This is a genomic window from Micromonospora sp. WMMD736, from assembly GCF_049179015.1.
In the GTDB taxonomy this organism is placed as follows: Bacteria; Actinomycetota; Actinomycetes; order Mycobacteriales; family Micromonosporaceae; genus Micromonospora.
The window spans coordinates 1,428,062-1,889,434 of sequence record NZ_JBMHMI010000001.1 but is presented as its reverse complement, the minus strand read 5'-3'; the positions used below and the strand labels follow the sequence as shown (position 1 = coordinate 1,889,434).

General features: G+C 71.3%; 350 protein-coding genes and 1 pseudogene. 212 read left to right on the top strand and 139 right to left on the bottom strand.

The features are described from left to right. Nucleotides 1-136: 136 nt before the first annotated feature. The 3 genes from ACN269_RS08055 to ACN269_RS08045 all read left to right on the top strand — a co-directional run bounded on the left by ACN269_RS08055 (nucleotide 137) and on the right by ACN269_RS08045 (nucleotide 2,252). Nucleotides 137-1,366, top strand: coding sequence for a cytochrome P450 (locus ACN269_RS08055; RefSeq protein ID WP_421471834.1), 1,230 nt, complete (start codon nucleotides 137-139; stop codon nucleotides 1,364-1,366). Continuing rightward, nucleotides 1,363-1,590 (top strand): ferredoxin, encoded by a 228-nt coding sequence (locus tag ACN269_RS08050; protein ID WP_421471833.1) that lies wholly within the window; start codon nucleotides 1,363-1,365, stop codon nucleotides 1,588-1,590. Before ACN269_RS08055 ends, ACN269_RS08050 begins: the two co-directional genes overlap by 4 nt. Before the next feature lie 332 nt (nucleotides 1,591-1,922). Then, complete coding sequence (locus tag ACN269_RS08045) at nucleotides 1,923-2,252, top strand: TraR/DksA family transcriptional regulator (protein WP_421471832.1); 330 nt, start codon at nucleotides 1,923-1,925, stop codon at nucleotides 2,250-2,252. 48 nt (nucleotides 2,253-2,300) lie between these two features. Here ACN269_RS08045 and ACN269_RS08040 read toward each other — a convergent pair whose 3' ends face one another. From ACN269_RS08040 to ACN269_RS08030, 3 genes are all read right to left on the bottom strand, one after another. After that, complete coding sequence (locus ACN269_RS08040) at nucleotides 2,301-2,552, bottom strand: potassium transporter TrkA (RefSeq protein ID WP_421471831.1); 252 nt, start codon at nucleotides 2,550-2,552, stop codon at nucleotides 2,301-2,303. Between the two features lie 159 nt (nucleotides 2,553-2,711). After that, nucleotides 2,712-2,921 carry a hypothetical protein gene (locus ACN269_RS08035; RefSeq protein WP_421471830.1) on the bottom strand — a complete coding sequence of 70 codons (210 nt, stop codon included), beginning with the start codon at nucleotides 2,919-2,921 and terminating at the stop codon, nucleotides 2,712-2,714. 185 nt (nucleotides 2,922-3,106) lie between these two features. Continuing rightward, a complete protein-coding gene (locus ACN269_RS08030; protein ID WP_421471829.1) occupies nucleotides 3,107-3,877 on the bottom strand; it encodes an oxygenase MpaB family protein in 771 nt (256 codons plus the stop codon). A gap of 220 nt (nucleotides 3,878-4,097) precedes the next feature. Between ACN269_RS08030 and ACN269_RS08025 the strand changes: the two genes are divergently transcribed. Beyond that, a complete protein-coding gene (locus tag ACN269_RS08025) occupies nucleotides 4,098-4,364 on the top strand; it encodes a hypothetical protein (protein WP_421471828.1) in 267 nt (88 codons plus the stop codon). A gap of 146 nt (nucleotides 4,365-4,510) precedes the next feature. Here ACN269_RS08025 and ACN269_RS08020 read toward each other — a convergent pair whose 3' ends face one another. After that, complete coding sequence (locus ACN269_RS08020; protein WP_421471827.1) at nucleotides 4,511-6,367, bottom strand: RICIN domain-containing protein; 1,857 nt, start codon at nucleotides 6,365-6,367, stop codon at nucleotides 4,511-4,513. Nucleotides 6,368-6,623: 256 nt separating this feature from the next. Here ACN269_RS08020 and ACN269_RS08015 point away from each other — a divergent pair, with 256 nt between their 5' ends. The 3 genes from ACN269_RS08015 (at nucleotide 6,624) to ACN269_RS08005 (ending at nucleotide 11,174) form a co-directional block, all read left to right on the top strand. After that, a complete protein-coding gene (locus tag ACN269_RS08015) occupies nucleotides 6,624-7,916 on the top strand; it encodes a LysM peptidoglycan-binding domain-containing protein (RefSeq protein WP_421471826.1) in 1,293 nt (430 codons plus the stop codon). Nucleotides 7,917-8,070: 154 nt separating this feature from the next. Then, on the top strand, nucleotides 8,071-9,939 hold the full coding sequence (locus ACN269_RS08010) for a S8 family serine peptidase (protein ID WP_421471825.1): 1,869 nt from the start codon (nucleotides 8,071-8,073) through the stop codon (nucleotides 9,937-9,939). Next, nucleotides 9,936-11,174: a S8 family serine peptidase gene (locus ACN269_RS08005; RefSeq protein WP_421471824.1), complete on the top strand. Its 1,239-nt coding sequence runs from the start codon at nucleotides 9,936-9,938 to the stop codon at nucleotides 11,172-11,174. Before ACN269_RS08010 ends, ACN269_RS08005 begins: the two co-directional genes overlap by 4 nt. A 71-nt stretch (nucleotides 11,175-11,245) precedes the next feature. On the opposite strand, the gene eccCa is transcribed toward ACN269_RS08005, so the two are convergent. Then, nucleotides 11,246-15,187 (bottom strand): type VII secretion protein EccCa, encoded by a 3,942-nt coding sequence (gene eccCa / locus ACN269_RS08000; RefSeq protein WP_421476223.1) that lies wholly within the window; start codon nucleotides 15,185-15,187, stop codon nucleotides 11,246-11,248. Between the two features lie 264 nt (nucleotides 15,188-15,451). Here eccCa and eccD point away from each other — a divergent pair, with 264 nt between their 5' ends. The 10 genes from eccD to ACN269_RS07950 all read left to right on the top strand — a co-directional run bounded on the left by eccD (nucleotide 15,452) and on the right by ACN269_RS07950 (nucleotide 48,605). Further along, nucleotides 15,452-16,813 carry a type VII secretion integral membrane protein EccD gene (gene eccD, locus ACN269_RS07995; protein WP_421471823.1) on the top strand — a complete coding sequence of 454 codons (1,362 nt, stop codon included), beginning with the start codon at nucleotides 15,452-15,454 and terminating at the stop codon, nucleotides 16,811-16,813. A 3-nt stretch (nucleotides 16,814-16,816) separates the two neighbouring features. After that, entirely contained in the window at nucleotides 16,817-18,217 is a 1,401-nt protein-coding gene (gene eccB, locus ACN269_RS07990) for a type VII secretion protein EccB (RefSeq protein ID WP_421471822.1), read from the top strand. A gap of 73 nt (nucleotides 18,218-18,290) precedes the next feature. Beyond that, nucleotides 18,291-18,617, top strand: coding sequence for a hypothetical protein (locus tag ACN269_RS07985; RefSeq protein ID WP_421471821.1), 327 nt, complete (start codon nucleotides 18,291-18,293; stop codon nucleotides 18,615-18,617). Between the two features lie 55 nt (nucleotides 18,618-18,672). Further along, nucleotides 18,673-18,957: a WXG100 family type VII secretion target gene (locus ACN269_RS07980; RefSeq protein ID WP_421471820.1), complete on the top strand. Its 285-nt coding sequence runs from the start codon at nucleotides 18,673-18,675 to the stop codon at nucleotides 18,955-18,957. A 120-nt stretch (nucleotides 18,958-19,077) separates the two neighbouring features. Further along, a complete protein-coding gene (locus tag ACN269_RS07975) occupies nucleotides 19,078-19,509 on the top strand; it encodes a hypothetical protein (RefSeq protein ID WP_421471819.1) in 432 nt (143 codons plus the stop codon). A gap of 54 nt (nucleotides 19,510-19,563) precedes the next feature. Then, on the top strand, nucleotides 19,564-21,690 hold the full coding sequence (locus ACN269_RS07970) for a hypothetical protein (protein WP_421471818.1): 2,127 nt from the start codon (nucleotides 19,564-19,566) through the stop codon (nucleotides 21,688-21,690). Nucleotides 21,691-21,706: 16 nt separating this feature from the next. Next, complete coding sequence (locus ACN269_RS07965; protein WP_421471817.1) at nucleotides 21,707-22,138, top strand: YbaB/EbfC family nucleoid-associated protein; 432 nt, start codon at nucleotides 21,707-21,709, stop codon at nucleotides 22,136-22,138. Continuing rightward, nucleotides 22,138-22,470 carry a hypothetical protein gene (locus tag ACN269_RS07960; protein ID WP_421471816.1) on the top strand — a complete coding sequence of 111 codons (333 nt, stop codon included), beginning with the start codon at nucleotides 22,138-22,140 and terminating at the stop codon, nucleotides 22,468-22,470. Before ACN269_RS07965 ends, ACN269_RS07960 begins: the two co-directional genes overlap by 1 nt. 79 nt (nucleotides 22,471-22,549) lie before the next feature. Next, nucleotides 22,550-48,043: a toxin glutamine deamidase domain-containing protein gene (locus ACN269_RS07955; protein ID WP_421471815.1), complete on the top strand. Its 25,494-nt coding sequence runs from the start codon at nucleotides 22,550-22,552 to the stop codon at nucleotides 48,041-48,043. Then, the gene (locus ACN269_RS07950; RefSeq protein ID WP_421471814.1) at nucleotides 48,024-48,605 is read left to right on the top strand and encodes a CAP domain-containing protein; all 582 of its coding nucleotides are present in this window, start codon (nucleotides 48,024-48,026) and stop codon (nucleotides 48,603-48,605) included. Before ACN269_RS07955 ends, ACN269_RS07950 begins: the two co-directional genes overlap by 20 nt. Before the next feature lie 7 nt (nucleotides 48,606-48,612). On the opposite strand, the gene ACN269_RS07945 is transcribed toward ACN269_RS07950, so the two are convergent. Continuing rightward, on the bottom strand, nucleotides 48,613-49,311 hold the full coding sequence (locus ACN269_RS07945) for a response regulator transcription factor (RefSeq protein ID WP_421471813.1): 699 nt from the start codon (nucleotides 49,309-49,311) through the stop codon (nucleotides 48,613-48,615). Beyond that, complete coding sequence (locus ACN269_RS07940; RefSeq protein WP_421471812.1) at nucleotides 49,308-50,117, bottom strand: sensor histidine kinase; 810 nt, start codon at nucleotides 50,115-50,117, stop codon at nucleotides 49,308-49,310. Before ACN269_RS07940 ends, ACN269_RS07945 begins: the two co-directional genes overlap by 4 nt. Nucleotides 50,118-50,339: 222 nt before the next feature. Between ACN269_RS07940 and ACN269_RS07935 the strand changes: the two genes are divergently transcribed. The 10 genes from ACN269_RS07935 to ACN269_RS07890 all read left to right on the top strand — a co-directional run bounded on the left by ACN269_RS07935 (nucleotide 50,340) and on the right by ACN269_RS07890 (nucleotide 64,176). Beyond that, the gene (locus tag ACN269_RS07935) at nucleotides 50,340-51,374 is read left to right on the top strand and encodes an ABC transporter substrate-binding protein (protein WP_421471811.1); all 1,035 of its coding nucleotides are present in this window, start codon (nucleotides 50,340-50,342) and stop codon (nucleotides 51,372-51,374) included. Beyond that, on the top strand, nucleotides 51,371-53,116 hold the full coding sequence (locus tag ACN269_RS07930; RefSeq protein ID WP_421471810.1) for an ABC transporter permease: 1,746 nt from the start codon (nucleotides 51,371-51,373) through the stop codon (nucleotides 53,114-53,116). The genes ACN269_RS07935 and ACN269_RS07930 overlap by 4 nt, the downstream gene beginning before the upstream one ends. Then, nucleotides 53,113-54,261, top strand: coding sequence for an ABC transporter ATP-binding protein (locus ACN269_RS07925; protein WP_421471809.1), 1,149 nt, complete (start codon nucleotides 53,113-53,115; stop codon nucleotides 54,259-54,261). The genes ACN269_RS07930 and ACN269_RS07925 overlap by 4 nt, the downstream gene beginning before the upstream one ends. Nucleotides 54,262-54,397: 136 nt before the next feature. Further along, complete coding sequence (locus ACN269_RS07920; protein ID WP_421471808.1) at nucleotides 54,398-55,555, top strand: hypothetical protein; 1,158 nt, start codon at nucleotides 54,398-54,400, stop codon at nucleotides 55,553-55,555. 276 nt (nucleotides 55,556-55,831) lie between these two features. Further along, nucleotides 55,832-58,324, top strand: a complete 2,493-nt coding sequence (locus tag ACN269_RS07915; protein ID WP_421471807.1) for a hypothetical protein — start codon at nucleotides 55,832-55,834, stop codon at nucleotides 58,322-58,324. Nucleotides 58,325-58,329: 5 nt separating this feature from the next. Then, entirely contained in the window at nucleotides 58,330-61,614 is a 3,285-nt protein-coding gene (locus ACN269_RS07910) for a right-handed parallel beta-helix repeat-containing protein (protein ID WP_421476222.1), read from the top strand. Nucleotides 61,615-61,789: 175 nt separating this feature from the next. Next, a complete protein-coding gene (locus ACN269_RS07905; protein ID WP_421471806.1) occupies nucleotides 61,790-62,365 on the top strand; it encodes a sigma-70 family RNA polymerase sigma factor in 576 nt (191 codons plus the stop codon). Nucleotides 62,366-62,492: 127 nt separating this feature from the next. Then, on the top strand, nucleotides 62,493-62,714 hold the full coding sequence (locus ACN269_RS07900; RefSeq protein ID WP_421471805.1) for a zf-HC2 domain-containing protein: 222 nt from the start codon (nucleotides 62,493-62,495) through the stop codon (nucleotides 62,712-62,714). Nucleotides 62,715-62,899: 185 nt separating this feature from the next. Further along, a complete protein-coding gene (locus ACN269_RS07895; protein ID WP_421471804.1) occupies nucleotides 62,900-63,283 on the top strand; it encodes a PadR family transcriptional regulator in 384 nt (127 codons plus the stop codon). Next, nucleotides 63,280-64,176, top strand: a complete 897-nt coding sequence (locus tag ACN269_RS07890; protein WP_421471803.1) for a hypothetical protein — start codon at nucleotides 63,280-63,282, stop codon at nucleotides 64,174-64,176. Before ACN269_RS07895 ends, ACN269_RS07890 begins: the two co-directional genes overlap by 4 nt. Before the next feature lie 167 nt (nucleotides 64,177-64,343). On the opposite strand, the gene ACN269_RS07885 is transcribed toward ACN269_RS07890, so the two are convergent. Beyond that, nucleotides 64,344-65,588 carry a PQQ-dependent sugar dehydrogenase gene (locus tag ACN269_RS07885; protein ID WP_421471802.1) on the bottom strand — a complete coding sequence of 415 codons (1,245 nt, stop codon included), beginning with the start codon at nucleotides 65,586-65,588 and terminating at the stop codon, nucleotides 64,344-64,346. A gap of 399 nt (nucleotides 65,589-65,987) precedes the next feature. Between ACN269_RS07885 and ACN269_RS07880 the strand changes: the two genes are divergently transcribed. Both ACN269_RS07880 and ACN269_RS07875 read left to right on the top strand, forming a co-directional pair. Continuing rightward, nucleotides 65,988-67,445, top strand: a complete 1,458-nt coding sequence (locus ACN269_RS07880) for an endo-1,4-beta-xylanase (protein ID WP_421471801.1) — start codon at nucleotides 65,988-65,990, stop codon at nucleotides 67,443-67,445. A gap of 128 nt (nucleotides 67,446-67,573) precedes the next feature. After that, nucleotides 67,574-68,347 (top strand): hypothetical protein, encoded by a 774-nt coding sequence (locus ACN269_RS07875; protein WP_421471800.1) that lies wholly within the window; start codon nucleotides 67,574-67,576, stop codon nucleotides 68,345-68,347. 79 nt (nucleotides 68,348-68,426) lie between these two features. Here the strand turns inward: ACN269_RS07875 and ACN269_RS07870 are convergent, their stop codons facing one another. The 4 genes from ACN269_RS07870 to ACN269_RS07855 form a co-directional block, all read right to left on the bottom strand. Beyond that, entirely contained in the window at nucleotides 68,427-68,768 is a 342-nt protein-coding gene (locus tag ACN269_RS07870) for a cupin domain-containing protein (RefSeq protein ID WP_421471799.1), read from the bottom strand. A 96-nt stretch (nucleotides 68,769-68,864) separates the two neighbouring features. Beyond that, the gene (locus ACN269_RS07865) at nucleotides 68,865-69,881 is read right to left on the bottom strand and encodes an ABC transporter permease subunit (RefSeq protein WP_421471798.1); all 1,017 of its coding nucleotides are present in this window, start codon (nucleotides 69,879-69,881) and stop codon (nucleotides 68,865-68,867) included. Next, the gene (locus ACN269_RS07860) at nucleotides 69,878-70,759 is read right to left on the bottom strand and encodes an ABC transporter ATP-binding protein (RefSeq protein WP_421471797.1); all 882 of its coding nucleotides are present in this window, start codon (nucleotides 70,757-70,759) and stop codon (nucleotides 69,878-69,880) included. Before ACN269_RS07860 ends, ACN269_RS07865 begins: the two co-directional genes overlap by 4 nt. After that, nucleotides 70,756-71,145 carry a GntR family transcriptional regulator gene (locus tag ACN269_RS07855; protein WP_421471796.1) on the bottom strand — a complete coding sequence of 130 codons (390 nt, stop codon included), beginning with the start codon at nucleotides 71,143-71,145 and terminating at the stop codon, nucleotides 70,756-70,758. Before ACN269_RS07855 ends, ACN269_RS07860 begins: the two co-directional genes overlap by 4 nt. 374 nt (nucleotides 71,146-71,519) lie before the next feature. On the opposite strand from ACN269_RS07855, the gene ACN269_RS07850 reads away from it, so the two are divergent. Further along, complete coding sequence (locus tag ACN269_RS07850; protein ID WP_421471795.1) at nucleotides 71,520-72,389, top strand: alpha/beta fold hydrolase; 870 nt, start codon at nucleotides 71,520-71,522, stop codon at nucleotides 72,387-72,389. Nucleotides 72,390-72,503: 114 nt separating this feature from the next. Here the strand turns inward: ACN269_RS07850 and ACN269_RS07845 are convergent, their stop codons facing one another. Together ACN269_RS07845 and ACN269_RS07840 are read right to left on the bottom strand one after the other, a co-directional pair. After that, nucleotides 72,504-73,355 (bottom strand): alpha/beta fold hydrolase, encoded by an 852-nt coding sequence (locus ACN269_RS07845; RefSeq protein WP_421471794.1) that lies wholly within the window; start codon nucleotides 73,353-73,355, stop codon nucleotides 72,504-72,506. A gap of 11 nt (nucleotides 73,356-73,366) precedes the next feature. Then, a complete protein-coding gene (locus ACN269_RS07840; RefSeq protein WP_421471793.1) occupies nucleotides 73,367-74,200 on the bottom strand; it encodes an alpha/beta fold hydrolase in 834 nt (277 codons plus the stop codon). Here ACN269_RS07840 and ACN269_RS07835 point away from each other — a divergent pair. Continuing rightward, entirely contained in the window at nucleotides 74,154-77,282 is a 3,129-nt protein-coding gene (locus ACN269_RS07835; RefSeq protein ID WP_421471792.1) for a BTAD domain-containing putative transcriptional regulator, read from the top strand. The two genes, ACN269_RS07840 and ACN269_RS07835, sit on opposite strands and share 47 nt — an antisense overlap. Before the next feature lie 55 nt (nucleotides 77,283-77,337). Next, entirely contained in the window at nucleotides 77,338-77,805 is a 468-nt protein-coding gene (locus ACN269_RS07830; RefSeq protein WP_421471791.1) for a response regulator transcription factor, read from the top strand. Here the strand turns inward: ACN269_RS07830 and ACN269_RS07825 are convergent. The 12 genes from ACN269_RS07825 to ACN269_RS07770 all read right to left on the bottom strand — a co-directional run bounded on the left by ACN269_RS07825 (nucleotide 77,765) and on the right by ACN269_RS07770 (nucleotide 95,002). Next, nucleotides 77,765-78,148: a hypothetical protein gene (locus ACN269_RS07825; protein WP_421471790.1), complete on the bottom strand. Its 384-nt coding sequence runs from the start codon at nucleotides 78,146-78,148 to the stop codon at nucleotides 77,765-77,767. The genes ACN269_RS07830 and ACN269_RS07825 overlap by 41 nt on opposite strands. Before the next feature lie 108 nt (nucleotides 78,149-78,256). Continuing rightward, nucleotides 78,257-79,609 (bottom strand): ricin-type beta-trefoil lectin domain protein, encoded by a 1,353-nt coding sequence (locus tag ACN269_RS07820; protein ID WP_421471789.1) that lies wholly within the window; start codon nucleotides 79,607-79,609, stop codon nucleotides 78,257-78,259. A gap of 411 nt (nucleotides 79,610-80,020) precedes the next feature. Beyond that, on the bottom strand, nucleotides 80,021-80,404 hold the full coding sequence (locus tag ACN269_RS07815) for a PPOX class F420-dependent oxidoreductase (RefSeq protein ID WP_421471788.1): 384 nt from the start codon (nucleotides 80,402-80,404) through the stop codon (nucleotides 80,021-80,023). Between the two features lie 23 nt (nucleotides 80,405-80,427). After that, entirely contained in the window at nucleotides 80,428-81,348 is a 921-nt protein-coding gene (locus ACN269_RS07810; RefSeq protein ID WP_421471787.1) for an NAD-dependent epimerase/dehydratase family protein, read from the bottom strand. Further along, nucleotides 81,345-81,938: a dihydrofolate reductase family protein gene (locus tag ACN269_RS07805; protein ID WP_421471786.1), complete on the bottom strand. Its 594-nt coding sequence runs from the start codon at nucleotides 81,936-81,938 to the stop codon at nucleotides 81,345-81,347. Before ACN269_RS07805 ends, ACN269_RS07810 begins: the two co-directional genes overlap by 4 nt. A gap of 29 nt (nucleotides 81,939-81,967) precedes the next feature. Further along, nucleotides 81,968-83,290 (bottom strand): FAD-binding oxidoreductase, encoded by a 1,323-nt coding sequence (locus tag ACN269_RS07800; RefSeq protein WP_421471785.1) that lies wholly within the window; start codon nucleotides 83,288-83,290, stop codon nucleotides 81,968-81,970. A 53-nt stretch (nucleotides 83,291-83,343) separates the two neighbouring features. Beyond that, nucleotides 83,344-84,192, bottom strand: coding sequence for a helix-turn-helix domain-containing protein (locus tag ACN269_RS07795; protein WP_421471784.1), 849 nt, complete (start codon nucleotides 84,190-84,192; stop codon nucleotides 83,344-83,346). Then, nucleotides 84,189-84,860: a VC0807 family protein gene (locus ACN269_RS07790; protein WP_421471783.1), complete on the bottom strand. Its 672-nt coding sequence runs from the start codon at nucleotides 84,858-84,860 to the stop codon at nucleotides 84,189-84,191. Before ACN269_RS07790 ends, ACN269_RS07795 begins: the two co-directional genes overlap by 4 nt. Continuing rightward, a complete protein-coding gene (locus tag ACN269_RS07785; RefSeq protein ID WP_421471782.1) occupies nucleotides 84,857-85,474 on the bottom strand; it encodes a TetR/AcrR family transcriptional regulator in 618 nt (205 codons plus the stop codon). The genes ACN269_RS07790 and ACN269_RS07785 overlap by 4 nt, the downstream gene beginning before the upstream one ends. 126 nt (nucleotides 85,475-85,600) lie before the next feature. Beyond that, entirely contained in the window at nucleotides 85,601-91,792 is a 6,192-nt protein-coding gene (locus tag ACN269_RS07780; RefSeq protein ID WP_421471781.1) for a S8 family serine peptidase, read from the bottom strand. A gap of 13 nt (nucleotides 91,793-91,805) precedes the next feature. After that, nucleotides 91,806-91,967: a hypothetical protein gene (locus ACN269_RS07775; protein WP_421471780.1), complete on the bottom strand. Its 162-nt coding sequence runs from the start codon at nucleotides 91,965-91,967 to the stop codon at nucleotides 91,806-91,808. Between the two features lie 80 nt (nucleotides 91,968-92,047). Then, complete coding sequence (locus ACN269_RS07770; protein ID WP_421471779.1) at nucleotides 92,048-95,002, bottom strand: helix-turn-helix transcriptional regulator; 2,955 nt, start codon at nucleotides 95,000-95,002, stop codon at nucleotides 92,048-92,050. A gap of 99 nt (nucleotides 95,003-95,101) precedes the next feature. On the opposite strand from ACN269_RS07770, the gene ACN269_RS07765 reads away from it, so the two are divergent. Both ACN269_RS07765 and ACN269_RS07760 read left to right on the top strand, forming a co-directional pair. Then, a complete protein-coding gene (locus ACN269_RS07765; RefSeq protein WP_421471778.1) occupies nucleotides 95,102-96,349 on the top strand; it encodes an FAD-dependent oxidoreductase in 1,248 nt (415 codons plus the stop codon). An 8-nt stretch (nucleotides 96,350-96,357) separates the two neighbouring features. Next, the gene (locus tag ACN269_RS07760) at nucleotides 96,358-96,897 is read left to right on the top strand and encodes a MarR family winged helix-turn-helix transcriptional regulator (RefSeq protein WP_421471777.1); all 540 of its coding nucleotides are present in this window, start codon (nucleotides 96,358-96,360) and stop codon (nucleotides 96,895-96,897) included. Here the strand turns inward: ACN269_RS07760 and ACN269_RS07755 are convergent. Then, nucleotides 96,846-97,634 carry an IclR family transcriptional regulator gene (locus ACN269_RS07755; RefSeq protein WP_421471776.1) on the bottom strand — a complete coding sequence of 263 codons (789 nt, stop codon included), beginning with the start codon at nucleotides 97,632-97,634 and terminating at the stop codon, nucleotides 96,846-96,848. The two genes, ACN269_RS07760 and ACN269_RS07755, sit on opposite strands and share 52 nt — an antisense overlap. 219 nt (nucleotides 97,635-97,853) lie before the next feature. On the opposite strand from ACN269_RS07755, the gene ACN269_RS07750 reads away from it, so the two are divergent. Next, nucleotides 97,854-99,092: a fumarylacetoacetate hydrolase family protein gene (locus tag ACN269_RS07750; protein WP_421471775.1), complete on the top strand. Its 1,239-nt coding sequence runs from the start codon at nucleotides 97,854-97,856 to the stop codon at nucleotides 99,090-99,092. Further along, nucleotides 99,089-100,606, top strand: a complete 1,518-nt coding sequence (locus ACN269_RS07745) for an aldehyde dehydrogenase family protein (RefSeq protein WP_421471774.1) — start codon at nucleotides 99,089-99,091, stop codon at nucleotides 100,604-100,606. Before ACN269_RS07750 ends, ACN269_RS07745 begins: the two co-directional genes overlap by 4 nt. 241 nt (nucleotides 100,607-100,847) lie before the next feature. Here the strand turns inward: ACN269_RS07745 and ACN269_RS07740 are convergent, their stop codons facing one another. Beyond that, a complete protein-coding gene (locus ACN269_RS07740) occupies nucleotides 100,848-102,371 on the bottom strand; it encodes an alpha-N-arabinofuranosidase (RefSeq protein WP_421471773.1) in 1,524 nt (507 codons plus the stop codon). A 485-nt stretch (nucleotides 102,372-102,856) separates the two neighbouring features. Here ACN269_RS07740 and ACN269_RS07735 point away from each other — a divergent pair, with 485 nt between their 5' ends. The 7 genes from ACN269_RS07735 (at nucleotide 102,857) to ACN269_RS07705 (ending at nucleotide 112,356) form a co-directional block, all read left to right on the top strand. Continuing rightward, on the top strand, nucleotides 102,857-103,870 hold the full coding sequence (locus ACN269_RS07735; RefSeq protein ID WP_421471772.1) for a LacI family DNA-binding transcriptional regulator: 1,014 nt from the start codon (nucleotides 102,857-102,859) through the stop codon (nucleotides 103,868-103,870). A gap of 91 nt (nucleotides 103,871-103,961) precedes the next feature. Continuing rightward, nucleotides 103,962-106,136 carry an alpha/beta hydrolase gene (locus ACN269_RS07730; protein WP_421471771.1) on the top strand — a complete coding sequence of 725 codons (2,175 nt, stop codon included), beginning with the start codon at nucleotides 103,962-103,964 and terminating at the stop codon, nucleotides 106,134-106,136. 105 nt (nucleotides 106,137-106,241) lie between these two features. Beyond that, a complete protein-coding gene (locus tag ACN269_RS07725; protein WP_421471770.1) occupies nucleotides 106,242-107,582 on the top strand; it encodes an ABC transporter substrate-binding protein in 1,341 nt (446 codons plus the stop codon). 78 nt (nucleotides 107,583-107,660) lie between these two features. Then, nucleotides 107,661-108,602 (top strand): carbohydrate ABC transporter permease, encoded by a 942-nt coding sequence (locus ACN269_RS07720; protein WP_421471769.1) that lies wholly within the window; start codon nucleotides 107,661-107,663, stop codon nucleotides 108,600-108,602. Beyond that, the gene (locus tag ACN269_RS07715) at nucleotides 108,603-109,487 is read left to right on the top strand and encodes a carbohydrate ABC transporter permease (protein WP_421471768.1); all 885 of its coding nucleotides are present in this window, start codon (nucleotides 108,603-108,605) and stop codon (nucleotides 109,485-109,487) included. Between the two features lie 40 nt (nucleotides 109,488-109,527). Continuing rightward, the gene (locus ACN269_RS07710; RefSeq protein WP_421471767.1) at nucleotides 109,528-111,255 is read left to right on the top strand and encodes an IlvD/Edd family dehydratase; all 1,728 of its coding nucleotides are present in this window, start codon (nucleotides 109,528-109,530) and stop codon (nucleotides 111,253-111,255) included. Nucleotides 111,256-111,357: 102 nt separating this feature from the next. Next, nucleotides 111,358-112,356, top strand: coding sequence for a LacI family DNA-binding transcriptional regulator (locus ACN269_RS07705; RefSeq protein ID WP_421471766.1), 999 nt, complete (start codon nucleotides 111,358-111,360; stop codon nucleotides 112,354-112,356). 24 nt (nucleotides 112,357-112,380) lie between these two features. Here the strand turns inward: ACN269_RS07705 and ACN269_RS07700 are convergent, their stop codons facing one another. The 5 genes from ACN269_RS07700 to ACN269_RS07680 all read right to left on the bottom strand — a co-directional run bounded on the left by ACN269_RS07700 (nucleotide 112,381) and on the right by ACN269_RS07680 (nucleotide 121,316). Further along, a complete protein-coding gene (locus ACN269_RS07700; protein WP_421471765.1) occupies nucleotides 112,381-113,787 on the bottom strand; it encodes a ricin-type beta-trefoil lectin domain protein in 1,407 nt (468 codons plus the stop codon). Between the two features lie 92 nt (nucleotides 113,788-113,879). Then, complete coding sequence (locus tag ACN269_RS07695) at nucleotides 113,880-115,280, bottom strand: endo-1,4-beta-xylanase (protein WP_421471764.1); 1,401 nt, start codon at nucleotides 115,278-115,280, stop codon at nucleotides 113,880-113,882. 548 nt (nucleotides 115,281-115,828) lie between these two features. Then, nucleotides 115,829-118,183 carry an AbfB domain-containing protein gene (locus ACN269_RS07690; RefSeq protein ID WP_421471763.1) on the bottom strand — a complete coding sequence of 785 codons (2,355 nt, stop codon included), beginning with the start codon at nucleotides 118,181-118,183 and terminating at the stop codon, nucleotides 115,829-115,831. Between the two features lie 266 nt (nucleotides 118,184-118,449). Continuing rightward, nucleotides 118,450-120,063, bottom strand: a complete 1,614-nt coding sequence (locus ACN269_RS07685; protein WP_421471762.1) for an FAD-dependent oxidoreductase — start codon at nucleotides 120,061-120,063, stop codon at nucleotides 118,450-118,452. 83 nt (nucleotides 120,064-120,146) lie between these two features. Further along, entirely contained in the window at nucleotides 120,147-121,316 is a 1,170-nt protein-coding gene (locus ACN269_RS07680; RefSeq protein ID WP_421471761.1) for an MFS transporter, read from the bottom strand. A gap of 200 nt (nucleotides 121,317-121,516) precedes the next feature. On the opposite strand from ACN269_RS07680, the gene ACN269_RS07675 reads away from it, so the two are divergent. After that, nucleotides 121,517-122,938 carry a class I adenylate-forming enzyme family protein gene (locus ACN269_RS07675; protein WP_421476221.1) on the top strand — a complete coding sequence of 474 codons (1,422 nt, stop codon included), beginning with the start codon at nucleotides 121,517-121,519 and terminating at the stop codon, nucleotides 122,936-122,938. Nucleotides 122,939-122,981: 43 nt separating this feature from the next. On the opposite strand, the gene ACN269_RS07670 is transcribed toward ACN269_RS07675, so the two are convergent. Continuing rightward, a complete protein-coding gene (locus ACN269_RS07670) occupies nucleotides 122,982-123,611 on the bottom strand; it encodes a 4'-phosphopantetheinyl transferase family protein (protein ID WP_421471760.1) in 630 nt (209 codons plus the stop codon). A 15-nt stretch (nucleotides 123,612-123,626) separates the two neighbouring features. Between ACN269_RS07670 and ACN269_RS07665 the strand changes: the two genes are divergently transcribed. The 7 genes from ACN269_RS07665 to ACN269_RS07635 are packed head-to-tail and all read left to right on the top strand — an operon-like array spanning nucleotide 123,627 to nucleotide 129,075. Further along, on the top strand, nucleotides 123,627-123,914 hold the full coding sequence (locus ACN269_RS07665; protein WP_421471759.1) for an acyl carrier protein: 288 nt from the start codon (nucleotides 123,627-123,629) through the stop codon (nucleotides 123,912-123,914). Nucleotides 123,915-123,916: 2 nt separating this feature from the next. After that, nucleotides 123,917-124,159 carry a hypothetical protein gene (locus tag ACN269_RS07660; RefSeq protein WP_421471758.1) on the top strand — a complete coding sequence of 81 codons (243 nt, stop codon included), beginning with the start codon at nucleotides 123,917-123,919 and terminating at the stop codon, nucleotides 124,157-124,159. Beyond that, nucleotides 124,156-125,271 carry a beta-ketoacyl-[acyl-carrier-protein] synthase family protein gene (locus ACN269_RS07655; RefSeq protein ID WP_421471757.1) on the top strand — a complete coding sequence of 372 codons (1,116 nt, stop codon included), beginning with the start codon at nucleotides 124,156-124,158 and terminating at the stop codon, nucleotides 125,269-125,271. The genes ACN269_RS07660 and ACN269_RS07655 overlap by 4 nt, the downstream gene beginning before the upstream one ends. After that, a complete protein-coding gene (locus tag ACN269_RS07650; RefSeq protein ID WP_421471756.1) occupies nucleotides 125,268-125,825 on the top strand; it encodes a beta-ketoacyl synthase chain length factor in 558 nt (185 codons plus the stop codon). The genes ACN269_RS07655 and ACN269_RS07650 overlap by 4 nt, the downstream gene beginning before the upstream one ends. Nucleotide 125,826: 1 nt before the next feature. Next, nucleotides 125,827-127,128, top strand: coding sequence for a beta-ketoacyl-[acyl-carrier-protein] synthase family protein (locus ACN269_RS07645; RefSeq protein ID WP_421471755.1), 1,302 nt, complete (start codon nucleotides 125,827-125,829; stop codon nucleotides 127,126-127,128). A 10-nt stretch (nucleotides 127,129-127,138) separates the two neighbouring features. Then, complete coding sequence (locus tag ACN269_RS07640; protein WP_421471754.1) at nucleotides 127,139-128,068, top strand: phytanoyl-CoA dioxygenase family protein; 930 nt, start codon at nucleotides 127,139-127,141, stop codon at nucleotides 128,066-128,068. 20 nt (nucleotides 128,069-128,088) lie between these two features. Next, on the top strand, nucleotides 128,089-129,075 hold the full coding sequence (locus tag ACN269_RS07635) for a phosphatase PAP2 family protein (protein WP_421471753.1): 987 nt from the start codon (nucleotides 128,089-128,091) through the stop codon (nucleotides 129,073-129,075). On the opposite strand, the gene ACN269_RS07630 is transcribed toward ACN269_RS07635, so the two are convergent. Next, nucleotides 129,008-129,799: a thioesterase II family protein gene (locus tag ACN269_RS07630; RefSeq protein WP_421476219.1), complete on the bottom strand. Its 792-nt coding sequence runs from the start codon at nucleotides 129,797-129,799 to the stop codon at nucleotides 129,008-129,010. The two genes, ACN269_RS07635 and ACN269_RS07630, sit on opposite strands and share 68 nt — an antisense overlap. A 107-nt stretch (nucleotides 129,800-129,906) precedes the next feature. On the opposite strand from ACN269_RS07630, the gene ACN269_RS07625 reads away from it, so the two are divergent. From ACN269_RS07625 to ACN269_RS07600, 6 genes are read left to right on the top strand one after another with little or no spacing between them, the layout of a single operon-like run. Continuing rightward, a complete protein-coding gene (locus tag ACN269_RS07625; protein WP_421471752.1) occupies nucleotides 129,907-137,901 on the top strand; it encodes a type I polyketide synthase in 7,995 nt (2,664 codons plus the stop codon). A gap of 1 nt (nucleotide 137,902) precedes the next feature. Continuing rightward, nucleotides 137,903-144,583 carry a thioester reductase domain-containing protein gene (locus ACN269_RS07620; RefSeq protein WP_421471751.1) on the top strand — a complete coding sequence of 2,227 codons (6,681 nt, stop codon included), beginning with the start codon at nucleotides 137,903-137,905 and terminating at the stop codon, nucleotides 144,581-144,583. Beyond that, entirely contained in the window at nucleotides 144,576-146,315 is a 1,740-nt protein-coding gene (locus tag ACN269_RS07615; RefSeq protein ID WP_421471750.1) for an NAD(P)/FAD-dependent oxidoreductase, read from the top strand. Before ACN269_RS07620 ends, ACN269_RS07615 begins: the two co-directional genes overlap by 8 nt. Before the next feature lie 23 nt (nucleotides 146,316-146,338). Beyond that, nucleotides 146,339-148,099, top strand: coding sequence for an NAD(P)/FAD-dependent oxidoreductase (locus ACN269_RS07610; RefSeq protein ID WP_421471749.1), 1,761 nt, complete (start codon nucleotides 146,339-146,341; stop codon nucleotides 148,097-148,099). 21 nt (nucleotides 148,100-148,120) lie between these two features. After that, nucleotides 148,121-149,788 carry an NAD(P)/FAD-dependent oxidoreductase gene (locus ACN269_RS07605; protein ID WP_421471748.1) on the top strand — a complete coding sequence of 556 codons (1,668 nt, stop codon included), beginning with the start codon at nucleotides 148,121-148,123 and terminating at the stop codon, nucleotides 149,786-149,788. An 8-nt stretch (nucleotides 149,789-149,796) separates the two neighbouring features. After that, the gene (locus tag ACN269_RS07600) at nucleotides 149,797-151,545 is read left to right on the top strand and encodes an NAD(P)/FAD-dependent oxidoreductase (RefSeq protein ID WP_421471747.1); all 1,749 of its coding nucleotides are present in this window, start codon (nucleotides 149,797-149,799) and stop codon (nucleotides 151,543-151,545) included. Here the strand turns inward: ACN269_RS07600 and ACN269_RS07595 are convergent. Further along, entirely contained in the window at nucleotides 151,523-152,113 is a 591-nt protein-coding gene (locus tag ACN269_RS07595; RefSeq protein ID WP_355047930.1) for a TetR family transcriptional regulator, read from the bottom strand. The genes ACN269_RS07600 and ACN269_RS07595 overlap by 23 nt on opposite strands. A gap of 151 nt (nucleotides 152,114-152,264) precedes the next feature. Between ACN269_RS07595 and ACN269_RS07590 the strand changes: the two genes are divergently transcribed. The 5 genes from ACN269_RS07590 to ACN269_RS07570 all read left to right on the top strand — a co-directional run bounded on the left by ACN269_RS07590 (nucleotide 152,265) and on the right by ACN269_RS07570 (nucleotide 157,912). Further along, complete coding sequence (locus ACN269_RS07590) at nucleotides 152,265-153,401, top strand: acyl-CoA dehydrogenase family protein (RefSeq protein ID WP_421471746.1); 1,137 nt, start codon at nucleotides 152,265-152,267, stop codon at nucleotides 153,399-153,401. A 31-nt stretch (nucleotides 153,402-153,432) separates the two neighbouring features. Then, nucleotides 153,433-154,992, top strand: coding sequence for an amino acid adenylation domain-containing protein (locus ACN269_RS07585; protein WP_421471745.1), 1,560 nt, complete (start codon nucleotides 153,433-153,435; stop codon nucleotides 154,990-154,992). Nucleotides 154,993-154,997: 5 nt separating this feature from the next. After that, entirely contained in the window at nucleotides 154,998-155,543 is a 546-nt protein-coding gene (locus tag ACN269_RS07580; RefSeq protein ID WP_421471744.1) for a flavin reductase family protein, read from the top strand. 9 nt (nucleotides 155,544-155,552) lie between these two features. Next, nucleotides 155,553-156,986: a DHA2 family efflux MFS transporter permease subunit gene (locus ACN269_RS07575; RefSeq protein WP_421471743.1), complete on the top strand. Its 1,434-nt coding sequence runs from the start codon at nucleotides 155,553-155,555 to the stop codon at nucleotides 156,984-156,986. A gap of 476 nt (nucleotides 156,987-157,462) precedes the next feature. Beyond that, on the top strand, nucleotides 157,463-157,912 hold the full coding sequence (locus ACN269_RS07570; protein WP_421471742.1) for a hypothetical protein: 450 nt from the start codon (nucleotides 157,463-157,465) through the stop codon (nucleotides 157,910-157,912). Between the two features lie 124 nt (nucleotides 157,913-158,036). On the opposite strand, the gene ACN269_RS07565 is transcribed toward ACN269_RS07570, so the two are convergent. Continuing rightward, complete coding sequence (locus ACN269_RS07565; RefSeq protein ID WP_421471741.1) at nucleotides 158,037-158,558, bottom strand: methyltransferase family protein; 522 nt, start codon at nucleotides 158,556-158,558, stop codon at nucleotides 158,037-158,039. 233 nt (nucleotides 158,559-158,791) lie between these two features. On the opposite strand from ACN269_RS07565, the gene ACN269_RS07560 reads away from it, so the two are divergent. The 7 genes from ACN269_RS07560 to ACN269_RS07530 all read left to right on the top strand — a co-directional run bounded on the left by ACN269_RS07560 (nucleotide 158,792) and on the right by ACN269_RS07530 (nucleotide 166,177). After that, nucleotides 158,792-159,346: a TetR family transcriptional regulator gene (locus tag ACN269_RS07560; RefSeq protein WP_421471740.1), complete on the top strand. Its 555-nt coding sequence runs from the start codon at nucleotides 158,792-158,794 to the stop codon at nucleotides 159,344-159,346. A 208-nt stretch (nucleotides 159,347-159,554) separates the two neighbouring features. Then, the gene (locus ACN269_RS07555; RefSeq protein ID WP_355047938.1) at nucleotides 159,555-159,833 is read left to right on the top strand and encodes a phosphopantetheine-binding protein; all 279 of its coding nucleotides are present in this window, start codon (nucleotides 159,555-159,557) and stop codon (nucleotides 159,831-159,833) included. A 21-nt stretch (nucleotides 159,834-159,854) separates the two neighbouring features. Continuing rightward, the gene (locus ACN269_RS07550; RefSeq protein WP_421471739.1) at nucleotides 159,855-161,210 is read left to right on the top strand and encodes an NAD(P)/FAD-dependent oxidoreductase; all 1,356 of its coding nucleotides are present in this window, start codon (nucleotides 159,855-159,857) and stop codon (nucleotides 161,208-161,210) included. Nucleotides 161,211-161,257: 47 nt separating this feature from the next. Continuing rightward, the gene (hppD, locus tag ACN269_RS07545) at nucleotides 161,258-162,337 is read left to right on the top strand and encodes a 4-hydroxyphenylpyruvate dioxygenase (RefSeq protein WP_421471738.1); all 1,080 of its coding nucleotides are present in this window, start codon (nucleotides 161,258-161,260) and stop codon (nucleotides 162,335-162,337) included. Between the two features lie 5 nt (nucleotides 162,338-162,342). Next, entirely contained in the window at nucleotides 162,343-163,509 is a 1,167-nt protein-coding gene (locus tag ACN269_RS07540; protein WP_421476218.1) for an alpha-hydroxy acid oxidase, read from the top strand. After that, the gene (locus ACN269_RS07535) at nucleotides 163,506-164,828 is read left to right on the top strand and encodes a PLP-dependent aminotransferase family protein (protein WP_421471737.1); all 1,323 of its coding nucleotides are present in this window, start codon (nucleotides 163,506-163,508) and stop codon (nucleotides 164,826-164,828) included. The genes ACN269_RS07540 and ACN269_RS07535 overlap by 4 nt, the downstream gene beginning before the upstream one ends. Then, nucleotides 164,825-166,177 (top strand): cation:proton antiporter, encoded by a 1,353-nt coding sequence (locus ACN269_RS07530; protein WP_421471736.1) that lies wholly within the window; start codon nucleotides 164,825-164,827, stop codon nucleotides 166,175-166,177. Before ACN269_RS07535 ends, ACN269_RS07530 begins: the two co-directional genes overlap by 4 nt. A gap of 19 nt (nucleotides 166,178-166,196) precedes the next feature. On the opposite strand, the gene ACN269_RS07525 is transcribed toward ACN269_RS07530, so the two are convergent. The 3 genes from ACN269_RS07525 to larB are packed head-to-tail and all read right to left on the bottom strand — an operon-like array spanning nucleotide 166,197 to nucleotide 169,433. Continuing rightward, nucleotides 166,197-167,495 carry a glycosyltransferase gene (locus ACN269_RS07525; RefSeq protein ID WP_421471735.1) on the bottom strand — a complete coding sequence of 433 codons (1,299 nt, stop codon included), beginning with the start codon at nucleotides 167,493-167,495 and terminating at the stop codon, nucleotides 166,197-166,199. Beyond that, on the bottom strand, nucleotides 167,492-168,784 hold the full coding sequence (gene larC / locus ACN269_RS07520; RefSeq protein ID WP_421471734.1) for a nickel pincer cofactor biosynthesis protein LarC: 1,293 nt from the start codon (nucleotides 168,782-168,784) through the stop codon (nucleotides 167,492-167,494). Before larC ends, ACN269_RS07525 begins: the two co-directional genes overlap by 4 nt. Continuing rightward, the gene (gene larB, locus ACN269_RS07515) at nucleotides 168,777-169,433 is read right to left on the bottom strand and encodes a nickel pincer cofactor biosynthesis protein LarB (protein WP_421471733.1); all 657 of its coding nucleotides are present in this window, start codon (nucleotides 169,431-169,433) and stop codon (nucleotides 168,777-168,779) included. The genes larC and larB overlap by 8 nt, the downstream gene beginning before the upstream one ends. A gap of 67 nt (nucleotides 169,434-169,500) precedes the next feature. Here larB and larE point away from each other — a divergent pair, with 67 nt between their 5' ends. The 5 genes from larE to ACN269_RS07490 all read left to right on the top strand — a co-directional run bounded on the left by larE (nucleotide 169,501) and on the right by ACN269_RS07490 (nucleotide 176,551). Then, a complete protein-coding gene (gene larE / locus ACN269_RS07510; RefSeq protein ID WP_421471732.1) occupies nucleotides 169,501-170,346 on the top strand; it encodes an ATP-dependent sacrificial sulfur transferase LarE in 846 nt (281 codons plus the stop codon). A 68-nt stretch (nucleotides 170,347-170,414) separates the two neighbouring features. Continuing rightward, entirely contained in the window at nucleotides 170,415-172,739 is a 2,325-nt protein-coding gene (locus ACN269_RS07505; protein WP_421471731.1) for an HAD-IB family hydrolase, read from the top strand. Next, the gene (locus ACN269_RS07500; RefSeq protein ID WP_421471730.1) at nucleotides 172,736-173,983 is read left to right on the top strand and encodes a zinc-dependent alcohol dehydrogenase; all 1,248 of its coding nucleotides are present in this window, start codon (nucleotides 172,736-172,738) and stop codon (nucleotides 173,981-173,983) included. The genes ACN269_RS07505 and ACN269_RS07500 overlap by 4 nt, the downstream gene beginning before the upstream one ends. A 50-nt stretch (nucleotides 173,984-174,033) precedes the next feature. Continuing rightward, a complete protein-coding gene (locus ACN269_RS07495) occupies nucleotides 174,034-175,611 on the top strand; it encodes a lactate racemase domain-containing protein (RefSeq protein ID WP_421471729.1) in 1,578 nt (525 codons plus the stop codon). Between the two features lie 13 nt (nucleotides 175,612-175,624). After that, nucleotides 175,625-176,551, top strand: coding sequence for a lysophospholipid acyltransferase family protein (locus ACN269_RS07490; protein WP_421471728.1), 927 nt, complete (start codon nucleotides 175,625-175,627; stop codon nucleotides 176,549-176,551). Nucleotides 176,552-176,638: 87 nt separating this feature from the next. Here the strand turns inward: ACN269_RS07490 and ACN269_RS07485 are convergent, their stop codons facing one another. Continuing rightward, the gene (locus ACN269_RS07485; protein ID WP_421471727.1) at nucleotides 176,639-177,127 is read right to left on the bottom strand and encodes a hypothetical protein; all 489 of its coding nucleotides are present in this window, start codon (nucleotides 177,125-177,127) and stop codon (nucleotides 176,639-176,641) included. A 114-nt stretch (nucleotides 177,128-177,241) separates the two neighbouring features. On the opposite strand from ACN269_RS07485, the gene ACN269_RS07480 reads away from it, so the two are divergent. The 7 genes from ACN269_RS07480 to ACN269_RS07450 are packed head-to-tail and all read left to right on the top strand — an operon-like array spanning nucleotide 177,242 to nucleotide 186,202. Then, nucleotides 177,242-178,858, top strand: a complete 1,617-nt coding sequence (locus ACN269_RS07480) for an aldehyde dehydrogenase family protein (RefSeq protein ID WP_421471726.1) — start codon at nucleotides 177,242-177,244, stop codon at nucleotides 178,856-178,858. After that, nucleotides 178,855-179,985: an acyl-CoA dehydrogenase gene (locus tag ACN269_RS07475; RefSeq protein ID WP_421471725.1), complete on the top strand. Its 1,131-nt coding sequence runs from the start codon at nucleotides 178,855-178,857 to the stop codon at nucleotides 179,983-179,985. The genes ACN269_RS07480 and ACN269_RS07475 overlap by 4 nt, the downstream gene beginning before the upstream one ends. A gap of 8 nt (nucleotides 179,986-179,993) precedes the next feature. Next, entirely contained in the window at nucleotides 179,994-181,277 is a 1,284-nt protein-coding gene (locus ACN269_RS07470) for an aspartate aminotransferase family protein (protein ID WP_421471724.1), read from the top strand. A gap of 1 nt (nucleotide 181,278) precedes the next feature. After that, a complete protein-coding gene (locus ACN269_RS07465; RefSeq protein ID WP_421471723.1) occupies nucleotides 181,279-181,767 on the top strand; it encodes an SRPBCC family protein in 489 nt (162 codons plus the stop codon). A 2-nt stretch (nucleotides 181,768-181,769) separates the two neighbouring features. Continuing rightward, complete coding sequence (locus ACN269_RS07460; RefSeq protein WP_421471722.1) at nucleotides 181,770-182,285, top strand: hypothetical protein; 516 nt, start codon at nucleotides 181,770-181,772, stop codon at nucleotides 182,283-182,285. Beyond that, the gene (locus tag ACN269_RS07455; RefSeq protein WP_421471721.1) at nucleotides 182,285-185,188 is read left to right on the top strand and encodes an FAD-dependent oxidoreductase; all 2,904 of its coding nucleotides are present in this window, start codon (nucleotides 182,285-182,287) and stop codon (nucleotides 185,186-185,188) included. The genes ACN269_RS07460 and ACN269_RS07455 overlap by 1 nt, the downstream gene beginning before the upstream one ends. 18 nt (nucleotides 185,189-185,206) lie before the next feature. Further along, nucleotides 185,207-186,202 (top strand): bifunctional lysylphosphatidylglycerol flippase/synthetase MprF, encoded by a 996-nt coding sequence (locus tag ACN269_RS07450; protein ID WP_421471720.1) that lies wholly within the window; start codon nucleotides 185,207-185,209, stop codon nucleotides 186,200-186,202. On the opposite strand, the gene ACN269_RS07445 is transcribed toward ACN269_RS07450, so the two are convergent. After that, entirely contained in the window at nucleotides 186,096-186,770 is a 675-nt protein-coding gene (locus tag ACN269_RS07445) for an STAS domain-containing protein (protein WP_421471719.1), read from the bottom strand. The genes ACN269_RS07450 and ACN269_RS07445 overlap by 107 nt on opposite strands. Nucleotides 186,771-186,821: 51 nt before the next feature. Next, nucleotides 186,822-187,232 carry an STAS domain-containing protein gene (locus tag ACN269_RS07440; RefSeq protein ID WP_421471718.1) on the bottom strand — a complete coding sequence of 137 codons (411 nt, stop codon included), beginning with the start codon at nucleotides 187,230-187,232 and terminating at the stop codon, nucleotides 186,822-186,824. A 150-nt stretch (nucleotides 187,233-187,382) separates the two neighbouring features. Here ACN269_RS07440 and ACN269_RS07435 point away from each other — a divergent pair, with 150 nt between their 5' ends. The 5 genes from ACN269_RS07435 to ACN269_RS07415 all read left to right on the top strand — a co-directional run bounded on the left by ACN269_RS07435 (nucleotide 187,383) and on the right by ACN269_RS07415 (nucleotide 190,664). Then, a complete protein-coding gene (locus ACN269_RS07435; protein WP_421471717.1) occupies nucleotides 187,383-188,066 on the top strand; it encodes a response regulator transcription factor in 684 nt (227 codons plus the stop codon). After that, nucleotides 188,063-189,418, top strand: coding sequence for a sensor histidine kinase (locus tag ACN269_RS07430; RefSeq protein WP_421471716.1), 1,356 nt, complete (start codon nucleotides 188,063-188,065; stop codon nucleotides 189,416-189,418). Before ACN269_RS07435 ends, ACN269_RS07430 begins: the two co-directional genes overlap by 4 nt. Continuing rightward, nucleotides 189,415-189,984, top strand: a complete 570-nt coding sequence (locus ACN269_RS07425; RefSeq protein ID WP_421471715.1) for a GerMN domain-containing protein — start codon at nucleotides 189,415-189,417, stop codon at nucleotides 189,982-189,984. Before ACN269_RS07430 ends, ACN269_RS07425 begins: the two co-directional genes overlap by 4 nt. A gap of 111 nt (nucleotides 189,985-190,095) precedes the next feature. Continuing rightward, the gene (locus ACN269_RS07420) at nucleotides 190,096-190,479 is read left to right on the top strand and encodes a hypothetical protein (protein WP_421476217.1); all 384 of its coding nucleotides are present in this window, start codon (nucleotides 190,096-190,098) and stop codon (nucleotides 190,477-190,479) included. Between the two features lie 38 nt (nucleotides 190,480-190,517). Beyond that, nucleotides 190,518-190,664 carry a hypothetical protein gene (locus ACN269_RS07415; RefSeq protein ID WP_421471714.1) on the top strand — a complete coding sequence of 49 codons (147 nt, stop codon included), beginning with the start codon at nucleotides 190,518-190,520 and terminating at the stop codon, nucleotides 190,662-190,664. 57 nt (nucleotides 190,665-190,721) lie between these two features. Here ACN269_RS07415 and ACN269_RS07410 read toward each other — a convergent pair whose 3' ends face one another. Both ACN269_RS07410 and ACN269_RS07405 read right to left on the bottom strand, forming a co-directional pair. Further along, entirely contained in the window at nucleotides 190,722-192,221 is a 1,500-nt protein-coding gene (locus ACN269_RS07410) for an FAD-dependent monooxygenase (RefSeq protein WP_421471713.1), read from the bottom strand. 123 nt (nucleotides 192,222-192,344) lie between these two features. After that, nucleotides 192,345-192,965 (bottom strand): TetR/AcrR family transcriptional regulator, encoded by a 621-nt coding sequence (locus ACN269_RS07405; RefSeq protein WP_421471712.1) that lies wholly within the window; start codon nucleotides 192,963-192,965, stop codon nucleotides 192,345-192,347. Nucleotides 192,966-193,042: 77 nt separating this feature from the next. On the opposite strand from ACN269_RS07405, the gene ACN269_RS07400 reads away from it, so the two are divergent. The 3 genes from ACN269_RS07400 to ACN269_RS07390 all read left to right on the top strand — a co-directional run bounded on the left by ACN269_RS07400 (nucleotide 193,043) and on the right by ACN269_RS07390 (nucleotide 194,446). Continuing rightward, nucleotides 193,043-193,228 (top strand): DUF1737 domain-containing protein, encoded by a 186-nt coding sequence (locus ACN269_RS07400; protein ID WP_421471711.1) that lies wholly within the window; start codon nucleotides 193,043-193,045, stop codon nucleotides 193,226-193,228. 133 nt (nucleotides 193,229-193,361) lie between these two features. After that, complete coding sequence (locus tag ACN269_RS07395; RefSeq protein ID WP_421471710.1) at nucleotides 193,362-194,237, top strand: endonuclease/exonuclease/phosphatase family protein; 876 nt, start codon at nucleotides 193,362-193,364, stop codon at nucleotides 194,235-194,237. 17 nt (nucleotides 194,238-194,254) lie between these two features. Then, the gene (locus ACN269_RS07390; protein ID WP_421471709.1) at nucleotides 194,255-194,446 is read left to right on the top strand and encodes a hypothetical protein; all 192 of its coding nucleotides are present in this window, start codon (nucleotides 194,255-194,257) and stop codon (nucleotides 194,444-194,446) included. 42 nt (nucleotides 194,447-194,488) lie between these two features. Here the strand turns inward: ACN269_RS07390 and ACN269_RS07385 are convergent, their stop codons facing one another. The 3 genes from ACN269_RS07385 to ACN269_RS07375 form a co-directional block, all read right to left on the bottom strand. Next, nucleotides 194,489-196,726 (bottom strand): ATP-binding protein, encoded by a 2,238-nt coding sequence (locus ACN269_RS07385; protein WP_421471708.1) that lies wholly within the window; start codon nucleotides 196,724-196,726, stop codon nucleotides 194,489-194,491. A 162-nt stretch (nucleotides 196,727-196,888) separates the two neighbouring features. Continuing rightward, complete coding sequence (locus tag ACN269_RS07380; RefSeq protein ID WP_421471707.1) at nucleotides 196,889-198,082, bottom strand: S8 family peptidase; 1,194 nt, start codon at nucleotides 198,080-198,082, stop codon at nucleotides 196,889-196,891. Beyond that, complete coding sequence (locus ACN269_RS07375) at nucleotides 198,079-198,861, bottom strand: hypothetical protein (RefSeq protein WP_421471706.1); 783 nt, start codon at nucleotides 198,859-198,861, stop codon at nucleotides 198,079-198,081. The genes ACN269_RS07380 and ACN269_RS07375 overlap by 4 nt, the downstream gene beginning before the upstream one ends. 274 nt (nucleotides 198,862-199,135) lie before the next feature. On the opposite strand from ACN269_RS07375, the gene ACN269_RS07370 reads away from it, so the two are divergent. Both ACN269_RS07370 and ACN269_RS07365 read left to right on the top strand, forming a co-directional pair. Further along, nucleotides 199,136-199,846, top strand: a complete 711-nt coding sequence (locus ACN269_RS07370) for a ThuA domain-containing protein (RefSeq protein ID WP_421471705.1) — start codon at nucleotides 199,136-199,138, stop codon at nucleotides 199,844-199,846. After that, the gene (locus ACN269_RS07365) at nucleotides 199,816-200,922 is read left to right on the top strand and encodes a Gfo/Idh/MocA family protein (RefSeq protein ID WP_421471704.1); all 1,107 of its coding nucleotides are present in this window, start codon (nucleotides 199,816-199,818) and stop codon (nucleotides 200,920-200,922) included. The genes ACN269_RS07370 and ACN269_RS07365 overlap by 31 nt, the downstream gene beginning before the upstream one ends. A 15-nt stretch (nucleotides 200,923-200,937) precedes the next feature. On the opposite strand, the gene ACN269_RS07360 is transcribed toward ACN269_RS07365, so the two are convergent. Further along, on the bottom strand, nucleotides 200,938-201,921 hold the full coding sequence (locus ACN269_RS07360; RefSeq protein WP_421471703.1) for an NAD(P)-dependent alcohol dehydrogenase: 984 nt from the start codon (nucleotides 201,919-201,921) through the stop codon (nucleotides 200,938-200,940). Nucleotides 201,922-202,023: 102 nt separating this feature from the next. Here ACN269_RS07360 and ACN269_RS07355 point away from each other — a divergent pair, with 102 nt between their 5' ends. The 6 genes from ACN269_RS07355 to ACN269_RS07330 all read left to right on the top strand — a co-directional run bounded on the left by ACN269_RS07355 (nucleotide 202,024) and on the right by ACN269_RS07330 (nucleotide 210,782). Next, nucleotides 202,024-202,740: a TetR/AcrR family transcriptional regulator gene (locus ACN269_RS07355; RefSeq protein ID WP_421471702.1), complete on the top strand. Its 717-nt coding sequence runs from the start codon at nucleotides 202,024-202,026 to the stop codon at nucleotides 202,738-202,740. Nucleotides 202,741-202,853: 113 nt separating this feature from the next. Then, the gene (locus ACN269_RS07350; RefSeq protein ID WP_421471701.1) at nucleotides 202,854-204,308 is read left to right on the top strand and encodes an alkaline phosphatase PhoX; all 1,455 of its coding nucleotides are present in this window, start codon (nucleotides 202,854-202,856) and stop codon (nucleotides 204,306-204,308) included. Nucleotides 204,309-204,522: 214 nt separating this feature from the next. Then, the gene (gene lanKC / locus ACN269_RS07345; protein ID WP_421471700.1) at nucleotides 204,523-207,099 is read left to right on the top strand and encodes a class III lanthionine synthetase LanKC; all 2,577 of its coding nucleotides are present in this window, start codon (nucleotides 204,523-204,525) and stop codon (nucleotides 207,097-207,099) included. 5 nt (nucleotides 207,100-207,104) lie between these two features. Next, a complete protein-coding gene (locus ACN269_RS07340) occupies nucleotides 207,105-207,224 on the top strand; it encodes a SapB/AmfS family lanthipeptide (protein ID WP_013734295.1) in 120 nt (39 codons plus the stop codon). A gap of 76 nt (nucleotides 207,225-207,300) precedes the next feature. Continuing rightward, a complete protein-coding gene (locus ACN269_RS07335; RefSeq protein ID WP_421471699.1) occupies nucleotides 207,301-209,028 on the top strand; it encodes an ABC transporter ATP-binding protein in 1,728 nt (575 codons plus the stop codon). Beyond that, the gene (locus tag ACN269_RS07330; protein ID WP_421471698.1) at nucleotides 209,025-210,782 is read left to right on the top strand and encodes an ATP-binding cassette domain-containing protein; all 1,758 of its coding nucleotides are present in this window, start codon (nucleotides 209,025-209,027) and stop codon (nucleotides 210,780-210,782) included. The genes ACN269_RS07335 and ACN269_RS07330 overlap by 4 nt, the downstream gene beginning before the upstream one ends. 10 nt (nucleotides 210,783-210,792) lie before the next feature. Here the strand turns inward: ACN269_RS07330 and ACN269_RS07325 are convergent, their stop codons facing one another. The 3 genes from ACN269_RS07325 to ACN269_RS07315 all read right to left on the bottom strand — a co-directional run bounded on the left by ACN269_RS07325 (nucleotide 210,793) and on the right by ACN269_RS07315 (nucleotide 213,449). After that, the gene (locus tag ACN269_RS07325) at nucleotides 210,793-211,377 is read right to left on the bottom strand and encodes a response regulator transcription factor (protein ID WP_421471697.1); all 585 of its coding nucleotides are present in this window, start codon (nucleotides 211,375-211,377) and stop codon (nucleotides 210,793-210,795) included. A gap of 109 nt (nucleotides 211,378-211,486) precedes the next feature. Then, on the bottom strand, nucleotides 211,487-212,092 hold the full coding sequence (locus ACN269_RS07320; RefSeq protein ID WP_421471696.1) for a response regulator transcription factor: 606 nt from the start codon (nucleotides 212,090-212,092) through the stop codon (nucleotides 211,487-211,489). A 202-nt stretch (nucleotides 212,093-212,294) separates the two neighbouring features. Further along, entirely contained in the window at nucleotides 212,295-213,449 is a 1,155-nt protein-coding gene (locus ACN269_RS07315) for a hypothetical protein (protein WP_421471695.1), read from the bottom strand. A gap of 305 nt (nucleotides 213,450-213,754) precedes the next feature. On the opposite strand from ACN269_RS07315, the gene ACN269_RS07310 reads away from it, so the two are divergent. Both ACN269_RS07310 and ACN269_RS07305 read left to right on the top strand, forming a co-directional pair. Further along, complete coding sequence (locus tag ACN269_RS07310; RefSeq protein WP_421471694.1) at nucleotides 213,755-215,152, top strand: acyl-CoA synthetase; 1,398 nt, start codon at nucleotides 213,755-213,757, stop codon at nucleotides 215,150-215,152. A 199-nt stretch (nucleotides 215,153-215,351) separates the two neighbouring features. After that, on the top strand, nucleotides 215,352-216,914 hold the full coding sequence (locus tag ACN269_RS07305) for a hypothetical protein (protein ID WP_421471693.1): 1,563 nt from the start codon (nucleotides 215,352-215,354) through the stop codon (nucleotides 216,912-216,914). Between the two features lie 74 nt (nucleotides 216,915-216,988). Here the strand turns inward: ACN269_RS07305 and ACN269_RS07300 are convergent, their stop codons facing one another. Both ACN269_RS07300 and ACN269_RS07295 read right to left on the bottom strand, forming a co-directional pair. Next, complete coding sequence (locus ACN269_RS07300) at nucleotides 216,989-218,074, bottom strand: hypothetical protein (RefSeq protein ID WP_421471692.1); 1,086 nt, start codon at nucleotides 218,072-218,074, stop codon at nucleotides 216,989-216,991. A 155-nt stretch (nucleotides 218,075-218,229) separates the two neighbouring features. Beyond that, the gene (locus ACN269_RS07295) at nucleotides 218,230-219,744 is read right to left on the bottom strand and encodes a DUF1996 domain-containing protein (protein WP_421471691.1); all 1,515 of its coding nucleotides are present in this window, start codon (nucleotides 219,742-219,744) and stop codon (nucleotides 218,230-218,232) included. Nucleotides 219,745-219,933: 189 nt separating this feature from the next. Between ACN269_RS07295 and ACN269_RS07290 the strand changes: the two genes are divergently transcribed. From ACN269_RS07290 to ACN269_RS07225, 14 genes are all read left to right on the top strand, one after another. Further along, a complete protein-coding gene (locus tag ACN269_RS07290) occupies nucleotides 219,934-220,575 on the top strand; it encodes a TMEM175 family protein (RefSeq protein WP_421471690.1) in 642 nt (213 codons plus the stop codon). A gap of 106 nt (nucleotides 220,576-220,681) precedes the next feature. Then, complete coding sequence (locus ACN269_RS07285; RefSeq protein ID WP_421471689.1) at nucleotides 220,682-221,095, top strand: DUF6069 family protein; 414 nt, start codon at nucleotides 220,682-220,684, stop codon at nucleotides 221,093-221,095. A gap of 40 nt (nucleotides 221,096-221,135) precedes the next feature. Then, nucleotides 221,136-221,489 carry a YciI family protein gene (locus ACN269_RS07280; protein ID WP_421471688.1) on the top strand — a complete coding sequence of 118 codons (354 nt, stop codon included), beginning with the start codon at nucleotides 221,136-221,138 and terminating at the stop codon, nucleotides 221,487-221,489. A 20-nt stretch (nucleotides 221,490-221,509) separates the two neighbouring features. Further along, nucleotides 221,510-222,733 carry an RNA polymerase sigma factor gene (locus ACN269_RS07275; RefSeq protein ID WP_421471687.1) on the top strand — a complete coding sequence of 408 codons (1,224 nt, stop codon included), beginning with the start codon at nucleotides 221,510-221,512 and terminating at the stop codon, nucleotides 222,731-222,733. Nucleotides 222,734-222,834: 101 nt separating this feature from the next. Next, nucleotides 222,835-223,755 carry an NBR1-Ig-like domain-containing protein gene (locus ACN269_RS07270; protein ID WP_421471686.1) on the top strand — a complete coding sequence of 307 codons (921 nt, stop codon included), beginning with the start codon at nucleotides 222,835-222,837 and terminating at the stop codon, nucleotides 223,753-223,755. A 184-nt stretch (nucleotides 223,756-223,939) separates the two neighbouring features. Continuing rightward, nucleotides 223,940-224,794, top strand: coding sequence for a peptidoglycan-binding domain-containing protein (locus ACN269_RS07265; protein WP_421471685.1), 855 nt, complete (start codon nucleotides 223,940-223,942; stop codon nucleotides 224,792-224,794). Between the two features lie 36 nt (nucleotides 224,795-224,830). After that, nucleotides 224,831-225,715 (top strand): peptidase inhibitor family I36 protein, encoded by an 885-nt coding sequence (locus ACN269_RS07260; RefSeq protein WP_421471684.1) that lies wholly within the window; start codon nucleotides 224,831-224,833, stop codon nucleotides 225,713-225,715. Between the two features lie 8 nt (nucleotides 225,716-225,723). After that, nucleotides 225,724-226,647, top strand: a complete 924-nt coding sequence (locus ACN269_RS07255) for a SpoIID/LytB domain-containing protein (RefSeq protein WP_421471683.1) — start codon at nucleotides 225,724-225,726, stop codon at nucleotides 226,645-226,647. 153 nt (nucleotides 226,648-226,800) lie between these two features. Next, on the top strand, nucleotides 226,801-227,457 hold the full coding sequence (locus tag ACN269_RS07250) for a GntR family transcriptional regulator (protein ID WP_421476215.1): 657 nt from the start codon (nucleotides 226,801-226,803) through the stop codon (nucleotides 227,455-227,457). Nucleotides 227,458-227,541: 84 nt separating this feature from the next. Then, nucleotides 227,542-229,347, top strand: coding sequence for an allophanate hydrolase (gene atzF, locus ACN269_RS07245; protein WP_421471682.1), 1,806 nt, complete (start codon nucleotides 227,542-227,544; stop codon nucleotides 229,345-229,347). A 38-nt stretch (nucleotides 229,348-229,385) separates the two neighbouring features. Beyond that, complete coding sequence (locus ACN269_RS07240; RefSeq protein WP_396803197.1) at nucleotides 229,386-230,075, top strand: cysteine hydrolase family protein; 690 nt, start codon at nucleotides 229,386-229,388, stop codon at nucleotides 230,073-230,075. A gap of 8 nt (nucleotides 230,076-230,083) precedes the next feature. Then, complete coding sequence (locus tag ACN269_RS07235; RefSeq protein WP_421471681.1) at nucleotides 230,084-230,776, top strand: cysteine hydrolase family protein; 693 nt, start codon at nucleotides 230,084-230,086, stop codon at nucleotides 230,774-230,776. A gap of 12 nt (nucleotides 230,777-230,788) precedes the next feature. Continuing rightward, nucleotides 230,789-232,408, top strand: coding sequence for a regulator (locus ACN269_RS07230; protein ID WP_421471680.1), 1,620 nt, complete (start codon nucleotides 230,789-230,791; stop codon nucleotides 232,406-232,408). 39 nt (nucleotides 232,409-232,447) lie between these two features. Further along, nucleotides 232,448-232,843, top strand: coding sequence for an AtzH-like domain-containing protein (locus ACN269_RS07225; protein WP_421471679.1), 396 nt, complete (start codon nucleotides 232,448-232,450; stop codon nucleotides 232,841-232,843). Between the two features lie 39 nt (nucleotides 232,844-232,882). On the opposite strand, the gene ACN269_RS07220 is transcribed toward ACN269_RS07225, so the two are convergent. Together ACN269_RS07220 and ACN269_RS07215 are read right to left on the bottom strand one after the other, a co-directional pair. Further along, the gene (locus ACN269_RS07220; RefSeq protein ID WP_421471678.1) at nucleotides 232,883-233,164 is read right to left on the bottom strand and encodes a hypothetical protein; all 282 of its coding nucleotides are present in this window, start codon (nucleotides 233,162-233,164) and stop codon (nucleotides 232,883-232,885) included. A 12-nt stretch (nucleotides 233,165-233,176) separates the two neighbouring features. Beyond that, complete coding sequence (locus ACN269_RS07215) at nucleotides 233,177-233,980, bottom strand: hypothetical protein (protein ID WP_421471677.1); 804 nt, start codon at nucleotides 233,978-233,980, stop codon at nucleotides 233,177-233,179. A 600-nt stretch (nucleotides 233,981-234,580) separates the two neighbouring features. Here ACN269_RS07215 and ACN269_RS07210 point away from each other — a divergent pair. The 3 genes from ACN269_RS07210 to ACN269_RS07200 all read left to right on the top strand — a co-directional run bounded on the left by ACN269_RS07210 (nucleotide 234,581) and on the right by ACN269_RS07200 (nucleotide 239,118). After that, entirely contained in the window at nucleotides 234,581-236,044 is a 1,464-nt protein-coding gene (locus tag ACN269_RS07210; RefSeq protein WP_421471676.1) for an endo-1,4-beta-xylanase, read from the top strand. Between the two features lie 170 nt (nucleotides 236,045-236,214). Beyond that, nucleotides 236,215-237,999, top strand: a complete 1,785-nt coding sequence (locus tag ACN269_RS07205; protein ID WP_421471675.1) for a hypothetical protein — start codon at nucleotides 236,215-236,217, stop codon at nucleotides 237,997-237,999. A 39-nt stretch (nucleotides 238,000-238,038) separates the two neighbouring features. Then, on the top strand, nucleotides 238,039-239,118 hold the full coding sequence (locus tag ACN269_RS07200) for a glycosyltransferase family 2 protein (protein ID WP_421476214.1): 1,080 nt from the start codon (nucleotides 238,039-238,041) through the stop codon (nucleotides 239,116-239,118). Between the two features lie 16 nt (nucleotides 239,119-239,134). Here ACN269_RS07200 and ACN269_RS07195 read toward each other — a convergent pair whose 3' ends face one another. Together ACN269_RS07195 and ACN269_RS07190 are read right to left on the bottom strand one after the other, a co-directional pair. Next, the gene (locus ACN269_RS07195) at nucleotides 239,135-240,070 is read right to left on the bottom strand and encodes a hypothetical protein (RefSeq protein WP_421471674.1); all 936 of its coding nucleotides are present in this window, start codon (nucleotides 240,068-240,070) and stop codon (nucleotides 239,135-239,137) included. A 103-nt stretch (nucleotides 240,071-240,173) separates the two neighbouring features. Then, the gene (locus tag ACN269_RS07190) at nucleotides 240,174-241,907 is read right to left on the bottom strand and encodes a cellulose binding domain-containing protein (protein WP_421471673.1); all 1,734 of its coding nucleotides are present in this window, start codon (nucleotides 241,905-241,907) and stop codon (nucleotides 240,174-240,176) included. 882 nt (nucleotides 241,908-242,789) lie between these two features. Between ACN269_RS07190 and ACN269_RS07185 the strand changes: the two genes are divergently transcribed. The 4 genes from ACN269_RS07185 to ACN269_RS07170 all read left to right on the top strand — a co-directional run bounded on the left by ACN269_RS07185 (nucleotide 242,790) and on the right by ACN269_RS07170 (nucleotide 246,810). Next, on the top strand, nucleotides 242,790-244,328 hold the full coding sequence (locus ACN269_RS07185) for a pectate lyase family protein (RefSeq protein WP_421471672.1): 1,539 nt from the start codon (nucleotides 242,790-242,792) through the stop codon (nucleotides 244,326-244,328). 164 nt (nucleotides 244,329-244,492) lie between these two features. Next, nucleotides 244,493-245,182 carry a TMEM175 family protein gene (locus tag ACN269_RS07180; RefSeq protein WP_421471671.1) on the top strand — a complete coding sequence of 230 codons (690 nt, stop codon included), beginning with the start codon at nucleotides 244,493-244,495 and terminating at the stop codon, nucleotides 245,180-245,182. A gap of 81 nt (nucleotides 245,183-245,263) precedes the next feature. Then, complete coding sequence (locus ACN269_RS07175) at nucleotides 245,264-246,022, top strand: GNAT family N-acetyltransferase (protein ID WP_421471670.1); 759 nt, start codon at nucleotides 245,264-245,266, stop codon at nucleotides 246,020-246,022. Between the two features lie 59 nt (nucleotides 246,023-246,081). Then, nucleotides 246,082-246,810, top strand: a complete 729-nt coding sequence (locus ACN269_RS07170) for a tetratricopeptide repeat protein (RefSeq protein ID WP_421471669.1) — start codon at nucleotides 246,082-246,084, stop codon at nucleotides 246,808-246,810. Between the two features lie 13 nt (nucleotides 246,811-246,823). Here the strand turns inward: ACN269_RS07170 and ACN269_RS07165 are convergent, their stop codons facing one another. The 3 genes from ACN269_RS07165 to ACN269_RS07155 are packed head-to-tail and all read right to left on the bottom strand — an operon-like array spanning nucleotide 246,824 to nucleotide 249,625. Then, on the bottom strand, nucleotides 246,824-247,522 hold the full coding sequence (locus ACN269_RS07165) for an NADPH-dependent F420 reductase (protein ID WP_421471668.1): 699 nt from the start codon (nucleotides 247,520-247,522) through the stop codon (nucleotides 246,824-246,826). A gap of 29 nt (nucleotides 247,523-247,551) precedes the next feature. Further along, on the bottom strand, nucleotides 247,552-248,583 hold the full coding sequence (locus ACN269_RS07160) for an LLM class flavin-dependent oxidoreductase (protein WP_421471667.1): 1,032 nt from the start codon (nucleotides 248,581-248,583) through the stop codon (nucleotides 247,552-247,554). Beyond that, nucleotides 248,576-249,625, bottom strand: coding sequence for an LLM class flavin-dependent oxidoreductase (locus tag ACN269_RS07155; protein WP_421471666.1), 1,050 nt, complete (start codon nucleotides 249,623-249,625; stop codon nucleotides 248,576-248,578). The genes ACN269_RS07160 and ACN269_RS07155 overlap by 8 nt, the downstream gene beginning before the upstream one ends. Nucleotides 249,626-249,734: 109 nt before the next feature. Here ACN269_RS07155 and ACN269_RS07150 point away from each other — a divergent pair, with 109 nt between their 5' ends. The 4 genes from ACN269_RS07150 to ACN269_RS07135 all read left to right on the top strand — a co-directional run bounded on the left by ACN269_RS07150 (nucleotide 249,735) and on the right by ACN269_RS07135 (nucleotide 255,555). Beyond that, on the top strand, nucleotides 249,735-250,220 hold the full coding sequence (locus ACN269_RS07150) for a MarR family winged helix-turn-helix transcriptional regulator (RefSeq protein ID WP_421471665.1): 486 nt from the start codon (nucleotides 249,735-249,737) through the stop codon (nucleotides 250,218-250,220). Between the two features lie 82 nt (nucleotides 250,221-250,302). After that, a complete protein-coding gene (locus ACN269_RS07145) occupies nucleotides 250,303-251,493 on the top strand; it encodes an MFS transporter (protein WP_421471664.1) in 1,191 nt (396 codons plus the stop codon). Nucleotides 251,494-251,573: 80 nt separating this feature from the next. Then, nucleotides 251,574-252,191 carry a VOC family protein gene (locus tag ACN269_RS07140; protein WP_421471663.1) on the top strand — a complete coding sequence of 206 codons (618 nt, stop codon included), beginning with the start codon at nucleotides 251,574-251,576 and terminating at the stop codon, nucleotides 252,189-252,191. A gap of 364 nt (nucleotides 252,192-252,555) precedes the next feature. Continuing rightward, the gene (locus ACN269_RS07135; RefSeq protein ID WP_421471662.1) at nucleotides 252,556-255,555 is read left to right on the top strand and encodes a glycoside hydrolase family 95 protein; all 3,000 of its coding nucleotides are present in this window, start codon (nucleotides 252,556-252,558) and stop codon (nucleotides 255,553-255,555) included. Nucleotides 255,556-255,590: 35 nt separating this feature from the next. Here the strand turns inward: ACN269_RS07135 and ACN269_RS07130 are convergent, their stop codons facing one another. After that, entirely contained in the window at nucleotides 255,591-256,253 is a 663-nt protein-coding gene (locus ACN269_RS07130; RefSeq protein WP_421471661.1) for a response regulator, read from the bottom strand. Nucleotides 256,254-256,269: 16 nt separating this feature from the next. Beyond that, the gene (locus ACN269_RS07125) at nucleotides 256,270-257,397 is read right to left on the bottom strand and encodes a sensor histidine kinase (RefSeq protein WP_421471660.1); all 1,128 of its coding nucleotides are present in this window, start codon (nucleotides 257,395-257,397) and stop codon (nucleotides 256,270-256,272) included. A 144-nt stretch (nucleotides 257,398-257,541) separates the two neighbouring features. Here ACN269_RS07125 and ACN269_RS07120 point away from each other — a divergent pair, with 144 nt between their 5' ends. From ACN269_RS07120 to ACN269_RS07110, 3 genes are read left to right on the top strand one after another with little or no spacing between them, the layout of a single operon-like run. After that, nucleotides 257,542-258,531 carry a carboxymuconolactone decarboxylase family protein gene (locus ACN269_RS07120; protein ID WP_421471659.1) on the top strand — a complete coding sequence of 330 codons (990 nt, stop codon included), beginning with the start codon at nucleotides 257,542-257,544 and terminating at the stop codon, nucleotides 258,529-258,531. Between the two features lie 10 nt (nucleotides 258,532-258,541). After that, a complete protein-coding gene (locus tag ACN269_RS07115) occupies nucleotides 258,542-258,994 on the top strand; it encodes a DUF6220 domain-containing protein (RefSeq protein ID WP_421471658.1) in 453 nt (150 codons plus the stop codon). Then, entirely contained in the window at nucleotides 258,991-259,872 is an 882-nt protein-coding gene (locus tag ACN269_RS07110) for a multicopper oxidase domain-containing protein (RefSeq protein WP_421471657.1), read from the top strand. The genes ACN269_RS07115 and ACN269_RS07110 overlap by 4 nt, the downstream gene beginning before the upstream one ends. Here the strand turns inward: ACN269_RS07110 and ACN269_RS07105 are convergent. Both ACN269_RS07105 and ACN269_RS07100 read right to left on the bottom strand, forming a co-directional pair. After that, nucleotides 259,853-260,899 (bottom strand): glycoside hydrolase family 11 protein, encoded by a 1,047-nt coding sequence (locus ACN269_RS07105; RefSeq protein ID WP_421471656.1) that lies wholly within the window; start codon nucleotides 260,897-260,899, stop codon nucleotides 259,853-259,855. The two genes, ACN269_RS07110 and ACN269_RS07105, sit on opposite strands and share 20 nt — an antisense overlap. Nucleotides 260,900-260,917: 18 nt before the next feature. Continuing rightward, nucleotides 260,918-261,097 carry a hypothetical protein gene (locus tag ACN269_RS07100; RefSeq protein ID WP_421471655.1) on the bottom strand — a complete coding sequence of 60 codons (180 nt, stop codon included), beginning with the start codon at nucleotides 261,095-261,097 and terminating at the stop codon, nucleotides 260,918-260,920. A gap of 254 nt (nucleotides 261,098-261,351) precedes the next feature. Here ACN269_RS07100 and ACN269_RS07095 point away from each other — a divergent pair, with 254 nt between their 5' ends. The 3 genes from ACN269_RS07095 (at nucleotide 261,352) to ACN269_RS07085 (ending at nucleotide 264,834) form a co-directional block, all read left to right on the top strand. Next, the gene (locus ACN269_RS07095) at nucleotides 261,352-261,804 is read left to right on the top strand and encodes a Fur family transcriptional regulator (RefSeq protein ID WP_421471654.1); all 453 of its coding nucleotides are present in this window, start codon (nucleotides 261,352-261,354) and stop codon (nucleotides 261,802-261,804) included. Continuing rightward, the gene (katG, locus tag ACN269_RS07090) at nucleotides 261,801-264,077 is read left to right on the top strand and encodes a catalase/peroxidase HPI (protein WP_421471653.1); all 2,277 of its coding nucleotides are present in this window, start codon (nucleotides 261,801-261,803) and stop codon (nucleotides 264,075-264,077) included. The genes ACN269_RS07095 and katG overlap by 4 nt, the downstream gene beginning before the upstream one ends. A 142-nt stretch (nucleotides 264,078-264,219) precedes the next feature. Beyond that, nucleotides 264,220-264,834, top strand: coding sequence for a dihydrofolate reductase family protein (locus ACN269_RS07085; RefSeq protein WP_421471652.1), 615 nt, complete (start codon nucleotides 264,220-264,222; stop codon nucleotides 264,832-264,834). 67 nt (nucleotides 264,835-264,901) lie between these two features. On the opposite strand, the gene ACN269_RS07080 is transcribed toward ACN269_RS07085, so the two are convergent. Beyond that, nucleotides 264,902-266,269, bottom strand: a complete 1,368-nt coding sequence (locus tag ACN269_RS07080) for a PHB depolymerase family esterase (protein WP_421471651.1) — start codon at nucleotides 266,267-266,269, stop codon at nucleotides 264,902-264,904. A gap of 276 nt (nucleotides 266,270-266,545) precedes the next feature. Here ACN269_RS07080 and ACN269_RS07075 point away from each other — a divergent pair, with 276 nt between their 5' ends. Both ACN269_RS07075 and ACN269_RS07070 read left to right on the top strand, forming a co-directional pair. Next, on the top strand, nucleotides 266,546-267,538 hold the full coding sequence (locus ACN269_RS07075) for a PaaX family transcriptional regulator C-terminal domain-containing protein (RefSeq protein WP_421471650.1): 993 nt from the start codon (nucleotides 266,546-266,548) through the stop codon (nucleotides 267,536-267,538). A gap of 74 nt (nucleotides 267,539-267,612) precedes the next feature. After that, a complete protein-coding gene (locus tag ACN269_RS07070) occupies nucleotides 267,613-268,431 on the top strand; it encodes an SAM-dependent methyltransferase (RefSeq protein ID WP_421471649.1) in 819 nt (272 codons plus the stop codon). Between the two features lie 32 nt (nucleotides 268,432-268,463). Here the strand turns inward: ACN269_RS07070 and ACN269_RS07065 are convergent, their stop codons facing one another. Both ACN269_RS07065 and ACN269_RS07060 read right to left on the bottom strand, forming a co-directional pair. Continuing rightward, nucleotides 268,464-268,835: an ArsR/SmtB family transcription factor gene (locus ACN269_RS07065; RefSeq protein ID WP_396803249.1), complete on the bottom strand. Its 372-nt coding sequence runs from the start codon at nucleotides 268,833-268,835 to the stop codon at nucleotides 268,464-268,466. Nucleotides 268,836-269,002: 167 nt separating this feature from the next. Beyond that, nucleotides 269,003-269,848 carry an SDR family oxidoreductase gene (locus ACN269_RS07060; RefSeq protein WP_421471648.1) on the bottom strand — a complete coding sequence of 282 codons (846 nt, stop codon included), beginning with the start codon at nucleotides 269,846-269,848 and terminating at the stop codon, nucleotides 269,003-269,005. Nucleotides 269,849-269,946: 98 nt separating this feature from the next. On the opposite strand from ACN269_RS07060, the gene ACN269_RS07055 reads away from it, so the two are divergent. Then, the gene (locus ACN269_RS07055) at nucleotides 269,947-270,414 is read left to right on the top strand and encodes a MarR family winged helix-turn-helix transcriptional regulator (protein ID WP_421471647.1); all 468 of its coding nucleotides are present in this window, start codon (nucleotides 269,947-269,949) and stop codon (nucleotides 270,412-270,414) included. 60 nt (nucleotides 270,415-270,474) lie between these two features. Here the strand turns inward: ACN269_RS07055 and ACN269_RS07050 are convergent, their stop codons facing one another. Together ACN269_RS07050 and ACN269_RS07045 are read right to left on the bottom strand one after the other, a co-directional pair. Then, nucleotides 270,475-271,941 (bottom strand): PepSY-associated TM helix domain-containing protein, encoded by a 1,467-nt coding sequence (locus ACN269_RS07050; protein ID WP_421471646.1) that lies wholly within the window; start codon nucleotides 271,939-271,941, stop codon nucleotides 270,475-270,477. Between the two features lie 79 nt (nucleotides 271,942-272,020). Next, on the bottom strand, nucleotides 272,021-273,943 hold the full coding sequence (locus ACN269_RS07045; RefSeq protein ID WP_421471645.1) for a copper resistance protein CopC: 1,923 nt from the start codon (nucleotides 273,941-273,943) through the stop codon (nucleotides 272,021-272,023). 211 nt (nucleotides 273,944-274,154) lie between these two features. Here ACN269_RS07045 and ACN269_RS07040 point away from each other — a divergent pair, with 211 nt between their 5' ends. Both ACN269_RS07040 and ACN269_RS07035 read left to right on the top strand, forming a co-directional pair. After that, nucleotides 274,155-276,590 (top strand): molybdopterin oxidoreductase family protein, encoded by a 2,436-nt coding sequence (locus ACN269_RS07040; protein ID WP_421471644.1) that lies wholly within the window; start codon nucleotides 274,155-274,157, stop codon nucleotides 276,588-276,590. Between the two features lie 3 nt (nucleotides 276,591-276,593). Then, nucleotides 276,594-277,052: a hypothetical protein gene (locus tag ACN269_RS07035; RefSeq protein ID WP_421471643.1), complete on the top strand. Its 459-nt coding sequence runs from the start codon at nucleotides 276,594-276,596 to the stop codon at nucleotides 277,050-277,052. Between the two features lie 68 nt (nucleotides 277,053-277,120). Here the strand turns inward: ACN269_RS07035 and ACN269_RS07030 are convergent, their stop codons facing one another. Beyond that, nucleotides 277,121-278,167: a polysaccharide deacetylase family protein gene (locus tag ACN269_RS07030; protein WP_421471642.1), complete on the bottom strand. Its 1,047-nt coding sequence runs from the start codon at nucleotides 278,165-278,167 to the stop codon at nucleotides 277,121-277,123. A gap of 953 nt (nucleotides 278,168-279,120) precedes the next feature. On the opposite strand from ACN269_RS07030, the gene ACN269_RS07025 reads away from it, so the two are divergent. The 3 genes from ACN269_RS07025 (at nucleotide 279,121) to ACN269_RS07015 (ending at nucleotide 283,233) form a co-directional block, all read left to right on the top strand. Next, nucleotides 279,121-281,187: a PQQ-dependent sugar dehydrogenase gene (locus ACN269_RS07025; RefSeq protein WP_421471641.1), complete on the top strand. Its 2,067-nt coding sequence runs from the start codon at nucleotides 279,121-279,123 to the stop codon at nucleotides 281,185-281,187. Nucleotides 281,188-281,360: 173 nt separating this feature from the next. Continuing rightward, entirely contained in the window at nucleotides 281,361-282,434 is a 1,074-nt protein-coding gene (locus tag ACN269_RS07020; protein ID WP_421471640.1) for a glycerophosphodiester phosphodiesterase family protein, read from the top strand. Nucleotides 282,435-282,519: 85 nt separating this feature from the next. Continuing rightward, complete coding sequence (locus tag ACN269_RS07015) at nucleotides 282,520-283,233, top strand: hypothetical protein (RefSeq protein ID WP_421471639.1); 714 nt, start codon at nucleotides 282,520-282,522, stop codon at nucleotides 283,231-283,233. On the opposite strand, the gene ACN269_RS07010 is transcribed toward ACN269_RS07015, so the two are convergent. After that, a complete protein-coding gene (locus ACN269_RS07010) occupies nucleotides 283,230-284,594 on the bottom strand; it encodes a serine/threonine-protein kinase (RefSeq protein WP_421471638.1) in 1,365 nt (454 codons plus the stop codon). The genes ACN269_RS07015 and ACN269_RS07010 overlap by 4 nt on opposite strands. Nucleotides 284,595-284,638: 44 nt before the next feature. On the opposite strand from ACN269_RS07010, the gene ACN269_RS07005 reads away from it, so the two are divergent. Next, nucleotides 284,639-285,184: an RNA polymerase sigma factor gene (locus ACN269_RS07005; protein ID WP_421471637.1), complete on the top strand. Its 546-nt coding sequence runs from the start codon at nucleotides 284,639-284,641 to the stop codon at nucleotides 285,182-285,184. Nucleotides 285,185-285,216: 32 nt separating this feature from the next. Here ACN269_RS07005 and ACN269_RS07000 read toward each other — a convergent pair whose 3' ends face one another. After that, on the bottom strand, nucleotides 285,217-287,517 hold the full coding sequence (locus ACN269_RS07000; protein WP_421471636.1) for a BTAD domain-containing putative transcriptional regulator: 2,301 nt from the start codon (nucleotides 287,515-287,517) through the stop codon (nucleotides 285,217-285,219). A gap of 299 nt (nucleotides 287,518-287,816) precedes the next feature. Here ACN269_RS07000 and ACN269_RS06995 point away from each other — a divergent pair, with 299 nt between their 5' ends. The 6 genes from ACN269_RS06995 (at nucleotide 287,817) to ACN269_RS06970 (ending at nucleotide 298,228) form a co-directional block, all read left to right on the top strand. After that, nucleotides 287,817-290,306, top strand: coding sequence for a non-ribosomal peptide synthetase (locus ACN269_RS06995; RefSeq protein WP_421471635.1), 2,490 nt, complete (start codon nucleotides 287,817-287,819; stop codon nucleotides 290,304-290,306). Further along, a complete protein-coding gene (locus ACN269_RS06990; protein WP_421471634.1) occupies nucleotides 290,303-293,590 on the top strand; it encodes an amino acid adenylation domain-containing protein in 3,288 nt (1,095 codons plus the stop codon). Before ACN269_RS06995 ends, ACN269_RS06990 begins: the two co-directional genes overlap by 4 nt. Further along, complete coding sequence (locus tag ACN269_RS06985) at nucleotides 293,587-296,643, top strand: type I polyketide synthase (RefSeq protein ID WP_421471633.1); 3,057 nt, start codon at nucleotides 293,587-293,589, stop codon at nucleotides 296,641-296,643. The genes ACN269_RS06990 and ACN269_RS06985 overlap by 4 nt, the downstream gene beginning before the upstream one ends. Further along, on the top strand, nucleotides 296,636-296,827 hold the full coding sequence (locus ACN269_RS06980; RefSeq protein WP_421471632.1) for an MbtH family protein: 192 nt from the start codon (nucleotides 296,636-296,638) through the stop codon (nucleotides 296,825-296,827). Before ACN269_RS06985 ends, ACN269_RS06980 begins: the two co-directional genes overlap by 8 nt. A gap of 423 nt (nucleotides 296,828-297,250) precedes the next feature. Further along, complete coding sequence (locus tag ACN269_RS06975; protein ID WP_421471631.1) at nucleotides 297,251-297,730, top strand: hypothetical protein; 480 nt, start codon at nucleotides 297,251-297,253, stop codon at nucleotides 297,728-297,730. Nucleotides 297,731-297,805: 75 nt separating this feature from the next. Then, nucleotides 297,806-298,228, top strand: coding sequence for a hypothetical protein (locus ACN269_RS06970; protein WP_421471630.1), 423 nt, complete (start codon nucleotides 297,806-297,808; stop codon nucleotides 298,226-298,228). Nucleotides 298,229-298,233: 5 nt separating this feature from the next. On the opposite strand, the gene ACN269_RS06965 is transcribed toward ACN269_RS06970, so the two are convergent. Next, on the bottom strand, nucleotides 298,234-298,836 hold the full coding sequence (locus tag ACN269_RS06965) for an HD domain-containing protein (protein WP_421471629.1): 603 nt from the start codon (nucleotides 298,834-298,836) through the stop codon (nucleotides 298,234-298,236). A gap of 93 nt (nucleotides 298,837-298,929) precedes the next feature. Between ACN269_RS06965 and ACN269_RS06960 the strand changes: the two genes are divergently transcribed. Further along, nucleotides 298,930-299,400 (top strand): hypothetical protein, encoded by a 471-nt coding sequence (locus ACN269_RS06960; protein ID WP_421471628.1) that lies wholly within the window; start codon nucleotides 298,930-298,932, stop codon nucleotides 299,398-299,400. Between the two features lie 8 nt (nucleotides 299,401-299,408). Here the strand turns inward: ACN269_RS06960 and ACN269_RS06955 are convergent, their stop codons facing one another. The 16 genes from ACN269_RS06955 to ACN269_RS06880 form a co-directional block, all read right to left on the bottom strand. After that, complete coding sequence (locus ACN269_RS06955) at nucleotides 299,409-300,611, bottom strand: 2-oxo acid dehydrogenase subunit E2 (RefSeq protein WP_421471627.1); 1,203 nt, start codon at nucleotides 300,609-300,611, stop codon at nucleotides 299,409-299,411. Then, nucleotides 300,604-301,617, bottom strand: a complete 1,014-nt coding sequence (locus tag ACN269_RS06950) for an alpha-ketoacid dehydrogenase subunit beta (RefSeq protein ID WP_421471626.1) — start codon at nucleotides 301,615-301,617, stop codon at nucleotides 300,604-300,606. Before ACN269_RS06950 ends, ACN269_RS06955 begins: the two co-directional genes overlap by 8 nt. After that, entirely contained in the window at nucleotides 301,610-302,548 is a 939-nt protein-coding gene (locus tag ACN269_RS06945; RefSeq protein WP_421471625.1) for a thiamine pyrophosphate-dependent dehydrogenase E1 component subunit alpha, read from the bottom strand. Before ACN269_RS06945 ends, ACN269_RS06950 begins: the two co-directional genes overlap by 8 nt. Then, the gene (locus ACN269_RS06940; RefSeq protein ID WP_421471624.1) at nucleotides 302,545-302,793 is read right to left on the bottom strand and encodes an acyl carrier protein; all 249 of its coding nucleotides are present in this window, start codon (nucleotides 302,791-302,793) and stop codon (nucleotides 302,545-302,547) included. The genes ACN269_RS06945 and ACN269_RS06940 overlap by 4 nt, the downstream gene beginning before the upstream one ends. Then, nucleotides 302,786-304,669: an HAD-IIIC family phosphatase gene (locus ACN269_RS06935; protein WP_421471623.1), complete on the bottom strand. Its 1,884-nt coding sequence runs from the start codon at nucleotides 304,667-304,669 to the stop codon at nucleotides 302,786-302,788. Before ACN269_RS06935 ends, ACN269_RS06940 begins: the two co-directional genes overlap by 8 nt. Nucleotides 304,670-304,706: 37 nt before the next feature. Next, complete coding sequence (locus ACN269_RS06930) at nucleotides 304,707-305,735, bottom strand: 3-oxoacyl-ACP synthase III family protein (protein WP_421471622.1); 1,029 nt, start codon at nucleotides 305,733-305,735, stop codon at nucleotides 304,707-304,709. Then, entirely contained in the window at nucleotides 305,732-307,348 is a 1,617-nt protein-coding gene (locus tag ACN269_RS06925) for a hypothetical protein (protein ID WP_421471621.1), read from the bottom strand. Before ACN269_RS06925 ends, ACN269_RS06930 begins: the two co-directional genes overlap by 4 nt. Then, nucleotides 307,345-307,575 carry an acyl carrier protein gene (locus ACN269_RS06920; RefSeq protein WP_355048096.1) on the bottom strand — a complete coding sequence of 77 codons (231 nt, stop codon included), beginning with the start codon at nucleotides 307,573-307,575 and terminating at the stop codon, nucleotides 307,345-307,347. Before ACN269_RS06920 ends, ACN269_RS06925 begins: the two co-directional genes overlap by 4 nt. Further along, a complete protein-coding gene (locus tag ACN269_RS06915; protein ID WP_421471620.1) occupies nucleotides 307,572-308,960 on the bottom strand; it encodes an MFS transporter in 1,389 nt (462 codons plus the stop codon). The genes ACN269_RS06920 and ACN269_RS06915 overlap by 4 nt, the downstream gene beginning before the upstream one ends. Nucleotides 308,961-308,971: 11 nt before the next feature. Continuing rightward, complete coding sequence (locus ACN269_RS06910) at nucleotides 308,972-315,565, bottom strand: condensation domain-containing protein (RefSeq protein WP_421471619.1); 6,594 nt, start codon at nucleotides 315,563-315,565, stop codon at nucleotides 308,972-308,974. Then, a complete protein-coding gene (locus tag ACN269_RS06905) occupies nucleotides 315,562-316,353 on the bottom strand; it encodes a thioesterase II family protein (protein ID WP_421471618.1) in 792 nt (263 codons plus the stop codon). The genes ACN269_RS06910 and ACN269_RS06905 overlap by 4 nt, the downstream gene beginning before the upstream one ends. A gap of 83 nt (nucleotides 316,354-316,436) precedes the next feature. Then, a complete protein-coding gene (locus ACN269_RS06900) occupies nucleotides 316,437-317,048 on the bottom strand; it encodes a class I SAM-dependent DNA methyltransferase (RefSeq protein WP_421471617.1) in 612 nt (203 codons plus the stop codon). Between the two features lie 7 nt (nucleotides 317,049-317,055). Next, entirely contained in the window at nucleotides 317,056-317,892 is an 837-nt protein-coding gene (locus ACN269_RS06895) for an ABC transporter ATP-binding protein (protein ID WP_421471616.1), read from the bottom strand. After that, nucleotides 317,885-318,700 carry an ABC transporter permease gene (locus ACN269_RS06890; RefSeq protein ID WP_421471615.1) on the bottom strand — a complete coding sequence of 272 codons (816 nt, stop codon included), beginning with the start codon at nucleotides 318,698-318,700 and terminating at the stop codon, nucleotides 317,885-317,887. Before ACN269_RS06890 ends, ACN269_RS06895 begins: the two co-directional genes overlap by 8 nt. Next, nucleotides 318,697-319,467: an ABC transporter permease gene (locus ACN269_RS06885; RefSeq protein WP_421471614.1), complete on the bottom strand. Its 771-nt coding sequence runs from the start codon at nucleotides 319,465-319,467 to the stop codon at nucleotides 318,697-318,699. Before ACN269_RS06885 ends, ACN269_RS06890 begins: the two co-directional genes overlap by 4 nt. Nucleotides 319,468-319,473: 6 nt before the next feature. Continuing rightward, nucleotides 319,474-320,502: an ABC transporter substrate-binding protein gene (locus tag ACN269_RS06880; RefSeq protein ID WP_421471613.1), complete on the bottom strand. Its 1,029-nt coding sequence runs from the start codon at nucleotides 320,500-320,502 to the stop codon at nucleotides 319,474-319,476. A 159-nt stretch (nucleotides 320,503-320,661) separates the two neighbouring features. On the opposite strand from ACN269_RS06880, the gene ACN269_RS06875 reads away from it, so the two are divergent. The 4 genes from ACN269_RS06875 (at nucleotide 320,662) to ACN269_RS06860 (ending at nucleotide 327,174) form a co-directional block, all read left to right on the top strand. After that, nucleotides 320,662-321,900: a flavin-dependent oxidoreductase gene (locus ACN269_RS06875; protein WP_421471612.1), complete on the top strand. Its 1,239-nt coding sequence runs from the start codon at nucleotides 320,662-320,664 to the stop codon at nucleotides 321,898-321,900. Further along, nucleotides 321,897-322,364: a MarR family winged helix-turn-helix transcriptional regulator gene (locus ACN269_RS06870; RefSeq protein ID WP_421471611.1), complete on the top strand. Its 468-nt coding sequence runs from the start codon at nucleotides 321,897-321,899 to the stop codon at nucleotides 322,362-322,364. Before ACN269_RS06875 ends, ACN269_RS06870 begins: the two co-directional genes overlap by 4 nt. Nucleotides 322,365-322,413: 49 nt before the next feature. Beyond that, nucleotides 322,414-322,878: a DUF3237 family protein gene (locus tag ACN269_RS06865; protein WP_421471610.1), complete on the top strand. Its 465-nt coding sequence runs from the start codon at nucleotides 322,414-322,416 to the stop codon at nucleotides 322,876-322,878. 366 nt (nucleotides 322,879-323,244) lie between these two features. Continuing rightward, nucleotides 323,245-327,174 carry a ThuA domain-containing protein gene (locus tag ACN269_RS06860; RefSeq protein WP_421471609.1) on the top strand — a complete coding sequence of 1,310 codons (3,930 nt, stop codon included), beginning with the start codon at nucleotides 323,245-323,247 and terminating at the stop codon, nucleotides 327,172-327,174. A gap of 49 nt (nucleotides 327,175-327,223) precedes the next feature. Here the strand turns inward: ACN269_RS06860 and ACN269_RS06855 are convergent, their stop codons facing one another. From ACN269_RS06855 to ACN269_RS06845, 3 genes are read right to left on the bottom strand one after another with little or no spacing between them, the layout of a single operon-like run. After that, nucleotides 327,224-327,640 (bottom strand): hypothetical protein, encoded by a 417-nt coding sequence (locus ACN269_RS06855; protein ID WP_421471608.1) that lies wholly within the window; start codon nucleotides 327,638-327,640, stop codon nucleotides 327,224-327,226. 50 nt (nucleotides 327,641-327,690) lie between these two features. Beyond that, nucleotides 327,691-328,104 (bottom strand): hypothetical protein, encoded by a 414-nt coding sequence (locus ACN269_RS06850; protein ID WP_421471607.1) that lies wholly within the window; start codon nucleotides 328,102-328,104, stop codon nucleotides 327,691-327,693. A 39-nt stretch (nucleotides 328,105-328,143) separates the two neighbouring features. Further along, entirely contained in the window at nucleotides 328,144-328,596 is a 453-nt protein-coding gene (locus tag ACN269_RS06845) for a septum formation initiator (protein ID WP_421471606.1), read from the bottom strand. A gap of 103 nt (nucleotides 328,597-328,699) precedes the next feature. Between ACN269_RS06845 and ACN269_RS06840 the strand changes: the two genes are divergently transcribed. From ACN269_RS06840 to ACN269_RS06830, 3 genes are read left to right on the top strand one after another with little or no spacing between them, the layout of a single operon-like run. Further along, nucleotides 328,700-329,395, top strand: coding sequence for a response regulator transcription factor (locus ACN269_RS06840; RefSeq protein ID WP_421471605.1), 696 nt, complete (start codon nucleotides 328,700-328,702; stop codon nucleotides 329,393-329,395). Then, complete coding sequence (locus ACN269_RS06835; protein ID WP_421471604.1) at nucleotides 329,392-330,678, top strand: ATP-binding protein; 1,287 nt, start codon at nucleotides 329,392-329,394, stop codon at nucleotides 330,676-330,678. Before ACN269_RS06840 ends, ACN269_RS06835 begins: the two co-directional genes overlap by 4 nt. Before the next feature lie 28 nt (nucleotides 330,679-330,706). Next, nucleotides 330,707-331,261, top strand: a complete 555-nt coding sequence (locus ACN269_RS06830; protein WP_421471603.1) for a DUF5872 domain-containing protein — start codon at nucleotides 330,707-330,709, stop codon at nucleotides 331,259-331,261. Here the strand turns inward: ACN269_RS06830 and ACN269_RS06825 are convergent. Then, entirely contained in the window at nucleotides 331,245-332,126 is an 882-nt protein-coding gene (locus tag ACN269_RS06825; protein WP_421471602.1) for a LysR substrate-binding domain-containing protein, read from the bottom strand. The genes ACN269_RS06830 and ACN269_RS06825 overlap by 17 nt on opposite strands. 70 nt (nucleotides 332,127-332,196) lie before the next feature. Here ACN269_RS06825 and ACN269_RS06820 point away from each other — a divergent pair, with 70 nt between their 5' ends. After that, entirely contained in the window at nucleotides 332,197-332,676 is a 480-nt protein-coding gene (locus ACN269_RS06820) for a GNAT family N-acetyltransferase (protein WP_421471601.1), read from the top strand. Nucleotides 332,677-332,772: 96 nt separating this feature from the next. Further along, nucleotides 332,773-333,285, top strand: coding sequence for a PepSY domain-containing protein (locus ACN269_RS06815; RefSeq protein ID WP_421471600.1), 513 nt, complete (start codon nucleotides 332,773-332,775; stop codon nucleotides 333,283-333,285). Between the two features lie 91 nt (nucleotides 333,286-333,376). Here ACN269_RS06815 and ACN269_RS06810 read toward each other — a convergent pair whose 3' ends face one another. Next, nucleotides 333,377-335,269, bottom strand: coding sequence for an ABC transporter ATP-binding protein (locus ACN269_RS06810; RefSeq protein WP_421471599.1), 1,893 nt, complete (start codon nucleotides 335,267-335,269; stop codon nucleotides 333,377-333,379). Nucleotides 335,270-335,337: 68 nt separating this feature from the next. On the opposite strand from ACN269_RS06810, the gene ACN269_RS06805 reads away from it, so the two are divergent. Then, nucleotides 335,338-335,847: a pyridoxamine 5'-phosphate oxidase family protein gene (locus ACN269_RS06805; RefSeq protein ID WP_421471598.1), complete on the top strand. Its 510-nt coding sequence runs from the start codon at nucleotides 335,338-335,340 to the stop codon at nucleotides 335,845-335,847. Between the two features lie 184 nt (nucleotides 335,848-336,031). Here ACN269_RS06805 and ACN269_RS06800 read toward each other — a convergent pair whose 3' ends face one another. From ACN269_RS06800 to ACN269_RS06790, 3 genes are all read right to left on the bottom strand, one after another. After that, nucleotides 336,032-337,285 carry a DUF222 domain-containing protein gene (locus ACN269_RS06800; protein WP_421471597.1) on the bottom strand — a complete coding sequence of 418 codons (1,254 nt, stop codon included), beginning with the start codon at nucleotides 337,283-337,285 and terminating at the stop codon, nucleotides 336,032-336,034. A gap of 162 nt (nucleotides 337,286-337,447) precedes the next feature. After that, on the bottom strand, nucleotides 337,448-338,665 hold the full coding sequence (locus tag ACN269_RS06795) for a chitosanase (RefSeq protein ID WP_421471596.1): 1,218 nt from the start codon (nucleotides 338,663-338,665) through the stop codon (nucleotides 337,448-337,450). Between the two features lie 138 nt (nucleotides 338,666-338,803). Next, nucleotides 338,804-339,703 (bottom strand): LysR family transcriptional regulator, encoded by a 900-nt coding sequence (locus tag ACN269_RS06790; RefSeq protein ID WP_421471595.1) that lies wholly within the window; start codon nucleotides 339,701-339,703, stop codon nucleotides 338,804-338,806. A gap of 70 nt (nucleotides 339,704-339,773) precedes the next feature. On the opposite strand from ACN269_RS06790, the gene ACN269_RS06785 reads away from it, so the two are divergent. Then, on the top strand, nucleotides 339,774-340,652 hold the full coding sequence (locus ACN269_RS06785) for a dihydrodipicolinate synthase family protein (protein WP_421471594.1): 879 nt from the start codon (nucleotides 339,774-339,776) through the stop codon (nucleotides 340,650-340,652). Between the two features lie 163 nt (nucleotides 340,653-340,815). Next, complete coding sequence (locus tag ACN269_RS06780) at nucleotides 340,816-341,430, top strand: hypothetical protein (RefSeq protein ID WP_421471593.1); 615 nt, start codon at nucleotides 340,816-340,818, stop codon at nucleotides 341,428-341,430. Between the two features lie 13 nt (nucleotides 341,431-341,443). On the opposite strand, the gene ACN269_RS06775 is transcribed toward ACN269_RS06780, so the two are convergent. Then, the gene (locus ACN269_RS06775; protein ID WP_421471592.1) at nucleotides 341,444-343,069 is read right to left on the bottom strand and encodes a glycoside hydrolase family 43 protein; all 1,626 of its coding nucleotides are present in this window, start codon (nucleotides 343,067-343,069) and stop codon (nucleotides 341,444-341,446) included. Between the two features lie 254 nt (nucleotides 343,070-343,323). Here ACN269_RS06775 and ACN269_RS06770 point away from each other — a divergent pair, with 254 nt between their 5' ends. The 4 genes from ACN269_RS06770 to ACN269_RS06755 all read left to right on the top strand — a co-directional run bounded on the left by ACN269_RS06770 (nucleotide 343,324) and on the right by ACN269_RS06755 (nucleotide 347,577). After that, nucleotides 343,324-344,619 (top strand): extracellular solute-binding protein, encoded by a 1,296-nt coding sequence (locus ACN269_RS06770; protein ID WP_421471591.1) that lies wholly within the window; start codon nucleotides 343,324-343,326, stop codon nucleotides 344,617-344,619. Nucleotides 344,620-344,671: 52 nt separating this feature from the next. After that, a complete protein-coding gene (locus ACN269_RS06765; protein WP_421471590.1) occupies nucleotides 344,672-345,670 on the top strand; it encodes a carbohydrate ABC transporter permease in 999 nt (332 codons plus the stop codon). Beyond that, the gene (locus tag ACN269_RS06760) at nucleotides 345,667-346,506 is read left to right on the top strand and encodes a carbohydrate ABC transporter permease (RefSeq protein WP_355240067.1); all 840 of its coding nucleotides are present in this window, start codon (nucleotides 345,667-345,669) and stop codon (nucleotides 346,504-346,506) included. The genes ACN269_RS06765 and ACN269_RS06760 overlap by 4 nt, the downstream gene beginning before the upstream one ends. Nucleotides 346,507-346,596: 90 nt before the next feature. Then, nucleotides 346,597-347,577, top strand: a complete 981-nt coding sequence (locus ACN269_RS06755) for a LacI family DNA-binding transcriptional regulator (RefSeq protein ID WP_396805385.1) — start codon at nucleotides 346,597-346,599, stop codon at nucleotides 347,575-347,577. A 57-nt stretch (nucleotides 347,578-347,634) separates the two neighbouring features. Here the strand turns inward: ACN269_RS06755 and ACN269_RS06750 are convergent, their stop codons facing one another. From ACN269_RS06750 to ACN269_RS06705, 10 genes are all read right to left on the bottom strand, one after another. Beyond that, complete coding sequence (locus ACN269_RS06750) at nucleotides 347,635-349,122, bottom strand: B12-binding domain-containing radical SAM protein (RefSeq protein ID WP_421471589.1); 1,488 nt, start codon at nucleotides 349,120-349,122, stop codon at nucleotides 347,635-347,637. Nucleotides 349,123-349,248: 126 nt separating this feature from the next. Beyond that, nucleotides 349,249-349,899: an HAD family hydrolase gene (locus ACN269_RS06745; RefSeq protein WP_421471588.1), complete on the bottom strand. Its 651-nt coding sequence runs from the start codon at nucleotides 349,897-349,899 to the stop codon at nucleotides 349,249-349,251. A gap of 37 nt (nucleotides 349,900-349,936) precedes the next feature. Beyond that, nucleotides 349,937-352,108: a hypothetical protein gene (locus ACN269_RS06740; protein WP_421471587.1), complete on the bottom strand. Its 2,172-nt coding sequence runs from the start codon at nucleotides 352,106-352,108 to the stop codon at nucleotides 349,937-349,939. Between the two features lie 129 nt (nucleotides 352,109-352,237). Next, a complete protein-coding gene (locus ACN269_RS06735; RefSeq protein ID WP_421471586.1) occupies nucleotides 352,238-352,936 on the bottom strand; it encodes a SanA/YdcF family protein in 699 nt (232 codons plus the stop codon). Nucleotides 352,937-352,968: 32 nt separating this feature from the next. Next, entirely contained in the window at nucleotides 352,969-353,550 is a 582-nt protein-coding gene (locus ACN269_RS06730) for a dihydrofolate reductase family protein (protein ID WP_421471585.1), read from the bottom strand. 66 nt (nucleotides 353,551-353,616) lie between these two features. Then, nucleotides 353,617-354,456: a helix-turn-helix domain-containing protein gene (locus tag ACN269_RS06725; protein WP_421471584.1), complete on the bottom strand. Its 840-nt coding sequence runs from the start codon at nucleotides 354,454-354,456 to the stop codon at nucleotides 353,617-353,619. Nucleotides 354,457-354,489: 33 nt separating this feature from the next. After that, nucleotides 354,490-355,095: a response regulator transcription factor gene (locus tag ACN269_RS06720; protein WP_421471583.1), complete on the bottom strand. Its 606-nt coding sequence runs from the start codon at nucleotides 355,093-355,095 to the stop codon at nucleotides 354,490-354,492. Beyond that, complete coding sequence (locus ACN269_RS06715; RefSeq protein ID WP_421471582.1) at nucleotides 355,092-356,258, bottom strand: histidine kinase; 1,167 nt, start codon at nucleotides 356,256-356,258, stop codon at nucleotides 355,092-355,094. The genes ACN269_RS06720 and ACN269_RS06715 overlap by 4 nt, the downstream gene beginning before the upstream one ends. Next, nucleotides 356,255-356,986, bottom strand: coding sequence for an ABC transporter permease (locus ACN269_RS06710; RefSeq protein ID WP_421471581.1), 732 nt, complete (start codon nucleotides 356,984-356,986; stop codon nucleotides 356,255-356,257). Before ACN269_RS06710 ends, ACN269_RS06715 begins: the two co-directional genes overlap by 4 nt. 1 nt (nucleotide 356,987) lies before the next feature. Further along, complete coding sequence (locus ACN269_RS06705; protein WP_421471580.1) at nucleotides 356,988-357,923, bottom strand: ABC transporter ATP-binding protein; 936 nt, start codon at nucleotides 357,921-357,923, stop codon at nucleotides 356,988-356,990. A gap of 191 nt (nucleotides 357,924-358,114) precedes the next feature. Here ACN269_RS06705 and ACN269_RS06700 point away from each other — a divergent pair, with 191 nt between their 5' ends. Continuing rightward, complete coding sequence (locus ACN269_RS06700; RefSeq protein WP_421471579.1) at nucleotides 358,115-358,915, top strand: SAM-dependent methyltransferase; 801 nt, start codon at nucleotides 358,115-358,117, stop codon at nucleotides 358,913-358,915. 3 nt (nucleotides 358,916-358,918) lie between these two features. On the opposite strand, the gene ACN269_RS06695 is transcribed toward ACN269_RS06700, so the two are convergent. Beyond that, nucleotides 358,919-359,899, bottom strand: a complete 981-nt coding sequence (locus ACN269_RS06695) for an endonuclease domain-containing protein (protein ID WP_421471578.1) — start codon at nucleotides 359,897-359,899, stop codon at nucleotides 358,919-358,921. A 483-nt stretch (nucleotides 359,900-360,382) separates the two neighbouring features. Between ACN269_RS06695 and ACN269_RS06690 the strand changes: the two genes are divergently transcribed. After that, complete coding sequence (locus ACN269_RS06690) at nucleotides 360,383-361,174, top strand: helix-turn-helix domain-containing protein (protein WP_421471577.1); 792 nt, start codon at nucleotides 360,383-360,385, stop codon at nucleotides 361,172-361,174. After that, complete coding sequence (locus ACN269_RS06685; protein WP_421471576.1) at nucleotides 361,165-361,356, top strand: DUF397 domain-containing protein; 192 nt, start codon at nucleotides 361,165-361,167, stop codon at nucleotides 361,354-361,356. The genes ACN269_RS06690 and ACN269_RS06685 overlap by 10 nt, the downstream gene beginning before the upstream one ends. 69 nt (nucleotides 361,357-361,425) lie before the next feature. On the opposite strand, the gene ACN269_RS06680 is transcribed toward ACN269_RS06685, so the two are convergent. After that, nucleotides 361,426-364,227: a M14 family zinc carboxypeptidase gene (locus tag ACN269_RS06680; RefSeq protein ID WP_421471575.1), complete on the bottom strand. Its 2,802-nt coding sequence runs from the start codon at nucleotides 364,225-364,227 to the stop codon at nucleotides 361,426-361,428. 168 nt (nucleotides 364,228-364,395) lie between these two features. On the opposite strand from ACN269_RS06680, the gene ACN269_RS06675 reads away from it, so the two are divergent. Beyond that, the gene (locus ACN269_RS06675) at nucleotides 364,396-364,758 is read left to right on the top strand and encodes an effector-associated constant component EACC1 (RefSeq protein ID WP_421471574.1); all 363 of its coding nucleotides are present in this window, start codon (nucleotides 364,396-364,398) and stop codon (nucleotides 364,756-364,758) included. 96 nt (nucleotides 364,759-364,854) lie between these two features. Here ACN269_RS06675 and ACN269_RS06670 read toward each other — a convergent pair whose 3' ends face one another. From ACN269_RS06670 to ACN269_RS06655, 4 genes are all read right to left on the bottom strand, one after another. Next, nucleotides 364,855-366,180, bottom strand: coding sequence for a glycoside hydrolase family 18 protein (locus ACN269_RS06670; protein WP_421471573.1), 1,326 nt, complete (start codon nucleotides 366,178-366,180; stop codon nucleotides 364,855-364,857). Between the two features lie 117 nt (nucleotides 366,181-366,297). Beyond that, on the bottom strand, nucleotides 366,298-366,717 hold the full coding sequence (locus ACN269_RS06665) for a PPOX class F420-dependent oxidoreductase (protein ID WP_421471572.1): 420 nt from the start codon (nucleotides 366,715-366,717) through the stop codon (nucleotides 366,298-366,300). Nucleotides 366,718-366,814: 97 nt separating this feature from the next. Further along, entirely contained in the window at nucleotides 366,815-366,988 is a 174-nt protein-coding gene (locus ACN269_RS06660) for a hypothetical protein (protein WP_421471571.1), read from the bottom strand. 4 nt (nucleotides 366,989-366,992) lie between these two features. Beyond that, entirely contained in the window at nucleotides 366,993-367,403 is a 411-nt protein-coding gene (locus tag ACN269_RS06655) for a VOC family protein (protein ID WP_421471570.1), read from the bottom strand. Nucleotides 367,404-367,523: 120 nt separating this feature from the next. Between ACN269_RS06655 and ACN269_RS06650 the strand changes: the two genes are divergently transcribed. From ACN269_RS06650 to ACN269_RS06635, 4 genes are all read left to right on the top strand, one after another. Further along, complete coding sequence (locus ACN269_RS06650; RefSeq protein WP_421471569.1) at nucleotides 367,524-368,432, top strand: NAD-dependent epimerase/dehydratase family protein; 909 nt, start codon at nucleotides 367,524-367,526, stop codon at nucleotides 368,430-368,432. Nucleotides 368,433-368,485: 53 nt separating this feature from the next. Continuing rightward, complete coding sequence (locus tag ACN269_RS06645; protein WP_421471568.1) at nucleotides 368,486-369,685, top strand: low temperature requirement protein A; 1,200 nt, start codon at nucleotides 368,486-368,488, stop codon at nucleotides 369,683-369,685. Between the two features lie 157 nt (nucleotides 369,686-369,842). Further along, nucleotides 369,843-370,748 (top strand): acetyltransferase, encoded by a 906-nt coding sequence (locus ACN269_RS06640; RefSeq protein WP_421471567.1) that lies wholly within the window; start codon nucleotides 369,843-369,845, stop codon nucleotides 370,746-370,748. 79 nt (nucleotides 370,749-370,827) lie between these two features. Further along, the gene (locus ACN269_RS06635; RefSeq protein WP_421471566.1) at nucleotides 370,828-371,862 is read left to right on the top strand and encodes an alpha/beta hydrolase; all 1,035 of its coding nucleotides are present in this window, start codon (nucleotides 370,828-370,830) and stop codon (nucleotides 371,860-371,862) included. On the opposite strand, the gene ACN269_RS06630 is transcribed toward ACN269_RS06635, so the two are convergent. Next, nucleotides 371,863-372,966, bottom strand: coding sequence for an aldo/keto reductase (locus ACN269_RS06630; RefSeq protein ID WP_421471565.1), 1,104 nt, complete (start codon nucleotides 372,964-372,966; stop codon nucleotides 371,863-371,865). Between the two features lie 139 nt (nucleotides 372,967-373,105). Between ACN269_RS06630 and ACN269_RS06625 the strand changes: the two genes are divergently transcribed. The 13 genes from ACN269_RS06625 (at nucleotide 373,106) to ACN269_RS06565 (ending at nucleotide 388,091) form a co-directional block, all read left to right on the top strand. Then, entirely contained in the window at nucleotides 373,106-373,735 is a 630-nt protein-coding gene (locus ACN269_RS06625; protein WP_421471564.1) for a TetR/AcrR family transcriptional regulator, read from the top strand. Continuing rightward, a complete protein-coding gene (locus tag ACN269_RS06620; RefSeq protein ID WP_421471563.1) occupies nucleotides 373,732-374,469 on the top strand; it encodes an alpha/beta fold hydrolase in 738 nt (245 codons plus the stop codon). The genes ACN269_RS06625 and ACN269_RS06620 overlap by 4 nt, the downstream gene beginning before the upstream one ends. 229 nt (nucleotides 374,470-374,698) lie before the next feature. Then, nucleotides 374,699-376,330 carry an ABC-F family ATP-binding cassette domain-containing protein gene (locus ACN269_RS06615; protein WP_421471562.1) on the top strand — a complete coding sequence of 544 codons (1,632 nt, stop codon included), beginning with the start codon at nucleotides 374,699-374,701 and terminating at the stop codon, nucleotides 376,328-376,330. Nucleotides 376,331-376,495: 165 nt separating this feature from the next. Next, nucleotides 376,496-377,587, top strand: coding sequence for a LacI family DNA-binding transcriptional regulator (locus ACN269_RS06610; protein WP_421471561.1), 1,092 nt, complete (start codon nucleotides 376,496-376,498; stop codon nucleotides 377,585-377,587). Then, on the top strand, nucleotides 377,584-378,519 hold the full coding sequence (locus ACN269_RS06605) for a carbohydrate ABC transporter permease (protein WP_421471560.1): 936 nt from the start codon (nucleotides 377,584-377,586) through the stop codon (nucleotides 378,517-378,519). The genes ACN269_RS06610 and ACN269_RS06605 overlap by 4 nt, the downstream gene beginning before the upstream one ends. A gap of 1 nt (nucleotide 378,520) precedes the next feature. Next, the gene (locus ACN269_RS06600; protein ID WP_421471559.1) at nucleotides 378,521-379,360 is read left to right on the top strand and encodes a carbohydrate ABC transporter permease; all 840 of its coding nucleotides are present in this window, start codon (nucleotides 378,521-378,523) and stop codon (nucleotides 379,358-379,360) included. Nucleotides 379,361-379,398: 38 nt separating this feature from the next. Beyond that, nucleotides 379,399-380,691 (top strand): ABC transporter substrate-binding protein, encoded by a 1,293-nt coding sequence (locus ACN269_RS06595; protein WP_421471558.1) that lies wholly within the window; start codon nucleotides 379,399-379,401, stop codon nucleotides 380,689-380,691. A 4-nt stretch (nucleotides 380,692-380,695) separates the two neighbouring features. Further along, nucleotides 380,696-381,844, top strand: a complete 1,149-nt coding sequence (locus tag ACN269_RS06590; RefSeq protein WP_421471557.1) for an ADP-ribosylglycohydrolase family protein — start codon at nucleotides 380,696-380,698, stop codon at nucleotides 381,842-381,844. Then, nucleotides 381,841-383,205, top strand: a complete 1,365-nt coding sequence (locus ACN269_RS06585; protein ID WP_421471556.1) for an ADP-ribosylglycohydrolase family protein — start codon at nucleotides 381,841-381,843, stop codon at nucleotides 383,203-383,205. Before ACN269_RS06590 ends, ACN269_RS06585 begins: the two co-directional genes overlap by 4 nt. Continuing rightward, entirely contained in the window at nucleotides 383,202-384,140 is a 939-nt protein-coding gene (locus ACN269_RS06580; protein WP_421471555.1) for a ribokinase, read from the top strand. Before ACN269_RS06585 ends, ACN269_RS06580 begins: the two co-directional genes overlap by 4 nt. Then, nucleotides 384,137-386,086 (top strand): SUMF1/EgtB/PvdO family nonheme iron enzyme, encoded by a 1,950-nt coding sequence (locus ACN269_RS06575; protein ID WP_421471554.1) that lies wholly within the window; start codon nucleotides 384,137-384,139, stop codon nucleotides 386,084-386,086. Before ACN269_RS06580 ends, ACN269_RS06575 begins: the two co-directional genes overlap by 4 nt. Beyond that, entirely contained in the window at nucleotides 386,083-387,270 is a 1,188-nt protein-coding gene (locus ACN269_RS06570; RefSeq protein ID WP_421471553.1) for a CaiB/BaiF CoA transferase family protein, read from the top strand. Before ACN269_RS06575 ends, ACN269_RS06570 begins: the two co-directional genes overlap by 4 nt. Next, nucleotides 387,270-388,091 (top strand): HpcH/HpaI aldolase/citrate lyase family protein, encoded by an 822-nt coding sequence (locus tag ACN269_RS06565; protein WP_421471552.1) that lies wholly within the window; start codon nucleotides 387,270-387,272, stop codon nucleotides 388,089-388,091. Before ACN269_RS06570 ends, ACN269_RS06565 begins: the two co-directional genes overlap by 1 nt. Before the next feature lie 7 nt (nucleotides 388,092-388,098). Here the strand turns inward: ACN269_RS06565 and ACN269_RS06560 are convergent, their stop codons facing one another. The 3 genes from ACN269_RS06560 to ACN269_RS06550 form a co-directional block, all read right to left on the bottom strand. Continuing rightward, a complete protein-coding gene (locus ACN269_RS06560) occupies nucleotides 388,099-388,695 on the bottom strand; it encodes a DUF305 domain-containing protein (protein WP_421471551.1) in 597 nt (198 codons plus the stop codon). Between the two features lie 68 nt (nucleotides 388,696-388,763). Next, on the bottom strand, nucleotides 388,764-389,651 hold the full coding sequence (locus ACN269_RS06555) for a DUF1996 domain-containing protein (protein WP_421471550.1): 888 nt from the start codon (nucleotides 389,649-389,651) through the stop codon (nucleotides 388,764-388,766). Between the two features lie 258 nt (nucleotides 389,652-389,909). Beyond that, complete coding sequence (locus ACN269_RS06550; protein WP_421471549.1) at nucleotides 389,910-390,677, bottom strand: SDR family oxidoreductase; 768 nt, start codon at nucleotides 390,675-390,677, stop codon at nucleotides 389,910-389,912. Nucleotides 390,678-390,821: 144 nt separating this feature from the next. On the opposite strand from ACN269_RS06550, the gene ACN269_RS06545 reads away from it, so the two are divergent. Further along, nucleotides 390,822-391,700 (top strand): helix-turn-helix domain-containing protein, encoded by an 879-nt coding sequence (locus ACN269_RS06545; protein ID WP_421471548.1) that lies wholly within the window; start codon nucleotides 390,822-390,824, stop codon nucleotides 391,698-391,700. A 9-nt stretch (nucleotides 391,701-391,709) separates the two neighbouring features. Here ACN269_RS06545 and ACN269_RS06540 read toward each other — a convergent pair whose 3' ends face one another. After that, the gene (locus ACN269_RS06540; protein WP_421471547.1) at nucleotides 391,710-393,593 is read right to left on the bottom strand and encodes a Xaa-Pro dipeptidyl-peptidase; all 1,884 of its coding nucleotides are present in this window, start codon (nucleotides 393,591-393,593) and stop codon (nucleotides 391,710-391,712) included. Nucleotides 393,594-393,708: 115 nt separating this feature from the next. Continuing rightward, on the bottom strand, nucleotides 393,709-394,245 hold the full coding sequence (locus tag ACN269_RS06535; protein ID WP_421471546.1) for a helix-turn-helix domain-containing protein: 537 nt from the start codon (nucleotides 394,243-394,245) through the stop codon (nucleotides 393,709-393,711). 280 nt (nucleotides 394,246-394,525) lie between these two features. On the opposite strand from ACN269_RS06535, the gene ACN269_RS06530 reads away from it, so the two are divergent. The 11 genes from ACN269_RS06530 to ACN269_RS06480 all read left to right on the top strand — a co-directional run bounded on the left by ACN269_RS06530 (nucleotide 394,526) and on the right by ACN269_RS06480 (nucleotide 408,133). Beyond that, the gene (locus ACN269_RS06530; protein WP_421471545.1) at nucleotides 394,526-396,130 is read left to right on the top strand and encodes an ABC transporter substrate-binding protein; all 1,605 of its coding nucleotides are present in this window, start codon (nucleotides 394,526-394,528) and stop codon (nucleotides 396,128-396,130) included. A 10-nt stretch (nucleotides 396,131-396,140) separates the two neighbouring features. Further along, nucleotides 396,141-397,226 (top strand): ABC transporter permease, encoded by a 1,086-nt coding sequence (locus tag ACN269_RS06525; RefSeq protein WP_421471544.1) that lies wholly within the window; start codon nucleotides 396,141-396,143, stop codon nucleotides 397,224-397,226. Further along, nucleotides 397,223-398,122 carry an ABC transporter permease gene (locus tag ACN269_RS06520; protein ID WP_421471543.1) on the top strand — a complete coding sequence of 300 codons (900 nt, stop codon included), beginning with the start codon at nucleotides 397,223-397,225 and terminating at the stop codon, nucleotides 398,120-398,122. The genes ACN269_RS06525 and ACN269_RS06520 overlap by 4 nt, the downstream gene beginning before the upstream one ends. Before the next feature lies 1 nt (nucleotide 398,123). Next, complete coding sequence (locus tag ACN269_RS06515) at nucleotides 398,124-399,101, top strand: ABC transporter ATP-binding protein (RefSeq protein ID WP_421471542.1); 978 nt, start codon at nucleotides 398,124-398,126, stop codon at nucleotides 399,099-399,101. After that, complete coding sequence (locus ACN269_RS06510; RefSeq protein ID WP_421471541.1) at nucleotides 399,098-400,075, top strand: ABC transporter ATP-binding protein; 978 nt, start codon at nucleotides 399,098-399,100, stop codon at nucleotides 400,073-400,075. The genes ACN269_RS06515 and ACN269_RS06510 overlap by 4 nt, the downstream gene beginning before the upstream one ends. Nucleotides 400,076-400,085: 10 nt before the next feature. Further along, on the top strand, nucleotides 400,086-401,324 hold the full coding sequence (locus ACN269_RS06505; RefSeq protein ID WP_421471540.1) for an amidohydrolase family protein: 1,239 nt from the start codon (nucleotides 400,086-400,088) through the stop codon (nucleotides 401,322-401,324). Then, nucleotides 401,321-402,964, top strand: a complete 1,644-nt coding sequence (locus ACN269_RS06500; protein WP_421471539.1) for a DUF885 domain-containing protein — start codon at nucleotides 401,321-401,323, stop codon at nucleotides 402,962-402,964. The genes ACN269_RS06505 and ACN269_RS06500 overlap by 4 nt, the downstream gene beginning before the upstream one ends. Before the next feature lie 34 nt (nucleotides 402,965-402,998). Continuing rightward, nucleotides 402,999-403,373, top strand: coding sequence for a nuclear transport factor 2 family protein (locus ACN269_RS06495; protein ID WP_421471538.1), 375 nt, complete (start codon nucleotides 402,999-403,001; stop codon nucleotides 403,371-403,373). Further along, nucleotides 403,370-403,696 carry a TIGR04076 family protein gene (locus tag ACN269_RS06490; RefSeq protein WP_421471537.1) on the top strand — a complete coding sequence of 109 codons (327 nt, stop codon included), beginning with the start codon at nucleotides 403,370-403,372 and terminating at the stop codon, nucleotides 403,694-403,696. Before ACN269_RS06495 ends, ACN269_RS06490 begins: the two co-directional genes overlap by 4 nt. Then, nucleotides 403,693-404,685, top strand: a complete 993-nt coding sequence (locus ACN269_RS06485) for an LLM class flavin-dependent oxidoreductase (protein ID WP_421471536.1) — start codon at nucleotides 403,693-403,695, stop codon at nucleotides 404,683-404,685. The genes ACN269_RS06490 and ACN269_RS06485 overlap by 4 nt, the downstream gene beginning before the upstream one ends. A gap of 103 nt (nucleotides 404,686-404,788) precedes the next feature. After that, nucleotides 404,789-408,133 carry a S8 family serine peptidase gene (locus tag ACN269_RS06480; protein WP_421471535.1) on the top strand — a complete coding sequence of 1,115 codons (3,345 nt, stop codon included), beginning with the start codon at nucleotides 404,789-404,791 and terminating at the stop codon, nucleotides 408,131-408,133. 49 nt (nucleotides 408,134-408,182) lie between these two features. On the opposite strand, the gene ACN269_RS06475 is transcribed toward ACN269_RS06480, so the two are convergent. Next, nucleotides 408,183-408,668: a DUF2231 domain-containing protein gene (locus ACN269_RS06475; RefSeq protein WP_421471534.1), complete on the bottom strand. Its 486-nt coding sequence runs from the start codon at nucleotides 408,666-408,668 to the stop codon at nucleotides 408,183-408,185. Between the two features lie 100 nt (nucleotides 408,669-408,768). Beyond that, nucleotides 408,769-409,782 (bottom strand): SEC-C metal-binding domain-containing protein, encoded by a 1,014-nt coding sequence (locus ACN269_RS06470; RefSeq protein ID WP_421471533.1) that lies wholly within the window; start codon nucleotides 409,780-409,782, stop codon nucleotides 408,769-408,771. A 117-nt stretch (nucleotides 409,783-409,899) separates the two neighbouring features. Between ACN269_RS06470 and ACN269_RS06465 the strand changes: the two genes are divergently transcribed. Further along, nucleotides 409,900-411,969: a phosphocholine-specific phospholipase C gene (locus ACN269_RS06465; RefSeq protein WP_421471532.1), complete on the top strand. Its 2,070-nt coding sequence runs from the start codon at nucleotides 409,900-409,902 to the stop codon at nucleotides 411,967-411,969. Between the two features lie 45 nt (nucleotides 411,970-412,014). On the opposite strand, the gene ACN269_RS06460 is transcribed toward ACN269_RS06465, so the two are convergent. After that, nucleotides 412,015-412,611: a helix-turn-helix domain-containing protein gene (locus tag ACN269_RS06460; RefSeq protein WP_421471531.1), complete on the bottom strand. Its 597-nt coding sequence runs from the start codon at nucleotides 412,609-412,611 to the stop codon at nucleotides 412,015-412,017. Nucleotides 412,612-412,711: 100 nt separating this feature from the next. Here ACN269_RS06460 and ACN269_RS06455 point away from each other — a divergent pair, with 100 nt between their 5' ends. Together ACN269_RS06455 and ACN269_RS06450 are read left to right on the top strand one after the other, a co-directional pair. Continuing rightward, the gene (locus tag ACN269_RS06455; protein WP_421471530.1) at nucleotides 412,712-413,335 is read left to right on the top strand and encodes a class I SAM-dependent methyltransferase; all 624 of its coding nucleotides are present in this window, start codon (nucleotides 412,712-412,714) and stop codon (nucleotides 413,333-413,335) included. Nucleotides 413,336-413,412: 77 nt separating this feature from the next. Next, nucleotides 413,413-414,963, top strand: coding sequence for an MFS transporter (locus tag ACN269_RS06450; protein WP_421471529.1), 1,551 nt, complete (start codon nucleotides 413,413-413,415; stop codon nucleotides 414,961-414,963). Here ACN269_RS06450 and ACN269_RS06445 read toward each other — a convergent pair. From ACN269_RS06445 to ACN269_RS06430, 4 genes are read right to left on the bottom strand one after another with little or no spacing between them, the layout of a single operon-like run. Next, the gene (locus ACN269_RS06445) at nucleotides 414,948-416,177 is read right to left on the bottom strand and encodes a hypothetical protein (protein ID WP_421471528.1); all 1,230 of its coding nucleotides are present in this window, start codon (nucleotides 416,175-416,177) and stop codon (nucleotides 414,948-414,950) included. The two genes, ACN269_RS06450 and ACN269_RS06445, sit on opposite strands and share 16 nt — an antisense overlap. Nucleotides 416,178-416,224: 47 nt before the next feature. Continuing rightward, on the bottom strand, nucleotides 416,225-417,061 hold the full coding sequence (locus tag ACN269_RS06440) for an aldo/keto reductase (RefSeq protein WP_421471527.1): 837 nt from the start codon (nucleotides 417,059-417,061) through the stop codon (nucleotides 416,225-416,227). 30 nt (nucleotides 417,062-417,091) lie between these two features. Beyond that, on the bottom strand, nucleotides 417,092-418,894 hold the full coding sequence (locus ACN269_RS06435) for a glycoside hydrolase family 15 protein (protein ID WP_421471526.1): 1,803 nt from the start codon (nucleotides 418,892-418,894) through the stop codon (nucleotides 417,092-417,094). Nucleotides 418,895-418,921: 27 nt separating this feature from the next. Beyond that, a complete protein-coding gene (locus tag ACN269_RS06430; protein ID WP_421471525.1) occupies nucleotides 418,922-419,398 on the bottom strand; it encodes a hypothetical protein in 477 nt (158 codons plus the stop codon). Nucleotides 419,399-419,735: 337 nt separating this feature from the next. On the opposite strand from ACN269_RS06430, the gene ACN269_RS06425 reads away from it, so the two are divergent. Beyond that, nucleotides 419,736-420,494 carry a hypothetical protein gene (locus tag ACN269_RS06425; protein ID WP_421471524.1) on the top strand — a complete coding sequence of 253 codons (759 nt, stop codon included), beginning with the start codon at nucleotides 419,736-419,738 and terminating at the stop codon, nucleotides 420,492-420,494. Nucleotides 420,495-420,537: 43 nt separating this feature from the next. On the opposite strand, the gene ACN269_RS06420 is transcribed toward ACN269_RS06425, so the two are convergent. The 5 genes from ACN269_RS06420 to ACN269_RS06400 all read right to left on the bottom strand — a co-directional run bounded on the left by ACN269_RS06420 (nucleotide 420,538) and on the right by ACN269_RS06400 (nucleotide 427,730). Beyond that, complete coding sequence (locus tag ACN269_RS06420; protein ID WP_421471523.1) at nucleotides 420,538-422,175, bottom strand: hypothetical protein; 1,638 nt, start codon at nucleotides 422,173-422,175, stop codon at nucleotides 420,538-420,540. Nucleotides 422,176-422,293: 118 nt separating this feature from the next. Then, the gene (locus tag ACN269_RS06415; protein WP_421471522.1) at nucleotides 422,294-422,686 is read right to left on the bottom strand and encodes a hypothetical protein; all 393 of its coding nucleotides are present in this window, start codon (nucleotides 422,684-422,686) and stop codon (nucleotides 422,294-422,296) included. After that, on the bottom strand, nucleotides 422,683-425,166 hold the full coding sequence (locus ACN269_RS06410) for an AAA family ATPase (protein WP_421471521.1): 2,484 nt from the start codon (nucleotides 425,164-425,166) through the stop codon (nucleotides 422,683-422,685). The genes ACN269_RS06415 and ACN269_RS06410 overlap by 4 nt, the downstream gene beginning before the upstream one ends. A 130-nt stretch (nucleotides 425,167-425,296) precedes the next feature. Continuing rightward, entirely contained in the window at nucleotides 425,297-427,072 is a 1,776-nt protein-coding gene (locus ACN269_RS06405; RefSeq protein WP_421471520.1) for a DUF6119 family protein, read from the bottom strand. Nucleotides 427,073-427,172: 100 nt separating this feature from the next. Continuing rightward, nucleotides 427,173-427,730, bottom strand: coding sequence for a DUF4352 domain-containing protein (locus ACN269_RS06400; protein WP_421471519.1), 558 nt, complete (start codon nucleotides 427,728-427,730; stop codon nucleotides 427,173-427,175). A 102-nt stretch (nucleotides 427,731-427,832) separates the two neighbouring features. Here ACN269_RS06400 and ACN269_RS06395 point away from each other — a divergent pair, with 102 nt between their 5' ends. Beyond that, the gene (locus ACN269_RS06395; RefSeq protein WP_421471518.1) at nucleotides 427,833-429,737 is read left to right on the top strand and encodes an N-6 DNA methylase; all 1,905 of its coding nucleotides are present in this window, start codon (nucleotides 427,833-427,835) and stop codon (nucleotides 429,735-429,737) included. A gap of 2 nt (nucleotides 429,738-429,739) precedes the next feature. Here ACN269_RS06395 and ACN269_RS06390 read toward each other — a convergent pair whose 3' ends face one another. Both ACN269_RS06390 and ACN269_RS06385 read right to left on the bottom strand, forming a co-directional pair. Further along, nucleotides 429,740-430,141: a hypothetical protein gene (locus ACN269_RS06390; protein WP_363935701.1), complete on the bottom strand. Its 402-nt coding sequence runs from the start codon at nucleotides 430,139-430,141 to the stop codon at nucleotides 429,740-429,742. Next, nucleotides 430,138-430,449: a hypothetical protein gene (locus ACN269_RS06385; protein WP_421471517.1), complete on the bottom strand. Its 312-nt coding sequence runs from the start codon at nucleotides 430,447-430,449 to the stop codon at nucleotides 430,138-430,140. The genes ACN269_RS06390 and ACN269_RS06385 overlap by 4 nt, the downstream gene beginning before the upstream one ends. Nucleotides 430,450-430,680: 231 nt before the next feature. On the opposite strand from ACN269_RS06385, the gene ACN269_RS06380 reads away from it, so the two are divergent. From ACN269_RS06380 to ACN269_RS06365, 4 genes are all read left to right on the top strand, one after another. Continuing rightward, nucleotides 430,681-436,920 (top strand): protein kinase domain-containing protein, encoded by a 6,240-nt coding sequence (locus ACN269_RS06380; protein ID WP_421471516.1) that lies wholly within the window; start codon nucleotides 430,681-430,683, stop codon nucleotides 436,918-436,920. A gap of 44 nt (nucleotides 436,921-436,964) precedes the next feature. Next, the gene (locus ACN269_RS06375; protein WP_421471515.1) at nucleotides 436,965-439,895 is read left to right on the top strand and encodes a DEAD/DEAH box helicase; all 2,931 of its coding nucleotides are present in this window, start codon (nucleotides 436,965-436,967) and stop codon (nucleotides 439,893-439,895) included. Continuing rightward, a complete protein-coding gene (locus tag ACN269_RS06370; protein ID WP_421471514.1) occupies nucleotides 439,895-444,022 on the top strand; it encodes an Eco57I restriction-modification methylase domain-containing protein in 4,128 nt (1,375 codons plus the stop codon). The genes ACN269_RS06375 and ACN269_RS06370 overlap by 1 nt, the downstream gene beginning before the upstream one ends. Before the next feature lie 65 nt (nucleotides 444,023-444,087). Further along, the gene (locus ACN269_RS06365; protein ID WP_421471513.1) at nucleotides 444,088-445,206 is read left to right on the top strand and encodes a hypothetical protein; all 1,119 of its coding nucleotides are present in this window, start codon (nucleotides 444,088-444,090) and stop codon (nucleotides 445,204-445,206) included. Nucleotides 445,207-445,236: 30 nt separating this feature from the next. Here ACN269_RS06365 and ACN269_RS06360 read toward each other — a convergent pair whose 3' ends face one another. Continuing rightward, the gene (locus ACN269_RS06360; RefSeq protein WP_421471512.1) at nucleotides 445,237-448,233 is read right to left on the bottom strand and encodes an N-6 DNA methylase; all 2,997 of its coding nucleotides are present in this window, start codon (nucleotides 448,231-448,233) and stop codon (nucleotides 445,237-445,239) included. 266 nt (nucleotides 448,234-448,499) lie between these two features. Between ACN269_RS06360 and ACN269_RS06355 the strand changes: the two genes are divergently transcribed. Further along, on the top strand, nucleotides 448,500-450,650 hold the full coding sequence (locus ACN269_RS06355) for a UvrD-helicase domain-containing protein (protein WP_421471511.1): 2,151 nt from the start codon (nucleotides 448,500-448,502) through the stop codon (nucleotides 450,648-450,650). A 323-nt stretch (nucleotides 450,651-450,973) separates the two neighbouring features. On the opposite strand, the gene ACN269_RS06350 is transcribed toward ACN269_RS06355, so the two are convergent. Continuing rightward, nucleotides 450,974-451,699 carry a DUF6308 family protein gene (locus ACN269_RS06350; RefSeq protein WP_421471510.1) on the bottom strand — a complete coding sequence of 242 codons (726 nt, stop codon included), beginning with the start codon at nucleotides 451,697-451,699 and terminating at the stop codon, nucleotides 450,974-450,976. Between the two features lie 5 nt (nucleotides 451,700-451,704). Beyond that, nucleotides 451,705-452,469 (bottom strand): DUF429 domain-containing protein, encoded by a 765-nt coding sequence (locus ACN269_RS06345; protein ID WP_421471509.1) that lies wholly within the window; start codon nucleotides 452,467-452,469, stop codon nucleotides 451,705-451,707. A gap of 173 nt (nucleotides 452,470-452,642) precedes the next feature. Between ACN269_RS06345 and ACN269_RS06340 the strand changes: the two genes are divergently transcribed. The 6 genes and pseudogenes from ACN269_RS06340 to ACN269_RS06315 all read left to right on the top strand — a co-directional run bounded on the left by ACN269_RS06340 (nucleotide 452,643) and on the right by ACN269_RS06315 (nucleotide 460,210). Then, complete coding sequence (locus ACN269_RS06340; protein ID WP_421471508.1) at nucleotides 452,643-453,914, top strand: hypothetical protein; 1,272 nt, start codon at nucleotides 452,643-452,645, stop codon at nucleotides 453,912-453,914. 20 nt (nucleotides 453,915-453,934) lie between these two features. Next, nucleotides 453,935-455,908 carry a hypothetical protein gene (locus ACN269_RS06335; RefSeq protein WP_421471507.1) on the top strand — a complete coding sequence of 658 codons (1,974 nt, stop codon included), beginning with the start codon at nucleotides 453,935-453,937 and terminating at the stop codon, nucleotides 455,906-455,908. Beyond that, complete coding sequence (locus ACN269_RS06330) at nucleotides 455,905-459,363, top strand: helicase-related protein (protein ID WP_421471506.1); 3,459 nt, start codon at nucleotides 455,905-455,907, stop codon at nucleotides 459,361-459,363. Before ACN269_RS06335 ends, ACN269_RS06330 begins: the two co-directional genes overlap by 4 nt. Further along, nucleotides 459,344-459,727, top strand: a complete 384-nt coding sequence (locus ACN269_RS06325) for a hypothetical protein (protein WP_421471505.1) — start codon at nucleotides 459,344-459,346, stop codon at nucleotides 459,725-459,727. Before ACN269_RS06330 ends, ACN269_RS06325 begins: the two co-directional genes overlap by 20 nt. 90 nt (nucleotides 459,728-459,817) lie before the next feature. Beyond that, entirely contained in the window at nucleotides 459,818-459,946 is a 129-nt protein-coding gene (locus ACN269_RS06320; protein ID WP_421471504.1) for a hypothetical protein, read from the top strand. A gap of 11 nt (nucleotides 459,947-459,957) precedes the next feature. After that, nucleotides 459,958-460,210: pseudogene (locus ACN269_RS06315) on the top strand (hypothetical protein). Nucleotides 460,211-460,254: 44 nt separating this feature from the next. On the opposite strand, the gene ACN269_RS06310 reads toward ACN269_RS06315, so the two are convergent. Continuing rightward, nucleotides 460,255-460,512 carry a hypothetical protein gene (locus tag ACN269_RS06310; RefSeq protein ID WP_421471503.1) on the bottom strand — a complete coding sequence of 86 codons (258 nt, stop codon included), beginning with the start codon at nucleotides 460,510-460,512 and terminating at the stop codon, nucleotides 460,255-460,257. A gap of 435 nt (nucleotides 460,513-460,947) precedes the next feature. Here ACN269_RS06310 and ACN269_RS06305 point away from each other — a divergent pair, with 435 nt between their 5' ends. Further along, nucleotides 460,948-461,361 (top strand): DUF2267 domain-containing protein, encoded by a 414-nt coding sequence (locus tag ACN269_RS06305; protein ID WP_421471502.1) that lies wholly within the window; start codon nucleotides 460,948-460,950, stop codon nucleotides 461,359-461,361. Nucleotides 461,362-461,373 lie beyond the last annotated feature (12 nt).

Below are 461,373 nucleotides of genomic sequence, written 5' to 3'. Positions count from 1 at the left end.
GATCATCGATGACGATCGCTACGATCCGATGTCGGGACATCACCGTGCGTTGACATGTGCTGTTCGTGGGCGATCACCGCCGCTACGAACGTGGTGCCGGCCTGAGGATCACGCCGTCTGGACGAAGGGAATCCGGATGACCGAGAGCGCGCAGACCACCGGGAGCCGAACCGTTCCGCCCGCGCGGTCGTATCCGTTCAGTGTGCCGGACCGCCTCGTCGTCGACCCGACCTACGGTGAGTTGCGCGAGCACGAGCCGATGACCCGGGTGCAGCTGCCCTACGGGGAGGAGGCGTGGCTCGCCACCCGGTACGAGGACGTCCGTACGGTCCTCGGCGACGTGCGGTTCGGCCGAGCCCCAGCCGTCGAACGTGACGAGCCCAGGCTCACCCCGCGCCAGCAGTACAGCGGCATGCTGACCATGGATCCGCCGGACCACACCCGGCTGCGCCGGCTGGTGGCGAAGGCGTTCACGGCACGTCGGGTGGAAGCGCTGCGCCCCCGCACCCAGGAGATCGCGGACACGCTCGTCGACGACATGCTCCGGGTCGGTCCGCCGGCCGACCTGGTGGAGCACGTCGCCACACCGCTGCCGATCCAGGTGATCTGTGAGCTGCTCGGGGTCCCGTACGCCGACCGCGACCGTTTCCACCTCTGGTCCGAGGCGATCGTCTCGACCACCTCACTGCCGCAGGAGACGATCCAGGAGTACCTGAACAATCTCTGGGGCTACATCGGTGGCCTGGTCGCCGAGCGTCGCCGCGAGCCGGGAATCGACGACCTGCTCGGCGCGTTGGTGCGGGCCCGCGACGAGAATCAGGATCGGCTCACCGAGACCGAGCTGGTCGAGCTGGCCGCGGGACTGCTCGCGGCCGGCCACGAGACGACGGTTACCCAGATCCCCAACTTCGTGTACGTGCTGCTGCACAATCCGGACCAGCTCGCCCGGTTGCGGGCCGATCCGACGCTGGTGCCGGCCGCAATCGAGGAACTGCTGCGGTACGTGCCGCTCGGCGTCGGTTCCTCCTTCGCCCGGTACGCCAAGGAGGACGTCGAGGTCGGCGGGGTGCTGGTCCGGGCCGGTGAGCCGGTTCTCGGCTCTCTGTCGTCGGCGAATCGGGACGGCACCGTCTTCGCAGACCCGGACCGGCTGGACTTCGATCGCGAGCAGAAACCACACCTGGGCTTCGGACACGGCGTACACCACTGCGTCGGCGCGCAGTTGGCCCGCATGGAGTTGCAGGTCGCCGTCGCCACCCTCGTCACCCGGCTGCCCGGACTGCGGCTCGCCGTACCGGAGGCGGAGCTGCCGTGGAAGCGCGGCATGCTGGTCCGGGGCCTGCTCAGCATGCCGGTGGCCTGGTGAGCACGGCCTGGCGGATCGGGGTGGACCCGGGCCGTTGCATCGGCACGAGCATCTGCGCCGGCACCGCGCCCGAGCACTTCCGCCTGGTCGACGGGCTCTCCGCGCCGTTGGCCGACGTCGTCTCCCCGGCCGAGGTCGTCCTCGACGCCGCCAACTCGTGCCCGGTAGAGGCGATCATCGTCCGCGACGTCGCCGACGACCGGCTGATCGCGCCGGAGGAGTGAATCGTTCCCACGCGGGGCGTGAGTTCGGCGTTGGCATCGTCGCGGTCGCCGCCTATGGTGGAGGCATGTCCCCGATCACGTTCCGCTCTCCTGCCGTCACCGGTGTGGCGGCGATCGGGGCTGCCCACGTGGCGACTGCGGCGTGCCGGCTGGTCGGGATGCGGGTGCCGGTAGTCCGCGTGCCGCGCACCGCGCCCCTGTCGTGGCTGATGAGCCCGGCGCGACCCGGCCGAGGCCCCCCGCGGAATCGTTGCATCACCGAACGACCGCCAGGGCGAAGCTATCCAGCTTCGGCCCTTTTTGTTTTTCCCTTCGAAAGTAGAGGTAGGACCATGAGCGTCGATCATCAAGCTGTCGACCAGCGTTGGCTGGCCGATCTGCGGGCCTCCCTGGCGGAAGACTTCGCCACGCAGACGGCTCGGTTGCGGGAGCTGACCGAGCTCAACGCGGACACCGGCGACCCGAGCGAGGCCCACCACCGGGCCGCGCTGCTGGTGGCCACCCGGCGCAACATCGAGCAGATCACCGGTGCGCTGAGCCGCATCAGCGCCGGCACCTACGGGGCCTGCGCGACGTGCCACCAGAACATTCCGGCCGAGCGGCTCGAGATCCTTCCGCACGCGCAGTTCTGCGTGGCCTGCCAGGCGAAGCAGAACGGCTGACCGGCGGTGTGGCTGCCGTGCCATGGTGGGCACGGCAGCCACCGACCGTCAGGCGGGAGACGGCTCCGTCACGGTGACGATGTCCAGGACGTCGAGGATGCCCAGGAGTCCGGCGAGGGTCACCGCCTCGGAGCGGGTCAGGGTCAGCGAGCAGGTGGCGTCGGGGTCGTCGGGGGACTCGTAGACGAGATCCCGCCGACCGCCCGGGTGGTGCGTGACCACGCCCACCCGCCGACCGTCGGCGGTGGTGAACATGCGGCGCACCCCGATACCGGGCAGCGGGGTCAGTTCGACAATCATGAGGGCTCCAGCGGGCAGGGTGGCGCCTCCGCTGGCGGCTCGGCGACGAGCGCACGCCGGTGAGCGTGGCCAGGCGAAGTGCGGTAGCGCAGTGACGGCACGGCCGGTCATGGCGGCGAATCGACGCGCCACGGGTCAGCGCGCGCCCGGGTGGGTGGATCAGGCGAGGCCCAGCGCGTGGCACGGGGGAGCGCGATCCGCCGACCAGGCGGGCACACAACCGGGGGTCGCTCGTCGTGCGGAACGGAACACGATGCACAACCCGATCGACCGGGTGGCCGAGAGTACCAGTACGAGCACGGCAAGCAGCAGCAACGTCGACTGCGGCGTCCGCTCGCCGACCCGCCCAGGGCCGCGTCTGCCGTACATGCCCACACCATAGCCGTCGCCCGGAGGGCCGACCACCTTCGCGTCGGGTGACCTCGCCGGTCCCGTCAGCAACGATGGCGGCCGCCGCTGCGCGCCGGGCCCGACGCTTCACGTCCGTGTCGACCGGCGGCCGCCAAGGGTGCGACGAGCGCGGGCGGCCCGGCGCTGTACCGGTCGCCGGTGGATCACCGTGCCTCGGAAATGGGCAGGAGGTCACGCAGGTCGCGGATATCGGAGTGTGGGTCGCGCGACACGTCGGTCAGCCGGAGCACGTCCAGGATGCTCGGCGGAAGCGCGCGTACGGCCGGAGCGGTGAGGTCCCGGATCGGTGTACCGGTGAGCAGTTGTACCCGAGCCTGCTCGTACAGCTCGATGAACCGGCGGTCGACGGTCAGGTGCCGCTCGATAATCGAGTTGTAGTGGAACCGGAGCTCGTCGAAGGTCTGCGGGACCCGGCCGCGCGGGGCGAGCACCCTCCCGATCCCCTCCGCCGCATCGCCGTAGTAGGCCTCCCGCTCGCGCTCGTTGAGCCGACGGTAGAACAGCTCCTGTACCCGCATCAGGCTGTACACGACGATGGTGTAGACGGCGGTCGAATGCAGCGGGTCGTGCTGCTGGAACGTCGTGGTGTCGCGCGGCTTCCCCCACCCGAACCTCCGCGACGGCTCCGCGGCCCGCGCCAGTCGCACCCACTGCTCGTCGGTGCCGAAGACGCCAACCATGGTCAATTCGAGCAGCTCCTCGACCGCGTTGGCGCGGCGGTCCTCGCGGACCGCTCTGGCGATCGAGGCGGCCACCGGCGCGTACGCGAAGAGCGTCATGGTCGATGCCCAGATCCCGACCAGGACCGGCATCCGTGCCGAGTTGAACTCCTTGATGACGGATGCTCCGGACCGGTCGGCGGCGGTGACCGGCTCACGGGGGTTCGACAACATGGACGGCGACTGGCTGCGCATCTGATCCTCCAAAGGGAAGCTGACGCCCCCTCGACGCGGTGCGGACAGGAATGGTTCACGTTGACCGCCTGTCGGAAGAATCACAGCCCAGGGGGCCTGCGGCGCGCGCAGCCGAACGATCGTCGTCAATCAACGTCGCTCGTCACGCGATGTAGGCCTGCTGTTCAGCCGCCGCGTGCCCGGCCGATACCGCCCGCGCGCCACGGGCGCGCGTGAACCGGTGCCGGTCACCGCGAATCGCGGTGAACCGGATCCTTTCGGGCTTCGTCGTCGTACCCGGACAAGAGGCGGAACGACGCGCCGGTGTGCAACCAGCTACCTCGCGAAGCACGACGTCGTCTACAACCGGTCGAACAGCAACCCGCTGCACGGCCGCACGCTCGGCAACGGGCGGACCGGCGCGATGGCATGGAGCGAGAAGGGCCACCTGGGAGAGGTTCAACCTGCTCAACGGCTGATCCAGTCGCCCACCCGGGTCACGTCGTGAACAGCCCACCGCAGTACTGCTGCGGTGGGCTGTTCAATGTCCGACGCGCCGGGCGCGACCGTGCACCTACTGTCCCGACGTCGGGGGCATTCCACGCACCCGCCAACCGAAAGTGCAAGATCGGCGCGGGCGGGGGCGGGGGCGCCCTATCGGCTCCACTTCTGGTTGTCGGTGCCCATGCACGTCCACAGCTGGATACGCGCGCCGTTGGCGGTGCTGTGGTCCTTCACGTCGATGCACTTGTCGGCGTTCTTGTTGACGATGTCGTGCGCCGTGTTCAACGCGATCTTCTGCGAGGCGCTGCCGTTGCAGGTGCTCAACAGGATCTTGGCACCACTCGCGGTCGAGCCCCCCGACACGGTCATGCACCGACCGAACGCGCGCAGCGTACCGTCGCTGTAGGCCGTCCACGCCTGGTTCGGGCCGCCGTTGCACTCCCAGATCTGCAGCTGCGGGTTGCTCGTGTACGCGCCGTCGGTCACGTCGAGGCACTTGCCGCTGTCGTGGCTGTAGATCTGCACCGCACCGGTCGTCGCCCTCGCGCTCTGCGTCGGCGGGCTGCTGGTCGGCGCCTTCGTCGGGGCCTTGGTCGGCTGCGTGCCACCACCGCTGGTGGTCCCGCCACCCGTGCTGGTGCCACCACCGGTGCTGGTGCCGCCACCGGTCGTCCCACCACCGGTCGTCCCACCACCGGTCGTCCCACCACCGGCAGTCGTGCCGCCGCCGTGGACCGTGCCACCCTGAGCCAGGATCTGCGCGGGTGAGAGGCTCGACGGAGCGTCGGTGCCCGGCCCGCCCGGCGTACGCGACGGGGCAGTGGTGGGTCGAGGGCCCGGCAGCCGCGCGTCGCGCTGGTACTCGGCGAGGTACGCCTCGTTCAACGCGATGAAGTCGCGTACCGCGGGCGAGTCCGGCACGCCGCCGGCGCGCTGCACCGCCTCGGGTCCCCACTGGAACGCGGCGAGCGCCTTGTGGAACGGGTCGCCCTCGCCCACCTGGTCCAACTCCTTGATCAGACGGCACATCACGGCGCTGAGCGCGCTGATGGCCTGCTGCGGGTACCACGGCGAGGTGGTCGCGGCGTTCGGTGCGTACTGCGCCCACACCTCGGGGTTGAACTGGGCGATGCCCTGCGTACCGTTCGCGCCGAACAGGTTCGCGTTGAACGCCGAGGAGGCCATCAGCTGGGCGGCGATGCGCGTCGCGGGCACCTGCGCACACGTCTTGCCGGCGTCCAGGATCGACTGCAGGTACGCGTCCGGCACCGCGATCGCCGGCGTACCGGCGGTCGGTGCGACACCTCCGACCGGCCCCGGCGACTGGTTGCCGTTGCGGCGGAACTGCGGTTGGCGGGCGTACCAGGCGGCGTAGCCGGACACGGTGCCGACGTACTCCTCGGCATCGTCCGGCATCCCGTCCGCGCCGCGAACCGCCGGCACCCCCAGGTGGTAGGCGGCCAGCGCCAGCTGCCACTGCTCGCCCTTCGCCGTGTGCTTCCGGACCTGGCCGGCGAGGTCACACATGTAGTGCGCGAGGGCAGTGATGTTCGCGGTCGGGTCCTCCCGCCGCGCCTCGGCACCGGGCTTCCAGTCGGTCCACACGGCGTCGCTCAGACCGGCGACGCCCTTGCCTCCCCGGTCGGAGTCGGCGGCCGGGTCGAAGCCGGACTCGGCCATCAACTGCCCGGCGAGGCGGGCCGGGGTGAGCGTCGGGCAGGCGAGCGCGGCTGTGGAGATCGCCTGGACCTGGCTCGCCGGGACGGACCGCCCGGTGAGCTCGTCGTCACCGAAGCCGAATCCGGCGACGGCCGCCACCCCGGACGCGGCGGAGACGGAGAGCAGCACGGTGGCGACGGCGATCCGCCGACCCGGCGCGTTGAGCCAGGCCAGCCGGCCTTGTGTCCGGCCCGTGGCCGCCGAGGGCGGGGCAGCGCCTGACCGGGCGCGCAGTGGCGCCCCGGCGAGCAGCCTGCGCAGCTTCGACTCGCTACCGTCGCCGGGCATCGATCGCATCCTGGTTGTTCCTCCCTGCGGGCGTGCAGTCTCCGGGAGCACGACGGCTCGCGGGGCCTGCTGGTTCAGCGACACGTCGAATTGCTTGCGGACCGATCCGGTCGTGGGTCGGGTGGTGACGCGGTTCGCCGGGCCGGGACCGATCGCGTACGGTCTTGGCCGTTCCGGCGGGTGGGCGTTCGGCGAGGGATGGTGCGCGGTGGGCAGGCAGGTCGGGAACCGGCGGGGTCGGCACGAAAGCGCACGGGTGCCCTCGACGCCTGCCAGCCTTGGCTGGCTGCGTGCCGGCCTGATGCTGCTGTTCGGCGGCGTCGCGTTGCTAGGGCCACTGCCCGGGGCGACGGTGGCGCTGGCCGCGCCGCCGCCGAGCCCGGCAGGGGCCGGGTCTGCCGAGGTCCCCGCCGCCACGGCCGGTGTCGTGCCGAGCCCGGGTAGCTCCCGGTACTACCAGGTCGGTCCGCCGCAGGGCGGTCAGCGCGACTACCTGTACCAGATCGCGGTCAGGACGCTCGGTGACGGCAACCGGTACAGGGAGATCTTCGAACTCAACCAGGGACGTCTCCAGGCGGACAACCGTCGCCTCACCGACCCGCTGGCGGCATTGCAGCCCGGTTGGGTGCTCGAACTGCCGGCCGACGCCCGCGGCCCGGGTGTGCAGGTCGGCCCACTTCCGCTGCCGTCGGCGACCGCGTCGGCCGCTGCGGCGAGCAGTTCCCGCGCCGACGACACGAACCTGACCTCGTACCTCGTCGGCATCGCCGGGTTGATGGTGGCGTTCCTGATCGCGGTGGTGCTGTGGCGGGTGCTCCGGGACCCCCGGTCCGCGACACCCAAGCCTGCGGCGTCGTCGGCCGACCGGCGTGCACCGAAGGTCACGACCGTGCTGCCTGAGCCGCCGGCCGTCACGACCGCTGCGCCGGTCGACACCGCGTCCGAGCAGCCTGACACCGCACCCGGCGCTCCCACCGCGCCAGCAGCGGAGATCTGGAAGTCCGGGCGGGCCGCCATCGTCCTCGAGCCGTTGGCCGGTAACCCGGCGGACCTGCTCGACGTGCGGCTGATGGGCGCCGCTCCGGGCCTCGCCGCCGAGGTGCCATGCGGGTGGCTCGGTGACGAACACCTCGCGGACGCGATGATGCCGGTGGTCCTCGGCCAGGTGGACGGCCGGCAGTTCGTCGTCGACTTCGCCGCCGCGCCTGACGTCTTCACCGTCACCGGCACCCCTTCAGCGGCGCGTCGGCAGGCCCGGGCGTTGGCTGAACGGCTACAGGTCACCCTGTTGGCGGTGACCGTCGTCGGCGACGTGCTCGGTGTCGACCTGCCGCGCGGGTGGCGGCGGGTGGACACCTTTCCGACCACACAGCGTGACATCGCGATGTTGCCCCAGCCGAGCATCATCATCAGCCCGGCGCTGAGCGGCACGGCGCTGACCAGCGCGCGGGAGCTTGCGGCCCGGACCAATCACCGGGTGATTCCGGTGCTGGTCGGCGAGATGGTGCGCACCCGCTGGTCGGTCCGGGTCACCGAGCCGAAGCCCTGACAAGGCCGCCCCCGACGCGTGATCGTCGGCGACGGCTCGTTCGAGGCGGAATTTGAACCAACGGCACCAGCGCCGCGTCGTCGGGGAGGGCGACTCTGCGGTGTGACCCACAGCGTCGTCTTGCGAAGACACCGCGAGGCGAAGGAGACCGTCTGTGACGGCGAAGGTACGGGCCTGGTCCAGCCTGTTCGGCTGCGTGACCCTGGTGGCTGCGTTGGGGCAGTCGACCGGAGCGGATGAGGGCGTGGCGGTGCCGGCGTCCGTCACGATGGCCGCCGCGGTGTCGCCGACACCTACCCCGTCCGCGACCGGCGGGACGGCGCCGCACACCGCGCTGACCAAGTACTACGTGGTCGTCGCCGGTCAGAACGGGCCGGAATCCCTGGCCGAGATCGCTGGTCGGCTGCTCGGCACCGCCAGCCGGACCGAGGAGATCTACCGGCTCAACGTCGGCCGTCCACAATCTGACGGTCAGTCGCTGACCATGTCGAAGCAGCTGCGGGTCGGCTGGTCGCTGATCCTGCCCTGGGACGCGGTCGGGGACGGCGTACGCGTTGGCCAGCTCCCCACGGCGGCACCGCCCGGCGGCACCGGCCCGGGAACGCCACCCCCGCCGCCGCCAGCGCCGCCGCGCGGCGGGACCGCGACCTCCGGACCGTGCGCGAACCCCCTGCCGCCACGAGCAGACGCCGGGTGGGCCCAGGAGCGGATGACCCCCGACCAGGCTTGGGAACGGACCCGCGGCGGCGGCGTGTTGGTCGCGGTGGTCGACTCGGGCGTGGACGCCGCCACCGTGGAACTGGACGGGCGCGTCGCGGTGGGGGCGGACATCCCGGCGGGTAGCGGTCGCGGTGACATCGACTGCCTCGGCTCGGGCACCGCGATGGCGAGCATCATCGGCGCCCGCGCGCCGAAGAGCGGGGGGCGCAGCGCTACCCGGGGCACTCCGGTGGTGGGCATCGCGCCGGAGGCGACGATCCTGCCGCTGCGGGTGGTGGGGGAGAGCCCTCAGTCGAAAGCGGCCGACGCCGCTACCGCGATTCAGGTCGCGGTCTCCGCCGGTGCCCGGGTGATCGCACTCGGCACCTTCGTGGACGTCGCCGACGCGGCAGTGCTGGAGGCGATCACGCAGGCGGCCCAGCACGACGTGGTGCTCATCGCCCCGGCGGCCACCGACGGCTCGACGCCGCCGAGTGGGCCCAGCGGCCTGGAGAGCCTGCTGCGCGTCGGCGGATTCGGTGCCGAGGGTCAGCCAGCGGCGAAATACCAGCCGGCCGGGGTGGATGTGGCCGCGCCGGGGATCGACGTGGGCGCGATCGGGGCCAACGGCGCGGGGATGCGTACGGGCAGCGGCTCGCAGTACGCGGTCGCCTTCGTGGCGGGCGCCGCGGCTCTGGTCCGCTCCGCCCACCCCGACCTGAGCGCGTCGCAGGTCGTCAAGCGGATCAAGGCGACCGCCGAGTACGCCGGACGTCCCGACCCCGACCCGGTCACCGGCTGGGGCATGGTCAACGCGAACGCCGCGGTCACCACGGCGCTCGCCACGGAGGTGAAGCCCGCACCAGGCGACTCCGGTGGTCTGCCCACGGGACGTCTCCTCAGCCTCGCGGTGCTGGTCACGGCAGGTCTCTCCGGGGCGGCGTTGCTGTTGCGACGTCCGTCCGCGCCGCTCACCGCTGCCGGCGACGGCGCGACGGCCACGGCTCGCCCCACCGGTTCGGGCAACACGCCAGCGGGGCCGGTGGGCCGGGCCCCCGATGGTTCGGACGGCGTTCGGGGCGTGTTCCGGGTGGAAGGGCTACCCGCCCCGGCAGGGCAGACCGTCGGCGACGACGGTGTCACCGACGTGAACCTGTCGGCCGCAAGTGACCCGCAGACCGGCGCAGCTGACCCGCAGACCGGCGCAGCTGACCCGCAGACCGGCGCAGCTGACCCGCAGACCGGCGCAGCTGACCCGCAGGCCGGCGCAGCTGACCCGGTCACCCCCGGGTCGACCGCGACCGGCCCGGCCGCACGCGGGTGATCCGGCCCTGCCGGGTGCTGCCGCGCGCACTCGTCGCCGCGGCACTACTCTCCGGTACCACCGCCCCGGCGCTGCCGGTCCCGGCGCAGGCCGCGGTCGCCGCGCCGGTCGGGGAACAGGCCGTCGTCGGCGCGAAGGCGGACGAGCCACCCGCGCTGCCCACGGTGACGAAGGGTTGTGTGGGTGAGTCGCCGACGGTGGCCGAGTCCCCACCATGGGCGGTGCGGCGGATGCAGCCCTCGGCGGTCTGGCCGCTGACCCAGGGCAACGGTGTCCTGGTGGCGGTGATCGACAGCGGGGTGAGCGCCGCGGCTACCGGGCTCAAGGGCGCGGTCCGCAGCGGCACCGACGTCACGCAGCCCGGCGCCGGTGACCGGGACTGCCTCGGTCGGGGTACCGCGCTGGCGGGAATCGTGGCGGCGCGACCGATCACCGGCAGCGGCTTCGTCGGGGTCGCCCCCGGCGCGACGATCCTGCCGGTGCGGGTGGCGACCGGCAAGGGCGAGGTGACCGACGATGCGCTGGCCGCCGGCATCCGGGCTGCGACGGCGGCGAAGGCGGACGTCATCCTGATCGGCTTCGGCACCGACACCCCGACTCCGGGTCTGCGCAGCGCGGTACGGCAGGCGATCAGCCGGGACATCGTCGTGGTCGCCGCCATCTCCGGGGAGAAGGCGAGCGGCACCGCAGGCCCCGCACCCTGGTATCCGGCCGCTGACCCGGACGTCCTCGCGGTGGGTGGGTTCGACCTCAAGGGCGTACCGACCGAAGTGGCCCCGCCGTCGGCGGGCGTCGATCTGCTCGCGCCGGGAGCCGGCGCGGTGAGCCTCGCGCCGAGGGGTCCAGGCCACTATTCGGTGAACGGGCCAGCGGTGGCGGCGGCATACGCGGCCGGCGCGGCGGCGCTGGTGCGCGCCTACTTTCCGAACCTGACCCAGGCGCAGGTCCGGCACCGGCTGGAGTTGGCGGCCGAGCACCCGCTCGGCACCTGGCCCGTGGCCCCGGTCGGGTACGGCACCCTCGACCTGTACAAGGCGATGACCGCTGTGGAGCTGAGTGAGGCGACCCTGCCCACCCAGGCACCGGTCCTCCCGGTGCTGCCGGCCGTACCCCCGATCGATGTGCGGCTGGTGATCGCCGCCGCGGTCGCTGGCGCGGTGATCGGGCTGGCCGGGCTCGTGCACCTGTCGATGGTGACCGTCCGTTGGGGTCGCCGCCGCCGCTGGCGCGCCTGACGCGGGTGTCCTGAGGTCAAGCGCGGTGCCCGCCGGATCCGGCGGGCACCGCGCCGACTGGGCTCAGGACGTCACGGCTGTTCCTGTGGCGGGATCCACGGTGTCTGGATCAGGCGGGCACCACGTCGGGTGCAGAGCAACGCACGCCCCGGCGGAAGATGCCGCGCCTTGGTGTTGCCGAGCAGCGGGCCCTCGTTCGGGGGGCAGGACAGCGCCAGGTCCGGACTGTTCGTCTCCTGCAACCGCCGGATCAGCGGATCCATCGACATGCGGATGACGTTCGACGCGCCGCGGGTGAGCACCAGGTGGAAACCGATGTCCGCCCCCTGGGACAGGTACGGCAGCAGCGGCAGCAGCGGACTCTCGTGCCCGGAGAGCAGGTCGTAGTCGTCGACCAACACGAACAGCCGCGGCCCGCTCCACCAGTCCCGGCGGCGCAACTGCTCCGGGGTGACGTCGCTACCCGGCATCCGGGGTGCCAGACCAGCCACCGCGTCGGCCACCGTCGCCTTGGTCGAGTCGGCGGAGACGGAGTAGCCCAACCGGTACTCCTCGGACACCGACTCGAAGAGCTGCCGCCGGTAGTCGACGATCAGGATCCGAGCCTCCGCCGGGGTGTACCGGCTCATCACCGCCCGGGCCAGGTGGCGTAGCAGGTTGGTCTTGCCGCTCTGGCTGTCGCCGAGGGAGGTCAGGTGCGGCAGCTCGGCGAAGTCGTGCCAGGCCGGCTGCATCGTGGTCTCGTCCAGACCCAGCGTCACCTTCAGGTCTCCGTGCGGCGCCGGCAACGATTCGGCCGGCAGGAGCGTAGGCAGGGTACGCACCGGCGGGGCCGAGTCGCCCGTCCAGAACTCGCTGACCATGCCGACCAGCGTGCGTACCCCGTCGGTGAGGCTGTCCGGGTCCGCCTTGCCGTCGATTCGCGGCAGCGCCGCGAGGAAGTGCAGCTTGTCCGCAGTGAGACCACGGCCGGGTAGCTGCGGCACGGTGGCCGCCATGCGCAGGTCGACGGTCGAGTCGACCGGGTCGCCGAGGCGCAGCTCCAACCGGGTGCCGACCTGGTCGCGCATCGCGTGGTGCACCTCGGACCAGCGGGACGCGGTCAGCAGCAGGTGGAATCCGTAGTTCAGACCCTGCGCGGTGAACTGCCGAACCGCCATCTCCAGCTGCTCGAACTCCTGCCGCAGGGTGAACCAGCCGTCCACGACGAGGAACACGTCACCCAACGGGTCGTCGGTGATCCGGCCCTCGGCACGCCACTGCCGATAGGTCTCCATGCTGTCCACGCCCAGCTCTGCGAAGCGCCGTTCCCGCTCGCTGACCAGGCCGGTGAGCTCGGCGATCGTGCGGTTCACCCGCTCGGTGTCGAGCCGACCGGCGACGCTGCCCACGTGCGGCAGCTCGGCCAACGCGCTGAGCGTGCCGCCACCGAAGTCGAGGCAGTAGAACTGGACCTCGCGGGGGCTGTGGGTGAGCGCGAGGGCACTGATCAGCGTACGCAGCAGGGTGCTCTTACCGCTGCGCGGTCCGCCCGCGATGCCGACGTGCCCACCGATGCCGGCCAGGTTGACCACCAGCAGGTCGCGTAGCTGCTCGAAGGGTTTGTCGATGAAGCCCACCGGTGCGATCAACCGGCCGTTGCCGGGCCAGTCCAGGGCGGTGAGACCGAGATCCGCATCGGGCGCCAACGTCGGCAACAGCTGGTCGAGCGTCGGTGAGTCGCTCAGCGGCGGCAACCAGACCTGGTGCGCCGGTGGCCCGTTGTCGACGAGCTGGGACACCACCATGGAGAGCACGCTGCGTTCCTGCGCCGTCTCCATGGCGGAGAGGCCGGCCAGGGCGTCGGCGCCCTCGTGCTCCTCGGTCGCCTCCGGGGTGGCGTCGACCTCGACTGCCGTCACCGGCTCCAACCGATACGGCACGACCTGTTGCTGTAGAACCTCCTGCCGCACCCGGGTGACGGCCTCCTTGTAGGCGCCGGAGACGTACCCGGCCTTGAAGCGGATCAGCGTCGACACGTCGGTGCGGAGGTAGCCGCTGCCCGGCACCGGGGGCAACTCGTACGCATCTGGCACACCGATCACCGAGCGGGACTCCATGGCGGAGAAGGTCCGCAGACCGATCCGGTACGACAGGTGTGACTCGAGTTGACCGATCCGACCGTCGTCGACGCGTTGGCTGGCCAGCAGGAGATGCACCGCGAGCGACCGGCCGAGCCGACCGATCATCACGAACAGATCCATGAAGTCGCGGTGCGTCGCGAGCAGCTCACTGAACTCGTCGACCACGACGAAGAGCGTGGGCAGCGGGTCGAGCGACGCCCCCTGGGCCCGCGCACGTTCGTAGTCGAGCACCGAGCTGAACCCGCCGGCTTGCCGCAGCAGCTCCTGCCGGCGGACCAGCTCACCGTGGATCGCGTCCTGCATCCGACCGACCAGCGCGGCCTCGTCGGCGAGGTTGGTGATGACCGCCGAGGTGTGCGGGAGTTGATCCAGGCCGAGGAAGGTGGCACCACCCTTGAAGTCGACCAGGACGAAGTTCAACGTCTCGGAGGAGTGGGTTGCCGCCAGTGCCAGCACCAGGGTGCGCAGCAGCTCGCTCTTGCCCGAACCGGTCGCACCGATCAGCATCCCGTGCGGGCCCATGCCGCCCAGCGCCGACTCCTTGATGTCCAGCTCGACCGAGTGGCCGGCGGCGTCGATGCCGATCGGCACCCGCAACCGGTCCGAGATCGACCGGGGCGCCCACAGCTTCGCCAGATCCAGACGCTTGACGTCCGGGATGTTCAGCATCGCGCCGAGGTCGAAGTCGGAGGCGAGGGTGTCCGCCGCGGTCTCGGTGACGACACCGATCCGGTACGGCGACAGCAGCCGGGCGATCGCCGTTGACCGGGCCACACTCAGCCGGTCCGGCCGGGCCAGCCGGGTGCGTACCTCGTTCCCGACCCGGTCCCGCCGGACCATCAGCAGGTCGTCACCCTCCACCGCGAGGCAGATCGAGCCCTTGCCAACGGACGGGGCCGGGTCGTCCAGGTCGACCAGGACCGCGTTGCGGTAACCGGCGGTCGCGAACCGGCTGTTGTTCGCGAGTCGGCCACCGTCGCGGATCACCACCACGAACGGCTCGTCGCGGCTCGGGGCGGCGCCCGACTCCCACCGGGGCCGCGCGGCGAACGACTCGCCGAGGAGTCGCTCCACCGCGTCGGCGCTGTCACCCACGACGCGGACCGGTCCGGCGGCGTCCTGCTCGGTGTGGTGCTGCAGGTGGGGCAACCACTTGGCCCACTCCCAGGCGGCCACGCCGTCGTCGGCTACGCAGAGGGCCAGCCGGACCTCCTCCGGAGCATGGAACGTGACCACCTGGCTCAGCAGCGCGCGGACGAACGCCCGTCGCTCCTGCTGCTCGCCGGCGATGCGTACCTGGCCGAATCCGCGCAGGAAGAGCGCGATGGGCTGGTCTGCCAGGGTGGTGTACGCGCGGATGAACCGGCGAAGCGACTTCGCCGACAACGGTTCCAGGTCCTCGATCGGTTTGGTCTGCATCGGAGTGATCCGCATCGCCAGCCGTTGCTCGCCGGTGCCGACCCGCAGTTCCAGGAAGTCCGGGTGGGTGGGGCGACGCTCCCACCGTCGGGTGGTCATCACCAGTGACCAGAGCGAGTGCGGATCGGGGTGCTGCCAGTCGCTGGCCTCGCGCTGACGGGCCACGTCCTTGCGGACCCGCTTGCGGTTCTGGGCCAGGTAGCGCAGGTACTCCCGACGGTCGCCGCCCAGCCGCCTCTTGCGCTCCATGCCGCCGGCCAGGACCTGGCCGAGCAGCATGCCGACCATGGCCACCACCATCAGGCCCAGCATCACGAAGGTGAGCGGCCCGCGGGACATGGTGATGTACATCAGCATCATCACGCCGGACATCAACGCCATCGGCAGCACCATCAGCGCGTGGCGCATGCCGTTGCTCTGCGTCTCGGGTAGCTCCGGCGGCTCTTGCAGAGTGATCTCGCCGGACGGCATCTCCGGTCCGACACGGCGCGCCGGACGTCGGAACAGCAGCGTACTCACAGGGACAGCCTTCCGTTCTGCGGGAGAACACCCGCCTCCTGGACCGGCGCCGAGGTGGCGGGGCCGAGTCCGACCACTACGACGGACGCCGCCTGCGATCGGGTCAACGCGGCACCGGGGCGAGGCGAATTTCGTTCGGTTCTTTTTTTGAACCCTCCGGGCGGCGATCACGTCGTGGATGGCATGACTGCTGCTGCCTCCGAAATGTGTCGCCTTGTGGTCCACGGGCCGCAACGGCGGCTGGAGGTCGCCGTACCCGCCGACGTGCCGGTCGCCGACCTGCTGCCCGTGCTGCTGACCCACCTGGGAGACGGGTTGGCCGACGCGGGGCTGGCCCACGGGGGATGGGTGCTGCAACGGCTCGGCGAACCACCCCTGGCCGAGGAGGACAGCGTCGCGTCCCTCGGGCTGCACGACGGCGATCACGTCCACCTACGACCACGCTCCGACCAGATTCCGCCGGTGCACTTCGACGACCTCGCCGACGGCCTGGCCACGGGGGTGCGGGACCGCTCCGGACTCTGGCGTCCGGAGATGATCCGCTGGTCCGCGCTGGGCGTGCTGGTGCTCGTCCTGCTGCTCGGGCTCGTCGTCGTGGCGCTACCCGGCCCACCGCCGACCCGGGCGGTCGCCGCCGGTCTGATGACGCTGATCTGCCTGGGCGGAGCGTTCAGCGCCACCCGGGCCGCGGGCGACCGTGGCTTCGGCCTGGTCGCGGCGCTGGGTGGCATCGCGTTCGCATTCCTGGCTGGCCTGATCGCACCGGACGCCGCCCAGGACGACGCGGCGCTCGGGTTCGGCACGGCGAACCTCTTCGCGGGCGCGGTCGCCGCGGGGGCGGTGGCGCTGCTCGTCGGGATCCTCATCGGCTGGGCCGGCCCGCTCGTCGTCGCGGTCTTCAGCGCGGCTCTCTACGCCACCGTCGGCGCGGGACTGGCCGCGTTCCTCGACCTGCCCGCCGCTAGCGCGCCTGGCGTCGTCGTGGCGCTCGCGACCGTGCTGACCGTGCCGGTTCCGTTGATCGCCTTTCGGCTCGCCCGGATCCGACTCGCCCCGCTGCCCACCGAGCCGGAGCATCTGCAGGAGGAGATCGACCCGGAACCGAGCGACGTGCTGCTCGTGCAGACGGCCCGGGCCGACCGCTTCATGACCGGTCTCTACCTGGGGAACGGGTTCGCCACCACGATCGCGATGCTCCTGCTGGTACTGGCGGACGGGTGGGCGTCGTGGACGCTCGCCGGACTGGTCGCGCTGGTCCGGCTGCTGGCGTTGCGTCCGATGACCAGCGCCTGGCACCGGCTGGCGCTGGCCGTACCCGGCGTGCTCGGGCTGGCACTGATGGCGCTGCTCACGCTCGCCGACGCGGCACCGCTGTGGCGGCTCGCGTTGGTCGCCGGTGCGCTGCCGATGGCCGGGCTTGGGCTGTTCGCGATCGCCAGCAAGCTGCCGAATCGCCGGATCATGCCGTACTGGGGACGTGCCGGCGACATCACGCAGTTGCTCTCGACCGTCGCCATGCTGCCCGTCCTGCTCGCCGTGCTGGGCGTGTACGGCGTGGCCCGAGCGCTGGCGGGCTGAGCCATGCAGGCTCGTCGTGATCAGGTCCAGGCACAGTCGTACGTGCTCGGACGGTTGTCCGGTGCGCTGGTCGCGGCCGAACCGGACGGACTGGAAAATCCGCACCGCCGGATGACCGTCGGAACGATCTGTGGCCTGCTGGTCTCGGCCCTGGTGATCGTCGGGTTCGCCGTCTACGGCTACTTCGTCCCCGGCGGGGCCACCAAGTGGCGTACCCCAGGTGTCCTGGTTCTGGAGAAGGAGACCGGCACCCGCTACGTCTACGCGGGCGGCGCGCTGCATCCGGTGCTCAACCACGCGTCGACCCGGTTGCTCTTCGGTGGGGAGCCGGGGGTCGTCGCGGTCTCCCGCAACTCCCTGAAGGGCGTGCCGCACGGTCAGCCGGTCGGCATCGTCGGCGCACCGGATGCCCTGCCGGCCTCGGGCAAGGTGGCCGACCAGGTGTGGACGGTCTGCGCGCTCGCCCTGCGGGACCAGGCCGGGGCCCTGTCCACCGGGACCACGCTGACCATCGACGGTGCGGCGGGTGTCGGCACTCCTGCGCTCGGCGCGCGGGAGGCGGCCGTCGCCACTGCCGGCGGGCAGACCTTCCTCATCTGGCAGGGCCGTCGGCTGCGGGTGACGCAGCCGTGGCTGGCCCGGCTGTTCGGCTACGACAAGAGCGCCGTCCCGGTCGAGCCGAGTTGGCTGGATCTGATACCGGTCGGGCCGGACCTGACCCCGGTGCCGGTGGCCCGGCGAGGCGCGCCGGGCCCGGTGATCGACGGTCGACAGGCCCGGATCGGCGAGCTGTTCGTGGCCCGGGGCGCCGGCACCCATGAGCGGCGGTACCTGCTGCTCAGCGACGGACTGGCCGAGCTGAACCAACTCGCGTACACCATCGTCGCGGCCGACGAGGCGACCACCAAGCTGTACGGGGGGCGGGCGGTGACGCCCGCGGAGTTGAGCCCGGCGGCGTTGGCCCGGCTGTCGGTCTCCGCCCGGGCGGTGCTTCCGGCCGGGGTGCCGGAGTCTCCGCCCCGGTTGCCGGCGCTGCCGACCGACGGCACCTGGTGTGTGCGGCACACGATGGCGGACGGTCGGGTCGAGGTGACGGCCGGACAGCCGGCTCCCGCCTCGGCCGCGGTGTCCGACAGCGCCGGTGTGACCCGTACGTCGCTGACCGCCGCCCGGATCACCGTCGGTTCCGGGCTGGGTGGGCTGGTGCTGGCCGGCCGGCAGGACCAGGCCGTCGGTTCCGGCTTCTACCTGGTCGCCGATGTCGGTGTGAAGTATCCGCTGGCCTCCGCCCAGGTGGCGGGGCAACTCGGGTACCCCGCGACGGGAGCCCGACCGGTGCCCCGCCGACTGCTGGAGCTGCTGCCGACCGGTCCGCTGCTCGAGTCGGCCGTGCCGGGACGGTGACGGCCGGTAGCCCTGACGTTTGGACGGCTCCGCCGGAGCCGTTTCTCTACCGAACAGGAAAGGAAGAACCACGGTGACGCAGCCTGGGATCAGCGTAGACGACGGTACTCGGGAGCGGCTGGGCAACTCGCTCGCCGAGATGGGCAGTGCTCTGATGACCGCGCGGACCGCGATCGAGAACGCCAAGTCCGATCTCGCCGGGGACTACACCGGTCAGTCCGCCAAGGCGTACAACAACGGGTTGACCACCCTGAATGACGCGACCACCTGGCTCGAGAACACGCGCAACGAGATCGAGCAGAAGGTGGGTGTCACCGGAAAGATCACCACCAGCGCCGAGGACACGAACATGAGCTCCGCCCAGTCGGTGGGTGCCGGCCTGGGTAGCTGGGCCTCCTGACATCTGCGCGAGCCCTGCCAGCGACCCCAACGCTCCGAACGGGAAAGGAACAGAGATGAGTTACACCGGTACTCCCGAACACATGGAGGCCACTGCGGCCCAGATCGCGAAGGTGCCGCAGAACCTCGAGCAGGCGTACGCCGCCCTGGAGAACGCGATGAAGATCTACCAGGCGGCGAACCACGGTGCCACGGTCGAGGCGTACACGGCGGCGCAGCTTCAGTGGGGCAGCAAGCACAGTGAGATCACTGCGGCTGGCGCCCACGCGAGCAAGGCGCTGCTGGACATCGCGGCGACCATGCGGCAGGCGGACCAACAGGGCGCGGGTCTCTACCAGTGAGGCGTGTCCGGAAGGGGTGGCTCGGGCACTGCTCGGTGCCGTCCCTTCCGGACCCCCGAGGTCGGAGGAGCACTTCTCCGACGTACGTCGTCGTCCTCTTCTTCCTGAAAGGAGTCCTTCGTGCCCACCATTCGTCATGACGAGCAGCGGCTTGAGAAGGCAAGAAACGACATCAACCTGCTGCGGAGCCAGATCAACTCCGTCCGTACGGGCTTCAACCCGGTCGACCCCGGCCACCCGCACGGTCTTCCGTTCAACAGCCTGACGGTCGCTGCCGGTGGCGACGCGTTTCCCACCGGCGTCAACTTCAAGGCGAAGTTGCGGGACATCGGCACCGCCGTCGACACGCTTCTCTCCACCCACGAGGGCACGTTCGGCAGGCTCAGTCGGGCGCTGACCGCCAACCTGCTGCTGGGCGAGGACGCGGAGTACAAGAACGTCAACACCGCGAACACGGTTGGTCTGCCGAACACCACCACGCACCCGAACACGAACACCACCACCACGAGCGCCAGCCCGAACACCAGCACGAACACCACCAAGCCGAGCTGACCGGGACCTCTCGGGACCCTGCTGAACCGATGTTTCCGCAGGCGTCGGCTTGCCGTGTGGCCCCACTCGGTAGCCGGAGAACCGGTCCAGCCTCGATGTTGTGTTGACTTAGGAGTATCGATGACGCAGCCGACGCCGGCGTCCGGCCTGGACGGTATCAAGTGGGAAGATGGGCTGCTACAGATCCTGGGAATGCCGGCGGTCGACCGCAACCAGTTCCTCAACGCTCCGTGGATCAGCCTGTCCGAAATCAAGATCTCTATCAACGACATTCCGGACATGGACAGTAAGCAGTCGCAGAAGAACAACGAGTTCTACTTCTTCCGGCGGGTCGGGGAGACGTCCGGTGGGAAGTACAAGACAGACTATTGGTACCTGACTGTCCGGGCTCGCGTCGACTGGTTCGTCGGGGGGCAGGGCGAGTCGCTGCACGAGCGCTTCTACAAGGAGTTCTGGAACCGGTCGCGGGACACCATCTTCACCCCCGTCACCCCGTTGCCGTTGGACCCGCAGTCGTTCCACACGGCGGCGGAGACCATGTACAACGCGGAGACGTGGCTGGAGCACGCGATCGGCGATCTGCAGCGCGAGGCGAACGACCTGGCCGGCGGCCAGTCGGGGATCTCTGGCGCCGCGGCGACCGCGTACCGCGAGTCGGTGGAGAAGGTGCGGCAGGAATTGCAGCTCCTGCGCGATGCTCTCCAGTCGAATCAGAACTGGACGGAGATGCTGCACAAGAATGGGCAGGCCGCGCAGAATTTCTGGAACCAGGCCCGAGAGGCCTGGTCGCACTGGGCGTCCTCTCCGCAGCACCAGCCGAATGTGATCATCTCTCAGGTGTTGGACCAGATCAAGGCCCAGGTGAGCGGTCCCGGTGACAACGCGATGTTCACCCTCAACGTCGGCGACGGCGTAGGTGGGCAGTACAACCTGGCCTTCGATTTCGAGTGGGCCCGCCTGAATGAGGACATGCACGCCTCCTTTCGGCGGAGTCTGAACGAGCTCGACCAGAACATGCGCACCATCTACGGCGCTCTCCGGAACAGCCTCGACGAGACTGTGGCGAACATGCTGACCCCGTCCCCGGCTCCGGGAGGTGGCGCGGGCGGTCCGGGTGGTGCGCCGAATCTCGGTGGTGCTGGTGGCCCCGGTACCGCGGACATCGGAGGCGCCACCAAGGGGCCGGACATCGGCGGCGCTGGTGAGGGTCCCGATATCGGCGGCGCTGGTGAGGTTCCGGACATCGGGGGTGCCGGTGAGGTTCCGGACATCGGGGGTGCCGGTGAGGGGCTGGAGACCACGGGTGCGCCGGAGGCCCCCAACCTCGGCGATCTGCCGCCCGCCAGCGGTTTCGAGTCCGAGATTCCGGGGCTCGGTGACGGCTTCCAGCCCGGAACCGGTGGCGGTGCGGGGCTGCCTGACCTGGGGGCGCCCGGTGGTTCCACAGGCGATGGTCTCGGACTGGGTGAACCACCTGGTCTGCCTCCCGCCTCCGGCCTCGGGGGCATCGGTGGATCCACCGGTGGTGTGGGTGCGTTGCCGCCCAGTGGGTTCGGTACCGGTGGTGGGCTGGGTTCCATCGGGTCGCCGACGGGTGGCGCCGGACGTCCGTCGCCGAACGACAGCAAGCCCGGCTCCGGTGTGATCGGCGGTCCCGCCGGTGACTTCGACGAGGGGCCGACCACGATCGACACCGACGATCTGCCGGGTGGGAAGCCGTTGCCGGGGATGTTCGGCGGCACGGCCGGTGAGATCGGTGGCGACTCCTTCGGCGGGATGCCAGGTGAGCGCGCCACCGCGGGTGTGGGTGCGATGCAGATCGGACCACTCGGCCCGGCGCCGCTGTCGACCCTGACGAGCGGCACGGGTAGCGCGGCGGTGCCGGCTGCCGGAAGTCCGTACGCCATGGGGTCGCCGTCGGGTCCGATGGGCCCGATGGGTCCGATGGGCGGCGGCGGAATGGGCGGGGGCGGCGAGGAGAAGGACCGCGAGCGGAAGACCTGGCTGGCGGAAGAGGAAGAGGTCTGGGGCACCGAACCAGATGTGCTGGTCGGTGTGATCGGCCGGGACGACACCTTCGACGGACCGGGCGTGGACTCCACCCGACCCAGCGTTCCGCAGACGCCCGGCACTCCGTACACACCGTCCCGCGGCACCAGCCGGCAGAGCCGTGGTTACTGAACTGAAGGGAGTTCTTGTGTCCAGTCCGTTGAACAACCGGTTCGAGCAGGCGTACGCCGAGTTCGAGGAGCAGAAGACCGCCATCGCCGAATTCGAGCGGCGGCTGGCCGAGAAGGCATCGACGCTGACCGCGAAGAACCGCGCGGTGAGCGTCACCGTCGACGGTCAGGGCGACGTCGTGGAAATCAACTTCCCGACCGTGGCCTACCGGAAGATGGCTCCCGCCGAGTTGGGTGCTCTGCTGGTGGAGACCATCGAGGCGGCACGCACGCAGGCACGCGCCGGTACGACGGAGTTGCTCGACTCCTTTCTGCCGGGGGGTATGCCGGCCTTCGACCTGTTGAACAGCTCGGTCGAATTCGACGAGATCATGTCCCAGGCACTGCGTGCCGCTGATCGCATGTTCTCGAACCTGCCGTCGAGCGGCACCCGGCGAGAGGAGTCCTGATGCCGAAGGTCGGTGCCGATCCAGATCTGATCAAGAGCACGGAGCTGCAGGGCGCCAGAACCACGGTCGAGCAGGCTGGTGCGAAATTGGAGAACGCCCTGCGGGCCAACTGGCCCCCCGGTGAGCAGCACTGCAGCATGGACCGCGAGGTCGTCAAGGAGATGGAGCGGCCGATCGAGTTGCTGCGCGTTCTGGTGAAGTCGTTCGGTGCGCTGTCGGATGTCGACTCCAAGAGCGTCGACAAGCTGCACACGGTTCTTCGGGACGCGGAGGACATGACGCAGAAGCTGGCCAGCAGCGTCGACCCCAAGAACGTCCCACATCGGACCTGAGCGGCTAACCACGGAACAGCGACGGGGCTGGGCCATCGACTGGCGCAGCCCCATCGCCGCAGGGTGAGAGGTTGAAGCAGTGCCTGCTTTTCAGAGTTCTGAGGACCTGGCGGAGTTCTTCAAGTGGTTCTACGGTGAGGAACTTCCCGGCCTGCAGCCGGAGCGCTTCTATACGCTGGCGCAGGAGTTGCACCAGGTCGCAGATTCTCTGGACGACGCGAGCCTCGAGTTCATCGACGCGGTGCGGACGATCCGTTCCGGAGTGATGGGGCAGGCGGAAGAGGCTTTCGTCGATTCGTCCGAAGATGTGGCGGAGTCGCTGGGACTGGCTCCGGAATATGTGCGCACGATGGCGCAGATGATGCATCAGTTCTCGGCGCTGTTCAACTACGTGATCATTACGGTCATGGCGATCACGGCCCTGCTCCTCTTCGAGTTGATCGTCGCACTCAAGCTGTTCTGGATCAATCCGGCCGTACTTCTGGAGTGGCTGGCGAAAGCTCCGGCAATTCGCCAGGGTCTCTTCAAGTTGTTCATGCAGCTCGCGGCGAAGGCGAGCCTGACCGCAGCCTTCAACATCCTCTACGAGTTGTTGGTCGACGTGTTCGCGCAGTTGATGAACCGGACCAAGAAGTACCAGCGGGGGTGGAACAACAAGAACACCGGAGACGCGGCGGCGTCGGGCGCGTTGGAGAGTCTGGTCGGCGGGTTGTTCGGGCTCGGCGGGTCGGGGCTGCGCCGGCTGGGTCGTGACACGAACGTCGGCGGGAAGAGCATCACCTCGCACCTCCCGGGTGGCAAGGGCGGTAAGGCGCTCGGAGCCGGAGCTGGTCTGGCCGGCAACGCGGGCGAGGAGGTCGCCACCGAGGTGATCGTCGGTGGCATCATGAACGGCCAGATCGACACCAACATCCTGGCGCCGACCGCGGTGTCGTCCATCCTGAACAACCTGACCTTCGGCGGCATCGGCGCCGGCAGGGACGCGCTCGCCGGTGGTGGGACAAGGGACGACGGTCCGCCGAAGACGTCGAGCACGCCGCCCCCGGCCACGACCCCACCCACGAACCCGGACCTCGATCCGGTGCCGGCGTACGAGCCGCCACCGCCGGGGTACGAGCTGCCACCTCCGGCGTATTCCGCGGCTGATCCCGGTGCCGGTACGGGCGTCGGGGCCGGAGCAGCCGGTGCGGGCACGGGCGGCACCGGGACGGGTGGCACTGGAACGGGCGGCCCTGGGTCGGTTGGTGCGGGCACGGGCGGCACCGGGACGGGCGGCACCGGGTCGGTTGGTGCGGGCACGGGCGGCACCGGGACCGGTGGTACCGGGACGGCTGGCGCAGGCGGTGCGGGCACGGGCGGCACTGGGACGACTGGTACCGGGACGGCTGGGGCGGGCACGGGTGGCCCGGGAACCGCGACCCGGGGTGAGACCTCGGATGGATCGACGGACACCCCCACGACCGGCGGCACCGTACCGCCCGGTGTCGACACGCCCCACACGCAGGCCGGCACCGAGGTTGGCCCGCTGGCGGGCGTGCCGCCGGTCGTGCAGGTCGGCACCCAGCCGGGCATGCCGCCGGCGGTGCAGGCCGGCTCGCAGCCGGGCATGCCGCCGGCGGTGCAGGCCGGCTCGCAGCCGGGCATGCCGCCGGCTACGCAGGTAGGCCCTCAGTCGGGTACGACCGTTGGTCCGCAGCCCGGTGGACCATCAGGTCCGCAGGTCGGGACCCAGGTCGGGACCCAGGTCGGGACCCAGGTCGGAACCCAGGTCGGTCCGCAGCCGAGTACGGCGGGTAGCGGGCAGCCGGGTTCGCAGACCGGGTCCGGGGTGGATTCGTCGGCTGCTGGGCGGCCGGTGTCGGGGCCGATGACGGTCTCGGGTGTTCCGGGCGCGTCGAGTGCGGCGGTGGCGGACGTGGTGCGGACGCCGGGAGCGACGCAGTCCCCCTCCGCCGGTGTGTCGGTGCCGGCGCGGATGAACGTGGGACGGCGGTCGGCGGGGTTGTTGGATGCCCCGACCGTACGGGCCGGCAGTTCTGGTAAGTCGTCGTACACGAGCGCGGGGCGGGTGCGGGGCGTCCTGGCCCGAGTGCGGGGTGAACGCGACAGCGCTACCGCTGAGCAAAGCTCGGACGAGTCCACGGCGGTCGCCCGCCAGTTGGGTGGTGACTGGCGCAGTGGTGCGCTGGGTGATCTGGAGCGGTTGCGTCCGGGCTCGGTGACCGCCGTCTGGACGCAGGACACGCAGAAGAGCAGGCGTGAGCCGGTGCGTTTCGTCCTCGTGGAGCGCCTCGAGGATGGCCGGTTCGTGCAGGTCGAGACGGTGCGGAAGAAGGCGGCCGTTCGTACGGAGTTCGACCTGTCGGGCTGGCGTGGGCCCGGTGACCCGCCGGCGGTCTTCGCCACGAAGTTCGTGGTCTTCACCGATACCAATGAGTTGGGTCAGCTTCCCATCCGCCCGACCGATGGCGCATCGCCGGTGGTGATGCCGGCCGGGACCAGAGCGACGCCCGAGCCGGTTGTCGCACCGGTGACGAACCTGCCGACGGCGGGCACACCGCGGCGTCAGGCTGTTCCCGGTGTGGTCGGCCAGGGTGCGGTGCGCCGGCAGGCGGGTGGGCCGGGTAGCGGCTCCGGTGCGTCGGTGGGCGGCGATGGGACCAGGACCCAGCCGGGTCGCGGTCCCCAACCAGCCGCCCAGCGCCGCTCCGGTTCACGGCAGGGCGATTCGCGGCGGGTCGACGTGCGGCGGGCCGACGCGCAGGCGCGTGGTGACTTCGGGCACGTGCCTTACGCGCGGGGCCCACACCCGATGGACATGCCTGCGACGGCCGGTGATGCGCCGGTCGGTCGCGCGTCGGGCGATGCGGTGTTCGCCAGCAAGATTCACCGGAATCCGTCGGACTCCGAGGTCAGGAAGGCGTACCCGTGGTTGCAGAAGGTGAATCCACGCAACGTCTGGTGGCGTCCGGATCGCAAGGTCGATGCGGTCTTCGAGACGAACTGCGTGGTTACCGCGATCGCGACGGACATGTCCTTGCAGACGGGTCGCGGGCACAAGGCTAGTGGCACCACGGCGTTGCCACTGGGGGACCTGCTCAACTATCAACGTCAGCAGCTCGGGCTCGCCGACGACGCCGATGCGGTCAGGTACCGCGTCTCGCACATCGGGTCGGTCCGGGAGGCGATGAAGAGCGCTGTCGTACCGGCCAAGCACGCCCGGTGGGGCCGATGGCCGGCTCCGCGGGGCCTCGTGGTGGTGCAGACGACCTCTCCGGCCGGGACCGCGCACGTGTTCAACGTGTCGCGACGAGCGGACGGCACGGTGTACTTCCTGGATGGGCAGACGGGCCGCGCGGCCCGTCTGCCCAAGGGTGATTACACGATCGACTTCCTGCCGTTGACCGCCAATGTTCCGCAGCCGCGTGGTTCGGCTCGTGTTCTGGATCTGCGGCAACGGACCCGGTTCGTGGGTGGTCTCCAGGCGGACACCCGGGGCCTCGTCCAGCCCTGGCTCGATGCGCGGGTCAACAACCCCTTCGAACCGATCAGGAACCCGTTCCTGCGGAACCAGGTCGACGCGGCGCGCGGCGCGATGGCGGCGGTCAACAACCTGGACCCCGCCGCGGACACCGGGCTCTGGTGGGCGCAGCTCGACAACGTTCGGGACCGATTGGCGTCGTTGCGCGATGCGATGCACGGGGGCGGCCCGACGTCGCACCCGGACGCGTCGTTGACCGACCTGATGGGGCGGGTCGATGACGGCCTTGCCCTGGCGGCCGCCGAGCGTGGGTCGTTCCGGCACGTCACGGCTGAAGAACCGAGCACCGTTCAGGTTGCCGGAGTGTCCGGGGCTGGCGGCCCCGTGACGGAGCCCGACCCGCCCGTGGTGAGCCTGGGCGACGCCACGAGCACCTCGCGGCGTCCTGCCACTGACCCCGCCGATCTGCCGGAGCCAGGTCCAAGCGTGGTCGAGCAGCACCCGCTGTCACCGACACCCGCCCGGCCCGGCCCGGTCGACCAAGCCCCAGCCACCCCGGCCACGGACTCCGTAACACCGCCAGCAGACCCCGCGGTACCGGCGACGGACGCTGCCGTGACCCCGGCAGCAGACCCTGCGGCGCCGACGGCGGACGCTGCCGTGATCGCCGGAGGCTGGAAGAGGAGCAAGCCCGGTCGGTTCGAGGCTGGTAGTACGGCGTCCCGGTGGCGGCACGCGCCGAGCGAGGCGGAGCGGGAGCAACTCCGGGTGCTCTCTGCCGAGCTGCGGGGCGTATCGAACGGGGCACAGCGTCCGCACAAGGAGCTCGTGGACGCGGCGGGCCGGTTGCGGGATGCGGGCGCCCTGCGGGATCTGCACGGTGGCGCGCATCGCGGCGAGGTGGTGCTGCGCGACCTGGCCCGGCACGACGTGCCCACCGGCGTGGCGGAGCAGCTGATGCTGCACGTGCGGTCCACGACCGGCACGTCGGAGGTGTTGGGCAGCGTGGACCGGGCGGTGCGCAGCTTCGTCGCGCAGCCGGGCCCCGCGCAGCCGGGCATTCTTCAGGTGGGTGAACTACAGGACGGCGTGCTGTCGGTGGGTGCGCCGCCGGAGGGCTCGCAAAAGGTCATCGCGGCCGACATCCAACGGATACCGGTGCGGGTGGTCGATCCGGGTGAGTGGGATCTGCCGACCCATACGAGCGTCGAGGTCGTGTCGGTCAACGGCGAGCCGGAGCTGCGGGTGCGCGGTGACGCCAGCGAGGCGTCGATTGCCATCGGGGTGGCCGGCGAGCTGACGCGGTGGGCGTATCGGCGGACGTTCCCGCAGACCAGCCCGGAGGACCTGCGGGCGCGGTCGTTGTTGGCGCAGCACGAGGCGGTGCGTCGGCTGTACTTCCAGGGCCGGCGGTTCGGGTTGCGGCGGGCGAAGCGGTGGGTGAAGACGTCCACCGGCTGGCTGACCGGCGCCGGCCGGGTCGTTCGTGGTGAGTGGAGCCGGATCGACACGCAGCTCCGGCAGCTACCGATCGGCACCCAGGACCAGCGCGACCAGCAGGGCCAGCAGCAGGACCAGCAGGGTCGACGGCGCCCTGCCGGGTTGAGTGAGGAGGTCCGGCAGCAGGTCGCCGCAGTGGTCGGCCGGCGGGAGGGGATCCGTGTCCAGGGTCCGTTGTCGGACAAGCCGCCACTGGTCGAGCATGTGGTGCGCCGCGGCTGGGCGACGGCCACCGTCCTGCAGACGGCGACCGCTGGTGTGTTGGCGGGTCGGGCGCCCGGCCTGATCGCGAACAGCGCGGTCAGCGCCACGGTGTTCAACGCTACTCAGGCGTACTCCGATGGTGCGGCGGCGAACATCGCCGCCGGTGGTGGGCCGCCGAAGGCCACCCTCGTCGCGCCGAAGGCCGGTCCGGCGGGTCGGTACAGCGCGCCGGGGTTCGGCCTGCCGACGCCGCAGTTGACGAAGCGGTTCCCGGCGGCGAGCACGAGTTCGACGGCGGCGTTGCTGATGACCGGTGGCTTGACCGGCAACTGGGAGATCGGGGCCGCCGCGCTGGGCATGCAGGCCGGGCAGAGCCTGGTGGCCGGTGCCGGTTCGGACTGGGTGTTCGATCGGCCGGAAGCGGAGGCGAAGGGCAGATTCGATCACTACCGTAAGCACACCCCGGACCATCGGCGCAACATGTGGGCCGAAATGGCGTACCACCACACCCGGGAGATGTACGAGCGGTGGGTCGAGGCCCGTCGGCGGGACGTGCCGGACGATCTGGACGGGACGTCCCGGCAGCAGCTGACCGACCTGGCCGCCGAGCTGGACGCGATGGACAAGTCCATCGAGGCGGAGGTCAACAACAAGATCGGCGATCTGCACACGCGGCGGTCGCTGGCGAAGCGGTTCTTGGAGACGTTCCGGCCCTCGTCGCCGGCATCGCAGAGCTACGACCTGATCGATCGTGGGGTGCCCGACGGCCGTCCGCAGGTGTGGCACAACGCCACCCGCGTCGGGGTGCAGCACGCCGGGGCCCAGATTCCGTCGGTGACGTTGGCGCATGTGCTGGGTAACGCGGTCGGGCTCGCCGACACCAGCATCATCGGCGCGGCGCTGCGGGGTATCGGCTACGGCGCGGGGTGGAGCCTGGCCAAGGACATCGAGTTCCGTGACGCCGTCGCGCTGGCCGCCTGGGACGCCCGCTACCAGTTGCGCGAGACCAGCAGACTGCTGCGCGCGATGGCCGAGGGCAGGACCGACGTCGAACTGCTCCCGATGCCTGACGCGACCCAACGCCCGGACTGGCAGCGTCTCTCCGAGACGGCCGCCCTGGTCCGCCACCAGAAGGAGATCAACCGGGGTATCGGCCGGCCGAAGGAAGCCTGGTGGTTCCACCAACTGAGCTACAAGCACATCCCGGCGATGGTCGGGCAGAGCGTCGGGTACGGCGTCGCCGCCGGGGTGGGCTTCCTCGCCACCGGCCCGGTCGTCCCCGCGCTGATCGCGACGGGTGTCGCCGCCCAGGCCGCCACCGCCGCCGGCGAGACCTTCGTGCGCGTCAACGAACCCCTCTACCGACAGGTCGTCCGTCAGAGAGCCGCCCAGGAGCAGGTCAACCGTCTCCCCTGGACCACTGACGAGTTCGTCGACAACATCACCCAGTACGGCACCCAGGCGGTAGCCGAGAACAAAAAGATCGTCCCCGTCACCATCCCGACGCCCGACCGCAGCAGGAACATCGTCTACCGCTTCGGCGACGCGTCACAGTCGTACGTGATCGGTCTGGGCCGGTCGGCCACGGTCGGCCTCCGCCGACTCAGCTCCCGCATCGCGGACATCGGGCACACCGGCGAGCCGCTGCGCATGCTCACCCGCCGCGCCGAGCCGGTCGACGGTCAACCCCGCGACGGCGGCGGTAGGCCCCCCGCCATCGTGCGGCCCACCGCCACCGATCGGGCCGCGGTGACCCGGCTCAACGAGATCCTCACCGACCTCGACGCCAGCACCAACCCCCGCAACACGGCCCGCGAGGACCTCGACCCCGATCGGCTCCGCGCCGAACTCGCCGTCCTGCTCGACGAACTGGGACTCCGCACCGAACAGCCGGGCTCAGCGGCCCGCTGGCAGGCCGTGGTGGACAACCTCCGTACCCACCACGCCCGGAACGCCGTCGGCGACACGCACCTCGACGAGCTGCGCGGTATCCGCCTGAACGACCAGGACACCGCCACCGCAGCACCACGCGACGCGATCATCAAGCAGCGGACCACGCAACGCGAACAGCTCTGGTCCGCGATCGGCCAGGTCGAACAACCCCCGACCAGAAACCGGATCTGGTACGACGTGCTCGCCGACGACCGGCTGCACGTCCGCGTGGAGGGCTCCCTCTCCGCGACGATCACCGTCACCGCCGACGCTTCGGTGCCGCACGCCAGCATCACCCACCGCCCCGACGACGGGGGTAGGAAGGACCGCACGCCGTACACGCTGAAGGTCAACCCGACCGTCCTGGCCGACCCGAACGAGCTGGCCCGGGTCCTCACCGAGGCCACCAGCAGCATCCGGCGCAACCCGCCCGGGTTGCGGCAGAGGCTCACCCACTACTGGTCGTTCACGACGCCCATCAACCCCCCGTCCGCCACCGCGCAGGCGACTCCCAGCGCACCGGCACGGCCACGACGCCTCACCAAGCGCAACCCGCAGCACATGACCACCTTCGGCCGACGCCAGGGCCGGACCACCGACGCGCAGACGCGCAGCGGACGAGGTGCCCTACCGCACGCGACCGAGGCGCACGAGATGACCAGCCCCGCCGACTGGGGTAGGGGGCAGGTCGGTCACGGTTGGCTGCACTCGGGATTCAGCAGGAAGATCAACGGCAATCCGAGTGATGCGGACGTCCGGTCGGCGTACCCGTGGTTGCCGAAGGTGAATCCGGAACGCGAGCGGGCAGACGTGTTCGCGACGAACTGCGTGATCACCGCCATCGCGACGGACCTGTCGCTGCGGGAGGGCGTGCCACATCAGGCCAGTGGCACCACCCCGTTGCCCGCCCAGGACCTGTTGAACTATCAGCGTCAGCAACTCGCGATCGGGAAGGACGCCGAGGGGCGGATCTACCGGGTCCGTGACATCTCGTCGGTGCGGAAGGCACTGAGCAGCGCTCCGGAGGGTGCGGCCCGTGGGTTGGTGGTGGTGCGGAAGTCCCCGAAGGAGACCGCCCACGTGTTCAACGTGGTGCGCGACGCCAACGGCTCGGTGTACTTCCTGGACGGGCAGTCGGGTCGGCCGGCCCGGCTGCCCAGCGGCAGCGAGTTGACCGTCGACTTCCTGCCCCTGACCGCGAACATCGCCAGGCCGGACGGGTCGAACATGCTCACCGGGGACTGGCTCACCTTCGACGTCGGCGTACGCGGGCAGCGCGGCGAATCGTCGCCGCCGCCGTCCAGGCCCGCCGCGAGCGCGGTCGGGCACCGGATGCGGAACGCGGATGACGCGCTGGAATTGATGGCGGAGCGGGTCCGGCCGTTGCAGGAGTATCTGCAGCGGGTGGGGGCGGAAGTCACCCGACCAGAAGCTGATCTTGTGCTCATGGCGTCCGGCGATCGGGTGTGGGCGGAGGTTCGGGTGCCGGGTCGGGTCGAGCCGGTCAGCTTCGGCCTGGATTCCTCGGGAAGTTTCCTCCTCGACCCGTCGTCGAGGGTGCTCGCGACGATCCGGGTCAGCCCGGCGCAGCTGATGGACGCGGTCCTGTTCAGCTTCGAGAACTCCGATCTGTGGATGAGCTCGCTGCTGGAGGGCAACCCGGAGTTCGTACGGAGGTTCGCGAAGGCATCGGTGGGTCATCGGATCACCGACGCCTCGATGGACGCCTCGGTGCCGGAGTTCGTCACGTCGATGACGCAGCACTCCAGCCGGACGTGGTCCGATGCGGCGAACCCGGTCACCAGTCTGGATGGTTCGGACACGACGAGGTTGGCGTTCGCCCGAGGCTCCCTGGCATCCAGTGGCGAGCGGGGGAGCGCGGCCCTGTCCTGGGCCCGTCACCAGGTGGCGCTCGACCATCAGCGTCCCGTGGTGGGGCAGGGGCAGCTCACCACCGACAGCCAGCGCGCCCAGTTCGGATTGCTCGACTCGTTCGCCGCGCTGGTGGCGGCGGAGTACGTCGCCAACGGTGAGAGCGCGGCGGTGCAGGTGTCCCAACGCCTGGGGCGGAACTACGGCACGCTCCGCAACTTCACCCTGCTTCCCCCGCCGAGCGGGGAACTCGCGTTCGACGGCTCCCAGTCCCAGGATTGGGTGGAGAAGTTCATCGATCTCGCTCGGCCGTTGCGAGAGCATGCCGAGCGCGAGATCGAAAGTCCGGCCGATGACATCGAGCTTGTCCTGTTGGCCGCACCGTCTCGGATGGTGGCCAACGACGTACCGATCAGTCCGGGGCACGCGGTGGTCGCGATCAGGCTTCCGGACGGAGCCCAGGTGGCCCTCGGGTTCTATCCGAACGAGGGCTTCTTCGGTGCGAAGGGCGCGATCCACGATGACGGGGGTTACGTGTCGGCCCGGCATGCCCGGGTTCTCGGCACCTACCGCATCAACGCGCAACAACTCCGGGATGCGTACCTGTTCGCGGCGGAGGGCTCCGACGCGAACTACCACCTGCTGAACAGCAACTGTGTGGTCTTCGCGACGAGGCTCGTCGGTGCGGCGCTCGGACATCCCGTCGTCGACGCGTCGGTCACCACGCCGGACGCGCTCATCGCCGAGCTCAGCCCCGACTCGGCATCGGACTGGGTGGACAGCAGCACCAGGGATCAGGTCCGGCTGCGGCAGTCGCACGGGGAACAACTCGTGTCCTCCCGGACCTACCTCGACCTGGTGGGGCACCGCACCGACGCGTACCGCGACGCGATCGCCTGGGCGAGGTTCCAGGTGGCGATCGACCACCAGCGTCCGCTGGTGACGCACAACCCCACCGACCGGCAGATCAGCCAGTTCGCGCTGATCGATCTGTTCACCACGCTCCTCGCCGCCGAGTTCCACGCCAACGGCGAGGACGCCGCCAGAGCGCTGTCGCAGGAACTCGGCTACGCCTACGGCACGCTGCGCCACCCGAACCCGTCCGATAGCGTCGTCAGCCACGTGCTCGGAGTGGACCGCCGGCAGACCCCGCCGGTCGGGCCGCACCCGATCCAGGGGGCCGACGATGCTTCCGAGGTCGTGTTCGATGCGGGCGACGCTTTCGAGTACGAGGTCGAGCACCACTCCTCCGGCCCGGCCGACGCATCCGGCTCCCGGTCGCCGTCGTCGAGGCCGCTCACCGCGGCGTCGGCGCGGGTGGGGGTCGGGGCGTCCGCACTGAGCCGGCTGGACGCCCTGGCCGCAGAGCGGTATCCGGCGGGAGTGTCGTCGCTGCCCGGCCCGGCGCCGGCGTTCCAAAACACCGAGCAGTGGAGTCGTACGCCGTCCTGGGCGGCGGTCGACGCGGCAGTACGGAACGCGGGGCCAGGTGGCACGGCGTTCGTGGTGTCGACGCGGCGGGACGGCAGCGAGCACGGCTTCGCCGTACACCACACCTCGGACGGCGCGATCGTCCGGGTGGACCTGCCCGAGGCCCGTCCCCAGCTGGACCGGTCGGAGCATCCGGAATCCCCGGCCGTGGCACGGGTGCTGGTGGTCGACGCGCACGGTGACCAGGTCACGGGGGCGCTGCCCTCGACCGGCGACTTCGTCGCGGGGACACCGACGGTTCGTGATGACGCGGCGGCGCGTCAGGCGTTCGACTGGCTGGATTCGGTGAACCCGCAGGACTCGCGTACGAACTGTGTCCTGACCGCACTGGTGTCGGACATGAGCTACCGAGAGTCGGCCCGGGTTCTGGCGCCGATCGACTCGGAGCAACCCGAGGCCGACCTGGTGAACTATCAGCGGCAGCGGCTCGGTCTGTCGGACGAGGTTCATCCGCCGGCCTTCCGAACGGACCCGGGGTCGATCCGGGCGGCGATGGAGCGGGCCGGGGACGGCGCGCGGGGGATCGTGTTGGTGCGCGCCTCGACGCCGGGCGGCGGTGCCACGACGGCACATGCCTTCAACGTGGTTCGGCATCAGGGTGCGGTCGTCTTCCTCGACGGACAGCGGGGTGGCCTGGCCCAGGTGCCGGAGGGCTACAACGAGTGGATCTTCCTTCCGCTGACCAGGGGCATCCCCGAGCCGGGCAACTCGGATCGGGTCGCATCGTCGGAGTTGGACGGTGCGGCGGGGGCCATCGGTCTGGAGGGTGAGGAGAACACCGCCGTCATCTTCCCTCCGGGTGCGGACCTGCCGCACACCGGTACCGTGTTGGCGAGGAGGAAATCAGGCCCGGGCGTCGAGTCCTTCTATGACATAGAAGCAACGGTGGACAAGCGTCAATTCTTCGTTGACGAAACGGATGGCCTGCTCTACGAAGATCCTTTCCTGGATGACGATTCGGGTCTCCGGATGCGTCGCGGTGCGTGGGAAGATTTCTGGATCATCGAGACCGTCACAAGTCCGACGATGGTTACCGCAGGTGACGCGGGAAGAGCGAGCTGGTCCGACGTCTATTCCGAGTATCGGGAAGCTCTGTCCCGGACATTCGGAGCGCCCCGGCTGAACCGGAAGGCACAGGGCATGCCGGGCTTGCCGATCGAGGATGTCTACCCTTCCGACGACGGTTGGGTCATCACCGAAATGGGCAAGGGCGTTCAGTTGTTCACGGCTCACCCGACTGACCGCGTCTACGTGCAGTGGACCGTCGGTGTTCCGCTCGACGACGGTCTCGGCTTCGTGCGGTGGCTTCTGGAGGACGACCGTACCTTCATGCCGATTCAACGGCAGCTTTTGGAAGCTGGCATGGAATTTGGTCGCAAGGTCACTGCTGGCTACCTCGGCGTGCCGCCGGGCGATGTGGAGAGACACCTGGGCGTTCCTGGTGTGTCAGCGCTCTGGTCGTTCATGGTGCACACCTACACGCATACCGCAGCCTTGACTGTGGATGCGAACTATCATTCTTACGGTCTCACCAAAAACCTGCTCGCGGTTGGCGCGCGGAACCCGCTTATGGTGATCAGGGCTGGACAGCGAGCTGAGATCCGCGCCTACCTGGAATCTCAAGCTGATTCGATCAAGGCTGCTTTCGTCGCCGATTTCACCGAGCATCGTACAGAACTTGACCACTCCCTCCGTGCGAATTACTCGGCGAGGCCCAGGGCGATCAGGGGTGATCGTGTTCTCGGCGCAGTGGTACCGCACGAGAGGTTCACCGTCGGTGATTATCTCGATAATGCGCTTCTTGGCGACCCCGGCGTAATCGTGACGCAATATCAGGCCGTCGGGTTGAACAACAATGAACGCGCCTTTCTTCGTCTCGACAACAACCAGCGGCGCCTGGAGAGTTCGGTAATCTACGAAGTTCGCAACTTCCGGCGTCCTGAGGTGACGCCGGCCGAGATCGACGTTCATCGGCGCGAGTTCGTCGATCATATTCGTGGGCTCCGGCATCAGCGCGAGATGGCCGATCGAGTGCCTTCGGGTGGTCCGAGGCAACAGGTTGCCCCGTCCCGTGGGTCGGGCGCGGTGCGGCCGTTGCCGCCGCAGCCAGGCGGGACTGGAACGTCTGTCCCGCCTGTCACGGGTGGCGTGACGACGGGTTCCGCGCTGAGCAGTGACAGCGAGCGCAGGCGACAGGCGCAGCAGCGCTCGGCTCTGGGGCGGCTGCCGTATCCGTTGCCGGTCATGGGTGTGGTCGCGGCCTCCGGGGGCAACGACGTCTCGTCGTACGTGACGGGCGGGAGTGGTGGGCCCTCGTCTGAGGCGAGGGCGCCGAGGCGTCTGCCGCCGCCGCCACGGCCGACGCCGCCGGTGCCGACACCGCGCAGTCTTCCCGTGCCACCGCCGCGGGCTCTTCCGGTGCCGTCGACGAACGTGCCGCTCAGAGACGCTGCATTCGTGGCCGAGGTACATGCGCACCTGCGTCGGCTCGGGTATCCGGCGACGGTGGATGCGCAGACGGTGGCGAATCACGCCCGGACGGTGGACGACCAACTTGTGGGGCGCAGGCTCCAGGCCGAGGTAGCGGAGAAGACCGCGATCCACATCCTGACGGGACGCATTTACCCGCTCCTCGGCGGCATCCCTCAGGCCAGCGGTAGCGGTAGCGGCAGCGGACAGTCGTCCTCGGGAACAACCTCGCCGGTGCCGGATTCCGACTCGGATCAGAGCGACGATGCCGTCGTGCGGGTGGAACTCCGCGTTGCCGAGGGCAGGCTGGTGGTCCCCGCCGAGGCCGAGGATGCCCTCGTCCGGCCGGTGCGTCGACTCGCCGAGCAGATGTGGCGCGACCGTGACGAGCAGGAAGCCGCGCCGACGCTGCACTACTACTACCATCCGTCGACCCAGGAGCCCGGACGAACGACCCACTCACAGGTTGTCGAGCGATGGATCGTGCAGGAGGTCCAGCGGCAGATCGAAGATCTGGCGCTGTCCTCCGGTGAGCTCGACCCCGGCGTGGACGCCCGTGATGTGGCTGCGGCGTTGTCGGAGGATGTGTTCGGCGTTTCCCATGCTGATCCGGACGTGCCGGTCGGGCCGGTATTCGTCGACTTCCGGGCGGTCTCTTCGCCGTCGGACACCGACGACGATGTCCCGATGTCCGACAGTTCGGACGATGTCGGAGTGGACTCCCCATCGGCCCCGAGCGCCGGAACCATTGTGCGATTCGAGACGGGAAACTCTGCCGGCGGCAGCAGACCTCTGCTGACCATGGCCTCGGCCGATGCCCTCGCGTCGCGCGTGCGGCCACTTGTCGAGTACGGATGGCGGCATCGCCTACGCGGTGGGCAACTGAACCTGGATATCACGTACCACCGGTCCCAGGTCGGCGAGCAGCCGGCCGGCGAGCCCGCACGCGGCGATGCCCTGGTCGACGAGTCCGGCCTGGCTCGCACGGTGCAGCAGTGGATTCAGACCCAGGCTGAGCGGCGGCTTCAGGAACTGGCGTCGTCCTCGGGCCTCGCCTACAGCGAAGAAGACGGTCGACAATTCGTCCAGGGCTCGCTGATTGTCCGCCTCCGTCCTGACCCGGCCATGCCGGCCGGGTCCGTGCTGGCCGAGTTCGACGACGTCGATGTGCTGACGACCCTGGCCGACGCGGCGGAGACCTCCGCCGACGATACCGACGAAGCCCTTGTGCGGTGGCCGGACTGGGATGCGGCCGCAAGGTCCACGGCTCCCGGTGACGCTCCAGTGGCGGGGTTGGTTGGCAGTTCAGCCGACGAGGCGCGGTCGGTGCCCGGAAAGGCTGCGTCGAGTCAGCCGCTGCGTCGTGTGGGTAGCCGCGTCTGGGTCGTGCCGCCGCCGTTCGAGACCGAGGGGCAGCGGGCGTTCGTGGCACCTGATGGGGTGCCCGACGACGTGGTCCTGGTCGGCGCCGCGGTGCGCGAGCAACCCGGCGGAGCGGTATTGCTGGGGTCGCACGCGAACGGTGGTTCGCTGACCGCGGAACGTCTCCTCGATCAGCTGGCGAACCGGGACGTCTTCCAGCTGAGCGCCGACGACGACGCAGACGCGGGCACGAGGGGTCTGCCTGTCCTCGTGCTGATGTTGCACGGCCCGGAGAACGCGGTAGAACGATTCGGAAGGAGACTGCAGGCCGAGATCGTCGACCGGCAGTTCTGGGGACAGCCGACGCCGGCAGGGCTGGTCATCGGATCGTACGTCGGGCAGCTGGTGGTCTGGCGGCCGTACCTCGACCACGGCCCTGGGGAGCCAACCGTTTCGCCGCGCCACTCGGTGATGATGGTGAGCGATGCCGCTGTCGACGTGCCGGCGTTGCTGCGCCGACGCCTGGAGGGCGAGGGGATCGGGTTCAGTGACCTGACCCTGGCAAGTCTGGTGCAGGCGCGGTTGGGATGGGATTCGGTCTGGGATCCGCCACCTCCGCCGTCGTACGGATCGGCCGGTTCTTCAGCGGTCCCGACCAGCGTCCTGGCCGAGGTGCGGGTGCCGCTGCCGGCGGGTCTGCCCAGCTCTGCCGTGCTCGGCGAGGTGCGGGGCTGGCTGCGGGACGGGCGAGTACTGCCGGTGGTGCCAGCGGACGGGCGCACGGTGTCGGTTCGGGTCGGGCCGGGTCTTGTCGCGCCGGTCTATCGGCTCCGCGCCACTGCCGACCGCCCCTCTCGGGACGTGTTCGTTCTGCACGGCACGAGGGAGAGGGCGCAGAGCGAAGGGCGCCTTCGGTCCGTACCGGTCTGGGTGAACCAGTTCGACGACGGTCTGGTCATCGTGCGGATGCCCACGTCGATGGCCGACTTCAACCTCGACTACCTCGCGCCGTCCGTCGAGGAGCGCCTCGTCGTCGAGCCGGGTGAGTTGAGCGCCGATGGTACGAGGATTCGGAACGCCGCGCCGCGCGATTCAGGGGACGCGACCTGGCTTACCGCCGACGAATACCGCCGGCGTCTGATGGCTGACCCGGCCGGGACACCCCCGATCGTGGTGTTGATCCAGCCGTTCCGGTCCGTCCACGGGGCGCGCCTGGCTCCCTTCGTCACTGACCTCTCCCGCCATGCGATGGTGCTGACGTCGCATCGGGAGTGGCAGGATTGGACGCGAGATCGCGACGGCGACACGGTCGAGCCAGGGTGGCGGTGGTGGTGGACGCTCCGGCGGCCCGGTGGCGGGCCGGTCCGCGGGGACGAGCCCGACAATCTTCCGACGATGGTGCACAGGGCGGCTCGCGAGGAGTCGCCTGATTTCGACTCGGCGTTGAATGCGTTCGTACTGGGGGAAGTGGAGCCGCCGGACGTCGCAGTGGCGCGCCGCGCGTTCTTCGAGGGTGAGCGCCCGACGGTCAGTGTGGTGACCGTCCGCCTGGAGGTCGACGCAGGGCAGGTGGAGCAGTGGCTTCGTACCTCGCCCCGGGCGGCCGTGGTCCCCAGCTTCGCCGCCCGCGACAGCCACTTCTCTCCGGAGAGACTGTCCAGTCAGTTCTCCGGTGTCAGCATCACGATCCCCGTGCGGTATGTAGCTGTCCCTCCCGGCAGGCCGGGCCTCTACGTGCTCGACACCGCGGCGTTGGCGCGTGATCTGATCTCGATCGCGCCTGCCGCTGGGGAGCGCTCGCGTTACATCGTCACCCTGCGCGGAGACGAGCCCCCGGCATACGAGGTGGGCGTGCCGGACGGTACCGACACCCCTGCACATGCCATCTCGGACATGGTCAGCGAGTCGCTACCACCTGTCGCGTTCGACGAGAGGTCGATGGCAGACGATCTCTGGCGGATAGGGCGATCTCTAACGAGCCTGGGCGCGCCGCCCGGAGCTCTGCAGGCTGGTGTCACCACCGCCTCGCTGGCGGACCTTCAGTCGCTGGCTGCCGGGGCGGTGACGATGGTGCTGGTGACGCCGCCAGATGGTGAGGGTCGTCTCTTCCTGGTGGTCCGGGAGGAGGACGGTCGGATCTACCTGATTGATGGGGATGTTCCCGCAGATTCCCCAGGTCGGTTCGTCGATATCACGGACGTGGTGGATGACGCGCAGCCGCCGCCGGCGATCCTGGCCGATGGACTGGCGCTGAATCTTGATGCGGAGCATCGGCTCCGGCAGTTCGACATCCCCGATCAGGCAGTGCGGACACGCGATCTCCAGAACGGGCTCGACCGTGACGAATTCGTGAACGATCTGCGGTCCGGGCTGGCGGTTCCCGCGGGCGTCGTCGCTTCCCAGGATCGGCGTAACCACCTGGCGCGGGTCGCGAGCGCGACCAGGTGGTGGTTGGGTACGAGGTCCGGAGATCGGCTGGACGGGTTGTTCACCGCGGTGCGCGGTGTCGAGGCGCGGCTCGGGCTGGGCGGCCCCGACGGGTCTTCGTTGCTTGACCTGCAGGACATCGCCGACGTGCTGGTCGGCGTCCACGAGGCGGCGGTCGCAACCGGTCGGACCCTGACGGGCCGGGGTCTGGACCGCATCGACATGGCTCTTCGGGCGCTTGACGATCTGTCCAACGACCTGCGGCACGTACCGCAGTCGCCGGACGTCGAGGAACACCTGCGGCAGGCACGGCATTTCGCGCAGGCCCTGTCGTCCCAACTCGAGTCCGTGCGCGGTCGCCGGGGCATGCCCGAGGCGTCGGATGTGCAGCAACGGGCCGATGTTCCGGAAGGAATCCCCGACGCCGACTTCGTACGCCAGGTCAATCGTCACCTGGCGAGCCTGCGGCATCCCCCGGTAGGCCCAGCTCGGATCGCGGCGGCACGTGCCGCGGTCAGATCGGCGAGGCCGGGGCCGACGCCCGAGCACCAGCTGGCGTACTGGGCGGCCCAGCACATCACGTTCGGTTACCTGCCCGGGTTGCCTGGTGGAAGCCGCCGCGCCGACGCCGAGGAACACCTCTCCGACCTCGGCAGCGACGCTGCCGGACTGGGGCCGGTGGCAGGTTCGGCGTCGGAATCGTCGATCCCTTCGGCGGCTCAGAGCGACGACAGCACCGCCGACCTCTCGCGGGACGCGTCCACGTCCGGAGAGCCCCTCCTTGTCGAGATGCCGAGCCCGCCCGTCGCGTCGGTGGACGGTCCGGCTGTCTACCTCACCACGCGGGTGGGGGAGTTCGGCGACCCGATCGAGGGCCTGCGGGTCCAGCTTCCCGCGACGAGGGCGTACCGGGCCGAGGCAGAGCTGACCGCGGGCGACGACAACATCGCGCTTGTCGTACACCCCCTGGCGTCGCTGCCCGAGGGAGCCGGGCCGGTGTCGCTGGACCCGCGCGCCAGCTACGAGATCCATTCCGCCAAGTGGGACGACGACGCCGGGTTGGTGCGGGTCGAACTGCTGGAGATCTCCCGCTCGGCACCGGATGAACGGGCCAACAGGCCGACCGAGATGCCCTGGATGCCGTTGCGGGCCGACGGGCCGTTGTCCGTGGCGCAGGTCCGAGTGCCGCAGGACGCGGACCTGGTGACGGCGGCGCAGGCCACCCGGCTGCGTTGGCAGGGGTGGAGATTCGTGCCGTCGGTCTTCCTGGTCGAGGATGACCTGAACTCGGTGTTGAACGCGGCCGGCGTGCAGGATGTCGGGGATCACCGGGAATTCATGCGAAGCCGCTTCGCCGACATTGGTCTGTCGCCGACCGACGTCGGATTGCCCGCGGACGCCGACCTGGCCGAGGTGTTGCGGGGGCCGGAGGCCGAGGCCCTGGTGCCGGTCCTGATCTCCATCGCTCATTCGATGGCGGTCGTGGTGGTTCGTCCGGACGGTTCCCTGATTCGCTTCGGAGAGTCGGCTGATCCCGATACGCCGACGGTGGTCCTGGTGCAGACCCCGCGTGGGCTCCGGCCGGTCCTACCGGACACGATGGTGGCGGCTCCTGAGCCGGCCATCCGGAAGCTCAGGGCAGACATGGCGGATCCGGAGCTGGTCGACGATGCGTTCGACCTGTCCCGAGACACCGTCGAGTCGGTGAACGGCCACCTCGCTGGCCTCCAGCGCAAACCGGTGAGTCGAGCCCGTATTGCGCGGGCGCGCAGGGTGGTTGCGCGAAATGCCGGCGCGCTCGATGACGACGTCCTGAGCAGGCGGGTCGCCGTTGACATCTACCGCGACAGTTCCACGCGGATCCCGCCTGAGTCGGATCTGGAACCGGGTGCGGTAGGGGAAGGGACGCTGAGGGCGATCAGGAACTGGGTGACCACGGCGACAAGTGATCTGGTACTGGATTCGCTGTGGCCCGGTGGCCCGGACGAGAACGGCTCACACCTGACGGTGGAACTTGCCGGCACCTACCTGAACCTGCCCGTCCGCACGATCCGCACGGCCAATGGCGAAGAGTTGGCGCTTCGAACCCGAGGCGAATGGCTGGAGGCTGTCCTTCACCGCGAACTCAACCTGCATCTGACCCGATGGGCACAGCGAAAAGGCTCAGCGTTGGCCCCGCGGGTGAGGGTGCGGGTGACCCACGAGAGTTCGGCGCAGGGCGAGCCGGCTGGCCTCATGTTGAGGCTCTCCGGCTGGGAACCTGTCTTCTTTGAAGTGCCCCCGTTTTCGACACCCAGGGCAAGGTCGGGGGGCGCGCTCCCGCCGAGGGCCGCGGCCACTGTGCAGACGGTGGCTGATGTGATGGCGGCAGCCGCGGTGAGAAATTACCAGGCGGCAAAGGGCGACGCGGTACGTGATTCGCTGGTCACGTTCACCGGGCTGGGCGCTTCCTCCGACGACCGCGACGACAGCGTTCGTACGAATGTGGATGCCATGGTGGCGGAGTTCTCGCGCATCCTTCCCCGCTCTGTCGATGCGCAGTTCCGTCGCCGGGGGAGAGGCGACTACTCCGAGGCCGAGTTCCAGGTCGTCGTGGCGTCCATCGGCGTCGAGACGGCAGTCCTGCCGTCGGAATCGGAGAAGTTCACCCGAATCAACGTCTGGTCATCGGTGCCGCGCACCCCGGATGAGCGGACGTCGAACCCGGTGACGACCGAAGTGCGTCCCTGGCAGGGCGACCCGCCGCAGGAGGTGTTGACGTCGGTCCGGAAGGTCGTCGGCGAGGTCGCGCAGCTTGCCGTCCGGGCGCACGCGCAAGCCGGCGCGACGGCCGGAGCAGAGCCGGACGCGCTCAGCAGACCCGAGGTCGTTGTCATCGGGCAGTACCAGCCCGGCGCGCAGCTCGCTGTCCTCAGCAGTGCCCGCAGGCTTCAGCAGCTCTTCCGGCAGGAACTTGCTGCTGCCGTACGCGAAACCCTCAGGGCGGAGTCGACGCCTGCCGTGACCGACCCGGCTTCGCCCGCCGACGTCGAGGCCGTGGTGCGGACCGTCCGCTTCGATGTCGAGGGACGGCGCGCGCCGGTCGGGTCCGTGGAACAACCGCCACTTCTGATCAAGGTCACGCCACCACCTCTGCAGCCACCGATCAGGGACGAGAGCGCACCGGTACAGGATTACCTGAGTACCTGGAACCGCAGCCGCGTGCGTGTTCTCGACGACGACGGATGGTGGCGGGCCGGCCGACCTGAACGTCCAGGTCATGCCCCACTGTCGCCGGCCCGGGGTGTGGATGACATCGCCGAGGCGTTGCCGCCTGAGTCGTTCCGTACGGTCCGGCCCGAGGTCGTGGAGGTGACCGATCCCATCGGCCAACGGAGGATGCTGGGCAGGGCGTCGGCTCAGACGGCCTATGACGTGGCCCGGGTGGAGGTGTCCGACCACGGCGCGAAAGGCGGTCCCGTACGCACGACGGAGGTTCGTGTCTTCCGGCTACGGCTGTTCCTGCACCCCGGGGAGGGTGTGACACAGCAGGACGTCGCGGACCTGAAGTGGCACGCGCAGCGGGCGGTACGGCAGATGAACGAGCTGTTGCGGTTGCCCGCAGGGCCATCCGATCCGTCGACACCCGACGTCGCGGGCGACCAGTTCCATCTCCAGGTGCAGTTCACCCGCAGGAGCTCCGACGCGCTGCAGGTCATCCACGTGCCGCTGAGGATGCAGGACGACGCCGTCGCAAACTCCGCAACCTGGCCGGTGAGCCTTCTAGAACGCCGAAGCTGGATGGACGCCGACGCCGGACAGGAGGCGCTCGATACGACCATCCAAAGCACCCTGTTGCACGAGATGCTGCATCTGGTGGGCCTCAGCGACGAATACGCCTCCTGGCGCAACCTGGGAGCAGGCGCGAACGAGGTCCGGCTCTTCGCCGTCGCCGTGCCGGGCCGACCAGCCTGGAGCGACCCAGATCGCCCAGCGCTCGAACGCATGCCACGTCGGACCGACGATCCCGGGCTGATGGGCTCCGAAGGTCCGTCTGACGATCCACGCAGCCCCATCGCGGTCCGCTACCTCACCCAGATGTGGCTGGCCCAGGAGAATGAGGGCATCGCGCCGTTGACCAGGGTCAGCCGGTCCGGCGGGGTCATTCGCGCGATCGAGCCGGCGACGCCGGACGGCACCACGTTCGTCCGCGAGGACGTCGTGAACGAGGTGCGGACGGAGTGGGCTGCGGCCGGGGACAGCGCTGCCGCCGACCGGGCGACGTACCTGAAGCACCTCGAGGCAGCGTTGGCCTGGTGGCCCGAGACCGGTTCCGGGAAGCACCTCGAGCGGCTGATCAGCACCGTGCGCGGTATCGAGAAGCTGCCCGGGCTGGGCAGCTCCGAGGACCAGCCTTCGCTGTTGGACGCGAAGGGAATCGCCACCGTCCTTGTCGGTATGCATGAGGCGGCGGGCACGGCCGGCTCGACCGTGGCGGGGCAGCGCGTCAACGCGGCCCGTCAGGCACTTGAGCGGCTGTCACAGAGGCTGAATGGCCTGCAGTCCACGTCCCTGGACGTCACGGCGCTCATCGAGCATGCACAACGGCTCACTCGGGACCTGTCGTCGCAGTTGCGGCCCGATCGCGCGGCGGCGAGCGCCCGAGAACCGTCCTCCCCGCACGTCACCGGCACGTCGACCGGGCACGCCCCGTCTCGTCCCACCGGCACCGTCGACACGACCGCGGAAACCCAGCATCCCCCGCAGCGCACCGCTGGTGAGCAGGCGCGGGACCAAGCGCTGCCTCGGCAGGTGGTGAACGGGGTGGTCGTCAACGCTGACCTGATTGCCGAGGTGCGGGCCCGGTTGCCCCACGACGGCCGCGACCGTGACCTGACCGTCCAGAGGGTCTCGGACATTGTCCGGACGGTGCTCGCAGATCGTCCGGGACTTCCCAGGCGGCCCCGTCGTTCGGTGGCGGCGTGGATCGTCGACCACGTCGAGCACGGGGAGGTGCCCGGACTGTTTGGTGGGGCACCCCATCGGCGCGCGGCCAGTGACGCCGCACCGCCCCCCACGGCACCCCAGGGCGCCAACCCACCCGTTGCCGGTCCGTCCGGCGTGTCCGGGCCGGTTCCCTCGATCCCGCCGCCCAACCCGCAGGGTGACACCCGGTTCGTGGCATGGAAAGCCAAGGGATTCACCCTCACCATCGACCAGGAGACCGGCGATGGAGCAGTCAGCCTTGACGATGAATCCGGAGCGACGGCACCACATCGTTCGATCCCGCTGTCGCCAGCAGAGGCGTCGGTGCTTAGGGAACTGATGATCGCCGCTGCCGAACCGGGCACGGACGGCGCAGAGAATCACGTCAGGCACGAAGACGTCGAGAAGATCGTTGGAGAGTGGCGTCGCAGGGACGACAGCACTCAGGATGCATTTACCACCATGTTCTCGCTGCGGAAGAAACTTGAACTGCTGCCCCACGGTCGTCCCTGGATCATGGCGACCCATCATCTCGGCTGGCGTCTGGCGGCCGCCTCGGAGGTGGTGGAGGATCACCGGACGGGTCTCCGGCTCACCTTCGGTAGAGACAACTACGTGGTCGCCAACGATCCCACCGGATCGGCGGCGCCGCGCCCGACTCGGTTCGCGCGCCAGGAGGCGGTAGTACTGGCGATGCTGATGGCGGCTTCCTCCGCGAAGCGCTTGGTGGCTGCCAGTGCGATCGATGCGGCGATCCTGACGGCGAGCCTGAATGCGGAGGTCACCCCAGCCAAGAGGCACCGTGTGCTGACCCAACTGAGGCGTACGCTCGAAAGAGCTGGTGATTTTCAGATTGAGCACCATGGCGGCAACTACGAGCTGCGACCCGGCGATACTCCCCGCGCGGGAAGGTACTTTGTGCCGGCCGAGTTCGCTGCCAATGGGGCTGCGGCGTCAACGGTGCCCGTAGCGCCGGGGTCGTTCGTCATGCCGGTGGCGTCGGCCGGTACCGCAGCGGACAGTGTGCACACCAACGATGCCGCAGGGCCGGTCGCCGCGCACAACCCGGTGGTGCCCGTCGAAGACGATGGCCGAACGCGCTTGGGGCGGGCTCGGGTAGCCATTTCCGGGTCGGGACTCAAGATCAATGGCACGACTGTTGAAGGTGTCTTTGTTCATGTTCCGGTCGACTCCGCTGGTGCCAGGAGGCAAGCGTTCTTGAATTGGGGCGAGTTGCAGACGTTCTCGCGTCTTACTCGTTTCATGGGCGCCCGCTTTACGCCTGCGACCTTGATGGGCATGATGGCTGGTACTCCCGGGTTGCCTACCGTCCCGACCGAGCATGACGTGGTGGGTTGGCTTCGGCTGTTGCGCACGAAGCTGGGATCGGAATGGGTCTTTACGGACGGCAAGGACTGGTGGGTCGAGCGGCCCTCCTTGCCGGCCCCGGCTGCGACGGGGTCCCCATCGGGGCCGGTCACCGCCCGTGGCGCCGATATCTCCTCCGGTGTGGCCGCGCCGAGTGACGATGCGCCGTCCGGTCGGGCAGATCCGTTACCGCACGGCGGCACCGGTGATGACGCACCTTCCATGACGGTGGACGAGATCGTCGCGTTCGTCGATCAACTGCCGAGAACCGACGGTGACGTGCCGATGTCAGGCGTGGATTCCATCGGACACCCGCAGGTGTCGTCTGACCTGCCCGGGGCCATCGCCCGATCCGAGGCGCAGCCGCAGTCGTTCACCACGGGCGGCCCCCTCGTCAACGACGGGGCACCGCAGGTGTCCGGTCCGCTTCCTGGATCGTCGTCGGGCACCGGCGTAGTCGACAGGTCAGGTTCGGTGGGAATTCGGACGGTCGCCGTGCCGCGTGACGGGTGGTGTGTCCTCAACTCCACCGTCATATCCGCGCCTGGACGGTTCGCGGAGTTGCTGCGCCGACCGGACCCCACCGAGCAGGGCCGGAGGGTGGCCGCCGACGATGAGCGCGCCGCCGTGTGGCTGTCGAACGTCGCCGAACACCACCACGAGCCCGGCGTCGCGGAGCGTGCCAGCACGGACCCCGAGTTGACTGGTGTGGTGAAGGCGGTCGCCGCTCGGCTCGCTCGTATGATCCGCGATCCGAGGGCGTTCAACCTCGATCCGGCCTTTACCGACGGCCCGATCAGACAAGCGCAGATGTGGGCCCCCGAGGACGCATTCACGCCCGTGGGCCTCGCCGACGCCGTCGATCGCTGGGACAACGAATGGGGCGGTCCGTACGGGGAGGCGTTCCTCCCGCTCGTCGCCAACGCGCTCGGTACGCCGATCCTCACCCACTACTCGGAGGCCGACGAAGCGGGGGAGGGTGAACTTACTGGTGACCGCGAGCACATGGCGCATCCGCCGCAGCCTCCGATCCACGTTCGGCGCACCGACGGGACCCACTGGGACGCGCGGGTCACCGGCGTGGCGCCACAGCAGAGCAGACCGTCGATCGCGGCCTTCGGAATCAGTCTGACCATTGATCCCCGTACCGGTGAAGGAACGGTCACTCACGACAAGTCCATCGGGCGGGCACCCACCGGTTCGGCTCCGGGGCGACGACGTGTCCTGCTCAGTAGCCTCCAGACGAAAGCGCTGGAGTTGCTGATCCGAGAAACCTCAGCTGGTCGCAGCATCCCCCACCCCGTACTGGCCGCTGCGCTCGAGGAACCGGCTGGACCTGCCGCCGCGAGAAGATCACGTGAGGGTCGTAAGAACGTCGTGCACAGCGTTCTTACCGGCTTGAAGGACAAGCTTGGCTCAATGGCGCACCCCAAGGTGGAAGTCTCATATCTGGGCGTTAAAGGCTATAAGCTGGTCGCCGCTCCGTTGCCGGGGGAGAAAACGGCGAGGAGGGCCGATGTGTGGCGTCTGATGAACACGATGGATGTTCAGGGCAGGAGCCTTCTCACCCCGGATGTGTTTTCCGTTGCACTGAGTCCGGAAGAGTTCCTGATGCTGCGGTTCCTCGTCGGCGTCAAGGGTGCGCCGCGAACGCCCCGGCAGATCATGAACGAAAGCATCGAGGTGCTCGGCGATGGCGGCACGGGCTTTGCCCGTGAGCGGACGGTGAACGATTGGCTGGTTGGTTTGCAGCGTCGGTTGGGATCCGAACGGATTCGCACGGACGGCGCACGGTGGTGGATCGAGAATCCCTCCGGGCGGGCTCCGGCATCCGCCGGGCCGTCGACGGCCCCGATCGTTGCCGGTGGGATGGATGTCCTCTCCCGGTTCGCCGTGCCTGGTGATGGACCCACCAGCCCTGTCCAGGGGGCGCCCGCCCGGGGTGGGGAGTCCAGCCGGGACGGTGTGGGCCCCGACGTCGGTGACGATGAGCGGTCGTCAAGCGACACCGACTCGTTGTTCGACGAGCCGGTCGCCGACGAGCCTGCTGGTGGGGCGGACCTCGTACCCCACGAAGGCGTCGAGCCTCCGAATGCCCCAAGCGTCGGTTCGTCTGATGTGCCGCCGCCGGTGGAGACCTTCCCTGACGTCACCGGCGATCTGGAGGCGGATCTCGAAGAGATTGCGGCGTTCCTCAATGAGCTGGAGCAGACCGTGCCGATGCCGGACGTGGATTTCACCGGGTATCCGCCGGAGTGGCCGGACCTGCCCGCGCCCACCGGGTGGCCCCAGGCGCAACCCGAGGCATTCACCACGAGCGACGCCTACCCCGACCAGTGGTATCCGGACCTGGAGTCGAACTACAGCTTCGGCGATCTACCGCAGATCCTGGCTCAGGATTTTTACGGACTCTTCCCGGTCTATCCCTATTCCGAGCCGGACAGCCTGACTGACGGCATCGCCGACGACAGGCAACCCGACGTTGATCGCGACCATCGATGACCATGGCCGGGTGTTGCCGATGCGGGCCGCCCGAAACGAGGTCCCGGTGACGTCGGACGGGGCGTGGTGGACGGCCGCGCGGCGGTTCCACCACCTGGACGAGGAGGATGACGACTATGTGGCCATCAGCTCCATCCGGGGGGCGCGCGCTCGGACCGGGGTCAAGGCTGGCCGCGACACCTACCGGACGCATCTCGAGGACACGGTGGTGCGGTTGACGAACCAGGCCAGAGTCAAGGCTCGCGTGCCACCGCTCGTGGTCAACGAACTGCTTCGTCAGGCGGCGCGGCGTCACAGCATCGACATGGCGCGGCGCGGCTTCTTCTCCCACAACGACCCGGAGGGCGTCACGCCCTTCGACCGGATGCGGTCACACGGCTACGCCCATCCCGCGGCCGAGAACATCGCCGGTGGTCAGCGGCGGCCGCACGAGGTGGTGCATGCCTGGCTGAACAGCCCCGGGCATCGCGCCAACCTACTGCACCCCGACATCACCGAAATCGGTGTCGGGGTGCACCTCGACTGGGGTCCGCTGTGGACGCAGAACTTCGGTTGTGCGTGAGGGGCCGCTACGGGTGCGGGATGTCCGGCACGAAGTAGCCGACGCCGCGCAGCGTGCAGAGGTAGTTGGCCCCGCCGGGCAGCGCGGCCAACCGGGAGCGCAGCCGGTAGACGGTCGACTTCACCACGTCGCGGCCGCCGAGCATGTCGGGCGTCCCCCAGACCGTTGCCAACAGGTCCTGCCAGGACTGCGGAACGCCGGGCCGGCCCGCCAGGTGGGTCAGGAGTTTGAACTCGGTGAAGGGCAGGTCGACCCGCTGCTGGTTGAGCGTCACGCTCTGGGTGGCGGGGTCGATGACGAGTTCGCCGACCCGGATCACGCCCGGGTGGTCGCGTCGTCTGCGGATCAGCGCCTGCGCGCGCAGCGCCACCTCGCGCGGGTGGAACGGTTTGACGACGTAGTCGTCGGCGCCGTGCTCCAGTCCGGCGATGACGTCCTGCTGCTGGCCGAGCGCGCTCAGCAGCAGGACGGGCGTCTCCGAGCGGGCTCGGATGAGCTGGCAGAGGGTCAGCCCGCTCATGGTCGGCATCATGACGTCGAGGATGGCGAGATCGACCCGGTGGGATCGCAGCAGTTGCAGGGCGGTGGCGCCGTCGGACGCGGTGAGCACGTCGAAGCCCTGGGTCTGCAGCGCGAACTCGACGATGATCACCATTTGCGGCTCGTCGTCGACCACCAGCACGGTGGGCCTCAGCGCGGTGCTCATGGTTGCCCCGGGAGGGTCAGCAGGAACGTCGTGCCGCGGGCGGACGCGGTGTGCACGAGAATCTCACCTCCGTGCAGCTCGATAATGATCTTGGTGATCACCAGCCCGAGGCCGGTGCCGTCGACGAGCGGCCGACCCGTGGCGAAGCGTTGGAAGAGTCGCTCCCGCTCGGCCCGCGTCATTCCCGCGCCGTCGTCGGTGACGTAGACGGCGACGCCGGAGTCCACCACCATGACCCGCACATGGATGCTGCCACCGGTCGTGGTGAAGCGACTGGCGTTGGAGAGCAGGTTCGTCATGGCCTGGGTCAGCAACATCGGGTCGGCCAGGATGCGCGGCATCACCTGCGGGGTGTCCAGGGTGATCCGCTGGCCGTGCTGCTCGCACAACGAGCGCATGCCAGCGATGACATCGCGGACGACCACCGCCACGTCGGTCTTCTCCAGGCGTGGCGTGAAGAGGCCCGCCTCGATCTTCGCCTGCAGGAGCAGGCTCTCGCACAGGCCGATCACCTGTGTCGACTGGTTGTCCACCAGGCGGAGGAACTTCTCCTGAGCGGGCGTCAGTGGGCCGGGACTCCCCTCACGGAGCAGGTCCACCGCGCCCTTGATCATGCTCAAGGGCGTGCGCAGTTCGTGGCTGAGCGCGTTGACCTGATCCGCGCGCCGCTGCACCGTCAGCTCCAGCGTGGCCAACTCGGCCCGCAGTCGGCCGCCGCGTCGGTGCAGCACCAACGCGCAGACGGATGCCCCGGCGAGTGCGCCGACCAGTGTGGTGACCGTTGCCCACCAGATGTCCGTCAGCACTGCTTGGGCCCCTGTTTCACGCCAGGCATTGTGACAGCCCGGGTCGGCGGCCTCCGAGACCTCGTTGGTGACAGCGCTGTCACCCGCGCTCACGAGAGCGTCACCGTCGGAGCGTTCACCCGCTCCTAATCTGTGCGAAACATCTTGCTTGTACCTGAGCGATCCACCCCCTTTGAGGAGGTCGAGCCCGTGGTGGCACTCCGTCCACGCCGTCTCGCGACGATGTCGGTCACACTCCTGCTCGCGCTGACGGCCCTGCCGGCCTGCGCCAAGCAGAACGCCGGCGGTGACAACAGCGCGACCGACGGCAACGTCGTGCACGTGGTCTGCGGCGCCACCGAGGACTGGTGCGCGGCGACCACCGAGAAGTTCAGCAAGTCCACCGGGGTCAAGGCCGACTTCGTCCGGCTCTCCAGCGGCGAGGCGCTGGCCCGGATCAAGGCCGGCAAGGGCAGCCCCGAGTTCGACGTCTGGTACGGCGGACCCGCCGACGGCTACTCCGCCGCCGGTGGGGAGGGCCTGCTCGAACCGTACGTCTCCGCCAACGCGGCGGTCATCCCGGCCGCGTACAAGGACCCGACGGGTCTGTGGACCGGCGTCTACGTGGGCGCGCTCGGCTTCTGCAGCAACAAGAAGATCCTGGCCGAGCGCGGGGTGGCGGTGCCGCAGTCGTGGGCGGACCTGCTGAACCCGAAGCTCGCCAAGGAGGTCGGGATGGCGCACCCGTCCACCTCCGGCACCGCGTACACGGCGCTCTGGACCCAGGTGCAGCTCGCCGGCGGCGACCAGGCCAAGGCGCTGGAGTACATGCGCAAGCTGCACCCGAACGTGCTGCAGTACACCAAGTCCGGTGCGGCGCCCGCGCAGATGGCCGCCCGCGGCGAGGTCGCGGTCGGCGTCATCTTCTCGCACGACTGCGTCGCGACCGTCGAGGCCGGCTTCCCGGACCTGCAGGTGAGCTTCCCGGCCGAAGGCACCGGGTACGAGACCGGCGGCGTCGCCCTGGTCAAGAGCGCGCGGAACCCGGTGAGCGGCAAGAAGTTCGTCGACTGGGCGTTGACCACGGAGGCCCAGGAGATCGGCCCGACGGTCAAGGCGTACCAGTTCCCCACCAACCCGGACGCCAAGGTCTCCGACAAGGTGGTCAAGCTGCCGACCATCAAGATGGTGACCTACGACGCGACGGTCGCCGGCGAGGCGAAGTCCGCGTTGAACAAGCGGTTCGACGCTGAAGTCGCGCAGGCGCCGAAGTCATGACGCTCCTGCTCCCCGAACGTGCCCCCACCGCTGCCCCGCCGGCCGGCGCTCGCCGCCGGCGGGGCAGCGACCCGGCGATCCGCCTGCTGATCGTCGTCTGCGTACTGCTGGTGGCGATCGGCGCGGCCATCCCCCTCATCGCGGTCCTGGCCACCGCCTTCGCGCCGGACGCGTTGCCGCGCTACGCGGAGTTCTTCACCTCGTCGGTGGACCTCGGCATCCTGCGCAACACACTGGTGCTCGGCGCACTCGTCGGGGCCTGCGGTACGGCGTTGGGCTTCCTCTTCGCATTCGTGCAGACCCGTCTGGACGTACCCGGCAAGAAGATCCTGCACGTCATCGCCCTGATGCCGATCGTCAGCCCGCCGTTCGCGGTGGCCACCGCCACCGTGGTGCTCTACGGACGCCGCGGCGTCATCAGCAACGGCCTGTTCGGGCTGGAGTACGACATCTACGGCCTGGACGGGTTGGTGTTCGTCCTGTCGATGTCACTGTTCCCGGTGGCGTACCTGGGTCTGCTCGGTATGTTGCGCGGCCTCGACCCGGCGGTGGAGGAGGCGGCCATGAACTTGGGCGCCAGCCGGTGGCGCATCCTGCGTACGGTGATCCTGCCGTTGCTGGCCCCCGGCCTGGTCGCCCCCTTTCTGCTGCTCTTCGTGGAGGCGATCGCCGACCTGGCGAATCCGTTGGTGCTCGGCGGCGACTACACGGTGCTGGCCAGCCGCGCCTACCTCGCCGTCACCGGCGAGTACGACCTGACCAGCGCGTCGGTCTACTGCGTCATCCTGCTGGTGCCGTCGCTGGCGATGTACTTCGGGCAGCGGTGGTGGCTCAACCGCAAGGTGCGCACCACGATCACCGGCCGGCCGTCCGGCAGCGTGCATCTCATCACCGGGTGGAGCCGTTGGCCGATCTACGGCCTCGCCCTGCTGGTCGCCGCGGTGATCGTGAGTCTCTACAGCACCGTGATCATCGGTTCGGTGACGAAGGTCTTCGGCGTGGACAACGCGCTCACGCTCGACTACCTGCGGGAAGTCGTCGCTGGCCCGGGCGTCGAGGCGGTTCTGGACACTCTGCTGTTCGCCGCCATCGCCACCCCGATCGCCGGCGTCGTCGGCCTGATGGTGGCCTGGCTGGTGGTCCGGCACCTGCGGCGCACCGCCTGGCTGCTGGACCTGGGCGGCACGCTGGGCGTCGCGGTGCCCGGCACGGTGCTGGGCATCGGCTTCGTGCTGGCCTACCGCCCGGACCGGTACGTCGGTGATTTCCTGGTCTTTCCCAGCCTCGTCGGGGGCAGCGCACTGGCCGCCGGCGCGGTCTCGATCGTGCTGGCGTACGTGATCCGGAGCCTGCCGGCGGGGCAGCGCACCGCAGTCGGCGCGTTGACCCAGCTGCACCCCAGCATCGAGGAGGCCTCCACCGACCTGGGCGCGGGCGCGCTGCAGACCTTCCGTCGGGTGACGTTGCCGCTGATCCGCCCCGCCCTGCTGACCGGGCTGAGCTACAGCTTCGCCCGGAGCATGACCTCCGTCTCGACGATCGTGCTGCTGGTCACCCCGGAGACGAAGATCATCACCTCGCAGGTGATGAGCGCCGCCAGCACCGGCCGGTACGGGGTGGCGTTCGCCTACTGCACCGTCCTCACCGCCATCGTGCTGGCGGGTTTCCTGGTCATCCGATTCATCGTCGGCGCGGGTGCCGAGCTGCACCGCACCGCCACCTCCGAAGGGCAGCAGAAATGACCGCCGCAGCGCACGTCGAAGCGCCAACCACCGAACCGGCCGCCGCGTTGCGTCCCGAGAGCGGCTCCGGGCACCTGCGACTGGACGGCCTCACCAAGCAGTTCCGCGGTCGCACCGGGACGGTCACCGCCGTCGACCGGGTCGACCTCGACGTGCTGCCGGGAGAGTTCATCACCCTGCTCGGCCCGTCCGGCTGCGGCAAGACCACGACGCTGCGGATGGTGGCCGGGTTCGAGCAGGCGACCGGTGGCGACATCCTGATCGACGGCAAGGCGATCGGGCACCTTTCGCCGCAGCGACGGCCGATGGCCATGGTGTTCCAGAGCTACGCGCTGTTTCCGCACATGACGGTGGCCGAGAACATCGCCTACGGCCTGCGGTTGCAGCGTGGGCAGCGCAGCAAGGACGAGATCGCCACCGCGATGCGGATGGCCGTGACCAGCATGAACCTCGTCGGAATGGAGGAGCGTAGCCCACACGAGCTCTCCGGCGGCCAGCAGCAACGCGTGGCACTGGCCCGCGCGCTCGTGGTGCAGCCGAAGGTGCTGCTCTTCGACGAACCGCTGTCGAACCTCGATGCCAAGCTGCGCACCGCGATGCGGGCGGAGATCCGCCGGATCCAGAAGATGTTCGGCATCACCAGCATCTACGTCACGCACGACCAGGACGAGGCGATGAGCATGTCGGACCGGATCGTGGTGATGAACAAGGGCAAGGTGGAGCAGGTGGCCCGCCCGGGGGAGATCTACGGCCGGCCCACCAGCGTCTTCGTCGCCGACTTCATCGGTCAGGCCAACTTCGTCGAGGCCGCACCCGAGCGGATCGAGGACGGCGTGGCCACCCTCACGGTGCTGGGCCGCAAGCTCACCGTCGCCGCCCACCCGAAGGTCGCCACCGGAGCGAACGGCACCTTCCTGATGATCCGCCCCGAGACGGTCCGGCTCACCCCCGCCGCCAGTGGTGGGAACGGCACCGTGCTGCGCTCGACGTTCCACGGCCCGAGCCTCGACTACGAGATCGAGACGGCGGCCGGCACCATCACCGCCACCGAGCAGGGCGGCGACCCGAGCGAGGCGTTGACCGAGGGAACGTCTGTCGAGGTCAGCTTCGACGCCGATCGCGCCTACCTGTTGCCACGGGACTGAGTGGGGCGACCGTCATCGAACGGCGTTCGCACCCGATTTGAACCGGACGGACGTTCCGTCCGTCGTGAGGAGGTCCGAGTCAGGTCACGGGGCTGACCGTCGAATCGAAAACCTTGGGTACGGAGAGGGCGACACCATGACACAGGCGGTTGAGGCATCCACCGATCAGGTTGCCGCCTTTCACGGGTTGTTGCTGCGGATGTCCGGTCGGCTCCCGGACGAGCTGACCGCCGCCGCGCGCCGGTGGCTCGCCGAGGGTGAGTTCGTGGAAATCGCCCAGGCGGTGCTCTTCTCCGCGCTCGCCGCCCGTCTCCCGATGACCGAGGGCGACGTGAGCCTGCTCTCCGCGACCCTCGTCGCGGCGGGGGAGGACGTCGAGCCGCTCGCCGACATCGAACGCGTCGACGACGACCCCCTGCCGCCGTACGGGGTGGCGCCGGTCAGCCCCGATGAACTGACCGAACACGGTGCCCAGGTGCCGTACAGCATCGACCTGACGGTGCCGTACGACGGGCCGGGCGCCGCGGACGACGTCGACCAGGCGGCGATCGAGTCGGCCGTGGCGCAGGTGGACGAGGGTGTGGCGGTGACCGCGCTGTGGCGTGCGTGGCGGTTCCCCGCCATCGATGCCCAGTGGCCACCGCCGCGCCGGATCTATTTGGTGCAGAGCGGGGACGAGGCGACGATTCCGGCGACCGCCGTCCACGTGCAGGATGCCCTGGAGGCCGTCGGCGAGACCGATCCGCAGGTCGAGGTCTTCGTCGATCCGGACGAACTGCCGGCCTACCAGCGCAACACGCTCGGCTTCTCGACCCTGCTCTGGACCGCGGCCGCACCGGTACGGCCGGTCGTCGCACGGCTCTACGACACGTTCGACGCCGAGTCTGGGCCCGGGTTCGCGCCCGACCACCCGCGGCTGGAGGGCGACGAACGCGACCAGGTCCTCGAATACCTGGCCGACGGCACTCCACTGCTGATCACGCCGACGCTCAGTCCGGACCTGGTCGACCCCGCTGTCGGCGAGGTGGTGCCGACCGGGTTCTTCACCGACGGCCACTGGATCTGGACGGACGCCTGCGCCTACTACCTGCGGACGTATGGGCTGGCCCCGGACCCCGGCCTGCTGGCGGCGATCCGGGCCAGCCACTACCTCGTGCCGGAGGTCGACGCCGTCGCTCTGCACCGGGCGCTCTCTGTCCTCTACGCGCCGGTCGTCGAGGACGGGTCGGTCCAGAACGACGCGGAGCCTCCCGCCGTGACTTCCGTCGAGGGGAGAACTGGCGACAACCTTTGATCCGGCCACGAGCGTTAGTTGTCGGGCCATCCGACGTTCTAGCTGAGGGAGATTGAGGAAAGTGGCGACCACGCGCGGCGGTGATGCGAACCGAGGAGATCGACACCGGCTCGTGGGTTCCAGCCTGGCTCGGATCAGGCCCACCCTGCCCCGGTGGAACAGCAACAACGTGACCGGCACGGTCGAGGGCCGAGGGCTCTGGCGCACCGGCACGGCGAAGGGCTGAGCAGGAGTGACCACCTGGCAGGCGCGGCCCTGACTGCTGTGCGAACCGCAATGTCACCCACGAGTGTCGACCCGCCGCCTCCCGCCCCTGACGTGGAGTACGTCGGGGAGACGCTGGTTCTGTGTACCGCGGTGGACCCGCGACCGTCGGTCCTCGGGCTGGCCGCCGCCCTGCCGGTGCAGCAGGGACGACGGGCCGTGCTGAGCTCGCCGTCGGTAACGGCTCGCCCGGATCTGTTCGACCGGTTGCTGGAAGCGTTGACCGAGCATCTCGGCGGGGTGGCCACCGGGGTCCGGCTGGTGCCGCTCGGGTCGTACGCCCCCGCCGTCGATCCCGGCGAGGAGGTGCGGCTGCTGGCCGAGTGGATCGGCCAGGAGGTGACGTTTCCGCAGGGAGCGTTGACGGTGTCGGCGGGCACGGTGCTGCAGCCCGTGGCATGGAAGACGGTGGATCCGGAGGGTGACGTCCGGTCCGAGCCGCTGTGGCCGCCAGGATCCGCACCACCTGCCGCATCGCCGTCACCGGCGGCCGCTTCGGTGCCTGTTGTCGCCCCGGTGGTGGCGGCACCGCCGCCGTCGTGGCCCCCGCTGGCCGCTCCGGTGCAGGCACCGCCGCCGTCGGCGGTTGCGCCGGTCGCGCCGGTTGCGCCGGTCGCGCCGGTGCCGCGGGCACCGCTACCAGGTGCGGTGCGGCAACCTGCCCAGCGCGGTGACGGCCCCCACCTGCTGTCGGTGGCCAGGAACTGGCCCCACGTGGTCCTGCACACCAACGGCGGCTTCGTCGACCTGCCGGCGCGGCTTCCGCCTCGTGTCCGGTGGCCGGCCCGCCGCGCGCCGCGCGCCGCGCGTGGATCGCGGGCGGGCGGTGCCCGGGTGCCCGCGACGATGCCCGGCGTACGCACCGCCGCTGGCTGGTCGTTCCTCGACCAGTCGACGCTGGGCGGTGGTCCAGCCCTGGCCGGATTCGTGGTGGAGATCCTGGTGCGGGCGACCGGCTTCCGGATCAACGATCGACCGGTGCCACCTCGGGCACTGGCGAAACTCATCGAAGGGTGCCGGGCGGGGGACAGCCGACCGCTGGTGCTCGTCACCTACGGCGTAACCGTGCGGGGGGCCGCCGCCGACCTGCTCTTCGGTGGGCTGGCCGACGCGCTCACGGTGCCGCTGTACGTCGCCGACGCGGCCGTCACCCGGACCGCCACCGGGCTGCTGTCGACCACCGGCACGTTCAGCCTCTGGAGCCGGCGGCAACCGGGTGCCGCACGCGGGCCGCGTCCGGTACGCGCGGTCGGGCAGGTACTGCCGCCCCGACCGTCAGCGGGGAAGAACCGCCGACGTGATCCCCGCCGGGCGGGAGCGAAGCGCGCGGCGTCGGTGCCGGCACCCACCCGGATCGCCCCGAAGCTCATCGCCCTGCTCACCGCCGACCGGTGGATGGCGTACGCCGGGTGGCCCGCCCTGCTGACGCCGCCAGCGGCAAGCGTCGTCCTGCTCGACCCGCACAGAACCTCCGACGCCGCAAGCCCGGCAGAGGTGTTGCCGACGGCGCTGGAGGGCCTCGGCCACCCCGAAGATCTGATCGCCTCGGGGCCGCACGGGCAGCCGGAGCTGTCGCTGGGCGTCGTCCCCGTTCCCGGTGCGCTCGCGGCGCCACCGCCAATCGACCCGCCGTACGGGGATGTCCCGGCCGGTCAGCCGGGCGTGGCCGAGCGCGCCGCACGGCACGAGGCGCCGTCCGGGCCCCCGCCGCGCTGGCTGGTCGACGTCGACGGCGAACAGACACCCCCGAACCCGGCGGCGGTGCGCCACGCGCTCGACGGTCGGTACGACGCCCATGCCCGGATAGTGGCCCGGACCCTGGCACAGTCGCCCGGACTACGGGCTGCGGCCGGTGCGTCCCGGGAACTCTCCGCCGGGCTGGTCGCGGTCCGCGCGTACTGCGCTGGCGAACGCGCGCTCGTGAACCAGGTCCTGCGCGGTGGTGGCGACGACGGGCACCTCGACCGGCTCCTGTTGGTGGCCCGCAGCGCCGACTACGGACTGCGTCGACTCCCGTCCGTGCTGGGGCCGGTCTTCGCCCACGGGCTGGTCGACCCGGTCCTGGCCGCCGCCTATCGGCCCGGTGACGTGCTGACCGAGCCGGCCTTCGTGGATGTCGCTCTGACCCCCGACCCCGACACGGCGGACGGGGTCATGTTCGTCGTCTGGTCGGTGAGCGCCCGCCGGTTGGACAGCCTGGACAGCGGCACCCGGGCTGCGGCGGCATTCCCACCGGGCAGCCGGTTCCAGGTGCTCGCGGTCGACGAGGCGGCCCCGGACCGCGCGCCCCGGGTGTTGTTGCGCGATCTCATGGCGTCGTACCGCGGTGGGCGGGACTCCGGCGAGCGGATCCTGGATCGCCTGCGTACCGCGCAGGGCGGCCAGCCGGCCGCTGCCGACCGCGTACCGCTGCCTTTCGCTCCCGGCCTGGACGACGCGGGCCGGCCCTTCCCCGCACCGGCGCCCGCCGGTGCCGTCGCGGCTGATGAGGATGTACGAGCGTGACTAACATGCTGTCGGTCTCCGAGACCGAAGCGGGATGCCTGCCGAGCATCGCCGCGGCAATGGCGCAGGCCGGCCCCGGCGCCATGATCGTCGTTCAGCCGGGCACGTACCACGAGCAGCTCCGACTCGCCGGAGACGTCACCCTGGTGGCCGAGGACGGGCCCGGCACCGTGATCATCGACGGCGGTGACGGCGTGGCCGTCTTCGTCGGCGGCGGGAGCGTGACGCTGCGGGGTCTCTCGCTGCGCGGCGGCTCGGCCAACCTCCCGGCGGTGCAGGTGGGGCGGGGCGTTCTCCACGCCGCCGAGTGCACGGTCACCGGGCAGGGGGTCGTCGCGATACACGTGCCCGGCGGCGCGCTGAGACTGCAGGACTGCCAGGTCAGCAACCCGAGCGGTGCCGGTCTCCTGTTCGAACGGACCGGCGGCGGCACGGTCAGTGCCACGTCGATCCGGCAGACCGGTGGTGCCGGAACGGTGATCGCCAGCGGTGCGGACCCGGTGCTGCGCGGCTGCACGTTCGCCGACATCCACGGTGCCGGCGTGCACTGCAGCCAGGGCGGGCGGGGCACGGTCGAGGACTGCGATCTCACCTCGGTCGACGGCGCGGCGATCGTGGTCGACGACGGTTCGCTGCGGGTGCTCCGCAGCAAGCTGCATGACCTGCCCGGGACCGGGGTGGTCGTCGCCAAGGGCGAGCCGGTCCTGGAGGGTTGCGAGATCCGCGCGGTCGGCGGGCACGGCGTGGTCCTCTCCGGCACCGCGGCCCCGATGCTGCGTGACTGCCAGGTGCACGGCGCCGCAGGGCACGGGCTGCTGGTGCTCGAGGAGGCCACCGGCACCTTCGCCAACGGTGAGATAACCGGTGCCCAGGCGGCTGCGATCGCGGTCAGCGGGTCGGCCGCGCCGCTGATCCAGGGCGGCCGGTTGACCGACAGCCCGGCTGGCGCGGTGCTGTTCCAGGCCGAGGCGTCGGGCACGGTGCGCGGGCTGACGGTGCGGGGTGGGCAGACCGGGATCGTGGTCGGTGGTTCCGCCACCCCGCTGATCGAGGAGTGCACGCTCGACAACGTGCAGGAGTACGGGGTACGCCTGCTCGAGCAGGCGCGGGCGAGGGTCGAGCGGGTCCGGATCGAGCGGTGCGGGGCCGGGGGCATCCTGGTCGACGCCGAGGCGCGGCTCGACGCCGACCAGGCGACGGTGCAGAACTGCGGGACCGGGTTGCTCGTCACCGGCACGGCGACGGTCACCGGGTCGGACGTGGGTAGCTCCCGCACCGCCGGCATTCTCGCGCAGAAGGAGGCGAACCTGACCCTGATCGGCACTCGGGTGCACGGCAGCGGTGGGCCGGGGGTGTGGTTCGTCGGTGGCGCCGCCGGGCGGTTGACCGGGTGTGAGCTGATCGAGAACGTGGGCGGGGGCCTGATCCGGGAGACGGGCGAGCCGGTTCAGGTGGAGTCGACCACGATGGTCGGCAACGGCGGTGACGGAACCCGTCCGAGCAGCCCGGCCAGCCCCCAGCCCGCCGGTCCCGGTCCCGGTCCCGGTGCTGGTGCCGGCAGCCCGTCCGCACCGACCCCCGACGACCCACTCCGACCGGCTACGGCGTCGGCCCCTGCCGACTCCGGCGGCACGTCGGACCGGACCACTGCGCTGCTGGCGGAGTTGGACGCGCTCGTCGGGCTCGCCGGGGTGAAGCACGAGGTGGCGACCCTGGTCGGGCTGCACCAGATCAGCCAACGCAGAGCCGCTGCCGGGCTGCCGGCCCCACCGATGTCCCGGCATCTGGTCTTCGCCGGCGCGCCGGGCACCGGAAAGACCACCGTGGCGCGGCTGTACGGGCGGATCCTCGCGGGCCTCGGCGTGCTGCGCTCCGGTCAACTGGTCGAGGTCTCCCGCGCCGAACTCGTGGCCGAGCACATCGGCGGCACCGCGGTCAAGACCACCGAGAAGTTCACCGAGGCGCTGGGTGGGGTGCTCTTCATCGACGAGGCGTACACCCTCGCCCCGGTCGAGGGTGGTGGCGGCCACGACTTCGGCCGGGAGGCGGTCGACACCCTGGTCAAGTTGATGGAGGACCACCGCGACGAGGTGGTGGTCATCGTCGCCGGCTACTCGGCGCAGATGCGCACCTTCCTGGCCGCCAACCCCGGTCTGGCCTCCCGTTTCTCGAGGAACGTCGAGTTCGAGAGCTACGCGACCAACGAGCTGGTGACGATCGTCGAGCGGCTCTGCAGCACGCACCACTACTCCCTGGAGTACGACACCAGGTTGGCGTTGGCGAGCCTCTTCGACGGGATGGAGCGGGACGCGAACTTCGGTAACGCCCGGGTGGCCCGCAAGGTCTTCGAGGAGATGATCGGGCGTCAGGCGTACCGGCTCTCGCAGGCCGGTGACACCTCCGGCGTCGAGTTGGCGCAGCTGCTGCCGCAGGACCTCGGCGCGACGGCGAAGCCCGGGGTACACGCCGGCGAGACGCGTGACGACGATCTCAACCGCCTGCTCGCCCGCCTCAACAACATGATCGGCCTGGCGGACGTGAAGCGCGAGGTGGCCGACATGATCGATCTGCTCGCCACCATCCGCACCCGGGTCAAGGCGGGGCTGCCGGCGCCGTCGGTCTCCCGGCACCTGGTCTTCTCCGGGCCGCCCGGCACGGGTAAGACCACTGTGGCCCGACTCTATGGTGAGCTGCTGACCGCGCTGGGCGTGCTCGCCGGCGGCCAACTGGTGGAGGTCGCCCGGGCGGACCTGGTGGGGGAGTACATCGGCCACACCGCGCAGCGCACCCGGGAGGCGTTCGACCGGGCCAGGGGCGGTGTCCTGTTCATCGACGAGGCGTACACGCTGGCACCGTCGGGCACTGGCCAGGACTTCGGCCGGGAGGCGATCGACACCCTGGTCAAGCTGATGGAGGACCACCGCGACGAGGTGGTGGTCATCGCTGCCGGGTACGAGCAGGAGATCGAGGAGTTCCTCGCCACCAACGCCGGCCTGGCGTCCCGCTTCTCGCGCCGGATCCACTTCGCCAACTACGACGCCAACGACCTGGTGGCGATCTTCCAGAACCTCGCCGCGGCGAGCGGCTACGAGTGTCCGGGCGAGACGTTGGTCGCCCTCCGTGAGCACTTCGAGCACGTACCGCGTACTCGTTCCTTCGGTAACGGCCGGTACGCCCGGCAGGTGCTCGACGAGGCGATCACCCGTCAGGCGGGCCGGATCCGCGCCCTGCGGAACCCGAACGTCGAGCAACTGCGAACTCTGCTGGTCGAGGACGTGACGCGGACATGAACATCCCGCGTCAGGCCACGAGTGTGGCCAGCACTTGTAAGAGTTTCGTTTTAGTTTGGACCGAAGTGCGCCACCTTGCCCTTATGCTGCACCGGGCCTTTGCCGCGAGACCGCCGATCGGTAGTCGGTGGAGGCCCGGCGCACGATCTGATAGCTACGGGTTGGGAGGCTGCTCTTGTTCGAGTTGGCCAGCAAGGTGGGCACGGCGTTCGCCGACGACGACGCGGATTGGGCGTCGGACGGCATGAGGCCGCAGGTGCGCATGCAATGGCTGTACGCCTGGAACGCCGAGCCGCTGCACCGATTTCTGCTGCGGTTGACCTGGGGCGACCGCCAGCTCGCGGAGGATCTGCTGCAAGAGACGATGTTGCAGGCCTGGCGGCACATCGACCGGTTGCCGAACAGCCCCGAGTCGACCCGCCGGTGGCTGTTCATCGTGGCCCGTCGCATCGCCATCGACGCCGCCCGCGCCCGTCAGGCACGACCTGCCGAGATCGGCGTGACCGACCTGGCCTGGTTCGCGGGCGCGATCGACGTGACCGAGGACGTGGTCACCGCACAGACCGTCCGTGCCGCGTTGCCGAAGTTGAGTGCCGCTCACCGTGCGGTGCTGATCGAGTTGTACTTCTTCGGTCGCTCCACCGACGAGGCGGCGGCCCGGCTGGGGATCCCGGAGGGAACGGTTAAATCGCGGGCACATTACGCCTTGCAGGCGTTGCGGGCAGCAATCGGGCGGACCGACGGAGAGTGATTCGGGCGGGACGCCCCGAGCGCCGTGTCCGGGCAGTCAGGGCGACGAGCGCGGCCTAGAGTAGGGGCATACCCTGGCCTGAGGCGTTCCTCAGCAGCCCAGGTCGTCAAGGAGATCCAGCGCGCTGATGATCAACAAGGGCGAGGGCTCCCGCAGTGCATGCCATGACTGCGGGCTGTACCTGCTGGGCGCGCTCGGCCCGGACGCGGTGGTGGCCTTCGAGGCGCACCTTGTCGACTGTGACGGCTGCCAGGACGAGTGTGAGTCGCTGGGCCCGATCGTCAGCGCCATGATCGGCCTCTCACCCGCCGACGTCGAAGGGCTGCACACGCACCCCGAAGCGCTCTGACTGCCGGGCGTGGCCGAGGCGCGGTGTCGGGTAACCCGCCGCAGCAGCGCCTCGTCCGGCGGTGGGCAGGTCGGCCGCGACCGGGTGCGGGTGCGATCGCGCCGGGAGGGCCCGGCGTGTTCCGTGCAGGATCTCCATCAATAATCATCCTGGCTCCATACTCATGTTGCTTGTATATTCATGGCATGGGATCGACTTCGCGTCCCGCGCTGCGGGAACCGTCGTACTTCGTCCTTGCTGCCCTGCTCGGTGGCCCGCTCCACGGCTATGCCGTGATCAAGCGGGTGGCCGAGCTGTCCGATGAGCGGGTGAAACTCGCCGCCGGCTCGCTCTACTCGGTCATCGACCGGCTGCTCGGCGAGGGCCTCGTCGTCGCCGACGGAGAGGAGATCGTCAACGGACGTGCCCGTCGCTACTACCGGCTCACCGACGAGGGCTACCGCGTACTCGCCGAGGAGGCCGACCGGCTCGCCCGGGCCGCCCGGGTGGTCATGGACCGCCTGCCGCGCCGGGGCAGGGCGCAGGCAAGCACCCGTCAACCTTCTACCGCGAGGATCAGGCCAGCATGAGTTCCGATGTGCTCGAAAGGCGCTACCGCCTGCTGCTGCGGGCCTACCCGGCCGCGTACCGTCGCGACCGTGCCGACGAGCTGATCGACACGTTGATCGGTGACGAGTCAACCACCCGCCGCTGGCCCGACATTCGACAGTCGGCCGCGCTGATCCGGGGTGGCCTGCGGGTGCACGGTGGCAGCAGCGCGCCCCGGCCCACCGCTGTGCTGCTCTGGCAGGGCATCCACCTGGGTGCCATGGCCGTGCTCGCGCTGGGTGCGCTCATTGGCCTGGACGACCTCGTCGATGCGTTCCAGTTCGGCGGATTCTCCGACCCCCTGACCGTCCTGCGCAACCAGGTCGTCAACGAGGTCATGGTGGGCGCGGTGTTGGTGGCGCTCGTCGCCGGCCGCACCCGCGCCGCCGCCGTCCTGGTGGTGGCCGCGGCGGTGGTGCCGACCATGATCGCCCCGTACCTGTTCCTCAACGGTCTGCCGCAGTGGTGGGCACCGGTTGTCGCCACGCCCCTGATCCTGGTGGGTCTATGGCGTCCGGCGGACGTCCCGTCGGCGCCTCGGGCCAATGCCGTCCTGGTCACGGCCGGTCTGCTCGTCCTGCATCTGATCTCCGCGGAGGGCTTCCGCGTCGTCGACATGAGCACGCGGCTCGTTGCCGCCAGCATGGTGATCGTCGGGGCGGCCGCCTTCCTGTGGGTGGCGACGGCCGACCAGCGACTGCTGATCGCCGTCGTCCCCACCCTCCTGCTGGGCACACTCCACCAACTGGGCAACAGCGTGTCGACCGGGGAGTTGCTGCGCCGGCCCGACGCCCTGCCGTCCCTGGTCGTCGCGGTTCTCCTGGCAGTCGGCGCGGTCGTCGCGACCCGGCTGCGGCAGCGCACCCGCGCCTGATCGACCCGGGGGCGGCCGGCCTCGGCCGAGCCGCCCCACGGTCGCCCGCGGCCACGGATACCGCCGATCGCTCGACTGAACAGGGCCGATCGACGAGGCGTGGACGGCCGCGTACGTGCGCGGCCGTCCACGGTGGTGTCACGGGTGCGAAGGGGCCACCCCGAGGCTCAGCGGTTCGTCACCCCGGCGGTCGGGGTGGGCTGAACCCGCTCGAACCGCACCTTGCTCAGCCAACCCGGGAGGTCGCTGAGCACGTACAGCTCGCCGTTCACGTCGGCGCCGAACGCCGTCGGCTGGGTGGGAAAGGTGCCGATCTCGGCAGACTCGTAGCCACCCGTGGACGTCTGACGTACGGCGAACGCGCGGGTCGAGCAGTAGTCGCTCGCGATGTAGGTGCCCCGCGCCTCCGGGGTGACGGACCCCCGGTAGACCAGGCCGCCGATGATGGAGCAGTTCTCCGTCAGGTAGTGCTCGTACTCGACGATCGGGTCGGTGAGCCGTACGCCGGGCCGGCACTGCGTCTGGTCGAAGACCGCCCGGCCCTCCTTGCAGGACCAGCCGAGGTTCGCGCCGCGCTGCGACGGGCGGATGTGGTTGATCTCCTCGATCAGGCCCTGGCCGACGTCGCCGATCCACAGCGAGTTGTCGACCGGGTCGATGGAGAACTTCCACGGGTTGCGCAGCCCGTAGACCCAGATCTCCGGCCGTGCGCCCGCCGTGCGGACGAAGGGGTTGTCCGGGGGTACGCAGTAGGGCTTGCCCCCACAGCTGCGGTTGACGTCGATCCGCACGATCTTGCCGAGCAGGGTGCCGAGGTTCTGGCCGCTCTTGAACGGGTCGTTCGCGTTTCCGCCGTCGCCGGTGGACCAGTAGAGGTAGCCGTCGCGGCCGAAGGCCACCTGTCCGCCGTTGTGGTTGCCGAACTCGGCGTGCTCCTGGGTGAGCAGCACCTGGAGCCGGTCGGGGGCGCCGAGCGGCACCCGTGCCAGGGTCAGCGTGCCGGCCGGCAGGCTCGTGTACGCCACGTAGAGGATCCCGGTGCGCGCGAAGTTCGGTGCGGGTGTGATGCCGAGCAGGCCGCGCTCGTTGTCGGACGTGTCGATCCGGGCGGTCAGGTCGAGTACCGGCTCGGCCGCCAGGCCGGTGGCGGGGTGGTACGCGCGGACGGTGCCGTTCTTCTCCGCGATCAACATCCGACCGTCCGGCAGGCCGGTGATCGCGATCGGACGCTGTAGACCGAACGCCACCCGCTCGGACACCACGGTCAGTTCGGTGAGTGGCGTCGCGCGGGCGTGGGACGTGCCGGTTGCCGCGGTGCTGGCCACCGACGAGGGTGGCGACAGAAGCACGGACAGGGTCAGGATGAGCAGGCCGGCCAGCATGGTGGCCGGGCGATGTCGCCGTCGCTGCATGTTCGGCTCCTCGATCAGGTGGGTGGAGGGTGGTGTGGGAGCGTTTCCACACTACATCGACCTTGGTCGATGCTAAAGCCACTGGCGGTCCGCCGCGCGCGTCACCGCGATCGGCCGCCGGCTGTCCAGATCGAACTGATTCGATATAGCATCGCGACAGGGCAGTGTCACTCCGCAGGGGCGTGCGGCGCGGAGTGTTCGCCATCCACCGGGCGGGCCGGGCAGCCGGCGGTGGCCACCGATTTCGGGCGCGGCGGGGTTGACGCCGGCTCGACGTCACCTGCGGCGTGCTCGTCAAGTGGTGAGCGCGGTGCTCCGGTCGTCGGCCGTGCGGTGATCCTCTCTTCCGTGCCTCGAGTCGGCAACGGACCAGACGAAACACCGAGGAGAAGTGCACCGATGAACGACGTACCCGCTCGACCCAAACGCCGGACCAGGGGGCCCGCCAGGCTGCTTCTGGGCGGGGCCTGCGCCCTGGCGATCACCGTGTCCTCGATGGCCGTGGCGACCTTCGCCCGCGCCGATCTCCCCGGACCGCCCGGGACCACCCTGAAGGCCGCCGCCGAGCGCAGCGGTCGGTACTTCGGCGCCGCCATGGGGTCGGACCGACTCAACGACTCCGGCTTCCTGACCATCGCGAGCCGTGAGTTCGACATGATGACGGCCGTCAACGAGATGAAGCCCGACGCGACCGAGCCCAACCCCGGCCAGTTCAACTTCCAGCGCGGTGACGCGATCTACAACTGGGCCGCCCAGCGCGGCATGCGGTTCCGTGGTCACACGCTGGCCTGGCACGCCCAGCAGCCGAGGTTCTGGGGGAGCCTGAGTGGCAGTGCCCTGCGGAACGCCATGATCAGCCACATCAACGGGGTGATGGCGCACTACAAGGGCAAGTTCGCGTACTGGGACGTGGTGAACGAGGCCTTCGCCGAGAACGGCAGTCGGCGGTCGTCGAACCTGCAGTCCACCGGGAACGACTGGATCGAGGTGGCGTTCCGGACCGCACGCGCCGCCGACCCGAGCGTGAAGCTCTGCTACAACGACTACAACATCGAGAACTGGACGTACGCCAAGACGCAGGGCGTCTACAACATGATCCGGGACTTCAAGGCCCGTGGCGTCCCGGTCGACTGCGTGGGCCTGCAGACCCACTTCACCGGCGGCAGTTCGCTGCCGGGGAACTTCCAGCAGACGCTGTCCAGCTTCGCGGCCCTCGATGTCGACGTGGCGTTGACCGAGGCGGACGTCACCAACGCCTCGACCAGCCAGTACCAGGGCCTGACCCAGGCCTGCATGAACGTGCCCCGCTGCGTCGGCATCACGACGTGGGGCATCCGGGACAGCGACTCCTGGCGCGGCAGCGAGAACCCGCTGCTCTTCGACCGCAACAGCAACCCCAAGGCGGCGTACACCGCCGTTCTCAACGCGCTCAACGCCGCCTCCACCACCGTGCCGGGCACACCGCCGACGACGCCCCCGCCGACGACCCCTCCGCCGACCACGCCTCCGCCGACCACGCCTCCGCCCACGACGCCTCCGCCGACCACGCCGCCGCCGGGTGCCTGTAGTGCGACGTACCGCTTGGTCAACAGCTGGAACGGCGGTTTCCAGGGGGAGGTCACCGTGGCCAACAACGGCTCCGCGACCCTCAGCGGCTGGACCGTGCGGCTGACGCTGGCCAGCGGGCAGAGCATCGCCAACGTCTGGAACGGCATCAACACCGGCACCAGCGGAACGGTCAGCGTCCGTAACGCCGACTACAACGGGTCTCTCGGCGCGAACGCCTCGACCACCTTCGGCTTCCTGGTCAACGGCAGCAGCAACACCGCGCCCACTGGTCTCTCCTGCGCCAGTTGATGACCGACGCCGCGTACCGATCCCGCCACGTCGGACGCTGACCGGGCCCGGAGCCACCGGCTCCGGGCCCGGGCGTCGTCGTGGTCGGACCGCCCACCCACTGCACCTCGTCGATAGGGAGAACGACCATGCGCAGACTTCTCGCGGTGTTCAGCGCCGCCCTGATTCTCGGCACCACAGTCGGCAGCGCTCCGGCCGGGGCGTCCGGTGCGTCCCGACCCGCGTGCCCCCGTGGCCTGCTCTTCTGTGAGGACTTCGAGCGACTGCCCACCGGCGGGCCCAGCACGCTGAACTGGGGCGTCGACACCCGCCACGGCACGCTCACCGTCGAGCGTGCTCGCCGGGGCAACCAGGTGCTGCACGTGCACACGGTCGACAACGGCCGTGCCTTCCTGCGCGTCGACGACTTCGCCGCGCCGGGCAACCGCTTCTACGGCCGGATGCGCCTGCGCGTCGACGCCTTCCCCACCGCCCCGGACTGGGCGCACTTCACGCTGGTCGAGGCGACCGGTAGCGGCAGCGCGGAGGTCGTCCGTCCGATCGGTGGGCAGTACGCGCCCACGGTCCCCGGGACGTTCTGGGGCATCGGCGCCGACGGCGGTCCGACCGGCGACTGGACCAACTGGCGGGAGTCCGCACCGGTCGTCGAGGACACCTGGCAGTGTTTCGAATGGAAGATCGACGCGGCGGACAACCGCGTCGCGGTGTGGATCGACGGCGTGGCGAACCCGGAGCTGACCGCCGCCACGAACGACCACGGCGGCAACGACGTTCCCTTCGTCCTGCCCACCGTCGACACAGTAAAGATCGGTTGGCAGCTCTACCAGGGCGGCACGACGCCGGGGGAGTTCGACCTCTGGATCGACGACATCGCCCTGTCGACCAAGCGGCTCGGCTGCTGAGCTGACGCACCGGCAGCGCGCCGGGGGCCTGCCGGGGTGCGGCTCTGCTGCCGCACCCCGGCAGAATTCCCGGTGGCAGTCAGGGTCGCCGGTCGGGAGCGCGTGAGCCGTACGCCGGGCCGAACACCACCAGCAGCGCGAGGTCCTCGGTCACCTCGTCGAAGTGGTGCTCCTCGCCGGCCGGCACGAAGATCACCGAACCCGGGCCGACCTCGGCTTCGCCGTCCGGGGTCACGATCCGGGCCCGCCCGGCGGTGACCACGTAGATCTCATCCTCGGTGTGCGGGCTCTGATCGTCGAGACCGCCCGCCGGGATGCAGTACGTTCCCACCGACAGGTCCGGCACCCTCAGGTGTTCGACCCAGTCGTTGACGGCTCCGCCGGCTGTGGTCCACCGGCCCGCTCCTTCGATGATCTGCATTGCCGAAACCTAAGGTACGTCTCGTACCTCGGTGGGGGCGTTTCCAGCGCTGTGCCGGTGGGGCGGTCGCTCCGCCCGTCCCCACCGGCCGTGCCGTCACACCGCTCGGCGGCGTATCCACCAGAGCGACAGCAGGGACAGCGCGACGGTCAACGCGATCAGGAGGCCGAACTCCCGCCACTGCAGGTTCCAGAACTTCGACCCGGGTACGTAGCTCACCTTCAGGCTGAGGTTCTGCTTCTCCAGCCACGCCGGGCACGTCTCGCGGTCGTGGGGCGCCTTCGGGCCGCACTGGGTGACGTCGGCCGGACCGCTGAACTCCGCCCCGGTCGAGGTGATCGTGGTACTCGACACGATCCAGTCGCCCCTGCGATCGGGCTCGACGTGGAGCGTCATCCGCCCCGTGCCGGGGCTCATCGAGATCCCGTACTCACCGTCCACCTCCAGAGGGCTGACCGTGGTGACCGGCTGAGCCAGCCAGGGGCGTACCACGAACGGCGCGGCGACCTGGAGGCCGACCACCAGCAGCAGGGTCACCGCCATCGCGCCGAGGGTTCGCCGCAGCAGCAGCCCGGCGGCGACACCGATCACGAAAGCCAGCGTCGCGTAGCCGATCGGCACGATTCCCCGGGCCGCGAACACCAGCGGATCCATCCGGTCGGCCGAGGCCCCGTCGATCGGCTGCGCCCACCGGGTCAGCGTCAGGCTGAGCAGGCCGGCGCCGAGAGCGGCGGCTGCACCGCCGACCGCGAGCTTGACCAGCAACCATCGACCCCGGCTGACGGACTGGCTGAACACCATGCGGTACGTACCGGACTCCAGCTCCCGGGCTACCAGCGGCGCGCCCCAGAAGATGCCCACCAGGGCGGGTAGCAGGTAGAGCACCCCGATGGCGGCGATGTGGAACTCGCTCGCCCATCCCGGTTGTAGCGCCCGGAGGAAGGCTTCGCCGGCGGCCAGGCAGCCGTCACCCTGGCAGCCGGTGTATCCGGTCTGCGTGGCCAGCTCTCGCACTTCCGCCCAGGTCAGCGCCAGGCTGCCCAGGAGCACCAGCAGCAGGGTGCCGGTGGCCAGGGCCGGCGTCCGGAACTGCCGCCAGGTCATCCAGATCATCGCTGTCCCTCCAGGATCCGATCCGGCCGGCTGCCGGTGGTTCCGCTCAGGTACGCCAGCACGATGTCCTCCAGGTCCAGCCGGTCGACCTGCCACGACGGATCGACGATCGGCGCGGTGCTGCGTACCACCAGGGTCGACTGCACCTCGGTGTGGCTCTGTTCGACCAAGGCGCGCCCCGCGCCCAGGTCGGTGGTCTCACGCCGTTGCCCGACCAGGCGGTGGTGAGTGGCGAGCAGGTCGTCCACGTCGCCCGCCACCTGAACCCGCGAGGCGACCAGCACGATCAGGTGGTCGCAGACCCGCTCCAGGTCGGCGACCAGATGCGAGGACATCACGATGCTCATGTCCTCGTCGGCGGCCAACTCCATCAACCCCCGCAGGAAAGTGCGCCGGGCGAGCGGATCGAGTGCCGCCACCGGCTCGTCGAGCAGCAGCAGACGCGGCCGCTTCGCCGCGGCGATGGTCAGGGCCAACTGGGCCCGCTGACCACCGGACAGCTTGCCCGCCTTCTGCGCCGGGTCCAGGCCGATCTGGGCGATCCGCCGCTCGGCGAGCCCAGCGTCCCAGGACGGGTTGAGGTGAGCGCCCATCCGTAGGTGGTCCGCGACGGACAGGTTGGTATAGACCGGGCTGTCCTGGGCGACGAACCCGACCTGCGCCGACCCGCTGACCGGCCGCGAGCCGAGCACCTCGATCCGACCCGAGGTCGGACGGAGCAACCCACAGGCCAGTTGCAGCAGAGTGGACTTGCCTGCGCCGTTGGGCCCGACCAGACCCACGACGTGACCGGACGGAATGTCCAGAGTGCAGTCTTTCAACGCGAAACGCCGGCCGTACCGCTTGCTCAGGCCTTCCGCGATCAGTGCGCTAGTCATGCTCGGGCCTCCGAAAAGACCCGAAAGCTGCTGAGGAAGAGCGCCTCGATGCTCTCGTCGTCCAGGCCCGCGTCCCGGGCCTCGTGCAGCCAGCGTGTGAGGTCCTGCCGCAGTGGCTCGTGCTTGTCCAGCGAGTCCGCGCCGAGCGTGCGGGTGACGAACGTGCCCAGCCCGGGTCGGGCCACGACCAGGCCCTCGTACTCCAACTCACGGTACGCCTTGGACACCGTGTTCGGGTTGATCGCGACCCGGGCCACCACCTCCTTCACGGTGGGCAGCTTGTCGCCCTCGTTCAGGACCCCGAGCCGGAGCGCGTGCCGCACTTGTCGGATGAGCTGCATGTACGGCGCAACCCCGGACCGCGAGTCCAGGTGAAACTCGATCACCTCGCCACCCCATTTCACTAGTTGCCTAGCAGAATAGGGCTACGGGCGGTCCGTCCGCTACCGAAGGCCCGAACCTCGTGCCGTGGAATTCCGACCGATCACCCGATGGGTGGAAGACGCTGCCCTTTTGGTGCCGTCTCCGTGTTGATTGCTGAATATGAGCGACTCTCCTGTTTTGCGCACGAATCCGCCGCACTGTGCGTACGGTGAGGTCGGGCGATCATGCAGCATGCCGCAGCGGTCGAGGCGGGCCGTCATCAGTCACGTGCCGCTCGGCGGTGCTCCCGGCGGGTTGCGGCCTCGGCTGGATCGCGTCGGCTGCCACGCACATCTGCCCGCGTTCGGCACCCACTGACCAACGAGGGAGAACAGACATGCTCGGAATCTCGCTACGTCGGCCGAAGGTCATCACCGCGGCGCTCGCCGCCGCAACCCTGGTGACGGTGCTCGGCTCAAGCACCCCAAGCGTGTTCGCGGACGGCGGTGTGCAACCAACCCCCGACGAGGGGCAGCACCGCACCAGACCGACGATCGTCCTGGTGCACGGCGCCTGGGCGGACGGCTCAAGCTGGAATGGGGAGATCCGCAGACTCCAGGCGCGCGGTTTCGACGTCCAGGTCGCGCCGCAACCCGGCCGAGGGCCGTCGATCGACAGCGGCTACCTGAAGGACTTCCTGTCCACCATCGAAGGTCCCATCGTGCTCGCCGGCCACTCGTACGGTGGCTTCGTGATCAGCGACGCCGCCACCGGCAACAGGAACGTCAAGGCGCTCGTCTTCGTGGACGCCTTCGCGCCGGACGAGGGGGAGACCGTGGAGGAACTCACCGCGGGCTCCGGCTCGATCCTCGAGCCCGCCCTGACCGACCCCACGAGCGTCTTCAGGCTCGTGCCGTTCCCCGGTGCCCCGGAGGGTGCGGCCGACGCGTACGTCCTGCCGAAGGTGTTCATCAACGGCTTCGCCAACGGTCTGCCCCGGCGGCAGGCGGAGGTGCTCGCCGTGACCCAGACCGCCCTGGCCACCAACGCCCTGGGGGAGCCGGCCACGGAGCCGGCGTGGAAGACGATCCCTGCCTGGGCGGTGGTCGGCACCGAGGACCTGGTCATCCCGCCGGCCCGCCAGGAGGAGATGATGAAGCGGGCAGGGGCCGACATCACCCATATCGACGCCGGGCACCTTGGCCTGATCTCGCACCCCGACCAGGTCACCAGGGTCATTCTGGAGGCGGCGCGGACGACCGCCTGACGAGGTCTCGTGACATCGGCAGCAGCAGTGGCCGCGTGGGCCGGACCGGCCCACGCGGCCACTATCCGACCAGCCGTGGCATCGCGCTGTGCGGTGCCACGCCCGGCCGCCGGGTCAGTTGGTCGCCTTGGCGGCGGCCTCGATCTGGTTGGTGACCGCGCCCGGGTCGGTGACCATGGACAGGTGCGGGGCGTTGATCTGGACGCTGTGCGCCTTGGCCCGCTCGGACATCACGACCTGCTGGGCGGCCGGGATGACGGCGTCCTGCTTGCCGATCACCGACCACGAGGGGATGGTGCGCCAGGCCGGCTCGGCGGCCTCCTCGGTCAGGGCGTTGTAGGCAAGGGGGCGTTGCCGGGCGGCGAGCACCGCGACGTCCCTGGCGGGGATGCTCTTGTCGGTGAACGCCTTGCCGTAGACCGACGGCTTGACGTAGAGGTTGACGTTGTGCGGGTCTTCGTCGTTGGGGTTGGCGACCACGTCGAAGACGGTGGACGACTCGGCCGCGAAGACCGAGCCCGGCAGGGCCGACGTCAGCCCGTACACACTGTCGTGCTGGTCCGGGATGTACGCGTCCACGTACACCAGGGCCTTGACCTGCTCGTCGCCCAGGGCGGCGTTCGTGATGACCATGCCGCCGTAGGAGTGCCCGACGAGGACGATCGGTCCGCTGATGGTGTCCAGGTACGCGCGGAGGTTCTTGGCGTCCTTCTCCACGCCCGACAGCAGGTTCGGCGGGGTGACCACCCGGTAGCCGTCGCGCTGGAGCTTGGCCGTCACCTTGTCCCAGCTGGACCCGTCCGCCCACGCCCCGTGCACGAGCACGACCGTCGGCTTGACCGTGGAACGCGACTGCGCGGCGTGGTTCGTGGCGGCCTGCGCGGTGCCGATGCCGGCACCTGTCACGACCAGGGCGCCGATGGTCGCGCCCACGTAGACGAGGCGGCGACGGAAGGACAATTTCACGATGGTTCCTCTCACTTCTGAAGAAAGTCGAGCAGGGCGGCGTTGACCTGGTCGGCGTGGGTCCACGCGATGGCGTGCGGTCCGCCCTCGATGACGAGCAATCGCGCATCGACGACGAAGGCGGGGACCCGCTGGCCGGTCACCCCGAGGGGCAGCACGCGATCCTGGTCGCCCTGGATCACGAGAACCGGCACGTCGACCTTGGCCAGGTCCTCGCGGAAGTCGGTGAGCCAGGTCGGGATACAGGCCACCGCGGCGACGGGAGATCCGGCCTGGGCCACGTGCACACTGGCCTGGAAAGCCTCGTCGCTGACCAGTGATCCGCCGTAGACGTCGAGGTTGTAGAAGTTCTGCAGGAACTGCGTGAGCCAACCGTTCCGGTCCGCCCGCGCGGCCTCGATGAATCCATCGAACAACGACTGCGGCGCGCCTTCGGGATTGTCGTCCGTCTTCAGCAGGAACGGCGGGATCGGCGACATCAGCACGGCCTTCGCGACGCGCCCGGTGCCGTAGCGACCCAGGTACCGGGCGACGTCCCCGGTCCCCATCGAGTGACCCACGAGGATGGCGTCGCGTACGTCGAGTGTCGTGAGGAGCACATTCAGATCGCTGGCGAACGTGTCGTAGTCGTACCCATCGGCGGGCTGGCTGGAATTGCCCCAGCCCCGCCGGTCGTACGTGATGACGCGGTACCCGGCGGCGAGCAGTGCGGCGACCTGCTTCTCCCAGGCCCGCCCGCTGAGCGGGTAGCCGTGGCTGAGAACGACCGGGGTGCCGGCACCGTGATCCTCGAAGTAGATGTCGATCGGGTCGGCTCCCGCTGAGCCGACGCTGACGTGGGGCATGCACTCTCCTTGGCTTGCGTTCCGCGCTGGAACCCTGCCGAAGGTACGGATCTGGGACCGTTTCGCGAATCGCCCGAAGCACGTAGTCCCGGGCTTCGTCGACCGCCCGAAAGACAACGAGAGATGGGCGATGCGGCGGGCTCGGACCAAGCCACAGGCTTGGGCCGAACAGCGAAGCCGCCACCCTTTGATCTCTAGGATGTCAATCGTGACCACGCCCGACCGCAGGCTCCCGGACGGGCCGCCGTCCCGCTGCGAGTTCAAGGTCTTCGGCGGTCTCGGCTGCCGGCGGGACGGCGCGGACGTCGATCTCGGCCCGGTCCGCCAGCGGATCATCCTCGCCAAGCTCCTCGCGGCCGGCGGTGACGCGGTCAGCCTCGACAGCATCGTCGACAGCGTGTGGGAGGACCAACCTCCGGCCAGCGCCGCCAACCAGATCCACCGGCACGTCGGTAACCTCCGGCGGATTCTGGAACCGGACCTGGACGTCCGCGAAACCGGTCGCTACCTCCTACCGGCCGGTACCGGCTACCGCCTGATCCTCGCGACCGAGGCCTCCGATCTGGCCATGTACCGCGAGCTGGTCCGGCGGGCCCGCGAGGCGCTTGCCGGCGGGGATGCCGAGGCCGGCGTGCGGGCGTACCTGACCGCACTGGAGCTCGGGCGCAGCCCGGCGTTCACCGACCTGCCGACCGGCGCGTTGCGTTCGCCGGAGTTCGTTGCCATCGAACGGGAGCGCATCGTGGTGGCGCTCGCGGCCAGCGAGGCCGCGATGGCCCACGGCATGGCCGACGCCGCCCTGACCCCGCTGGTGAGCGTCGCCGCCGCGGCCCCGTTGGACGAGGCCCTGCAGGCGTGCCTGATGCGCGCGTACGTGGCCAGTGGCCACCGGGCCGAGGGCGTGCAGGTCTTCGAGCGGACCCGTCAACGTCTCGCCGAGGAACTGGGGGTGGATCCGGGGTCCGAACTGCGCGAGGCGTATCGGGAACTGCTCGCCAGCGGCTGGACCTCGCAGGACGAGCCGCCCCCACCGGACGCTCCGCGGCCCGCGCAGCTGCCGCCGCCGGTCGCGGGCTTCGTCCGACGCAACGACATGGCCGCGGTGCTCGACGCCTTACTGTCCGACGCGTTCAGCGACGCGACGATCGTGATCACCGTGCTCGGTGGCATGGGTGGCATCGGCAAGACCGCCCTCGCGGTGCACTGGGCCCACCAGATCGCCAACGAGTTCCCCGACGGGCAGTTGTTCCTCAACCTGCGGGGCCTGGACCCGGACGGACGGGTCATGTCGTCGCAGGAGGCGCTCGCCACGTTGCTCGCGTCACTGGGCGAGCCGGCGGTGTCGTCCCCACAGGAGAACGTGGACGCCCAGGCGGCTCGTTACCGCAGTCGCCTTGCCGGTCGTCGCGTCCTGATCCTCCTCGACAACGCCCGTGACTCCGATCAGGTCCGCCCGCTGCTGCCAGCCTCGCGGGGTTCTCTGGTCATCGTGACGAGCCGCCACCGGATGACGAGCCTCGTCACCCGGGAGGGGGCACGCTATCTGCAGGTCGACCGGCTGACCGGGGCAGAGTCCCGGCAGCTTCTGATCAACCGTCTCGGCACCCGCCGTGCCACCATGGACCCGGCTGCGCTGGACAAGGTCATCACGCTTTGCGCCGGGCTGCCGCTCGCACTGGCGATCGTCGCCGCCCGCGTGGCGCTCAACCCGGCCCTGCCGATGAGCGCTGTCGCCAGCGCCGTGGCCGAACCGTCAGCCAGGCTCGACGCGTTGTCCAGCGCGGACCCGTCCGACGATGTCCGGTCGGTGTTCTCGTGGTCGTACCGCGCTCTCGATCCATCGGCGGCGCAGGTGTTCCGTGCTCTCGCCGTCCATCCGGGTCCGGGGGTCTCGCTGGAGTCGATGGCGAGCGTCGTCGGGGTCAGTCGGACGAGGGTCCGCACGCTGCTCACGGAACTGGTGACCGCGAACCTGCTCGACGAGGCACAGTCCGGGCGGTATTTCCTGCACGACCTGCTGCGGGCCTACGCGGGTGAGCTTCTCGCCGAGGATCGAGAGCGATTGGAGTACGAACGGCGTCTCGTCATGCACTACCTGCACTCGGCCCGGGCCGCCTATGCGAGACACCACCGGCAGCCGGTCGGCACCGTCAGCGGGACGCCACCGGACGTGACGCCCGAGACGTTCAACAGTGTGTCCCAGGCTGCCGCCTGGTACGCACGCGAACGGCCAGCGCTGTGGGCGACGATCGATCTGGCCCTCGCGCACGGCCTGGGGCGCGACGCCGCGGCAATGGTCCTCGCGGCCTCGGCACCGGGCAGCAACTCCATCCCCGCGGGACGGACCCCGACCGTCCTCGCGATCCTCGACCTGGCCGGCGCGCTCGGCGAGCCGCTGCTGGAGGCCGAACTTCTTCGTACCGTCGGTGAGGTCTTCGCCCCGCTGCCACCGGCCGACGAATACCTGCGTCGATCCCTGTCCATCTTCGAAGGCGCCGGAGACATCGCCGGGCAGGCCGACGTCCTGCGGAACCTCGCCGTGCTCTCGATGTCGCGCGGCGACCACGACGCCGCCAACGCCTACGGCGAACGCTCCGTGGCTCTTGCCCGGCGTACCGAGCGTCAGGAACTGCTCGCCGTATCGCTGCTGACACTCACGAGAGCACGCCTCGGATCCGGTCGGTTCGACGATGCCGTACGTGCCGCGGACGAAGGGCTGGCCATCGCGATGGTGCAGCACCTCGATCACCTGAACATCCGCTACGCGCAGCTCATCGCGGAATCGTCCTGGAGACTGGGCCAGCTCGAGCGAGCGGTGACGGTCTCGGAGTGGGGGTTGGCGGAAAACATCAGTGAGTCGAACGGTCCGCGCTGCGCCATCGCGGCGATCCTCGCGCGGGCCGCGTTCGACCTGGGCGACCGGGCGCGCGCGGAACAGGGCTGCCAGCGGTTCGAGGGCCTGATCGCCGACAACGGCTTCCGGGAACTCATCGAGTTCTCCGGCATCGAGGAGGCCGAGGCATACCGAACCATGGTCGCTTACGTCCGGGCCCGGCTGAGCCTGATGGGCGGCGCGTCGTGAGCGGGTAGGGCGCGAGCACTCAGTCTGCACTCGTCGCGCACAGCGGTGCGTTCGGATGGTCGTCGAGACCCCGAACCCGCGCCCGAGGAGCACGATGCACCGCGCCCCAACCGAGCCCGCACGAGTTCTTCCGGGTGCGGCACTGACCCCTCGACAGGAACAGATCGCCCTGCTGGTGGCGGCCGGCTCCACCAACGTCGAGGTCGCACGACACCTGGTCATCAGCCCACACACCGTCAAACACCATCTGCGTGGAGTGTTCCACCGGCTGAACGTCGCATCCCGCCGCGAACTCCGCAGCAGGCTGAACCGCCGCGACACGACCGATCGCTTTGCCCAGAGCTGCCGACTGACCAGCCAGGAGCGCGACATCGCCCGCCGGGTGTCGGAAGGTGCCTCCAATCGGGAGGTGGCGGCACAGCTGTTCATCAGCCCGAGCACGGTGGACTATCACCTGCGCAAGATCTTCCGGAAGCTCGACATCACGTCACGTCGAGACCTGGCGGCTCGCCCTCACCCGTGACGTCCCAGCGTCCGACGTCCGCTCCCCATCCGGACGGCGCTGCCCGACACAGCTGGTCACGATCCAGCGTCCGCAGATCGGCCGCTCGCACCGCGACGACCGGGGTGTCGAACGCGAACTGTACGTTCGACCCGTCCGCGAACGAGACCGTGACGTGCGTGTCGGGACCTGCCGGGTGGTCGTCCCGCCACTGGACGTGGACGACCTCGGCCGTCACGGAACCGTCCGGACGCACCAGCGTGAATCCCTCGAGGTCCCCCTGGGCGACATCGGGACGGAACGGGTCACGCCGCTGTGCGAGCTGATGCTCCCGCCAGCGCCTCCGCGCATCGGTGTCCGCCACACGAGGCATTCTTCAACGAACCACGCGCGCCGCGTACCCCGTCGGCCGTCCGCGCCCAACGCGCGCCGCCCGGGACGGAACCCGAGCGGCGCGCGTTGGCCGTCATGGCTAGGTACGCGTGCTCCACTGCTGGTTGGCGCCGCCGTGGCAGGACCAGAGGTGCAGCTGCGTCCCGTTGGCCGTGCCGGAACTGACGGCGTCGAGGCAGAGCCCCGACTGCGCGGAGGTGATGGTGCCGTTGGCGTTCACGTTCCACTGCTGGTTCGACTGGCCGTTGCAGTCCCAGATGATGACCGCGGTGCCGTTGCTGCTGCCGCCTCCGCTGGCGTCCAGGCACTTGTTGCCGTAGACGGTCAGCGTGCGGTTGGCGGTACGGGTCCAACGCTGGTTGGCGCGACCGTGGCAGTCGTACAGTTGCGCGCGGGTGCCGTTGGTCGTGCTCGAGTTGGGAATGTCGACGCAGCGGCCGGACTGGCTACCCACGATCAGCACGCTCTGCTGACTGGGGGGCGGGGTCGTCGGCGGGGCAGTGGTGGGCGGGGGAGTGGTGGGCGGCGTGCCGCCGCCGAACTGGGCGAAGAAGTTCCACACCTCCTGCTTGACCCAGCTCCGCGCGCCGCTCTCGCAACCGGCGCACCCGTCGACCGGGCCCTGCTGGTGGCCGCCGTCGAACGCGGCCCAGAGCACCGGGTAGCCGGGCTGGCAGGAGTAGGCGGTGGTGATGTGGGTCCGGCTGCCCGGTGCGGGTTCGGGCGGGTTCTGGGCGGCGCAGCCGTTGTTGCGGACGAACCTGTCGCGCAACGCCCGGCCGTTCGGGATGTTGTCGTTGATGCCGTGGATTCCCAGGTACGCCACGGGCTGGGTGCCGCCGCTGCATCCGCTGATCGGTCCCGGGGCGGCGATGGCCGCGACGGCGCGGAACACCGTGGGCCGGGAGCACGCCAACGAGTAGCTCATCGCGCCGCCGTAGCTGAACCCTACGGAGAAGAGTTGTGTCGTGTCGACGCAGAGGGCGTTCTCGATCGCGCGGACCATGTCGTCGGTGAAGGTGACGTCCTCACCGTTGGCGTTGCCCCAGCCGTTGTTGAGCCCCTGCGGGGCCACGAAGATCGTGGTGTTGTTCGCCTGCGAGAGCATGCCGTAGTAGGCCCACGGCGCGCCGTCGGTCCCACCCGACGCGACCTGGCTGGCGGTGCCGCCCAACCAGTGGAAGCCGAAGGCCAGTCGGTGGGCGTAGGTGTTGTTGTAGCTGTCGGGTAGCCGGAGGATGAAGCTGCGGCTCTTCCCGCCGCTCTGGATGGTGTGGGTACCGCTGGTCAGCCCCGGCGCCTTGCCGCAGCCGGCGGTGGTGGCCGCGGCTGCGGGAGCGACGGTCGTGACGACGTACGTGCCGACGGCGATCAGGAGCATGGCCGCCAGTGCTGCCCCCAACCAGGGGGCGGACAGTCTGCGGAGTGGCACAGCTGGATCTCCTTGTTCAGGTGGAAGGGTGTGCGACGAACGCGCGCCCCGTCACCGTCGGTCACCCCGTCCAACGGGCTCGCCGCCGAGAAACCCTGAAGACGTGAGGTGCCCACGAGGACGGCCGGCTCGGGCCACGGCTGCCCGGCACGGTCTCGCCGCCGTGCGGGACCGGGCTGCCGTCGAATCGTCGGTGGTCACAACGTTCGCCCGAACACCACGCGATCGGCCGTCGGAGGATGCCGGAGCATCCGGTCCGCGGTCGAATCGATTCGCCCTGACGCTAGATCAAGCAGCGAAATGTGTCAATCTCATGGCCGGTGGGTCGGCGGTCCGTCCGTGAGCGCAGGAGTGGCTTTCGTGGCGCTCCGGTGGCTGCCCGGAACAGCCGTGTGGGCCGGCCGTGGGGCGTCAGCGGATACCGATGCTCTGGTGATCGGGCTCGATGACGGCGACCACGCGTTCGTGGTCGCGCGGGTACGTCTCGTCGGTGTACTTCGCGACGATACGGTCGATGATCGACCATCCGGCGTCGCCGTCGATCCAGGCGACAACGCGGCCCCGTACGGCGACCGGGGTGAACGGGTCGTCGGCCGGTGCGACAGACAACGCGAGGCGCGGGTCGCGGCGCAGGTTGCGCGCTTTGCGCTTGTCGGGCCCGGTGAATATGACGAGGTGGTCGCCGTGCGTGCCGACGTACACGGGGGTCGCGTGCGGTGAGCCGTCCGGTAGGACGGTGGCGAGGTGGGCGATCGGTGCCTCGTCGAGCACGCGGCGGATGTCGGGGTGCAGCATTGCGGATCTCCCGGGTGTGGTGGTCAGCGATCGTGGTGGGTCCGCCAGGCGACGTAGTCGGCGACTGCGGTGGTGAGGTCGAAGGCCGGGTTGAACCCGGTGTCGGCGCGGAGCCGGGAGATGTCGAGGTAGGGATCGCGCCCCGGGCCGGTCCGGCGTCCGTCGACCACGTCGAGCCGCGCGTGCGGAACGGCCGCGCGTACGGCGTCGACGAGCTGCCCATTGGTGAAGGGCTGTCCGCTCGAGACGTTGTAGACGTCGTGGGCGAGGGTGTCGGCGGTGATGAGCATGGCGATCGCGCGTCCGGCGTCCGGCGCGTAGCAGAAGTCCCCGCCGTCGTGGGCGTGCACGGCTGCGGGGCGTTCGCCACGCAGCACGGCGCTGATGTAGGGCGGAATGGCGTTGAAGGGTGTCGCCGGGTCCATGAGCGGTCCCCAGGTGCTGCCGATGCGGAGCACGACCGCCTCGGTTCCGGTGCCCTGTAGAGCGTTCGTGGTGAGTGGTTCGACCGCCTTCTTGAACGCGATGATCGGGTGTGGTGCCGGTGCTGTGGGGAGGGCCAGGTCTTCGTACCAGCGGACTTCACTACGCCCGAGGTAGGAGCCGAGGCTGCCGGCGACGGCGAAACGCCGTACGCGCCAGGCGCGCGCGGCGTCGAGCATGGTGAGCAGGCCGGCGGTGTCGGCACGGAAGTACGCCACCCGGTCCTCGCCGGGGATGCTGCCGGCCAGGTGGACGATGTCGGTGATCCGGTACCGGTCGCCGAGAGCCGACACCGCGGCGGGGTCGGTGACGTCGAGTCGTTCGACGACGACGTCATCAGGCAGGAACGCCGGGCGTTCGGTCCGCCGGTGGGCGGTCGTGACAACGGCGTGGCCGAGGTCCGTCAGGGCGCGGGCGGTCTGGGCGCCGATCATGCCGAGGCCGCCGGTCACGAGGATCACCGGACCACCTCGTAGTGCAGGTGGGTCACGGCCGGTGCGGCGACGGCCTCGATCGGGCGAAGCTCGATCGGCGCGGACAGGGTCTGGAAGTATGGCCGGCCGGCGCCCAGCAACACCGGCCGCTGGTGCAGGATCAGTTCGTCGACCAGACCCGCGGCCAGCGCGGCGGTCGTCACCCCGCCGCCCATGAGAGCCACGTCCTTGTCGCCGGCCAGGCGGCGGGCCGTCTCGACGGCCTCGGCGATGCCGCTGGTCACCAGAGTCTGACGGGGATGCTCGGCGGGCAGCGGCCGGTGGCTGAGCACCACGAGCGGCGCGTCGGGGTGCGGGGTGCCGCCGGTGTCCCAGCCGGAGTCGTCGTAGGTGTTGCGCCCGGCCAGGCTCGCGCCCACCCGTGCCGCGGCCGCGTCGAAGACGCGGGCGCTGGGGGCGCTGAGCCGGAACCCGTCGAGCACCGCGCTCGGGGTGTCACCGTCGAAGTACCAGTCGAACAGCATGCCACCGTCGCCGAGTCCGCGTCGGGGGCCCGGGTCGCGGCCGGTGATGTACCCGTCGACCGAGACCGACAGTGCTGCGAGAACCTTGCTCATGGATCGCCTTTCGGTGGTTGTCGGACACCTCAGAGGGACTGCGGGAAGCCGAACACGTGCTGTGGGTCGTAGGACTGTTTGACGGCGGCCAGTCGGGCGTGGTTGGTACCCCAGTAGGCGTCCGCCGGCCGGTCGAGCAGGGGGTCGGGGAAGTTGGGGTAGACGCGGTGCGACGAGTGCGGGTGGGCGAGCGCCCACGACGCGTCGACCCAGGGGTCGCCACGATGGCCGACGTGCTCCAGCAGGTACCGTTCGCGCCGGTGCACGAATGCGGTGTCCGCCGGGTCGACACGGTTGTAGGCGCCGCCCATCGGGGTGAACGTGAGTCGCCTGTGGTGCCCGGTGTCCCCCGAGGTCAGCAGCGCGATCAGGTCGGTGACGGCACCGGGCGGCATGGGCCGTGCGAAGTACTCCGACCGCAGGCGGCCGTCACCGACGTCCTGACGGGGATCGGCCAACGCCGACTTGGCGAGGGTGAAGGGCACGGGGTCGGCCACGGACAGCCGGGCGGCGGCACCCGAGTCACGGGCAAGGTCGCGGAGCCACGCGCTGGCGCGGGCGACGTTGACCGCGACTCCCGACACGACCACGCGGACGCCTCGACCCGGTTCGCCGGTGAGTTCGAGGGCCGTCGAGATGTCGTCCGGCGCGTCCGGCGCCGCCGCCTGCCACGATGCGACGACCCGGGCCGGATCGCCGTCGGGGCAGGCGAGGACGACCCGGGCGGTCAACGGCTCGGTGACGGTGGCGAGGCGCAGGGAGGTGACGACGCCGAACTGCCCACCGCCGGCCCCGCGCAACGCCCAGAACAGGTCGGGCTCACGGTGTTCGTCGCAGTCGACCACACTGCCGTCGGCGAGGACGACTGTCGCTGCCACCAGCCGGTCGCAGGTCAGGCCGTGACGCCGTCCGAGCAGCCCGATGCCGCCGCCGAGGACGAGTCCCGCGACACCGACCGTCGCGCCGCACCCCGCGGGTAGCGTCCGTCCACGGGAGTGCAGCGCGCCGTAGAGCTGACCGAGGCGTACCCCGGCGCCGACCGTCACGGTCCCGTCGTCGGACAGGTCGACACCCTGCAACCCGGACACGTCGATCAGCACTCCGTCGGTGGACGACCGGCGGGCGAAGCAGTGTCCTCCGCCGCGCACCGCGAGGGCGATGCCGGTGTCACGCGCGTACCCGAGAGCTGCGGCGACGTCACGCGCCGACCGGCACCGCAGTACGACGAGCGGCCGCCGTTCCGCGCCGGCAGGGCCGACCGGTTGACGCGCACTGTCGTATCCGGCCTGGCCGCGGGTGAGCACCTCCCCGTCGAAGTCCCCGGGCAGGCGGAGTGGATACCGGTCGATCACGGGGCGACGTTATCGAGCGTCGTGCTGGCCGGTCTTGAACGAATCGTGCACCGTCACCGGGGTACCTGTGGACGGCGGCCCACGAGAAACGGCGCGTACGAGGCGGTGTGGTCGTGACCGCACGAGCACCTGTCGACATCCGCGCCGAGCAGCCCGCCCGGGGTCAGCCCGGTGAGACGGCGTACCTCCCGACTCAGGTGGGCCTGGTCCGCGTACCCCACGTCGACCGCGAGTCCGGCCATCCCGTCGGCCCCACGCCGTCCCGTCGCGGTCGCGCCCGCCTGCGCCAACGCGAGGAAGCCCTGGAACCGCAGCGTCCGTTGCAACGACTTCGGCCCTGTTCCCACCGCTCCCAGGCAGCGACGCCGGAACTGGCTCGCCGACAGTCCGAGGTGGTCGGCGACCGCGCCGACGTCGCGCGGCGTCCAGGGCATCAGCAACCGCACCGCCGCGCGGACGAGCGGATCCGGAGCGGCGGTCCGTACGCGGCGCAGCAGGAAGTCCTGCAGGACACGCAGCGCCGCCCTCGGCGTGGCCGCGCGGGCGATCGCCTCACCCAGGCGGTCCACCCACCGGTGGCCGAGCTCGTCGAGCGGGACCCGCTGGTCGCGCAGGTCCCCGACGCCACCGGGTATCAACAGGGGCGCCCCGGGGTGGAACCGGACGCCCAGCAGGGTCGTCGCTGCGGGGATCACCTCGACCCGGGGACCCGTCAACGGGCCGAGCAGCCGGGGCGGTCCACCGATCGGCCAGTGCAGCTCCGCGCCACCGGTGGGCAGGTGCCGCTGCACGTAGGGCACCGTCCCGGTGGTCTGCACCCACACGGTCCGAACGTGGTCGACCAGCCCCGGCGCCGGGGGAAGCTCAACGTAGGACGCGGTCGTACGCGCCTCCGGGTTCACGCGCGCAGCCCGTGCCGGGCGGTGTACCAGAAGAACCAGGACAGGAGGCCGGCGAGCATGACGACGTACTGCACGTTGGTGAGCGTCGCGACCGCGTCGAGGTCGACCACCATGGCGATCGCGACGCGGACCAGCGCGTCCAGCATCAGCACGACGCCGACCACCACACTCACCAGGCGCAGTCGGCGCCGGAAGACGGGATCGTCGGTCCAGCGCTGCTGCCACGCCGCGGCGCCGGCATCACCGACCTTTGCCGTGGCGATGACCGTGCCGAGGTGGAGCATGAACGGCCGCTTCATGGTCAGCGACAGCAGCACCCACGCGCCGAGCAGGCCGGTGAGCCAGCCGTCCTTGACGTACAGCAGCCGCGCGTCCCCGGTCACCACGCTCAGCGCGCCCCCCGCCAGGAACAGGCTGACGACGACGAGACCCGCGACGTCGATCCGGCGGCTGCGGGCGGCGACCAGGGCGGCGTTCGCCGCGGGAACCGCCCCCGCGGCGAGGGTGGCGGCCAGCACGCCAGCGCCCAGGGCGCGGAGCGCGTAGTAGACGAGCAGGGGCAGGATCACGTCGACGACGATTCGTCCGACCAGAGCGCGGCGTGCGCCCTGTCCCGGACGCCCGGCGGCCGTCGGCGTAGGCTGGGCGTCGTTCCGGACCGGCCTCACGGCAGCACCTCGCCGGGGTCTCCCGGGGCCGGGTCCGCCGCGATCGCGCGGTCGAAGAGTCCGCACAACTCCTCCGCGTAGGCGACCAGGTCCATGCCCTCGCCGCGGGCGAACCGCTCGACCGCCGCATCGACGGCCGCACGGACCGTCGCCGCCATGACGACCGGGTCGAACCGGCGCAGTTCGCCGGACTCCTGGCCGGTGACGAAGAGTTGCGCCAGCAGCAGCACTGGTACGTCCTCGCGAACATCCGCATCCGCCGCGTCCCTGGGCAGGTTGCGGACTATCTCGACGGCCGCGCGGGCGTACGCCGGTCGTTCGCCGAGGAAACGGAGATTCGAGCGCAGGTACGCGGCGAGCTTGCCGCGCGCCGACGACTCGGCCTCGATCGCCGGGACCATGAACTGCTGCGCCCGCTCACCGATGTGGCGCATCGCCGCGGCGACCAACTCCTGCTTGGTGTCGTAGTGGTACGTGATGAGCCGCGTGCTGCTGAGTCGCGCCGTCACGACGATCCGCGCGAACGTGGCCCCCGCGTAGCCGTGCTCGGCCAGCAACTCGACGAACGCCTCGAGAATCCGCGTCTTCCGATCAACCTCCGGTGTTATCTGCACGGATAAAATAGCAGCAGAAGGCCGGCTTCCCGTCAAGGGCGTAGGGGTCGGCGCGGCGCGTGCCAACAACTGTCAGAGCCTCCCCGGCGACGTCGCAGGGGAGGCTCTGACCAGTGCGCGGCTATCTCAGTGGCGCGGGTCCTCCTGCACCTTCAGCGCGTTCAGGATCGGATCGCCCTCGCCCTTCTCCCGGGTGAACCGGATCGTCAGATCGCCACCGGTGTGCTCGACCGTGACCGTGTTCGCGTCGACGGTCAACGCGCCCACCTTCGCCTGTACGTCGTGGTCGTAGAGCACGACCTTGCCGTCGGCGAGCACGTCGAAGGCACGCTTGCCGGCCTTGACCTTCTCGAGCTCGGCGAAGTCGAGGCCGATCCGGTACGTCCCGGCGGGGGCGTTCTTGAACACGTAGCTGAACGTCTCGCCGGTCCGCTGGGTGCGGAACAGCGCGTCGTCAGTCGTACCGGCGATGTCGGCCTTGGTGGTGTGCGCCTTGCCGCCGACGTAACCCCAGGCCCGCGAGCCGAGTGCCTGGTCGGGCGCCCAGAAGAAGCCTGAGGCGTCGACGTACCCGGACCCGCCCGCGTCGACGCCCTTGACGTAGGCGGACGTCGCCAGGCGGACCGGCGTGAGCTGGCTCTCGCCCTTGCCGGCGTTGGACGCCACGAGCACGTCCCCGACGAGCACGCCGGGCTTGAGTCCGGCGTTGTCGCCCGTCACCGTGACCGTGGTGGACGTGCCCGCGGCGAGCGTGACCGGGCCGGTCGCGGCCGGGCCCGTGAGGGTCAGCCACGGCAGGTCGGCGGCCTCGTGCCCACCGTCGCTGGTGCGCTGCTGCTCGCTGACCCGCACCTCGAGCGGGGCGGAACCGGTGTTGGTGACGGTCACCTCGGCCGTCGCCTTCCGGCCCTTGTCGAGCAGCCAGTCGATGTCCTGGCCGGTGACGGTCGCGATGCCCGTGGTCAGCGCCGTGTCGACCACCTCGGCCTGGTCCTTCCTTTCGATGGTCACGTCGTGGCTGGTGGTGACGTAGTTCGGCGCCTCCACCTGCACCGTGTTCCCGCCGATCAGCGCCTGGGCCTTCCACCGGCCCTTGGCGTCGGTGGTGATGACCCGCTCACCGCCCGGCCCCTTGAGCGTGACGATCGCTCCGTCGATCGGCTTGTTGTCGTTCTTGTCGGTGACCGTGCCCTCGATCGTGCCGGCGACCGGGAGGGTGTACTCCAGGCCCAGGCCGGCCTTCAGGACGGGCTGGTTGAAGGAGAACTGGCTCGCGGGGTTGCGGTTCAAGCTCTCCACGCCGACCGTCGCCGACGAGCCCTTGGTGAGGGGGTTGTCGCCGCCGACGCCGTCGCCGTAGCCGATCTGGATCCGTCCGTCCGCGACCAGGGTGACCGAGAAGCTCACCCGAGCGGTCTGGTCGCTGTAGAAGGTGACGTTGCGCCACTCGACGACCTGCGCCGGCACCCCGTCCACCTCGGTCGTGCCGAGGTAGATGCCCGCCTCGTCGTCGACGACGAGATCGTCCCAGAAGGGATAGATCGCGTCGACCGGCGTGCCCGCCGACGGCAGCTCCGTGTTGGTGGACCACACGGCGGCGCGGTCGAAGGACAGCGAGCCGTTCGTCGTGACGCACACACCGTCCCAGGCCGTGTCGTAGAACGGCTGGAGGTAGTCGGCGTCGAAGTACAGCGGCCCGCACAGCTCGTCGCCCAGCCACCCGGACTCCTGGGTGCCCTGGCGGTAGAGCCCCTCGGTCACCTTCATCGAGTACGCGCGACCGGCGGGGGCCACCGGTACCGGACCCGGGTCCGGCTGCTCGGGCTCGGGGTCCGGCTCCACCGCGTCCGCCCGCGGGTCGAGCGTCACCCGCAGCGCGGCGATGCTCGGGGCCTTCAGCCCCTTCGAGCCCCGCAGCTCGACGGTCAGCGGACCGCCCTCGTGCTGCACCACGGCCTTACGCCAGTCGGCGGCGTTCAGCCCCACGGCCGCAGCCGGGTCGTACGCGTAGTCCGTCAGCGTCCCGTCCACGAGGACGTCGAACACCCGCTTGCCCTTCGGCGCCTTGTCGATCTCGGCGAAGCCGAAGTCGATCGCGTAGGTGCCCTTGGGCGCGTCCGGGAAGCGGTAGGACAACTGCCGCTCCGCCGTGCTGCGCTGGGACTGGAACAGAAGGTCGTCCGTCGTGCCGGCGATCCCGGCCTTCGTGGAGGTGACCTTTGTCTTACCCTCGTAGCCCCAGGCCTTCTTGGTGGCCGGCTGGTCGGCGGACCAGGTGTAGCCGGTGCCGTCGGTGAACGCCGCACCGCCGCCGTTCACACCGACCTGGTACTTCGTGGTGGTGAGCGTCACCGGCACGTAGCTCTTGGACTGGCGTCCGGAGTCGGACCGGACCACGATGTTCGCGCCCTGGACGCCGGGCTTGGCGCCCTTCGAGGACATCGAGACCTTGACGGTCGTCGACTGGCCCGGGGCGAGGGTGCCGCCGGTCGAGGAGAGCGACAGCCACGGCAGGTCGGTGATCAGATCGTCCTCGACGTCGACGAGGACGACGTCGTCGGCGACCTGGTCGACCGCCCACAGCGCGCCGGACGAGTCGGTCTCGAGGCCGCCGCCCTGGTTCGTCTTCTTGCCGGGGAACCACCACGCGTTCACCAGCGAACAGTCGTCGGGGTCGACCTGTAGCAGGCGGGTGGGCCGGTTCGAGGTGAGATCGGTGTACCAGATGGTGTCCGACGCCTGGTTGTAGGCCAGGCCGATGATCTCGGGCAGCGGCGGGGTGCAGTAGGACAGCAGCGCGCCCGGGTTGTCGTGCGACGTACCGGCCACGGTTCCGATCTTGCCGTTCCGACGGCCACCGACGTAGAAGACGTCCTTGGCCGGGTTGTAGGCGAGACCGGTCAGCTGCGAGGTGACGAAGTCGCCCTTGATCTGCCTCGTCTCCTTGCCGGTGTCCCGGTTGAAGCAGTGGATGAAGCTGGCCGGGCTGTCCTCCATCTGGCACATGTCACCGGTCTTGGTGTCCAGCGCCATGTCGAAGGCCCGGTAGTCGGGGTTCCACGCCGCGTCGAAGACCTTGCCGGTCTTCTTGCCGGTCACCGTGTAGGCGGTGTTGGTCCGCGCCTCGTAGTCGTGGACCCAGACGTCGCCGTCGTAGCCGACGCCGGTGGGCACCTTCTCCCCGACCTTGCCGGGGATGGGGATCCGGGTGATGACGTCGCCGCCGGAGGTCGCGCCGACCTTGGCGGCCGCCTGCGCCTCCGCGGTGCTCGACGTGGCCGTCGCGCCATCGGCGTTCGACGGCTGCATGCCGCCGCTCACGCCGGCCTTCCAACCGGCGAGGTCGATCGTGCTGGCCGCACCCGTGCCGGTGCGCGCGGCGGGGCCGACGGCGTCGAGCTCGGGGTGCCGCGCGGCCTCGCCCAGAGTGTACGTGAGCGGGGCGGAGCCGGTGTTGGTGAGCGTCAGCGAACCCACACCGTTCTGGTCGGTACCCAGCAACGTCTCGAGGCCGTCGGCCTTCAGGCCGGCGACACCCGTGCTCAACCGGGCGTCGACCTTCGCCTGCGCGTAGAGCTTGTCCAGCGAGAAGGGGTACGCCTGAGTCGGGTAGTTCGGCGCCTCGACGGTCATGGTGTAGTGACCGACCGGGAGCTGGCGGTGCACGATGCCCGTCCCGTTGGTCGTGACGGTCTCCACGAGTCCGTCCTTGGTGCTGAAGGAGACCTTGGCGCCGGCCACCGGTAGCCCGTCGTTCTGGTCCACGACGGTCGCGTCGAGGTACCCGAAGTCCGGCAGGTCGTAGGTGACGATCAGGCCGTCGCGCAGCACCGGGGCGTGGTCGGAGAACCGGATGCCGTCGACGCCGGCCCAGCCCTGGATGCCGGTGACGCCGGTCGCGCCGGCGGTCACCGGGTCGTCCGATCCGACGCCGTCGCCGTACCCGAAGATGATCGTGCCCGAGCGGGTGAACGTGGCCGAGAAGTTGACCGGTTCGGTGTACTCCGAGCGAATGGGGTAGGCCCAGAGCTTGGTCCTGCGGTACTCGACGACGAACGCGTCCTCACCATTGACCTTCGTGGCGGCCGTGAAGACACCGCCGCCCGGGGCGAACTCGACGGGGCTCTCCAGGTAGAACGGGAAGGCGCCCGCGCCGCCGTAGCCGGGGCCGGTGCTGCCGTCCGGGGCGATGATGCCGCGCAGGCCGACGCCGAGGGTGTCGTGGCTGCCGTTGTAGAGCGCGATCGGGAACGGCAGCTGCACCGTCGCCCACACACCGCTGCCGAACGTGACCGGCTCGGTGCCGCGCAGGTACTCGCCCTCGGTGACGGCGCAGCTGTAGCCGCCCTTGTCGACGACGAGCCCGACCGGGATCTCCGGTGAGTCGTTCTGCGCGCCCACGGTCAGCGGGAGCGTCGTGGGCGAGAAGCAGGCGTTGGGCGTGACGGTCAGCTTGTACGTGCCCTCGGGGACGGCGGCGATGGTGAACGCCCCGGTGGCGTCCGTGCGCACCGGCTTCAGCGGCGTGTCCCGGACCGTCACGTCGGCGTTCGCCACGGGCCGCTTCTTGTCGTCGACGACCCGGCCGCTGATGTCGTGCTTCGCGGCGGCGGTGAGCGGCAGCGTGACGGAGCTGTTCTGACCCTGGGCGATCGTGACGGTGGCGGTCGCGGTCAGGTAGCCGAAGACCTTGGTGCTGAGCTGGTAGTCACCCACCGGCAGGTTGGTGGTGAACCTACCGTCCTTGTCGGTGCCGATCGACCGGCTGAACGGCCCGCTGATCGTCACGTCGGCGGCGGGGACCGGGGCGCCGTTGGCGGTGACGACACCGGTGAGGGTGCCGCCCTTGCGGGGCGCGAGCTCCAGCAGGCGGACCAGGTCGAGCCGGCCCTCGCCGTACTTGTTGTTGACCTCGGCGGTGCCACCGCACTCGGTGTCGTCGACGTCGGTGGCCGACTCGGCGAGCAGGCGACGGGTCTCGTCGACCTGCCCGATCAGGGTCGGGTCGTAGCTCCAGAGCGCCGCCACGGCACCGGCGACGTGCGGTGCCGCCATCGACGTACCGGCCATGTCGACGTAGCTGTTGTTCGGGTAGGACGAGCGGACGTTGACACCCGGCGCGGAGATCTCGGGCTTGATCCGACCGTCCTCACCCTCGCCCTTGCGGGAGAACGACGCGAGCGTGCCGTCCTCGGCGTACGCGCCCACCGAGTAGGCGCTCGCCGCGGATCCCGGCGAGGAAACCGTGTCACAGGCCGCGTACGGCGTGGTGTTTCCTGACGACCAGGTGCTGAAGATGCCCGCGGCGGTCCAGGCCTCGTCGATGGCCTGGAAGAAGTCGTCGAAGTCGTGCTCGACGGTCTGGCCCCACGAGTTGTTGACCACGTGCGGGCGCTTGGACGGGTCGGGGTTGTTCCCCTGGAGGTCGGTCGGGGCGAGCAGCCACCAGCCGGAGCGCAGCAGCGACTCCACGCCGGTGCTGTCGCAGCAGCCGTTCGTCGCGATCCACTGCGCGTCCGGGGCGACGCCGACGTGGTCGGTGCCGTCGACGCCGACCATGGTGCCCATGGTGTGCGTGCCGTGTCCGTTGTCGTCGCACGGCGCGATCGCGCACGAGCCCCGGGTGGCCATCCAGTTGTAGTTGTGGTCGACGGTGCCGTCCGGCTTCGCGCCACGGTACTGGCGCGACAGGGCGGGGTGGTCGAACTGGACGCCCGAGTCGAGGTTGGAAACGGTGATACCCGCGCCGGTCGCGCCCATGGCCCACGCCTGTGGGGCGTGGATGGCCTCGAGACCCCAGGTGACGGTGTCGTCCGCGCCGGCCTTCGGGGCGGCGGGTCGGGCGTTCTGGTCGGCGGGGAGCTTCTTCTCCACCGGCTGGACCAGGGCGACCTGCGGCGTCGCGTGGATCTCGGCGACCTGCACCCGGGCGGCCACGTCGAGGGCGAGCTTCTCGGTGCCGCCCTTGACGAGTACGGCGTTGGCGATCGGGTAGGGGGTGTACTTCACCTTGGCCCGGTCGAGGTCGGTGGAGACGGAGGCCAGGGACTTCTTCGACGCGGCGGTCAAGGCGTCGTAGACGAACTGACCACGGGCCGTCCAGTCGGCGATCTTCTTCGCCGGTCCGAGGTCGGCCTTGCTGTCGAACGTGATCCAGAAGTCGGCGGCGGGCTGGGTGCGGAAGCGGTCCTTCAGGGACGGCGCGATCTTCCTGGTCGCCGCGCCGGCATCCGGCTCGGCGGCGGACGCCGGTATCGGCTGGAGCATGCTCAGGCCGACCGCTGCGGCAAGTGTCGCCGCGAGGGCTGTGAGTCTCATGGGGGTCCTTCGCCTACAGGGGTTGGTAGGGGTCGTGGCTCGCGTGGTCGACGGCGGCGTCGGCGTCGGGTACGTCGGAGGCGTCGCGCGCGGTGACGCGCGATTCGCCGAGCCGCTCGGCTGGCGGCTGGTGCTCGATGGCGGAGTCGTCGGGCACGACGGATCGCTCAGACATTCATCGCCCATGGGCTATGGATCATGAACTCATGCTCGGTGAGCGGCGTGACCGTAGCTATCCGGCGGATACGTCAAAATTCACGATGCGTTGTCGAGAGATTCGTCCTCGGCGAACACACCGGCCTCCACCGCCTTGACCGCGAGCGCGGTCCGGCTGCTCACCTTCAGCTTGCGCATGGCGGCGCGGAGCTGCTGGTCCACCGTGGCCGGAGACTTGGCCAGGATCCGGCTGATCTCCCGGTTCGTCTTGCCCGCGACGACCAGTTGGACCACGTCCAGCTCGCGGGGTGAGAGCTGGTCCCCGTACCCGCGTCGGCCGCCGCGCCACAGGCGCGGGACTTCTGCCCCGTGTTCGCGGAGCCGTTGCGCGACCCGGTCCGCGTCGCCGCGGGCGCCGAGCCGGAACAGCTGCTCGTACTGTGCCGCCAGCAGGTCACCGCCCTGATCGGTCCGGCCCTGCGCGATGATCGCCTCGGCTTGGCGCTCGCGGGCGCGCATCGCGTCGTAGGGGCGCGGCATCGCGCTCCAGGCACGCGCCGCCCGGTCGAACGCCGTCGCCGCGCGGGCGTGGTCGCCGGTCGCGGCGAGCAGCAGGGCACGGCACACGGTGAGCGCGGCACGCGGTGCGGGCGCCGTACGGCCCCGCAGTCCTCTGGCGAACTGGTCGGCCAGGCGGGTCGCGGCCGTCAGGTCACCGGCGGCGAGGTGCGCCTCGATCCGGGCGGGGACGAGGTCCGTCGCCCAGACCCAGACGCCCTTTCGTCGAACGGTCTCCATCGGCTCGTCCGTGACCCGCAGCGCCCGGCCGCTGTTGCCGTCCGCCAGCCACAGCCTGGCCAGCGCTGCGGCGGCCTCCATCGTGTCGTCGGCCGCGCCGAGCCGGGCGGACTCCTCGAGGACCAGCCGGAACTGCTCCTCGGCGGCTCGCCGCCGTCCGGCTGCGGCCGCCAGGCGGGCCGCGAGGCGGATGCTGCCCAGGTAGTGTGCCGGCCGGTCCCGGTCGGCGTCGGCGAGTGCCGCGCTCGCCTCGGCGAGGCCGTCCCACCGACCGGTGAGCCACGCCAGGTTGGCCTGTTCGAGTCGGACGTTGTGCTGCAACCGGGACGCCTGCTCGACCTCGGCGAGGCGCATGGCCACGTCGAGGTGTTCCTCCGCGTCGGCGTACCGACCCCAGATCAGTGCGCCGGTGCCGACATTCGTGTGGATGCGGGCCACGTCGAGACGCTCTGCCGAGGTCGAGCCACCGACGGGCAGGTCGGCGACGACCTCCCAGGCCTCCTCCTCGCCCAGCATCAGTAGCGCCGCGGCCCGGTTCCCGGCCAGGTTCAGCCTCTCGGCGGGGGAGTCGATCTGGGCGGTGAGGTCGGCGGCGCGATCGAGCCATCGCCGGTGGGTGGCCGCCGGCCACGGTCCCGCGTAGGCCCAGCCGAGGTAGGTCATCGCCCGGGCCGCCTCGACCGGGTCGTGGTCGAGGTTGGCGACCGCCTGCTCCAGCTCCCGGAGGGCGGCCTGCGCCTCACCCCCGGTGATGAGGAGCCGACCCAGGGGGTTGCGGATCTCGGCCTGCTGCCGGGCGGAGAGGCCGGGGGTCTCCAGCACCGAACGCAGGGTACGGATCACCCGGTGGTAGACCTGGTCGACCTTCTCCCGGCGGCCCAGGGCGGCGACTCCGGCGGTACGGGCGACCCGCGCCCGGTCCACCGGCGGCAGCACGGCCCACGACAGCAGGTCGACCAGCAGGTCGACCGCCTTCGTGTGGTCGCCCGAGGCCATCGCCAACTCGGCGCCCTGCTCGGCGTACCGCGCCCAGGACGGGGTCTCGCCGGCCTCGCGGAAGTGGTGGGCGAGGCGTGCCACGGGCGGCGGGTGGAGGTGCTCCAGGGCGCGGCCGGCCAGCAGGTGGACGTGTCTGCGGTCGGTCAGCGGGATCGACTCGTAGACCGCTGTCGCGGCCAGGACGTGCCGGAAGCGCCACCGGCCGCGGTCGTCTCCGTCCAGGACACCGGCGCTGGCCGCCTCGGCGATGGCCGCCCGACACGCGGTCGGCGACAGTCCCGCGGTCAGCGCGATCGTCGCCGCGGAGGAGCGTTCCGCCAACGTCGCCGCGGCGCGCAACGCCTGCTGCGCCGTGGGTGACAGGCGACTCACCCGCTCCCGGGTGGAGTCGCGCACCGTCGGCGGCACCTGTAGCTCGCGCAGCTTCAGCCGGACCCACTGGCCGTCGCGAAAGACGAGGTCGGCCCGATCGCACATGAGACGGACCGACTCTTCCAGCGCCAGCGGGACGCCGCCGGTCCGTTCGTGCATGAACGTCGTGAACTCCTGCGAGATCGGATTGCCGTCCAGCATGGAGGAGACCAGCGCCGCCGTGTCGTCGGGTCGCATGGGCGCGAGGGCGATCCTGAGCTGGGTCACGCCGGCGGGCAGGCGGGACGTCAGCCGCAGCAACAGCGATCCGTCGCCGACCTCCTCGGGCCGATAGGAGATGACCAGGCTCGGCCCGTCCGCGTGCTGTCGGGAGATGACGAACAGCAGGAACTCCAGCGTCACCTCGTCGGCCCAGTGCGCGTCCTCCAGGACGAGGACGTCGACCCGCAGCGCGCGCAGCAGCTCGTCCAGGGCGCGGAACAGCCGATGCCGCGCCGCCTTCGCGTCGTCCAGGGGCGGCAGCGCGGGCGGCAGGCTCGCCGACCATTCGGGGAACAGGGGCCGTAGCGCGCCCGCGAGCGCGGTGAGCCGCAGCCGCGACACCGGATGGTCGATCCCACGGAAGGCGTCGACGATTGGCCCCAACGTGAGCGACTCACGCAGCGGTGGGCACACCGACACCAGGGCGGTGTGCCGGGCCGGCACGGTCTGCCATTCGCGCAGCAGCCGGCTCTTGCCGATCCCCGCCTCGCCCTCCACCAGCACGATCGCCGGGGGTCGGGCCAGGGCGCCCCGCAGTGCCGCCAGTTCCCGGTCACGGCCCACGAAGCGCGGGGTGGAGACGGCTGGTGCGGTCCCGTCGTCCTCGTTTGCGGGGTCGAGCATGCGTGATGATCTCGCTTTTCGACGCGTGCACACAAGACCATCGCCGTGGCCGGCTTCGGGCGACCTTGCGGAAATCATCTTAGTCATTAAGATAATCGCATGGGCATATCGACGGACTTCTCGGTGGCTATCGCCGGTGCCGGCCTCTCCGGCCTCTGCCTCGCCCAGTACCTCACCCGGGCCGGCATCGACGCGCACGTCTACGAGCGGGACCCCGGCCCCTTCGTCCGGCGGCAGGGCTACCGGATCATCCTCGACCGGTACGGGCTGGCGGCGTTGCGCGAGAGTCTGCCCCGCCCGTTGTACAACCTGGCGCTGACCACCGGCGACGAGCCCGGCGGACACCTCCGCTTCACCGACAGCCGACTCCGGGACGCGTTCACCATCACCTTCAAGGACGAGCCGTACGCCACCCGCCAGGTCGACCGGCTGACGCTGCGGTCGATCCTGCAGACCGGGCTCAACGGGCGGATCCACTACGGCAAGGAGGCCGTCGCGGTGGACAGCGGTGGCCCGGCCGGGCTGCGACTGCGGTTCTCCGACGGCGGAGCCGTCGCGGCGACCGTCGTCGTGGGTGCGGACGGCGTCGGCTCGGCGCTGCGGGCGCAGCTCATGCCGGACGCGGCCCCCGCGAGCGCGCCGCTGGCGGGCATCTACGGCCGGTCACCGCTGCATCGCAACGGCGAGAGCATGATCCCGGACGCGCTGCGCAGCAGCGGCGTCCTGGCCATCGCCGATCGACCCGGCCGCGCCTTCTTCTTCACCCCGATGCGGTTCGGCGAGCGGCCACGGGAGGCGTTCGCCCGGCTGGCGCCGGGCAGTTACGCGCCCACCGGCGACGACTACGTCATGTGGGGACTACTGCTGGGGCAGGGGGAGGTGCCCATCGGCGTGCGGGGCGACCTGCTGGCGCTCTGGCGACTGGCCGCCGGAATGAGCACGGACTTCCACCCGCTCATCCGCCGGCTGGTCGCCACCGCCGAGTTGGACGCCACGGTGCTCAACCTCTTCGCCACCGGCCGACGCCCACAGCGGTGGGCGGTGCCCCGGGCGACGATGATGGGCGACGCCGTGCACGTCATGCCACCGTTCGGCGCCCACGGCGGCAACACCGCGCTCCGCGACGCCGCCCTGCTCGGCCGCAGGCTGCTCGAGGCCCGGGCGACCGGTCGGGCGGTGGAGGAGGCGATCGCCTCCTACCAGGACGAGATGGTGCCGTACGCCTTCCGCGCCGTGGACACCGCCGGTCGGCTGATGCGCCGTCTCACCGGGGGTGCGACCGCACCGCACTGGGTGTTGACCCGCCTGTTACCTCGGCTGCACCGGGTGACCGTGCCGGAGGCATGATTGCGGGCATGTCCCAGGTGCCGGCCCGTGCGTCCGCGATCGCCGACCTCATGCGCGCCGGACGGGAGATGTCCCGGCTCTCGATGGTGTTCCGGTACGCCATCGCGGAGCGGCTGGGCCTGACCGTGAGCGACCTGGAGTGCCTGGACCACCTGGCGGACGTCGGGTCGGCCACCGCGGGGCAGGTCGCCGAGCGGACCAACCTCACCACCGGGGCGGTGACCAGCATGTTGCGCCGGCTCCAGCAGGCGGGTTACGTGACGGCGGAGCGCGATCCGGCGGACCGACGGCGGGTGATCGTCACCCTGCGCCCGGAGCGGGTGGCCGAGCTGACGCGGCCGTACGAGCGGTTCGCCGAGGGGGCCGAACGGCTCGTTGAGGGCTACAGCGTCGAGGAGGTCGCGCTGCTGGTCCGGCACTACGACCGGATGCAGGCGATGTACCTCGCCGAGCTGGACCGGCTCCGCCACGGCGACGGCGCGCAGCGGACTCGTGGTCAGGTCGCGGAGACGCCGTCGTCGCCCGGGGCGACGTCGGGCCGCGGGTAGCCGAGCTCGTACGAGATCTGACCGGCGGTCTCCAGCAGGAGCGGCAGGTTGCCCCGCAACTCGTGGAGGCTCGCGATGACCTCGATCGCCGTGATCGAGACGGCGGCGATGACCTGCCCCCGGGAATCCCTGATCGGGGCGGCGACGCACATCACGTAGGCGTCGTGCTCACCGTTGTCCACGGCCCAGCCGCGTTCCTGGATGGCGGCGAGTTCGGCGTCGAGCGCGTCGCGGTCGGCGAAGGTGGTGTCGGTGAACCGCTCGAAGACGACGTGCGAGAGCAGCCGCTCGCGATCCTGGCGGGGCAGGTACGCCAGGATGGTCTTGCCGACGGCGCTCGCGTAGATCGACACCGCGCGTCCGATCCGGGAGGGGAGCTTGACGGCGTCGAACGCCGGGCTGTCCACCTTGTCGATATAGATGATCTCGTCGCCGGTCAGCTGCGCCAGGTGCACGGTGTGGCCGGTCTCGCGTTGTAGCGCCCGCAGGTGCGCGGCGGCGGGTTGGCGCAGGTCCATCGAGCCGAGCGCGAGGTCCGCCAGCTCGATCAGCCCGCTGCCGAGCACGTACGTGCCCGCGCCGGTGCGGCGGACGAAACGCGCCGACTCCAGGGTGTGCAGGATCCGTAGGGCGGTCGACTTGTGCACGCCGAGCACGTCGGCGGCCTCCGTCAGGGACAGCGGACGTTCGGCCGACCGACGGATGAGGTCGATCGCGCGGCGGATCGATTGCGCCACGGCTGTTTCTCCCCTCGCACGGCGCGGCATCGCCGCTGTCGTTGCATCATGTGCAATGTAGATGACGCAATGCGCAATCGCCACTTGACAACGTTGCACATGTCGCTACGATCGTTGCAAATTTATGAGCTTGACTCCGACTCGTAACGGTGGAGCGACGATGGGTAAGCAGCGCGCTCGGATCGACGTCGCGGGGGCGACGAATTGACGGCGACCGACATGCCCTCGCGCTCCGAGATCACCGATGGGTGGCGCACGCCGACCAGGGACGGCGAACCCCGAGGCGAGGACTGGGTCGGCACCGCCGCCGAGGCGTTGCCGGACGACGCGGAAAGTGTCCTGATCGGCCGGATCTGGGACCCGTCCGTCGGTGGTCCTACCCCCGTGGCCGTTCGCGACGGCGAGGTCATCGACCTGAGCCACCGGTTCCCGACCGTCCGGGACATCTGCGAGCTGCCCGACCCCGCCGCCACCGTGGTCGGGCTCGGCGGGGCACGGGTCGGGGACTTCGCGGAGATCCTGGCCAACACGGCGGTCGCCACCCGCGACCGGGGCCGGCCCTGGCTGTTGGCCCCGGTCGACCTCCAGGCGCTCAAGGCCGCCGGCGTGACCTTCCCCGTCTCGATGATCGAACGGGTCATCGAGGAGCGGGCCCGTGGTGACCTGGCGCTCGCGGCGGACATCCGGCAACGGATGTTCGCCGACATCGGCGTCGACCTGCACCACCTGGAACCGGGTTCGGCCGAGGCGGATCGGCTCAAGAGCCTGCTGGTCGCCGAGGGCATGTGGAGTCAGTACCTGGAGGTGGGGATCGGTCCGGACGCCGAGATCTTCACCAAGGGTCAGATCCTCTCCGCTGTCGGCACCGCGGTCGACGTCGGCGTGCTCGCCGCGTCCACCTGGAACAACCCGGAACCCGAGATCACGCTCATCGTCCAGTCCAGTGGCCGGATCGTCGGCGCCACCCTCGGCAACGACGTGAACCTGCGCGACATCGAGGGCCGCTCGGCGCTGCTGCTTCCCCTGGCGAAGGACAACAACGCCTCCTGCGCCCTCGGCCCCCTGATCCGGCTCTTCGACGACCGGTTCGGCATGGAACGGGTGCGCGAACTCGAGGTCCGCCTGCACGTCCGTGGCGTCGACGACTTCCGGTTGGAGGCGGTCTCGGAGATGACGCGGATGTCGCGCGACCCGGAGGACCTGGTGCGGCAGCTCGTCGGCCCGCACCACCACTATCCCGACGGCGCCGCCCTGATGCTCGGCACCATGTTCGCGCCCAGCCAGGACCGGGGCGGCCCCGGCGAGGGCTTCACCCACAAGGTCGACGACGTGGTACGGATCAGCTGCCCGGCGCTCGGCACCCTGGTCAACCGGGTGCGGCACGCCCAGGAGTGCGAGCCCTGGCACTTCGGCGTCCGCGCCCTGATGGGCAACCTGGCAAGGAGAGGACTGCTGTGAACGTGGTCAGCACGGTCGATCCCCGCGACGGCAAGCGTCGCCCGACGGATCTCACCGAGACCGACGAGCCCCGGGTGGACGCGATCGCCGGCCAGGCGTCCCGGGCGACGCGCTGGTTGGCCGACCTGGGGAGGCACGGCAGGGCGGAGCTGCTGGACGCGATCGCCGACGCACTCCAGGCCCGCCGGGCCGACCTGGTCGCGGCCGCCGAGGCGGAGACCGGACTGGCCCACGCGCGGCTGGACACCGAACTCACCCGGGCCGCGGTCCAGTTCCGGATGTTCGGCGACGTGCTCCGTGACGGGGCGTACGTCGAGGCTGCCATCGACCACGCCGCCGATACACCGCTCGGGCCGGGCCCGGACGTGCGGCGGATGCTCGTACCCCTCGGGCCGGTCGCCGTCTTCGGCGCCAGCAACTTCCCGTTCGCCTTCTCGGTCGCGGGCGGTGACACGGCCGCCGCGCTCGCCGCCGGCTGCCCCACGGTCCTGAAGGCCCACCCGTCCCATCCGCTGACCTCGCACGCGTCCGCCGCCGCGATCGAAGCGGCCGTCCGCGACCTCGGCGGGCCCGAGGGCGTCATCGGCGTCGTGTACGGCGAGCAGGCCGGGCGTTCGCTGGTGCGGCACCCCGCGATCCGTGCGGCCGCCCTCACGGGCTCGGTCAACGCCGCCCGCGCCATCCAGGCCGCCATCGACGACCGACCCGATCCCATTCCCCTGTACGCCGAGCTGAGCAGCGTGAACCCGATCGTCGTCCTGCCCGGCGCGGCCGCCGAGCGGGCCGAGGGCATCGCCGAAGGGCTGTTCGCCTCCTTCACCGCCTCCGGCGGCCAGCTCTGCACCAAGCCCGGCCTGGCGTTCGTCCCGGGTGGCCGGGGCGGTGACCAGCTCGTCGACGGTCTGCGCGAGCGGGTCGCCGGCTCGGGCGGCGCGGTCCTGCTCAACGAGCGCATCCGGGACGCGTACGAGATCCGGGCGGCGGAGTTCGAACGGGCCGGCGCCCGGCTCGCGGCGCAGCCGCAGATCGAGCCCGGCGCGGGCTTCGCGGTCGCGCCGAGGCTCCTGGAGGTCGACCTGCCGGGGCTGACCGCCGAGATCACCGACGAGTGTTTCGGCCCGCTCATGGTCGTCGTGCGGTACGACGACACCGCCGACCTCGACACCGCGCTGCACGCCGTCCCACCGTCGCTGACCGGATCGGTCCACCGTGGCTCCGAGGACGACGCCGACGTCGTACGCCGGATGGTCGATGTGCTCGCCGCCCGCGCGGGTCGGATCGTCTTCGACGGCTATCCCACCGGCGTCCGGGTGTCCTGGGCCCAGCACCACGGTGGACCCTGGCCGTCGACGAACGCCGTGCACACGTCGGTCGGCGCGACGTCGATCCGACGGTTTCTCCGGCCGCTGGCATGGCAGGACGCGCCGGCCTGGGTGCTTCCCGAAGAGTTGCGCGACGATTACGCCGCCATTGCGCGCCGGGTCGACGGGAGGTTGACGCCAGCGGTCGAATAATGGTCTCCGCGGGTGTCGCGGGTGCGTTGTCGCGGCACCCGCCGCTGACGCCTGAAATTCGTCGCGCAAATGATCGGACCGGGAATCCGCGTGCCATTTCGACGGGCGCACACCGCGCTTTTCCGGGCGCAATTGTGGCGGTCCTGGTCGGACCGTCGACGCGATTCTCCGTACTCCCTGTGGTGGGGAAGCTCCGGCCGCGCACCCCCGAAGAAAACCGGGGGTGCGCGGCCGGGGTGGTTTACCGAGTGACGTCGGTGACGCGCAGCCGCAGCATGGTCCACGACGCGGGCGTGAGGGTGAGCTGGACGCTGGCGTCGCCGGCCCGGGGCGTGTCGTTGGGGCGCGGCTCGGCGTGGTCCGGGCTGTCGGCGGTGTTCTTGGCATCGAGGTCGGCGCCGCCCACGGTGACGCACTCGACGATCTCGCCCACCTGGCCGCCGGCGAGGTCGACGGTCACCTCGGCCGGGGTGTCGACGACCCGGTTGACCAGGAAGACGGTCAGCTCCGCGGTGCTGTCGTCCCAGGTGGAGACCGCGTCGACCGCGTCGATGACCCCGTAGCGGTCGGTGGTCGTGGTGCTGCCGTCGCGCAGCACGTCCAGCACGACGCCCTGTGCGTGCCGGGCCGTGCGGGCGAACGGGTGGAAGATGGTCTGCCGCCAGGCCGCGCCGCCGGGTTCGGTCATGATCGGCGCGATGACGTTGACCAGTTGGGCCTGGCACGCCGCGGTCACCCGGTCGCTGTGCCGCAGCAGGCTGATGAGCAGGCCACCGACGACGACGGCGTCGGCCACGCTGTAGTGGTCCTCCAGCAACGGCGGCGCGACCGGCCAGTCCTCGCCACTGGGCGGCGTGGAGGGTGCGGCCGACTGGTACCACACGTTCCACTCGTCGAAGGCGATCATGATCTTCTTGGTCGACCTGCGGATCGCGCCGACCGAGTCCGCGATGGCGGTGACGGCGTCGATGTACCTGTCCATGTCCTCGGCCGAGGCGAGGAAGCTCGGCAGGTCGTCGTCGACCGGCTGGTAGTAGGCGTGCAGCGAGATCAGGTCGACGTCGTCGTACGCCTCGGTCAGCACGTCGCGTTCCCAGCTGCCGAAGGTCGGCATGCCGAGGTGGGACGAGCCGCAGGCGACCAGTTCGAGGTCGGGATCGAAGCGGCGCATCGCCTTCGCGGTCTGCGCCGCGAGTCGCCCGTACTCGGTCGCGCTGCGCTGGCCCACCTGCCACGGGCCGTCCATCTCGTTGCCCAGGCACCACAGCCTGATCCCGTACGGGTCGGCGGCGCCGTTGTCGCGGCGCTGGTCGGCGAGGTGGCTCCCCGCGCGATGGTTGGCGTATTCCAGCAGGTCGACAGCCTCGGCGGTGCCGCGGGTGCCGAGGTTCACCGCCATGATGGGATCGACGCCCGCCTTGCCGACCCAGCGCATGAACTCGTCCAGCCCGAAGGCGTTGGTCTCCAGGCTGTGCCAGGCGAGGTCGAGCCGGGCCGGTCGTTCGTCGACCGGGCCGACGCCGTCCTCCCAGCGGTAGGAGGAGACGAAGTTGCCGCCCGGGTAGCGGACCGTCGTGACGCCCAGCTCGCGGACGAGCGCGAGGACGTCGCCCCGGAAGCCGTCCGCGTCGGCGCTCGGGTGGTCGGGCTCGTAGATTCCGCCGTAGACACAGCGGCCCAGGTGCTCCACGAACGAGCCGAAGAGCCGGCGCGGCACCGGTGCGACACGTCGCCGCGGGTCCAGGAGCAGGCGTGCGGTGTTCACGACTGCCCTCCCCGCTGGCTCGGACGGGGCGGGGCGGGCGGGGTGGCGCGGTGGGGGAGTGGGTGTGGCGCTCCGTCGAGGTGGGTGTTCAGGGCGGGCTCCTCTCGGACGAGGCCTCCGACGTCGGGACCTGTGTCGCGGCGCCGGGGACCCGGGGTGGTGGGTCGGTGCGAGCTCTGGACATCGCCATGATCATCGATTACGTTCGCGATCGATGTAAACGTTACCGATCATGCTCGCGGTAGGGAACACCCTGTTCCTGAATGGCGTCTGACGGAGAGTGTCGCCGCGTTCTCAACGGGTAGAGCCCGCGCGTGAAATGGCGCGGTTTTGCGCTGCGGGAAGTCCACCGTGCACATTCCCGTTCGGAGCCCGACCCGCCACTGGCACGGCATGAAAGGGTCTTGTGTTCGTTATCGAGGTCCGTTACGTTGGCAACATCCTGGAAACGTAACCGATAACGATTGCAGTCCAGAGAGAGCGGCATGATCGAAGCCAATGCGCCCGTGACAATGAGTGATGTCGCCCGGATCGCCGGCGTTTCCACCGCCACCGTCTCCCGCGTCGTCAACGGGCACTACGGCGTCAGCGCCCGCACGATCGCCCAGGTCCGCACCGCCATCGAGCAACTCGGCTACGAGTCGAGCCTGGTGGCCTCGAGCCTCCGGCGCAGCCGCACCAACGTCCTCGGTCTCGTGGCGCACAGCTTCCAGTCGTACACGGCAGAGGTGCTCAAGGGGGTCATGAAGGCGCTCAGCCGCTCGGGCTTCGACCTCATCATCTACGCCAACAGCGACCTCTACGGGTCCTACTCGGAGGGCTGGGAGCAGCGGCACCTGACCCGGCTGTCGGGCACCCTCACCGACGGGTGCATCGTGGTCACGCCCTGGGGTGAGATGCGCAGCCGTACGCCGGTCGTGGCCATCGACCCGGTGCGCGGCGCGACGGCGCCCTCGGTCATGGCCGACAACCTCGCCGGTGCCACCACCGCCGTCGAGCACCTGCTCGACCTGGGCCACCGACGCATCGGGTTCATCGCCGGTCGCGACAGTCTCGCCTCGGCGTGGTCCCGGGAGGAGGGCTACCGGGCCGCGCTCACCGCCGCCGGTGTCGGGGTCGATCCCACGTTGATCGGCCGGGGAGACTTCAACCCCGAGTCGGCAGTTCCGTTGGCGCGTGCCCTGTTGCTACGGGCGGACCGGCCATCGGCGATCTTCGCGGCGAGCGACGGGATGGCCCTCAAGGTCCTGGAGGTCGCCCGGGAGTTGGGCCTGCGCGTCCCGACCGACCTGTCCGTGGTCGGCTTCGACAACATCCCGGAGTCGGCGTCGACCGATCCCGGTCTGACCACGGTGGATCAGTCGATGTACCAGCTCGGGTACGAAGCGGCACGGATGCTCAAGTCACTGGTGACCGGCGAGTGGAACGAGCCGCACCAGATAGTCCTTCCGACCAGCCTCGTGGTCCGTGGCTCGACCGCGGAACCGGCGAGGGACTGAAGGAGGTGAGGACACCGCACGGCGAGATCCACCGATGGGTTGAGCTGGCCAGCGGGTCGCATCCGCTGCCGGCGCAGGAAAGGAGTGGAGCGTGACAACCGCACAGTATCACGGGCGCTTACGCCGCCTCGGCGTACGCCGACTCACGGCGGTGTTCAGCGCCGGAGTCATGGCCATGGCGGCGGCCCTGCTCGCCCCGCAACCGGCAGCGGCGGCGGACACGCCGTGGCTGGAGGTCTCCCCGGACCGCTACGCCTCGTTCACCATCCCGGCCGCCTACGTCCAGGAGCACCTCGGCACCGTTTCGCAGGTGGTCGTCGAGGGCAACTTCGGCCCGTCCGCCACCTGGGCGGAATTCGGTCTGACGCGCCGTGGTGACGTGTGGTCCGGTGTGCTCGGCGCGCTGACGCCCGGGCTGTACCGCTACCAGGTGACCGCCGACGACACCAAGACCATCAAGGACCCGACGAACAGCGCGAAAGTGGCGTCCGACCCGCTCCTGAGCACCTTCCTGGTCGCGGGCGACTCGGCGCGCTGGCTGGCCGACGCGCCCGCCGGCACCGGCGGCACGGTCGGGACGTTGACCTACCGGGTCCGCGCCGAGCAGCGCTCGGCCCTGGTCTGGACGCCACCGGGGTACGCGGCCAAGAAGCCGAAGGGCTATCCCACGCTCTTCCTGCAGTCGGGCGGCGGCGTGGCCGCCACCGACTGGCTCGATCTCGGTCGCACGAAGCAGATCCTGGACAACCTCTCGGCCGCGGGCGCGATGCAGCCGATGGTGGTGGTGATCGCCGACAGCGCGGACGACCGGGAGCTGAACGATCTCCGCAAGGCGGTCGCCGACAACTACCGGGTCCTTCGTGATCCGGCGCACCAGGCCATCGCCGGTGTCACCGAGGGCGCGGCACGGGCGGTCCGGGCGGCGTTCGCCAAGCCGGGCCAGTTCGGCTCCGTCGGCTGGTTCTCCGGCACGTCGGCCCCGACGATCGACCGCAGGGACGCGCCGGCGCTCAACCACCTCAAGCTGCTCCGGCTCTACACCGGCAACGTGACCGACCCGGCCTACAACACCACCTACCGGCTGACGAAGGCGTTGGAGCGGGCCGGCGTCCGGTACGAGTTCGACGGGGTCGACCCGGACGGCGGCGGGAACTGGACCACCTGGCAGGAGAACCTCGTCGACTTCGTGCCACGACTGTTCGGGCACGTGTCGGACCACGGACCGAGCCCGGGCCACGGGCGGCTCACGGGCGAGTTCGCGCCGCCGCCGGCCGGCACCACCCCGACTCCCTTCGTCACCGAGGACGGGTTCGTCACCTTCGAGACGACGACGGACTTCGCCGACGCCCAGCACGTCACGGTGTGGGCCAACATCGCGCCGGGCGGCAGTTGGTTGCGCGTGCCGCTGACGCGGGACGGCGACCGCTGGCGGGCGACCGTGGGGCCGCTCGAGCCCTGGTTCTACTACTACCGGCTGATCGTCGACCGGGTGCCGTTCAAGGACGTCTCGAACCCGACGAAGGTGACCACGGAGCCGATGTGGAGCACCTTCCTCGTCCCGGGCCCGGAGGCCCGACTGCTGACGGACGTGCCCGCCGGTCAGGGCGGCACGGTCGAGAGCATGACCTACACCAGCACGGTGGCCGGCCAGGACCGCACCGCGCTGGTGTGGACCCCACCCGGGTACGACCCGCAGCGGGCGCAGACCTATCCCGTCCTCTACCTGCAACACGGTGGTGGGCAGAACTACACGGACTGGGTCGAGATGGGCCGGGCCAAGCAGATCCTCGACCATCAGTTCCTCGACGGGGACCTCACGCCCATGGTGGTCGTGATGGGCAACGGCAACTCGTCGAACTTCAACCGGGAACTGTTGGAGAACATCGTGCCGACCACCCGGTCCCGCTACCACGTCTCCAGCGACCCGTCCCAGCAGGCCCTCGCCGGGTTGTCGATGGGCGGTGGGCAGGCGTTCGGCGTGCTGAAGGCCTACCCGGGCCAGTTCGCCTACGTCGCGGCCTTCTCGGCTGGTTTCGGCAGCGGCACCGGCGTCGACGTGGCCGCGATCAACGACGGCACCAGGATGTTGCGCCTGTACGTCGGTGACCAGACCGACTTCGTGTACCCGAGCTTCATGGCCTCGCTGACCACGATGGACAGCCTCGGTATCCGCTACGAGTTCGACGGGGTCACCCCCGGGCCGCACGGCTGGGACGTGTGGCAGAAGAACCTCATCGACCTGGCGCCCCGCCTGTTCAAACGCTAGGAGCCCGCCCAGGCGACGCCACCGGGGTGCGAGGTCCCAGCGCCCCGGTGGCGCCGCCGACGCGGGGATGTCTGTGCACCGCCACCTCCGAAGGGAACCATCTCAATGAAGAGAAGACGCATACTCGCCACGGTGGCCCTGCTCGCGGCCGGGAGCGGCCTGGTCGCCTGCTCCTCGGACGACGGCGGCAGCGACGCGAGCAACTGCACGAACACCATCACCAAGCAGAACGTGCCGGTCGTGACGATGTGGGGCTGGTACCCCAACACGCAGCTGGTTGTCGACAACTTCAACAAGCTGCACGACGACGTACAGGTCTGCTGGACCAACGTCGGTCAGGGTGGCGACGAGTACGACAAGTTCCAGACGGCCATCTCGGCGGGCACCGGCGCGCCCGATGTGATCATGGTCGAGGCGGACCGGATCCCCACCTTCCAGATCCAGGGCGCGCTCGTCGACATCAAGCAGTACGGCTACGACGCGGTCAAGGCCAACTACAGCGAGGGCGCGTGGAAGGACGTGTCGGTGGGCGACGCCGTCTACGGCGTACCGGTCGACGGTGGCCCGATGGGCATGATCTACCGCAAGGACATCTTCGACAAGTACAAGATCACCCCACCGAAGACCTGGGCCGAGTACGAGCAGGCCGCGCAGAAGGTGAAGGACGCCGGTGGCCCGTTGTTCGGGGACCTCGGCGCGAACGTCCCGGCCGTGATGATGGCGCTCCAGATCCAGAAGGGCGCCACGCCCTTCACCTTCGATCCGGCCCAGCCCAAGTCGATCGGTGTGAAGCTCAACGACCAGGCGTCCAAGGACGTGCTGGACTACTGGGGTGGCCTCGCCAAGAAGGGCCTGGTCGGCACGCAGGACCAGTTCACCCCGGAGTACATCTCGGGTGTGATCAACGGGAACTACGCGACGTACATCTCGGCGGCGTGGGCGCCGGGCTACCTCACCGGGGCGGGCGTCGGTAAGGGCCAGGACACCGGCAAGTTCGCGGTCGCCCCACTGCCGCAGTGGGATCCGACCAACCCGGTGCAGGTGAACTGGGGTGGGTCGGCCTTCTCGGTGACCAAGCAGGCGAAGAAGCCGGATCTGGCGGCGAAGGTCGCCTACGGGCTCTACGCCGACAAGGAGTCGCTCACCGACGGCTGGACCAACCAGATCATCTTCCCGCTGAACCTCACGGCGCTCAAGGATCCCGCCTTCGTCGACCTGAAGGTGGCGTTCTTCAGCGGCCAGCAGGCGAACAAGGAGGTCTACCTCCCCGCCGCCGAGGCCTACAAGGGGGTGTCCTACGCGCCCTTCGGCCAGTACTACCTGGATGCCATGACGAAGCAGATCAGCGAGGTCATCAAGGGCTCGATCAGCGGCTCGCAGGCGGCCGACAAGGTCCAGGACGACGTGGCGAAGTACGCCAAGGAGCAGGGCTTCACCGTTTCGTGACCGCTCTGGGTGGGTCGTGCCGGCGCTGTCGGCCGGCCCACCCACGACCCCCGCGTCCACGCCTTTCGGAGACCACAGATGACAGTCCTGACCGAGCAGCGCACACCGCGTCCGCCGAGCGAGACGCGCAAGATCCGTGGCAAGGTGCACCTGCGCGAGCACCTGATGGGGTGGCTCTTCGTCGGGCCCTTCGCGCTCGTCTTCCTGGCGTTCCTCATCGCACCGCTGGGGTACGCGCTGTACCTCAGTCTCTTTCAGAAGAAGCTGATCGGCGGCACCAGCTTCGTCCTCTTCGACAACTACGTGAAGGCGTTCACCGACCCGAGCTTCCTGTCCGGAGCCTGGTTCGTCATCCGCTTCTCGCTCGTCTCCATCCCGCTGCAGATCGTCCTGGCGCTCGTGATGGCCCTCATCCTGGACGCGGTGACGACGCTGTTCGCGCGCTTCTCCCGCCTCATGATCTTCCTCCCGTACGCGATCCCCACCGTCATCGGTGCGGTGATGTGGGGGTTCCTCTACAGCAAGGGCTTCGGCCCGCTCACCGACATCTTCGGGCTGTTCGGCGCCACCGCACCCGACTTCCTGGGTAGCAACCTGATCTTCTACGGCCTGCTCAACGTCGTCACCTGGCAGTGGGCCGGCTACTACATGATCATCCTGTACGCGGCGTTGCAGGGCATCGATCCGACGCTCTACGAGGCCGCCCGGATGGACGGCGCCGGACGGTGGCAGATCGCGACGCGCATCAAGATCCCGCTGATCGCGCCCGCGCTGATCCTGATCCTGGTCTTCTCGCTCATCGGCACCCTGCAGTTCTTCAACGAGCCGCAGATCCTGCGCTACCTCGCCGCGGGCACGATCGGGGCCGACTTCACCCCCAACATGTACGCGTACCAGCAGGCGTTCTCGCTCGCCAACTTCAACTACGGGTCGGCGATCTCGTTCGCGCTCGGCGGCATCGTCTTCATCTGCGTGTACGTCTTCCTGTTCTTCACCCGCAAGCGGAGGAGCTTCCTCTAGATGGCCGACCGCACCAGCGTCCGCGCCGGCGTCCGCCGGCCACAGCGCTACCTCCCTCTGCAGATCCTCCTCGGCTTCCTGGTGATCTACTTCCTGGTCCCGTTCTGGTGGGTCGTCGTCAACAGCTCCAAGGACGCGCCAGGCCTGTTCGGGGGCGGCAACACCCTGTGGTTCTCCGACCAGATCGACTACCTCGGCAACCTCCGGCAGCTCTTCACCTACGACGGTGGCATCTACCTGCGGTGGATCCTCAACTCCACGCTGTACGCCATCGCCGGTGGAGTCGGCGCCACGGTCCTGGCGGTGATGGCCGGCTACGGGTTCGCCAAGTACCGGTTCGCCGCGCGGCGCTTCAGCTTCGCCGTCGTGCTGGGCGCGCTCATGGTGCCGGCCACGGCCCTGGTCATCCCGACCTTCATCATGTTCTCCCGGCTCGGCCTGACGAACACGGTCTGGGCGGTGATCCTGCCGTCGCTACTCAACCCGTTCGGCGTCTACCTGATGCACGTGTACGCGCGTGACGCCGTTCCGGACGAACTGCTGGACGCGGCGCGGGTGGACGGCGCGGGGGAGGTGCGCACCTTCCTGCAGATCGCGCTGCCGCTGATGCGTCCCGCGGTGGTCACCGTGCTGCTCCTGTCGGCCGTGGCGTCCTGGAACAACTACTTCCTGCCGCTGGCCATGCTCTCGGACAACCGGCTGTTCCCGGTGACCGTCGGTCTCGGCCTCTGGCAGGGGATCGCCTCGGCGAACAACTCGGGCGGCACCTCGTTGTGGAGCCTGATCATCCTGGGCTCACTGGTGTCGGTGATCCCACTGGTCATCGCGTTCTTCAGCCTCCAACGACACTGGCGCGGCGGCCTGTCCGTCGGAGGCCTTCGCTAGGTCGCGCCGCGCTCACCAGGAACGACAGAAAGGTGTGCTGATGTCGACGACAGATCGGCCGCTGCGCAGCGCGCAGTGGTTCGGCGCCGAGGGCCGCAACGGGTTCATCCACCGGTCCTGGATGCGCAACCAGGGATTCGCGGACGACGTCTTCGACGGTCGCCCGGTGATCGGCATCGCCACCACCTGGTCGGAGCTGACCCCCTGCAACGCCCACCTGCGCGACCTTGCCGAATCGGTGAAGCGCGGCGTGTGGGAGAGCGGCGGCCTGCCGCTGGAGTTCCCGGCCATGAGCCTCGGCGAGCCGCTCATGCGTCCCACGACCATGCTCTACCGCAACCTGCTCGCGATGGAGCTGGAGGAGTCCGTCCGCGCCAACCCCCTCGACGGGGTGGTCCTGCTCTCCGGCTGTGACAAGACCACGCCGGGCCTGCTGATGGGAGCGGCGAGCGTCGACCTGCCGACGCTGATGCTGACCGGCGGGCCGATGCTCAACGGCAAGTTCCGCGGTCAGGACATCGGCTCGGGCACGGTCGTCTGGCGGTTCACCGAGGAGATGCGGGCCGGTCGGATGAGCGCCGCCGACTGCGCCGAGGCGGAGGTCGGCATGTCCCGCAGCCGGGGCCACTGCATGACCATGGGAACGGCCTCCACCATGGCGTGCGTGACCGAGGCGCTGGGCGTGCAGCTACCGGGCGCCGCCGCCGTACCCGCCGTCGACTCCCGGCGGTACGCGCTCGCGCAGGCCGCCGGACGGCGGATCGTCGCGATGGTGGGCGAGGACCAACGGCTGTCCACGGTGCTCACCCGCGCGGCGTTCGAGAACGCCATCCGGGTCAACGCCGCGATCGGTGGCTCCACGAACGCCGTCGTGCACCTGCTCGCGATCGCCGGACGCCTCGGTGTGCCGCTGTCGCTGGAGGACTTCGACACTCTCACCGCCGACGTTCCGCTGCTGGTCAACCTCATGCCGTCCGGTGCGTACCTGATGGAGGACTTCGCCTACGCGGGCGGCCTTCCGGTCGTGATGAAGGAACTCGCGCCGCTGCTGCACACCGACCACGTCACGGTCAGCGGCCGGAGCGTCGCGGAGAACGTCGACGGCGCGCAGTGCTGGAACTCCGAGGTCATCGCCACCATGAAGGAGCCGTTCCAGGCCGCCGGCTCGGGCACCGTGGTGCTGCGCGGGTCGCTGGCGCCGTCCGGAGCGGTGCTGAAGGTCTCCGCCGCCACCCCCCACCTCCTCACGCACACCGGCCCGGCGCTCGTCTTCGACCGGATCGAGGAGTACGTCGTCGCCGCCGACGACCCGGACCTCGACGTCACACCGGACACCGTGATCGTCGTCCGCAACGCCGGCCCGCGCGGCTACCCCGGATTCCCGGAGGTGGGCAACGTGCCCATGCCCCGCCGGTTGCTCACCGACGGCATCACGGACATGGTGCGGATCTCGGACGCGCGCATGAGCGGCACCGGCTACGGCACGTGCGTCCTGCACGTGGCGCCGGAGGCGTCCGTGGGCGGTCCGCTCGCGCTGGTGCGTACCGGCGACCTGGTCCACCTCGACGTCGCCACCCGCCGCCTCGACCTCCTGGTCGACGAGGCGGAACTCGCCAAGCGTCGCTCCGCCTGGACGCCGCCGCCACCGGTGGCCGACCGAGGTTGGGTACGGCTGTACAGCGAGCACGTCCTGCAGGCCGACAGCGGGGCGGACCTCGACTTCCTGGTCGGTGGTAGCGGCAGCGCGGTGCCCCGCCACTCACACTGACGGCGCACGACGAACGAGGAACCAACCCATCGAAGAACGGACGGCCCGCCAGTGCGAGTTCACGTGGAGAGAGCGGCGACGTCCGCCCACCGGCCAGCGGTCATGGCGGACGTCGCCCGCCTGGCGGGCGTGTCCCACCAGACGGTGTCCCGGGTCATCAACGGAGCGCCCGCGATCCGCCGCGAGACGCGGGAGCGGGTCCTGGAGGCCATCCGTCGGCTCGACTACCGCCCCAACACGGCCGCCCGGGCGCTGGTCCGGGGACGCTCCGGGATGATCGGCATCATCGGCACGGCCCGGACGCTGTTCGGTCCGACGAGTATCCACCGCAGCGTCGAGGACGCGGCCCGCGCGGCCGGCTACTTCGCCACCTCGGTGAGCCTGGAGGAGGTCACGGTACGGGCGCTCAGCGACGCCACCGAACACCTGATGCGCGTCGGCGTGGAGGGTGTCGTGATGATCGCCGGCAACGACGAGGCGCTCGAAGTGGTGCGGATGACCCGGTCCGGCGTGCCCTTCGTGGTGGTGGAGGGCGACCTGTCCAGGGCGAGCGTCACCGTCGGCGTCGACCAGGTGCTCGGCGCCCGGATGGCGACCGAGCACCTGCTCGGCCTGGGGCACACCGAGATCGTGCACGTGTCGGGTCCGCTCAACTGGGCCGAGGCCCGCGCCCGCCGCGACGGCTGGCGGGCCGCGATGCTGGCGGCCGGCGTACGCCCGCCCGAGCCCGTCGAGGGTGACTGGATGGCCCACAGCGGTTACCTCGCCGGGCTGCGGATCTGCGAGCTGCCCGGCACCACGGCGGTCTTCGCCGCCAACGACCAGATGGCCATCGGGGTGCTGCGCGCGCTGCACGAGCGTGGCCGGCGCGTGCCGCAGGATGTCTCGGTCATCGGATTCGACGACGTGCCCGAGGCGGCGTACCTGATTCCACCGTTGACCACCATCCAGCAGGATTTCGGCGCGGTCGGTCGCCGGGCCATCACGGCGGTCACCCAGGCCATCGACGACACGGTGCCGCGGCCCCTGCCGCTGGTCGTCCCCTCGCTCGTGGTGCGGGACAGCACGGCGCCGCCGCACGGTGGGGCGGGCCCGGCGTGACGCCGAGCCCGCCCGGTGCGGTCGTTAGAGCGCGGCGAGCCGGAACTGCTGGTTGGTCTGTCCGTGGCAGTCGTAGAGCTGGATCTGGGCGCCGTTGGCGGTGCTCCAGACGTCCAGGCAGCGTCCGGACTGGACTCCGCTGATGGTGCCGTTGGCGTTGATGTTCCACTGCTGGTTGCTCTGACCGTGGCAGCTGTAGATCTGCACGGCCGCCCCGTTGCCGGAGCCGGCCGCGTCGAGGCACATGTTGCCGTACACCTGGAGTTGCTTGCCCGAGGTGTACGTCCAGGACTGGTTGACCTGCCGGTTGCAGTCCCAGAGGTTCACCCGCGTGCCGTTGGTGCGTGACGCGTTCGGCACGTCGACGCACCGGCCCGACTGCGCACCGATGATCTGGCTGGCCGAACCGGGCGGCGTGCTGGGCGTGCTGGTGGGCGTCGGGGTCGGGCTGCCCGTCGGGGTGGTGGTCGGCGTCGGACTGGTCGGCGTCGACGGCAGCAACGGGCAGGTGCTGCGATAGGTCACCACCCCGCTGTTGTCCAGCAACGGGCAGAGGAACTGGCTGTACCGGGCGTCGTTGTCGAGGAACATCTTGACGAACGGCAACATGGTCCGGACCATCACCGGGTTCGACCGTCCGACCATGAAGCCGTGGTCCGCGCCGGCGACCTCCAGGTAGACGCTCTCGGTGGTGCTCGGGATGCTGTTGTAGAGACCGGTGGCGTAGGACGGGGTGACCACCGTGTCCGCCTGACCGGCGAAGATCATGGTCGGCACCCGGTCGTTGGCCAGGTTCGACGACGGCGAGTACGGGGCGATGCCGACGACCGCCTTCAGCGACGGACGCCGCATGGCGGCGCTGAGCGCCCCACCGCCGCCCATGGAGTGGCCCGCGACGGCCAACCGGTTCGCATCGACGCGGTCGCGTACCGGGCTCTGCTGCGTCAGGTAGTCCAGCGCGGCGAGGAGTTGGGTGCCGCGCGCCGTGTCGAAGTCGTTGCGGCTGTTGGTCTCGATGCCGATCACGACGAAGCCGTGCGACGCCAGCCACGGTCCCATCCAGGCCAGTTCGGCGGAGAACAACGCCGTGTAGCCCGGCGAGATCGCGATGGCCCCGAAGGTGCCCTGGCTGGTGTCGGTCGGGTAGTAGATCCGGCCGCCGTTGAAGCCGTACCCGGTCGGGACCGCGACCGACGTGTTGGCGAACGGGCCGTTCACGGCGGTGACGCTGGTCCGGGTGGGGTCCGGGCCGCGTTGGTACGGGTTGTCGGCGGCTGACGCCGACCCGGTCGCCAGGGTGATGGTGAGCAGCCCAACGGCGGCGGCCATCCCGGCGGCGGCAACCGTGAGCAGCCGTCCCCGGATGCCGGACGACCTGCGGTCGACAGGGGTGTCCGCCGGGGGCGGCGAGTGGTCTGCGGATCCTCGCACTGTCGGTACCTCCTGGGGGTGGTGGTGGAAGGACGAGGGGCGGGCCGGCTCGTCAGGTGCTGAGCCCGCCCGCCCCGGAGTGTGGCCAATCGTCAGCTGGACGAGTACCGGAACTGCTGGTTGGTCTGTCCGTGGCAGTCGTAGAGCTGGATCTGGGCGCCGTTGGCGGTGCTCCAGACGTCCAGGCAGCGTCCGGACTGCACGCTGCTGATGGTGCCGTTGGAGTTGATGTTCCACTGCTGGTTGCTCTGTCCGTGGCAGCTGTAGATCTGCACGGCCGCGCCGTTGCCGCTGCCGGCGGCGTCGAGGCACATGGAGCCGTACACCTGGAGTTGCTTGCCCGAGGTGTACGTCCAGGACTGGTTGGTCTGCCGGTTGCAGTCGTAGAGCTGCACCCGGGTGCCGTTGGCGGTCGAGGCGTTCGGTACGTCGACGCACCGGCCCGACTGCGCGCCGACGATCTGACCGGCCGAGCCGGGTGGCGTGGTGGGCGTGGGCGAGACGGTGGGGGTCGGACCCGGCGTCGTGGGCGTGGGGGTGGTGCCGGGGCCGGCGCTGTTCAGCGCCTCCAGGGTCGCCGTGTACGCGGCCTTCTTGTTGCCGTTGCAGTCGAAGAGCAGCGGAGTGCCGCCGGAGCGCCACGAGTCGCAGTCCCGAACCCCCCACACGGTGAGCCCGTTGCAGCGCGCCACCGCGAGGCAGTCGTTGACCACGCTGCGGTAGGTGTTGGCCTGCGTCGTGCCCGAGCCTTCGATGTCCAGCTCGGTGATCTGCACGTCCACCCCGAGGGCGGCGAAGCTGGACAGCGTCGTGCGGTAGTTGCTGTTGTACGGCGAGTTGGCGTTGAAGTGCGACTGGAAGCCGACGCAGTCGATCGGCACCCCACGGGACTTGAAGTCGCGCACCATGTTGTACACGGCCTGGGTCTTGGCCCAGGTCCAGTTGTCGGTGTTGTAGTCGTTGTAGCAGAGCTTCGCGTCCGGGTCGGCCGCGTCGGCGGCACGGAACGCCGCCTCGATCCAGTCGTTGCCGGAGCGCTGCAGGTTCGAGTTACGACGGGCGCCGCTGTTGCCGTCCTCGAACGCCTCGTTCACCACGTCCCAGGAGTAGATCTTGCCCCGGTAGTAGCCGGCCACCCGGTTGATGTGGTTGAGCATGGCGCTGCGGAGCGCGCTGCCCTCCATGCTCTGCATCCAGCCCGGCTGCTGCGAGTACCAGGCCAGGGTGTGGCCCCGGACCTTCCAGCCGCGGGAGATCGCGTGGTTGACGATCCGGTCCGCGTTGCCGAACGTGAAGTTGTTCTGCTGCGGCTCGGTCGCGTCGATCTTCATCTCGTTCTCGGGCGTGACGGCGTTGAACTCGCGGTTCAGGATCGTCGTGTAGGCGCCGTCGCCGAGCTTGTTGGCGGCCACGGCGGCACCGAAGTACCGGCCGGACTGGGCCGCTGCCGCGCCGAGGGTCGTCTCGGCGGCCTGTGCCAGGTTGGGCAGCATCGATACGACCAGGGCGACAATTATCGCGGCAGTTCCGGAAAGAGTTAACGTTCGTAGCCGGGTACGGCCGGTGGGACGGGGCCGGGAAACCATGTTGATCCTCCGGTGGGGGATGGGGAGAACTCGGTCGGTCTTTCGGTGGGTGGCCCTGCTGTCCTGGCTGCGGTCGCGATGCTGGGGTCGCTCGGGCGGGCCGGCGGTCGCGTGGATTGTCCAGGCGACTGTGGTCCGCTTGACCAGCGGCGGAGGGGTGGCGGTGGGGGCGGTGGTGGACGTGGTCGGGTGGCTCGTGGGATCGGCCTGGCGGATCGGGTGAGGCGCCTCCGATGCGGGAAATGATCATGTTGACGATCACGCTGATCGATGTCTCAGGCTCGCAGAAATTTCCGGCTTTTTCAACCGGTAGTTTCGGGGCTGTTACGGGACGGACTCGGTGCCCCGATGGACCCTGCCCGCGGTGCCGGCCACGCTGCTGGCGCAGCCGCGACGGGCTGCGGGGCCGGCGGCTCCTCGCCGGCCCCGCACCGATGGTCGAGGGTTCGCCGCGGTCAGGGGGCCCAGGGGGCGGCGATGTTCCAGGTGCTGTCGGCCGCCCAGAGGGTGGGCGTGTTGTAGGCGTCACCGCCCGCGCCGTTGCTGAGCCAGACCTCCGAGTTGTAGTGCCGGAGGTACTTTCCACGGAAGTTGTACGACTCCAGCGACACACCGCTTCCGGTCAGTCCCACGCGGGCGCACCAGGTGGCGTCGGCCCGCAGGAGCGCCGATCCGTCGTTCGGCGAGTTGCGGACCCGGGAATCCTGGTGCCGCAGGTACTGCCCGGGATAGTTGACCGACTCGAAGGAGTAGCAGGCGCCGTCGGCCAGGCCGGGCCGGACGGTGTACGTCGCGTCGTTCTTGAGCAGCGCCGAACTGTCGGCGTCGACCACCTCGGTGTACGCCAGGCTGTTCTGGTGGCGCAGGTACCGGTTGGTGTAGCCGGGGGTGGTCACCTGCAACGACCGCCGGGTGTCGACCGGCAGGGCGACGGGGGCGGAGCTGCCGATCGCCTTGGACGCGTCGACGAGGGCGGTGTTGGCGGCGCGGACCCGGGCCTGGTCCATCTTGACCACCTGCCGGTCGTAGGTGAGGAAGCCGTTCAACTCCCCCTCCTGGTCGGCGATCTCGGTGTAGATCGAAGCGCTGAGGCCCTTGCCGAGCATCAGGTTCCGCGCGCCCTCCACCAGCCCGACGTACCGGTCGGTGAGCGCACCGGAGGTGGGCTGCCACTCGTAGGCGAAGTACTGCCCGTTCGGGCTGTACTCGTGCCCCGGTGTGCGCAGGCCCAGCCCGCCGAACTCGCCGAGCACCGCGATCCGGCTGCTCGACGGCGCGGGTGAATCCGGACCGAGGTAGACGTGCCAGTCGTCGATGTCGCCGGTGCCGGGGTTGCCGAGGGACTGGCAGCAGTTGTAGCCGCTGTGCGGGTTGACCAGGCGGGTGGGGTCCTGGTTCTTGATGTTCTGTGCCACGCGGCGGGTGTCGGCCAGCGAGCGCTCGCCCCAGCCCTCGTTGTAAGGCGTGTAGGCGACGACCGCGGGGGAGCTGCGGTGCTCGTCGACGATCTCGCGCGCCTCGGTCTCGAACTGCGCCTGTTGGGCATCGGTGGGGTCGATGTTCTGCGCGGTGAGCGACGGGATGTCCTGCCAGACCAGCAGGCCCAGTCGGTCGGCGTGGTAGAACCAGCGTTGCGGTTCGACCTTGATGTGCTTGCGCACCATGTTGAAGCCCAGATCCTTGTGCTTCCGCAGGTCGAAGGCGAGGGCGGCGTCGGTCGGCGCGGTGTACAGGCCGTCCGGCCAGAAGCCCTGGTCGAGGGTGCCGACCTGGAAGACGAATTGGCCGTTGAGTTTCGGTCGGAGCACCCCGTTGACCACGCCGGTGGTGATCTCCCGCATCCCGAAGTAGTGGGTGGTCTGGTCGACCGTCACGCCACTGGGGTTGCGGAGGCGAATTCGTAGGTTGTAGAGGAACGGATCGTCGGGTGACCAGCGCCGGGCGTTGGGCACCGGGACGCTGAAGTCGGTGAAGCCGCCGGTGGCGGACCCGACGACGGTGCTCCCGTTCAACGCCTCGGCGAGCACGCTGTGCCCGCTCACGTCGCCTCGGGTGAAGACCCGGACCCGCAGGGTGTTGGTGCTCAGGTTCGGGTAGACGTCCACGCTGCTGACCGACGCCGCGGGCACCGGCTCCATCCACACCGTCTGCCAGATTCCCGAGCTGGGCGTGTAGAAGATCCCGCCGGGCTGCTTGGTCTGCTTGCCGATCGGCGGAAGACTGCCGTTCTGCCGGGTGTCGGTCGGATCCCAGACCTTCACCACGATCTCGTTCACACCGCCCTTGAGCTGCGGGGTCACGTCGAAGGTGAAGGCGTCGTAGCCGCCGGTGTGCGCGCCGACCCGCACACCGTTGACCCAGACCGTGCTCTGCCAGTCCACGGCGCCGAAGTGCAGCAGGGTCCGCCGGCCCGCCCAGTTCGGCGGGACGGTGACGGTGCGTCGGTAGAACAGGTAGTTGCGGTTGTCGTTGGCGGCCCGCTGCACGCCGGAGAGGGCGCTCTCCACGGGAAACGGTACGTTGACCCGCTCCGGCAGATCGGTGTCGAACTGCGGGGTGTCATCGGTGCCCGACTGCCGCAGCTGCCACTCCCCATTGAGGTTGAGCCAGTCCGGACGCGTCATCTGTGGCCGCGGGTACTCCGGCAGGGGCGTCCCGGCCAGCGCCTGGCTGGTCCACGGGGTGGTCAGTGGCGGCGTCTTGGCCGGCGCGGCCCGCACCGGTCGGGCCGGTACGGCGAACACGCCGACGACGAGGGTGAGGATGAGCAGCAGGGGCAGGGTGGGGCGGACGGGGACCTGAGGTGTCATGCCGTCTCCGAGGGGCGGGGTCGCCGCGGGCCGAGCGTGCTGAGCCCGCAGCGCGCGGGCGGTGGGCAGCGGGTGGCTTCTGGAACGCGGACGGCGGGTGTCGCCGGGATTCCCACCCGCACAGGTCACGGTGACCTGATCGACACCCCTCACCACCCATACCACGTTATAGAGGCACTCGGGACAATCCGTCAATTGCCTGTCGTCGATGCCAGTGGTGTGGGGTCCGGTCGTCGTACCTCGGCCGCGGTCAGGTCGCGGAGATCTCAGCGGGACCGCACGGTGTGCACGGCGGAGACCGCGCCGGCTCCCTCGCCGACGGCGGTCGCCACCCGCTTGGTGGAGCCGGAGCGGATGTCGCCCACCGCGAAGACGCGGGCGGCGCTGGTCTGGAACGGCAGCGGCGCGTCGTGCGTGCCGGGTGGCAGGCGGCTGTCGGTCAGCACGAAACCGCTGTCGTCCGTCGCGATGCCCGTCATCCACCCGGACTCCGGTTCGGCGCCGATGAAGCAGAACAGCCCTCGACAGTCCAACCGCATGGGATCACCGTCCTTCGCCACCACGATCGCCGTCAGACTGTCCTCTCCGTGCAGCTCCCGCAGCGTGCTGCCGGTGTGGACGGTGATCCTCGGATGAGCCCGGATCCGGTCCGTCAGGTACGCCGACATCTTCGCCCCGAGGTCGGCCGCCCGCACCACCAGGTGTACGGAGCAGCCGCGCGCGGCCAGGGAGAGCGCCGCCTGCCCGGCCGAATTCGCGCCGCCCAACACGGCGACCGGCTGGGACTCGTACCCGCGCACGTCCAGCTCGGTGGCCGCGTACCGGACGCAGCCGCTCTGCTCGAACTCCGCCCACCGCTCGATGTCGAGCCGTCGGTACCGCGCTCCGGTGGCCGCGATGACCGCGGACGTCCCGATCCGGGTGCCGTCCGCCAACTCCACGACGGGACGCCCCTGGTCGGCGACGTCGAGGCCGACCACCGCGCACGGCGCGTAGATCTGGACGCCGAACTTCAGCGCCTGGAGCATCGCCAGCCGGGCCAACTGCTCACCGCTGACACCCTCGGGGAAGCCGAGGTAGTTCTCGATGCGTGCGCTCTTGGCCGCCTGGCCGCCGAGGCCGGTGCCGTCCAGCAGCACCGTGACGAGACCCTCGGAGGCGCCGTACACCGCCGCGGCCAGCCCGGCCGGCCCGGCGCCGACCACCACCAGGTCGGGATCGCGCGCCGTGGCGACGTAGGTCAGACCGAGGGCCTCCGCGACCGTGCCGGGGGTGGCGCGACGCAGTACGCGGTCGCCGGTGACCGCGACCGGAAAGTCGTCCTCGCCGACATCCTCTGCCCGCATGAGCGCCCGCCCGGGCAGCGATGCCGCGTCGAGCCAGGTGTGCGGGAGGAGCATCTGGTTCACGTAGGTCCGCAGTTCCAGCGACTCGGCCACGTGCGGCCGACCGACGATCTCCAGTGCGTTGCCGGCCGCGCCGCGCATGAGCTCGCGCCGGGCCTGGAAGGTCTCGATCAGCACGTCGGCGATGTCGACCTGGTCGGCGAGCACGCGGCGCAGCTCGGGGGCGGTGAGCCGGACGACCGTCCCGGCCGTCACCACGCGGACCGTGAGGAACACGTGCTGTCCGGTCAGCAGGCTCAGTTCGCCGAGGAACTCGCCCGGTCCACGCCGGTAGATCAACCGTTCGGGTTCCAGCGCCGTCGCGTTGCGGACCGCCTCGGCGGTCGCCGTACGCAGCAGGAAGAAGTCGTACGTGCTGTCGCCGGCGGCGTACAGGTGTTGGCCTTGGCGGACCTCCTCCTCGGTGCCGTAGCTGGCGAGGCGGTCGAACTGCTCCGCGTCGAGGACCGGGCCGTCGGCGTCTCGGATGTGCACAGTCGAACGGTAGGTGCCCGGTGGTGACGAGGAGCGGAGCGGCAGCGGGTTCGCCCCGTCGTGTCACTCACATCGGGCGGCGTTCAGGGCCGGGGCGTCGCGGACGTCGACGCCTTCTGACGTCTGTCGGACCGGCCGGGCGTCCTCGCGTCCTGGCTGAGCAGCAGGAGCGCGGCCAGCGTCAGCAGTGCGCCGACGAGCGCGAGCGTGCGTGCCCCGGAGGTGGGCAGCAGGACGCCGCCGAGCAGCGAACCGCCGGCGATGCCGACGTTGAAGGCGGTGCTGACGCCGGCCGACGCGATGTCGGTGCTGCCGGGAGCCAGGTGCAGCATCCGGTTCTGCACGGCGGAGGCGAACGCCGCGTAGGCGAGGCCGAGCCCGGCGAGGAACGCGACCGCGCCGGGGCGGAGCACGCCGAGTCCGTACATGCCGAACAGTGCGGCCGTACCGATGCTCAGCGCCGTCAACAGCGAGGCGATCGGTCGGGCGTCCAGGGTGCGGGACGAGAGCAGGGTACCGACGACGGCCGCAACCCCGGCGGTGAACAGCAGTGGCGTCAGGGCCGCGTCGGTGAAGCCGCTGACGTCGAGCAGGAACGGTGCGATGTAGGTCTGCAAGGTCATGAAGCCGCCGACGCCGAGGGCGGTGGCCGTCAGGAGCACGGCGAAGCGCCGCCCGTCCGGTGCGGTGCCCCGGGCCGCTCCGCCAGCCTCCGGCGGGTACGTGGGCACGAGGACGAGCACCGCGGTGGCGATCACCAGACCGATCCCCGCCAGCGCCGCGAACGACGCGCGCCAACCTGCCTGCTGACCGATCCAGGTGCCGAGGGGTACGCCGAGGACAGGTGCGAGCGTCACTCCGGCCCCGAACAGCGCCACCACCCGGCCCCGCACGGCGAGGGGGAAGGGCCCGATCACCGTCGCCGTGGCGATGGACCAGAACAGCGCCTGGGCGACGGCGGTCACCAGGCGGGCGCCGGCCAGCATGGCGTACGTGTGCGCGAGCGCGGCGGTTGCGTTCGCGGCGGCGAACAGCGTCATCGTGCCGCCGAGCAGGTGACGACGGGGGATTCGCCGGGTCAGCCGGGCCAGCGGGACCGACGCCAGCACGACCACGACGGCGTACCCACTGACCAGGAGACCCACCTGCGAGCGGGACCGGTCGAGATCGGCCGCCATGTGGGTCAGCAGGCCGACCGGCAGCAGCTCGGTCGTGACGAACGCGAACGCGGCCAGGGACAGTGTGACGAGCATGGCCCTGGCCCTGGACGGCGACACCTCGGGCGTCACGGACGGGGCCACCGTCGCCAGGGCGCTTGACGGTGGAGACCGCGCCGATATAATTCATCGAACCGGGATGTCATCAGATGAGGAAACTCCTCCGTTCGGCGCGTACATACCCGTCGAGTCGAGCCGGCCCGCCGTTCGAGCAGCGTGGAGGCCTTGTGTCCACTATAGATTCGCCGCTGGCGGCTGTCCGGCACGATCTGCCCGCACACGGCACGGGCTGGGTCGACGACGTCCTGCTGGCCGGGCCCGGCAACGAGACCTGCCTCGTCCTCGGCGCGCCGATCACCCGGGCGCACCTGCGCGCCGAGGTGGCCTCCCGGCAGGCGCGGCTCATCGATGCCGGGCTGCGCCCGGGCGGCGCGATAGCGCTACGACTGCCCTCCTCGCTGGCGTACGTGGCCAACCTGCTCGCCGCCTGGCGGATCGGGGCCCAGGTGACGCTGCTCGACCACCGGCTGTCGCGCGGCGAGGTCGAGCGGGCGCTCGAACGCGTCGGCGCGCAGTTCCTCGTCCAGCCCGTCGACACCGTGCTTCCGCCGCTGCGCGGCTTCGTCACCGTCGACGAGACGGTCGTCGCGCGTCCGGCCGGTCGGCCGGCGTCGACACCGCACGCCCTCATCCAGCTCAGCTCCGGGTCCACCGGCCCGTCGAAGGTCATCGGCCGCACCGTCGACGACCTGGTCGCCGAGATCGAACGCTACACGCGCACCGACGGCGTGCCCCGGCCCGGCGAGCGGCTCGTGCTGCTCGCGTCGATGGCGCACGTGCTCGGTCTGGTCGGCGGGCTGCTCTACGCCCTGCACGCCCGCGTCACGCTCACGCTGCCCGAGCGGATGACGGTGGGCGGCGTGCTGGGCGCCATCGCGGGGGACTCCACGCCGACCACGGTGATCGGCGTGCCCGTCCATCTCGAAATGCTGATGGCCGGCCGCCCCGCTGGGCCGTTGCCGCAGTTCGTGCGGATGACCACGGCGGGCGAGCTGGTCCGGCCCGGCGTTCCCGAACGCTTCGCGGAGTGCTACGACACCGTGCTGGGCAACATGTACGGGATGACCGAGGTCGGCGTCATCGCCACCGACCTGTTCGGCGCGCACCGGCCCGCCCTGCGCCCGGCGCCCGGGATCGACGTACGGGTCGTCGACGGTGAGCTTCAGGTCCGTCGGCCCGTCACGCCGTACGTGGGGCTCGTCGACGAGAGCCGCTGGTCCGACGGCTGGCTGCGCACCCGTGACGCGGCGACGCTCGACCCCGACACGGGGCTGTTCACGATCCGCGGTCGCCTCGACTCGCAGGTGTCCATCGGAGGCCTCAAGGTCGACCTCACCGAAGTCGAACAGGCCATCCTCGACCTGCCCGGCGTCACCGAGGCGGTCGTGACGTTCGACGGCGGCGCCATCGAGGCGTACACGGCCGTCGACAAGCCGTTGACCGGTCGCGAGCTGGACGCCGCGCTGGAGGACGTCCTGGCCGCGTACAAGCGACCGCTGCGATGGCAGATCCTGGAGCGGCTGCCGCGTACGTCCAGCGGCAAGCTGGTGCGCGACGTGGCCGTGTTGCGCGCGTCGGCCGAGCCGACGTCGTCATGACGCCCCGAAACGGGACGGGTGTGGCGCGGCCGCCGACGGGCCGTCATGGCGTGGGTTCCTCCGGTGGGTCGATGAGCAGTCGGATCCCGACGGTGTCGCCCTGGCCCGGTCGGTCCTGCCCGGCGACGGCCAGCACCAGGCCCTCGGCGAGGGTGCCGCAGGCCACCCCGGCCCGACTGCCGGGCACGGGACGCAGCGGCAGCGACCCCGGCGGGTCCGGCCAGACGGTCGGCAGCACCAACGGTTGCCGTAGGCCGCCGCCGCGCAGGCCGGTGCCGCGGGCCTTGCCGATGGCCTCCTTCTGGGTCCACAGCCAGAGGAACGCGCTGGTGTGCAGCGACCCCGGCTGGTCGGTCAGCCAATCGGCGTCGGCCGGCGCCATCCAGCGCCGAGCCAACGCCGCGCCGGGCAGCGCGCGTTCGCGCTCGACGTCCACGCCGACCGGCGTCACCGCGGAGACGGCCACCGCCACCACGTCGCGTCCGTGGCTGATGCTCGCGTGCAGACCGCGCGCCGCGCCGGTGAGCCTCGGCCGGCCGTTCTGGTCCCGTGCCACGCCAACGTCGGCGGCCGGCACGCCGAGCAGGTCGGCAGCGGTGCCGACCAGATGCTCCGACGCCCGGTCCCTGGGGTCGCCGGTGATCGTCGTAATCCGCACCACGACCCATTCCATGGGAGGAGTCAAGCAATGTCAGATGAGGTTCGCCAGTCCATCGTCGATGCGCTGGCCCAGATGAACTACGACGTCGACGACGTCAACGGCGACACGGTGCTCGGCCCCGCCGGGCTGGACCTGGAGTCGCTGGCCGTCGCCGAGCTCGCCGTCCGTGTCGAGGACACCTTCGGCGTCAAGTTCACCGACGAGGAGCTGGAGAAGCTCGCCGACTACACGCTCGACCGGTTCGCCGCCGAGGTGGCCGGGCGCGCGGAGCCGGCGCGCAGCGCCCCCGTCGCACCGGCCACCTCGGTGGAGTGACGGTGGGCGACAGCGATCGCCGCGACGAGATCCTGTCGATCCTCGCCGACGTCGGCTACCGGACCGTCGACGCCTCGCGTGAGCGCATCGACTCGCTGGAGCTCGCCCGGCTGGTCTACGAGATAGAGCGGCGCTACGGCCTCGACCTCGACCTGGACGACGACGAGTTGGCGGCCATGTCCACGGTGACCGGTGCGGCGGAGATCCTCGGTCGCCTGACCCTGACGGCGGCGGAGTCGGAGTGACCCGCTCGACTGTCGTGGTCACCGGACTGGGCCTCCTGACGGCCCACGGCCGCGGTCCCGCGCCGCTGCTGGCGGCGGTGCTGGCCGGAAAACCCGCGTTCGGCGAGGTCCGTCGCTTCGACCCGGGCCGCAGCCGGGTACGGGCGGCGGCCACCCTCGCCGACACCGGCGACCTGACCGCCGAGGTGGTCGCCGTCGTGGCGGAGGCCTGCGACGACGCCGGGTTGGCACACCGGCGCGCCGAGTGCCCGCTGTACTTCGCCACCGGCACGGGCACCAGCGTGGTCCGCGCCGGCGGGGAGGGCAACGGGCCGGCCGAGCTGGCCGCCACCGTGGCCCGGCGAAGCGGGCTCGGCGGCGTCGCGCGGGTCTACACGTCGGCGTGCGTGGCGGGCAGCACCGCGCTGGCCGAGGCCGCCTCGATGATCGCCCGGGGCCGGTGTGACCGTGCCGTGGTCGCCGGGGGATTCCTCGTCGACGCCGACCACCAGGCCCTCTTCGACGCCGGCCGGGCCCTGGCCGACGACGGCGCCGTCCGCCCGTTCAGCAACGGCCGGCGCGGCATGCTGCTGGGCGACGCCGTCGTCGCCGTGGTGCTGGAGTCGGCGGCCGGCGCACAGGGACGGGGCGGGCGGGTGCGGTCCCGGCTGGCCGGCTGGGCCCGGGCCGGTGACGCCTACCACGTCTGCCAACCCGACCCCGGTGGCGCCGGGATGGCCTCGGCCATCCGGGCCGGCCTGGCCCGGGCCGCGGTGGCACCGGAGGGACTGGCCTACGTCAACGCCAACGGCACCGGCACGACACGTGCCGACGCGGCCGAGAGCAGCGCGCTGGGCGTCGGCCTCGGCGCGGCGGCCCAGTCGGTGCCGGTGAGCTCGACCAAGTCCGTGCACGGGCACGCCCTGGAGGCGTCCGGCCTGCTGGAGTTCGCGGTCACCGCACTGGCCCTCGACGCCGGCCGGCTGCCGGTCAACGCCGGTTTCACCGAGGCGGACCCGCAGTGCCCGGTACGGGTGGTGCGCGAGCCCGCCGCCATGGTGGGCCGGTACGCCCTGAGCTGCAATTTCGCCTTCGGTGGCGCCAACACCGCGCTGGTGCTGGGGGCGGTGTGACAGGCCTCGACACCGCCGACGACGCGGTCCGTGAGCTGGCCCGCGCGGTGTGGCCCGAGCCCGGTGACGCCGGCCGACCACCCGCGGTCCGCGGGTTCGTCGCCTCACCGTTCCCCCCGCTCGTCGTGGCCGTCGCCGGGCGCTGCCTGCAACGGCGCACCGGGCCGGCTGCCGTCGGGCCGACCGCAGTCGTGCTGGTCAGCGCGTACGCCGACCAGGCCACCGCGGCGGCCATCGCCGGAGAGGTGGACGGGGGCCGCCGGGTGTCGCCGATGTACTTCTTCCAATCCGTGCCGAACTCGGTCCTCGGCCACGTCGCCACCGAGTGGGCCCTGACCGGCCCGGTCGTGTCGCTCAGCCCGGCCGGCGATCCCTTCGGCGAGGGCCGGGCGGTGGCCGAGGGCCTGTTCGCCGACGGGGACGCGGCGGAGGCGCTGGTGATCGTCGTCGAACACGACGCCGACCCGGCCGATCCCTGCGGCGCGACGGCCCTGTTGCTCACGCCGGACCACGAGATGACCAGGCCGCCGACCGGCGGCGGACAAGGCGGTTGACATGACCGGATCGACCCGACCCTCGGCCACCATCACCGGCATGGGGCTGGTGACGCCCGTCGGGCGGGGGGTGGCGGACTTCTTCGCGGCGATCTGCAACGGGCGCTCCGGCCTGGTGCGTCCGCCCGAGGGGCACGGCGCGGCCGACGCCACGGAGGTGGTCGGGATCGCCCCGGACATCGACCCCACCACCGTGTTGCCGGCCAACGAGGTGCTGGCCGCCGACCGGTTCCTGGTCATGGCCCTCGCCGCCGCCGACGACGCGATGCGCGACGCGGGCCTGGAGGTCGGCCGCGACGTCGACCCACTACGGGTCGCCGTGGTCGTCTCCAGCGGAGCGGGTGGCCTCACCACGTACGAGGCGCAGGCCAAGGCCCGCGAGGCGCGCGGCCGCACCGCCGTCAGCGCGTACCTCTATCCGGGTTTCCTCCCGAACATGGCGGCCGCCCGCATCGCCATCAGGTACGGCATCCAGGGCTACAGCTCGTGCATCGCGACCGCCTGCGCGGCGAGCGCCCACGCCGTGGCGGAGGCGCTGCGGCTCATCCGGGCCGGTGACGCGGACGTGGTCGTGTGCGGCGGGGCGGAGTCGCCGCTCGGGCCGACCGGCACCGCCGGTTTCGCCAACGCGCGGGCGCTCGCCACCGGCTGGTCCGACCCGACGCAGGCGAGCCGTCCGTTCGATCGGCGACGCAACGGGTTCGTGCTCGGTGAGGGCGCCGGGATCATGGTCGTCGAGCGGGCCGACCACGCGGATGCGCGCGGGGTCGCCGGCTACGCCGACATCATCGGGTGGGGCGCCACCACCGACGCCTTCCACCCCACGTCGCCGCGGGCGGACGGCGCCGGCGCCGCGCAGAGCATGCGCCGGGCGGTCGCCGACGCCGGTGTCGCGCCCACCGACGTGGACTACATCAACGCCCACGGCACGAGCACCAAGCGGGGCGACGTGGCCGAGACCCGCGCCGTGCACACCGCATTCGGTACGTACGCCCCGGCGGTCAGCTCCACCAAGGGCGTGACCGGGCACCTACTGGGCAGCGCCGGAGCCGTCGAGGCGGCGGCGACCGCCCTGACGATCACCTACGGGATGCTGCCGCCGACCCACAACCTGGACGATCCGGACCCGGCCTGCGACCTCGACCACGTGCGGGGTCAGGCGCGCCCGGTCCGGCCCCGCGCGGTCCTGTCCAACTCCTTCGCGTTCGGCGGACACAACGTCAGCCTGATGTTCGGTCCGCCCTCCACGGCGCGGACCCGGGAGGCGGACCCGGCGGCGGTCACCACCACGGATCAACCATGAGAGGAGCGCGATGACAACGACGGAATTCACGCTGACCGACGAGGAGCGGGCCGCGCTGCCCACCGACGAGGACGTCCGGTCGTACGCCGAGCGGGGCTGGTACCTCAGCCAGAAGCTGCTCACCGACGACGAGGTGGACACGCTCGTCGCGGCCAGCGAGCGGTTCTACGCGGGTCACCGCGACCGGCGGTTGCCCCGGCGGCCGGCGAAGCTGGCCTACTGGGAGCCGGAGCACGGCGACGTGCAACGACACAACGACTACGTGCACTACGAGAGCGACGAGATCGCCGCGATCCTGCGCAAGCCGATCATCGGGGCGGTCGCCGCGCGGCTGGCGGAGGCGGCCGAGATCCGGGTGTTCCAGAGCACCTTGATCCTCAAGCCGCCGAGCCCGGGCGAGCCGACCAACATCGTGCCCTGGCACTTCGACCGTCACTACTGGCAGACGTGCACCTCCGAGCGGATGCTGACCGCCTTCATCCCGATGCACGAGTGCACCGAGGAGATGGGGACCATCACGATGGTCGACGGCAGCCACACCTGGAAGGAGGTTGGCGGCGACGACAAGACCACCCGGCACTTCGCCGAGCGCGACCGTTCCGAGCTCGAGGAACTGCTCGTCAGCAACGCCGAGTACAACGGCGCTCAGGTCAACAAGATCCCGATGCACATCCCCAAGGGCCACATGAGCTTCCACCACTGCCGTACGTACCACGGCAGTGGGGCCAACCGGAGTCCGCGCCCCCGGCGTGCCATCTCCCTGCACCTGCAGGACGGTGACAACCGGTACCGGCGGTTCCACCGCTCCGACGGCGACCTCGTCGTCTACAACCACGATTCCCTGGTACGCCGTAACGAGGCGGGTCTACCGGACTACAGCGACCCGCAGTTCTGCCCGGTCCTCTGGCGCTCCTCGACCCCGCAGAGCGAGAAGGCATGACCGTTGGCACGCCCCGGCCCGTGGCAGTCGCACGGGACCGGGGCGACAGCCGGCGCGATCCACTGCTGTGGCCGGAGGAGTGCCTCTTCGCGGTGGCCCTCACGCTGGTCGTCGGGCTCGCCCTCGTCACCGGCGCGGTCTCCTGGGCGCTGATCGCCGCGTCGGCCGTGCTGGTCGGCGCGCTGATCGCCGGGTTCGCCCTGGCGCGGCGCAGGCGTGCCGCCGCGTCCGGCGCGGCGGTACGGGCGGACGGTCCGGCGAGGCTGGCCAGGCTCGTCGGCGGGGTGGCCAGGACGTCGGTGCCGTTCCTGTCCTGCCTGGTGATCTACTCGAGTCTGCGCGCCATCACCCCGGAGCTCGACTTTCCGCTGGTCGACCCCGCGCTGATCGAGTTCGACCGCGCGGTCTTCGGCGGCGACGTCAGCCGTTGGCTCAACGACACCCTCGGTTCACCGGCGCTCACACTGTTCATGGCGATCTGCTATCTGAGCTACGGCCTGTCCCAGGGGGCGTACGCCATCTTCTCGTATCTGCGCGGCCGCCACGTGCGCGAGTACCACGACTTCGCGCTCGCGATCTCCATCACCGCGGTCGTCGGCTACTCCGGCTACGTGCTGGTGCCGGGGGTGGGTCCGCACATCTACCAGACCGACGTCTACGCCGACCCGCTCCCCGGTCACGAGGGATCGATCGGCGGCGCGCTGGACGCCATCACCGCCGTCCAGGGACCGGCGCGGGATCTTTTTCCCAGCCTGCACACCGCCATGACGGTGGTGCTGATGGTCTACCTGTGGCGCGACGCCCGTCGCCTGTTCTGGTGGTACCTGCCGATCGGCCTGGGGCTGCTGCTGTCCACGCTGTACCTGCGCAAGCACTACGCCGTCGACCTGCTGGCCGGGACGGCTCTCGCGGTACTGGCGGTGGTGGTGGCCGGACGGGTCAACCGCTGGTGGTACCGGCCCCGGACCGACCCACCCGCCGAAGCAGCTCGGTCATTCGCGCCGTAACCACCTCGACGACCTGTGGGTGGTCGAGGATGAAGTGCCCGCCGTCCACGACGGTCAGGTCGAAGCGGTCCACCGTCTCCTGCTGCCAGGCCAGCGCGCCCGCCGCGTCGGCCATCCGATCGTGGCGGCCCACCAGGGCGGCGATCGGGCACCCCAACGCCGCCCGGGGCGGCCGGGCGTAGGTCTCCGCCAGCCGCAGGTCGGTCCGCAGCACCGGCAGGGCGAGCCGCATCAGCGCCGGTTCGGCGAGGACCTCGGCCGGGGTGCCGCCGAGACGTCCCAGCGACTCGATCAGCCGGTCGTCGTCCAACGCGTGCAGGGGGCGGTGGGCGAGACCGGCGGTGGGCCCGTTGCGCCCCGTGACGATCACCAGCTCGGGGCCGGGGCCGGTGCGCGACAGCGTCGCCGCCACCTCGTACGCCAGCAGCGCGCCGAAGCTCTGCCCGGCCAGGGCGTACGGACCCGACAGCCGGCCGCGCACCGCGTCGCACGCGGCGGTCACCAGCCGGGGCCAGTCGTCGACGACCGGCTCCTGCCGGCGGACGCCGTGCCCGGGCAGCTCCACCGGCTCCACGACCACTTCGGCCGGCAGCCATCGCCTCCAGCTGGTGAAATGCGACGCGGAACCACCGGCGGCCGGGAAGCCGAACACCGTCAACGACGGCGGGCCTGAACGGCCGTTATCTCGTGCTTCTTCGGCAACCAGGACGTGATCTATCAGCATTGACATCTCGCTTCCCGTCCGATGTACTTCAACGTACAGGGAAATCATCAGGCGGGGAATGGCCGCTGCAGTTCACCGAACGGATGCGCGTGGGGGGTGCCGTGGGGATGCGCCGCGACCGTCGCTCAGCCGCCAGGGCAGGTGCCACCGACATCGCGGTGGTAGGCGTCGGTTGCCGGTTCCCCGGCGGAGTGGACGACCTCGACTCGCTGTGGCGCGTCCTGGACGAGGGGCGCGACGTCACCGGCCGAGTTCCGGCCGGGCGGCCCGGCGCCGCCTCCCTGGAAACGGTCGGCACCGGCGGGTTCCTGCCCGACATCGACCTGTTCGACGCCGAGTTCTTCGGCGTCTCGCCACACGAGGCGCGCGAGATGGACCCGCAGCAGCGCCTCCTGCTGACGCTCGCCTGGCGTGCCATGGAGCACAGTGGCGTGCCGCTGCCGGCCTGGGCGGGCAGCAACACCGGGGTCTACTTCGGCATCCTCGCGATGGACTACGCCGTCCTGCACGCCCGCACCCTCGGCGTCGACCACGTGGGGGCGCACTACGCCAGCGGTAAGGAGTTCAGCTTCGGGTCGGGCCGGGTGGCGTACACCTTCGGTCTGAACGGGCCGTGCATGACCCTGACCGCCGCCTGCGCGTCGTCGCTGCTGGCGGTGCACCTCGCCGCGCGTGCCCTGGCGGCCGGTGACTGCGACACCGCGCTGGCCGGCGGGGTGAACCTGATGGTCGGCCCCGAGCTGACCCTCTACATGCGGCGCATCCAGGCACTGTCGCCGCAGGGACTCTGCCGTCCGTTCGACGCGGACGCCGACGGCGTGGTGCGCGGCGAGGGCGGCGCGGTGGTCGTCCTCAAGAGGTACGCGGACGCCGTCGCCGACGGCGACCGGATCTGGGGCGTGATCAAGGGAAGCGCGACGAACCACGACGGCCGCAGCGCCGGCCTGACCGCACCCAACGCCGTCGCCCAGGAGCAGTTGGTGCGCGACGCGCTCCGCGATGCCGACGTGTCGCCGTCGGACATCGAGTACGTCGAGGCCCACAGCACCGGCACGCCGCTGGGTGACCCGATCGAGCTCAGCGCGTTGGCAGCGGTCTTCGGTCCCGGGCGTGCGCCGGAGCGCCCGCTGCTCGTCGGCTCGCACAAGGCCAACTTCGGCCACCTCGACTCCGCCGCCGGCATCCTCGGTCTGCTCAAGGGCCTGCTGGTCGCGCGTACCGGGGTGGTGCCACCGCAGATCAAGCTGGCGCAGCCGACACCACGGTTCGGCTGGTCCGGCTCCGGGCTGGCGGTCCCCACCACCCGTACGGCGTTGCCCCCCGCCTCCGACCGCCTCACCGGCGTCAGCGCGTTCGGTCTGTCCGGCAGCAACGTGCACGTCGTCCTCGCCGCGCCCCCACCGGAGCGCGCGGCGCAGCCGTCGGCCCCCGTGTCGTGGCCGGTGCTGGTGCTGTCCGGCCCCTCCGAGTCGGCCCTGGCCGACCAGGTCACGCGGCACGCGGCACTGCTCGACGACCCCACGACGGCGGGGTCCGACCAGCTCGGCGACCTGCTGTTCAGCACCGGTGCCCGGCGCAGTCACCACACGCACCGGCTCGCCGTGACCGGCGCGAGCGCCGCCGACCTGCGTGGCGCGTTGGCCGGTCACCAGGCCGGCGAGCGGTCTGCCAGCGCGGTCAGCGGCGAACTGCTGCACGACGGTCCGGCTTACGTGGTGCAGGTGTTCTCCGGGCAGGGCTCGCAGTACCCCGGCATGGGTCTCGACCTCTACCGCACCGACCCGACGATGCGCGCCACCCTCGACGAATGCGACGCGGTGACCCGGCGGATCGCCGGGTGGTCGCTGCTGGAGGAGCTGGATCGCGGCACCGGCAGCCGGTTGTCCGAGACCCGGTTCGCCCAACCGGCGATCTTCGCGATCCAGATCGGGCTCTCCCGACTCTGGGCCCGGTGGGGTGTCCCGCCGGACTCGGTCGTCGGCCACAGCATGGGGGAGGTCGCCGCGGCCTGTGTGGCCGGCGCGCTGTCGCTGCAAGACGCACTGCGGGTCATCGTGCTGCGGGGAGAGCTGTTGCAGCCGGCGTCCGGCAGCGGACGGATGGCCGCCGTCGCGCTCTCCGTCGACGAGGCCACCGCCGCCGTGGACCGGTACGCCGAGGTCGTGATCGCCGCGGTCAACGGACCACGCTCGGTCGTGGTCGCCGGCCCGGCGGCCGCCGTGGACCGGCTGCTGGCCGATCTGACCGGCGCCGGGGTGCGCTGCGCGCCGCTCGTCGGCGACTACGCGTTCCACAGCCCGGCGGTGTCGGCGTACGGCGACGAGTTGGAGCGCCAACTCGACGGCCTGACACCGGCCGAGCCGCGGGTGCCGATGCTGTCCAGCGTCGACCCGACCGGCGCGGTACCGGAGTACGGGCCGGCCTACTGGGGCCGCAACGTGCGCGAGCCCGTGCTGTTCTGGCCGGCGATCGACCGGCTGCTGTCCCGGCGGCCGGCGGTCTTCGTGGAGTTGGGCCCGCACCCGGTCCTGACCGGGCCGCTGGCGGCGTCACTCGTGGCCCGCTCCCGTCGTGGCGCGGCGATCGGCAGCCTGGTGCGGGGCCGACCGCCGGTGCAGACCCTGACCCGGGCCCTCGCCGAGGCGTACACCTCCGGCGTCGCGGTGGACTGGGCAGCGGTGCACGGCGAGGGTCGGCGGTATCTGCCGCTGCCGCCGGTCCGGCTCTCCGAGGAGCGGTACTGGCTGCCGACCCCCGAGTCCGTCGCCGCGCCGTCGCCGCAGGCGGTGCGGGTGGGCTCCGTCGGCTCCGCGCCTGCCGCCCCTGGCGTCGCCGGTGTGGCGCTGGGCGACCTGCGGGCCGAGGTACGCCTCATCGCGCCGGACGGCACCGTGGTGCAGACGCTGACGGGTGTCGGTGTCGGCGGTGTGACCGCCAACGGCGCGACCACCGGCGGTGCGGCTGCCAACGGCGCGACCCCCGGCGGTGCGGCTGCCAACGGCGCGACCACCGGCGGTGCGGCCGCCAACGGCGCGACCACCGGCGGTACGGATGCCGCGGGCGCGGGTGTCGGCGGTGGCGGGAGCGGCATCGGCGGCCGCGAAGCCAGCAACGGGGCCGGCGCCCGCGCTCGCACTCCCGTGGCGCGGGAGCGGATCGCCGCCCTGGTCAACGACGCCGCCGCCGAGGCTCTCGGGTACGAGCCCGGCCGCCGTCTGGCGCGCGGGCGCGGCTTCTTCGAACTGGGCATGGACTCGCTCGCCCTGGTCGCGCTCGTCAGCCGGCTCGAACGCGAGCTGGGCACCGTCCTCGGGGCTGCCGTCGGCATCGAGCACCCGACCATCGACGCGCTCACCGACCATCTCGTCGCCGAGGCGCTCCCGGCCGGGCCGCCACCTCCCGCCGCATCGACAGAGCCGGTGCGCCCGGTTGAGCCGCCCCACCAGGCTGAGCCACCGCCGATCGCCCCGACGGCGGCTGTTCCGGTCGCGTCGGTCGTACCCGGGACGGCCGAGCCGGTGGCCATCGTGGGCATCGGTTGCCGGCTGCCGCGGGCCGACGGTCCCGAGCAGTTCTGGCGGCTGCTGTCCGACGGGGTCGACGCCACCGGCGACGTACCGGCGGACAGGTGGGACGCCGAGGCGCTGCTCGGCGCCGGACCCGGCGCCCCCGGCACGGTGGTCACCCGTCGTGGCGGTTTCCTGAACCGGGTCGACCTGTTCGACAACGCGTTCTTCCGGATCTCGGCCCGTGAGGCCCGGGCCATGGACCCGCAGCAGCGGCTGTTCCTGGAGGTGGCCTGGGAAGCACTTGAGGACGCCGGGGTCACGCGGGAGCACCGGCGCTCGGCCCGGGTCGGCGTCTTCGTCGGCATGAACACCACCGACTACCAGCAGTTGCTCACCCGGCGAGCCCGGGACGTCGACCTCTACTACGGCACGGGCAACTCCTTCAGCGGCACGGCCGGCCGGTTGTCGTACTTCCTGGACGTTCGCGGCCCCAGCCTGGCGATCGACACGGCCTGCTCGTCGTCGCTGGTCGCGGTGCACCTGGCCGTGCAGAGCCTGCGCGCCGGGGAGGCCGACGTCGCGCTCGCCGGCGGGGTGAACGTGATGGTCAGGCCCACCGTGCACCTGGCCATGTCGGCCGCGGGCGCGCTGTCGCCCGACGGTCGCTGCAAGACCTTCGACGCCAGCGCGGACGGCTACGGGCGCGGTGAGGGCGCCGGCGTGGTGGTGCTCAAGACACTCGCGCAGGCCGAGCGCGACGGCGACCGGGTCTACGCCGTGATCCGTGGCAGCGCGGTCAACCACAACGGCGCGAGCGGCGGCCTGACCGTGCCCGGCGGCGAGGCACAGGAGGAGCTGATCCGCACGGCGCTCGCCGCCGGCGGCGTCGCCGCGTCGGACGTGGACTACCTGGAGGCGCACGGCACCGGCACGGTGCTCGGCGACGCCGTGGAGCTACGGGCGATGGCACGTGCGCTCGGCGGCGGGCGACCGCCGGACCGGCCGCTGCTGGTCGGATCCGTCAAGACCAACATCGGCCACCTGGAGGCGGCAGCCGGTATCGCCGGGCTGATCAAGACCGCGCTGGCGCTGCGACACGGCGAGCTGCCCGCGCACCTGCACGTCGCCCGTCCCACACCTCAGGTGGACTGGGCGCGGCTGCCGGTCCGGATCACCACGTCCACGACGGCCTGGCCGGCCACCGGCGGGCGACCCCGGGTCGCCGGGGTGAGCGCGTTCGGATTCACCGGGACCAACGCCCACGTGGTGCTCAGCGGGCCGGCCACCCCGGCGGCGCGGAACGGGCACCTGCCATCGGGCGTCGCCGCGTCCGGCGGGGCCGGCGCGATCAGGTCCGGCCGTGCTCACCTCCTGGTCCTGTCGGCCGCCGGGGACGGCGCCCTGGCCGCCGCGCGGGAGAGCTTCGCCGACGTACTGGCCGGGCAGGCCGGCGGGGACATCGGCGACATCTGCTACGCCGCGGCGGCCCGCCGCGTTCACCTGGAGCACCGGCTGGCGGTGGTCGGTCGCGGGATCGCCGACCTCGCGGCCGGGCTGTCCGGTGGCGACGGCGCGCACCAGGGCGCGACGTCCGCCGAGGCCGAACGCCTGGTCCTCGTGTACGGGGACCAGGCGTCGGTCGACTGGCGTGCCCTCGATCGCGACGAGCCCGCTTTCCGGGCCACGTTGGACGCGCTCGACGACAGCGGCGCGCTGCGTACGGCGCTGACGGCCGGCGACGCGGATCGGGGCGAGCCGGTCGCCGTCCTGGCCGTCCAGCTCGCGCTCACCGCCGTCTGGGAGGCACACGGGGTACGGCCCGACGCGGTCGTCGGACGTGGCATCGGTGAGTTGGCGGCCGCCTGCGCGGCGGGTGTGCTCGACCGGGCGCGGGCGATCGGCGCGGCGTTCGACGGCACGACGGTCACCGTGGCGGCACCCACCGGCACGTCCCCGGCAACCGTGCTGTGGCTCGCCTCGGCGGGCGGGCCGGTGACCGGTCCACACCCGGTGCCCGTGCGGACACCGGCGTCCGGCTGGGACGCGCTGGCCGTGCCGCTCGCGGCGGCGGGAGAGCGGGTGTGGCTCGCGGTCGACGCCGGGCCGGACGCCGCGGCCGTCGCCGCCGCAGGGGAGGCCAGCCTCCTGGCGGTCGGCGCGGATCTGGGCCGCCCGGAGGGTTTCCTGGACGTCATCGCCCAACTCCACGTGGTCGGTGTCGGCATCGACTGGGAGAGGCTGTTCGGCCGCCGCCCGTACCGGGCGGTGCTGCCGCGCTATCCGTGGCAACGCCGCCGGCACTGGGCGGACACACCGGACCCGACGGCCGGTCCGGCACCGGTGGCCGACCGGCCCGCCGCCGCGACCGCGACACCGGCTGTCACGACCACTCCGGCTGTCACCGCCGTCACCCTGCCCGACGACGTCCGGGACCGCGCCGCCGCGCGTACGTTCACCGTCCGCTGGCGTCGCGTCCCGCCGCCCGCCCCGGAGGCGGCGACCGGGCGGTGGCTGGTCGTTCCGCTCACGGGCGCTTCCGTCGAGGCGGGTCAGCGGGTGGTCGACGGTCTGCGGCTCGCCGGCGTCGAGGTCACCTGGCGGCCACCGTCCGCCGGCTCAGGGTCGGAGGACGACCGGGACGGTAGGCCGACCGGTGGCGTACGGGAGGGCGACCTGCCGCCGTGGGCCGATGCCCCGCCGGACCACGGGATCGTGCTGGTCGCGGCGGCACCACCCGGCAGTGTGCCGGTCGACGTCCTGGTGGCGGGTGTCGTGCGGGCAGCACGTCAGCTTCGCGCCGGACTCGACGTGCCGCCCGGTCAATTGCGCGTCGTCACCGCCGGGGCGTACCAGCCGACCGGCGTCGGCGAGGTGGACCCGGCGCAGGCGGCGGTGTGGGCGGCCGGGCGGGTACTCGCCATGGAGGCCGCGCCCGGGTGGGGCGGTCTGGTCGACGTCGACCCGCACCTGCTCGGCACCGCGCCGCACCCGGCGGGCGACGAGCCGGGCCGGGCGGGCGACGGGCCGCACCCGACGGGCGACGAGCCGGGCCGGCAGGACGCCGGCTGGACTCCCGGCGACGCCGCCGGACTCGCCGCAGCGCTGACCGCGCCGCGCGGGCCCGCGACCGAGTCGGCCGAGGACGAGGTGCTCCTGCGCGAAGGCGCCTGGTACGCCGCCCGGTTGTCCTCGGCGGACCCGCTGCCGACCGCGCTGCCCGAGTTCGCCTGTGATCCGGACGCCTGGTATCTGGTGACCGACGCGCTGCACCCGGCCAATCGGCCGTTCGTGGACGTGCTCGTACGCGGCGGCCTGCGTCGGCTGATCGTCGGGGACGCCACACCGCTCGACGCCACACCGCTCGACACTTCACCGCCCGGCGGTGCGACCTCGGAGGACGTCCGGCTCGCCGAGCTGGCAGCGGCCGGCGTGCAGGTGCGGCGCATCGACCTCACGGCCGACGACCGATCGACGGCAGACCGCGGGGCGGACGACCGCTCGGCGACGGGCCGCGGTGGCGACCATGGATCGCCGGCAGGCGACGCGGCGGATCTCGCGGCCGACCTGGCGTCGGAGGCGTTGGGTGCCCCGCTCGGTGGTGTGCTGCTGGTCGGAATGCCCACGTCGGCCGCCCCGCTCGACACCCTCGACGCGGGCGCGGTGTCGTCGGCCGTGCGCTGGGCCGAGGTCGTACACCGGCTGGACCTGGCGACCCGTGACCTCGCGCCGCCGCTGTTCTGCGTGACCGGCGCGGCGGCCGCGGTCTGGGGGGCCACCGGGATGGCCGCGCGGGCGGCCGCCGAGGGCGCGGTCGACGCGGTGACCGCGGCCCGGGAGCGGGCCGGTCTACCCGTGCAGGTGGTGCGGTTCATGCCCGTCGACGATCCGGCCGAGCTGTCCCGTCGGGACCGGATGGTGATGGTCGACAGCGGTCTGCGGCCGCTGGCCGGCGCGGAGGTGGGCGAGGCCTTCGCGGTGGCGCTCCGGGCGGGCCTGACCCAGGTCACGGTGGCGGACGTCGACGCGCCCCGGTACGCGCGGGTGTGCCGGGAGCGGGCCGACCGCGCGTTCCTGGCCGAGGTGGGCGTCGAGTCCGTGGCGAGCGACGGTCGGTCGGCGGAGGCCGGGTCGCCGGTCGCGCCGCTGGCCGCCGTCGTGCTGGCGCTGCCGGCCGAGCAGCGGGCCGAGCGCCTGTTGGAGGCGGTGCTCGACGCGGTGGCCGAGGTGCTGGGTGAGGCGTCCGGGGTGGACGTGCTGCCCCACCAGGGCTTCTTCGACCTCGGCATGGACTCGGTGATGTCGCTGAGCCTGCGCGGCTGGCTGGAACGCGCGCTGGGAGTGGACCTGCCGGCGACGCTCACGTTCGAGTTCCCCAACGCGGCGGCGCTCACCGACCACCTGCTGACGCTGCTCGCTCCGGCCGCTGCCCCGGCCCGGTCGAGCGCGCCGACCACCACGCGGGCGGCCACGGCGACCGCCGGGCCGGCAACCGCGGTGAGTGGCGGGCCCGACAGCGCCGATGACGACCTGGCGGCGCTGTCCGAGGACGAGCTGATCGCGCGGCTGTCGGCCGCGCTCGCGGAGGGAGGCTGAGATGTCGACGACCGCTTCGCGTACCCCGGACAGCCGCCGGCTCATGGCCGACGCGCTGCGCACCATCGAGGACCTGCGTCGCCGCCTGGCCGACAGCCGCGACGGTTGGTTGGACGAGCCGATCGCCATCGTCGGGATGGCCTGCCGGTTTCCCGGCGGCGCGCACTCACCGGAGGAGTTCTGGACGCTGCTGCGCAACGGGGTGGACACCACCTCGGAGTTCCCGGCGGAGCGCGCCGACGCCCGCGCGTACCACGACCCGGACCCGGAGGCGCCCGGCAAGGCGTACACGATCCGGGGTGCCTTCCTGGACCAGGTCGACCGGTTCGAGCCGGAGGCGTTCGGGATCTCCCCGCGCGAGGCGCTGGGCATGGACCCGCAGCACCGCATCGCGCTGGAGATCTGCTGGGAAGGGCTGGAGCGCGCCGGCTACGCGCCCGACCGGCTCGACGGATCCCGCACCGGCGTCTACTTCGGACTGAGCACCACCGACTACGTACGCGCCCGGCAGTCCGTCGGCGACATCGACGACGTCGACTTCTACCAGCTCACCGGCGAGCCCAGCTTCCTGGCCGGCCGCATCTCGTACCTGCTCGGCCTGCGCGGGCCGAGCAAGGTCGTCGACACCTCCTGCTCGTCGTCGCTGGTCGCCCTGCACGAGGCGTGCCAGGCGCTACGGCTGCGGGAGTGCGACCTGGCGTTGGCGGGCGGGGTGAACCTGCTGCTGTCCCCGTACGGCTTCGTGATGATGAGCAAGTTCCGCGGGCTGTCCGCCGACGGGCGGTGCAAGACCTTCGACGCGTCGGCCGACGGCTACGCCCGCGGCGAGGGCGCCGGTGTCGTGGTGCTCAAGCGGCTGTCCGCCGCCCTGGCCGACAACGACCCGATCGTCGCGGTCGTCCGTGGCTCGGCGGTCAACCACGACGGTCGCTCCAGCGGCCTCACCGTGCCGAACCCGCTGGCGCAGCAGGACGTGGTCGGCGCGGCTCTGGCCCAGGCCGGCGTCGGTCCGGACGACGTGGACTACGTCGAGGCGCACGGGACGGGCACCTCGCTGGGCGACCCCATCGAGCTGCGCTCGCTGGAAGCCGTCATCGGCCGGCACCGCCGCCCTGACGACCCGCTGCTGGTGGGCTCGGTGAAGACGAACATCGGGCACCTGGAGCCGGCCGCCGGCATCGCTGGCCTGTTCAAGGTCGTGCTCGCGATGTCCAACGGCGAGATCCCACCGCACCTGCACCTGACCGAGCCCAACCCGAACCTGGACTGGTCCGGCCTGCACGTGCGGGTCCCCGTGACCTGTACGCCGTGGCCGGATCGGGGCCACCCGCGCACCGGCGCGGTGAGCAGCTTCGGGGCGAGCGGGACGAACGCGCACGTCGTGCTGGCGGCACCGCCGGCCGCTGCCGATCGTGCTGGCACCCAGCCGCCGTACGGGTTGTTCCTGGCCTCCGCGCGTACCGAGGAGGCGCTGCGCGAGATGGCCGACCGGCACGCGCGGTGGCTGCGCGGCCCGCACGCGGTGTCCCTCGGCGACGCCTGCTACACGTCGCACGTCGGCCGCGCGGTCCAGACCCACGGCCTCGCGGTCACCGCCGCCGACACCGACGAGCTGGCGGATGCCCTGTCAACGTACGCGCAGGGCCGCCACCCGCGCGCCCTGACGGTCGCCGCGCTGCCCCGCCGCCGCGATCGCAAGGTCGCCTGGCTGTTCACCGGCCAGGGCGCCCAGTACCCGGGCATGGCCCGGGGGCTGTTGGGGAACGCCGCCTTCCGCGCCGCGTTCGAGGAGGCTGCGGCGCTCTTCGACAGTGAGCTGCCCCGCCGGTTGGCGGACGTGCTCTGGGCCGACGGCCCGACGCCGCTCGACGACACCCGGTACACGCAGCCGGCGCTGTTCGCGGTCGAGTACGCCCTGGCCCAGATGTGGCTCTCCTGGGGCCTGCGGCCGGCCGCGGTGGCCGGCCACAGCGTCGGTGAGCTGGTCGCCGCCTGCGTCGCCGGTGTCCTGGACCTGCCCGCCGCCGCGACGCTCGTCGCCGCGCGGGCGCGGTTGATGGCCGAGCTGCCGGCGGGCGGCGCGATGGCCGCCGCGGGCTGCGCGGAGGAGGTCGCCGTCGCGGCGATCGACGGGTACGCGGACACGGTCGCCGTCGCGGCCGTCAACGGGCCGGCCGACGTCACGATCTCCGGTCACGCCGCGCATCTGGCCACCGTCCTGGAGCGGCTGGCGACCGACGGCGTCCGTACCCGGCGGCTGGCCGTGTCGCACGCGTTCCACTCGCCGCTGATCCGGCCCATGCTGGAACCGTTCCGGTCGGTGCTGGCCGGGCTGTCGTTCGGCCCGCCGCGCATCCCATTGGCGTCAAACGTCACCGGCCGACTGTTCGGCGACGACGACCTCGGCCCGGACTACTGGCTGCGGCACGCGGCCGGGGCGGTCCGCTTCCGCGACGGGGTGCGCGCGTTGCACGACGCGGGCGTACGTACCTTCGTGGAGCTCGGGCCCGCGCCCGTGCTGACGGCCCTCGCCGCCCGCTCGCTCGCCGGCGAGCCGGACTGCGCGTTCGTGCCCACGCTGCGGCGGGGCGGCGAGGACCTGCGTGAGGTGCTCGGCGCGGTCGGCACCGTGAGTCTGCGGGGTGCGCGTCCGGACTGGCGGGCCTTCCACGAGGGCGAGGACGTGCGGGCGGTACCGCTGCCGACGACACCGTGGCGCGGCGCGCACTACTGGTTCCGCGAGGTCGGACCGGCGGCCGCGCCGGTCGCGGCCGCCACCGAGGAGACCGGGGCCGCCGTCGTGCCCGGCGACATCCCGGGCGTCGGCCGCCGCCTTCCCGGGCCCGTGCCGGCGTACGAGGTGACGTCCCAGGCGCTGCCCGGCGAGTCGCCGGATCTCGGCGCAATGCTGGACGTGGCGATCCGGGCCGCCACGGACTGCCTGGGCGGCGGGTGGCGGTGCGCCGAGGAGTTGAGCCTGCACGCGTCGGTGCCTACCGGCGACCGGGGTCACCTGCGGCTCACCGTCACCGCGCGGGAGGACGGTTCGGCCGCCTGGGAGCTGGTCGGGTCCACGGCGGCACGCGAAGCGCTGGCCGCGCCGTGGATCCGCCACGCCAGCGGGGTACTGCGGCGCCGGTGGCCGGCCGGCCGCCCGTACCCCGACGAGGGCACCGACGTCGAGACCGCACCGGAGATCTCGGTGCCGGACGGCGCGGGCTGGTTCGAGGTGCTCGACGCGGCGCGGGTCGCCGTGACGGCGGCGGGCGCGGTCGATCCGGACGTCGGGTCGACGCTGGCCGGTTGCGGCGCGCTCGGCGGCCCGCCCGCGACGTCGGGTGACCTCGTGCCGCCGGGCGGCGTACGGGCGGTGCGGGTCCGCGCCGGGTCCCTGCGGCCGGTCGGCGACGCGCTGACCGGGGCCGTCGACCTGCTCGACGCCGACGGTGTACCGATCGGGTACGCGCAGGACGTGACCGTCGCGCCGGTTCCCGCGCCGACGCACTGGGCGGCGCCGGCCGACCTGCTCTACGAGCTGACCTGGGTGCCCCTGCCCGGGCCGTCCCCGCAGCCACCGGCCGACCTGGCCGGACAGAGCTACCTGCTGGTGGCCGACCCGACGGGATCGGACGCCGCGCTGGTGACCGGGCTGGCCGCGCTGCTGCGCGAGCGCGACGCCGCCGTGACGGTGGCCGCGCCGCCGATGGTGGGCCAGGGGCCGGACAGCCGGCCGGACCCGGATGCCGTCCGGGAACTGGTCGCCACCTGGTCCGCCGGCCCGGGTCGTCCCCGGCTCGCGGTGGTCCTGACCGGGCTCGACGCGCCTGCGGCCGAGGACTGCGACGCCGCGAGCCTTCAGGAGTACGCGGGGCGCGCGGACCTGACGACCCTCGCCCTCCTGCGCGCGATGCTCGACGACCCGGAGTGCGCCGACGCCCGGCTCACGCTGGTGACCCGCGCCGCCCTGCGGGTGCCGACGGAGACCGCCGTCCCGGACGCGGTCGCCCCGGTCGCCGGCACGCTGTGGGGCCTGGGCCGGGTGCTGGCGCTGGAGCACCCGGACCGGTGGGGCGGCGCGATCGACCTGGACCCGCAGCGCCGACCCGGCGAGGAACTGCTGCTGCTGACCGCGCTGACCACGGGCGGGCTGATCCCCGGTGACCCGTCCGGCGTCGGCTCCGCCGACGCCCAGGACGGCTACGACGACCAGCAGGCGCTGCGCGCCGACCGTCGGTACGCGCTGCGCCTGACGCCCGCGCCAGCACTGTCACCCGAGGCGTTGCGCCGTCGGCCGCCGGTCCACGGCGAGGCCACGTACCTGATCACCGGGGCGTTCGGCGGGATCGGCCTGGCCGTCGCGGAATGGCTGGCCCGCGCCGGCGCCGGCCGCCTGGTGCTGCTCGCCCGCACCCCGCTGCCCGAGCGGGACGGTTGGGCCGACGCGACCGGGGAGGCCGCGCGGCGGATCGACGCGGTGCGGCGGCTGGAACGGTTGGGGACCACCGTCGACGTGGTCGCCGCCGACGTGGTCGACGAGGCCGCGATGACCGCCGTGTTCGCCGCGTTGGCGGGCGACCCCCGGCCGCTGCGCGGTGTGGTCCACGCGGCCGGCGTGTCCGAGCCCGAGTTCGCCCGTACGGCAACCGACGCGGCGTACCGGCGGGTGTGGCGACCGAAGGTGATCGGCGGCTGGCTGCTGCACCAGCTCACCCGCGGCACGGAGCTGGATTTCTTCGTCGGCTTCTCGTCGATCGCCGCGACCTGGGGCTCGCAGCACCTGGCCAGTTATGCGGCCGGCAACGCGTTCCTGGACGCGCTGGCCGGGCACCGCGACGCCGCCGGCCTGCCGGCGCTGTCCGTCGCCTGGGGCCCGTGGGACCTGCCCTCCGCCCTCTTCGGCGACGAGGTGCTGGCGTTCCTGAAGGCCACCGGGCTGCGGCCGTTGCCGGCCGAGCAGAGCATCCGGATGCTGATGGCGCTCGCGGCCGGCGACGCCGCGCAGCGGGTGGTGTGCGCGGTGGACTGGTCGGTGTTCAAGCCGGTCATGCAGGCCCGCACGGAGCGGCCGATGCTGCGCGGCATCACCGCCGACGAACCGGCCGTGGACGACGTCGCGGAGGCGCCGCTGGTGGCCGGCCTACGCGCCGAGCGCGACCCGCGCCGGGTGCGGGCCACGCTCGGCGCGTACGCGGTCGAGTTGGCGACGGACGTCCTGGGCGCCGGTTCGGGGGCCCTCGACGAGGAGAGCGACGTGCTGGCCAGCGGGATGGACTCGCTGATGGTCATGGACGCCGTCCGGCGCTGCCGGCGGGATCTCGGCCTCACCGTCCGTGCCGGTGACCTGCTCACCCTCGCCACCCCGGCGCAGTGGGCCGACCTGTTCGCCGGGCTGCTGGCCGACCGGTCCGGCGACGCCGCAGCCGACGGCCAGCCCGCCGAGGACCAGGGCGGCGACGACCTGGCGGGTGACGAGGCCAGTGATCCGGCGTGGATCGCGGGCGACGTGACCCTCGCGCCGGACATCACGGTGGTCGGCGACCCGCCGGCCCGGGTGCGCGATCCCCGGCACGTCCTGCTGACCGGCGCGACCGGCTTCGTCGGCGGCTACCTGCTGCACACCCTGCTCGAATCGACAAGCGCCCGGGTGTGGTGCCTGGTGCGGTGCGCCGACGAGGCGGCCGGCCTGCGGCGGCTACTGGACAACATGGAGCGCTATCTCCCGCTGCCGGCCACCGCCGTCGACCGGATCACGGTGCTCCCCGGCGACCTGGCCCGACCCGGGCTGGGCCTGACCACCGACCGGTACGACGAACTCGCCGACCTGCTGGACGGCATCTACCACTGCGGCGCGCGGGTGCACTTCGGCTACAACTACCGGCAACTGCGGCCGGACAACGTCACGGGCACCGAGGAGATCCTGCGGTTGGCCGCGCGCGGCCGGCCGACCGCGGTCCACCACGTCTCGACGTACGGCATCTGGGGTCTGCCGGCCCCCGGCCGCGACGTCGTCGGCGAGGACGACGACATCACCACGGCCGGTCGGCTGGTGACCGGCTACGTCCAGACCAAGTGGGCGTCGGAGCGGCTGGTCGAGCTGGCCCGCGCGCGCGGCGTGCCGGCCGACATCTACCGGCCGGGCCGGGTGCTGGGCGACTCCCGCACCGGCGCGAGCCTGACCACCCACTTCACCACCCGCGTGATGAAGGGCTGCGTGCAGCTCGGGTTGGCGCCGGACATCGACATCAAGGTGGAGATGACGCCCGTCGACTACGTGGCGAGCGCGCTGGTGCACATCTCCCGGTACGGCCCGGCCCTGGGTGGCACGTACCACCTGGTGAGTCCGTACAAGGCACTCTTCGCGGACGTGGTGCGCGCGCTGCGTCGGCACGGCTTCCCGGTCGAGGTCGTACCCGTCGAGGAGTGGTGGCAGGCGCTCAAGGCGACCTACGCCGTCGGCACGAACGAGCTGCACCCGGTCATGCCGGTGGTTCAGGAGTTCGTGGTCGGCGGTGAGGAGGCCGTCCACTACGCCGTCGACAACACCGAGGAACAACTGCGGGGCACCGACGTCCGGTGCCCGCCGTTGGACGACGACCTACTCGACATCTATCTGCGCTGGATGGTGCGGACCGGCTACCTGCCCGCTCCCACAGCGATGAAGGAGCTTGAGCGACATGACTGATCATCCGCGCGGCACACCGGAGTACGACGTCGCGATCATCGGGTCCGGCCTGTCCGGCACCATGCTGGCCGCCTGCCTGGCCCGTAACGGCGCGAAGGTGCTGATCGTTGACGGCACGACCCATCCGCGGTTCGCCATCGGCGAGTCGACCATCCCGGCGACGTCGATGATGATGCGGCTGGTCAGCGAGCGGTACGGGGTCCCCGAGATCAAGTGGCTGTCCACCTTCGAGGGCGTCCAATCCAAGATCAACACGACCTCGGGGGTCAAGCGCAACTTCGGGTTCGTCTACCACCGGCCGGGGGAGCGCCAGGACCCGCGCGAGACCCACATGTTCCCGATCCCCAAGGTCACCCACACCGAGAGCCACTTCTACCGCCAGGACATCGACAACTGGATGCTGACGGTCGCCGCCAAGTACGGCACCACCGTCCGCCAGCAGGTGCGGATCACCGGCGTGGAGATCGACGACGACGGTGCCACGCTCAACCACACGGGCGGCCACTTCCGGGCCAAGTTCGTGGTCGACGCCAGCGGCTTCCGGTCGGTGCTGGCCGAGCAGTTCGGCCTGCGCGAGGAGCCGACCCGGTTCCGCCACCAGTCACGGTCGCTGTTCACCCACATGGTCGGCATCCGACCGTACGACGAGCTGGCGCCCAAGTCCCGCTACGGGCATCCCAGCCCGTGGCACGACGGCACGCTGCACCACCTGTTCCGCGGTGGCTGGATGTGGGTGATCCCGTTCGACAACCACCTGCGGGGCACCAACGACCTGTGCAGCGTCGGCCTCCAGCTCGACCCGCGGATCCACCCGGTACCGGACTGCTCCCCCGAGGAGGAGTTCCGCCGGTTCATCGCGCAGTACCCGGACGTCGAACCGCAGTTCGCCCAGGCGCGGTCGGTGCGGGACTGGACCCGCACCGGCCGCCTGCAGTACTCGTCGCGGCAGACGGTCGGTTACCGCTGGTGCCTCACCTCGCACGCGGCCGGCTTCCTGGACCCGCTGTTCTCCCGAGGCCTGTCGAACTCGCTGGAGACGATGCACGCGCTGGTGCACCGGCTGCTCTCCGCGATCGAGGACGACGACTTCTCGGTCGAGCGGTTCGAGTACATGCAGGAGTTCGAGCAGGGTCTGCTCGACTTCAACGACGACCTGGTCGCCAACGCGTACACGTCGTTCGGTGACTGGCGGCTGTGGGACGCCTGGTTCCGCATCTGGTCGCTCGGACAGTTCATCGCCACCTTCGAGGTGAACCGGGCGTACGCCCGCTTCCTGGACACCCGCGACCCGGCCGTGCTGGCCCCGCTGGAGCGGCCGTGGTGGCGGGGACGGGTCATCCCGCAGGACTCGCCGTACGGGGCGGTCATGGCTCTGTTGCAGCAGGTCAACGACATGACCCGGGCCGTGCAGGAGGGGCGGGCCGATTCCGGTGAGACGGCCGCCGAGCTGCTGCGGCTGCTGCGCGAGGCGGACTTCGTGCCGCCCGCGTGGGGTCTGGCCGACCCGGACAACCAGTGGACCGACGCCAACCTCTTCGAGATCGGCAAGACCCTGCGCTGGGCCCGCACGAAGGCGCCGAAGGCCGTCGGCGACCTCACGTACGAGGGTCTGACGCTCTTCATGAAGAAGCGCTTCTCGCGCGGCGAGTTCGCCGTCGGCGAGGAACTCAAGCACCTCATGGCGCGCTGGCCCGTGGTGGGCAAGCGACTCCGCGTCCCGTCGCCGAAGTGAATCCAATGGATAAGGAGTCCATGATGGAAGGTGCGGCCGCGCACAACGGGCTGTTCGACGTGGTGGTGATCGGCTCCGGGCTGGCGGGCTCCACCCTGGCGGCGTGCCTGGCCGCCAACGGCGCGTACACGTTGGTGATCGACGCCGGCACGCACCCGCGCTTCGCCGTCGGCGAGTCGACGATCCCGTACACGTCGATGGCCATGCGGCTGATCAGCGAGCGGTACGGCGTGCCCGAGATCAAGTACCTGAGCACCTTCGAGTCGGTGTACGCGCACATCAACACCACCGGTGGGGTGAAGCGGAACTTCGGCTTCGTCTATCAGCGGCCGGGCGAGAAGCAGCGGCCCGAAGAGTCCAACATGTTCCAGATCCCGAAGATCCTGAACACCGAGAACCACTTCTTCCGGCAGGACATCGACAACTTCATGCTCACCGTGGCGGCGAAGTACGGCGCGGTGATCCGGCAGCAGACGCGGATCGCGGGCGTGCAGGTCGACGACGGCGGCGTGACGCTGGACGTCGGTCCCGGCGCCCCGGTGCGGGCCCGCTACGTGGTCGACGCCAGCGGGTTCCGCTCGGCGCTGGCCGAGCAGTTCGGCCTGCGGGAGGAGCCGACCCGGCTGGAACACCACTCACGGTCGCTGTTCACGCACATGGTCGGCGTGCGGCCGTACGACGACTTCGCGCCGCGCGGCACCTACGGCAACCCGACCCGGTGGCACGAGGGGACGCTGCACCACATCTTCGAGGGCGGCTGGATGTGGGTGATCCCGTTCGACAACCACCCCCGCTCGACCAACGACCTGTGCAGCGTCGGCGTGCAGTTCGACCCGCGGATGCACCCGGTGCCGGACTGCTCGCCCGAGGAGGAGTTCCGCCGGTTCCTGGACCGGTTCCCGGGCATCGCGCAGCAGTTCACCGATGCCACCCCGGTGCGCGAGTGGGTGCGCACCGGCCGGTTGCAGTACTCGCCGAAGAAGACCGTCGGCTACCGCTGGTGCCTCATGTCGCACGCGGCCGGCTTCGTCGACGCGCTGTTCTCGCGTGGCCTGTCGAACACCATGGAGATCATCAACGCGCTGACCCAGCGGCTGCTCGACGCGCTCAAGGACGACGACTTCGCCGTCGAGCGGTTCGAGTACGTGCAGGAGCTCGAACAGGGCCAGCTCGACTTCAACGACGATCTGGTCAACAACGCGTACATCGCGTTCCGGGACTGGGACCTGTGGGACGCCTGGTTCCGGGTGTGGGCGCTGACCCAGATCCTCTCCACCTTCGAGATCAACCGGGGCTACGCGCTCTACTCCAAGACCCGTGACCCCGCCGTGCTGCGGCGGATGGAACGGCCGTGGTGGCGGGTGGAGCTGCGCGAGTTCGACCGGTCGAAGGTCGACGACCCGGACCACGCCGAGGTGCTCGAGTTCCTGGCCGGCGTCAGCCGGATGATGCGCGCCGTCGACGCGGGGGAGGCGGAGCCGAAGGACGTCGCCAAGCAGATCCGTGACCAGCTGGCCAGCGCGCGGTTCGTGCCGCCGGCGTTCGGCCTGGCCGACCCGGCGATCCGGATCACCGGCGCCTCCGCGGCCAAGGTGCTCGGCACCCTGCGCTGGGCGAAGCGGGACGCGCCGCCGGCGATCGGTGAGCTCACCTACGAGGGTCTGACCCTCTTCATGCGCAAGCGCTTCGCCCGGGGCGAGTTCGAGCCGGTCGAGGAGATCAAGCAGAAACTCGCTGGCTGGCCGGTGCTCGGCTCCCGGCTGCGTGTTCCCGAGCCGAAGTAACCCGAGGAATTGGAGTGCACGGTGAGTGAATTGATCGAGGCCGAGAAGGCCACCTATGACGTCGCCATCCTCGGCGCGGGTTTCGCCGGCTCGATGCTCGGCGCGATCCTGGCCCGCAACGGCGCGAAGGTACTGCTGGTCGATGCCAAGGCGCACCCGAAGTTCGCCATCGGGGAGTCGACCATCCCCAACATGCTGGTGTCGCTGCGCACCATGTCCGAGCGGTACAAGGTGCCGGAGTTGATGACGCTGGCGACGCTGACCGCGTGCCAGAAGATCATTTCGCCCTGGCACGGCAAGAAGGACCACTTCGCCTTCCTCAACCACCAGGAGGGCAAGCCGCAGGACCCCAAGCAGGTCACGATGTTCAACTTCCCGAGCCTGCTGCACGAGACGCCGCACATGTACCGGCAGGACACCGACGCGTACCTGTTCCACGCGGCGATCAAATACGGCTGCACGGCGCGGGTGAACTTCACCATCGCCGACGTCGACTTCGACGACTCCGGCGTCACGGTCAGCTCGACCCGGGGCGAGCAGTTCCGCAGCCGGTACGTGGTGGACGCCAGCGGCTACCGCTCCCCGTTGGCGGAGAAGTTCGGGCTGCGCGAGGACCCGTGCCGGTACAAGCACCACTCGCGGGCCGTCTGGAACCACATGATCGACCTCAAGACCACCGACGAGGTGTTCAACCGCACCGGAGCGGACAAGCCGCCGGTGCCGTTCTACGAAGGCACCGTCCACCACCTGTTCCCGCGCGGCTGGTCGTGGGTGATCGCGTTCAACAACCACAAGGACTCGAAGAACCCGCTGTGCAGCGTGGGTCTCACGATGGACCCGCGGATGTACCCGAAGACGCCCGGCATGTCGCCGGAGGAGGACTTCTGGAAGCACATGCAGCGGTTCCCGGGCATGGCGGCGCAGTTCGAGGGCGCCCGGCCGATGCGGGAGTGGGTGGGCACGGACCGGGTCCAGTACTCGTCCAAGACCACCGTCGGTGACCGGTGGGTGCTGCTGGCCCACGCCGCGGCGTTCATCGACCCGCTCTTCTCCCGGGGCCTGTCGAACACCTGCGAGGCGGTGAACGTGTTGGCCTGGCGGATCCTGCGGGCGGTCGGCGACGACGACTTCTCGGCCGACCGGTTCGAGGGGGTCAACACCCGCCAGCAGGCCCTGTTCGACGGCAACGACAAGCTGGTCAACGCCGCGTACGCCTCGTTCGAGCACTACTCGCTGTGGACGGCCGTCTTCCGGATCTGGGCGTGGGGCTCGAACGCCGGCACGTTCCGGGCCCACGAGGCGTACCGCCGGTGGCGCTCCACCGGGGACGAGCGGCATCTGAACGAGCTGGAAGAGGTGAAGAACCCGGGCCTGCACTGGTCCGACCACGAGGGCTACGGCGAGCTGTTCGAGGACATGGTCAAGCAGTGCGGCGACTTCGAGGCGGGCAAGATCACCGGCGACGAGGCGGCGGACGCCCTCTACGACCACCTCAACCGGGCGCCCTTCGTGCCGGACCACTGGGGCTGGAAGGACCGCCACCTGCGGTTCATCAACCCGACCCCGCTCAAGATCGGCCGGACGATGCTCTGGGCGGCGACCAAGGCCCCGCCGGACGTGCGACGGCTGATGCTCGGCTTCCTGCGTGAGGCCGGCAAGGAGCAGCTCATGGGCCGGAAGATCTTCTAGGAGACCGGATGACCACCACCGAACCCGACGCCCCGGTGTCGTACGACGTCGTGATCCTGGGCAGCCATCTGGCGACCGGCCTGCTCGCCACGGTACTGGCCAAACAGGACCTTCGGGTCCTGCTCGTCGGCTCGCCCGACGACCCGGTGCTGCCGTCCGGCGACAGCACCGTGCCGTACACGACCGCTGTGCTGCACCTGCTGGCCGAGCGGTTCGACGTGCCGGAGATCGCCTCCTTCGCCCACTTCGAGGACCTGCCGGACGCGGTGCGTCGGACCAGCGGGATCAAGAAGAGCCTCGCGTTCCTGCACCACACGGCGGGCCGCCGGCACGACCCGGCGCACGCCGTGCAGTTCCACGTGCCGGGCGAGCACAGCGAGTGGCACCTCTACCGGCCGGTCGTCGACGGGTACGCCCGGGAACTCGCCGTGCGGTACGGCGCGTCGGTGCTGCCGGAACGGGCGTCCACCACCGAGGTCCGGCTGGCCCCCGAGGCCGTACACCTGACCTTCGACTCCGGGCGGACGGTGACCGCGCGGTTCGTGGTGGACGCCTGCGACCAGGAGTCACCCCTGCGGGCGGTGACCACCGACGGTGAGCCGAGGCCGCTGCTGCTGCGGTCGACGATGATGCACGCCTACCTGCGCGGCGTCCGGCCGTTCGAGGAGTGCAGCCGTCTCGCCGACTACCGCCGGGCGACGACCTGGTCGCGGGGGACCGTGCACCACCTCTTCGACGGCGGCTGGATCCAGGTGGTGGACTTCCGCAACCACGACGACGCGACCAGCGACCTGTGCAGCGTGACGGTGGGGCTGGACCACGACCGGTTCCACCACCTGCCGGCGGACCCGGACGCCGCGTTCCGGGCGCTGGTCGCGCCCTTTCCGAGCCTGGCGGAGCAGTTCGCGTCCGCCACGGCGCAGGGCGGCTGGACCACCTCGCCCCATTGGCAGCGGCGGGCGGCGGTGACCCACGGGCCCCGGTGGTTCGCCATGGAGCGGTCGGCCTGCCGTACCGACGAGTTCCTGTCCCGGGACGTGACGATGACGGCGGAGCTGGTCCACGCGCTCGGGGCCGCGCTGCCGCGGGCGCTGCGCGACGAGCCGGCGACGGGCGTCGTACTGGCCGAGGTGGCGGCCTTCCAGGACGACCTGATCGAGTTCAACGACCAGATCCTGGCCGCTGCCCGTACGGCCGCCGGCAGCTTCGCGTTGTGGAACGCGTACAGCCGGGTCTGGCTGCTCTGGCAGATCCTGGGTCACCTGTCGCTGAAACGGGCCACCAACGATGCCCTGGCCGCCGGGACGTGGGACCCGGTCGAACGGTTCGCCGACGGCGGACTGTGGTTCCGCACCCCGGACGGTCTGCGCCAGATGTTGGACTGGTTCTTCGAGGTGTTCGCCCGGGTCCGGGCCGGTGGGCTGCGGCAGGCCGAGGCGGCCGACATGATCTTCCGCGAGCTGCGCCGGGCGCGGTTCGTGCCGCCGTTGTACCGGTTCGGCGACCCGAACGCGCGGTACTACCACTTCACCATGCCTCGTCGGCTCCTCATGGTGGCCTGGGTCATGACGGTGGCGCCGGCGGACTTCAAGCGGCTGCTGACCAAGGACAACGTGACCGGCCGGCGGGACGACGCGCCGTCGCCGACCCGGGGACGGGTGTCGGTCGACGACGGGCGGCCGGCGGCTCACGACGTCGAACGCGCGGACGGCTCGGCCGCCGACGCTCCCGGCGTCACTCAGCCAGGTCGGCGGTGAGGTAGTGCTGGATCGTACGACCCATCATCCGGGCCAGATCGTCGCGATCGTGCCGGGACAGCTCGGTGCCGTCGATCAGGTAGCGGCACAGGGCCAGGCCGATCACCTGGGACGCGGCGAGCGCCGCCCGCAACTCGTGTCGGTCGGGGCTGACACCCTCGGCCAACGTGCCGAAGAACGCCCGGACGAACTCGTCGCGCATCAGCTCGGCGATCTCGTCGCTGGTCAGCGAGGCGGACAGGCGGGCCCGGTAGGAGATCGTCGTACGAGGGCTGTCCCAGTGGGTGAGCAGAGCGGTCGCGGTGGCCCGACCCAACCGGCGACGGCTGCCGGCCAGCAGCTGTTCGGCAAGCTCGACGGGATTGCCGTCGACCTGCACCGCGTGCCGCAGGAGCTGCTCCTTGGAGCCGTAGTAGTGCCGCACGAGCCGCGGGTCGACACCCACGCGCCGGGCGACGCTGCGGATGCTCACCCCGGTCAGGCCGCACTCGGAGATCTCCCGCCGGGTGACGTCGAGGATCGCCTGCCGGATGCCGCTGCCACCGTCGAAACCCTGCTGCGTCGTCAAGGCAACCTCTTACGAGTCCCCGTACGCCCGAGCGCACGGCCCGATCAAATGCCTGAGTCTAGACCTTTGAGGATATGTCAGTCCGGTCCGGGTTGCTCCTGCAAGCCGGTCATTCCGTCGCGCCGGTTCACCGGGCGACCGAGGGGGCACCGTGGACTTCGCCTGGACGCCTGAACAGCGGGACGCCTACGACGACGTGCGCGCGAGCGCCGAGCGGTCGTTCCCGCCCACCGCCGACGCCAGTCGGCTGCACGACCGCGAGGCCTGGCGGCGTCTCGGTCGGCTGGGACTGCTCGGCCTGTGTCTTCCCACGGAGTACGGCGGCGCAGGGCTGGGCGCCCTGGACACCGCGCTGCGTGTCGAGGCGTTCGGCCGGGGGTGCGCCGACACCGGGCTGGTGTTCGCGGCCAGCGCGCACCAGTTCGCGTGCGCGGTGCCGATCTCCGGGTTCGGCACACCGGAGGTGAAGAAAGGCCTCCTACCGGGGATCTGCTCGGGCGAGGTGGTGGCCGGCAACGCGATGACCGAGGCGGGCGCCGGCTCCGACGTGTCGCGGCTCGCCGTCACCGCGACGGAGACGGCGGACGGCTACCTGCTCAACGGCGAGAAGACGTTCGTGACCAACGGACCGGTCGCCGACGTGCTGGTGACCTACGCGACCACCGATCCGGCGGCCGCCCATCTCGGTGTCACCGCGTTCGTGCTGGACCGGGAGACTCCCGGTCTGACGGTCAGCGAGCCGTACGACAAGATGGGTCTCGTGTCGGCGCCGGCCGGCCGGGTGTCCTTCCAGGACTGCCTCGTGCCGGCGCACGGGGTGCTCGGCGAGCCGGGCCAGGGGGCCGCGATCTTCCAGCACTCGATGCGCTGGGAGCGGGCCTGCCTGTTCGCCGGATATGTCGGCCTGCTCGACCGCCTGGTGGAACGCTGCGTCGAGCACGCGAGGACGCGCCGCCAGTTCGGCCGGCGCATTAGCGACTTCCAGGCGGTCGCGAACCGGATCGTCGAGATGAAGCTGCGGACGGAGTCGGCGCGGCTGCTGCTCTACCGCTGCTGCTGGGAGATGGACAACGGCGGCGGCTCGGAACTCAACGTGGCGTTGTCGAAGCTGGCCGTCTCCGAGGCGGCGGTCGCCGGGGCGCTGGACGCGGTGCGCCTGTTCGGTGGACTCGGATACCTGCGCGACACCGGAATCGAGACCATGCTGCGCGACGCCGTCCCCAGCACGATCTTCTCCGGCACGTCGGACGTGCAACGGCTGCTCATCGCCCGCGAACTGGGCCTGTGAGGGCCGCGCCGTGACCAGGGAGGTGTCGACCGTGCGGGACGTGGACCAGCCCGACACGACGGGTGGCGCGGGAATCCACGGGTACGTGACCGAGTGGGCCCGGCGTACCCCGGACGCGCCGGCGGTGATCGCGGACGACGGTCAGCTCACGTACGCGGAGCTGGCGACGGCCGCGCGGCGCCTGGCGGCGGGGCTGGCGCGCGCGGGGGTGTCCCCGGGTGACCGGGTAGTGCTCTGGTCCGACAAGCGGGCCGACGCGGTGGCCGTCATGCAGGCGGCGTTGTCGTTGGGGGCGCCGTACGTTCCGGTGTCCGCGGCGAACCCGCCCGCCCGGGTGTGGCGCATCGCGGCCGACTGCGGGGCGACCGTCGTCGTGGCGGACGGGCCGGCCGCGGACCGGGTCGCCCGCGAGGGTGGTGTTCCGGACGGGCCACCGCTGGTGTCGCTGGACGAGTTGGAGCGGTTGGGGGCCGAGGCCGACCTGCCTCCGGTGCACCGACCAGCCCCGGACGACCCCGCGTACATCCTCTACACCTCCGGGTCGACCGGCGCCCCGAAGGGCGTCTGCCTGAGCCACCGCAACGCGGCGGCGTTCGTCGAGTGGGCCGGTGACCTGCTCGCCGTGTCGCCACGGGACCGGCTGGCCAACCATGCCCCGTTCAACTTCGACCTGTCGGTCTTCGACCTCTACGCGGCGTTCCGCGCGGGCGCGTCGGTGCACCTGGTCCCGGCCGAGCTGGCGTACGCGCCGGTGCAGCTGGCGCGGTTCGTCCGCGACGAGGGCATCACCATCTGGTACTCGGTGCCGTCCGCGCTGACCCTGATGATCCGGGACGGCGGGTTGCTGGACGGCCCGCCGCCGCCGGCCCTGCGGGCCTGCGTCTTCGCCGGTGAGGTGATGCCGATCCGGTACGTGCACGAACTCCGTGCCGCCTGGCCGGGCGTGCGGCTGCTCAACTGGTACGGGCCCACCGAGACCAACGTGTGCGCGTCGTACGAGGTGACCGACGCCGACGCGGGGCGCGACCGCCCGCTGCCGATCGGCCACCCGGCCAGCGGCGCGGTGTTGACCCTGGTCCCGCCGAGCGACGCCGACGCCGACGCCGCTGCTGCCGGCGAGTGTCAGGAGGGCGAGATCCTGGCGGACGGGCCCACGGTGATGCTCGGCTACTGGGGGCGGGAGCCGCAGCGTGGCCCGTACCGGACGGGTGACCTCGGGCGGCTCGCGTCCGACGGCGCCCTGGAGTACCTGGGTCGCCGCGACGACATGGCCAAGGTGCGCGGCAACCGGGTGGAGCCCGGCGAGATCGAGGCCGTCCTCGCCGCGCATCCGGACGTCGCGGCGGCCGCGGTGGTCGTCGCCGGCGTCGGGCTCGCCGCACGGCTGCACGCGGTCGTGGTGCCGGCGGGCGACCGCCGGCCCGGCCTGCTGGAGATCAAGCGCTGGTGCGCCGGGCAGCTGCCGACCTACATGATCGTCGACTCCGTCCAGGCGGCTACGAGCCTGCCGCTCACCCCGAACGGAAAGACCGATCGAGCCGCGCTGCTGGCGGCGATCGAAGGAGGTGGACCATTACTGGCACCGAACTAGTCAACGTGGAACCGAGTGCGTTCCTGGCGATCATGGGCTCGCTGGCCAGCGGCGTCAGCGTGGTGACCGCGCTCGACGCGTCCGGTCGGCCGCACGGCCTGACCTCGTCGTCGGTGTGCAGCGTCTCCAAGGACCCGCCGCTGCTGCTGTTCTGCGTGCGGCAGGTGAGTTCCACCCTGGACGCCATTCGGGAGACCGGCGGATTCGCCGTCAACTTCCTCGACGCGGACGGCCACGAGGTCTCCGAACTGTTCGCCAGCTACAACAGCGACAAGTTCGCCAATGTGGCGTGGCGTCCCGGCGACGTGGCCGGTATGCCGCGACTGGAACCCACCGTCGCCTTCACCGAGTGCGCGCTCCATGACGTGATCACCGCCGGTGATCACGTCATCGTGCTCGGCCGTCTCGTCGGCGGCGCGACAGCGTCGGACCGATTGCCGCTGGGCTATTGGCGCGGGACGTATGTCCGGGTCTCCCGCCCCCCTTACCCACGAGAGGAGCGCAACGGACAGCGTCCCAGCGATCCTTCCCAGTCAATCCATCTCGAGTAGGGAAACAGAGTGGACAAGAACCAACCAGCGACCCACAGCGCGGCGTGGACATGGGTTGCGGCCCTGGTCGCCGTGTTCATGGTCGCGATCGACACCCTCGTCGTCACGACGACGCTGCCGGTGATCCGTACCGAGCTCAACGCGAGCCTTGAAGATCTTGAATGGATCGTCAATGCGTACACGCTCACCTTCGCCGTCTTTCTGTTGACCGGCGCGGCGCTCGGTGACCGCTTCGGCCGGCGCAAGGTCTTCACCATCGCGCTGCTGGTCTTCACCATTGCGTCCGGGCTGGCGGGTCTCGCCGACAACATCGAATTCCTGATCGCCGCACGCGCGGTGCAGGGCCTGGGTGCCGCGGTCGTCCTGCCGCTGACCCTCACGCTGTTGGCCAGCGTGGTGCCGGCGCGTCAGCGCGGTCACGCGTTCGGGCTGTGGGGCGCGATGGTGGGCCTCGGTATCGCCCTCGGGCCGGTCATCGGCGGTGCGGTGACCGAAGCCTGGTCCTGGCAGTGGATCTTCTGGGTCAACGTGCCCATCGGTCTGCTGCTGCTGCCGGTGATGACGCGCGTCCGCGAGAGCCACGGCGGCTACGGTCGCCTGGACCCGATCGGCGTCGTCCTGGTCACCGCCGGCATGCTCGGCATCGTGTCCAGCCTCGTGCGGGGCAACAGCGCCGGCTGGGACAGCCCCTCCATCCTGGCGGGGTTCATCGTCGGTGGTCTCCTCGTGCTCGTGTTCATCTTCTGGCAGTCGCGGGCGCGTACGCCGATGGTGCCGCTGTCGCTGTTCCGCAGCCGGGGCTTCAGCCTCACCATGGTGGCGACGATCATCATGCCGTTCGGCGTCTTCGGTGCCGTCTTCCTCGGCACCCAGTACCTGCAGAGCGTCCTCGGTTATTCGCCGTTGGAGGCGGGGCTCCGCACGCTGCCCTGGACGGCCATGCCGATGATCGCGGCACCGATCTCCGGCATCCTGACCGACAAGATCGGTGGTAAGCCGCTGGTGATCCTGGGCCTGACGATGCAGGCCATCGGCGTGGGCTGGATCGGCTCGGTCGTCGGCGACCTGGACTACTCGAAGCTGGTGGTGCCGTTCGTGATCACCGGGCTCGGCCTGGGCATCTTCCTCGCACCGATCGGCCGGTTGGCCTTCGGGTTCGCGCCCGCCGAGTTGGAGGGTGTGGCCTCCGGTGTGTCGAACGCGATCCGGCAGACCGGCACCGTGATGGGTGTGTCCGTGGGCGGGGCGATCCTCGGCGCGAACGGCGGCTACGAGTCCGTGGCCACGTTCGTCAACGGTCTGGAGGAGGCCCACCTGGTGGCCGCGTGTGCGCTCGCCGCGGGCGCGGTCATCGCGCTGTTCATTCCGCACCTGCGCACACAGGGACACGGCCACGCGGTCGAGGAAGAGGAGGAGGTGCTCGCGGCGGGCGCCCCGACCTGAGCGGTCCACGGGAAACGAGGCCCCGACCGTGCGGTCGGGGCCTCGATCGCGCCAGGGGGGCTTGGCGCGGCGGATCGTGCGACGGTCCGGCGGGTGGACCGCAGGTGGCTGGTGTCGCAATGGCGGCAGGTTCGACGGTGGGAGCTGGTTGCGCCACAGCGGCTCGGGGCATCGGCTCCGCGCGCCCGGACCGTGACCTCACCAGGCCCGAAGTCGGTTCGTCGAGAGCGGCATGGGCGTTGACGCATGTCAACCGAGGTGGCCGGTGACGGCCGATTGCCGTGCTCGCATTCGTGGGCGACATCTCCGCCCTGCACGTCATGCCCGATGAGACCTATTCGGGCCGTAACGGTCCGCAACCCGACCGGTGCCGCGCGACGGCCTACCCATTTAGGGGGGGACAGCGCGGCCGTCGACAGGATAACATCCATCGATGAACTGGCGGTACGCTAATGGGGGATGGGGCCACCAGGGATATGAAGTCATCAGCACTGGCGGTTACGGATGTCCAGGTACTCTTCTACGAGCCGGAAGGGCTGTTATTGACAGCGGGATTATTGCCGGTGGATGCAGGTGGGCACGAGTACCGCGTAATGTTTCAATTAAGTTACCTAGGCAGTGGTGAGATTACCGCGCACGTCGGTTTCCAACAGTGCGACGGCACCGACAAGACGGCTCCCGAGTTCGTCACCGTGGAATTGCTGGGAGCGGCACGACACCGTATGCCGATTATCTGGACGGCCTCCGCGTCGGTGCGTGCGGAGCAGGTGAACTGCCGGCTCATCATCTGGGGGGAGCCCGCCGGCGACGACCTCTTGCGGGGGGAACTGGTCGCCGAGGTCTCCGGGCGGCTGCCGGTGTTGACGGCCAAGTGCCAGGCATCGGTGACGCAGGCGGAACTGCCCACCAGGGAGCGGGTCGCCTAGACGGCTGGTTGCCCTCCGTCGTGGGGCGGAGGGCAACCAGCCCTCGGGGTAGGCGACATGGCAGTCCCTTCGCGAATCAGCGGCTCGGTCGACCGGCCGCACGGCGGATGAGGCGATCATCGGGTCACGCTTGCGGTGAACTGGCCCCCTGCTGCCAGGGGCGGAGGCGGGGAATCCACGCCGGGACCGCAGCGCGGTAGGTGTCGTACGCGGCGCCGTACCGTCGGCGCAGGCCGGGCTCCTCGTAGAACCGCACGAACGCGGCCTGGACGAGGGCGATGGCCAACCCGTACCACAGGAGTGCGGCCTGGCCGAAGATCAGTGCCTGGCCGAGGATGGCCGTCACCACCGCGACGTACATCGGGTTGCGGACGTACCGGTAGGGCCCGCCGATCACCAGGTGCTCCGTCGGCGCCACCGGGGCCGGGGTGCCCAGACCCTCCACGACGAACCGTACGAACGACTGCAGGAGAAACCCCACCGCGACGACCAGCATCAGCGCGCCGAGGACTCGGACCGGCTGGTAGAAGGCGAACGGCGTTTGGACCTCCCAGTCGGAAATCCACCACGGAACGAGGCCGGCGACCACACCCGGCGCGGCGCAAAAGAAGACGAGACTTCCGACGACGGCCCGTGTTCGTAGCACTGCGCCATGCTACGGCGCGTCCGGGGCACCATGTCAAGGCATCGTTACGTACTGTTGTCGTTGCCTGTTCGCAGAACCTCCGTATTTCCGCACGTAGGAAGGCGATACTATGGCGTTTGCCCCCATACGATGAATAGGGCGTGCGATGAACGGGGAAAGGTGAACTTGTGGGCGCGGAGGTGTCCCCGAACGGTGCTCCACGACGACGGACAGGGCGACGCGTCGGGCCGACGGTGAGTCATCAGCTCATCCTCGAGATCGCTCGTCGCCAGTTCGCCGAGCGGGGCTACGAGGGCACCACGGTGCGCACCATCGCCCAGGAGGCGGGGGTCGACAGCGCGCTGGTGCACCACTTCTTCCTCACCAAGGAAGGCCTGTTCGAGGCGGCGGTGCGTGGTGCCCTGCAACCGCCGGACCTGGTGGAGCGGGCGATGAAGGGCCCGCGTGGGCAGGTCGGCCGGCGCGCCGTCGAGCTGTTCTTCAGTCACTGGGACGAGCCCGACACGGCGGCCCGGCTCGGCGGCATCCTCCGGTCGATGACGGCCAACGACATGGCGGCGGACGCCGTCCGTAGCTTCCTCGGCGACCAGGTGATCCTCCCGCTGGCCCGGGCGTTGGGCCACTCCCAGCCGGAGCTGCGCGCCGCCATGGTCGGCTCGCACCTGATCGGTCTCGCCACCACCCGGTACGTCTTCCGCGTGCCGGCGATCGCCGAGCTCGACGCCACCGCTCTGGCCGCGGGCACGGGCAAGGCCATCCAGACCTACCTCACGGGCGTCCTGGCCTGATCAGTCCGCCCTCGGTGGGCGGGCTCCACCGTCGTCATGCCAGCGGCTGACGTCGATCCCTGCACGACATCCCCTTGACGAACCCGCGTGGGCTTCTAGAATTCACCGAGTAGGGATGTCATCAAAAGGGGAAATGGCCGGCGGGTTTCCCGGCTTCCCGGGTGACGCCCCACGGGGGAGACATCGTCCGGCGACCTGGGAGGGGTTTGTGCCGACAGACCAACGCGACGAGATACTCGGCCAACTGATGGTGTACGTGCGCCACGAGCTGATCGGCGATCAGGACGAGGCGGTCACCGGAGTCGACCTGCGCCCCGACTCGCCACTGCTGGAGTGGGGCGTTCTGAACTCACTGAACACGGCTCGGCTCATCGCGTTCGTCCGTGCGGAGCTCGACGTCGACGTGCCGCCCTCGCACATCACGGGACGGCACTTCCGCAGTCTCGACACCATCACCGACCTGATCCTGTCGTTGCCCCGCGCCTGACAGGCCCGCCGAGGAGGCGCCATGAACACCAAGCCAGCAGAGTGGGACATCGGCATCATCGGAGGCGGGCCCGCCGGGTCGACGGCCGCCGCCTACCTGGCCAAGGCGGGGCTGTCCGTCGTGGTCTTCGAGAGCGCGCACTTCCCCCGCGAGCACGTGGGCGAGTCGTTGGTCCCGGCCACCACGCCGGTGCTGTTGGAGACCGGGGCGATGGCAGCGGTCGAGGCGGCCGGCTTCCCGCGCAAGTTCGGCGCGGCGTGGACGTCGGCCGAGTCGCGGCCGGTGAGCCACATGGGCTTCTCCAACCTGACCCACGACTTCCGGCTCGCCGAGGTCATGTTCAACGAGCGGGATCAGGCCGGCGTCGACCGCGATTACACCTTCCACGTCGACCGGGGCAAGTTCGACCAGATCCTGCTGGAGAACGCGGCGAGTCTCGGCGCGGAGGTCCAGCACGGCGTGCGGGTCAACCGCGTCGACTTCGAGGGCGAACACCCGGTGCTGCACACCCGATCCACGGACGGGCAACGCGAGGTGCCGGTGCGGATGGTGATCGACGCCAGTGGCCGGAACACGACGTTGGGCAGTCAGCTCAAGGTGAAGGTGGCCGACTCGGTCTTCAACCAGTACGCGATCCACACCTGGTTCGACGGCTTCGACCGGCAGGCGCTGTCGGCGGAGCAGTCGAAGTCCGACTTCATCTTCATCCACTTCCTGCCGCTGACCGACACCTGGGTGTGGCAGATCCCCATCACCGAGACGATCACGTCGATCGGCGTCGTCACCCAGAAGAGCCGGTTCGCCGAGGCCGCCAAGGAAGACCTGGAGGCCTTCTTCTGGGAGTGCGTGGGCAGCCGGCCCGAGCTGGAGGCGGCCCTGCGCAGCTCGACGCAGGTGCGGCCGTTCAAGGCCGAGGGCGACTACAGCTACGCCATGAAGCAGATCTGCGGCGACAACTTCGTGATGATCGGCGACGCCGCCCGCTTCGTGGATCCCATCTTCTCCACCGGCGTCAGCATCGCCCTCAACAGCGCCCGACTGGCCTGCAACGACATCATCGCCGCCGCCGAGGCGGGCGACTTCAAGCGCGAGCGGTTCGCCACGTACGAGATGCTGCTGCGGCGCGGCGTCCGCAACTGGTACGAGTTCATCTCGGTCTACTACCGGCTCAACATCCTGTTCACCGCGTTCGTCCAGGACCCGCGGTATCGCCTCGACGTGCTGAAGATGTTGCAGGGCAACATGTACGACGAAGCCGAGCCCAAGGCGCTCGTCGAGATGCGGAACGTCATCCGGGCCGTTGAGCAGGACCCCGAACATCTCTGGCATCCGTATCTCGGTGAGCTGTCGGCTCCGACGGCGGCTCCCATCTTCTGACCACAAGGGGGGCCCGTGCGGCCCCGGTAGGGGGGACATCAGTGAGCGTGGGCAGCAGTGTGTTCAGCGACCTGGCTGTGCACCACGTCGAATTCCACGTGACCGACGCGGTCTGGGCCGCACGCGAGCTCGCCGCACAGTACGGCTTCGCCGTCGTCGGTTCGCGCCGCGACGAGGATCACGTGTCGGTGGCACTGCGGCAGGGCTCGACGGTTCTCGTGGTCACCGAGGGACTCACCGACGCGCACCCGGCCAGCCTGTACGTGCAGCAGCACGGTGACGGCGTCGCCGACCTGGCGATGCGTACCCCGGATGCCAGAGCGGCGTTCGAGGTCGCGGTGTCCCGCGGCGCGCGGGCGGTGGCCGAGCCTGCCGCCCGCGACGGGTTCGTCACGGCCACGGTCGGCGGCTTCGGCGACGTGACGCACACGTTCGTCCAGTCGCCCGAGGGTTCGGCCGGGCCGGTGCTGCCCGGTCTGACCCCCGGTCTTCCGGACGGGCACCTGCTTGCGGCGAGTCCGGGGCCGGAGTTGGGCGTGATCGACCACCTCGCCGTCTGTCTCGAGGCGGGCACGCTCGAGGAGACCGTGGAGTTCTACCGCACGGTGTTGGACTTCGACATGACCTTCGAGGAGCACATCCTGGTCGGCAACCAGGCGATGTTCTCCAAGGTGGTGCAGAGCCCGTCGCGGTTGGTCACGCTCACGCTCATCGAGCCGGACGCCTCGGCCGCCGCCGGGCAGATCGACGACTTCCTCAAGGGGCACGGTGGCCCCGGTGTGCAGCACGTGGCGCTCTGCTCGCCGGACATCGTGTCGGCGATCTCGGCGTTGACCGACCGGGGCGTGGAGTTCCTGCGCACGCCGGAGACCTACTACGACCTGCTCGGCCAGCGACTCGACCTCGCCCGGTACGACGTGGACGAGCTGCGCTCCCGCAACATCCTCGTCGACGAGGACCACGATGGTCAGCTGTTCCAGATCTTCGCCCGGTCCACCCATCCGCGCCGGACGTTCTTCTTCGAGGTCATCGAGCGGCTGGGTGCGCGCACGTTCGGCAGCGGGAACATCCGGGCGCTGTACGAGGCGGTCGAGGCGGAGCGGACCAAGACCCACGACGTCCTGTGACCACCATCGCGGATCGGGGCACCGACCTCGCCGCCCTGCTCTGCCTCGACGACGTGGCGTTGGCGGCGCGGCGGGTGCTGGCCGAGCCCGTCTGGGACTACGTGGCCGGGGGCAGCGGCACCGAATCGACGGTGCGGGACAACCGGGACGCCTTCGACCGGGTGCACCTGGTCCCGCGGGTGCTGGTGGGTGCGGAGACCTGCGACCTGGGCACGGACCTGCTGGGTACGCCGATGGGTCTGCCCGTCGGGGTGGCGCCGATGGCCTACCAGCGGCTCCTGCACCCGGACGGTGAGGTGGCGCTCGCCGAGGCGGCTCGGGACGAGGGCGCGGTCTTCGTCGCGAGCATGCTCAGCAGCGAGCCGATCGAGCGGATCGCCGCCACCGGAGCGGCGGTCTGGATGCAGCTCTACTGGCTGCGCGACCGCGGACTGGTCGCCGATCTGGTGACCCGCGCCGAGAGCGCTGGTTGCCGGGCTCTCATGCTGACGGTCGACGTGCCCCGAATGGGGCGTCGCCTGCGGGACATGCGGTCCGGGTTCACGCTGCCCGACGACGTGGTGGCCGCCAACCTGCCGCCGGAGGTCGGCGCGCCCGCGCACTCCGGTGGTCTGCACAGTTCGGCGTTGATGGTGCACACCGGTCTCGCGTTCGACCCGAGGCTGTCCTGGCGTGACCTGGACTGGCTGCGGCGACGGACGCGTCTGCCGATCGTGGTGAAGGGCGTCCTGCACCCGGACGACGCGGTGCGCGCGGCGGACCTCGGAGTGGACGCGGTCGTGGTGTCCAACCACGGTGGCCGCCAGCTCGATGGCGCGGTGCCCAGCATCGCGGCGTTGGAGCCGGTGGTCGCGGCCGTGGTCGATCGGTGCGCGGTGCTCCTGGACAGCGGCGTCCGTAGCGGAGTGGACGTGGCGCGGGCGCTGGCCCTTGGCGCCTCCGCGGTGCTGGTGGGTCGGCCCGCTCTCTGGGGGTTGGCGGTGGGTGGCCGGGCCGGGGCCCGCCGGGTGCTCTCGTTGTTGCGGGCCGAGTTGGAGGATGCGATGGCGATGATGGGCTGCGCCGACCTGCGGGCGCTGGGCCACGGCACCACCGTGGCCGGCGGTGGGCCGGGGTCGGCGGCGGCGCGGGGCCGGGCGTCCGGTGACGTCCCCGCCGGATGGTCGCAATGACCGGCGTGTCGGGGACGACCACGATGGGTGTCCGCGCGCCGATCGCGTTGGCCGACCTGCACGGTTCGCTGGCCGACCCGGTGCTCGACTCGATGACCTTCCTCAACGAGATCGCCGGTCGTTTCCCGGACGCGGTGTCGTTCGCGGCCGGCCGGCCCTACGAGGAGTTCTTCGAGGTCGAGGCGGTGCACCGCTACCTGCGTCGCTACTGCGACCACCTGCGTGACGAGCACGGGTTGAGCGAACGTCAGGTCAACCGCACGCTGTTGCAGTACGGGCGGACCAAGGGCATCGTGCACGACCTGGTGGCCAGGAACCTGTCCGTCGACGAGGGGATGGACGTCGACCCGGAGTCCGTCGTGGTGACGGTGGGCGCCCAGGAGGGCATGTTCCTCGTGCTACGGGCGTTGCGGACCGACCCCCGTGACGTGCTGCTCGCCGTCTCGCCCAACTACGTGGGCATTCGCGGGGCCGCGTCGCTCGTCGACATGACCACGCTGCCGGTGCGGGACGGCTCGCGCGGCATCGACCTGGCCGACCTCGCCCGGGTGGTGCGCGACGCCCGGACGGCCGGGCAGCGCCCTCGCGCGCTGTACCTCGTGCCCGACTTCGCCAACCCGGCCGGGGCGAGCCTGGACACCGAGACCCGGGTGGCGGTGCTGCGCGCGGCCGCCGAACACGACCTGCTGATCATCGAGGACAACCCGTACGGGCTGTTCCACTCCGGTGGCGACCGTCCGGCCACGCTCAAGGCCATGGACGAGGAGCGTCGGGTCGTCTATCTCGGCTCGTTCGCCAAGACCGGGATGCCCGGCGCCCGGGTGGGTTACGTGGTCGCCGACCAGCCGGTGGCCGGCCCCGGGGGAGTGGGCCTGCTGGCCGACGAGCTTTCCAAGATCAAGAGCATGGTGACCGTCAACACCTCACCGCTGGCGCAGGCGGTCATCGCCGGCAAGCTGCTGGAGCACGACTGCAGTCTCGTCCGCGCCAACGAGCGCGAGGCCGGCGCGTACCGGCGCAATCTGCGGCACGTGCTGGACGGCCTGGCGGCGCGCTTCGGGCCCGGTGCCGGCGTGTCCTGGAACACCCCCGGTGGCGGTTTCTTCCTGGTGGTGACGGTGCCGTTCGTGGTGGACGACGCGGTGCTGGAGCGCTCCGCCCGCGACTTCGGTGTGTTGTGGACGCCGATGCACCACTTCTACGCCGACGGAGGCGGGCGTCACCAACTCCGCCTGTCGGTCAGCCTGCTCCAGCCACCGCAGATCGAGCAGGGTCTTGATCGGCTGGCGGCCCTGATCACGGAGATGAGGCCGGTATGAACTCACCGATCATGCCGCTGGCCGGCGGACAGGTCGTGATCCTGCTCGTCCAGATCGCGTCCCTGCTCCTGCTCGGCCTCGGCCTGGGCCGGTTGGTGGCGCGGTTCGGCCTGCCCCCGATCGTCGGCGAGCTGATGGCCGGCGTGGTGCTCGGGCCGTCGCTGCTCGGTCACGCCGCTCCGGCGGTACACGACTGGCTGTTCCCCGCCGACCCGGCGCAGATGCACCTCCTGGACGCCGTCGCCCAGATCGGCGTCCTGCTGTTGGTGGGGGTGGCCGGGATCGAGCTGGACACCCGGATCGTCCGCCGCCGTGGCACGACCGCCGTCCGGGTCAGTCTCGGCGGCCTGCTCATCCCGATCGGGCTCGGCATCCTGATCGGTTACCTGGCCCCGGCCGTCCTGGTACCGGACACCACCGAACGTCCGGTGTTCGCGCTGTTCCTCGCCGTCGCCATGTGCGTCACGGCGATCCCCGTGATCGCCAAGACCCTTGCCGACATGAAGCTCATCCACCGCGACGTCGGGCAGCTGATCATGACGTCCGGCATGGTCGACGACGCCGTGGGCTGGTTCCTGCTGTCGGTCGTGTCGGCCATGGCGACCGTCGGCGTGCGCGCCAACCAGGTCGCGCTGTCGCTGCTGCTGCTGGTGGCCTTCGTGGTCGCCGCGATGGTCGTCGGCCGGCCGTTGGTGCGTGGCGCGTTGCGGCTCGCCGGCCGCTCCACGGAGACCGGACCGACGATCGTCACAGCCGTGATCATCGTCCTCGCCGGTGCGTCGATCACCCAGTCGCTGCACATGGAGGCGGTGTTCGGCGCGTTCGTCGCCGGCATCCTCGTCGGGCAGGCCATCCGGGAGCGGCGGGCGGTGCTGGCCCCCCTGCGGACCATCGTGCTCACCGTGCTGGCACCGATCTTCCTGGCGTCCGCCGGCCTGCGGATGGATCTCGGCGTGCTGCTCGACCGCGACGTGGCGATCGCCGCCGTCGTGGTGCTGGCGGCGGCGATCCTGGGCAAGTTCACGGGGGCGTACCTCGGCGCGCGATCCAGCCGGCTCGGTCACTGGGAGTCGCTGGCCGTCGGCGCCGGCATGAACGCCCGGGGCGTCGTCGAGATCGTCGTCGCGATGGTGGGGCTGCGGCTCGGCGTCCTGGACATCGCCACCTTCACGATCATCGCCCTCGTCGCCATCGTCACGTCGATGATGGCGCCTCCGCTGCTGCGCCTGGCGATGTCCCGGGTCGCGCACAGCGCCGACGAACTCCTGCGCAAGGCCGACCACGAGCAGCAGTGGGCGACCGGACCGGTCGCCCGGCCAGCGGGAACGGGTGCCCCGCCGGCCGCCTAGGGCCTGTCCACCGGCCGCGTCAACCGAGAACGCCGGCGGGACCGATGCTGTCGGCCTCGCCGGCATCGCGCAGGGCGAGGATGGCCTCGGCCGCGTTCGCGGGCCCGTCGGTGGCCGCGTACCAGCGCTGGACACGCTCGGCGGCCTCGCGGTAGGACCGGTCGGCCAGCATCTGGGCGGCGAGCGTGGCCAGCCTGGCGCCCACGTGTCTCGGTGCCAGCAGGCGTGCCGCGCCGATCCGTTCCAGCAGCGCGAGGTTCAGGTCCTGCTCCGGTTGCAGCGGAAAGCCGAGCACCGGAGTGCCACCGGCCATCGCCGTCTGCACACTGCCCTGCCCGCCAGCGGTGATCGCCAGATCCACCTCCGGCATGATCAGGTGGCTGGGCAGCACCCCGCCGACCATGACCCGGTCGCCGGCCATGTCGTGCAGGTCGTGATGGGTACCGGCGACCAGCACGCGCACCGGGAGGGTGGCGATGGTCGTCACCACGCGTCGCACGAAGCCGACCTCGGCCGAGTTGACCGCCACGTAGACGACCGGCCCCGGCTCGGCGAGGAAACGGGCGACCCGCTCCGGCAACGGCAGGTCGAGCCGGGCGTAGAGCGGCCCGACGCAACGCAGCCGGGTGCCCGCCCGGTAGCCGGACCGACCGTCCGGCCGCCAGTCGGCCACCTCGGTGGCGGACACGCCCAGTACCTCCGGCACCTCCGGAATGAGCGCCAGATCGCCGAGGACGAGCGCCGCGAGGCTGGGTACGCGCGGTACGCCCAGGTCGGCGGCGAGCCGGTTGAACCCGCCGCAGTAGAAGCCGACCCGCGACGGCAGGTAGTTGGACAGCCACCGCAGCAGCGGCGACGGCAGCAGGCCGAAGTGCGCCTGGCTCGGCGCCGGCAACATCCCGCGTTCGAACAGCGGCGGCACCCAACTGCCGGCGTGCTCGGTGACCAGCCGGGCACCGGCCAGCCGGGTCGACAGCAGGGTGGTCAGCGTGAAGCCGGTGACCACCGTACGGATGCCGTGCCGGCGGAAGTACTCGGTCTCGGCGGTGACGTAGTCGCGCATCTCCCGGTCGGTGTACATGCTCTGACCGACGTAGCCCATGCCGATCTCGTCACGGATGAACCGTTCGCACCGCTGCGGCGTCATCCGCTCACCGACGATGTCGTAGGGGACGCCGACGTCGCGGAGCACGTGCTCGTACGTGCCGCCGTGCGTGGCGATGCGGGCGGTCACCCCGCGCTGGCGCAGCGCGCGGTAGATCTCCAACATCCGGGAGGTGGCGGAGAGGAAGCCGCAGTGCGGCATGAGGCAGATCATGCGGTCGTCCCCTCCGCGAGCGGGCCGGCCTCCGGCGACGGGCCGACGCCGAGGGCGACCGCGCGTACCTCGTCCAGCACCCGGGCGACCGGCACGTCGGCACGCTGGGCGACCGCCAGCGCGTCGTCGTACTCCGGTTGCACGCTGACCAGGCGGTCGCCCAGGTAGCCGCGCTTGACCCGTACGGCGGTGTCGCCGTACGGCAGGGCGATCTGGTCGCGGCGCAGCCGGCGACGCTGCACGGTGGACACCCGTACGCCGAGCGTGCCCGTGTAGGTGAAGACCAGCCGGCAGACCAGGTCGAGCTGCGCCGGTGCGGCCAGCACGCTGAGCAGTTGCCCCGGTCGGCCCTTGCGCATCAGCACCGGCGTACACCAGGCGTCCGCCGCGCCCACGGCCCGCAACTGCTCCAGCAGGTCCGGCCAGACCCTCGGGTCCAGGTCGTCGATGGTGGTGTCGACGCGGTGCAGTGACTCGCCCTGCCAGGGCGTGGCGTCGGCGTCCGGGGTCGCCCCGGCGCCCACCAGCACTCGCAGGATGTTCGGGTGGCCGGCCGGGTCCCTGGTGCCGGCGCCGACCCCGACCGCGTGCGGCACCAACGCGGGTGGTGGCCCCCAACCGGTGGCGAGCGTGGCGAGCAGGGCGGCGCCCGACGGCGTGCACAGCTCCATCGCGGCCGGATGGGCGGCGATCGGGGCACCCGAGGCGGAGAGGATCTCCAGGACGGCCGGCACGGGTACCGGCATCGGGCCGTGCTCGGTGCGGACCACCCCGGAGCCGACCGCGACCGGGCCGACCACCCGGATCGGGGCGTCGAGCAGCCCCAGGTCGGCGAGCGCGAGCGCACACCCGACCAGGTCGACCACCGCGTCGAGGGCGCCGACCTCGTGGAAGTGGATGTCCGACAGGGGTACACCGTGCACCCGCGCCTCGGCTCGCGCGAGGGTGGTGAAGGCGGCGACCGCGAAGTCGTGCACCGCCGGCGGGAGCGCTGCCCGGGCGATGATCGCGGTCACCGCGGCCAGGTCGCGGTGGGTGCCGCTGTCGGGCGCCTCGACGAGCAGGTGGGCGGCGCGCAGGCCGTGTCGGCGTACGCTCTCCAGCTTGAGCGTCACCGGCTCCACCGCGAGTCGCGCCACGCCCTGCTCGACGACGGACAGGCTCGCGCCCGCGTCGAGCAACGCCGCCAGCAGCATGTCGCCGGCCGCGCCGTTGCTGGGGTCGACCCACAGCGCGGTGGTCGATGCCGGCGGCCTGGTCGCGTCGGTCGTCGCCTGCGGCTCAGCCATTCGCGTCTGCGCGGCTCGGCGTGCGGCGGGCGATCCGGGCGGCGGCGACGCCCGCGCCGAAGCCGTTGTCCACGTTGACGGTCAGCACGCCCGGGGCGCACGAGTTGAGCATGCCGAGCCATGCCGTCAGGCCGTCCAGGTGCCAGCCGTACCCGACGCTCGTGGGCACCGCGATCAGTGGGCTGCCGACGAGTCCACCGAGGACCGACGGCAGTGCGGCCTCCATCCCGGCGATGGCCACCACCACGTCGGCGTGGGCGATGCGGTCCCGCTCGGCCAGCAACCGGTGCAGGCCGGCAACGCCGACGTCCACCACGAGGTCCGCCCGGGCGCCGAAGACGGCCACGGTGGCCGCGCACTCGCGGGCGACGGGCAGGTCGCTGGTGCCGCCGCAGGCGATGGCGACCGTGCCCACGGGCGTGCGCCCGGGGCCCACCACCGCCGTCCGGGACACCGGATCCACCGCGTCGGCGCCGAACTCGTCGGCGCACCGGGCCATGGCGGCGTCGGTGAGTCGGGTGGCGAGGATCGGGGTGTCCGGGTGGGCGACGCGTAACGCGTGCATCGCCCCGGTCACCTGTTCAGGGGTTTTGCCCGCGCCGTACACCACTTCGGGGTCGCCGGTGCGCGACAGACGGTCCACGTCCATCCGTGCGAATCCTAGGTCGATGAATTCCGGTGCGGACACCTCACGCTCCTTCCAGTACTGTCGAACTGTGAGACCTGATGGATGGGCCTGGGGGGCCGCGGATCAGCTCGTCGCGGAATTCACACGATACGGCAAGACGCTCGTCGCATTCTCCGGTGGCGTGGACTCCAGCGTCGCCGTCGCGGCGGCGGTGCGGGCTCTTGATCCGGCCGATGTCGCTGCGGTGACGGCGGTTTCGGCCGCCGTTCCCGCCGCCGAGGTCGCCGCCGCCCGCGAGTTCTGCGCCCGGCTCGGCGTGGCGCACCACGTGCTCGGCACCCGCGAGTTGGAGGTCGAGGGCTACCGCGAGAACGGCCCGCGCCGGTGCTACTTCTGCAAGAGCACGCTCATCGACACCGTGCGCGAGCTGGCCGACCGGCTCGGCTTCACGACCGTGGTGACCGGCACCAACGCCTCGGACCTGGCCGCCGGCTTCCGGCCGGGGATCGCCGCCGCGGCCGAGCGCGCGGCCCGCACGCCGCTCGCGGACCTCGGGCTGGACAAGCCGGCGGTACGCGCCATCGCCGCGATCTGGGGACTCGACACGGCCGCCAAGCCGGCCGCCGCGTGTCTGGCCAGTCGGATCGCGTTCGGCGTGCCCATCTCGCCGGCCCGACTGGCCCGGGTGGAGATGGCCGAGCTGGCCGCCCGTCGCCTGCTGGATCCGCACGGGGTGGTCGACCTGCGGGTCCGTGACCTGGGCGACGGCGTACGCCTCGAGGTCGACGCGCCCATCGTGGAGCGGGCGCGCGCCGACCAGCGGCTCGCCGCCGCCATCCGCGCGGCCGGATTCCCCGACCTGCCGCTCACCGTGGAGGCCTTCCGGTCCGGATCGATGAACGAACTGCTCGACGATCCGGACCGCTGGCGCTGACCGACGGCGTCGTCTTTTCCTCGAATCGGTGGGCTGACGCGCGGCCCGTTAGACGCTATCCTCATCTGGTGAATTACAACCCGGGTGACCGACCCGCCACGCCGAACTGGTCTCTCGATGGTGCCCACGTCCTGCTCACCGGGGTGACCGGGTTCCTCGGGCAGGCAGCGCTGGAACGGCTGCTCGCCGAACACCCCAACACCCGGGTCACGGTGCTGGTGCGCGGGCGCGGTGCGACGTCGGGCGCCGATCGCGTCGCCGGACTGGGGCGCAAGCCGGTGTTCCGCACGCTGCGCAGGCGGATCGGCGGGCCGGCACTGACGCAGCTGCTGGCCGAGCGGGTCAGCGTCCTCGAGGGCGATCTCACCGGCTCGGTGCCGGCGCTGCCGGACGACCTGACCGCCGTCCTGCACTGCGCGTCCACCGTGTCTTTCGACCCGCCGATCGACGAGGCGTTCGAGGTCAACGTCGGCGGTCTGGTCAACCTCTACGACGCGGTCGTCGCGCTGCCGCGACGTCCGCACGTGGTGCACGTCTCTACGGCGTACGTGGCCGGCGCCCGCAAGGGCGTGGTTCCGGAGGCTCCGCTGGACCACGACGTCGACTGGCAGGCCGAGCTGACCGCCGCGCGGGCCGCCCGCGCCGAGGTGGAGCGCGCCTCCCGCCGTCCCGAGGCGCTGCGCGCCCTGCTGGCCGAGGCCCGCGCCGAGCACGGCAAGGCCGGCCCGCAGGCGACGGCGCGGGCCGCCGAGGAGGCCCGGCGGCGCAAGGTGACCGAGCGCCTGGTCGACTACGGCCGGCTGCGCGCGCACAGCGTCGGCTGGCCGGACGTCTACACGTTCACCAAGGCCCTGGGGGAGCGGGTCGCCGAGCAGTACGCCCGCGACGAGGGGCTACGCCTCTCCGTGGTGCGCCCGGCCATCGTGCAGAGCGCGCTGCGTCATCCGTTCCCCGGCTGGTTCGACTCCTTCAAGATGGTCGACCCGATCATTTTGTCGTACGGGCGCGGCACGCTTCCGGACTTTCCGGGCCTGCCCGACGCGGTGGTGGACATCGTCCCCATCGACCTGGTCACCAACGCCCTGCTGGCGGTCGCGGCCGTCGAGCCGGAGCCCGCCGCGCCGGTCTACTACCACGTCGGCACCGGCGCGCGGAACCCGCTCACCCAGCGCCAGCTCGACGAGAACATCCGTAACTACTTCCGCCGTCATCCGCTGCCCGAGGCGGGTCGGGGTCACATCGCGGTGCCGACCTGGCGCTTTCCGGGCGCGAGCCAGATCGAGCGCCGGCTGCGCACCGGCGAGCGCGCCGTGTCCCTCGCCGAACGGGCGCTGCTGCGGCTGCCGGCCTCGCCGCGCACCCGCGACTGGATGACGAAGGTGCACAAGGAGACCAAGCGGATCGAGTCGCTGCGCCGACTGTCCGACCTCTACGGGGTCTACACCGAGGTCGAGGCCATCTACACCGACAGCAACGTGCTGGCGCTGCACCGCCGGGTGCCCGAGGAGATGGTCACCCGGGGCAGCTTCGACGTCGCCGAGGTGGACTGGCCGCACTACCTCCAGGAGGTGCACTGCCCGGCCATCACCGCGCTGCTGCGGCAGTCGGTGACCCGGCGTCCCCGCTCCAGCGGGCGCGGGCCGTTGCCCGAGGGCCGCGACACGGTGGCGGTCTTCGACCTGGAGGGCACGGTGGTGGCGTCCAACCTCATCGAGACCTTCCTCTGGGCCCGCCTGTCCGACCGGCCGAAGGGCGGCTGGGCCAAGGAGTTCGCCGCGCTCGCCGGCGCCGCGCCGCGCTACCTGCGCGCCGAGCAGCGCAGCCGGGGCGAGTTCATCCGGACCTTCATGCGGCGGTACGCCGGCGCCTCCGAGGAGGCGCTGCGCGACCTGATTCGGGAGCGGATGGGTGACGCGTTGCTGCGGCGGGCGCTGCCGGAGGCGATCCGGCAGATCCGCGCCCATCGCGCCGCCGGCCACCGCACCATCCTGATCACCGGCACCGCGGACATCCTCATCGAATCGCTGCGACCGCTCTTCGACGACGTGGTCGCGAGCCGGTTGCACGTGCGCGACGGCGTCCTGACCGGCTTTCTGGCCGCACCGCCGTTGGTGGGCGAGGCCCGCCTGGCCTGGCTCCGTCACCACGCCGACGACATCGGCGCGGACCTGCGCAGCTCGTACGCGTACGGCGACAGCTTCTCCGACCGATCACTTCTCGAGGGGGTGGGCAACCCGGTGGCCGTCAACCCCGATCCCAAGCTGTACCGCCACGCGAAGCGCCAGAACTGGCGCATCGAGGAGTGGGGTGGGCACACGGTCGGCGCGGTCGAGACCATGGTCGAGCTGACCACCTCGGCCGCCGGCCCCGGCGCGCGGGGAGCGGCCCGATGATGCCGGCCCTGGAATACCGCCAGTCGACTCCCCGCTTCCTCGCCGCCCGAGGCGCCAGCTCCACCAAGCTCGGCGGACGGATGTCCGGGGTGCTCGCCAGCAACGTCGCGCCGCTGCGCCTGGTGCACCGGGCCGAGCCCAGCCTGCCGTCGGGCGACTGGGTCCGGCTGCGACCGCTGCTCTCCGGCATCTGCGGCTCGGACGTCAGCCTGCTGACGGGCCGCTCGTCGCCGTACTTCGGCGCGGTCGTGTCGATGCCGTTCGTGCCGGGGCACGAGGTGGTCGCGGAGACCCTGGACGACCTACCCAACCTGCCCAAGGGCAGCCGCGTCGTGGTCGACCCGGTGCTGTCCTGCGCCGTACGCGGCGGCGAGCCCTGCCGGTGGTGTGTCGCGGGGCAGCACAGCCGGTGCGACCGGGTCACCGCCGGTCGGGTGTCCGCCGGCCTACAGACCGGCTACTGCACGGACACCGGCGGCGGTTGGGGTCGGCAGATGGTCGCGCACGCGGCCCAGCTGCACCCCGTACCGGACACGATGGACGACCGCCGGGCAGTGCTCGTCGAGCCGCTGGCCTGCGCGGTGCACTCGGTCCACCGGGCGCAGGTGCCGGCCGGGGCGGCCGTGCTGATCGTCGGCGCGGGCACGGTCGGCCTGCTGACCCTGCTGGCGTTGCGCGCGCTGACCAAGGCCGGCCCCATCTACGTGGTGGCCAAGCACGCGCACCAGCACGCCCGGGCCCGCGAGCTCGGGGCCACCGAGGTGTTCCAGCCGTCCCGCGCGGCTCGCGCGGTCCGCCGGGCCTGTGGCGGCACGCTGGAGCAGCCCATGATCGGCGGCGACTTCCTCCTCGGCGGGGCGGATGTGGCCTTCGAGTGCACAGGTGCCGGTGCCGGCCTGGACATGGCGCTGCGGCTGGTCCGGGCCGGCGGCACGGTGCTGCTGTCCGGGATGCCGTCCGGCGGGGTTGACCTGACGCCCGTCTGGTTCCGCGAGCTGAACCTCGTCGGGTCGTACGCCTCCAGCGGCAGCGCGACGGCGAGCCCGACCGCCGATGCGCCGGCCGCCGACGAGCCCGTCGGCGGCACGTTCGCCGAGGCGATGGCGCTGGCCGCCGAGGCGCCCCTGGACGGCTACGTCGACGCGATCTACCCGCTGTCGCGGTGGCGCGAGGCGCTCGGCCACGCCGCCAAGGCCGGGCAGTTGGGCGCCGTCAAGGTCGCCTTCGACCCGAGCCGTAACTGACCCAGCAGCCCGACCCACACGCACGAGCCGGAACGACGAAAGGACAATTCATGAGCAGACCTGGCTTCGTGCTCGAGGTCGACGAGCGTACGCCGCCGCTGCTCGTCCACCAGGGGGAGGGTTTCCTCCTCGAGCGGTTCCCGCTCGGCACGCGGGTGGTGTACCCGCCGGACTCGCTTCCGCCCATCGCCAACGTGGACGCCGCCATCCAGCGTGCGCTGCTGCACCCGGTGGACTCGCCGCCGCTGCCCGAGCTGCTACGCCCCGGGATGCGGCTGACGATCGTCTTTGACGACCTGTCGCTCCCGTTGCCGCAGATGCGTCCACCGGACATCCGGCAGCGGGTGATCGAGAACGTGTTGGAGCTCGCCGCCGAGGCCGGTGTGGACGACGTCGAGCTGATCGCGGCGAACTCGCTGCACCGGCGGATGACGCCGGCCGAGTTGAAGCGGATCGTCGGCGAGCGGGTCTTCCGGGCGTTCTTCCCCAAGCACCTGAAGAACCACGACGCCGAGGATCCGGACGGTCTGGTCCACCTCGGCACCACCCCGCACGGCGAGGACGTGGAGATCAACCGGCGGGCGGCCGAGAGCGATCTCATCGTGTACGCCAACATCAACCTGACCGCGATGAGCGGCGGCAGCAAGTCGGTCACGGTCGGGCTCGGCTCCTACCGGAGTCTGCGCCACCACCACAACGTCCACACGCTGCGCCACTCGCGCTCCTTCAACGACCCGCCGAACTCGGCGATGCACCACTCGTACGACCGGATGGCCGGGGTGCTGGGCGAGGCGGTCAAGGTCTTCACGGTCGAGACCACCCTCAACCTCGACTCGTTCCCCAACCAGGTCGGCTTCCTCAACAAGCGCGAGTGGGAGTGGGGGATCGGCGACCAGCTCTCCTACCTGGCCGCCAAGCGGGCCAACGACCTGACGCCGGCCAAGCTGCGTCGGCGCGTCTGGCAGAACAACGACGCGCCGTACGGGGTGACCGGGGTGAACGCGGGTCGACCGGACTCGGTCCACCCGCTCACCCTCGCCAACGTGCACCGGCAGCAGCTCACCGAGGTGCAGGGGCAGAGCGACATCGGCGTCTGGGGCCTGCCCTTCATCTGCCCGTACAACGTCAACTCGATCATGAACCCGATCCTGGTGATGTCGCTGGGCCTGGGCTACTTCTTCAACCTCTACAAGAACCAGCCCATCGTGCGGCGCGGCGGGGTCGGCATCTTCTACCACCCGATGCCCAAGGAGTTCCACCCGGTGCACCACCCCAGCTACATCGACTTCTTCGAGGAGGTCCTGCCGCAGACCACCGACCCGGCGGCGATCGAGGCGAAGTACGAGCAGCAGTACGCGCAGGACCCCTGGTACCGGCACCTGTACCGGACCAGCTACGCGTACCACGGCGTGCACCCGTTCTACATGTGGTACTGGGGGGCGCACGCGATGGAGCACCTCGGCGACGTGATCTTCGTCGGCGCCGACCGGAAGACGGCGGCGGTCATGGGCTTCCGGGCCGCTTCCTCGCTCGCCGACGCGCTGGAGATGGCGCGTGACACCGTCGGGTCGAGCCCGAGCATCACCTACCTGCACGCCCCGCCGGTGACGCTGGCGGACGTCCGATGACCCGGGAGGCGACGTGCGCCTGATCGACGAGGTGAGGCTGCTGCGCGGCCGCCGCGACTGGCGGGGCCGGGCGACGACTCCTCGCTCGGCCGAGCCGTACGAGATCCGCCGTGAACGCTCCGAGTTCCCCACCGCCTGGGCCCGTACCCGGGCGGCGGGGGCGGTCCGGTTCGGGTTGCAGCGGGGCGTGCTCAAGTCGGTGGCCTGGACCCAGACCCATCCGGTCGTTCGCGGCACGGAGTACCTCGACGGTCTGCAGGGGCCCGCCGTCTTCGTCTCCAACCACGCGAGTCACCTGGACACACCGTTGATCCTCGGCTCGGTGCCCCGCCGGTTCGCGCGGCGGCTGGCGGTCGGGGCCGCCGCCGACTACTTCTTCGACGCGCGCTGGCGCGCCGTCGTGACGTCGCTGGTGTTCAACGCCTTCCCGATCGAGCGGCAGGGCGACCGGCGGCTCCGCAGTCTCGCCACGAAGCTGCTCGGCGATGGTTGGAGCCTGTTGCTCTTTCCGGAGAGCAGCAGGTCCACCGACGGCTGGATGAGCGGGATGCGGCTGGGCGCGGCGCACCTGTGCTGCACGCACAACGTGCCGGCGGTACCGGTCGCGCTGCGGGGCACGTTCGGCGCCATGCCGCGCGGCCGGAACTGGCCGATGCCCGGTCGGCGTACCGTCGTGGTGCGCTACGGCCGGCCGCTGTGGCCCCGCGAGGGCGAGGGGGCGCGGGCATTCCACGAGCGGATGTCCGCCGCGATCGGCCGGTTGTGGGTGGAGGAGGAGGTCGGCTGGTACCGCTCACTGCGGACCGCGCCGGCCGCCGCCGTCGCGGCCACCGCCGGGCCGCAGGCCGCCGAGTGGCGGCGGCTGTGGGAGTCGACGCGTCCGCTTCCCGCGGCCGATGGGCGCCCGGCCCGCCGCATCTGGCCGGCCAGCCGTTCCTGACCAGCCAGCCGTTCCTGACCAGCTGGCCGTTCCTGGCCGGTCAGCCGGTCCCTGTCGAGCAGCCGGTCCTGACCGAGCGCGCCGGGGCTACGGCCGCTCGCGCGGTAGGTCGGGGTCTGGCTGCCCGGTGGCGTTGCGGGCCGGGAGGCGGTAGGCGGCGAAGAGGACCGCCAGTCCCACCACGACGGTGAGCGCCAGCAGGGCGTTCTCCGCGACGCTGTCGACGGTCGGCAACGCCCCCGCGTGGGCCAGGTGGAACAGCAGGTGTGGCGTGTTCGCGACGACCGACGCGACCGCTGCGGTGAGAGAGAGCTCCCGCACCGGCCGCGCGGCCGCCCACCCGAGGACGACCGCCAACGCCAGGTAGGCGTAGCCCAGGTCGGACAGCAGGTGAGCGTTGTACGGGCCACCCGCGGCGACCCAGCCCGCCCCGAACGGGAACCAGTCGAAGAACCACCGTGGCGTCACGGACGCCGGCACGCCGAGGGCGAGCATCTGCGCGGCGAGTACCGCCGATCCGATCCGAATCCATCGGGTGGGGCGTTCGTGGGGTGCTTCTACGTCGTGTGTCGGCATCTTGCCTCTGCTCAAAGGTTCGTTGACACCCTTCAACGCGGGCATCTATGGTTCGACCGTTCCTCGACCAATGAATTAGTAGCACAGACTCGCTCACGGGAGGGGGCTGCGACGTTGCGATCGTACGGGTCCTACATCGCAGGTCAGGACGTTCCAGCGGACAAGTGGGTACATTGCCTGCGCGCCTCGGCGGTGCTCGACGACATGCTGCCCCAGCTTTCCCTCAAGCGTGACCTGGACCGCGGCCGTCGCCACGACGGCGACGACCACGCGAGTGTCCTGGCCCGCTGCGCGGTGGCCGACGACGCCGTCGTCGAGCAGGCCATCCAGGCCGCCGCGGCAGCGGCGCCCGTCTGGGGCGCGATGCCTCTTCGGGTACGGCTCCAGGTGGCGCACCGGCTCCACGAGGAGCTGCGCCGGCGGCACGACGAGGTGGTGGAGGTCCTCGTTCAGGAGGGGCACCCCCGCGCGCTCGCCGAGTGGGAGCTGGCCGGGTGCCTGCACGGCACCAGCCCCGAGACGATCGGGCTGTGCGCGGAGCAGATGCACCGGGAGTACGACGACGCGAACCGGCGCCTCCTGGTGGTGCGCAAGCCCGACGGCGTGGTCGCGCTGAGTCCACCGCAGAACGCGGCGGCGGTCAACTCGCTACTCGGCGTGCCCGCGCTCGCCGCCGGCAACGCGCTCGTGGTGAAGGCGCCGCGCGGGAGCCCCTACGGCGTGATGTTCGTGCTGCGCGAGATCGTGGCGCCGATCCTCGACGAGATCGGTGCCCCGCCCGGCACGCTGAACGTGGTCTGCGGTCCGCCCAAGCGGATCCTCGACCAGTTCCTGGCGAGCCCGCTCGTCGACGACATCTTCTACTTCGGCAGCAGCGAACTCGGCATCCCGCTCGGCGAGGAGGCGGTGCGCCGGGGCAAAAAGCCGATCCTGGAGTTGGCCGGCAACGACGGGTGCGTGGTGTGGCACGACGCCGATCTCGACCGGGCCGCCGAGGCGCTCACCGAGAGCTTCTTCGGGTCCGGGCAGATCTGTATGGTTCCCAACTACGTGGTGGCGCACCCGGCGATCGCGGACCGTCTGCTGGCCCGCCTGATCAGCCACGCCCGCAAGATCCGACCCGGTCGTCCCGAAGACCCGGACGTGCTGCTGTCGCCGGTGCTCAAGAGCGACCAGTTCGGCCGGTACGTCGAGCAGGCCACCGAGCGCGGCGCCGAGGTGCTCGCTGGTGGGAACCGGATGGAGCTGGACGGTTCGATCTCGTCCACCGGGGTCTTCGTCGAGCCGACCGTTCTGCGGGTCAACGGGCTGGCCGACGCCCGGGCGGTGTGGGCGGTGGCCCGGGAGACCTTCTTCCCGTTGCTGCCGGTGGTGGTGCCCGACCCGGACCACGGCGACGGTCTGCTCGACGACGTCATCGACTTCCTCAACGCCAACGAGTACGCCCTGCGCAACTCGGTCTGGACCGGTGACGGGTCCACCATCGAGCAGTTCGTGGCCCGGGTGCACAACGGGGGCCTGCTCAAGATCAACGACTCGCACATCGGTTTCGTCCCGTACCTGTCCACCCACGGTGGCGCCGGCCTGACCGGCGGTCCGCTGGGTGAGAGCAACTATCCGATGCTGCGGACGTCGCACCTGCAGGGCATCAGCATCGGTCGCGACGTCCAACCCCGGCGGGCGGCACTCGCCTCCCCGCTGCGTGCCGAGCGGGAGGGCCTGGCCGCATGAGTTTTCTCGACACCGAGCGGGACACCTGCGAGACGTTGCTTCCGGGCCTGCTCAAGAGGCTCGGCGAGGTTCCCCTGATGGAACTGGAGCGCAAGGGCGGTCCCGGCGTCGCCCTCTTCCGGGAGGCCGGGGGCGCGGGTCTGGTGGTGCCCAAGACGTACCACGGGCTGGGCGCGTCCGCCCTCCAGGCCGTGCGGGTGACCCGTGCGCTGGCCGCGCAGGCGCCCTCGCTGGCGGTCGCCACCACGATGCACCAGTTCTCGGTCGCCGGCCTGGTGGCCCTGGCCCGGGCGAACGTCGGCTTCGAGTGGATGCTGCTCGAGGCGGTGGCCACCGATCGCCGGCTGGTCGCCTCCGGCTTCGCCGAGGGGCACGCCGGTCGCGGCATCCTGACACCGACCATGACCGCCCGCCGGGACGGCAACAACTGGCGGGTCACCGGCGCGAAGCGGCCGTGCAGCCTCTCCGCCTCGATGGACCTGTTGACCGCGAGCGTCGCGGTGCCCACCGAGGACGGCGGCACTCGCCTGGGCGTGGCGCTCATCCCGGCGGAGTCGCCGGGTATCACGATCGAGCCCTTCTGGGCGTCGCCGGTGCTCACCGGCGCGGAGTCCGACGCCGTGCTGCTCAACGACGTCGAGGTGCATCCGGACCTGTTCGTCTACCCGGAGGTCGCGCTCGACGGCCAGCTCGACGACCTGCAGACCATCGGATTCGTCTGGTTCCAGCTCCTGGTGACCGCGTGTTACCTGGGGGTGGCGTCGGCGCTGGTCGAGCGCGCACTCGCCAGCGGCCGGGGACCGGTCACCGAGCGGGCGGACGTGGCGACCGCGGTGCAGGGCGCGGCGATCATGTTGGACGGCGCGGCACGCAGCCTCGACGACGGCGACGGCGGCAACGACGCCCTCGGCCGGGCGCTCGTGGTGCGGTTCGCCGCCACCAACGCCATCGCCACGGCGGTGCGCGGCGCGGTGGATCTGCTCGGTGGGATGGCGTTCATCTCCTCGCCCGAGGTGGCCTATCTCGCCGCCGCGTCGCACGCGGTCGCCTTCCACCCGCCGTCGCGGGTGAGCACCGCCGCGGAACTGACGGCCTGGTTCGGCGGCCAGCCGCTCGTGGTGAGCTAGGGGGAGTGGTGACAGCCAGCAGCGTGGAGACCGATCACCAGGTACGCGAGCAGGTCCGGAACAACTACCGTCGGTTCCTGTCCCGGGGCCGCGCCAAGCTCGGCGACATGTTCGGCGGGCACGTCGAGGTCGGTTCCGAGGGCGCGTGGGTGTACACCTCGGACGGCGACCGTTTCCTCAACGTCGGCGGCTACGGGGTGTTCCTGCACGGCGCCCGGCACCCGGCCGTGGTCGCCGCGGTCGTCGCGCAGATCCAGAGCCATCCGATCGCGACCCGACTGATGCTGGAGCCGTCGGTGGCCGAGGCCGCGGCGGCGCTCGTCGCGGTGGCGCCGCCCGGCCTCACCCGGGTGCACTTCGCGGGCTCCGGCGCGGAGGCCGTGGAGGCGGCCATCAAGATGGCCCGTGTCCAGGGCCGGCGACGGCTCGTCTCGACCGTCAACGGCTACCACGGCAAGACCATGGGCGCGCTCTCCGTCACCGGGCAGGACCTCTACCAGCGTCCCTTCCACCCGCTGTTGCCGGACGCGACGCACGTTCCGTACGGCGACCCCGAGGCCCTGGAGGCCGTGCTGGCGGCCGGGCCGCCGGCCTGCGTGATCATGGAGCCGGTGCAGGGCGAGGGTGGGGTGGTCATCCCACCACCCGGCTACCTGCGCGAGGTGTCCCGCCTGTGCCGGGAGCACGGCGCGTTCCTGGTCCTCGACGAGATCCTCACCGGCGTCGGCCGGCTCGGTCACTGGTGGGGCGCCCTGCGCGAAGGTGTGACACCGGACGTGCTGCTGGCCGGCAAGAGCCTGTCCGGCGGCATCGTGCCGGTCTCCGCCGTACTCGCCACCAGCGACGCGTTCCAGGCCTTCGACAAGGACCCGTTCCTGCACACGTCGACGTTCTCCGGCGCACCGATCGCGATGGCCGCGACCCGCGCCGCGATCACGGTCGCCACCGAGGAACGGTTGGTCGAGCGCGCGGCGACGCTCGGCGACGAGCTGCTGGCCCGGCTGCGGGCGGTGGCCGCCGGGTACCCGCACCTGGTGCGTGAGGTACGCGGCGTCGGCCTGCTGATCGGCGTGGAGTTCGTCGGCCCCGGGCTGGCCGGCGAGGCCATCCTCGAACTCCTCAATGCCCGGGTGATCGTGAACCACTCGCTGAACGCCAGCGCCGTGCTGCGCCTCACGCCACCCGCGGTGCTCTCCGGCGACGAGGTCGCCCTCCTGGTCGACGCGTTCGACGGCGCGCTGCGCACGCTCGGCCACCGCTATCCGACAGCAGACCGGCTGGGGGTCCACTGACATGCGACGAGTCGAGATTCAGGCATTCCTCCCCGGTGGGGACGGCGGCGCGGTGTTCGACCAACTGGTCGACTTCGAGCGCTACCCGCACCTGGTCGACGTGGTCCAGACGGTGACCGTGCAGTCGCCGGCCGACGCGCGGCAGGTCGTCAGCTCGTGGGAGGTCCTGTTCCGCAACGGGATCCTCGCGTGGACCGAGGCCGACGACCTGGACCGTGATCGTCTCACGATCGAGTTCGACCAGATCGACGGCGACTTCGACGAGTTCTCCGGCGCCTGGACGCTGCGCCAGGACCCGGACGGGGTGGCGATGACGTTCGTGGCGAGCTTCGACTTCGGCGTACCCAGCCTCGCCAGCATCATCGACCCGGTCGCCGAGCGGGTCCTCACCGAGACGATCCACCACGTCCTGCGGGGACTGTTCCCGGCGGTGATCATCCCGGACGGCGTCCTGGCGACCGCGTCGGTCGGTGTCAGCGGGAAGGCCTGACGATGGACCAGCTGAACACCTTCGACACGCCGACGACCGCCCGGCTGCACCGCGCGGAGTGGTTCGCCGGACTCGCGCTGGCGAGTGGCCTGTTCATCGCGCACTGGGACGAGATCCGGTGGCTGCCGGCGATCGGGCTGTTCCTCTACATCGACCTGATCGGATACATCCCCGGGGCGATCGCCTACCATCGCAGCCCGGACGGGCGGATTCCGAAGGCGTACTACGTCCTCTACAACAGCATGCACAGCCTGCTCAGCGCCGGACTGGTGGTGGCGCTCTGGGCCTGGCTGATCGGGCCGGAATGGGCGCTGCTGGCCGTACCGATCCACCTCTTCGGTGACCGCTCGCTCTTCGGCAACCAGCTCAAGCCCTTCGGCGTGCCGTTCGAGCCGAAGCGCCTGCCCGCCTTCGACGCGCTGCTGCGCGAGGTGACCGGCCGTCCGTCCCCGGCCCCTGCCGGACGAGCCGACGCACCGGTCCCGACGGCCACGTCGAGACCCACCTCGGTGGCCTGATGAGGCGGCCGGGCTCTGCGGCGAGCGGCTGGCAGCGCGACGACCCCCGGGCCGCGCGACTGCCCGCCCTCGCCGGCGACGAGGAGGCGTCCGTCGTCATCGTCGGAGGTGGGCTGGCCGGGCTGGCGCTGGCGTACCAGTTGACGAACCACCTTCCCGCCCGCGACATCATCGTCCTGGAGGCCAGCGAGGTCGGCTCCGGCGCCAGCGGACACAGCACGGGCATCGTCGGCCCCGGGGTCGGCGGCCCGATCACGACGCTGGTCAAGCGGTACGGGCGGGACCGGGCCCGGAGCATGTTCGCCGCCACGCTCGACGGGATCGCCGCGCTGCGGCGGTTGGCCCGGGTCCTGCCCGACGGCTGCGAGCTGACCGACGGCTTCCAGCTCGTGGCCGCGTCGGCGCCTGCACACGCCGGGTGGCTGCGACGTCAGGCGCGGACCCTGCGCGACCTCGGCTTCGACGCCTGTTACCTGGACCGCGACGGCACCACCGAACGGCTGGGCAGCGCCCGGTACCACGGCGCGTTGTGCTATCCCGACGTGGCGCTGGTCAACCCGTGGCTGCTGGTCCAGGCACTCCGGGCGGCGCTGCTCACCGCCGGTGTGCGCATCGCCGAGAACACGCCGGTCACCGCGATCACCGGCGGCGACCCGGTCACGGTGACGGCCGGGGGACATCGGGTACGCGCCAGACGGGTGGCCCTGACCACGGACGGCTTCACCACCGGGCTGCACCTCTTCACCCGGAACGTCGCGGTGATCCGTACCCATGTCCTGCGCACCGGCCCCGTCCCGGCCGACCTGCTGGCGCGGACCGGCTGGGACGGACGCGGCGCGGCCATCGACAGCCGGTCGTTCTTCAACTACCTACGGATGACCGCTGGCGGCCGGCTGCTGTTCGGCGGTGGTCCCGCCCTGTTGGAGCCGCGCGTCGACGAGCGCGGAATCGCCGCCGTGCGGGACCGGCTGGTCCGCGAACTCGCCGCGACCTTTCCGGCGCTGGCGGACCTGCCGGTGACCGACTTCTGGTCCGGCGTGACGGCGTCCACGTTCGACCGGCTGCCGATCGTCGGTCCGGTTCCGGGCCGACCGGGCGTGTGGTTCGCGGGCGCGTGGTGTGGGCACGGCCTGGCCCTCTCCGCCCTGACGGCCGAGTTGCTCGCCCCCGAGCTGGCCGACCTCGCCGATGGTCCCGACCAGGCAGCGTCCGCACCGGACCTGCCGTGGCTGCGCAGCACCGCGGGTCTGATGCCGACCGGCCGGGTCGGCAATCTGCTGCTGGCCGGCTACCTGCGCGGCCTGGACGTGGCCGACAGGGTCGCCGCCGTCCGCCCAGGGCCGAGGTCGGCCCCGCCGGCCCGCACGGCGTCCGCCGTGCCGGCCGAACCGGCGGCGTCCGCGTTGCGGCCCCGACCGCCGGTCGCGACGGCGACGGACCTGCCGGCCAGGGCGACCGGGTCCGGCGTCGCCGGGGCGTCGGAGCCGCCCACTTCCGCGGGAGAGGTACTGATCTCTGGGACCACACGACGGCCGGCGCCGACCGAGGAGCCTGCGGTCGCTGTGCCGGTCGGCGCGGCGGTGGCCGGGAGTCGGGCGGTGGAGCAGCAGGTCGACGTCGCGATCGTGGGGGCCCGGGTGGCCGGTTCGGCGCTGGCGGCCCGGCTCGCCGCCGCCGGGTTGTCGGTGGCCGTGTTCGACCGCGGTGACCTGCCCGCGCCGACACTGTCCACGCACATCCTGCACGGCACCGAGGACCTGCGGATCGAGGGCGTGTACGACAGCGTCGTCGCACACGGTGTGCCGCCGCTGCACGACGTGTGGGTCCGGCTGGACGACGTGAAACTGCACTTCCGCCATCCGGACGACCCGGGCCTGTGTCCGCCTCGGGACGTCCTCGACCAGGTCCTGCTGGACCGGGCGGTCGCGGCCGGCGCCAAGACCTCCACCGGCACCGCCGTGGTCGGCCTGCGGCGCGACTCCGACGGCACGGTGAGCGGCGTGACCGTCCAGCGCGCCGACGGATCGGTCCGGGACGTCTCGGCGCGGCTGGTGGTGGGCGCGGACGGCCGCAACTCGTCGGTGGCCCGGTGGGTGGGCGCCCGGCAGTACCTGACGGCGCGCAGCGAACGGTCCCTGCTCTGGCGGTACTTCACCGGCGTCCGGATCCCGCCGGCGCTGCTGTGGCACCGCATCGGCGTGCACATCGTCTCGATCCTGCCCACCGGACCCGAGGATTTCGTGGTCATCGCGCAACCGCCCGAGCGCCTACAGGGCGAGCTGGCCGGTCGCGACGTGGCCGGGTTCCTGCGCCACGTCGAGTCGGTCAGCCCCGAGGTGGGCCACCTCGCCGCCGCCGGTGAGCCGGTGGGAGACCTCAACCGCATGGTGCGGTACCCGTGCTTCTTCCGGCAGCCGTTCGGACCGGGCTGGGCCCTGGTGGGCGACGCCGGGCACGCCAAGGACGCCACCCTGGGCCACGGGATCAACGACGCGCTGCGCAACGCCCGGAGACTCGCGGCAGTGCTCACGGCGCACTGGGAGCAGCCCGCGGCGCTGTCGTCGGGACTGGCCCGGTGGGCTCGGGACCGGGACCGGGCCGAGTTGCCGAACTACTGGTACGGCCAGGACATCGGCCGGGGCGGCCCGGTCACCGCGATGGAGCACGCGTTCCTCGCCGGCCTCCAGCGCGACCCGCGGGCCGTGGGCCGGCTCGACGACGTGATGGGCGACCGGCTCGACGCCGACCGGCTGCTCACCCTGCCCCGGCTGGTGGGCGCCGTCGCCCACCGTGTCACCAGCGGCGAACCCGCCTCGGCCGTCGGGCGTGAGGCCGTGGACCTTGTCCAGCTCGCGTGGGCACGCCGACGTGCGGCGACCCGCCACGACCCGTCCGCTCCCTGACAGGTGGAGGCCGCCGCCATGGAAACGATGACCGCCCTGGCCGTCCTGCGCCGGCACGCGCAGCACTCCAGCGCCGCGCTGGCGCTGAACCGGGACACGCGGCACTTCACGGTGACCGGTCTCGACGGGTTCATCGCGTACCGGCCGGCCGGTCGGCGGCACGCGGTGCAACTGGGCAGCGTCTACGCCGACCCGGAGGACCGCAAGCGGCTGCTCGGGGCGTTCCACGGGTGGGCGCAGCAGGAGGGCCGGCGACTCTGCGCGGTCCAGCTCACCCCGGACGACCTCGACCTGTACGCCGAGTTCGGTTACCAGCTCAGTCAGCTCGGTGCCGCGTACTCGATCGACCTGGACAGCTTCACCCTGCGGGGCCGCAAGTTCGAGAAGGTCCGCAACAAGTTGGCGCGTTCCCGGCGGGCCGGGATCACCGTCGTGGAGGCCGGCCGGGACGTGCCGTACGACGCGCCGCTCGCCGCGCGGCTGGACGCCCTGGACGCCCGCTGGCTCGCCGACAAGGGCCGGCACGTCAAGCAGATCGAGTTCCTGGTCGGTGAACGTGCCCGGCCGGACGATCCCGTACGCCGGCTGTTCCTCGCGTTGTCCGACGGTGAGCCGGTGGCGTACGTGTCGTACTCCCCGGCGTTCGGCCGCGAGGGTGGCTGGCTGTACGACATCACGCGCCGTGAGCCCGACGCGCCACCCGGCGCGGTCGACCTGGCGTTCGTGGTCGCGTCGCAGCGTTTCCAGGCCGAGGGTGCGCGGTGGCTGCACCTGGGCCTCACACCGTTTCGGGAGCTGTCGGCCGCGCACCAGCCGGCCTGCGGCAGCCACCGGGGCACGGACCGGCTGATCGGGTTCATCGCCGAGCACGGCGACTGGATCTATCCGGCCCGTAGCCAGGCCGAGTTCAAGGAGAAGTGGCAGCCGAGGGTGACGCCCGAGTACGTCGGCTTCCACCCGAGTGTGTCACTGCGTACCGTGTGGCGGTTGCTGCGACTGACCCGGGCGGTGTGACAGCGCGGGGCATTCGGGCCAGGGCGTCCTCGCGACTGTCGAAGATCGGGAAGACCCCGTCGAGGCGCATCGTGTGCAGGACGGTCCGGATGAACCGCGACGGCGCGGCGAGGCAGAGCGTCAGACCCCGCTCGCGGGCGTCGAGGTGGGCCCGCACCAGCAGGCCGAGGCCGGTGGAGTCGATGGCGCGTACGCGACTCAGGTCGACCAGCACGGGCGCGTCGGCGTCGGCCGCCTGCCGCAGCGCGGCACGCAGCGCGTCACCCGTGGCGACGTCGATGTCGCCGCTGGCGGTGACGATGGTGGCGTCGTCGAGGTGGTCGATGCCGAGGACTCCGCCGGGGCCGTGGCCCTCGCTCGCTGCCTGCCGGGGGTTCGAGGGCGGGAGCAGGCTGCAGTGGGGGCAGCGGTGCGGGCCGGTGGCGAACGGGGAGCCGCTCCAGCCGTGCTCGGACACGAGCGTCCAGACGACCTCGGCGTCGGGGAGCACGCAGGCGGTGGCGGTGAGACTGTCGCCGCAGGTGTCACAGATGAGTGTCATCAGGTTGTCGTCCGGGACGACGGTCATGCTGCTGGTCCTTCCTGTCCGGGAGTGTCCGGCGGGCGGGTGCGGCGACGCTCAGGTTCGGGGCGCGACGCGGGCCCGACCGAGGGCGACCAGCGCCGGCTCGGCCGGCCCGGGCTCGTCGGGGGTTTCCGAGCCGCCGGGCATCCCCGGCCCGGCGACGATCGGCAGGACCTGGTCCAGCCGGGCGTGCTGCAGGATGCGGTAGATCCGCGGGTTGGGGTTCCGCACGACCAGCGCCCCGTCCGCGCGGGCCAGCCGTCGGTGGACGTCCAGCAGCAGGCCGATGGCGGCGGCGTCGATGTACCGGCACTCCGACAGGTCGACGACGATCTGCCCGGGGTTCAGCGCCAGCAGCCGGTCGAATACGGCGCCGCTCTCGGCCAGGCAGCTCAGGTCCAGTTGGGTGATGCTGACCTCGACCAGCGGCAGCGCGTACGACGGAGGTTTGAGTGGTCCCGTCACTGTCGTACCCCTTTCTCGTGGCTCTGGTCGCCTGCCACCGTGCCGGTCCGGCGTGGCGGGCGTCCCGCGGATCTATGACAGTTGAGTGACAAATCCGCAGGCCGGCGGGCGCGATTGGCCGTGCCGTCGTGGCCTGGGGATGATTCCGTTATGACGGCCGTACTGGTGATCGAGGACGACGACCGGATCCGACTGGCGCTGCTGCTCGCCCTCCAGGACGAGGGGTACGACGCGGTGGGCGCGGCCACCGCCGAGGAGGGGCTGCGCGCGCAGCGCCGTGATCCGGCGGACTACGTGCTGGTCGACCTCATGCTTCCCGGCCTCGACGGCTTCGAGTGCATCCGGCAGCTCCGCCGCGACGACGACGTGCCGATCGTGGTGGTCAGCGCCCGGGACGACACCCATGACATCGTCGCCGCCCTGGAGGCCGGCGCGGACGACTACCTCGTCAAGCCGGTCGCGATCAAGGAACTGACCGCGCGGCTGCGGGCGCTGCGCCGCCGCGCCCGCGCCGTGGTCGGGGGACCGGCGGCGGTGCCCGTGCTGGCGTTCGGCGAGTTGGAGATCAGTCCCGACGCGGGCGAGGTGCGTCGTGGCGGCCGGCCGGTCGCGGTGACCCGTACCGAGTTCCGGCTGCTGTGCGAGCTTGCCGAACACGCCGGTCGGGTGCTGTCACGCCAACAGTTGCTGCAACGCGTCTGGGGCTACGACATCGGCGACGAGCGGCTTGTCGACGTGCACGTGGGCCGGTTACGGCAGAAGATCGAGCCCGATCCGGCGACTCCTCGGCACCTGGTCACCCTGCGCGGTATGGGTTACAAGTTGCAGCGATGAGACGCCTCGGACTGCGTACCCGGGTCACCGCCGCGTTCGCCGTCGGCGCGCTCCTGCTCGCCGCCTCGATGGCCCTGGTCTCCTACGAGCTGACCCGCCGATCGCTGATCGGGGAGCGGGAACGCACCGCCCTGCGCGCCGCGTACTTCGACGCGACGGTCGTCCGCGCCGGGATCGACACCGACACCCCCGATGTCGTGGAGGTGCTGCGGTCGCTGGACACCGGTGGCGGGCGACGGCCGGTGCTGCACCTCAACGGCGAGTGGTACGCCCGCACGGCGGATCCCGGTCCGACCACCGCCATTCCCCAGGAGCTGCGCCGTGTCGTGGCGTCCGGCCAGCCGGCGGTGCAGCGGGTACGGGTGGACGGCCAGTCGGTTCTCGTGGTCGGTGTGCCGCTGTCCACGACGGCGACGTACTTCGAGGTCAACTCCCTGCGCGAGTTGGAGCAGACGTTCCAGGTCCTAGCGCTCGCGCTGACCACCGTGGCCATCATGATCGCCGGTTCCGGGGCCGCGCTGGGGTGGCACGCCACCCGGCACGGGCTGCGCCCGTTGACGGCGGTCGCCGACGCGGCGGAGAAGATCGCGGCCGGCGACTTCACGGCCCGCCTGGACCCGGCCACCGACCCCGACCTGACCCGGTTGTCCTCCTCGTTCAACCAGATGGTCGACCGGCTCGCCCACCGCATCGAGCGCGACCGGCGCTTCGCCGCCGACGTCAGCCACGAACTGCGGTCGCCGTTGCAGACCCTCGCCGCCGCGGCGAGCGTGCTGGCCCGTCGCCGCGAACACCAGGACGAGCGGACGGCGATCGCGGCGGGGTTGGTCGCCGACGAGATCGACCGCTTTCAGCGACTCGTCAACGACCTGATCGACCTGGCCCGTAGCGATCAGCCCGCACACCGCGCGCCGGTGGACCCGGTGGCGCTGGCCCGCGCCGCCTGCGCGGCCCTGGACCTGCCGACGGCGATCGTGCGGCTCGCGCCCGGGGTGCCCACGACGTGGCGGGTCGAGCGGCGGCGCGTCGCGCAGATCATGGCGAACCTGCTGGACAACGCCGTGACCTACGGGGGCGGTCCGACGTCCGTCCTGCTCGACCGGGACGGCAGCGCCGCCGTGATCGAGGTCGAGGACGACGGCCCGGGCGTACCGGTCGAGGACCGGGAGGCGATCTTCGACCGTTTCGTGCGTGGACGTGCCGCCCACACGCGTGGCGCGGGCGACGGCACCGGACTGGGTCTCGCTCTGGTCGCCCAGCACGCCGCCGCGCACGGTGGGACCGTCACCGTCACCGACCATCCCGGCGGGGGCGCCCGGTTCCGTGTCACCCTGCCGGAGAGCCTGGCATGAGCCGTCGGCACCTGCTCGTTCTGGGCCTCGTCGCGCTGCTGGCCGGCTGCGGCATCCCCACCGACGACGCGCCCCGCCCGGTGCCGCCGCCGCGCGGGCCGTTCCCGACCACCGCCGACTCCGCCCCCGCCGACTCCGCGCCGGCCGGTCCGGCCACGGAGACCCTCTGCCTCGTCCGCGACAACCGGATCGTCCCGGTGCTGCGCAGCGTCGACCGTCCACCCACGATCGAGGAGCACCTGCGGCACCTGTTCGCCGGCCCCACCGCGAACGAACGCGGCACCGACCTCACCAGCGCCCTGCCGGGGGCGGTCAACGCGGCGGGCGCGACGCTGAGCGCCAGCCAGGCCCGGGTCAGGGTCGACGAGCCGGGTGACGACGCCGGTCGCAGCGACGAGGTGCTCGCCTTCGGGCAGGTCGTCTGCACGCTCACCAGTCGCCACGACGTCAGCACCGTGACGTTCCTGCGCGACGAACGGCCGCTGGCGGTGCCCCGCGCCGACGGGTTGTTGTCCACACAGCCGCTCAGCCGTGCCGACTACGCCCCCCTGATCGCTCCACAGTGAGCGCTCCCGCCGAGCCGTCCGAGGTCGATCGTCGAATGTCGTTTCAACCGGACAGGTCCGTGGGTATCTGCCCGCCGGCTGATCGTCCGACCGACGGAGACCCTCGTGATCATGGCTTTGCTGCTCGACCTCGCCAACATCGTCGGCGGCTTCCTGCTCGCCGTGACCCTGCTGCGGCTGCTGCCGCGCGTCGGTGACGACCTGGGCCGGCTCGCCGGCCGGGCCGCGCCCGTCGCATGGGTGGTCGGGCTCGTGGCGCTCGTGACCGGTGGCTACTACCTGATCGTCCACCTGGTGTCCGGCCCTCGGGTGTTCCACTTCGAGATCGTCGGCATCGGTGTCGGCCTGGCCCTGTTGTGGGACCGGCTGACCGGTCGTCCCGCGCCCCGCACCGAGCGGTCGGACGCCGCGACCGGAGTTCGCCTGTTGCTCGCGATCTTCGGCCTGATCGCGATCATCGTCGGCATCCAGGGCCTCTTCACCCCGGACGGCTGATCGTTTTCCGCGCACCCCCCTTCACCGAGGAGACCCCTATGTCCGCCCAGGCATTTCTCTACATCATCGCCGTCATCCTGATCGTGCTCGCCGCCCTGCCCCTGCCCACCCGGGGCGTCTCGTTCGCGCTCCTGGGTGCCGCCTGCGCGCTGCTCGCCTACGCCTGGCCGGTGATCACCAACTGATCCTGCGCTGTCGACAGTCGGTGGCCGGGAGCGTGCGGCGTTCCCGGCCACCGGTGGTCAGAGCGGCTGGCCGAAGTGGCGGGTGAGCGCGGCGCGCAGCGTGTCGGCGTCTCCGGCCGACCATGCGACGAAGCAGTCCGGTCGGACGAGCAGCCCGGTCGCCGTGGTGCCCGCCAACCGGCCGGTGACCACGTCCACCCGGTCCCGCCAGGGCGCGGCGACCTCCGCCCAGGCGCCGGTGGAGTCCAGCAGCAGGGGCCGGGCGGTGCGGGTCAGCTCGGCGAGGCGTACGACGCCCCGGTCGCCGTGGACGACCAGGTCCGGGGCGGGCCGACCGGCCATCGGGTCGGCGGGATCGGCGGGGTAGCGGATGTCCGCGCCGGACATCAGCGCCGCGATGTGCCCGGTCACCTCCGGCATCCGCAGTAGCTCGGCGAAGAGTTCCCGCAGCCCGGTGATCTCCTCGCCGGGTCCGATCAACGCCGACTGTGCCTGGGTCGACATGACGACCCGCTCGGCGACCGGACGACGTTCGCTCTCGTACGTGTCGAGCAGACCCTCCGGCGCCCAGCCGCGTACGGTGGCGGCGAGCTTCCAGCCCAGGTTCACGGCGTCCTGTAGACCGAGGTTGAGGCCGGGACCACCCATCGCGGGGTGCACGTGCGCCGCGTCGCCGACCAGCAGCACCCGCCCGGCACGGTAGCGGGCGGCGATCCTGGTGTTGCCGCCTTTGAGCCGGCGGAGCAGGCCGGGGCCGTCGGGTGGACCGAACGGGACGTCGACGCCGAGCACCCGGGTGACGCTGGCGCGCAGCTCCGCCAGGCTCATCGGGGTCTCGTCGCCGGTCGGCGCGTCGGGCCACTCCGTGGTGCTGACCAGCGCCGGCCGGCCGGGGAACGGGGCCCAGGCGATCAGGCCGCGCGGCGTACGGGTGTGCTGGAACGGCGGCACGATCCCGTAGCCGGGGGCGAGCAGGCCACCGGTCTCGGGGTCGAGGGACGACGCGGGGACGCTCACCGTGGCGGTACGCGAGACCGACCTGTCGTTGGTGACGCCGGGGAATTCGATGCCGGCGGTACGGCGTACCAGACTGCGGCCGCCGTCCGCGCCGACGAGGAAACGGGCGGTGAGCCGCGTACCGTCGGCGAGGTCGACCTCGACCGCGTCGGGCCGTTGGCGCAAATCGACGACCTCGTGGCCGCGGCGCAGGTCGACGCCGAGCTCGGCGGCGCGGGCGGCGAGGACGGCTTCGAGCTGGGCCTGCGGCACGCCGAGCACGTAGTGCGGGTTGTCCGCGAGCACGGTGAGGTCCAGCGGGAACGCGCCGAAGGTGAAGGCGGGTTGCGGGGACGGCGGGTTGCCGTCGCCGCTGAGGCGCGCGTGCAGGCCGCGCCGGTCGAGGAGGCGGACGACCTGGCCGACGAGGCCGTTGGCGCGCGGCTCGCCGCCGGGCGTCGGATGGCGTTCGAGGACGACGGGGTGGACACCGGCGAGGGCCAGTTCACAGGCGAGCATCAGGCCGTTCGGGCCGGCGCCGACGATGAGGACGTCGATCACGGTCGTGATCCCTTCGGGGCGTGCGTCGTCGCCACGGCGGGCACGGCGTAGGACCGGCCCGCCGCGGGGGTGTGACGCGGCTGAGGATGGTGGGTGAGCGGTGCCCGGGTGCGGGCCGGCGGGTCAGCGGGGCGGCGCGGGCAGGCCGGCGGCGACCTGGGCGAAGGCGTCGGTGATGAGGTGTTCGATCGGGGTGGGCGGGTCGGCGCTGTCCAGGTAGTGCGCCATGGCGACGGCGACGGCCGCGCTGGCGGCGGCCGCGACGAGCCTCGGGTACATGTCGGTGGCGAGGTCGGTCCCGGTGCGCTCGGCGACCGCGCTGGCCAACTCGGCCTCGGCGGTCGCGACGGCGCGCAGGCGCTCGCCCTGGAGGGCGGGCTCGGCGAGCATGGTGCGGACGCCGGCCACCCACTGGGCGTGCGCGGGGGACGGCATCGCCTCGACCTCGGGGCCGCGGGTGAACTGCGCCAGCGCGGCCTGGGTGAGCGCCTCCCACAGCGGCTCGTCGGCGGGACGTTCGCGCAGCGCGGCGGCGGTGCGCAGGCTGCGGTCGAGATGGCGGGAGGCGATGGCCTCGGCCTTGCTGGAGAAGTAGTTGTTGAAGGTGCGTGGGGAGACGCCGGCCGCCTCGGCGATGTCCTCGACGCGGACGTTGTCGTAGCCGCGCTCGGCGGTGAGGTGGATCGCGGCCCAGCCGAGCGCCGCCCGCGTCTCGGCCTTCTTGCGTTCCCGCAGCCCCGTCATGCCACCACACTAACACTTATTGCGTGCCCCGCAAAGATGCGTGTCACGCAAGAATAGGGCTTTGGGATGATGGGGCGATGGACGATCTCACCCAGCCGCTCGGCTACCGGCTCATCACCGGCCCCGACGATGCCGAGTTCTGCGTCCGGGTCAGTGCCCTGCTGGCCCAGGGTTACCGGTTGTACGGCTCTCCCGCGCTCACCTTCGACGGGGAGCGCGTCATCGCCGCACAGGCGTTGGTGCTGGCTGACCCGCAGGCCTGACCCACCGGCCGCGGCCGCTCGGCGCCCACCCGTCGCGTCCCCGTTCCCCGGCGTTCGGCAGCACGTCGACTGAGATCGATAGAGTGCGCCGACCGCCCACGTCGGCGGTCCTCAGGTGTCCGAAGGGGAGTAGATGTCGACGACAACACGCCGCCCAGCCCGCGCCCTCGGTGCGCTCGCAGCTGCTCTCGCGCTGGTGGCGGCCCTGGTGCCGGCCACACCGGCGGCCGCGGCGACCACGGCCTTCAAGGCGGCGACGCTGAACATCTACAACGGGTTGAGCCAGGCCGACTTCGCGCACGACCTGAACCTGATCGCGTCCCGGGCGGACCTCGTCGGTCTCAACGAGGTCGGCAACCGCAAGGACTTCCTGGAGGGCTGGGCCGCCGACAACGGGTGGTGGTTGTATGCGCCGGGCGGCACCAACCAGGCCGGCGAGGCGCTGATCGCCCGCAGGAGCGTGTTCGACGTACGGGACAAGGGCTCGATCTTCGTGTGTGACACCAACGGCCCGGGTGAGGTACCGCCCGCGCGGTACAACAACTGGGTCACGTACCGCCACAAGGCCAGCGGGCGCACCGTGACACACATCAACGCCCACGCGGTGGCCGGCATCGAAGACGCCGGCCGGCCGGAGGACCTGCCGCGCACCCGGTGCGCCGAGGCACAGTTCCAGGGCCTCAGGGACCTGGCGGTCGACAAGCAGCGCGACGGTCAGGTCATCGTGAGCGGTGACCTCAACGTCGACTTCAGCGCCGACCGCGGCTACGGGTACGCGAAGTTCCCGTGGCGGGTCTTCGAGGCCAACGAGCTGCCCAACCTGCGCTCCAGCTACAACCTGTACGGCGAGAAGGGCACCGGTACGCACGGCAACCGGCACATCGACTACATCTACTTCTGGAAGCGGCTGCCCGAGTACCAGCTCATGTGGATGACCGGCTACGACATCGTCGGCGGCACCGCGTCCGACCACAACGGCGTCGTCGCCACGTTCACCATCCAGAGCTGAGGAACGGTCGACGACGGGTGGGTCCCGGCGACGCGGTGCTCCTGCGGACCGGCCACGGCCGATTCCGCCGCGAGGGTTGCGTGGCCGGCGGTTTCGCGCAAACCGGCTGGCACGCGTCCTGCCTGCCGTGGTTGCACGAGCGCGGCGTCGCGCCGGTCCGTTTCGCCGGCACCTCCGGCAGTCCGGTCAACCCGATCGCCACCTTCTGACCGGTACGCGGGGACCGGAGATCGACCGGCACGTGCGGCGCCTCAGGGCAGCGACGCGAGTTTGGCGTCGAGCGCCCCGGTGTCGGCCTCCCCGAGCGCGGAGAGGAGGTCCCGCGCCCGCTCCCACGCCCCGCGGGCCGACGCGACGTCGCCGGCGGCCAGGTGGGCGTCGCCGAGACTCACCAACGCGTCCGCCTCCAACCGGCGGTGACCGATCTCGTGGCGCAGGCGGACGGCGTGCCCGTAGCAGGTGACCGCGTCGGTGAACGCGTCGAGCTGAAGGTGCGCCTGCCCGAGGCTGGCCCAGGTGATCGCCTGCCCGAGCACGTTCTCCGCCGACGTGAACAGGGCCAGCGCCTGCTGGCAGCTCTCGATCGCGGCGTGGTGGTCGCCGAGCTGGCCCTGGGACCAGCCCACCGCGTTCAGCGCGAAGGCCTGGCCGGTGACGTGGCCGGCCTGCCGGTGCAGCCGTAACGCCTCCCGGGCGTGGCCGAGCGCCAACTCGGGCTCGCCCGTCTGGTCGCGGATCCAGCCGAGGTTCAGCTCGACCCGGGCCTGCCCGGCGAGGTCGTCCAGCCGCCGGTAGCGCTCGTACGCCAGCTCCAGGTGGCCCTGCGCGTCGGCGTACCGGTGCAGCGCGATGTCGGCGAAGCCGAGCACCCCGTGGGCGTACGCCTCGGCCCGGTCGTCGGCCAGCCGGACGGCCGCCGCCAACGCCGCCCGCAGGCTGCCGGTCCAGTCCTGGAAGTAGCCGCGCTGGTTGAGGTAGGTGGTGACCGCCCAGGCGAGGTGGCACGTGTGACGGTCGAAGCCGTGGTCGGCGGCCAGCCGCAGCGCCGAGAGCAGCACCGGGTGCTCGTCGGTGAACCACGCCAGCGCCGCGTCCCGGTCGGCCAGCGGCACCGGCGCGACCCCGGGCCCGGGCGGATCGATCGGCAGCCGGTCCCGCTGCGGGTAGAGCAGTTCGTCGGCGGCGTACGCGACGCCGAGGTAGTGGTCGAGCAGCCGGGTACGGGCGGCGTGACGGTCCGCCTCGCCGTCCTCGGCCGCCGTCAGCTCGGCGGCGTACGCGCGCAGCAGGTCGTGGAACGTGTACCGGCCGAGCCGGTGCTCGCTGAGCAGGTGGGCCCGGGTCAGCTCGGTCAGGTGGCGGCGGGCCTGCGCGGGCGTGATCCCCGCGAGACTGGCCGCCGCCGCGACGGCGAAGTCCGGGCCGGGATGCACGCTCAGCAGCCGGAAGAGCCGGGCGGTGGCCGCGTCCAGCGTCCGGTACGACCAGGACATGACCAGCCGCAGGTCGGTGACGGGTTCACCGCCGTCGAAGGCGTCGAGGCGACCGGTCTCCGGCCGCAGGTGCGCCGCCAGGTCCGTCAACCGGAACCCAGCGTGGATCGCCGCCCGGGCGGCCACGACCGCCAGCGCCAGCGGCAGCCCGGCGGACGCGCCGACGATGGCGTCGACGGCCTCGGGCTCGGCGCTCACCCGTTCCACGCCGAGGCGCCGGGTCAGCAGCTCACGGGACTCGGCCCCGGACATGACGTCCAGGGTGACCGGATGGGCGCCGTTCACGCTGACCAGGCCCAGGAACTGGTGCCGGCTGGTGACGAGGACGAAGCAGCCCGGCGCTCCGGGCAGCAGCGGGCGTACCTGCTCGGCGTCGCCGGCATTGTCCAGCACGACGAGCACCCGTCGGCCGGCCAGCAGGCTCCGGTACCGGGCGACCTGCTCGTCGAGCCCGGTCGACGGACGGGCCGCCGATCCCGCGAGGGCGTCGACGAACCCGGCGAGCGCTGTGCTCGGACCGAGCGGGACGCCGCCTGGGTCGAAGCCGCGCAGGTTGACGTAGAGCTGACCGTCGGGGAAGTGTGCGGCGACGTGGTGCGCCCAGTGCACCGCGAGCGCGGTCTTACCCACCCCGGCGGTGCCGGAGACGATCGCGAGGCCCATCGCGGTCGGCTGGTCCACCGACCGGGCCAGGATCCCGTCGAGGCGGGCCAGTGCGCCCGCCCGGCCCACGAAGCCGAAACCGTCCGCCGGCAACTGCGCCGGAACACCACTCGTCGGGGGCGGGTTGGGCGCTCCGGCGAGGAAGCGGTCCCGCCGCGACCCCTGTAGGCCGAAGGCATCCGCCAGCAACAGCATCGTCGCCGGACGCGGCCGGGCGATCCGCCCCGCCTCCAGGTCCCGCAGGTGACGGACCGACAGCCCGGTCTTCGCGGCCAGATCCTCCTGCGTCAACGCGCTGCTGCGCCGAAGCTCCTGCACGGCCTCCCCGAACACGGGACTCACCGTATCGACGGCGCTGAGCGCGGACAATCGGCCTTACGACGCGAGAGCCGCGGCCGGCGCGGTGTCGCAACCCCGGGCGGTCGTGACCTTCGGGGACTGCTGGCGCCGGCCGCGGTCAGCACGGACACGGCGGTGCCGGATGGCCCGCACCCGTCAGGTCGCGGCGGCCGGTGGCGACAGCATCCGGCGTCGGGCCCGGCGGCCACTGCGCACCAGCAGGATCCCGCCCACCATCATGGCGAGTGCGACAAGCGTGAAGGCTCCGGCGATGATCAGGTAGACCACGTCCAACGGCTGGCCGATTCTCCGCGGCGTGCCGTCGTCGCCGGGGCCGAAGTGCGTACCGGCGCGGTCCGCTCCCACCGCGGCCAGCGGTTGCGGGGTGACCTTGGCAGCGGCACGCAGCGCCTTGGCGGCGTTGATCACGCCGTATCCGGTGCTCGGGTCGTGCCGGTCGGGGTGCGACGCGGTGTCCCGCAGGATGTCGGCCACCTGGCGCGGCGCGAGCTTCGGGTACTTGGCCACGATGAGCGCGGCGACCCCGGCCGTGAGCGCCCCCGCCTGCGAGGTGCCCTGCCCCGAGACCCGGCCGGTCCCGTTGAACTTGGCGCCCCAGATCTGCACGCCGGGCGCGGCCACGTCGACGTACGAGTGCACGCTGGAGAACGGGGCGCGGCCGCCACTCGGGGTGCTCGCAGCCACGCCGATCACCCCGGGATAACCGACCGGGTAGCTCACCGGGTTGTCCTCGTCCCCCTCGTTGCCGGCGGAGGCGACCACCACGGCCCCCTTCGCCAGCGCGTACTGGACGGCGTCCATCTCGTCCGGGTCGTACGCGCTGAACGGGGCGTCCGACCCCAACGAGAGCGAGATGACCCGCGCCCCGGCGTCGGCGGCCTGGCGGATGGCGTTGGCCACGGCACCCGCCTGCTTGTCGTCCGCTGGCTTGCCGAGTGTCTGTTCCCAGCTCTTGTAGTCGGGATCCTCCAGGTCCCGGATCGCGCGCAGCCCGAGCACCTTCGCGCCCGGGGCGACATCCAGGACGTTGGACGCCATGATCGTGCCGTGTCGGCCGTACCAGGACTCCTTCTGGTCGGTCTCGCCGAGGAAGTCCCGTCCCTCGGTGGCCCGCCCGTTCAGCAGCGGGTGACCGGTACGGATCCCGCTGTCGACGACGGCGACGGTGACCCCCTCGCCACGGCTGATGGCGTGTGCGGACGAGACCGACATCGCGTCGAGTTCCCAACCTCGGCCGGCCGCCTGCGCCGGCGCTCCCGACGCCAGCAGCACCGCACCGACACCCGCGCAGGCGACGGTCCGCGCCGCCCTCCGGTACCACCGGCTCATCGTCCGTTCACCGCCTCGTCGAAGGAGTGCGAGAACGCGTAGAGCAGGTCGATGGCCAGGCTCCGGTAGACGCGGGTCTCCGTCCGGCCGCTGGACTTCCACTGGCCGGGCAGGTCGCCGTACCGGCGGTCGGGGTCGGTCGGACCGACCGTGATGGCCGCCAGGTACGGGCCGAAGAGGGTGGGGCTCATGGCCCCTCCGCCGTAGCCACGGCTCGCCCGCCAGCCCGCGGCGGCCGTCTTCGCCGCCGGGACCGGGATCACCACCGCTCCCGGGTGGTCCGCGACCACACTGAAGCCGGACCGCTCGACCGCGAGCACGTCGTCGTGTGAGCCGAGCACGCAGAGCGCGACGGTGGCCGCGGCCTCGCCGCCGGCATCCACATAGGTCGCCCGCAGCACGGTGGTGCATCCGTGGGCCGTCGCGGCCTCCGCGAGCCCCGCCGTCAGCGCCGTGCGGCAGTCACTCTCCTCGGCGATGGTCTGACGGACCCAGCCGGGCGCCGGTTGACCGCCGGAATCCGGCCGCCCGGAGGCCGAGGGTTCGCGCAGCAGATCCGGGAAGATCTCGTCGGTACGCAGGTTGTGCCAGGCCGCCGGGATGAAGGCGTCGTTGCCGGTCTGGATCTGGTGATTCTTGACGGCGGTGAAGGTCACGCCGCCGGCGGCCAGCAGCGGGAGCACCCCGAACAGCACTGCCAGCGTGCCGAGGACCCGGCGCTTGCGACCGCCGGACCGTCCACCCTCCGCAGTGGACGGCCCGGGTTGCGTCACCGGCATCGCCGGTACCTGGTACCCCGGCGGAGGGTGCGGCGCGAACGCCGCGGGTGCGGGTGGTGGTGTCGGCGGTTGCCCGTAGTGCGAGGGAGGGTGAGACAACGCTGCGCTTCCTTCCCGCCCCTGGAGCACCTCGGGGCGACAGCAGTATTGGATCTCTATCGACGATTGACTGGGGGATGCTACCCGGGGCGTCCACGGGTACGGTTTCGATGCCCGACAAACGCCGGGGCGGCAACGGCCGGCCCGGTGGCGACGGACGGTGGAAGGAGCGACGGTGGCGCAGCCGAGAGCACTTGTGGTCCGAGGCGGGTGGGAGGGGCACCAGCCGGTCAAGGCGACCGAGTTGTTCATTCCCTTCCTCGAACGCAACGGCTACACGGTACGGGTCGAGGAGTCCACGGAGATCTACGCCGATGCCGACGAGTTGGCCGGCACCGACCTGATCGTGCAGTGCATGACGATGTCGGAGATCACCTCGGCCCAGGTGGCCGGACTCGCCGCGGCGGTCGTCGCCGGCACGGGCTTCACCGGCTGGCACGGCGGCATCGTGGACGCGTTCCGCGCCTCGGCGGAGTACCTGCACCTGGTGGGCGGTCAGTTCGCCACCCACCCGGGCAAGGAGCCGTGCGAGCGCCACGGTGGCGAGGAGGACAACTTCCTGCCGCACACCGTGCGCGTCACGGACCTCGGCCGGGAGCACCCGATCACCGCCGGGATCGACGACTTCGACCTGGTCACCGAGCAGTACTGGGTGCTGCACGACGACCTCGTCGACGTTCTGGCCGTCACCACCCACCCCACGCGGGAGTGGCACCCGTGGCACCGGCCGGTCACCTCGCCGGCGATCTGGACCCGACGGTGGGGCGCGGGCCGCGTCGTCGTGACCACTCCGGGCCACAGCCTCGACGTGTTGGAGCACCCGGCCGTGCGTACCGTCATCGAGAGGGGGATGGTGTGGGCGACCCGCACGGCGTCGGCATCGTAGGTCTCGGGGTCATCTCCCGCGCCTACCTGGACACCCTCGCGCACCACCCGGCGGTGCGCATCGTCGCGCTGGCCGACCTCGACGCGTCCCGGTCGGCCGCGGCGGCGGCCACCGTCCCCGGCAGCGAGGCGATGAGCGTCGACCGCCTGCTCGCCCACCCGGACGTGGACACGGTGCTCAACCTGACGATCCCCGCGGCGCACGCCGATCTCTCGCGCGCCACGATCGACGCCGGCAAGAACGTGTACGTCGAGAAGCCGCTCGCCGTGACGTTCCCGGACGGCCGTTCGATCATCGAACGGGCCGCCTCGGCGGGCGTGCACGTCGGCTGCGCGCCGGACACCGTCCTGGGCACGGGCACGCAGACGGCGCGTGCGGCGATCGACGACGGCCTGATCGGCCGCCCGATGTCCGCGACGGCGGTCATGGTCACGGCCGGGCACGAGCGCTGGCACCCGCACCCCGACTTCTACTACGCCCCGGGCGGCGGCCCGCTGTTCGACATGGGGCCCTACTACCTGTCGGCGCTCGTGCACCTGCTGGGCCCGGTCCGCGCGGTGGTCGGGGCCGCCAGCCGGCTGCGCTCCGAGCGGGTCATCGGCTCGGGCCCGCGCGCCGGCGAACGCATCGCCGTCGACGTGGACACCCACGTCACCGGCGTCCTCGAACACGTCGACGGCGCGCTGTCCACCATCACCACGAGCTTCGACGGCACCGCGACGACCGCCGCGCCCATCGAGGTCCACGGAGAGACCGGCAGCCTCGCCGTACCCGATCCGAACTACTTCGACGGCGAGGTCCGCCACTTCGCGCTGGGCGGCGCCGAGTGGCGTGCGCTGGAACCACGCGCCGGGTACGCCGAGAGCGGCCGGGGCATCGGCCTGCTCGACTTCGTGCTGGCCGACGGCCAGCGTGCGCCGCGCGCCGGCGGCGACGTCGCGCTGCACGTCCTCGAGACGATGACCGCGCTGCTGGAGTCGGCGGCGCAGGGCCGGCGGATCGAGTTGACGACGAAGGCGCGGCGGCCGGTGCCCGTGCCGCTCACCCCGGCGACGGAGTGGAAGGGCGCCGGATAGCGACGCTGGTGGACGTCAGATGGTGATGACGACCTTGGCCCGCGCGTGCTCGCCCTCGACGTACCGGATGGCATCGGGCACCTCGTGCAGCGGATACGTCCGGTCGACGACCGGGGTGAGGCGGCCGGCCTCGACGTGGGCGCGGAGCGTGTCGAGGTGCTGCCGGCTCGGCGTCGTGGTGAGCGTGACGACGCGCTGGCGGACCATCGGCGCGAGTAGTCGTCCGCGCGCGATCAGCCACACCGGTCCGACGAGGCTGCCGCCGCCGTACACGCCGCCGCCGGAGAGCACCAGCGTCCCGGTCGGTGTCAGCGCCCGCCGCAGCTCGGTGAGGGAGCGGTTGCCGACCAGGTCGAGGACGACGTCGTGGCGGCGTGCGCCGTCGGCGAAGTCGTCCCGGCGGTAGTCGACGACCTCGTCGGCGCCGAGGGAGCGGACCAGGTCGACGTTGCGGGTGCTGCACACCCCGGTCACGGTCGCGCCCAGCGCCTTGCCCAGTTGCACCGCGAGGGTGCCGACGCCGCCGGAGGCGCCGTTGACGAGCAGGCGCTGACCGGGCTCGACGCGTCCGACGTCGCACAGCCCCATCAGCGCCGTGACGCCGGCCAGTGGCAGGGCCGCCGCCTGCGCGGGGGTCAGGTTCGCCGGCATGGGCGCGACCTGCGTCTCGGGTACGCACGCGTACTCGGCGAACGCGCCGTTGGCGTCGCCGAGGTCGCCGAAGACGGCGTCGCCCACCCGGATGTCGCGCACGTCGGCCCCGACGGCCTCGACGCGGCCGGCGACGTCCCTCCCGCGGATGTGCGCGCGAGGCCGGGACAGGCCCATCGACAACCGCGCCATCCGGGGATCGCCGCGCATGGCGTGCCAGTCGTACGCGTTGAGCGAGGCGGCCTGCACCCGGACGAGCACGTCGTTCGGGCCGGGCACGGGCGTGGCGACGTCGGTGAGGACGAGGGTTTCTGGGCCGCCGTACTGCTCCTGCACGATCGCCTTCATGGCCCCTCCCTGGGGTGTACGGTGTACACCTACGGTAGGTGTACACCGTACACCTGTCAAGGTGGTTATCGTTCAACAACCGCCGGACAGGACGAGGACGAGATGGTCGAGCAGGCTGAGACGCTGCGCCGCACGCCGCTGAGCAGGGACCGCATCCTGCGGGCGGCCGTCGCGCTCGCCGACGAGGCCGGCATCGAATCGCTCAGCATGCGCAACCTCGCCCAGGACCTGGGCGTCGTGCCGATGGCCCTCTACAAACACGTGGCCAACAAGGACGAACTGCTCGACGGCATGATCGACGTGGTCGTCGGCCAGATCGACCCGCCCGAGCGCGACACCACCTGGAAGGACGCCATCCGCCGGCGCATCCTCTCGGCGCGGGCGGTGCTGCGCCGGCATCCCTGGGCACCGCTGGCCATCGAGTCGCGGACCATGGCCACCCCGGCTGTCCTGACCTACCTCGACTCGGTGGTCGGCACCCTCAAGGCGGGTGGGTTCTCCGCGCACCTCGCGCACCACGTCATGCACACCATGGGCAGCCGGGTGCTGGGCTTCAGTCAGGAACTGTTCGACGACGCCCGCCGCGCCGGCCGGTCCGGACCGACCAGCCCCGAGCCCGCCGCGGCGCTGCCCCCCGAGTTCGCCGCCCGGTTCCCGCACCTGGCGGAGATCGCCACCGCGGCGTCGCACGACGACGAGACGGTCGTGGGGCAGGGCTGCGACGACCAGTTCGAGTTCGAGTTCGCGCTCGACCTGCTGCTGGACGGCATCGAACGGCTGCACGAGCAGGGCTGGACGGCACCGCGACGACCCCGGTGACGCCGAATCTTCACCCCGATGTCACCGGTGGACCCCACAGGTGACGCGTCGGTGTCCGTCGGTGGGGGTTGGCTGTCGGCCGTCGCACTTGTCTTGATCAGGAGCTGATCCGCGTGCCTTCCTCCCGTCGTACCTTCCTCGCCGGTGGCGCCGCCGCCGGTGTGGGCCTCGCCGTCGCCGGCGGCCTGCCGTCCCTGGCGCAGGCCAGCCCCGCCCGACCGCACTCGCCAGTCAAGGGCGGGCGCGTCCCCTTCCCGCCGCTGGTGGACGACCCCAAGGGGATCCTGGCGCTGCCCGAGGGCTTCCGCTACACGATCGTCACCCGCACCGGCGTCACCCGCCTCGACCGTGGTCAGGGTCTGACCCCGGCGGACCACGACGGCATGGCCGTCTTCGACGCCGGACGCGGCCGCTACACCCTCATCCAGAACCACGAGATCGACCCGGGCGCCGAGTTCGGCGTACCCCACGTCAAGGGCACCGTCTACGACCCGGGCGCCGTCGACGCCGGTGGCTGCACGGTGATCACGACCGACGTCGCGGGCCGCAACCTGGGCGAGTTCGTCGCCCTGTCCGGCACCATCTCCAACTGCGCCGGTGGCCCGACCCCGTGGGGCACCTGGCTGACCTGCGAGGAGACCGAGGACCGCGCCGGCGACAGGTGGACCGAGGGTGACCGCTCCGGCGTCTACGCCAAGGACCACGGGTACGTCTTCGAGGTCTGGGCCGACGGCAGCGCCGACCCGCGGCCGATCAAGTGTCTGGGTCGCTACTCCCACGAGGCGCTGGCGATCGACAAGGACCGCACCCACGTCTACCTCTCCGAGGACGCCGACGAACCCAACGGCCTCTTCTACCGCTGGTCCGCGCCGCGCGGCGTGAAGCTGGGCCCCGGCGTGCTGACCCGCCTCGCGCCGGACGCCGGTGTCCTCGCCGCCATGCAGATCATCATGGACGACGGGTCCGTGCTGCCGGACGTGGCCTACCTGACCTCGGCCCAGCTCGGCCGCCCGTTCCCGGTGCGGTGGATCGAGGTGCCGGACCGCGACGCGCGGCACACCTCCGTCCGCGAGCAGTTCGCCGACGGTCAGGTCACCCGTGGCCGCAAGTTCGAGGGCGTGTGGAGCACCGACGAGGGCGTGTACGTCGTCAACTCCTACGCCTGGGACGAGGGCGACCTGCCGGCCGACGCGGCGCCGCACGACGGCATGGTCTGGTTCTACCACTTCAAGGACCAGACCATCCAACTCGTGACGTACTTCCCGCACCAGGCCGCCTCCGAGGAGGGGACGCCGGTGAAGTACACCGACATCACCTTCGACGGCCCGGACAACGTGACGGTCACCCCGTGGGGGAGCCTGGTGCTCGCCGAGGACGGCAAGGGCGCCTCGCACGTGCTCAGCACCATCCCGGGCGGGCCGACCTACGCGATCGCCCGCAACCAGCTCAACGACTCGGAGTTCTGCGGGCCGACCTTCAGCGCCGACGGGAAGGTGCTGTTCGTCAACATGCAGGACCCGGGTCTGACCCTGGCCATCACCGGCCCGTGGGAGAAGTACCTGGGCTGACGAACGAAGGACCGGCAGGTGGGGAGCGGGCTGCGGCCCGTCCCCACCTGCCGTCTTTTCAAACCTCGACAATGCCTGACTCTTGTCACGAGTTCGTGTGCACCTCGCATCACGGTCGGTGACTAAGCGCACTGGAGCCCACCGGGGCCCGTCGATGAGACTCGATGCAACGCCGGACGACAGCAGCCGGCCGGATTCGAGAGGTGGCGGGACAGTGGACGAACGCTACGACAGCTACTGCGCCGCGGATCGCCTCTTCTACGACTCGCTCGGCAGCGCCGTCGCGCAGCCCGTCTTTCCGGCCGCCGACCGTCCGATCCCGACCGGCTGGCGCCGCGAGCCGCTCGACGACTGGCTGATCTACGCCCCCGACGGCGGTTCGCTGCCGCAGCAGGGCTGGAAGATCCACGTGTCGGCGGGCCTCGCGAACGCCGAGCGGGTGCTGGACGCCGTCTGGGACTACTGCGTACCCCGGGGCCTGTCCTTCAAGTTCCTCCGCGGGCCCCGCACCCTGCTGCTGCGCAACTCCAAGTACGCCTCCCGGGCCGCCAGCGGCAAGTTCGTCACCGTCTACCCGCGCGACGACGCGGAGCTGGAACTGGTCTGCAAGGAGCTCGACGAGCTGCTCACCGGCGAGACCGGGCCGTACATCCTCAGCGACCTGCGGTACGGCGCCGGCCCGGTCCACGTGCGCTACGGCGGTTTCGCCGCCCGCTACTGCCACTCGCCCGACGGCCAGGTGGTGCCGGCGATCGAGGACGACTCCGGCACGCTGGTGCCGGACCGCCGCGACCCGGTCTTCCACGTGCCGGACTGGGTCACCCTGCCCGACTTCCTCGGCCCGCACCTGGCGGCCCGTAGCGGAACCAGCACCGACCAGGTGCCGTACCGGGTCGAACGGGTGATCCACTTCTCCAACGGCGGTGGCCTGTACGTGGGCCGCGACCTGCGTACCGACACCGAAGTCGTGCTGAAGGAGGCCCGGCCGCACGCCGGCCTGGACGCCGACGGCGTGGACGCCGTCGCCCGACTGGCCCGGGAGGCCGACGCGCTGCGGCAACTCGCCGACCTGCCGCAGGTGCCCCGGGTGCACGACGAGTTCGACCTGGGCGAGCACCGGTTCCTCGCGCTGGAGTTCATCGAGGGCCGACCGTTGAACAAGGTGCTCGTCGACAGGTATCCCCTGATCGACGCCGACGCGACGGACGAGGACCGGGCCGCGTACGCCCGCTGGGCCCGGCACGTCCACGAGCAGGTCGAGACCCTCATCGCGGCGATCCACGAACGCGGCCTGGTCTACGGCGACCTGCACCTGTTCAACATCATGATCCGCCCGGACGACCGGGTCGCCCTCGTCGACTTCGAGGTGGCCGCCCCGATCGACGGACACCGCCGACCAGGGCTGCGTAACCAGGGCTTCGCGGCTCCCCGCGACCGGACCGGGCCGGCGGTCGACACGTACGCCCTGGCGTGCCTGCGGCTGGCGCTGTTCCTGCCACTGACCCAGCTCGTGCGGCTCGCCCCGGCGAAGGCCGCGCACCTGGCGGACGTCATCGCCGCGAACTTCCCGGTGCCGAGGTCCTTCCTCGACCCGGCGGTCGAGGAGATCACCGGCGGCCCGCAGGCGACGGGGGCGCACGACGCGTCCGTCACGCCGGACCGGTTGGCGACGGCGATCCTGGCCAGCGCCACCCCGACGCGCGACGACCGGCTCTTCCCCGGCGACATCGAGCAGTTCCGCAGCGGCGGCCTCAACCTCGCCCACGGGGCGGCGGGAGTGCTGTACGCGCTGCACAGCAGCGACGTCGGACGGTGGCCCGAGCACGAGGACTGGCTGGTACGACGGGCGACCGCGCCCCCGTCCGGCACCCGCTGTGGCTTCTACGACGGCCTGCACGGTGTCGCCTACGCCCTGGAGAGCCTCGGCCGCCGGCAGGACGCGCTGGACGTGCTCGACATCTGCCTGCGCGAGCCGCTGGACGGACTCGACCACAGCCTGGCGAGCGGGCTGTCCGGGATCGCGCTCAACCTGGCCGAGTTGGCCGCCCGTACCGGGGAGGTGTCGTTGCGCGACGCCGTGTGGCGGGTCGCCGAGCGGGTGATCGGGCAACTGGCCGACGATCCCGGCCCGGACATCAGTGGCGGACGCCACCCGTACGCCGGGCTGCTGCGCGGCCGGACCGGACCGGCGTTGCTGCTGCTGCGGCTCCACGAGCTCAGCGGCGACGAGGAGCTGTTGGGGCACGCCGCCACCGCGCTGCGCCAGGACCTGCGCCGGTGCGTGCTGCGGCCGGACGGTGCCCTGGAGGTCAACGAGGGCTGGCGGACCATGCCGTACCTGGCACACGGCAGCGTCGGCATCGGACTGGTCCTCGATCAGTACCTGCGCCATCGCGACGACGACGGGTTCGCCGAGGCCAGCGCGGGCATCCGCCGCGCGGCGCGGTCACCGTTCTACGCGCAGACCGGGCTCTTCGCCGGTCGGGCCGGCATCATCGCCTACCTCGCGGCCTCGAACCGCGACGGCGACCGCCTCGAACTCGACGCGCAGGTGGACCGGCTGGCCTGGCACGCGCTGCCGTACCGGGAGGGGACCGCCTTCCCCGGTGAGCAGCTGCTGCGGCTCTCCATGGACTTCGGCACCGGCACCGCCGGCGTGCTGTACGCGCTGACCTGTGCGCGGCACGACGACCCGCCGACGCTGCCCTTCCTCGCGCCCCTGCCGGGCGCGCAGAGACTCCCCCGTGACAGCGGGGGCGACCGGATCGACGAAGGAATGGAAGGGAGGTGAACGACATGGCGCTTCTGGACCTCCAGGGCCTGGAGATGGCTCCGGCCGACCGCACGGGTGGCGGTAGCCGGGCGAGCCTGCTGCTCTGCGGCGACAGCTCGCTCTCCGTCACGACCTGCAACTGATCCGTCGCGACAACGTGATCGCCCTGGGTGGGTAGACGTGCCCACCCAGGGCGACCGCGTGGCACCGGGAGGAGCGATGTCGACGTTCGACGCGGGGGACCGGCTACTGCGGCGTACGGTCCTGGCCGGCGGCGGCTGGACCGCCGGGCTCGCGGCGGTCGCGCTCCTGGGCGCGACCGCCGAACTGTTGCTCCCGACGGCCCTGGGTCGCGCCGTCGACGCCGCCCTCGGCGGTGGCCCGCCCTGGTGGGCGCTGGCCGCCTGCGGGCTGGTCGTCGCGCTCGTCTGCGTCGACGCCCTGATGGACCTCAGCAGCGGATTCGGCGCCGCACGCGCCACCGCCGGACTACGCCGCCACCTGCTGCGCCACCTGTTCGCGCTGGACGTGCGGGCCACCCGGCGGTACCCGGTGGGGGATCTCGTCGGACGCGTGGTCGGCCAGGCCGCCGACGCGGGACAGGCCGGCAACGCCGTGGTCCTGACCGTCGTGGCGGTGCTGCCGCCCCTCGGCAGCGTCGTCGCGCTCGCCCTGCTGGAGCCGGTCCTGGGGATCACCCTGCTCGCCGGCCTCGTCCTGCTCGCCGTGCTCATGCGGGCCTTCGTGGCTGACGCCTCCACCGCGACCGCCGGCTACCAACGGGTGCTCGGCGTCATCGCCGGCCGGCTGCTGGAGTCGCTGACCGGGGCCCGGACCATCGCCGCCGCCGACACGGTCCACCGTGAGGAGGCCCGCGTGTTGGCGGCCCTACCGGAGCTGGGCCGGCACGGCCGACGTACGTGGGACCTGCTCGCCCGGGCGAGCGCGCGCACCTCCGCCGTCGCGCCGCTGCTGCACCTGAGCGTCGTCGCGGTCGGCGGGTACGCCCTGACGGCGGGCTGGCTCACGCCCGGTGAACTGGTCGCCGCCGTCCGGTACGCGGCCATGGGCGCCGGGCTCGGTGCGGTCCTCGCCACGCTCAACCACCTGGTGCGCAGCCGCGCCGGGGCGCACCGGGTCGCCGAGCCGCTGCGACAGCCCGCCATGACCAGCGGCGACCGGCCCCTACCGCCCGGTGGTGGCGCGCTGCGACTGCGGGACGTGCGGGTGGACGGCGACGACGGCCGACCCATCCTGGACGGCATCGACCTGGACGTACCGGCCGGTGCGACCGTGGCCGTCGTCGGCGCGTCCGGCGCCGGCAAGTCGACCCTGGCGGCCGTGGCGGGACGCCTGCACGACCCCGACGGCGGGGAGGTACGCCTCGACGGTGTGCCGCTGCGGGACCTCGACGCGTCGGCGCTGCGCCGCGCCGTCGGCTACGCCTTCGACCAGCCGGTCCTGATCGGCGCGACCGTCCACGACGCGATCGGCCTGGCCCGGCCGGGGGCGTCCGCGACACCACCCGCCGACGGACGACCCGCCACGCCGGCGGTCCTGCGGGCGGCCCGCCTGGCGGCGGTGGCCGACGTGATCGACCGGCTGCCCGAGGGGTACCGCACCCCGCTGGTTCACACGCCGCTCTCCGGTGGGGAGACCCAACGCCTCGGCCTGGCCCGGGCGTTCGCCGCCGAGCGGCTGCTCATCCTGGACGACGCCACGTCCAGCCTGGACACGGCGACCGAACACCGGATCACCGAGGCGGTCGTCGGGCGCTCGGGCGAGCGGACCCGACTGGTCGTCACCCACCGGGCGGCGGCGGCCGCCCGCGCCGACCTCGTCGCCTGGCTGGACGGCGGCCGGCTGCGCGCGCTGGCACCGCACCGACGACTCTGGGGCGACCCGGACTACCGGGCGGTGTTCGAGCCGGCCGGCGGTGGAACGTGAGCCCGCCGACCGTCCGGCAGGTGACCTGGCGGGCGCTGCGGGCCCGCCGAGGTGACCTGGCCCGCCTCTGCGGGTGGTCGCTCGTCGAGGCGCTGCCCGCGCTGCTCGCCGGGCTGCTCGTCGCCCGTGCCGTGGACGACGGCTTCCTGGCCGGGCGTCTCGTCGACGGGCTGGCGTGGTTGGGGGTCCTCGCCGTGGCCGTGCTGGTGGGCGCGGCGGCGACCGGCCGGACCTATCGGAGCCTCGGCGCGGTGGTCGAGCCGTTCCGCGACGAGGTGGCCGCCCAGGTGGTGCGGGGCGCGCTGCGCGACGCCACCCGGGCCGGTGGTCGCCCGGACAGCGCGGCGACGACCCGGCTGACCCACCAGATGGAGATCGTCCGGGACACCTTCGCCGGTCTGCTGATGGTGACGCGTGGCTTCCTCTTCTCCGCCGGAGCGGCCCTGCTTGGCCTCTTCGCCCTCGCGCCGGTGGCGGCGGCGCTGGCCGCCGCGCCGCTGGTCGCCGGCCTGGTCGTGTTCCTCGCCGCGCTGCCGGCCATGGTCGTGCACCAGCGGGCGTACGTCCGCGCCGGTGAGCTGTTGGGCCAGTCGGCGGCGACCGTGCTGGCCGGTCACCGCGACGTGCTGGCCTGTGGCGCTCAGGCGCGCGTGGCGTCCGAGGTGGAGCATCGGGTGTCGGCGCAGGCCGCCGCCGAGCGCGCCCTCGCCCGGATGGCGGTGATCCGTAGCCTCAGCCTCGGCATCGGCGGGTGGTCGCCGCTGGTGGTGCTGCTCGTGGCCACTGGGTGGCTGGTCGAGCGGGGGATGACCGCCGGCGCGGTGCTGGGGGCGCTGATCTACGTGTCCACCGGACTGCAACCTGCCCTGCACACCCTCGTGCAGGGCATCGGCGGCGGCGGGCTGCGCTACGCGGTCACCCTGGAGAACATCCTGCGCGTCTATCCGTACCTGCCGGCGCCCGCGGAGGAGATCCCCCGCCCGCGTCCGTCGACCAGGCCGGTCGGCGGCGCACCGGCCGTCGAGGTCCGGGGACTGACCTTCCGGTACGGCCCCAGCGCCGAGCCGATCCTGCGGAACTTCTCGCTCACGCTGGCCAACGGCGATCACCTGGCCGTGGTGGGACCCAGCGGCGCGGGCAAGTCCACGCTGGCCGCTCTGCTGGCCGGGCTCGTGCCACCGCAGGAGGGCACGGTCCACCTGGCCGGCGCACCGGTCGCCGACGCCGCGCCGGACTTCCTGGCCCGGATGCGGGTGCTGCTGCCCCAACAGGCGTACGTCTTCACCGGCACGTTGGCCGACAACCTCCGCTATCTCCGGCCCGACGCCGACGAGGACACCCTGGAGGTCGCCCTCGACGTGCTGGGCGCGCGCCCGCTGGCAGCCCGCCTGGGGGGCCTGGACGCGCCGGTCGTACCCTCCCTGCTCTCCGCCGGTGAGCGGCAGCTCGTCGCGGCGGTCCGGGCCTGGCTCGCGCCCGCCCCGCTGGCGATCCTGGACGAGGCGACCTGCCATCTCGACCCGGTGCGGGAGGCGACCGTCGAGGCCGCCTTCGCGCGGCGGCCCGGCAGCCTCGTCGTGGTCGCGCACCGGATCAGCTCCGCGCTGCGCGCCGACCGGGTGCTGGTCCTCGACGGCGGCGCGCCCATGGTGGGGACGCACGAGCAGTTGCTGACCCGCTCCGCCACCTACCGGACGCTCGTCGGCTGCTGGGACGAGCCGGTGACGCCGTCCCCGGCGACGCGGCCGAGCTGACCTCCGAAGATCAGATCCAGCCCGCCTCGCCCGCCAACCGCACCGCCTCCACCCGGGTACGCGCGCCCACCTTGCGGGCGATCCGAGCGAGGTGGTTGCGGACGGTGCCACGACTGAGCCCGAGCGACGCCGCGACCTCGGTGACCGGTGCCCCCGCCGCCGTCAGCGTCAACACCTCCCGCTCACGTTCGGTCAGCGGATTGTCAGAGTGCAGGGCCGCGACGACGAGGTCCGCGTCGAGGACGTGCTCCCGGCGGGCGAGCCGGCGGATCCCCTCGACGACCCGCTGGGGAGCGGCGTCGCTGCGCAGGATGCCGACCGTCCGGGACGGGCTGAGCATCCCCCGCAGTCGGCGGGCCCGGTGCGGGTGGACCAGCATCAGGATGGGGCACAGGCCCAGCTGCCCGGGCGCCCCCTCGTCGACGAGATCGAGGTCGGCCACCACCACGTCCGGGCGCTGGGCGCGCACGGCCGCGGGCACCGCCTCACCGCGATCCACCTCGGCCACGACACGGATGTCGTCCTCGGCGGCGAGGACGAACGACAGCGCGCCCAGCACCAGAGCCCCGTCCAGAGCGAGCAGGGTACGGATCACGACGAACCTTCCCGCGCGTGGATAACGATCACTCAACGTCAATATTCAAACACGCATCGATCGGGGCCGCACGGCGACGGGGCGGGTCCGTGCGGACCCGCCCCGATGGCTACAACCAGCCGTTGCGCCGGGCGTGCCACACGGCCTCCAACCGGTTGCGAGCCCCGATCTTGTGCAGGATCGCCGACAGGTGATTACGTACCGTCCCGTGGGCCAGGAAGAGCCGACCGGCGATCTCCTTGAGTGGCAGACCCTCGGCGGCCATCCGCAGCACGTCCAACTCCCGGGGCGTCAACGGCATCTCCGGGGGACTGAGCACCGCCACTGCGGCGGCCGGGTCGATCGCCCGTTCCCCGGCGGCGAGCGCCCGGATCGACCGCACCAGCTCCACCAGCGGGCTGTCCCGGCCGACCAGGCCGCGTGCCCCGGCCGCCAGTGCCGCCTCCACGAGCGCCGGGCTCCACCGGGGGCTCATCGCCAACACGGCGGCGTGCGGTGCCTCGGTGCTGATCCGGGCGATCACCCCCACCGGATCGGGCAACTCCGGTGCCAGCGTCAGCACCACCACCTGGGGCCTGCACCGGCGGACCGCCGTCAACAGTTCTCCGACGCCCTCGACGTCGGCGACCACCTCCATGTCCTCCTCCCGGGAGAGCGCGGCGCAGAGCGCTCCGCGCAGCAAACCCATGTCCTCGGCGACAACAACGTGGATCACCGTGTTTCTCCGATCTCAGGTGCACGTCACGACGGTCACCGAACCCGGTGTGTCCACGGGTCGGCCGCGATCGTCGTACGCGAGAAGTCGGGCGGCCAAGGGGCCCACGACGCCATCAGGGCGCGCGGGCGCGGGCACCGTTGACCAGGCCAGCGGTGGGACCGACCGCGCGGGCGAGCAGCCCGGGGGTCGGCGGCCGGCCTCAGCCCGGGCGGGCGATCGCAGACGGAGTTCGGCTCGCGACGAAGAGCGGCACGAGGTGGCAGAGCGCGGCGATGCCGGGGTGTGACTGCCGGTGAGCCGGCCGGACCAGACCCGGCGCGGGCGGTGAGCCCTCGTCGGTGCCGGCGGCGTCCTGGTCGACCGGGGTGACGGGCCGACCCGGAGGGTAATCCGCCACGGCCGGCGGCGCCGGGCGCGCGGCGGGGTGGCCCGGTGGGGCCGGGGGAGGTCGGTGTGCGGCCACCGTAGTCGGCGGCGGTGCGGCGGGCGGTGGCGTCGCCGCGGCGGGGGCGGGCAGCGCCGGATCCGGCGGCGTCGGCGCGGGTGTCGCGCCGGGCGACACGGCGGTCGGTTCACGCGCCGGGGGAGCGAGCGGCGAGCGCGGCGTGGGTACGACCACCGCGCCGAGAGCGGGTGGCAGGACGGCGTCGACGACGTGCAGGAGCGCCGCCACGACGGGCACGATCGGCAGGGCGCGCACGACGTCGACGGCGGGCCGCAGGACCGGGGTGAGCAGGCCCGCCACGGCGGGCGGCCCGAGCGCTTCGGGCAGCTCTCGGTGATCGGGCGCGGCGGTCGCCGGCTGCCGGGCGGAAGCTGCCGCCGATCGCGGTGAGCGGGCGCGGTGGGCGGGATGACGAATCGCGCTGGACGCGGTCGAGGGGCGCAGCCGTTCGTGCCGGGCGGCCTCGGGCCGGACGGGTGTGCCCGCCCGGGACGGCGGCACCGACGTCCGGGTGGCGTCCGTCGGGCGGCGGAGCGCGGGCGGGGACGGCACGTCGCGTGCGCCGACGACGCCGGCAATCGCGCCGGTCAGCGGGGCGTGCCGCCCGCCGTGGCGGCGGGCGTCGGCGCTCGCGCTGGCCCGGGCGTCGTCGGCGCGTACGCCGCGCAGGGGGTCGTGGTCGGGGCGTTCGGTGACGGTGACCCGCTGGACCGGCTCCACCAGAGCGCCGAGCTGCCGATGAAGCTCGTCGCCGGAACCGCCACGCGTGCCGTCGGCGCTGGCCGGCCCCTGGAACAGGAGAGCCAGGAGGAAGCCGCCCCCGACGGCCACCGCCACCAGCGCCAGCCGCCGGGCGAGCCGGCGCAGCCGGTCGGCCGCGACCGGCGCGGCTCGAACCGGCGCGGACATCGGCGCGGTTCCGTTGACGGGACTTCGCACGCGGGCACGACCCCTTCCCCACTGAATTTCTGACCCATCGTAGCGACGCGCTTACCTATTCGCATCCGCTGATGGACGCCGTCGGCGGCCGGACGCCCCGGCGCGTGCGATGGACGGCGGGTGCCGGGTCGGTCTCCACCGGGGCGGCGCGGGCGCAGCCGCTCGCCGACGGTAGTGTCCCCGGCGTGCTGCGGCCGGCTCTGACCCTCCCGCCGCCGTCGAGGACGGACTGCTCGCACCGCCGCGACCGACGTCCTTCGGCGTAGCCTCGGCCCATGCGTCTGCTCGCCGGCCTCGACCGCTCCAGCCCGACCGTCGATGACCTGATCCGCGTCGGTCCGGTCACCATGTCCGCCGAGCGGCTGCGGGGATGCGCCGCCGCGGTGGCTGACGACCTGCACGGCGAACCGGTCGTCGCCGTGCACGCCAGCGCGACCGCCGAGACCATGGTGGGGGTGGTCGGCGCGCTGCTCAGTGGGGCCGCCGTCGTCCCCGTGCCACCCGATTCCGGGCCTCGGGAGAGGGAGCACATCCTGCGCGATTCCGGCGCGACGCTGCTGCTCGGCGGCACCGGGGACGAACCGGCGCAGATTGGTGTCCGTCGGGTCGACCTGGGCCGCACCTCGGACACCGTGTACCCGGCTCCGGCCCCCGAACGCACTGCTCTGATCATGTACACGAGCGGCACCACCGGCGCGCCCAAGGGGGCGGTCCTGTCGCACCGTGCCGTCGAGGCCGGCATCGACGCGCTCGCCGAGGCCTGGGCCTGGACGCCCGACGACCTTCTGGTGCACGGTCTGCCCCTCTTCCACGTCCACGGTCTCGTGCTCGGTGTCCTCGGTGCGCTGCGGGTGGGCTGCCGGCTGCACCACACCGGACGGCCGACGCCCGAGGCGTACGCCGATGCGGGCGGCACCCTCTACTTCGCCGTACCGACCGTCTGGTCGCGGATCTGCGCCCAGCCGGCGGCCGCCGCGCGCCTCGGCTCGGCGCGGCTGCTGGTCTCCGGCAGCGCCGCTCTGCCCGCGCCGTCGTTCGAGCGGATGCGCCAGCTCACCGGTCACCAGCCGGTCGAGCGTTACGGCATGACCGAAACACTGATCACGTTGAGCAACCGCGCCGACGACCCGCACCGTCGGCCCGGCATGGTCGGCACTCCGGTGCGGGGCGCGCAGGCGCGCGTGCTCGACGAGGACGGGCGGCCGGTACCCGCCGACGGGACGGCCATCGGGGAGCTGTGGGTTCGCGGACCGATGCTCTTCGACGGCTACCTGGGCAAGCCCGAGGTGACCGCCCGGCTGCTCGACGGGGACGGGTGGTTCCGCACCGGGGACATCGCGAGCGTGTCACCCGACGGCGTCCATCGACTGGTCGGTCGTCGGTCGACCGACCTGATCAAGAGCGGCGGTTACCGGATCGGCGCTGGTGAGGTCGAGGATGCGCTGTTGGCCCACCCGGGTGTCAGCGAGGCCGCGGTCGTCGGCACGCCGAACGACGACCTCGGCCAGGAGGTCACCGCCTTCGTCGTCGCGGACCAGGTGAGCGCGGCCGAGCTCGTCGACTTCGTGGCGCGGACGCTGTCCGTGCACAAACGGCCGCGCCAGATCAGGTTCCTCGACACGCTGCCGCGCAATGCGATGGGCAAGGTGCAGAAGCACCTGCTCGCCGAATGACGACGTCGGTCCCGGCCGGTCACCGTGCTCGCCGGGCGGCGGTGGCGTTCGCGCGGTGCGCCGAACGTAGGAGTTATTCGCATAAGTCCGGATGATGTGAGTTCGGCTCAGCTACGTTCCCCGTGGGAGCGACAACCGATTTGTCGCTGTCTGCGCCGACTGAGGCGTCAGAGACACGGTGTACGGAGAAGGGCCAGACATGTCCAACCATCGACACCCGAACGTCAGCGCTGCGGCGGCAGACCAGCCCCGTCCGCCGAGGAGGCGCCGGGCCCGTTGGCTCGTCGCCGGGGTGGCCGGACTGACCGGGGTCGCCGGTCTGGCGGCCGTCAGCGCGCCCGCAGGGCTGGCCGGAGCGCTCGGAGCGGGCGGAGGGCTGCTCGGAAAGCAGGTCCTCGCCGGCAGCAGCCGGGCGGCGGACGAGGACAGCGGCAAGCACGACCCGGGCGGTCGCGACAAGGAGCACGGGGACGACGACTGGAGCGGTGGCGGCCGGGACGTCTGGGACGTGCCGTGTGGCGCCAACGAGCTGATCGCGGCGATCGTCCGCGCCAACGCCGGTCACGGGGCGAAGCTCCGGCTCGCCAAGGGGTGCACCTACACGCTCACCGCGTCCGCGCCCCAGCCACCCGTGCCGTTCGGCCCCGTCGGCCTGCCCATCGTCACCCAGCCGATCACCATCGACGGGAACGGTTCCACAATCGTCCGCGCGGCCAACGCCACGCCGTTCCGGATCCTCGAGGTGGGGGCCGGTGGTGACCTGAAGCTCCGGGACGCCACCGTCAAGGGCGGCGACGACACGAGTGGGCTCGGCGGCGGCGGGGGTGGCATCCGCGTCGACGTCGGCGGTCGGGCCACCCTGGAGAACATCGACGTCGTCTTCAACCACTCCAACGGCTCCGGCGGGGGGATCGCCAACTTCGGCGACACCAGGATCCTCGGCCGCAGCGAGCACGGCGGCAAGGACAAGGACGGCAAGGACAAGGACGGCAAGGACCGGGAGCGGTACGGCGACGACGAGAGCCGGATCAGCGACAACGGCGCGTTGTACGACGGCGGCGGCGTCCACAACAACGGCAACCTCACCGTCAAGAACACCCGACTCAGCGACAACAGCTCGATCGGCACCTTCACCATCGTGCCGATCGGTGGCACGGGCGGCGGCCTGTCGAACTCCAGCGTCGCCGTGCTCGACGGCGTCCGCGTGCACCACAACAGCTCCGGCTTCCGGGGCGGCGGCATCCGTACCGGGATCAACGCCACCACCACGGCCCGGAACATCGAGGTCACCGAGAACACCACCGGCAGCGAGGGTGGCGGGATCTTCACCGACGGCACCTTCCAGCTCCAGCACGGCAGGATCGTTCGTAACGACGCCGGCCAACGCGGCGGCGGCGTCTTCAACCAGATCGGCCAGTTCGTGGCCGAGGACAGCCAGATCAGTGAGAACGCCGCCAGCACGAGAAGCACCATCGAGAACGGCGGCGGCCTCTACAACGGCAGCGGAGAGGTCGTCCTGCGGCACACGGTCGTGGCCCGCAACAAGGCGTTCGGCACGAACTCGCGTGGCGGCGGGATCTACAACAACGCCTCGCTCACCCTCACCGAATCCAAGGTCACGGAGAACGTCTCCGTCGTGGCGCCGGGTGGGGTCTTCAACGACGGTGGTCAGGTCACGGTGGACGACAAGTCGGCCATCACCGGCAACCGGCCCACCAACTGCACGCCCAGCGCGCCACCCGTACCCAACTGCTTCGGCTGACGCCAAGCGCGGGTCTCCGGTCCCGCCCGGACCTGATCACCAGATCGGGTCCGGGCGGGACCGGACGTGTGCGGTCAGAGGCGGGAGGTGAAGGTGGCCAGGAAGCGGTGCGGGGTGACCGTACCGGCGTTGTCGAAGCAGATCACGTCGACGTCGGCGTTGGTGGTGTACGTCCACGGCTGGGTCAGGTGGCAGTAGTTGCTGCCGGCGCCCTGCGCCACCACCTGGGCGTGCGTCTCCTTGATGCCGATCTGCGGGAAGGTCGCCAGGTAACGGCCGGCGGGCGCGATGGCCGCCACGGTGTTCGCGCCGACGCCGAGCATCGAATTGTCGTTGGTGGGTCCGCCGACGGCGGTACCCAGGTAGCCGAAGTACGACGGCGGGCCGAGGGAGCCGATCACCGGCCGGCGACGGTGGTACGAGAGGACGAAGTCGGTGTTGACGGCGGCCCCGGCCTGGTCGTAGCAGAAGACGTACACCTGCACCTCGATGCCGACCGCGCCCCAGGAGTTGACCTTGCACCGCCGGGGTCCGGCGTTCGGCTGGACGGCGGTGACCTGCACGTCGCCGGCGAGCACGCCGGCCAGTCCGACGCTGGGGAGTCGTACCAGGTACTGCCCGACGCCCACCGGCCCGACGGCGTTCACCACACCGGTCGAGTTGTACGACTGCACCAGCACGCCGCTGGTCCACTGGACGTACGCGTGGGAGGTGCCGGCCGCCACGACGCCGGAACTGGTCGTCCAGAGCACGGTGAACGGGGTGTCCTCGCGGATGCCGCCGGGCCGGTGGCACTGCACGTCGACGATCTCGTCGGCGCCGGACTGGAACCAGCGGACCACCTCGCAGTAGTGCCCGGTCCGGTTCACCGGGGTCACGTGCGGCACGCCCCGCGAGCTGGCGCCCACCTGGGGGAAGCGGACCTGGAACCGGCCCGGCGCGAGCTTGACGCCGTCGGCCCAGGCGGCCGGGAACGCCGTCTTCCAACTACCCCACTGCCGGCTGGTGTCCAGCACGGTCCAGACCGGCACGGTGGGGTCCTTGACGAACGCGAAGCCCCAACGGTCGGCGGTGGCCGCGGCGGCCGGCGCCGGTGGTGCGAGCGCGCCGGCGGCCAGTACGGCGGCCAGCGCGGCGGTGACGAACGAGCGGAGACGCATGTGTTCCTCCAGTCGACAGGGACGTGTCGGGGAGGAGTGTGCTTTCGGTGACGACATGGTCACAGTCGGCTACTGCGCGCTTCGGTGTCGGGTCTCAGCTACCGAGAGGCGGCCCCACGCCTGCGCGTGGGGCCGCCCGTCGGGTACGTGTGGGGTCAGCCGCCGGCGAAGGTCACCTCGGTGCCGCACTTGGCCTTCTGGTTCAGGCAGGACTTCACCAGCGGTCCGATGCGGGCCGGGTCCCAGGCGTTCATGAAGTCACCGTGCATGGAGGACGGCTTGCCGGAGGAGAGGCTGAGGCCGTTCCCGCCCAGCGACTGGTAGTTGACCATGAAGGACAGGTTCGGTACCGCCACCGGGTACTTGCCGGTGCACTCGCCGTTGACCGGGTCGCCCATGTGCGACTTGTGGTCTGGCGAGTCGATGTTCTTGCCGTCCCAGCAGTCCTTGAAGACGAGCTGGAAGATGAGGTTGCCGCCGGAGGCGCAGACCGGCCAGTTGCCGTCGGCGCTGCGGCCGGTCTCGGCGCTGCCCGCGCACCAGAACTGGTTGCTGCCGGCGTTCTTCGGCGTGTCCACCTGCTTCTTGGCGTCGCCCTCGACCATCCGCAGGCCCGGCGGGAAGGGCTTGACGGTCGACGGGTCCTTGACCCGTGAGCCGTAGTAGACCCGGAAGCTCTTCATCGGCACGGGCTTGCCGTCCTTGCGCAGCTCCGGCGTCCAGTAGGCGCTCAGGTCGCCGGGGGCGTTGCAGGTGGTCGTCGACGAGAGCAGCTGGTCGGTGGTGGTGAAGGCGTCGACCTTCGGGCCGAAGAAGGTGTGCATGTGCGACGCGCCCGGCAGGCCGGGGACGACGATCGGATCGTCCGGGGCGGAGTTGGCGAGTTCGCAGTCGGTGTGGAACTCGGGGACCCGGGTGGTCCCCGGCGTCACCGGCTTCGGCGTGAGCTTGTCGAAGGCCGCCAGCTCCTTGTTCCACCGGGCCTGGTCGACCGGCACCCAACCCGCCGCGGGCGCAGTGCCCGGCGTGGTGGGCGTGGCACCCGGGGTGGTCGGCGTGGTGCCCGGGGTCGTCGGCGTCGCCGGGGGAGAAGCCGGGGTCGGCGACGTGCTCGGCGTGCTGCCGGTCGCGGAGCCGAACGTGAACCAGTTCAGGTTGACGAAGTCCGACCGGGAGCTGCTTTTCATGACGGCGAAGACGGTCTGCGGGCCGGTCGGCACGCTGGCCGCCGTGGCGGTCACCGTCGTCCACTTCTGCCAGCCGCCGGTGTGGGCGATCGGGAAGCTGGCCAGCACGGCGCCGGTCTGCGTGCCGAGGCGCAGCTCGACGGCACCGCCGTCGGTGTTGTTCGCCGCGACCCGGGCCTTGATCTCGGCGCCGGTGATCGAGACGCCGTCGTACCGCAGCCAGTCTCCATTGCCGAGCCAGCCGACGTTCCGACCGCCGTCGGCGTCGCCGGTGTTCTCGGTCTGCGCACCGGACTGGGCCGCGAAGGCCTCCGCCTGGAGCCGGCCCGGAACGGCGACCTCTTCGGCCTGTGCGCCGGCGATGTAGATGCCACTGCCCACCAGGGCGGCGGCGACCCCCGAGGCGAGCGTGATGCGAGCGATGCGGCGGCGCTTGCGCGCCCGGTCCGGCGGTGCGACGTGCGCGGGGGGAGGATTCCGCATTACCAGTGATTTCCTTCGAGTCGACGATGAGGCTCTGTCGGATCGAGTATGTGCACGTCGGAGGCTTGCGGCAATCTGCGGAAAAAGAATTAAGGAGGGTGCCGGGCAAGTGTCCTGGTAGCCGTCGAGCGGGCTTCGGATAACAATTTTTTGCCCGCGTACCCTTAAGTTTCCATTAATACTGATGGCATGCCTTCCAGGACCGGCGTCCCCCGGCTGACGCGTCAGCCGGGCAGGCTGGTCGCCTTCAGCGACGCGGTCTTCGCCATCGCCGTCACGCTCCTCGTGCTGGAGATCCAGCCGCCGAAGGACTTCGGACACCTGCTGCGGGGCCTCGGCGCGTTGTGGCCGTCCTACCTGGCCTACGCGCTGAGTTTCCTGCTGGTCGGCCAGGTGTGGGTCAACCACCACGTCATGTTCGACCGCGTCCGGCACGTCGACCGTCAGGTCCTGTTCCTCAACACGTTGCTCCTGATGGTCATCGCGTTCCTGCCGTTCTCCACATCCCTGCTCGCCGAGGCGCTCCGCGCGGAGCAGGGGTTACGGACGGCGGTGGTCGTCTACGGCACCACTCTGTGGGTGGCCGCGGCCCTGTTCAACATCGTGTGGGCCCATCTCCGTCGGGCCCAGCTCCTGGACCCCGACCTCGGTCCGCGCGGCGTCCGGGCCATCGGCCGCCGGTTCGCGCTCGCCCTGGCCTGGATCGGCTCCGGCATCCTCGTCGGCGCGTTCCTGCCGATCGCGGGTGTGGTGATCATCGCGGCGTTCCTGCCCGCCTACTACCTGCCCATTCACGGTGAGGACGGCGAGTCCACCGACCGTCCTGGTTGAGTCGACGAAGAAAATCTGGACGTGGCTGTCGATGGGGGTCGGGTCCGTTCGTAGCCCTGGTGAGAGCCTGGCATCGAGCCGGGCCACCCACCCGCTGGAGGGCACGATGACCACGACCGCGCACACCACCCGCGCCACCGGTTCGACCCTCGGCGCGCTGGTCCGCACCGGCCTGATCGCCACGGTCGCCGCGGTCGCCGCCACCATGATCGTCGCCGCCGTCGGCCAGGCGGCGGGCGTCAGCCTCGAGGTGAGCGGCGCTGGAATACCGGTGACCGGATTCGGTGTACTGACCGCTGTCTTCTCGCTGGTCGGCATCGTCCTCGCGGCGCTGCTGTCCCGGTTCGCACGGCGACCCCGGCGGACCTTCGTCCGTACGACGGTGGTGCTGACGGTCCTGTCGCTGGTGCCGGACGTCATCGCCGACGCCGGCCTGGCCACCAAGGCGCTGCTGATGCTCACCCACCTGGTCGCCGCCGCGATCGTGATCCCCGCCGTCGCGCGCCGCCTGGCCGTCTGAACTGCCACCATCAGACCGCCGACCTGTCGAAAGGATCGTCATGAAGCAGTACCTGCTGTCCGTGCACTCCGTCGAGGGCGCCCCCGCCATGTCCGACGAGGAGGTGGAGGTCATGTTCGCCGAGACCGGCCGGATCAACGACGAGATGCAGGCCGCGGGCGTCTGGGTCTTCGGGGGAGGACTCGTGTCGCCGGAGAGCGCCACCGTCGTCCGGATCGACAACGGCGCCACCACCATGAGCGACGGGCCGTTCGCCGAGACGAAGGAGCACCTCGTCGGCTTCTGGATCATCAAGTGCCCGGATCTGGACCAGGCGCTCGCCTGGGCGGAGAAGTGCGCGGCGGCCTGCGGCCCGATCGAGGTACGTCCCTTCGACGACCTGTCCCAGGCCTGACCCGGAGCCGGCCGATCGACATGGACCTGGCGAGCATCTACCGCGCGGAGTACGGCCGCTGCGTCGCCACCCTGGCCCGCCTCCTCGGCGACATCAACCTCGCCGAGGAGGCGGTCCAGGACGCCTTCGCCACGGCGCTTGCCAAGTGGCGGACGCCGCCCCCCAACCCGGGTGGCTGGATCGTGACGACCGCCCGTAACCGGGCCATCGACCGGCTCCGCCGGGAGTCGACCCGCGAGGCCCGGCACGCCCAGGCCCTCCTGCTCCAGCACCAGGACGCGCCCCAGGAGGTGGGACCCGTGCGGGACGACCAGTTACGACTCATCTTCACCTGCTGCCATCCGGCGCTCGCCCCGGACGCGCGGACGGCCCTCACGCTGCGCCTGCTCGGTGGCCTCGAGGTCCCGGAGATCGCCCGGGCCTACCTGGTACGCGAGACGACCATCGCCCAGCGGATCGTGCGCGCGAAGAAGAAGATCCGGGACGCCGCGATTCCCTACCGGGTGCCCGCCGAGCACGAGTTGCCGGACCGGCTGCCGCCCGTGCTCACCGTGCTCTACCTGATGTTCAACGAGGGCTACGCGTCCACCGCCGGCCCGTTGATCAGGACGGACCTGTGCGCCGAGGCGATCCGGCTCGCCCGCGAGCTGGCCGCGCTGATGCCCGACGAGCCCGAGGTCCTCGGCCTGCTCGCTCTGCTCCTGCTGATCGAGGCGCGTCGCCCCGCCCGGCTCGACCCGAACGGAGAGCTGGTGCTCCTCGCCGACCAGGACCGTGCACTGTGGAACACCACGCTCATCGCCGAGGGGCACGATCTGGTCCGCCGCTGTCTGCGACGCAACCGGCCCGGCCCGTACCAGATCCAGGCCGCGATCAACGCGGTGCACACCGACGGCCTGGCCACCGACTGGCGGCAGGTCCTGGCGCTGTACGACCAACTCCTCGCGCTCACGCCGAACCCCGTCGTGGCGCTCAACCGCGCGGTCGCGGTGGCCGAGACGCACGGCCCCGAGGCGGCTCTCGCCGCGTTGGAGACGGTCGACCTTCCCGGCTACCACCGGCTGCCCGCCACCCGGGCCGAGCTGCTGGTCCGGCTCGGACGGGTCACGCAGGCCCGTGCCGCCTACGACGAGGCCATTGCGCTGACCGGGAACGAGACCGAGCGCGCCTTCCTGAGGGCGCGCCGCAGCGAACTCACCCCCACGAGCGGTCACCTGGGTGAGGAGGCCGCCGGCGACCGATAGCCGCCTCGTCGATGCACCACATTGATGCTCGCCGTGGCGCGTTCGGTAGCCTCTGACACGCTCTGACAACGTCTGACAGCGTCGTCTGACATGGGGGACTGATGAAGGACCAGCGCGCCGCCACCGAGTCGAGTCAGGACGGACGGCCCGCCGAGAGGTTCGCCGAGCAGTTGCGGGCACTGCGCAGCGCCGCGGGAGACCCGTCGTTCCGCAAGATGGCGGGGCGATCAGGACGGATCTCCCACACGACCCTGCACGAGGCAGCCGCCGGGACCCGCTTTCCCTCCTGGGAGACCACGCGGGAGTTCGTCCGCGCCTGCGACGCGGACGAGACCGTGTGGCGGCGCCGATGGGAGGAGGCGCAGCCCTCGGAAACGGCCGACCGGTCCAGCCGGGACGGTGACGTCGCGCCGGCAACCGCCGCGCCCGCGTCGACAGAGCAGGGCGTGCTCCAGGCGGTGGCCGATCCGCAGGCCGAGGAACCCGTCGTGAGTACGCGGCGGTCGCGTCTGCCGTGGCTGAACGCCGCGGCGGTGCTACTGGTGGTGGCGGTGGCCGCCGTCCTGGCCGTGAGCGTCCGTGGCCGGTCCGGCTCGGACGGCTCCGGCACACCGCCATCGTCACCGACCGTGTCACCGTCCACGTCGGTGTTCTCGGACTCGCTGATCCCCGGGGACTCGAGCAGGTTCGTCGCCGACGTCACCATTCCGGACGGCACCCAGGTGAAGGTGAACGCCCAGTTCGACAAGGTGTGGGCGCTCGCCAACGTGGGAAAGGTCGACTGGCACAACCGGTACCTGGCGCGGATGGACCCCGCCGCCGACGGCGCCGGCTGCCGGACACCGGATCGGGTGCCGATCGGTGACACGCCCCCCGGTGAGCAGGTGATGATCCGTGTTCGGGTCACCGCGCCGAGCCGCCCCGGCAGGTGCTGGGTCAGTTGGAAGATGGTCGACGAGGCCGGGCGGGAGTACTTCCCGACCCGACGGCCGGTGTACTTCATGGTCACCGTGACCGCCTGAGGCCAGGTCGCGATGTCAGGCGCAGGCCTTGCATCAATTCGAATCAATCTGACAACACCGCATCCGTCGAGGTCGGCGACGGCCTGACGGATCTGACAGGACACCGGGGGTACCGAACACCAGGGCACTTCTCGCAGGGTGATGTCGAACCGAGAACGACTCACCAGTTGCGAGGAGGACCATCTTGCGCCGTCCCTGGTTAACCGCCGGACTCGCCGCGCTCTGCGTGGCCGTCGGCGTTCCGGCCCATGCGGGGGCATCCGGCGCCACCGCGCCGCGGACCGTCACCACGGCCGCGTTGCCGATCGTGGACATGGAGGCCACCGTCCTGGCCGCTCAGATCGACCCCCGCCGGGCCGACGACACACTGACACCGGGTGCGAAGGCCTCGGTGCTCGCCGTGGAGCAGGCGTTGCAGGCGCAGGGCCTGCTGAACGCGCAGTGGGTCGACGGCTACTTCGGCACGGTGACCGTGTCGGCGTACGCGGCGTACCAACGCTCACTCGGCTACACCGGACTGGCCGCGAACGGCCTGCCCGGCACGACGTCGCTGACGAAGCTCGGGCGGAACCGCTACACGGTCGTCAACACGATCGGGCCGGGCGCGAAGGTCGCGCGCGACGGGTACGTCGTGAACGCCCGGACCCAGGCGATGCTGGCCGAGGCGCAGCGTCTGCTGGGCCAGACCCTGGTGCTCGAACAGGGCTCGTACAACCCCGGGGGTGACCCGACCTCGGCCGGTACGCACGACGGCGGGGGTGTGGTCGACATCGCGGTCACCGGCCTGACCGCGACCCGGCGCACGGCCGTCGTCCGGGCGCTGCGCCGGGTCGGCTTCGCCGCCTGGGTCCGTGACCCGAGTCAGGGCGACTGGCCGTGGCACATCCACGCCGTGGCGATCAGCGACACGGACCTGTCCAGTCAGGCGCAGCACCAGAGCGGCGACTACCACCTCGGCCTGAACGGTCTGGCCAACCGTGGCCCGGACGACGGACCCCAGATCCCGATCCAGACCTGGGAGCAGTACCAGCGCGGGTAGTGACCCGCACCCTTCCACCGTTCCTGAAAGGACACCATGAACATCCGTAAGAGCCTGGCCGCCGTCGGCGTCGCGCTGGCCGCGACCACCTCGATCCTCAGCGTCGGGTCGCCCGCCTCGGCGGCGGCCCGGGACGGCGTCTGCGACAGCGGCGAGTTCTGCTACTACTACAACAGCGACAACGCGGGATCGCTCTCGGACTTCACCGGTTCGCTCGACGACTACGGCACCGAGCAACCCTCGTGCTACGACTTCAAGGGTGCCGGCGCCGGCAAGGGCCTGTGCATCAAGAACGAGGCCGCCTCGGTCTGGAACCGCAGCACCAAGACGGTACGTGTCTACTACAACAGCGGCTACGCCGGCTCGTACCAGGACTTCGCGGCCGGTGCGAAGGCCAACCTGAACGCCACGCTGAAGAACAACAACGCCTCGCACCAGTTCTCGCCGTCGTCGCGCACGAACCTGTCGTACGCCCTGTACCAGGCCAGCGGCGGCGCGGTCACGTGTGGCTTCGACGGTTACACCACCACGCCCGGCCGCCACGAGGGCATCGACATCGCCCGTAGCGTCGGCTCAGACGTACACGCCCTGGTCTCCGGAACGGTCACCTACGTCGCGCGGGGCGCGACCGGCAGCGGCGGCCTGTCCACGATCTCGGTCTACAACTCCTCGCTCAACAAGACGGTGATCTACCTGCACACCGCCCCCAGGTCCGCGGTGAGCGTGGGCGACGCCATCAGCAAGGGCGAGATCATCGCCGACGAGTCGTGGCACGGGGTGTCCTCCAGCTCGGGCGCGCACACGCACGTCGAGGTCCGGTCCGGCCGGCAGACCCACGCGTCCGTCAGCGTCAACGACCCCGTCCTGGACAACGCCGATCCGACCGCGTTCTGGAACTCCCAGGGCTACAACGAGAGGTAGGACGCGCCGTGAAGATCCGCAAGGGCCTCGCCGCCATCGGCGCCGTCCTCGCCATGTCCACCTCCATCCTGAGCGTCGCCTCGCCGGCGGCGGCGGCCGAACGGGACGGGACCTGCGACAGCGGCGAGTTCTGCTACTACTACAACAGCAACCAGGCCGGCTCGGTCTCCGACTTCACCGACTCGCTTGACGACTACGGCACGACCCAACCGACCTGCTACGACTTCAAGGGCGCGGGTGCCGGCAAGGGCCTGTGCGTGAAGAACAACGCGGCGTCGGTGTGGAACCGGACCGGCAAGACCGTGCGGGTCTACTTCAACAGCAACTTCGCCGGTGCGACGCAGGACTTCGCAGCCGGGGCGAAGAGCAACCTCAACGCCACGTTGAAGAACAACAACGCCTCGCACGAACTGCTCAGCGGGCCGACGGGATGTAGCAGCGACGGCACCAACAGCAAGCTGCCGAGCACCATCCTCGTCTACCGGGTCGGTCTCGGCCGGGTCGACCGGGTCGACTTCAAGACGTACGTCAAGAACGTCCTCCCGAACGAGTGGATCACGAGCTGGCCGGCCGCCTCGCTGGACGCCGGCGCGATGGCGGTCAAGAGCTACGCCTGGTACTGGGCGCTGCACTCGACCCGGAAGACCTCCGGCGGCCAGTGCTACGACGTCCGGGACGACACGGGCGACCAGGTCTACCGGCCGTCGTCGGCGCAGAGCTCGACGTCGGCGGCGGTGGACCGGACGTGGTCGACCCGGATGACCCGGAGCGGCAACATCCTGCGGGCGCACTACTGCGCGACCACCACCGCGTGCGGTGGCTGGGTGGACGGTGACTGGATGTCGCAGTACGGCTCGCGTGATCTCGCCAACGCGGGCAGCGGCTACCAGGCGATCCTGCGTCACTACTACCGCGACGTGGTCATCTCCTGACGTCACACGTCGACCGTGCCGCCCGCCGCGCATCCGTGGCGGGCGGCACGCTGCGTGGGCGGCCCGGCAGCCCGGAGCCCGACAGCCGGGCCGCGGGGACGCGCCGACGCCGCTGGCACGGCGACAGGTGGCAGACTCGGCGGAGTGAACGACATGGCCGCACCGACGATGGACGGTGAGCTGGAGAGCGTCAGTCTGGTGGACCTCGCCGTCGCCCGGTTGACCCGGGAGATCCTCAGCGGCAGGAGCGATCCGGGGGAACGCCTCGTGGAGGAGCAGCTCACCCGTCGGCTCGGGATCAGTCGGGCGCCGCTGCGGGAGGCGCTGCGGCTGCTGGCCCAGCAGGGGCTGGTCGAGCACGTGCCCCGGCGCGGCGCACGGGTGGCCACCCTCTCCGACCGTGACGTGCGGGAGCTGTACGAGCTGCGGGACGTCCTCGAACGGTTCGCGGTGCGGGCGGGCATCCCGGTCGCCCGCGAGAGCGACCTGGCGGGGTTGCGGGCGACGCTCGACGCGATGCGGGAGGCGTCCCGGGCCGGCGACCGGATGGCGGTCGCCGAGTCGCACCGGGCGTTCCACGTGGCGCTCGTCGCGCTCGCCGGCAACCGGCAACTGTCCGCCGTGTACGGCTCGATCCTGGTGAAGTTGCAGCTCTACATGGCGATCAACCTGCGGCGTGAGGCGGAGGTGGCGCAGCCTCTGGACGGGGTCCACCGGCACGAGCGGTTGTTCGAGGCGGTGGCCGGGGGAGACTCCGAGGAGGTTCTCGCCGTGTTGTCCGGGCACGGAGCACGCTCCTACCTGGACTGAACGGCGGCCCGCCCGGCGCGGGCCGTCATGTCCCCGTTACAGAACGCGCCGCCCGCTGTAACAGAACGGTCGACAATCGACTGTATGCCAGAGCCAGTCGGATCCATCGCGGACCTGCGGACGGCGTACCGCGACGGTCGTCTGACACCCGCGGAGCAGGTCGAACGCGTCCTCGACGGACTCGCGTCCAGCGGCGACGGCCCGGTCTGGATCAGCACCGTGCCGGCCGACGAGCTGCGGGCCCGCGCCCAGTCGCTGACCCGCCACGGTGACCCCACGTCCCCGCTGTACGGAGTCCCGTTCGCGGTCAAGGACAACATCGACGTGGCGGGCATGGTCACCACGGCCGGCTGCCCCGACTTCGGGTACGAGGCAGCCAAGGACGCGCCGGTCGTGCGCCGACTGCTCGACGCGGGCGCGCTGCTCGTCGGCAAGACCAACCTGGACCAGTTCGCCACCGGCCTGACGGGCGCCCGCTCGCCGTACGGCAGTTGCGAGAGTGTCTTCGGCGGCGGCCTCATCTCCGGCGGATCCAGCTCCGGATCGGCCGTCGCGGTGGCCGCCGGCCAGGTCAGCTTCGCCCTGGGTACGGACACCGCCGGCTCCGGCCGGGTGCCGGCGGCGCTCAACGGGATCGTCGGTCTCAAGCCCACCCGTGGTCTGCTCAGCGCGGCCGGCGTGGTGCCCGCCTGCCGTTCGCTCGACTGCGTGTCCGTCTTCACGCCCGACGTGGCGGGTGCCATGGACGTGCTGCACGCCGCCCGTGGCGTCACCCCGGCCGACCCCTGGGGCCGTCCGTTACCGGCGGAGCGGGTGGTCGCCCGCATGCCGGGCACGCTACGCCTCGGGGTGCCCTGGGCAGAAGACCTCGAGTTCTTCGGCGACACCGGGCAGGAAGCCCGCTTCGCCGCCGGAGTGCAACTGCTGCGTACCCTCGTCGAATCGCTGCGGTCGGTGCCGCTCGGCGCCTTCCTCGCGGCGGGTGACCTGCTCTACCAGGGGCCCTGGGTGGCCGAGCGGCTCGTCGGCCTGGGTGACTTCCTGCGGTCGCGTCCGGAGTCGGTGTCGGCGGTCACCCGGGCGGTGCTGGAGACCGGCTGGCGCTACGACGCGGTCGACGCCTTCCGGGGGCAGCACCGCCTGCGGGAGCTGCGCGCCCAGGTCGACACGCTCTGGCAGGACATCGACGTGCTCGTGGTGCCCACCGTCGGCACCACGTTCACGCTCGACGAGATCGCCGAGGACCCGATCGGGCGCAACGCCATGCTGGGCCGCTACACCCAGTTCGCGAACCTGCTCGACCTGGCCGCGGTGACCGTGCCCAACGGCTTCACCGCCGCCGGCCGGCCGGCGAGCCTGACCCTGCTCGGTCCGGCGTTCACCGACACCACCCTGGCCCGGCTGGCCGCCGACCTCAGCACGGGCAGCGCCGCCGACCCGGACGTCGAACCCGCCCCGCCGCCGGTCCCAACGCCGACGGACGTGCTGGTCGCCGTGGTCGGCCGGCACCTGTCCGGCGAGTCCCGCAACGGCGAGCTGCTGGCATACGGCGGTACCTTCGCGGGCGCCGCCCGTACCGCGCCGCTCTACCGGCTCTACCGGATGGACAGCGCCGACGGCGAAGGGCTGCCGGGGCTGGTCCGGGTCGCCCCGGACACCTCGGCGGGCCACCCGATCGAGGTCGAGCTGTGGCGGCTGCCCAGCGCCGCGCTCGGCGGGCTGCTGGCCGGTGTGCCGGCACCCCTCTCGCTCGGTTGGGTCCGACTACACGACGGACGGGACGTGCTCGGCTTCCTCTGCGAGGCGTACGCCGCCGGCCCGCCGGCCGAGGACATCAGCGCCAGCGGTGGGTGGCGGGCCTACCGCCGCTCCGCCGCCGCCCGGCGGTGAACCGGGCCGCACCAGCGATCACGACAGGAGGCGAGAGGATGGGAAGCATCGGGCCGGTACCGGCCAACCCCTACCCGTGGCCGTACGACGGTGTGGCCGACACCGCGCGTACCGCGCTGCTCTGCATCGACTGGCAGACCGATTTCTGCGGGCCGGGCGGTTACGTCGACGCCATGGGCTACGACATCGGCCTCACCCGGGCCGGCCTGCCGGCCACCGCCCGGCTGCTGGAGCACGCCCGGTCGCTCGGGATGTTGATCGTGCACACCCGCGAGGGGCACGACCCCGACCTGTCCGACCTGCCGGCGAACAAGCGCTGGCGCTCGGCCCGCATCGGCGCGGAGATCGGCGGGGCCGGCCCGGCCGGCCGGATCCTGGTGCGCGGCGAGCCGGGGTGGGAGATCGTGCCCGAGGTCGCCGCGCTGCCCGGTGAGGTGATCATCGACAAGCCCGGCAAGGGCGCCTTCTACGCCACCAACCTCGACCTCGTGCTCCGGACCCGGGGCATCACCCACCTGATCCTCACCGGCATCACCACCGACGTCTGCGTGCACACGACGATGCGCGAGGCGAACGACCGGGGCTACGAGTGCCTGATCCTGGCCGACTGCACCGGCGCCACCGACAAGGCCAACCACGAGGCCGCCCTGCACATGGTCACCATGCAGGGCGGGGTCTTCGGCTGCGTCGCCACATCCGACGACGTCATCGCCGCCACGGCGAAGTGAGGTGAGCCATGCCGACCATCGCCGCCGCGCGACCCGGCCCGTACTCCTTCGACATCCCGACCACCGCGCTGCTCGTCATCGACATGCAGCGGGACTTCCTGGAGCCCGGCGGATTCGGTGAGAGCCTCGGCAACGACGTGAGCCAGCTCCGCCGGACGATCGCGCCGCTCGCCGCCCTGCTCGCCGACGCCCGCGCCGTCGGCCTGGCCGTCGTGCACACCCGCGAGGGACACCTGCCCGACCTGTCCGACTGCCCGCCCGCCAAGCTGAACCGGGGCGCCCCGAGCAAGCGGATCGGCGATCCCGGACCCACCGGCCGGATCCTGGTCCGGGGCGAGTACGGCCACGACATCATCGACGAACTCGCGCCACTGCCCGGCGAACCGGTCGTCGACAAGCCCGGCAAGGGCGCGTTCCACGCCACCCACCTGGACGTCCTGCTCGCCGAGCGGGGCATCCGCAGCCTCCTGGTCGCCGGGGTCACCACCGAGGTGTGCGTGCACACCACCGTCCGCGAGGCCAACGACCGGGGGTACGAGTGCCTCGTGCTCGCCGACTGCGTCGGGTCCTACTTTCCCGAGTTCCACCGGGTCGGGCTCGACATGATCGCCGCCCAGGGCGGGATCTTCGGGTGGGTCGCCGACTCGACGCAGGTCCGCGCCGTGCTGCCCACCACGTCCGCTCTGCAACCCTCCTCCTGACCGGGAGCAGCCATGGCCTTTTCGAAGCCCACCGTCGTCCCGCTCCCGTTCTGGGTGCGCGGCGACACCAACGCGTTCTTCGGTTTCGGCGTCAACGTCCTGGTCAACGTGCTCACCCTGACCGGGCTCTGCATCGGGGTGGTGAAGCTGCCCGAGGGGGAGGTGTTCGGCACCATCCTGCCGGCGCTCGGCATCGCCCTGGTCGCCGGCAACATCTACTACACGTACCTGGCCCGCCGCCTGGCCCGGCGGGAGAACCGCGCCGACGTGACGGCCCTGCCGTACGGGCCGAGCGTGCCGCACATGTTCATCGTCATCTTCGTCATCATGCTCCCGATCTACCTGCGTACCCAGGACCCGGTGCGGGCCTGGGAGGCCGGGCTGGCCTGGGCCTTCATCATCGGCGTGATCGTGCTGATCGGCGCGTTCGTCGGGCCGTACATCCGCCGGTACGCGCCCCGGGCGGCGCTGCTCGGCACGCTCGCGGGTATCTCGATCACCTTCATCTCGATGAACCCGGCCGGCCAGATGTGGCGGATGGCCTGGATCGCCCTGCCGGTCTTCGCGTTGCTGCTGATCGGCCTGCTCACCGACGTGAAGTTGCCGTTCAACTTTCCGATCGGGCTCGCGGCCCTGCTGGTGGGAACCGCGATCGGCTGGCTCGGCGGAGCCATGTCGGTGCCGGACGTGACGGCAGCCGCCCGGGACATCGCGGTCGCCGTACCCTCGTTCAAGCTGGACCTGTTGTTCACCGGGCTGTCCGACATGGCGCCGCTGCTGGCGACGGCCATCCCCCTCGGCGTCTACAACTTCACCGAGGGCATGACGAACGTGGAGAGCGCGGCGACGGCCGGCGACAACTACAACCTGCGCAGCGTGCTGCTGGCCGACGGCGCGGGCGCGGTGATCGGCGCGGCGCTCGGCTCGCCCTTCCCGCCCGCCGTCTACGTCGGCCACCCGGGCTGGAAGGCCGCGGGTGGTCGCAGCGGCTACTCGATGGCGACCGGCGTGGTGATCGCCGTGCTCTGCTTCCTCGGCATGTTCGGGCTGCTCGCGGCGATCTTCCCGACCGCGGCCATCGTGCCGATCCTGCTCTACATCGGCCTGCTGATCGGGGCGCAGGCGTTCCAGGCGACCCCGCGGGCGCACGCCGCGGCCGTGGTCGCCGCACTGGTGCCGAACATCGCGGCCTGGGCGACCGGGCAGATCGACAACGCGCTGGCGGCCGCCGGCACCAGCGCGGCCGCGGTCGGCGACGACGCGCTCAACGGCGCCGGGGTCGTGTACGACGGGCTGCTGGTGCTGGGCCAGGGCGCCATCCTCGCCGGCCTGGTGCTCGGCGCGGTGGTGGTCTTCGTCATCGACAAGCGGTTCGTCCGCGCCGCGATCTTCGCCGGCTCCGGCGCGGTGCTGTCCTTCGTCGGGCTGATCCACGGCGAGCGGATCGAGTGGAACGCCAACGGTCAGGTGGCACTCGGTTACCTCTTCGTCGCCGTGCTCTGCGGGGTGTTCGCGCTCGGTCGGCCCACACCGCGCGAGCCCGACCCGGGGGAGACCGAACTGGACGAGGCGTCCGTGCCCGCCGGCGATCGGGCGGCCGACGAGCAGCAGGCCGCGGCGGCGCGCGGCTGAGCCGCCGGACGGACCCGACCGGATGGAGAGGACGGACGGATGGACATCGACCGCGCTGACGTGGTCGCCGAGGTGGCGACGGCCTTCGCCGGATACGAGCGGGCGCTCGTCGACGGTGACCCCGAGGCGATCTGCGGGTACTTCTGGGACTCCGACCGGACGGTGCGGTTCGGGCTCGCCGACCACCAGTACGGGCTGGACGAGCAGCGTAAGTGGCGGGCCGCGCAGCCACCGCTGCCGGCCGGCCGCCGGCTGGTCGAGACGAGGATCAGCGCGTTCGGCGCGGACCTGGCGGTCGTGACGACCCGATTCGGGTACGCCGACCGCGCCGCCACCGGGCGACAGACCCAGACCTGGGTACGGCTGCCCGTCGGCTGGCGGATCGTCACCGCCCACGTCTCGGAGCCCGCGCCGGACGTCGACCTGACCGGCTGACGAAGCGCCCCGTCCAGTGTGGACGGGGCGCTTCGTGCGTCAGCCGAACGGCGTACCGGGCGTCGGACGGTCGTGGTCCGTACGCGACGGCGGCGTGGCCACCTCGATCCGGGGCGACCGGTCCGGCGGCAGGTGGGCGGGGTCGGCGATGACGACCACGTCCACCTCGCCGTCGACCATCTTCTGCTCGACGGTCTCCCACGGTGCGCGGATGATCCCGTTCAGCCGGTAGTCATGTCGGCGCAGGTGGCTCAGACACGTCGCGATGGCGTGTTCCGACGGCTCGATGTCGGCGGGTACCCAGATGATGGCTAGCTCCATGATCTCTCCTGATCAACGTCGTGGACGTGGCTGGGTGATCAGGAGCTGCCGGGGTGGCGGGGGACCCCGCTGGACGGGTCGACCGGTGGCCCGACTGTCGAGGGGACCGACGGCCTGCCCTCGGCGCAGCGGCCCGACGGACGGCGGCGCGTCGGTCGCGGACGCCGTCAGGTCGGCGCCCCCGGCACCGGTGCTGGTGGGCGCGGACACGAAGGCCAGTGCGAGGGCCGGTTGCGCGGGAAGGGGACGCGGCGCAGGAACCGGTGGTGGTGACGGCTCGGCCGTCATCCCCGCCCGCCTGCGCACCGGAACGCGACGGTCGGCGGCGTCGGCGCGGGATGCCCGCACCGTCATCGGTGCCGACGACGGCGGGGTGGGGCGCGCGGTCGGGGAGGGGACCGGCGTCCCCGCGTCGGGTGGCGAGGACGATCGGCGGGTGCGGGGTACCCGGCTGGGCGGGGGAGCCGTCGACTCTCCCGTCGACGCCGCTGGCGTGGTGACCCTCGGCAGCGGCAACGAGGTGACGGTCGGTAGCGGGAGCGCCGTCGGCAGCGGAAGAGTCGTCGGCAGGGGCAGGGGGAGCGCCGTCGGCAGGGGCAGGTCGATGTGCGGCGGAGTGTCGAGCAGGCCCCGCGCCAGCGATCCGACGATTCCTCCAGCGGTGGTGGTCTCCACCGCTTTGGTGGTCGTCGGGGTCGGGATCGGCGTCGGCTCGGCGGCGGCGGGCTCGGCCCCCAGGGCGGCCGCGAGTGCGGCCGCGCCGAGCGCCACCGCTCCGAGGGCCACCGGCGGTGGGCAGTGCTCCGGCGGCGTCACGCGGGTGCCGCCGACGGTGGGATCGGATCGGCCCCGGCACGTCGACACCCTCGCCCGAGCGGTCGCTCGTCGGCCCGCGGCGTCCCACCCATGCGCGGATTGTTGCCCCTCGGGGACCCGGGCTACACCTGTCGTCGGCGGGTCGACGTCGCGCTCGTCGAAGGGTGGGCGGGCTGGCCCTGTGAGCGATAACAAGGATCGCTCTCCTCGCTACCGCCGCACGATCCGGCGGCCGTGCCCCGGCAGCAGCATCGCCGCACATCGATGTCGGTCAGGGGGTGTATGTCCGGCTCGTTACGTCTTGACGAACAGCATGTTATCGCTCACTCTCGATGCAGAGGTCGGCGGCACCGGTGGCTCACCGGGCGAGTCCCGTGGTCGCGCCTCGACGTACGGCGTCCCGTCCGGGCAACGGACGCCGTCTCAGGACTCGTGCGGTTCCCGGCGAACGCCGGCCGATTCCGCGTGTGCCGGTGCGAGGTGGCCCAGGATGACCGTCCCGGATTCCTTGGCCCAGCCGGCGCGCGCCACCGGGAACAGGTCGTCCTGAGCGAAGTGGCACATCACCACCGCCGATGCACCCACTCCAGAAGGATCGACATGAGACCAAGGAAGACTCTGCTGGCGACGGCGACCCTCGCGGTCGCGCTGACCGCGGGCATGACGGTCGCGCTGGCCCCCATGGCCAGCGCCGGAACGACGTTGAAGGCGTCGGCGGCCGAGAAGGGCCGCTACTTCGGCGCCGCCGTCGCGACGGGCAAGCTCTCCGACAGCCAGTACGTCAGCATCCTCAACGGGGAGTTCAACAGCGTCACCCCCGAGAACGAGATGAAGTGGGACGCCACCGAGCCCCAGCAGGGTCGGTTCAACTACAACGGGGGTGACCGTCTCGTCAGCCACGCCCAGGCCAACGGCATGAGCGTGCGCGGGCACGCGCTGCTGTGGCACGCCCAGCAGCCGAGTTGGGCGCAGGGCATGTCCGGCACCGCGCTGCGCAACGCCGCGATCAACCACGTCACCCAGGTCGCCACCCACTTCCGCGGCAAGATCTACGCCTGGGACGTGGTGAACGAGGCGTTCGCCGACGGCGGCAGCGGCGGCCGGCGCGACTCGAACCTGCAGCGCACCGGCAACGACTGGATCGAAGCGGCGTTCCGCGCCGCCCGCGCCGCGGACCCGGGCGCCAAGCTCTGCTACAACGACTACAACACCGACGGCATCAACGCGAAGTCCACCGGCATCTACAACATGGTGCGCGACTTCAAGTCCCGCGGCGTACCCATCGACTGCGTCGGCTTCCAGTCCCACCTCGGCACCACGCTGGCGAGCGACTACCAGGCCAACCTGCAGCGCTTCGCCGACCTCGGCGTCGACGTCCAGATCACCGAACTGGACGTGATGACCGGGTCCAACCAGGCCAACATCTACGCCTCCGTGACCCGCGCCTGTCTCGCCGTCGCGCGCTGCACCGGCATCACCACCTGGGGCGTGCGGGACAGCGACTCCTGGCGTGGCGGCGACAACGCCCTGCTGTTCGACCGGTCGGGCAACAAGAAGGCGGCGTACACCTCCGTCCTCAACGCCCTCAACGCGGGCAGTGGCACCCCGACCACGCCGCCGCCGGGCTCGCCGGTGGACACCACCGCCTGGTACGTCCTGATCAACCGCAACAGCGGCAAGGCCCTGGACGTGTACGAGCGGGCGACCAACGACGGTGCCCGGATCGACCAGTGGGCCCGCAACGACGGCGCGTGGCAGCAGTGGCAGTTCGTCGACTCGGGCAGCGGCTACTACCGGCTGAAGTCCCGTAACTCCGGCAAGGTGCTGGACGTCTACAACCGCTCGACCGCCGACTCGGCCGCGATCGTGCAGTGGACCGACGGCAACGGCACCAACCAGCAGTTCCGGCTGGCGGATTCCGGGGGCTACGTGCGCCTCATCAACCGCAACAGCGGCAAGGCCGTCGAGGTGCAGGGCGCGTCCACGGCCGACGGCGGCAACGTCGTGCAGTACGCGGACTGGGGCGGCAACAACCAGCAGTGGCAGTTGATCAGGATCGGCTGATCATCCGTCGATGGCAGGCGGCGCGGTGGCGCGGACGCTCGTCGTCCGTGCCACCATGCCCGCTGCCCAGAACGTCTCATCGGTAGGTGGCCGTTGCGTCGTGCCCGAGAACACGCCACGCTTCGGACAGCAGATGGACAAGCCCGGCACTATTGGAGAGCATCAATTTCATGATTATCCGGTCCGCCACCCCTCCACCAACCTCGGAAGACGTGACCCCCGACGAGATCCCCGAGGATCGGCCGCCGGCCGACTGGGGCCGATGGAACTGGGCACGCTCCGAATGGACCGTGGCGGTGGCGGCGAGCCTGCTGCTGGCGGTGGTGCTGACCTGGCCGACCCTGCGCCACCCGGCGACCACGATCCCCGGCGACCTGGGTGATCCGCTGTTGCAGGCGTGGCAGGTCGCCTGGTCGGGGCACGCGCTGCTGAGCAGCCCGGGCGACTTGTGGAACTCGAACACGTTCTACCCCGAGACGTACACGTACGCCTACAGCGACACCCTGCTCGGTTACGCCCCGATGGGCATGCTCGGTTCCGGTTTCACGGCCGCCGTGATCCACTACAACCTGCTGTACGTGCTGCTGCACGCGCTGGCGTCGTTCGGGGCGTACGCCCTGGCGCGGCAGCTCGGCGCGAACCGGTGGGGCGGCGCGGTCGCCGGCATCGCGTGGGCGTACGCGCCCTGGCGGCTGGCCCACTCGGGGCACCTGAACATTCTCTCCAGCGGGGCGATCGCGCTGTCACTGGCCATGTTGGCCCGGGGTCACGGCTGGTCGCTGCGCCACGGGTACCGACCCGAGCTGCGCAAGCCGGGCTGGGCGGTGGCCGGGTGGCTCGTCGCCGCCTGGCAGGTCAGCCTCGGATTCGGCATCGGCCTGCCACTCGTCTACTTCCTGCTCGCGACGGTCCTGGTGGCGGCCGGCTGCTACGGCTGGTCCTGGTGGCGCAAGCGGGAACGGCCGCCGTTCGGCCGGCGGCTGCTGCTCGCGGACCTCGTCGGCGGTGGGGTGTTCGGCCTGGTGACGCTGTTGCTGGGCATGGTCTACCTGCGCGTCGTCGACCTCAACCCGCAGGCCGAGCGGACGCTGGACTGGACGAAGATGTTCTCGCCTCCGCTGATCGGGTTCGTCACCGCGCCGGCCGACTCGTGGTTGTGGGGTGAGCGGCACGCCGCCGCGCGCGAACAGCTCTCCTGGCCGCCGGAGATGGCGCTGCTGCCGGGGATGATGCTGATCGGGCTGGCCGCGGCGGGTCTGTTCCTCTCGGCGTACCCGCTGCGGCACCGGGTCGCGCTGGGGCTCGGCGTGGTCGGCACGGTGCTGTTGGGGCTGGGCGCCACCCTCGGCGGGGACGGCGACCCGGGCTACCTGACCCTGTCCACGCTCCTGCCGGGCTGGGACGCGTTGCGCACGCCCGGCCGGATGATGCATTGGACGAGCCTGCTGCTGGCGGTGCTGGCGGCCGGCGCGGTGACCGCTCTGGCCGAGTCGCTGCGGCAGTCCACGCCCCGCCAGTGGGCGCGGACCCTCACGCCGCTGGTCCTGCTGATCCCCTTGACGGTGGTCACCCTGGAAGGCGTCAACTCCACGCCCCACCCGACCGTGCCGCCGCCCCCGGCCGCGATGCGGACGGTGCCGGACCCGATCCTCGTGCTGCCGGCCGGGGGCGTGGGCGACCTGACGTACATGCTGTGGACGACCGACGGGTTCCCCCGCGTGACGAACGGTCTGGCCGGCTTCGAGCCGAACAGCCAGGCGCAGACCCGGACGGCGGTGGCGTCGTTCCCCGATCCGGTCAGCGTCGCGCACCTGCGCGGGATCGGCGTGCGCTCGGTGGTCGTCGTGCCCAGCCGTGCCGTGGGAACGCCGTGGGAGAGCATCGCGACCCGACCCATCGACGGGTTGGGCATCACCCGGGAGGATCTCGATGGCACGCTGGTCTACCACCTCTGACCCGGTGGGCGGCGGATGCCCGGGTACGGGCGGGGTGAGGTGACGACCATGCGACTGTCCGTCGTGGTGCCCTGCTTCAACGAGGAGGCGTCGGTCGAGCGGCTGCACGAGACCGTGTGCGCCGCCCTGGCCGAGCTGCCCGACGTCGAGGTGGAGGTGGTGTACGTCGACGACGGTAGCGAGGACGGCACTCTCGACGCGCTGCGCCGGCTCGCCGCCGCCGATCCGACCGTCTGCTACACGTCGCTGAGCCGCAACTTCGGCAAGGAGGCGGCGATGCTCGCCGGGTTGCAGCGTGCCACCGGTGACGCGGTCGTCATCATGGACGCCGACCTGCAGCATCCGCCCCGGCTGCTGCCCGAGATGGTGACGCTGTACCAGCAGGGCTTCGACCAGGTGATCGCCCGGCGGGACCGGCGCGGCGACCGGTTCGTCCGCATGGTGGCCTCGCGGTCCTTCTACCGGGTGATCAACTGGTGGATCGACGTGCGCCTCCAGGACGGCGCGGGCGACTTCCGCCTGCTGTCCCGGCTCGCGGTGGACGCGATACTGGCGATGCCCGAGTACAACCGGTTCTCCAAGGGTCTGTTCTCCTGGATCGGCTTCCGTACCGCGGTGGTGGCCCACCCCAACGAGACCCGGCAGGCCGGACGGAGCCGGTGGACGCTCAGCAAGCTCTTCAACTACGCCTTCGACGGTCTGTTGTCGTTCAACAACCGGCCCCTGCGTCTGGCCATCTACGGCGGCCTGTTCCTCACCCTCATCGCGCTGGCCTACATGGCGTGGGTGGTCGCCGACGCCGTCGAGAAGGGCATCGACGTCCCCGGGTACACGACGATCATCGTCAGCGTGATCGGGCTCGGCGGCATCCAGATGACCATCCTCGGCGTGATCGGCGAGTACATCGGTCGGATCTACTACGAGACCAAACGTCGACCGCACTACCTGGTGCAGGAGACCGAGCACGTCGTCGCGGAGACGGGTGAGCGGCCGCGCATCCCGGTACGGCCCGCGCCACGCCCTGCGATGCGGGGCCAGCGGACGACGTTGGCCCGGGAGAGTCCCCTCTCCCGGCCGGCGCCCGGTCCGCGTGAGGTTCGCGACCGCGACCGGAGCTGAGCGGGCCTGCGGCCGGTCACCGGCCGCAGGCCCGGCACGCTGTGCGGGTGCGCAGGTGGTAGTCGCTGGAGGCGACGAGGAGGCCGAGCCCCAGCAGGCAGTACGCCGACATGGCCACCCAGAGGAACGCGTCGGAGAACTCGCTGGGTGACCCCGACGCCACCTGCACCATCCCCATGCCGAAGTACGCGACGATGGCCACCCCGAGCCCGAAACCCGGCACCAGCAACAGCCGGCGGGGGATCGTCCGGCCGGCGAGCAGCGGCACCCAGCGCGGCCACACCTCACCCCAGGGCCGCACCAGGGCCAGCGGCAGCAGCACGCCGGCCAGCACCAGACCGACCTCCAACCCGATGATGGAGGCGTTCTGCGCGAGGTCGTCGAAACCGACCACGGCCTGTGCCGCGAAACGGGTCACGAGCCCGGCCACCGCCACGTACGCGGCCCAGCGCGCCCACAGCGCGGGCGTCGAGCGCCGGTGACCGGCGTGGACCGTGCGGCAGCAGTCGGGACAGTCGCCCCGGGTGCGGCGCTGATAACCGAAGGTGGCCAGGCCGAGGAGCGCCGCTCCGGTGGCGCAGCCGAGCCGGCTGGCGAACGCCAGCGGGTCGAACGACGGGCCGGGCGCGAGCAGGAGCAGGCTCACCAGTTCCGGGAGCAGGATCGCCGCCGCCGCGACCAGCGCGCCGGCAACGATCCAGGCCAGTCCCGCGAGCGCCGGTCGCCAGGTCGTCGTACGGTCCAGGGCGACGGCCACCGCCCCCGCGCCCAGGCACAGCGCCACCGACCGCCAGCCCGTGAAGCCGAGCAGGTCGGATCCGAACGGTGGAAACCGCGGCGCCGGGCCGACCGTCCACACCAGGCGCAGGGCGCCGTAGGCCATGGCCCAGCCGAGCAGGGCGTACGTCAGGCCGTGGCCGCTGCCGATCGTGCGGGGTGCCGTCGTCGTCATACCCGCGATCCTCGCGGCGTTCCCGCCGCCGGGCTTCCCTCCGGCCGGGGACGGCGCTCCCCGACCGGAGGGAATCCGGCTCACGCGGGCTGCCTCGCGGCGGTCAGAGCGTGAACACGAGCGTCGAGATGCTCCGCGCCCCGACGTTGATGGTGGCCTGGCCTCCGTTCACGCTTGTCGGCTGGCTCGCCGCGTTGGCGTTCTGCGAGGTCAGGGTGTACTCCGCCTTGCTGACGGTCTGCGGGGCCTGGATCACGGCGTTGTTGACCGCGCTGTTCGACCGGTTGAGGATGACCAGCGTGATCTTGCCGTCGCCCTGGTAGGCCGTCACCTCCAGCGGGGACGCCTTGGAACTCTTGGTCAGGGCCACCCGCTGGTAACCCGGTCGGACGTACTTGGCGTACTGCGAGAACGCGTACCCGCGCTTGAGCGGGGCGCCGGCCGTGGTGCCGTAGGCCGCCTCGCCGTCACCGATGAAGGAGTAGTAGCGCTTGCCGTACCACCAGATGTAGGCGCTCCAGTTGGCCTCCATGGACCGGTGCACCGTCCGCATGATGTCGTCGAGCGTCTCGTTCCAGACGGCCAGGTTGCTGGGGTTGCCCCAGATGTTCGAGCCGCCGCCGTCGGCCGCGTGCAGGTTCCACTCGGTCATCCACACCGGCTTGTTGTACTGGGCGGCCAGGTTGTACGGCGCCAGTCGTCCCGCGGACTCGGTGCCGTACAGGTGGCCGCCGATGTAACCGATGTTGTTCCGGGCGGTCGCGTCGTTCAGGGTCGGGTCGGTGTAGCCGTAGTTCAGGTTGACCGCCTCGGCGACCATCAGCTTGCTGTTCTGCACCTTCGAACCCTGGTCGCGGACGAAGGTGCGCAGTTCGGTGCCGCTCCAGTCCATCGAGTCGTAGTCGGGGTGCCAGTCGGGCTCGTTCTGCACGGACGTGACGTCGATGGTCACGCCCTGACCCCGCATGTACTGGACGTAGCTGTTCAGATGGTTCGCGTAGTCGTCGTAGTAGTCGGTCTTCAGCTTGCCGCCGTTGGTCCTGCTGTTGTTGGTCTTCCACGCGGCGGGCGCGGTCCACGGCGAGGCGAGGATCTTCACGTTCGACCCGTACGCCTTCGCCGTCTTCAACGAGTTGACGTGGGTCGCCCATTCGCTGGACTCCGGCGAGAGGCCGGTACGCACGATGGACAGGCCGAGCTGGTTGGCACCCAGGCCGACAAGCGTCTGGGTGTCGGTGGTCGACCAGGCGCTACCCCAGATCGACTGGGCGGCCCCGAATCCGTCAACGGTCTGGTACCTGGTGTTGCTGTTCACCGTGATGTCCGCCGGGCCGGTGGGCGGCGGTGTGGTCGGGGGCGGCGTGGTGGGCGGCGGTGTGGTCGGGGCCGGCGTGGTCGGGGCCGGTGTCGTCGGCGTCGTACCGCCGGTGCACGTCACGCCGTTGAGCGCGAAGCTGGTCGGATCGGGGTTGCTGCCCGTCCACGAGCCGTTGAAGCCGAACGACACCGTGCCGTTGGTGGCGATGCCGCCGTTGTAGCTGACGTTCTTGGCGGTGACCGCGGCGCCGCTCTGGGTCAGTGTCGTGTTCCAGGCCTGCGTGACCGTCTGCCCGGCGCTGTAGGACCAGTTCAGCGTCCAACTGCTGACCGCGTCGCCGAGATTGGTGATGGTGACGTTCGCGCCGAAGCCGCCCTGCCACTGCGATGACACGGCGTAGTTGACGGCACAGCCGGCGGCTGCGGCACCGGCGGGCGCGGCCAGTGCGACCGCCGTCGACGCCAGCAGGACGGCGCCCGCCGACACCAGGGCGGCGTTGGTGACCCTTCGTTTTCTCATCAGACTTCTCCCGAGGTGGTGGTGGCGGCCGACGCGTTCGGCGGGTCGGCCGGGTGCGCGTCGGGCGGTACGTCGGGCGTCCCCGGGAGCGCTCCCAAGCACGCGGTGGTGGGTTGTCGGATCTGCTGTCCAGCTCAGCCCGACCGGTCACCCTGCGGGCCGGCCGCCGACCCGCGAGCGCGACGACCGCGCGGGGCGGGGGCACCGGGGGAACGCCGGTGCGGCGGCCGGGGGTCGACGCCGCGGCGGCCCTCGCGTCGGCGGTGCTGCGGGAGCGCGACGAGCGGCGATGCGACGAGCGGGTCCGGCGGGGCTGCGGCACCCTCCTTTGTCGACCGGCTCGTGGGGCGGGCGGCCGCTCTGCTCATTCGCGGCTCGCGGGTGAGTGCCGCACAGCGAACGCGCGAAACAGTTTCTCGTTGCCAGGAATTTATTTCGTTCAATGCCACCTGTCAATGCCCGGCCCGCCCGGCCGCCCAGGCCTCCCCGCCACCACCCCCGCCTCGGTGATCATGAAGTTGTCGCCCTCGGCGACGGCGTGTCGTGGCCACAACTTCATGATCACCGAGGCGGGGGTGGTGGGCGGGGTGGGACTGCAAAAAACCTGCAAACGGTAGCTATTGATTGAGGGAAAACGCTTTCCTACGATTGCGTTACGTCGATGTTTCCTTCTGTGGGCGGTTGGTGCGCCTCGGGGGTGCTGGCGGTTGCGTGCCGCTTGGCCGGCGGCTCTGTCGCAGTGGTTGAGGCGAGGGCATTGCCGACGGTCGATGTGTAATTGATTGCTGTCTATTTTCGTGTTCGGCGACGGCAATCATGTCGGGCCGCCCTGACCGTCGTCCGACATCGACGCGTCATTCGATTCTTCGAAGGTGAGGCAAGATGAGACGAACAGTCGTACGCCGGCTTCCGGTGGCGCTCGTGACGGTGGCCGTCGGCGTCGCGGCCGGCGTGGCCCTCCAGGACAGCCGGCCGGCGGCGGCGGTGGGCGCCGCCACCGGCTACGCCACCCAGAACGGCGGCACCACCGGCGGCGCGGGAGGGCAGACGGTACGCGCCAGCACGGGCACCGCGATCCACGCGGCCCTGTGCGGGCGGGCCAGTAGCAGCACTCCGCTCACCATCGAGGTGACGGGGACGATCAACCACGGCAACACCAGCAAGGTGTCCGGGTCGAGCTGCAACACGGCGGACGGCGTGATCGAGCTGAAGCAGATCAGCAACGTCACCATCATCGGGGTCGGCAGTGGGGCGATCTTCGACCAGGTGGGCATCCACATCCGCGACTCCCGGAACATCATCGTCCAGAACGTGACGGTGCGGAACGTCAAGAAGTCGGGTTCGCCGACCTCCAACGGCGGGGACGCCATCGGGATGGAGAGCACCGTCCGCAACGTCTGGGTGGACCACGTGACCCTGGAGGCGTCCGGCGGAGAGTCGGAGGGGTTCGACGGCCTCTTCGACATGAAGGACGACACCCAGTACGTCACCCTGTCCTACAGCATCCTGCGTAACTCCGGGCGGGGTGGCCTCATCGGGTCCAGCGAGAGCGACCTGTCGAACGGCTTCGTCACCTTCCACCACAACCTCTACCAGAACATCGACTCCCGTACGCCGCTGCTGCGTGGCGGTGTCGCCCACATCTACAACAACAGCTACGTGGGCCTGCACGAGTCCGGTATCAACTCCCGGGCCGGGGCCCGGGCCAAGGTGGAGAACAACCACTTCCGCGACTCGAAGGACGTGTTGGGCACCTTCTATACCGACCAGCGCGGCTACTGGCAGGTCAGCGGCAACATCTTCGACAGCGTCACCTGGTCCACCCCGGGCAGCGAGAACTACCCCGCCGGCCCCAACCCGACGTCCACCACCACCGTCAGCATCCCGTACGCGTACCGGCTCGACGGCGCGAGCTGTGTCCCGACCGTGGTGGGCCAGACGGCCGGCGCCAACACGGGCCTGCGGGTGTCCGACGGAAGCTGCGCGCCCACGACCACCCCGCCGCCGACCACCCCGCCGCCGACCACTGCGCCGCCGACCACCCCGCCGCCCAGTGGGTCGAACCTCAGCCTCGGCGCCGGCGCGGACGGTTCCAGCAAGGCCAGCGGGACCAGCTACGGCAACGTGCGCGACGGCGACATCGCCACCTACTGGTCGCCGGCCGGCTCGACCGGCACCATCTCGATCAAGTGGGGGTCCGCCACCCGGGTGTCCCGCGTGATCATCCGGGAGCCCTCCGGGACCCAGGGATCCATCGGAGCCTGGCAGCTCGTCAACCATGACACCGGCGCGGTCCTGGCGGCGGGCACGGGCGCGGGTGCGATCATGTTCGCCGCGACGACACTGAGCAAGATCAGCTTCAGGATCACCAGCTCCGGCGGTACGCCCCGGGTCGGCGAGTTCGAGACGTACGCCAGCTGACCGTCGGATGGTGGGGGCGTCGTCACCTCTGCCGGGGCGGATGCGGTGAGGAGCGGTACTCCGCAGAGGCATGAAGATGACTCTGGGGAATACCGCCTCTCACTGCGGGTGCCTCGACCCGCGATCACGTCCGATCACTGCCACGTCGCTGTTAGCATGCGGCAGTGTCCGCAGGTCAACGGGGTTTCCAGGCAGGCGACGGCGATCCCGCGGTGACCGACGCGGGTCGCTTGGCGGCGTTCAGCGACGGCGTGTTCGCCATCGTCATCACCCTGCTGGTGCTGGATCTGCGGGTGCCGGACTTCCACGAGGGCGGGCTGGCCGACGGGCTTCTCGACGAGGGGCCGGCGTACCTGGCCTTCGTCGTGTCGTTCATCTATGTCGGGGTCCTCTGGCTGAATCATCACGCCGTGCTCCAGTTGGTGCGGGGCACCACCCCCGCATTCAGCTCCATCAACCTCGGCATTCTCTTCGGCGTGGTGATCATTCCGTTCCCCACCGCCGTCCTGAGTTCGGCGCTGGCCGACGGCAACGTCGACGACCTACGCGTGGCCGTCGTCCTGTACGCGTTCGCCGCGTCCCTGATGTCAGCGCCCTGGTGGGTTCTCTTCGCCTACGTGCGACGCCACCCGGCGCTGCGCGCAGACGCCGTCAGCCAGGACCAGGTCCGGGTGCAGGAGGTCCGGCCGGTCGTCGGCCTGGTTCTCTATGGCCTGACCGGTGTGCTCGGCTGGCTGGTGAACCCGTACCTCGGTCTGGTCGGCGTCGTCATAATGATCATCTTCCATGGCGCCACCAGCCAGGGTCTCCGCTCCGGGCGGTGGCGGCCCGGGGGCGGTGCCCGTCGGAGCTGAACCCGCCCCACCTCGGTTCGCGCAGGTCGCGTCGCTGCGGCTATGTTTGCGCGCTCGGGGGGAGCGTCAGGGGGGCGAGGAATGACCATCATCGGCGATCGGATGGCGGCGGCGTACGACGACGCCATCGAGGATCTCTGCGGTGCGACACCGAAGGGCTACTACGCGCGACGGGGCACCGCCCGTGCGGCGGTCACCCACGCGGGAGCGGCGACGCTGAACGTGGCGTACGACCTGTCGGCGGAGCCGGATCTCGACGCGTTGCACGAGCTGGCGACCGAGGTGTCCGGGCAGGTCGAGGCCTGGTCGATCATGGTGCGGGGCGACGCCGACGGTCCGGTGGCCGATCTCGCCGCCCGCCACGGGCTCTCCGCGCGCAGCGAACTGCCCCTGCTGGCCGCCACGGCCGACGAGCTGGTCCTGCGGGCGGACGAGGCGCAGCTCGACCGGGTGCGGCGGGTCGGCGCGGCGGACAGCGATCGGTACACGGATGCCCTGACCAGGGGCTTCGAGGCGCCGGACGGGCTGTTCGGCCCGCTGATGGGCGGCGCGGTGCTGGACGCCGAGCGGATCGACGGATACCTGTACGAGGAGGCGGGCCAGGTTCTCGGCACCGGTCTCGGGATGCACACCCGAGGTGTGGTCGGTGTCTTCAACATCGCTGTCGTCCCGGCCGCCCGGGGCCGCGGCCTGGGCCGGGCGATCACCGAGCAGGTGGTGCGCGACGGCGTCGCGGCCGGCGCGGACGCGGCGTACCTGCAGTCCAGCGCACTCGGTCGGCCGCTGTACGAGTCGATGGGCTTCCGTTTCCAGGAGAACTGGATCGCCTTCCATGCCTGAGCGGCGGCCGCCGGGGCCGGAACGCCGCGACCAGCCGGGACAAACGAGGGGAACCCACCGTGAGCTTCAGTGACGACGTCCGCTCGGCCTTTCGTCGGGGCGAGACCGACGCGGTGGTACGGATGAGCACGGCCGAGATCGAGCGCGCGCGGGCCGTCGGCGACGCGGCGGGTGAGGTGGAGGCCCGCTACAGCCTGGCCCGGGTGGCGATCCGTGGCGGCGACCTGGCGCTCGGGGAGACGCGGGCGCGCGAGGCCCTCGACGTCGCGGTGCGCTCCGGTGACCGTGCGCTCGAGGAGCGGCCGAGGCACGTGCTGGCGGCGGTGGCGCGGATGGCCGGCGACCTGGACCGGGCGCGGGACCTGTACCGCGAGAGCATCGCGCTGAACGAGTCGCTGGGCCGACCGGAGACGGTGAACTCCGAGACGCACAACCTGGCCTTCTGCGAGCTGGGCCTCGGCAATCTCGCCGAGGCGCGCAGGCTGTTCGCGCTCAGTCGTACCCGGGTGTTCCAGCATGGCTGGGACGACTTCGTGCCGTACGTCTGCGTGGCGGGCGCGGCGCTCGCGTCCGCCGAGGGTGACCATTCGCGGGCGGCGCTCATGGTCGGCCTGGCGGACGCGGCGTTCGCGGCGATCGGCCAGGTGCCGGACCCGGACGACGCGGCCGACCTCGCCGCCGTGCGCGACGCCGCGACCGCGGCGCTCGGTCCGGACGCCTACGCCGCCGCGCAGGAGCGGGGTCGGCACCTCGATCCGCGTACCGCGTTCGACGACGACGACCGCTGAGACGTCCGGGCGGTCAGGCCGAGCGCGCGGCGGCGACGGCCCGGCCGCGTTCCGACTCGGGAAAGCGCCGCAGCATGGCGCGCACCTCGTCGGCGCTGACGTTGGCGCCGAACAACTCGCTGCCCGGTTCGAGGCGTACGCCCTCGGCGAGCGGGCCGGCGACCACCGGGTCGAAGCCGAGGGCGTCCACCAGCGCGGCCACCGGAGTGAGGTCGGCCTCGTCGTCGCCGGCGATCGCGATGGCCTTGCGGCCGGCCGTGCCCGCCGGTCGCGCGCCGTCCTCGAGATCGTGGTAGCCCATGTGGTTGAACGCCTTGACGACCCGCGACCCGGCCAGGAACGCCTGGACGATCTCACTGGACGAGGTACGCGGATCGGTCAGGTCGTCGCGGATGCCGTCGACCTCCCACCAGTAGTTCATCGCGTCGACGACCAGCTTGCCGCGCAGCGCCTCGACGGGGAGCGCACGGTACTTGCCCAGTGGGAGGGCGAGGATGACGATGTCGGCGTCCGCCACGGCGTCGACGGCGGTGGTCGCCACCGCCCCGGGCGTGAGCACCTCCACGGTCAGGGCGATCTTCGCGGGGTCGCCGGAGCCGGCGACGAACACCCGGTAGCCGGCGGCGAGCGCGAGCCGGGCCAGGACGGTGCCCACCTTGCCGGCGCCGAGGATGGCGAGGGTCCGTGGTCGGTCGGAACCGCTGTCGTTCATGTCTTCCTCTCGAAAGGGGTGGGCGGCGCTCAGCTGGCCAGGATGTCGCGGACCATGGGGATCACCCGGGAGCCGTACAGCTCCACGGCGCGCATCCGGGCGCTCACGGGCTGCGCCCCGGCGGTGTAGATGAGGTCGAACCGGCCGACACCGAGGCCCTTGATGGCGGCGGCCATCCGGCGGGCCACCGTCTCCGGCGAGCCGATGTAGAGCGAGCCGTGCTCGACCTCCGAGTCGAACTCCTGCCGGCGGATCGGTGGCCAGCCGCGCAGCGCGCCGATCCGGTCCCGCATGACCCGGTAGTACGGCCAGAACAGCTCCTTGGCCTCCTCGTCGGTGTCGGCGACGAAGCCGGGCGAGTGCATCCCGACCGGGTGCGCGGTGGTGCCGAGCTGGTCGGCGGCCCGGCGGTAGAGGTCGATGTAGGGTGCGAAACGCTCCGGAGCGCCGCCGATGATGGCGAGCATGAGCGGCAGACCGTACCGGGCGGTCCGTACCACCGACTGCGGTGAGCCGCCCACGCCCACCCAGGTGGTGAGGTGTCCCGACTCCGTCTTGGGAAAGACGTCGGCGTCGGTGAGTGGGGCGCGGGTGGTGCCGCTCCAGGTGACCGGCTGTTCGTCGAGCAGCTTCGCGAACAGCTCGATCCGCTCCTCGAACAGCACGTCGTAGTCGGCCAGGTCGTAGCCGAACAGCGGGAAGGACTCGGTGAACGAGCCGCGGCCGAGGATGACCTCGGCCCGGCCGTTCGACAGCGCGTCGACCGTGGCGAAACGCTGGAAGACGCGGACCGGGTCGTCCGAGCTCAGCACGGTGACGCCGGAGGAGAGCCGGATCCGCGAGGTACGGGTGGCGATGCCCGCCAACACCGTCTCGGGCGTCGACACCGAGTACTCCGGTCGGTGGTGCTCGCCCAGGGCGATGACGTCGACGCCGAGGTCGTCGGCGAGCACCGCCTCGTCGACGACCTGCCGGATCGCGGCGGCGTGGGAGACGGGCTTGCCGGAGTCGTCCTCCGGTACGTCTCCGAAGGTGTCGAGGCCGAACACGAGATCAGACATTGGTGGGCTCCTTCGCCAACAGCTCCCGGACCCGTGGCGCGACCTCGCTGCCGAGCAGCTCGATGGTGCGCGCCCGCGCCTCGCGAGGCAGGTGCATGATGTCGTACTTCAGGTCGAACCGATTCAGCCGCAGGTCGCGGGCCATCGTGGCGATCTTGCGGGCCACCGTCTCCGGCGACCCCACGAACAGCGCGCCGTGGTCGATCTCGGCCTCGTAGCGCTTGCGGTCCGGCTTGTAGAAGCCGCGCTCCTCGGCGAGCCGCGCCACGGTCGGCTGCCAGTACCGCCACCACGTCTCGACGGCCTCCTCGTCGGTGTCCGCGACGAGGCCGAGCGAGTGCTGCCCGACCGGTTGCGCGGCCTGCCCGAACTGTTCGAGCGCCCGATGGTAGAGGTCGACGTGGCCGGCGAACCGCTGCGGACGCCCGCCGATGATCGCCAGCATGAGCGGGAGCCCGTGCCGGGCGGCGCGGATCACCGAGTTGGGGCTGCCTCCGACGCCGATCCAGGTGGGGATCCCGCCGGGGCGCATCCGTGGATGGAGTCGTTGCGCGATCAGCGGACTACGCACGGTTCCCGACCAGGTGACCGTTTCGTCACGTTGCAGCTGGAGGAAGAGGTCCAGCTTCTCCTCGAACAACCGTTCGTAGTCCGCCAGGTCGTAGCCGAACAGGGGGAACGACTCGGTCGCCGACGCCCGCCCGAGGACCAGTTGGGCCCGACCGTCGCTGACCGCGTCCAGGGTGGCGAACTCGTGGTAGAGCCGTACCGGGTCGTTCGTGCTGAGGACGGTGACCGAGGTGCCGAGCTTGATCCGTTGGGTCGCCGTGGCCATCGCCGCGAGCAGAACGGGGGTGGCCGAGTCGTTGTGCCCCTCCCGGTAGTGCTCGCCCAGGCTGAACACGTCGAGGCCGACCGACTCCGCGAGCCGGGCCTCGTCCACCAGCAGTCGTACGGTCTCGGCGTCACTCAGGGTCCGGTCGCCGTCGGTGGCCACCTCGCCGAACGAGTTGAGCCCCAGTTCGAAGGATGCGGCGGACATGTCTCCTCCTCGGCGTTCCTCGCCGTCGACACGCGGGAAGTGGCCTCCCCGGTTGACGTGTCAATGATGCTAACCTGCTGATTGACACGTCAATTCCCGGGAGGGTTCCATGGTTGACGGCACCGGAGAGCGGCGCCGGGGTCGCCAGTTGCCGACGGCGGAGGAGTTGCGGATCTGGCGGGACTTCGTCGAGACCACGGAGGTGCTCACCTCCCGGGTCGGGTCGCGTCTCCAGGTCGACTCTTCCCTCTCGCCGGGCGACTACGCCGTCCTGCTCGCCCTCAGCGAGGCGCCGGAGCGGCGGATGCGCTCCTCCGCCCTGGCCGCACACATCGGGTGGGAGCGGAGTCGGCTGTCGCACCACCTGGGCCGGATGGAACGACGCGGGCTGATCCTTCGCGAGGAGCGCGCGACCGTCCCGCGCGGGGCGGAGGTGATTCTCACCCCGACCGGGGCCGAGGCGTTCCAGCGGTCCACGTACCCGCATCTGCGTACCATCCGGGAGCTGTTCGTCGACGCGCTCACACCGGACCAGCTCCGCGCGGCCGGCGACATCGCGCGGGCGCTGCGCGAGCACCTGGGGTCTGTTTCATAAGACGCATGGAGGGCGACACATCGGGTAACCGCCGCCGGCCGTCGAGCCCGACGAGCGCCGCAACAGCCCGAGGAGCACCGACATGTCGATCGCGGGGCGGGCACGACTCGCGCCGAACGTCTCCCTGGTGCTGCTGGCGTCGATCCTCGTGTCGTTCCTGGCCGCCTCGGCGGCCCCGACCCCGCTGTACGGGACCTACCAGGAGCGCTGGCACTTCTCGCCGGTCACGACCACCGTGGTGTTCGCGGTCTACGCGCTCGCGGTGCTGGTGTCGCTGCTCACCTTCGGCAAGCTCTCCGACCACGTCGGACGGCGTCCGGTCCTGGCCGCCGCGATCGCCGTGCAGATCCTGTCGCTGCTGGTGTTCATCCTCGCCAACGGCGTACCCGCGCTGCTGGTCGCCCGCCTCGTGCAGGGGCTCGCGGCGGGCGCCGCCACGGGTGCCGTGGGCGCGGCCATGCTGGACATCGACCGGGCCCGCGGGACGCTCGCGAACTCGATCGCACCCGGTCTCGGCACCGGCAGCGGCGCGCTCCTGTCGGCGCTGTTCATCCGCTACCTGCCCGCGCCGACCCGCCTGGTGTACGTCGTTCTCGTCGCGATCCTGCTGATCCAGGCCGTCGGGGTCGCGCTGATGCCGGAGACCGTCACCCGGATGCCGGGCGCGCGGCGCAGCCTGCGGCCGGAGATCAGGCTGCCGCGCTCGGTACGCGGGCCGGTGCTGGTCGTCGCTCCGGTGCTGTTCGCGGTCTGGGCGCTGGCCGGCTTCTTCGGCGCGCTCGGCCCGGCGCTCGTGCGTAGCCTCATGGACACCTCGATCGTGGTCGCCGGTCTGGTGCTCTTCGTCTTCGCGCTCTTCGGATCGGTCGCCGTCCTGCTGCTGCGCGACACCGCCGCGCGGACGGTCATCCGGACCGGGATCGTCGCCCTCATCCTCGGCATGGTCGTCACGGTGGTCTCGGTCATGGCCGAGTCCGTACCCGGGTTCTTCGTCGGTCTCGCGCTCGGCGGCGTCGGCTTCGGCGGTGGGTTCCAGGGCAGCCTGAAGACGATCATGCCGCTGGTCGAGGCGCACGAACGCGCCAGCGTGCTGTCGCTGCTCTACGTCGTCTGCTACGTCGGTTTCGGCCTGCCCACCGTGATCGCCGGCTTCCTCGTGGTGTACGCCGGGGGCCTCCCACGGACCGCCGACGAGTACTCCGTCGCCGTCATCCTGCTCGCGCTGGTCGCCCTGTTCGGGCTGCGCAGGGCGACCAGGGCGGCACCCGGCTGATGCCCCGAACGCCGCACCTCACCGGTACGCAGGACGTAGCGTGGTCGTCGACGGTGCGGCGAGGAACCCAGGAGGTCGCGATGAGTCCGAAGGCCGACCGGGCCGCCCCTGATCTCGCGAGCCTCGACGTCAAGGTCGAGGTGATCGTCGTCCCGGTGGCGGACGTCGACCGCGCCAAGCGGTTCTACCAGGGCCTCGGCTGGCGACTCGACCAGACACCGCCCGGGATCGTCCAGCTCACCCCGCACGGCTCCCCGTGCTCGGTGCAGTTCGGCGCGCAGCTCACGTCGGCGACGCCGGGTTCGGCGACGGCGTACCTGGTGGTGTCGGACATCGAGGCGGCCCGTGCGGCGCTGGTCGCCGCCGGCGTCGAGGTGGGCGACGTCTTCCACGTCACCCCGGACGGGCCGGCGGACGGTCCCGACCCGGAGCGCCGCAGCTACGTATCCCGCGCCACGTTCCGCGACCCGGACGGCAACACCTGGCTCATGCAGGAGATCACCACCCGCCTGCCCGGGCGCGTCGAGAGCGACCTGACGTCGTACCGGTCGGCGACCGACCTGGCGGACGCGCTGCGGCGCGCGGCGGCCGCCCACGGCGAGCACGAGAAGCGCACCGGCCAGCGGGACGACAACTGGCCCGACTGGTACGCGACGTACCTGGTGGCCGAGCAGTCGGGGGCGACGCTGCCCGAGTGAGTCCGCGCCCAGCCGCGCCCGCCGGTCCACGAGGCCGACGCGGCGCGGCTGCGGCCATTCATCGGACGTATTGCCGCCGCTGGTCTCGCTCGCGTCCGCCGTGGTGAGCGCGTCGTCCCACCCCGCTGCCGTCGGGACCGCATCCCGGTCGTCACACGTCGCCGCCGACCGGTGATCTGTCAGCGATCGACCGTTGCCTATTGCGTGACGCCGGAGTAATCTTCCCGAAACACATCGGACGTTTGGTCGTCCACGGGTCTGCCTACGACCTGCGCTGCACGGTCGGTGCCACCGCGCGGATCCACTATCGGGGGTCGTCGTTGTCGCGCTTGGGTGGCCGCACCGGTCACCGTTTGGAGGATCGATGTCAGACCTGACCCGGCGGCAGGCCCTCAAGATCGGCGCGGCCGGCGCGGGTGGCGCCCTGCTGCCGCTGCCCTGGACGGCGACCGCCAACGCCGACTCCGTCGCGCCGCCGCAGGTGCTGGCCGCCAACGACCTCGCCCTCTGGTACGACGAGGGCGCCGGCACGGACTGGCTGCGGGCCCTGCCGATCGGCAACGGCCGGCTCGGCGCGATGGTGTTCGGCAACGTCGACACCGAGCGGCTTCAGCTCAACGAGGACACCGTCTGGGCGGGTGGCCCGCACGACCCCAGCAACACCCGGGGCGCCGCCGCCCTGCCGGAGATCCGGCGACTGGTCAACGCGAACCAGTGGACCCAGGCCCAGGACCTCATCAACCAGACCATGATGGGCAACCCCGGCGGGCAGTTGGCGTACCAGACCGTGGGCAACCTCCGGCTGGCCTTCGGCTCGGCCAGCGGCGCGTCCCAGCACAACCGTACGCTCGACCTCACCACCGCCACGGCCACCACGTCGTACGTCCTGAACGGCATCCGCTACCAGCGGGAGGTCTTCGCGAGCGCGCCCGACCAGGTCATCGCGATGCGACTGACCGCGGACCGCAGCAACTCGATCAGCTTCACGGCGACCTTCGACAGCCCGCAGCGCACGACGGTGTCCAGCCCGGACGGCACGACGATCGGCCTCGACGGCGTCTCCGGCAACCAGGAGGGCGTCACCGGGCAGGTCCGCTTCCTCGCCCTGGCCAACGCCACCGTCACCGGCGGCAGCGTGTCCAGCTCGGGCGGCACCCTGCGGGTCACCGGCGCCACCAGCGTCGTCCTGCTGGTCTCCATCGGCTCCAGCTACGTCAACTACCGCAACGTCGGTGGCGACTACGGGGGCATCGCCCGGCAGCGCCTGAGCGCCGCCCGCGCCTCCAGCTACGACCAGTTGCGCAGCCGGCACGTCGCCGACTACCAGGCGCTGTTCGGCCGGGTGACGCTGGACCTGGGCCGCACCTCCGCCGCCGACCAGACGACCGACGTACGCATCGCCCAGCACAACAGCGTCAACGACCCGCAGTTCTCCGCGCTGCTGTTCCAGTTCGGGCGGTACCTGCTGATCTCGTCGTCGCGCCCCGGCACCCAGCCGGCGAACCTCCAGGGCATCTGGAACGACTCGCTGACCCCCTCCTGGGACTCGAAGTACACGATCAACGCCAACCTGCCGATGAACTACTGGCCGGCGAACACCACAAACCTGGCCGAGTGCCACAACCCGGTCTTCGACCTGGTCCGGGAACTCGCCGTCACCGGAGCGCGGACCGCCCAGGTGCAGTACGGCTCCGCCAGTGGCTGGGTCACCCACCACAACACCGACGCGTGGCGGGCCACCGCCGTAGTCGACGGCGCGTTCTGGGGCATGTGGCAGACCGGCGGCGCGTGGCTGTCCACGTTGATCTGGGACCACTACCTGTTCAACGGTGACATCGAGTTCCTGCGGACGAACTACCCGGCCATGAAGGGCGCCGCGCAGTTCTTCCTCAACACCCTGGTGACCGAGCCGACCCTCGGCTACCTGGTGACCAACCCGTCGAACTCACCGGAGCTGAGCCACCACGCGAACGCCAGCGTCTGCGCCGGCCCCACGATGGACAACCAGATCCTGCGCGACCTCTTCGACGGCGTGGCCCGGGCCAGCGAGATCCTCGACGTGGACAGCACCTTCCGGGCCCAGGTACGCGCCACGCGCGACCGGCTCCCTCCGATGAAGGTCGGCTCGCGCGGCAACATCATGGAGTGGCTCTACGACTGGGTGGAGACCGAGCCCAACCACCGGCACATCTCCCACCTGTACGGTCTCGCGCCCAGCAACCAGATCACCAAGCGCGGCACCCCGCAGCTGTTCGAGGCCGCCCGTCGTACGCTGGCGCTGCGCGGCGACGACGGCACCGGCTGGTCGCTGGCCTGGAAAATCAACTTCTGGGCGCGGATGGAGGAGGGCAAGCGGGCCCACGACCTGATCCGCTACCTCGCCACCACCGCCCGGCTCGCGCCGAACATGTTCGACCTGCACCCGCCCTTCCAGATCGACGGCAACTTCGGCGCCACCGCCGGCATCGCCGAGATGCTGCTCCAGAGCCACATCGGCGAGCTGCACATCCTGCCCGCGCTGCCGCCGGCCTGGCCCACCGGCCGGGTGACCGGCCTGCGGGGGCGCGGTGGGCACACGGTCGGCATCACCTGGGCGAACGGCGCGGTCACCGAGGTGCTGGTACGACCGGACCGCGCCGGCACCGTCCGCCTGCGGTCGCGGTTCCTGACCGGCACCGTCAGCGTCGTCGACACCGCCGACGGCACGGCACCCCGCGTCACCCGGGTCGAGTCCGACCTGATCGAGGTGACCGTGCAGGCCGGGCGCACCTACCGGGTCACCAGCACCGGCGCCACCACGCCGACGTTGGAGCAGAGCTTCACCAACGCCGGCATCACCAACGACAGCAACACCAACGTCGGCAACTTCGACGGCAACGGGGCCACCCTGTCGGCGCAGGCCCTGGCGCAGGCCGGCGCGAGCCCGGGCAGCACGGTGAGCCGCAACGGGGTGAACTTCCGCTGGCCCAACGTCAGCCCCGGCACGGCCGACAACGCCATCGCCTCGGGCCAGACCATCGGCATCAGCGGCACCGGCAGCACGCTCGGCTTCCTCCTCACCGGCACCTACGGGGCCGTGTCGGGCACCGGCACGGTGGTGTACGCGGACGGCACCCGCCAGACGTTCACCCTCAGCACCCCCGACTGGTACGGCGGCCCGGCGTCCGGCGCGACGGCCGCCATCGTGTCCGCGTACCAGAACCGGCCCAACAACGGTCGCCAGGCCACCGCCGCGTGCATCTACTACGTGGGCGTCACCCTGCAGAACAAGGCGGTGACCCAGGTCGTGCTGCCCAACATCAGCGCCCGGGCGGCGGCGAACGTGCCGACGATGCACGTCTTCGCCATCGCGATCGGAGCCTGACACCGGCTCGCGTCGCGCCGCCGGTGACGGCACGGTCACCGGCGGCGCGGCGTGATCAGTCCCGACTCGTACGCCCACACGACCAGCTGGGCGCGGTCCCGGCAGTGCAGCTTCGTCATGGCCCGGTTCACGTGCGTCTTGGCGGTCAACGGGCTGATCACCATGCGCTTGGCGATCTCGTCGTTGGTCAGCCCCCGGGCGACCAGCTCGACGATCTCCTGCTCCCGGGCGGTCAGCACGTCCCGACCGGCCGTCGGCACGGCCGGCGGTGGCCCGGCCACGAACTCGCTGATCAGCGTGCGGGTCACGGCCGGCGCGAGCAGCGCGTCGCCACCGGCCACGACGGCGACGGCCTGCAACAGGTCGACCGGGTCGGCGTCCTTGAGCAGGAAACCGCTCGCGCCCGCGCGCAGGGCGGCGAAGACGTACGAATCGAGCCCGTAGTTGGTGAGGATGAGGACACGGGTGGCGGCGAGGTCGGGGTCGGCGGCGATGCGCCGGGTCGCCTCGATCCCGTCGAGTCCGGGCATCTGCACGTCCATCAGCACGACGTCCGGGCGCAGCCGTCGGGCGAGCTGGACGGCCGACGCGCCGTCGGTGGCCTCGCCCACCACCTCAAGGTCGTCCTCGGCGGCCAGGAGGGCCCGGAAGCCGGCCCGCATCAGCGCCTGATCGTCGGCGAGCAGGACCCGGATCATCGGTGCGACCGCCCGCTCATGCCGGCTCCCGGAGCGGGAACGTGGCCCGCACCGTGAACCCGTGGTCGTCGTTGGCGGTGGCCGACAGGGTGCCGCCCAGCCCGGTGACCCGCTCGCGCATACCGCGCAGGCCCACCCCCGGTGTCGGGGGACGGGCCGGCGACGCCTGCCCGTCGTCGCTGACCGCGACGGTCAGCCCGGCCGGCGCGTACTCGACCAGGACGCGTGCGGTCGCGGCACCGGCGTGGCGGGCCACGTTGGTCAGGGCCTCCTGGACGACCCGGTAACCGGCCTGGTCGACCTCGTCCGGCAGAGGCCGTGGCCGGCCGGCGACGGTCACCTGGACCGGCACGCCGACCGCACGGGTCCGTTCGGCGAGTTCGTCGACCCGGTCCAGCCCGACGCGGTCGTCGTCGGGCGCGCGCAGGACGTCCAGGGTGGTGCGCAGTTCACGCATCGCGGCGGCGCTGGCCTCCTGGATCGCCAGCAGCGTGGCCGACGGCTCGTCGCCCTGCTTGCGGGCCAGGTGCACGGCGATCCCGGCCTGCACCTTGATCACCGAGATGCTGTGCGTCAGCGAGTCGTGCAGGTCGCGGGCGATCCGCAGCCGCTCCTCGCCGGCCCGCCGCAACGCCATCTCCTCGCGGGTGCGTTCGGCCTCGACGGCCCGCTGCTCGACCTGCTCCAGGTAGGCGCGGCGCTGCCGGCCCACCAGCCCGGCGACGTTGGCCGCCACGAACCAGCCCAGCAGCAGCGCCGTCCGCTCGACGATCAACTGGTTCGGACGGTCGACCGGCGCCACCGAGACGTCGCGGGCCAGGAAGCCACCGAGGAAGACCACGCTGGCCACGGCGGCCGCCGCCCGGTATCCCCGCCACGCGGTCACGTACACCACGCCGAGGACGGGGAAGGCGGCCGACACCCCCGAGTGCACCCGGACGTGCAGGGCCAGCATGGCGACGGTCACCACGCCCAGCGCGAGCACCGGATGCCGCCGGCACACCCCGAGCGCCGCGGCCATGACGAGGACCAGAGCGACGTCGAGCGCCCCGACCGTCGCGGCGTCCGGTGCGAGCGCGGCATTGCCGAGCAGGAGACCGCCGAGGGCGAGGCCGCTCAGGACGTACGGCAGGTGGCGGCGCATGGTCGCACTGTAGAGCCGACGCCCGCGCGGGAGCATCCCGCGCGCGCGGTAGTTCAGGCGTACCACGGTCGTGGTAGTTCGGCGGCGCGAAGTGTCTGCGCCGGCACGACGTCTTCGCGGGCCGCCGCCGCGAGCATCGACCGCATGACATACCGCTTCTTCACCCCCGTACCCGCCAGGTCGGCCACCGGCCGCACCGCGGCGGTCTACCAGCAGCTCCGCGAGGACTTCCTCGGACCGCTGCCCACCTTCCAGGCGCTCTCGGCCGTGCCCGAGGTGCTGGCCGCGACCTGGTCGCTGCTGCGCGAGGCCCTGCTCGCCGGCGGCACGTCCCGGGTCGACCGGGAACTCGTCGCGGCGGTGGTGTCCCGGGCCAACGGCTGTCAGTTCTGCCTCGACGCCCACGTCCTGCTGCTGCACGCCCTGGGCGAGCACGGGTTGGCCGAGGTCGTCGCGCGGGGCGAGACGCCGTCCGAGCCGAGACACGCCGAACTCGCCCGCTGGGCCCAGGCCAGCCGCAGTCCCCGCACGGGCGACTGGACGAGCCCGTACGGCCCCGAGGTCACCGGCACCCTGCTGGCGTTCCACTTCGTCAACCGGGTCGTCTCGGCGCTGCTCGACCCCGACCTGCTCCCCGGTGGCCTGCAACGCGCCCCGCTGGTGCGCTCGGTCGGGGGACGGCTGTACGCCAGGTCCGCGCGGGAGCCGAAGGAACCCGGACGCAGCCTCGGACTCCTGGACCCCGGACCGACGTCGCCGCCGGCCTGGGCCGGGGACAGTCCGGTGGGGATCGCGTACGCGTCGTTGCGGGAGGCCGCCACCCGGGGCGGCGAGCTGCTGGGTGACGTGGCCCGCCAGACCGTGACGGCCACCGTGCGCTGGGAGGACGGGCGGTTCCCGACCCGACCCGCGGACTGGGCCGTCGACCTGGTCCGGGACGTGCCCGGCCGGGACCGGGTCGGCACCCGGATCGCGTTGCTGGCGGCGTTCACGCCCAGTGCGATCAGCCCCGGCGACGTCGCCCTGTGGCGGCTGTCGCACCCCGCCGACGCCGACCTCGTCCGGATCGTCGCCTACGGGGCGATCACCGCCACCGACCACGTCGCCCAGGCGTCGACCTCGGCGCACCTCTGAGGAGCCCAGCATGCGAAAGGCATTCGTCGTCAGCAGCGGACTGCTCCTCACCGCGTTCGCCCTCCAGTTCGTCTTCGCCGCCGTCGGCGCGTTCACCAAGCCGGCCGGGCACGGCGCGTACGCCCTGCACAGCGTCAACGGCATGGCGGTCATCCCCGTCCTCACCCTGCTCACCGTCCTGCTCGCCGCGCTGGCGAAGGCGCCCGGCCGGCTTGTCGGGCTGGCGGTCCTGCCGCTCGGCCTGGTCGTCGTGCAGGCGCTGCTCGCCATGCTCGCCAACGCCGGCACCGACGCCGGCGGCGTCAGCACGCCGTTCGGCCTGACCATCGGTGGGCTGCACGCGGTCAACGGCATCGTCGCGGTACACGTCGTGGTCGGCGTCATGCGGGGAGCACGCCGGCTGGCCGCCGGGACGCCGACGGGCGACGCGGCTGTGGTCGTACCCCAGGGGGAGCCGGCATGACCACCGCCTCGCTGCTCGCGGCGGACCTCGTGCTGACGGTCCTGGCCGCCGCCGGCTGGCTGGGCGGCGGGGCCGCCGCGGCCGCCCGGCGTCGGCCCCTCGCCCTCGCGCTGGCCACCGTCGCGCTGCTCGCCACCCTCGCCCGCGCGACCACGGTGGTCGCGCTCGCCCGGGCCGGCTGGTGGTTCGCCGCCGAGAAGGTCGTCGTCGCCGCGCCGCTGTCGCTCGCGGCGGTCGTCGTCGCCGGGCCGCGGCTGGTGCGGGCCGCGGGCGACATCCGGTCCGTCGCGGTGCCACTCCTGTTCGCCGGGTACGCCCTGAGCGCCGCCCTGCTGGTGACGGTCCTGCACGGCTATCCGGTGTCGGCGTCGGCGGGGCTGCTCGCGGTCGCCGGGGTCGTCGCGGCGACGGCGGTCTCGTGGCGTCTGCTCGACGCACACCCGTCCCGGACGGTGTCCCGGGTGGCGGTCGCGGTGGCGGTCACGGCGCTGCTGGCCGGCACCGGGTTGGCCGTCACACCGGGGCCGGCGCCCGCCGCGCCGCACGAGCACGGGTACCCGCAGGCCCGGATCCCCGACCCACCCACCCGGCGGTTCACCCTGACGGCCGGCACCGCCACGGTGCGCGTCGGTGGTCACGACGTCGCGGCGTGGGCGTTCGACGGGCAGGTACCCGGACCGGAGTTGACCGCCACGGTCGGCGACGTCGTGGAGGTGACGCTGCGCAACCGGGACATCGGGCGGGGCGTCACCCTGCACTGGCACGGGTACGACGTGCCGAACGACCAGGACGCGCCCGGGCAGGGGCCGGCCCCCGTCGCGTGGCGACGGGGGCCGGGAGGTGGTGCGGTGGTGCCGATCAGCTCGTGCGACAGCTGATCGTCGGCCAGGTCCAGTTGCCGTTGGCCATGATCGTGATCCCGAAGTTGTTGCCGTTGCCGTTCGGGCGGGCGGTCACCGTCCCGCTGGTGCCGCTGACGGACGCGTTCCAACTGTTCTGGATGTACTGACCGCCGTTGAGGTTGAGGCTGACGATCCAGTTGTTGGTGCCGCTGACCGCTACGTTCAGGTTGAACCGGTCACCCCACTGCTGGCCGGCGGAGAGCGTCGCGTTGCAGTTGCCGCCGCCCGGGTTGCCGGTCGTCGGCCCGGAGGTCGGCCCGGAGGTCGGGTTGCCGCCGCCACCCTCGGACACGGTCACGTCGGAGCTGCCGGCGCTCTGGTAGCCCTCGGTCGCCATGATCTGGTACGCGTGGTTGGTGCCGAGGTTCAGGCCGGCGCGGGCCCAGGCGTCGAAGTGGTTGGCCGTCGTGATGGTGCCACTCGAGCGCTTGTTCTGGCGGACGCTCCAGTACTGGTAGAACGTCTGGTTGCCGTCGATCGACGGGGCGTTGGTCCGCAGGCTGCGCAGGATGTCGTAGGTGCCGCCGTCGGTGGTGACCGTGCCCAACCGGGTGGCGCCGTTGCTCGGGTTGTAGCTACCGAAGTTCTCCACCACGTAGTACTCGATGAGCGGGTTGCGCGTCCAGCCGTACAGCGCGAGGTAGGTGTTGTTGTTCCCCGGGTTGTAGTTGGCCGAGTAGGTGACCGTCCGGCGCGAGCCGGTGGCCCAGCCCTTGCCGCCGACCCAGTTGTTGGTGCTGCGGTCCCAGCTGCTGGAGTAGCGGCCGTTCTCGCGCAGCGTCATGCTGGCGTTGCCGCTGTCCTTCCAGAAGGAGAAGTAGTAGCCGTTGTGCGTGCCGGTCAGGCTCGAGGTGAGCGTCCGGTCGGCCTCGGCGTACGCGCTGGTGGCCGTGACCGCGACCGTGCCCGTGACGGCCAGGACGACCGCACAGGCGGCGCCGAGGAGCAGCCGTATCCGGCCGCGCCGCGGTGCTGCGGTGGGAGTGTGGTCGGTGTCGATCATGTAGGTGTTTCCTCCTCGTCACAGCTGGCGCGGGGCCAGCGGTGCGGTGCGACGCGGCGGGCTGTCGGCCGCGGAGTCGTACCGCGTGGTGGTGGTTGACCGGATGTCCCGCACCGCGACCGGAGGCGGCAGTCGCAGCGCGGACGGCGACGGCAATTGAGTGTCGTCGATGGCGACGGTATTGAGGCGGTCGTCCACTTGTCAACATTTTCCGGAAGCTAGACGGCAGCGATCATCGCGCTGGCAGGCTCGGATGAGGGTGCATCTTCCGAGGTCAGTAGTCGATCAGGGGCGGCGGCGACGAGGGTGGCGGCCACCTCCTCGCGGGACAACATCCGATGAATGTTGCTCGGAATTTCCGGAGACTTTCCGGACTGTGATTCGCCACGCCGACGCGTGGAATGGGGAAAACTTGATCCGTTCCAAAAAAGTGAGCTAGTGTGCAGCGCGTGATGTCCGACCTCGAAGCGCAGCTGAGAGGGGTCTCGTTACGAGTGACGCGACCCCGGCTGGCCGTGCTCGCGGTCCTGCGGGATCACCCCCACGTCGACACCGACACGGTGATCGCGCTGGTCCGGGCGGACCACCCCACCATCTCCCACCAGGCGGTGTACGACGTGCTGCGCGCGCTCACCGACGCGGGTCTGGTGCGGCGCATCCAACCGGCCCGCGCGACCGCCCGCTACGAGGCGCGGGTGGGGGACAACCACCACCATGTCGTGTGCCGCTTCTGCGGCGCCATCGCCGACGTCGAGTGCGCCGTCGGCCACGCACCCTGTCTCACCGCCTCGGACGACCACGGCTTCGTGGTCGACGAGGCGGAGGTCGTCTACTGGGGCACCTGCCCCGGTTGCGCGGCCGACCGCACCTCCCAGCGATCCGCCAGTTCGGAAGGAAGTACATGAGCGACACCCAGGACAACGCCCCCGCCAGCGCGCAGGGCGTGGACCAGAAGGCCGCGGCCGGCTGCCCGGTCGCGCACGACTCGGTGACCGCGCACGGCAGCGAGAGCGAGAACCCGGCGATCGACTCGCCGACCCCGAAGACCGGTGGTCGCCCGCGCACCAACCGGGACTGGTGGCCCAACCAGCTCGACCTGTCGGTGCTGCACGCCCACTCGCCCAAGGGCAACCCGCTCGGGCCGGACTTCAGCTACGCCAAGGAGTTCGCCAAGCTCGACGTCGAGGCCCTCAAGCGGGACATCACCGAGGTCCTCACCACCTCGCAGGACTGGTGGCCGGCCGACTTCGGCCACTACGGCGGCCTGATGATCCGGATGAGCTGGCACGCCGCCGGCACCTACCGCATCGAGGACGGCCGGGGCGGCGCCGGTGACGGTGGTCAGCGGTTCGCCCCGCTCAACAGCTGGCCGGACAACGCCAACCTGGACAAGGCCCGCCGCCTGCTGTGGCCGGTCAAGCAGAAGTACGGCCAGCAGATCTCCTGGGCCGACCTGCTCGTGCTCGCCGGTAACGTCGCCCTGGAGTCGATGGGCTTCAAGACCTTCGGCTTCGGCTTCGGCCGCGAGGACGTCTGGGAGCCCGAGGAGATCTTCTGGGGTCCGGAGGACACCTGGCTGGGCGACGAGCGGTACGCCTCCGAGAAGGAGATGACGCCCGGCGTCGGCTCGACCGAGATGGGCCTCATCTACGTCAACCCGGAGGGCCCGCGCGGTAACGCCGACCCGGCCGCGGCGGCGCACTTCATCCGGGAGACCTTCGGCCGGATGGCGATGAACGACGAGGAGACCGTCGCCCTCATCGCCGGTGGCCACACCTTCGGCAAGACCCACGGCGCCGGTGTCGCGGACGACCACGTGGGCCCCGAGCCCGAGGGCGCCCCGATCGAGGCGCAGGGCCTGGGCTGGCTGAGCACCCACGGCAGCGGCAAGGGCGCCGACACGATCACCAGCGGTCTCGAGGTGACGTGGACCGACGTGCCGACCCAGTGGAGCAACCGCTTCTTCGAGATCCTGTTCGGCTACGAGTGGGAGCTGACCACCAGCCCGGGTGGCGCGAAGCAGTGGGTCGCCAAGGACGCCGAGGCGATCATCCCGGACCCGTTCGACCCGTCGAAGAAGTACAAGCCGACGATGCTCACGACCGACCTGTCGCTGCGCGTCGACCCGGCCTACGAGAAGATCTCGCGGCGCTTCCTGGAGAACCCCGACGAGTTCGCGCTGGCCTTCGCCAAGGCCTGGTACAAGCTGCTGCACCGCGACATGGGTCCGATCGAGCGCTTCCTCGGCCCGTGGGTCGCCGAGCCGCAGCTGTGGCAGGACCCGGTGCCGGCCGTCGACCACGAGCTGGTGGGTGACGCCGACGTCGCCGCCCTCAAGGCGAAGGTCCTCGACTCGGGCCTCACGGTCGAGCAGCTCGTCTCCACCGCCTGGGCCTCCGCCGCCAGCTTCCGCAACACCGACAAGCGCGGTGGCGCCAACGGCGCACGCATCCGCCTGGAGCCGCAGCGCAGCTGGGAGGTCAACCAGCCCGAGCAGCTCGCGACGGTGCTGACCAAGCTGGAGGGCATCCAGCAGGAGTTCAACGCCGCCGGTGGGGCGAAGATCTCGCTCGCCGACCTGATCGTGCTGGCCGGCTCGGCCGCCGTCGAGAAGGCGGCGCGCGACGGGGGCGTCGAGGTGACCGTGCCGTTCCGGCCGGGCCGCACCGACGCCACCCAGGAGCAGACCGACGTCGACTCCTTCCGGGTCCTCGAGCCGCGCGCGGACGGTTTCCGCAACTACCTGCGCGCCGGCGAGAAGACCCAGCCGGAGGTGCTGCTCGTCGACCGCGCGTACATGCTGAACCTGAGCGCGCCGGAGATGACCGTCCTCGTCGGCGGCCTGCGTGCCCTCGGGAACAACGTCGGGGGTGCCGCGCATGGCGTGCTCACCGACCGGCCGGGCGTGCTCACCGGTGACTTCTTCGCCAACCTGCTCTCCCCGGGCACCCGGTGGAAGGCGTCGGAGACCGACGAGCACGTGTACGAGATCCGCGACCTGGCCACGGACGAGGTGAAGTGGACCGCCACCGCGGTCGACCTCATCTTCGGCTCCAACTCCCAGCTGCGTGCCCTCGCCGAGGTCTACGCCAGCCGGGACGCGCGCGAGAAGTTCGTGCACGACTTCGTGGCCGCCTGGACGAAGGTCATGGAGCTCGACCGGTTCGACATCGCCTGATCCCGCTCACCCGACGAGCCCCGGCCGAATCGGCCGGGGCTCGTCCGCGTTTCCCGGCGTAGCGGGCAGTGATCGTCGGACGAGTTTGCGATGCTGTGCCCGTCCAAGAGCCCACCAGCATGTGACGTGAAGGAGCACCGCGATGGCGAAGGTCATCTCCACGCTGTTCATCTCGGCCGACGGCGTGGCCGAGATCGACCCGGACTGGCACTTCCCGTACTTCGACGAGAACATGGGCCGTGCCGTCACCGAGGACTACGACACCTCCGACGTGCTGCTCATCGGCCGGGTGACCTACGACAGCTTCGCCGGGGCCTGGCCCGACCGGGAGGCCGCGGGTGGCGAGGACGCCGGGTTCGCCAAGCAGCTCGGTGACATCCGTAAGGTCGTCGTCTCCCGTCAGCCGCTGGACTTCTCCTGGCGCAACTCGGAGCTCGTCGCCGGTGACCTCGCCGAGGCCGTCGCCGCGCTCAAGGCCGACCCCGGGATCAAGGGCATCCTCATCCCCGGGTCGATCTCGGTCGTGCAGCAGCTCCTCGCCGCCGGGCTGGTCGACGAGCTGCGGCTGTTGGTGCACCCGGTGGCGGCCCGCAAGGGGCGTCGGCTCTTCGACGACGGCGACACCCCGTACCACCTGCGGGTCACCGCGACCGAGACGTTCCCGACGGGCGTGCTCCGCGTGATCTACGCGCCGACGGCGGCCCCCGGCGCGGTCGGCTACGACGAGGTCGTCGACCAGGTGCCCGCCGGCAACTGAGGCGGGGCCGGCCCCGCCGCCGTGGGCGACGGGGCCGGCCGCATCTGGTCGGGACGCCCGCTGGGGATCAGGCGATCGTGCAGGTCGCGCCGTTGAGGGTGAACGAACCCGGCCGCGCGGTGTTGCCGGTGTGCGTGGCCTGGAAGCCGACGGTCACCGACCCGTTCGGCGGAATGCTGGCGTTGTATGCGGCGTTGCGGGCCGTCACCTGGCCGGACGTGGGGGAGTAGGTCGCGTTCCAGCCCGAGGTGATGCTCTGGCCACCGGGCAGGGTGAAGACGAGCGACCAGCCGTTGACGGCACTTGTTCCGGTGTTGGTGATGGTGATGTTCTCGGTCAGCCCGTTGTTCCAGGCGTTGATCGCGACGCCCACCCGGCACGCGCCGGAACTCGGCGGCGGCGTGGTCGGGTTCGGCGGCGGGGTCGTCGGGTTCGGCGGCGGCGTGGTCGGGTTCGGCGGCGGGGTCGTCGGGTTCGGCGGCGGCGTGGTCGGGTTCGGCGGGGCGGTCAGGCCGAAGAAGGCGACGGCGGCGGCGGCCATGCCGCCGGACGGCAGGCTGTGCCCCGCGCCCTGGATGCTGTACGCCTCGATCTGGACGGTCCCGTTGGCGTCGGCGTACCGGCGGCGGTTCCAGTTGGCCTGCGGCGTGTCGGTGGAGGTGGGTGTCTGGCTGAGCCCGAACACGTTGGTCCACTGCTCGATCGTCTCCTGCAACAGCGAGAACGGGACGAGCGTGTCGCTGGTGCCGTGCCACAACTGCACCCGTGGGCGGGGGCCGGAGTAGCCGGGGTACGCCCCGCGCACCGCGTCACCCCACTGCTGCGGGGTCCGGTTCATGTTCCCGCCGGTGCACTGGCTGCTGCCGGGTGGGTAGTCCGCCGCGTTGGCGAAGCAGTTGTAGGGGACGCCCATGAACGCCGCGCCGGCCTTGAAGACGTCGGGGTAGAGGGCCAGCATGTGGTTGGTCATCATGCCGCCGGACGAGCTGCCGGTGGCGTAGACCCGGTCGGGATCACCGCCGTACTGCTGCTGCGCGTAGCGGATCATCGAGATGATCGACACCGGGTCGCTGCCGCCGCCACGGCGCTTGGCGGCGTCCGACCAGGTGTCGAAGCAGTTGCCGAAGCCGGCCTGCTGGGTCGCCGACGGGTAGATCACGATGAACCCGTACCGGTCGGCCTGGGCGGCGAACTCGCTGCCGGAGTAGAAACCGGGGCCCGACCCGCCGCAGCCGTGCATGGCCACCACGATCGCCGGCCGGGCCGGACGGTTGTCCGGCACGTAGACGTGCATGCGCATCCGGCCCGGGTTGTCGCCGAACGTGGTCACCTCGGTGAGCGAGGCGGCGTACGCGGGTTGCAGCGCGGGGGCCACCAGGCCGGCCGCCACCAGTGACGTGACCAGGCCGAGCAGCAGTTTCCTTCGGATTTTCACGGGGATGGCTCCTTCGATCACCTGTGCGGGGTGGGTGTGGGGTCACGCGCGTGGTGGTCACGGGTGCGCCCGTCTCCCGTGGTGATCGCGCCTCGCCCACTACGTGTGCTCGCCCTGTGCCCGGCTGCGTACGGCGTCGCGTAGCAGATAGTGTTCCTCGCGGTCGCCGAAGTGTCAATCGATGCATCTCGATCAGCGAGGACTGGTGCCGACGCCGCCGTCCGGGCGGTCCGTCTACAGTCGGTGCACCGTCCCTGAGTCGAGCCGGGAGCGCCTGTGGCAAACCCCTTCACGATCGAGGAGATCTATCCCGACGACGGGGACGAGCCGCCGCGGCTGCCCCGGCGGCAGGCCGGCAGCTCCCCGCAGGACCTCGCGGTGACCCTGCTGGCCGACTACACGCTGCGGACCCGGGCCCGGGTCCCGTCCGCGGCCCTCGTCGCGCTGCTCGCCGAATCCGGTGTGAGCACGGCTGGCGCGCGCGCCGCGATCAGCCGGTTGGCCCGGCGCGGCGTGCTGGAGGGCAGCCGGGAGGGTCGACGCAGCTCCTACCGGCTCAGCCGGGCCGCCGCCGCGAACCTGTCCAGCGGCGGGAGTTGGATCCTGGCCGCCACCACCGAGGTGCCCGCGTGGGACGGCTGCTGGACCATCGTCGCCTTCTCCCTGCCGCAGGACCGTGGCGCGCAGCGGCGGGCCCTGCGCGGCCAGCTCCGCTGGCTCGGCTACGCCCCCCTGTACGACGGGCTGTGGATCTCGCCGTACGAGCTGAGCCCACAGGGCCGGGCCCAGCTCGCCCGGTTCACCCCGGGCGCGGTCACGGTGTTCCGTGGGCGGCAGGCCGACCTCGACGCCATCACCCAGCGCTCCCCGATCGACGCCTGGGACATCGAGGCGATCGGCCGGCACTACGAGGAGTTCCTGCGACGCTGGACGCCCCTGGTGCCGCAGACGCGGTCGGAACGCGTCGACGGCGCGGCGGCCGTGCGAACGCGTACCGAGGTCATGGACACCTTCCGTCGCTTTCCCACCCTCGACCCGCGGCTGCCCCTGGACCTCCTGCCGACCGGATGGCTCCGGCGGCCGGCGCGGGAACTCTTCGAGGCCATCTACGACGGCCTCGCCGCACCCGCCGAGCGGCACGTCCGGGCGGTCGTCGCCCGGTTCGCCGAGGAGGCGCAGGACGGCATCCGGGCGCACACCGCCGCCGACATCCTCGCCGGAGTACGCGACGTCGAGACGGTCGAGGCAGCCGGGGGCTGTGCCTCCTGAGCGGTGTCGGCGGGCACCCGCCCCGCCGCCGACGTGTGTACCTTGTGGAGGACGCGCGACGATGGGGAGGCCGGATGACGTCGCACGGAGTTCACCCAGCGGCTACCGACCGGATCGACACGTCGGTCGCGCACCCGGCGCGCAGGTACAACTACCTGCTGGGCGGCAAGGACAACTTCGCTGCCGACCGGGCCTCCGGCGACGCCCTGGCGGCGGCGATGCCCACCATCCGGCTCGCCGCGGTCGAGAACCGGATGTTCCTGCAACGCGCGGTGCGCTTCCTGGCCCGGCGCGGTGTCCGGCAGTTCCTGGACATCGGGACCGGCATTCCGACCGCCGACAACACCCACGAGGTCGCGCAGGCCGTCGACCCGTCGGCCCGGGTCGTCTACGTCGACAACGACCCGATCGTCCTCGCCCACGCCCGCGCGCTGCTGTCCAGTACGCCCGAGGGGCGGACGGCGTACCTCGACGCCGACCTGCGCGCGCCGGACGAGATCCTCGCCCACCCCGACCTGCGCGCGACGTTGGACCTGACCCAGCCCGTCGCGTTGATGCTGGTGGCCATCCTGCACTTCGTCCGCGACGACGAGGACCCCAAGGGCATCCTCGATCGGCTCGTCGCCGCGCTGCCGTCCGGCAGCTACCTGGTCGCCTCGCACGTGACCTGGGAACATCTGCCACCCGCGGTCACCGCCGGGTTGGCCGCCAACAACCGCGACGGTCGCTTCCAGGCGCGCAGCACGGAACAGTTCGCGGCCCTGTTGGACGGGCTGGACCTCGTCGAGCCGGGCATCGTCTCGGTGGCGCGGTGGCACGCCGACGACGCGCCCCAGCCGCGTCCCTCCGTGCAGGACGTGTCGTTCAACGGCGCGGTTGCCCGCGTCCGCTGACGACCAGCGTCACCGTCGCTGACGGGCGACGCTCAGCGGGTCTTCTTTGTCGGCCGCTTGCGGGGCGGGGTCAGCAGGTCGGCGATCGCCGCGATCGCCGAGGGCACGATGCGGTAGTAGGCCCAGACCCCACGCTTCTCCCGCTCGATCAGGCCGGCCTCGGTGAGGATCCGCAGGTGATGGCTCACGGTCGGCTGGGAGAGGTTGAGCGGCGCGGTGAGGTCGGTGACCGAGGCCTCGCCGTCCGGGGCGGCCTGGATCAGGCTGAGCAGGCGCAGTCGGGCCGGATCGGCGAACGCCTTCAGCACCCCCGCAAGCCGTTCGGCGTCGGCGCGCTTGATCGGCTCACCGGCGAGGGGCGAGATGGCAGGCATGGCGGTATTGGCAGTTCCCACGACAGTCATCGTTCCACCAAGTTGGCGGATCGAGCGGCCGAACCGGACAAATCGCCGGACCTTTGGTGTGCTTCGCACGACATCGACGCGTTGGCCACCGCCAACGCGCTCTCCGGCGCGGTCACCGGAGAGCGCATCGCGCAGGCGTACGGGCTGTGTCGCGGCGGCGTGCCGACTCAGGCCGCCGCGAACTGCTCGCGGTGGTCGTGCGCGAACTCGGCGAAGGTCCGTGCCGGGCGGCCGGTCACCCGGGCGACGTCGTCGTTGGTGAAGTCGCCCCAGCCGTCGCCGTAGGCGACCCGGTACTCGGCGAGGACCTCCGCCGACCACTCGTCGAGGCCGGCGGCGAGGAGCCCGTCCCGCGTCTGCTCGGGGCTCTGCGGGACGTACCGCACCGGACGGCCGATCGTCCGGCCGATGTCCTGGGCCGCCTCGTCCAGGGTGATGCTCTCCGGGCCGGTGGGCGTGTAGATCATGCCCTGGTGCGGCCGTGGCGCGGCCAGGATCGCGGCCCCGACGGCGGCGATGTCCCGGACGTCGACGAGGCCGACCCGCGCCGCGCCGAAGAGTCCGTAGAGCTGCTCGCCGGCCAGCGAGCCGAGCAGGTTCTGCATGAAGTGACTCGGGCGCAGGATCGTCCAGGGGATGCCGGACGCCTGCACCTCCGCGTCGGAGAGCGCGTGCAGCCGGCCGTTGCGGGTGGGTGCGTCGTGCGCGGCGCCGATCGCGGAGAGTCGGACGATGTGCTGCACGCCGGCCTGCCGGGCGGCCCAGACCGCGTTCATGCTCTGGCTGGGCGCGATCGGTCCCATCGGGGTGAGCAGCCACAGGGTGCGTACGCCCTCGAATGCCGGCGTCAGCGTCGCCGGGCGGTCCAGGTCGCCGACGACGTACTCGACGCCGTCGAGCGCGGGTGCTCGTGACGGGTCCCGGACGAGCGCCCGCACCTGCTCGCTGCCGGCGAGTTCGCGCAGCACCTCCCGCGAGACCGTGCCGGTCGCTCCGGTGATCAGAATGGTCATGTCGTCCTTTCGGATTCTGGCGGGCCCGCTCGGGCCCGCTGGTCACCGGCACGACGTTATAGTCCAAAACTTGTACCGTCCAATGATTGGACCAAAATATGAAGCGCAGCACACGTAAGGAGCAGGACCCCGATCTCGGCATCCTGGCCGTGCAGCTCTCCGGGCGTGTCCAGCGGGAGATCTTCACCCGCGCCGCCCACGAGGGCTTCGACGACGTGCGACCCCGCCACGGCGCGGTCCTGGCCTACCTCGACCCGGAGGGGACGCGCCCCGGCGAGCTGGCGCGACTGGCCGGGCGCAACAAGCAGACAATGGGCGCGATCCTCGATGAGCTGGAGCGGCTGGGGTACGTCCGGCGTACTCCGGACCCGGCCGACCGCCGGGCGAAGCTGATCGTGCCGACCGAGCGGGGGCTGCGGCTCATGGCGGCGTCCGACGGCTTCGTGGCGGCGGTCGAACGGCAGCTCTCCGACGCGCTCGGCCCCGACCGGTATGCGCAGTTCCGGACCACGCTGCGCGACAGCCTGGCACAGCTGCCGCCGTCCGGCCACGACACCGAGGGCTGACCGCCCCGGACGCCGGGGCCGGCCCGTCCCGCGCGGGCGGTACGGGATCGGGCCGGACGGTCAGCTCCCGGCCGGCGCCGGGGAGACGGGCATGCTGCCGGTACGCCGACGCCGGGACGCCACGCCCGCGAGGACGTCGACGGCCAGGAAGGCCAGCAGGCTGAGACCGAACAGGGGCAATGCCCAACCCACCGCCACGGTCACCGCCGCGCCGAGCAGCACCGCCCACAGTGGCAGCCGACGTACGCCGCCCCGGGCCGGCGGGGCGCCCACGGGCGCGCGGCGGTCGGCTCGGGTCGGCCGCCGCTGCCACCACATCCGGTAACCCCAGACGACGACGCAGAGCAGCCCGAGGGCGAGCGCGGCGAGCAGGATCTGGTTGACCGGGCCGAAGAGCACACCCATGTGGGCCTGGATGCCAAGACCGCTCAGCTTCGCCAGCAGGGGCCAGTCGGCGAAGTCGCTGCGGGCGGTGATCGTACCCCCGGTGGGGTCGACGGCGACCCGGTCCTTCGCGACCGGCCAGGTATTGTCGATCTGCGTGACGGTCCACGCGGTGCCCGGCTCCGCTGCCGGGGTCATTTCGACCGGGCCGGAGAGGCCGGCCGTACGAGCAGCCCCCAGGACCCGGTCGAAGGCCGCCGGGTCGACGACCCTGTGCGCCGGGGCGTCGCCGTGGTGGTGACCGCCACCGGTCTCGGCGGGGACAGCGGTGAGGCTGGTGGAGATCTCGGGGGAGCGCGCGTCGAGGGCGTCCAGGCCGGCGCCGAAGGTGGCGCCCGCGTAGCGCGACCAGGTCAGCCCGGTCACCGAGAGGAACAGCAGGCCGACGACGAGCCAGACGCCGGTCGTGGCGTGCCAGCCCCGGGTGCGGCGCACACCCCTGGCGGTGGACAGATTCGGCACGAACAGATGCCGGGCGGCGGACCGGGAGGCGCGGCGTCGTCGCCACCACAGGAGCAGCCCGCCCAGGGCGAGGACCCAGAGCCAGCTCGCCGCCAGCTCCGAGTAGTGCCGGCCCACCACGCCGAGGTGCAGGTTGCGGTGCAGATCATCCAGCCAGGTGGTGGCCGGCGTGGAGCCGAACCAGGTGGTCAGCTGACCCCGGACCTCGGCGGTGTACGGGTCGACGTAGACGGTGTGCACCTTCTCGCCGAGCTCCGGCAGGGCGAACGCCACCCGGGTGGTCCGGTCGCCGTCCCCGGGTTGGACGGTGGCGACGCTGCCAGTCGGGTGTGCGGCGCGGGCGGCGGCGATCTGGTCGGCGAGGGGGAGTGGACGCTCGCCGCGAGCGTCCACGGTCAACCGGTCGCCGTAGAGCGCGCCGTCCACCTGGGGCGCGACCGTGTAGGCGAGCCCGGTCAGCGCGGCGACCACGAGAAACGGCGCGACGAGGATGCCGGCGTAGAAGTGCAGCCGGACCAGCAGCGCGCCGAACGGCGAGCTGCGCCGGGCCGGCGGGGTCGAGGGTTCCGCCGGGGTGGACTCCTCCGGCATCGGCGGGCCGGACAGCTCGGTCAGTGACATGTCTGGTAGTCGTGACATCGGCCGGTGTGGTTCCCGCCACTTTCCGGATCGGATCGGTGGCGCGGCGGCGTGGCCGCGGTCAGGGCAGATCGATGGTGTACTCGGCGGTCTGCACCCTGCCGTCGACCTGGAAGTCGAAGAAGGCCCGGTACCGGCCGGCACTGGGGACGGTCAGCCAGAAGGCCACCGCCCCGTCGACGAGATCCTGCTCCGGGTGCACGTGCACGTACCCGAGATCACCCTCGCGGACGACGACCAGGTGCCCGTACGCGCCCAGGTACCGCTGCGGCTGCACCGGGCCGGTGGCGTTCGCGCGGGTGATCTGGAAGCGCACCGGCGCGGTCACCCCGGCCGTGGGCGTGCCGGTCATCGCCACCGTGAACGCCCCGGCCGTCGCCTGCGCCTGGGCCGGTGGCAACGCGGCCGGCGCGTACCCGCCCGGTACGTGGTGGTCGACGCCCAGCACGAGGGGGATCTGCCGGCCGTCGGGCGCGTCGACGGAGAAGTCGGCGAAGACGCGGTACCCGCCGGGGCGGGCCAGGGTCAGCGGGACGCTCCAGGTGCCGTCGGCCGCCATGGTCGGATGCAGGTGCTGGTAGCCGCCCAGGTCGCGACCCACCACGATCATGTGCAGGGGCTTGTCGTGGACGACGGCGAAACGCGTCACCGGCTGCCGGTCCGTCCCGACGATCCGGAACCGGTAGTCGGCGCGTACGCCGCTCGGTTGGGACCGCTCCAGGGGCTGCAACGTGTACCCGCCGGCGCTGACCGTCGTCCCGGCCGCCAGGGTCTCACCCGCGCCGGTGTCCCCCGGGTGCGAGTGCGGCCCGGTTCCGGGGGCGTGGTCGTGCCCGACCCCCGCCGAGAGGGCGGAACTGGACGACCCGCCGCCGGGAGGACCCGCCGGCCGCCGCGCGTCGCCGGCCGGGGACGCGTCGTCCGCACCGATGCGGGCGAGGCCGAAGCCGGCCAGCAGCGCCGCCACCAACCCGCCGACGAGCAGCGCCAGGTGGGCGTTGGTGAGCCGTGCCCCTCGTACCAACGAGGTGTCGTCGGGCTCGGGCCACGACGGTTCGGCGGACGCCCCGCGGCCGGGAGCCACCGGGGCCGGCGCGGACGCCACCCTGACCCGGCTGCGCGCGGCGGGCACGACGTCGCCGCGCGGTCGGCCTGCGCTCTTGCCCTTGCGACCGCCGCCCGACCGGGCCGCGGCCCCGCGCCGCCCGGCGGGCGTCTTCGACCCACGGGCCCGGCCCGAGGCGCTGCCGGCGGCGGGGGAGCGCCGACGCCAGGTGACGTACCCGGCGATGGCCGCCAGGGCGGCCACCGCGCCGCCGATCCAGAGCAGGACGCCGGACCCGCCCTCGTCGTCGGAGGACGCCGCCGCCGGTGCGGAAGGCGCGACTGGCGACCCGGTGGGCGCGGCCGACGCGGCGGGCGTCTGGCCCGACGACGAGTGCTGCTCGATGGCCGCCAACAACGCGGGGTCCGGCTGCTGGGTGGGTGGCTGCCAACCCTGCGGCGCGGCGGTCGCGCGGCCGGCGTAGCGGAAGGTCATGGTGCCGCGCACCGCGTCGCCGTCCGAGGCCACCGACAGGTAGCTCACCGAGTACTGTCCCGCCGCCGGTAGGTGCGCGACCGAGACCACCGCCGGAAAGCCGGTCGTGTACTCGCGCGGCTGGAACTGCCCGTCCACGAGAAAGTACTCCCGTACCGGTTTGGTCAGCGGCTTCGGCTCCCCGTGGGTCCACCCGTTGTCGACGCGTACGCCGTTCGGCGCGGTGATCGTGAAGTACGCGTTGGCGCTGACCTTCTCGGTGAAGTACAGCGCCACCGTCGGCAACGGGTCCTTGACGGTCGCGCCGTCGGCCGGTGTGGACATCGCGAGCGTCCCGTGCGCCGCCGCGGGGTGTGCGGACGCGAGCAGGGTGACCGCCGTGGCGAGGGCGAGCGCGAGCAGGCCCGGGACCAGCCGGCCGAAGCTCTGGGGGAGACGACGCATCTGAATATCCTCGCCACGGCGAGGCTTTTTTCAAGAGGAGCCGATCTTTTTTCACGAACGAAGAAAGGCGGTGATGCCCCGTCCGAATCACCCCGCGTCGTTTCGACCCCCTCCGGTCGGGTTAACCGCACAGTTGGGGTGACGCCGGGTTCGTCCGAGACGGGCGGTTGGACCGATGGGCGCACGTACCGATCGTCGGAGGGAGGACCACGTGGTGGACCGGATCGCGGATCCGTGGGGTGAGCGGACCGGCTACGGGCCGGGGGAGCGGTGGCCGGTGCGGGTCGACCGGTTCCTCGACGGCGACCTGACCGACGACGACGTCGACCGGTGGGTCCAGTCGGCCTCGGTGCTGCACTCCAACGGAGACGCCATGGACATCGCGGTGCGCGGCGACCGGATCGTGGGGGTACGCGGACGGGCGACCGACCGGGTCAACCACGGGCGGCTCGACCCGAAGGACCTGTACGGCTGGCAGGCCAACCACAGCGCCGACCGGCTGACACGACCGCTGGTGCGCGACGGTGACCGCCTGGTCGAGGCGGACTGGGACACCGCGATGGGCCGGATCGTCGACCGCTCGAAGGAGCTGCTGAGTGAGCCCGGCGGCTGGGGCCGGTTCGGCTTCCACACCAGCGGGCAGCTGTTCCTGGAGGAGTACTACACCCTCGGCGTGCTCGGCAAGGCCGGCCTCGGCACCCCGCACATGGACGGCAACACTCGGTTGTGCACGGCGACGGCCGCGGCGGCGCTGAAGGCCAGCTTCGGCACCGACGGGCAGCCCGGCTCGTACACCGACGTGGACCACTGCGACGCGATCGCGCTGTGGGGCCACAACGTCGCCGAAACCCAGACGGTGCTCTGGATGCGGATGCTGGACCGGCGGCGCGGGCCGAACCCGCCCGCGATGCTCGCCGTCGACCCCCGCGCCACCCCGGTCGCCCGGGAGGCGGACGTGCACCTCGCCGTCCGCAACGGCACGAACGTCGCCCTGATGAACGGGTTGCTCCGCGAGATCGTCCGGCGCGGATGGTACGACTCCGACTACGTCGACGCGCACACCCTCGGCTTCGCCGACCTGTGCCGGATCGTCGACGGCTACCCACCCCGCCGGGTGGCCGACATCTGCGACGTCCCGGCGGCCGACGTGGAGCGGGCCGCCGAGCTGCTCGGCACCTCCCAGCGGCTGCTGTCGACCGTCCTACAGGGCTTCTACCAGTCCAACCAGGCCACCGCCGCCGCGTGCGCGGTCAACAACCTGCACCTGGTCCGCGGCATGATCGGCCGCCCCGGCGCCGGGATCTACCAGATGAACGGCCAACCGACGGCCCAGAACACCCGCGAGGCCGGGGCCGACGGCGACCTGCCGGGCCTGCGCAACTGGGACAACGAGCAGCACGTCGCGGAGCTGGCGCGGCTGTGGAACGTCGAGGTCGACACCATCCCGCACTGGGCGCCACCGACGCACGCCATGCAGATCTTCCGGTACGCCGAGCAGGGTTCGATCAAGCTGCTCTGGATCAGCGCGACCAACCCGGCTGTCTCGCTGCCCGACCTGGCGCGCATCCGCCGGATCCTGGCACAGCCGGGCCTGTTCGTGGTGGTCCAGGACCTGTTCCGGACCGAGACCGCCGAGCTGGCCGACGTGGTGCTGCCCGCCGCCACCTGGGGTGAGAAGACCGGCACCTTCACCAACGTGGACCGCACCGTACACCTCTCCGAGAAGGCGGTCGATCCGCCCGGCGAGGCCCGCGCGGACCTCGACATCTTCCTGGACTATGCCCACCGGATGGACTTCCGCGACCGCGACGGCGCGCCGCTGATCGGCTGGACCACCCCGCAGGAGGCGTTCGCGGCGTGGCAGGAGTGCTCCCGGGGCCGGCCCTGCGACTGCACCGGCATCACCTACGAGCGGTTGCGCGGCGGCTCGGGCATCCAGTGGCCCTGCACCGACGAGCACCCCGACGGGACCGAACGGCTCTACGCCGACGGGGTGTTCAACACCGACCCGGACTACTGCGAGACGTACGGCCAGGACCTGGCCACCGGGGCCGAGTTCACCGAGTCCGAGTACCGGGCCAAGGAACCGGGCGGACGGGCGTTCCTGCACGCCGTGGACTACCAGCCGTCGCCCGAGGTGCCCGACGAGGAGCACCCGCTGCTGCTGGGCACCGGGCGTACCGTCTACCAGTTCCACACCCGTACCAAGACGGGCCGGGCCCCGCAGCTCGACGCCGCCGCGCCCAACGTGTGGGTCGAGCTGAACCCGGCCGACGCCGACCGGTTCGGCATCGGCGAGGGCGACCTGGTGGCCGTCGAGAGCGCGCGCGGCGCGGTCCACGCGCGGGCGAGGCTCTGCGGGATCCGTCCGGGCGTGGTCTTCCTGCCGTTCCACTACGGCTACTTCGACCAGGACCCGTCCGACCGGACGCCCCGTGCCGCGAACGAGCTGACCATCACCGCCTGGGACCCGGTCTCGAAGCAGCCGCTGTTCAAGGTGGCGGCGGTGGCGGTGCGCAAACTCGCCGACGGAGGAGGGGCGCCCTCGCCGGCCCCCACGGTCGGTGGCAGCCAACCCGCCCCTGGGGTCGCCGCGCCGCCGACCGTCGGAGGACCGACCGCCCAGGCCACCAGCCGGAAGGAGTGAGGAGTGCACCTCGCCCACTACCTCGGCCTGCTACACCGGGCCCAGACGAACCTCGCCGACGCGTTCCGGCAGGTCGCGGACGCGCACGCGGACGAGCCCGACATCCGGCACCTCTGCCAACGGCAGGCCGAGCGCTGCGACGCGCACGCCGAACGGCTGCGGCCGTTCGCCGACCGCTACGCCGAGGAAGCGCCCGCCGAACCGGACCGGCTGCACTCGGAGCTGTTCGGCGGCACCCGCACCGGCGGCCTCGGACTCCTTCGCGACCTGCAGGATCTCTACCTGATGGCGGCCGAGTGCGACATCACCTGGACCGTCGTGGGCCAGGCCGCCCGGGGCGTCCGCGACCGCGACCTGATCGAGACGGTACGGGAATGCGAGGGCGAGACGGCGATCCAGCTCAAGTGGCTGCGTACCCGGATGAAGCAGGCGGCCCCGCAGGCCCTCGTCGTCGCCGACTGACCGAGCCGCCCGACCGACCCCGTCCCGCGGGGCGCTGGCGTGCTGCCACGCAGGACGGGGTCGGGGTGTCAGCTGGCGGTACAGGAGCGGATCTGTGGCCGTGCGCTGCTGTTGCCGTTGAACATGGTGGTGAAGCCGAAGGTGTTGCCGCTGCCGTTGGACCGCACGGTCATCACCGTGCCGCTGCTGTCCCAGGTGGCGTTGCCGTTCCAGACGGTGGAGACCCGCTGCGGCGAGGTGAGGGCCACGACCACGGTCCAGGTGTTGCTGCCGCTGACCGTCACCGACGTGTTGTACCGGTCGCCCCACACGTTGGTGGTCGACGCGGTGGCGGTGCAGGATCCCCCGCTGGGCGGCGGGGTCGTCGCGCTGGGCGGCGGCGTGGTGCCGCTCGGCGGCGGGGTCGCCCCGTCCGGCGCGACCGCCCGGCCGGTGGACGGCGAGATCATGCCCGGGCAGAGGTTGCGGCTGGTCAGGTTGGCCATGATCTGCCCGATGGCGTCCCGGGTGTTCTGGATGCCGTCGTGCATGAGGATGACCTGACCGGCCTGGAGCCGGCTGGCGTTCGACACGATCTGGCTGACGCTCGCGCCGTTCCAGTCCTGGGAGTCGACGTCCCAGATCACCTGCCGCATCCCGAGCGAGGAGGCGACCGACTGGAGGGTGGAGTTGGTCTCCCCGTACGGGGGGCGGAACAACTGGGGTCGGACGCCGGTCGCCGACTGGATGGCCGAACTCGTCTGGGACAGGTCGGACTGCATCTGGGACTGGCTCATCGACGTCATGTGGGCGTGGTTCCAGCTGTGGTTACCGATCCACATGCCGGCGGCCACCTGCGCCTGCGCCGCCGACCGGTTGTTCTGTACGTTCTGCCCGACGTTGAACATGGTGGCCCGTACGCCGTTGGCGCGCAGCACGTTCAGCAGGGCGCTGGTGCTGCCGGTCGGACCGTCGTCGAAGGTGAGGCCGACGTAGCCGTTGCAGGTGGCGGCGTTCGACGGGGTGGCGGTGGCCGCGACGACGATCCCGCAGGCCGCGGCGGCGGTGACGAGGACGGACAGCGCCGCCCGTAGTGGCCTGGACCGTACGAGCGCGCCAGTGGAGACAGTGCTCATCTGTGCCCCTTCTACCGGCCCGGTCCCGTCCCGGTGTGGAAGGAGAGCACGGTCCGGACGTGTGGGTGGTGGGTGGGGAGATCGACGACGACCGCACGGACACCGATCCGCATCGATCGCAGTGGATCGGAGTATCGCAGCGAAAATTTGAGGACGTCAACAAGTTCCGGAAGCCCTCCGGGAGCGCTGCGGGGCGTCGCGGAGCGTTCATCCCGGCACGGAGCAGTGGCGATCCACCTGCGGCGACGCACGCCCCACCGGCAGGTCGGCCGCCGGAGGCCGAGCACGGATCACGGTGGTCCGGAAATTCATCGGAACTATCGGCGTCGATCAAACGTCTCAATGAGTGCCACTGTCGTCGGTTGTGAGTTCAATCGCCTGGCCGGTGCCGGAGACCAGTAAGGACAACCGTTCGGTGGCCCGAGACGGGCGTCTGACCTTTCGCAAAGTTTCCGAGAAGCGTTGACATCACGCTTGCGACGTACCAATACTTTCGCCACCGACGGACCTCGATGAGCGTCGATCAGGGTCGCCCACGGCGACCCGAACGCCGGCCGCCGATGGCGGGGCGGGTCGGCCGACGCCATCGCGTCGCACGACGTCGGTGCGCGCAGGAATCCACTCCGCCGGGAGGCCCGCCCGGTCGGGTGGAGACTGCGCTGCGGGGCCGCCCGGAGCGGCGGACCGGGCGGTCCGGCTCGGCGCCGACAGGCGCTGGTGGCGCGGCGGTTGCTGGGCCGCCGCGCCACGCCGCCACCGCCACCCACCGCACCCGTGCCCGCTCCGACGCGCGCGGGCCCTGTTGACGGGATTTGTCCTCGATCGAACGACATCGTTGACATGTGTCGGGAATCCATCTTTGATGGTCGATGTTGCTTTCTCGTCGGTCTGGTCGGGCGCTGGGTCGCCCGGCGTGGGGTCGGGCCGGTCGATGCCCCGACCTTGGAGGACGGATGAGCATTTTCGCGCGGCTCAGACCACGACGGCTCCTGCCGCCGGTGACCGTGGCAGTGCTGGTGGCGGTGACGCTCGGCGTGCCGGCGTCGGCGGCCGGTCCGTCGACAATCGTCGGCGCGGCGTCGAACCGGTGCCTGAACGTGGTGGGCGGCGGCCGGACCGCCGGCACCGGGATCAACGTCTACGACTGCGGCGGACAGGCCAGCCAGGCGTGGACCCTCACCGCGGCCGGCGAGTTGCGGGTGTACGACGCCACGATGTGCCTGGACGTCGTCGGCCAGGACACCACCGCGCCGGCCGCCGTCCAGATCTACGGCTGCACCGGCGGCGCGAACCAGCGCTGGCGGATCACCACCAACGGGACCATCGTCGGCGTCCAGTCGGGGCTCTGCCTGGACGTGACGGGCGGCGGCACCGCCAACGGCACGACCGTCGGCCTCTGGACCTGCAACGGGCAGACCAACCAGCGCTGGACGTCGTCGTTCGGCAGCGCCGACAGCCAACCACCCACGCCGCCCGGCAATGCCCGGGTCAGCGGTCTGACCTGTAACTCGGTGACGTTCGCCTGGAACGCCTCGACGGACAACGTGGCGGTGGCGTACTACGACATCTACCACGACGGCCAGCTGATGACGTCGGTGAGCGGGAGCAGCCTCTCCGCCAACCTCACCGTCGTGCCCGGCGCGACCTGGGGCCTCTACGTCAACGCGCGGGACGCCGCCGGCAACGTGTCGCAGGCCAGCTCCACCGTGACGATCACCCCGCCGCAGTGCCAGGCCGACACCGTGCCGCCGAGTACGCCGACGCAGCTCACCGGCACCGCCTCGGGCACCACCGTGACACTGCGCTGGACCGCGTCCAGCGACAACGTCGGGGTCCGGGCGTACGACATCTACCGCGGTGGCGTGAAGATCGGCGCCGTCACGGGCGCTCCGCCGGTGACCACCTTCACCGACAGCGGCCTGGCGGCGAACACCACCTACCAGTACCAGGTGGCGGCCCGCGACGGGCAGGACAACGCCTCCGGGCGCAGCGCCTCCGTAGCGGTGAGCACCGGTGCCAGCTGCGCCAACCCGGTGTGTACGGTGCGCCAGGTCACCACCGACACCGACGTTCCGTGGGGGCTGGTGACGCTGCCGGACGGGACCGTCCTCTACAACCGACGCGACGCGCACGACATCATCCAGCTCGACCCGGCCACGGGGGCGAAGACCACCGTCGGCACCGTGCCGAACGTGCAGAGCACCGACGGCGAGGGTGGCCTGCTGGGCCTCGCGATCTCGTCGAGCTTCGCCAGCGACCGGTGGCTCTACATCATGCACACCTCGCCGAGCGACAACCGGATCGTGCGGATCAAGCTGGAGAACGGCCGGCTCACCACCGCCGGCGAACAGGTCCTGCTCACCGGGATCCGGCGCAACAAGTACCACAATGGCGGCCGGCTGCGCTTCGGCCCGGACGGCAAGCTCTACGCCAGCACGGGCGACGCGCAGAACGGCGCGTACGCCCAGGACCGCGCCAGCCTCGAGGGCAAGATCCTGCGACTCAACCCGGACGGCAGCGTGCCGGGTGACAACCCGTTCGGCAACTACGTGTGGAGCTACGGGCACCGCAATCCGCAGGGGCTCGCGTTCGACTCGCAGGGTCGCCTGTGGGAGCAGGAGTTCGGCAACTCGATCATGGACGAGACGAACCTGATCACCAAGGGCGGGAACTACGGCTGGCCGGCCTGCGAGGGCACCAGCGGCACCTGCGGCACCGCCGGTTACATCGCGCCGGTGCGCACCTACCCGACCGCCGAGGGCTCCTGCTCGGGCATCGCGATCGTGCGCGACGCCCTCTACGTCGCCTGCGCTCGCGGCGCGCGGATGTACCGCGGCGTGATCAGCGGCAGCAGCCTGACGAACGTGCAGACGTACTTCAGCGGCACCTACGGTCGACTGCGCACGGTGGAGCCGGCCCCGGACGGGGGTCTGTGGCTGACCACCACCAACTCCGGTGACAAGGACAGCACCCCGAACAACAGCAACGAGCGCATCCTGCACGTCACCCTCGGCGGCTAGCCGGGCGTTCGCCGACGGTCACCGGATCGACACGGTGACCGTCGGCGGACCTCGGGCGTCTCCGGGGTTCGGCGAGCGTTCACGTTCCGCTCGCGGCGAGGTCATCGGGGGCGGCCCTGACCCACCTAGCGTGACCAGGGAATCCGCACCTGAAGAGCTGAGGTTTTCGCACCATGTCCCTGCGTCACATTCTGGCCGGCCTCGTCGTCCTGCCCGCGCTCGCCGTTCCGGCGACCGCGCACGCGTCGACCGTCGACGGCGCCACCGCGCTGCTCCCGCAGAAGACCCACTTCGACCTCCAGGCGCACCGCGGTGGCATCGGCATGACCACCGAGGAGTCGCTGGAGGGCTTCGGCAAGGCCCTGCGCCTCGGCGTCACCACCCTGGAGATGGACACCCAGATCACCAAGGACCAGAAGGTCGTCGTGAACCACGACCGTCAGGTCAGCGCGCAGAAGTGCGCCGACACCGCGCCGGTCGTGGCCGGTGACCCGATGTACCCGTACGTCGGCAAGTACCTCAAGGACCTCACCCTGGCCCAGGTCAAGACCATGAACTGCGGCTACCAGCAGCTCCCCGGCTTTCCCGAGCAGGAGCAGGTCGAGGGCTTCCGCATGGTCGAGTTGAAGGACGTCCTCGACCTCGTCAAGAGCTACAAGGCGAAGCAGGTCACCCTCAACATCGAGACGAAGGTCGAGGCGGGAGCGCCGGAGCAGACCGCGCCCCGCGAGCTGTTCGTCCGGCGGGTCTTCGAGGAGATCCGCGCCTCCGGCATCGAGAAGCAGGTCACCATCCAGTCCTTCGACTGGGGCGCGCTGAAGGAGATGCACCGGCTCGCGCCGACGTGGCCGCTGGTGGCCCTGACGAACTACGACTTCCTCCAGGTCGGTAAGCCCGGCGCGTCCCCCTGGCTCGGCGGGATCGACGCCGACGACTACGACGGTGACTTCGTCAAGGCGGCCGCCGCCATCCCCGGTGTCACCGCGCTGTCGCCGAACTACGGCTTCCCGCAGAACGGCACCATCGCCGATCCGACCTTCCGCTTCTACCCCGACGCCACGATGGTCGCGGAGGCGCACGCCCGTGGTCTGAAGGTCATCCCGTGGACCTGCGACGACCCGGCCACCGTGTCCGCGCTGATGGACATGGGTGTCGACGGGATCATCACCAACTACCCGAACCGGGTGCGGGCCATCATGGCCGAGCGCGGCATGCGCCTGCCCAAGAGCTACCAGCCCCGCCACTGATCTCGGGCCGCCCCGATCCGTGAACCGTCACCGTGATCGGGGCATCCAACTCTGTGACAGGTGAAATCACGGAGAAGGGACGCCCATGCGCTACCGGACGCTCGCCTCGATGGCATTGAGCCTCAGCATGATCACTGCCTGCGCTCCGGCGACGGAGCGGCTCGACGGCGACGCGGCACCCGCCGGCTCCGCCTCGCCGAGTGCCAGCGCGGCGGACCCCTCGGCGTCGAGCGCTGCCGCGACCGGCAGCCCGCGGCCGAGCGGGTCCGCCAGCCGCACCTCCGGCCCGACCGCCTCGGCCACCCCCACCTCGGGGTCGGGCGCGCAGCCGACCGGGATCCGACGGACCGACTGGCCCAACGCCGTCATCCGTGACCTGAGCTTCTGCGGCGAGTCGGACGACAGCGTCCGATTCCGCAACGGCTCGAACGGCTTCGACGTGCCGTGCACGATGCTGCCCGGCGGCGCGCGCCCGGTGTACGCCGAGTTCGTGGTCGAGGAGCCGGCGAACGCGCCGTCGAGGGAGGACGCGCTCGTGCTGGTGGAACTGGGCAATCCCGGGGCCGCGCGCCGGCAGGCGCTGGTGCCGGTCCAGCTCTCCGACGACGGCCGAGGGCTCCAGGCGTACCCGGTCATCCAGGGGGACGCGCCCAGCGCGGACGGTCAGCAGGTCATGAGGTTCACGTCGTACCGCGTGGTGGGCGAGCACGTGGAGGCCACCGTCCGTCGCCTCGACGGCGGCAGCGAGACGCGCCGGTGGCGCAAGGTCGACTTCGCCGGCAACTGGGAGAGGTTCTAGCCGTGCGCGACCGACGGCCCGTCCACCCGCAGGGTGTCCAGGACCTCGTCGGTGCGGTCGGCCCCGCCGGTCTGTCTGACCTGGACGTAGACGCCGAAGGCGTCCTCGGGCGCCAGCAGGGTGACCTCGCTGAAGGACATCGTGGTGCCGCCGCATCCCGACCAACGCCCGACGCTGCCGCGCAGGGCGCCGACCGTGACCGGGCGATCGGCCGCGCGGGTGCACCCACCGTGGTCCGGCAGGGCCGGCCGTCCGGTCCGACCGGCGAGCGACGGGCTCGCCCCGACGAAGACCCCGGACGTCACGCTGCCCACATCGGGCCAGGCGACGAGATCCGGGCCGACGAGCAGGCCCGGGGCCCGGCCGGCGGCCAGACCGACCACGGCCGGGTTCCAGCCGCGGTCGCGCACCTGCCGGGCCCAGCCGTCGGGTACGGCGATCGACAGCGCTCCGGTGACGTCGCTCACCCGCGTCCAGCCGTGTGGTGCGAGCGGAATCGGGGTCGAGCCCGCCACGACCAGCGTCACCGCCGCGACGCCGACGGCGGCCACGGACCGCAGGACACGCCGCAGTCCCGGGCGTGCCGGAGCCGGTGTCGCGGCGAGCACCTCCTGGAGAGCAGCGGCGTACGCGGTGGCGGTCGGCCAACGGCGGTCCCGATCGGGTTGCAGGGCCCGGCGTACGACGCGTTCGACGGCGGTCGGCAGCCGACGCGCGACCGCCGGGGACTGGCCGGGCGGGCCGCCGGTCAGCATGTGGTGGGTCAGTGTGCCGATCGAGTAGATGTCGGCCCGTTCGTCCAGTCCGCCGTTCGCGAGCTGTTCGGGTGCCATGTAACCGGGCGTGCCGGCGACGAGGGTGAGGCCGGAGGCGTGCGCGAGCGTCTTCGCCAGCCCCAGATCGGCCACCAGCACCCGGCGATCCGACCGGGCGGTGTCGAAGAGGACGTTGGAGGGCTTGAGGTCGCGGTGCAGCACGCCGCTGTCGTGCAGGACCGCCACCGCGCGGGCGATGTCGACGGCGATGCGCAGCGCCTCGTGGACCGGGAGCGGACCGTGGGCCAGACGGTCGGCGAGCGAACCGCCGTCGGCGTACGTCATCACCAGGTACGGCCGTCCGTCGGGCAGCTCGCCGACGTCCAGCACCCGGACCAGGTGGTCGGAGTCGACCCGCCGCATGAACCGTGCCTCCTGGCGGAACCGGGCCCGGATATCGGCCCGCTGTGACCAGTTGTCGGCGAGCACCTTGACGGCGACCGGGGACCGCAGCTCGTCGTCGTACGCCAGCCAGACGGTGGCGAACGCTCCGGCGCCGACGGAGCGCGCGACCCGGTACCTGCCGATCTTTGACGGGATGGACACGGCCGTATTATGCGGCGACGACACGGGCGACCGGGGGGTCGACAGTGGACGGTTTGGAGACAGAGGACCTGGCGCGCAGGGCCGCGGCCGGCGAAGCGGCGGCGCTCGAGCATCTGCTGTCCGCGATCGGGCCACGGGTGCTGGCGCAGTGTGATCGATTCCTGCCGTGCCGGCAGGACGCCGAGGAGGCGGCCCAGGACGCGCTCCTGCAGGTCGCCAGACACATCGAGCGGTTCGAAGGTAGGTCGTCGTTCTCGACCTGGCTGCACGCGGTGGTCGCCAACTCCGCCCGGCAGACGTACCGCTCGCTGCGGCGACGGGCCGCCGAGCAACCCAGCGAGCTGCTGCCCGCCGAGGCCGCCGACCCGCGTACGACGAGCGTCATCGCCGGGACCCGCCTGGATCTGTTCGACGCGCTGGAGAGGCTGGAGGCGCACCGGCCGGAACTCGTCACGGCGCTCGTGCTCCGCGACTTCTGCGACCTGGACTACCCGCAGATCGCCGATCAGCTGGGCATCCCGGTCGGGACGCTCAAGTCGCGGATCCACCACGCCCGCAGGCACGTACGGGAGTCGTTGCGGGAGCGGTGATCCCGCACACGCCAGGTCAGCCGCCGGGTCGGTCAGGCTGGATGCTCGATGAGCCTCCTCGACGTCCGCTGCGCCGGGACACCGGCCGGACGGTGGCCGGCGTCCACCTCCGCCGTCCACGGGGGCTGCGCGTCCGGCGTCCGCCACCGCGCCACCCGTGCGCCCGGCCCAGCCGCCGCGTCCGGGTGCTGCCCGGTGTCCACGCCGGTCGTCGGGCCGCCGGCCGGGGCGATGCCCAACTCCCGCATCCGCTCGACGTACGCGCGGTAGCGGCGTTGCGCCTCGCCGTGCCGCCCGGCCGAGCGCAACACCTGCACCAACTCCAGGTGAGCGTCCTCGTCGTACGGGTCGCGGTGCACCAGTCGCATCAGGTAGACGAGCTTCTGGTCGGTGTCCGAGGTGTGCTGGGCCAGGGCCCGCAGCACGCTGGTGTGGGCGACCTGCGCCTCCTCCCGCAGCGGCTGGGCCCAGTCCTCGTACGGGTCGTCGGAGAGGAAGTCCCCGCCGTACAGCTCGTCGGCGCGTACCAGCGCGCGGGACGTGTCGGGGTGCCCGGCCCGCAGCGCGGCCTGCGCCTCCTCGGCCGCGGTGAGGAACGTCTCGACGTCCACGTCGATCACGTCGAGGTCGATCGCCACCGAGCCCCGGTCGGCCAGCACCGCCCCCCGACCGCTGGTGCGGTGCCCGGTGCTGAGCACCCGACGCAGCGTGGACAGCAGCACCGACAGCCGGTTCGCGGTGCGCGACGGTGACTCGTCCGGCCAGAGCAGTTCCATCAGCCGGGCCCGGGGCACGGCGCGGCCCCGGTGCGCGACGAGGATCTTCAGCAGGTCCCGGGCCTTCTTGGACTGCCACTCGCCGTACGGGACGACGGTGCCGGCCCGGAACACCCGGAAGTCGCCCAGGGTGTGGATGACCACCGCCGGCACGCGCAGCGTGATCGCGGTGAGCCCGTCGGCGACGCCCGGGTCGAGGCGTACCCCGCAGCGGCGCAGTTTCTGCTCGGCGCCCTCGGCGCCGCGACGGGCCTGCCGACCCTGTAGGCGCGCGGCGATCAGCCGGACGGTGGCCTCCTCGGCCGGGTCGCCCAGCTCCCGGCAGAGCGCCGCCGCGTCGTCGAGCAGCCCGGCGGACGCGCGTGGATCGTCCGCCGCGAGCACGGTGAGCTGGAGCGCCTCGACGAGGGTGGCGCGTCGCCGTCCGACGGTGGCCCCGGTGCGGGCCTCGGCGGCGTCGAAGTGGGCGGCGGCGGTGTCGCCGCGCAGCAGCGCCACCCAGCCACGCGCCAGCAGGGCGTACGGTCGTTCGAACTCGCGGGCCACGGTGACCGCCCGGTCGGCGAGGTCCTGTGCGGCGGCCAGATCGTCGGCGGCGCGGATCCGCGCCAGCTCGGCGAGTACCCAGGCCGGCGAGGCGGGGCGTGGTGCGGAGGTGGCCATCGCGCTCAGGGCGCCCTCCAACGCCTGCCGGGCCTGGCGTGGCTCCCGCCGCCGGCGGTGCACCATGCCGAGGGCGGCCAGCGCGAACGCCTCGTCGGCGGTGACGCCCGCCAGCTCCCGCAGGCGAAGCCCGGCGGCCCCGTCGGCGAGCGCCTCCTCCAACCGCCCGAGCTGGCACTTCGCCACGGCGGCCAGGGTCAGCGCGTACGGCTCGTAGCCGGACTCACCGGCCACCTCGGTCAGTCGGACGGCCGCCTCGGCCTGGCGCAGCGCGTCGGCGGCGTCGCCGGCCCGCAGCAGGTGCCCGGCCAGGTCCAGGTGGACCATCAGCCGGAACAGGTTGGCGTCGGCACGGCGCAGCCCGTCGGTCGCCTCCGCCCGCCCGCGGGGCGCTGTCCCGTCGCCGGTGGCGGCGGCGAGCAGCACGACCACCCGGGCGTACGCCTGGTGGGCGGTCGGTACGCCGCACGCGTGGGCGGCGCGGGCGGCCTCCTCGACGTCGGCGCTGGCCCGCTCGATGTCGTCGTCGAGCAGGTGGTGCACCGCGGCGTGGCAGTACGCCTGCACGGCGTGCGGCCCGGTCGCGCCGATCGGCGCGGTCGCCAGGAGGGCTGTCGCCAGGTGTGGTTCCCCGTCGAGGTGGTGCCGCAGCGCCGTGCGCCAGATCTGGGCGATCGGGACGTCGGTCTCGCCGGGGTCGGCGGCGAGCAGGTCGGTCTGGGTGGCGAGCCACAGGTGCGCCGCCGTGCGGTCACCGGCGGCGGCGAGGTGCCGTAGCGTCCGCCCCGGATTGCCGCCCGCGGGTTGTCGTTCTGCTGTCGACGCGTCGCCTCCACCTTCGCCGCGAGCCGGCGGCGACGCGCGCCAGGCATGGTTGACACGGTCTCCGGACATTTTCACCGCTCCTGTGTTCTCTCGTGGAGGTCAGGCGAGCGAAGAGACAGCCGGGCCCTGCGAGTCGTCACCCGGCGTGGCTTCCCCCCGGCACGATCATCGCCTCCATCGAGCGGCATCGCCATAACCAAAAGAGTCGGTGTACTTACTGACCGCAATGCGCTATCGGCATAAAGCCGCGCTCAGGTTTCCCTCAGACCGCCACAACGGCACCCGAACGGCCCGTACAAGCAACTGGCACGGGTGCGGCCCAGACTCTCGGTCATTGCGTGTCACCCGCTGATCGGAGCTGAGATCCGATGACCGAACAGACAATTCTTCCTGCCCTCTCCGCCTTCTGGGAGCGGCAGCTCGACGACCTCCCGGAGCCGCCGGACCTGCCCTTCGCGCCGACGACCGACCCGCTCTGCGATGCCCGAGTCGACCTGGGCGAGGAGGTCGATCCGCAGGTCAGCGTGTTGGCTGGCCTGTTCGCGCTGCTGCGCCGCTGGGGTGGTGCTCGGGATCTCGTCGCCGCGACGCCGGCCGCGTCGACCGGCGCTGGACGCTGGCTGCCGGTCCGGGTTCGGCTGCCCGAGGATCCCACCTGGATCACGCTGCGGGACCTGGTCCGAACGGCGCTGCGTGAAGCCCGCGCGCATGACACGGAATTGCCCGAAACTCCGCCCGACTATCGGCCGGTGGTATCGATTGGCCCCGATCGGGTGCCGCCCGGTAATCGTGGTGCGTTGCGGCTGCTGATCGACTCTGACGAACGGCCGACGGCCACCGTGGGTGGGCACCCGCACGCGACGTCGATCGCGTCGACCCTGACCGTCCTGCTCCGCCGGGCGCGGGAACGCCCTTCGGTACGCCTGTCCGACCTGCCGCTGCTCGACCCGGCGACCGAACGGCGGGTGGTGCGGGACCTCAACGCCACCGCCACCGACTATCCGCGCGAGTCCTCGCTGCCCGCCCTGTTCGCCGAGTGGGCCCGGCGGACCCCGGACGCGCCCGCGCTGCGCGACGACGACCAGACCCTCGACTACCGCGAGGTGGAACGGCGTGCCAACCACCTGGCCGGGCGTCTGCTCCGGCTCGGCATCGGCGCCGAGACGATCGTCGGGATCTGCCTCGCCGACACCACGACCTGGGTGGTCGCCGCCCTGGCGACGCTCAAGGTGGGCGCCGCGTACCTGCCGCTGGACCCCGGTTACCCACCCGAGCGGCTGGCGCTGATGTGTCAGGACGCCGCGCCGGGGGTCATCCTGCACGCCGCCGCGCTGGTCGACCGGCTCCCCGACGACGGCACCCCCCGGATCGCCGTCGACCGGCTGCCCGCCGACGACGGTCCCGCGCAGCCCCCGGCGGTGACGGTCCACCCCGACCAACTCGCGTACGTCATGTACACCTCGGGGTCCACCGGCCGCCCCAAGGGCACCGGCGTCAGCCACCGCAACATCGTCCGGCTGGTCCGCGACACCACCTTCATCGACGTACGCCCCGACGACGTGATGGGGCAGGCCGCCACGATGTCCTTCGACGCGGCCACGCTGGAGGTCTGGGGCGCGCTGCTCAACGGCGCCTGCCTCGCCGACCTGGACATCAACGACGTGATCGTGCCGGACCGCCTCCGCGCCCGGCTGCGCGACACCGGCGTGACGACGATGTTCCTGGCCACCTCGGTGGCCCGGCAGGTGGCGACCGAGGCGCCGGACGCCCTGGCCGCGCTGCGCTACCTGACCTTCGGTGGCGAACAGGCCGACCGGATCGCCGTGGACCGGCTGCGGGCCGCGTGCCCGGACACGACGCTCGTCAACGGGTACGGCCCGACCGAGGCGACCACCTACAGCACCACGTACGACTGCTCCCGGCTCACCGCCGCGGACCCGGTGGTGCCGATCGGCGGTCCGGTCGCCAACACCCGGGTGTACGTGCTGGACCGCCTGTTGCAGCCGGTGCCGCCCGGCGTGCTGGGCGAGCTCTTCATCGGCGGGGACGGGGTGGCCCGTGGCTACCTCGGCCGCCCCGACGCGACGGCCGAGAGATTCGTGCCCGACCCGTTCGGGCCGCGCGCCGGGGGGCGGCTCTACCGCACCGGCGACGTGGTCCGGCAGCGTCCCGACGGGCTGATCGAGTTCGTCGGCCGCTCCGACCACCAGGTGAAGATCCGCGGGTACCGGGTCGAGCCGGGGGAGGTGACCGAGGCGCTGCGTGGCGGCGGGCTGGTCCGCGACGCGATCGTGCGCGCCGACCGCGACGGCGCCGGTGACGCCCGGCTGGTCGCGTACGTCGTGCCCGACGAGGGGGTGGGCGTCGGGGCGATCCGGGATCGGGCCCGCGAGCAACTGCCCGACCACCTCGTGCCGGCCCTGTTCGTGGCGCTGCCCCGGCTGCCGCTCAACCGCAACGGCAAGGTGGACGTCGCGGCACTGCCCGCCCCCGATGCCCCCACGACAGCCGACGACGACGCTCCCCGTACGCCCACCGAACGGACGGTCAGCGAGATCTGGCAGGAGGTCCTCGGCGTGCCGGTGCGCCGCCGCGCCGACGACTTCTTCGACCTGGGTGGACGGTCCCTGAAGGCGACCCGGGTCCGCTCCCGGCTCGCCGCCGCGATCGGCGCCGAGGTGCCGCTGCGGCTGATCTTCGACCATCCGACGGTGGCCGGGCTGGCCGCCGCGCTGGACGAGATCGGGGGCGCGCCCACCGAGGCCGCCGAACCGGTCCCGCCGGTCGTGCTCGACGGGCCGCCCCCCGCCGACCTCGCGGGCCTGCTCGACCAGCTCGAACAGGGCGCCGCCCGATGATCGGCGCGCTCACCCCCGCGCAGTTGCGCCAGCGCGTGGACGCCCTGCCACCCGAGCGGCGGCGAACGTTCCTCGCGGCGATCCGCGCCGACGGCGACCGGTACGGCATCCACCCGCTCACCGCCGCCCAGGAGTGGATGCTGCTGCTGGCCCAGCTCCGACCGGACAGCCCCGCCTACCACGTGCCGTACCGGGTGGACCTGCGCGGTGACCTGGACGTGGCCGCGTTGCGCGGCGCGCTCGACGAGATCGTGGCCCGGCACGAGGCGCTGCGCACGGTCTTCGTGCCGCTGGACGGCCAGTCGTACCAGCTGGTCCTGCCGCCGACCGGCCTGCCGCTCACGGTGGTGGACGTCGCGCCGGAGGCGATCGACGAGTACGCCGCCGCCGAGGCGGTACGCCCGTTCGACCTGGCCCGGGGGCCGCTGGTGCGCGCCACCCTGTGCCGCACCGGACCGGACGACTTCTCACTGCTGCTCAGCCTGCACCACGTGGTGTGCGACGGCTGGAGCATGGGTCTGCTCTTCGAGGAGTTGTCGGCGGCGTACGCGGCCCTGCGGGAGGGCCGTGCCGTGGCGTTGCCGGCGGTCGCGCGGGACGTCCCGGCGGCGCTGGCCCAGGACCGGCTGCTCGGCGCGGGCGAGGTGGCCCGGCGGCTCGACTGGTGGCGCGACGCGCTGGCCGGCGCGCCGCCCGGTCTCGACCTGCCCACCGACCGGCCCCGTCCGGCGGAGCTGGAGGACGCCGGCCACGAGATCGAGTTCTCCTGGCCGCAGGCGCTGGCGGACCGGGTCGCCGAGGCGCAACGACGCACCGGCGCGACCCCGTACATGATCTTCGCGGCGGCCTGGGCGGCATTGCTGCACCGGCGCAGCCAGCAACCGGACCTGCTCATCGCCACTCCGGTCGCGAACCGGCAGACGCTCGACAGCGAGACCGCCGTCGGCTTCTTCGTCAACACGCTGGTGCTGCGCAGCCGGGTCGACGGTGCAGTGACCTTCGCCGCGCTGCTGGACCGGCTCCGCGACTCGGCGCTGACCGCGCTGACCGATCCGGTGCCCTTCGACGCCCTGGTGCAGGAGCTGCGCCCGGTCCGCGACCCCGGCCGTCATCCCCTCGCTCAGGTCATGTTCGCCGTCGAGGACGGCTGGGAACAGCGGCTGAGCCTGCCCGGGGTGACCGTGCTGGCCAGCGGCGAGACGCACACCGGCACGTCCATGTTCGACCTGACGCTGACCGTCGTCGCGCACGAGGACCGGATCGACGGGCGGATCGAGTACCGGACCCGGCTCTTCGACACCTCCACCGCCCGCGCCTTCGCCGACCAGCTCGACACCCTGCTCATGGCCGCGCTCGCCGCCCCGGACACCCCGGTGGACCGGCTGCCGCTGCTCGACCCGGCCGCCGGTCGGGATCTGGTCGACCGCTGGGCCGCCACCGCGCCCGCGGCACCGCGGCAGCCCACCCTGAGCGAGCTGGTCGCCCGCCAGGCGCGGGCGACCCCCGACGCGGTGGCCGTGGCGTACCGCGATCAGGCCGTCACCTACCGGGACCTGGACGCCCGGGCCGACCGCCTGGCCCGAACCCTCGTCGCCCGGGGCGTGCGGGCCGAGACGACCGTCGGCGTCTGTCTACCCGCCGGCCCGGAGTGGGTGGTCACCTTCCTCGCCGTACTCCGCTCGGGTGGGGTCTACCTGCCCCTGGACCCGCAGCTACCGGCGGCCCGGCTGGCGCACCTGCTCACCGACTCGGCCGCCGCGCTGGTGGTCACCACCACCGACGCGCGGCTCGCGCTCCCCACCACCGACCTGCCGCTGCTGCACCTCGACGACGCCGTGCCGCCCGACGAGGCCGTACCGCTGGCTGCCGTCCACCCCGACGCCGCCGCCTACCTGATCTACACGTCCGGCTCGACCGGACTGCCCAAGGGCGTCATCGGCACCCACCGAGGGCTGGCCAACCTCGCCGAGGCGCAGGCTCGGCTGGTCGGCGTCCAGGCCGGCGACCGGGTCCTGCAGTTCCACTCGATCGGTTTCGACGTCGCGCTGTCCGACGTGGTCACCACGCTCACCGTCGGCGCGACCCTGCGCCTGCTCGGCCCGGACGAGCGCACGCCCGGCCCCGACCTGGCCGCCGCGCTCATCCGGCACCGCGTCACCGTCGCCGACCTACCGCCGGTGGTCCTCGACGCGTTGGACCCCACCGCCCTCGCCGACCTGCGGGTACTCACCGTGGGTGGGGAACCCTGCGCGCCGGACGTCGCCGCCGCCTGGTCGCGCGGCCGGCTCCTGATCAACGGGTACGGCCCCACCGAGGCCACCGTCACCGCCACCGCCGCCCACTGCGCGCCCACCGACACCGAGCTGCCGATCGGCCGGCCGCTCAGCGGGGTACGCGCCTACGTCCTCGACACCGAGCTGCGGCCGGTGCCACCCGGGACGCCCGGTGAGCTGCACGTCGGCGGCGTCGGCGTGGCCCGCGGCTACCACGGCGACGCCGCGCTCACCGCCGGCCGGTTTCTGCCGGACCCGTACGCGTCGGCGCCGGGGGCCCGGATGTACGCCACCGGCGACCTGGTCCGCTGGCGTGCCGACGGGCAGCTCGTCTTCCTCGGCCGGGCGGACGACCAAGTCAAGATCAACGGTTACCGGATCGAGCTGGGCGAGGTGGAAGCCCACCTGCGGCAGCACCCGGGCGTGCGTCGAGCCGCCGCCGTGGTGCGCACCGACTCGCCCGGCGGCCGACGACTCGTCGGCTACCTCGTCGGCGACGGGTTGGCGGTGGACGAGCTACGCCAGAGTCTGCTGCGGCGGCTGCCCCGCTACCTCGTGCCGAGCGCCTTCGTGGTGGTGCCCGACCTGCCGGTCACGTCCAGCGGCAAACTCGACGCGTCCCGCCTACCCGCGCCCGCCGTGGCCCGCGCCGATCTCGGGGCCGCGTACGTGGCGCCCGACGGGGCCGTCGAACGGGCCATCGCCGACACCTGGCGAGCGGTGCTCGGGCTCGACGACGTCGGGGCGGACGACAACTTCTTCGACCTCGGGGGCACGTCCCTGCTGCTGGCACGGGTGCAGACCCGACTCGCCGACCGGCTGGGCCGACCGGTTCCCGCGGTCGAACTGTTCCGCTATCCGACCGTCGCGCAGCTGGCCCGCTTCCTCGACGGCGGGTCCGCGCCGACGGTGACGGCGACCGGCGGCCGGCGACGGGACGAACGCAAGCAGGCGCTGGCCGACCGGGCCCGCCGGGCCCGTCCGGTGCCGGCGGGGGAGGGACGAGCGTGAGCGACCAGGAGACCGGACTGGAGATCGCCATCGTCGGGATGGCCGGCCGCTTCCCGGGCGCGGCCGACGTCGACGAACTGTGGCGGCGGGTCCTCGCCGGACAGGAGACCATCACCCGCTTCACGGACGCGGAGCTGGCCGCCGCCGGGCTCAGCGAGCAGGAGCGGCGGCACCCCGACCACGTGCCGGCGCACGGCGCGCTGCCGGACGTCGACCGCTTCGACGCGAGCTTCTTCGGCTACTCGCCCCGCGACGCCCGGCTGCTCGACCCGCAACAGCGGCTCTTCCTCCAGATCGCCTGGACCGCCCTGGAACGCGCCGGTCACCTCGCCGGGGACCCCGACCGGCTGGTCGGCGTGTACGCCGCCGCGGCGGCCAGCGGCTACCTCCTGCACCACCTGTTCCGCAATCCACGGCTCGACTCGGTCTCCGAGTACGAGCTGATGCTCGCCAACGACAAGGACTCGCTGCCCACCCGGGTGGCGTACCACCTGGACCTGCGGGGTCCCGCCGTCGCGGTGCAGACGGCCTGCTCGTCGTCGCTGGTCGCCGTGCACCTCGCCGCGCAGGCGCTGCTCGCCCGCGAATGCGACGTCGCCCTCGCTGGCGCGGCGCACGTCCTGCTGCCCACCGGCACCGGCTACCGCCACGAGGTCGGCGGCATCATGTCCCGCGACGGGCACTGCCGGCCCTTCGACGTACGCGCCACCGGAACCGTGGGAGGCGACGGCGCCGCCGTGGTCGTCCTGCGCCGGCTGGCGGACGCCCGCGACGACGGCGACACGGTGTACGCGGTCATCCGGGGCTCCGCCATCAACAACGACGGCCGGGTGAAGGTCGGCTTCACCGCGCCCGGTGTGGACGGTCAGGTGGCCGCGATCCGGGCCGCCCAGGAGGTGGCCGAGGTCGACCCCGCCACCATCGGCTACGTCGAGGCGCACGGCACCGGCACCGAGCTGGGCGACCAGATCGAGCTGCGCGCGCTGACCGAGGCGTTCGGGGGCGCGGCCGGCGGCCGTTGTGCCCTCGGCTCGGTGAAGGCGATCGTCGGTCACCTCGACGTCGCCGCCGGCGTCACCGGCCTGATCAAGGCCACGCTGGCACTGCACCACCGGGTGGTGCCACCCAGCCCGTACTGCACCGAGCCGCACCTCGAGCTGGCCGGCGGCCCGTTCCGGGTGCCCACCACGCCGCAGCCCTGGCCCGACCTGGGTGCCCCACCCCGCGCGGCGGTCAGCTCCTTCGGCATCGGGGGCACCAACGCGCACGTCGTGCTCCAGGCCGCCGAACCGGCGGAACACCTCGCCGACGACGAGCGGTCCGCGCACGTGCTGGTGCTCTCCGCGCGGGACGCCGATGCGCTCGACGAGGCCCGTACCCGGCTCGCCGCCCACCTGGACGCGAACCCGGACCTGCCGCTGGCCGACGTCGCGTACACCCTGGCCCACACGCGGCGCACGTTCGGCCACCGCCTGGTCGCCGTCGCCCCGGACGCCCGCACCGCCGCCGCCCGACTCGCCGACCGCGATCCGGCGCTGGTCCGCACCGGCGTCGCCACCGGTACGCCGGCCGGGGTGGCGCTGCTCTTCCCCGGCCAGGGCGCGCAGTACGCGGGGATGGGCCGCACCCTGTACCGCACCGAACCGGTCTACCGGGCGGCCTTCGACCACTGCGCCGAGCTGCTGCGCCCACACCTCGACGTGGACCTGCGCACGCTGCTCTGCCCACCCGGCGAGCCGGTCCCCGCCGTGCCGGAGCTGGACGAGACCCGATTCACCCAGCCGGCCCTGTTCGCCGTCGAGTACGCCCTCGCCGAGCTGCTGCGCCACCGTGGCGTACGGCCGGCCGCGATGGCGGGACACAGCCTCGGCGAGTACGTGGCCGCCTGCCTGGCCGGTGTCTTCACGCTGCCCGACGCGCTCGCCACCGTCGCCGTACGCGGCCGGCTCATGCAGGCGCAGGCCCCCGGGTCGATGCTCTCGGTGGCGCTCGGCGTCGACGAGGTCACCGCGCTGCTGCCCGACGGTGTGGAGGTGGCCGCCGCCAACGCGCCGCACCTCGTCACCGTCTCCGGCGCGACGACCATCGTCGCCGCGTTCGCCGCCGACCTGCGCGGACGCGGGGTGGCCTGCCGCGAGGTGCGCACCTCGCACGCGTTCCACTCGGCCCTGATGGAGCCCGCCCTGGCCGGCTTCGCCGCGCACCTGCGCGAGATCCCACTGCGCCCGCCCACCGTGCCGGTCGTGTCCAACGTGACCGGTCGCTGGCTCACCGACGACGAGGCCACCGATCCCGACTACTGGGTGCGGCAGCTCCGCCGCCCGGTCAACTTCACCGCCGCCGCCGACCTGCTGCTCGGCGAGCGGTACGCGTTGCTGGAGGCCGGTCCGGGCCGTACCCTGGCGACCCTCGTCCGCCAGCATGAGGCGGCCAGGGGCGCGACGGTGCTGACGAGCCTGCCCGCCGACCGCACCCCGACCGGGGAGGACGACGCGGTCGCGCTGGCCGTCGGTCGGCTCTGGCTCGCCGGGGCGGGCGTCGACTGGCCCACCGGCCGACGGCGGATGCCCCTGCCCACGTACCCGTTCGCCCGCGAGCGGCACTGGGTCGACGCGTACCGGCCGGGTCCGGTGACCCTCGACGCGAGCGAGCCGGTCACCGACGTCCCACCGCCGACCGCCCCGGAGGTCGCCGCCGCGCCGACCGACGAGCCGTACGAGGTGGTGCGGCGGATCTGGGTGGACCTGCTCGGGGTGGACGAGATCGGCCCCGACGACGACTTCTTCGAGCTGGGCGGCCATTCGCTGCTCGGCACCCGCGTGGTGGCGCGGCTGCGCGACGCGTTCGGCGTCGACCTGCCGCCCGCCGCGATCTTCGAGGCACCCACCCCGGCCGCGTTGGCGCGTACCGTCGCCGACCTGGTCCGGCCCGCTCCCGCCGTACCGGACGGCGACCTCACCGACCTGCTCGCGGAGATCCGGGCGCTCTCGCCCGAGAGTCTCGCCCGCGAGCTGCACCTGGCCCGACACGAGGAAGGCAACCCCAATGGCTGACGAACACCGCGTGGTGGTCAACGACGAGGAGCAGTACGCCCTGTGGCCCCGGCACAAGGAGGCGCCGCACGGGTGGCGGGACGCCGGCTGCGCCGGCAGCCGCGAGGAGTGCCTGGACTTCGTCACGCGTACCTGGACCGACATGCGCCCGCGCAGCGTCCGCGAACACCTCGCCGCCGGCTGACCGACCGGTCACCGCCCCGCCGGAAGAAGTCGGCGGCCCGGCAGGCGGTGGTCCGCTGGCGGGAGGCGGGTGCCCTGTGCTGCCTGTCGAGCTGCCCCATTTCTGGGGCGGGTCAACGGGAGTGGGTCTGCCTGGAAATGGGCCAGCTTGAAGGGTCCGGTCTGCCTTGGAGATGGGCCAGCTTGGAGGGCTCGGTCTGCGTTGGAATTGGGCCAGCTTGGAGGGCTCGGTCTGCCCCCGAAATGGGGCAGCTCGACAGGGTCAGGTCTTGCCCCGGCACAGGGGCAGCGCAAACGGGGTCGGGTCGTGCCCCAGAAGTGGGGCAGCTCGACAGCGGCACTGGATGGTGGGGACACCCGGCGCGCGGCATCGCGGCCAGCCCGGACACTCGCAACGTCGAGCTGTCAATGTAACGTTGACACGATGACGACGCCGTTGGCCGGCCTGGCCGAGGTGCGTGCCGCACGTGTGCACCTGGACGAGCGGGAGGCCGAGCTGATCGACCGGGCCCGCCATGACGGCGCGACCTGGGCGCAGATCGCGGCGGCACTGGGCCTTGGCACGCGGCAGGCCGCCGAGCAACGCCGGCAGCGTCTGGCGGCGGCGCGACGCGCGCGGCGACAGGACCTGGACCGGGGCTACCCGCGGCAGATCGCCGCGTTGCGGGCCGCGGTGGCCGAACTGGGGCGCTGGATCGCGACAGACCGACGGTGGGACGCCCGCTTCCGCCGGGCACCGCTCGTGCGGAGCACCGTGGACGCCGCCCTGGACGCCGACCCGGGCTCGCTGCACGCGCTGGTCCGGCACCTGCGTACCGACCTCGACGATGCGGGCGACCGCCTGCCGCCGTCGGTGCGGTCGCTGGCGGCGACGATGACGACCGCGTTGTCAACGCGGGATTGACGTCTCCGCACGGCATTGTCTGAGCCCGGCTCAAGAATCAGGATGTGAGTCCAGCCGACTCAACCTGGAGGGCTCATGCGGCGTAACGCGAGTCTGTTCGTGGCGATCTCGATGCTGTCCGGCTTCGGCAGCAGCACCATGGCCCTCGTGTCCGGCATCTGGATCCTGGACCTCAGTGGCTCCGCCGGACTGGCCGCCCTCGCCGGGCTCTGCGTGTACGCCCCGGTGCTCGCCGGCCCGTGGCTGGGCGGCCTGCTCGACCGGGTCGCCGCGACGGCCAACACCGCGATGTTCGGGCCGCTCGTCCTGGCGATTCCGCTCGGGTCCGTCGCCGTCCAGCTGGGCGGCCGCCCACCGGTCCTCGCCGCCACCGCGCTCTGCCTGGTCGCCGCGACCGCCTCGGCTCGTGATCGTTGGCTGCTCGGCACCACGACACGCCCGCGACACCGCTGCTCAGCAGCCAACGATCACGACAGAGCGACCTCCGCGACCGGTTGACCGGGTCAGCCGTCGAGGTCACCGACCGGATGGGTGGCCTGGAAGGCGAGCCGGGAGTCCGCGTCGGCGGCGATCCGGTCGAGGACGTCGTCCAGGTCGAGGAACGCCGACCATCTCTCCCGACCGGTCGCCTCGGCCAGGCGGTCGACGAGCAGATCTTCCAGGTCGGTGACCCGCTTGCCCTTCCAGACCTTGTCGGCGACGCTGACCAGCAGGTCGTCGACACCGATGTCGTCCCGCTGCCACGAGGCGTGGGTGCGGGCGAACCTGGCCAGCGACGGGTCGACACCCTGGCGCAGCAGGAGGTCGTAACCGGCGGGCTCGTGGGCCGAGCCCGGCCCGGACAGCTCCTCGCGGTGCCGGACCTTGCCGATGTCGTGGGTGGCGGCACCGAACAGCACCGCCGAGCGGTCGACCGGGAGCTGCGCAAACCGTTGCGCCACCGCGTCCGTGAGCTGCGCGGCGACGTCGTGGACGGCCCGCAGGTGCGCGGCCAGGCGCGGTGGCGCGTGCAGCGTCTCCAGCATCGCCACCACCTGGTCGGGCAGGGGACGCAGGACCGGGTCGCCGGGTTCGGTCAGGGCACGGCGCAGTGCAGCGGAGATCACCGCGCCAAGGGTACGACGGGATCCACCGCATCGAAATCGATTCGTGGCCGTACCGTCGTCGGTCAGGTGCCGAGCGTCGTTAGCGTTCCGGCCATGCCTGCCGCCCTGTCACCGCACCCTCCGTCGGTCGACCCACCTCCCCGGGCCTCGCGCACCGGCTGGATCGTCGCGGGCGCCATCATCGTCGGGTGCCTGGCGGCGCTCGCCCTGCCCGTCGGCGGCTTTCTCCTGTGGATGTACGCCGGACCGGACGTGGACGAGCCGCGCGCGGCGGCCGACCAGTTCGTCGGTCGGCTGGAGCGCAACGACGACGCCGCCGCCCACGAGTCCCTGTGCCGCCAGATCCAGACGCGGACGGACCTGAGGGCGTTCACCGCGGCGGTGGAGCGCATCGGCCGGCCCGTGTCGCACACCATGGGGCGGGCCGGCTTCACCGACGAGCCCGGCAAGAGCGCCTCGGTGACCGTCGAACTGACCGGCCGGGACGGTCGGACCACGACGCTCGAGCTGCGCCTGGAGTCGGAGGCCGGCTGGCAGGTGTGCAACGAGGAACTCTTCGGCTGACCGGCGCGTCACTCCTCGGCGAGGTGGTCCGGGGACTCCAGCGCCGCCTTCACGGCCTGGAGGAAGGCGACCGCCTCGCGTCCGTTGACCACCCGGTGGTCGTAGACGGCGCTCAGGTTGACGAACCGGCGGGCCACCACCTGACCGTCCGCGTCCAGCACCAGCTCCTCCTGGGTGCCGCCGATCGCCACCACGCAGGTCTGGCCGGGAAAGACGATCGGCCCGGCGAGCACCACGTCGGGATCGGTGTGCAGGGACACGACGATGGTCCCGCCGGCCAGCTCGCCGGCCCGGAAGCCCTCGCCGCCGGCCCGGCTGCGGAAGTCCATCAGCGTCTCGGCGATCTCCGCGCAGGTCAGCTCCTCGACGTCACGGACCACCGGAATGAACAGGCCCGTACCGACGTCGATGGTGACGCCGACGTGCGCCGCCTCGGCCAGTCGTACGCTGCTGCCGTCGCCGGGGGAGGCGAAGAGCAACGGGTGGTCCTCGCGCAACCCGCCGATCGCCTTGACCAGCAGTTCCGGCAGGCCGACCAGGGTGCGGGTGGTGCGGGTGAGTTGCCGGGCCACCGCGAGGGCGGCGTCGGCCCGTACCTTGATCACGGCGAGCGCCGCCGGCACCTCCCGGTGCGACTCGGTGACCACGGCGGCCACCGCGCGCTGGGCACGCGAGAGCGGGTGCACCGGGCGCGGGTCGTCCGGCTCCGGGCCGTCGCCGGCCGCCAGCGCGGCGGCCGCGGCCACCACCACCGGCTCGGTCGCGGCCGTGGGCGCCGCCGACCGGTCGGCCAGCAGGCGTTCCACGTCGGTACGCCGCACGACCGCCTTGCCGAGCCCGCGCAGCTCGTCGTCGCCGATGCCGTGCGCGGTGGCGAGGTCCCGGGCCGAGTCGGTGAGGACGGGTCCACCCGGCCGCGCGTCGGGCGTCGGGGCGGCCGGGGCGACCGCCTCGGCGAGGAACCGCTGCCGCGCCTCCTCGTCGGCGAAGACGTGCCCGATGACGTCGCCCGGGGCGCACTCCTGGTTGACCTCGACGAGCCGGTGCAGCACGCCGTCGCCGTCGCTGAGCAGCTCCTCGGCCGCCTTGGAGGTCTCCACCTCGGCGATCGGCTCGCCGGCCCGCACCCGCTCGCCGTCGGAGGCCAGCCAGTCGAGCAGCACGTACGTCGTGTCGTTGTTGTTGAGCTTGGGGACGACCAGGTCAGTCACCACTGACGACCTCCTTCACGGCCTGGTGGATGTCGGCGTCCTGCACCAGCACGGTGCGTTCGAGGTGCGCGGCGGTCGGGATGACGCTGTCGGCGGAGTGCACGAGGCGTACCGGCGCGCGCAGCGATCCCCAGAGCCGCCGGTGCACGACCTGCGCCAGCTCGGCGCCCCAGGTGCCGCCGGCGGTGCTCTCCTCGGCCACCACCACCCGCCCGGCCCGGGCGATCGGCGGCAGCAGGGTGTCCACGTCCAGCGGCCACAGCCGCGACGGCACCAGCACCTGGCAGACGACGTCGTCGCGCAGCAGCAGCTCGCGGGCCACCGAGACGGTCCGGGCGGCCAGCCCGCCGGGTACCACCAGCACGCAGTCGGCCTGCTCCTCCTCGTCCACCCGGATCCAGGCGACGTCGCCGTCCGGGCCGATGAGGTCGTAGCGGAACAGCTCGTCCACCACGCCGTCGGCGTACATCCGCGTGGTGTAGAGAACCTTGTCCTCGAAGAGCAGCCCCGGCCGGCCGGTGGCGAGCATGCCGGCGAGGACCGCCCGGTTGTCGTGGAACGGCGACACCTCGTGCACGCTCAGGCCGGGAATGCCGATGAAGTGCTTCAGCGGGCTCTGGCTGTGCGTCGGGCCGTACCCGCGGTTGCCGCCGCTGGGACAGCGCACCACCAGCCGCATCGGCACCCGCCGGCCGTACATGGCGGTCGACTTGCTGGCGAAGTTGAGGATCTGGTCGAACGCCAGCGCCACGAAGTCACTGAACATGATCTCGACGATGGCGCTCTGCCCGGCCAGCGCCAGCCCACCGGCCACGCCGACGATCCCGCCCTCGCTCAGCGGGGTGGACAGCACCCGCTCGGGCCAGCGTTCGGACAGGCCCCGGGTCACCTTGAACGCCCCGCCGTACGGGTCGACGAGGTCCTCCCCGAGCACGGTCAGCGTGGGGTCGTCGGCCAGCAGCGCGTGCAGGGCCTGGTTGAGGTTCTCCACCACCCGCTCAGCCACGGTTCTCCTCCGTCCAGCGGCTCGCCGGCCGGCCGGCGACGTCGGCGACCACCTGGGCGACGTACGCCCGCTGGCGTTCGTCGTGCGCGTCGAACTGCTCCGGGTACGCCTGTGCGTAGCGGGCGTACCAGTCGTGCGCCCGCGCGTGCGCGATCTCCTCGGGGCGACGGCTGTCGTCCCCCTTGCTGTGCGGCCCCACCCGGTGGGTGAGCAGCTCCACCACGTACGGCGTGGACCGCTCGCGGACCCGGCGCAGCACCGGCGTCAGCGCGGCGCGGACCACCTCGGTGTCGGTGGAGGTGATCCGCAGGTGGTCCACCCCGAACGCCCGGGCCCGGCCGCCGATGCTGCCGGCGAGCTGCGCGGTGGTCGGCGTGGACTGGGCGATGCCGTTGTTCTCCACCACCAGCACCAGCGGCAGGCCCCACAGCGCGGCCATGTTGAGCGCCTCGTAGAGGGCGCCCTCGCCCCAGGTGCCGTCGCCGAGGTAGACCAGCGCCAGCCGGCCGGGTTCGGTGCGTTTGAGGTGCAGCGCCACCCCGGCGGCCACCGGCGCGCTCTCGCCCTGCACCCCGGTCGACAGGTAGCGGTCCCGCAGGATGTGCTGGCTGCCGCCGACGCCGTGGCACACCGCGCCCTCGCGGCCCATCACCTCGGCGAGCAGGCCGTGCGGGTCGGCGAACCGGGCCAGGTAGTGGCCGTGGCCCCGGTGGTTGCTGAACACGAAGTCGCCGTCGTCGAGCAGCGGGCGCAGCGCCACCGGTACGTACTCCTGGCCCAGGCAGGTGTGCGTGGTGCCGTGCAGCTCCCCGCGTCCGAACATGTCCAGCAGGGCCAGCTCGAAGTGCCGGATCAGCAGCAGCAGGTCCAGGTCGGTGTCGGTGAGCCGGGTCGGCGCGACCGGTACCGCCTCGGTGCGGGTGGCGGTCACCGGCTCGCCCCGTCCCGCTCGGCGGCGACCAGGTCGACCAGCTCCCCGACGGCCGTCACCGCCAGGTACGCCCGCAGATCCAGACGTACGCCGAGGTCGTCCTCCAGCGCGGAGAGCAGCCGCAGCGCCTCCAGGCTGGTCCAGTGGGCCAGCGACGCGAACCGGACGTCGGGCGAGATCTCCTCGGCCGGTACGTCCGCGACCTGCTCGATGAGGCCCGCGACGGTGGTGAACAGGTCAGGCACGGATGTCTCCCTCCTCCAGGGCGATCCACGCCGGCAGCAGCCGGGGCGCGGGGTGCAGCGGCAGCACGTGCCGGGTGGTGCCGTCCTCGACGGCGGCCACGGTGAAGCCGGCGGCCGGCCAGACGGCCCCGCCGGGCTTGTTGCGGGCGGTGGGCCGGAACAGCGCCTCCAGCCGGGTCGCACCGGCGGAGCGGGCCAGCTCGGCGACCCGGTGCAGGGCCGCCTGCTCGACGCCCCGGGAGAACACCCGGCAGCTCAGCACGAAGTTCTCGATCACCCAGGCGTCCGGATCGGTCCGATCCAGCCACAGGCCGCCCACCAGCCCTTCCGCGCCGAACCGGTCGGCCACCTCGACGGTGAGCACCAGGTGGTCGGGGGAGTCGGCGCGGGCCCGGGTCTGCGCCTCGGTGTGCGCCCGCTCGGCCATCGTGAACTGGTTGGTGCGCAGTCCGAGCTGCGCGACCCGGGGCAGGCTGTGCGCGTCAACGCCCCGGACGCTGACCCGCAACTTCAGCTCGTGCAGGTAGTCGGCCGCCGAGTCGAAGGTGGCGGCGAAGCGTTCCCGCCCGGCGCGGGCCCGGTACAGCTCGGTGCGCTCCCGATCGGTGGCGCCGGTGGCCAGCACGGTGAAGTGCCCCTCGGTGAGCAGTTTCGTGGCGAAACCGGCCGGGTCGCCGGCCAGCTCCACCACCCGTACGCTCGGTAGCTCGTGGCGTACCAGCTCGCACTCGAACGGGCTGTCGTCGGCGAACACGACGGCGTCCAGGCCCAGGTTGAGGCCGGTGGCGAGCTGGCGCAGGTTCTCGTCCTTGCGTCCCCAGTTGACCGCCTGCGCGACGAAGTCGTCGGCGCGCAGCAGCAGGTCCGGATGCTGCGCGAACGCCTCGGCCACCAGGTCCGGGTCGTTCTTGCTGCACACCGCGAGCAGCACGCCCTGTCGGCGCAGCGCCAGGGCGCGACGTTGCACGTCCCGGTGGCAGTTGCCCGGATAGTCGGTGCCGAGCTGGATGCCGGTGAGCCCGTCGTCGCCGAGCACGCCCGCCCAGAGGGTGTTGTCCAGGTCCAGCGCGAGCACCTTCGCCGTCCGGCCGAGGACCGCCCGGCAGAAGGTGGCCGCCTCGTGCGCGTACCGGCGCTCCACCGTGGGCGTCCACGCCATGCTGGCGAACCGGTACAGGCGCTCGTCGCGCACCGGGCCGTCGTGGTCCACCAGCAGCGTCTCCAGGTCCAGGGTGTACGTGGTGTCCCGCCCGCCCAGCTCCAGGAGCTGGGCGTTCAGCTCCCGCCAGACGCGGCCCAGCTCGGCCCGGCCCCGGAAGCTGACCAGGCCGCGGTGCTCCAACGGGGACAGCGGCACGGTGTGCAGCAGCACCGCGCCGTCGGTGCGGGCGGCGTACCCGCGCAGCGCGGCGGCGAGCACGGCGGTCCGCTCGCGCAGCACGTCGGCGAGGCCGGCCAGGTCGCCGGGGTCCCACTCGGCGGGCAGGAACCAGCCGTCGTGCAGCAGGCAGAGCGTGACGTCCGGCCGGAACTCGGCGAGTGCCGAGCCGGGGTCGCTGAGATCGAGCACGAGCTGGTCGAAACCGGAGACGTGGATCTCGGCGGCGATGCCGATCCGCAGCAGCGCCACCCGCAGCAGCGGCTCCAGCGTGCCGGGTGTGAACGTGCCGGTGACCGCGACCCGCAGCGGGCGCAGCGGGAAGTCCGGACTGGCCAGCTTCTCGGCGGGCACGTCGGCGAGCAGCCGGCCGGCGGACGCGACGGTGGTGACCGCCGCGTCGTCCAGGTGGACCAGGCCGGACGCCAGCTCCGGGTCGGCGGCCGCGCCTGGTCGACGTAGCCGGCGGATCCGGTGCAGGACCTCCTCGACTCTCATGGTCGGTGTTCCTTCCCGTGGGTGGGGTGGCGGCCGGTCAGACCCGCAGCAGGGTGCAGACCCAGTGCATGCCGCTGCCGGTGCTGGTCAGGGCGACCAGGTCGCCGGTGGTCACCTCGCCGCTGTCGAGGTGGCGTTCCAGGCCGATGAGCTGGTCGGCGCAGCCGATGTGACCGTGCGCGAGGGCCAGCTCGACGTTCGTCCGGTCCAGGTCCACGCCGAGGTCCTTGGCCAGTTCGGCGAACTGCCGGGCGTTGTCGTGGAAGTGCACGAACCGGCGGACGTCGGCGAGCGTGACGCCGGCCCGCTCGCAGGCGGTCTCCACCACCTGCCGGTTGCGTTCGCGGATGGTCGCCACGAACTGGAACATCCGCCGGACGTCACCGGCGAAGAACTCGTTGAGCCGGTCGGCCGGGTCACCGACGCGGGGGGTGCCGGCGTCCGGCGTGAACGGCTGGGCGGCGCCGCCGACGGGCATCCGCATGAAACCCGCGTACCGGCCGTCGGTGATCGTCTCGGTGGCCAGCCAGCGGCACCGGTCGTGGTCGCGGACCAGCACGGCCGCCGCCGCGCCGTCGGAGAAGACGCTGGTGTTCACCTCCATCCGGTTCCAGTAGGGCTCGCACACCCGGTTCGCGCCGATCACCAGCGCCGTCCGGTAGCCGGGGTGGGTGGCGAACCGGCCGGCCACCGTGTCGAACGCGGCCACCCCGCCGCCGCACGCCTGGTTGAGCAGCACCGCTTCGGCCCGGTGCGCGCCGAGGCGGGCCTGGGTGTGCGCGGCGGGATCCCAGTAGAGGTGTTCGGCCAGGTCGGGGATGGCGAGCACGACGAGGTCCACGTCGGCGGCGGACAGCCCGGCCCGGTCCAGGGCCGTGCCGCCGGCCACCACCGCCAGGTCGGTCACCCCCACGCCGGGCCCGGCCCGGTGGAAGGTCCGGTACTCCCAGGACCGCAGACGATCAAGATCCTTGGTGTACGCGGCCGCGGCCGCCGCCACGTCGACCGGCTCGCCGAGGACGTGCGCCAGGGCGGCCACCCCGACGCCGACCGGCGGCGCGCTCATGCCCGTACCCCCGTGCTCTGGTCGTCGCTCGCGCGGGCGGCGCGCAGCCGGACCCGTGGATCGGCGGACGCCGCCGCGTCCACCTCGGACAGGAAGCGCCGGGCCGTGCCGTTGCGGCCCGTGTCGGTCCACCGCACGACCACCTCGTCCGCTCCCGCCGCGCCGGCCCGGCGGGTCAGCTCGCGCAGCACGGCCGCCTCGACGCCCTTGCCCAGCACGGGGCAGGAGAGCGAGAAGACGTCGACCGTCCAGCGGTCGGCGCTCCGGTCCAGCGCGACCAGGCCCGAGGTGCCGTAGTCGCCGAGCCGGTCACGAACCCGGATCGCCAGCAGGTCGGCGGCCCGCTGCGCCAACGCGGCAGCCGGTGGCGCCGGGGCGAGGGCGAAGTCGTGCGCGCGGGCCACCACCTCGGCGACCTCGGCGACAGCGTCGGCGGCCACCGGCCGGTACTCCACCCGCACGTCCAGCCCGGCCACGAAGTCGTCCAGGGACAGCTCGACGGGCGCGGCGAGGGGTCCGGTTCCGCCGCCGGTCCACCGCCGCTCCGGCAGCCGGTCGGTCAACCGCGCCGCCCGCAACTCGTCTGACCACGCCGTCGGGTCGACCCCGAAAGTCACCCGTCGCGGCGGCCCCGCGACGGCTTCCGCCGCGACGGCTTCCGCGCCCGCCGGGCCGGCGCCCGCCTCGCCCTGGCTGACGCCGACCAGGACGAGCTGCGCCGGTACGACGTCCAGCTCCGCGGCGATCTCCGCGAGCTGGTCGTCCAGTGGCCGGTCGTCGGTGACCCAGCCGTCGAGCACGCCCAGGAGGTCGACGGCGTCACCGTTCGACCACCAGTCGTCGCCGGTGGACCGCAACGCCACCCGTACGCCGGCGGCGCGCAGCTCGCGCACGGCCGGCAGCAGGTGCGCCGCGCCGGTCAGCCCGTCGCCGTCGACGACCAGCGCCCGGCAGCCCGTGCCGAACCAGGCCGCCACCAGCGCGGCGGCGGTCGCCCCGAGCCGGGCGAACACCTCCTCGGTGTACGGCACCTTGGCGAGGCGGAACAGCACCGGGTGGTACGCGTGCTCGTCGCCGACGGCGCGCACCGCCTCGTCGGCGTCGACGAGCAGCACCCCCGGGTCGCCGGCCAGCCGGTCGCGCAGGCGTTGCCGTACGACGGTGGCGCTGGCGGCCACCCCGTCGGCGTGCATCGCGTCGGCCGTCCCGGCCGGGCGGTCGGTGGGGACGGCCGGCAGCACGTACACCAGCAGGGCGCCGTGCCGGTGCGCGGCGGTGACGGCCGCCTCGGCCCCGGCCAGCAGCTCCGCCGCCCACGCGGCGCCGGCCGGGCCGGGTTCGCCCGCCTCCTCGAGGCGTTGCGCCACCACCAGCACGTCCGGCCGGACGTCGGCGAGGAAGCCGTCGGTGGCCAGGCACTGCTGCACGACCTGCTGGAACGGACCGACGGTGAGCGCGGCGGGTAGACCGCGCTCGTGCAGGTCCAGGCCCAGGTACGGCACCAGCGGGTCCGCCGTGTAGCTGGCCAGCAGGGCGACGCGCAGCGCCGGGACCGGCCGCTGGCGGATGAGCGCCTGCCAGCGGGTGCGTCGGGTGAACAGAACGCCGCTCATCGCGTCTCCGTGCCCTTGGCGCGCAGCACGGTCCGCAGCTCGCCGACGCTGCGCACGTCGCGGATCTCGTCGAAGGCGAAGGAGAGCCCGTAGACCTCCTCCAGGGTCACCACCAGTTGCAGGTGGCGCAGGCTGGTCCAGGTGCCGATGGTCTCCGGCCCGGACTCGTCGGTCACCTCGGCCGGGTCCACCTCCAGGACCCCGGCCACCACCTCGGTCAGCGTCACTTCGCCACCACCGCGCGGTCGTCGGTCAGCTCGTCGGTGCCGGTCGGCGACGGCAGCGGGGCCGGCGGGTCGGTCGGCTCGTCGTAGTCGGGCAGGTCGACCTCCATCCGGCGGACGCTCGGCGAGAAGAACCCGGCCGCCGCGACGCCGATGCCGAACACCCCGACGATCACGAAGATCAGGCCCATCCCGGCGCCCGGTCCGCTGCCCACCAGCCACCCGAAGTACGGCACGCCGGGGCCGCCCTCGCGCATCATCGGCTCGAACCAGCGGTCCGCGGCGATACCCGCCAGGGCGGTGCCGCCGGGGTACGCCAGGTCCTCGATGAACTGGCGGGCGGCGAAGACCCGGCCCTGGTGGGACGGCTCGACCTTCTCCTGCCACACCGACTGGGCGTACCCGTCGATGAACGGGATGGACAGGTGCAGGAAGAGCAGGGCCACGGACCAGACGATGATGCTGTCCCCGACGCCGTAGACGATCCGGCCGAGCACGCTGAAGACCAGGATGGCGATGAGCATCCGGCGGATCTTGTGGCGGGTGTTGGGCAGCAGCCCGAGCAGCAGCGCGCCGGCCACACCGCCCACCGCGCCGATGGTCTGCACCAGACCGACCGCGTTGGTGCTGCTGTCGGTGCGGGCCAGGATCTGCGGCACCAGCAGGGCGAAGCCGACCGCGGCGAGCACGTTGATGGCGAACATGATCGCCTCCAGCCCGGTGAACGCCCGGCTGGTCAGGATGTAGCGGAAGCCGTAGATCGTGTCGTACCAGAAGCCGCCCTCCTCCGGCTGCGTCGAGCGCGGCACGGGTGGGAGCTGCACCAGCAGCACCGCGCCGATCGCCACCACGTAGGACAGCGCGTCGATGAGCAGGATGACCTTGATGTCCATCAGGCCGAGCAGCGCGGCGGCGAAGCCGGGCGCGAAGATCACCGGGATGGTCCGGACCGCGAACATCATCGCGTTGGCCCTCGGGTACTGGCCCTTCTCCATCATCACCGTGATGGTCGCCTGGTACGCCGGGAGCTGGAACGCGAGGAACGCGCCCGTGACCAGGTTGACCAGGTAGAGGTGCCACACCTCGACCGAGCCGCTGAGGAACAACAGCAGCACGACGGCCGTGGTGACCGCCGAGCCGACGTCACTGAGCACGATGGTCAGTCGTCGTCCCCACCGGTCGACGAGCGCGCCGGCGATCGGGCTGAAGATGACTGTCGCGCCGAACGCGAACGCCATCAGCATGGTCAGGTCGAAGGCCCGGCCGGTGGCGTCCCACACCCAGATGCTCAGGGCGAAGTTCGTCATCCGGGTGCCGAGCGCCGACAGCAGCTGGCCGAACCAGATCGTGGTGAACCCGGCGAACCGGGACGGGCGTCGGAACGCCATGGGGTCTCCTCCTACTGCCGTGGCGGTTGCCCGGGGCGTCCGGCCAGGCGCAACAGGCCGTGCCGGATGCCGTCGAGCAGGTTCTCAGCGGTCTCCGGCCGGAAGGCCGGAGTGGCGTAGCTCAGCTCGACGCGCAGCTCGGGGCCGGTGAGCGACCCCGTCACGTCGAAGGGGAAGGGCCAGTGCCCGTCGGGGTCCTCGGTCGGGCCGAACGGCGCCGCGCAGACGTCGAGGAGGTGGTTGGCCGGGGCGACGTCGTCGAAGCCGTACCCGCCCATGTAGTTGACCGCCACCATCGGCGGCGCGGTGGCGGCCAGCCGGGCGCGCACGTCGTCGTCGGGGCAGAGGTGCCGCAGCAGCGCGTACCCGATGCCGTTGTCCGGGACCCGGCCGAGCTGGCGGATCACCGAGCGGACCGAGCGGGTCGCGTCGGCAGTCGCGGGTAGCTCCAGGCGCAGCGGGTAGAGCACCTGGAACCAGCCCGTCGTGCGGCTGACGTCGACGTCGTCGAAGAGCGGTTCCCGGCCGTGACCGGTCGTGGCGACGGTGACCGCGCCGCCGGTACGCGCCGCGACGGTGTCCACCACCGCCCACACCAGCAGGTCCCGCACGCTGGCGCGCAGCCGACGGGCGGCGGCGTGCAGCCCCCGGGTCGCGGCCTCGTCCAGGGTCACGGTGGCCAGGCCCAGGTCACCGAGGCGGAACGGCGCGGCGGACGGCTCGTCGGCCAACCGGGTCAGCACCCCCTCGTCGGCCTGCGCCAGCCAGAACGGCAGCTGCGCGCGCAGCTCCGGCGAGCCCGCGTACCCGGCCAGTCGCCGCGCCCAGTCCCGGTACGACGTGGTCTTGGCGGGCAACGCCGGCGCGACACCCCGTTCGAGCTGGTCGCAGAGCGTCTCCAGATCGGCCAGCAGGACGCCCCGGGAGACCGCGTCGACGACCAGGTGGTGGTTGACGAGCAGGAGTCGGTCGGGCAGCTCCGGGCCGAGCCGGAAGTGCGCCACCCGGGCCAGCGGGCCGGCCGTGAGGTCCAGACCGGTCTGCGCCTCGGCGCAGTGCGCCTCGACCGCCGCCTCCCGCTCGTCGACACCCAGGCCGGTCAGGTCGTGGCTGACGAACGGCACGGCGTCGGCCGGGTCGGCGTGGTGCTGACGCCAGCTCCCGTCCGCCTGCCGGGTCAGCCGCAGCCGCAGCGCGTCGTGCTGGGCCACCAGCCGCCGTACCGCCTCGCGGACCTTCTCGGTCGGAAGTGGCCGGGCCAGCTGGAGGTAGTACGGATGGTTGAACAGGGCGGGCCGACCCATGCTGGGGCCGATGACGTCGGTGAACCAGCGCTGCGCGCCGGTCAGCGGGGCGTCGCCGTGCACCTCGCCCTGCTCGGCGGCAGGCGTCGGCGTCGTCTCCCCGAGGCTCGCGGCCAGCTCGGCGACCGTGGGGTGGCGGACGAGCTGTCGGGGGGTGAGGTGGATGTCGGCGGCCGCGCAGCGGGCCACGAGCTGCATCGCGAGCAGCGAGTCGCCCCCGGAGGCGAAGAAGTCGTCGGTGATGCCGAGCTGGTTGGTGCGCAGCAGCTCCGACCAGATCGCCACGAGCTGTCGTTCCCGCTCGGTGCGGGGCGCGGCGGCGGCCCGGTCGGCCGAGCGCCGGTACCCGTCGGTGACCGCGCCGCGCACCGCCGCCGCATCAGCCAACTCGGTGGCCACCTCGGTCAGCAGCGCGGCGGGAATCCGGTCGACGGGCGCGTCGCCGTCCACGGTGGTCCCGGCGTCGAGCGACCAGAGACCGCGCAGCACCTCCACCGGCCCGACCCGCTCGTCGACGGGCAGCGCCGCGACGTCGGGCGGCGCGAGTACGGAGTCCGGATGCAGGAGCAGGGTGGCCGCGTCGGTGGCGGGGGTCGGGGCGTACCCGATGATCCCGGCGGTGACCAGCGCGGACAGCTCGGCGCGCTGCGGCGTCGTGGTGAGCACGACCTCGCGCCCGGCGCGGGCCTGGGCCGCGAGCAGCCGCGCCAGCTCCGCCTGGCGGTGCGGCGGCCCGGCCGGTACGACCAGCCGGCGCAGCGCCGGGTGCCGTACCGCCCGCCGCACCAGCACCGTCGCGGTGACCGCCGCCAGCTCCGGCGACCAGGCGTCGCCCGGCAGTTCCGGAATCCGGTAGCGCCGCGCCCACGCCTCGATCGCGACGACGTCGACGTCCGGCCGGGCCTGGGCCAGCCGCGTCGTCAGTTCCGCGAAGACGGCGGTGTACGGCGACGTCCGGTACGACGGCGACGGCGGGCAGACCGCGATCGTGAGCGCCGCCGCGCTGTGCGACCGGTGCACGTCCAGGGCCGCCAGCAGCTCGGCGTGAAAGTCGCGCAGCCCGACGATGCCCGCCGCGAGCGGACCAGGTGCGAGCCGGTCCTCCCAGCGCAGGACCAGCGCGTTGCGGTCGCGCCGGCCGGTCGCCAGGCCGGCGGCCGGGTCGCGCAGCAGCCGCAGCAGCGCGCCCGGCGCGACCTGTTCCAGGGTGTGCGGCAGGCCGAGCAGCCCGGTCCAGAAGCGGACGGTCTCCGCGAGCCGCGGCACCTCGACGGTGCCGCCGACCACCAGCCGGGGCGCGGGCGGCGCCGGCCGCCGGGACGTCGGCGCACGGCGCACTCCGCCGATCGGCGCGTCCGGTCGCCGCACCCCGTCGTCGAGCACCTTCGCGAGGCCGGTCAACAGCCGCACCATCCGCTCCGGGGTGAACAGGTCGGCCCGGTACGCCAGGTCGGCGTGCAGGTCGTCGCCCTGCCAGGTGACGCTGAGGAAGAGGTCGAAGTCGACGCCGACGCTCGGCACCTCGGCCGGCGTGGCGGCCAGGCCGGCGAACTCCGGCAGCTCGTCAGCCCCGTCGAGGACGTTCAGCACGCACTGGAACAGCGGGTGGTACGCGGCCTGCCGGGGCAGCCGCAACGCCTCCACGATGGTCGCGAACGGCAACCCCTGGTGCCGGTACGCCTCCCGGGCGGTGCGGTAGGCGCGGGTCACGAGCTGGCGGAACGTGGGCCGTCCCGCCGCGTCCACCCGCAGCGGTAGCAGGTCGGCGAAGCACCCGATCAGCGGGGCTAGTTCGGTGCGTTCCCGGCCGGCGGTGGGTGTGCCGAGTACCAGGTCGCCTTGCCCGCTCTCGGTGTGCAGCAGGGCCGCGAAGCCGGCCAGCAGCACGGCGAACGGGGTGACCCCCTCCGCCCGGGCCAGCTCGCGCACGGCCGCGCCGAGCCCCGCGCCCAGCCGCTGGGCCTGGTAGCCGGCGATGTCCGAGGACTCGTCGGGGCGGGGATGGTCGGTGGGCAGGTCCAGCAGCGGCGGCGCGTCGGCCAGCCGTGTACGCCAGTACGCCAGGTGCGGCTCGACGGCGTCGGACGCCAACCAGTCCCGCTGGTACCGGGCGTAGTCGGTGAACTGCACCGGCAGCGGCGGCAGTGGCCGGTCGACGCCGGTGGCGTGGTGGGCGTACCGGGCGGCGAGGTCGTCGAGCAGGATGCTCCACGAGGTGTTGTCGCAGACGATGTGGTGCATGCCGAGCAGCAGGTGCCAGCGCTGGTCGGGTAGCCGCAGCAGGCGGGCGCGCACCAGCGGCCCGGCCGCCAGGTCGTACCGGTGCGCAGCCAGCTCGGCGGCCGCCCGACGCAGCGCGCGGGCCTGCTTCGCCGCCGGCAGCGTGGTCAGGTCCAGCGTCTCCAACCACGGGTCGACGTGCGGGTGCAGCACCGGTTCGGGTTCGCCGTCGCGGCCCCGGAAGGTGGTCCGCAACACCTCGTGCCGGGCCAGCACGTCGTCGAACGCCCGCCGCAGCGCGGTCGTGTCGAGGTCGCCGCGCAGCTCGACGGCGGCCGTGGTGTTGTGCCGCACCACGTCGTCGTCGAGTTGGTCGAGCGCCCAGAGCCGGACCTGCGCCGAGGACGCCACGGCCGGCGTACCCGCCGGGGCGGGGGTGAGCGGGGCGAGCGCGGTGGCGTCCTCATCGGCGTCCAGCACGGCGGCGAGCCCGGCCACCGTCGGGTTGGTGAACAGGGTGTAGAGCGACACCTCCCGGCCGAACTCGGCCTGCACCTGCGAGAGCAGACCGGTGGCGAGCAGCGAGTGTCCACCGAGGCCGAAGAAGTCGCTCGTCACGCCGACCTGTTCGACGCCGAGCGCGACGGCCCACAGACCGGCGAGCCGCTCCTCGGTGGGGGTGCGCGGCGCGACGACCTCCTCGTCTCCGGCGGTGCGCACGGGCGTCGGCCGGCTGCGCTCGGCGACCGCCGCGGCGGTGCTCAGCTCCTCGACGACGTACGCGGCACGCTCGGACCCGATCGGCGTGTGCAGCCCGCTCGTGATGCCGGCCGGCGCGGGCGGGTCCAGCGGCCAGACGTGCGCGAGCAGCCGACGCAGGTCCTCCCACCCGGCGGGCACGGTCAGCGTCAGCACGCCCGGGTGGTCGCCCCGCAGCGTCGCCACGGCGTGCGGGTCGGTGTCGAGCACCGCCGTGGTGGCCGGGTCGGCGGCGGCGAGCGCCTCCGCCGTGTACGCCCGCACCTCGTGACCGGGCAGCGCGTCGGCGAGCCGGTCGACCGGCAACCGTTCGCCGTCGACCAGCACGAGGCGGCGCGGCTGACCGGCGAGCCGCCGCAGCTCGCGCAGCACGATCGTGCCCAGCGCCGCGAAGTACTCCCCGGTGTACGGCACGTGGCCCAACTCGTCGGCGCGCTCGTCGTCCACCTCGCCGACCGGGTAGGCGCCGGCCTGGTCGGCGGCCCACACCGCGTGCACCCCCGGCGTACGCGCCGCCAGCGCGGCCAGCCGGTCGTCGAGCCGGCCGTACCGCTGGTCGGCGGCGCGCGGCGACGCGGGACAGACCACCAGCAGCAGCGGCGCGTCCGTCCGCCGCCGGTACGCCGCCACCGCCGCGTCGAGGTCGCCCATCGCCGCGTCGAGGGCCCCGGCGGTGTGCTCCTGCCGACGCAGCCAGTCCTCGAAGCGCAGCAGGCAGACCGTGGCGTCGACCGTCGGCCCGGCCAGCAGGTGGGGCACCAGCTGGCCGTACCCGACCAGCTCCACCGACGCGGGTACGCGCAGGAAGCGCAGCCAGAACTCCACCGGGTCGCGCAGCGGGTCCACGGTGAAGGTGGCCGCCAGGGCGATCCGCTGCCGGCGCAGCCCGGGCACCTCCGACAGCGGGCGGTCCGGGTCGTCCACCAGGGCGCGCAACAGTTCCGGCAGCCGGCCCACGGTCGCGGCGATCGTCTCGTCGAGGTACAGGTCGGCGTTGAAGTCGACCGCGCCGTCGATCCGGTCCCCGTCGACGGTCAGGCTGACGAAGAGGTCGAAGTCCGTCAGGCCGCTCTCCGCCGGTACCGGGTGGAACGTCGCCCCGGCGGCCTGCCGCTGCCGTACGCCGCCGTCGGTCATGGTCGCCAACACCTGGAAGAGCGGGTTCACGCTGGGGTCGCGGACCGGGCGGACCTCCTCCACCACCCGCGCGTACGGGGCCTCCTGGTGGGCGTACGCCTCGCTGACCGTGCGGTGCACCCGGCGGACGAGGTCGCGGACGCTCGGGTCGCCGCCGGTGTCCACCCGCAGCACCAGCATGGTGGCGAAGCAGCCGATCAGCGGCTCCAGATCGGTGCTCGCCCGGCCGGCGGCGGGCATCCCGAGCAGCAGGTCCTCCTGGCCGGTGGCGTGGCGCAGCAGGGCGGTCAGCCCGGCGAGGACCACCGCGTTGACGGTGGCCCCGGCGCGGCGGGCCAGCCCGCCGAGGGCGTCGGTCAGGTCGGCGTCGACGGTGAAGGGCACGCTCCGGCCCCGGTGGGTCTGCACCGGCGGCCGGGGTCGGTCCGGTGGCAGCGTGGACCGGGCCGGTGCCGAGGCGAGCCGTTCCCGCCAGTGCGCCAGGTGACCCGCCAGCTCCCGTTCGGCCTCCGGCTGGCGGCGGGCGGCGACGTGCGCCACGAACCGGGTGGGCAGCGCGGGCAACCCCGCCGGGACGTCCCCGGCGAACTCGCCGTACCAGCGCACCACCTCCTCGACGAACACCCCCGCCGACCAGGCGTCGAAGACGATGTGGTGCGCGGTCACCAGCAACAGGTGCTCGTCGTCCGCGAGGGCGACCAGCCGGGCCGCGAGCAGGGGCCCGCTGGTCAGGTCGAAGCGGACCGCCGCGTGCGCCGCGATCTCCCGCTCGGCCGCCGCCGCCCGCTCCGACGGCGGCAGCCCGGTGAGGTCGAGCAGCGGCAGCGGCACCTCCAGGGCGTCCGACACCCGCTGGGTGACCACGCCGTCGACGGTCGCGAAGACGACCCGCAGCGCGTCGTGCCGGGCCACCACCGCGTTGACCGCCCGGTGCAGCGCCGCGACGTCGAGCGGACCGCTGATCCGCTCGGCGAAGGGCACGTTGTAGACGGGCGTGCCGGGCTCCAACCGGTCCAGGAACCAGAGCTGCTCCTGCGTGTAGGAGAGCGGGTAGCTCGCCTTCGCAGGTGGGGCCGACGGCGTCGGGTCCGCGCGGCCGGCCCGGGCATGGCGCAGTCGCAGGGCCAGCAGTTCCCGCTGCTCGGGGGTGAGGTCGGCGAGGTCCGGGTGCAGGTCCTGGGTCATCGGGTGGCCCCTTCGACGTACGCGCGGTCGGCGGCCGGCCCGCCGTCGAGCAGGCGGGACAGCGGGGGAGGCGTGTCGTGCAGGTAGAGATGACCGCCCGGCACGACGGTCAGCGAGAAAGCGGCGGCGGTGCAGGCCGCCCAGCCGGCCACCTCGTCCGGGCTGACCAGGGGGTCGTCGGCCGCCGCCACCGCGTCCACGGGCAGCGGCAGCGGCGGCACGGTCGTCGGCCGGTACGACGCGACCACGTTCAGGTCGGCCCGCACGGTGGGCAGGATCAGTTCCAGCAGGCCGGGATCGGCGAGCACCTCGTCGGGGATGCCGCCCAGGTCGACCAACCAGCGGGTCAGTGCGGCGTCGTCGAGGCGGTGCGCCGTACCGAGCGGCGCGGCGTCACGCGGCGGACGGGCCGCGGACACCACCAGCCGCTGCGGCGTCGGGCCACCCCGGGCGACCAGGCGGGTAGCCACCTCGTACCCGATCAGGCCGCCCATGCTGTGCCCGAAGATCGCGAACGGCGTCGGCACCCGCGCGGCGATCGCCTCGACCAGCGGCGGTACCAGGTCGTCCATCGTGTGCAGGGGTTCCTCGGACAGCCGCCGCTCACGACCCGGCAACTGCGCGGTCCACACCTCCACGGCGTCGCCCAGCACGGCGGCCCACGGCCGGTACGCGCCGCCGCCGGCTCCGGCGTACGGCAGGCACACGAGCCGCAGGCGGGCGGCCGGGCGGGACGCGACGCAGCTCAACCAGGCGGTCGTCGGTGGTGTTACGGGTGGTGTCGCCATGCCCGCACACGCTACGAACGGGCCTTGAGGGCGGTCTTAGCGTCGGCTGAGCGTTCCTGCCGGTGTCCGCTGCGCGCGGACGGTCAGACCCCGTCGACGGCGGTGGCCGCGATGGCGTAGTGCGGCCGGTGCGGGCCGCCGTCGGGGCGTTCCAGCCGCTCGACCTCGGTGAAGCCGGCCCTCGTCAGCCGCGCCGAGATCTCGTCGACCGGCCAGCGGTAGGCGGTGGTCACCTTGTGGTCGAAGGCGTCGACCTCGTCACCGGAGAAGAGGCCCAGCACCAACGCCCCGGACGGGGCCAGGGCCCGTCGGAATGTCGTCAGTACGCCGTCGAGGCGCTCCGGCGGTAGGTGGATCAGCGAGTACCAGGCCAGGATGCCGGTGAGGCTGTGGTCGGCCACGTCGAGGTCGTCCAACGACCCGAGGCGGTAGCTGCCGCCGGGATGGGTCGCGCGGGCGTGGTCGATGAACTCGGGGACGATGTCGATGCCGGTCGCGTCGGCGCCCAGCGACCGCAGGTGGTCGGTGAGGTGGCCGGGGCCGCAGCCCAGGTCGAGCACCGGACCGGGGCGACCCGCCAGGTGCCGACCGATGAAGGCGAGGTCGTCGGGGTGCACCTGCTCACGCGTGCCGAACAGCTCGATGTACAGATCCGCGACCGCGCCGTACGCCTGCCGCACCCGCTCGGTGCCCACCGCGTGACTATAGGAGGTCCGCACCCAACCCCCGGTCACGGGTTGGTTCCGGTGGGACCGGTCCGCGCTTGGCCCGCTGGATCTGCTCGTAGACGTGGGTGCGCAGCTCGGTGAAGCGGGGCAGGGCCCGGGTGGTGAGCTGGTCGCGCTCCGGCGGGAGGTCGATCGCCAGGTCCTCCTGCACCCGGGTGGGGGAGTTGGACAGGACGAGCACGCGTTCGCCCAAGTACACCGACTCGTCGATGTCGTGGGTGACGAAGATCGTCGAGATCCGGCGGGTGCGGTGCAGTTCGCGGACGAGGTCCTCCAGGTCCGCGCGGGTCTGCGCGTCGACCGCGGCGAACGGCTCGTCCATGATCAGCACCTCGGGCTGGTACGCGATGGCCCGCGCGATCGCCACCCGTTGCTGCATCCCGCCGGAGAGCTGCCACGGATGGCTACCCGCCGACTGCGCCAGGCCGACCGCGTCGAGGGCGTCGGTGACCAGCCGGCCGCGTTCGGCGCGGGAGAGCTTCTTGTGGCGGAGCGGCAGCTCGACGTTGCCCCGGACGGTCAGCCACGGGTAGAGGCTGCGGCCGTACTCCTGGAAGACCACGGCCATCGCGGGGCTGGGGCCGGTCACCGGCGACCCCTCCATCTCGACGAGGCCGCTGGTGGGCCGGAGCAGGCCGGCGAGGCATTTCAGGAGGGTGGTCTTGCCGCACCCGGAGGGACCGACGACGCACACCAGTTCCCCGGGACGCATGCTGAAGCTCAGATCGCCGATCGCCTCGACCTCGCCCCGGGCGGAGGGATAGACCTTCCGCAGGTGCTCGACCCGCAGCAGCGGGGTGGCGTCAGGCACGGCTGACCTCCTTCATCGCGTGGTACCAGCGCAGGACCCGGCGCTCGACGAAGCCGAAGGCCACCGCGAGCAGGACGCCGATGAGGCCGAGCAGGAGGATGCCGCTCCACATCTCGGCGACCAGGTAGTTCCGCTGGAAGTAGGCGATCCGGTAGCCGAGGCCGGCGGACGACGCGAACATCTCCGAGATCACCATGAGGATCAGGGACACCGAGAGCGCCTGCCGTACGCCGGCCATGATGCGCGGGCTCGCCGCGGGCAGCACCAGCAGCCACAGCCGCTCCCACCGGGTGATCCGGAACGCGTCGGCGGTGTCCCGCATGACGCTGTCGGTGGACCGGACGCCTTCGATCGTGTTCAGCAGGATCGGCCACACGGCGCCGGACACGATGACGACGACCCGCATCGTGTCGGTGATGCCGAGCACGAGCATCCCGACCGGGATCAGCACCGGCGGCGGGATCGCGCGGAAGAACTCCAGCAGCGGTTCGAGCAGTTCGCGCAGCGGGCGGAGCCGGCCGATGACGACTCCGGCGGCGACGCCGAGCAGGATCGACGCGACCAGGCCGACGGCCAGCCGGTACAGGCTCGGCAGGACGTCGTCGACGAACGCCGGGCCGACCCAGGTCCGCCGGAACGCGTCGAGGATGGTGAGCGGGCCGACGAAGAACCGGTTCGTCGATCCGGTCGACCAGACGCCCCAGAGCAGCACGGTCAGCGCGGGAAGCCCGAGCGCGAACAGGACGGTCTCGGCGGCCCGCAGGATCGGGCCGCGCGGCCGGGCCGCTCCCGCGCCGGCGGCCGTCATCGGGCCGCCTCGTCCGCGAGCACCGACTGGTGCCAGGCCAGCGAGCGACGCTCGACGAACCGGAACACGACGTTCACCAGCACGCCGAGCAGCCCGGTGACCACGACGAGGCCGTACAGGCCGACCGCGTCCCCGGCGGAGCGGGACAGCTCGATCATGCGCCCGAGGCCGGGGTTGCCGATCACCATCTCCGCGGTGACGGCCAGGATGAGGGCGACCGCCGCGGCGAGCCGCAGACCGGTCATCAGGTACGGCAGGGCGGTCGGCAGGACGAGGTACCTCAGCCGCTCGCGGCGGGTGAGGCCGAAGCTGCGAGCGGTGTCCCGGGCGACCGTGTCGACGTCCGCGACTCCGTAGATCACCTGCACGAACACCTGCCAGAACGCGGCGTAGACGACGATGACCAGCGCGGCGCGCAGTTGCAGGCCGAACATCAGCACGGCCAGCGGGATCAGCGCGACCGACGGCACCGGTCGCAGGAACTCGACAATGGTGTGCGTCGCGCGGCGCAGGACCGGCACCAGCCCGATCCCGGTGCCCAGGACGACGGCCGCGACCGTCGCCAACGTCAGGCCGATCGCCCACGACGTCATGGTCAGCGAGAGTCGTCGCCAGAACGCCAGGTCGCGAAGCTCCTGGATGAGCCACCCGAGCACGTCCGTGGCGTACGGCAGGTACTGCGGGTCGACCAGTCCCAGTGTCGGGACCAGTTGCCAGACCACGAGGAACCCCAGTAGGCCGGTGGCGCCCAGCAGGACCTTGCGCACGGCGGGCTACTGCTGCTGGATGAGGCGGTCGAGGTCGGGCCGCCGGTCGAGGACCCGGTATTTCTGCGCCAGGGTGGCCAGTTGCTCCAGGCCCGCCCGGTCGAGCTCCCAGCCGAACGCGGGCAGCCGCACGGAGTCCGCGACCGCCTCCGGTAGCTGGAGGTTGTCCTTGATGGCCTGCCGGAGGTTCCTCTCGTTGGCCGGGTCGTTGGCCCAGGTGAGCGTCTTCCTCATGGCTGACGAGAAGGCCGTGACCAGCGCGGCGTCGGACTCCTTCAGCTTGCTCGACGTGATCGTGGTGAGGGTGGTCAGGCCCGGGACGGTGGCCTGGTACGGCTCGACGACCACCGCGTCGCCGCGTTTGCGCAGCTGGGTGATGAACGGCTCGGTCACCCAGGCGGCGTCGATGTTGCCGGCCGCGAGTTGGGCCGGCGCGTCCGGGAAGGCGACCTCGACGAACTGGACCTTGGTGGGGTCACCGCCGTCCTTCTCGACCGCCGCCATGATGGTGACGTCCCCGGCGGCGCCCAGGCTGTTGACCGACACCTTACGGCCGGCGAGCTGGGCCGGCCGGGTGATGCCGGACCTCGGCGAGGCCACCACGGCGTTGATGTCGTCACCGTCGGCATAGGACGAGGCGTAGTTTCCGACGATCACGACGCCGAGGTCCTGCAGGTCGGCGCGGAACGGGCCGAACGGCTGACCGATGGCGAAGTCGATGTCGCCGTTGATCAGGGCCGGGATGGCCTGCGCGCCGCCCTGGGCGGGCAGCACCTCCACGTCGAGCCCCTGTTCCCGGAAGATGCCGGCCTTGATGCCGGCCCACAACGCGGCGGTCTCGCTGATGGGCAGCGCCGCCACCCGGACCTTCCGCAGATCGCCGCTGGTTCCTGGCGCCGGATCGGTGGCGTCCGAATCCGTGCAACCGGTCAGGGCGATCGTGAGGCCGGCGAGAACAGCGAGGGCGGTGACCTTCTTCATGGACGAGCCCTTCCGTGCGCAGCGCTGGTGCTTCCGGGCGTCGATCAGCGTCATGCACCCGAGATTGATTGTCAAGAATGCAAATATCGTTTGTGGCGGTGCGATTGACAGCGTGACGCTGAGCGAAAGATTCCATTGAGAAACGTCTTGACGAGCCACAATTTTGTGACCAAACTGTGCGGTTGGTTGGGCGGCCGGGGAGGGAGCGACGATGTGGCGATCGTGATCGTGGGCGCCGGAATCGGCGGCCTCACCGCCGCGCTCAGCCTGCACCAGGCCGGGTTCCGGGACATCGCCGTCTACGAGCGCGCCGCCGCGCTGCGCCCGCTCGGCGTCGGCATCAACCTCCTACCGCACGCGGTCCGCGAACTGACCGAGCTGGGCCTCGGGGAGCGCGTGGCGGCGCTGGGCGTCCCGCCCGGCACGCTGGCCTACTACAACCGGCACGGACAGCAGATCTGGCACGAGCCACGCGGGCTGGACGCCGGATACCGCTGGCCGCAGCTCTCCGTGCACCGCGGCCGGTTCCAGCTGGAACTCCTCGCCGTGGTGCGGGACCGGCTGGGTGCCGACGCGGTCCACACCGGTCACCGGCTCGTCGACGTGCAGGACGGCGTCGCCCGCTTCGCGACGGCGGCCGGGGAGGTCCGCGTCGCGGGTGACCTGATCGTCGGAGCGGACGGCATCCACTCCGCGCTGCGCCGGCAGCATCATCCCGGCGAGGGAGCGCCGCTCTGGAACGGGCTGACGCTGTGGCGGGGAGCGGTGCGGGCGTCTGGCTTCCTGGACGGACGGACCATGATCATGGCCGGTGACGCGGAGCAGAAGTTCGTCGCGTACCCGATCGCTCCCGGCCTGATCAACGTGGTGGCCGAGCGGCGCGGTCCCGGTGTCGCCGGGCCGAACGCGGACTGGAACCGGGCGGTCGACCCCGCGCCGGTCGTCGCGCTCTTCGCCGGCTGGCGGTTCCCGTGGCTCGACGTGCCGGCGCTGCTGGCCGCCGCCGACGAGATCCTCGAATACCCCATGGTGGACCGGGACCCGATCGACACCTGGACCCACGGCAACACGACCCTGCTCGGCGACGCGGCACACCCGATGTACCCCAACGGTTCCAACGGGGCGTCGCAGGCGATCCTGGACGCCCGGACGCTCGCCTTCCACCTCGCCACCGCCCCGACGGTCCGGCAGGCGCTCGACGCCTACGAGGCGGACCGGCGGCCGGCGACCAGCGCGCTCGTGCTGAGCAACCGGCGGCAGGGCCCGGAGCAGGTGATGGTGCTCGCCCACGAGCGGGCCCCCGATGGGTTCGCGCACATTCACGACGTCATCCCGCCGGACGAGCTCACCGAGATCGCCACCGGGTACAAGAAGGCGGCCGGCTTCCTGCCCGCCGATCTCAACGAACGGCCCTCCCTGACGCCGACGGTCTTTTCGGGCGTTCTACCGTGACCGGGTCGGAGGCGACCGAGCTGGACGCGGCGCGACTGGCGTCGGTGATCTCACCGCTGCGCCGCACGCTGCTCGCCGCCGCCCGGGCCGCCGAGCACCTGCCGGAGATCCCGGACGCGCAGATCGAGATCGTGCGGGCGCTGCCCCGGGGCACCGTGTCCGGTCCCGGTGAACTGGCCGAACGACTCCGGCTGAGCCGCTCGACGGTCAGCAACCTCCTCAGCACGATGGAAGCCAACGGTCTCGTCGAGCGCCGCCCCCGCCCCGGTAACCATCGCCACGTCGAGGTCCTCGCCACCCCGAAGGCCCTCGACCTGTTCGACCGCTTCGACCTCGTGAGCGGGGACCTGGTCGCCCGCGCCGCGGCCACCCTGTCGGCGGCGGACCGGGCGGCCCTCGCCGCCGCGGTGCCCGCGTTGGAGGGCCTCCGCGACGCCCTCGCGCAGATCAAAGACCCCCCATGAGTACGCCTCAACCGCGCCGCCGCCCCGTCGAGCCGCCGGGCGGGACCCGGTGAGCGCCCCCGCCGTTCCCGGCCTGGAGGCCGCGTTCGAGGTGGCGGCCCGGCTCGGCGCGCTGGAGGACCACGGGGTGACCCGCGCGGGCCACCGCCGCGTCGTGCCCATCGTTGGCGGCCGGATCACCGGCCTGTTCGAGGCGGAGATCCTCCCCGGTGGGGCCGACTGGCAGGTGGTCCGCCCCGACGGCGCCATCGAGATCGACACGCGCTACTCGGCGCGCACCGCCGACGGGGGCCACATCTACCTCCGTACGTTCGGTGTCCGCAGCGGACGCCCGGAGATTCTCGAGGCGTTGCTCCGCGGCGAGCCGGTCGACCCCGCCGAGTACTACTTCCGCCTGGGCGTACGGCTGGAGACCTCGGTGCCCACGCTGACGGTCCTGGAGCAGAGCATCTTCGTGGCGTCCGCGATCCGCGAGGCCGACCGCGTGCGCTACACCGCCTACCGCGTCACCTAGGGCGTGTGTCAAAGCCCCTGGCCGGCCTGCGGCGGGCCCAGACGACGGCCGGCGGCGTTGGAGATGGGCTCGGATACAACACCGGTATCCGAGCCCATCTCCGCCTTGCCGGACCGCCGCCTGGACTCCGCCTCGGCTCGACCGAGGACTTTGACACACGCCCCAGGGCCGGTTGCGGGACGCCGCACGGAACCACCCGGAAACCGTAATTGGATCTTCCTTGCCGGAGTCGTCCTGACCTGCCGAGATAACGCTCTCTCGGATAGTGCGGAAGTCCTTGACGCGGTGGTAATCGACCCGTAACGATGCATGCACCTCACCACCACCGGCGTGATCGGCGCACGTCGTCCGCGAAAGGACCTATCCGTGCGCAGATCTCCGAGAGCATGGCTCGGCGCTGTGTTGAGCGCGATCCTCGTGTTGGGCGGCGTCGTCGCCACGCCACCCGCGGCCAGCGCCGCCCCGTACACCGTCCTGGTCTTCAGCAAGACCGCCGGATTCCGGCACGGCTCCATCACGCCGGGCATCGCGGCGATCCAGCAGCTCGGCGCGGCCAACGGCTTCACCGTCGAGGCCACCGAGGACGCCGGCCAGTTCACCGACGCCAACCTCGCCCGGTTCGCGGCGGTGATCTGGCTGTCCACCACCGGCGACGTGCTCAACGCCGCCCAGCAGGCGAGCTTCGAGCGCTACATCACGGCCGGCGGCGGGTACGTGGGCGTGCACTCCGCCTCGGACACCGAGTACGACTGGCCGTGGTACGGCGGGCTCGTCGGCGCGTACTTCGCCTCGCATCCGGCCGAGCAGACCGCCACCGTGACGGTCGCCGACCAGGTGCACCCGTCCACCAAGGGGCTGCCGCAGCGGTGGAGCCGCTTCGACGAGCTGTACAACTACCGCGCCAACCCCCGGGGCGCCGTGCACGTGCTGGCCACCCTCGACGAGAGCACCTACACCGGCGGCAGCATGGGGTACGACCACCCGATCTCCTGGTGCCAGAACTACTCCGGCGGCCGGGCCTGGTACACCGGCCTCGGCCACACCGACGCCTCCTACGCCGACGCGGCCTTCCGACAGCACCTGCTCGGCGGCATCCAGACCGCGGCCGGAGCGGTCACCGCCGACTGCGGCCCGACGGTCACCACGAACTTCCAGCAGGTGGCGCTGGCCAAGGGCGCGGCCGAGACGGGCGAGCCGATGAGCCTCACCGTCCTGCCCGACCGGGGCGTGCTGCACACCTCCCGCGACGGCGTGATCCGGCACACCGACGCCGCCGGCAACACCAAGGTCGCCGGCACCCTCGCCGTCTACACCGGCGACGAGGAGGGCCTACAGGGCATCAAGGCCGACCCCAACTTCGCCACCAACCGCTGGGTGTACGCGTACTACGCGCCCCCGTTGAGCACGCCCGGCGGCGGCGCGCCGGCCACCGGTACGCCGGCCGACTTCGCCGTCTGGGACGGCGTCAACCGGTTGTCCCGCTTCACCGTCAACGCCGACAACACCATCAACCTGGCCAGCGAGACGCTGATCCTCAACGTGCCCACCAGCCGGGGCATGTGCTGCCACGTCGGCGGCGACATGGACTTCGACGCGGCCGGCAACCTCTACCTGTCCACCGGGGACGACACCAACCCGTTCGACTCGGCCGGCTTCACCCCGATCGACGAGCGGTCCGGTCGCAACCCGGCCTTCGACGCGCAGCGCACCTCGGCCAACAGCAACGACCTGCGGGGCAAGGTGCTGCGCATCAAGCCGAGCGCGGCGGGCGGCTACACCATCCCGGCCGGCAACATGTTCGCGCCCGGCACGGCGCGGACGCGCCCCGAGATCTACGCGATGGGCTTCCGCAACCCGTTCCGGATGAGCGTGGACAAGGCCACCGGCATCGTCTACCTCGGCGACTACGGCCCCGACGCGGGCACCGCCGACCCGAACCGGGGGCCGGCGGGCAACGTCGAGTTCGCCCGGATCGACCGGCCCGGCTTCTACGGCTGGCCGTACTGCACCGCCCGCAACGACGCCTACAACGACTACACCTTCCCGTCCGGGCCGTCCGGGGCCAAGTTCAACTGCGCCGGCGGACCCGTCAACAACTCGCCGAACAACACCGGCATCACCCAGCTCCCGCCGGCCATCCCGGCGTGGCTCCCGTACGGCGGTTCCGGCTCGCCGCCCGAGTTCACCGGCGGTGGCCTGTCGCCGATGGCCGGCCCGGTCTACCGGTACGACCCGAACAACACCTCGCCCGTGGCGTTCCCGCAGTACTACGACGGCACCTTCTTCGCGGGCGAGTTCGGCCGCCGCTGGATCAAGAACGTCAAGCTCGACTCGACCGGTCAGCCCCTGAAGATCAACCCGTTCCCGTGGACCGGAACGCAGGTCATGGACATGGAGTTCGGCCCGGACGGCGCGCTCTACGTGCTCGACTACGGCACCGGCTGGTTCAACGGCGACGCCAACTCGGCGCTCTACCGCATCGAGTACGCCCGCGAGGGCCGGGCACCCGTGCCGAAGGTCACCGCCACCCCCACCAGCGGCACCGCGCCGCTGACCGTGGCCTTCTCCTCGGCCGGCACTCTCGACCCGGACGGCGACCCGTTCACCTACGCCTGGGACTTCGACAACAACGGCACCACCGACTCGACCGCCGCGAACCCGAGCTTCACCTACACCACCAACGGCACCCGCAGCCCGACGCTGACCGTGCGGGACACCACCGGCAAGACCGCCACCGCGAGCGTGGTCGTCACCGTCGGCAACAGCGCGCCGGTGGTCACCGTGAACACCCCGTTGAACGGGCAGACCTTCAGCTTCGGGGACGCGATCCCGTTCTCCGTCACGGTCACCGACGCCCAGGACGGCACCGTCAACTGCGCCCGGGTGAAGGTGAACTACGTCCTCGGCCACGACTCGCACGGCCACCAACTCGGCAGCGTGCAGGGCTGCACCGGGGTCATCCAAACCTCGGCCGACGGCGAGCACGACAGCGCGGCGAACATCTTCGGCATCATCGACGCCGAGTACACCGACCTGGGCGGGGGCGGCCAGCCGGCACTGACCACGCACACCCAGGCGGTGCTGCAACCCCGCGTCCGCCAGGCCGAGCACTTCGGTGACTCGTCCGGCGTCCAGATCGTCGCCGGGGCGGCCGGGCACGGCGGGGCAGCGGTCGGTTACATCGACAACAACGACTGGATCTCGTTCCGGCCCTACAACCTGACCGGCATCCAGTCGTTCAGCGCCCGGGTCGGCGCACCGGCCGGCGGCGGCGGGACGCTCGAACTGCGCGTCGACTCACCCACCGGCCAGTTGGTCGGCTCCGCGACGGTCACCTCCACCGGCGGGTACGCGAACTTCGCCACCGTCACCGGCGGAGTGACCGCGCCGACCGGCACCCGGACGTTGTACCTGGTCTTCAAGGGCACCGGCCCGTACTTCGACATCGACGAGTTCACCCTCTCCACCAGCCCCGGCGGACCCGGCCCGGACCCCGACCCTGGCACGGGCACCAACCTGGCCAAGGGCAAGCCGGCACGCGCATCCAGCTACGAGGGCGCGTTCGTCGCGGCCAACGCGTTCGACGGTGTCGCCGGCACCCGTTGGGGCAGCGCCTTCGGCGACCCGCAGTGGATCGACGTGGACCTCGGCGCGACGTACGCCCTCAGCCGCGTCAAGCTGACCTGGGAGGCCGCGTACGGCAGCGCGTACCAGATCCAGACCTCGACCGACGGCGTCACCTTCACCACGGTCCGCACGGTGACCGGCGGCGACGGCGGGGTGGACGACCTGACCGGCCTCACCGGCTCCGGCCGGTACGTCCGGCTCCTCGGCACCGCCCGCGGTACGGCGTGGGGCTACTCGCTCTACGAGTTCGAGGTGTACGGCGGCACCGGCACCCCGACCGGCGGCAACCTGCTGCTCAACAAGCCGACGACGACGTCCAGCACCGAGGGGGCCGACGTGACCGGCGCGCAGGCCGTCGACGGCAACCTCACCACCCGCTGGTCGAGCGCGTTCTCCGACCCGCAGTGGATCCGCGTCGACCTGGGCAGCCCCACCGCGATCGGGCGGGTCAAGCTCGCCTGGGAGGCGGCGTACAGCAGCGCGTACCAGATCCAGACCTCCAACGACGGCACCACCTGGACCACCGTGAAGACGGTGACCGGCGCCGACGGTGGCGTGGACGAGCACAGTGGCCTCGGCGCGAACGGCCGCTACCTGCGCATCTACGGCACGGCCCGGGGGACCGGCTACGGCCATTCCCTCTGGGAGGTCGAGGCGTACCAGAGCTGAACCACCACCACGGCGTGGCCGGCACGGTTCTCCGTGCCGGCCCACGCCGTCAGCGGCTGGGGGTCGGCGTCGGCTGTTGCTTGACGAACGCCCACGGGGGCTCGCCGAACACCTTGGTGCACGCCGCGAGGAGCCCCTGCTGGGCGTCGGCGAGGCGGCGGTAGGCAGGCTCCTTGTCGACGGTGGGATCGTTCTGCACCCACAGGTCGCCGGCTTCCTTGGCGGCGGACGCGAGCTGCTTGCCGGCTTCCTGGATGCCAGGATCGGTCGACGACACCGCTCGGGTGGCGGTGCCCAGGTCATCCGCAGGGGAGGGTTCCTTGCGCGCCATGGCGCCGATCAGACGGGCGCAGGCACCGGCGGCATACCCGTCCGAGGGCGCGGTGGGGCTGTTGGCGGGCGCGGGCGTCGCGGCGGGGGAGCAGCCCGCCAGGACGAGAGAAGCGACGACGAGGGTACGGATCACCGCAGCAGAGTAGCGATCCTGCCGCAGCGCCTGCCGCCCACGTCGGTCAGTCAGCTGCTGGGCGTGGGAGTGGGCTGCCCGGCAAACTCCCACGGCGGCTCGCCGAACACCTTGGTGCACGCCGCGAGCATGCCCTGCCGCGCCTCGGCCAGGCGGAGGTCCGCGGGCCCGGTGTCGATGGCGGGGTCCTTACGGAAATAGATGTCGCCGACCTCCTTGGCGGCCGGTCCCAGCCGCTCACCGGCCGCCCGGATGTCCGGGTCGGTCGAGTAGGCGGCGTGATTCGCGGCGCTCGCGTCCATGAACGGGGGCAGGACGTTCTTTTTCAGTGCGTCTGCCAGGTACCGGCAGGCGGACACGGCGCGCGGGTCCGAGGCTTTGGTCGGGCTGGCCACGGGGTCGGGCGCAGCGGTCGGCGAGCAGGCTGCCAGGACGAGAGAAGCGACGACGAGGGTACGGATCACCGCAGCAGACTAGCGATCTTGCCGCAGCAGCACGAACGGTTAGTCGTCGGCGACGGCCACCGGTTCGGTGCCGATGCAGCGGACCTTCAACTCGTGCTTACCGCCCGAACCCTCGAAGGTGACCTCGACGTCGTCGTCCGGGCCCCGGTCCACCTCGTGCACCCGGTAGCCCTGCGCGGGCGCCCACGACACGAGGCGTACCCCGTCGGGGCCGCACTCGGCCACGGCGGTGCCGCCGCCGGTGGCGAAACTGCGGCGGACCCCGGCGCTGGCGCTCGGTGCGGCGCTCGCCGTGGACGGCCCGCCCGTGGTGCCACCGGGCGTCGGCTCCGGTGCGGCGAGCGCCCGTTCGATCTCGGCCTCGCTGCGCACCCCGCCCGGCGTGCCGGTGATGCTCTCGCCCACCAGCCGGATCGCGCCCAACCCGATCAGGGTCGCCACGGCGACGGTGGTCACCCACCCGGCGGCCACGAGGACCGAACGACGGCTCATGACACCGACTATCCCCGATCCACGGTGGTCGTCGGCATATCCGGAGGCTAAGGCACGGTTAACGTGCGTCACGCCGGCATCGGCACCGGCTAGCCTGCCTGCTGTGGCCCGCCTGCTGCTCATCGAGGACGACCTGACCATCCGTACCCCGCTGCTGCGCGGGCTGCGGGAACGCGGCCACGCGGTCGCCGCGGCCTCGACCGCGATGGCGGGCCTGCGGGACGCCCTCGACGACCGGCCCGACCTGGTGGTGCTCGACCTGGGCCTGCCCGACCTGGACGGACGCGAGCTGCTGCGGATGCTGCGCGCGGTCAGCTCCGTGCCGGTCATCGTGGCGACCGCCCGCGACGACGAGGCGGAGATCGTCCGGGTCCTCGACGCGGGCGCCGACGACTACGTGGTCAAGCCGTTCACCGCCGCGCAGCTCGACGCGCGTGCCCGCGCGGTGCTGCGCCGGGGTCCCGCCGGCGTCGACGCCCAGGATCCGTCCCTCGTGGTGGGCGGCCTGCGCGTCGATCCCCGGTCCCGCCAGGTCACCCTGGACGGCACGCTGGTGGAGCTGACGCCGCGCGAGTTCGACCTGCTGCACCACCTGGCCGGTCGGCCCGGGCAGGTGGTCACCAAACGCGAGCTGCTCACCGAGGTCTGGCAGATCCCGTACGGCGGGGCCGACAAGACCGTCGACGTGCACCTGTCCTGGCTGCGTCGCAAGCTGGGGGAGACCGCCCAGCAACCCCGCTACCTGCACACCGTGCGCGGCGTCGGCGTACGCCTCGAAGCGCCCGCGGTCCGCCCGTGAGGGCGCGTCTGGCGCTGCTGGTCGCGGCGGTCAGCGTCCTCACGCTGATCGCGTTCCTGGTGCCGCTGGCCCTGCTCGTGCGCACCGTCGCCCAGGACCGCGCGACCGTGCGGGCCACCGCCGACGCGCAGAGCCTCGTGCCGGTGGTGGGCACCGCCGATGCGCCCACCATCCGGCTCACCGTCGAGCAGCTCGCCGCGGAGTCCGGCCGACCGGTGAGCGTCTTCCTGCCCGACGGCACGGTGCTCGGTGCCCAGGCGCCCCGTACGCCGGCGGTGGCCCTGGCCGCACGCGGGCAGAGCCTCACCGGGGAGTCGGCTGCCGGCCGGGAGGTGGTCATCGCCGTGCAGGGCCGGGCGGACGGCACCGGCGTCATCCGGATCGTGGTACCCCGGCAGGAGCTGACCGCCGGGGTGACCCGGGCCTGGCTGGTGCTGGCGCTGCTCGGCGTGGTGCTGGTGCTGATCGGGCTGGTGGTCGCGGACCGGCTGGCGCGCACGTTGGTACGGCCGATCAGCGACCTGTCCGCCGTGTCGCACCGCCTGGCGAACGCCGAACTGGACGCCCGGGTCGTGCCCGCCGGCCCGGCCGAGTTGCGCGAGGTCGCCGGGGCGCTCAACCACCTCGCCGGCCGCATCCAGGTCCTCCTGCTCCAGGAGCGCGAACAGGTGGCGGACCTGTCCCACCGGCTGCGGACACCCCTGACGGCGCTGCGGTTGGAGGCGGAATCACTGCGCGACCCGGACGACGCGGCCCGGATCGCGGCCGCCGCCGACGGGCTCGAACGCGCGGTCACCGGGCTCATCCAGCAGGCCCGCTGGCGGCACGCCCCCGCGCCGGGCACGGTCGCGTCCGACGCCGCGGCGATCGTCGCCGACCGGGTCGCGTTCTGGTCGGTGCTCGCCGAGGACACCGGCCGGGCCGTCCACCTCGACCTGGCCCCCGGCCCGCTGACCGTCGCAGTCGCCGCCGACGACCTGACCGCTGCCGTGGACGCCCTGCTCGGCAACGTCTTCGCGCACACCCCCGACGGCACGCCGTTCACCGTCCGGCTCGTGTCCGACGCCGGGGAGGTGCTGCTCACCGTCGCCGACGAGGGCCCGGGGATGCCGCCGGGCGCCGTCCAGCGGGGTGCCAGCGCGGCCGGCTCCACCGGGCTCGGGCTGGACATCGCCCGCCGCGCCGCCCAGGCCGGTGGCGGTCGGCTGGAGCTGCGCTCCGGCCCGGAAGGTGGGGCGCAGGTGGTGCTGCGGCTCGGCCCGCCGCGGCAGCGCGAGGCATAGCCGCTGCGCTGCCGGGTAGCTGCCAACCATGGCGCGGTATACGAAACCCGAGCTCAGAGAGCAGATCAAGGAAGAGATCAAGGCGTCCGACAAGGGCGGAAAGCCCGGTCAGTGGTCGGCACGCAAGTCGCAGCTGGTGACGCAGGAGTACAAGCGGCGCGGCGGCGGATTCCTGGGCGAAAAGGACGAGCGGCAGAAGGCGTTGCAGCGCTGGGGCAATGAGAAGTGGCAGACCAAGGAGGGCGACACGCGCGCCCGCAAGGACGGCACGACGAGCCGCTACCTGCCCAAGAAGGCCTGGGACGAGATGTCCGAGAGCCAGCAGCGCGCGACCGACACCAAGAAGCGGGAGGCGTCCCGGACCGGCCGGCAGTACGTCGCCAACACCGGCCCGGCCAAGAAGGCGCGACGCGACGCCACGACGGCCGGTCGGATGTCGGAGATGTCGGTGGCCGAGGCCAGCAAGCTCGTCCGTGGCCTGGACACGCGACAGCTCCGGACCGCCCTGCGCAACGAGCACGCCGGCAAGGACCGCAAGACCCTCGTCCAGCGGCTGGAGGCGGAACTCAACCGGCGTGGCTAGCCGTTCCGAAGCTCGTCGAGGTGACCCGGTCGTCGTCCCGGCGACGCAGGATCCGCATCTCGGTGGTGGCCTCGGTGCCGGTCAACGGCAGCACCGCCACCGGAGGGGGCGCCACGGCGGTGATGCTCGCCGGTGCGATCGTCACTCCGAGGCCGGCCGCGACCAGGTGTGCCAGAGTGGTCCAGCTGCCGGCGTCCTGGACGATCCGCGGTGTGTAGCCGGCGTCCAGACACGGTCGGAGGTTGCGCTGGTAGGCCCGCTCGCCGGCCACCCGTGGGAAGTAGACGAACGGGTCGTCCCGCAGCACCACGGCGTCGATCGCGCGGTCTCGGGCGTGTGGGTGGTCGGCCGGCAGGACGGCGACGAACGCCTCGGTGGCGAACGTGACGCCGACCAGGTCGTCGTGGTCGTCCGGGTCGCGGACCACGCCGAGATCGACCTCGCCGTTCAACAACCGGTCGACGATGGTCGCCGTGTACGCCTCGTGCAGGCGTAGGTGGACGGCCGGGTGGCGCTCACGGAAACGACGGATCGGCCCGGCCAGCCCGAGCTGGATCGCCGAACTGACGAAGCCGATGTCGAAGCGCCCCTGCTCGCCGCGCCCGATCTGGCTCGCCTCGTGCACGTCGTCGGACACGGCTGCCAGCACCCGCCGGCACCGGACGAGATACGCCTCGCCGGCGGGCGTCAGCGCCACCGACCGTGAGGTGCGGACGAACAGCGGCGTACCGATCATCGCCTCGAGTTGGCGGATCTGCTGCGACAGCGGCGGCTGGGCCATCCGCAGCCGCGCCGCGGCCCGGCCGAAGTGCAGCTCCTCCGCGACCGCGACGAAGTACCGCAGGTGGCGCAACTCGGGATCCATACGTCGAGGATATGAATCGGTCCCAACAAGATATTGGACGTTCGAATGGCGGCGACCGGAGAATCGACTCATGAAGCCGAGCACGCTGACCGTCGCGTCGATGACCACCGCCGAGGAGGCCGCGGCCTTCCGGACGCTCAACGAAGAGTGGATCTCCCGCTTCTTCACCATCGAGGAGTCGGACCGCCTGACGCTCGGCGACCCGTTCGCCGCCATCGTCGAACCGGGCGGCGACGTGCTCGTGCTCCGCGACGGCGGGCAGATCGTCGGCTGTGTCGCGGTGATGCACAGCTCGGCGGGCGTCTTCGAGTTGTCGAAGATGGCGGTGACCCCGGCGGCGCGCGGCAGGGGCCTCGGCCGCCAGCTCATCGAGGCGGCGATCGAACGCGCCCGCCAGCTCGGCGCGGCCACCCTGTTCCTCGTCAGCAGTACCAAGCTCCCGAACGCCGTGCGTCTCTACGAGACGGCCGGCTTCCAGCACGTCAGGGCGGACGAGATCCCGCTGTCGCCGTACGCCCGCGCCGACGTCTTCATGCGGATGGCGCTCTGACCGCCGGCTTAACCCGGCCTTAGCGTTCGGACAGCGCGCTGCTATCCCGGTTCCACCGATCCTCGGAGTCGACAACGAGGAAAGGTGGGCACCACGATGAAGCGGACCAATCTGCTCCTGGCGGCGACCGGCGGGGCGGCGGTGCTGGCGGTGGCCGGGGCCGCGTTCGGCGTCACCGCCGCGAAGGACTCGCGCACCGACACGACGCTCGCCGCCGCGACCGTCGCGCCGACGGCCGAGGGCACCACCGCCGGGCCGGCGACCGGCGGTCCGTCGTCGACCGGCACTCCATCGGGTACGCCGACGAGCGGTGCCCCGTCGCCCAGTGACGCCCCGTCCGCGGCCGGCGCGGCTGTCGACGAGAAGCGAGCCGGCGAGATCGCGCTCGCCAGGGCTGGCGGCGGCCAGATCGTGGAGGTCGAGGCCGAGCAGGAGAACGGCCGCCCGGTCTGGAGCATCGAGATCGTCGCCGGCGACACCGAGCACGAGGTGGACGTCGACCGCGAGAACGGCTCGGTGGTCAAGGCCGAGCAGGAACCGGTCGACGCCGACGACGACGCCGATGACCAGGACGACGACGCGGACGACGACGACGGCGACGACGACTGACCGTCGCAGCTCGCCGCCCGCCCCGGGATCGACCGGGGCGGGCGGCGTGGCGTTGCTGGGCCGTGGCGCGGTTCGTGAAGCTGGTTGCGCCCTAGATCGGCACGCGTTGTTCCTGGACCGTCGGTTGGTCCTGGGCGAACTGCGTGCGGTACAGCTCGTGGTAGCGACCGCCCGCCGCGAGCAGGTCGCTGTGTCGCCCACGTTCGACGATCCGGCCGGCCTCCACCACGAGGATCTGGTCGGCCGCCCGGATGGTGGAGAGCCGGTGCGCGATGACCACACTCGTGCGGCCGGTCAGGGCCTCGGCGAGGGCGTCCTGGACCGCCGCCTCCGAGGTGGAGTCGAGGTGCGCGGTGGCCTCGTCGAGGATGACCACGCGCGGACGGGCCAGCAACAGTCGCGCGATCGTCAACCGTTGCCGCTCGCCGCCGGACAGGCGGTACCCGCGTTCGCCGACGATGGTGTCGAGCCCGTCGGGAAGCGTACGGATCAGGTCGTCGAGGCGGGCCCGCCGCAGGACGTCCCACATCTCGTCCTCGGTGGCGTCGGGCCGGGCGAACGCCAGGTTGGCGCGGATGCTCTCGTGGAAGAGGTGCCCGTCCTGGGTCACCACACCCAGCGCCGTTCGGATCGACTCCGCGGACAGGTCGCGGACGTCGACGTCGCCGAGCTTCACGGTTCCGTCGTCGACGTCGTACAGGCGGGGAACCAACTGCGCGATCGTCGACTTCCCCGCCCCGGAGGAGCCCACGAGGGCGACCATCTGACCCGCCTCGGCGCGGAACGACACCCCGTGCAGCACGTCCTCGCCGCCGCGCGTGTCGAGCTTCACCACGTCCTCGAGGGACGCCAGAGACACCCGGTCGGCCGAGGGGTAGCCGAACCGTACCCCGTCGAACTCCACCGCGACCGGCCCGTCGGGAAGGCGTCGGGCGTCGGGCTTGTCGAGGATCAGCGGCCTGAGGTCGAGGATCTCGAAGACCCGCTCGAAGCTCACCAGCGCGCTCATCACCTCGACCCGGGCACTGGCCAGCGACGTCAGCGGCGCGTAGAGGCGCGACAGGAGCAGCGCGAGGGCGACCACCGTCCCGGCGTCGAGGCTGCCGCGCAGGGCGTACAGGCCACCCAGCCCGTAGACCAGGGCCAGCGCCAGCGAACCGACGACGGTGAGCGCGGTGATGAAGACCCACTGGAGCATCGCGGTACGGACACCGATGTCCCGTACCCGCCGGGCCCGGGCCGCGAACTCGGCGGACTCCTCGGCCGGCCGCCCGTACAGCTTGACCAGGGTGGCGCCGGGCGCCGAGAACCGTTCGGTCATACGTGTGCTCATGGCCGCGTTGTGCTCGGCCGCCTCTCGCTGCAGGCGGGCGAGCCGGGCGCCCATCCGGCGGGCCGGTAGCACGAAGATCGGCAGCAGGACGAGCGCCAACAGCGTGATCTGCCACGAGAAACTGAGCATGACGGCCAACGTCAGCATCAGCGTGACGGCGTTGCCGACCACGCTGGACAGTGTGTCGCTGAAGGCCCGCTGTGCGCCGATCACGTCGTTGTTCAGTCGGCTGACCAGCGCACCCGTCCGGGTCCTGGTGAAGAACGCCACCGGCATACGTTGCACGTGGTCGAAGACGGCCGTCCGCAGTTGGACGATCAGCCCTTCGCCGATGCTGGCGGAGAGATATCGCGTCACCAGGCCCAGGCCGGCCTCGGCGAGGGCGATCACGGCGATCAGGACGGCCAACCGGACGACCACGCCGCCGTCGGCGCCGTCCACGATCGCGTCGACCACCCGGCCGGCGAGAATCGGCGACGCCACCGTGAGGACGGCCGTCACCACACTCAACAGCAGGAATCTGACGATCAGCGCGCGGTGTGGACGGGCGAACCGCCCGATCCGCTTCAGGGTGGCGCGGGACAGCGGTCGCTCGTCCCGCGCGTTCATCGCGTGGCGCAGGGACGTCCACGCGGTAACTTCCATACTCATGCCTACCTCCGATGTCGGAGGTTAGGACCTCATCCGAGCTTCAGGTCAAGCCGCGATAAGGTTCCCGCGTGCCGTTGACGAATCCCTGGCTGGCCGGGCCCACGCCGGCCGGGCGGCTCGACCGTGAACGGCTCGAAGAGCGCATCCTCAACCTGCTGTCGTCGCAGAACATGTGCGTGCTCGCGACCACGGGACCGGACGGACCGCTGGCCACTCCGGTGCGGTACTACCCGCTCGGCTTCACGGTGCTGTTCACGGCGGCGCCGCGTTCGCCCAAGATGCGCAACATCGCCGCCGATCCGCGAGTGTCCATCGGGATCTTCGCGCCGCTGGTCGGGCTGGCCAGCAGCCGGGGGGCTCAGGTGTTCGGAACTGCCCGGGTGCTCGATCCGGGGCATCCGGACCGTGCGCACCACTGGGAGGCGTTCCGCTGGGAGAACGAGCACGCCGAGCGGGGGCGATCGCTCTCCGAGCCGCCCGAGGACACCCTCGTGGTCGTCGTGGCGGAGCGGATCGTCTACACGGAACACTGGCTGCGACGCGAAGGACTGGCGCCGCGCCAGCACTGGCGTCGCTGAGAACGCCGCTCTCGGCGGCGTGGTCACCGCCACGCCGCACCGCACACCAGCCCCCAGACTGATCAGCAGGACACGCCCTACGGTCTGCCGTAGAAGAACTGGTTCGCACGCGGTGGGCCTGGTCCGGCCGGGCTGCGACATGCCGCGTCTCCGCCATGGCTCGGCCGCCTGCCCGGAACAGGCTTCAGCAGCGTCGGTGGTAGTGGTTACGGCGGGGGATCTGGTCGGGGTCCAGCCAGGCCGGCGGAACGAATACCGGTGCGCCGTCGCTGCCGAGCCGGACCGTCCACTCTCCCTTGTGTACGTGGCGGTGGTGGTAGCCGCAGAGCAGGACGGCGTTGGCAAGGCTGGTAGGGCCGCCGTCGACCCAGTGGCGGATGTGGTGGGCGTCGCACCAGCGGGGCGGCCGGTCGCAGCCCGGGAAGGCGCAGCCACGGTCGCGGAGCACGAGGGCGCGCCGCAGGGGACCGGTGACGAGGCGGCGTTGCCGGCCGACATCGAGTGGCTGGCCGTTGCCGCCGAGCACGGCGGGGAGGATGGCGGCGTCGCAGGCGAGCCGGCGCACCGTCTGCGGAGTCAGGGCGAGGCCGGTGTCGAGCGTGCCGGCATCGAGCTGCTGGCTCAGGGCGTCGTAGTCGGTGGTGACGACGATCTGGGCATGCTCGCGACCACTCGCCGGCAGGTCACCGGTGCGGACGGCGAGTCGGCAGACGTCGGCCAGGGCGTCGTGGCGGCGTTGGCCCGGCGTACGGGTGTCGTCCGGGCCGGTGGGGCCGCTGAGCGGGTCGATGGCGGCGCGGAGCAGGCCGGCGGTTTCGGCGTCGAGGGTGCCGGCGAGTCGCAGCCGCCCGTCGGTCTGCTCGGACACGGTGAGGTGTCGGTCGCGGTCGGCTCGGCGGGCGTCGGCGTCCAGCGCGGCCTTCGCCGCCGCGTCGGCGACGTCCGGTGCGACGTGGTCGAGGATGCGGGTGCTCATCCTGCGCAGCAGGGTCGGATCGAACTGGCCGGCCCACTCGACGAGCACGCCGGCGGCCTTGTCGGCGACCGCGGCACCGGCGGCGGAGTGCACAGCGGTCACGGTGTCGGTGATGACGCGGGCCTGCTCGGCGGTGATGACACCGTCGGCCAGAGCCCGCCGTGCCCCGTCGTTGCGGCCGTCGTCGAGGGCGGCGGCGAGGTCGACGAGCCGCCGGGCGGCGGGAATCGTGAGGCGCAGGCGTTCGCGGAGCCACACGGTGGTGCCGGACGCGCCCTGGGCGCGAGCCGTGCCGCGACCGTCCAACTCGCGTACGAGCGTCAGTTGGAGCGCGACGAGGCGTTGCGCGAGGCGGTGCGCGGCGTCGAGCGCGGCGACAAGGTCCTGCTCGCCCAGGCTCCAGACGGCGGCATCGAGGCAGGCGGAGACCGCCTCGTCCGCCTGCGCCAGCTCTTCGACCACGACCCGACACTAGAACACGTGTACGACAACTTCAGTAATCATGATCGATTGGAGGTGTGGGTGGAACCCCGGCGCTGCGGGTGGGAATGCACCCGACAGTGATCGCGCCGCCACCCGTGCCCCTTCGAGGCGTGGGTGGCGGCGCGAGGCGTCACCTGGCGATCAGCCGATGCGGAACTGCTCGCCGTAGACGGCGAAGGTCAGCGGCGTGTTCAGGTTGAAGTTGCCGTTGTTGAGGAACACCCGCTGGGCCGTGTCGACGCGGGAGGTGTCCGAGTGGGCCTCCTCCTTCTTCATCTCGATGACCCGCTCGTCGAGGAACGCGTTGAGCCAGGTCCGCTCGTCGCCGCCCTGCGCCGGGGGCTTCGCCCGGGTGAGGGCGCGGCTGCGGATCTGACGCATGCCCTCGTACCCGTGCATGACCGCCGCGTCGTAGTAGGCGAACTGGCCGAGGGCCCGTACCCCGTCGTTCTTGCCGTCGCGGACCGACGGGTTGAAGTAGACCCGGTCCCGCTCGGCCTCCTGCGCGGCTCGGAACACCGAATCGTTGGCGGCGGTGCGCCAGTCGCGGGGGAAGTTCGGGTCGAGGCCCGAGTGTGACGCGGTGCCGTTGACGGCGCGCAGCGCCGGCAGGTAGCCGGACAGTACGTTGCCGGGCTTGGTGTTCGTGTACGCCTGGACGAGTTCGAGCATGTCGCCGGTGCCGGAGCAGAAGCCGATGATGCCGGCGGTGTAGCCGCGACCGTCGCCGATGTCCTCGATGTAGGAGAACTGGGCGCGCCAGTCGAGCGAGGAGTTCTCGGCCGCCGAGACGAGTTGCATGGCGACGTCCTTCTTCGCCGGGTCGTCGAGGTTGGCGCCGGTGGAGCCGCTGGCGGTGGGCGTGGGGGTGGGGGTGCCGCCGCCGGGGAGGGTCCACTGCTGGTTGGTGGTGCCGCCGCAGGTCCAGATCTGGAGCCGGGCGCCGTTGGCGGTGCTGCGGTCGGTCACGTCGAGGCACTTGCCCGAGGCGGTGTTGACCAGGGCGCCGCCGCTGCCGGCGGTCCACTTCTGGGCGCCGGTGCCGTTGCAGTCGTACAGCTGGATCTTGGCGCCGTTGGTGGTCGATGCGGCGGTGACGTCGAGGCACTTGCCGAGCGCGCGGATGGAGCTGTCGCTGTTGCCCACCGTCCACGTCTGGGCCGCCGAGCCGTTGCAGTCGTAGAGCTGCACCGCTGTGCCGTTGGCCGAGCTGGCACCGGCCACGTCGACGCACTTGCCGGCCAGGCCCTTGATCGGACCGGCGGTCGCGGCGCTGGCCGACGGCAGGCCGTAGCCGACCGCCGCGACGCCGATCAGCAGGGTGCCCACGGCGTAGGCGGCTGTTCTCTTACGCACCATGGTGTTCCTCGGGGGGAGAGGGGCGGCATGCCGCCGACCGGTCGGGTGCCCGGCCTGGGGGGAGGGCGCGGGGGGCACCACGAGAATCAGGAAACTGTATTAACAGATAGCAGTATGTCGATCATCTGTCAATCGGGCTCAACCGGGCATTGTGGTGGCGGCGCCGCGCAGCGCGGCGACGCACGCGAGCACCGCGGGGTGGTCGCCCGCGCCCCTGCGGTAGGCGACCCGCGTACGGCGGCGGATGGCCAGCGGCAGGAGTCGGACCGCCGGGGCGGGCCGCGTGATGGCGAGTTGGGGGACCAGGGCGACGCCCTCGCCGGCGGCGACCAGCGCGAGCGTGGCGGTGAAGTCGTCGACGTGGTGCCGCACCGCCGGCGCGAAGCCCGCCATCTGGCAGACGTGCAGGGCGACCGAGTGACAGAGCGTCCCGGGAGTGCCGACGATCCACTGCGCGTCGCGCGCCGCGCCGACCGGATCGGCGCCGCCGCCGTCCGACACGACCCCGGGGGGTACGGCGAGGTGGACCGTCTCCTCCAGCAGTGCGATCGAGTCCAGCGCCGGATCGGGCGGGACCGGTGTGATGTCGTAGTCGTGCAGGAGTGCGACGTCGAGCTGCCGGCTCCGCAGGGCGGCCGGCATGTCGACCGGATCCAGTTCGGTGATCATCAGGTCGAGCGCCGGATGGTCGCGGGCCAGGGTGACCAGCGCCGCCGGGAGCAGGGTGCGGACGGCGCTGGGGAAGGCGCCGATGCGTACGGTCCCGCGCAGGCCGGTCCGGGCGGCCGCGAGGGTCGCGTCGGCGGCTTCCAGTGCGGCCAGGACGACCTCGGTGTGCCGTACGAGTGCGGTTGCCGTCGTCGTGAGGGTGACCCGGCGACCGGTGCGCTCCAGCAGCCGGGTGCCGGCCTCCCGTTGCAGAGCGGCCAGTTGCTGCGAGACGGCGGACGGCGTGTAGGCGTGTGCCTCGGCGACCGCGGCGATGGTGCCGAGCCGGGCCAGGTCCCGCAGCAGAACGAGGCGACGGACGTCAAGCATCAGCTCAGCTTACGTATTGCGTGAGCAATCGGAACTGGACCTTCCTGGTTGATCGACCGAGAGTGAAGACATGACGCTGACCGGCCTGTACGTGCCCCTGATCACCCCGTTCGACAGCTCCGGAGCCGTCGCCACCGACGCGTTGACCACGCTGGCCGCCGACGCCCTGGACGCCGGCGCGGCCGGTGTGGTCGCGTTGGGTACGACGGGCGAGCCGGCCGCCCTCAGCGACGAGGAGCAGAGCGTCGTCCTCGACGTCCTGGCCGCGGTGTGCCGTGAACGTGGCGCGCGCCTGCTCGTCGGCGCCAACAGTGTCGCGGCGTTACGCGCGCTGGGGGAGCGACCCGAGGTGACGGCGGCCCTGAGTCTGGTACCCCCGTTCCTGCGTCCGGGTCCGGCGGGAGTGCTCGCCCACTTCGCCCACCTCGCCCAGGCCAGCCCGGTGCCGCTGGTCGTCTACCACGTCCCGTACCGGACCGGGCAGCAACTCCACGCCGACGACCTCCGCCGGCTCGCCGAGGTGCCCGGCGTCGTCGGCGTCAAGTACGCCACCGGTCAGCTCGACGCGGACACGATCGACCTCCTCGCCGACGTCCCGCCCGGTTTCGCCGTACTCGGTGGTGACGATCCGCTCCTCTCGCCGCTGCTCGCCCTCGGCGCGCACGGTGCGATCGCGGCCTCGGCACAGGTGGCGGCGGCGGAGTTCGTCCGATTGGTCACCCACTGGCAGGCGGGCGACATCGTGGGCGGGCGGTCGCTCGGTCAGCGGCTCGCGGGCCTGTCGGTCGCGCTGTTCGCCGGTCCCAACCCGACCGTCATCAAATCGGTGCTGCACGCCCGGGGACGCATCCCGACCCCGGCGGTGCGACTGCCGCTGCTGCCCGCCGACCAGGACGCGACCCGGCGGGCGCTCCGTCAGTTGGACCGGGTGGCAAGCGAGCCGACCTGACCTCGCGACGCGACACGTCGGAGACGAAGATCATTTGTTCATCCGGCCGTCGCACGGCCGTGTGCGTCGGTCGCTATCGTCAGCCCGCGCGCGGGCCCCGAGGGTGCCTGGAAGCGCACCGACAGGGTGCGTCAGCAGCACCACCGACCCGCAAGGAGCTTTTATGGCAGTCGATGTCCGTCGTACCGCGCCCTGGTGGGCCGCCGCTACCGCCGTGCTCGCCGTGGCGGCGCTGTCGGCTTGCGGCAGCGCCGACGGCGCCGAGCCGGCCGCCGCGCCCACCACCGGCGGCGCGGTCGCGTCGGCGGCGAGCGCGCCGCCCGCGCCGGCGCAGGGCAAGCTGCGCGGGTACGGCACGGTGCAGCAGCTCACCGAGGCCGCGGACCTGGTGGTACGCGGCCAGGTCGCGTCCGCCGGCTTCCGGGTCGACGAGGTGCTGCGGGCCAAGACCAATCCGGCGGTACGCCCCGGAACGTCGATCGCGCTCGCCAGCCTCGACGCCGGGGTGGCCGACATGGCCCACATGTCGACCCTCGACGTGGGCCAGAACGTGGTCCTCTACCTGTCCCGGGACGCCGGGACCGCGACCCCGACGTACCGGACGCTCAGCGGCGACTTCGGCATCTTCGACGTCACCGGATCCGGTGACGACGCCGTCGCGGCCACCCGTTCGCAGGCCATGGCCGTCAGCGGCCTGCGCACCGAGGACGCGACGGCGTCGGGTCACGGCTTCCGCACCACCCTCGGCGAGTTGCGCGCGGTCGCCCGACGGCCGTGAGGCGTTCGTCAGGTCAGTGTTCCCGGTAGGTGGCGTGGTCGAAGTCGGCGTACACCCCGTCACCACCGAGATCCTGCACCCACAACCCGACGAAGGCGCCGGTGAAGCCCCACGCCGCCGGCTCCCCGTCGATGATCAGCGCGGCGTGCTCGTCGGACAGGATGGTCGCGTCCAGGTCGACGGGCAGACGCTGCCACCCGGCCCCGAGGTCGTAGTCGAAGCGGACCACCGGCCCGTCGAACACCGCCCGCAGACCGACCCGGGCGACACCGCTGGCGTCGACGGTCAGCTCGGGGTACGGGGTGCGCCGGCCGTTGTCGGAGCTGAGCAGCTCCAACACCGTGCGGCCGTCGTCGGCGCGGGTCAGGTAGAGGTGGTGCCAGTTCAGGGTGTTGTAGTACGCGGTGATCCCGGCGAGCTGCCGGTGGTCGAGCGGGTCGAACTCGACGACCGTCTCCAGCGAGCAGTGCGTCGCCCCGACCCGTCGCGCGACCAGGCTCGGCGCCTGCCGACCCACCGGCGACTGTCCGCCGTGGATGCGCAGGTGCGAGGGCCGGGAGCGCAGGTCGACCCAGTCCGTGGTGGCCGGCCGGCGCAGCGTCGACCAGCAGGATTCGAGTTCGGCGGCGTCGAAGTCGTCGGTGGCGGGCTCCTCGGGCCACGGGTGCGGCGACAGGTCCGGAGCGACGACCTCCTCGGCCGGAACCCCACCGGGGATGCGGGGCCAACCGCCGTCCGGCCACTCGACCCGCTGGATCGCGGTCTCCCGCCCGAGCACGCAGTTGCCCAGCGGTGAGTAGGGGCGGCCGACCAGGTGGGCCAGGTACCACCCACCGTCGGGGGTCTGGACCAGGCTGCCGTGCCCGGCCTTCTGCAGGCGCAGGTCGGGTCGGCCCACCGAGGTGAGCAGCGGCCCGTCCGGGTCCACCTCGTACGGGCCGAACAACTCCCGCGAGCGCGCCACGGTGACCTGGTGCTCCCAGCTCGTGCCGCCCTCGGCGGTGATCAGCCAGTACCAGCCGTCGCGGCGGTACAGGTGCGGCCCCTCGGTCACCCCGACCGGCGTGCCGGTGAACAGGATGCGGGGCCGGCCGACGAGCCGCCGCGCCGCCCGGTCGTACTGCTGGATCTCGATACCGCCGAAGCGGTCCCGGCCCGGACGCCAGTCGGCGCTCATGCTCAGCAGCCAACTGGTGCCGTCGTCGTCGTGGAACAGCGCGGCGTCGAAGCCGCGCCCGTGCAGCTTCACCGGGTCGGACCAGGGTCCGGCGATGTCGGGCGCGGTGATCAGGAAGTTCTGCGGATCCCAGTAGCCGCTGGCGAAGCTGGCCACGTCACTGTAGACGAGGTGGAACTCCCCGTCGTGGTACGTCAGGTCGGGCGCCCACACGCCGTTGGAGTCGCCGCAGCCGCGCAGATCCAGCAGGCGGCGGTCGGTGATTATCCCACCCAGTGGGCGCCAGTTCACCAGGTCGCGCGAGTGGTGCACGCGCACCCCGGGATACCACTCGAAGGTCGAGGTGGCCAGGTAGAAGTCATCGCCGACGCGCAGGATCGACGGATCCGGGTGGAACCCGGCGAGGACGGGGTTGCGGATCGACCAGGCAGCGGTCGCCACGTCAGCGGTGTCGGTCGACACGAGGGCTCCTCTGTGCGGTGCGGCTGTGAAACTTCCGGAAACTTGCGGGGACCAGATCACTGGAAGCCCCTCGTACGGTAGCCGGTCTTATCGCGATAGGACAGGGGTCTTGACCGCTGGGGGAACTGCTCGTAGCGTCCCGGCCATCGATCGGTAATACCGACGAAGCAATGAAAGTTCCGGAGATCCAGGTTCGAACCCTTGCCGGCTCGGCCGGCGTCCGAGCACACCGTGAGTCCCCGAAGGGATGGATCATGACAGCGCACCTTTCCCGCCGATCGCTGCTCGGCATCGCCGGCGCCGGCGCCGGCGCCTACCTGCTCAGCGCCTGTAGCGGCGACGACAAGTCCAGCGACCCGAACGCGGCGCAGACGATCAACTGGTGGCACATCCAGAACACCGAGCCGATGCTGCCGGTCTGGGCCGCGATGGCCAACGAGTACAAGACCGCGCACAGCAACGTCACGTTCACCATCCAGCCGCTGGAGAACGAGGCGTTCAAGGCCAAGCTGACCACCGCCACCCAGGCCGGCGACCCGCCGGACCTCTTCCAGTCCTGGGGCGGCGGCGTACTCAAGCAGCAGGTCGACGCGGGTCTGGTCAAGGACCTCACCGACGACGTGAAGGACCTGGTCGGCGGCATCCTGCCGGCCGCCATGGGGCCGTACACGATCGACGGGAAGATCTACGGCATCCCGTTCGACATCGGCATGGTCGGCTTCTGGTACAACAAGGACCTCTTCACCCGCGCCGGCATCACCGAGCCCCCCGCCACCTGGGCCGCCCTGCTCGACGCGGTCCGCAAGCTCAAGACCGCCGGCATCACCCCGGTCGCCATCGCCGGCAAGGACAAGTGGCCGGCCCACTTCTACTGGTCGTACCTGGCGATGCGGATCGGTGGCGTCGGCGCGCTGCAGAAGGCCGTCGACGACAAGAACTTCGACACCCCGGACCTCGTGGCCGCGGGTGAGCGGCTCAAGGAGCTCGTCGACCTGCAACCCTTCCAGAAGGGCTTCCTCGGCGCCGAGTACGGCTCTCCGGACGGGCAGGCCGCCACGATGGGCAACGGTGGTGCGGCCATGGAGCTGATGGGTCAGTGGGCGCCGGCGGTGCAGGCCTCCAGCTCGACCAGCAAGAAGGGCATCGGCGACAAGCTCGGCTTCTTCCCGTTCCCCGCCGTCGACGGCGGTAAGGGCAGCGCCACCGAGGTGTTCGGCGGCGGCAACGGCTTCGCCGTCGGCAAGGACGCCCCGCCCGCCACGATCGATTTCCTGAAGTTCCTGCTCAGTGTGGACAACCAGCGGCGGTCCGCGAAGACCGGCGCGGTCCTGCCCACGGTGAAGGACGCCACCGACGCCATCAGCGACCCGAACAACAAGGTCGTCGCGGAGACCCTGGCCAAGAACACCGGCTTCCAGCTTTACCTCGACCAGGCGTACGCGCCCGCGCTCGGGCAGCAGATCAACGACAGCGTCGCCGAGATCATCGCCGGCAAGAAGGCGCCCGCGGCGATCCTCAAGGACATCACGCAGGTGGCGAAGACCGTCTGAGCGTGACCCCGTACCCATCCGTAGCCGGCGATAGAAACCGAGTGGAGCAGGCATGACCAGGCCATCGACCGTGTCGTACCCAGGACGCGGCGACACGGCGACAGATCCGCCGGCACCGGGGCCGGGCACCGCGCGACGACGCGGCCGCCAGCCCCGGCCGGGGCGGGGTGGCGTCCTCGCCGTCTTCTTGACGCCCGCCCTGACCCTGTTCCTGCTGCTGGTCATCACGCCGATCCTGGTGGCCGGCTACGCCAGTCTCTACAAGTGGAACGGCTTCGGGCTTCCGGAGAACTTCGTCGGGCTGGACAACTACACCCGCGCCTTCGGTGATCCGACCTTCCGCGGCGACCTGTGGCGCGGCCTCGTGCTGGTGCTGCTGTCGCTGACCGTGCAGCTGCCCGCCGCGTTGGCCCTGGCGATGCTGCTCAACCAGCCGCTGCGCGGCCGGGCCATCTACCGGCTGATCTTCTTCGCTCCGTACGTGCTTTCCGAGGTCACCACGGCGGTCCTGTTCACGCTGGTGTTCTCACCCAACCGGGGCCTGGGCGAGTCGGTCTCGAAGTTCCTCGGAGCGGAGGCGGGAGCGGTCTTCGCCGACCCGTCCACGGTGCTGTACGCCGTCTTCCTGGTGGTGTCCTGGAAGTACTTCGGCCTCTACATGATGCTCTTCCTGGCCGCCCGACAGGGCATCCCGAAGGAGCTGTCCGAGGCCGCGGTCACCGACGGCGCCACCGCGTGGCAGGCGTTCCGCCACGTCACCCTGCCGCTGCTCGGGCCGACGATCCGGATCAGCATCTTCCTGTCGGTCATCGGCACCATCCAACTGTTCGACATGGTCTGGGTGCTCACCGGCGGCGGTCCGATCCACTCCTCGGAGACCATGGCCGTCACCATGTACCAGTTCGGTTTCCGCCGGTTCGAGGTCGGCTACGCCAGCGCGATCAGCATGGTCATGTTCCTGCTGAGCCTCGTCTTCGCCCTGTTCTACCAGCGCATCGTCCTGCGTCGGGACACCGCGGGCGCGATCACCAACCAGGGAGGCCAGCGATGACCGCCAAGACCAGCGGCGCCCAGCGGACCCGCAGCATCGTGCTGCACCTCGTCTGCATCGGCGTCGGCGCGCTCATCGTCGTGCCGGTCTGGTTCGGTGTGATCGGTGGCTTCAAGGACAACGGCCAGCTGTCGACCAACCCGCTAGGTCTGCCCGACCCCTGGGTGCCGTCGAACTACACCGACCTGTTCGCCTCCGGGGTGTTCTGGCGGCAGCTCGGCAACAGCCTGCTCATCGCCGTCAGCAGTACGTTCATCGTCGTCGCCGCGGCGGCGATGGCCGCGTTCGTCTTCGCCCGGTACGCCTTCCGGGGCCGCGAGTTCCTGGTGACCCTGTTCGCGATCGGCCTGATGTTCCCGTTCGCGGTGGCGATCCTGCCGCTGTTCGTCCTGCTGCGCTCCATCGGTCTGCTGGACAACCCGCTCGGCGTCATCCTGCCCCAGGCCGCCTTCGGGCTGCCGATCACCATCATCATCCTGCGGCAGTTCTTCCGTACCATCCCCGCCGAGGTGGAGGAGGCCGCCGTCCTGGACGGCTGCAGCTCCTTCGGGTTCTTCTGGCGGGTCCTGCTGCCGATGGCCCGTCCCGCGTTGGCCACCGTCTCGGTCCTGGCCGTCGTCACGAGCTGGAACAACTTCATGCTCCCGCTTGTCGTCTTCAGTGATCAGAGCTGGTGGACCCTCCCCGTCGGGGTCCAGGCGTTCCAGGGGCAGTACGCCGACGACACTGCCCGGGTGCTCGCCTACGTCGTCCTGTCCATGCTTCCCGCGCTCGGTTTCTACGCCGTGGCCGAACGTCAACTGATCGGCGGCCTGACCGGCAGCGTCAAGGGGTGACCACACCAGATCACCGACCGACCTGAAACGCCCCGCCACACGAAGGAGCGGACCGTGGGCTCCGACAACGGCCGAAACGTCACCATCGCGATGATCGCGCGACTGGCCGGTGTCTCCGTGCCCACGGTCTCGCGGGTCATCAACGGTCGCACCGACGTCGCTCCCGAGACCCGGGAGCGCGTCGAGGCCCTGCTCAACCATCATGGCTACCGTCGGCGCACCCAGGCCCGGCGCACCGAGGCCGCGCTGATCGACCTGGTCTTCAACGACCTGGACAGCCCGTGGGCGGTGGAGATCATCCGCGGGGTGGAGGACGTCGCCCGCGCCAGTGGCGTCGGCACCGTCGTCTCCGCCATCCACTGGCGCATCTCCTCGGCCAAGCAGTGGCTCGACAACATGCGGACGCGATCCACCGAGGGCGTCATCTTCGTGACCTCGATGGTGAACCCGCCACTTCAGGCGGAACTGCGCCGGCTGCACCTGCCCGTGGTCATCATCGACCCCGCCGGCGTGGACCCGCAGGAGTCACCCACCATCGGCGCGACCAACTGGGCGGGCAGCCTGAGCGCCAACCAGTACCTGATCGGCCTCGGTCACCGCCGCATCGGCTTCATCGCCGGCCCGCCGCACCTGATGTGCAGCCGGGCCAGGATGGACGGTTACCGCGCGGCGCTGGGGGCCGCCGGCATCGCCGTCGACGACGCCCTCATCCGGCCCGGCAACTTCTACCACGAGTCGGGCTTCACCTCGGGTACGCAGCTGTTGGCCCTGCCCGACCCACCCACCGCCATCTTCGCCTCCAGTGACCAGATGGCCCTGGGCGTCTACGAGGCCGTCCGCAAACGTGGCCTGCGGGTGCCCGACGACGTCAGCGTCATCGGTTTCGACGACCTGCCTGAGGTTCGCTGGTGCTCGCCGCCGTTGACCACCGTCCGTCAACCGCTCGCGGAGATGGGCATGCTGGCCGCCCGGACGGTCCTGCGGCTCGCCGGGGGCGAGAAGACCGAGAGCCCTCGCATCGAACTCGCGACCGAACTCGTCGTCCGCGACAGCGCCCGCCCACCCCGCTGACCGTACGGTAGCTCCTCGGGACCGTTGTCCGCCGTGCGGACGTCACCTCGGTGCCCTTCAACCAGAAGCAGTCTCCTGGGACTCGCTGCTCCATTCGCGTGCGCGTTCCACGCGCTCCAGGCCGGCGGCGAAGGCACGCCGCCACGCGGGGGCGTTCCAGTCGTAGCTGAACGCCCAGGGAGCAACCCCACGCAGTTCCACTCCCGGTGGCGGGTTGGCGACCATCGGTGCGCCACGCACCATCTCCAGCATGTTCAACGAGCAGTCCACCCGGTCGACCGGCGCCGCCGCCTGCAGGTTGAGAAACCAGGCCAGCTGGGTCTGCGCCTCCTGCTCCTGCTCGCCCGGGAACCCGAAGATCAGGTTCAGCACCACGGTGATACCCGCGTCCGCCAACGCCAGGGTCAGCTCTTCGATCATGGCTGGCTCGGCGGGCTTGTCGAAGAGCCGTTGACCGGCCCGGCTGATCGTCTCCACCCCGATCTCCACCGTGGCGAGCCCCGACTCGGCCAGGAGTGGGGCCAGCGGAATGAGCGCCCGGCTGGCCTTCGTCGTCGCGCTCCACCGCACGCCGTCCACCGGCTCGCGCCGTAACGCCTCGGCCAGGGCGCGCATCATCGGCGCGGTGAACAGCGAGTCTTTCAGGGAGAAGCGACTGACGCCGTGCGCGCGGACCAGAGCGGTGATCGTCCGGCTCGCGGCCTCTGCCCTCAGCGGGGTGGTCAGCGGCTCGACCACCGGATAGGTGCAGAAGGTGCACCGTCCGTAGGAGCACCCTCGGGTGAACTGGACCGGAAGCGTCAGCGATCGTCTGTCGTAGTGGGCGAGCTGCCGCGCGTGGAACGTGGGCAGGTATTCGAACGGAGTCTCGGCCGGCAGGTGCACCGGCAGCATCGGTCGCCGGATACCGCGCGGGCTCAGCCGCGCCAGGGCCGCCACGAACTCGTCTTCGCAGTGACCGGTGAGCACGAGGTCGGCTGACTCCCGGAGCCGCGCATCCCGGCGCATCTCACCCCGCAGCAGGGTCACGTGGCTGCCACCGAGCATCGTCGTCGTGCCCGGCCAGATCTCCTTGACCACTCGCAGCACGAGGAGGCCGACAAAGACCTGGGAGGGTCCCATCACGGACACCCCCACCACTGTCGGCGGGCGATCGCAGGTGGCTCGGAGTTGCTGTTCGAGCCAGGCTCGCCATGGCTCCGGATCGGTGGTGGCAGCCGCGACGGCGGCCGTGATGGCGGCAAGTGGGTAGTGCATGCCGGCCACCGGGTCCGCGGTGTCGGGCAGGTGTAGCGGAGGAGTGTCCCGCAGACCTGTCTCAGAGAAGAGCCACCGCGCCGCGGCCGCCACGCTCGACCGGTCCTTGCCGTGGTCACCGAGGGTGCTGCCAGGGCCAACCGACTGGTTGGTGAAGCGGCGCAGGAGGAGGATGTTGAGATCCAGCACCTGTACGCAGAAGCCGCTGCGGGCGGCGGCAGTCGCGAGGATCGCCGGACCCAGCGGAGGGTTGGTGTCCGACGGCGACGGTGGCGGAACGACGATCACCGCATCGCAGAACGGTGGCGGCCGGTCCAGTGGGAATGGCTGATCTGCTCCTGCTGATGCCATGGGTGACCTCGCACTCCGTGAGGCATCGATTGCGCTCAGTTTAAGGAGTGCGAATGCCGCAGTCTATATCCGGTCGAGAACCCTTCTCAGGTCCCTGATTCGGAAGTCAGCATTGCAGTTGCGAAATGCAAAATCGGGATGGGCGAAGAGGTAGGTGGTCCCGCCGGCGACCTCAACCAACCGCATGTCGCTCGCCGAGTCTCCGATGATCACGATCTCGTCGAAGCTCGGCTGCCCGGTGAGGTAGCAGGCGAGTACGTCCCTCTTGGTGGTCTTCACGTCTCGAACATGCTGGTCCACGGCGAAGGCCCGCCCCGGTACGAAATGGTCCGTCAGGTCCAGCAATTTCAGAAACATGTCGAGGGTGCCGGGGCGGGTGTTCGAAATGACGATCTGCTGGTGGCTGGCGGCGACGGCGCTCAGCACCGTGGCGACGTGCGGGGTGGGAGTCATCCAGCGATACTGCAGCTCAGGTCGCTCCTCGGACAGGATGAAGCAGGCATCCTGCAGTTCCAGGTGCCGGCGGTGGCTTTCCGCAGGCAGCAGGGTGGCGAAGTACTCGTACCACTTGTGGCCGTACAGGCGTCGGCCATCTTCGTACCCGAATCTCTGCGCGTATCCGAAGGTCGACAGCACCTCGTTGGAGATGTCGACCACAGCTCGATCGTTGCCCCGTTCGAGGACGCCGTGCAAATCCCAGACAAAGAGTTTCACGAGCTGGCCTCTCCCGTGGTCGCGTAGCTTAACCTGCTCATTCCGCAAACGACGCCGAGCTCGCGTCCGCTATGGGTCGACGAGAGATCGCCTGCAGCATGTCGGACAGCTTCTCACTCATCTCGCGCGTCAGGCCCTGCCCGGACAGCGCATCGACGGCTGATCGAAGTGTGGACAGACGGCGACCATCGATGACCTCATGGCGTACAAGATAGATGTCCATGAAGGTGTAGAGGTCGACGTAGCGACGTTGTGCGGGAATTGCCTGGAAGGTCGTACTCTCGAAAATCGCCAGGACGCGGGCCGTGGTGCGCTCGTGCGGCGGGTACGGCGGTAGGTCCAGGAACGGTGGCCGGCCGGCCCGGACGTCCCCGTAGTAGTAGAGAACGTAGCCGCGGCTGCACGCCCGGAACGCCGAGTCGTACTGCAACATCGAGAAGAAGCGGGCCAGTGCCGTGTCCGACCGGTGGTGGCACAACGCCCACAGGATCGAGCTCAACAGAAATTCGTCCCGCTCCCGGTGCAGCAGCGCGTCGAGGTGCTCCGGAGCCGATGGGCTCGTGCGCGAGATCAGGTAGACCAGCAGGTTGCACACGGTGAGCCGGTCCGCGGTGTCGAGACCCGCCTCGTCACGCAGCTGCCGGTACAGTCCGGCCAGCCGCTCGCCGAGCCGGTGGTCGGCCAACTCCGCAAGCTGGCCGATCAGATGATGCCGTACCTCCCTGCTCAGGTCTCGTCGCAGCAACAGGACTGCCTGCTCGGGGGAGAGCGCAGCGAGCAGATGGTCACGGATGTCCCGGGCGAGCAGATACTCGTAGAACGAGTAGTGCAGGAACTCACCGACCTCGGTGCCGTGCACCGTACGGCGGTCGATCACCTGGTCGAGAACTCTGATCTCGGCGCTACGCGCGCGACCCGGGGTGAGAGTGGCATGCAGTTCGGCCACCGGAATCGCGTCGGCCGGCAACTCACGCGCGTGGACGAGCCAGGCCGCCCTCTGCCAGACCGGCAACGAGTGGCCGCTCCAGCCGGGATGGCTGCCGCGCACCGCGAGGTCCGTCGCGCGGCTCAATCGGTTCAGGTACTCGCCGTACAGGGTGCTTGCGCTGTTGATGTGCGTCGCGGCGTCAGGGCCGATCAGCGTCAGCATCCTGGCATAGAGGGGACGCTGCACAAGTCGGGTCAACCGTTCCGAGGTGACCACCGTCCGGTAGAGACCCGGGTCGGCGATCAGTCTCCGTCGTTGCAACCGGACCAGATAGTCGGCGAACTCGACCTCCACCGACCAGTTCCTCAGCACGAAGACCTGGTCGAAGGTGACCGAGGTGGTCTCGAAGACGATCCACTCCTCGTACTCCCTGATGCGTGAGGTGACCAGGGCCGGGGCGCATCGGAACAGGTCCAGCAGCGCGGTCGCGAGCGGTTCGTCGTCGACCAGGTCGCTCGCCTCGTCGAGGCCGTCGACCAGCAACACCACCTCCGGCACGGCGGTCGTGTCGAAACCCGCCCCGCGCAGCTCGGCGAGAACCTCCGGCGCGTCCAGCGCCCGAAGCGGGACCGGCAGCACTCCGACCTGCTGCAGAGCGAGCGCTACGCCGTACAGCGAGAGGCTCTTTCCCGACCCCGGCTCGCCGAGGAGCAGGACGGATTCGCGAGCCTGGAGGCGGGCCGCCAACGCCGCCGTCGCCTGCTCGCCCGCGCCCGTGATCCGCTCCTGGTAGCGGGCAAGTCGGCCCGGCACGAACAGGTCCATCCGGTGCAGCTCCGCCAGGCTCAGATCAAGGGGGTACGCGGTTCTTCTCCGGCCGAGCCGGTTGACCAGTTCGGTCGAGAGATGCGTCAACCGATCCCGTTGCTCCGCTGGCCGATCCACGGGCGGTGCCATCTCCGCGGACCCCGCCAGGCCGGCCGGGTGGGTCTCGCCCGGCGGATACGTCGCCACCTCGCTCTCGGCGTCCGCCGGCATCCCTGGAAAGCTGGTGGCTTTCGTCGCGCTCTCCGGCAGCACGGTGAGGACGACGGTCAGGCCGACCAGGAGCGATGCCAGCAGACCAAGCGAATGCCACGGGTGGGTACGAATGAGCTCCAACCAGCCGGGCCACCGTTGCTGCGCCGACGCCTCGTTGGTGATCAGCCCCGTCAGCACGGTCGCGACGGAGAGGACGCTGGCGACCGCGACCGCCACCACCATCCTTGGTGGCCTCGTCATTCGCATCTCATATCACCACCAGTGGTGGTCGGATGATCGAGCCGCCACCGTCCCTGTTGGCGTACGGTGACCGAGCCCTGACTCTCAGGGTATCTTGGGCGAACACCCCGTTCGCCCCGCCGGCCGTGCTCAGGCGTCGCGCAGGGCGTCCTCGACCCCGCTCTCACGGCGACCGAGGTGCGCGGGCGCCCGGCCGGACAGCACGTCCAGCGCGGCCTTGAGGCAGGCGCCGTTCTCGCGTAGGGACCCGAATCGCCACGTCCGGGAGTACCGCTTCGCGCTGTCGTCGCCCACCCCCTGCGCGTCGATTCCGAGCCGCCGGCACAGTGCCACGGCCCGCGGCAGGTGGAACGACTGGGTGACGACCGTCGCCCGTTCGACGCCGAAGATCTGTCGGGCCCGCGCGCACGAGTCGTACGTGTCGAACCCGGCGTAGTCGAGGACCACCTTGCGCGCCGGCACGCCCCGGTCGACCAACCAGCGCGACATCGCCTCGGGCTCGTTGTAGTCGGCGTCCATGTTGTCCCCGGACACCAGGATCGCGCCGACGCGGCCCGCGTCGAACAACCGCCGCGCGATCTCCAACCGTGCCGCGAGGACCGGCGACGGCACCCCGTCCGCGTCCACCTTGGTGCCGAGGACCAGGGCGACCGGCGCCGCCGGCACGTCGGCCTCGTCGTAGAGGTGGCCGGCGGCGATGTCGCGGACCCACCGCACGCTGGCCACGGTGCCGCCGGCCACGACCATCGCACCCACCACCAGAGCCAGGAGAGTACGACGCACGAGCCGCCGATGTTCCCCGTACCACCGCTTGAGACGTCCCCGCATGCCGGCGAGACTAGTCCGGCGGCCCAGGACGGTCAGCGGCGCACGCGGTAGCGCAGGTGCAGCACCCGGTCGCCCTGGATCACCACGTCGGGATCATGCAGCAGGTGCTGCGCGTCGACCGACCCGAAGTAGCGCTTGCCGGACCCGAACACCACGGGTACGACATCCATGCGCACCTCGTCGACCAGGCCCGCGGCGAGCACCTGGCCGCCGACGTCGCCGGCAGCGACCTCGACGACGCGGTCACCCGCGAGCTCCTGCGCCCTGGCCACGGCTGCCTCGACGCCGTCGACGAAGTGGAACGGCGCCTCGGGGTCCCAGCCCTCGGGCCTGCCCCGATGGGTCACGACGACGACGTGCGCGATCCCGCTCGGAGGTTTTCCGTCCCAGCCGTCCGTCAGGTCGAAGACGTGGCGGCCGACGATCGTCACCCCGATCCGGTCCCAGTACGGCCGGACGTAGTCGTGGGACGCCTGCGACACCTTCAGCGCGCCGCTGTCGTCCAACGGGACGTCACCGCTGGTCAGCCAGTCGAACAACGGGCCGGGCTGGTCCTTCTCATCCGCGACGAAGCCGTCCACCGACACCGAGCTGTACAGGACCACCGTGCCCACGGGGCTCTCCTTCGTCTGGGGATGCCCACACGTTAACGTGTCGTGAGCTGCGGCTCTTGTAGGAAATCAATCTGTCGGCAGCGGCCAACCGTCCAGCACGTGGCCGGGGTGTTCGCGCAGGAACCGCCGCCGGACTTCGACGTACCGGGTCGGCGTGAGCCCGGTGAACTCCCGGAACTCGTGGCCGAAGTGCGCCTGGTCGAAGTAACCGGCGCTACCGGCGAGATCGCCCCAGTCGACCGGTCCGGCGGGGTCCATCGCGAAGACGGTGGCGGTGAACCGGTAGGTGCGGGCCAGTCGCTTCGGTGTGACGCCGACGAGGTCCTTGAACCGTCGTGCCAGATGGGTGCTGCTGACCCCGGCCGCCACGCTCAGGTCGCCGATCGCCACCGCTCCGCCGGCCGCCGCGATGACACTGCTCGTGTGGCGGACGAGCCCCAGACCGGCGGCGTCGCACAGCCGGCGCATCAGCTCCCGCTCGAGCAGCGTCAGCATCTCGTACGGTCCGGACGTCGCGGCGAGCCGGTCGCGGAGCGTGGCGGTGGCGGGTCGGCCCCAGACCTGCTCGACCGTCACCGGCCGGTCACACAGCTCGACCGCGGGCATCGGCAGCAAGGGCGCCAGCCCCCATGGCTTGAAGTGCACGCCGACGGACCGGGTCCGGGGTGGGTAGCCGAACTCGTACGCACGGGTGGGCGTGGTGATCACGCAGCCGTCGGCGTACTCGGCCGTCTCGATGTCGGTGCCGCCGCGAATGCGGAACGGCGCTCCGAGGTTGATGACGAGCAGCGCCGCCGGCATCGCCGGAAGCGTCAGCCGGGCGTACGGCGGAGTGCCCTCCAGGTAGTAGAGGTCATCGATCAGCTCGTCCAGCGGCGGCCGCGGCACTCTGGACAGGTACTCCACGCCGCCAGCATCGCAGACGCCGTCAGCACCTGCTCAGAGCCAGCCCTTGGCGCGCGCGGTGCGGGCCGCCTCGATGCGGTTGCGGGTGCCGGTCTTGCCGATGGCGGCGGACAGGTAGTTGCGCACGGTGCTCTCGGACAGGTGCAGCGCCGCGGCCATGTCGGCGACGGTGGCGCCGTCCACGGCGGCGGCGAGCACCTCCCGCTCCCGCTCGGTGAGCGGGTTCGGACCGGCCGCGAGGGCGGCGGCGGCCAGCGTCGGGTCGATCACCCGCTCGCCGGCCAGCACCCGTCGGACGGCTACCGCCAACTCCTGCACCGGCCCGTCCTTGACGAGGAAGCCGTGGGCGCCCGCCTCCATGGCCCGCCGCAGGTAGCCGGGCCGGCCGAAGGTGGTGAGGATCAGCACCCGGCAGGACGGGAGTTGGTCGCGCAGCGTGGCGGCGGTGTCGAGACCGCTACCGTCGGGCATCTCGATGTCCAGCAGCGCCACGTCGGGGCGTACCCGAAGAGCCTCCCGCGTGGCCTGCGCGCCGGTCGCGGCCTCGGCCACGACCTCGATGTCGGGCTCGAGGTTCAACAGCAGGGCCAGCGCGCCGCGCATCATGCCCTGGTCCTCGGCGAGGAGCAGCCGGATCACGACGTCCACCCTCGGGTGGGGGAGTGGGGGAGTCGGGCGGTGACCCGCAGACCGCGGTCGTGCGCCGGGCCGACGTGCAGCGTTCCGCCGGCCTGCGCCAACCGTTCGGTGAGGCCGCGCAGGCCGTTGCCGTACTGCGGTCGGCTGCCCACGCCGTCGTCGCGGATGGTCAGCACCGCCTCGTCGGTGTCGGTGGCGATCTCGATGTCGCACCGCGACGCCCGGCTGTGCCGCACGACGTTCGTCACTCCCTCCCGCAGGACCCAACCGAACGCGTCGTCGGCCTCCACCCCGAGCGGACGGTCGACGCCCTGGACGGTGACGGCTATCCCGACGTCGGCCAGGGTCGTACGGACGCTGTCGAGTTCCCGGGCGAAACTGCGTTCCCGGTAGCCGGTGACCGCCTCGCGCACCTCGGCGAGCGCGGTACGGCCGATCCGTTCGATGTCCGTCGCCTCGGTGACGACCCGCTGCGGGTCCATCGGCGCGAGCCGCCGCACCACCTCCGCCTTGACCACCACCAGGGACAGCGTATGACCCAGCAGGTCGTGCAGGTCGCGCGCGAAACGCAGCCGTTCCTGTTCCACGGCAGTGCGGGCCAGCTCCCGCTGGGTACGGCGTAACTCCTCGACCAGCCGCGCCATGCGGGCGAACGCCAACGTCAGCGTGCCCCCGAGCACGGTGATCAGCGCCATCTGGGCGGTGTCGGCGGCCGGCAGCCGATGCGCCACACCGATCACCACGATGGCGGCGACGGATCCGCCCACCCACCCGAACCCCCAGGCTGGACGAACGAACGCGACCGCACCGACCGTGGCGACGTACAGGAAGAGGACCAGCCAACCCTCCGGCCCGCCGCCGTACGCGACCGCGAGCCCGATGCCGAGCAGCGCGAACAGCACGAGCCCGCCGTGGTGCACGACTGGTCGGACGGCCAGGTCTGCCACGGGTACGGCCACCAGGGCGAGATAGAACAGTGCGAAGACGACGAGCCCCGCCGCCGCCGGTGCGGCGGGGCGCACCTGCCCGTGCGCGATCGCGGCGGCCGGGGTCAGCAGCAACCAGAGCCAGAGGCTGTGCGCGGCGACCAGCAGGAGCCCGCGACGGTTCCGGCTGAAGCCGGTCGTGCCCGACGGCATGGTGGACACCGTATCGGGGGTCACCGGCGAACGGTGGACCGCCGGTACGCCCACACCGCGAGGGCTGTGAACGCCAGCGTCCACCCGGTGAGCACGGCGAGCCCGGACGGGGTGGGCCCCAGCCCGGCGGCCGAGCGCCAGCCGAGTTCGGCGAACCGGTACGTCGGCAGGGCGTGGGCCAGGTGGCGCAGCACGCTCGGGAAGTACGTCACGGGCACCAGGAGGCCACCCAGTACCGACAGGCCGAGGAAGGCGAGGAGATTGACCGGCTGGGCGAGCTGCGGGCTGAGGCCGTACCCGATGGCGAGCCCGAGCAGCGCGAACGGCACTGTGCCCACCCACATCAGCAGCAGCAGCGCGGCCCACCGGCCGGCGCCCAGCTCGACGTGGTGCTGGATGCGTCCGGCGCAGCCGACGGCGATGACCGAAGGCACTCCGCTGAGCGTGCAGACCAGGGCCTTCGCGATCACCGCCTGCCCGGCGGGCAGTGGGGTGACGCGGAGTTGGCGCAGCCAACCCGAAGCCCGCTCCTGGGAGACCGACGTGCCCACCGACAGCACGCCCGCCACCGCGCCGTAGCCGGCCAGGCCGACCATGAGGGCCACCGCCGCGTCGACGCTCTCCACCCGGTCGCCGTCCGGGCCGACCGCCGAAAAGATGAGGTACGTGACCACGGGTGTGAGCACGGTGAACAGCAGCAGCCGCGGGTCGCGGGCCAGTCGGCGCAGTTCGAATCGCAGGTACGCGCGCATGTCAGTGCTCCGTCGCTGTCGCGGTGCGGGTAGTCGCTGTCGCGGTGCGGGTCGTCGGTGTCGCGGTGAGGGCGAGGAAGGCGGTCTCCAGGGCGGCGGCGGTGACCTCCAGACCCTGGAAACCACGCGTGCCGGCCAGGGCGAGGACGGTGGCGTCGGCGTCGGCGGTGGTGAGCGCGACCCGGTCGCCCCGAACCTGCACGGATCGGACCCCGGGGAGGGTGTCGAGGCCGTCGAGCGGCCCGCCGTCGAGATCGAAGGAGACGGTACGGCCGCCGGCCAGCGCGCGGATCTGCGCAGGCGGCCCGTCGGCAACGACCCGCCCCGCGGCGAGCACCACGACCCGGTCGGCGAACTCGTCCGCCTCGTGCAGGTGGTGGGTGCTGAACAGGACGGTGTGCCCGTCGGCGGTGTACCTGTCGATGGCCGCCCAGAACGCCCGCCGGGCGGCGACGTCGAGCGCGGCGGTGGGTTCGTCGAGAACCAGCAGGTCCGGGTCGCCGGCCAGCGCGAACGCGAAACGTGCGCGCTGCGCCTCGCCGCCGGAGAGTTTGTCGAGGCGGCGACCGGCACGCTCGGTCAGCCCGGCCAGCGCCAGTATCCGGTCGGTCTCGATCGCTCGCGGATAGAGCGCCCGCGCCAGGTCGACGACCTCCCGCACCGTCGCGCTCGGCGCCCAGCCGGCGTCCTGGAGCATCGCGCCGACCCGTCCGGCCCGGACCGCCTCGGCCGGTGTACGACCGAACAGGATCACGGTTCCGCTGTCCGGCAGGTCCAGACCCAGCATGAGCGAGATGGCGGTGCTCTTGCCGGCGCCGTTGGGACCGAGCAGGGCGACCGTGCTGCCCCGGGCGATCGTCAGGTCGAGCCCGTCGACGGCGCGGACCGGCCCGAACCGGCGGGTGAGGCCGCTGAGGCGTACCGCTGTGTCATCCATGCCCGTCACGCTAGGCACGCGCGCGCGGCGCGGGCAGAGTCACCGGTACGCGGTCGACCAGGACATTTGTCCCGGCGGGCCGGACAGGCCGTCACCCCTGCCGGCCGTCAGCCCACGCGGGGTGACGCTGGCAGACGACCCACCATCATGGACGATATGCTGCGGGCTCGGCGGGGGAGAGGTGGTCGGCGATGACGCAGTCGGAGCCCGGGTTGAGCCTGGATACCGACCGCCCGAACGCGGCGCGGATGTTCGACTACTACCTCGGCGGCAAGGACAACTTCGCCGCCGACCGGGCCGCCGCCGAGATGGTGTTGCAGGTCGCTCCGTGGATGCCCGAGGCCGCCCGGCAGGGCCGCGATCTGATCGCCCGCACGGTCCGTCACCTCGTCGAGGAGAAGGGCGTCCGGCAGATCCTGGATCTCGGCTCCGGGCTGCCGACGCGCGACAACGTGCACGAGATCGCCCACCGGATCGACCCGACCGTACGCGTCGTCTACGTCGACAACGACCCGGTGGTCTGCGCGCACGGGCGTGCGCTGCTCGCCGACGCGGCGACGGTGTCGGTGGTGCAGGCCGACCTGTGCCGACCCGCCGAGGTGCTCGGTCACCCGGAGGTCGCCGCCGCCGTCGACTTCGACAGCCCGGTCGCGATCCTCCTGATGTTCGTGCTGCACCTGGTGCCCGACGAGCAGGGCCCGCAGCGCATCGTTGCGGCCTACCGCGACGCGCTCGCCCCCGGCAGCTACCTCGCGCTGTCGCACGCCAGCACCGATGCACACCCGGACCTGATGGCCCGCATCTCCGCGATCTACGCCCGCGCGAACAGCCCGTTCGTGCCGCGCAGCCACGGGGACGTCACCGGGTTCTTCGGCGACTTCGTGCTGGAGTCACCCGGTCTGGTCAACATGTGGCCGTACGCCGAGCCGCCCGCCACCGTCGACGCCGAGGTGGCGCGCACCGGCTACAGCGGCGTGGCCCGCAAACCGTAGGGCTCACCGGGCTCGTTCCGCCGAGCGTCGCGCTGGGTGGGTCGGGATCCAGCCGGCCGCGATCAGCGCCCGTCGGACGGTGTCGGCGACCTCGTCGGGACGGGTACGGACCAGCCAGGCAGGGAAGCGCAGGATGCGGTCACCGCTGGTCCACACGTCGTTCTGCCGGCGCATGTCGGCCGCCCACTGCCGGGCGTCCATGTGGTGCGCGCCGTCGACCTCCGCCTGCACCCGCCACTCGCGCCAGTACGCGTCCAACCAGCGATTGCGGCCGGCCGCGTCGACGCGATGTTGCTGTAGGTCCGGAGCGGGCAGCCCATACCGCCGACACAGTCGCAGAAAGTCGATCTCGGAGAGCGCCTCTGCGCCGCCGGCGATGTCGCCGACTGTCTGCCGGATCAGCCGTCGACGGGGTGCCCGGTGCAGGACGGCGAGCACGGCCTCCAATTCCTCGGGCAGCACCCGACGCTGCTGGCATCCGGCGGCCAGCAAGCCCTGTGCCTCGTCCACACTGTCCGCCCATCCGGCCCCGTCCACCAGGGCGCGGGCCGTCGTCGTACGCGGCGGACGGGCGAGTTGGAGGTGCGAGTCGGGCAGCACCGACGTGCGGTGGACCAGCACCGCGGGCATGTCCACCGGCAGCCGACGCAGGGTGGTCCGCGCGGCGCGACGGTCGGCGGGCACCAGAACGTGCAGGGGTTCGCGGCGCAGTCCCCGGATACCAGCCTCGGCGGCGGCGGTCACCCCGGCCAGAACCGCCCCCGGGCCGGCGGCCAGGACTGCCACCCACAGTTGCTGATCACGGGTCAGCCGGCCGTTACCGGTCACCAGGATCCCTCGACAGATCGAGCGCCAGCGGCCGGTGCGGATCCGGCTCCGCACGGCACCCGCACCGAGGATGCCAGCGGCCTGCGGAGTCGTCAGCACACCCGCCTGCTCGAAAGCGAGCCATTCGAGAGCGTCAGCGTCGTCGGCAGGCACCATGTGGGCGATCCTTCCCGCCGGGGACGTCGTCGAGCCACCAGATCTTGGACACTTCGCGTCCACAATCGACGCTAAGTGTCCAAGATCTCCGCGTGCCGCGCGTGCCGCGCCCCGAGTGCCGTGTGCCGCGTGCGCCGCGTGCCGTGCGCCGTGTGCGCCGCGTGCCGTGCACCGCGTGCCGCATGCCGTGCGCCGCGTGCCGTCCGCCACGAGCCATTCGCCATGCGCCGGGTGCCACGCGTCGCGTGCGTGCGCCGCGTGCGTGTGCCGTGCGCCGCGTGCGTGTGCCGTGCGCCGCGTGCCCTGCCGTGCGCCGCGTGCCCTGCCGTGCGCCGCGTGCGTGTGCCGTGCGCCCTGCCGCATGCCGCCAGCTACCAGATCTTGGACACTTACCGTCCATAATCGACGCTAAGTGTCCAAGATCCGTGCGTCGTGGCTAGCGCGCGGAGGTCCAGCCGGTGAAGCGGTCGGTCAGGTCGGCCGGTGGGCGCTCGGTTTCAGCGCGGCGAGGTTGGCGGCGGCTTCGGCCTGGAGGGCGCCGCCGGGATGACGCAGGAATCGTTCGGTCGGGGTGCCGGATTCAGCGCCTCACACGTCAGCGCCGTCGAGAGCGAGACGCGGGCGCTGACGATGGACTTCATCAGGCGCGCCGACCGCGCCCTCAAGAACAACGGCCTGTTCGAGCGCATGGTCGCGAAGCTCGGCGCGCCGTCGTGGTTCCTGCCGTGGCTGGACGCCGAACGCGTCGCGACTCAACTCCGGTCGTGGCAGCCGTCCCTGGTACCGGGCCTACTTCAAACCGAGCAGTACGCCCGAGCGGTCATTCGCTGCGACGACACGCTCAGTGAGGAGGAGGTCGAAGAACGGCTTGCCGCTCGCCTGGACCGGCAATCGATCCTCACTCAGCCGAAGGCACCGCAATTCGTGGCGGTCATCGGGGAGGAGGTGCTGAGGCGTGCCGGCGAGGATTTTCGGGCAATCATGGCAGGGCAGATCACCCACTTGACGGTTATGGCAGAGCGGCCGAACATCAGCGTCCACATCGTGCCGAATGACGTCAGCATGCACGCGGGGCCGACCGGTCCGTTCATTCTGGCGCGGGCTGCGGACGGTAAGTGGGTCTGCCAGTTGGAGAACCAGCTTGGCGGGCTGGTCATCAGTGGCGACGATGACGTGGCTACGCTTCTGTCGAAGTGGGAGACCATACGGAACGAGGCCCTACCTCGACGGCAGTCAACCGACCTGATGAAGGAAGTGGTGACGTCATGGACCTGATCGGCGCTGTGTGGCGTAAGTCCACTCGTAGTGGGTCCGGCGGGGGCGACTGTGTCGAGGTTGCCGACAATCTGCCGGGTGTCGTTGGTGTGCGGGACTCCAAGGACCCGGACGGGCCGACGCTGACCTTCGGGCCAGCAGCGTGGCGGGCGTTCGTCGCCGACGTCACCCGTCGGCCGTAACGGCAACCCAAGCGTCAAGCGCCCGCCCCCGAGAACCCGAGGGCAGGCGCTTTCGCGTGCAGCGACAGGTCAGGCGACCACCGACCGCAGCGGCACTCCGGCGGTGCGCAGCGCGCGTACCAGATCGTTCGTGAAGGGGTGTTCGTCGGCGTGGAGGCCCTGCGGGTTGGGGATCACGACGTACGCCGAGGTGTTCTTCGTGGCCGTGCGCGCGTCGGTGCTGAAGCGTTCGACGACGGCCCGCGCGCGGGCCAGGTCGGCCGCCGCGACCTCGATGGTGATCGGTCGCCAGCCGCCGCCCAGGTCCGCCGCGACCGGCGCGGCGGCGGCGCTGGCGCGCGCCGCGTCGAGGCCCGGCGTGCGTCGGGCGTCGGGCTCGCGGGCCGGGTAGAGCAGCGCGTTCGCCACCAGGTGCAGACCATTTTCGTTGTACGCCCGAAAGAGTGGGTTGAACGCGAACAGCACCGCCCGGCCGGCGCCGGTGGGCTCGTCGACGACGGCGGCCGTGCCCTTGAGGGTGTCCGCGCCGACGGTGTAGCCGTTGGCCCAGAACGTGTCGCCGGTCGGGTAGCTGAGCACGTTCGTGCCGGTGCTGGTCGGGGTGAGGATCGGGTCGCTGTTGTTGAACTCGAAGTCCTCGGCGGGGCGGCCCAGGGCGACCGGGCTGTCGGTGGCGACGTCGACCCGCAGGTGTGAGCCGATCACCAGGTAGTCGGCCGGCTTGGTCTTCTCGGTCGTCGAGGTGAGGCCGGCGGCGCGGGCCAGCCGGGTGCCCTCGTTGCGCAGCCCGACGTAGGTGTGGCCCTGGGCGATCCAGTCCCGCAGGTTGGCCTGCCCGGCGGCGGTCAGGCCGCCGGTCGGGCTGCTGCCGTCGGGTACCAGCAGCACGGTACGGCCGGTGAACGCCTCGGTGTTGTCGTTGATGTCGGCCGTGGTGACCGGCTTCAGGTCGAGTCCCCACCGCTTGCCGAGCACGTAGCGGGCCTCGCCGTGCGAGCCGGACGTGGTGGAGATGCCGGTACCCTGGAACAGTCCGACGTCCGGCAGGGCGAGTGGGGTGCCGGTGGGTCGTCCGCCCGGGGTGAGGGTGACCCCGGCGGCTCTCGCCAGGTCGTCGACCGTGCGGCTCAGGCTACGCGCCGGGATCGCGACGCGGCCGGTGTCGAGGTCCCGCACCAGCGGCACGCCCCGGCCCAGCAGGGTGAAGGTGAGTCCGGCGGCGGCGGCCGAGTCCAACTCGTAGGTGTAGGCGCCCCACGGCCAGGCCACGCCGCTGCGACCGCCGGAGATGCCCCGGACAAGCTGGGCCTTCGGCCGGACGTTGTCGCCCGTGTAGATCGTGGACACGCCCATCAGCAGCGGGTTGCTCCAGGAGGACACGTCGTAGAAGTACGGGAACGGGACGTACGGGTCCTCGCCCATGATCGCCTGGATCCAGTGTTTCTGCGGTTGGTCCATCGGAATCCAGTACGCGCCCTTGGGCACCGTGACGTTCGTGGCGCTGCGGCCACCGAAGACGCGGGCGGTGGGCACCCGGGTGGGCTTCTGCACCTCGTACACCTCGACGTCCATGCGGCGTAGCCGCTCGACGAGCTGGCGGACGTCGGCGAGCTGCCGGTCGGGCAGCAGGAAGTACGAGCGGATCGTCACGTCGGGCACCGGGAACTGGACCTCGTTGGTGGGCTGCACCACCTCGTTCGGTTCGAGGGTGCCGGCCCGGCCCTGGGCGAGCGCGTCGGTCCAGATGTCGAAGTAGCCGTTGAGCACCTCGCGCCGGTGGGCGGCGGCCCAGCCGAGCGTCGACCACTGGGTGTGGAACTGCTGCTGCACCCGGTCGGCCACGGCCGAGGCGCTGCCCTTCTCGTACGTCATGCCGGCCGCCCCGAAGCCGGTGGTCGGCACGGTGTCGCCGTAGCCCATGAAGAACATGTCGTACGTGTCGTAGTTGAAGTAGCACTCGGTGGTGACGGTGTCGTCGCAGGCGCCGTGGTAGCCGAAGCCGGCCTTGTTGGCCTCGCCGATCCGGTTGATCCAGTCGACGGATTCGCCGGCGATCTCGTGGTGGATGGGGTCGGCGTTGGGCGGGAAGAAGTACTGCCGGCCGCCCATCTCGTGCGCGTCCACGAACACCTGCGGCGGGTAGCGGCGCAGCAGTTCGAGCTTGCCGTCGGTCTCCTGCTGGGTGCGGGAAAACCAGTCCCGGTTCAGGTCGAAGCCGTACTCGTTCTGCCGCCGGGTCGCGTCGCGACCGTCCGGGTTCTGCGTGGGCACGATGACGGTGACCAGGTTGTCGTTGCGCCGGGCGACCTCGCAGGAGAGGCCGGCGGCCAGCTCGTACAGGGTCTTGAGGGCGGCGTCGGTGCCGCTCTTCTCGCCGCCGTGCACGTTCGCGGTGATCCAGACGATGGCCGGGCTGTCCTTCGCCGTACGGGCGGCCGCGGGCGCGCTGGTGCGGCGGGGATCCCGCAGGTCGCGTACGTCGTCGGCGATCTTCCGCAGCGCGGCCGGCCGCACGTGGCGCTCGCTGGACACCACCGCGTACGGCAGGGGTTGCCCGAGCACGCTGGTGGCCAGCACTCCGGTGACGACCCGGTCGGAGGCGCGGTCGACGGCACCGAGGTACGCGCGGACCTCGTCGTTGGTGACGACCCGTTCCTGGCCGACACCGAGGGGGAAGCCGAGTGCCGTCTCGGGGCTCGGCACGTCCGCCAGCCGGGCAGCCGGGTCGCTGCTGCACGCCGACGGTGGGGCGGCGCTCGCCGGTGCGGTGCCGCCGAGCAGGGGAGCCGTGCCGAGCAGGAGGGTGATCGCGGCGACGCCCGCCAGCCGCCTCGGAGGGACCGTCCAGAACGGACGCGACGATGGGGCCATGTCTCGGGTTCCCTTCTTGGGGGAAAGCCTCGCAGTGGCCGGAGCCTATGGATCGGCCGACGCGACGGTCAAGGTCTGATCGACTTCGGCGAGTGCGTGGGATGCCGGCTCCCGGACCGGCTGGCAGGATGGTGGCGTGACTCAGCGTCGTCCTGGAGGGAGCAGATCGTGCCCGAGACGATAACGATCGCGGTTCGCCCGGATCTTCCGTCTGCCGACGCCCAGCGCTCGCTGGCGTCCTGGCTGCGCGCCGACGACCGGCTGCGCGACGGGGTGACCACGACGCCGCCGACCGATGAGACGTCAACGGACGGCACGGACGTGCTGCGGTTGGCGATCGGCGACGCCGGCACTGTCATGGTGCTGGTCCAAGCGGTCGCCAGTTGGTTGACCCACCGCCGCGAGGACGTGACGGTGCAACTCGTTCTACCCGGCGGATCGTCGGCCGAGTTGGACGTCCGCCGGGCGCGGGACATGGACCAGGTGACGGCGCTCGTCGAGGCCGCGGTGCGCGCGGTGGCCCCGAAGTAGGGCCGACCCCCTGATCACTTGATGAGGAGCAGTTCGGCGACCGGTACTGGCAACTGCTGGTCATCAAGTGATCAAGGGAGCCGCGCGGTGGGTGCCCTACCAGGTGGTCAGGCCGAGGTCGATCGTTCTGGTCAGGGTGGCGTTGTCGTCGTCGCCGTCGAGCGACCAGACCATCGCGCCGCCCAGGCCGGTGCGTCGGATGTAGAGCGTCTTCTGCGCCACGACGGCCGGGTCGTCGTACGTCCACAGGGTCGTACCGTCGAACAGCCAGGCGTGCCCGGCGCGTAGGTCGCGGTGCACGGTGTAGCCGTTGCCGGCGAGCTTCTTCAGGTTCTTGTAGTCCTCGTTGCCGGCCTCGAAGGCGGCCGGCGCGGGCCCGGTGGCCGGCTGGAAGAGGCCGTTGCCGCCGCCGGTGATGCCGGTCCAGCCGCGACCGTAGTAGGGGATGCCCAGGACCAGCTTGTGCCGTGGCGCGCCCCGGGCGATCCACCCGTCGACGGCGACCTCGACGGAGAAGTCCGGGTCGTCGGGTGAGCCCGCCGGCACGCGCAGCGCGGACTGCTGGTTGGCCCGCGCGTCCCAGCCGCCGTGGAAGTCGTACCCCTGCACGGTGGCGAAGTCCAGGTATTTGAAGATCTTGCGGCCCTCGTAGCCGGCGTCCATGGCGGCCGGGTTGGCCGGCAGGAAGGCCGTCAGCGGGTGGTGCGAGCGGGTGGTGCGGCCGTACGCGTCGAGCTGCCGGCGGAACTCGGCGAGCAGCTTGGTGAAGTTCTCCCGGTCCTCGGGGCGGATGACGTTGCCGGGCTCACCGTCCCAGTTGGGCCACTCCCAGTCGAGGTCGACGCCGTCGAAGACGCCCGCCCCGGCGCCCGGCGCACCCGGGAGGTTGCCCTTGAGGTACAGGTCGATGCAGGAGGCGACGAACGCCTTACGGGAGGCGTCGGTGCGGGCGGCGTTGGAGAAGTACGTCGACCAGCTCCATCCGCCCAGCGAGATCAACACCTTGAGCTGGGGGTGCCTGGCCTTCAGTTTGGCGAGCTGGTGGAAGTTGCCGTTGAGCGCCTGGCCGGGGGCGTCGGCGACGCCGTCGACGCTCTCCTCGGCGGGCACCGGTCGCTGGTAGTCGGCCCAGGCGTCGCCTTCGCCCGGCCCGCCGTCCACATAGCAGCGGCCGTCCTCGCTGATGTTGCCGAAGGCGTAGTTGACGTGGGTGAGGCGGCTCGCCGCCCCGGACGTGTCGAGCTTCTTGACCGGGAAGGCCCGGCCGTAGATGCCCCACTGGGTGAAGTAGCCGACCCGGTGGTAGCCGGGCTGGCGCTCGGGCTTGGCGGTGGCGCTCGCGGCCGCAGGTGGGGCGGCGCTGATCAGCAGGGTCGCCAGGGCGACGACGGCGGTGAGGCGGCGGTGGCGCAATTGACGCATCGGCACTCCCACGAGGGATCAAACAGAATTAGTAAAGACACTTATCTGATTGATGAAGTTAAGCTGATCACGCTCTGCGGTCAAGAGCCGTCCGTGCGCCACCGCCGCCCCTGTCGGTCAACCGACCTGGCTGTTGTCCTTCATCGACCCCCACCCGTGCCACCGGTCGATCTCGATCAGGGCGCTGACCCGGCCCCGGTCACGCCGGGGATAGGGATTGCCCGTGTAGTGCCGGGCCAACCGGTCGATGTCCGCGAAGTCCTCGTCGGGGCGTAGCTCGGCGACGTGCCCGATGATGCTCACGTGGGTGTACCACCCGGCCTCGTCCAGCACGGTCAGGGAAACCCGGGGGTCGTTGCGGACGTGCTCCAGACGGCGACGACTCTCGTCCATGTTCACCAGGATCCGGCCGTCCTCCCACAGGTACCAGGTCGCGGCGGACACCGGCTGACCACCATTGCGGAGCGTGGTCATGACAGCCGGGTTCGGCTTCCGGAGCATCTCGACCGCGGCCTCGGGGAGCGGTGGCTTGGACATGGCTCTTCTCCTCACATGATCGGGTACCCCCTGCACGGTACGCACCCGGCCGACCCCCGCACGCCAGGACGCGCATCGCCGGGCGACTCAGCCCTCCTTACGGCTGCGCGGTGGCGCGGTCGCCATGTCGTCCCCCGTCGGCCTCGTGAACCCGGCGCGGTTCGGTCGTCCCCGCCGTGACCAGTGGCAGGTCCGGCACGTGACCCGGTCGGGCCAGGTCGTTCAGGCGCTGCTGCTCGGCGCGTGCGCGCCCCCAGGCGGTGATGCACATGGGCTCAGCGCAGTTCCTGGATGCGGACCATGTTGCCGGCGGGATCGCGGAAGGCGCAGTCCCGCACGCCGTACGGCTGCTCGGTCGGCTCCTGGACGACCTCGGCGTCACCGGCCTGCACCTTCTCGAAGGTGCCGTCCAGGTCGTGGGTCGCCAGCAGGATCCACCCGTAGGTGCCCTTGGCCATCATCTCGGCGATGGTGCGCCGCTCGTCCTCGGTGATGCCCGGATCGGCGGCCGGGGGCGCCAACAGGACGGACGTGCCGGGCTGCTCGACGGGGCCGACGGTGATCCACCGCATCGTGCCCTTCCCGACGTCGCTGCGGACCTCGAAGCCGAGGACGTCGCGGTAGAAGGCCACCGAGGCCTCCGGGTCGACGTGCGGGAGAACGGTCGTGTGAATGGTGATATCCATGCTGATCATGCTAGGCAGGGCCGGCGGCGGAGACTTCTCGATTCCTGACCGATGCGGCGGCCGGCCCGCCGGTACGCACCCGCGTGCGGGCCGCCGGGGCGGGCCGGCGAGGATGGGTCCATGACCGATCCCGTACTCCCCGGACGTGTCGTCGTCACCGGCGCCACCGGCAAGCTCGGCCGTGCCGTGGTCGCCCACCTGCGCGGCGTCGGCGTCGACGTGCTCGCCGTGGACCGGGTGGGCGGGCGCGACCCTCGCGACGTCGACGGCGAGTTCCTCCTCGCCGACCTGACCGACTACGGGCAGGTGGTCGAGGCGTTCACCGGGGGCGCGGACGAGCACGCCGGTGGCATCGGGGCGGTCGTGCACCTGGCCGCCGTCCCGGCGCCCGGGCTCCTGCCGAACGCGGTCACCTTCGCGAACAACTCCGCCGCGACGTACAACGTCTTCGCCGCCGCCCGGGCCGCCGGCATCCGGCGGGTGGTGTGGGCGTCCAGCGAGACGGTGCTCGGGCTGCCGTTCGACACCCCACCGCCGTACGCGCCGGTCGACGAGGCGTACGCGCCCCGGCCGGAGTCGACCTACTCGCTGAACAAGGCCCTCGAGGAGGAGATGGCGCGGCACTTCTGCCGGTGGGACCCGGAGCTGGTCATGGTGGGCCTGCGCTTCTCCAACGTGATGGACGTCGAGGACTACGCGCCGTTCCCGTCGTTCGACGCCGACCCGCGGGCACGGCGGTGGAACCTGTGGGGCTACATCGACTCCCGCGACGGCGCCCAGGCGGTCGAGCGGGCTCTCGCGTACGACCGGCCCGGGGCGGACGTCTTCATCATCGCCAACGCCGACACCGTCATGACCCGGTCCAGCACCAGCCTGATGGCCGAGGTCTACCCGGGCGTCGAGATCCGTAAGGAGCTGGGCGAACACGAGACCCTGCTCAGCATCGACAAGGCGCGACGGCTGCTGGGCTACGAGCCCCGCCACTCGTGGCGCAACCACGTCGACCAGCCTGCGGGCGAACCGGCCTAACCGCCCAGCATTCCGGGATAAAGTGCCCTCAACCGGTACGAGGGGGTGCGGCCGTGCTGACGCCCACCTGGATGCGCGGGCTGGCCGAGAGCACGAGCCCGCGTTCGGCCACCGTCCTGGAGCTGCTGTTCGACATCGTCTACGTCTTCGCGCTCGCCCGCCTCGCCGGACGGGTCGCGGACGACCTGACCATCGTCCGGCACACCCTGCTGTCCGAGGCCGGGCAGACGCTGCTGTTCTTCACGGCGATGTGGATGATCTGGTCGCTGAACGCGTTGCTGGCCAGCACGTACGACCCGCGCCGGGCGGACCTCCAGGTCGTCCTGCTCGCCACCATGTTCGGCACGCTGGTGCTGGCGGTGTCGCTGCCCCAGGCCTTCGGCCAGCGCGGCGTGATCTTCGCCTGCGCCTACGTCGCCGTCCAGCTCTGCAGACCGCTCTACCTGGTGTTCGCGCTGCGGGGTCATCCGGCGCAGATGTTCTCGTACCGGGTGATCGTCTGGCACTCGGTCTCCGGCGTGCTCTGGATCAGTGGCGGCCTCGACGGCGGTCTCGGCCGCGGCGTCTTCTGGACGCTCGCGCTCGCCATCGAACTCGTCGGAGCGGGCACCAACTGGCCGGTGCCGCGGATCGGCCGCGCGCCGATCGCCAGCCTGGTCTCGGTCTCCCAGGTGCACCTCGCGGAGCGGTACAACCAGTTCTTCATGATCGCGCTGGCCGAGGTGGTGCTCGAGGCCGGCGCCGCCGTGAGCTTCCCGGGCTTCTCGACCGAGCGGACCATCACCCTCGTGGCCGCGTTCGTCGCCACGGTCTCGTTCTGGCGGATCTACTTCTACCACGTGGGCCCGGGTAAGCAGGCCAGCGGCAGCGCCGGGGGCGAGGGGATCGAGCTGTCCCGACTGGCGAGCTACAGCCTGCTGTTCATCGTCGGTGGCATCATCTGCACCGCCGTCGGGTTCGGGCAGGTCATCGAGGATCCGCACCCGCCCATCGACTGGGCGCTGGTGGTCATCATCTTCGGCGGCCCGGTGCTGTTCCTGGTCGGACGCAGCTACCTGGAGCGCCGGTACTCTCTCGCGCCGCGCTGCCAGATGTTGTTCATCGGCGCTGCGGTGCTGGCGGTGGCGGCGCTGCCGAGCGTCCTGCTCCCGCCGGTCGCGGTGGCCGGCCTGGCGGCGCTGATCCTGGCCGTGATCGCCGTCGTCGACGGGCGCGCTCACCTGCGTGGCGCGCAGACCAACCCGACGCTGTGATCCGGGGCGTTGAACGCCGAGAACACCTCCCGTATGGTGGCGGCACGCCGTCGAACCGGAAGGAGGTCAGAACAATGTCCGATGTTCTGCGCCCCCTCCGCGCCCCGGCGTCCACGCGGAGCTGACCCGGGGCGCGCGCTTCCCGGAGGGTCACCGCATGACCGACGTGCTCATCCGCCCGCTCGTCGCGGGCGAGGAAAACCTGTTCGACTCCATGGTCGATCCGCTGCCGCAACTGCGGCAGATCCCGTACGCCGACGGCATCGCCGGCGGCGGCTACCGCCCCGAGACCACCTGGATCGCCCTGCGCGACGGCCGGGTCGTCGGCCGGGCGGCCTGGCTCCTTCCACCCGGGGCGGTGGGGGACCCCTGGCTGGAGCGGTTCGACCTGGCTGCCGAGCCGGAGGTGGGGGCCGCGCTGCTGCGCGCCGCCCACCAGGCGCTGGGCGGCCCCGGTCGCTACTACGCGGCCCTGCCCGCGCACTGGCGGCGTCGACCCGAGGTGCTGGCCGTGGTCACCGCACCGATGGACGCGGCCCGGCTCGCCGGCCTGGTCGAGGTGGGTGAGCGGCTGCGCTGCTCGTGGACGGGCACGCCGCTGCCGGCGACGTCCGGGCGCTACACCTTCCGGCCACCCGTCGACGTGGCGGAGATCAACGCCCTGGTCGCGCGGGTCGCCGAGCCCGACGTCCTGACCGGCAGGGAGATCGCGCGTGCGGTCGGGGGTGTCGACCTGGCCACCGATCCGGTGGCCTGGCTGGGGGAGTCGACCGACGACTGGCGCGTCGGCGTGGTGGACGGGCGGCCGGTGGGCCTGGTGGGCACGGCCGGCGGCGCCTGCTATCCCCTGCTGGCGTACCTCGGCCTGTTCGACGACGCGGCACGGGGAGAACTGCTGGCCGAGGCGGTGCGGGTGCTCGCCGCCGGTGGCGCGCGCGAGGTGATCGCCGACGTGGACGCCCACCGCGTCGCCGTGCTCGCGGAGCTGGAACGGACCGGCTTCCGGCAGCTCCGCGCCCGGGTGCTGTTCGCGCCACCGAGCGAGGCGGCCGAGACGGCGTAGTCGCTCCGGGTGCGCCCCGGGTCACCGGGGCGCACCCCCGCGGCAGCCGCGCCTGCGCCTGCTGCCAGGATCTCTGCCCGTGCTGGAGATCATCGCCCTCGTCGTTGTCGGCGCGACGGTGTTGGTCGCGGCGGTGGTCGCCGGGCTCTACCTCTGGCCGCTGGGACACCGGAAGCTGCGCCTCGCACCGACGCCGCCGCTCGACTTCGCCGCCGCCACCGACGCCGCCGCGCGCGTCACGGCGGCGGAGGCCGCCGATCCGCGGGTACGGCCGGAGTCGCGCAGCCGCCTGCTCAGTCACGGCTCCCGTACCGCCCGGGCGGTCCTGCTGCTGCACGGCTACACCCTCGCGCCGGAGCAGTACGACGAGTTGGCCGAGCTGTTCTTCGCCCGGGGCTACAACGTGTGGATACCGCGAGCCCCGCAGCATGGCACCGTCGACCGGCGGGCCCACCACCGGGTCGAGGCCGGCGAGCTGACGGCGTACGCCCAGCAGGCCGTGACGGTCGCGGCGGGCCTGGGGGACGAGGTGGGCGTCGTCGGCATCTCCGGTGGCGCGGTGCTGGCAACCTGGCTGGCCCAGAACCGGGGGGACGTCGTACGGCGGCTGCTGGTGCTGTCGCCGTTCTTCGGCCCCCGGCAGGCCCCGGCGCTCGTGGTCCGGCCCCTCATCACGCTCTACGGGCGGCGCGTCCTGCGCGACCGGGTCACCGCTCGCGGCTACTCGCTCGCGGCGGTCACCCGGTACCTGACGATCGTGCGGACGCTGCCGCGTCGGCCGCGACGGACCGGCCTCGTGAGCGCGGCCGTGGCGATCAGCCCGCTCGACGCGGTGGTGGACCCCGGCGCGGCGGTGCGGGTGCCCCGCCGGATCGCGCGGGCGAACGGTATCGAACTGCGGGTGTACGCCCTGCCCGAGTCGCTGGGCGTCCGCCACAACACCCTCGACCTGACCGCGCTCGGTGACCACGCCACCGACGTGTTGCGGCGCTACGTCGACCTCTACGAGGGCGACCCGGCGTCGACGTCCGCAGCCGCCGACACCGCCCCTGTGGGCGGCCAGAGTGAGGCGGTGCGCCGCGAGGAAGCAGCGGCACACCGCCTCACCACGTGACTACCGTGCCGGGTCGGCGGCGGCGTTGACGACCGGCGGTGCGTAGCCGGCCGGCTTGTCGCCGATGGAGAGACCCGGGCTCACCACCCAGGACTGGTACTGCGGGGTGAACATCAGGTACGGCAGGTCGAGCTTCGGAGCGCTGGCCTCGTCGAGCCGGCGGCGGGCGTCCGCCGGGATCTCGAAGTCGAGCGCCTCGAAGTTGCTGGAGACCTGCTCGGCGCTGCTCGCGCCGATGATCACCGAGGCGACGGCGGGCTGGGTGGCGACCCAGTTGATCGCGACCTGTGCCATGCTGCGGCCCAACTCGGCCGACACGCTCTCCAGGGCGTCGATGACCTGCCAGTCGCCGGGGCTGATCTCCCGCCCCCCGGCGTTGGGGGTGGTCAACCGGCCGGACCCGCTCAGGCCCTCGCCGCTGCGCCGGTACTTGCCGGTGAGCAGGCCGCCGGCGATCGGGCTCCACGCGGTCAGCCCCATGCCGACGGTCTGCGCCATCGACACGAACTCCGCCTCGATGCCCCGGTTCACCAGGGAGTACGGCAGTTGCAGGTTGATCAGCGGGGCCAGTCCGTGTGCCTCGGCGTAGCTCTGTGCGCGGGCGGCGTACCAGGCTGGCACGTCGGAGAGGCCGGCGTACCGGATCTTGCCGGACCGCACCAGGTCGTCGAGAGTGTGCACGACCTCCTCGACCGGGGTGATCCGGTCCCAGGTGTGCAGCAGGTACAGGTCGAGGTAGTCGGTGCCGAGCCGGCCCAGTGACGCCTCCACGGCACGGACGATGTGCTTGCGGCCGTTGCCACTCGCGTTCGGGTCGCCCGGGTCGATGGTGTTGGTGAACTTGCTGGTGAGCACGAGCCGCTCGCGGACACCGGCCCGGTCGATCAGGCGGCCGAGGATCTTCTCGCTCTCCCCGGCGGTGTAGAAGTCCGCCGTGTCGATGAAGTTCCCGCCCGCCTCGAGATACCGCCGGAAGATCGGCTCGGACTCCTCCTCGGTCTTGCCGTACGCGGCGTGGAAGCCGTCGATACCGAAGTTCATCGTGCCCAGCGCGAGTCGGCTCACCCGCAGGCCGGACCGTCCGAGCAGGTAGTACTGGTTCATCGTCGTGTCCTCTCGATCACGTGGCGGTCCCGAACGGACCGGTCCCGACCCTGGCTCGATAAAATTGGACCTGCAAGTCCAAAACCCGAGCTAGGGTCGAACCGGCAGGTGTGCGCGGAAGAGCGGTGAGGGAGGTCTCATGACAAGGACGCTGACCCGCAAGGGAGCGGCCACCCGGGCGCGGATCGTCGCCGGCGCCGCCGCCGAGATCCGTGAGCGCGGCGTCGACGAGGTACGCCTCGAGGACGTGCTGTCCCACACGGGCACCAGCAAGGGTCAACTCTTCCACTACTTCCCGGACGGGAAGGAGGAATTGCTGCTGGCGGTGGCCCAGCACGAGGCCGACCAGGTCCTGCTCGACCAGGAACCGATGCTCAGCAACCTGACCTCCTGGTCGGCCTGGCAGGCGTGGCGGGACCGCCTCGTCGAGCGGTACCGCGCCCAGGGCGTGAAGTGCCCGCTCAACGGCCTGCTCGGCCAGACGGGTCGACGCGCGCCGGGGGCCCAGGCGATCGTGACCGGGCTCATGTGGCGCTGGCAGGACAAGATCACCCAGGGCGTCCGACACATGCAGTCGACCGGGGACATCGCCCCCGAGGTGGACGCCGAGCGCGCTGCCGCGGCACTCCTGGCGGGCATCCAGGGCGGCGTCCTGCTGCTGCTCTCCACCGGAAAGACCGACCACCTGGAAGCCGCCCTGGACCTGACCATCGAACGCCTGCGGGCGGGCCGGCGAGATGATCCGAACCCGGAAGAGGTACGGCAGTGAACGACGACAGCAACCGACCGCCACTGGTCCTGATCCACGGCCTGACCTACGACAGGCGACAGTGGGGCCCGGTCCGGCGCGAGCTCGCGACGATCGACCCGGACCGGAAGGTCCTCGCCCTCGACCTGCCCGGTCACGGCGACTCGCCCCGGCGGGACTCCTACCGGATGTCCGAGGTCGCCGAGGTCGTGCACGCCCAGGTGACCGAGGCGGGTCTCGCCGCGCCCGTCGTGGTGGGGCACTCGGTGGGCGCGGTGGTCGCCACGACCTACGCGGCGCGCTATCCGGTGCGGGGCGTGGTGAACCTGGACCAGATCCTGCTGCCCGGCGGGTTCGGTGTCGCCGTACGCCAGGCCGAGCCGACGCTGAGCGGCCCGCAGTGGCGGCAGGTGTGGGACGCCATGCTGGCCGGCATGGGCATCGAGTCGCTGCCGGCCGAGGCACGGGCGATCGTCACCACCGCGACCGATCCCCGGCCGGACCTGCTGCTGGGCTACTGGGACGAGGTCCTGCACTCCTCCGACGCGGACATCGCCGCCGGGCGGTCCGCCGACCTGCGGACGATCGCCGAACGGGGAGTTCCCTACCGTTGGGTGACCTCGTTCGAGCCGCCGGCCCGTTACCTGGCCTGGCTGACGGAAGCCCTGCCGGAGGCCGAGGTCACCGTGCTGCCCGGAAGCCACTTCCCGCACCTCGCGGAGCCGGCGACGGTCGCCCGGCTGCTGGTGAGCTGAGCGCCAGGCGGGGCGAGAGGATAGCCGGCCCGGAGCCGGCTATCCTTGCCGCCGACATTGCCGGAGATCGGAGCAGACGTGGCAGGTGACGACGACATCTCCGGGTGAGCACCCGGACCGGCCGCCGACCGGCGCGTGATCGCGCCGCTGTCGCCGCGGCCTCCGTCGTCATGCCCTGCTCCCGCCGGGTCGCCCCCGTGCGCCCGGGTCGTCGTCCTCCGGAGTCCCCATGTCTGCTCGACCTGCCCTCGTCGCTCAGGACGTCGTGCGCGTCCGCGGCGCCCGCCGCGTGCTCGACGGCGTCTCCCTGACCGCCGCGCCCGGTCACCGGATCGGCCTGATCGGTGCGAACGGCACCGGCAAGACCACCCTGTTACGGGTGCTGGCCGGCGTCGACGAACCCGACTCCGGCACCGTCACCCGTCCGCCGGACGTCGGGTTCCTGCACCAGGAGATGCCCTTCACCCCGTCCGTGACCATCGCCGGCGTCCTCGACGACGCGCTGCGCGAGGCCCGCGCGGACCTGGCCGAGCTGGACCGGTTGGCCCTCGCCCTCGCCGACGCGTCGCAGGGCGCCGAGGAGCACGATCGGCTGCTCGCCGCTTACGGTGCCGTACTGGAGCGGGCGCAGGACCGGGACGCCTGGGACGCCGACCGGCGGGCCCGGACGGTACTCGACGGCCTCGGCCTCGGTGGGATACCCCACGACCGGACGGTGGACGCCCTCTCCGGTGGCCAGCGTGGCCGCCTCGCCCTGGCGACCATGCTGATCCGCCGGCCGAGCGCGCTGCTGCTCGACGAGCCCACCAACCATCTCGACGACGCGGCGGCGGCGTTCTGCGAGGACCAGGTCCGCGCCATGTCCGGCGTGGTCGTGGTGGCCAGCCACGACCGCGCCTTCCTGGACGCGGTGTGCACCGACGTCATCGACCTGGACCCGGCGATCGAGGGGCCGGTCCGCCACGGTGGCGGCTACACCGCGTACCTGACCGCGAAGCGCGCCGAGGCGCAGCGGTGGCGTCGGCGCTACGACGAAGAGCAGGCGCTCCTGGTCGACCTGCGGGAGGCCGCCGCCGTGACCGGGCATCAGGTCGCCCACGGCCGAGCGCCGCGCGACAGCGAGAAGATGGGGTACGGGCACACCGCCGGCCGGGTACAGAACCAGATCTCCCGCCGCGTGCGGGACGCCACCCGTCGACTGGAGGCGCTCGAGCGCGACCAGATCCCCGCGCCGCCCGAGCCGTTGCGCTTCCACCCGTCCACTCTCGCCACCGGTGACGGCGCCGAGGTGATCGTCCGGGCGGAAGGGCTGGAGGTTCCCGGCCGGGTACGGGTGGCGCGCCTGGAGCTCAGGGCCCGCGATCGACTGCTGGTCACCGGCCCCAACGGCGCGGGCAAGTCGAGCCTGCTCGCCGTTCTCTCCGGTCACCTGACCTGCTCCGGCACGCTGTGGCGACGAGCGGGCCTGCGGGTCGGCCGACTGGGGCAGGACAGCGAGTTCGTGGACGCGTGGCGCACGGCCCGGCACATCTTCGACACGACCGTCGGGGTACGACGGGCCGAGTCGGTGCCGCTGTCGTCGCTCGGGCTGCTCGCGGCGGCCGACCTCGACCGTCCGGTCGCCGACCTGTCGGTGGGACAGCGTCGGCGGCTCGCCCTGGCGGTGCTCGTCGCCGACCCGCCGGAGCTGCTGCTCCTGGACGAGCCCACGAACCACCTCTCGCCGACGCTCTGCGACGAGTTGGAGGACGCGCTGGGCTCCAGCCCCGGCGCCATCGTGGTGGCCAGCCACGACCGCCACCTCCGCACCCACTGGCAGGCCCGCCACCTTGCCGTCGACCCCGCCGGACTCCAACGCTGATCAAGAGGTTCGCGTCACGACACGCCGGGTGTGCTGACGCGAACCTCTTGATCACCGAGGTCGGACCGGGTTGGAAACGTTTTCGTAACGAGGGGTTGACCTCTCCGACGCACCGGTAGCAGACTCCCCGGAAACGTTTACAGCTATCGGGTGGAGGTGCCGGACGTGGGTCGTAAACGTTTACAGGAACCAGTGGACGGCCGTCCCACGGTGCACACCGTCGCCGCCCGCGCCGGCGTCTCCATCGCGTCCGCCTCGCGGGTGCTCAACGGCGTCGGCGGCAGCCCCGAGACGATCCGCAAGGTTCGCGAGGCGGCGGCGGAGGTCGGTTACGTGCCCAACGCGATCGCCCGGTCGCTCCAGTCGCAGCGCACCGGCCTCGTCGCACTCGCCGTCGAGGACATCGGCAACCCGGTGTACGTGGAGATGATGCGCGCCATCGAGGCCGTCGTCGCCGGCTCCGGCCGGCAGCTCCTGGTGCACGCCACCGGCGGACGGATCGACAACGAGACCGCGCTGCTGCGGCGACTGGCCAACCGCTACGTCGACGGGATGATCGTCTCGCCGATCCGGGTCACCGACGACCACCTGACCGCCCTCGTGGACAGCCCGGTGCCGGTGGTCGTGGTCGGTCAGCTCGCCGCGGACGCCCCGGTCGACAACGTACGCACCGACTCCCGGCACGGCATGGCGCTGGCGGTGGACCACCTCGTCGCCACCGGCCGACAGCGGATCGGCTTCGTCAACGGTCCACTCGACACCGTTCCGGGCGCGGCCCGTGACGCCGGGTTCCGGGCCGCGCTGGCCCGGCACGACATCCCGCTCGACGAGCGGCTGATCGAGGTCGGCGACTTCCAGTACGCCGCCGGACGGGACGCCACCGAGAGGCTGCTCGCCCGCGCCGAGCCCGACGCCCTGGTCTGCGCCAACGACCTCATCGCGGTCGGGGCGCTGCACGCCCTGCTCGCCGCCGGACGGCGGGTGCCGCAGGACGTCGCCGTGGTCGGCATGGACGACACCGAACTCGCTCGGATGATGTTCCCCCAGCTCTCCAGCGTCTCGCTCGGATCCGCCGAACGCGGTCGCCGGGCCGCGGAACTGCTCCTGCAACGCATCGCCGACGCGGCCCTGCCGCCGCGCCGCGAACAGGTGCCGCCCAGCCTCAGCATCCGCGCGTCCAGCGCTGCGACACTGCCCGCTCCCCGGCCGGGCGATGAGCCCACCACCCACCCGTTTACCGAAGGGGTGACCGCATGACCGCCCTGGCCGAGCGGCCGGACGTCGAGCGGGCCGGACCGGTCCGCCGGCCGAGCCGGTTCCGCTCCGACCGCACCACCATCTACCTGCTCCTGCTGCCGTCGCTGCTGCCGATCCTGGTGCTGTCGGTGTTCCCGCTGCTGCGCGGCATCTACCTCGGCTTCACCGACGCCCGGGCCGGGCGCAACGTCGAGGTCAGCTTCACGGGCCTGGCGAACTACCGGGAACTCCTCGGCGACGAGCTGTTCTGGAACTCGTTCAAGATCGGCCTGCTCTGGGCGGTCGGGGTGACCGTCCTGCAGTTCCTGCTGGCCCTCGGGCTGGCTCTGCTGCTCAACCAGCAGCTGCGGTTCCGGGGCGTGGCCCGGGTGCTGGCCGTGGTGCCGTGGGCGATGCCGCCGGTCGTGGTGGGCATCCTGTGGAAGCTCGTCTACCACCCGGACGCCGGCCTGATCAACGAGTTCCTGCACCGCGTCGGCGCGGACGGGCTGCGCAGCAACTGGCTGGGCGACTTCAGCACCGCCCTGCCCGCCGTGATCCTCGTCGGGGTGTGGGCGGGCATGCCGCAGACCACCGTGGTTCTGCTCGCCGGCCTGCAGGGCGTGGGTCGCGAGCTGCACGAGGCGGCGGCCGTGGACGGGGCCGGCACGTGGCACCGCTTCCGGCACGTCACGCTGCCCGCCCTGGCCCCGGTGATCGTGGCGATCACCTCGCTGGACTTCATCTGGAACTTCAACTCGTTCGGCCTGGTCTACGTGCTGACCGCCGGCGGACCGGGCGGCAAGACCATGCTGCCGATGCTGTTCGCGTACGAGGAGGCGTTCCGGTACGGCAACTACGGCTACGCGGCGGCGCTCGGCAACGTCATGGTCGTGATCATCGTCGCGCTGCTCGCCGTCTATCTCCGTCGCCGGCTCAGGGAGGCGAACTGACATGTTCGGAAAACCGAGTCGCACCAGCCGGACACTGCAGTACCTGGCGCTCGCCGGCTACCTCGTCTTCCTCGGGTTCCCGCTGGTGTGGCTGCTGTCCACGGCGTTCAAGCCGCCGCGCGAACTGGTCCGGCTGCACCCGACGCTGATCCCGGACAACCCGACCCTGCAGAACTTCGTGCAGGCGTTCACCGAGCAGGAGCTGGGCCGGGCGGCGCTCAACAGCCTCCAGGTCTCGCTCGCCTCGGCCGTGCTGACCGTGCTGGTCGCCATGCCCGCGTCGTACGCCCTCGCCCGGTTCCGCTCCAAGCTCGGCACCGCCGCGCTGGGCTGGGTGCTGCTGTCCCAGCTCTTCCCGTTCGTGCTGCTGATCATCCCGATCTTCCTGGTGCTGCGGCAGGTCGGCCTGGCCAACACGCACGCCGGACTGGTGCTGATCTACGTGGTCTGGGCGCTGCCGTTCGCGCTGTGGATGTTGCAGGGCTTCGTCCGCAACATCCCCCGGGAACTGGAGGAGGCAGCCTCGGTCGACGGCGCGAGCCGGGTGCAGGTGCTGCGCCGGGTGGTGTTCCCGCTGCTCGCCCCGGGCATCGTGGCGACCGCCCTGTTCTCCTTCATCTCGGCCTGGAACGAGTTCTTCTTCGCCCTGGTCCTGATCAAGACTCCGGAGCTGGCCACCCTGCCGGTCGCGCTGGCCCGGTTCGTCGGCATCGAGGGCACCGCCCGACTGGGCCCGCTGGCCGCCGGCTCGCTGCTCGCCACCCTGCCCAGCCTGATCTTCTTCGCGTTCATGCAGCGCCGGCTCTCGTCCGGGTCGCTCGCGGGCGCGGTCAAGGGCTGAGGCGTCCCCCCGAACCACCACCAAGGAGGTAACCCCCCATGCTTCGTACCCGATTCCGTCGACTCGCGGCGGCCGCCGCGGTCGCGGTCGTCGGCCTCGGCGCGCTCAGCGCGTGCGGGTCCGGCGGCGACGACGAGGCCGGCTCCGGCCCCGCCAAGCTGCGCTTCCTCAGCCTCGCCTGGCAAAAGGAGTCGCTCCAGGTCAACAAGGACCTGGTCGCCAAGTGGAACGCCGAGCACCCGGACATCCAGGTCGAGTACGTCCAGGGTGACTGGAACTCGGTCCACGACCAGTTGCTCACGTCGTTCGAGGGCGGCGACGCTCCGGACATCGTGCACTACGAGGCCTCGTCGATCGGCGAGTTCAGCAAGCAGGGCTACCTGGCCGACCTGTCCGACCTGGTCTCCGACGATCTCAAGGGGCAGATCGACAAGGGCATCTGGGACACCGTCACCACCGACGGCAAGGTCACCGGGGTGCCGTTCCTGCTGGAGTCGCAGGTCGTGATCGCCAACAAGAAGCTGCTCGACGCCGCCGGTGTCGCGGTGCCGCCGGCTGACGGCGGCTGGACCTGGGACGAGTTCCAGGCCAACGCGCAGAAGCTCACCAAGCCCGGCCAGTACGGCGCGGCCTGGGCGCTGAAGTCGCCGACCAACCGGGTGCTCAACCTGGCGCTCAACTACGACGGGAAGTTCTTCTACTCCGACGGCGGACGCACCGAGGTCAAGGTCGGCGACGCGGAGAAGGAGGTCCCGAAGCGGATCCACGACATGCTCTACACCGCCAAGTCGGCCTCCCCGGAGGCGCTCGGCATGAGCGGCGCGGACACCCTGCCCGGCTTCTTCGGCGGCAAGTACGCGATGCTCCCTGGCTCGGTGTCGCTGCGCCAGCAGATGGTCGAGCAGGCCCCGGCGGGCTTCGAGTGGGTCACCCTGCCCCCGATCAAGGGAATCTCCACCAAGCAGGCGGCCAACCCGCAGACGCTGTCGATCTCCGAGGACAGCACGCACAAGAAGCAGGCCGCGCAGTTCCTGGAGTACTTCCTCAACCCGACCAACATGGCCGCCCTGGCCAAGGGTGACTGGCTGGTGCCGACCGGCAAGCAGGCCAACGAGGAGCTGGTCAAGCTGACCGCCGGCAAGCAGGGCTGGGACGTCGCGGCGGACAGCGCCGCCGACCTCACCGTCGCCCCGTTCCAGCAGGCCGACGGCTACCCGGAGTGGAAGACCAAGTACGCCACCCCGGCCCTCCAGCAGTACTTCGCCAACAAGATCACCCTCGATCAGCTCGGTACGCAGCTCATCGACGGTGGCAAGCAGGTTCTGAGGTAACGACATGTCACTCTTGCTCGACACATCGGTTGGTTGCCTGGTCGGCGCCGCGGTCGGAGACGCCCTCGGCGGCGCCACCGAGACGGCCCTGCCCGAGCAGATCCGTACCCGCTTCGGCGGCTGGGTCGATGGCATCGTGCCCCCGTACCACGCCGACTGGGCGACCGCGCGGCCGCTCGCGCCGTACCACAAGGGCGACGGGCACATCACCGACGACACGTTGATGACCCACGCCCTGGTCCGGGCCTACGCCGCCAAACGGGACCACCTCGACGCGTACGACGTGGTGGAGCTGCTGGTCCCCGATCTGATCGAGCGGGTGGTGCACATCCCCGACCTGGAGCGGGACGGGGTGACCTTCCACCGGCTCGCCGCCGCCGAGCGGTGGTTGGTCACCCGTCTGCACCACGCCCACGCGGACCCGCGTGAGGCCGGGGTCGGCAACATCGTCAACTGTGGCGCGGCCATGTACATGGCCCCGGTCGGCATCGTCAACGCGGGCGACCCGGCCGGGGCGTACGCCGAGGCGGTGGAGATCGCCGGCGCGCACCAGCACAGCTACGGGCGGGAGGCCGCCGCCGTCTTCGCGGCCGCGGTCGCGGCGGCGGCGACCCCCGGCGCGGGCGTCGAGGACGTCGTCGCCGCGGCGCTGGACCTGGCCCGCGACGGCACCCGCGCGGCCATCGACGCGGTCGTCAAGGAGGCCCGCGGCCACGACGACTGGAAGCAGGCCATCCCGGCGCTGCGGGCCGCGGTCGCGCCCTACGACACGGTGGGGGAGGAGTACCGCAGCCCCGGGCTGGGCGCGCGCCGACCGAGCCGCCTGCACGCCATCGAGGAGCTGCCGGTGGCCCTCGGCATGCTGGTGGTGGCCGGCGGCGACTTCCGGGCCGCGGTGCTCGGCTCGGTCAACTACGGCCGCGACGCCGACTCCACCGCCACCATGGCCGCCGCCATCGCCGGCGCGCTCGGCGGCGCGGACGCGGTGCCGGCGGAATGGTCCGAGGTGGTCGCCACCGCGTCCAAGACCGATCTGGTGGAGCCGGCCCGGGTCCTCGCGGCGGTGGCCGGCGAGGTCTTCGAGCGCGACCAGGCCCGGTTCGCCCGGCGGGCCGACCGCTTCGCCGCGCTGGCGCGGGAGTCGACCCGGTGAGGATCACCTGGGTGCAGCCGGAGGACCTGTTGCCGCACGAGCTGGCGGCCGGCCGGGACGAGGGACGTGACGTCGCGGCCCTGGCCGAGCGCTGGACGGCGGCCGGCGGCGACCCGACCCCACCGGTCAGTGGGGCGTCGGCGGCACCGGCGGCACCGGAGCTGCGTGCCCTCGCGGCGGAGCTGCTGGACGCCGCCGACGCGTTGCCCGCCGCCGACACCACCGACGAGGCCGACGACGTGGCCGGGCTGCGGGTCGGCTGGCCGGCTGCCTGGTCGCTGCCGACCAAGGTCGCGTACGACCGGCTGCACGGCGCGTGGCTCGGTCGGGCGGTCGGCTGCCTGCTCGGCAAGCCGGTCGAGAAGATCCCCCGGGAGGGCATCCGGGAGATCCTCACGGCGACCGGCCGGTGGCCGCTGCGGGACTGGTTCACCGCCGAGGGCCTGCCGGCCGAGGTCGCGGCCCGCTGGCCGTGGAACCGGCGCAGCGCGCCGACCAGCCTCGCCGAGACCATCGAGGGGATGCCCGAGGACGACGACCTGAACTACGCCCTGCTGGCACTGCGGGTGCTGGAGACGAAGGGCCGGGGCTTCACCAGCGCCGACGTGGCGCAGGCGTGGCTGGACTGGCTGCCCGCCGGGCGGGTCTTCACCGCCGAGCGGGTGGCCTACCGCAACCTGCTGCTCGGGTACGCGCCACCGGAGAGCGCCCGCCGGCACAACCCGTTCCGGGAGTGGATCGGCGCGCAGATCCGCACCGACGTGTACGGCTGGGTCAACCCCGGCCGACCGGACCAGGCCGCCGAACTGGCCGTACGCGACGCGGCCGTCAGTCACGTCCGGGGCGGCGTGCACGGGGCGATCTGGGCCGCCGCCCTGGCCGCCGCGGCACCCGTCGCGGGCTCGATCGACGAGGTGCTGGACGCCGCCGAGGCGGTGTTGCCGCCGCGCAGCCGATTCGCCGCGACGGTCCGCGACGCACGCGCGCTCGGCGCGCAGGCCGACGACTGGGAACGCGTCGTCGACGAGTTGTACGACCGCCACGGCCACCTGCACTGGGTGCACGTGCGCAACAACGCGGCCCTGGTCGCCGCCGCCCTGGCGTACGGCCGGGGTGACCTGGAGCGGTCCATCACGGCGGTGGTCAGCGGCGGTTGGGACACCGACTCGACCGGCGCGACGGTCGGCGCGGTGACCGGCGCGCTGGCCGGTGCGTCCGCCCTGCCGGCCCGCTGGGTCGACCCGCTGCGCAACCGGCTGGGCAGCAGCATCGCCGGGTTCGACGGGATCGGCTTCGACGAGCTGGCCGAGCGGACCCTCGCGCTGGCGGAGCAGGGCACGACGGAAGGGAGCGTGGCATGAGCGCGCACGTGGCGGTGGTGGGCAGCAGCAACCTGGACCTCGTGGTCACGGCGTCGCGACTGCCGGCCCCGGGCGAGACGGTGCTCGGCGGGAACTTCCGGACCGTGCCCGGCGGCAAGGGCGCCAACCAGGCTGTCGCCGCCGCCCGCGCCGGCGCCGCCTGCGACTTCGTGGGTGCGGTCGGCGACGACGACTTCGGTACGCGGATGCGGACCAGCCTCGTCGACGCCGGCGTGGACGTGCGCGGCCTGCGGACCGTCCCCGGCCCGTCCGGCGTCGCGCTGATCGCCGTCGATGCCAACGCGGAGAACTTCATCGTGGTCGCGCCCGGGGCCAACGGCACCCTGACCGAGCTGGACGCCGACGACCGGGCCACGATCGCGGCGGCCGACGTGCTGCTGCTGCAACTGGAGGTGCCGTTGCCGGCGGTGACCCGCGCGGCCGACTGGGCGCGCGCCGACGGCACGACGGTGGTGCTGAACGCCGCCCCCGCCGCGACGCTCCCCACCGAACTGCTCGACCTGGTCGACGTGCTGGTCGTCAACGAACACGAGGCGGCCGTCGTCGCCGGGGTCACCTCCGACGACCCGCCGGTGCTGCTGGACGCCCTGCTGGAGCTGGTGCCCCGGGTGGTGCTCACCCTCGGCGCGCGGGGCGCCGCGTACGCCGATCGGCACGGCCTGCGCGTCACGGTGCCGGCCCCCCGGATCGAGGCGGTCGACACCACCGCCGCCGGGGACGCGTTCACCGCCGCACTGGCCGTGGGCTGGGCCGAACGTGGCGCCGCCGGCGGCGAGGGCGCCGTCACGGCGAGCCTGCGCTGGGCGTGCGCCGCCGGAGCGGCCTGCGCCCAGCGACCCGGAGCGTCCACCGCGCTGCCCGACCGGCCGGCGATCGACGCACTCCACGACGCGACCTACCGAGGTGCACCGTGAGCTTCAACCCGTACGTTCCCCGCCCGATCGACCGGCCCACCGAGGTGCCGCTGGACGGGCACGCCGACCTGAGCGCCCTGGACGAGGCGAAGATCTTCGCCGCGCCCGACGACCCGGCGGCCTGGCCGGCCTGGCGCGAGCAGATCACCAGGTGGCGGGCCGACGCCCGACGGCGGATCGGCTACACCGGCGAGCACTACGACGAGATCACCGGCGACTGCCTCAGCGTCTGTCTGATCTGGCTGTGGGACGAGACGCTCTACGACCACGAGCGCGGGGTCTTCACCGTCGACGAGTTCCTCGACGCCGCTGGGCGCGACTTCGGCGGCTTCGACGGGGTGGTCCTCTGGCACGCGTACCCGGTGATCGGCCTGGACGACCGCAACCAGTTCGACTGGTATCGGGACGTGCCGGAGCTGCCCGAGGTGGTCCGCGCGTTCCAGCAGCGCGGGGTCCGGGTCTTCGTCGACTACAACCCCTGGGACACCGGCACCCGCCGGGAACTGGGCGCCGACGCCGAGGAGGTCGCGGCCCTCGCCGACACGCTCGGCGTCGACGGGGTCTTTCTGGACACCCTCAAGGAGGGCGCCGGGGAACTGCGCGCCACGCTGGACGCCGTCCGACCGGGCCTGGTCCTGGAGGGCGAGAGTCGCGTCCCGCTGGCCCGCATCGCCGACCACGCCATGTCCTGGGCGCAGTGGTTCGCCGACTCGGCTGTGCCCGGTGTGCTGCGCGCGAAGTGGTTCGAGCGCCGGCACGTGCTGCACCACACCCGGCGCTGGCACCGCGACCACCTCGACGAACTGCACTCCGCCTGGCTCAACGGCGTCGGTGTGCTGGTCTGGGAGAGCGTCTTCGGTGTCTGGGTCGGCTGGAACGACCGCGACCGCGCGGTCCTGCGGGCCATGCGCCGGGTGCAGGGCAGCCACGCCGCGTGGTTGCGCGCCGAGGACTGGGTTCCGCTCGCGGACCATCCCGGCGACGGTCAGGTGTACGCGTCGCGCTGGACGCACGACGGTGAGCCACTGTGGACAGTGGCGAATCGGGGCGCCGACCACGACGGTCCGTGGCTGGTCGTCGACCCGAGCGCCGGGCGACGATTCGTCGACCTGGTCACCGGCGTCGAGCTGACCGTCACCGACACCGCCGACGGCCGGCTCGCGGTGGGTGGACCGCTGGCCGCCGGAGCGGTCGCGGCGGTCGTCCCCGGCGTCGCCGCCGCGCAGCGACACGAGCCGCCCACCGGCGATGCGTCCTTCCCGGCCCGCGCCGCGGTACGGGTCCGCACACCGTGGGCGCCGCAGCCGCACGTCCCGCCGGGCCTGGTCGCCGTCGACGGCGGACGGCGGGACCTGGTCGTCCGGCACCGGATACGGGAGACGGGACTCTACGGCGAGACGCCCTACGTCGACGAGTGGAAGCCGCTGCCGCCCCGCCTGCACCACACCGGGACGCTGCGGCGCAGTGTCCACCTGGGCCGGTTCGCCATCGCCACCCACGAGGTCACCCACGGCGAGTACGCCGAGTTCCTGCGCGTCACCGGCTACCGTCCGGTGCGTCCGGAGCGGTTCACGACCGGTCAGGGACCGGCCGACGCCCCGGTGACCGGGGTCGAGCTGACCGACGCGCGGGCGTACGCGTCGTGGGCCGGACTGCGGCTGCCGACCGAGGACGAGTGGCAGGTGGCCGCCGAGGCCGGGCTCCTGGTGCGGCGCGAGCCGCTGGTGTGGAACCTGACCGAGAGCGAACACACCGACGGTCGTACCCGCTTCGTGATCCTCAAGGGTGGCGCGGCGTACCGTGCCCAGGGCTCCGACTGGTACCTCGACGGCGGGCCGCAGCCGCCGGACGTGTCGGTGAAGCTGCTGCTCACCGGGGCCGGTCTCACCCGCTCCGACCAGGTGGGCTTCCGCTGCGCCGCCGATCTGCCGGAGGTGACCCGGTGACCGCGCCGCTGGAGGGCGTCACGGTCGTCGACCTGGCCACCCTGTTCGCCGGTCCGCTCGCGGCGGCGTTCCTGGGCGACTTCGGCGCCGACGTGATCAAGGTGGAGCATCCGGCCAAGCCGGACCCGTCCCGGGGACACGGCCCGTCCCGCGACGGGGTCGGGCTCTGGTGGAAGGTGCTCGGCCGCAACAAGCGGACCGTCACCCTCAACCTGTCCGACCCGGACGGCGCGGAACTGCTGCGCCGGCTGCTCGCCGACGCCGACGTCCTGGTGGAGAACTTCCGACCGGGAACCCTGGAACGGTGGGGGCTGGGCCCGGCCGAGCTGCACGCCGTCAACCCCCGGCTGGTGATCGCCCGGATCAGCGGGTTCGGGCAGGTCGGCCCCTACGCCCGCCGGCCCGGCTTCGGCACCCTCGCCGAGGCGATGAGCGGCTTCGCGGCGGCCACCGGGGAACCGGACGGCCCACCGACGCTGCCGCCGTTCGGGTTGGCCGACTCGGTCAGCGCGCTCGCCGCCGCGTACGCGGTCATGCTCGCCCTGCGCGCCCGGGACGTCACCGGCACGGGGCAGGTGGTCGACCTCGCCATCATCGAGCCCATCATGGCGATGCTCGGGCCGCAGATCACCTGGTACGACCAGCTTGGCTATGTCCAGCCGCGGCTGGGCAACCGCTCCAACAACAACGCTCCGCGCAACACGTACCGGTGTGCCGACGGGCGCTGGGTGGCCGTCTCGACGAGCGCGCAGAGCATCGCGGAGCGGGTGCTGCGGCTGGTCGGCCGCGCCGAGCTGATCGCCGAACCGTGGTTCGCGACCGGCAGCGGCCGGGCCGCGCACGCCGACGAGCTGGACGCGGCGGTGAGCGCGTGGGTGGCGCAGCGGGACCGGGACGAGGTGGTGGCCGCGTTCGAGCAGGCGCAGGCCGCCGTCGCGCCGGTCTACGACGTGCGCGACATCCTCGCCGATCCGCAGTACGCGGCGCTGGGCACCGTGCGGACCGTTCCCGACGAGGAGTTGGGCGAGGTGCGGATGCAGAACGTGCCGTTCCGGCTGGCCGCCACGCCGGGGGAGATCCGGCATGCCGGGCGTCGGCACGGGCAGGACACCGACGCGGTTTTCGGTGCGCTCGGCCTCGACGCCGACGAGCTGGCCGCGCTGCGCGAACGCGGGGTGCTCTGATGCTGCTGAGCCTGCTCTACGTTCCGGGCGACCGTCCGGACCGGTTCGCCAAGGCGGTCGCCTCGGGGGCCGACGCGGTGATCCTCGACCTGGAGGACGCCGTGGTCGCCGGGCGCAAGGCGTACGCCCGGGACGCGGTCGCCGAGTTCCTGACCGAGACGCACCAGGTGCCCGTGCAGGTACGGGTCAACGAGCTGACCGGTCCGGACCTCGACGCGGATCTCGCGGCGGTGGCCGGGCGACCCGGTCTGAGCGGCCTGCGGCTGCCGAAGGTCGAGTCGGCCGCCGTGGTCGCGTCGCTCGCCGAGCGGGTGGACGTGCCCCTGCACGTGCTGATCGAGTCGGCCCTCGGGCTGGAGTCCGCGTACCCGATCGCCTCGGCCCACGCCGCGGTGGCCTCGATCGGGCTCGGCGAGGCCGACCTGCGCTCGGACCTCGGGGTCGGCGACGACGACGGCCTGGCCTGGGCCCGTGGTCGGGTGGTGGTCGCCGCCCGGGCCGCCGGCCTGATCCCGCCGGCGATGTCGGTGTACGCCGACGTCGCCGACGTCGCCGGTCTGGCCGCGTCGTGCGCGGTGGGCCGGCGGTTGGGTTTCCTCGGCCGGGCGGCGATCCACCCGCGCCAGCTCCCGGTGATCGTCGACGCGTTCCGACCGGTCGACCGTGAGGTGGCCCGTGCCGAGGAGTTGCTGGCCGCGGTCGCCGAGGCGCAGCAGCGGGACTCCGGGACCGTGGTGCTGCCCGACGGCCGGTTCGCCGACCGGGCCATGGTGGCCGCCGCCCGTCGGACCGTCGACCTGGCCGCGCGCTACGCGGCCTGAGCCCCCGTCAGGTCGCGGACGGCGTCGGTGGTCGGTCGAGCTGGTCGAGGCGGGCCAGGTCGCCGTCACCGGCCCGGATCACGGCCGCGGCCAGCGCCGTCGTGTCCGGGTGGACGCCGGCTCGCTGCTCGGCGGCGGCGATCGTGACCGCCTGCGCGAGGTGCGCCCGCAGGTGCGTGGCGAGCAGCCGCTGGAACGTCGTCCCGCTGGCCGACCGCAGCGCGGCCAGCTCGTCAGCGGTGATCATGCCGGGCATGTCGTGACCCTCGTGCGGGTTGGTCGTCGGCGCGCTGGCCCGGGTGAGCAGGTCGCGCGAGCGGGTCAGGTCGGTCCGGGTGCTCGCCTCGACCTGCGCGGCGAACCGTCGCCAGGTCGGGTCGGTGGTGTGGGTGGGCACCAGGTCCAGCACCGGCAGCAGGCGTTGCGTCATCGCCGCCGTGAGTTGCAGCCAGGCGATGTCGGTGGGGCTGAACGCGCCGGCCGTCGGGGTGGCGGCGGCCGGCGTGGCGGGCGGTGGTGCCGCCTCGTCCGTGCTGCTCGACGGCCCGCTGGCGCAGCCGGCGACGAGTGCCGCCGTGATGAGCAGCGCGACGTGCACGCGCATGCCTCCTCCTTCCCGCGCGGCTCCCGGGGCGGGGGCGGCCCGGTCCTGCCGGGCCGCCCCCGCGCGGATCAGATGGGTCGGCCGTCGTGGCCGCACTTGATGACCGGACGGATGCAGTCCTGGACGCGGCGGGCCATCTCCGCGGTCGGCCAGGCGTTGAAGAAGTCGCCGTGCATGGTGTAGCCCGGCCCGGAGGCGAGCCGGAAGTGTGACGGGTCGCCGTTGACCGGGTACCGCAGCACCTGCCGCAACTTCGGCACGTGCACCGGGTGGGTGCTCGGGCAGGCCTGGTTCACCGGGTACGCCAGGTGGCTCTTGTGGTCCGCGGAGTCCAGGTCGCGGCCGTTCCAGCACTGCGGGAAGTCCAGGTACGACTCCAGCATCGTGCCGGCCGGGCAGTTGACGAAGTCCTTGGACGGCGGCACCTGGCCGGCGTGCAGGCAGGACCAGCGGGCGATGCTGTCGTTCGGGCCGGTGGCCTTCGCGTTGCCGGCGACGAGCCGCAGGCCCTGCGGGATGGGTTGGGTGTTGGCCACGACGTCGGCGCGCACGCCCTCACCGAGGTAGTAGAAGGTGGCGATGGCCGGTTCCACCGCGACGTTGTCGCGGTAGAGGGTCGGCACCCAGTACGACGAGACGTCCACCGCCGGGTTGCAGGTGGTGGTGGACTTCACGAGGTCGGGCAGGGTGGTGGTGGCGTTCGTCGCCGTGCTACCGAAGAAGCTGTGCATGTGTGAGGCCCCCGGCAGTCCGGGGAAGACGATCGGGTCGTCCGGCAGCCGGTGGCTGTACGTGCAGTCGGCGGGGAACTCGGCGACCCGGATGACGTTGGCGACCGGGGCGGCGTCGGCCCGGTCGGTGGTCGAGGCCAGGTACGTGCCGAGGAGGGTCAGCAGGGCGCCGATCGCCACGGTGAGGCGTAGCCGGCGGGGGACGTGGGGTGCGGCCCTGTCCATCTCGTAACTCCTGTCGGGGGACGGGTCAGGGGCAACTCCGCTGCCGCCGCCGAAGACAGCGGAGTGTGTCCTGGCCAGACTGGTGGTGGCCGGGTTGGGCCACTGCGAGAGAGCGCTCTCAGCAGTCCACCTAGCCTCACCCCGATGTCGAAAGTTGTCAATACGTGCCGCAGTTGGTGGAAAAATGACGACGAGAGCGCAGTCGCGCCCACCGCGGCCTGGACCCCGGGCCGCGGTGGGCTATCATCCTAGGATGCCTTAGAGGGTGTGCCCGCGACCAGGAAGCGTCGCCAGGGCCTTCGACCGCTGCGCGACGAGGTCGGCATAGGTGCCGTCGCGCTCGGCCCAACGGTGCATGTGTACGCCCTTGACGAGGACCTCGTTCGGGGTCGGGTTCGCCGAGAGCAGCTGCATGACCTCGGTGGCGAAGTCGTCGAGCGGCAGCGCGCGCGGGTTCACCTTCTCCTGACCGGCGGTCGCGACGGCCGGGGGGACGAGTTCGACGACGTCGACACCGGTGCCGTCGAGTTGCGCGCGCAGCGCCTCGGAGTAGGCGTGCACCCCGGCCTTCGAGGCGGCGTAGCTGGGCATGGGCGGGAACGGCAGGAAGGCGATGCCGGAGGTGACGGTGATGAAGGTGCCCGCACCGCGACCGACCAGATGCCCAGTGAAGGCGTCGATGACCCGGATGGTGCCGACCAGGTTGGTGTCGATCGTCGTCTGCGCCGCCGCGAAGTGCGCGGGGTCGCGAAGGTCTTCCAGGAGCATGGCACCCGACATCGTCACCACCGTGTCCAGCTCGGGGTAACGGGCGAGCACGGCGTCCCGGGCGGATGCGACAGACGTGTCGTCGGTGACGTCGATGCTGAACGTGCCGAAACCTTCCGTGGCGAGTTCCGCGAGGGCCTCGGGGTTGCGACCGCCGACGGCCACGGTGCTGCCCGCCGCGGCGAACCGCCGGGCCAACTCCCGCCCGATACCCGAGGTGCCGCCGACCATGAGAACTGTGCGGTTGGAGAGATCCACGAGATCTTCCCTTCGATCCAGAGGGCGCCCGAACAGGGCGATCACCAGTTTCGACCGGACCGGGCGGGGGTGGCAGGGCTCCCGTTTTCCCAGGTCCCACGAGGGCCCCCGCTACGGCACGCAGGCCGCACTACCGTGGTGACCATGAGTGCAGAGGAGTCGGGCGGCGGCCACCGGCTGGGCAGCTACCTGCGGGCCCGCCGCGAGCTGGTCTCACCGTCGCAGGTGGGGCTCCCGGCCGGCGGCCGGCGGCGCGTGCCCGGCCTGCGACGCGAGGAAGTCGCGCTGCTCGCCGGGATCAGCCCCGACTACTACCTGCGACTGGAACGGGGCCGGGACAGGAACCCCTCGCCGCAGGTCCTCGAAGCGCTCGCACGCGTCCTGCAGCTCGACGACATCGAGCGGATGTACCTGCTCGACCTCGCTGCCGCGCGCCCCAGGGCGCCGCGCCGCAAGCGCTCCGAGCAGGTACCAGCGCGGGTGTACGAGCTGCTTGCCCACCTTCAGGTCCCCGCGTTCGTCGAAGGACGCGCCTTCGACGTGCTGGCCGCCAACCCGATGGCCGTGGCGTTCTCCCCGCGCCTGCGGCCCGGTCAGAACCGGCTGCGGTCGCTCCTGCTCGATCCCGAGGAACGAGCCTTCCACCAGGACTGGACGAAGGCCACCGCCAACTTCATCGCCACCCTGCGTACCACCATCGGGGACGACATCGACAACCCCCGGTTCGTCGAGCTGGTGGGCGAACTCGCGCTGTCCAGTCAGCGGTTCCGCACCCTGTGGGCCCGCCACGACGTGCGCAATCTCGACGGGGGCACGACGACGGTGCACCACCCCGTCGTCGGTGACCTACGCCTGCACCGGGACAAGCTCCCCATCGAGGACGTCATCCTCGTCGTCTACTACCCGGACAAGGACAGCGACAGCGACGAGAAGCTGCGGCTCCTCGCCGCACTCGCCCACACCGCCGACGACCAGACGCGGGTGGGGCGGCCCGACGCGTCGTCGAACCGCCCCACCCACTGAACGAACCGATCAGAAACCGAGTACGCCCCGACCGCCCACCACGGGCAGCCGCAGCTCGCTGTCGTTCGGGGCGACGCGCAGCTCGGTGCCGCCCAACGGCAACAGCGTGTACTCCTGGTCGGAGGAGAAGACGACCACGCCGATCCGGTGACCCGCCAGGAAGACGTAGTCCTTCGGCTCCATGGTCCACCGGTAGTCGTACAGCTTGCCCTGCTTGACCGGCGCGGTGCGCGCGGCGCTGACGCGGTTCTGCGGGTCCATCCAGCCGCGGGTCACCACGACGGGCGCGGCGGTCGACCCGGCCGGACCGTAGTCGACGAGGTAGGCCGTGAGATTGGCGTCCGGCTTGTTGTCGATCGCCATCCGCAACCGCATCTCGGGACGCCCGGAGATGCGGACGTTCTGCGTCAACTCGGGGGAGCGGTAGGCGAGCCGGTTGGCGCTGGCCGTGTCCGGATCGGCGACCAGGGTGTCCGGGTGGATGGTCCGTCCCTCGTCGACGAAGCTCTGCTCGACCCGGGCCTTTGGTGACTTGCCCGTGGTGAGTGTGCCCGGCGCGGTGGCGTCGGTGGCGGCGATCCGCAGCCCGACCTCGCGTGCGGCCGGGTCGGGCCAGTTGGCGTACGTGGTGTACGCCCGGTCCTCGCGCTGGAGCACCGCCGTCGGCTCGTCCATGATGCCGTTTCGCACGTTCCACAGCCAGTAGTCGAACCACCGGTTCTCGGTCTGCTTGTACGTCCAGGTCTGCCCGCTGGGCAGGGTCACCGAGGCGCTGCTGCCCGGCCCGCCGTGCCCGCCCTGGTGCAGCCAGATCTTGCGCGGCACGTGGCGCTTGGCCAGCTCGTCCCACCAGCCGGCGAAGTGCTCGGTCTTGACGTTCCAGTCGTTGAGGCCGTGCACGACGAAGACGCTGGCCTGCACGTTGCGGGCGTCGAGGTAGTCGCGGTCGCGCCAGAACGGCGAGTAGTCGCCGGTGACGCGGTCCTGCTCCTTGGTGATCTCCGCGAGCTCGTCGGCGCACTTCCCCTCGGCGCGTGCCTGCCCGGCCGTGTACTGGGCCAGGATGTCGAGGTCCTCGCCCTGGAACGTGCCGGGCGCCACCACCAGACCGTTGGCCCGGTAGTAGTCGTACCAGCTGCTGATCGCCGAGACCGGCACGATGGTCTTCAGTCCCTTGACCCCGGTGGTGGCCACCTGGTTGGGCAGCGTCCCGTTGTAGGAGACGCCGGTCATGCCGACCGCGCCGGTGGTCCAGCCGGCGGTCACCGGGGCGCCGCTGGCGTCGTACCCCTTGGCCCGGCCGTTGAGCCAGTCGATGACGGCCTTGGTGCCCAGGGTCTCGGCCTGGTCACCGCTGGTCGGGCAGCCGTCCGAGTCGCCGGTGCCGACGCTCTGGCCGAGCACCACCGCGTACCCGCGCGGCACGTAGTAGTCGTCGAGCGAGCCGGGCAGGTTCGCCTTGGCCTGGGCGCGCTGCGTGCCGGCGTCGAGCGCGCGCCGGCCGGAGTGGTCGGTCAGGCCGTTCTGCGGCAGGTCGTCGACCAGCACGCTCGGGTACGGCACGTCGCCCCAGGTGCCCTTGCGGTACGGGCTGTGCTCGAAGATGACCGGCACCTTGAAGCCTTCGGTGGCGGTCTCCCGGGGGCGGGAGATGTCGATCGCCACCCGGTCGGGGCGACCGTCGTGGTCGGTGTCCACCGGGGTCTGGACGTACACCCGCTCCTCGATGGCGTCGGCGAGCGAGAACACCGGTTGGGTCATGCCGTCGGCCACGACGATGCCGGTGGGCGCGGTGGCGGTGGGCGGTGCAGCCGTTGCGGTGGGGGCTGCGCTGAGCACCAGGGCGCCGGACACGCCGACGCTCAGGAGCGCTAGATGACGGGGTCGACGCACGCGCGTCTCCCTTCGGTTGGGCTGGTCGCCGGGGTCGGCAGGGGTCGATCTCGAAGATCCATTCCTCGACATGCTAGGGCGTGCGCCGATCCCGTGGGGTGTCCATGGTGGCCGGTCAGGGGGTCGGCGGGGTCACCGCGATGATCAGGTGAGCGCGTTGGTCGCTGGCGTTGCGGTAGAGGTGCGCGAGACGCGAGTCGAAGGTGACCGACTCGCCGGCGGTGAGGGTGTACGACTCGCCGCCGATCTGGGCGACGACCTCGCCGGTGACGACGATCGCGCACTCGGTCGACGGGTGCGCCCACGGCTCGGCCGAACTGGCGTCGCCGGGCGCGAGGTGCGCCTGGAGCACCTCCAGGTCGCCTCGGCCGGGGGTGAGTCGTTCGTAGGTGATCTGGCCGGGTGGCGCCGCCAGCCGGGTCCGGGCACCGACCCGGCTGATGTGTACGGGCGGCGCCTCGGGCTCGGAGAACAGCTCGGCGATCGAGGTGTCGAAGACCTGGGCGAGCTTTCGCAGGGTGGCCAGGCTGGGATCGGTCGCGCCGTTCTCGATCTGGCTGAGCAGCGCGGGTGACACGTCGGCGGCGGTGGCGAGCTGGCGCAGCGTGAGGGAGTGCTGCTGACGCAGGTCGCGGAGTCGGTCACCGAGCATGTGTCCTCGCTCCAAACAGTGTGGCTGAATCTTGATTGACCTGACTATACGGCTCTGTTTAGTATCGCTGAACATCAGGCGGCCATGTTCGACACCACTGGACAGAGTCGCGTCGAGACGAACCGGACGACGTCCCAGTCCGGCCTACATCCAACCGGAGACGACGCTTCGCGAGAACCCCGTGACGCCCTCCCGCCGCATCGGCCGGTGATCGCGTCGCCGGAGGCGTCGACGCCCCGCGGCTCCCACGACGGGCCGCGCGATAGAAGGTAGGAACAGCATGTCGGTGTCCCCCCGCCGGCTCCTCGCCGGAGCGTCCGCTCTGGCGACGCTGGCCGTCCTCTCCGTCAGCGCCTGTAGCGCCGGCGGCAGTGGTGGAAACGCGAACGGTGCGGCCAAGACCCTCACCGTGAACACCTCGTTCGTGCTCAAGACCCTCGACCCCGGCCGGGTGTACGAGGCGACCGGCCTGACGGCCGTGCACGCCCTCTACGACACCCTGCTCACCTTCAAGGGCTCGGACGTGAGCAAGCCGGTCCCCGCGCTGGCCGAGTCGTACCAGGCGTCGCCGGACGCGAAGACGTTCACCTTCAAGCTGCGCCAGGGCGTGACGTTCGCCGACGGCAGCCCGCTCACCGCCGACGACGTCGTCTTCTCGCTCAACCGGCTGAAGAACATCAAGGCCAGTCCGGCGGTCACCGTCAGCGGCCTGACCGTGACCAGGACCGACGACAGCACCGTCGTGGTCACCTCGGCCACGCCCGACCCGAACGTTCCGGTCGTCCTGTCGATGCCGTCGACCGCCGTGCTCAACTCCAAGGCGGCCAAGGAACACGGCGCCCGCGACGGCGCCGACGCCGCGCAGGGCGACACCGCCCAGCAGTACCTGGACACCAACTCCCTCGGCAGCGGCCCGTACGTGCTGAAGTCGTACGACCCGTCGGCGCAGGTGGTGTTGGAGGCCAACCCGAAGTACTGGGGCACGAAGCCGCAGTTCTCCCGGGTGGTGCTGCGCAACATGGACGTGCAGACGCAGAAGCTGACCATGCAGCGGGCCGAGAAGGCCGAGATCTCCCTGGACATCTCCGGCAAGCTTCTCGACGGTCTGCCGGGCAGCCTGCACACCTCCGGGGTGCAGGACACCGTCTACTTCCTCTTCCTCAACGCCGACCCGGGCGTCTCGCCGGTCACCTCGAACCCGAAGTTCAACCAGGCCCTGCGCGCCGCCATCGACTACCAGGGCATCGCCGCCCTCTACGGCAAGGGCGCCGCGCCCGGCGCCGGCCTGGTCGCGCCGGCGTTCCCGGGGGCGCTGCCGGCCGGCGAGGAGTCCAAGCGGGACGTGGCGAAGGCCAAGGCGCTGCTGGCCGAGGCCGGCCTGACCAACCCCACGGTGAAGTTCACCTACCCGGCCATCACCTACAAGGGGGTGGACCTCGGCACGGTGGCCACCAAGGTGCAGGGCGACGCCGCCGAGGCCGGCATCAAACTGGAGCTGAACCCGCAGCCGCTGACCACCTTCCTCGACGAGATGCGCAGCGGGAAGTCGCCCCTCGGGTTCACCCCGCAGAGCCTCAACTACCCGGTCGCCGACTCGCTCATCAACAACATGGCACCCGGGCAGGCGACCGCGCTGCGCTCCGGCTGGACGGTCGAGCGGGCCGACCCGGCCGTGGTCGCCGCCGGCAAGAAGGTCACCGAGACCCTCGACCTGGCCGGCCGGGCCACCGCCATGCAGGAGTGGCAGCGGCTGATGAACGCGTCCTCGCCGTACCTGGTGCTGGCCAGTAACTCCTCGATCGTCGTGGCGACCACGGACCTGACCGGCGCGGACTACACCGCCGCCGGTTGGCAGGTGGACGTCGCCGCGGTCGGCCGCAAGTAGCTCCGACGACATGACGACAGTCCACGACGGCGAGCCGGGCGCGGTCACCACGACCGCGTCCCGGCCCCGGGGTGCCCATCCGCTGCTGGGCTTCCTGGCCAAGCGGGTGGCGATCACCGCCGGCCTGCTGCTGGGCGTCACGGTGGTGACGTTCGGCCTGGTCAACGTGGTCCCCGGCGACCCGGTGACCGCCAACCTCTCCGACCAGGCCCTCAACGACCCCGCCGCGGTCGCCGCCTTCCGCCAGAAGTGGGGCCTCGACCAGCCACTCTGGGCCCAGTACCTGCACTACCTGGGCAACCTGCTGCACGGCGACCTGGGCCTGTCCCAGCAGACCGGGCGGGCCGTCCTGGACGACCTGTTGCACTACGTGCCGGCAACCCTGGAACTGGCCATCCCGAGCATGGTGCTCGCGTTGCTGATCGGCACCGGGATCGGCATGCTCGCGGCGGTCCGCAACGGTCGGCTCACCGACCAGCTCGTCCGGATCGGCGCCCTGCTCGGGCTCTCCACCCCGCCGTTCTGGCTGTCCCTCGTCGTGCTCTACGTCTTCTTCTACCAACTCGGGCTCGCGCCCAGCGGTGGGCGACTCTCCACCGACTTCAGCCCGCCGCCCACCGTCACCGGCATGTACACCCTCGACGCGGCGCTCGCCGGGCAGTGGGACGTCGCGTGGGACGCCGTCCAGCACCTGTTCCTGCCGGTGCTCGTGCTGACCTCGCTGACCGTGGCGATGCTGGTCCGGTTCGTCCGCTCCGCGATGCTGGAAGTGCTCCAGCAGGACTACATCCGCGCGGCGTACGCCAAGGGTCTGCCGACCCGGGTGGTGCTGCGCCGGCACCTGCTGCGCGCGGGCCTCGTCCCGGTGGTCACCGTCTCCGGGTTGGCCTTCGCCTCGCTGCTCTCCGGGACGGTGCTGGTCGAGAGCATCTTCAGCTGGCCGGGCGTCGGCCAGTACGCGTACCGCAGCGCCACGGCACTGGACCTGCCCTCGATCCTCGGCGTCAGCCTGTTCGTGGCGCTCGTCTACACGGTGGTCAACCTGACCGTCGACCTGCTCTACGGACTCATCGACCCGAGGATCCGGCTCTCATGACGACACTCGCGGACCCGAAGGCGGAGCGGGCCCTGGGCCGGCGTCGCTGGCTCGGCCGGCTGCGCGCCGGCTCGGGCCACCGGCCGGTCTGGCGTCAACCGATCACGATGCTGGCCCTGGCAATCCTCGGCGGATGGCTGCTGCTGGCGCTGCTCGCCGACGTCGTGGCACCGTTCGACCCGCTGGCGCAGAGCCCGGACGCGTACGCGCCGCCGTCGGGCGCACACTGGTTCGGCACCGACTCGCTCGGTCGGGACATCCTGAGCCGGGTCATCCACGGTGCCCGCCTGTCCATCCCGCTGGCCCTGGCCATCGTCTCGTTGGCCCTGCTGGTCGGCGGACTGCTCGGGCTGGTCGCCGGGTACGTCGGCCGGTTCGTGGACGAGGCGCTGATGCGCCTGACCGACCTCGTGTTCGCGTTCCCGCAGATCATCCTCGCCATGGCGGTGACGGCGGCGTTCGGCCCGAACACCCGCAACGCCGTACTGGCCCTGGTCATCGTCTCCTGGCCGGTCTACGCCCGGGTCATCCGCAGCGCGGTGCTGGGCATGCGGGGTGACGACTACCTCAACGCCGCCCGGCTGCTCGGCGTCGGGCCGATCCGCGCGCTGCGCCGCGACGTGCTGCCCAACAGCGTCGGCCCGGCGATCGTGCTGGCCACGCTGGAGTTGGGCAACGCGGTACTGCTGCTCGCCGCGTTGTCGTTCCTCGGCCTGGGCCCCCGCCCGCCGGCCGCCGAGTGGGGCTCGATGGTGGCCCTCGGCGCGCAGGACCTGTCGATGTGGTGGGTCAGCGTGTTTCCCGGCCTGGCCATCCTGACCGTCGTGATGGCGTTCAACGTGCTCGGCGACGCGCTGCGGGACCGGCTCGACCCCCGATACACGAAGGGACGCTGAGGTGGCACCGCTGCTCGACGTCGACTCCCTGGCCGTCACGTTGCCCTCGCCGCGCGGCCCGCTGCCGATCCTGCACGACGTCTCGTTGACCGTCGACGAGGGCGAGTTGGTCGGCATCGCGGGGGAGAGCGGCTGCGGCAAGAGCCTCACCGCGCAGACCCTGCTCGGGTTGCTGCCCCCGGGCGCCGTGGTCAGCGGCTCGGCAAGGTACGCCGGCACCGAACTGCTCGGCCTGGACAACAAGGGCTGGCAGCGGGTGCGCGGGGCCGGCATCGCCATGGTCTTCCAGGACCCGAGCGCGGCGCTGCACCCGATGCTCACCGTCGGCCGGCAGCTCACCGAACACATGCGGGTGCACCTGCGGATGGACCGGCGGGCCGCCGCCCGCCGCGCGGTCGAACTGCTCGACGAGGTCCGCATCCCCGACCCGGAGCGGGCCGTACGCGCCTACCCGCACCAGTTCTCGGGCGGGATGCGGCAGCGGGTGGCCATCGCCATCGCGCTGGCGGCCCGACCGCGACTGCTGATCGCCGACGAACCGACGACGGCGCTGGACGTTACCGTGCAGGCCGGCATCCTGGCCCTGCTGGACCGGCTGCGCGCCGAGACCGGGCTGGCCGTCGCGTTCATCACCCACGACCTCGGGGTGCTCAGCGCCCTCACCACCCGCGGCTACATCTTCTACGCCGGGCGGGTCGTCGAGACCGGCCCGACCGGCGCGCTGCTCACCGCCCCCACGCACCCGTACACGGCCGCGCTGCTCGGCGCCCGCCCGCACGGCACGCAGACCGGCGCGACGCTGCGACCCATCGCGGGCGCGCCGCCAGCGGCCGGCGAGGCACCGCCGGGATGTCCGTTCCAACCCCGCTGCGGGTACGCCGAACCGTCCTGCGCCACCGCGCCGCCCCCGCTCACCCCCGCCGGCACGGACCGGTCGGTGGCCTGCGTGGTCCGCCCGAACCTGGAGGTGACCGCATGACGGGCCTGGCATCCGCGCGACTGTCCTTCACCGACGTGGAGGTCGAGTACCGCTCGCGCGGTCGGGGGCGGGTACGCGCCGTCGCCGGGGTCAGCCTGGACGTGCTACCCGGCCAGATCGTCGGCCTGGTCGGCGAGTCCGGCTGCGGCAAGTCCTCGTTGGCCCGCGTCGCGGTCGGTCTGAGCGCGCCGAGCGCCGGCACGATTCGGTACGGCGACCGACCGGTCACCCCGCTGGGCTGGCGACCCCGGTCGGACGCCGAGGTCGGCCTCCAGATGGTCTTCCAGAATCCGTACGCCTCGCTGAACCCCCGGCGCACCATCGGCTCGCAACTGCTCGACGGCGTACCGGCGACGGTCACCGGAGCCGCCCGCCGGGCCCGGGTGCACGAGCTGCTCGACCGGGTCGGCATGCCGGCCAAAGCCGCCGATCGTTACCCGCACCAGTTCTCGGGCGGGCAGCGGCAGCGCCTGGCGATCGCCCGCGCGCTCGCGCCGGAACCCCGGATGATCATCGCGGACGAGCCGGTCACGGCGCTGGACGCCTCGTCCCAGGCGCAGGTGGTCAACCTGCTCGTCGGGCTGGTCCGCGACCTCGACATGGGCATGCTGTTCATCTCCCACGACCTGGCGCTGGTGCACGAGATCGCCGACGTGACCGCCGTGATGTACCTGGGCCGGATCGTCGAGACCGCGCCGACCCGCGAGCTGTGGCGGGCACCGCGCCACCCGTACACCCGGGCGCTGATCGACGCGGTGCCGCAGATCGGGCCCACCCCGCGGCTGCCCGCCACCCTCGCCGGGGAGGTGCCCGACCCCGCCAACGCGCCCACCGGGTGCCGGTTCCGGCCACGCTGCCCGCACGCGTTCGCCCCCTGCGGCGAGCAGCCACCCACCGTCGAGCTGGGCGACCGCAGTGTCGCCTGCTGGCTCACCGACTCCGCCACGGCGCCGACCGTCGCCCGCCCACTCTGAGGACGCCCGCATGCGCAAGCCCACCGAACAGGTACTGGTCAACCTCGCCCTCTACGACGGCGTCGAGGACACCCTCCAGCCGGACCGGGGCATCTGGATCGACGGCGACGGGATGATCCGTGCCGTCGGTCCGGTCGACGACGTCCTCGCCGAGGCCGGCGACACCCGGGTGGTCGACCTCGGCGGCGACCACGTCATGCCCGGTCTGACCAACATGCACGTGCACCTCTCGCTGGGGCTGCCCGGTCACCTCGCCGACAGCGTGCACAACTCCAACCTGGCCGAGCTGGTGCTGCTGATGGCCGACTCGGCCCGGCGCACCCTGCACTCGGGCGTCACCACCGCCCGTCTTGTGGGGGAGAGTCGGTACGCGGACTTCGCCCTGCGCAAGGGGATCGAGGCCGGCGCGGTCGACGGGCCGCGCATCTTCACCGCCGGCCACGCGCTGTGCTGCACCGGCGGGCACGGTTGGGAGGCCGACGCCCTCGAAGCCGACGGCGCGGACGGATTCCGGCGGGCCACCCGGGAGCAACTGCGCGCCGGGGCCGACCTGATCAAGGTGTGCATCTCCGGCGGCATCGCCGGGCAGCACGAGGCGATCGACACCCCGCAGCTGCTCGACGACGAGATGGCCGCCGTCATCCGCGTCGCCCACGACTGGGGGCGCAAGGTCACCGCGCACGCCGGGCCGGCCGACTCGGTCCGCCGCGCTGTGGAACTCGGCCTCGACTGCGTCGAGCACGGGTACGAGCTGACCGACGACGTCACGCGGCTGATGGCCGAGCGGGGCGTGTGGTACGTGCCGACGATCGTGGTGAGCCGCTGTGAGCAGTTCTTCCGCGACTCCGGGGTGCCCGGCTGGCTGATGGACCGGGCCCTCGCCGCCGGCCCCCGGCACTGGGAGAGCCTGCAGCACGCCATCCGCAACGGCGTACCGATCGCACTGGGCAGCGACATGCCGCCCCACGCCGGCTACGACGAGACCACCGCGACCGTCCGCGAGCTGGAGTTCATGGTGGACGCGGGCATGCCGGTCGCGGACGCCCTCAAGGCCGCCACCGTCCGTCCCGCCGAGTGGCTGGGGCGTGCCGACATCCTGGGCAGCGTCACGGCCGGCCGGCACGCCGACCTGCTGGTGCTGCGCGACGACCCGACCCGCTCGGTGTCGGCGCTGCGCACCCTGCACGCCGTCGTCAAGGGCGGCGTCACGTACCGCGACGACCACGGCCGGCTCGGCGTGCCGCGATGACGGGCATCACCGCCGTCGCCGACGGGTACCTCGACGCGCTCGCCGAGCTGGACCCGCAGGCGGCCGAGGCGTCGGGGCGTACCCCCTTGTCGCAGGTCCCGGACCTGTCGCCGGACGGCTTCGACGCGCGGGCGGAGCTGGCCCGACGCACCGCGACGGCCGCTGCCACCGCGACCACCCACGGGCCCGGCGAAGCGGGCTTGGCCGACGCCCTGCGCGACCGGCTGGCCAGCGAGGTCGACCTGTACGACGCGGGTTTCACCACGCGACTGCTCGCCCCGCTGGCGACTCCGGTGCACCTGCTCCGGCAGATCTTCGACAACCTGCCGAGGCGTACCGAGGACGACTGGGCGGTGGTCGCCGCGCACCTGCGTCAGGTGCCCGAGGCCCTCAACCGGTACGCGGCGACGCTGCGTCGGTCGGCGCAGCAGGGGCACCTGGTCGCCCGCCGGCAGGTGCTCGTGGTCGCCAACCAGTGCACGGCGTGGACCGTCGCCGACTTCTACGGGCGGCTCGTGCAGGGCTACGCCGGTGGCCCGCTCGCCGCGCAGTTGCACCTGGGCGCACGGCTGGCCACCGCCGCCACCTCGGGCTTCGCCGCGTTCCTCCGGGCCGACCTGGCCCCCGTCGCGTCCGACGTGGACGGTGTGGGCGCCGACCTCTACCGGGTCACCGCCCGCAGCTTCCTCGGCGCGACCGTCGACCTCGACGAGGTGTACGCGTACGGCTGGGCGGAGGTGGACCGCACCGCCAGTGAGCTGCGGACCGTCGCGGGCGAGCTGGGTTATTCGCGGGTCGCCGCGGCACGGGCGGCGTTGGACGCCGATCCGGCCCGGCGGGTGCCGGCCGGCCCCGCGCTGGAGCAGTGGTTGCGCCAGCGCACCGAGCGGCTCACCGACGCGCTCGACGGCGCGCACTTCGACATCCCGGCCGCCACCCGGCGGGTGGTGTGCCGGATCAGCCCCGCCACCTCCGGTGTCATGTACTACACACCCCCCGACCCGGCGCTGACCCGACCCGGCGGGATCTGGTGGTCGGTGCCCCGGGGCGAGTCGACGGTGCCGGTGTGGCGGCACGTCGGCACGCTCTGCCACGAGGGCCTGCCCGGCCACCACCTGCAACACGCGCTCACCCTGACCACCGCCGACCTGCACCCGTGGCAGCGCCACCTCTGCCAGGTGCACGGGTACGCCGAGGGCTGGGCGCACTACGCCGAGCGGCTCGCCGACGAGGTCGGCCTGTACGACGATCCGGCCGAGCGGCTCGGCATGCTCGACGGCCAGCTGTGGCGGGCCGCTCGCGTGGTCATCGACCTGGGCCTGCACCTCGGGCTGCCGATACCGGCCGGCAACGGGATCACCGAGGAGCGGCGCTGGTCACCGGCGCTCGCGGTCGACGTCCTCACCCGCGTCGCCGGCCTGGACGCCGAGACGGCCCGTTTCGAGGTCGACAGGTACCTCGGCTGGCCGGCACAGGCCCTCGCCTTCAAGGTCGGGGCGCGGCTGTGGCAGCAGGCCCGTCGGGAGGCCGAGCAGCGCGAGGGGACCGCGTTCGACCGCAAACGCTTCCACCACCGCGCGTTGGCGCTCGGCCCGATGGGACTGGACCCGCTGCGCGCCCACCTGGCCACCCTGCCCTGACCTGTCGTACCCCTGCGATCGGAAGTGACAGCCGATGAGCGCTGACCAGCTCACCACCACCATCACCGACCTGTACCTGTCGCTCGGCGACCGGCAGGCGTTCGACGCGCACCTGCACCCCGACCTGACCTTCTGGGAGTCCGACGCCGACGGCCTGCTGACCGGCCTGGGCGCGCTCGACGACCTGCGGGACCGGCGGGCGGCCCGGGCCGCGGGTTCGCCGCCGCTGTCGGTCGCGCCGGAACACCTGCACGCGGACGCCTGGGGCGACACCGGCCTGGTGCGGTACGTGCTGCGGGCCCGCTTCGCCGACGCCCGACCGGACGAGTGTTTCCGGGTGACCGACGTGCTGCGCCGCGAGGCGGGTGCCTGGCGGATCGTGCACCACCACGCGGAGGCCGTGCGATGAGCGCCGAGCAACCCACCACCGACCTGTACGACCTGCGCGTCGTGGTGGAACGGATCGAGGGGCGCTCGGTGTGCGGCCTCCAGCCGGGTGACCACGTCGACGTGACCGAGTCGAACCGGTTGCGCATTCCGGCCGGGAAGCACTTCTGCCTGTACGCGCTGGCCGCGTGCCTGCCCCTGATCCCCGCCAAGCAGCGGGAGTCGGCCGAGGGGGACTGGTTGGCCCAGGACAGCCACGTCGCCTGCCCGGACCCGGAGGAGCGGCTGATCATGCGGATCGAGCGGACCGGCCGCCGGCAGATCCCCACGGGGGAGCTGACGTGAGCGCTGGGCTGGTCGGGATCGGTCTGCAGTCCGACAAGTCCGCCGACGAGTACGCCGCGCTGGCCGAGTTGACCGAGCGGCACGGGTTCGACGTACTGTCGGTCTTCGGCGACCTGATGTACCAACCGCCGATCTTCCCGCTGCTGGTGGCGGCGCGGCACACCCGGCGGATCCGCCTGGGCGTGGCGTGCCTCAACCCGTTCACCATGCACCCGGTGGAGGTCGCCGGTCAGGTGGCGGCACTGGATCTCGCCTCGCACGGCCGTGCCTACCTCGGACTGGCCCGGGGCACCTGGCTCGACGAGATCGGCGTGCCGCAGGCCCGGCCCATCCGGCGGATCGTCGAGACGGTCGCGGTCGTCCGGCTGCTGCTCGGCGGTGACGACGGCGGTTTCCAGGGCAGCGAGTTCACCGTCGCACCCGGCACGAAGCTGCGGTACGCCCCGGCCCGTGCCGACGTACCGGTCCTCGTCGGCACCTGGGGGCGGCAGACCGCGCGGTCGGCTGCCGGCTTCGCCGGCGAGGTCAAGGTCGGCGGCTCGGCGAACCCGGCGATGGCCCGGCTGATGCGGGCCTGGCTGGACGACGCGGCCACGCCGGACCGCGACCGCACGGGTGTGGTGCTCGGGGCGGTGACCGTCGTCGACGAGGACGGCGCGGTGGCCCGTCGGGTGGCCCGCCGGGAGGTGGCCATGTACCTGGCGGTGGTCGCCGCCCACGATCCGACGATCGAGGTGGACCCGGAGTTGCTGGCCCGGATCCAGCGGCATGTCGCCCGTCGGGAGGACGACCTCGCGGGCGCGCTTATCGGCGACGATCTGCTCGACCTGTTCGCCTTCTCCGGCACCCCCGAGCACGTCGCCGCGCAGGCGGCGGCGGTCTTCGACGCCGGGGCCGCTCGGGTGGAGTTCGGCACCCCGCACGGTCTGACGCCGCACGGCGGGATCGACCTGCTGGGCCGGCGGGTGCTCCCTTTGTTACGGGGGTGAAAACCCCTCGTCTCGGACCTTAGAAGATCGCGGGATCCATGCTTATGATCTTGCGGGAAGTCGCCCGAAGAGGCACTTTCGTCCACATTAGACGAGGAGCGAGATGCTCAGGAAAACCCGGTGGCTGATGGCGGTCGCCGTCACTGCCACGACGCTGACCGCCCTACCGGGCGGCTCGGCCACAGCCGGCGGCATCGAACGGTCCGGCGCACCCGCCGCCTCGGCCGACGGCAGGACGCACACCGTCACCCTGCTGACCGGTGACGTGGTGACCGTCCGCAGCACCGGTTCGGGCTGCCCGCAGGCCACGATCCGGCCGGTCGACGAGAACGCGGTCATCGAACAGAGCTGCGGCCCGGACGGTCACCTGCACGTCGTCCCCGCCCGTGTCGCCGCCCAGATCGGCCCGGTCCTCGACCCCGACCTGTTCGACGTCACCGCGCTGATCGCCGACGGGTACGACGACGAGAACACCAGCGAGCTGCCCGTCATCGTGCAGCCCGCCACCGCCTCCGCCCGGGTGGCCGCGCTCGCCGACGTGCAGACCCTGTCCAGCATCGGCGCGGTGGCCGGCCACGTACCCAAGAAGAGCCCGGCCACCGCGAAGCTCGCGACGAACTCGCTGCTGGCCGGGGCGAAGAAGGTCTGGTTGGACCGCAAGGTCCGCGCCACCGCCCTGCCCGCCGCCGCGAAGCCCGCCGGCCTGGACCGTAACCTGACCCAGATCGACGCGCCCGACGCCTGGAAGTCCGGCTACACCGGCAAGGGCGCCCGCGTCGCCGTGCTCGACACCGGCGCCGACTTCACCCACCCGGACCTCGCCGGTCGGGTCGTGGAGCGGGCCGACTTCACCGCCGAGGGCGGTGACGCCGTCGACCACAACGGCCACGGTACGCACGTCGCCTCGACCATCGCCGGCACCGGCGCGGCTTCGCACGGTCAACGTCGTGGCGTCGCGCCGGACGCCAAGCTGGTGATCGGCAAGGTGCTCGACGACCACGGCTCCGGCGAGGACTCGGGCATCATCCTCGGCATGGAGTGGGCGGCCGGCCGGGCCGACGTCATCAACATGAGCCTCGGCGGCAGCCAGGCCGACGACGGCAACGACCCGCTATCGCTCGCCGTCGACGCCCTGAGCAAGCAGACCGGCACCCTGTTCGTCATCGCGGCCGGCAACAGCGGGGCCGAGATCTCCTCGCCCGGCTCGGCCGCCACCGCGCTCACCGTCGGCGCCGTCGACCGCGACGACAAACTCGCCTACTTCTCCAGCCGGGGACCGCTGGTGAACAGCCACGCGGCCAAGCCGGAACTGGTCGCCCCCGGCGTCGACATCGTCGCCGCCCGTGCCGCCGGCACCAACCTCCAGCAGCCGATCGACAGCTACTACGAGGCCATCAGCGGCACGTCGATGGCCTCCCCGCACGCTGCGGGGGCCGCCGCGCTGCTCGTCCAGCGACACCCCGACTGGACCGGCGACAAGATCAAGGCCGCCCTGGTCGGCGCGTCCGACCCGCTGACCGGCATCGACCCGTGGGCCATCGGCGCCGGCCGTCTCAACGCGGCCCGTGCCCTCGGCGGCCCGACCAGCGGCCAGCCGGTGGTCAACCTCGGCACCTTCGCGTACCCGCAGTCCGGGACCAGCGAGACGACGCTGAGCTGGACCGGCGGGTCCACCCCGGCCACGTCGGTCCTCGACCTCGACGTGTCGATCGTCAACCACGACGGCCAGGCCGTGCCGCGCGGCGCGGCGTCGCTGTCGACGAGCCGGGTGACCCTCAAGCGGGGCGCGACCGGGGCGGCGACGCTGCGGATCAACCGCGCGGCGCTGGGCAGCCGGCCGGGCCTCTACCTGGCCACCGTCACCGCCCGCACCGGCCGCACCGTGGTCGCCACCACGCCGGTGAGCTTCTACGTCGAGCAGCCCAGCTACGACCTGACGATCCACACCAAGCCGATGCCCGGCCTGCGGGACGGCGCGGAAAGCTGGATCAACCTCATGGTCGCCAACCTCACCGACCCGCTGCTGTTCTACGGCGGGGACGGTGGCACCCCCGGGGACACCTTCACCCTGCGGGTACCGGCCGGCCGGTACTCGGTGCTCGGCGCGTCGGTCGCCTACTACGTCGACAACGACGTGCTGGAGACCACCCTCACCGCGGCGGGTGACCTGGACGTGCGCGGCCCGCGGAGCGTGACCCTCGACCCGGCGCAGGCCCGGCCGGTCACGGCCACCGTCGACGGGGCGGCCACCACGACCACCCGGACCGACGTCACCACCTTCCAGACCGCGGTGAACGGCCTGCCGTGGTGGCACCAGATCAGCGGCTTCGGGGTGGCGACGGCGGTGCGCAGCGTGGCGATCCCGAAGCCCACCATCGGGTCGCGGCGCACCTGGGCGGCCGTCAACATGGACTCGCCGGCCGGTACCGCGAAGCCGTACCGCTACAACATCGTGCACGAGTACACCGACGGCGTACCGGCCGATCCGTCGTTCCGGGTGACCCGGGCGGAGCAGGCCCGGCTGGCCCGCGTCGACGAGCGGTTCCACAAGACCGACTCGCCGGAGATGTACACCACGTTCGTCCGCCTCGGCGAGACGGCCGACGGGGTGCCGGTGACCCAGACCTACGAGGGGATCATGCCGCCCAACCGGACGTCGTACCTCTCGCCGGAGATCGTCTGGGCCGATGAGGGCGTGTACGGCGGGCTGCCGGCCGTGGAGGCACCGCGCCGGTACCTGCCGGGCAGCCGCCAGTCCAAGGTCTGGGCGCGGCAGCCGCTGCACTCCGACTGGTACGACGACCCGGCCGGTGACGGCTGGAGCTGCGCCAGCCCGCCGTCGCGGACCCGGGGCAACCTGCACCTGGACCTGGTAACCCTGACCGACCAGCACCAGCGCGCCGACTGCCTCCAGGGTGAGGCGATCGGCGTGAAGCGCACCCTGTCGCTGTACCGCGACGGCAAGCTGGTCGAGCAGAAGCAGCGTCCGATCGGTGACTTCGCCGTGCCGCAGGCGATGGCCGACTACCGGCTGACCTTCGACGTCGACACCAGCCTCATCCTGCCGATCTCCACCAGGGTCAACACGTCGTGGACGTTCCGGTCCGCCGGGCCGGACGGGACCGGCAGCGTGCCGTTGCCGTTGCTCGCGGTCGACTACGCGCTGCCGATGGACGACGCCAACCACACCGTCGGCGGGCCGGCGGAACTGGCCGTCCGGCAGGCGCACGGCGTCAAGGCCCAGAAGGTGACGTCGATGCAGGTGTGGACGTCGACCGACGACGGCGTCACCTGGAAGTCGGCCCGGGTCACCGCAAGCGGCGACAACTACCGGTTCGACCTGCCGAAGGTCGCCTCCGGGCAGGCCGTCTCGCTGCGGGTGAAGGCCGCCGCCAACGGCGGTAGCGGCATCGAGCAGACCGTCATCCGGGCGTACCACGCCGGCTGACGGGCGACGTGGTGTCGGCCCGGCCGCGGCCGGGCCGACACCACCACCGTCACTGACCCTCCCAGACCGCCTTCGCGCCGGAGTCCCCGGTACGGACCACGTAGTACACGGCGACGGCGGCGGCCACCACCGACAGCACCTGCAACGCCACGGTCACCGCCCGGTTGGCGGGCACGCCCTCGACGGCGCGCGGCGGAACGAAGCGGACCAGGGCCAGCGCCACGACCGCCAGCCCGATCGTCGCGTACAGGGTCATGTCGCCGAACTCCTGGTGCGCCTCCAGCTTCGGGACGAACTCCGGGGTGACCCGGTTCGCCGAGCGCAACCGCTCGAAGAAGGCGTCCCCGGTGAGCTTGGCCAGCAGCGCACAGATGGGCGCGCCCACCGCGAGCAGCGCCAGCACCCAGCGCGTGTGCGGCCGGATCGGCGCGACGAGCGCATAGGCGATCGCCAGCAGCGCGAGCAGCGGCACGAACACGACCGCGGCGTGCAGCACGAGTGGGTGGGCGGGGATGCCCTGGAACTCTTCGAACATTCGGCGGCTCCTCCGGCCATGGCGGATCTCGATGATCCGAGGCATGGAGGCTATCGGTACCGACCGGGCGTGCCCAGAGTCGTGTACGCAGCGCCACCGCTCAGCTGCGCGAGCGTGGCAGGCAGTCCTTCTTGTACTTCAGCCCCGATCCGCACCAGCACGGGTCGTTACGCTCGGGTGGCCAGGGCACCCGGGCGGCGGGCCGCGCCGCCACCTCGGCCGCGTAGCCGGCCCGGATCGCAGCGTTCGTCGGGTCGCCGTCGCGTCGCGCGGCGAACGCGTCCAGGCCGGCCACCGTCGCCCGGTACACCCCCAGCCCGGTCCGGCCGGCGCCGGTCAGCCGCACCAGCTCCTTCTCCAGCCGCGCCCGGTGCGCGTCCCAGTCCGGCCCGTACACGTCGGTCAGCTCGGGGTGCGTGGCGAGCAGCTTGTCGAACTCGTCCCGGGGCCAGAGCAGCAGGTCCGACGCGCCGCCCTGGCGCTCCGAGACCTGACGGACGAGCTGGTTCTCCAGCCGGTCGGCCAGATCGTCCTGCCGGTCGTGCGGCAGGTTCAGGTTGCGGCGTACCCGGTGGCGCTGTTGCAGCAGCAGGAACAGCACACCGGGGTCGTCCGGCGGGCCGACCTCCGGGTCGGCCGTCGTGTCGCGCTCACCGAGCAGCGTGTCGACCGCCTCGCTCAACCACGTCTCGGCGGTCGAGGTCCGACCGGCCTCGTCCAGCGCCGCGCTCAGGTAGGCGGGCACGTCGGGCTGCGTGAGCAGCAACGGACGCAGCGCGGTCAACTCCGCCATCGCCTCGTCGTCCCGGCCGCCGGCCTGGAACATCACCCGGGCCCGCAGCGCGCGGGCCACGCCCGCCCGGGGATCGTCCACCGAGGGGTACGCCGCCAGCGCCTGATCCGCGTATCGCAGGGCGGCCTCGGTCCGGGCCCGGATCCGGGCGATCTCGGTGGCGAGGGTCAGGGCGTCCCCGGCGTCGTCCGGATCCTGGAGCCGGCCCTGCTCGACCGCCTCGGCGAGGTCGGCCGCGACACCGAGCGGGTCGGCCGTCCCGAGCGCCGTGCGGCGCAGTTCGGCGAGGTCAGCCTTGGTGAGTACGTCTCTCGTCGGCACGATCTCACGGTACGTCCGAGGGCTCCCGTCCGGCCCAATTATGGTCATCTGCCGTCAACCCACCCCCGATAGCGTCCCGTCGCCAGTTTCTCGAACAGATTTCACAAAGGCGGAGTAATGGGCACGGTGGATCGGCGTACGTTCCTCAAGGCGATGGGAGTTCCCGCGATCGGCGCGGCGCTTCCGCTGGATCTCAGCAAGGCGCTCGCCATCCCGGCGAACGACCGGACCGGCTCCATCATGGACGTCGAGCACGTCATCATCCTCATGCAGGAGAACCGGTCCTTCGACCACTACTTCGGCACCATGCGCGGCGTACGCGGCTTCGGCGACCCGCATCCGGTGACCCTGCCGTCGGGTAAGGACGTGTGGCACCAGCCCCACGGCGCCGACGAGTTGCTGCCGTTCCGGCCCGAGGTGCAGGACCTCGGCCAGACCTTCCTGCCGGACCCGCCGCACGGCTGGAACGACGGGCACGCCGCGTGGAACGACGGCCGGTTCGACGGGTGGGTGCCGAACAAGGGCGTCACGTCGATGACGTACCACACCCGGCAGGACCTGCCCTACCACTACGCGCTCGCGGACGCGTTCACCGTCTGCGACAGCTACCACTGCTCGCTGATGGGGCCGACCGACCCGAACCGCTACCACATGTGGAGCGGCTGGGTCGGCAACGACGGCAAGGGCGGCGGCCCGGTCATCACCAACGCCGAGGCCGGCTACGACTGGTCGACGTACCCGGAGCGGCTGGAGCGCAACGGCATCTCCTGGAAGATCTACCAGGACGTCGGCACCGGCCTGAACGCCGCCGGATCCTGGGGTTGGACGAACGACCCGTACATCGGCAACTACGGCGACAACTCGCTGCTCTACTTCCACCAGTACCAGAACGCGCAGCCCGGCACGCCCCTGGCCGACCGCGCGAAGACCGGCACCGAGATCCGTACCCAGGGCCGCGACCCCGAGGCGCTGCTGGCCGACTTCCGGGCCGACGTCGCGGCGGGACGCCTGCCGCAGGTCTCCTGGATCACCGCGCCGGAGGCGTACACCGAGCACCCGAACTGGGGGCCGGCGTTCGGTGCCTGGTACATCTCCCAGGTCATCGACATCCTCGCCTCGCACCCCGAGGTGTGGAGCAAGATGGCGCTCTTCATCACGTACGACGAGGAGGGCGGCTTCTTCGACCACGTGGTCCCGCCGACGCCCCCGCAGACGCGCGAGCACGGACAGTCGACCGTGCCGACCACCAACGAGATCTTCCCCGGCGACGCCGACCACCCGGCCGGCCCGTACGGCCTCGGCGTCCGCGTACCCATGGTCATCGTGTCGCCGTGGACGCGGGGCGGCTACGTCAACTCGCAGGTCTTCGACCACACCTCCCTGATCAGGTTCCTGGAGACGCGGTTCGGCCACGGCCGGCCGGACCTGGTCGAGCAGAACATCACCCCGTGGCGGCGTGCCGTCGTCGGTGACCTGACCAGCGCCTTCGACTTCCGGCACCCGAACCGGTCGCGGGACGTGACGCTGCCGGACACCGACGACTTCAAGCCCGACGACCTGGTCCGGCACCCCGACGAGGTGCCGGTGCCGCCGGCCGAGGGGCGGCTGCCGAAGCAGGAGCGCGGAGTGCGCCCGGCGCGGGCGATCCCGTACGCCCTGCACGCCGACGGACGTCGCGGCGACGGCGAGTTCCGGATCGAGTTCCGCAACACCGGCGGCGCGGGAGCGGTCCTGCAGGTCCGCCAGGCCGGCGGTACGGCCGCGCCGCGCAGCTACACGGTCGAGCCGGGCAAGCGCCTCGCCGACACCTGGCAGGTCTCCTCCGGGTACGACCTGTCGGTGCACGGACCGAACGGCTTCTACCGCCGGTTCGCCGGTGGCCGGTCGGACGTCGACGTCACGCCCTCGGTCGACGGGCACGGCGACAAGATCGAGCTGACGCTCACCAACCGTGGACCCAAGCGGGTCGAGGTGACCGTCCGGGACGGCTACCACTCCCGGCCGGTCACGCTGTCGCTGCGCCCCGGTCACACCGAGCGCGCCACCTGGCCGCTGGCCCGCACGCACGGCTGGTACGACCTGACGGTCGCCGCGGCGGGGGACCCGGGCTTCGCGTACCGCTGCGCGGGCCACGTCGAGAACGGCAAGGACAGCATCAGCGACCCGGCCCTGGGCGGGCTCGTCTGAGCGACGCCGCGCCACCCGGACCGTTCCGGCCGGGTGGCGCGGTAATCAGTGCGGCGCTCCCGGGTTCGGTGTGGCGCGTACGTGCGCTCGTTCGCCCTGCCTGCCGACGAGGCTGAGGAATTCGACCGGCCCGGAGCTGGTGGCGCCGAACCAGTGGGGAGTACGGGTGTCGAACTCGGCGGCCTCCCCGGGTTGCAGGGTGAGGTCGTCGTCACCGAGGACCAGACGCAGGGTGCCGTTGAGGACGTAGACCCAGTCGAAGCCCTCATGGGTGCGCAGGTCGGGCACACGATCGTCATTGCCGGTGGGCAGGACGAACTTGTACGCCTGGATGCCGCCGGGCCTACGCGTCAGCGGCAGGATGGTCGCGCCGTCACCGGCGGCGATGGGGCGCAGGTTGATGCGGGGATCGCCGGTCGGTGGGGCGTCGACGAGTTCGTCGATGGTGACATTGTGGGCGCGGGCGAGCGGGAGCAGTTGCTCGAGCGTGGGGCGCCGTAGGCCCGCTTCGAGTCGGGAGAGGGTACTGGCGGAAATGCCGGTCTCCTCCGCCAGGTCGGTGAGGGTGATGTTGCGGCGCTGCCGTAGCTGCTTCAACCGCGGGCCGACGGCGTCCAGGGTGCGGTCAAACTTCTCGTCCACACCCCGATTTTGCCATTCGGCAAGAATTTTTGCGCATTCCCGGTGGCCCTCCCAGGATCGAGTCGTGATCCGCGAACAGGGGAGGGACGGGGACCGTCCGATGACGCACAGCTTCGACAAGTCCTACTGGCAACAGCACTGGCAGCACACCCACGGCGGCCGGGCCGGCTCCATGGCCGGCAACCCACCGAACCCCCACCTCGCCCGGGAGACCGCCGGGCTGGTACCGGGCACGGCTCTGGACGCCGGGTGCGGCGCCGGCGCCGAGGCGATCTGGTTGGCCTCCCACGGCTGGCAGGTCACCGCCGTCGACATCGCCGCCGAGGCCCTCGCCCGCGCCGCCGAGCGCGCCACCGCCCACGGGCAGGCGCCGAGCATCCGGTGGGTGGAGGCGGACCTGACCACCTGGGAACCGGACCTGCGCTTCAACCTGGTCACCACCCACTACGCGCACCCCGCGATGCCGCAACTCGCGTTCTACCAGCGCATCCGCGACTGGGTGACGCCCGGCGGCACCCTGCTGATCGTCGGGCACCGGCACACCGGCCACGCCCACCACCATCCCGCCGAAGCGACGGTGACGCTCGCTGACATCACCGCCGGCCTGGACGCGGCCGACTGGGAGATCGTCACCGCGCAGGAGCGTCAGCGCCCGGCCCCCGGCCCCGGCAGCCACACGGTCCCGCTGCACGACGTGGTCGTGCGCGCCACCCGCCGCCGCTGAACTTCCTCTTCTCCGCGTCGGGGTGGCGGTCCACCCCGACGCCGTACCCCCTCGCGCCCTTTGGAAGGAACCTGCACATGTCTGCCCTGACCAACCCACCGAGCGTGCGCGTCTCCGACGCGACGATCCACGATCCGCGCCAGCGCCGCGCGATCCTGATCGCGGTGTGCATCGCCCTGATGGCGGTCATCGCCTCGGTCTCCGGGCTCAACGTCGCCCAGCCGCAGGTCGCCGTCGCGTTCGACGCCTCGCAGAGCACCGTCCTCTGGATGATCAACACTTACACCCTCAGCCTGGCCGCGCTGCTGCTCCCGCTCGGCGCCCTCGGCGACCGGGTGGGCCGCAAACCGATCCTGCTCGCGGGACTGGCCGTGTTCGGCGTCGCGAGCGCGGCGGCGGGCCTGGCCACCTCGGCCGAGATGATGATCGCCGCCCGGCTGCTCTCCGGCGTCGGCGCCGCCATGATCATGCCGGTCACCCTGGCCGTCATCACCTCGACGTTTCCCGACCAGGAACGCTCCAAGGCCATCGGAGTGTGGACCGGCGTCGCCGGCGGGGGCGGCATCCTCGGCATGTACCTGTCCGCGGTGCTCGTCGACTGGGCGAACTGGCGGTGGCTGTTCCTGCTGCCGGTCGTGCTCGTGGCCGTGGCCGTCGTCATGGCCCTGCGAGCCGTCCCGAACTCCCGCGAGGCGTCACCGCACAGCTTCGACCTGGCCGGGTCACTGACGTCGGTGGTCGCCGTGGTCGCGCTCATCTACGTCCTGCACGAAGGCCCGGTCAACGGCTGGACCGCACCCAGCACCCTGACCAGCCTGCTCGTCGGCGTCGTCGCCGCCACGGCGTTCGTGGCCTGGGAACTCCGCCGGGAGGCACCCCTGCTCGACGTGCGACTGTTCCGCGACCGACGCCTCGCCAGTGGCTCGCTGGCGCTGCTGGCACTGTTCGGTGTCCAAGCCGGAATCTTCGTCGTACTGTTCCCCTACTTCCAGGCCGTCCTCGGCTGGTCCGGTCTGCGCTCCACCCTCGCGCTCATGCCCATGGCAGCGATGATGATGCTCGCCTCCGGACTCGCGCCCCGCCTGGCCGCCCGCACCGGAGCCCGCGCGACGATGGCAGCCGGGATCCTGCTCGGCGGCGTCGGCTTGGCGTTGATGGCCGCCCTCGTCTCGGTTGACGGCGGCTACCCGGCGATCCTGCCCGGGATGCTCGCCATGGGGCTCGGCATGGGTCTGACCCAGACTCCCTCCACCGAGGCCATCACCTCCGCGCTGCCCCGCGAACGTCAGGGCGTCGCGTCCGCGCTCAACGACGTCACCCGGGAATTCGGCACCGCCCTCGGCGTCGCGCTGCTCGGCGCCGTCCTGACCGCCGGCTACCGCAGCGCCATCGGCCCCCGCCTCGACACCATCCCCACCGACACCGCTGACACCGCCCGCGAAGGTATCGCCAACGCCGTCGCCGCCGCTGACACCGCCGGCGGTCAGGCACCGGCCCTCGTTCGCGCCGCCCAGGAGTCGTTCGTCGACGGCTGGCAACAGGCCATGTGGGCAGGAGTCGCTGTCATGACCATCCTCTTCGTCTACGTCGTGGCGCGCGGACCCCGACGGACTCAAGGGCCCAGGTAGGCGCGCAGCTCCGCGCGGGTGGCCGGGAGGCCGTAGCCGCCGACCAGCTCGGTGACGTTGCCGAACTGCACACCGTCGATCAGCCAGGGCTCGGTCGATCGGCTCAGTGCCTCGGCGAGCCGGCGCTGCCGGGGCGTCAACGCGTCGACCGGCGGCTGCGCCGCCGCCGGGCCGTCCGGGAACGCCAGGCGAAGCGCCACTCCGAGCAGCGTCAGCGACCGGTCGCCGTCCACGGTGGGCAGGCGGTCAAGCAGCGCGTCGAACGCGCGGTCGGCGTGCCGGGGACCGAGCTGCCGCAGGGCGAGGGCCGCATAGCCGCCGAGATCGCCGCCGAGGAACGGCACCCACTCACCGTCCACCGGCTCGACGGGGGCCTCGCCGGAAGCCGCCGACGCCCAGCCCAGCAACTCGCCGACCGTCGCCGGGTCGGCCGCGGCGCCGAGGACCCGCGCCCGGCCGATCGCGGCGGCCCAGCGGACCAGCGGGCGCGCATCGGTCAGCCACCGGACGTCCGGCGCGGCGCCGAGCAGCCCGGTGGACACCAGCATGGTGGCCACCTCGCCCGCCGTCGCCGCGACGCCGGTGGCGGCGTCGACCGCGCGGGTCAGCGCGGTCACGCTGCCGTCGGCCTCCTCCGGAAACCAGGCCAGGAGGTACGCCGCGAACAGGCGCACATCGGGATCGACGTGCTCCAGCAGGGCGCGGAACACGGGGACCCCGGCGCGCACCGCGTCGTAGGTCGCCAGCGCGACGTACGCCCACAGCCGGCCCTGATCCGCCGTCGACAGCGACTCGACGTACAGGTACTCGACGTACTCCTTCTCGCTCTCGTCGCTGCCGGTCCACGGCGGCGGCTTGGCCGCGAGCAGCGCGCGCCCGCCCTCGGCGGCCCGGCGGTACTCGGCCACCGGGAAGCCGTCCGGGAGGACACCCTCGTCGTACCCGACGGCGAGGGCGCTCAACAGCCCGAGCACCGCCGCCGGGTCCGGGGTGGCCGGATCGGTGAGCATCTCCAGCAGGAACGGCACCGCGTAGGCGCTCGCCTCGAACCGGTTGCCCTGGTGGAACACGTTGCCGTAGAGCTCACCCAGGGCCTCGTCCCGAACTGTCGCGTCGGGGTCGAGCAGAGCGCGCAGTTGGCCGGGCACGTCGTCGGCCGCCCCGTAGGCGTGGCCCAGCCGCGCCCAGTCGATGTCGTCAAGTCCGTCGAGCACGCCCCCATGCTCTCCCGAGGTCCTGACGACCCGGTGTGGTGGGTCGGTCAGAACTCCTCGTACACCGCGGGGTTCTGATCCGACAGCCGGCCGTCCGAGCGGCCCAGCGCGGTGATCGCCTCGACCTGCGCGTCGGTGAGCGCGATGTCGAAGACGGCCAGGTTCTCGACCTGCCGCTGCGGCGACGCGGCCTTGGGCAGCGGGATCACCTGGCGGGCCACGTGCCAGGCCAGGATCGTCTGCGCGGTGCTGACGCCGTGCGCGGCCGCGATCTCGGCGATGACCGGGTGCTGCCGCAGGTCGTTGCCGTGCCCGAGCGGACTCCAGCCCTGCACCAGGATGCCGTGCTCCCGGTGGTAGTCGAGCGCCTCCTGCTGCGGGAAGTACGGGTGCACCTCGATCTGGTTGACCAGCGGGGCGACCCCGGTCTCGGCGACCAGTCGGTCGATGTGCTCGGGCAGGAAGTTGGAGAGCCCGATGTGCCGCACCAGACCACGCTCCCGCGCCTCGATGAGTGCCCGCCACGCGTCCACGTACCTGTCGACCTTCGGGTTCGGCCAGTGGATCAGGTACAGGTCGATCCGGTCGAGGCCGGTGCGGAACACGCTCTCCTCGATGGTGGTCAGCGCCTCGTCGTAGTCGTGGTGCCGCCCCGGCAGCTTCGAGGTGACGATCAGCTCGTCGCGTACCCCGGTGGCCTCCCGTACGGCGCGACCGACCGCGCCCTCGTTCTCGTAGTTGACCGCCGAGTCGAGCAACCGGTAACCCGCCCGGATCGCGTGCCCGATCGCGTCGACGCCCGCCGAGCCGTTCAACTGGTACGTGCCGAGGCCGATCGCGGGCAGGGAGGTGCCGTCGGCGGCGCTCAGGTGCGGAATCGTCATGATCGGGACCTTACTCGCCCCGGGCGTGTGTCAGGCGGAGCCGGGATCGCCGACGGGGGCGTCGCGGATGGCGAGCGCGGCCTGGACGAGCGCGGCGTGGGTCAGCGTCTGGGGATAGTTGCCGAGGTGGGCGCCCGTCGAAGGGTCCACCTCTTCGGCGTACAGGCCGAGGGGACTCGCGTGGTCGATCATGGCCTGGAACAGCTCGACGGCCTCGCGGCGACGCCCGGTACGTGCCAGGGCCTGCACGAGCCAGAACGAGCAGGGCAGGAACGCCCCCTCGACGCCGGGGAGGCCGTCCCGCCCGGGCGGGTAGCGGTAGAGCAGGGGACCGCCGGCGGACAGCCGCTCCCGGATGGCGTCGATGGTGCCGCGTACCCGGGGCGACCCGGCCGGGTCGATGCCGAGCAGCGGCAGGACGAGCAGGGCCGCGTCGAGATCCGGGGAGCCGTAGGAGCGCAGGTAGCTGCCCACCGCCGGGTCGAAGCCGCGCGTCCGGACCTCGGCGGCGACGGCGTCCCGGGACCGCTGCCAGCGTCGACGCTGCCGGTCCGGCAGGGGGTGCGTGTCGGCGATGGCCAGGGCGCGGTCCAGGGCGAGCCAGCCCATGAGCTGGGAATGAACGTGGTGGGCGGGCTCCCGCACCTCCCAGATACCGGCATCGGGCTCCGGCCAACACTGGCAGACCACGTCGGCGAAACCGCGCACCGCCCGCCACGTGTCGGCGTACAGGCGGTGCCCGGCCTGGGCGAACGCCCAGGCGGCGTCGATCACCCAGCCGTACCCGTCGAGCTGGTGTTGGCCCGCGGCGGCGTTGCCCACGCGCACCGGACGGCTGTCGAGGTAGCCGGGCCACCCGGCAAGCGCCCGCTCCGCCGGTACGTGCCGGCCGTGCAGGGTGAGCAGGGCCGGCAGGCGCGGCCGTTGCAGCCGGCTGGCGTGCATCAGCCAGGCGAGGAACCCCTGTGCCTCGTCGGCCTTACCGACGCTGAGGAAGGCGCTGACGCCGATGCTGGCGTCACGGGGCCAGACGTAGCGGTAGTCCCAGTTGCGGTCCCCGCCGGGATCCTCGGGCAGGGACGTGGTGGGCGCGGCCACCGGCGCTCCCGAGGGGGAGTAGGTGAGCAGCCGCATCGTGAGCAGGCTTCGTACGACGTGCTCCCGGAAGGGCACCCGATCGTCGATCTCCCCGGTCCAGGTGCGCCAGCGGGCCTCGTCCTCGACGAGCAGGTCCCAGGCGGCCTCGGGCTCGACGTGGATCACCGGTTCGCGATAGGCCACGGCCAGCACGAGAGTGACCGGACGACCAGGCCGGACCGTGACCGGGGTGGGTCGGCCCGGTTCGATCCCGAACGCGGGCGTGCTGTCCAGCGCGACCGCCAGCGTGCCCCACTCACACACCAGGGTCTGCCGCCGGTGCCGGACCCGGGGCCGGCGGTGCCGCACGCCCAGGCGGGGATCGAACTCCACCACCGCGTCGACCGGTGCCCGCTCGGCCTCCAGCCGCCGCACGATCAGTGTCGTGGGCAGCAGGCGACCGGCGACCTCGGCGACCATCGCCTCGGTGAGGCGGAGCCGGCCGCCACCCACCGCCCAGGTGGTCTCCAGGGTGGCGGTGTGCTGCCGGTACCGCCGTTCGACGACCGTGGCCGGCTGGGCCGGGCCCACCCGGAACGTTCCGGCGTCCGGACCCCCGACCAGCCGGCCGAACAGCGGCTCCCCGTCGAAGCGCGGCACGCAGAGCCAGTCCATCGCGCCGTCGCTGGCGACCAAAGCGGCGGTACGCGTGTCGCCGAGCAGCCCGTAGTCGCTGATCGGTCGCTCACCGGTCACGGCGATCGCCCCTCGACGAGCGGCGGGTCACCGGGCCTGCAGGAGTAACCCGAGAGCGACCCCGTAGACGACGTGCACGACAGCCGTGACCAGGGGAGTCTGGATGCCGTAGTTGAGGGCGAACAGCCCGGGCGGCTCCAACACCGCCGTGCTGGCCGGTCCCGCCCGCTGCGACGCCATCCGGGGGTGGACACCGGGAAGCAGCGGCAGCAGCACCGTCAGAGCGATCCCTACATGGACGATCCCGAGCAACGCTCCGATCCACCAGGTGGCGCGGTACAACAGCGCGAATATGCCCGCGTACCCGAGGGCGAAGCCCTGACCGGCGCACAGGTGCAGGAAGAACCCGACGACCCGGGCCCGGTCGGGATCGTCCGTGACGAAGGTCCCCAGCACCAGGGGCAGGTCGAGCCGGGTTAGGCCGGCCAGCTGAGCGGTGATCATCGCCGCGGTGAGCGCCGCGGTGGCGACCAACCCGAACAACGCCCATCCGGCCCAGTCCATCTCAGCAGTCGGCGGCGTCGCGGGCGTGCTCGGTCATCGGTCCACCCTCCGGCTGAACAGGCGCGCAGTTCGCGGCCGGACGCCCACCCACCGGGAGTCCGGTTTATCACGATAAGACACTGGGGGTGGTCGCGTCGGCCTGCTCGCCCAGACGCCCCTTGACGAATTCGGCCGCAGGCCCGGCCGTCGTAACCACCTGACGGTCGTGCCCCAAACGGACTCTCGATCGTCCAAGATAGGTGCGGACAACACCGAGTGAGACGCCACCTGCACGATGGTCGGCGCCGCCTGGCCGGGCTGCTGCACGACGACAGAGGTGACAGAGGGGAGGCCGGCAGTGCCATCCGCTGATCGTTTCTGGCGGGACCGCCCGGCAGACGAGGCGGACCCGCCGTCGTTCGCCATCGAACAGGTGCGCGCACGTGTCCGGCGACGCGGAGGTCTGCTGGCGGCCGCTACCGGCGTTGCCTCGATCATGCTTTTGTCCTTGGTGACGGTCGCCGCAGCCGGGGTCGGCGGCGGCGAACCGAGCACCGGCACAGGCGCGAGTCCGGGGCCGTCGACCGCCACCGGCCAGACCGCCACTGCCGAGAAAGGGCCTGGGGTGTACGTCTGCGGCGACCGCTACGACCACGTGGCTGCCGCGCCGGGCGGCCACCTCACGGCAGAGGTGTCCTCGGTGGTCAAGGTGAAGAACGACTCCGGTCCAGCAGTGACGGTGACATTCGCCGCCACGCGGGCGGTCCACGTGGCTTCCAGTCCGCCATCGCTGCTTCAGGTGCTCTACCTGAAGGACGGTGTCATCGTCGGCGGAGGGCCCATGGTCAACGAGCCGGGCGATGCCACCTCCCAGGGCGTCGATGCGATCCGAGGTGGGTTTGATCTCGCTCCCGGCAAACCTCACGAACTGCAACTGGGTCCGCGAGAGATGTTGTGCCCGTCCCTGACCTGGCCCGACGTCTGGACCACCCCCGATCGTTACGAGGTCGCGGTGGTGATCGGCCCGGTCGAGGATCGCGGGGATGAGCTTCTCCTCAATGTTCCGCTCCCACCCTCGGCCGCCTCGCTGGTGATGAGAGCGACGTTGCCGGGCTGAGCGAGGTCTTCCCCGCCCAGCCCACCTTCAGGGCCTACGCGCTTCACCTCGGGAGGACGCCCACATTCTTCGGCGGGACCGATGGGCGAGTGGCGTCCCGGAGGTTGCCGGTCAACAGCGGATCGGTGCGTCGTTCGGCCTCGGGTAGGTTCATCGCCGCGGCCAGGAGATTCGCGAGCCGACGGGTGTCGTCCAGCCCCTGCCCCTTGCCGGCCCAGTCGTCGAACGTGAGCCGGATGTTCTCCTCGGTGGTGATGACATCCAGAACAGGGCCGCGCTTGTCACGTTCGCGGAACCGCACGTAGCGAAGGTCCGCGAGGGGGAATTCACGCTCGATGATCCCCTGCTTGCGGACGGCGCTCTGCGCCGAGATGAAGAACTGTTCGGGTGTCACTCCCAGGTAGGCGTCGTCGCCGACGAGACGGTCGAGATTGACATCGGCGATGGCCAGCAGGGGTTGGTCGCCGGGCACTATCCAGCGGAGGATTCGCAGCACCTCATCCGGTACCGCCTCAGGGAATGCGGTGAGAGGCGGATCCAGAGGGGCGGGTTGGGCATGAACATGGTTGCGTAGGCTCGCTACCCGCTCGGCCAAGGCTTCGGCCATGGCGATGGTGTCCCGGATGTTCTGACGCTTGGCAGTGAACGGCAGGCTCCGCTCGGCCGGGAGTTCGGCGATCAGACGGCATTGCCGTTCAAGGTCGGTGAGGAGACCCGCGACCTCGTCCATGGCTCGGGTGTGCTCGCGATGGGTGTCGGCGACCAACTCGGCCAGAAGCCGTTCGTTCTCGACGGCGTTCGCCTCGTCGCGGCTGATGTGACTCGCTCGCAACACCTGAGAGCGATACCAGGACCACTCCGCCATCAGCATGCCGTGGGCGTCGGCGAGAATCTGCTCGACGTTCTTCTGGACATGGGCACGGCGGCTGGGTCCGTCGGTATCGAGTGCCTTGATGTGCCCGCTGACGAACGACCTGAAGAGCAGTCGTTGCTTGCGTAGGTCCGGGTCCCGGGTCGCGATGGCGGAGTAGATGTGGTCGTTGACGGTGCCGGCCGCCTGTGCCTCGCGCACGGCGCGCATCGTCGTCTCGTGCAGGCCGAGCAGCGTTGCCCACTGATCTTCGTGTACGGCACGAAGGACGTCACGAGTGAGCTCGACGTTCTCGTCGATACGACGTGAGATCGACGCCAAGTGCACCTGCAACGCCAGGAGCGCGGCGGCCGGCCCGAGAGCGGAGAGTATGGAAGCGGTCTGCGCCCCCGTCACGGGCGCCCAGCGCACCGAGGCGGCGATCTTTCCCTTGCCGGTGACGAGTGAACCCAGGTTCCAACCGGCCGACGTCATCGGTCGTGCCGTCTTGAGCGCCCGCAGCGTCTCGGGCGCCAGACGCACCAGGCCGCGCGCGTTGATCGCGCTCTGCGCGCCCTGCGCCGCGAGATTGCCGACGCCCGAGGCCACCGCGAGCTTGTCGGTCAGGCCCTTGCTCGCATGCGGGCTCATCATCTCGAAGGGGATCACGTCGAAGCCGACCGGCGACTGGTCCGCGAAGAGGACGGCCAACCCCGGCTCGATCTCGACCAGGCTGACTGTCGGTTCATCGCCGGGGGACACGGCGGCGTCGGGAACGTCGTCAGCGAGCAGGGAAACCTCGTTCGCGGATCCTTCGGACTCGGCCGGCATCGCACATCCTCCATGATCGACAACAGCGGCATCACAGTACGTGTCACGTTGCTCACGCCGGCTCGACCGGAGCGGCACTTCGAGCCGCGTACTGTCCACACGCGAGTGGCTGAACAGGTCAGCCGGTCGGCTCGAGTCGGGCGAGCAGGGTGCTCACCTCGCTGTGCAGGCGACGCAACTCCGCCGCCGTCGGAGCCAGCTCATAGCAGTGGTGGTGCGTGGCGGCGGAGAGGGTCGTCCACGCGAACGCCACCCGGCGGGCGACCTCCGGGCCTGGACCGAGCCGGCCGCGCAGCATTAGCTGCTTCGCGCGGCCCTGTCGGCAGGCCGCGACGGTCGGCTTCACCTGCCCCCAGTACGCGTCGACGCCACCTTCGAGGGCGAGCCGGATCAGGCAGGCGCAGGCCCTCGGCCACCAACCGGCGCTCAGGGCCGCGGCTCCGAGCAGACCGGACCCACGCAGCAGGTCGTCGGCCGCCGCCAGGCAACGCTGCGGCGTTGGCGCGGTCACGACAGCGCCCCGGCGAGGAGACGGGCGTCCGCGACCAGGCCGGGCAGGTCCGCCAGGTACGCCCCGTGCACCCCTTCCCGGCACGCCCGGTACGCGTCGACGACCCGCCGCCCGTGTCGGCGGTGGAGCCAGCCGAGCACGTCACCGCCCTTCTCGGCATCGTCGAACGCGGCCAGGGCGACGACGGTCGCCAGTCGACGCGACGCGTCCCCGATGGCCGACTCGATGTCGGCGTGCGGGACACCCCGCGCGACCCGGGACCGCCACACCGTCCGGTGGCAGGCCGCCTCCACCGCGGAGCGGCACAGCTCGGCCACCACCGGGCCGCGCACCTCGGCGGGGATCTCGTCGTTGCGCGCCAGGGCGTGGGCGTCGTTCAGGTAGCGGGTCACCGGATCGGAGCCGGCCCGCAGCGTCACCACCGACCTCTCCGCCCGGGTCACCTCGATGATCCGGGCCCGGCCCAGGTCGAGCCGGCTCACCGCGTCCGGCAGACGGCTGTCGTGCGTGAACACGACCACCTGCCGCTGCTCGGCCAACTCCGCGAGCACCCGCGCCAGGCCGTCCACCTTCGACGGATCCATGCTCTGCACCGGGTCGTCGACCACGATGAACCGGAACGGGCTCTCCGGGGCGCAGCTGCGCGGCAGGAACGTGGCCAACCCGAGCGCCTGCATCTCACCCTGACTCATCACGCCCAGCGCGGTGCCGTTGTCGGCGCCGTCCACGCTGACCGGGAAGACCACCCGCCGCCGGTTGTTGATCCCCTCCAGCGTCATCGCACCCAACTCGACGTTGCTCTCCTGCCGGAGTTGAGCCCAGATCCGCTGCGAATGCCCGGCGAACGGCGCGAGCCGCTCGTTGCGGATCTCCATCGCCGCCCCCTTCAGCCACGCGCGCGCGGCCTTCAACCGGGCCAGGGTCGCCTCCCGCGCCGCGAGCCCCTCGGCGGCGGTCACCCACTCGCGCACGTCGGCCGCCGCGGCCCGCCAGCCGGTGTCGCGCTGCCGCAGGAACCCCTCGGCGTACGCGCGGGCCGCGTCCGCCGCCGCCACCACAGCCGGGTACCGCGCGGCCAGGTGGTCGGCCAGTGCGGCAGGCTCTCCGGGTACGCGTCGAAGTGCGGCCACGGCGTCGCGCAACACGCCGACCGAGGCCTCCGACCCGAGGCGCTCGGGCACCGCCAGGTCGTCGATCAGGTGGTGCGCCTTCCGCAGCACCGCCGTCAGGCGGGTCGTCGCCGTCTGAGCGGCGACACTGCGCCGCCGCAGCTCGGTCAGCGACCGTTCGGCGGCGGCACGCCACCCGTCGTCCAGCGTGCCGGTGGCGCAGACCGGGCACGCTCCGTCGCCGTCGTCCTCGTGCTGTTCGAGGGCGAGGCGGAGCAGTTCCGCGCTGCGCAACGCGGCCCGGGACCGGCCACCGTCGTACCGCACCGCCTCGTCCGCCGCCTCCCGCAGCTGACCGGCGAGCCGGGTCACCTCGTCGACCGGCGGCGGGTCGAGGTCGGCGAGCTCACGGCAGAGCAGCACCTCCCGGTCGGTGGTCGCCTCGTCCGGCTCGTCGAGGACCGCCGTGACCGCGTCGAGGTCGACCGCTCCCCGGCCGCTCAGCAGTACGGCGACCCGCTGGGCCCGCTCGTCGGTGATGTCGGCGAGCGCATCGGCCAGGGCGGTGCGCTGTGCGCGTACCCCCTTGATGGTGGTGTCGTGCGGCCGGGCGGCGCGGAGCAGACGCTGATCGGCGTCGGTGAGCGCGTCGAGCCCGAGGATCGCGAAGAGCGCGTCGAAGAGCTGACTCTGCGTGCCGGAGGCCAGCTTGCCTAGTTCGGCGGCGGTGAGGAACGGTCGGTACAGCTCCAGCGGGCGGGCCAGCCCCAGTTCGTCGAGGCCCCCGTGCCGCCCCCGCGCGCTGGTCACCGTCACCTCGGCGTCGGTCAGCCCCGCGTCGACCGGCCAGGCGCGGTGCACCCGGGTCGGCGTCGCCACCCCGCCGACCCGCAACTCCACGTCGACCCAGCACGGGTCCGGGTGGTGCAGGTTGCGCCACCCCGTACGCCAGACGCTCGTCTTGTCGGCCCACCGCGCGCTGTCCCCGGTGAGGGCGAGCTCGACGGCCTCGGCGAAGCTGGACTTGCCGGAACCGTTACGGCCGACGACCAGCGTGAGGCCGGGACCGGGGTCGACCTGGAGGGTCCGCTCCGGGCCGACGCCGCGAAAACCTGCGACGGTCACCGACTTCAACCAGATGTGCTCTGCCGAGTCGTCGCCGGTGGGGGAGCGGGGGTCGAGCCGGACCGGAGCGCCGGCGAGCGCGGCGTCCAGCTCCTGCTCGCTGGTCAGCGCGGCGAGGACCAGCTCGGCGGTCTCGGTCGGCAGGTCAGCGGCGGCCAGCCGCTCGAAGATCAGCTCGATCACCGGTGGGGTGGTGCGGCTCGGCAGCACCGACGTGCCGGCGCAGGTCTGGCGGGGGACAGACATGGTCAACTCCAAACGCGTGGTCGCGGCGGGGCGGCCAGAGGTGGCCGCCCCGCGAGATGTGCGGCGGAAGGGTGGGGCGCGGAGCGAAGGTCCCTGATCCGGGACCTGTGGAGCTGACGTCGTAGACGGATCAGGCCGACGGGATGCCGACGACCTCGACCTCGACGCCCTCGTTGCGCAGGGACTTCATCGCCCGGTAGAGCGCGACCTGGGCGAACGTGAACAGCGAGTGCACCGTGAGCGGCCTACCGGAGCCGAGCGCGATCGCGTAGATCACCTTGCGCGGCTGGAAGGCCGGGTCGATGACCCGTCCGGACGGCTGCCGCTCGACCATCTCGACGAGCGCGGCGCGGGCGTCGGCCTCGTACCGCAGCGCGTCGACCGACACCGCGCCCTGCGCGAAGAGGTGACTCAGGGCCGCGCTGCCCGTGGCCCGCTTGACGTGGATCAGCTCGTTGTTCGGCCCGAGCAGGTCGCAGGCCTCGATACGGTGAGGGTGCTGGTGTGTCTTCAGCAACTTCCGGTCCAGCAGGGTCAGACCGCAGACCTGCGCGGCGTGGGCGTTGTACTGCTCCTCGTTCGCGTAGTCGGCAGTCCAGGCCGGGAGTGCGAAGCTGGCCGGGACCGCCAGGATCTGCTCGATCTCGTGGCGGAGGAACTCCCGGTGTCGGTCGCCGATCTCGTACCAGCCGCCCTCGTGCAGCAGGAGCTGACTCTCACCGTGCGCGATCTGCGCCGTGATCCACCGCGACACGGCCGTGGACCCGATCTCCTCCTCGCCGTCCCTGTCCGCGTAGAGGGTGACGCGTCCGTTGCAGAGCGCGGCCCACCGCTCGCCGTCCGGGACGCCCTCGGTCTGCGCGAGCACGTCCGCCAACGTGAGCTCCGGCAGGCGCACCGGACGGAGGCAGGACTTCGGCACCCGAAGCTTGTACGACCGGACCCGCTCGATCTCGCTGAAGACCCGGCCCGGCACGGTCAACCCGACGTCCGCGGGGTCCGGCAACCTGAGCAGCCGGTCCAGCTGTTCCTCCACCTGCGACAGCCGGGGATCCCGCGCCGACACCGGCCGGATCTGGGTGATGAACTCCAGGTCAGCGAAGGGTGCCTCCTGCTTGCAGACCCGGTCGATCTCCCGCAGGTCGGCGAGGAGGCTCGCGGGTTCGACACCCAGGTGGATGCGCAGGGCGTCACTGCCCTCGACCGGCGTGGCCCTACCCGTGGACCGGCAGGCGGTCAGGTTCGGGTTGAACGTCCGTCCGCAGACCTGGCCGACGATCTCGCCCCACTTGTCGATGCCGTACATCCGGATGTGCTGGCCGCCCGGAACCATGTTGCGGTCGACCCGGCCGGTGGTGCCGAACACCCGCCGGCGTACCTGCTTGATCTCGTCGGGGGCCAGCGAACGTACCGCGAAGCCGATCCCGAAGCCCGGATCGACCAGGTCCAGATCGACCATGTGACGACCCACGGTGCCGTAGGCGAGCGCGTAGACGTTGTCGTCCACCGTGACGAGCAGCGCGGCACCGCCACTGCTGAAACCGAGTTCGGTCTCCTCCCCGGTGAGCCGGGTGAGCACCTCGCACCAGTCGGCCCGCTGACGCGGCACCGTCCCGTGCACCAGCAGCGCCGGCGCGCCGGCGACCAGCCGCTCCTCGATGAGGAAGTCGTGCTGTCGCACGTAGCGGCGGTTCACCGCGTCGTGCAGACCCTCGATGGTCGGCGTCACCCGTTCGAGCTGGTAGACCGACGTCAGGTAAGTGTTCTCCGGCCGCTCGGGCAGATCGAGGTCGAAGAGGGTGGGTGCGTCGTACGGCGGATGGGTGACGTCCTTGCGGACGCCACGGCGGTTGGCCGGTCTGGTCGTGGTGGCTCTGGTCGTGGTCGGCTGGCTCGCACGGCGCACGTCGATCTCCTCGCGTTGAGAATCGGGGTGGCGGTGGTGCGGGGGAGGGGTGCGCCGAGGGCGGGCTTCGCGGGTCCCGCCCTCGGCGCGGGTGATCAGCTCACAGGGTGACGTCGACGCCGCCGGAGAACGGCGAGTCGTGCAGCTCGAGCTTGGTGAGCTTGACGTTCTTCGGGATGTCGAAGACGACGACGCCGGTCACCTGGTTGCCGGGGTTGACGTCGTTGAGGAACGTCTCGGCGTTCTTGTTGGCGTAGATGGCCGCGCCGGTGTCGGCGGAGTACTCGGTGCCGTCGGCCGCGTACGCCTTCTGGCTGCTGCCGTCGAACATCTGCGCTTCCTTGCCGATGTTCTTCACGTTGACCGTGACCAGGCAGAACTGGCCCTGCGCCTTCGCGCCGAGCACGTCGCTACCGATCTTGCCCACGCCGCACTTGGACGACTTGACCGTGAACTCGAACTTCCCGTCCCGGGCCGGCTCGCCGATCTTCGCGGTCTTGGCCGGCTTCTCCTCGGCCTTGGCGCCGCCCTCGTCGCTGATGGAGCCGCTCGCCTTGTCGTCGCCGGTGGAGTCGCCCGCCTTGTCGGCGGCGCCGGAGCCGCAGCCCAGGGCGATGAGGCCCGTGGCGATCAGGGCGAGAGTCGTGGTCTTGCGCATCGTTGTCCTCCTGATGTGAACGTTGCGGCGTCAATAAGAGCATCGTCCGAGAACGGTGTCAACAGACAATCTCGTGCTTGACAGATGTGCAAAACTCTTGGGGTGCAGGAGAACCCGACCATCACGGCAGCGGAGATCGCCCGGCTCGCCGGTGTCGGTCGCGCTGCGGTCAGCAACTGGCGTAAGCGGCACCCCGACTTCCCCGCGCCGGTGAGCGGGACGACGGCGAGCCCCGAGTTCGACCTGATCCAGGTCGAGCAGTGGTTACGTGCCCAGGGCAAACTTCCCGAGCTGGCCACCGCCGACCGGCTCTGGCGACATCTCGCCGCGGCCAGCGACACCCCGGCCGCTGGGCTCGCCGCCGTCGGCGCGCTGCTGCTGGCCCGACAACGCGGCTCCCGAACCGGCCACCTCGACGGGCAACTCGCGCCGCTGCTGCCCGACGTCGACACCCTGGCCGACCAGTTGGGCCCGCAGGGCGCGTTCGACGAGCTGTGGCAGCGCTTCTCCGCACCCGGGCCCGGCCGCCCCTTCGCCACCCCCGACGACCTCGCCGACCTGATGATCGGGCTCGCCAACGTCGGCGGCGGCTCGACACTCGACCCGGCCGCCGGCTCCGGCGCGATCCTCCGGGCCGCCGTCCGCGCCGGCAGCACCTCCGTGTACGGGCAGGAGCTCGACGAGGGCCTCGCCAGACTCGCCGGCCTGTGGCTGGCCCTGCACGACGTACCCGGGGAGGTCAGCCCCGGCGACACCCTGCGCGCCGACGCGTTCGCCGGCCGCGCCGTCGACGCCGTCGTCTGTCACCCACCGTTCGGCGCCACCAACTGGGGCGACGACGAACTCGGTCACGATCCCCGCTGGATCGTCGGCACCACACCCCGCACCGAGCCGGAGCTGGCCTGGGTGCAACACGCCCTGGCTCACCTGCGGGTCGGCGGGCACGCCGTCCTGCTGATGCCACCCACCGTCGCCAGCCGCCGTGCCGGCAAGAGGATCCGTGGCGAACTACTGCGCCGCGGCCACCTGCGCGCCGTCATCGCCCTTCCGCCCGGAGTAGCTGCCCCACACGGCGTACCCCTGCACCTGTGGGTGCTGCGACGCGCCGCCACCGACGCGCCGCCACCGGCGCGGGCGCTGCTGATCGATGCCGCTGGCGGCGACCTGACCGACACCGCGCCGCGCGTGCTGGCCGCGTGGCGGGCCTTCGCCGCCGCCCCGGACGGCGACGTCGAGGAGGCCGGGTTCGCCCGCGCGGTCCCGGTCATCGAACTGCTCGACGAGGACGTCGACCTCACCCCCGCGCGCCGGCAACCCGCCGTCGTGGGAGAGGCTTCCGGAGAGCATCTGGTACGCACCAGAGAACGGCTGGCCGCCATCGTCGGCGAGTTGCCAGCGTTGCTGCCGCAGGTCACGCCCGCGCCCGGGGAGCCGGACGGTGCGTTCCTGACCGTGGGGGAGTTGGCCAAGACCGGGGCCCTGCACCTGATCGGGCCCGTCCGCGCAGGCACGTCCACACCCGCACCGGACGGGCCGCCGGTGCTCACCGTGCCGGACGTGCTCGCCGGGGCGGACGCCTCCGGGCAGCTCGATGACCGGTTCGGCCAGGAGATTCCGCTCGCGGTGGGGGACGTTGTGGTGCCGATGATCGCGCGGCAGCTCACGGCGCGGGTGGTCACGACCGAAGGGGCGCTGTTGGGGCGCAACCTGTACCTGCTGCGGCCTAACCCGGCGGCGTTGGATCCGTGGTTCCTGGCCGGTCAACTGCGGACGTCGGCGAACGAGAAACAGGCATCGAGCCTGTCGGGGACGATGCGGTTCGACATTCGACGGGCGCAGGTGCGGAGACTGTCGCTCGACGAACAGCGGGCGCACGGGGAGGCGTTCCGGCGCCTGGGCGCCTTCGAGTCGGCGATCCGCCAGGCCGCGTCGCTCGGTGCGGAGCTGGCGCAACTCACCGCCGACGGGTTGGCGCGTGGGTCAATCCGACTGGACGACCCGCAGTGATCTCAGACCTCGACGATGGGCCAGTCGTCGCCGAGCACCTTGCGTACCTGATCGGCCCGAGACGTGATGAGGCCGGCGGCACTGCTGATCGCGAGGAACGCCGCGTGGCCGGCACCGAGGCGGCCCGTCTGCCGGGCCATGCCCCCGATTACCGGGCAGTCGTCGGCCCGATCGACGTGCAGGGCCGGCGTGAGGACCTGGACGGCCGGGTTGCGACGCAGCATCGCCAGGTACTCGTGCTCGGTGTGATCGAGCAGGCTGTACGCCTCGAGTAGGCAGACCAGCGGCACGGCAACAGTCGCGTCGGCGTCGGCTGCGGCCACCATAGCCTCACCGACGGCCTCGACGCCTTGGGCGTACGCCATCAGGGCACCGGTGTCGAGCACGTAGACCGGCGCGCTCACGCTGCGCTCGGCCGGTCGAAGTCGGCGCGGACCTCTCCGACCGGACGCCCCAACAGCTCTGCCACACGGGCGATCGCCGCCTCGCGCATCTCCGGTGTCACCTGGCGGGCGGCCAGCCGTCGCGCCGCGCCCTCCGGGTCGTACGGGAACTCGCCGTGCCCGGCCTCCCGCAGAGCGGCCCGCATATCGTCGGATATCCGACGCCGGCGCAGCGCTTCGGTGACATACGCGGAAACCTGGCGGGCCGGGAGCGCATCCAGCTGCTCGGCCACGTCATCAGGGACGGAGATCGTCACACGCCGACTCATACTCACAGCTTACTAAAGTATGAATCGCGGGTCGAGGACCCAAATCTACCCAGCCAACCCGGCTGATTGTCCTGACCGTGTGGCGGTCCCCCGGCTGTGCAGGCGGCCGGGCATACTGCTCGCCTTAAGGAAAACAAAAGGAAGTTGATGAGGGGTCGAGCGGCGAAGCCGCCGCCGACTCGACGTGTCCGAGCGACGCTCAACGACTGGAACGGCTAATGGGGGCTGGGGGTGGCCGTGAACCTGGAACTGGTGGCGGACCGATTTCGCCTGCTGAACGCGCTTGGCAGGGGCAATATGGGGGAGGTCCACCGCGCGGAGGACATGTGGGCACCGGAGGGCTCGCAGGATCGCGTCGTCGCGGTGAAGCTGATACTGCGGAGCCGATCCGGCGCGAGCATCGATTCGACCGCAGACAACAAGGCTGTGCAGAGATTCGAGCGCGAGTCGCGCATCATGCGTCGCCTGACCCACGCGAACCTGCCACGTTCGATCGCCGGCGGCTTCGACCCCTCCGGCCTTCCCTATATCGCCATGGAGTTCCTCGACGGCGAGACACTGCGGGACCTGATCACTGAACAGCCACAACTGCCGATCTCGTGGGTCGCCGCAATCGGTGCTCAAATCGCCGACGGTCTCGCCGCCGCACACAGCGTCGACGTCATCCATCGCGACCTGAAGCCGTCCAATGTGATGCTCTTGCGCGGTGGCCTGGTCAAGGTTCTCGACTTCGGCATGGGTCGGATCGTCGACTCCGACGATGCCGAGAAACTCACCAGCACCGGCGTCACGGTGGGTACGGCCCGCTACATGGCCCCCGAGCAGTTCCGGGCCTCGTCGGTCACCCAGGCCGCCGACCTGTACGCCCTGGGCTGTGTCCTGTTCGAGCTGCTGACGGGTGTGCCGCCGTTCCACAGCGGCTCCGCGCACGAGGTAGGGCAGAAGCACCTGGAGGAGCCGCCGCCGCCGGTGCGGGTGCTGCGGTCGGATGTTCCACCATCCCTTGAGCGGCTCATCGAGAGGTTGCTCGCCAAGGACCCGGCGGATCGGCCGGAGGACGCCGTGACTGTCCGTGAGGCGCTCCTGCCGCTGGCGAAGGGCGAGGACAAGGTCATCGGCTGGGACGACTTCAACCCGGTCGGCCGTTTCCGCACCACCTACACGATTGGCGCGGGCGTCAGCCGACCCGCGACCAACGAGATAACGACCATGACCGGCCCGGTCTCCGGCATGGACGTGTTCGGCGTGCACCGCAGGCTCATCCGCGAATACCGCGCCTTCACTGAGGGCGGCACGATCATCCGCGATGACCGGATCGCCGAGTTCGTCGAGCGCGACTTGGACGCGAAGTCGCAGTGGCCCGACCCCTGGCTGTCGCTGAACCCGTTCTTTGCCTCCGGCGGCAGCATGCTCGAACTCGTCAACGAGGGTGTGCTGCACCGGGAGTGCGCGCGCATCTTCCAGGCGAACAAGACCGAGGGTGGCACCGACTGCGACGGCCGACCGCTCACCCTGCATCGGCACCAGCGCGAGGCCATCGAGAAGGCCCAGTCGGGTGCTTCCTACGTGCTCACCACCGGCACCGGGTCCGGCAAGTCCCTGTCGTACATCGTTCCGATCGTGGACAAGGTGCTCAGGGCACGCGAACAGGAAGGCGCGAAGACCCGCAAACGCGTTCGGGCGATCATCGTCTACCCGATGAACGCGTTGGCCAACAGCCAGCTCAAGGAGCTCGACAAGTACCTCTGTGACGGGTACGGGCCGGGCCGGGAGCCGGTGACGTATGCCCGGTATACCGGGCAGGAGAGCGACGAGCGGCGCAAGGAGATCCGCGACAACCCCCCGGACATCCTGCTCACCAACTACGTGATGCTTGAGCTGATGCTGACCCGGCCCGACGACCGCCGGTCGCTCATCAAGATGGCCCGAGGGCTGGAGTTCCTCGTCTTCGACGAGCTACACACGTACCGGGGCCGTCAGGGCGCCGACGTGGCCCTGCTGATCCGCCGGGTGCGGGAGGCCTGCCAGGCGACCGACCTGCAGTGCATCGGCACCTCCGCGACCATTTCAACCGAGGGCACCCTCGACGACCAGCGCGAGGCGGTGGCCCGGGTGGCCAGCACCCTCTTCGGCACCGAGCTCACCCGCGACAATGTCATCGGCGAGACGTTGATCCGGGCAACAGCCGAGGCCCCCGACACGGTGCCGGTGGAGCGCCTGCGGACACCCGGCGCTCCTCGGGCGTACGCGGATCTGGTGAACGACCCGCTGGCTCGCTGGATCGAGACCCGGTTTGGGCTCGCCACCGATTTGGTCTCCGGCCAGCTCGTGCGGCAGAAGCCGGCAAAGATCGAGGACGCCGCGCTGGAGTTGGCGCGGCAGAGTGACCTGACCGCGGCCGACTGTGCCCAGGCGATCCGGGCCACGCTCAAGGCCGGCTCCGAGGCCCGGGACCCGGTCACGGAGCGGCCGCTGTTCGCGTTCCGGTTGCACCAGTTCCTGTCCAAGGGCGACACCGTCTACGTCACCTTGGAGGACGAGCCCACCCGGCATCTCACCCGCGAGTACCAGCTCGTCCTGCCCGGCTCCGACGGCAAGATTCTCCTGCCACTGGCCTTCTGCCGCGAGTGCGGCCAGGAGTACCTGACCGTTTGGCGGTCCGAGAAGGACGGCAGGGTTGTCTACGCGCCGCGTCGCGACACCGCCGCCAGCGGTGGCTCCGGTGAGGACGGCTACCTGTACATCGACTCTGAGCGCCCGTGGCCGGTCAACGACGAGGAGGCGATCGAGGCCCGGCGGATCCCGGAATCCTGGCTGGAGGTCGACGCCGGCGGGCACGAAGTGGTCCGCAGCTCCTACCGGCCACGGCTGCCGCAGGCGGTCGCGGTCGACCCGCAGGGCTGGGAGGGGCACGGCGACCTGAAGGCCGCCTTCATTCCCTCGCCGTTCCTCTTCTGCCTGCACTGTGGTGTCAGCTACGAGCAGACCCGGGGGAGGGACTTCGCCAAGCTGGCGACCCTGGACCAGGAGGGCCGCTCCTCGGCCACCTCGCTGGTGTCAGCGTCGATCGTCCGATCGCTGATGCAGGCGCCGCCGGAGGCGCTCAACAAGAAGGCTCGCAAGCTTCTCACGTTTGTCGACAACCGACAGGATGCCTCCCTGCAAGCGGGACACTTCAACGACTTCGTGCAGGTCACACAGCTCCGTGGCGCTCTCTACCGGGCTGTGGTCGAGGCGGGTGACGAGGGCATTACCCACGAGCATCTCGCCGCCCGGGTCAGCGCCGCGCTGGGGTTGAGCCTTGGCGACTTTGCGCGGGAAGCCGATCTTCCGCCGTCGCTGGCCAACCTGGCGGCGAAGACGCTGCGGGACGTTGTCGCGTTTCGGCTGTATCTCGACCTGGAACGCGGCTGGCGCATCACCATGCCCAATCTTGAGCAGACCGGCCTTTTGAAGATCGACTATCACGATCTGCGCTGGCTCGCCGAGAGGCAGGACCGCTGGGCGGGCGCCCACGAGAAGCTCCGTGGCGCGGAGCCGGACGACCGCATCGAGATCATGCGGGTACTCCTGGATGAGATGCGCCGCGGGCTGGCGATCGACGTCCAGTACTTCAGGGACGACTTCGACTCGCTCCAGCGGGCCAGCGAGGAACGCCTCGTCGACCCGTGGGTGCTCTCGGCCAACGACAAGCCCAAAGTCGGTGCTGCTTACCCCCAATCTTCTGGCCGTGGCCTCGACCGGTCGAACCTGTTCCTCTCGGGACGAGGGAAGGTCGGAAAGTACCTGCGGCGGGTGCACTTCCCCGATTTGTCGTGGAACGACGCGCAGGAGGTGATCGCCGATCTGCTGGAGGTGCTCAAGCGGGGCGGCCAGGTCACCGAGGTCACCCAGGTCCCGGAACGGGCCGGTCGTTACCGACGTTCGGCCGCCACTGCGGCTACCGGCTACCAGGTCTCGGCAGCGGCGCTGATCTGGCGGGCCGGCACCGGCGAGACCGGCAGCCACGACCCGCTGACGCGGACGTACGCCAGCGGCGACGGGCCGCGGGTCAACAGGTTCTTCCGCGAGCTGTACCAGGACACGGCGGGGACCCTCGCCGGCCTGACCGCTCGGGAGCACACGGCGCAGGTCGACCCCATGGAGCGGGAGCGGCGGGAGGAGGCATTCCGCAAGGCGGAACTCAAACTGCTGTACTGCTCGCCGACGATGGAGCTCGGCGTCGACATCTCCGAGCTCAACGCCGTCATGATGCGCAATGTCCCGCCGACGCCGGCGAACTACGCCCAGCGCAGTGGCCGGGCCGGAAGGTCGGGGCAGCCCGCGCTTGTCACCACCTACTGCGCCACCGGAAACAGCCACGACCAGTACTACTTCCGGCGCTCCGAGCGGATGGTGGCCGGGGCGGTGGCACCTCCTCGCCTGGACCTGGCCAACGAGGATCTGGTGCGCTCACATGTGCACGCCATCTGGCTGGCGGAGGCGGGCCTCAAGCTGGGCCGCGCGATCCCCGAGACGATCGACATCAGCTACCTCGAGGACACCCGCAACCCCAACCCGGCACTGGCGCTACACGATCACATCACCGCGGCGCTGCAGGACATGCAGGCGCAGGAGCGGGCCGCAGCCGCAGCCCGCGCGGTCTTCGCCGAACTGCTGCGCGACTTCCAGAAGTCAACCTGGTGGGACGACAACTGGATCGGGGACACCGTCCGGACCACCCCCGAGCGATTCAACCGTGCGTTCGACCGCTGGCGGGACCTGTTCAAGGCGGCGCTCGTCGACCAGGCTGAGCAGAACCGCCGCGTCCTCGACCACACCCTCTCCGAGCGGGACCGGCGCATCGCGGTGGGGCGCCGCAAGGAGGCCGAGACGCAGCTCAACCTGCTCAAGAACGAGACGGTCGAGAACCGGTCCGTCCTGTCGGACTTCAATCCGTACCGCTACCTGGCCAGCGAGGGTTTCCTACCGGGCTACTCGTTCCCGCGCCTGCCGCTGGCGGCTTACGTGCCGACCACAGGACGCAGGTCGGGGGAGGGCGACTATCTGCAGCGCCCCCGCTTCCTCGCGATCCGCGAGTTTGGGCCGGGTGCGCTCATCTACCACGAAGGTGCCCGCTATCAGGTCACCCGGATCCAGTTGCCGCCGGATGCGGCGGGGGAAGTGGTGACGAGCCAGGCCCGGCGCTGTACGAGTTGCGGCTACCACCACGATGCCCGCGGCGGCGCGGTCCGCTGTGAGATGTGCGACGAGAAGCTCGGCGACACCACCTACGGCCTGCTGCACCTGCACACCGTCTACACCAAGCGCCGGGAACGGATCTCCTCGGACGAGGAGGAACGGCGCCGGGCAGGCTTCCGGCTGGTGACGTCGTACCGCTTCCAGGACCACGGCGCCCGGGCCGGTCGGCAGGACGCGGTGGTGTCCGACGGTGACGCTCAGCTCGCCACCCTCTCGTACGGCGATTCGGCGACGGTCCGCATCACCAACGTCGGCCGGGTCCGCGCCAAGCAGGACGAGCCGGACGGGTTCTGGCTCGATCCTGCCGACGGCCGGTGGATGAACGAACGTGACGCCGGCGAGGCGTCCGGCGACTCCAGCGAGATGCCCGTGGTCGACGCCGACGGCAACGAGAAGCGCCGCAAGAAGCGGGTCATCCCGTACGTCGAGGACCGCCGGAATATCCTCGTGCTCAAGCTCGATGAGCCGGTGGAGCACGACGTCGCGCTCACCCTGATGTACGCGCTCGAACGCGGTATCGAGGCTGCCTTCGAACTGGAGGACTCGGAACTCACCACCGAGCTGCTCCCGCCCGACGACGGTCCCCGCGACCGGATGCTCTTCACCGAGGCGGCCGAGGGCGGCGCCGGCGTGCTCCGGCTCATGCAATCGGACCCGACGGCACTCGCCCGCGCCGCCGCCACAGCGCTGGACATCTGCCACTTCGACCCGGACGGCACCGACCGGGGCGGGCCGCACAAGGACCGCCCGTGCGCCTGGGGCTGCTACGAGTGCCTGCTCACCTACGGCAACCAGCTCAACCACCACTCCATCAACCGACACCTGGTCCGCGACCTACTGCTGCGGTTCGTCGGTGCGGCGGCGCGCACCACCGGCGAGGGCGAGTCCCGCACGGAGCAGTTGGCCCGGCTCACCGAGCGGTCGGACACCAAGCTGGAGGGGAAGCTGATCGCCTGGCTGAAGGAGCATGGCCTACGGCTGCCCGACGATGCGCAGGTGTTCGTCACCGAGGCGCTGGCCCGCCCCGACTACGTCTACCGGCTGCCCGGGGCGAACGTCGCCGTATTCGTCGACGGGCCGGTCCACGAGCACGATTCGGTGGCCGAACGTGACCGCGAGGCGGAGGAGCGCCTGTTCGACATGGGCTGGGACGTCGTGCGGTTCCCGCACGACGCCGACTGGTCCTTGATCGCCACCAAGAACAAGCGCTACTTCGGCACCGGTGCCTGACCACCGACTCCTCTCACCATATCGACGACGCGAGGAACAGCTTCATGACCACCTTCAGCGCCGGTACGCTGGTCTCCGCCCGAGGCCGCGATTGGGTCGTGCTGCCTGAGAGCGCCCCCGACATGCTGGTCCTACGACCGCTGGGCGGCGCCGACGACGACATCGCCGCGGTTTTCCCCGCCTTCGAGCAGGTCAAGAGCGCCGAGTTCGCCCCGCCGACGCCGTCCGACCTCGGGGACGCGTACGCGGCGAGCCTGCTCCGTTCCGCGCTGCGGATCGGCTTCCGCTCCGGCGCCGGACCGTTCCGCTCGCTCGCCAGGATCGCCGTCGAGCCGCGCGCCTACCAGCTCGTGCCGCTGTTGATGGCGCTGCGCCAGCGAACCGTGCGGATGCTGATCTCGGATGACGTCGGTATCGGCAAGACCATCGAGGCCGGCCTGATCGCCAGCGAACTGCTGGCTCAGGGGAGCGCCACCAAGCTCGCTGTGCTCTGCTCGCCGGCGCTGGCCGAGCAGTGGCAGGCAGAGCTGCGCACCAAGTTCGGCATCGACGCCGAACTGGTGCTCGCCTCGACGGTGTCGAAGCTGGAGCGCGGGCTGGACCTGGGCCAGTCGCTCTTCGACAGGCACCCGCACGTCATCGTCTCCATGGACTTCATCAAGTCGACCCGGCACCGCGACGACTTCGTCCGTCACTGCCCGGACCTGGTCATCGTCGACGAGGCCCACAGCTGCGTCGCCGCCGATGACAACACCTCGGCCCAGAACCAGCTCCGCTTCGAGTTGTTGCAGCGGATCGCCGCCGACACCGAGCGGCACCTGCTGCTGGTTACGGCGACCCCGCACAGCGGCAAGGAGAGCGCCTTCCGTAACCTGCTCGGTTTGGTCCGGCCGGAACTCGCGACCGTCGACCTTGGCTCGGAGGCTGGCCGGCGGATGCTCGCCCAGCACTTCGTACACCGCAAGCGCGCCGACGTGCGGCAGTACCTCACCAGAGAAGACGGCCTGGCCGACGACAGCCTCGCCGAGGAGACAGCGTTCCCGTCCGACCGGGAGTTCAAGGACGAGACCTACAAGCTCACCCCGGCCTACAGGGCGCTGCTCAACGACGCCATCGCGTACGCCAGCGAGCGGGTGACCGCCGCGGACAGCCGGGGTCGGCGTGAGGCCCGGATCGCCTGGTGGTCGGCGATCGCGCTGCTGCGGTCGCTGGTGTCCTCGCCGCGCGCTGCCGCGCAGACCCTGCGCACCCGCTCGGCGACTGCGACCGCCGTCACCGCCGAGGAGGCCGACCGGCTAGGCGCACCGTTGACCAGCGACTTTTCCGACACCGATGCCCTGGAAGGGCTTGATGTCGCCCCCGGCGCGGAGGCCGGCGGCGTGGAGGTCGACGCGGGACGGCGGCTCGCCGAACTTGCCGACCAGGCGGCCGAACTGGAGGGTCCGGCCGAGGACAAGAAGCTGGCGGCACTGGTCAAGCACCTCAAAGACCTGCTCAAGGAGGGCTACCACCCGATTGTCTTCTGCCGCTACATCCCGACAGCTGAGTACGTCGCCGAGCATCTGGAAGGTGCCCTCGGCAAGAAGACCGTGGTGCGCGCCGTCACCGGCACTCTCTCGCCACAGCAGCGCCTACAGCGCATCGAGGAGTTGGCCGAGGCGGCCGGCGACGATCCGGCCGCCCGCCGCGTCCTGATCGCCACCGACTGCCTCTCCGAGGGCGTCAACCTCCAGCACCACTTCGATGCCGTCATCCATTACGACCTCGCCTGGAACCCCAGCCGCCACGACCAGCGGGAGGGCCGCGTCGACCGGTACGGTCAGAAGCGCGACGTGGTCCGGGTCATCACCCTCTGGGGCAGCGACAACGGCATCGACGGCAAGGTCCTCGACGTCCTCATCAAGAAGCACCGGCAGATCCGCAAGGACCTCGGCATCTCCGTCTCCGTCCCGGACGCGGCCTCCCAGGGCGTGACCGACGCGATCGTCGAATGGCTTCTGCTGCGCGGCCAGGAACAGGAGCAGGGCAGCCTCTTCGACGCCGAGGAGTACCGCGCGATCGACAAAAAGGCCGCCACGCTGGCGACCGAGTGGCAGTCCGCAGCCGAGAAGGAGAAGACCTCCCGGTCCCGGTTCGCCCAGCACACCATCCGCCCCGATGAGGTGGCTCAGGAGGTCGCCGCGATCCGCGACACGCTCGGCCGCGCCGCCGAAATCCGCGATTTCGTACGCCAGTCGCTCCGCGCGCTCGACGGCGTGCTGCGCGACGAGCCGGGCCCGACAGGTGACTTCACCGCCGATGTGAGCGGCACCCCCGCCGGCCTTCGGGACGCGCTCGCCCCAGTGCTCGGCGGCGACGCCCTCGAGTCGGGCCGGCCGGTCCCGTTCCGGGCCACGGCGGCAGTCGCGCGTGGCGAGGCGGCTCTGGTCCGCACCGATCCGGCGGTCGTGGCGCTCGCCGGTTATGTCCTCAACGCTGCCTTGGACGCGCAGGTCTCCGGGCCGCGCCCGGCCCGCCGCTGTGGCGTGATCCGGACCCGGGCCGTCAGCGGCCGCACCACACTGCTGCTGGTCCGCTACCGCTTCCACCTCACCCTGCCGTCCCGGACCGGAACAAGGCAGCTCGTCGCCGAGGACGCCCGGCTACTCGCCTTCGCTGGCGCACCTGCCAACGCCACCTGGCTGCCGACCGACGACGCACTGCGGCTGCTTGACGCCGCCGCCGACGAGAACACTGACCCGGACTTCGGCGAACGCACCATGAGCCGGATCCTCGGCGGACTGCCCGAGGTCACCGACCACCTCGAGACGTACGGTGAGGAGTTGGCCGCCGAACTGCTCGCCTCGCACCGCCGCGTGCGCAGCGCTGCCGGCGAGATCGTCCGCGGCCTCACCGTCACCGCCCAGAGGCCCGCCGACATTCTCGGCGCCTACGTCTACCTGCCCGCTTCCATGACCGCCGGAGGCAACGCCTGATGTCCGCCACCGCCCGCAACCAGGTCTTCTCCGCCGTCCACACGATCGGTGGGCTGATTCCTGCCGACATGCTGGTCCGGATCTCGGAGGAGGGCAGGGACGTCAACGGCTCCAAGCCCGCCGACTACCGGGTGATCGGCTCCCGGTCAATCCGTGACGACGCCGAACGGCATTGGGACTACCTCAAGTCGGTGTGGAAGGAACTGCGCGACCGGCTCCCCGTCACCCCGGAGGCTGAGGTGCCGGTCGACCCGACCGGCCTGGCGGTCACCCAGTGGCTGGAGCCGCTCTTCGCGGAGCTGGGTTTCGGCCGGCTGACGGCGCTCGGCGCCTCGGTCATCACCTCCGACGACGGTGCCAAGACGTTTGCGATCAGCCACCGCTGGAGTCACGTCCCGATCCACCTGGCCCCGTGGAACGCGGCGTTGGACAAGCGTTCCTCCGGCGGAGGCGTGCCGCCGCAGTCGCTGGTGCAGGAACTCCTGAACCGGTCCGAGGCGCACCTGTGGGGTGTGCTCACCAACGGCCGCCAGCTGCGGCTGCTGCGGGACTCCAGCGCGCTCGCCACCGCCGCATACGTCGAGTTCGACCTGGAGGCGATCTTCGACGGCGAGCTGTTCAGTGAGTTCGTGCTGCTGTACCGGCTGCTGCACGTCTCCCGCTTCGAGGTCGCCGAGGGCGCGGCACCGTCGACGTGCTGGCTGGAGAAGTGGCGCACCGAGGCCATCTCCTCGGGCGTACGCGCTCTGGACCATCACCGCGACGCGGTCAAGAAGGCCATCATCGCGCTCGGCACCGGCTTCCTTCGCCATCCGGCCAACGGCGAGTTGCGACGGAACCTCGACGTGGACACCTTCCACGCTGCTTTGCTACGCCTCGTCTACCGTTTGATCTTTCTCTTCGTTGCCGAGGATCGGGGTGCGCTCCATCCGTCCGGAACAAGTGAGCAGACCCGCGAGCGGTATGCAAAATACTTCTCAAGTGCGCGGCTGCGCCACCAGGCGCTTCGACGTCGCGGTACCGCACAGGGGGATCTTTACCAGGCCCTGCGGATCGCCCTCGACGCGCTCGGCGACGAGAACGGGCGCCCCGAACTCGGCTTGCCCGGCCTCGGTGGCGTCTTCGACGACACTGACGCTGATTCGCCCCTGCGTGGCCGCTCGCTAGCCAACGCGGACCTGCTGGATGCGGTACGGCACCTCTCCCGGGTCCAGGATGACGGGTCTGGCCGATGGCGTCCCGTGGACTACCGCAACATGGGTGCGGAGGAGCTTGGTTCGATCTACGAGTCGCTGCTGGAGTTGGTACCCAAGCACAGTGCGGTAGACAGCACCTTCGAGCTGGTGGAACGCCTCGGCAACAACCGCAAGAAGACTGGCTCCTACTACACGCCGAGTTCCCTCATCGAGACCCTGCTCAACTCCACTCTCGATCCGGTCATCGACGACGCGCAGAAGCGTGGCGAACTGAAAGCCTCGGCCGCTGGCGAACCGGACCCGGTCGAGGCCGTCGTCGAGGAATTGTTGTCTCTCACCGTCTGCGACCCCGCCTGCGGATCTGGACATTTCCTCGTCGCCGCGGCCCGCCGGATCGCCAAGCGAGTCGCAGCGGTCCGCGAACGCAACCCGGAACCCACCGTCGACGCCGTACGACACGCCTTGCACGAGGTGGTTGCCCGCTGCATCTACGGCGTGGACCTCAACCCGATGGCCGTCGAGCTGGCCAAGGTGTCGTTGTGGATGGAGGCATTGGAACCGGGGAAGCCTCTCAGTTTCCTCGACGCGCACATCAAGCGCGGTGATGGCTTGCTCGGGGCCACACCCGCGTTGATCCGCAACGGTATCCCCAACAAGGCGTTCAAACCGGTCGAGGGCGATGACGAGGCATATGCAAAGTTTCTGATGAACCAGAACGACAAAGAGCGTAGTGGGCAGGGCGGGCTGTTCTCCCTGGCCGTCGAACCATCCGTGGCCAACGCCGCGTTCGCGTCTAGCCTCCGACGCATCACCGACGCGCCGGCGGACAACCTCATCGACGTCCGCCGCCAAGCCGTCGCATATCGGGATTGGCAGGCAACGGCCGCGTACGCCCACGCTAAGCATGTGGCGGACGCCTGGTGCGCGACGTTCGTGTGGCACAAAGCCAAGGACGCACCGCCCGCCATCACCGATGACGTCTTCCGCGCTCTACAGGACCCGAAGGGCGACGCGGCGCCGCAGGCGACCCACGACGAGATAGTTCGGCTCTGCGAGCAGTACAACTTTTTCCACTGGCACCTGGAGTTCCCTGACATCTTCGCCGTCACCGAGGACGACGACGCGCCGGGCCTAGACCGGGCCACCGGCTGGGTCGGCGGGTTCTCCTGCATTTTGGCAAACCCACCCTGGGACAAGGTCGACTTCGAGGACAAGAAATATTTCAGTGTCGTCGAGCCCTCCATTGCAGAAATCTCCGGCACGGCCCGACGCACCCGCATCGCCCGCTGGGCCGAGGAGAACCCGGAGGCCGGCGAACGCTATCGCGCGGCCCGCCGCAGGGTGAAGTCGACCTTCCTCTTCGCGAGCAGCTCTGGGGTGTACCCGCTGTGCGCCAAAGGCCTCACGGTCAAGGGCGTCAACTCGCTTCAAACAGATCAGCTCTTCGCCGAGCGGTTCGCGTCAATCGTTGCGGCCGAAGGCCGGGTCGGCTGCATCATCCCGACCACCATCGCGACGGGTGCGGGTGCGCAGCACCTCTTCAGTGATCTCACCCGGCGTGGTTCGATCGCCGCTCTGTATGACTTCGAGAACCGCAAGCCGCTGTTCGTCGGCGTCGACTCCCGTTACAAGTTCTGTCTGCTCTCGCTGGCTGGCCGCGACCTGCGGGAGCCGGCGGCGAAGTTCGCGTTCTTCCTCCTCGATGCGACCGATCTCGACGATACCGAGCGGGTGTTCGCGCTCAGCCCGGAGGAAATCGCCCTCATCAACCCCAACACCGGCACGCTCCCCATCTTCCGCTCGCGTCGTGACGCGGACCTGACCGCGGCGATCTACCACCGCCTCCCGGTCCTCTGGAACGAGACCCGCAGGGACGGCAACCCCTGGGGAATCACCTTCAAGAACCTCTTCAACATGACCGACGACTCCGACCTCTTCCGGACGCGTGAGCATTTGGAGGCCGAAGGCTGGGAACTGCAGGGTAACGTCTTCACCAGATCTGGTAGACGGACGTTGCCCCTGTACGAAGGCAAGATGGTTCACCATTTCGATCACCGCTGGAACTGCTACTACGGCACCGGTAACGAGGATCGGCGCCGGCTCACGCTCGCCGAGAAGCAGGATCCGTCCCCGGCGGCCGACCCGCGCTATTGGATCGCGGAGGACGGGCTCATCCGCACAGTGCGGAACAACAAGGAAGCGGACATCCCTGGCATCGCCCTCCGCTTGAAGGAAGTTGCATGGGACCGGCAATGGCTGTGCGGCTGGCGCGATGTCTGCCGGACGACCGATGAGCGCACCGCCATCCCGGCGTTCCTTCCGCGTACGGCTGTGGGACATACGTACCCCCTGATGCTGCCGCGCGTGTCGCCCATCCTGACTGCGGCCCTCATCGCTGCCCAGAGTTCCCTCGTCTTCGATTTCGTGAGCCGACAGAAGGTAAGCGGCGCTCACATGGCTCTTATGACGTGGAAGCAGCTTCCCGTGCCCACCCCCGACGCGTTGGCCCCGCACACCCAGTTCCTCACCCCCCGGGTACTCGAACTCGTTTACACCGCCCACGACATGGCGGGACTCGCGCGTGACCTCGGAGATTCCGGCGGCCCGTTCCGGTGGGACGAGGACCGTCGTCCGCAGATCCGTGCCGAACTGGATGCCTACTTCTTTCACCTCTACGGAATTGACCGGCCCGACGTGGACTACATCCTGGAGACGTTCCAAACCGAGAACGGTGGCCTGAAGCACAATGAGATCTCCAAATATGGTGCCTACCGCACCAAGGAGATGGTCCTCGCCGAGTACGACCGGATGGCCGCTGCCAGCGTGAGCCTGACCACCCCACTCATTGACGACGAAAGCTACACCTCCACGCTCACCCCGCCCCCGGGCCGAGGCTCCCGCCACCCGTCCATCCCTACCGACATTCGCTAGCCGAACGCCAAGCAACGGACTGACATGCGGGAGGCAGGCGTTGAGTCTTCCGGAGAGGACTCGCCATGACTGAAGCTACTAAGGAAGGTGTCGACGACGCCGGGGACGATGCCGACCGGGAGGTTGTCGAGCATGAGCGGGCTGAGCTGCGGGAGTTCATCAAGGGGCTGAGCCCGGACGACATCAAGTCGGGTGGCTGGTTCACCAAGCTCATCGCTCAGGGCCTGCGTTCCTACACGGAGAAGGTCGACTGGCAGTACCTTCAGGAGCGGTATAAGGGCGTACCCGCGGACGCCATCGTGGATCAGCGGATCAAGATGGCAGCGCGGTACGCCGCGCTCGAAGGTGGGCTCTCCGCCGGGGCCTACTCGGCGGCTATCGTCGCCACCCTCGGGAGCTTTGGTGGTGCCTCGCCGGCGACTGTCCCGGCCGCTGTCGCGACCTTCATGGTCGACGTCGCGTACATCACCCGGCTCCAGCTCCGACTGGCCTACGACATCGCAGTCCTCTATCGAGTCCCGCTAGACCTGTCCGACCCAGATGACATGTGGAAGCTCATCCGGGTGGCCTTCACGATCAAGGGCGGGGAAATGGCCCGCGAAGGCGTGGTCAAGGCGGTCCCGGTTGTAGTGCGACCGCTGATCAAGCGCTTCTACTCTGGGGCGGTCCTGAACGCTGCGAAGAGCCTTCCGATCGTCGGGAAGTTCCTCCTGCAACGTAACGTCATCAAGATCGGTATCCCCGTCGTCGGGGTTCCACTTGCGGTGGTCATGAACCGCTATACGACGCTGCTCGCCGGTCGGCACGCGCGAGCCGTCTTCCGGAACGAGGCGCGGGTGATCGAACTGGCCCAGCGCCTGAGCAAGCGGAGTCAGCACCCTGAATTGATTCTGTGGGTCGCGTGGCTCGTCATCACGGCAGACCACAAGATTGCGGACGACGAGACGCTGTTGATGCGGCACCTGGTGAGACTGGTCCGGGATCAGCATCAGGTGATTGATAGACAGCTCGAGCATGTTGTCGACATCGACCCCGCCGAGGTGTGGCGACGCCTGAACGCCGAGCAAGGAGACTTGAGTGACGTCCTCGACGCTGCCGACCTCGTGGCGGCCGTGGATGGTGCCGCCAACGGGCTCGAGAAGGCAGTCATCTCTGAGCTGCGAGATCGCTGCCGCCGAGACTGACCCGCTGAGACAGAATGCCGACGGGATCCCTCAACCCAGCATCTCCATGACGACCGTCTCGATTTCAGGAGTTGCGGGGTGTCGCGCGAGTTCCGCTCGGACTATGCGGCGCAAGGCCACGAAGTTCGCGCCCTCGGTGAGGTGCAGCCCGGCGACAGTTTCGGACTGCTGCTGCCCGAGTTCCGCGAGCCGTTTGTGCACTGCGATCCCGTCGTCGTATCGCTGGATGGGCAGCTTCCACACGTGCTTGTCGATATCTCGCTCATCCTTCCCGTAGGACATCATCGGTCGGACAAGCTCAGTCAGGACGCAGCTGTTCAGGATCGCGGTGAGGAAGAGACCCTCGTCGCGGGTGGCGATTGGTGCCCAGTAGAGCTTGTGCTCGATGACCGCGGCGGGGTCATCGACGACGGCGGCGGCGACATGCATCCCGGAGGCGGAGTAGGCCAGCCGCAGAGGCGGGGTGGGGAGCTGTGCGGTGAGCCCGCGATGGAAGTCGAGTCGTTCGGCCAGCGTGAGGCGCGTGCTGCTACGGTGCGCTTCCCAGGTAGCTTCCGCCTTCTGCCACCACTCCGCGAGGCCAAAATAGTAGTCGAGTCGGGACCCGGGCCCGGTCATCAGGGTGGAACCGTCGAGCGGTAGTACCGCCCTTTTTGCGGGCAGGATCCGGTACGGCAGCAGGCTCTCGCCGAGCAACACAGGCCGGATGAACTCGCTTTCCACCACGCCGTCGAGCGAGGGTAGATCCTTCCACGGGGCCTTCTCCAGGTTGCTGCGCGCAGAGCGTACGGCGCGGCGGCCGGCACCCAGCCCGAGCCGCCCGCCGGTATCTGTCTCGACGAAGAACAGCAGCTTCGGCACGATCGTGGCGCCCTGGGTGAACCGTTGCTTGTACGGCGACTCAGTGAGCGATCCGCCCGCGACCAGTTCTGCTGGCTCGCGGGTGACTGTCGGCGCGACCTCGTGCCAGGATCGGGCGTTCGCTGGCACACGTCCCGTCCACCGCTCGGTCGACGCGGGCAGTTGGCGGTAGGTGCTCAGGGTGGCCCGGTCGCCGAAGACGACACCGGCGCCGCGTGGAAAGAGATGAGGACGTAGACGCCGCAGGTCCCAGGAGCCGCTGAAGGCGACGGCGGTTGGCTCGGCCGTGTCCTCATACCATCCCCTGCGGAAGCCCGCGAAGTATTCTCGATCGAGCACGGAGTTGGGCATGACGAAGGCAAACGAACCGTCGTCGCGAAGGTACTGCTGGACCGCTCGGGTCACGAAGAGAGCCGACAGATCCTGGTTCGTGGCGTACTCCCGGCCGTGCCAGAGCCCGCGGTCGCGGGAGAGTTCTCTGAATCGTGTCTGCATGTCCCGAGGCATGTGGCGATAGGAGAGCCAGGGCGGGTTGCCGATGAGGACGTCCACTCGGTTGTCGTCCATGGCGAGCCAGACGGGCCGGGCCAGGTTGCGCAGGTAGTAGCTCCAGATATGGTCGCGGCCCTCGTCGTGCAGCCGGCACATCGCCTCGAAGGTGCCGCGAATCATCGGCTGGTCGTCCGGTCCGATCCTCATGTGGTGGAAGAGGGCCGCCAACGACGGAGGGTTGTCCGGGTCTCGCGGTTTTGACGCGATGGTGGCGAGTCGCGCGACGATCTGATCGAAGCGACTCGGCTCGTCGAGCAAGCGTTTCGGGAAGCGGAGCCACTCCTCGACCTCGCTGGCGTTGTAGCCGGCGCTGATCCGTACGTGTTCCTCGGTGAAAAGGTCACGGCGCTCCCGCCACTGCATGCTGTCGCCGAGGTAGACCGGGATGGTAATGGCGTCCCGTTGATCGGTCAGCCGCTGGTGACCTATGGCGAGCAGGTAGGTCACGCGCGCGAGCGCCACGGCCACCGGGTGCAGGTCGACGCCGACCACGTGATGGGTGAGATGCGTCAGCGCGGCATCCAGCGGAACGTTCGCCTTCTCGGCCGCAGCGAGATACCGGCGTACGGCGTGAAAGAGGAAGGTGCCGGAGCCGCAGGCGGGGTCCAGCACCCGTTGCCGCAGCGGATCGGTGACGACGGTGTCGACCAGATGCTCCGCGAGCCAGTCGGGCGTGTAGTACTCGCCCATCCGCTTGCGCGTCTCGGGACCGATCATCGACTCGTAGAGCACCTTGAGGATGTCGTGATCGGCCCGCAGCCAGTCGAACCGGGCCAGTCGCCGGGTGAGTCCCTGAATGAACTCGCGACCGCCGGGCACCTCGGTGGTCCAGCCGAAGAAGTCATGCTCGACCACGCCCAGGATGCGTGCCTTATCGAACCGTTGCCCGGTGATGAGATCGTGCGGCTGCAACTCTAGGGCGTCGATTCCGACGACCAGGTGCGCGATGATGTACGCGCTGTTCATCAGCAGGGTGTGCTCAACGAACAGATCCGGATCGTCGACGAATTGGGTGCCCAGCGCGCTGTCCAGTAGCTCCGCCCACAGCTTCCGCTTCAACTTCACGGTTGGCAGCTGTTCGTGTTCCAAGTACAGCGCGGCGAGCGCCGCGCGATCCAGCTTGTGGGAGGTGCTTTGTGCGCCAAGGCGGCGAGCGACCTCGGCGGGAGCTGGCCAGACCCGCTGGCTCGTCGCCAGCACGCCTTCCAGCCAGTAGAAGAGGGCCAGGCCATCGGGGCGGGTGGCCGCCACCGTGTGGGTGTCAATGAGGGTCAGCGCGTCGCTGGCGAGCTGGTACGCACGCCAGTTGGCTCCATCGGTGAGGATGCCGACGTACCGCTGGCCGCTCTCCATGCTCCGCGACCACACGTAGCCAGCAAGCTGGCGCTCAGCATCCCGGAGTGGGCGACCGGTCTGGAGCCGTCGCTTGACCTCGATGATGGTGTAGCCGACCTCGATGTCGATGCGTCGGCCACCGCCAGCCGGGGCCTCGAGGTCGACGTCGAGGTGGGCGTCGGAAAGCCCGAAGTCGCCGGTCAGCAGCAGCTGGCGGATGTCGGCCTGCAGGGTCGCCTCACTGCGGGCGGCGCGCCGATCGGCGATCCGCGTAAGCAAGGGCTGCAGTGAGGGAGGAAAGCTGTCGGGCGCACTTTCCTGCGGCCGGGGTGACGATTGGCGGCTTCGGCTTACGTCTGGCGTACCGTCCGAGCGGGCCATGCATAAGTGTTGATGCCGTGACTCACCGAAGCCAAGTGATTGCGAATCACTGTCGGATTAAGGACAGCTCAGATGCGGTGACCCGATACGGTCCAGTCCTACGAATTCCGGTAGCCGGTAGGGTCGCACCCACCGCCTTGATTGAACACGCAGGAGGCCGCTTCGTGCCGCAGCTCGCCCTGGCCAACAGCTTCTGGCAGAGCTACGACGTCCTGGAGAAGCCGGTGAAGGCCGGCGTACGTAAGGCGATGGAGAAGTTCCAGCAGTTCACCATCGCCGAGTTGCACGCCGACAAAGGCCTGCACCTGGAGTCGGTGAACAACGCCCGAGACCCGCGGATGCGGACCATCCGGATCACCGACTTCTGGCGCGGAGTCGTGCTGGCGCCTGACGACGGCAGCGACACCTTCCTGCTGCTCAACGTCGTGCCGCACGACGACGCGTACACCTGGGCCGCGAAGCGGCTCTACACGGTGAACACGGCGACCCGGGCGTTGGAGGTCCGCAACGTCGTCGCCATCGAGCAGCTGACCCCGGCGCTGGAGAAGGCCGCGGCGGAGGCACCCAACCTGCTGTTCGCCAAGCACTCCGACACGGTGCTACAGCACCTCGGCATCGACGACCAGGTGCTGCGGGCGGTACGCACGATCATCGACAAGCGGCAGCTGGACGCGTTTGGCACGCTGCTGCCTGAGGACCAGTTCGAGGTGTTGCAGTACCTCGCTGAGGGCTTCACGCCGGACGAGGTCTACCGCGACGTCGTAGCCGAGCGCCGGCCTGCGGACGCGACGCCGGAGCCGAGCGAGAGCTTGGCCGTGGCTATCGCCAACACCGCCAACCGCATCACCTTGGTCACCCGGCCGGACGAACTCGCCGAGATCCTCGACAAGCCCTTCGCTGCCTGGCGGGTGTTCCTGCACCCGTCGCAGCGTCGAATCGCGTACCGGGTCTCCTACAACGGGCCGGCTCGAGTGACGGGTGGGCCCGGCACCGGCAAGACGGTGGTGGCGCTCCATCGGGTCAAGCACCTTCTCTCCCGTACGCCCGACAGCCGGGTGCTGCTCACCACGTACACCAATGCCCTGGCCGCGGCCCTACGGGAGAACCTGGCGTTGCTCCTCGACGACGACGAGAAGCTGTCGCGAGTCGAGGTGACCACGGTGAACGCCTTCGCGCACCGCGCCGTGCGGGCCCTCGCCGGGCGGGTGCCGACCCCGATCGGTGACGTGGACGAGCGGCAGGTCTGGCGGCGGGTGTGCCGCAGGCTGAACCTGACCTGGACCGAGCAGTTCCTCGCCCAGGAATTCCGGCATGTCATCCTCGCCCACAACGTGCAGAGCCAGGAGGAGTACCGCGCGGCCAGCCGGCGGGGCAGAGGCTCGGCGCTCGGCCCGCAGCAGCGCGACCGGGTGTGGAACGCCGTGGATATGTTCCAGAAGGAACTCTCGGCCGCCGGCACCGCCACACACCTGCAGATTTGCACGCGGGCGGCACAGCTGCTCGCTGATGCGGACCTCACCGAGCACAGTTACGACCACGTCGTCGTCGACGAGGCGCAGGACCTGCATCCCGCCCAGTGGCGGATACTGCGGGCCGCGGCGGCACCAGGCCCGGACGACCTCTTCATCACCGGCGACCCGCATCAGCGGATCTACGACTCTCGCGTTTCGCTGAACGCCCTCGGCATCTCGGTCGCTGGGCGCAGCAGCCGGCTGCGGGTCAACTACCGCAGCACCGAGGAGATCCTCGCTTGGTCCGCCGGCGTGCTCGTCGGAACGCGAATCGAGGACCTGGGTGGCGACGGCGACGACAGCCTTGTCGGCTACCGGTCGCTGCTGCACGGCAAGCGGCCGCACGCCGCCGGGTACCCGACGAGCCAGGCCGAGATCGCGGCGCTCGTCGAGCGGGTGAGGGAGTGGCTGGAACAGGGCGTCGCGGTGAGCGACGTCGCGGTGTGCGCCAGGTTCAACACCACGTTGGGCGACGTGCAGGAGGCGTTGGCTGCCGCCGGGATTCTTTCTGTCCGGGTTAGGGATCAACCTGGCGCGGACGTTGACGGGGTGCGGCTAGCCACCATGCACGCGATGAAAGGGCTTGAGTTCCGGTGCGTGGCGGTGGTCGGCGTCACGGCGCGATCGGTGCCGTTCGCCAAGGAGGTCACGCCGGCCGACGTGGATCCAATGCAGCACGAGAGCGACCTGCTACGAGAACGTTGCCTACTGTTCGTGGCGAGCACGCGGGCACGGGAGGCGCTGCATGTGTCGTGGAGCGGGACGGCCAGTCCGTTCCTCTCATTTGCACTCGATCATCAGTAGGAAGGGAAGGCCTCGCAGTGGCCCCTGCGGACTACGCTGCCTGCAAGTACAGCGTCACCGTGCGGACGAGCGATAGGGCAGTACTGCACATGCTCCGAGGGCTCTCGCAGCATTGCTCGTCGGGCCAGTACAAGCAGTTGACCTGGGGAGGAACCGGCGCCGAGTCCTGGCGACTTCATGACGGAACGGTGACGTTCCGCTTCAGCGCTCCGGCTGATCGAGCGCTCTTTCTTCGTGAGGCGAACCGTCTTCTGCCTGCGGGGACGTGGACGTTGGAGGGCACGAGCGACAACGACCCGGCGTCTCGCCAGCGGTAACCATGGCTACCGCTGACCGTGGTGGATGGCGTGCGTCCAGAGCACGACGTCGAGCACCCGGAGGGATGGGTCTTGGATATCAACTCGGGTGCCTTCTCGGGTTGTCGCGCTGGCCCTCGCATCATTGAGCAATCCGTGAATCTCGCTATCACGCATCAACTCGCGGTGGATCAGCCAGTCATGCCGATGGTCAGACCCAGGCAATATGCCCAGTAGCTCTCGTACCTTCTTGTCCCTCACCGGGAGCAGGCGTGGCCGCTTTCGCGCGCAGAGCTTGCTGGCGGTCACCCACGGATCCGACTTCGCTGACCGTGGGCTCGCTAGCGCTCGCTTAACGTCCTCATACAGGGCGCTGGCGTCGTTCAGGGTGACGGCATCGGCCCCTGTCAGGTCGGCGTTCTCCGGCACGGCTGCAAAGCGACGGCGTATTGCTTCGCGATGCTGCTCGTCGTGAAGCACACGACGGGCGGCGGCCGGGCGGAGCTGGATGCTGAGTAGCGTCACCGCGAACAGATCGGCTGCGGTGATCTGCCCTGGGTCGTTCGGGGTGACCGTCAGGAACGTTCCGCCGGCGAACTTGCCCGTCGGGTCGTAGTAGCGGGCGAGGCGACGCCCTGCCCGCTCGATGTCTTCCAGCGCGTTGAGTGCCGCCGCGCGAGCCGCATCCAGCGCGTCTTGCTTCGGAATGGGCCAACCATCCGGGACCTCGCCTAAGGAGCGTTCGTCAGTCATGCAGCTCACCCTTCGTGGTTGAGGTACTGAGGCTGCGAGCTCAGTGGTGCGGTCGGTAGGGCGATCCAGCCTTCGGTTGCGGCGGCGGCCAGGTCGTCGGGGCCGGGACGGGTGGCGTGGCCGATGGCAGCCGCACGAGCGGTCAGTGCGGCCACGACCGCGTCGACCGCGTGATCGCTACCCCGGCACGCCGCCTCGAAGTCGCCCAGCCGCAGCCACGGCGCAGCGGTGGTCAACTGGTTCATCAGGTCGTTCAGGACAACACTGTTCTGCCGTCCCTTGTATCCCCGGTAGGGCAGCCCCCACTGCTTCAGTGACGCCGCAGGATAGACCTCGACAACCGTCCCGCCGCCGCTGCGGTCCACGGGATGCCCGTCTGCGGCGAGCCGCGCCAGCAGGGCGGCACACCGCATCGCCGTGTGTGCGATCCGATCCGCGGCGACACTGAGCGGTAGGCGACCGGTCACGGCGTGGGTCACCGCGTCGGTCCGGCGCCACGCAAGGCTCCTGCGCCAGTCGCGCCCGACCAGGTCGGTAGGGGCGACGAGATCCCCGCGATGGTGGGCGAGGACGAATTCCACGAACGGCTCCGGCCAGCCAAGCGGACAGTCAATCCCGACCTTGTCCGCCGCCGAAGCCGCCCAGACGAGCTGATCTTCGCCAGCGCCGATGATCAGCTCTTCCAGCACGGCACCTGTCGCAGTCCACCGAATCCAGGCCACCGCAGTGTTGGCGTCCTCCGCCGCAAGATCGATCCCCGCCGTCAACATCCGCCCAAGCTACTCAGCACCAGTGGTCCGACATATCGTCCACCACGTCATCTCTCGACCCGCCGAGTCACCGAGGGCAGTCGAGTCATGGCGCGAGGCGAGGGCGGAACGCCCGAAACCTGTGTCGGTACGGACGATTGGCGGCCGAATTCCAGTTGAGAATGATTGCGTCCGTGGCGCTCTTCTTGACCGACCTCGATCCGCGTGCGCGCGTGAAGGGTTCCCGCGACGGGCTCGGTGCGCAGGCCGTGTGGTCGGCGACGGGACGCCCGCTCATCGGCAATCTCACCACAGTCACGGACTCTCTTCCGGGCTTCACAACGCTGCTCGTCGGGCTGCGCTTAGCTGAACTCGCCGCCGCGGACGAGTTCGACAACACGACGAACGCTTTCCTGATCTGGGAGCAGATGGCGGCGTACGTGCGGCACGTCGTGCACGGTCATCGAGGCTTCTTCGGGCTGCAGCGGATCGCCGCGCGGGCAGCGAAGGCCGGCAGCAATGGCGGTAAGGTCTATCTGTCGGCGCAGCCGGAGCACCAGATTCTGAGCAACCAGCGAACGGACGGGTTGCTCGGCAACTACACATCTCCGGCCCGGGTGTCCGGACTCGTCGCCTCGGGAAGCCCGGTTCGGCTCACCCCTGAAGCGAGCGCCTTCGTGGATGCTGTCTACCTTCCGCGATTGGAACCCGGGTGGGGCCGAGACGCCCGCCATCTCGTACGGGAACTGCGGCGGGAACGAGTGGTGTTCGGCCTCGGGGCAAGCGCGAAATGCGAGTCCGTGGCCGGCGTCTTCGCCCCCGAGATGTCGCGGCAGGAAATCGACTTCTACCGGTACCACCTGGTCGAGGGAGGACCGAGTGATCCGACGAAGGGACGGCAGGCCAGGCTCGCCAGCCTGTTCGAAACCAGGCCCGCCGACTCGATTCGCCCCTCACGGCCGTACCTGATATCAATCGCCGACGACGCTGAGTCGCGCGGCTGGAGCGACATCGCCGACCTTGTGAGCCGGATCATCGCCTGCGAATCCGTGCTCGCGCCGGCCTCCCTGCTCTTCAGCTACCTGCTCGGTCGAAACGGTGCCCACCTCGACCACGTCGTGGCCGACCTCCGATCGTCCTGGGGGGACCGCCTCGAATCGATCAACCCGCGTGCGGCGTCCACGCTGCCCGGCCAGGAGTGGCCACGTATCGCCGAGGCGCTCGCCCAAGGCGATTATCCGGCGCTCATCAGGACCTTGGCCGAGCGCAACGCCACGGCGATGCAGGAGCGTGGTGCGGCACTCCCTTGGCTGGAGGTGACCGACCAGGACCACCTGCGTGTGCGGTTCCGAGATGAGCCGGCCGATCTGCCGACCGGTGACGACGTCCGAGAGCTGTGGCGGTATCCGTACTTCATCCCGTCACTGGTGTCCATGCTGGCGGCAATCGGGAAGGGTGAGGCGTGAGCGAGGGCATTCCCCGGGAGGTGCTCACCGAGGCGCTGCGCGAGCAGATCAACGGTCGCGAGGTGCTGGCCGCCCTGTTCTGCACGTTCCGTTTCGACCCCGGCTTCTTCGAGCGCGAGATCCTGCCGGCTCTTTTCGACGTCCAACTGCACCAGGACCCGCAGATCCGGCGCCTCCAACTCGAGGAGGCGCTACGCCCACTCGCCGGCCGGGTCGCCGTCTACTACGATCCCGGTGCGATCGTGACGGGTGACGGAACAGCCTGCCTGGACGTACGCCGAATCCCTGTCCGACCCCGCACCGGCTACTTCCATCCGAAGAACGCTTTCATCCTCGTGCGCAATACGTCGACCCAGGAGCGGTCGCTGGTGGTGCTCACCGGCTCCGCGAACCTGACACAGGCGGGCTGGTGGGAGAATGTCGAATGCGCCCACCTGGAGGAGATCGGCGAGCACAGCCGGTCGCGGACTGCCCCGGAGATCCAGCGTTTCCTCGAACACCTGCGGAGGATGGCGCGGAACTTTGAGTCTCACCTAGCCTTGGACGACATTCGCGGTCTGCTTCGCACCGTGCAACCGATCGTGCACCGCTCGGCGAACCACCGGATGCACCCCCACTTCCTCTACAACGGCCGGCGTGGCGTTAAGGACCTGGTAGATCAGATCGACGAGATCGCCGGTCAGCGGCTGCGTGGCGCGAATCTAGAGGTGCTCTCCCCGTACCTCGACGACGCGGACGCCTCGGTGCCGCTGGAGAGCCTCATCGACCGTTTCCAGCCGCGCCGATGGCGGGTGATGCTGCCCGAAGAGGGTGGTCTGGCACGGTGCCGTCCGCAGCTTTACGACTGGGTACGCGAACGCGGAGGGGAGTGGGGGCGGCTACCCAAGGCGGTCCTCGCGCGCGGCGGCAAACAGGCGACGGGAGCGACCTACCGGACCGTGCACGCGAAGGTGTACCGATTCTTCACCAAGGACTGGGAGGTCACCCTTGTCGGGTCGTTCAACCTGACCAGGCCGGCGTACTCGGGCGGTGGCAACGTCGAGACCGGGGTGCTGTCGGAGGTGACCGCCGATCGGCGCCCGAGATTCTGGCTGGAGGAGATCGAGGAGCCGCCGCCGTTCGCGCAACCCGGCGAGGACGACGGCGTCGACCAGGGTTTCGTGCCCTTGCTGGCACGCTTCGACTGGGCGTCCGGGCAGGCCGAGGTCCTGTGGGACGGCCCGGGCGACAGCCCGCGCATCGAGGTGTACGACCGCGGCGTACATCTCTTCGAGATCGGTCACCTGAAGCATGCCGCCTGGACCCCCATCGCCGCCGACGACGCGGCGATCCTTCGCGAACGGCTCCGCGAGACCAGCTTCCTCACCGCGGTTGTTGGCGACCAGCGCGGAATCGTCCTGGTCCACGAGACGGGCATGGCGCACCGGCCCTCGATCCTGCTCGACCTGGCGCCGGCCGATATCCTGCGCTACTGGTCGATGCTCACGGCCGAGCAGCGGAACGCCTACTTGGCCCAGCACGGCCGTGCGCTGCTTGGCGCTGGGGCGGATCTGCCGGTGGAGCCCGCTCTCGCCAAGCCCGGCGACACCATCTTCGACCGATTCGCCGGAATCTTTCACGGGTTCGCGTCGCTGCGTCGTGCCGTGCGGGGCGCTTTGGACGAGGATCGCGTCGAGGAGGCTCGGTTCCGAATGTTCGGCGCCAAGTACGATTCCCTGCCAATCCTCGTCGAGCAGGTTTCAAACGAGGCCAGCGGCGATCCGCTGGACCGCTACCTGATGGTGTTATGCGCGCAGCAACTCGCCGACGACGTACGCGACAGCTTCGAGGCATTCTGGACGTCGGATCCGGTCGGGGTTGCTCGCCTGGAGCAGGCGCTCGCGGGGCGGGCAGTCCTCCGGGAACAGCTCATCGCGCGCAATGATGCCGAGATGGCCGAGTTCCTTGACTGGTACGAAGCCCGCTTCCTCAAGACGGCAGCGGTGCCGGCATGAGGATCAGTCTCGACACCGGCGCACAGCTACTGGACTTTGACCGCGTGATCCGCAACCCGCAACGGGCGAAGGATCAGCTCCAGGGAGCGGTCGCCCTGCACAACATCCTGCAGCGCCATCACGTCGCCTACCTCGCCGACGAGGTCGGCATGGGAAAGACGTACGTGGCGCTCGGCGTCGTCGCGCTTATGCGCCACTTCACACCGGACCTAAGAGTGCTCGTTGTCGCGCCGAGGGAGAACATCCAGCAGAAGTGGCGTCGCGAGCAGCAAGTCTTCATCAAGAACAACGTGCGCTTCGACGACCTGCGGGTGCGAATGCCGGGTGGGCTGCCGGCGCGTCCGCTCGTACAATGCCGGGACCTGATCGAGCTCCTGGAGGAGACGGCGGTCGGCCCCGACCGTGATTTCTTCGTCCGCCTCCCCAGCTTCAGTCTCCCCATGCGACGGGACGCGCAGCAGCGACGCAACCTGCGCGACCGGCTGCGTGAGCAGGTGCCATGGCTTCCCGAGGAATTGGTCGACCTGCGTGCCAGCGCCGACGTGATCAAAGACCGGTTCGCGCAGGCGATCAACGCCGCGCTGCCGCACTTCGACCTCGTGATCGTCGACGAGGCGCACAACCTCAAGCACGGCTGGGGTCCCCAGTCGTCGTCTCGAAACCGGGTCCTCGCCACCGTACTCGGTCGTGACCGCGCCGACCTCGATCCCCAATTGCAGGAGATGTACGGCCGTCGGGCGGGAAGAGTATTGCTGCTCTCCGCGACGCCGGTGGACGACGACTACCGGCAGCTGTGGAACCAGCTCGATGTCTTCGGACTCGCCGAACCCTTCCGACTGCTCCGCGACCCGGACGCCAGCGAGCAGCAGAGGCGGGATGTCGCGGGACAGTTCCTAATCCGCCGAGTGACATCGCTGGAGGTCTCCGGGCAGCGGTTGACCAAGAACCTCTACCGGCGGGAGTGGCGCGGAGGGGGCGTCGCCAAGCACGATGAACCAATCCGGATCACGGACGACCGGCAACGGCTGACCGTCGCGCTGGTTCAGAAGAAGGTGAGCGAACTGCTCGACGACGAGCGGTTCGGCACCCGCTTCCAAGTCGGCATGCTCGCGTCATTCGAGTCGTTCCTCGAAACCAGTACGGCTCAGGCACCGGCCGCGACCGAGGAACCCGACGACAACACGGACGAGGCAGGGAAGGCCAACTTCGACGACGCCGATCAGGCCGCGGATGCAGTCGAGCGGCAGGGTGTCGACGTGCCGATGGTCAACGATCTGGCCCGTGATCACTTCCAGCGGTTCGGTCGCGAGCTGCCACACCCGAAGATGGACGCCCTCGTCACTGCGCTTAACACCTCGTGGCGCGACGGCCGTAAGGGACTCGTATTCGTCCGCCGCGTCGCGTCCGTCTCCGAACTCAAGCGCAAGCTGGACGACGAGTACAGCGACTGGCTCGTCGACCGGTTGCGGAGCCGGCTGAGCGAGCGGCACCTGTCCACTTTCGACGACGTCGTCAACGAGTTCCGCCGACAGCGGTCGCTACGCGATTCAACCGCCGTAGCGGCCGACCGTGTCCGAGAGGACGATGACGCCGGCGGGCAGGACACCTTCTTTGCGTGGTTCTTTCGCGGCGCTGGCCCCGCCAGCATCGTCAGCGGTGCGACTATCCAGGCGAGGTTCCGTAACCAGAGCGGCGCGCTCGGCACGTTCTTTGACGACAACCACCTCATGGCGCTGCTGGGCGCTCGCCCCGGAAAGGTTGGGGACTCACTGGCGGCCGCCCTCGGCAAGGATCGGGACAAGGTCGACCGGCTCGTACGCGAACACTCACGCCACTACCTGACCGGGGCCAAGCAGTCGACCCGCGGTGCTCGGTTCGACGCGGTTCAGGCCGCCGCGCTCGAACTACTCACCCATCACGAGGGGCAACATCGCGAACGTGCCGAGGTGATCTGGCGCGAGCTGTACCGCCCCGAGAAGCGGAGCGCCGTCTCGGCCGAGGCTGATCCAGCGCTTCTGGAGACCATGACCTTCTTCACCGAGCTTCGGCAACGGCCGCACTTGCGCAACCTCATCTGGCCGGAATCGACCCGGACCAACCTCGGGGACTCTTTCCGAGACCAGTACCTCCGGGCACAGGTCCTCTCGGCCGCCGCCCGTCTCGGGCACCCCTTCCTCGATCTGTACGCCGTCGTCACCGATCACCTGCCAACCCTGGATCCGGCGGCTTCGATCGAGGCGGACGGACTGATCGCCGCTTACCTCGACGAACTCGAACAACAGGCAGCGGTCCCGTCTGCGGACCGAGACTGGTCGGCGGTAGACGAATTCACGGCGCTGGCTGAGCACCACGACCTGGTGCTCGACATCAACCTCCCCGATGTGCGGCGGGCTGATCTGCGAGAAGCCCGCGGCCTCGTGAGCCGGCTCTTCACGGCGCAGGAACCGGTCGCCGGGATGTCCGGCCGGGTCAACAACCGGCACGTGCAGCAGTTCCGTCTCCCCGGCTACCCACTCGTGCTGATTTGCACCGACCTTTTGCAGGAGGGCGAGGATCTGCACACCTTCTGCTCCCGTGTCTACCACTACGGTCTCGCATGGACCCCGTCGGCCATCGAGCAGCGGATCGGACGAGTCGACCGGATGCGATCCGAGAGCGAGCGCCGGCTTACGAACCTGAACGGCTCGGCCGCCGGCAACGACCTGCTGCAGGTGTATTACCCCCACCTCACCGACACCGTCGAACGCCTGCAGGTCCGTCGCGTACTGCGCAGGATGAACGACTTCCTCCGGCTGATGCACGAAGGCCTAACGCTGCCGGCGGGCGGGGACCGCCACCTCGACGTGAGCCGGGAGGCACTCGTTGACGAGGCCGTCCCACCGCTGCCGTCGGGCCCGCTCCAGACCTCGTTTCCCGTACGCCCCGAGCACCTGAACGGGAAGGATCGGCCGCCGGCGTTGGACGAGACGCGCGCCGCCGAACAACTCGAGCGCTTCAACGCGCTGGCGCGCTTGGCTTTTTCTGACCTCACCATCGATTGGGAACGCAACCAGCCCGGCGACGGGACGCTCCTCGGCACCGTCGTCTTCGCTGGCGGTCGGCAGCAGCCCTTCAGCCTGCAACTTGAGCGGGAAGGCTCGCACCTCCTCGTTCGGTGTGTGAGCCCCATCGGCCGCATTAGCACCGCAGAGCAGTGGGATGAACTGGCGAGATGGTCGGCCGGGATTCCGGCGCGGCTCGGTGCTGTCGAGGCTCGCGGCGGCAGCTACGACGTCACCGTGGAGGAAGATGTCCTGCTCACCACGCCGACGTACGACTCGTCCCGGGTCGCGGCTCTGATCAGGCGCGTCACGACGCTTGCCGATGGGCTGGAACGGGAGCATCTTCCCGAACGCGATCGGCTGCTCAACGAGTTCAGGGCGGAGTTGGAGCAGGATGTTCGGCACGCGCGATAACTGGCGGCGGCTCTGTGAAAGCGACGACATGCGGCCGAAAGGGCATCAGGTCAGGGTTTCGTTCGCCAACAGCCGTTCGCATTCGGTACGCGTACACGATGGCCCGGATGGATATCTCCTTACCGCCGTCGTTGCCGGCGCCGAAGTCGTCGACCAGTGGGTCCGCCTGTACCGCGAGGCGTGGGGGAAAAACCGCCACAGCCGGTTGGTGGGTTTCCGGATCGACGGCCAAGGCCGGATGGTCACCCACGGCTGGACGCCGAAGGATGGACTGACCCCGCAGGCCTTTCAGACTCTCGTCCGAGCCGTCGCCCGCGAGGCGGATCGCTACGAGTTCCAACTGACGGGTACCGACCGCCGGTGACCGTTGCCGGTCTCCAGCCGGATCACCGATCGAGCTTCGCCTGAGCTGCATGAACCGGGGCATGCAAATTCATCGACCGGACAGCCGTTCATGATCGCGAAGGGGGTGGCGGTCATCGCGCTCGCCGTCGACATGGCCGCCGTTTACGCGGCCCTCGCTCAAAGCCGTCGCGAGGCCGCCCGGATCAGGGGCGAGCTGGACCGCCGGCCGACCGCGTAGGACCAGCCCCGATGAGCCAGCGGTACGTCATCCACCTGCCCGTCGTCGCCGCCGACCTGCCCGCCGCGCAGCGCCTGGCGCGGGTGGTCGGCCGGTGGATGCTGGTGGCTGCCGATGGCCGACCCGGGGGAGACCGCCGTCTCCGAGGAGGATCACCAGTGCCTGCGCCACCGGGTCTTCTGCGACCTGCGGCTGCCCGGCGGTCGGCGCTGCCTGCTGCGCGACGGCCACGACGGCGAGTGCTCCCGCCGCCTGCGCCGATGAGGGAGCCGCCGCCGGCCGAGCGGGGCCGGCGGCGGAACCGGGGCTCAGTACGTGAAGCTCCAGAGGAAGTAGAACCCGGGTGCGTTGGGACCGTACTGGCGGTACTCGCAGTAGTACCAGCTCCACTGCCCGGTCTGGACACCCTCGCTGCCGTAGCTGTTGCAGAACTGACCGTCGTAGTAGACGCCGCGGAGCGTGCCGCCCTGCGGGTCGGCTGCCGCCGGGGCGGCGCCGGTCCCGACCAGTCCACCGATCGCGAGCGTCGCCGCCACGGCCAGCGTCGCCCATCTGCGTGCGCGCATGGAGTCTCCTTTCATCACCGTCCACAGTGCACGTACTTCGCGCCGAGTCGAGACCGGGACATCGAAGTTTATAAAAGTCAGGTTATCTGTCGGCGTGGCCTGCGTAGAACGGTCCGAACGGGTGGCGTGGGAGCGTGCCGAATCCGGGCCAGCCGGCGAAACCACCACTCCTGATTCGCCCGATCGGGATGAGGCGCCGTCACCCTGTCTCCGAGAGGCTGTCGAGGTCGAGGGTGCTGCTCGACAACCAGTTCGGCATCACGGAGTAGTGCAAGGAGCGGGAACGCCAGGGAATCCTTCCCCCGCCACCGGGAACCCAACGGGTCAGCCGGGTCGCACACGTTGACCCTTGTGTGAGCAAAACGCACCAAACCTCAGGTCTGGGGCGCACCTAGCTGACCGTTCGACGGCGATCGGTCCGGAGAGGAGAATCAGGTGGAATACGAGGATTTCATCAACGTAGTGGCCACGAGGGCGAAGGTCTCGACCGATCAGGCGGCGACGCTCAGCCGCGCGACGTTGGAGACATTGGCGGATCGGATCAGCGCCGGCCAGGCGGAGGATCTTGCCTACCAGCTTCCCGACGGGCTCGACGATCACCTGCGCAAACAGCCACCGCTTAGGCAGGAACACGCCCAGTCGTTCGGGCTCGACGAGTTCGTGCGGCGGGTGGCGGACCACCCGGCCATCGACCGTGCGATTGCCGATACCGGGGTTCGCGCGGTGCTCACCACGTTGCGTGAGGCTGTTTCCCGCGACGAGTTCGAGGACGCGATGGCCCAGCTTCCGAACGAGTTCCGGCAGGTTACCGAACCGGTTGGTACCGGTAGCCGGCAGCGCCGCGGGTAGCACCCACGGACG

Coding starts and splice junctions, on each gene's coding strand:
- ACN269_RS07015 (WP_421471639.1), top strand. CDS start 282,520: ATGCGCTACCGGACGCTCGCCTCGATGGCATTGAGCCTCAGCATGATC.
- ACN269_RS06520 (WP_421471543.1), top strand. CDS start 397,223: ATGACGACACTCGCGGACCCGAAGGCGGAGCGGGCCCTGGGCCGGCGT.
- ACN269_RS07850 (WP_421471795.1), top strand. CDS start 71,520: ATGCTCGGAATCTCGCTACGTCGGCCGAAGGTCATCACCGCGGCGCTC.
- ACN269_RS07875 (WP_421471800.1), top strand. CDS start 67,574: ATGCGCAGACTTCTCGCGGTGTTCAGCGCCGCCCTGATTCTCGGCACC.
- ACN269_RS07105 (WP_421471656.1), bottom strand. CDS start 260,899: ATGATCGACACCGACCACACTCCCACCGCAGCACCGCGGCGCGGCCGG.
- ACN269_RS07380 (WP_421471707.1), bottom strand. CDS start 198,082: ATGAGCCGGTGGTACCGGAGGGCGGCGCGGACCGTCGCCTGCGCGGGT.
- ACN269_RS07360 (WP_421471703.1), bottom strand. CDS start 201,921: ATGAAGGCGATCGTGCAGGAGCAGTACGGCGGCCCAGAAACCCTCGTC.
- ACN269_RS06705 (WP_421471580.1), bottom strand. CDS start 357,923: ATGGATGACACAGCGGTACGCCTCAGCGGCCTCACCCGCCGGTTCGGG.
- ACN269_RS06930 (WP_421471622.1), bottom strand. CDS start 305,735: ATGAGCGCGCCGCCGGTCGGCGTCGGGGTGGCCGCCCTGGCGCACGTC.
- ACN269_RS07280 (WP_421471688.1), top strand. CDS start 221,136: ATGAAGCAGTACCTGCTGTCCGTGCACTCCGTCGAGGGCGCCCCCGCC.
- ACN269_RS06510 (WP_421471541.1), top strand. CDS start 399,098: ATGACGGGCCTGGCATCCGCGCGACTGTCCTTCACCGACGTGGAGGTC.
- larC (WP_421471734.1), bottom strand. CDS start 168,784: ATGGCTGAGCCGCAGGCGACGACCGACGCGACCAGGCCGCCGGCATCG.
- ACN269_RS07060 (WP_421471648.1), bottom strand. CDS start 269,848: ATGACCATTCTGATCACCGGAGCGACCGGCACGGTCTCGCGGGAGGTG.
- ACN269_RS06825 (WP_421471602.1), bottom strand. CDS start 332,126: ATGGATCCCGAGTTGCGCCACCTGCGGTACTTCGTCGCGGTCGCGGAG.
- ACN269_RS06925 (WP_421471621.1), bottom strand. CDS start 307,348: ATGAGCGGCGTTCTGTTCACCCGACGCACCCGCTGGCAGGCGCTCATC.
- ACN269_RS06770 (WP_421471591.1), top strand. CDS start 343,324: ATGACAGCGCACCTTTCCCGCCGATCGCTGCTCGGCATCGCCGGCGCC.
- ACN269_RS06375 (WP_421471515.1), top strand. CDS start 436,965: ATGACCACCTTCAGCGCCGGTACGCTGGTCTCCGCCCGAGGCCGCGAT.
- ACN269_RS07335 (WP_421471699.1), top strand. CDS start 207,301: ATGTCGACGTTCGACGCGGGGGACCGGCTACTGCGGCGTACGGTCCTG.
- ACN269_RS07160 (WP_421471667.1), bottom strand. CDS start 248,583: ATGTCTGATCTCGTGTTCGGCCTCGACACCTTCGGAGACGTACCGGAG.
- ACN269_RS07930 (WP_421471810.1), top strand. CDS start 51,371: ATGACGCTCCTGCTCCCCGAACGTGCCCCCACCGCTGCCCCGCCGGCC.
- ACN269_RS07220 (WP_421471678.1), bottom strand. CDS start 233,164: ATGGAGCTAGCCATCATCTGGGTACCCGCCGACATCGAGCCGTCGGAA.
- ACN269_RS06615 (WP_421471562.1), top strand. CDS start 374,699: ATGTCTGCTCGACCTGCCCTCGTCGCTCAGGACGTCGTGCGCGTCCGC.
- ACN269_RS07225 (WP_421471679.1), top strand. CDS start 232,448: ATGGACATCGACCGCGCTGACGTGGTCGCCGAGGTGGCGACGGCCTTC.
- ACN269_RS07120 (WP_421471659.1), top strand. CDS start 257,542: ATGACATACCGCTTCTTCACCCCCGTACCCGCCAGGTCGGCCACCGGC.
- ACN269_RS06565 (WP_421471552.1), top strand. CDS start 387,270: ATGCTGCTGAGCCTGCTCTACGTTCCGGGCGACCGTCCGGACCGGTTC.
- ACN269_RS08055 (WP_421471834.1), top strand. CDS start 137: ATGACCGAGAGCGCGCAGACCACCGGGAGCCGAACCGTTCCGCCCGCG.
- ACN269_RS06795 (WP_421471596.1), bottom strand. CDS start 338,665: ATGGTGCGTAAGAGAACAGCCGCCTACGCCGTGGGCACCCTGCTGATC.
- ACN269_RS07165 (WP_421471668.1), bottom strand. CDS start 247,522: ATGAACGACAGCGGTTCCGACCGACCACGGACCCTCGCCATCCTCGGC.
- ACN269_RS07870 (WP_421471799.1), bottom strand. CDS start 68,768: ATGCAGATCATCGAAGGAGCGGGCCGGTGGACCACAGCCGGCGGAGCC.
- ACN269_RS07085 (WP_421471652.1), top strand. CDS start 264,220: ATGGCGAAGGTCATCTCCACGCTGTTCATCTCGGCCGACGGCGTGGCC.
- ACN269_RS07400 (WP_421471711.1), top strand. CDS start 193,043: ATGGACGATCTCACCCAGCCGCTCGGCTACCGGCTCATCACCGGCCCC.
- ACN269_RS07130 (WP_421471661.1), bottom strand. CDS start 256,253: ATGATCCGGGTCCTGCTCGCCGACGATCAGGCGCTGATGCGGGCCGGC.
- ACN269_RS07020 (WP_421471640.1), top strand. CDS start 281,361: ATGTCCCTGCGTCACATTCTGGCCGGCCTCGTCGTCCTGCCCGCGCTC.
- ACN269_RS06590 (WP_421471557.1), top strand. CDS start 380,696: ATGTCACTCTTGCTCGACACATCGGTTGGTTGCCTGGTCGGCGCCGCG.
- ACN269_RS07190 (WP_421471673.1), bottom strand. CDS start 241,907: ATGAGAAAACGAAGGGTCACCAACGCCGCCCTGGTGTCGGCGGGCGCC.
- ACN269_RS07915 (WP_421471807.1), top strand. CDS start 55,832: ATGTCACCCACGAGTGTCGACCCGCCGCCTCCCGCCCCTGACGTGGAG.
- ACN269_RS07475 (WP_421471725.1), top strand. CDS start 178,855: ATGAGTTTTCTCGACACCGAGCGGGACACCTGCGAGACGTTGCTTCCG.
- ACN269_RS06560 (WP_421471551.1), bottom strand. CDS start 388,695: ATGCGCGTGCACGTCGCGCTGCTCATCACGGCGGCACTCGTCGCCGGC.
- ACN269_RS06935 (WP_421471623.1), bottom strand. CDS start 304,669: ATGAGAGTCGAGGAGGTCCTGCACCGGATCCGCCGGCTACGTCGACCA.
- ACN269_RS06760 (WP_355240067.1), top strand. CDS start 345,667: ATGACCGCCAAGACCAGCGGCGCCCAGCGGACCCGCAGCATCGTGCTG.
- ACN269_RS07880 (WP_421471801.1), top strand. CDS start 65,988: ATGAACGACGTACCCGCTCGACCCAAACGCCGGACCAGGGGGCCCGCC.
- ACN269_RS07210 (WP_421471676.1), top strand. CDS start 234,581: ATGAGACCAAGGAAGACTCTGCTGGCGACGGCGACCCTCGCGGTCGCG.
- ACN269_RS07670 (WP_421471760.1), bottom strand. CDS start 123,611: ATGGAATGGGTCGTGGTGCGGATTACGACGATCACCGGCGACCCCAGG.
- ACN269_RS07925 (WP_421471809.1), top strand. CDS start 53,113: ATGACCGCCGCAGCGCACGTCGAAGCGCCAACCACCGAACCGGCCGCC.
- ACN269_RS07770 (WP_421471779.1), bottom strand. CDS start 95,002: ATGCTCGACCCCGCAAACGAGGACGACGGGACCGCACCAGCCGTCTCC.
- ACN269_RS07710 (WP_421471767.1), top strand. CDS start 109,528: ATGTCGACGACAGATCGGCCGCTGCGCAGCGCGCAGTGGTTCGGCGCC.
- ACN269_RS06710 (WP_421471581.1), bottom strand. CDS start 356,986: ATGCGCGCGTACCTGCGATTCGAACTGCGCCGACTGGCCCGCGACCCG.
- ACN269_RS07315 (WP_421471695.1), bottom strand. CDS start 213,449: ATGTCCGCGCCGGTTCGAGCCGCGCCGGTCGCGGCCGACCGGCTGCGC.
- ACN269_RS06990 (WP_421471634.1), top strand. CDS start 290,303: ATGATCGGCGCGCTCACCCCCGCGCAGTTGCGCCAGCGCGTGGACGCC.
- ACN269_RS07865 (WP_421471798.1), bottom strand. CDS start 69,881: ATGATCTGGATGACCTGGCGGCAGTTCCGGACGCCGGCCCTGGCCACC.
- ACN269_RS07295 (WP_421471691.1), bottom strand. CDS start 219,744: ATGCGGAATCCTCCCCCCGCGCACGTCGCACCGCCGGACCGGGCGCGC.
- ACN269_RS07695 (WP_421471764.1), bottom strand. CDS start 115,280: ATGCTGCCCAACCTGGCACAGGCCGCCGAGACGACCCTCGGCGCGGCA.
- ACN269_RS06420 (WP_421471523.1), bottom strand. CDS start 422,175: ATGCCGGCCGAGTCCGAAGGATCCGCGAACGAGGTTTCCCTGCTCGCT.
- ACN269_RS06680 (WP_421471575.1), bottom strand. CDS start 364,227: ATGGCCCCATCGTCGCGTCCGTTCTGGACGGTCCCTCCGAGGCGGCTG.
- ACN269_RS07270 (WP_421471686.1), top strand. CDS start 222,835: ATGAAGGACCAGCGCGCCGCCACCGAGTCGAGTCAGGACGGACGGCCC.
- ACN269_RS06830 (WP_421471603.1), top strand. CDS start 330,707: ATGGCGCGGTATACGAAACCCGAGCTCAGAGAGCAGATCAAGGAAGAG.
- ACN269_RS06905 (WP_421471618.1), bottom strand. CDS start 316,353: ATGGCGACACCACCCGTAACACCACCGACGACCGCCTGGTTGAGCTGC.
- ACN269_RS07065 (WP_396803249.1), bottom strand. CDS start 268,835: ATGACTGTCGTGGGAACTGCCAATACCGCCATGCCTGCCATCTCGCCC.
- ACN269_RS07135 (WP_421471662.1), top strand. CDS start 252,556: ATGTCAGACCTGACCCGGCGGCAGGCCCTCAAGATCGGCGCGGCCGGC.
- ACN269_RS07645 (WP_421471755.1), top strand. CDS start 125,827: ATGACCGGATCGACCCGACCCTCGGCCACCATCACCGGCATGGGGCTG.
- ACN269_RS07625 (WP_421471752.1), top strand. CDS start 129,907: ATGCGCCGCGACCGTCGCTCAGCCGCCAGGGCAGGTGCCACCGACATC.
- eccB (WP_421471822.1), top strand. CDS start 16,817: ATGCAGGCTCGTCGTGATCAGGTCCAGGCACAGTCGTACGTGCTCGGA.
- ACN269_RS07720 (WP_421471769.1), top strand. CDS start 107,661: ATGACAGTCCTGACCGAGCAGCGCACACCGCGTCCGCCGAGCGAGACG.
- ACN269_RS07150 (WP_421471665.1), top strand. CDS start 249,735: ATGGTTGACGGCACCGGAGAGCGGCGCCGGGGTCGCCAGTTGCCGACG.
- ACN269_RS07680 (WP_421471761.1), bottom strand. CDS start 121,316: ATGCTCGTCACACTGTCCCTGGCCGCGTTCGCGTTCGTCACGACCGAG.
- ACN269_RS07900 (WP_421471805.1), top strand. CDS start 62,493: ATGATCAACAAGGGCGAGGGCTCCCGCAGTGCATGCCATGACTGCGGG.
- ACN269_RS07445 (WP_421471719.1), bottom strand. CDS start 186,770: ATGACCGTCGTCCCGGACGACAACCTGATGACACTCATCTGTGACACC.
- ACN269_RS06735 (WP_421471586.1), bottom strand. CDS start 352,936: ATGCGGGGACGTCTCAAGCGGTGGTACGGGGAACATCGGCGGCTCGTG.
- ACN269_RS07525 (WP_421471735.1), bottom strand. CDS start 167,495: ATGATCTGCCTCATGCCGCACTGCGGCTTCCTCTCCGCCACCTCCCGG.
- ACN269_RS07485 (WP_421471727.1), bottom strand. CDS start 177,127: ATGCCGACACACGACGTAGAAGCACCCCACGAACGCCCCACCCGATGG.
- ACN269_RS07140 (WP_421471663.1), top strand. CDS start 251,574: ATGAGTCCGAAGGCCGACCGGGCCGCCCCTGATCTCGCGAGCCTCGAC.
- ACN269_RS07805 (WP_421471786.1), bottom strand. CDS start 81,938: ATGAGCAAGGTTCTCGCAGCACTGTCGGTCTCGGTCGACGGGTACATC.
- atzF (WP_421471682.1), top strand. CDS start 227,542: ATGCCAGAGCCAGTCGGATCCATCGCGGACCTGCGGACGGCGTACCGC.
- ACN269_RS07910 (WP_421476222.1), top strand. CDS start 58,330: ATGCTGTCGGTCTCCGAGACCGAAGCGGGATGCCTGCCGAGCATCGCC.
- ACN269_RS07705 (WP_421471766.1), top strand. CDS start 111,358: ATGGCGGACGTCGCCCGCCTGGCGGGCGTGTCCCACCAGACGGTGTCC.
- ACN269_RS07715 (WP_421471768.1), top strand. CDS start 108,603: ATGGCCGACCGCACCAGCGTCCGCGCCGGCGTCCGCCGGCCACAGCGC.
- ACN269_RS07460 (WP_421471722.1), top strand. CDS start 181,770: ATGGACCAGCTGAACACCTTCGACACGCCGACGACCGCCCGGCTGCAC.
- ACN269_RS06740 (WP_421471587.1), bottom strand. CDS start 352,108: ATGACGAGGCCACCAAGGATGGTGGTGGCGGTCGCGGTCGCCAGCGTC.
- ACN269_RS07735 (WP_421471772.1), top strand. CDS start 102,857: ATGATCGAAGCCAATGCGCCCGTGACAATGAGTGATGTCGCCCGGATC.
- ACN269_RS07425 (WP_421471715.1), top strand. CDS start 189,415: ATGAGCCGTCGGCACCTGCTCGTTCTGGGCCTCGTCGCGCTGCTGGCC.
- ACN269_RS07230 (WP_421471680.1), top strand. CDS start 230,789: ATGGCCTTTTCGAAGCCCACCGTCGTCCCGCTCCCGTTCTGGGTGCGC.
- ACN269_RS06880 (WP_421471613.1), bottom strand. CDS start 320,502: ATGACGCTGATCGACGCCCGGAAGCACCAGCGCTGCGCACGGAAGGGC.
- ACN269_RS06490 (WP_421471537.1), top strand. CDS start 403,370: ATGAGCGCCGAGCAACCCACCACCGACCTGTACGACCTGCGCGTCGTG.
- ACN269_RS07030 (WP_421471642.1), bottom strand. CDS start 278,167: ATGAGCACTGTCTCCACTGGCGCGCTCGTACGGTCCAGGCCACTACGG.
- ACN269_RS06700 (WP_421471579.1), top strand. CDS start 358,115: ATGACGCAGTCGGAGCCCGGGTTGAGCCTGGATACCGACCGCCCGAAC.
- ACN269_RS06785 (WP_421471594.1), top strand. CDS start 339,774: ATGACGCTGACCGGCCTGTACGTGCCCCTGATCACCCCGTTCGACAGC.
- ACN269_RS07780 (WP_421471781.1), bottom strand. CDS start 91,792: ATGAGACTCACAGCCCTCGCGGCGACACTTGCCGCAGCGGTCGGCCTG.
- ACN269_RS06580 (WP_421471555.1), top strand. CDS start 383,202: ATGAGCGCGCACGTGGCGGTGGTGGGCAGCAGCAACCTGGACCTCGTG.
- ACN269_RS07420 (WP_421476217.1), top strand. CDS start 190,096: ATGGCTTTGCTGCTCGACCTCGCCAACATCGTCGGCGGCTTCCTGCTC.
- ACN269_RS07815 (WP_421471788.1), bottom strand. CDS start 80,404: ATGCTGCACCCCGACATCCGCCGCGTGCTCGACGAGGCACCGATCGCC.
- ACN269_RS07980 (WP_421471820.1), top strand. CDS start 18,673: ATGAGTTACACCGGTACTCCCGAACACATGGAGGCCACTGCGGCCCAG.
- ACN269_RS07615 (WP_421471750.1), top strand. CDS start 144,576: ATGACTGATCATCCGCGCGGCACACCGGAGTACGACGTCGCGATCATC.
- ACN269_RS06330 (WP_421471506.1), top strand. CDS start 455,905: ATGAGGATCAGTCTCGACACCGGCGCACAGCTACTGGACTTTGACCGC.
- ACN269_RS07235 (WP_421471681.1), top strand. CDS start 230,084: ATGCCGACCATCGCCGCCGCGCGACCCGGCCCGTACTCCTTCGACATC.
- ACN269_RS06670 (WP_421471573.1), bottom strand. CDS start 366,180: ATGCGTCAATTGCGCCACCGCCGCCTCACCGCCGTCGTCGCCCTGGCG.
- ACN269_RS07435 (WP_421471717.1), top strand. CDS start 187,383: ATGACGGCCGTACTGGTGATCGAGGACGACGACCGGATCCGACTGGCG.
- ACN269_RS07055 (WP_421471647.1), top strand. CDS start 269,947: ATGAAGCGCAGCACACGTAAGGAGCAGGACCCCGATCTCGGCATCCTG.
- ACN269_RS06995 (WP_421471635.1), top strand. CDS start 287,817: ATGACCGAACAGACAATTCTTCCTGCCCTCTCCGCCTTCTGGGAGCGG.
- ACN269_RS07920 (WP_421471808.1), top strand. CDS start 54,398: ATGACACAGGCGGTTGAGGCATCCACCGATCAGGTTGCCGCCTTTCAC.
- ACN269_RS07760 (WP_421471777.1), top strand. CDS start 96,358: ATGTCCCAGGTGCCGGCCCGTGCGTCCGCGATCGCCGACCTCATGCGC.
- ACN269_RS07450 (WP_421471720.1), top strand. CDS start 185,207: ATGGAAACGATGACCGCCCTGGCCGTCCTGCGCCGGCACGCGCAGCAC.
- ACN269_RS08030 (WP_421471829.1), bottom strand. CDS start 3,877: ATGCGCAGCCAGTCGCCGTCCATGTTGTCGAACCCCCGTGAGCCGGTC.
- ACN269_RS06545 (WP_421471548.1), top strand. CDS start 390,822: ATGAGTGCAGAGGAGTCGGGCGGCGGCCACCGGCTGGGCAGCTACCTG.
- ACN269_RS06960 (WP_421471628.1), top strand. CDS start 298,930: ATGCCTGCCGCCCTGTCACCGCACCCTCCGTCGGTCGACCCACCTCCC.
- ACN269_RS06695 (WP_421471578.1), bottom strand. CDS start 359,899: ATGGTGCCTGCCGACGACGCTGACGCTCTCGAATGGCTCGCTTTCGAG.
- ACN269_RS07050 (WP_421471646.1), bottom strand. CDS start 271,941: ATGTCACTGACCGAGCTGTCCGGCCCGCCGATGCCGGAGGAGTCCACC.
- ACN269_RS07145 (WP_421471664.1), top strand. CDS start 250,303: ATGTCGATCGCGGGGCGGGCACGACTCGCGCCGAACGTCTCCCTGGTG.
- ACN269_RS06325 (WP_421471505.1), top strand. CDS start 459,344: ATGTTCGGCACGCGCGATAACTGGCGGCGGCTCTGTGAAAGCGACGAC.
- ACN269_RS06430 (WP_421471525.1), bottom strand. CDS start 419,398: ATGGACTGGGCCGGATGGGCGTTGTTCGGGTTGGTCGCCACCGCGGCG.
- ACN269_RS07405 (WP_421471712.1), bottom strand. CDS start 192,965: ATGACGGGGCTGCGGGAACGCAAGAAGGCCGAGACGCGGGCGGCGCTC.
- ACN269_RS06790 (WP_421471595.1), bottom strand. CDS start 339,703: ATGCTTGACGTCCGTCGCCTCGTTCTGCTGCGGGACCTGGCCCGGCTC.
- ACN269_RS07610 (WP_421471749.1), top strand. CDS start 146,339: ATGGAAGGTGCGGCCGCGCACAACGGGCTGTTCGACGTGGTGGTGATC.
- ACN269_RS07960 (WP_421471816.1), top strand. CDS start 22,138: ATGCCGAAGGTCGGTGCCGATCCAGATCTGATCAAGAGCACGGAGCTG.
- ACN269_RS06765 (WP_421471590.1), top strand. CDS start 344,672: ATGACCAGGCCATCGACCGTGTCGTACCCAGGACGCGGCGACACGGCG.
- ACN269_RS07495 (WP_421471729.1), top strand. CDS start 174,034: ATGAGCAGACCTGGCTTCGTGCTCGAGGTCGACGAGCGTACGCCGCCG.
- ACN269_RS07465 (WP_421471723.1), top strand. CDS start 181,279: ATGCGACGAGTCGAGATTCAGGCATTCCTCCCCGGTGGGGACGGCGGC.
- ACN269_RS06780 (WP_421471593.1), top strand. CDS start 340,816: ATGGCAGTCGATGTCCGTCGTACCGCGCCCTGGTGGGCCGCCGCTACC.
- ACN269_RS07175 (WP_421471670.1), top strand. CDS start 245,264: ATGACCATCATCGGCGATCGGATGGCGGCGGCGTACGACGACGCCATC.
- ACN269_RS06345 (WP_421471509.1), bottom strand. CDS start 452,469: ATGTTGACGGCGGGGATCGATCTTGCGGCGGAGGACGCCAACACTGCG.
- ACN269_RS07430 (WP_421471716.1), top strand. CDS start 188,063: ATGAGACGCCTCGGACTGCGTACCCGGGTCACCGCCGCGTTCGCCGTC.
- ACN269_RS07375 (WP_421471706.1), bottom strand. CDS start 198,861: ATGCCGGTGACGCAACCCGGGCCGTCCACTGCGGAGGGTGGACGGTCC.
- ACN269_RS06810 (WP_421471599.1), bottom strand. CDS start 335,269: ATGAGTATGGAAGTTACCGCGTGGACGTCCCTGCGCCACGCGATGAAC.
- ACN269_RS07115 (WP_421471658.1), top strand. CDS start 258,542: ATGCGAAAGGCATTCGTCGTCAGCAGCGGACTGCTCCTCACCGCGTTC.
- ACN269_RS06365 (WP_421471513.1), top strand. CDS start 444,088: ATGACTGAAGCTACTAAGGAAGGTGTCGACGACGCCGGGGACGATGCC.
- ACN269_RS06815 (WP_421471600.1), top strand. CDS start 332,773: ATGAAGCGGACCAATCTGCTCCTGGCGGCGACCGGCGGGGCGGCGGTG.
- ACN269_RS06650 (WP_421471569.1), top strand. CDS start 367,524: ATGACCGATCCCGTACTCCCCGGACGTGTCGTCGTCACCGGCGCCACC.
- ACN269_RS07835 (WP_421471792.1), top strand. CDS start 74,154: ATGTCGATCGGGTCGGCTCCCGCTGAGCCGACGCTGACGTGGGGCATG.
- ACN269_RS06440 (WP_421471527.1), bottom strand. CDS start 417,061: ATGACGATTCCGCACCTGAGCGCCGCCGACGGCACCTCCCTGCCCGCG.
- ACN269_RS07155 (WP_421471666.1), bottom strand. CDS start 249,625: ATGTCCGCCGCATCCTTCGAACTGGGGCTCAACTCGTTCGGCGAGGTG.
- ACN269_RS07300 (WP_421471692.1), bottom strand. CDS start 218,074: ATGCGTCTCCGCTCGTTCGTCACCGCCGCGCTGGCCGCCGTACTGGCC.
- ACN269_RS07455 (WP_421471721.1), top strand. CDS start 182,285: ATGAGGCGGCCGGGCTCTGCGGCGAGCGGCTGGCAGCGCGACGACCCC.
- ACN269_RS07830 (WP_421471791.1), top strand. CDS start 77,338: ATGGTCGTCGAGACCCCGAACCCGCGCCCGAGGAGCACGATGCACCGC.
- ACN269_RS07110 (WP_421471657.1), top strand. CDS start 258,991: ATGACCACCGCCTCGCTGCTCGCGGCGGACCTCGTGCTGACGGTCCTG.
- ACN269_RS07500 (WP_421471730.1), top strand. CDS start 172,736: ATGATGCCGGCCCTGGAATACCGCCAGTCGACTCCCCGCTTCCTCGCC.
- ACN269_RS06400 (WP_421471519.1), bottom strand. CDS start 427,730: ATGCGCAAGACCACGACTCTCGCCCTGATCGCCACGGGCCTCATCGCC.
- ACN269_RS07535 (WP_421471737.1), top strand. CDS start 163,506: ATGACCGGCGTGTCGGGGACGACCACGATGGGTGTCCGCGCGCCGATC.
- ACN269_RS07395 (WP_421471710.1), top strand. CDS start 193,362: ATGTCGACGACAACACGCCGCCCAGCCCGCGCCCTCGGTGCGCTCGCA.
- ACN269_RS07640 (WP_421471754.1), top strand. CDS start 127,139: ATGACAACGACGGAATTCACGCTGACCGACGAGGAGCGGGCCGCGCTG.
- ACN269_RS07025 (WP_421471641.1), top strand. CDS start 279,121: ATGAGCATTTTCGCGCGGCTCAGACCACGACGGCTCCTGCCGCCGGTG.
- ACN269_RS07275 (WP_421471687.1), top strand. CDS start 221,510: ATGGACCTGGCGAGCATCTACCGCGCGGAGTACGGCCGCTGCGTCGCC.
- ACN269_RS07305 (WP_421471693.1), top strand. CDS start 215,352: ATGTCCAACCATCGACACCCGAACGTCAGCGCTGCGGCGGCAGACCAG.
- ACN269_RS06970 (WP_421471630.1), top strand. CDS start 297,806: ATGCGGCGTAACGCGAGTCTGTTCGTGGCGATCTCGATGCTGTCCGGC.
- ACN269_RS06640 (WP_421471567.1), top strand. CDS start 369,843: ATGACCGACGTGCTCATCCGCCCGCTCGTCGCGGGCGAGGAAAACCTG.
- ACN269_RS07530 (WP_421471736.1), top strand. CDS start 164,825: ATGAACTCACCGATCATGCCGCTGGCCGGCGGACAGGTCGTGATCCTG.
- ACN269_RS07775 (WP_421471780.1), bottom strand. CDS start 91,967: ATGTCTGAGCGATCCGTCGTGCCCGACGACTCCGCCATCGAGCACCAG.
- ACN269_RS06530 (WP_421471545.1), top strand. CDS start 394,526: ATGTCGGTGTCCCCCCGCCGGCTCCTCGCCGGAGCGTCCGCTCTGGCG.
- ACN269_RS07620 (WP_421471751.1), top strand. CDS start 137,903: ATGTCGACGACCGCTTCGCGTACCCCGGACAGCCGCCGGCTCATGGCC.
- ACN269_RS07070 (WP_421471649.1), top strand. CDS start 267,613: ATGACGTCGCACGGAGTTCACCCAGCGGCTACCGACCGGATCGACACG.
- ACN269_RS07355 (WP_421471702.1), top strand. CDS start 202,024: ATGGTCGAGCAGGCTGAGACGCTGCGCCGCACGCCGCTGAGCAGGGAC.
- ACN269_RS07290 (WP_421471690.1), top strand. CDS start 219,934: ATGCCTTCCAGGACCGGCGTCCCCCGGCTGACGCGTCAGCCGGGCAGG.
- ACN269_RS07665 (WP_421471759.1), top strand. CDS start 123,627: ATGTCAGATGAGGTTCGCCAGTCCATCGTCGATGCGCTGGCCCAGATG.
- ACN269_RS06630 (WP_421471565.1), bottom strand. CDS start 372,966: ATGAACCAGTACTACCTGCTCGGACGGTCCGGCCTGCGGGTGAGCCGA.
- ACN269_RS07860 (WP_421471797.1), bottom strand. CDS start 70,759: ATGACTAGCGCACTGATCGCGGAAGGCCTGAGCAAGCGGTACGGCCGG.
- ACN269_RS06310 (WP_421471503.1), bottom strand. CDS start 460,512: ATGCGCGCACGCAGATGGGCGACGCTGGCCGTGGCGGCGACGCTCGCG.
- ACN269_RS07205 (WP_421471675.1), top strand. CDS start 236,215: ATGATTATCCGGTCCGCCACCCCTCCACCAACCTCGGAAGACGTGACC.
- ACN269_RS07415 (WP_421471714.1), top strand. CDS start 190,518: ATGTCCGCCCAGGCATTTCTCTACATCATCGCCGTCATCCTGATCGTG.
- ACN269_RS08020 (WP_421471827.1), bottom strand. CDS start 6,367: ATGCCCGGCGACGGTAGCGAGTCGAAGCTGCGCAGGCTGCTCGCCGGG.
- ACN269_RS06605 (WP_421471560.1), top strand. CDS start 377,584: ATGACCGCCCTGGCCGAGCGGCCGGACGTCGAGCGGGCCGGACCGGTC.
- ACN269_RS08045 (WP_421471832.1), top strand. CDS start 1,923: ATGAGCGTCGATCATCAAGCTGTCGACCAGCGTTGGCTGGCCGATCTG.
- ACN269_RS07095 (WP_421471654.1), top strand. CDS start 261,352: ATGTCCGACCTCGAAGCGCAGCTGAGAGGGGTCTCGTTACGAGTGACG.
- ACN269_RS07750 (WP_421471775.1), top strand. CDS start 97,854: ATGCCCTCGCGCTCCGAGATCACCGATGGGTGGCGCACGCCGACCAGG.
- ACN269_RS06505 (WP_421471540.1), top strand. CDS start 400,086: ATGCGCAAGCCCACCGAACAGGTACTGGTCAACCTCGCCCTCTACGAC.
- eccCa (WP_421476223.1), bottom strand. CDS start 15,187: ATGCCGTCCGGCGAGATCACTCTGCAAGAGCCGCCGGAGCTACCCGAG.
- ACN269_RS06845 (WP_421471606.1), bottom strand. CDS start 328,596: ATGAGCCGTCGTTCGGTCCTCGTGGCCGCCGGGTGGGTGACCACCGTC.
- ACN269_RS06910 (WP_421471619.1), bottom strand. CDS start 315,565: ATGACCCAGGACCTGCACCCGGACCTCGCCGACCTCACCCCCGAGCAG.
- ACN269_RS06665 (WP_421471572.1), bottom strand. CDS start 366,717: ATGTCCAAGCCACCGCTCCCCGAGGCCGCGGTCGAGATGCTCCGGAAG.
- ACN269_RS07690 (WP_421471763.1), bottom strand. CDS start 118,183: ATGACACCTCAGGTCCCCGTCCGCCCCACCCTGCCCCTGCTGCTCATC.
- ACN269_RS07000 (WP_421471636.1), bottom strand. CDS start 287,517: ATGTCCGGAGACCGTGTCAACCATGCCTGGCGCGCGTCGCCGCCGGCT.
- ACN269_RS06465 (WP_421471532.1), top strand. CDS start 409,900: ATGGGCACGGTGGATCGGCGTACGTTCCTCAAGGCGATGGGAGTTCCC.
- ACN269_RS06535 (WP_421471546.1), bottom strand. CDS start 394,245: ATGCTCGGTGACCGACTCCGCGACCTGCGTCAGCAGCACTCCCTCACG.
- ACN269_RS06350 (WP_421471510.1), bottom strand. CDS start 451,699: ATGACTGACGAACGCTCCTTAGGCGAGGTCCCGGATGGTTGGCCCATT.
- ACN269_RS06370 (WP_421471514.1), top strand. CDS start 439,895: ATGTCCGCCACCGCCCGCAACCAGGTCTTCTCCGCCGTCCACACGATC.
- ACN269_RS07250 (WP_421476215.1), top strand. CDS start 226,801: ATGGCCGCACCGACGATGGACGGTGAGCTGGAGAGCGTCAGTCTGGTG.
- ACN269_RS07240 (WP_396803197.1), top strand. CDS start 229,386: ATGGGAAGCATCGGGCCGGTACCGGCCAACCCCTACCCGTGGCCGTAC.
- ACN269_RS07045 (WP_421471645.1), bottom strand. CDS start 273,943: ATGCGTCGTCTCCCCCAGAGCTTCGGCCGGCTGGTCCCGGGCCTGCTC.
- ACN269_RS07310 (WP_421471694.1), top strand. CDS start 213,755: ATGCGTCTGCTCGCCGGCCTCGACCGCTCCAGCCCGACCGTCGATGAC.
- ACN269_RS06975 (WP_421471631.1), top strand. CDS start 297,251: ATGACGACGCCGTTGGCCGGCCTGGCCGAGGTGCGTGCCGCACGTGTG.
- ACN269_RS07725 (WP_421471770.1), top strand. CDS start 106,242: ATGAAGAGAAGACGCATACTCGCCACGGTGGCCCTGCTCGCGGCCGGG.
- ACN269_RS06500 (WP_421471539.1), top strand. CDS start 401,321: ATGACGGGCATCACCGCCGTCGCCGACGGGTACCTCGACGCGCTCGCC.
- katG (WP_421471653.1), top strand. CDS start 261,801: ATGAGCGACACCCAGGACAACGCCCCCGCCAGCGCGCAGGGCGTGGAC.
- ACN269_RS07125 (WP_421471660.1), bottom strand. CDS start 257,397: ATGCGCCGCCACCTGCCGTACGTCCTGAGCGGCCTCGCCCTCGGCGGT.
- ACN269_RS07285 (WP_421471689.1), top strand. CDS start 220,682: ATGACCACGACCGCGCACACCACCCGCGCCACCGGTTCGACCCTCGGC.
- ACN269_RS07895 (WP_421471804.1), top strand. CDS start 62,900: ATGGGATCGACTTCGCGTCCCGCGCTGCGGGAACCGTCGTACTTCGTC.
- ACN269_RS06555 (WP_421471550.1), bottom strand. CDS start 389,651: ATGGACAGGGCCGCACCCCACGTCCCCCGCCGGCTACGCCTCACCGTG.
- ACN269_RS06495 (WP_421471538.1), top strand. CDS start 402,999: ATGAGCGCTGACCAGCTCACCACCACCATCACCGACCTGTACCTGTCG.
- ACN269_RS06820 (WP_421471601.1), top strand. CDS start 332,197: ATGAAGCCGAGCACGCTGACCGTCGCGTCGATGACCACCGCCGAGGAG.
- ACN269_RS07550 (WP_421471739.1), top strand. CDS start 159,855: ATGAACACCAAGCCAGCAGAGTGGGACATCGGCATCATCGGAGGCGGG.
- ACN269_RS07945 (WP_421471813.1), bottom strand. CDS start 49,311: ATGAGCACCGCGCTGAGGCCCACCGTGCTGGTGGTCGACGACGAGCCG.
- ACN269_RS07260 (WP_421471684.1), top strand. CDS start 224,831: ATGAACATCCGTAAGAGCCTGGCCGCCGTCGGCGTCGCGCTGGCCGCG.
- ACN269_RS06385 (WP_421471517.1), bottom strand. CDS start 430,449: ATGAGTCGGCGTGTGACGATCTCCGTCCCTGATGACGTGGCCGAGCAG.
- ACN269_RS06455 (WP_421471530.1), top strand. CDS start 412,712: ATGACGCACAGCTTCGACAAGTCCTACTGGCAACAGCACTGGCAGCAC.
- ACN269_RS07195 (WP_421471674.1), bottom strand. CDS start 240,070: ATGACGACGACGGCACCCCGCACGATCGGCAGCGGCCACGGCCTGACG.
- ACN269_RS07630 (WP_421476219.1), bottom strand. CDS start 129,799: ATGCTGATAGATCACGTCCTGGTTGCCGAAGAAGCACGAGATAACGGC.
- ACN269_RS07185 (WP_421471672.1), top strand. CDS start 242,790: ATGAGACGAACAGTCGTACGCCGGCTTCCGGTGGCGCTCGTGACGGTG.
- ACN269_RS08040 (WP_421471831.1), bottom strand. CDS start 2,552: ATGATTGTCGAACTGACCCCGCTGCCCGGTATCGGGGTGCGCCGCATG.
- ACN269_RS06525 (WP_421471544.1), top strand. CDS start 396,141: ATGACGACAGTCCACGACGGCGAGCCGGGCGCGGTCACCACGACCGCG.
- ACN269_RS06685 (WP_421471576.1), top strand. CDS start 361,165: ATGGACCTGATCGGCGCTGTGTGGCGTAAGTCCACTCGTAGTGGGTCC.
- ACN269_RS07885 (WP_421471802.1), bottom strand. CDS start 65,588: ATGCAGCGACGGCGACATCGCCCGGCCACCATGCTGGCCGGCCTGCTC.
- ACN269_RS07840 (WP_421471793.1), bottom strand. CDS start 74,200: ATGCCCCACGTCAGCGTCGGCTCAGCGGGAGCCGACCCGATCGACATC.
- ACN269_RS07890 (WP_421471803.1), top strand. CDS start 63,280: ATGAGTTCCGATGTGCTCGAAAGGCGCTACCGCCTGCTGCTGCGGGCC.
- ACN269_RS06915 (WP_421471620.1), bottom strand. CDS start 308,960: ATGGCGTTCCGACGCCCGTCCCGGTTCGCCGGGTTCACCACGATCTGG.
- ACN269_RS06625 (WP_421471564.1), top strand. CDS start 373,106: ATGACAAGGACGCTGACCCGCAAGGGAGCGGCCACCCGGGCGCGGATC.
- ACN269_RS07765 (WP_421471778.1), top strand. CDS start 95,102: ATGGGCATATCGACGGACTTCTCGGTGGCTATCGCCGGTGCCGGCCTC.
- ACN269_RS06410 (WP_421471521.1), bottom strand. CDS start 425,166: ATGTCTGTCCCCCGCCAGACCTGCGCCGGCACGTCGGTGCTGCCGAGC.
- larB (WP_421471733.1), bottom strand. CDS start 169,433: ATGGACGTGGACCGTCTGTCGCGCACCGGCGACCCCGAAGTGGTGTAC.
- ACN269_RS06475 (WP_421471534.1), bottom strand. CDS start 408,668: ATGTTCGAAGAGTTCCAGGGCATCCCCGCCCACCCACTCGTGCTGCAC.
- ACN269_RS07935 (WP_421471811.1), top strand. CDS start 50,340: ATGTCGGTCACACTCCTGCTCGCGCTGACGGCCCTGCCGGCCTGCGCC.
- ACN269_RS07570 (WP_421471742.1), top strand. CDS start 157,463: ATGAAGTCATCAGCACTGGCGGTTACGGATGTCCAGGTACTCTTCTAC.
- ACN269_RS06660 (WP_421471571.1), bottom strand. CDS start 366,988: ATGTGCATCACCGCCTGGGGGCGCGCACGCGCCGAGCAGCAGCGCCTG.
- ACN269_RS06600 (WP_421471559.1), top strand. CDS start 378,521: ATGTTCGGAAAACCGAGTCGCACCAGCCGGACACTGCAGTACCTGGCG.
- ACN269_RS06595 (WP_421471558.1), top strand. CDS start 379,399: ATGCTTCGTACCCGATTCCGTCGACTCGCGGCGGCCGCCGCGGTCGCG.
- ACN269_RS06450 (WP_421471529.1), top strand. CDS start 413,413: ATGTCTGCCCTGACCAACCCACCGAGCGTGCGCGTCTCCGACGCGACG.
- ACN269_RS06980 (WP_421471632.1), top strand. CDS start 296,636: ATGGCTGACGAACACCGCGTGGTGGTCAACGACGAGGAGCAGTACGCC.
- ACN269_RS06890 (WP_421471615.1), bottom strand. CDS start 318,700: ATGACGGCCGCCGGCGCGGGAGCGGCCCGGCCGCGCGGCCCGATCCTG.
- ACN269_RS06755 (WP_396805385.1), top strand. CDS start 346,597: ATGATCGCGCGACTGGCCGGTGTCTCCGTGCCCACGGTCTCGCGGGTC.
- ACN269_RS08035 (WP_421471830.1), bottom strand. CDS start 2,921: ATGTACGGCAGACGCGGCCCTGGGCGGGTCGGCGAGCGGACGCCGCAG.
- ACN269_RS07340 (WP_013734295.1), top strand. CDS start 207,105: ATGGCGCTTCTGGACCTCCAGGGCCTGGAGATGGCTCCGGCCGACCGC.
- ACN269_RS06480 (WP_421471535.1), top strand. CDS start 404,789: ATGCTCAGGAAAACCCGGTGGCTGATGGCGGTCGCCGTCACTGCCACG.
- ACN269_RS07600 (WP_421471747.1), top strand. CDS start 149,797: ATGACCACCACCGAACCCGACGCCCCGGTGTCGTACGACGTCGTGATC.
- ACN269_RS06655 (WP_421471570.1), bottom strand. CDS start 367,403: ATGGATATCACCATTCACACGACCGTTCTCCCGCACGTCGACCCGGAG.
- ACN269_RS06320 (WP_421471504.1), top strand. CDS start 459,818: ATGATCGCGAAGGGGGTGGCGGTCATCGCGCTCGCCGTCGACATGGCC.